Source organism: Desulfosudis oleivorans Hxd3 (assembly GCF_000018405.1).
Classification (GTDB): domain Bacteria; phylum Desulfobacterota; class Desulfobacteria; order Desulfobacterales; family Desulfosudaceae; genus Desulfosudis; species Desulfosudis oleivorans.
In genome coordinates this window covers 1,086,696-1,548,068 of sequence record NC_009943.1, presented here as the reverse complement: position 1 = coordinate 1,548,068, position 461,373 = coordinate 1,086,696, and the positions used below count along the sequence as shown (strand labels likewise).

Here is a 461,373-nt window from a genome sequence, read left to right as displayed (position 1 = left end):
TTCTCCCTTTTTTCCCATGCCAATGATTTTTGCCAGTACCGACACCCTTTTCCTGTTTTTTATTCTATCATAATGGGGTTTCTTATTACTCTGGCTTAAAATCATATCCTCATATGCCTTCCGCATGTCCGGGGGCATTGTCTTCACACCATAAAAAACCTCTTCCAAGGGTAAATTGTCGATGATATCAATCGCCAACCGCCTTGTACTAGAGAGAAAGGCATCAATGTATTTGCCGAATGCGGCCGAAACATCCCTGCCCTTTAAAAATTCGATCAGCTCCATCTCACAGATGAAATACCCGTAGGAATTTGCAAAGCGTTTTTCTCCTGTCATGATGGAACCAGGCCTGATGCGTCTTATGTGTAAACATTCATTTATGTGGCTGACCCGTTGGGCCAGGGCGGCAACCTGCATGGAAAACAAATTGTCTTCATGAAGGATCCCCTTGTAAAATTTTATATTATTGTCGCGAATGAAACTTCTTTTGAAAAACTGCAAAAATACCGGAACCAGGACATCGTTATTCTCAGCCATCTCCACCAGCTTCTCCTGTCCGGTGACAACATCGTCGTATGCCTTTTTTCTTGAATAATAGGCTTCACACCCCCTGAATCTTTCTTTCAGTTCACGGGTCTCAAAAACCGGCTTGGTGTCGAAATAAACAATATCCAGGTTTTCTTGTACGGCCTTTGCATACAGCATCTCCAGCGCCCTGATGTCCAGATAGTCATCACTGTCTATAAAATAGATGTACTCTCCGTTGGCATTATCGATTCCCACATTGCGCGTATCAGACAACCCACCGTTTTCCTTGTTAATAATTTTAATCCTGTCGTCTCTGCCGGCAAATACGCGGACGATTGCCATTGAATCATCAGGGGTCCCGTCATTAATGCAGATGATTTCCATGTCCGTCAAGGTCTGGGACACGATTGAACTTAAGCAATCCGCTATATAGGCTTCCACATCATATACCGGGACAACCACCGATACATTTATCTTTTTCTCCATGCTGCCAATTTCCCGAATAGACGCGACCGGATATTTGTTTCCGGACTTCGTGGCCGTCCCAGGCCCAGGCGTCCGGCCTCTGGCTGAGTGCTTTTTTCATATGCCCTCAGCGCCTTGCGATACAGGTTATACGCTTTTTTGTCTTCCCGCTCCCATTTCTTGCATTTTTTCCTGCTTTCTTTCGGCAATTTGCGCAAGGAGAGCCTGTTAATCACATGTTTATTGTTCAAGACGGCCTGAACCAGCACCTCTTTATAATGATGCCAATCAAAATACTGTTTCGCCGCCGCCAGCGCATTTTCTGATTTAACCGCCAGTTCCTGATGGCCCTGCGCCAGGATGCTTTCCAGCACATCAACAAGGTTGTCAACGCTATTGTCTTTGAGAATATAACCGCAATCATACCGGTTAACGATATTCGCCTGCTCAATCAAAGGGGAGGTGATCACCGGCAGGCCTGCCGATAAATATTCAATAAACTTGTTTGTCAGTGCCCTTAATGTATTTACGCAGTTCTCTGTTTCCCAAATATGAATCCCCAGATCACCATCCCTGTTTGCATAGAACGCCACCTCTTCCGGTGTCACCAAATCCAGAAAATGGACTTTGTGAGACACACCCAGATCATTTACGAGTTTTTTGACTGCCAATAAATTCTCCGACGCCACGCACCTTAAAACAAGCTCGATCCCGGGGACCCGGCTGATCGCCTTCACCATGACATCAATTTTTTTGGGGGCATCGCTTAATCCGTGGAAATAAAGTTTGATGGGCCCGCCAGCGTATGTTTTGGGCTTTATTGCATCAAGATCCGCGGACACACAATTATGAATCGTCAAGATAGGGCAACGGCACCCAAAATGTTTTTTCATCCATGATGCATGGCCGTCTGACGTTGTTATTACCAGATCGGCATATTTGATAAACTGCTGCTCGAACAGGGCCAGCACATTACTGTAGTATTGAGGGAAAACATAGGCTGCGAGGTCACAAAAGATATCTCTGGCATCATATATCAGGCGGCTGCCATATTTCTGCTTGTGAACCACGCCGCATAACAGTGTATCCAGACCGGAGCAGTAAACGATATCCGCCTCTATGGCTTCCGCTTCAAGTGCCCATTGCATGGATGTATCATAAAAGGCAAGCGGATAAGATACGGCGATATGGTCTTCCATGGGCTCGCTTTTCCTGCTCCTTATCTCATGCCATCTTTCAGAACGCATCAATATATCCAAATACCGTTTGCTTTGGGCTATCGCCGCCGCATCATAATAGTCAGTGGTACGGATTAAGGGAAACGCCCGCGCCAACTGCGCAAAAAGCTTTCGCTCCTCGGCAAACCGCTTAATCTTGTTGCAAAGATCGGATTCCGTGGCCCTGTATTTAAAAAAACTGTGTGTCACATTGGGATGGTTCAGATGAAAAGTATCATCCGGCACGGGCCTGGCCAGCACATGAATCGAATCCATATGTTCAGCCAGTGCGGAGACATTGTTCCGTATGCGTTTGTCGATTTTTAAATTGTTGCGTATCAGGACCAGCATTTTCATTTAATGTGTCCGATGTTTAAGTTTTATAAATTTAAAAAATTATAGTTAAGCTGCGGTAAGCCGGCTGCAGCATCACATACAGCACTTTGCACCTGCCTTTGGCATACATGTTCGGCCGAATTGACTGTGAGATATCCGAGACAAACGCCGGAATACAGTTGCGCAAACACCTTGCCATCAGGGCCACTTTATATGCAGCAAAGTAGCCGTCTTCACTCAGGCTGTCCGGGATCGATTTGTCCAGTATGCGGGTATATGTTTCAGCATACTTATCAAACGTTGGTTTGTTCATGACACTTCATCGCTATTCCTGTCCCAGGTTGTGCTGCCAACAACAAACTGCGCTTTCTGGTTAAGCTTGAGATAGGTGCGTCCCAGATATTCACCAATCAAACCCAGAAAAAAAGTCTGCATGCCGCCCAGAAATAAAATGGTTGCGATCAATGACGCCCAGCCTCTGGGAATCTCGGGATACAGCAGTTTCTGAATAACAAAAAACGCCATCATGATAAAACTCAGAGCGGAAAGAAGAAAGCCGGCATAGGTGGCCAGGCGCAGTGGGAAGACTGAAAAACCGGTGGCCATTTTCAGCCACAGCGAGAGCAGGCGGCGCAGGGTATAGTTGCTTTCCCCGGCATAACGGGGCTGGTGCGCAATCTCTACCACCGTGATTGAACGTGTGACATCAAGAATGAGTCCATCCAGATAGGCATAAGGGCCATCATATTTCACTATCTCACGCGTGATCTCCTTGCGCATCGCTTTAAAAGAAGAGAGATAGAGATTCTTGGGCTTATCCAGCAGACGGGTGGCCACCCAGTCGTTGAAGCGGCTTCCCACCTGTTTCCACAAGGCATGCCGCCGGTGCCGGTAACGGGTGTAGCACACGTCGTAGCCCTGCTCCAGGGCGTCCAGCAAATCACCAATAGCATCGGGGGGATGTTGCAGATCATCATCCATCATCACCACAAAATCGCCGTTAACGTGATTGAGGCCGGCCATCAGGGCATTGTGCTGACCAAAATTTCGACGCAGGGAGATACCTCTGATAAAAGCGTGAGACCGGGCAAGCGACTGAATAACCGGCCAGCTCTGATCCGGGCTTGCATCATTGACCAGCAACAGTTCAAACCGGTCCGCCAGTCCCAGGGGCTCCACTGCTGCAAGCACTTCCTCTACCAGTTTCGGCAAAATATCAGCGCTCTGGTACACTGGAACGACAATAGACAATTTGACGGCTGAGTCACTGCGTTTTCCCATAATATTTACCTGTCACACGGTTAAGATAGTTTTTGCCAAATTTCACGCCGGCTTCAGATACCAGCGGCAATATGACACTGACATCAATCGGGTATTCCGCCCCACGATCCACGGAACGGTATATCGCCTGTTTCCCGACAGCACGCTCCATGGCGGCCACGATATCGATTATGGGGGAGCTGACGGGATTTGCTATGTTGATGATGGTGTTGCGATGTTTCTGGTTGTTGACCAGATGAGCCGCAATGGCAACCACATCAGCCACATCAATGATATTTCGCTTCGCCTGGCGCCAAACGGTAAAAGCCTCGCTTCGCGTGATTCGCGCATACAGAAAATTCAACAGGGTGTGAGGGTTGGGGGTTCTGCCGGCGACCTGGGGCAGGCGCAGAACCAGGGGGCACGGATGCGACAGAACGAGCTGTTCCATGGCCAGCTTGTGTTGTACATAAGGCGTATTGTTTGAAGCCGGGTCCATTGCGCTGCACGTGCCGAAATAGACAAAAGCATCAACGGTTTTTGCCTGCTCCAGGGCCTTTGAAAGGCGCTGTCGCTCCCGGGCAAACTCTTGTGAGTCGCAACAGGTGGAGTTGGAGACACCCGCGGCATAGACGCACACATCATCCCGTTGAGCCCATGTTGGTGAAAAGGCCCGCGCCAGCAGACCGGAACCGATAACCATCACGATCTTCCCTGTCTTATGAACGGCGATACCGATACTGCCCTATTGGTATAAAGTTCTCTTTTGGGAAAAATGAAGGCTTAACAGCATCAGAAAAAATAAAAGCCCGACAATTTTGGGAAAATAAAAATAACGGACTTCAAGGGGGGCTAGTGAGAATATTACCCCATAGGCCGAGAACAAAGAGATAGTGAACCATGAGAGAAAAATCCAGGGGCCGTGACATCTCACCCTGCGCGTAAATAGCAGAACCCCTCCTGCAACCACTGTCATGAGAAGCAGCCCATTGGCTGCCAAGTCCATGCGTGCCGGCTCTATTTTTACGCCTCCAAAATTTCTCGGTGATGAGAACCAGTATTCTCCAATGGCGCTGAATTTTAATGAATACCACTGAATCGGGTGCCTGAAAAAAATTCTAAAAAACAGCTTTTTTGCATTTTTCGTATCACCGCAGGCAGATGGATCAATCCGGCACACCAGATTACCCCCACCGGCGACAAGCCAGCCGCCGCCGATTTCTCTTAAATCTTCAGACCTCATCACTGAATTCCCATAGTACAAATCGGTAGTCATCACCCATCGTGGGTTTCCTTCATAAAAATGGGTCCACCGATAAATTCTCCATGGAACCATTGTGATGTGGGCCACCAGGAGCATAACCCCTATAGTTTTTGCGGTTGCTTTTAGAAACCCTGGCTCAATGGTGCTGAAACGGGCAATCCGGATCACAATCACCAACAAAACGCCCCAAGCGGTCAGGACAAGCAGAATAAACTCAAATTGCGACCGGAAATACGCGGACAAAGCCAGACAGATTCCGGCGCAAACCGCATCCCGCAACGAGCGCTGCCGGGCCGAGCGGATGGCCAGTAGCATACAAACCAGAAAGAACCCAATGGAAAAGCTCTCCCCCAATGTTATCCCGGCGGGTTGAAGTAGAAACATGCGGACCATCGGAAATGTAAACATCAACAGCGGCAGAACTGCCGCAAGCACCGGGCGCCGCATGTGTATCTTCAGATTGTCATAAAGCAGCGCCAGCACGATTGAAAACAGCACGGCCGCCAATATCTGCAAAATCAGGATCACCGGTGTTCCCGGGCCAAAAATCTTCATAATCAAGGCTTCCAGAAAAATAAACCCGGGGGGCCACAGGTTGAACACCCACTCTTTTTCGGGGCGGATCCGGCCGTGTTCCGCTACGTCAATGGCGGCAGCGGCAAAACTCGCACGGTCGCCACTGGACGTATTGCCCGGCGTCTCCCCGTTTGCAATCTGCTGAAGTGTGATATGCCAAGCATCCGGCTGATTCGGAATGTCACGCACCCAGAGCGCAATACTCATCAGAATCAGAAAATAAACCATCCCCAATAAAAAAAATGGGTGCTTAAACAGTCTCATCGCATCTCCTGCACGATCTCTTGTGAAAAGTTCATAATCGCATGGGCCACAGCGTTTATCTCGTCTGGTGCCAGCAGTGGAAACATGGGCAGGCTCAGAACCTCGCCTGCCAGCTGATCGGCAATCGGCAGGTTGTGGCCGGCAAAAATCTGGTAACAGGCCTGCCGGTGCGGCGGCACCGGGTAATGGATCACCGTGGATATGCCCTGCTGCGTCAGGTGGGCTTGCAACGCATCCCGGTGCCTGCAGCGGATCACATAAAGGTGCCAGACCGGCTCCGCAAATGAAGGTACGTCAGGCAATATCATGTCGGCTTGGGCCAGCAGCGCCCCATATTGATCCGCCACTGTCCCGCGAAGGGTATTCCACTCATCCAGCACGGTCAACTTCACCCGCAGAAAAGCGGCCTGCAGTTCGTCCAGCCGGCTGTTGCATCCCATGAGGTCATGCCGGTATTTTAATTTCGAACCATAATTGCGAAGCTGCCTCACCCTGTCGGCAATTGCATCATCACTGGTCAGTACGGCGCCGCCATCACCCAGCGCTCCAAGGTTCTTGCCGGGATAAAAGCTGGTGCCGGCGGCATGGCCCAGGGAACCGGCGCGCCGGCCCTTGTATCGGGCCCCCTGGGCCTGGGCCGCATCCTCAATTACGACCAGACCGTGCCGGGCCGCAATGGCATTGATCGGATCCATGTCGGCCGTCTGCCCGTACAGGTGAACGGGAATAATCGCGCGGGTGCGGCTGTTGATAACCTGTCCGATCTCTACCGGATTCATATTATGGGTTCTGATGTCCGGCTCCACCGGCACGGGTGTGGCCCCGCATTCGGTCACCGCCAGCCAGGTGGCAATAAATGTGTTGGACGGGACAACCACCTCATCCCCCGGGCCGATACCGTAAGCCTGCAGCAGCAGGCGCAGGGCTTCAAGCCCGTTGCCCACGCCGATGCAATGCCGGACCTCGCAATACCGGGCGAATTCCGTTTCAAAGGCTTCCAGCTCCGGCCCCATGATAAACCACCCGGAATCCATGACCCGGTGGTAGGCCGCGTCAAGGGGTTCCCGAATAGACCGGTGCAGCCGGCCGAGATCCAGAAAAGGAACGGTTCTCATCCGGCATTCCCTTTCACCACATCGATAAATTGATGGTAGTCCCGGTAATAATCGGCCTCGTCATAATAATTGGAGGCCAGCACCATGCACACTGCCCCGGATGAAAAATTGTCAATTTCTCTCCAGATCATGGGGCACACATAAAGACCGTAGTAACTCCGGTTCATGTGCACGGACTTTTTTGACCGTCCGTCGTCAAGATGGATATCAAAAGAACCGGACATGGCAATGATGAGCTGGTGCAGTTCCTTGTGGGCATGCCCGCCGCGCTCGGCGCCACCGGGGACGTCATACAGGTAGTAAACCCGCTGTATGGAAAACGGAATGTGCCGCCCGGCTTCCACGAAAGTGAGGTTCCCGCGGGGGTCATTGATGCGGGGCAGATGAATAATTTGGCATTTATCCAGGCTCATTATCTCTTCCTGTTCTAGCGGTTTTCACTCATCGTTGACATCAAAAGGCAGGAATTTCTGATATTGTGTACATGTTTATTCATTTTTTTTCCAATCCTTTACAACAGTGTCGGGGTACCCCCTTGAAAAATGCGATATCCATGGATAGGCTGGCCGCTCTGTCCCGTCCTGAAGTTTTATCTGGGAAGCATTGCAGATTTTTTTTGCCGGCACCCCCATATATAACATGCCTGGCTCGGCATCCGTTTTCAGCAACGCATGTGCTGCAATCAGCGCCCCCTTCCCGATGTTTACACCCGGCAACACCACGGTCATTGTTGCAATGACCGCGAAATCCTCCACCGTGACACCCTTCAATACGCTACTCGGCGGATGAGGATCATTTGTAAGCACAACATATGGAAAAATCCACACAAAATTTCCGATACAGGCCCCCTTTCCGATATGTACATTGGAGTGGAAGCGGACGTAATCTCCGATCACGCAATCACCTTGTATATCACTCAGTGTGCCTATCTGAAGGTTTTTCCCGGCAATGGTTTTTTCTCGTACCGTTACACGGTGTCCTGTGGTCAGGCCTTCGGCAAAACAGGAAGATTCATAAAAAACAGAGTGGGATCGGATTAAGGCGTTTTTACCCACCAGCAGTGGTGAGCCGTCACCCAAAGCGGTTTTCACTCCCAGTTCGCAATAAGCACCAATATCACAGCCCTCCTCCAGGACAACATTGGCGTGAACAATACTGAATGGGCCGATTTTCACCTTATCGGCGATTTTGGCACATGGATCAACAAGTGCCGTAGGATGAATGTTCTCCCTGCCCATCATGATTCTCCCTCTATCGACGCAATCAGATGATCCATGCGGATTTCAAAATCAGCATGGATGCCGTTGTTACCGATGTCACGCGACTTTCCCAGCACGTAGTGAATCCTGTTACCGCAGGTGCAGGCCATGTTCTGCCAATACCAGTAACTGGTATCCGGATGTTTATTCAAAAGGATTATTATTTTCGCATCTTTTGGAGCAAACATCATGTTTGCCAGGGCCGAACCGGATGATCCCACGATATGCTTTACATGGCTGAACAGGTGGACCTGCTGTAAAAAGGTCAGCTTTTCAGGCTGAACAACAGCATAACCCCGGCCGACCAGTTCACTTTCGATTTCATCTATATTGACGACCTTTCTGTAACCCGAATTCCGGTGCAAAACAATTTTTTCCGGCCAGTCCCGGTTCCCGGTCTTTGGGTCAAGCACTGCCATGCGCTCGCGTAGCAGTTCAAACGCCCGTGGGCTGAACCTGCCGTGAGAGTGTCCCGAAAGCTTGGTGGTGCGACGTTCAAAAGGCACATAACCGGCCACTGATGTTAGGTACAGGGTGTCGATGGCCAAGGCCCTGCCGATCGGCAGGGTGATGATTTCACGCTCCGGACCGGCCACGAAGAACAGCGATTCCATTATGTTTTCATGAAGCCCGTCGTTCACCACAATGGGAATACGATTAAACCGGGGCTCATTACAAAAAAGGGCGATACGGGGCAGTACCTCGGTCATCCAGTGGGCATAGTTAGGCGCGCAGGCATCGACAAAGGCGGCGGCCATGGGAATCTGTTCAGGCGTCTCATCATGGAGTATCCATCGAATACGGCGGCCTGCGGGGTCAATCACTGTCCGGCCGTGCATCTCCTCGGATGTGTAGTCCCGTTTGAAATCGTACAGGTCGTGGCAAATCACCTGGTCTTCAAGCAATATAAGATTGGTGCCGCCATAGACCATACCGTTTTTAATGCTGGCGACAAACACTTCCGGAAATATGTACTCCTCGTGAGGTGATTGCAGGCAGTCCCGGTCACCGGCAGGATAGACTGCCGGTGCCGGTGTTTTTACCAGGCCGGCATCGGCCAGTTTTACTTTCTGCAGATGCTGCGCCGCCGCGTATTCCGTCAGGGTTATCAGGCGCCGCCGTCTCATCGCCTTCCTGTTACGGAAATAAATGGAAAGGCCCGCAATAAAATTGAGATAAACCGGATACAGGTTGCGCCACAGCCAGGACGCCAGCCATCGAATAAAGGCGTACCGCTTGAAATGCTTTGTGTAAAACCTTCCCATCCAGGTCACCCGCAGCCTGGCAAGGGGGTCGCCTTTTTTTTTAGATGACGTGTTTATATGACGGATAGCGGGGCGCAAGCCATCGAGCGGGAAAACGCCATCATCATCGGATGGTGACCAGATGGCAATATTCGAAGGCAGCGGGTGACGTAAGGCATCGTGCCGCATCGATCTGTTGTCTCGAAACAAAGGCATTAAGCCCTCCAACGGTTCCCGACTGTTTGCGCCGCTTCAATTCGCCGGGGATTCAGATAAAACACAAAGCCTGTCAACAACCTCACTGGCGCGGGATATGCTTTTTTATAGCCGGTTACAGATACCACTTCCCCTACGCGATTTCCAGACCCATTGCCGATGCCCGCTTGAGAATGGCGTCATAATTTTCAACGGTATGGCGCAGGTCTTTAATCATAACTGAGTAGTCGCTTGCCCTGGGCACCTCAAAGGCGATATCCAGGAACTCCAGCACCCGCGCAAAAAAGGCTTCGCGGTCAGTGGTAAAATCCTCATAGGAGACTTCAATAAAATCAAACCTGCGCCGCCGAAGAAAGGTCAGATCTTTCTGAACTCCCCGGATCCCATACACAACCGACCTCTCAAATTCGTCAAGGTCAATTCTATAGCGGCCGTCGTCCTTGTAATCTTTCTGGTTATAGACGCCCCGCTGTTTGGCGATCATACCGGAAATCACCTGGCGGGGGATGTTACGGGTCAGATAGATCGCCCGATAGCCCTGATCGATCAGCACTTTTTTAAGGAATGGCTTCTGGCTGAAGTGGTGACTCAACGCCTTAAAGCCAAAGGCCGACGCGTCTTTTCTTCGTGCCATGATCTCCTCCAGTTCCCGAAGGTAATCACCGGCCATCTGGCGATTATCAAACATGCATTTCCAGGTCTGCCGCCACCAGGACCCTTGCGTCTTCCAGAGTTTCCACAAATCAAATGGAATCGCAAACTGAAATTGAAAATCCTGCATGAAGGGTTCTTTCAGAGCGTCCCTGAAATCCCCTTTCCTGAAGATCTCCTGCTCCGCAAAAACACCCTTCAGATTGTTCAGCTCATCAACAATCGCCGTAGAACCGGTACGGCCCCGCGTCATAAGAAAAAACCGTTTCATCCTCAACCCTTTAAACGTAAAACCGATTCACATGCGTTACTTTGACGGGGGTCTCCCCTGCCCTGCACCGCTCAGATACGCATCCAGCACATCGGCCACATCGCCATGGGCCATGGTCTTTCCACCCTCAATCCATACCAGCCGGTCGCAAAGCTCCCGAATCAAGGGCACGGTGTGGGAGACCAGCACCACTGTTTTTTCAGACTTGATGCGTTCCTTCATGGCGTCAGTAGATTTGATACGAAACGCTTCGTCCCCCACACCCAGAACTTCATCCAGCAGAATAACATCCGGATCAAGATAATACGCCGCGGAAAAACCCAGACGGGCGCGCATGCCGGTAGAATAGGTATTGACCGGTTCATCGAAGAAGCTGCCCAGATCGGCAAAAGCCATGATCTGATCCATTCGGGAAAGGATCTCCTCCTTCTTGGCGCCCAGCATCATGCCGCTCAGGATCGCATTCTCACGGCCGCTTAAATGCCCGACAAATCCTGCACCAATGGAAATCAGGGAAATGCGAAGTCCCGGGCGATGCACCACCACCCTTCCGGTATCAGGGGCCACAATACCGGCCAGAACCCGCAGCAGAGTGCTTTTGCCTACTCCGTTCCTGCCGATCACACCCAGGGTTTCACCGGTATACAGATCAAAAGAGACGTCCTTCAATGCCCAGAAGCGGGAACGTTTCAAAATCCCCTGGCGCCGGCTGTAATACAGGCCGATGTTTTCCAGACTCAGAATTTTGTCTTCAGTGGCGGGGGTCTGTCTTTTCAATGTGTTTGATACCATCGGCACGAATATTTAAAGAATAATTTTGGGGTATACCCGATCAAAACGGCGCAGCAGCATTAGTGACAATGCCAGCACCATCAGCGAAAACAATACAATCCAAAAAAGTTGCTTAAAGTCCGGCGCCACACCATCCAGCAGCAGCTTGCGATACATGGCGATAAGAGTCGCCATTGGATTTAACCAGAAATAGGATTGGACAGACGTCGGCAACCGACCGATATCAAAAAAAACGCCGGAAAGAAAAAGCATCATCATCATGATGTTTTGCAAGATGGCCTGCAGATCAGGGAAAAAGGGCATAATGGCTGCGAGCAGGCTGCAAAGTCCGATCATCAACAATAACTGGGTCAGCACCAGCAACGGCAGCAGAAGCCATGTCCATGACACTTGTATCGACGTAAATTGCAGAAAAACAAGGAACAGCGAAAGAATCAGCAAAAATTTAAACGTATTGGTGACAACGGCAGTCAATGGAAAGATTATTTTGGGCAAATAAACCTGATTCATGAGGCTTGAGTTGGCCATGAGACTGTTGGCGCCGTTCATGACGGTTGTGGCAAACCATTTCCATACGATCAGCCCGGTCAGCAGGAACATGATAAAGTTCTCATCTCCCCGGTGAAACAGGTGGACAAAGATGACATAGAAAATAGACATGTACAGCAGAGGCTCAAGGACCCACCACAAAACCCCGAGATATCCGCGGGAGGCCTCGGCCCGCAACCCGGCTTTGGACTTCTGTATGACCAGATCAACGATATGACCCCAGTCTCTGTGGTTTGCGCTGGCAACTGTATTGAGCTTCATGGCAAAATTTCAAAAATTAATATGCACTGTCGACGAAAAATCAAACGGATACCGTTCTATCCCTCTGTAGTAAAAAACAGGATACCGCTTATCCTCTCTATTAAGAAAATGCAACTTTTTAATCAAAACGGAACTCAACCGCACTGTGCCGATTCCGGGAAAACCGGTAATTGCTTTGTCCGGCTTCCGTCAAAACCGTCCTCATGGCACCCGAATTCGTGACCTTGCGATTCCCATCTGCTCCAGGAGGGTCTGCAGCCGTTCGTGATGCTCAATGTCGGTAATCAGAACCCGATCATAAGAAAAACCGGCAATCTCATGCACCGGCCGCACCACATGACCGAAAAAAAGATGTCGTCCGTCTGCGTCATCCACAACCCCTGCAAGGGTCACCGGAACCTCCTGAAGGGAAAGATAGGCGATCTCCGCAAAATCGCTGATGCCGGCGAACACCACCGATCCAACTCCCGCTCCGGTCAGTTCGATAAACAATTCGCGGAGCTGATGCCGGGCATTTCTGTAAAACCGGTAGGAATAGGTAATGTACTTATAAGAGAGCCTCGCCTTTTCCGCGAACCCCTTGGGGGTGAGCACGTATACAAACCGGTTGGGCGGTGTATTGATGATTTTAAAATACCCCTTATTGGCCAGCCGCTTGACAAAAGAGTTAACCAGCCCCAGGGAAATCCCTAGTCGATCGGCCAGCCGTCGCTGGCTCAACTGCCCGTCCTGACCAATCTCTTCTAAAATCTGCAATGTACGAAGATCGATTTTGTCCATCAGCTCTTGTCCATTGTCAAACGAAACAGCGCCTGCGGCTTTGCAGGTCCGGAACACCGCGTCATGACAATGCCATCAGTAGCGTATGTTCATTTTTTGAACATGCGTATTTAACCACCTGATCATATGTAAATCAAGGAAAAATAAAGATAAATCAGAAGACATGATGATCCAGACACCACTGGTAGGTGCTTTGGATTCCGGTTCGCAGGTCGGTTTTTGCCTGCCATCCCAGGGCTGTCATACGGGACACGTCCAGCAGTTTCTGAAAGGTGCCGTCCGGTTTTGTCGCGTCAAAACGGATATCGCCTTCAAACCCGGTTATTTCTTTAATCAGCCCGGCCAGCTCGGCGATGGAAATGTCTTTGCCCGTGCCGATGTTGATCAACGGGGCACCGCTGCCGCCGGCCAGCCGGTCGAAATCGGCGTCCGGCAGGTTCATTATAAACAGGCCGGCATGCGCCAGGTCATCGACATGCAGAAACTCCCGCCGGGGTTTGCCCGTGCCCCAGACAACCACATCTTTTGCGCCGCTTTTTTTGGCCTCGTGAAACTTGCGGATCAGGGCCGGCAGCACGTGGCTGGTCTCCAGATCAAAATTATCATTGGGGCCGTAAAGATTGGTGGGCATCACCGCCACAAACCGGGTGTTGTACTGCCGGTTGTAGGACTGGCACATCTTGATGCCCGCGATCTTGGCCACGGCATAGGGCTCGTTGGTCGGCTCCAGGGGACCGGTGAGCAGGTGTCCCTCTTTCATGGGCTGAGGACACTCCCTGGGATAAATACACGACGAGCCCAGAAACAGCAACCGCCGGACCCCGGCACGATAAGCCGCGTGAATGATATTGGTCTGAATGGCCAGGTTCTGATAGATGAACTCAGCCGGAAAAGTATTGTTGGCCAGAATGCCGCCCACTTTTGCCGCCGCCATAAACACATACGCCGGCCGGTGGGCCTGAAAAAAGGACTCTGTGTCAGCCTGGCAGGTCAGGTCCAGTTCGGCATGGGTCCGGGTCAGCAGGTCGGTATACCCCTGTGCTTCCAGTTGTCTTACCAGAGCCGATCCGGCCAGACCCCGATGGCCGGCTATATAGATAACAGCATCCTTTTCCATCACATGTGAGCCTCGCAGCTGGCCGGCAGGGGAAAGCCGTTGGCCTTACACACCGCTTCCCGCCGGGCATCCTGAAAATCAGAGTCCACCATCTCAAAAACCATCTCGTCAAGGGTGATTAGCGGTTCCCACCCCAGCTTCTCCCTGGCTTTTGTGGCGTCGCCCACCAGGGAGACCACGTCCGCGGGCCGAAAATAGGCCGCGTCCACGCAGATCACCGTCGTGCCGGGGGCCAGCCGGGACAAAGCCTGCTTCATGCCGTATTTCCCGACCAGGGGGGCCTCTTTATTGACTGAATCGACAATTCCATGCTCCTCCACACCGGTGCCCTTCCAGGCCAGATGAATACCGGCGTTGGCAAAGGCCTTTTCGCAGAACTCCCGCACGGAATGCTGTTTGCCCGTGGCAATGACAAAATCCTCGGGTTCGGACTGCTGAAGCATGAGCCACTGCGCCCGCACATAATCTCTGGCATGGCCCCAGTCCCGCAAAGCGCCCAGGTTGCCAAGGTAAAGCCGATCTTGGACTCCGCCGGCGATGCGCGCCGCGGCCCGGGTGATCTTGCGGGTGACAAAGGTCTCGCCGCGAATGGGCGACTCGTGATTGAACAGAATGCCGTTGCAGGCAAACATGCCATAAGCCTCCCGGTAATTCACCGTGCACCAGTAGGCATAAAGTTTGGCACACCCGTAGGGTGAACGGGGATAAAAAGGGGTTTTCTCGGTCTGCGGCACCTCCTGCACCTTACCGTAAAGTTCCGAGGTAGAAGCCTGGTAGAACCGAACATCCTTTTCCACGCCCAGAATCCGCATGGCCTCCAGCAATCGCAAAGTGCCCAGGCCGTCCACGTCCCCCGTGTACTCCGGGGATTCAAAAGAGACCTGGACATGGCTCTGTGCCCCCAGGTTGTAAATCTCATCGGGTTGCACATGCTGAATGATGCGCACCAGGTTGGAAGAATCGGTCAGGTCCCCGTAGTGCATGAAAAAACGAACATCTTCCTCATGGGGATCATGATACAGGTGATCGATCCTGGCCGTATTGAAAAGTGACGCCCGTCGCTTGATGCCATGGACCTCGTAGCCTTTTTCCAGCAGAAACTCAGCCAGGTAGGCGCCGTCCTGGCCCGTGATACCGGTTATCAGGGCTTTTTTTAATGTCACGATACAATCCTCATTCTCGGTGGTTGATATATTAAAGTTTGCCCGCGATCAGAGCTTCGAAATAGCGCACCGTTTTTTCAAGGCCTTCGGCCAGGCCCACCCCGGGCTGCCAGCCGAGCCGTTCCCGTGCCAGGGTGATGTCGGGCCGCCGCTGACGGGGATCGTCTGCCGGAAGGGGCTTAAAAACGATTTTCGACCGGGATCCGGTCAGGTCGATTACCGCCTTTGCCAGCTCCAACACGGTCATCTCCTGGGGATTGCCCAGGTTCACCGGCCCGGTAAAGTCATCGTCCGCGTTCATCATGCGAATAAACCCGTCGATCATGTCATCCACGTAGCAGAAGGAGCGGGTCTGGGTGCCGTCACCGTAAACCGTGATGTCCCTGTTCTGAAGGGCCGCCATGATGAAGTTGCTCACCACCCGGCCGTCGTCGGGGTGCATACGGGGGCCGTAGGTGTTGAAAATCCGCACCACCCGGATGTTGACCCGGTTCTGGCGGTGGTAGTCAAAAAACAGGGTCTCGGCGCACCGTTTGCCTTCATCGTAGCAGGCCCGGGGGCCGATGGGGTTCACGTTGCCCCGGTAATACTCGGTCTGGGGGTGCACGTCCGGGTCTCCGTAGACCTCGCTGGTGGATGCCTGAAGAATTTTCGCCTTGACCCGCTTGGCCAGCCCCAGCATGTGAATGGCCCCCAGTACGCTGGTTTTAACGGTCTTGACCGGATTGTACTGGTAGTGGACCGGCGATGCCGGGCAGGCCAGGTTATAAATTTCATCGGTCTCAATAAAGAGCTGGTGGGCCAGGTCGTGGCGCAGCAGTTCAAAATCCGGGTTGGCCAGCAGATGGGCGATATTGCGCTTTCGGCCGGTAAAAAAATTGTCCAGGCAAACCACCTCGCAGCCGTCGGCCAGAAGCCGCTCACACAGGTGAGACCCCAGAAAACCGGCGCCGCCGGTCACCAGGACCCGTTTTTTATCCATGTGTCCCATTCGTATTCAGTCTCCGTGGTCTGGTTTTAAAAATGGGTCATTGCCGGCATCCCCACCGGATAGACATTAAACCCCATGTCAAAAAGCGCGGCATGGTCGGCCACGTTCCGGCCGTCAAAGAAAAAGGCCGGCTTCTCCATGGCGGCATATATCGCGGTATAATCGAGATCCCGGTATGCCTGCCACTCGGTGAGAACGGCAATGGCATGGCTCTTTTTTGCGGCCTCGTAGGGATCTTCCACGTACTCCACCCGGCCATCGGCATCGCCGAACACGGACCGGGCCCCGTCCAGGGCCCTGGGATCGCTGATGGCCAGCACGGCCCCTTCATCAAGGAGCCGCCCGGCGATGGTGATGGCCGGCGCGTCCCGAATATCGCCGGTATCGGGCTTGAAGGCAAACCCGAACAGGGCGATCCGCTTATCCGCCATGCTGTGGAACATGGCGTCCAGCATGCGCCGGACAAACCGCTCCTTCTGGTGCTCGTTGATGCGCACCACGCTTTCCCAGTAGTCGGCCTCGGCGTCGGCCCCGGCCTCCCGGCACAGATAGGCCAGGCTCAGAATGTCTTTTTTAAAGCACGACCCGCCGAACCCCACCCCGGCATTGAGGAACTTCGGCCCGATGCGCCGGTCCATGCCCACGGCCCTGGAGACTTCCTGCACGTTGGCGCCGGAACTTTCGCAGATGTTGGCAATGGTGTTGATGGAGGAGACCCGCTGGGCCAGAAAGGCATTGGCCGCCAGCTTGGCCATTTCACTGCTCCAGATGTTGGAGGTGAGAATCTTTTCACGGGGCACCCAGTTGGCGTAGACCTCCACCAGCACATCCCGGGCCGCCACACCTTCGGGTGTCTGCCGGGAACCGATCACGACCCGGTCCGGGTTTTCCAGGTCGGCAACGGCCGTGCCTTCGGCCAGAAATTCCGGGTTGGAAAGCACCTCGAACAGATTGCCGCCGTTTTCCATGGACAGGATCTGGGCCATGGCTTCAGCGGTTTTTACCGGCACCGTGCTCTTTTCCACCACGATCTTGGGGGTGTCCGCGCACTGGCGAATCTGCCGGGCCGTGTTCTCCCAGTAACGAAGGTCGGCGGCCATGCCCGCGCCCACGCCGGTGGCCTTGGTAGGGGTGTTCACGCTGACAAAAATGATGTCCGCCTCGGCAATGGCGGCAGGCACGTCCGTGGAAAAGAAAAGATTTTTCCCCCTTGCCCGTTGAACGACATCCAGGAGGCCCGGCTCGTACACCGGCAGGGTATCAGAGTTCCAGGCCGCGATCTTACCGGCGTCGATATCCACCACCGTGACCTTGTACCGGGGGCATTTATCGGCAATCACCGCCATGGTGGGACCGCCCACATAGCCGGCGCCGATACACAGAATTTTCTTTTCAAATGATTGTGCCATCAACCTCCCTTTCAAAAGCAGGGCAGGGCCTTTTTTCAAGTCCGAACACTTCCAGCTCCATCGAAAAATTTCATAAAATTGGATTGTTGCTCTTTTATACAGGGGATACCCGGCCCTATCAAGCGTTTTTTCATGGCAGGCGCGGGCCTTCCGTGATATGAAAACAGAAAAGCACGGCGGTAGCGAACCGGCCGGCGAAACCGATAAACCGATGAAACATACCCATGCCTGACCCCCGCATTCTCATTCTCACAGCCACCCCCGTGGAGGCCGCCCCCCTTGTTGACCGGATTTCCGGGGCCAATGCCGCCGGCAACAGGGTAACCGGCATGCTGGGCGGCACGCCGGTACGGGTGCTCGTCCCCGGCCCCGGGCCGGTGAACACGGCCATGGCCCTTACCGCTGTAATGGAAAAAACGCTTCCCGCGCTGGTCCTTCAGACCGGCTGCGGCGGCGGGTTCGCCCAGGCCGGCATCAACAAAGGGGATGTGGTGGTGGCAACGGAAATGATCGACGTGCAGTCAGGCGTCGAACCGGCAACCCCCCCGGATATCGTGGATGCGCTGCCGTTTCCGGTTCTAAAAACCCCTGCCGGGGAGATCACCAACCGCTATCCGGCGGATATTCGCCTTGCCGACACGGCCTGCCGGGCCGCCCGCAACGCTCCCATGGCAACGGGCTGCGGCGCGGCCATGGGTCCCATCGGATCGGTGGTCACCATCACCGCCACAGACCTCCGGGCCCAGGCCCTGTTTGACCGGTTCGGCCTCTGCATGGAGGCCATGGAAGGAGCGGCCGCCGCCCATGTCTGCCTGCACTACGGCGTCCCCTTTCTTGAAATCCGTGGGGCCAGCAACATCGCGGGCCGCCGGGACAGGGCCGATTGGGATATTCCCCTGGCCGCCACCAACGCGGCCATTAGCGTTTGCGCCTTTATTGCGGAATGGACCAAAAGACCGGAGGCGTGCGATGGCAAATGTTAAAACCGGCACGGTCACACTGGCCTACTCTCCCTGCCCCAACGACACCTTTCTTTTTTATGCCCTGGCCCACGGCCGGGTTGACCTGCACGGCCTGACCTTTGACATCATGTTAAATGATGTGGAAGCCTTGAACCGAAGCGCGGCCAAAGCCCGTTTTGACGTGTCCAAGCTCTCGGTGGCCGCCATGGCCCACCTGGGGGAGTCCTACGGCATGTTAAGAAGCGGAGCGGCCCTGGGCCGGGGGTGCGGGCCGTTGATCGTGACCAAAAAAGAAGGGCAGCGCAAGCCGCTTGCCGGCGCGACACTCGCGGTGCCGGGCATGTGGACCACGGCCTGCCTGCTGGCCTCCCTCTATTTGAAAAACGATTTTACACCGGTACCCATGGGGTTTGACCGGATCATGCCGGCCGTTCAGGACGGGAAGTGCGACTATGGCGTGATCATCCACGAAGGGCGGTTCACCTATTCGAATTACGGCCTGGACTGCCTGGTGGACCTGGGCCGATGGTGGGAAGAAAAAACGCGGTTGCCCATTCCCCTTGGCCTGATCGGTGTGCGCCGGGATGTTCCGGCAGAACAGTGCCGCGTGATTGAGCAAATCATAGGACAAAGCGTTGCCTATGCCCGGCAACACCCCGCCGCCCCCGGACCTTACGTGCGGCAGCACGCCCAGGAACTTTCAGAGAACGTGATTCAACAGCATATTGAACTTTATGTGAACGACTTTACCGGGAATATCGGCGAAACAGGGGAGCAGGCCATTCGCCGGCTCTTTGAGGAAGCGGCGGCAGCCGGCATTATTCCCCGGTCAGTCATGCCGGCCTTTGCCACATGACCACGATTGTAAAAAACCGGTTCACGGCGACGGATTGAAAAAAGAAAGGCGGACCGCCTCAGCCAGCATGCCCTGGGCAAAAAGCATGTCAAAAAAGGTCTCGGCCCCGGCGATCTGTTCCGGCCCCAGATCGTATTGCAGCAGGCGGTAGTAGCGGCGACAGGTTTCCACATCCAGGCCCGTCACCCCGGCGGCACGGACAATGACCTGGTCAATCTGGGCCAGACCCTTCTGCTTTGACGCGTGAAACCGCTTGAGTATCTCCGCCACCACCTCGGGACGTGCCTCCGCGAACGCCCGTCGGACCACCCACAGGCCGAAAACAAAGGGCCGGCCCGCCAGCTCCTGCCACAACCGGCCGATGTCCCACACATGATCAAACCGCCGCTCCCACTCCCCGGTCAGGGCCAGGTCGCCGATGGTCAGCACGCCGGCGGCATCGGCACACACCCGGTCTTCCGGGGAGTTGATCTGGGTGGCCACAAAAACCGGTGCGATCTTTTTCTGTGCAAAATAGAGCCGCAGAAAACCGACGGCTGTCTCGGACTCGCTGCTGAAGACAATGGTTTTCCCATCCAGTTGGTCAATGGGGAAACGGGAGGCCAGTACCACGCTCATCACATCCCCAAAACACGAAATCGAAAGGTCGGGCAGGACCATCAAATGGTTGTGATGCCGGGCATAGGCAATCGAAGAAACCGGACTGATGTCCAGCGCGCTGTTTAAAATCATTGAGTTTAATGTCGCCGGCGCCCGTGAAATAAAGGAAAAGGGCGCGGCCACCTGGCCGGAGTCAAACCCGTGGTACACGGGTGCCACATTGATATACCGAATGCGTCCGACCCTTGTGGATTCCATGTTTACTCCCGTTTTCTTTCTTCCGGCCACCAGGTTGAGACCGGCCCGCCCTCGCCGGAGACGATCCGCTCAAGCAGGGCCTTTGGGTTTTCCGCCTTTACCGGCAGATACACCAGGGCGCCTTTTTTTCCCGGTTCCAGCGAGCCGAACCGGTCGGCCACGCCAAGCGCCGCTGCACCGTTGATTGTCGCCATGTTCAGCAGGTCTTCCGGCCGGAGGGCAGGACACTTATATGCCACAAAGGCCATCTCGTCAACCATGCTCAGGGAATCCACGCAGGCCAGGCTGTCGGTGCCCAGGCACAGGTAAAACCCGGCATCCACCATTCGGGCTACATCCGGCATCCGGCCGTGCAGGGCCATGTTACTCCGCAGACACAGGCACCCATGGACCCGGTTCCGGGCCAGCATCTCTATATCTGCTGCATCGGCGTAAACCAGGTGAACCGCCAGCAGGTTCGGTCCCAGCAGGCCCAGATCGGCCAGATAGCCCACCGGACTTTTTGACGGGACCGGCCACTTGAAAAAACCGATGCCCCGCTCGCTTAAAAAATCGGCCCACCTGCCCTTTCCGGTTTGAATAAACTCAGCCTCCTCGGGCGATTCAGCCAGATGAATGGAAAACGGCAGGCCCCGTTCATCACACATCTGTTTCAGGCGGCACAACACTTCCGGCGCCGTGGTGTGCGGCGCGTGGGCCGCAAAAGAAGAGGCGCGCCATTGGTCGGCAGGCGGCAGGTCCATGGATTCAGGCAGGTGCTGGCCCAGCACCTCGGAAAACCAGACGCCGGCCAGGCCGGCATCCCGAAACAGATCCGCCGTGATGCCGAGGGTGGATACCTCACCGGCCACCAGTGTACCGGCTTTTATCATGCGATCAGCGGCGACGCGTGCCTCCCGGCGCAGATGGTCTCTGGTCTGTTCCTGGCGCAGGGCCAGGAGCTCCCGCACCCACGATTCAAACCCCTGGCCGGTGGAAAGCCGTCCGGCCAGGGCGGAAAGCTCCAGGTGGGTATGGGCATTGACAAAGGCCGGCACAAGGGCGCCCTCCCCGTGGTCGACAACGGTTCCGTTTCCCGCCGCGCCGGTCCCCACTTCGGTGATCACGCCGCCGGCCACGCGCACAAACCCGTCACGGATCACCCGGTGTCCATGGACCACTACCCATCCGGCCTTATGTATAATGGAAGCCATAAGCGGCATGTTATCCGGATTTTCAGGCGCGGTACACCTTTTTTATTTCGCTGATCCGCGGAAGATTCCGACCGGGACACAAGGGCCTTGAGAACCGGCGTCATCCCGGCTATTATAGCCAGGATATTTCACGAGTTGATTTGGGCGCATGTGCAAGGCGCGGGACAAAACATTGTAAGGGCACTCCCTGTGGTTGCCCATCAACGGCCGAACACAAGGTTCGCCCCTGCTGTATCCGCGAATGTCCCAAAACACAGTGAATGCGGCCAAGGCGACTCGCCCGAAGGATGAGGTATCCGGTTTAACGAGGAGAACAATGCTGGACCGTCTGAAAATTTCCAGGCCCATCCAGGCGTCCATCCTGCTTGTACTGGTGCTGGTTGCCTATCAGCCGTCCCTTCACAATGGGTTTATCTGGGATGACGACCTGTATGTCACCCACAACACCACGTTGCGAAGTCCTGAAGGATTAAAACGGATCTGGACCGTTCGGGGCGTCACGGTCCAGTACTATCCCATGGTGTTTACCAGCTTCTGGGCCGAGTACCAGCTCTTCGGACCTGAACCGATGGTGTTTCACGCCACCAACATGATGCTTCACGGCACCAATACCGTTCTTGTCTGGCTGGTACTGGCGGCCCTGGGCCTGCCATGGGCCTGGCCGGCCGCGGCCATCTTTGCCCTCCATCCGGTGAACGTGGAATCCGTGGCATGGATCACGGAACGGAAAAACGTGCTTTCCGGTCTTTTCGCGCTCTCCTCCCTGCTGATCCTGATCCGTCTCTATCTGCCCGGTGCAAGAGAAACGGAAGAAAAAGACAGGCTCCAAACCCGAAAGCGGTACACTCTGTATGCGATCTCTCTGCTGCTTTTCGTCCTTGCCCTGCTGAGCAAGAGCGTGACCGCCATGCTGCCGGTGGTTTTCCTGATTCTGGCATGGTGGAAACAAAAAAAGGTTCCCGTAAACATCATCTATGCAATGCTCCCGTTTTTTGCCGCCGGGCTCGCGGCCGGCATCAACACCTCATGGATAGAAAAAACCCTTGTGGGCGCATCCGGTCCGGAATGGGACATCACCGCTGTTGAACGGGTGCTGATCGCAGGCCGTGCCCTCTGGTTTTACGCATACAAGCTGGTCTGGCCGGCGGAACTGATTTTTATTTATCCCCGGTGGGAGATCAATGCTTCAGCATGGTGGCAGTACCTGTTTCCCCTGGCCGTGCTGCTTCTGCTGACCTTTCTTTTTTCAGCAAGAAATCGTATCAGCAAAGGGCCTGTTGCCGGCGTGGCCCTGTTTACCGTTATCCTGTTTCCGGCACTGGGGTCTATCGACTACTACCCCATGCAATTCTCCTTTGTGGCCGACCATTTTCAATATTTTGCCACTCCTGTCCTGATCGCCATGATCGTGGCCGGCGCACACCGTCTTGCAGACAGGAGGTATCAGTTCCGGGGAAAAGCCCTCGCAACCGGCGGCTTTCTGGTGCTGATCGTTGTGCTCGGCCTGCGAACCTGGAACGCGCAGGAAAAATACCGAGGGCTGCAGCCGTTATGGGAACATACGATTACCCACAACCCAGGCTGCTGGATGGCCCACAACAACCTGGGGACCACACTCGCCGGCAAGGGAAAAACGCAAAGCGCGGTCGCCTGTTTTCAGAGGGCCCTTGCGATCAAGCCGGACTACTTTGATGCGACCAACAACCTGATCGCCTATTACCGGGAAACAGAAGATTACGACCATGCCATTGGAATGCTGCAAACCCTGCTTCAACTGCGGCCGGACAGCAGCGCCACTGTTTACTACAACCTTGCCTGCCTCTACTCTCTCAAGGGCGAGACGGAAACCGCTGTGACATACCTGCAAAAGGCCATTGACAGGGGGTTCGGCCTGCTCCCTCTGCTGGAACGGGACAGGGACCTTGAGAATATCAGGCATACCGATTATTATAACCGGGCACTGGAGCAACTCCGGGAAAAACGGACCGCCCGATGAGGGGCAGGCACAATCGCTGATGGGAGTATAAATGGCGAACAGCACGTTCAAACGCAGGCTTCTTCAGGCGACGGCCCTGGTGGTCCTGGTGCTGGCCGTCTACCAGCCATCCCTGCACAATGGCTTTATCTGGGATGATGATGCCTACGTCCATCAAAACCTTACGCTGACAAGTCTTGACGGGCTGAAACGGATATGGCTGTCGCGGAGCGCCACGCCCCAGTACTACCCCATGGTCTTTTCCAGCTTCTGGGTCGAATACCAAATATTTGGACCGGAGCCGATGGTGTTTCACCTTACCAACATGATGCTGCACGGCATCAACGCCATCCTGGTCTGGCTGATCCTGATGCGGCTGGGCCTGCCCTGGGCATGGCTGGCGGCCGCTGTTTTTGCTTTGCACCCGGTCAACGTGGAGTCCGTGGCATGGATATCTGAACGCAAAAATGTGCTTTCCGGCCTTTTTGCGCTTTCCTCTCTTCTGCTTCTGGTCCGTCTTTATCTGACCGATACCGATAAAACCGTACAAACGCCCCCTTCTCCGAAGAAGAATGCGTATGCCCTCTATGGGGCTTCCTTTTTTCTTTTCATCCTTGCCCTGCTGAGCAAAAGCGTCACCTGCATGATGCCGGTGGTGTTCCTGGTCCTGGTCTGGTGGAAACGAGGCAAAACCCCGCTTGGCACAATCGGCGCGACAGTTCCTTTTTTTATCGCCGGCATCGTGGCGGGCATCAACACCAGCCTGGTGGAAAAGCTCCATGTGGGGGCACAGGGTGCGGATTGGGAGTTCAACCTTCTTGAACGGATGCTGATTGCCGGCAGGGCCCTGTGGTTTTACGCATACAAGTTAATCTGGCCGTCGGAGATAATGTTCACCTACCCTCGATGGGAGATTGATTCCACCGCCGGGTGGCAATACCTTTTTCCTGCTGCCGTTATTCTGCTTTTCGCGATTCTCTTTGCCGCAAAAAACCGCGTCGGCAGAGGGCCGGTTGCCGGCGTGGCCATATTTGCAGTGACACTGTTTCCGGCCCTTGGGTTTATCAGTTATTTCCCCATGCTTTTTTCCTTTGTGGCGGACCACTTTCAGTACCTGGCCACCATTGCTCTGATTACGCTCGTCATTCAAGGACTGCACCGCATGACCAGCACCGGGAGACGCCGGGCTCGAACTCTCGCGATGGGATTCTGTACTCTGACCCTTTTGGCGTTGGGGGTTCGCACCTGGCAGGAGCAGGACAAATACAAGAACCTGCAAGCCCTGTGGGAGGACACCATAAGAAAAAATCCCGACTGCTATCTGGCATTAAACAACCTGGGGTGCGTGCTGATGTCCCAGCCTGATAAGCTGGGCCAGGCCTATGACATTTTTGCAGCCACTCTGAAGATGGGGCTAGATTATCCCGAAACCCGTTTCAACCTGGCCCGCACGCTTTTTTATAAGGGCGACCATGAAGCGGCAATACGCTATTACACGGACCTGCTGGAGAATAGCCCGGAAATCTCACCCAAGCTGCTGGTGGATGTCCATTACGACATGGCAATGATACTGGTCCATCGTGACCAGATCGAAGCGGCTGAAACTCATCTCCGGGCCGCTCTGGAGCTGAAACCCTTTTTCCCGGAAGGATACAACGACCTGGGAGTGCTGCTGCGCCGGGCGGAACAGTTTGACAAGGCTATTGACGCCTTTTCAGAAGCCCTTGCCATGAAGCCCGACTATGCTGAAGCCCGGTACAACCTGGCCCAGGTACTGTACGACAGCGGCCAGGCCGAAAAAGCCATGGTCCATTATAATTTCCTGGTCCACGACGAGACAACCGGCCCCGACCTGCTGGCCAGCATTCATAATGACCTGGGGGTTATTTATACCCGCCGGCACGAGCTGGAGGTTGCGAAAGATCACCTTTCCCGTGCCCTGTGCCTGGCTCCCGACTCCCCCATGTTTCACAACAACCTCGGCCTGCTGATGATTAAGGCGGGCCGAAAGAGCACAGCACTGGAGTCCTTCTCAAGGGCCGTTGTCCTTGATCCGGATTACGCCGAGGCCCGTTACCAGCTAGCCCTGCTGTCGGCTGAGACAGGTGATACGGCAGCTGCCGTATCCCATTACAATTATATTCTGTCCAACGCGCCGGCGGCAGATAACGTTAATCTTCTGGCCGATGTATACAACGGCATGGGGAACATTTATGCTGAACAAAACCAGACAAAAAAGGCTATTTACTATTTTAAACATGCCCTGGCTCTGAAACCCGATTTTGCTGAAGTCCATAACAACATGGCCCTGACCCTGCTTTCTCTGAACAGACGGCAGAAAGCCATTGATCATTTTACCCGGGCACTTGCCATTCAGCCCGGTTTTACGGAGGCGGCCAACAGCCTGGTGCTGACCTACAGTGCTGCCGGAGCGTATGACAAAGCCCTGACCGTGCTGAAGAACCTGCTGGCCGCGGCGCCGGACAGCGCCGCCAGCATCAGCTACAACATTGCCTGCATCCACTCCATCCGCGGAGACCTGGAAAATGCGGCCACATGGCTGAACAGGGCCATTGACAGGGGGCTCCGTCTGCAACGCCTGCTGGAGACCGACCCCGACCTGGAAAACATCAGAAAAAGCCAATACTACCCCGGCCTGCTGGAACGCATGCAAAAATCAACCGAAAAATAATGAAACGTATCTGTGAAAACAGAAACCGATCCGTCACACTGACCGGATGTCAGTGGTACTGCAGAATCCGATAAAAGAAGTCCCGCTGGGCGGCTCGAAGCCCGGCCCCTTCAATGAGGCGGATGATGGCCTCCCTGGGCAGGCGGAAACGGACTCCGGCGGCAGCCACCACGTTCTCTTCGATCATAGTGCTGCCCATGTCGTTGGCGCCGAACCCCAGGGCCACCTGGGAGATCTTGTCTCCCTGGGTCACCCAGGACGCCTGAATGTTGGGCACATTGTCCAGCACCAGCCGGGAGAGGGCCACCACCTTCAGGTAATCCACGGCCGACGCCGGGGTTCCTTTCAGCCGGGTGTTTTGCGGCTGAAAGCTCCAGGGAATAAAGGCGGTAAAACCACTGGTGCGGTCCTGAAGATCCCGGATCGCCAGCAGGTGGTCAATCAGGTGGCGCGGTGTTTCAACATGGCCGAACATCATGGTAGCCGAGGACCGAAGGCCAATAGCGTGGGCCGTCTCCATCACACCCAGCCAGGTGGCAGTATCGCACTTGCCCGGCGATATTTTGTTGCGAATCTCATCGGCCAGAATTTCGGCCCCGCCGCCGGGAATCGAATCCAGGCCGGCGGCTACAAGCTCCCCCAGCACCGCCTCCACGGAGAGCCCCCACTGCTTTGAGAAAAAGGCGATCTCCGGCGGGGAAAACCCGTGAATATGGAGGCCGGATACGGACTTGATGAACTTCAGCAGATCTTTGTAATAGGCCAGGTCCAGGTCCGGGTTCATGCCGCCCTGAAGCAGCACCTGGGTGCCGCCCAGTATAACGGTCTCATCCAGCTTTTTTTTCAGTTCCGCCTCGGACAGCACATACCCGGCCGCGCTGCCCGGAGCCGCGTGAAAGGCGCAGAACAGGCAGCCGGACACGCAGATATTGGTGTAGTTGATGTTTCTGTCCACCACAAAGGTGGCCACCGGCTCGGGCCGCAGCCGCCACCGCTGCCGAACCGCCAGCTGGCCCAGGACAAGCAGGTCGGCTTTCGTATAAAGGGCCAGGGCCTCTTCGATGTCCAGCCGGGCTCCTTCCATGGCTTTTTCGATTGCGGGTTTCAGCCGGTCCATGTCAGGCGCCCCCTTCTTCCGGCACCGGCCGGTAAAACGAGTCCCGCTCAACAGCCTCGAACCCGGCCGATTCAACCATGTGCCGCAGCTGGGAAACCGTCAGTCCCTTTGCCGATGTGGCCCCTGCCGTGTGGGTGATCCGCTCCTCGATGATGGTGCCGTCCAGGTCATCGGCGCCGAAGGAGAGCGCCACCTGGGCCAGCTTTTCTCCGATCATCACCCAGTAGGCCTTGATATGATCGATGTTGTCCAGAAGCAGCCGGGCAACGGCAATGGTCTTTAAATCATCGTAGGCGGTGGTAGGCGGAAGTGCTGAAAGCTTTGTGTTGGCCGAGTGAAAGGCCAGGGGAATAAAGGCGGAAAACCCGCCGGTGGTGTCCTGAAGCCGGCGCAGGGTCAGCAGATGGTCCACCCGCTCTTCGAGGGTCTCAATATGGCCGTACAGCAGCGTTGCGTTGGTGACCAGCCCGGCCCGGTGCACCGTCTCCATCACCTCCAGCCAACGGGCCGCTGAAATTTTTTTGGCAAAAAGCTTCTGCCTCACCCGGTCGCACAGCACCTCGGCCCCGCCACCGGGCAGCATGGCAAGGCCGGCCGCCTTCAGCCCGGCGATGGTGTCCTCCAGGGAGAGGCCGGCCATGCGGGCGATAAAGTCGATCTCAACGGCGGTAAAGGCCTTGACCGTGGCATCGGGCCGGGCCTTTTTGAGAGCCCGGATCAGGTCCAGGTAATAATCAAAGGGCAGGTCCGGGTTGATTCCGCCCACAATGTGAAACTCCCGGACCCCGGCATTTTCCGGTTTTTTTGCGTCACTGCCCACCTGGTCCGGAGAAAGCACATAGGTGCCGGTATCGCCCTTGTCCTTTGAATAGGCGCAGAACAGGCAGCGGTTGACGCAGATGTTGGTGTAGTTGATGTGGCGGTTATGAACGTAGAAGGCCTTGTTGCCGTGGCGTTTTTTGCGCACATAATCGGCGATGCCGCCGATGCCGGCAAGGTCGTTGCTCTCGTAAAGCCGCATGCCGTCTTCGGCATCCAGCCGTACGCTGTTTTTCACCTTTTCCCACACCGGCAAAAGCCGGCGGTCTGAGAGCACTGTTTCCATCTTTTACAACCGATGTTTCCCTATTGTCGGAATCGCTATCGGGATCGGGATCGAAACAAAAACAACTATCGATCCCGATAGCATATTCAATAAAACAGAACGGCGTGTTTACTTTCCGGTGTCATTGAGCGACCACAAATAATGTCATTGCGAGCGCAGCGAAGCAATCTTGTCCATATGCGAAGGAGATTGCTTTGTCGCGTTGCTCCTCGCAATGACGGAATACGCTCCGCTCCTCGCAATGACGGGGATATACCGCGTCACGACCGGTTGATGTCGGCGATCAGGTCCGCGATCTCAGAGGCCATCCGGGAGGTATCCATATTGGAGGTTATGAAAGGGGACGCTTCGGCCGGAGCCGGGGCCGGTGGGCTGTCCGGGGCCGGGTCGATTGCCGCTGCATCTTCCGTATGTTCCGGACCGGCGGCGGGCGGTTCCGCGGCCGCCGGGGAAGAGGCCTCCGTGGTGGGAGATTTTTCCTCGGCCGCTGTTGTCACCACGTCAAAACATTCACCCTTTCGGTCCACCATCACCGACAGGGTCACCTGTACATCAAAATCAAGTTTATAGGCCACCTGGTTCTGGTGCACCACAAGATCCCCCTGCCGGAACGCCATGCGGTCGGCCCCCAGGTTCAGGCTGTACTTGGTCTTGAGCGTCTCCTCGATCATGGCCCAGTCCAGGTCCCGAAGAATGGCGTCCATCAGATCTTTTTCGCCGGTCTGAATCGCTTTGGCGTCGGTAATTTTCATTTACATCACCTCCTAAAAGCAACTGCCGCGCGGCAACAGGCTTATTCCTGAATCAAACGGGCCGCCAGGTCAAAATAGTCCTCAAACGCCTTTGCCATGATGTCTGCGGCTGCAACCGGTCCCTGCAACCCGTCGAACTTTGCAACCGTGGTTACAAACACGCTGCTGCTCATGTTTTTTAAAGCGTCGGCGTCCACCCGGGCATATGCGTCTTCCATGGTGTCGCACCGGGTAAACACCACAGCCCCGATCCTGAGGCCCATATTGAGGCCGCTTCGGACTTTGGCCACCACCTTAAGCAGGTATCCCAGGTGCAGCAGGGCCTCCCGATGACACTGCACCGGCACCACCACGACATGGGCCGCGGCCAGGGCGCTGACAGTGAGAAATCCCATGGACGACGGGGTATCGACAACCACATAATCCGCATTGTCCGCGCCGGCCAGAAGGTCCCGCAAAAAGGTCTCTTTTCCCGCCATGGCCGAGGCCTCGGCTTCGGCGGCAAACAGGTCGATGCCGGCGGGCACCAGCTTTAAAAATTCAAAATCTGTGTCCCTTTCCAGGTCGGCAAGGGTGCGCCGGCCGGCCAGGGCCTGGTAGATGCCGTTGCCGGAGGTCTGCTCAGGGGTTACGCCCAGACAGGCGCTGGCATCCCCCTGGGGATCAAAATCCACCAGCAGGGTGGATTTTTCCATCAGGCCCAGGCAGACCGCAAGGTTTACCGCCGTGGCGGTTTTGCCCGCGCCCTGCCGCTGATTGACGACACTGATAATCTTTTTCATAAGGTATCCATGCTACCACACCGGTTTCCGGTTTCAAAGGAAATGACATCCCGGGTGGGTGGCGGTCTGAAGACCGCCCCTACATTTGTCGATGGCGGTGACCGTCAACCTTTTCCAATCATGTCGCAGGCCTTCTGAATGGCGGCCTCCAGGTGCTCCGGCTGGGGGCCCCCGGCCTGGGCCATATCGGGCCGGCCACCGCCCTTGCCGCCCACAACAGCCGCTGCCTCGCGCACAATATCGCCGGCCTTGAACCGGCCGGTCAAATCCCTGGACACCGACACGATCAGAAACGCCTTGCCGTCGGCAGCTGCCCCCAGCACCACCACGCCGGAGCCCAGCTTGTCCTTGAGCCGGTCGGCCAGATCCCGCAGGGCCGCCGGGTTGTCCGCCGTCACCGTGCGGGCGATCACCTTTACCCCGTTAAGGGTTTTGGCGTCGTCGCTTTTCGGCCCCTCCATGGAGGCGGTGGCAAGGGAAGTCTTTAATCCGGCAATCTCTTTTGCCATGGTCCTGGACTCGGCCAGCAGCTTCTGAATGCGGGCCGCAAGAGCTGCCGGCGACTCTTTAAGCATGCCGGCCGCTTCGGCAAGGATGCCCATCTGTTCCTGAACAAAGGCCACAGCCCCGGCCCCGGTCACGGCTTCGATACGGCGCACCCCGGAAGCCACGCTGGCTTCGGAAAGAATTTTGAACAGGCCGATGTCTCCGGTCCGTTGGGCATGGGTGCCGCCGCACAATTCCTTGCTCACCCCATCAACCGCGACTACACGCACCGTGTCTCCGTATTTTTCCTCAAACAGGGCCGTAGCCCCCTGTTCCATGGCCTGGTCCATGCTCATCTCGGAGATGGTCACGGCCCGGTTTTCCCGAATCCGGTCGTTGACAAACACCTCGATACGGTCCAGGGTGGCCCGGTCCAGCATGGAAAAATGGGTAAAGTCAAACCGCATCCGGTCCGGCGACACCATGGAGCCGGCCTGTTTCACATGGTCGCCCACAATCCCGCCCAGGGCCGCGTGCAGCAGGTGGGTGGCCGTGTGGTTGGCGGCCGTGGCCCGGCGCCGGTCCTCATCCACGGCCAGGCTAATGGTCTGGCCCTTTTTCACCGTTCCGGAAGCCACTTGCCCCTTGTGAATGACAAGGCCGGTAGGGTCCTTGATGGTATCGGTCACTGTTATTTCCAGGCCGTCGGCGGTGATGACACCCACGTCGCCCATCTGGCCACCGGACGCCCCGTAAAAAGGCGTGGTATCGGTCACGATTTCAATCTCCTGGCCGGCGGTTGCGGTCTCCAACTCACTGCCGCCATTGACCAGGGCCAGCACCGTGGCTTGGGCGGCCAGGCCGGCATAGCCCACGAAACCGGTTTTCATCCCTTTTGCGGAAAGGTTGCGGTAGGCCTCTGGCTGCTTTGAAAAGTCGACTACTGACCGGGATTTGGCCTTCTGCTCAGCCATGGCCGCGTCAAACCCCTCCATGTCCAGGCCGATCATTTTCTCCCGCACCACGTCCCGCACAATATCCACCGGAAACCCGTAGGTATCGTACAGCTTGAAGATCACGCCGCCGGGAATGACGGACTCTCCCTTTGCCGCCATGCCGTCCAGGGTCTCGGAGAGCAGGCGCAGGCCGTTGTCCAGGGTCTCAGAAAACCGGACCTCCTCGTTTTCAAGCACGTTGGTGATAAAAGAAGCGTTCTCTTTGAGTTCCGGGTAAGGCTCGGCCATGACTTCAAACACCGTGCCGGCGGTCCGGGAAAGAAATGGCCGGGTCAGGCCGAGCTGGCGGCCGTAGCGAATGGCCCGCCGCAGAATGCGGCGCAGCACATAGCCCTTGCCCTCGTTGGAGGGCAGGACCCCGTCGCCGATCAGAAAGGCCGCGGCCCGGCTGTGGTCCGCGATCACCTTCATGCACACATCCATGTCCGGAGCCTGGCCGTAGGTTTTGCCGGAAGCCGCCTCAATGCCACGAATGATGGGAATAAACAGGTCAGTCTCGTAGTTGGTGTCCCGGTCCTGGATCACCGCGCAGATCCGCTCCAGGCCCATGCCCGTGTCAATGCTCGGATGGGGCAGCGGCGTCAGCTCGCCCGAGGCCTGGCGGTTGTACTGCATGAACACCATGTTCCAGATCTCCATGAACCGGTCGCAGTCGCATCCGGGCGCGCAGTCGGGCCGGCCGCAGCCGTATTTCTCTCCCCGGTCCATATAGATTTCACTGCACGGTCCGCAGGGACCGGTGTCGCCCATGGACCAGAAGTTGTCCTTCTCCCCCAGCCGGGCGATCCGGCTCTCGGCCAGACCGATTCTGTCTTTCCAGATGGAAAAGGCCTCATCATCCTCGTGAAACACGGAAACCGACAATTTGTCTTCAGGCAGTTTGTAGCCGTTGAGCAGCAGGTCCCAGGCCAGCTCAATGGCCCGCTCCTTGAAGTAGTCGCCGAACGAAAAATTACCCAGCATCTCGAAAAAGGTGTGGTGCCGGGCCGTGTATCCCACATTTTCCAGGTCGTTGTGCTTGCCCCCGGCCCGGACGCATTTCTGGGAGGTGGTGGCGGTGGTGTAGTCCCGCTTCTCCTCGCCCATGAACACCCGTTTGAACTGCACCATGCCGGCATTGACAAACAGCAGGGTGGGATCGGCCTGGGGCACCAGGGAGGAGCTGCGCACCACCCGGTGGCCCTGGTTTTCAAAATAGTCCAGAAACGTTTTTCGTGCCTCGTTTCCCGTCATTCGTTCTCTTTTCCTTCCAACACGGTTCAACCGCCAAACGCCATGGCCCGAATAGGCTATGCTTTATCCGCTTCAGTGGCCTTTGCCGCCTTATCGGCCTTGTCGGCCTTGTCCGGTTTCTCCACCGCGGCGGGCTGCCCGCCGGCAAGGCCAACGCTCTCGCGCACTTTGGCATAGAGTTCGTTAAACACCTCGGGCTTGTCGGCAAAAAACTGCTTCACATTCTCCCGGCCCTGGCCGATGCGCTCGCCGTTATATGAGTACCACGAGCCGCTCTTTTCAATAATGTTGTTTTCCACGCCGATGTCCAGCAGTTCACCGGTTTTCGATATGCCTTCGCCATACATCATGTCAAACTCCACGGTCTTGAAGGGGGGCGCGATCTTGTTCTTGACCACCTTGACCCGCACCCGGTTGCCCACCACCTCCTGGCCGTCCTTGATGGCCGCGCTGCGGCGAATGTCCAGCCGCACAGACGCGTAAAACTTCAGGGCGTTGCCGCCGGGCGTGGTCTCGGGGTTGCCGAAAAACACGCCGATCTTTTCACGGATCTGGTTGATAAAAATAATGGATGTATTGGTTTTGCCGATCACGCCGGTGAGCTTTCGCAGGGCCTGGGACATAAGCCGGGCCTGCAGTCCCATGTGGGAGTCGCCCATCTCGCCCTCGATCTCGGCCTTGGGCACCAGGGCCGCCACCGAGTCGATTACCAGGATGTCGATGGCGCCGCTTCTCACCAGCATGTCCGCGATCTCCAGGGCCTGCTCGCCGGTGTCGGGCTGGGAGACCAGCAGTTCATCGGTGTTGACCCCCAGCTTTTTGGCATAGGCCGTGTCCAGAGCGTGCTCGGCGTCGATAAAGGCGGCAATGCCACCCTTTTTCTGGGCCTCGGCAACGGTATGAAGGGCAATGGTGGTCTTGCCCGACGACTCCTGCCCGTATATCTCGGTCACCCGGCCCCTGGGAAGCCCGCCCACGCCCAGGGCCACATCCAGGGCAATGGAGCCGGTGGATATGGACGGAACATTGATCACGGTTCCGGTGCCCAGCTTCATGATGGCGCCCTTGCCGAACTGCCGCTCGATCTGGGTAATCGCGCTTTCAACCGCCTTGGTCTTTTCTGCGTTACTCATCTCACCCTCCTGTCTGTTCCTTTAATATGGTTGGTACGGCAATGATTTCTACTTCAACTTAACCTCTTACCATCGGAGTCGGTATCGCTATCGGGATCGGGATCGAAACACCCGGCCGCGTCGATCCCGATCCCGATACCGATACCGATTTCAATTACCCGCCCAACGCAAACGCCGCCAGCCGGCTGTAAACAGGCCCGGCTGCGGTCAAATCGCTTTTATACACCATCAGCCTGTCGATGCAAAAGGGCTTTGATTGAAAATCAAGACAGGGCGCCATGGCAGCGGCCAGTTGCCGCACATCCACGGCACGCTTGATACGACCCAGCGTCACATGGGCCGTAAACCGGCGCTTTTCCTTACCAAAACCGGCAGAAAACAGATTTTCATCCAGGATGCCGTGAAAGTCAACAAGAGATCGCAGGTCCCCGGAAAGCCCTGCCCACAACACCCTGGGCCGGTTCATATCCGGAAACACCCCGATGCCCTGAGCTCGAATCTGCATGGGGGAAATGCCCTTAACTGCCTGTTCGGCAGCTGCCAGGGCTTTTTGAACCGCCTCCGGCGATATCTCGCCAAGAAATTTGACTGTAAGATGAATATTTTGAGGCGCCACCCAGCCGATCTTCACGCCGCCGGCCGCAACTGTTTTCTGAATGCCGGCCAGATCATCAATCACCTCCGCCGGCAGGTCAAAGGCCATGAAACATCGTATTTTCGAAGGCTTGCTCTCCATATCATGCCGCGAAAAACAAAAACAGAACCCGCACCGCAAGATTGGCCGCCACCCCGGCAAGCAGGTCATCGGCCACAATGCCGGCCCCGCCGGGAAACAGTGTCTCCACCTTTCGAATGGGAAACGGCTTGATAATATCAAACACCCGGAACGCCGCAAACCCGGCCACCGCATGCCAGAACGTAAACGGCAGGCCCAGCATGGCCACCATCATGCCCGCGATCTCGTCAATGACAATGCACCCCGGATCGGTCTTTCCCAGAATCTTTTCGGCCCGGTCAGAGACCCACACCGACACGCCGATAACCACCACCAGCACTCCGATGGCCCACGCCAGGCCAAGGCCGGACACCAGAAAGGTGCACCCCACCCCCACCACACTGCCGAACGTGCCCGGCGCAAAGGGAATAGATCCGGCCCCGAACCCGGTGGCCAGAAACATGATCAGTTTTTCAGAACGTGTCATTATGGATTAAGCCAATCCCTGTCTGGCCTGCACAGTAATCGGGCGTTGACATAAGCCATATCCATAGAAAGTGCAGTCCTGATTCTGTATATTTTCCTGTCATCGTCACGATCAGCGACTAAGGCCAAATCCGCTTCATAGTCGCTTGTGAGATTTAGCGGCAAAAGAAGTTGTATTCTCCCAGAATACCAATGAGGTATGGCGACTTTATAATTCCGTCGTATTTTTTCTTTTAGAAAACGGGTTGAACCTTCAATCGCGGCGATAGAGAGTGTCCTTTCCTCTCTCAGATTAGCAGGCAGTCTGTCTTTATTGTGGTCGACGATATGATCTGTGTTTACTTCTATTTCGTAACCTGTTTCAAATACGAGATCTCTAGCGTATGATATATAAGTTGCAACTTCAGGAAGAGGGTTGAACGGTTTTAATTTCTCTGAGTATGAATCGGCGAAACTATAAAACGTCCACTGAGGTTTCCCCAACTCTTCGGCATTTTGGTTAAAAAAGAAAGTAGCATAAATATCTTTTTCATTTTTTGTTTGAAGGCCGGTATTGAAACAAGACTTTGATCCATCATCAGAGTAGGCAATCAACCCTAATTCTTGTATCCGTAGAAATGTGTAGTTAAGGTAGTTCATTAGAATAGGGTATTTCTGCCCGTCTTTTCTGAATTGAGGGCTCCTAAAATTCCAATCCTCTTTTTTTGCCATGTGTGCGAGTTTTTCAAAAGGAGTTTCCCAGTTTTCCCCATCTGCGGCATTCCATCCAAAATGAGAAAACACTTCTGAGCCTTTCTGCTCCTTGTATCTTTTAAAAAGTGCTTGATATGTAGCCATTTCGTCGCCTCTCCTTTTATGTCGTTAATAGAAAATTGTTTTTATAGCAAGCAACTGTCTGTCACAGAAGATCACAAAAATCGCGCCTTGCTTTACCCCTCGCCGCTATAGTAATGGATTGCGGTTTTTCCTACGGCTTTTGTGGCAAACCAATCGAACGCATAGCCAACCGGGGCGCCAACGAGTGGAACCATCTTCGTAAAACTTGTGGTCGATTTTTCGCCGGCTTTTGTAATGATTTTGCGAGAAACCACTTTCCATATTTTTTTCATGACATCCTTTGTAATATATTTTTCCACCGCCTTTTTTGTTACATCTTTTGCGGCTTCCACTCCGATTTTTTTAAAAACTTCTTTAACGGCATCGCCAGCCAGTATAAGGTAGATGTCGGTTTTCACATCAACCGTCTTTGTATTGTGGCCATAAACACGGGCCACAGCAAGGGCCATGCAAATTTGAATTTTCCATGAAGCCGCCAAATCAAACGGGATAGCCACAGGAAGAGACAGAATCCCTCCCAGCCCTGTGCCGGCACCGACCAGCCCGCTTTTTACCGATTTCCGGCGAACGATTTTTTTGGCTAAAGCCTCACGGGAGATGCCGGGATTTTGGGATCTTAATTTCTCAACGTACTGGTCAATATCCTGTTGCCCGGCTTCTATCGCCCAACCGATAAGTTTATCTAAAGCGTTGCTTTTTTTCTCATTCTCGTTTGCCATGTATTCCTCCAGTAACAAAACGCACCATTGTCGTGACGCATTTATGCATTGACAGGGTTAATCCCTCCCAGCTCACTTTCCAGGCACGCTGCCAGTTCAAGGCACGTATTTACAGCAGCGATTGCCACTCCGACAGGAATATCACCTGGGGGGAGATGTTGACCAAAATCACCGAATCCATGCGCTGAATTGGCGAGAGCCCAAGTGTTGCTGGAAATATGTTTTGCCTTGGAGTCGCTCTTGTCTGTTCCGGTTATAAGTTTTAAAAGGTGAATTTGATGGCCACGTTTGGCGAAAGGAAACTTTTTGTCCCAATAATCTTGTGGACCTTTCTCGCCGTTATATTTCCACTCTGTAAACCATGCTTCGGGCACAGCCCTGCCTGTCCCAAACTCAGCGTCCCAAATCAGATCCAAAGCACGATCGACAACCCCTCGAATATTGGTAAGACAGACCCTCGGATGTTCTGGAATATCTTCGATGCTTTTCTGGATAAGCCTTCGGAGGTCGGCGTTGAGCGAGACCAAGTGGTCAAGGCGGAATTCAAGTACACTGCGGATGTTTTCTTGATAGTCTTTCCAAAAACGAAACAAGCGCGCCATGTTCCCGATGTTATCCCCGTTCTGTTTTACATATTGTTCAGCAAAGCGACACCCACTTTCTATCTTGTTTCCAGTGACCTTGATAAAGCCCTTTTCCTCGAGACACTTACGGTCAACGCTGTTAATATCGGCAGCGTCGACCTTTTTGTGCTCTATCAGATATCGATAAGCCTCTTTTGCTGAGGCCGGACAGTCCTTCCACAGAAAGCTGATATAGCTATTAACAGAGCCTGAGATGGCCTCTGCCACCTGGTTCACTATCTGGTTGTCAATGTCTCCAGTAGCCCTTGTTTTTACAATTTGATTAATTAAAAATAAATACAGTATGGGATAACCGGCCGTCCAGTTTTGCAGTTCGCTCATAGCTCCGCTTGTAAACGTAAGGTCCGGGACCTTACTCATAAGCGCTACTATGTCCTGAGCATCAAAGATACCCACCTGCAATGGTGTCGGATCAAAAATATTCCAGAAATCACTTGATGCGGTCGTTGTACTCCGGAGTAACTCACTCATAGGCTGACGGGTGGCCGTAACCAAACGCAGGCTCGTCGTCTTAGAAAAAAGTTCCCGTAAATTATCCCAATGATTTCTTGTGAGGTTGTCTTTATTGAGCGGTTGATCAAAACCATCCCAAACCATCAACGTTTTGATTTTATCGCTATGCATAGCATCGATAATTTCTTTCAATTCCTCATATATCCCCTCCTCTTCTTGAAGTGCTAAAATGTGTTCTGCATATTCATTCCCAATCACCGCCAGCTCTTGTCCCAACTTATGACAAAAGGATTTTAAAAAGGCATGGTCTGAGTCCGGGGTTTGATGCCCCAGATCCCAAAAAACAACCGCATTATATGGCGAATCCGGCTGACGCATTCTTTCGGCAAGATTATTCATTAAAACTGTTTTGCCGACATAACGCGGCCCCACAATCGATAGATTGCTTGGCGACTTCTTGGTAAGGTTATTCCATAACCACTGCATGAGATCTGCCCGGCCAACCATAGGGGGGATACCTATACCTAAAATCGGGAATTTAACATCAGTCATCATTGTCCTCCGTTTCACCTTGCGCATGGTCCTCTGTTTCTCTTTGCGCTTTGTTTCTTAACATTGCAAAATCATGCTGCCGGTCAATCCATCTACCCATAAGAGGAATTGATAAAGTATATTCGCCACTGTCAGCGCCACCAGTAAGGTCAATCAGTTCCAATTCTCTCAGGAATTCGATGTCTTCAATGAGCTCATCATCAGTCACGTTAATTCCATCATTAGCCAACAGCTCAATAAGTAGCGCCAAAGTAATAAGGCCAGACTCTTTCATCTGCTTATTGATCAACCCAAGAATAAATCGACGACGGTCTGATTGGGCGTAATCCCAGAGACTGGCGAAATGCTCGTTATTTTCGGCCAGTCGGTCGGCTGCCTGCTCTACGATATCTAATCTAATGGCCCGGATTTTAAGTTGTGCTACCATATCAAATACCCGATTACAAAGGCATTGCAATAGAAATGGCTGACCATTGGTGAGAAAAATCGCCTTTTCAACCGACTCCCTGGTATAGGTCAACCGGCCCTTAACCGGTTCTGTCACCAGCCTGGACGCGGCTCCATGGGAAAGAGAGGATACGTTAAAAAGCGTGCCCAGCCCATAGAGCGCCGACCAGTATTCTTCTCGCAATTTTTTCAGTCGCCGTGAGCCGGTCAGAATGGCCGAGAATCCAGAATAAGTCTGAACCATATAACGGATATTTTCCGGGACCTGCGGAGACGTAATACCGTTATCAATGCCTTCCTGAAGTTTGTCAAACTCATCCAGCATCAGCAGAATACCCAGTTTGTTTTGTGCGGCAAGATCAAGTGCTACCTCGGCATATTCACAAAAATCCTCAAAAGGAGATTCTTCACCGATCCCTTTGCGGCAGGCCTTTGCAATACCTCTTTTCTCCCCCATTGGCAGAAGGCTGCCATCAGGCAAAGGCACTTCGACATCAAGTGTAGCCAGTCCTTTGGCAATGTTTATGGCAATCGTACGGAAAACAGAGGCAGTGGGGACCCCGACACCCTCTTTGCTGCCTTCGGCGCCTTGCAGACTGCAATAGACGCCCAGCCAGCCCGGCACAGGCCCATTACCTTCCAGGTGACAAAGCACAGATGACTTTCCGGCCCTGCGGTTCCCTTCCAGTAGAACAACATTGCCGCTTTTAACAACTTGACGACGGATTTGCTCAAGCAGTTTCTCTCGACCAAAAAAGACTTCGTTGCTCTCGGGACCAATGGGGTCCCCACACACATAAGGGCTGCCACCAAGTTCTGTTGGGGAAGCTTCATCCGGATCACCGTCGGCTGAAAACTCAAATGCTATCTCTTGTTCACCATTTAATTGCAGGCCATCAAGGGTTACGGCAGACCACTGCACCATTCTCATATATGTTCCTGGTGCTGGGGGTGTTGTTAACTTGAAAGTTAAGGTTTCTGTTGTGTTTTCGGCCAAGTATTCAACCCGTTTGCCTTCATTCGCTGTGTCAACATATATAGCCACTTCACGCAAAGGCAATGGGCTTTGGTTTTGTACGGTCAGGTCGATTTCCTGGAGCTCACCTGGCTGGGTAAAAGAAACTTCGCCAGTAAAGACCAGCTTAATATCATCCAAAAGGGTGGACATACCCAGATCAATCAACTTTGATACAATATCAGGTAGTTCACTAATATTTTTTTTAGTTTTTGCTGTTAGCCCCTTGAGCAAAAACGGGGTGGCTAAGATCCCTCCTAAAGGTCCTGCAGCAAAAGTGGTCCCAGCAGCTGCACCTATCCCAACAGCAGCACCTATAACTTTCCGTAAGGTTTTTGCTGGTTTGTCCCCCTTAATATTAGTGATGCCTACAATCCGCTGCTTTGACTCTTTAAGTGCAATGAGCATCCCAGGACCTTGAGGCAGACTATTAATCCCCTGAAGCGGCCTAAGAGAATGGCTAAAAGCAAGAAGCCAGGGTAACAGGTCGTTGTTATTATCATCGCTGTTCCTCTCATCAGCAAAGGCCTGCGCCTCTTTTGCAAGTTGGTCAAGTAGTGAAAGGTCTAACGGAAATCTTTTATTTTCCATATCAGAGGGTAGTTTTTTAATCGTCTTTTCGATCCATTCGGCAATTGAGTCGTGCCCTTTCCCAGAGAGAATTACCATAAGATAATTAAGAGCGTCTACCTTATGTTCCCGAAACTCATCAGCCACGCGATGCTGAATCTGCAGCGGAGGAATCGGTACGGGAAGGTTTTCTATGGCCCGTTTATTCAGATGGTTAATAACGCCACCGGAGGCGCGGTCTTTCAACCAAGCCCGGCATTCGTTGCTGTCAAGATAGGCAACCAAAAAATGAGGATCAATCCGGCCATCCTTCGGCCGCAGTACATACAGACCGCTTGCAGCAACAGCTCCCACGGCGCCGTTGCAAACTATGCCAACCTTTCCTATGGTGCCCGACTTGGAGATTAACACATCACCGGCTCGTAGTTTCCAGGATGCCTTAACCAACTCTATCGCTTTTTCTGAAATCCAGGAGGTCCCTTTGGTTACCTGGCCTTTCTCAATGTCTTTGATGCGAATATATGGAACAGGTTCAATGGTTAACGATAGGCTGCCTGGCTGCTTTTCCCCCATACTCTCTTCTTTAATGGCACCCAGTGATAATGCCGCCAGTTCTTGGCTTACTGGAGACGTGTCTTTCAAGTCATGAGATCGGATAGAGCAGCCATGTAATATCTCACAACATTCCTTGAGAGGTTCTATGGGTATGGAACGCAGCTTGTTCAGTTCATCAAGCACACCGAGAAGACTGCTTCGATCACGGCGACGGGGTGTGAGGTCAAATCCTAATTCAGCGAGAGACTCCACCTCAACGTCCCAGCAGTACTGGGACTGTTCCGGGTTGCGTATCATGGCAACCAGCGAGTGTATCTGACTGTCTGAAATAGTCGTGGGCTGTTTACCTCGACCTTGCTCGAAAAACGGTTCAGCATTGACCATGCGGATCTGTTTTGTGCTGCCCCCACGCCGCAATACCAGGATACCTGATGGTATGCTGATCAAGGCCCCAAAGACATTCGGCGGGAGGGAGATGACAGCTTCGACAGTATGATTTTCGATAAGCCACGCGCGAAGATTTATTTCCGTGTCTCCGAAAAGCAGGCTCTGGGGGACGGCAATAATTGCCCGGCCGTCGGGCCGCAGGTTGGCAAGTGCATGCTGGATGAAGAGCCCTGCACGCCCTCTTGTCCTTACAGGATAATACTTTCCATTCAGCTCAATTTCTTCTTTAAGTATCTTGTGAATCGCCCCCCAGGGCGGGGTGGCCAAAACCACATCAAATCCATCCTGCTGTGGGTTGGCAGGGGCTGTGCGTTCCAAGCTGTTGCCCAGCTCAATCTTTGGGTCACTGGCGCCGGCCAGCACCAAACGCGTCATCCCCACGATATATGCGGAAATATTCTTTTCGACCCCTGATATATTTACACTTTCCATGTTATACCCGGTATTTTCCTGCTGCCCGGAAACATGATCAATGGTCGTGATCAGTAAATCAGCTGTCCCGAAGCAGGGGTCATAGATGCTCTCCCCTTTTGAAGGCGCGGCTAATTCGACCATAAACTTGGTAAGATAAAGTGGTGTCGTATGATAGCCATCTTTGGCTTCACCAAAACGGCCATCAATGTCTTTTAACGCCCGGCGGTGATCTGCCGGGGTCTCAAAGGGCTTTTCAGCCAAACGGCTTACAGTATTAGCCAATATTTTGGGGGGGAGATCTCCCAATTTTCTGGTTGGCGCCGCGAGACGGTGCAAATGCGTGGCCATTGGATTGTGCCGAAAATTTTTGAGCTGGTCCAGGGCGACAGGCAACTGCCTGGTTAAAACATTGGAGAGATCTTCCGGAGACAGTTGATGCCAGGTGCGCCAGTGGAGGGATGCCGGTAAAACAGGCTCATACTCCGTGCCTTCAAAGGCGGCCATGGCTTCCAGTTCTGCCTCCTGAAAGTCAGCCCAGCGCAGATAAAGCAAGGTGGCGATAGCCAGCTTCATATCCGCTTTTAAAAAATTTTTTAGCCGGTCATTTATTTCTTTTTGATCAGGCGTTGTCATGGCTTTTACAGTTCTCCGGCAAAGGCTTTATGGAGAATGGATTGGCGTAAAGCATTTACCTCCGAGGTGCTTGCTGCCATGTCTGTTTGCAACTCTTCAACTGCAGCAACAGCATCGTCTAGAGATTCGGTGATCTGCTGCTGTTTCTGGGTCGAAGGTAAAGTGAATTTATAGGCAAAAAGGTGTTTGCGGTTAACTTTTGGCATACCAGCACGATTAGAGCCAGCAATTACGTAATCCGTAAAATGTCGAGAAAGAAGTAAATAGAATAGATAATCTCTGGTCAATTTTTGAGGAGCAGGGAATAACGGATACATATCGGCACTGCAAAGACCTGAGAAACCAGGACGAGCGACCTTCATCAGGTAAGGACGAATTTTATTGTACAGCACCATTGAATCATTAAAGGTAAACTTGCTTGATTTGAGTTTCTCCGCTCGGGCTGTTTTCAAATTAACAAGCTTACTTGTTTTCGCTTCGATGTTTCCGCCTCCGATATGTAATAAGTCGATATATTGAGGCGCTCTTGGATCAACTAGGCTGGACGTGATTGCGCAAACATCAGCGAGCGTAACCTTTTCTCCATCAGCCTCCTGATATTCTGCCTCAATCAGGGACTCCAGGAGATAGCCACGCTCCCGCATGGCCTCCGCCCGTAGTCCCTCAATCTCCTCCACCCGCTCCATGCACTCCTTGATGCGGGCGACGATGCGGCGCTGTTCGTCGACGGCTAACGCTGGGACTGGCAAATTCGCAATGTCAGTTTTTGAAATTTGTTTAAATGTCGCACCTCGGCCTAAGCTCAATAAATGATCCTTGCACGCCATCAACCAAAACCATAAAAATTCTGGATCATGTCCTTCAATTATACGAAGGCCGCATACGCCACGACCATAACAATACTTCGAGTCTGCCCAGTTCAAATCTCCAATTGTAGCGCGCACGCACAGAATGATATCCCCAGCCTTGCCTGTTTTTGTTGGAGAAGTCGTCCATTTTTTGGGGGATGGATGAATGAGTCCCAAATCAGCAGCCCCTGCAATCAAAGGAGTCCCAAGGGTATTTTCATTATAAGTGTCCCCTTTAGGTGCTTGGCCCATAACAACCAAACATAATTGGTTAAGTGGCTGTGTTTTCCAGGAAGAATTTAAAGTCGGCAGCATTCCTATTTCTCCAAAATCCCTTCCAGCTCATTCAGTAGATCCATGATCCGCTCTTCCTTGGCCTTGATGGACTGAACCAGCTCCAGGGCCGGGCGGTGCTCGTATTCATCCTTGCGGTTCGGGTTTTTGGCCGACAGATCGTAGCCTTGCTCGATAATTTTTTCGATCGGCACGGTCCAGGAGTTGTCGCCCGCCTTTCTTTTTTCCCACTTGGCCAGAAAGTCCGGAAGCTGGTCCCCTTCTATGGGCTTTCTGGTGGACTTCAGCTCAAAGCCGTCGTTGGTCAGCTCACAGAACCAGACGCTTTTTGTCCCGCTGTCATCTTTGGGCCGGTCAAAAAAGATGACATTGGTTTTGACGCCGGTATATGGCAGAAAGCAGCCAGCCGGCAGGGAGAGGATAGTATGGACGTTGAACTGCTCCAAAAGTTCTTTGCGTACCTTCTGATCCGGGCCACCCCGGAAAAGGACGCCTTCGGGGATAACCACACCGGCCCGGCCGCCTTTGGCCAGGTTGGCCATAATGTGTTGAAGGAACAGGCACTCGGTGGCGCTGGAACGCACCCTGAAATTGGTCTGCATTCCCGAAGCCATTTTGCCGCCATAGGGCGGATTGGAGAGGATTACGTCATATCTGGCCTTTTCCCCCACGTTCTGGCTGTGTATTTCCAGAGTGTTGGTCAGCTCCAGGTTGGCTCCTTCGATACCGTGCAGGATCATGTTCATAGTGCCAAGCAGATAGGTAAGCGGCTTGATTTCCAGGCCGTAAAAAGTCTTCTTTTGTAAGGCGTCAAGCTGCGGACCGCTCAAGGTATTGTTGCGCCGGATATAATCTGCGGCTTCTCCCAAAAAGCCGGCAGTACCGAAGCAGGGATCATACACCTTGTCTTTGGGTTTTGGCTGAACCACCTCTACCATGGCCCGGATGATATGGCGCTGGGTATAAAACTCGCCAGCATAGCCGGCCGAGTCGGCGGCCACCCGTTTCAGCAGGTCTTCATAGATTTCCGAGAGCACAATCACATCGGTCTCACTGGAAAAATGCAGTTTGTCGACCTGTTGAACCACTCTGGCAAAAGAGATGCCCCGACGGCAGTAGTTGCGTACATTGTCAAAAATGCGACGAAACCGCTGAGCCAGCAGATCATCGCCCAGCCCTTTTTGGGGGTCCGGGCTGGTGAGTTTGATCCACAGCTTACCATCTACAAACTCCAGCATCTGATCAGGATGGTCGGTGTTTCTGGCCCAGCTGGACCAGGCATATTGCCCGGACAGGCGACGTCCGTAGGCGGTGTCGTCAAAATCTGCCTCCTGCTCTCGACGGGTCTCGGCCTCGTCAAAGGCCTTGAGGAAAAAGAGCCAGGCCAACTGCTCCACATAGTTGCGGGCGTCGACACCTTCCTGGTTCAGTTGGTCGCAGGCATTTTTCACGATCTGCTGGACTTCCTGGCGGCGATGGTCGATTTTACTGGTCATTGATGAACTTCCTTGCTTATACAGTCATGGGTACATAGAGGTGGTGCTTTACCGCCTCCAGGTCGGTTTTTAATAGTTGCGGCCCGCCGTAACGGCTGGTCAGGGTTTGAAAACTGCCGAACTGTGCGACAAACTGGGGGGCGCCATAGGTCCGGGCCTGCTCCAGATCATCGATTCCGAACAACTGGTAATGGTCAAGGGCGCATTGCCAGAATAATACTTTGAAGGGATCTGACGAACGGTAGCCGGGCTCGGGGTCCGCAACCTTATCCATGGGTTGAGACTTAGGAAATGAGAACACTTGTGCTTTATTAACTCTATTTGCCCCCAATTCATATTCCAGCCATTGGGCCTCATCCTTCCAGAAACGCTCTACACGCTGTGGGCGTGTTGGCACTCGCACCAGGTTGAAGCCGATTTTGGCCAGGATGTCCACATCGTCGGTCTTCGGCAATTCAAGGTAATGGCGGAAGGCGGACGGATAAATATCATGGTCCCGCAGCTCCTCACGCAACTCCTTGCGGCTGTTCTTGTCGATCCAGATGGTGAGCAGCTCGTCAAGGGACTTGGCTGAAACATCGAGGATAAAGTTCCTCGACTGCTCGGTATACTCCTCAAAGGGGATCTTGCGGCCATCCGCCAGGCAGACATAGCGGTTGGTGTCGGAAATAACCACCGAGATGCCTTCACCCGCCGGTTTTGCGGCGGGCTCGTCGGTTTTCTTCCGCGGCTTGGTTTTGGGTTGAGCCCCTTTCTGCCGGTTGGCCGGATGGCCGTCAAATTCCGCATCTTCAAGTTGACTGGCACCGGAATAATCGAAAATGGTAAAATACCGTTTATTGATATCCTCGCAGAGGCGGGTGCCGCGCCCTTTCATCTGCTTGTAAAGGATGGCGCTTCGAAGTGGTCTTACAAAAACGATATTTTTTACATCTGGAGCGTCGAAACCAGTGGTTAAAAGATCCACGGTTACGGCGACGCGGGGTTTGGTGGAACCGACAGTGGCAAAGTTGCGTTCCAGCTGATGACTGTTGCGTTCTGAACGAACTATGCGGCCGGCATAATCATCGTCTCCTGACAGGCGCCGCAGTTCAGCAGCCATGAACGCCGCATGGGTATCGTCCACGCAGAAGACAATGCTTTTTTCATCTCGCAAGTCGTATTGCCCTAAGATTTCCCAAAGGTCTTCAGCAATGGCTGTGGTACGGTCCGGCATGCGGATATCGCGTTCAAAGTTGGCTGTCGTATAGTGTTTGCCGTCCAGCCCGGTGTAGCCTTCTTCATCGACGTTGGTAATGCGTTCTTCAAGCAGGTAGGGAACAAGATAGCCGTCCTCAATAGCCTGCTTAAGGCTGTATGTGTAGATCGGGGCACCGAAGTATTCATAGGTATCGCGACGTTTTTCTTCTTCAGTCAAAACGCGGCGGCCTTCTTCAAGTTCGCGGGGCGTGGCGGTAAGACCCATCTGCAGGGCGGAGTTAAAATGTTCCAGCACGCCAAACCAGTCGCCGAATCCGGACCGATGGCATTCGTCGATAATGACCAGATCAAAAAAGTCCTGGTCGTAGTGCTCAAAGATTTTTTTGCCGTCCAGTTCTTCATCCAGGTTTTGATAATTGGCGAAGAACACTTTACCAACCTGGTGCTGGCCATTGGCGACGGTATCCTTGTTGATGGTGACGCGTTCATCGGTGGAAAAAGCGGCAAAAGCCCGGTAGGCCTGATCTTTAAGCGAATTACGGTCGGTCAGGAAAAGGATGTGCTGGCGCTTCAGGATACTGGTGTTTAACAATTTCCAGACCAACTGAAAAACGACAAATGTTTTTCCTGTCCCGGTTGCCATCAGCAGAAGGGCTCGGTTATTCCCACCGGCAAAATGCCAGAGGGTTTTATGGATGGCCACATCTTGATATGGCCTGACTACTTTGCGAGAGACTTGATCAATATGGTACCCAGCTGAAAAGACCTCGCCCCATTGATCCCAGTCAATGGAAATGCCGTGATGTGTGAGGATGGCTTCCGGCGATGGCGGCGCAGAAAGCGTTTCGTATTTGCCAGAATCATTGTCGGTAAGAACCCAGTCGGTGCCATTGGTGGCGATGGAAAAACGGATGTCCAGCCGTCCCGCATAACGCGATCCCTGTTGCATGCCATCGGCAGCAGAGATCGACTCTGCTTTGGCTTCAAGGACGACCAGTGGCGCACCATAATAGCGCAGAACATAGTCGGCAATAATTGTCTGCGTTTCATCATACATGGTATCGCCAGTAATATTGACCCGCCCGAGGCCGATGGTGACCTGACTATCCCATTGCCAGCCGGCTTTTGTAAGGGCTGGTTCAATTAAGTCTGTGCATGTCTGTTTTTCGTTTCGGCTCATCAGTGCCACCCAAAGTTAAAGTTGTCTGTTGTCACAGCAATGACCGTGCCAACTCATTCCAAACCGTATTTCTTGAGCCAGTTGGTCAGTGTCTGATAGCTGGGCATACCCAGCATTCTGGCAGCTTTTGTTTTATTGCCATGGGCTTCGGCCAGCCCTCTTTCAAGATAATGCACAGCAACCATTTCTATTATTTCCGGAAGGTTAATGCCCTGCGCAAGCGGCCGGTTAAGAACTTGTTCGTTTGTTTTATCATCAACAGAAACCGGAAGAAAAGCCTCTTGGACATCTTTTTCCGTGAGGATCTTGCCTGTCGACCATACCGCTGCTCTGGTCAGGGTGTTTTGCAGCTCCCTGATATTACCCGGCCAGGGGTGCTGAAGTAGAAGATTTTTTGCGGGTGCAGAAATTTTCTTGTGTTTCGATGCAGCGTCATGACCACTTTCTTTGTTGATCTGTTCCCAGAAGGAATCAATCAGCAGGCTGATATCACCTTTGCGGCCCCGGAGGGCCGGCAACCGGATCACTGCAACGGCCAGACGGTAAAACAGGTCTTCGCGGAAGGTGCCATTGGCCACAGCATCAATCGAGTTTTTGTTTGTGGCTGCGACAACCCTTACATCCACCTTTCGGGGGCGGGTTCCGCCAATCGACTGGATTTCGCCTTCCTGAAGGACACGCAGCAGCTTGACCTGCATTTCCCTGGGCAGGTCCCCTATTTCGTCCAGGAAGATAGTCCCTTGATGCGCTGCCTCAAAATAGCCAATCCGCTTGGAGGCCGCACCGGTAAAAGCGCCCTTTTCATGACCAAACAGCTCAGACTCGACCAGTTCGGCAGGGATAGCGCCACAGTTGATGGCGACAAACGGTTTTTCTTTCCGGGGGCTGGCGTTATGGATCGCATGGGCCAGCAGCTCTTTGCCTGTTCCGGATTCACCTTCTATCAATACAGGAATAGCGTGGGGGGCCACCCGCCTTGCCATGAGTATGATCCGCTGCATTTCCTCGCTACGGTGGATAATGTCGTCGAATTCGGGGGCGGCGGCAGGGAGGCCGGCAGCCAGATGCTCCAGGGTTTTGTCGGCCTTGCTTAGCAGGTCTGGAATGAAGTCAGCTGAAATGTCAAAGGGAACCGAGGCTGTGAGCACGCCATGCTCTTTGGAAGACTCGATTAATTCGGCTGGGAAGCGTGTCTTGGCCAGAATAATCCACACGGCTGCCATGGCCGGCGTGCCAGGGCTCAGGTGAAAGACCAGATCGGCATCCGGGCCATGCTCTTGGCGTTTCTCGGAAATAATCGCGGCAGCGGCCTCGTAAATCTCGCCAAAATTGGTGGGGGAAGAAAGTTTGACCTGCCTGAGTGTGATCGGACTGGTAGCTTTGTCTTTCACCCAGGCAATATATTTCTGTGCCTTGGCCTTTTCCCAGTTGTTGAGCAGCACAACTTCCCTGTAGGAGCGGGCCGCCAGAGACTGCGCCACCGGCCCCAAGCCGGCGGCCGGCTCTCCGGCAGCCGCCCTCAGATCTGTCATACCCAGCCAGCAGAATAGGATTGATTCCCCCATGATTCGGAACGATACAAGATTTTTTGTTATGGTGCAAATAATTTATTATTCCGGTCTTGGGCTTAATAATATAAATGACTACAGGTATCAATAAGCAAAAGCTATCAAAGAATGGATAATATATAGCTCAAGATATGATGCACCCAAAAGCGCCTTAATACAGGTGGGCCGAGTATGCCGTTTCATTATAAATGCCGGCCCTTTCTTTTTGTCCCGTGCCCTTGGTTCTCACCAATGTCGGGGTAGAACCATCCTCGCGGAGGCACTTTTCCTTCAGGTCGAAACAGTGCCCGCCAGAAAGATTCTTTTCTGGCCCGTACAGTAACATATGGCCCCAGTGCTTTATAGACGCCCTCTGGAATGTGAATGGCCCTTTTTTTGCCGGCCAGGGCAAGAAGCTTGTCGGCAAGGGTTGTTTGCGGCAGTCTCCAGGTCATCACTACCTCCATTATCGTTTATGCCTGTTCCCGTACTGATACCAAAGCCCGGCCAGTATGACCGTCAGCATGAGGGAAAGGGCATTGCCGAAAATAAACACCCTGTCTCCTGTGTGCAGGGCATACGCCATGATAAGCGACAGGCCGGTTGCCAGGGCCGTCAGATAAGATCCGCTGAGACCGTCGGCGCATTTCATCCGGTAGGTCTTGACGATCTGCGGAACCGCGCTGACGCACATGACAAACGAGCCTGCCGCTCCCATCAATTCAAATACACTTCCTGTTTCCATCATGATCCCCGGCCGTCAGCCTGCAACACGTTGCCTCTCACAGCAACTGTGGGTTATTCGGCATCTGCCCCAGTGCCCGGCTCCGCACTGTTTTCTTTTGTGCTTACCGGCTGGTATTTGAGTATGCCGATGGATAATGCAACCGATGCCAGTAAAAACAACCATGCCCCGGTGGCTGCAGCATTGACTGTTTCGTCAAACAGTTCGACCGACTTTGATGAGATGTAAATAATCGTAATGACGATGGAAGCGGTTGCGCATGCCAGCCCCCACAGCCTGTTGATCGGCCTGTTTTTGAAAAGCCTCAGCAGTGGATAGACCCAGAGGCCGAGGAGCCAGAAAGCGCCCTGGGACAGGCCTGATTGGGACGCAATACCCACATCCACCCAGTCCATAAGCATGGAAATGACTGCTACGCATCCCGCAACAAAAACAACCCTGCCGCCGAAGTTCCAGTTTTCCCAGTCGAATTTCATTTTGGCCTCACTGTGGTCCTTGTCAAAAGAAGCCGGTGAAACTTCGTGCGGTGTGATTGCGCTGTTGGGTGAGTTGTTATTCAGCCCCTGTTTGAACGCGGACAGGATCGTTTTATTGGGGCTCTTGAACAGCGCATAGGCATTGTCCACATGGGCTGTTGAAACAACTGTCATTTTTGTATCAGGCCCCGAAGGAACCAAAGTGATCAGGATGGTTCCCCATGTCATGAATTTTCTGAAGGCCGCCTCGACCTGGCAGAGGTCCTCGTTTGTTGTCACTTTTTTAAAGCCTGACGACTCCAGTGCCCTGACACATTTTGACAACCACTCTTCTCTTGCGCCTGACACTACCATTTCCTCTTGTAAACTTTTTCTGATAGCCATTTTTTCCCCTTTCTTATGGTGCCGAACATTGATTGTATGCCGGAACAAAAAACCCACGCCTCTGTTTCTCCCGGATAAACGCGCCTGTCGCCCCAGCAGTTGAAAAGCACTTCCTGTTTCCATTATGATCCCCACCTGTCAGCCTGTGACCATCGTTACAAAGCCCCACACCGCCATGCCCAGGACGGAAAAGGCAATGATGCCGATAAACACAAGCGCCCATTTGATCAGGCCCAGCAGGACAAACAGAAAGGCGCTGGTGTCTTCCAGCCAGCTCTGCAGCAGGTTGAGCGTGGCAATGGCCGCGACCAGAACATCGTCGATCTGGCCGACCACCGGCACATCCGGTATGGGGTCTATCGGCGACAGCACATAAAGCATCGCCAGAATGAACAGCAGCACCGGAATGAGCGTGGACCGTTCCGAAGATGAGGGAACATCGATAACTTCTGTTGCGTTTTGGGTCTGTGACATTGTGATTCCTCCTTTCAAAACAAAAAAACCTCCATGAATGATGGGTATCACTCATGGAGGTTTTAAAATAAAAAATGGTCTCCATGAGTGAATGCTAATTACTCAGGAGACCAACTTTTTCAGATCTCGCAGGGCCTGATTATGTCCATTTAAAAAATGGATTCACAAGCAAGATTGTCAAACAGCTGGATAAAAATATAATGCCGTTGTCCGATGGTGTCAACTGAAATGTTTGACCGTCGCCGCTTACTGTTTGCAATTTCTGAAAACCGTACTAAAATAGCACAGTTCGATTCAGCAGTAATGGTTTTGCAGGCACCTTTCTCGTGGCCATGGACAAGACGAATAAAACCTTTTGCCACGGACTATATGCGCCGGATAGAGGAAATAAAACAATGGCTCCAACAAAAGATGCCGTCATCCGCGATATAAGAAGATATGGCGCCACGCTCAGGGAAAACAGCATTCCTGTTCAGCGGGTTCTGCTTTTCGGCTCATGGGCCAGGGGGGCGGCCGGTGAAGACAGCGATGTTGATATTGCCCTTATTTCTGATAAATTTACCGGAGACCGGTTTGAAGACAGGCGCAGAATTGTTCCGCTGAGACGGGCCATCAACAACCGGATCGAGCCGATTCCGTTTAATTCAAAAACCTTTGCAAATGGCGGCAACCTTATTGACGAGATCATTCGTCACGGGGAAGAGATTGACGCCGTTGTCTGACCGGGAATTTCGAGGCCGAAATCGAACCGGCACAGAGCCTTGCTTCAGGGATTTTAAGTCCCTTGCGGCTACAGAATTCCAAATACACCCCATATAATCTGCCTTATATTCTCCAGCGATCGGTTTATTCTGATTTTGCAAAAAGGACAGGGACCCGCTATATTACGCAAAAGGATGCGCAGGCTAACGCGACACTATAAACCGAGCAGAATTCCAGTTTTTAAATTTTCAATTTCACAGGAGTTAAAAAGCCATGGGAATTTTGTATGAAGTCACAAGTTTTACCGGGTGGGGTATCTGGCTTTTTGTATTGTTTGCTTTGATGGCATTCAATGAACTTGGCCGTACCACAAAATGGGGAGGGATTGTGCTCTTCCTGATTGTTCCTGCGGCACTAACCATTTTTGTCTGGCCGACGACCGCGGCCCCGGGCAATGAATATGGCACGGGCAACTGGTTCAACTGGGTAAAAACCTACTCGGCTCTTGCGGGGTGCCTTGGATTTATGGCTATCCGCTTTATTCCCGGACTTGCCCGGAAAAGATGGGCGTTATGCTTTCCACCCCTTATTCTGGCACTCAATATTTTTGAAGCATGTCTTCGTGATTTTCAATGCTATGCATATGGCGCATGGGAAGGAGCGTATATTGACAATCTCTGGCTGATATCCGGTCCATGGAATATCATGAATGGTATAGCTGGCCTGCTTAACATCATCGCCATCTCGGGGTGGTTTGGTATTTTTATCTCCAAAGACAGAACCAAAGACATGATCTGGCCCGACATGATCTGGCCCTGGATAATCGCTTATGATTTGTGGAACTTTGCCTATACCTACAATTGTATTGCCGATCATTCATTTTACTGCGGACTGGCATTGTTGCTTGCCTGCACCATCCCTGCTTTTTTTATCAAGAAAGGGGCGTGGTTGCAGCACCGCGCGCAAACACTTGCCTTGTGGATCATGTTTGTCATGACGATTCCTTCGTTTGCGGATCGTATCGCTCCGGTTCACACCACACATGACCCCAAAGCCTTTTTTGCCGTCAGCCTGCTGGCCCTGATCGCCAATGTTGCACTGTGCATCTACCAGTTCAATAAAATCCGCATACACAGGCTCAATCCGCTGAAAGATGAAATATATACGGAATCAAACGCTTACAAACGAATCATAGAAGAAAACAGGTAAGTGAACCGGGGGGTGGAGCAAACGTTTATCTGTATGTCAACGGATCATCCCGGGTAATGATCGTATGAGGTAGTTCCCGATGAGTATGAGAAGAATCGTATCCCTCACGGCTTTTTTGTCGTTCCTTGTTACGTTCCTGACCAGCATCATTTTGTATATCGTTCCTGAAGGCCGTGTCGCATACTGGGCGGACTGGCGGCTCTGGGGGCTCTCCAAAGAAGAGTGGGGCGCCATTCATATCAATGTCGGTTTTCTGTTTCTGCTGTCGCTGCTGCTGCACATTTATTACAACTGGAAGCCGATTGTCACTTACCTCAAAAACAAGGCCAAGCAGGTAAGCATATTTACAAAAGAGTTTAATGCCGCCCTAGTGTTAACCGCGTTGTTTGTTTTCGGTACATACTTTGGCGTCCCTCCCTTTTCCACCATCATTCATTTCGGTAAAAGTTTCAAAGACGCTGCCGCGGAAAAATACGGCGAACCGCCATATGGCCATGCCGAGCTCTCATCGGTTAAAACGTTTGCCAAACAGATGAATATTGACCTGGAAAAAGGAATGCTTCTGCTAAGGCAGGCGGGTTACAGGGTTGACAGCGACGCCTGGACACTCAAGGAAATAGCCGAACAGAATGGTGTATCGCCTCAGCAGGTATTCCTGGCAATGTCCGACGCCATACAAACCGCTGAACAATCCGTTGGGCTTCCTGAAAAGCCCGCGCCGGGCGCCGGGAACCTGACACTGGCGGATTTCTGCACGCAATACCACCTCAACGTAAAAATGATCATGAGATCGCTGAAAGATGCGGGCATTACATCAGAAGCGGATATGACAATAAAGGAAATCGGCGAAGCCAATCAAACCGGTGCGATTGAGGTTTATGAACAGATAAGATCATTCGCCGACAGGAGCAACGAGCAATGAACCTGTTCACCGATAAAGTCTTTATTGTAACCGGCGGGGCGTCCGGCATGGGCCGGGCCGTTTGTGAACTTCTGGGGACGCGCGGCGCCATATTGATTATTGCCGATATTGACGGAGAAAGCGCTGAAAAGGTGGCGGCCGGCATTACGGCTGCGGGCGGCCGAGCCACGGGCGTGTTCCTGGACACCACGGCGGATGAAACGGTCAGGCGGCTGGTGGATGAAACAGCCGCCGAGTACGGCCGGCTGGACTACATGTTCAACAACGCCGGTATCCTGATCGCCGGGGAAGTGAGAGACATGAGCGACGACCATTGGGCCCGCATCCTGGATGTCAATTTCCGGGGCGTTCTCACCGGTACGCTGGCAGCCTACCGGATAATGGTTGAACAGGGTTTTGGCCACATCATCAACACGGCCTCCACGGCCGGGCTGGTTCCCATTCCGGTGATCACGGCATATGCCACTACCAAACACGCCGTGGTGGGTCTTTCAATATCCCTGCGGCCGGAGGCGGCCAAAGCGGGGGTCCGGGTCAGCGTGGTCTGCCCGGGATATGTGAGTACATCCATTTTTGACAAGGGGACCGTGGTCAAAGGGGATATGGCCGGACTGCTGTCGACCATGCCCATAAAACCCATAAGCCCGGAAAAGGCGGCCGGATATATTGTCCGGGGTGTCGCGGCCAACCGGGGCGTCATTGTTTTTCCCTTCCATGCACGATTCCTCTGGGCACTGTATCGCATGTGCCCGGCCTTTTTCGGCTGGGGGTCCCGGAAGGTGGTGGACGACTTTCGGAAAATCAGGGACCGGCAATAAGGCAAATAGGCACTTTTACGGGGGCCATTACAGGGGGCAGCTTTGCAAAAGAAAGGCGGGGACCCGTCCCGCAGTGATTTTTCTTTTGAAATCAGGCACAAGGGTGTCCGGCTGATGTGGTGGTGCCTGGGGCCGGAATCGAACCGGCACAGCCATAATGACCGAGGGATTTTAAGTCCCTTGCGTCTACCTATTCCGCCACCCAGGCATTGGGGCAGGAAAATGAAATGCCGATATATAAACGTATCGTTCCGGCAATGTCAAGATTATAAAGGGGCCGCATCGGCCAGCCATACCGTCTGCCAGGGTTCCAGGTGAAGATCGCCGGTGTTCATGGGCCGGCCGGTCACCAGGTCGGTCATTTGGGCCGGGGTGTCCGGCGGCAATGCAATGGTCTGGGAAGCACCCGACACACTGGTGACGGCGACCAGGGTCTGTTCGGCGCAGGTCCGGCGAATGGCAAAAACACGGGAAGAGAGGTCCAGCACGGCAAAAGGCGCGTTGGGGTGGAACGCGGGCTGGCGCCGGCGCAGGTTCAGTAGGTAAAGGGCCGCGTGAAAAACCGCGTGGCCAAGAGTGCCGGCTGTATCAATGGCCCGGTTTACATCGTCTGTGTCCAGAGGCCGGCGATTGATGGTGCGGGCCCGGCCGGTCTGTTTGACCCCATCGGCCCAGTTGCGCGTACCCAGCAGGGTGTGAATGTAGACCGCCGGTATGCCGGGCAGTGCCAGTTGCACGGCCAGGGAGGCCAGCAGGCGGGCGGCACGGGTGGTATCGCTGTCGCCGGCCCGGCTCAGGGCGTCCAGGTAGGTGATGTTGAGCTCATAAGGGGCCTGGGAGCCGTCCGGCCGGGTGCGAAAAGAGACCTGGCCCCCGTTTTCCAGGGTATGGGCCGTCAGCCGGTCGATTTCGGCCTCGGGAAGAATGCCCTCCAGGGGCCGGACCCCGATACCGTCGTGGGAGGCGGTAAAGTTTAAAAAAGTGGTGCGGTCCGACGGCAGTTCCAGGGTGGCGGCCCACCGGGTCAGGGCTGCGGTGTTCTCCGTAATAAAGGCATGAAGCAGCAGGGGCGGCAGTGTAAAATTGTACACCACCTGGGCCTCGTCCCCGCCATGGCCGAAATAGCTGATGTTTTCGGCGTGGGGCACGTTGGTCTCGGTGACCAGCACCGTGTCCGGGGCCACCCGGTCCAGCACGGCCCGAAACAGCCGGACCATGTCGTGGGTCTGTTCCAGGTGAATGCAGTAAGTGCCGGGCTTTTTCCAGAGATAGGCCACCGCGTCCAGCCGGATGAAGGCGGCCCCCTGCCCCACGTAGAACAGCAGCACATCCACCATCTTTTCCAGCACGCCCACGCTGCAGTAGTTCAAGTCCACCTGGTCGACGGAAAAGGTGGTCCACACATGAACGGTTGTACCGTCCGCCTTTTTAAAGGGGGTCAGCAGAGGGGTGGTGCGGGGCCGCACCACGCACATCAGGTCTTCTCCGGGCCGGGCCTCAATGGCCAGGTCTTCAAACCCCTGCTCTTTGGCAAGGTAACGGGAAAACCAGGGGCTCTGGGCTGAGATGTGGTTGAGCACCAGGTCCACCATCAGGTCAAAATCCCTGCACAGGGCGGCGATGTCGTCCCAGGTACCCAGATCGGGGTCCACCCGGTAAAAATCGATCACGGAAAACCCGTCATCCGATGAATAGGGGAAAAAGGGCAGCACGTGAACCGCGGAAAAGGCATCCTTCAGCCGGGTGCGGGCAAATTCGCCCAAAGTTCCCAGCGGGGCCTGGCCCGGCCGGTTCAAGGTGTTGCCGTAGGTGATGAGGACCGTGTCGGCCTCGGAAAAAAAGGACTGTTTTTGTGCGGGCCGTGCGGGAAAGCCGGCCATCAGGCGGTTCAGATGGCCAGCGGCCTGGCCGGCCGTGTCCGGGTCGTAGATTCTTTCCAGCAGCGACTGGATCTGGTTGTCAACGGTGTTCAATCAAATCCTCCAGGCCCATGAAAAAATCCAGGGACTCCGGATTTTTCAAAGCGTCCCGGTTGCCGGGGTCTTTGCCGTCCAGAATCTTTTTCACGGCCAGCTCCACCTTTTTCATGTTTAACGTATAGGGAATGTCCGGGGCCGCCACAATCTTTGCCGGCACATGGCGGGGCGAGGCATTAGCCCGGATCACGGCCCGAATCTTTTCTTTTAATGCATCGGTCAGCTCGTGGCCCGGCGCGGGCTTTACAAACAGGATCACCCGCACGTCGTTTTTCCAGTTCTGGCCCACCACCAGGGCGTCTTCCACCTCGTCCAGGGTCTCCACCTGGCGGTAGATTTCAGCGGTGCCGATGCGGACCCCGCCGGGATTCAGGGTGGCGTCGGACCGGCCGAAGATCACCACGCCGCCGTTGTCGTTGATCTGGATAAAATCGCCGTGGGTCCAGACGCCGGGAAACCGCCCGAAATAGGCCTGCCGGTATTTTTCGCCATCCGGATCGTTCCAGAAGTAAAGCGGCATGGAAGGGATAGCCGCCTCGCACACCAGTTCGCCGGACCGGTTGACCACGGCCCTGCCCTGCTCATCATAGGCGGCCACCCTGACGCCCAGGCCCCGGCACTGGATTTCGCCCGCGTAGACCGGCCCCATGGGATTGCCCAGCACAAAACAGCTGTTGATGTCCGTGCCCCCGGAAATAGAGGCCAGTTGAAGGTCGGCCTTGATTTTGCCGTAGACAAAGTCAAACCCGTCCGGGCTCAAAGGAGAACCGGTGGAGAGCAGGGTTTTCAGGGGCGACAGGTTGTGACTGTCACCGGGGCAAAACCCGGAATCCCGCAGGGCCGCCAGATACCCGGCACTGGTGCCGAACACGGTAAAGCCCTCTTTTTCGGCATACCGCCACAGCACACCCGGGCCCGGATGAAAGGGGCTGCCGTCATACAGGGCCACGGTGGCGCCGGTGGCAAGGGCAGAGGTCAGCCAGTTCCACATCATCCAGCCGCAGGTGGTAAAATAAAAAATCGTGTCATCCCGGGTCAGGCCGGTATGCAGCACCTGCTCCTTCAACTGCTGGATCAGCACACCGCCGGCTCCCTGCACAAAAGACTTGGGCGGGCCGGTGGTGCCGGAGGAATACATGATGTAAAGGGGATGATCAAAGGGGAGTTGAACAAAGTCTATGGTGCGGGCATCGGGGTCCTGAAAATCGGAAAACAGCACCGCCTTTTCAAGGGTGCCGATCTCCGGGTCCGGCCGGGTGTAAGGCACAATAACCACCTTTTCAAGGCCGGAAAGCGCGCCGCACACCTCGCGAATCCGGGGCAGGCTGTCGATGGCTTTGCCCTTGAAAAAATAGCCGTCCGCGGCAAACAGCACTTTGGGAGAACTCTGGCCGAACCGGTCCAGCACGCTTTTGGCCCCGAAATCCGGGGAACAGGAGGACCACACCGCGCCCAGGCTGGCAGCGGCCAGCATGGCAATGACCGCCTCGGGCATGTTGGGCATAAACCCGGCTACCCGGTCGCCGGGGGCAATGCCAAGGGCTTTGAGGGCTGCCGCGGTTTTTGCCACACCGGCATAAAGCTGCGCGTATGTCAGCAGGCGGTGCCGCTCCCCCTCGCTGCAAAAAACCAGGGCCGTGTGATCATCCCGGTGGCGCAGCAGGTTTTCGGCAAAATTGAGACGGGCCCCGGAAAACCACTTTGCCCCCGGCATTTTTAGCGGATCATCCACCACTTCGGTATACGGCGCTGAAGAGCGGATGCCTGTAAAATCCCACACACGGGCCCAGAAGTCGGGAATATGGTCCACCGACCAGCGATACAGGTCATCGTAACCCTGGAACCGGGTGCCGTGGGCCTGGTTCACCTTCTCCATGAACCGGTACATGTTGGAGCCCCGCACCCTTTCCGGGGAGGGCTGCCATAACAGTCTGGACATGAGGGTCTCCCAAGGCTGAATACCCGTATTACCGCCGGACCAGAAACCGCCGGTAGTCGTACATCTTGGCCAGGGCCTTGACCGCCCGTTCCGGGGTCGGGAAAAAGAGGGCGTTGTATTTGTGGCCCGCCACCTTGTTCACGGTCTTGTCCTCTTTTTCATCGGTCATGATGCTCACGCCGATCACCGGCTTTTTGTATTTGTCCATCATGGTGACCACGTGCTCGACATACTCTTCTTCAAACTTGTAGAGCACCTTCACCACGTCATTCAAAAAGTCCGGCGTGTAGGTAGGGTCCACGGCAGTTGACTTGACAATGCGTTTGGTGATCAGCCGCTTTCCCATGATGCCCAGGTTGATCACCGCGTCGCAGCCGTCCCACTTGAGCAGGGCCTCCATCACCTGCATGGGCAGGATGTTGCTGGATTCGCCCACCAGGTCAATGGGGTTGGCGCGGCTCCAGTAGGGGGGCAGCAGGGCGTCCATCTCCTTTAAAATATCCGGGGTCAGTTCCGGCACCCCCAGGTTGTAGGCCGAGCACAGGTCGGCGGCCACCACGCCCCAGCCGCCGCCCAGGGTCATAATGCCGATACGGTTGCCCTCGGGCAGGGGAATGGATGAAAAGGCGGCGGACAGGTCCAGCATGTCCATGGGCTGGTCCACCTTGACGATGCCGGACTGGCGGCAGACGGCGTCAAAGACCCTGGCGTCGGAGGCCATGGCCCCGGTGTGGCTGGCCGCGGCCTTCTCCCCCACTTTTGTCTGCCCGCCCTTGAGCAGCACAATGGGCTTTTTCATTGAAAGCCGGCGGGCATATTCCAGGAACCTTCGGCCGTCTTTCACACTTTCGATATAGAGCATGACAATTTCGGAAAGCTCATCCACCTCAAAGGCGTGCAGGTAGTCTTCAATGGTCACCATGGCCTCGTTGCCCGACCCGCTGAAGGCCCGAATCTCAATACCCTGCTGTTCGGCAAACTGCAAGAGCTGGCCCCCCATGTTGCCGGACTGGGAAACCATGGCAATGCCGCCCGGATCGGGCCACACATGGGTGCCGGTGCAGTAGAGTTTGATGTGGGGATTGGCGATGCCCATGGTGTTGGGCCCCACCATCAGGATATCGGCGGCCCGGGCCCGCTCCACCACTCGGGCTTCCAGTTTTTTGCCTTCCTCGCCGGTTTCACCGAAGCCTGAAGAGATCAGCAGCATGTGCTTCACGCCCTTGGTCTCCAGGTCGGGAATCAGGTCCAGCACCTTGGCCGCCGGAATGGTGACCACCGCCAGGTCCACGTCGCCGGGAATGGCCGAGACCGTGGGATAGGTCTTGCGTCCCGCGATGGTTTCCCGCACGGGGTTGACCAGGTAAACCTCGCCCTCGTAGCCGTTGCTCAGCACGTTGGTAAACAGCAGGTGGCCCCACTTGCCCAGCCGGCCCGAAGCCCCCACAAAAGCGATGGACTGCGGATAGAAAAGCCTGCCCAGCCGGCGGGGGTCCACCGGCGGCGGCACAGGGCGTTCCTCCCGAACGCTTCCCCTGATCACCAGGGCGTCCACCGCGCATACCCGGCCCTCAGCGTCCACGATCAGGGGGTTGATATCTACCTCTGCCACGTCCGGCGCTTTTTGGCTGAGGTCAGAAAGCCCCATCAGCACCGATACCAGCTGGTCCCGGTCCGCGGCCTTTTCGCCACGGAAATCGTCCAGCAGCGATCGGGAACGGATCTCGTCAAGCATTTCACGTGCGTCTGCCGCCTCCAGGGGCGCCACCCGAAAAGTCACGTCGGACAGGGCCTCGGTAAAAATACCGCCCAGGCCGAACATCACCACCGGCCCGAACACGGGATCATAAAAAAGGCCGGCCACAAACTCTCTTTTGCCCTCCACGTGGGGCTGGACCAGAAACCCTTCCAGCAGGTCACCGGCCCCTTTTTGAATTTTATCGCATGCATTCCTGACAGCGTCGGCACTGCCCAGCTTCAGGTGAACCAGGCCGGCCTCGGTTTTATGCAGCAGCTTTGCGCCCAGTCCCTTGACCACCACCGGAAAGCCCATGGCTTCGGCCGCGGCCACTGCCGCGTCCGTGTTCAGGGCCGCCGTCTCTTCCACCACCGGAATGCCGTACTGTTTGAGGACCGCCTTGGAATCCTTTTCAGACAGGGCCTGCCGGGCCGCATCGTCTTTTTTTGTTTTTCCTGCTTCTTGCATCACATGTTCCTTAAAAATACGCATTGTATTGACAGAAGAGGCGCTCCGGCAGTCCGCTGCCCGGCCCCCAAAAGCAAACAGCATAATGGGCGCCCTCTCTGTTGTCAAGCATTCACAGGGACCGGCCCATGCCCTGCCGCCTGTGGTCCCCCGGCCCTGAACGGCTGCTTTGCCCACCCGGCCGGCCTTGTCAACCTGTATCCCGTGCTGCGGGAAAACCGCTTTGCATTTTTTTTGTGCTTCTGGTAAAAATATACCATCGTAACACACAGATTTGCGCGCATGTTCCGGCACGGTTTACCGAACCTCATTATGACCGCATGCGCGTTCCGACCCTCAGACAACCCCTTGAAGATACGGGCTTGACATGGGTCCGGCCCCAATATACAGTTAATAGGCTAACTAAGGACAAACACTGTTTCACCATGACAACTGAAAACAGGCAACCGCTTTGGGGATTGGTGTGGGGGATCATGCTCCTGCTGATGGGGTGCGGCGTATTTTACCGGACTCACCAGCTGATTCCCCGCATCGAGGAGATCGCCGGCGCCCCTGCCACGGCCCTTTTCATCCGCATATGTCTATACATCATGGGAATACTGCTGGCAGGGGGGGGGATAAAGAAAATTCGGCATTATTACAGCCGACCACGGGCCGACCAGACAGACCCGGCCCCCTGACCGATGCACGGGATTACCTTTTCCTGCTTAACCGTCAACTGTTAACAGACAACACAAGGAAACAGCCATGGCAGTGACGCTCTCCACCGCCCAGACAGGTACAGGAGCCCATAGCTCCTCTTCCGATGCCGAATACAGAAGAAAGGTGCAGGAGGTCAACAAGCGCATCTTTTCCGCCGCCAACCTGGATGAAATCCTTATCGACATCAAGGAAGACATCATTGACCTTTTTGCCGCCCAGCGCATCACCATCTATTACGTGGACGGCATCAAGCGGGAACTGGTATCGCGGTACAAGTCCGGCGAGGAGGTGGAGGAGATCCGGGTGCCCCTGTCTCCGGACAGCATTGCCGGTTTTGCCGCCTACAAGCAGCGAATGGTCAACATCAAGGACGTATATAACCAGCGCGAACTGGTCAAGATCGACCCGGCCCTCTCCTTTGACGAAAAATGGGACCGCCGCAGCGGTTTTACCTCCAAACAGATACTGGTGGCCCCTATCCTGTTTAAAAAGATGCTCATCGGTGCCATTCAGCTGGTCAACCGCAAGGACGGCAAGCCGTTTACCGAAGAGGACGAACGGAACCTTACCGAGCTGGCCGAAACCATGGGCATCGGCCTGTACAACCAGAAAAAAATGGCGGCCGCCAAAAAAGGCCGGCGCAACAAGTACGATCACCTGATGGAAAACCATATCCTTACGCAGAAAGAGCTGACCCGGGCCGTTACCCTGGCCAGGGAAAACAGCCAGACCGTTGAGGAGGTGCTGATCAAGGAGTTCAATGTTCCCAAGGATGAACTGGGAACCTCCCTTGCCAAATACTATGACGCGCCTTACCGGCCCTACGACAAAGGGACCCCCATTCCCGGTGAACTGCTGGGCGGCCTGAAAGTGCCGTTCATGAAAAACAACACATGGGTCCCCCTGTGCACCACGCCTGAAGGCGACATCCAGATCGCTATTGACAACCCCCACGATATTCAGCGGGTCAACGAGATTAAGGCTCTGTTCACGGGCAAGCGTATCAAGTTCTGCGTCTCCTTCAAGGAAGACATTTACGATTTTATCGAGCTGTTCACCACCGACGAAGTGGAAACCTCCTCCATTGACGATATTCTTTCCAAGATGCAGGAGGAGGAGGAAGAGATTGAAGACACCTCCATGGGGGTCAGTGAAGAGAGCAGCGCCATTGTCCAGCTGGTCAACAAGGTCATTATTGACGCCTACAACCGGGGGGCCTCGGATATTCACATCGAACCCTACCCTGGAAAGGGCAACACCGAGGTGAGAATCCGGGTGGACGGCCGGTGCACCCTGTACCAGACCATTCCCTACCACTACAAAAACGCGGTGGCATCCCGTATCAAGATCATGTCCGACCTGGATATCGCGGAAAAAAGAAAACCCCAGGACGGCAAGATCAAGTTCAAAAAGTACGGGGGCCTGGACATCGAGCTTCGTGTGGCCACCGTCCCCACCCAGGGCGGGCTGGAAGATATCGTCATGCGTATCCTGGCGGCGGGCGAGCCCATTCCGCTGTCCAAGATGGGCTTTTCAAAACACAACTACGACAACTTCATCACCTGCGTTACCCGGCCCTACGGGATCATCTTTGTCTGCGGCCCCACCGGTTCCGGTAAAACCACCACCCTGCACTCGGCCCTGAAATATATCAACAAGGTGGAAACAAAAATATGGACCGCCGAGGATCCCGTTGAAATCACCCAGCGGGGCCTGCGCCAGGTCCAGGTAAAGCCCAAAATCGGCTTTGACTTTGCCGCGGCCATGCGGGCCTTTCTCCGTGCCGACCCGGACGTGATCATGGTCGGTGAAATGCGGGACAAGGAGACCACTCACATCGGCATTGAGGCATCCCTCACCGGCCATCTGGTCTTCTCCACACTGCATACCAACAGCGCGCCGGAAAGTATCACCCGTCTGCTGGACATGGGCATGGACCCCTTCAACTTTGCCGACGCCGTACTCTGCATCCTGGCCCAGCGTCTGGTGCTGACCCTGTGCAAGGACTGCAAGAAAAGCTACCACCCCAGCAAGGAAGAATATGACGAACTGGTGCGTCTCTACGGCGGCCAGGAACTCTTTGACAAGTCAATCAACCTTCCCTTCACCGACGACCTTGAGTTTAACCGTCCTGCCGGCTGTAACGCCTGCAACAACACCGGGTACCGGGGCCGCATGGGCCTTCATGAACTCCTTATGGGCTCCCTGGATATCAAACGGCTGATTCAGACCCGTGCCCGGGTGGAAGAAATTCGGGAGAAAGCCATTCAGGAGGGCATGCGAACCCTGATGCAGGACGGTATTGAAAAAATCTTTCAGGGGTACTGCGACCTGATCATGGTGCGCAAGGTGTGTATTTCCTGAGGCGAATCAGCGCGGGGCACCTTCGGTTGTTCCGCTCTCCTGCTCCAGAATGGCCAGCCCGACCAGGCAGTAGTCCCTGAACCGGCCGGAACTTCCTTTGGTGATGTGACAGATACGGGTTTTCACAATCCGGGTGGCGCCCAGCAGATCCCGCGGGAAATATTTCATTCGGAATTCTCTGCCTTCGGACAGCACGTCCAGAATGTGGGAATCCTTTTCAATCAGAATGCACATGCCGTGGGAGGACATGTCCCAGAGCACGAAATGACACAGCGACGCCATCTCTTTTAAAAAAAACTGTACGCTGTAGTACTCGTCCACGATGGTCCTGAGTTCGGACCGCTTCTCAGCAGGTAGTGTCATAAAAACTTGCCGGTCTCTTCCTTTGGTTTTCCTGTGGTGTGAATAGCAGCTTTCATAGCCTGTGTCAGGTTTTTTGTCAAAATAAATTGTCGACAATTTAACCGGGGTTTCCGGTCTTAAGGCGAGAAAAATACAGTCGCATTCAATAAGTTATCATAAATACAGTTTCTTCTTGACTTAAAGGCCGGAAAATATTACCCTAATAAAACTTAAACGCAGTTTAGGTGACCAAACAACCCCAAAAGAAGAGATTTTACTTATGTTTAAAGAACTTAAAGAAAGAGAAAAACTGGCCCGGCAACAACTGATTGTTGAGGTTGCTGAAAAACTTTTTCATGAAGAAGGATATGATTCAGTGACCATCCGCCGTGTGGCAGAGACCATTGATGTGTCCCCCGGTACCATTTACACCTACTTTAAAAGCAAGGAAGAGCTGGTTGTCTGTGTGTTGATTCACAACATGAAGCTCCTGGAAGAAAAAATCGCAAAAAGCCTGAAAATCGATGATCCGATAAAAGCCCTGGTGGCTATTGCAAATGATTATAAGGCCTACTATTCCCGGTTCGGCCGGTACGCCAACGTGATGGATCTGCTGATCACCGACGAAAACGGATACGCACTGGTTTCAAAAGAGCTCCTCAATGAACTGGGCGCTGTCGTGGAGCGCATTCTCGACGGCATTGCCGAACGGATGAACCGGGATGAGACATCCAAAAAAATTCTGAAGGGCATTCCCCCTAAAAGGGTTGCCGCCGCCATGTGGGCCGTGGCCCAGGGAATTTCTTATATTTCCCTGCCCCTTTCCCCCCGGCCCGACCGCGGCTGGTTCGACTTTGACCAGGTGTTGTCTGACGTGATGCACCTGCTGCTGACGGACACAACAGCAAAGCCAAAATAAATCAAATAGTTATTTTTAATTTGGCCGGCATACTGCCTGCTTCCGACATTCGCCTTTTGAAACCACCGGCAAATGGTTTCAGCGTTACAACAGGTGCCAAAGGAAACCTGCATCATGACAACTGAAATGCAGTGCCTTTACTGTAAAGGTCCGGTGGAGATTCGCAGGACCTGAAAAGCCGTCTACCTGCGATGCAGGTTCTGCAACGCAAGCTTTACACCGGAACAGTACACACAACAGATGGACGAAGAATTTGAAAACCGGCTGGCTGATGTGCGGTGTGACCGTATCTAAATACCGCGGCACACGCCTCATGGGGCTTTTCAAAAAACATCCGACCACAAGTCAAAGACCGCACGGGCTGACCATTGTCACGCCCGGCGGCCTTTTTCTTTTCCAGCCTCGCCGTGCTTCCACGCCGGGCAGGCTTTTATAAGGATTCGAACATGTCGCCTGTCATCTTAAAGGATGCATTTAAAACCGTTACCACCGACCAGGACAAAATCCTTGCTCCGGAAGAGACAGTCCGGCGATTCCGGGAAAAGACCCGGGAGCTGGGTCTTCGTATCCTGAAGGAGACCAAACGCATCGATACCGGAAGGCTGGATATTCCGGTCTATTTCAGTGTGTGCGGTCCGGACGCGACCGCCATCACCCGGACCACCAAACAGATGGGCAAAGGCGCCACGGTCCACCAGGCCGAGGCCAGCGCCGTGATGGAGCTGGCCGAACGGTTCAGCTTTTTTTCATTTGCCGACACCACTGAAAACTTTCACACCGGCACTTCCACCGACTTCGCCCCCCGTGCGATTCCCTTTGAACTGATCGCCCGGTCGGTACACGATCAGTCCGACGAGCTGGCTGAGGCCCGTGTCCTGTTTGAATCACTTTCCCTGCAATGGGTGGAGGGGTACAACCTGACCCGGAACACGGACACCATGATCCCCTTTGACTGGTTTTTTATGATCAACGAATTCAACGGTCCATCGGCCGGCAACTGCGCGGAGGAGGCAATTCTCCAGGGCCTTTGCGAAGTGGTGGAACGCCATGTCTCCTCCCTGATCAGCCGGGAAAAACGCCGGGTACCGCATATCGATCCGGCATCGGTCACCGATCCGATGGTGATTGACATGCTGGGAAAATACAAAACCGCGGGCATTCATGTTTTTCTTTCCGATTTCACCCTGGACATGGGCATCCCCACCGTGGGGGTCCTGGCCTATGATCCGGCCACCTTCCCCCGTAAAAGTGAAATTGTGTGGACGGCGGGAACAGCGGCCGATCCACAGAAGGCCTTGAGCCGGGCACTGACGGAGACCGCCCAGCTGGCCGGAGACTTTGAAACCGGTGCCAGCTACGTGGCCAGTGGTCTGCCCAAGTTCAAAAACATTGAAGATGCCGATTTTATCACCGGCCCCGGCCCCACCCTTCCCATCACCCAACTGCCCGACCTGTCGGATCGTAACATAAAGGTGGAAATCCAGCGGTGCGTGTCTGCCCTGAAGGAGAAGGGGATGGAGGTGCTGCTGGTGGAAACCACCCATCCGCGACTGGGTGTCCCTGCCTTTTACACCATCGTGCCGGGGGCGCACTTCCGGGAACGGGCCGCGGGCACCAGCGTGGCCATGTTCTGCGCTAAAATGGTGGCCGAAAGAATGCCGCCGGACCAGGCTATTGGCCGCCTGAACGAAATGGACCGTATCCTGCCTGGAAAATATTTCATTCAGTTTTATCTGGGCTATTGCCGGCTGGCCTCGGGCGACCCGGAATCCGCCATCACCCATTTTACGCTGGCACTGGACTTAAACCCGACCGACCAGGACCGGTCCAGCATCTACTCTTACATGGGTGTGGCCTTAAAAGAGATGGAACGGTTTGACCAGGCCCTGGCGGTGCTTGAAAAGGGCGCGGACCTGGATGAAGACCGCACCGACATTTACAACCTCATGGGATTCTGCCATTTCAAACGGCAGGAACACGAAAAGGCCATTGACTGCTTCAAAAAGGTGATTTCCCTAAATCCCGGGTCGGCCATCGATTATGCCAACATCGGCGTCAACTACCGGGCCCTGGGCAACATGGAAAAGGCGGTCCAGTATTACATGATGGCCCTTGAAATCGACCCGTCCATCGGGTTTGCCAGGGAACACCTGGAGGAACTGGGAAAAGGGTAGACGGCCCCTTTTCCACGCGCGAAGCATGTTCCCGGAGCCCCCTTATTCCTGGGCCGCCGGCGCGCACCCCGGGAAAAGGTGGACTTCCCGCTGTTGCTGGGCTGCCTGAAATTCCATGGCCGACTTGGTGGCCTGAGACTGCTGCACCAGGTCCAGCACGTCCCGGTAAAGCACAAAGGTGTGATCAAAAATGCGCACCGGTGTCACACCGGGTTCCCGGCTGGCCGATTCCCTGCATTTGCCGCCCCGGTAACAGGGAATCAGTTCCAGGGTCCCCAGGTGACGGTTCTTTTCAAACAGGGCATAGGTGCCATAGGGCACCATCTGACCCGGCTTATAAGAGAGATACCGCTGCCCCGGCTGCAGCAGGGTAATGTCCTCTGCCACGATACTGTCCTGCTCTTTTTGCAGCCGCTGTTCTTCCTTCAATGCCCGAAAATCGGTCCGCGCCAGCCCCTTGAACAGGCAGAGCCGTTCAACTGTTATGACGTTATCGCTGGTGGCCGTGGCCGCAATGGTGGGGTCCCGCACCACCAGTTCATAGGTGCCCTTGACCATGGGAAAGGTATAAGTGGTGTCATACCCGCCCTGGCTTTCCCTTGCATCAGCGCCGGAAAGCAGGTTGTGCCTGTATTTCTGAATGTTGAAAAATTTTATAATCTGGCCCACGTGAATCAGGTTGTCCTTGTCCCCTCCTGGATTCAGACCGGGGAAGAGCCGGCCGTAGTATTCCATGAACAGGGTGTTGACCGGTTCCTTTCGATCATAGCCGGAGACCTTGATATAAGCGTTGATATCCTCCGGAATGTCGGTGGCGAAAAAATTTTTAAAATGAATCGTCAGGGTGGTCAGGATGGAGTTGGTCTCCTTGAACCGCTCCTTCAACTGCCGTGTGAGTGGAAACTCGACCAGCTGGCCCTCAATATTCCGAATCTTGATAGTAAAATCGGAAGAGAGCATGTCGTGGTTCATGATCAGCATGCGGGTCATGGCAAAATCGCCGGTGCGCAGGTAGGCATAGGCCAGCATCTGGAACAGGCGCTGTTCCACCTCGGAGAGCCCGGTTGTTGATGGCTGAACTTCACCGGCGACGGTCAGCGATGCCTTTTTAAATGAGATATACTCTTCGTAAAGGGAATCCAAAAGCTTTTCAAAATTTTTCAGCTCGCTGATATAGGCCGCGGCATCAGCCCTGGCCACCACGGACCCTTTCTGCATGTTCTGAAGGAACACGGGGTAGTCCCGCTGGGTAAAAAGCTCAATGCCTTCCAGAAACACCCGGCAGTCGTCATGAATGCTGGCCAGATAAGATGATTTCAGCCAGGCGCCGGTCCCATCCTGCCCCATCGCGGCGGTTCCCCAACCCGTCAGCACTACCAGTACCGCCACCATCAGAGTTCTTCGCATGATTTTATAACTCCTTGTCCTTGTATCAACCATCCTCATCGTACCACCCTGCCACTTTCCTGTGCGACAATCCGGTGGGCGTTAAACACCTTTGGAATGGCCGCATCCGGATTTGTGGGGTATTTGTCGTGAAAATGCAAAAAAAGATTCAGGCAGGAGAGGGCCAGGTCCCTGTCCGGCAGCGTGAAAAACCGCTCCCACCCCGCCTTTCCATAAGTCAGTTCGACCTTTTCGCACGGCACCAGAAAAGCCTGCCGGGCATGATACATGGCCATAGCCTCGTTGAAATAATCACCCTGCCTGGAGTAAAAATCAGCCAGGGCCTTGTGCGTCACCGCGGCATAGACCCAGTTGTCATGATCCCTTGAAACCAGCAGCGGTGCCAGCGAATCGGCCAGATCACTGTAACGGACGGTTCCCTGGTGAAGCCCGGACCGGTTTTTTCCGTCTAAAATCATGGCCAGCAGGTAGGCCGCTGTCAGGCGGGACGAGCGGGCGAACTCCGTGCCGTCATAAGGGTCCTGCCCTGAAATCCGCATGGCCGAAAGCGCGTAGGGGAAAAGGGTCTCTTCCATCAGCTGCAGGTCGTTCAGGTATATGCCAAACAGAACCAACTCATTGTAAATCCTTGCCCGGTAGCTGATATTGTGCTGAACCGCGTCTGACGCGGTGGTAAAAAAATCGCCGTACAGCTCAAACAGCCGCCGGGGTTCCACCTCTTCCTTCAGGTGACGGGCCATGAAACAGCCACGCCGGGCGAAAAACAGGGCGGGCAAAAACCGGCTGCTGCCACCGTCCCGGGACGACTCTTCCCTGTAATGGGCATAGGTAACCCGGTAGGCGTAATCCGTATTTTTGCCCAGGCTGTTCAACCGTTCAAACAGCACCCGTGTCAAGGTGTCCAGAAAAAGCGACTGTTCCTGGTCTGCTGTAATGTAGCGCCACAGAAAATGATAGGAAAGATAGGTCCGGTAAAGGGTCTCCAGCATGGCGGTGGAAGGAAAAGCACCGGTGCCGGTTGACGTGCCTGGCGCAGCACCACTGGAAAGGCTGTGACGTTTCCACAGTTCATTCAACCAGTCCCACGTGCGCTGATCATAATAGCGGATCGTCTCCATGTCGGCCACTTCGGCACCAAAATAACTGCCCGCGCCACCGGACAGACCCAGCATAAACTGGCCTGCCAGCTTTTCGCACTCAACCATCAGTCCCAAAAACTCCACGCTGAGATAGAGATCCGCATCCGGCCGGCGAATCCGGTAACTGGTACCGCCAGCCTGCTGAGGCCCATATGGATCTGAATATTCACTCCTGGCGCCGCTTCCCAGGGAATTAAGATAGAGCCGGGACTGGAGCAGGTGCTGCACCAGTTCGTCGCTGGTGATCAACTGCCGGACGGCAACCTCGCGCATGGTATGGGTGTCGGTATGGAACTGCAGGACATTGCGCTCGTGCAGCAGGGAAAGATAGAGCAGCAGGTATTCGTAGGCGATGTTGAACCGGAGCTCCTGGGAAACCTCGCCCGCTTCTGTCTTGTCCAGCCGCCTTGAAAGGTCATCGATCTGCCGCGCCGTTGTCTCACTGTCCTTGAAGGGCAACACCCGGGTTTCATCAAACAGGGAAATACTGGAAAGGGTTTGCAGCAGCCGGTTGTTGCCCCTGTCCCCTGTTACCGCGGTGGTGTCCGCCTGCCGGCTCTGGTAAAGCGACTCCATCATTCGCATGGAAACAATATTGGCGCACCGGGCCTGCCGGCCTTCTTCGTCCGCAAAACCGGGCAAGGCAGCCAGCAGCATGGCCCCCACTCCCGTGAAAATCAACAGCCGTAGCATTCTCATGGTGTATAACGCTCCATGCTTCGCATTGCCTGCATTCGATTATAAAGCTGAATATCCGTTTCCGGAACCAGCAGCTGAATCCGCTTGCCCAGCCGCCGTGCCACGTCTCTGTAAAGTTCGAACTGACGCTGGTAATCGTCCATCTCGGTGTTGTCCCGAGTGATGGCGCCGGTCTGTCCGGCCACCACAAACCCCGCATGCTGAGCGGCCTTTGCGTAATAGTCCCGTGCCAGCTCAAACCCCAGCCGGGCCGTTTCCAAGGCACGGGATTCAAGGGTGGTGCTGGACAGATAGGCGTATGTCAGTACGCGGTAGATATCATACAGGTTGTTGTCCCTGTGGGAAAGCATGGACCCAAGGCGATATCGGCCGCGGATAAACGTTTCCATCTCCGCCTCCCGCTTCTGTATGTCACTGACGCGTCCGGCCGCGAACAATTTCCGGAAAAGCAGGTGATAGGCGTTTAACAGGTTGATGTGGTTCTGCGGATTTTCAGGCTCCTTGACCAGGGCGATGCGAAAATCGGTGAGGAAATTGTCTTCCGGACCGGCGGCGGGGATCATCGGCCCTTTGCCCTTGAACGTTTCAAACTCGATATATTTAAAATAGTAATAGATCTCCCCCCTGTACTTGTGAAAGATGTAGTTGGCCCGCTCCTCGGCATGGGCCTTTCCGAAAATCTTTTCAAGGTCCCCGAAAACCCGGTCGATCTTTTCTTTGGCGGCAAAAAAACTGTCCATCACGCCGGCCTGGAGGGTCGCCCCGGGCCTGGCCTGGCTGTCCCATCCGTCGGCATATGTCTTGAGCGCGGCAAGGTCGACGCGGCAGTCATAAAGATTGGCAAATATCCACCCGGTGGGACACACCTTGAGCTCCGCGAGAATGGTGTTATAAAGCAGCCGGTCGTCGATTCGAATGCCATGTTTCACCTGCTTGGACAGCCATGTTTCCAGGGCCGTCATCACCATCATGTCCACGGCCCGGTTGTCGATGCGCAGTTTTTCCACGGTGGCGCCGAAAAGCGATTCGATACTGACGCTGGCCTCCCCCTGGTCCACGAAGAACATCAAGGGCAGCCGGGTGCGAAAGGCCGCGGCCTGGTCGCTCCATGTCCGGCCGATGGTGTGGGAAATGGCATCGGCACTGATGGCATAGGGCATGCGCGTGCGAAACCATTCAAAACTCATCAGGGCGCTGTGGGTATTGATACTGGTATAATTGGCAATGGTTTCTCTCAGCCAGGTCAGTTCGTTTTTCGAAAAAATCTGGCCGGAGAGCGGCATCTCCGCACCCAGGTCGGAGGCAACGAACCCGTCCAGTTCCGTGGCCACATGGGTGGCAATGGCAAATCGCCGGATCTGCTCCTCTGAGATGAACTCCGGATTGGCGCCGGGGTCCCGGCGCAACAGGGTGGTGGCCCGGCTGAAATCCTTAAACAGGTCGTCGGTGACCATCAGCAGGTAATAGTAGAGGGATTTGTAATAGTGGGACGTAGCGGAAAAAAGGGCCATGTTGGGATAAAAGCCGGTTTCAAAATAGCGGACAAGCCGGTCCCCGTGGGTGGCCCGGTGACGCATGCAGGTTTCGAAATAAAGATAGTTGAAACCGGTAAGTGAAAAGGTCTCTTTAAGGTAAATAATCCAGGGAGCATCCTCCCCTGAATAGTTACCGGCGGCAATATCGGCCAGGGCCAGGTCCTGGGCCGCCTCCCAGGACTGAACCAGTTCCAGGTGACCGGTGGCCTTGATGCCCATGTGGGCCTCAAGTATCTCCAGCAGAGGATCGGGCGGCTGCTTGCCGTCCTGTTCCATATAAAGACGGCCCACGTCAGCGATCCACTGGGGAATCTCACCGGGAGCGGTCTGTGCCCGGCCGCCATCCACCATGGCTCTGGGCTCTTCAAGCTGAATCTTGACCAGTTCGGCCCGGGCGTCACCGGAAACAAGGAGTCCGCCGGCGGCCAGGGCTATGGCCGCGATCATGACAAGTTTTAATCGGCGCATGGCTTCACCCCTTCCGGCAGGAGCCGCTCAAGTCTGGACACCACCTTAAAAGGTATGCTTTCCGTGGAAAACGACAATCTCACCCGCTTCTCCTTTGTAATAACAATCCGGCACTTCACACCGTCAACAGTGCAGCAGTAGCTACCGGCCTTAAATTCCGTGGATTGAACTTTTCTGAAGATATCCTGCTTGAGCGTGGCAATACGGGTCGATTCTCCCTCAATGGTTCCCGCGATGGTCACCATATCCTCCGGTGCAGTTTCCTCTTTTGCCGGAAACGTCGGTCCGATTCCGGTATCGGGCACCGCCACAGTAACTCCCGAAGGCCGTGCAACCGGTGACGCAAGACGGCTGTTTCCCCCGGAACCGGGGGCCCGCTCAAGTTCATGCCCAACACCGCCGCCCACAATCTCTCCGCCGGGAATCGCCGGGCCCGACATGAGGGTCACGGTTTTTGAACGGTTCCCGGCAGTAGACCGGGCAAGTGAAGGCATACTATCTTCCGCCGGCAGCGGGGTGAATGCCGAAGGCGGCGCCATCTGCCGCAAGTCCCGGTCTGGATCGGGCGGGCGGGAATCCGGCTGCCGGTCCAGGCGGTAGGCGGCATCCGGCACCGATATGTCCGGCATGGTCTGTGCGGCATAGGTATCCGGCCGCTCCACAGTATGGGAGCGCCGGGCAATATCGGGCCGGGATGTCCGGTTTTCCAGCATCACCGCCGTGTCGGGCTTTTCATAAACGGTGCGCTCCCTCCTGGTCTTCTGCCTTTCCAGGCTCATCTCCGGCGGGGGCAACGCTTCTTCAATAGGCCGGGGCGTTTCCAGTACCACCCGCTCCGGTTTTTTCTCCGGCACCGCCGGCGCCTTGGCGGCCCTGGGCATGGCAACAGCCGGGGCCTCGGTCCTCGGCACGACCGCCTCCGGCGGCGGCTGCAGCCACAGAATGGTCCGCCCGGGCTTGATGACCGGGGTCACGCAGGAGCGCAACAGGGAAAGAATCACCAGTGCCCCCACCAGGCCGACAAACGACGGATGCAGATACCAGCGCGAATGCAGGGGCACCCGGTAGCGCACCGGGGCGGGCAGGAGAATACGGGCCGCGCCGTAACCGTACTGGGTGGAGAGCCTGCGGTCCATCATGGCCGGCCCTCCTCCAGGGTGGTAATCCGTTCAACCGTAACGGTCCGGGTGTCCTTCCATACCTTTTCAATAAGAGACATGGCCATCAACATGTCCTTGCTCAGAGAGGCCTCATCCGGCACCAGCACGGGCCTGCCCGCGCCTTCCGCTTCAAGTGCTGTCAGCACGACCTTTAGGCCCTGTTCTGACAAGCGGTCGCCGGGATGTTCAACACCGTCGGTCATTACCATCACCAGTTGAAACGGGCCCACTCCCTCTTCGGAAGGTTTATGCACCCGCACCTGGTACAGCCGCACCTCCCTTGACATAAGTTCCACGCTGGGGCTGTCCACCACCCTGGGCAGGGTCATCTCGCCGATGGAGATGGGTTTCTTTCCTATGGTGGATGCCTGGGTAAAGGCGATCAGCAGCAGAAAGGCAAGATCCGCGAATGAAAACAGCCAGATCAGGTTCTGGTTGCGCCGTTGCCTCATTTTTCTTCTCCATCAGGCACAAACGCAAGGCCCTGATCCACCCGGTTGCGAAGCAGGCGCAGCAGCCACGTTTTTATGATCTCAAGAACCACGAACAGGATCAGGGCGGCCAGGGTGGTAAACAGGGCGGCCCCCAGGCCGATGGTGTTGAGCTCGCTGCCGGGATCGACCTTGACGAGAAATATCAATATCATGCCAAAAACAGTACCGATAAAACCAAGGGGCGGCAGCAGGCTGGCAAACATGGTCAGAGGTTCCATATACCTGCTTTCAAACATGTTTTCCGCCATCTGCCGGGTGGCGTCGGCCAGAAACAGCCTTTCCGCGGTATTGCGCCGCGGGTCGCGCCTGTCCCCGGAAACGGTCTTGGCAACGAGCATCACCACGGGGTCATCAGCGTAAGGGGCCTCTGAGAGGCTCTCTTCAATGGTCTGGTCATCCACACGGCGCAGCCATCGAAAAGCTTTCAGGCTGATCCACAGCCCGTTAAAAAAAAGCAGCGCGCTGGTGGTGTAAACGGCAAACTGAATCAGGGTGCTGGCCAGTGTGGCATGGGACCGGAACAATCCAAGAAAGGTTTCCATTCCGCATTTCCGATCTTCAATAGTAAATGGTATGTATCAACCGGCATGGCTGATTTGGCCTATTGTCGACAAATGTTTTTTATTCCGGCCATCATACCATTGTCTGCCGGACAAGTAAAGCCGCTGTTTTACAAGACTCTTTCACCAACTATCCCCACCCTTGTGCAGCACTTCTTTCAAAAAATCGCTCACTGCCGCATTGATCTCATCGGGCTTTTCCAGCGGCGCCATGTGGCCGGCCGATTCCACCATCTTCAGGCGGGCGCCGGGAATGCGGTCAGCAAGAAAGGCGGCATATTTGGCCGGGGTGGACAGATCATCCGCGGCGCCGATCACCAGCACCGGCACCGCAATCTCCCCGATCCGGTTCATCAGGTCAAAGGTGTTGCAGGCATTAAAGTCACCGATGGCCACCGCCGGGTCGGTGACTGCGGCGTTCTGAATGATCTGTTCTGTTTCATCGGTTTTGTTTTGCGGACAGATGGCTGTGGCCAGGGTCAGGTCCGCAAACGCCTGCATTCCCTTTTGCAGGGTCTCAAACACCAGCGGCAGCACTTTGAGCCGGGCCCCGGTATTGGCCAGTATGCCGCCGGTAAACCTGCCGGGATGATGAGCCAGCAGATGCTGGGTCACGGCCCCGCCCATGCTGTGGCCGCACAGCACCGGCCTGTCAAACCCCAAAGCCTCCACAAAGGCCAGTACATGACCGGCATAGGCTTCAACAGTATCAGCGCCGGCTGCCCGGTTCCCGCCGTGGCCGGGCAGATCAATGGCCACCATGTTGGCAACCGGAGAAAGCCCCTGTACCTGTCTAACCCAGAAATACCCGGACATGCCGGCACCGTGAACACACACCACCACCGGCCGGCCGGGCACCATGGGCCACGGCTCGGCAATAAACGAAAATCCTTTTTCAGAAAGATGTTCCATCTTACCCCCTGTTTATTTGGTCATCACAAAACCGTCCGCGCCAGGGCCGCCAGCACAACCGCCAGGGTCGACGCCAGGAGCATCAGGCGGCAGGACTCCGAAATATGCGACACATCGGTATCGGCCAGCCCGGCCCCGATCACCGGTTTGTCCACCCGCTGGCCCTGGTAGAAGCTGGCCCCGCCCATCCAGAGGCCCAGGGCCCCGGCAAAGGCGGCCTCGGCATATCCGGCATTGGGACTGCTGTGGCAACGGCCGTCCCGCAGTGCCGTTTTAAAGGCAGCCCCGCCCTTTCGAAACAGCAGGAAAGCGGCCGCCGCGATGATGGCCACCGACAGCCGGGCCGGAATAAAATTGGCCCCGTCGTCAATGCGGGCCGATGCCTTGCCAAAGGCCTCGTACCGGTCATCTTTGTATCCCACCATGGAGTCCAAGGTGTTGACCATCTTGTAGGCCAGTGCCAGGGGCACACCGCCAATCACGGCGAAAAACAGGGGAGAGATCACCCCGTCCACCAGGTTTTCGGCAACGGTCTCCACCGTGGCCCGGGCCACGCCCTTTTCATCCAGACGGTGCACGTCCCGGCCCACGATCAGGCACAACCCTTCCCTGGCCCGATAAATATCCCCTTTTGCAAGGGGCACCAGAACGGCCCTGGCCCCCTTTTCAAGGGACCGGGCCGAAATACAGAAAAAGAGCAGCACCACCTCCCCGGCCACGCGCACCGCCGGGGATATCTCTTCCAGAAACGCCAGCATGAACAGAGCGACAAGCCATGTGCCGGCAATGAGGGCAATGGCGAACAGCCCACCGGCAAGAACCGGGTTTCTGGAAAGTTTTCTGAACACCGGTTCCAGGGTGTTAATGGCCCTGCCCATGAGCCGGGCCGGATGGGCGAAAAAATCGGGGTCCCCGACAAAAAAGTCCAGAATAAAAGCCGCCAGGATCACGGCCCAGTGAAGATCAAAAAACATGGACACCTCAATCAAAACCCCAGGTCCTGGTTGATCAGCACCAGGATGATTCTTTCTTTGGGAAACGATTTTTCCGTGATCACCCAGGTGTTGCAGATCCGGTCCGGGCTGGAGCAGTCATGGCAGGTGGTGGTTTTGACGCAAGGGGTCTTCTTGTCCAGCCGCCGGGTGTTGACCGGCGCGGCATAATCCTTGATCCGGGCCACGGCCCCGTCCACGTCGGCAACGATCTTGTTTCTGCCGGCCAGCACGATGACCCGCCGGGGGCCGAAGGCAAGGGCACCTACCCGGTTGCCGATCATGTCCAGGTTGACCAGCTTGCCGGTTTCGGTGAGGGCGTTGGTGCCGGTAATAAAAAGATCGGTGAGCAGGGCCTGGCGCCGCCGCTCCAGCGCATCCTCCTTTGACAGGCTCTTGTCAAAGGTGTCGAACACCTGAATGTCGGTACGCTCCTTTAACAGGGCGTAAAGGCCGGTGGCCGTGAAGGTCATGGACCCGCCCCAGGAAACGCTTTTCGGCGCAATCGCCGGTATCAGGGTGTTGGCCACAAGGTCTCTGGCCGCGTCGGCGTTCTGCGCCACATGCACCTCGAAGTTGTTGGCCTCAAAGACGGCCTTGACCTGGGCCAGCCGGGTGTTCCAGTAATCATTGACCGGGTGTTCCATGGTTGTCTCCTGTTGGTTTCAGATTAGTTTCCATCCATAAATGGCCTTTTTCCGCAATCTCTGCGTCAAACTGCGGGCTTCCTTGTGCGGCGTACAACAGTACGCCTCCGCGTCACCCCTTGTTTTCCTTGATCTTGCGAAAAAATTCTCATTTCTGGATTGGAAACCTTTTTCGTGTCCTCATAACGAGGATGGACACAGGTTAAATAAACGGTCGACCAGCAGGCTGTTGTGCTCCCGTGTTTTAAGGGAAATACGAATGTGCCGGTCGGAAAGCCCTTCAAAATTGGCGCAGTCCCGGATCAGAATGCGCCCCTGCGCAAGGGCGTCACAGACAGATGCTGAGGTAAAGCCCGAATGCAGGACGCCCAGCATAAAAGATGCCACCGAGGGGAAAAGGCTCACCACTCCGGATGCGGCAAGTCGCTGAAGCAGAAACGACCGTTCCTCTTCCACCAGGGTCACGGCATCGTCTATAAACCGGTTCACTTCGCGTTTGTGCTCCAGAATCCAGTCAACCGCGGCCTGGGCAAGGGTATTGACGCTCCAGCAGGGCAGATGCCGGGCCAGCAGATCTACAACCGGCTCAGGGCCCGCGGCAAACCCGATACGCAGGCCGGGTACGCGGAATATTTTCGACATGGAGCTTAAAACCAGCAAATTGTCCATGCCGGGCCCGTTGATCAGGCTGAGGGACTCCCCTTCTCGGACAAACGGCAGGTAGGACTCATCAATCACAAACAGCACATCAGGGCTCTCATTGCACAGATCCAGAATCACCTGCCGGTCCATCAACACGCCCGTGGGGTTGCTAGGGTTGCAGACAAACACCGCGTCCGGCTTTGCCTCCCGTATCTTTCGGGCAATTACGCCGGCATCATGCCGAAAGCCGCCTGCCTCATCGGCAAGCAGAAAATCACAGGGCACGTTGTGCATGGCGCAGGCCTGGGCGTAATCGGCATAGGCCGGCCCCAGCACCAGGACCCGCCCCAACCCCAGGGCCGGCGGCAGGGCGTAAATCAACTGGGTGGTGCCGTTGCCCGCCACCACGTGTCCCGGGGCCAGGCCATGGCGCTTTGCAAAGGACCGGCGGATGTGCAAGGCATCAGGATCCGGCAGACAGACAATGTCGGTCATCCGATCGCAAAGATACGCGATCAGCCCGGCCGGGGGCCCCAGGGGATTGACGTTGCTGCTCATGTCGAGAATATCGGAGGGATCGCAGCCCAGGCGCCGGGCCAGCTGGAAGATATTGCCGCCGTGGGCGTGGGGGGCGAGGGATTAGTTTTTTTTCAAAAGCATGCTCATCTTAATTCGATCCGGCTACCACCCCGATCAGCAGCACCACCTCCACGGTCTCGATCATGGCGCCCATCATGTCGCCGGTGATGCACCCCATCCGTTTTTTATAAAACCAGAGCACCACTGCCGTGGCAACAACAAACCCCAGGTTGAGCATCACCAGAGCGCGGCCCGCAAACAGGGAAAGCAGCACCAAAACCGCCACCCACCGGAAATCCCCTGCCGACAAGGGCTCGTCAAAAAAGGCCCTGGCCGTCCCCTCCCCGCTTCTGCCGTATGGCAGAAACCGCATGCCGAACAAAATCGTGGCCCGGCTGTAGGCGGGAATCAGCAGTAAAAGCCAAAACCGGTGGCTGTCGATTTCATGAATGCCGGCCCACTTGACCAGCAGGCAGCAGGCCACGGCCACCACGCCCATGGCGCCGGTGCGGCTGTCTTTCATAATAGCCAGGGCCTTTTCCCGGGTGCGGCCGGCATACAGTCCGTCCGCGGTGTCGGCCAGGCCGTCCAGGTGAAGGGCGCCGGAGATAACCGCCAGAAACACCACGTCAAGGGCCGATGCCAGGGTCACCGACCAGAACCGCAGGGCCAGCGCATCCACGCAGGCCAGCATCAGGCCGATAAGAAGCCCTGCCGCCGGCGCCCAGGCGGCCAGCCGGCGGGGATGAAACTCCCCGGACGGCACCCGAAGGATCGTAAAAAACCGTATGGTCGAAAAAATGCCGGTCATGGACTTTTTCCCTTGAGGACAACAGGGATCCCGGAGACCATCCAGACCACGGTATCGGCCCGGGCCGCCACGCGACGGTTCACCATGCCCACCAGGTCCCGGAACTCACGGGCCAGACGATTTTCCGGCACAATACCGCACCCCACCTCGTTGGTCACCAGAAGAACACTGCACGGCACCCGGGTCATGGCCGCTTCAAGAGACCGTACATGGTCCTCAGCCGACGCGGGGGAAAACCCGTCTTCCATCATCAGGTTGCTGGTCCACAGGGTCAGGCAGTCCACCAGGATCACCGAAGCGGTTCTGCCGGCCCGGACGATTTCGCGGTCAAGATGGACCGGGCACTCCACCGTGGTAAACCCCCTGCCCCGCTCCTTCTGGTGACGGGACACCCGGTCGCGCATCTCGTCATCTTCGGCCACGCAGGTGGCCAAAAAAAGCCGCTCCCCGCCGGTATAACGCCGGGCCAGCTCAAGGGCATGGCTGCTTTTGCCGCTTCTGCATCCGCCGGTGACCAGAATGATCTGTTTTTTCATTTCTCAATTCCGGTGCGAGCCATGACGCCTTGGAAATAATAGTGTTTGACAGGCTTCATTTCGGTGACCAGATCCGCTTTTGCAATCACTTCCGAAGGTGCGCCGCGGCCGGTGATCACCAGTTCCACATTGTCCGGCCGCTGGTCGATCAGGTCGCACACCTGCGCTGCCGACAACAGCCCGCAGGAAACCGCCACGCTGATCTCCTCGGCAATGACCACATCGTATTTCCCTGAAGAAAAGGCCTCCTGAATGCTGGCAAAACCGGCGGCAGCAGCCACCCGGTCCTCGTCGGAAGGCGCTCCCTTGACAAATTTGCCGGTGCCGAACTGCCGCACCGTTATCTGGTCCCCAAAGGAGGCCAGGGCCTTTATTTCGCTGTAGTCCCCGGACTTTAAAAACTGGCAGATATAGACCCGAAGCCCGGCACCGGTGGCCCGCAGGGCCAGTCCCAGGGCGGCCGTGGTCTTGCCCTTGCCGTCACCGGTATAAACCTGAACATAACCTTTCATGAAAAGCCTCTTGTCTGCTCGTGGTCTTGCATTCAACCCTGATTGAAACAAACCGACACCTACCATATATTAAGGGCTATGCCAAGACAATCAGGGAGACAGGAATCGGAGAAAAGGGGAAGTCATACTGAAAACGGGGATAAGAATAAAATCTTACTCTTACTCTTACTCTTAATCTTAATCAAAACCGGACTTAACGCTCGATACCGATAGCGATACCGATTTCGATACCGATAAAACGGCAGGGGATCACGAGTAGGGTCAAGAGCACGAGTAAGGGTAAGAGGCCGGGTTACACCACCAGTGCTTCGCACCGGGCATAATGGTTGCGGATCAGTTTGGCGCGGTACATGGCCTGGTCGGCCTGGCGGACAAGCGTGTCGGGGTCGGTGCCGTCTTCCGGGAAAAGGCTGATGCCGATGCTGGCCGACAGAAAATCAATGGTATGGCCGTTGATGTGATAGGGTGCGGAGATTCGGTCCAAAAGCTTTTCCGCCACGGTTTCAGGGTCAAGATACTCCCCCCCGTTGAGGATCACGACAAACTCGTCGCCACCGTAACGGCTCACCACATCGGTCTCGCGCAAAGAGCCGGTGAGCCGTCGGGCAACCTCCCTGATCAGGTCATCGCCGGTATCGTGGCCGAACCGGTCATTGGCCTCCTTGAAACGGTCGAGATCCAGAAAAAGAAGGCCCATCCGGTGACCCGTCCGCCGGGACCGGCCGATCATGTCGGCCAGGCACACCCCAAAGGCGTCCCGGTTGTAAAGGCCGGTCAGCGAATCATGGGAGGCCTGGTAAAGCAGGACCTTTTCTTTTTCCCGCCGAGCCCCGATGTCGCGCAGCACCACGCGAAAGCCGGTAATTTTCTTGTCAGCGGCCCGTATAAATGTAGTGGCGGCCTCAACCGTTCTGGTTTCGCCATCCTTGCCGATGATTTCCCAGTCCACCATGGGAATCGGGGTGCTTCGCTGTTCAGCTTTTCTATAGAGCTGAAACACCCGGCTTCGGGTCTCCCGGGTCATCAGCCGCCGGATATTGCGGCCGGTCAGCTCCTGCCGGGAAAAACCGGTCAGAACGGTCATGGCCCGGTTAAAAAAAACCATGTGGCCCAGGGTGTCGGTCTCCACGTAGCCCTCGCCGATGCCCTCCACAATGGAGCGGTACCGTTCCTCCCGAATGTCCAGCTCTTTTTCCAACATGTTGGCAGTGCGCCGCTGCCGGCTCTGCATACCCAGGTACTGATCCAGGTATTCGGTTTTGCTGTGGGGCAACGCCTGAAAACAGATACCGCAGCGGCCCATGGCACGGGAGGCCATAAAGGCCCTGGCCCCGATGGCATGATCCGACACCACCTGCCCGGCCACCTGGGTCAGCAGAAACAGGTCTGAGTTAACAAACACATGGGTCTCTCCGGTCCGGCCGGTAGAAGTGCCGTTGTTGGTGCCGGCATACTTGAATCCCACGCCGCCCAGGCCGATGTCCAGAAGCCGGCCGGTGCGCATATTTTCACCCTCAAGAAAGCTGACCGCACCGTCTCTTACCCGAAGACGGGGAAAACGTCGTCTCTCAATCCCCAGGGCGATGGTTTCAGGCATGGACCCCTCCGCTGCGTAACGCTTTTCTGAAGTGGTTCTGCGGTTTTTCCGTTGACCCCTTAAAAACGGAATGTTCTTGTAAACAGTCTGTTTGGGATGGCAAAGTAAAAAGTTCAAGATCAAGGCGTCGCAAATCCCGAGGAGTGAGGCGTACTTGTCGTACGCCGCAGTGACGAGGGGTGCAGCGCAACGCAGATATTGGGCTTTTTACGAAGCCATCAAACGTAAAAGGTTGAAATATTAAATCTCCCGGCTATTGTCAACCTTTTTAATTTTTTTATTATTTTCAGGCCTATACACCATTTGGCTTGATTTTCAAAGGTGCGTGATTATATTTTGGACCATGAAAACACAAAACGAACAACTGCCCGATCCCAAGAAGATCGAAAAAGAGATCAGCGAGTTTCTGCACGAAAAGTACGGAAACACCATCAAGCTTGTGACGCCGATTATCACGCCGGACACCGACGCCATCGATGATGATGACGGCCCGGTCAAAAAAGCGGCCTTCCATTTCGACCTCAAACCCGAGGAGATGATCGCTTACCTGGATCAGTACATCATTCGGCAGGACCAGGCCAAAAAGGTGCTGGCCACCAAGATCTGCACCCATTTCAACCGGGTGCGACACCAGGCCCTGTGGAACCGGACCCGGAACATGGTGGGCGGCATCAAGAACAACGTGCTGATGATCGGCCCCACCGGCGTGGGCAAAACCTACATGATCCGGCTGATCGCAAAGAAGCTGGGGGTGCCCTTTGTCAAGGGAGACGCCACCAAGTTCAGCGAAACCGGCTATGTGGGTGGCGACGTGGAGGACCTGGTGCGGGACCTGGTCCGCGAGGCGGACAACGACATCGAGCGGGCCCAGTTCGGCATCATATATATTGATGAGATCGACAAAATCGCCTCCAGCCGGGGGCTGATGGGGCCGGATGTCTCCCGGTCCGGCGTTCAGCGGGCCCTGCTCACCCTGATGGAAGAGACCGAGGTGGAGATGAAGGTGCCCCACGACCCGGTCTCCGTGATGCAGGAGGTGGAGCAGTTCCGCAAAACCGGCAAGCGGGAAAAGCGCACCGTCAACACCCGCAACATCCTGTTTATCATGAGCGGCGCCTTTAACGGTCTGCAGGAGATCATCGGCAAGCGGCTTTCCCGCCAGGCCATCGGTTTTGGCGCGAAAATTCAGGACCCTTCCGACGATCCGTGGGAAATCATGCAGCACGTGCGTTCCGAAGACCTGACAGAGTTCGGTTTTGAGGCCGAGTTCGTGGGCCGTCTCCCGGTGCGGGCCGTGTTCGAGTCCCTGACCGAGGCCGACCTGTTTGCCATTCTGAAAAACCCCAGCAACCCCATCGTGCTGAGCAAGAAGATGGACTTTGCCGCCTACGACATTGACGTCAAGTTTGCCGACGCGGCCCTGGCCGGGCTGGCGAAAAACGCCTTTCAGGAAAAAACCGGGGCCCGGGGCCTGGTCAACGCGGTGGAACGGGCCCTGCTGGCCTTTGAAAGCCGGCTGCCGTCAACATCCGCCACCGTTTTCCCGGTCACCGATGAAACCCTTGCCGGACCGGAAGCCGGGCTGGCCGATTTTCTTACCGCCGAGGGCCTGGAGAAAATCGACCGGAACTTTGAAAAAGTAAGCAGAAGCGAAGCCGCGTCGATCCGTTCCCACATTGCCGAAAACTGCAAAAAGCTGGCGGAAAAACATGACTTTCCACTAACCGAAGAGCACGTCGACATTCTGACCCGGTTCTGCGCCACCCGCATCGCCGACGTTGACAGCGCCTTTGAAACAGTGACCGCCTACTACGAAGAGGTCAAGAACATCGAGCGCTATTTTGCCGGCAAATACCACCTGCACGTGGAGCTTGCGCCGGACGCGGTTTGCTATATCGTGATGCAGTATGTTACAGATGAGTTTGCAAATTTTGAAAAAATATGCGAAGAGCTGACCAGCAACTTTGTGGACGGTTTCCGGCTGCTTTCCGAGAAGGCGGGTATGAACCGTTTTCACATTACACAACAGGCGCTGATGTTTCCCGAGTCGTGGCTTGACAGCCTGATCAAAAAGGCCTTTTCCGGGAAGTCGGATGTGCCGGCAATAGACAGCCGAATTGGAACCGACACAGAATGATTGGTATATCAAAGCTTTACTGCGGCACCACCGAACCGTCTGACGCCCTCCGGTACGGCCGGCGGTCGGAAGACCTGCCCTCCCACCTGCTTCAGTTCTCCATTGACAAGCGGCCGGTGGTGGTCTGGAACATCACCAAGCGGTGCAACCTCAAGTGTGTTCACTGTTACGCCCATGCCACGCCCCAGGCCCAGGACAACGAGCTTTCAACAGACGAGGGCAAGGCCCTGATCGACGACCTGGCCGATTTCAAGGCCCCGGTGCTGCTTTTTTCCGGCGGCGAGCCCCTGATGCGAAAGGACCTGCCCGAACTGGCCGGATATGCCGTGAAAAAGGGCATGCGGGCCGTGATCTCCACCAACGGCACCCTGATTCATGAAGACACCGCCAGGGAACTCAAGGACATCGGCCTCTCCTACGTGGGCATCAGCCTGGACGGGGGCCGGGCCATCAACGACCGGTTTCGCGGCGTGCACGGCGCCTATGACGCGGCCTTAAAGGGCATCGACAACTGCCAGAAGGCGGGCATCAAGGTGGGCCTGCGCTTTACCATCAACAAGTTCAACGTGGGCGAAGTGCCGCTGCTGTTTGACATTCTTGAAGAGCGCAGTATTCCCCGCATCTGTTTCTACCACCTGGTTTACGCGGGCCGGGGGTCGTTGCTGGTAAAGGATGACCTTTCCCATGCCGAGACCCGCAAGGTGGTGGACCTGATCATTGACCGGACCAAAGACCTTCACGACCGCAACCTGCCCAAGGAGGTCCTCACCGTGGACAACCACGCCGACGGCCCCTACCTCTACCTGCGCCTGCTCAAGGAGGACCCGGACCGGGCCGCCCAGGTGCTGGAACTGCTCCAGATGAACGATGGCAACAACTCGGGCCGGGGCATCGGCTGCGTGAGCTGGGACGGCGAGGTCCATGCCGACCAGTTCTGGCGCCACCACAGCTTCGGCAACGTGCGCAAGCGGCCTTTTTCTGAAATCTGGACCGACACTTCCGAACCCCTTATGGCCAGACTTAAAGAAAAGAAAAAACACGTCACCGGCCGGTGCGCGGCCTGCAAATGGCTCGACATCTGCGGCGGCAACTTCCGGGTGCGGGCCGAAGCGACCACCGACGACCTCTGGGCCCCGGACCCGGCCTGCTATCTCACTGACGAAGAAATCGGCATTACACCCTAAGGAGCCAGCATGCTTTTTCCCGACTACCGCCCCCGGCGGATGCGGCAGAATGAAAATCTCCGGCGCATGATCCGGGAGACCCGGCTTTCCACCGACAACCTGATCCTTCCCCTGTTTGCCGTACCCGGCAAGGGGGTCAGGGAGCCCATTGACGCCATGCCCGGTCAGTACCGGCTTTCCACGGACAACCTGGTGGCCGTGGCAAAAGAGGCCGCCGGCCTGGGCATTCCCGCCATCATGCTCTTTGGCGTGCCCGGCAAAAAAGACCCCCTGGGCACCGGGGCCTACGCAAAGGACGGTATTGTTCAGCAGGCGGTCAAAGCGGTGAAAAACGCGGTGCCCGGCCTGGTGGTGATCACCGATGTCTGCCTGTGCCAGTACACAGACCACGGCCACTGCGGCGTTCTGGAAAACGGCGTGGTGGACAACGACGGCACCCTGGACCTGCTGGCCCGTACCGCCGTCTCCCATGCCAAGGCCGGGGCCGACATGGTGGCCCCGTCGGACATGATGGACGGCCGGGTGGCGGAGATCCGGGAGGCCCTGGACGAAAACGACCTTGCCCATGTGCCCATCATGTCTTACGCGGTCAAGTACTGCTCGGCCTACTACGGCCCCTTCCGCCAGGCCGCGAACTCGGCCCCCAAGGCCGGGGACCGGAAAACCTACCAGATGGACCCGGCCAACGCCATTGAAGCCATTCGGGAAGCCAGCATGGACATCGAGGAGGGCGCGGACATCATCATGGTCAAGCCGGCCCTGCCCTACCTGGACATTATTCGCAGCCTGCGCGATGAGATCGACCTGCCCATCGCCGCCTACAACGTCAGCGGCGAATACGCCATGATCAAGGCCGGGGCCCAGATGGGATGGGTGGACGGCGAAAAAGTGATGATGGAAACCCTGCTCTCCATCAAGCGGGCCGGGGCCGATATGATCCTGACCTACTTTGCCATGGACGCGGCCCGCCTGATCTCATAAACGCCGATATTTGAAATATTCGGGTAAAGGATTCCAATCATCATGTCCCATCCTTCACACCCCGCCCATACCGGCCAGGACAAAGGCGCACAACTGCGCCTGGTAGCCTGGGAAACCACCCGCAACTGCAACCTCTCCTGCCGTCACTGCCGGGCATCGGCCACCTGCGGCCCCTATGCCGGGGAGCTGGACACCGAGCACTCCCTGCAACTGCTCGACCAGATCGCCCAGGTGGGAAAACCCATTATTATCCTCACCGGCGGCGAGCCCCTGCTGCGGCCCGATATTTTTGAAATCGCAACCCACGGCACAAAGCTGGGGCTGAGAATGGTCATGGCGCCCAACGGCACCCTGATCACCGAAGAGACGGCCCGGCGCATGGCCGAATCCGGCATCCAGCGTATCAGCATCAGCATTGACGGGGCCGACAAACAGAGCCACGACGCCTTCCGGGGCGTGGAAGGGGCCTTTGAAGGTGCCCTGCGCGGTGCCCGGCTGGCCAAAAAAGCGGGCATTGATTTTCAGATCAACACCACCGTGACGCAGGTCAACATGGACCAGGTGCCGCAGATTCTTGAACTGGCCGAGTCCATCGGGGCCGTGGCCCACCATATCTTTTTGCTGGTGCCCACCGGCCGGGGCAAAGACATGGCAGACCAGGCCATTTCCGCGGACGATTACGAAACCACCCTCAACTGGTTTTACGACCGCCAGAAGGTCACGTCCCTGCAACTCAAGGCCACCTGCGCGCCCCAGTACTACCGGGTGCTGCGCCAGCGGGCAAAAAAGGACAATATCTCCATCTCCTTTCAGACCCATGGCCTGGACGCGGTGACCCGGGGATGCCTGGGCGGGATCTCCTTCTGCTTTATCTCCCATGTGGGCGTGGTACAACCCTGCGGCTTTCTGGAGTTAAACTGCGGCGACGTGACAAAAGAGACCTTTCCCCATATCTGGAAAAACTCGGCGATCTTTAACGACCTGCGGGACTTTGGCAAGCTGAAAGGCAAGTGCGGCCGCTGCGAGTTTAAACGGGTCTGCGGCGGGTGCCGTGCCCGGGCCTTTGAGGCCACCGGCGATTATCTGGAGGAGGAGCCCCTCTGCGCCTACGAACCTTGACGGCTTCGCAAAAAGCCCAATTTCTGTGTTGCGCTGCGTCCCTCGTCACTGCGGCGTACACGCAGTACGCCTCATTCCTCGAGACTTGCGCGCCTTGAACTTGAACTTTTTGCAAAGCCGTCTGGATTCTGGACTTGTTACGACTCCATTAATCTTATGAAAAAAATCACCGACCTGGCCCAACTGGCAAAACAGCTTGAAACCCTGACCGCCGTATGCAAAAACTGCGGCACCTGCCAGGCGGCCTGCCCGCTCTTTCCCCATACCGGCATGGAAAAAGACATTGCCCGAGGCAAGATCGCCCTGCTCAAGGGCGTGATGAGCGAGGTGGTGACCAACGCCGACACGGTTTTAAAGCGTCTGGACAACTGCCTGCTGTGCGGGGCGTGCAAGTCCGTATGCCCCAACCGGGTGGACACTCTTCAGATTTTTCTTTCAGCCCGATCCCTGATGGCCGGATACCAGGGGCTTTCTCCGGCAAAAAAATTTTTCTTCAGACAGGTGCTGGCCCGGCCCTGGCTCTTTGACGCCCTGGCCCGAATGGGGACCATGGCCCAGCCCCTGTTTTTCAAAAAAAGTGATGCCGATCTTGATACCCGCTCTCCACGGTTTGTCATGTCTCCCTTTTTATCCGACCGTCATGTGCCGCCCCTTGCGCCGGCCTCTTTTCGCCGGGAATGGGTACAGCAGGAAAAAGGCGCTGCAGAGGCGACACCGGGCAAACGGGTGCTGTTTTTTACCGGCTGCCTGATCGACAAGGTTTACCCCCAGGTGGCTGCCGCCGCGATCAAGGCCCTGCGCCACCACGGCTTTGCGCCGGTACTGATGGAAAATGAGGCCTGCTGCGGCATTCCGGCCCTGTCCTCCGGAGACGACAACGCCTTCTTCCGGCTGATGGCACAGAATATGAAACAGATAGGAAAAATGGAGTTTGACCTGCTGGTCACGGCCTGCGCCACCTGCGCCTTTACCATCAAAAAAGTGTGGCCCATGATGGCGGAAAAAAACAGCGCCCAGGCCGATCTGGCGGAAAAAATCGCGGACAGGACAAAAGACATCACCCAGGTGATCGCCCCCCTGATTGCCCCGCCTGCCGGTAAAACCAGCGCCGATTCCGTTCCCGTGGCCTACCACGACCCCTGCCATCTGAAAAAATCACTGGGTGTCTTCAGGGAGCCGCGCCTGCTGATTGAAGCCGGCCCGGGCTTCCGGCTGACCGAAATGGCCGCGCCCGACGCCTGCTGCGGCATGGGCGGGGGATTCGGTATCACCCACTACGACATGTCCAAAAAAATCGGGGAATCAAAAAAACAGAACATGCTGAACACCGGCTGCCGGGTGGTGGCCACCACCTGCCCGGCCTGCATGATCCAGCTTGCCGGCCTTCTGGCCGACGCCAGCCAGGCCGACATTCCCGTGCGCCACGTGATCGAACTCTACGCGGAATCTCTCTGATAGCGGCCGGATACCGAATCATACCCGCAACACACTATAAATCTTAATCTTGCTCTTACTCTTGCTCTTGATCGTCACTTCCTGCCACATCCATCCCCGACCGACCGGTGTCATGCCCCCGCCAGCGCACGGCACCGGCACCCCCCGCGCATAAATATCGCTTGACTTCTCAGTGTGTTCCCGATTATAAAATGAGTCTCAACTGGCCTTTTTCCATAAACAATTAAATTACATCTTCTTACCATCAACCATTTTCTTGCATCAGGAGAACCCAATGAAACAGACCACACCACAAAAGCCATTTAGTGAAGGAACCAGCCGGAGTGCCGGGCCGTTCTTCTCCCTGACAAAAACCGCTGCCGCGGCATCCGTGGCCGGTCTGGTTTTTGCCGCCTCTCCGGCCCATCTGGCCTTTGGTGCGGACTCTCCCTTTGTCCAGAAATTCGGGCCGGAAAACCCATTGAAGGCCCCCATCGGCCTTGGGGATTATCAATGGGCCAGACCGGCCTGTGTGGACATCGACGGTGACGGGGACCTGGATATTTTTATCGGAGCCACCTACTCCTGGATGAACGACAACGGCTATATCGTCTATTTTGAAAATACCGGCGACGCGTCCACCCCTGAATTCACCAAGCGCACGGGAACAGCCAATCCTTTTTACGGCCTTGACATCGCCGAATACAGCGCTCCCACCTTTGTCGACCTGGACGACGACGGTGACCTGGACGCCCTGGTGGGTGGAGAAGGATATGGGTATGGATATGGATATCCAGAGGCCACAGGTTCCGGCTTTCTTTCCTATTTTATCAACACCGGCGACGCCACCAATCCCGTCTTCACCCCAACCACCAATTCAACGGACAACCCTTTTGATGGTTATGCCATGGATTACCTTCCCACTCCGGCTTTCGCGGACATCGACGGCGACGGCGACATGGATGTGGTGGTGGGTGGCCAAGGTCAGGGGTACTACGGGGCCGGCTATGGATATGGATATGGCAGCCTTCACTACTTTGAAAACGTGGGCACGCCCACAGCCCCGTCGTTCAACTATTATCCGCCTGAAAATCCGGATAACCCGTTCTATGATCTTATGGTAGGGGAGTACTGGAATGGAAACAAGTACAGCACACCAACAGCCTTTGCCGACATCGACGGTGACGGAGACCTGGACCTGTTTGCCGGTGACGGTTATCTGACGGGCATCACCCTGCTTGAGAACGTTTCCGGCGAAGAAGCGGTACCTGCCCTCGCCGAGGCCCCTGTTGGTATAGACCCTGTTTTTATAGAGTATGATAGATATGAGTCTGATAACCCCTTTGCCTATGCCGATGTCGATTCCATGCCGGCCCCCACGTTTGCCGATCTTGACGGAGACGGGGACCTGGACGCCATTGTGGGGGACGACGAGGGAGACCTGACCTTTTTTGAAAACACGGGCACCAACTCTGCGCCCTATTTTGAAAGATTTTATGAGGACGACGACAGCCCCTTTGCCGGGTTTGATATCGGCCGTTTCAGCCGGCCCGTGTTTGTGGACATCGACGGTGACGGCGACATGGACATGGTCTCCGGCGGCGAGTACCGGTTCGATGAAAGGGATCCCATGCCCGATGGCGGCGACAGCCGCTATCGACTGAACTTTTTTGAAAACACAGGTTCAGCAACGGCCCCGCTCTTTGTGGAACGTTTCGGCGAAGAAAGCCCGCTTGACAGCGTAGAACTGGATGGCCACATCTACGATTTTGCCGACTTTGTGGACATTGACGAAGATGGCGACATGGACCTGTTCGTGGGCGGTGAAGAGCAGAACAGAATCGACTTTTACCAGAATGTCGGCACTGCCACGGACCCGGTTTTTGAATACAGGACGGTGGTCAGAAATACCGGCCTGCCCGAGGTGACCGGGGATATCGAGAACCCTCTCTGGTTTGTCAGCAGCACCAAGAACTCTGCCATCAAGTTCGTGGACATTGACGGTGACGGCGACATGGACGCCTTTCTGGCCGGCTACGACGACGAATACAATACGGGCAGAATCGACTTTTTTGAAAACACCAGCACGGACACGGCAATTCAGTTTACCCAGACGAACAGCCCCCTGGTTCCGGACCTTGGTGATTACTCCAATGTCTACAGCCTGGCTTTTGTGGATGTGGACGGCGATGGCGACATGGACGCCATTGTGGGAGAAGAATGGGAAGACGGCGATTACGGCCACCTGCGGCTTTACGAAAACACCGGAACCCCCACTGAGCCTGCCTTTACCCCGTCGGTGGATTCCGACGCCTTCCCCGGCCTGGCCGAGCAGCAGGAAGATTTTTACATGCTGAGCCCGGCCTTTGTGGACATCGACGGTGACGGGGATCTGGACGTGTTCATGGGAGAATACTACGGCCGGTTCCTCTTCTTTGAAAGCCAGATAATCCAGCCGCCGGTAGCCGACGATGACGATGACGATGCCCCGGTTGTCCCAGGGGTAAGGCGTCCCGACACGGACCTGGATGGACTGCGCGATTGTTTCATCGACACAGCCGGTGGTTCCCATGACAGCATCTTCAGCCGCGCGGCGGCATGGATTCATAACGCCATAACGGCCATGCTGAAATAATTCAAACCCGATACCATATAAAAAAAGGAGGGCTCTTACAGGCCCTCCTTTTTTTTGCCCACCACAAATAAAAAGATGACGACCCGGAAATTCGTATCAAAAGTCTGACCGATGCCGTTTCCGGGAGGGCCCCACCCGAGAACCCCCTGCCGGCCAAGCCCGCGATACGGCCTTACAGCGAGAACTTCCAGTCTTTGCAAACCGGGTAAAGCATTTTTTTTCTTTTTGTCATACAGGCAAGGCACTGACAATCGGGATCAAGCGGATGCGGGCCTTTTTGAGCGGCCAGTTCGCAGGAGCGGTCAATGATGTTGTAAATCCTTATTCTGTCCTTTGCCGCCGAGGCACAACCGGTCGTGGTGGATTTGGATGTCGTGGCCATGTTATTTTTCCGTCGCCATATATTTTTGAATCAGGCCGGTCTGCCCGAACTTTTCGGCAAAACGGTATATGCGCTTTGCGTCAATCTTTTCAAATTTCTCCGAGATTCCAAACGTTCTGTATCCTTTAAAGAACTCTGAAATATCAAATTCGTCTTTGGGCAACCGTTCCTTATCGTTTGCAATGGCCAGCAGTTTTAAAATGATATAATCCGTCGGCTGCACCACCGGCACTCTGCCGATCAGTTCAGCATCAAGCAGGACACTGCGACGTATCATTTCCCTGCCGGCATCAGTACTTGCAAACATCATATCAACTTTCCCGAAAACATCGTACTCGGAATCAAACTGAGCAAACAATTCAGTTTTCTGAAAACAGGTATACCCCGACCCTGTCAATATTTCCAACGCAGGGTCCCCGTAATTTGCATCGACCATGAAATCTATATCAACGGTATGGCGCGATAAGCCGTAAAACCCTAATGCAAAGGCACCGATAAGACAAAAGGGTATCTGCTTCTCAATAAAACGGTCCGAAAGGATGGACAGCATGGTGGTGAGCTTTTTCTGTGCCAAAACACCCTCTAACTCTGTTCTTTCTATTATCCTCCGGTTACTGTAATCCTGCCGCAATAAATCCTATACATTTACAAAAACAATACCATAGAGCATGTCTGGAGCTCAATCATTATTCACTTAACCCGGATATTTCACAAATTGATTTGGCTGCCGATGCAAGGCGCGGCCGCGAAACAATCCCATTCATCCATGCCTCGTATGGATAAGCCAGGTCCGCCGTCGCCGTGGCAGACAGGTTGCTCCCGGCAATAACGAAAGACAAGGGCTGGGGCTGACTGAAGGTGTACTGTTGTACGCCGCACAAGGAAGCCCGCAGTTTGACGCAGAGCTTGCGGGAAAAGGCCATTTATGGATGGAAACTATTTAACTGCTGTGGGAGTGGAGTAATTCTCCTCTACTCGAAGTACAAAATAATTCAGTACGGTGTTTCCGGAATTGGTGTCCCCGGAATTCCCTAAATAGTGTCCATCCATAAATTGTCGATTTTGGGTCTTTAATCTGGCACATTTATGAGCAAAATTTTATCACCCCTTATTTTTTGGGGATAAAAAATTATTGAGCAAACAAAATACCACAAAATATCAGTTTTGGGGAACAGCTATCCCCATGACTTATCAAAATCGTTATGTCGGGGTCCGGTTATGCCAGTTGTTTTCTGGCAACGGTCAGCAAATTTGCCGACACGATCGTTGCCCAGACATAGCTTTTAAAGGACGGCAGGCCTTTCCACATGCAGCGGTTGAAGCCGAAGGTCCGTTTGAGCCAGGATATCCCGGCCTCGATGCCCGCACGGAAGCGGCGTAACTGTTTATAAACATAATGGCTGCGACACATATCCAATTCAGACAACCCGCGTTTTTTGGCAAAGCATACGTCTTTGATCTTTTTCTCTTTGGCTTTGGCCAGGTTGTCTTTGGAGGCAAATCCGCCATCAAGGGCGGCTTTCAGCGGGTAACGATTATAAATCTGATGCTGGCGATCCAGCATGGTCTCTGTCAGTGTGGTATCGGCCGGGTTGCCTTCAACAATAAGGCAATCAAGGATCAGATTTGATTTGCCGCCGGTCAGACAGACTTTATGTCCGTAATAGGTGTCCCGGCGGTCTTTGACAATGATGTCCGTATGCGGTTCAAACAAAGAGACGATTTTTTCTGACGACGGAACCTGCTGGTCCTGGAAGACGCGCAGCTCGGTCTGACGGATCACCTGATCGGTCAGGCGCACAAAGCTCTGCAGTTCAATGGCCAATGCCGTTCTGGAAGGATGGGCCACGGATTGCTCCAGCGCTTTTACGGCTGACCTGGCATAGGAGACGCACTGGCGGGTTTTTTTGACAAGGTCTTTGTAAAGGGGCTTTCGGGCTTTTGCGTCACGGGTGTATTGAATCGCCAGCATTCGTTTTTTTGCGATCCGCCGGTGGTCATGGAACAAAAGCCTTTGCTTCCCGGTCTCTTGTTGGGCGCGTTCCAATAACCGGGTAATAGCCCGGACGGCGTCCCACAGAAGGACAGAATCACTCGGCTTATGGATATTGCTTTCAACAACCGTGCAATCAATACGCACCTGACGGCCTTTTTCAATCCCGGCTTCTTCGGCATGCGCCAGCACCTCCTTGTTGATCAACTGCCAGGTCTCGGCGGACAGGGCTTTGATGTTTTTATGAAGCGTGGATTTTTTAAACCCTTCGTCGGTAATGCCGATTCGACAGAAGCGCCGGATGCTCATGGAATCGACCAAATGAAAGGCCAGTTCTTCGTATGTAAAGCCGAACAGGACCTTTACAATGGCGGCTCGTATCACCTGCTCGGCAGTCATGCCCTGGGCGCCACCTGGCGAGCCGGATGTCGCTTGACTGGGAAGGTCTTGCAAGACGATTTCGTAAATGGTAGATTTGCTGTCAAGCAACTGACTGATGGCTTCGAGTTCTCTGGCTTGCGGATGATCAATTTCTTGAGGCATGAAGGTCATTTGTTTTTGCCATTTTTTGCGCATTTTGTATTGGGCTCCTTTTTGTTTTCTGTAGTTATATTGAAAGCTTGGATAACTTTTATATACTACAGCAAGACAAAAAATACCAGTACAAAATGCGCTTTTTTTATTCTTTACAAGTAGTTATATCTGTGGATGGACACTAAATAGCAAAAAGTTTTTGACACATCGGCTTTCCGTCTGTATAGTACAGAAACTGACCGGCCGGTCGGTCGGAAGTTTGCTTTTTTTGTGTCCCGCGCAGGCGGCACACTGTCAACTTAAGAACAGGCATTAAATGACGAAACGCCCCAGTCGAAAAGAGCGAAAAAAGCTGATTGTCCAGGCGGCGGCCGAGGTGTTTGCCGAAAAGGGGTACAACAAGACCCTGGTGGCCGAGGTGGCCGTGGCCGCGGGCATCGGCAAGGGCACGGTGTATGAATATTTTAAGAGCAAAGACGACCTGTTTTTCGCGGTGTTTCAGTATGTGGTCCAGGAAAGCGGCGACACCGCTGAAGCGGCCCTGGAAAAAGCGGCCGGCAAAACCGCGGCCCTTCGGCTGACGGCCCTTAACAGCGCCATTGTCTCATGGATCGTGCAGCACCGGCACCTTTACACCCTGAGCATGGAGTTCTGGGCCGCCACGGTATCGGCCTCGCCGGAGATGCGGGTCCGGATGGAAAAAGAGTTCAAAAATATTTACGAAAGGTTCCGCCGGATCGTGGGCGGCATTATTCAGGAAGGCGTGGCCGGCGGCGTATTCAAAAAAAGCATCAACTCCAAGGCCATTGCCGCGGCCGTTGTGGGATCGTGGGACGGCCTGGGGGTGCAGGCCTGGTTTGACCCGGAGTTTAAAATTGAAAAGACATCCAGAACCTACATGGAGCTGCTGATCAACGGCATGCTGGCAGAAAACTGATCCTGATAGTGAACCACAGAGACACAGAGGAACAGAGAAAAAAGCTATTCTCTTTCTTTTTGGGCACCTCCTGAAAAAGAAAGATTCTCCGTGCCTCCGTGTCTCGAGTGAGCGCAGCGAACGGGTGGTTTAAAAGCAGAACACGAGCAAAATTTATGAAAACGCGTTTTATTACAACCGCCTTTGTCTGCATGGCCTGCATGGTCATGAGCGTCAATGCGGAAGAGATGCAGGCACCGCCGGCGGCATACGACCTGCCCGGTCTTTACCGGCTGGCCCTGGAGCGGGCCGAGGCCATCAAAATTTCCGAGGCCGATCTGGGTATTGCGCAAAATTACAAAAAGGCCGCCTTTTCCGCCCTGGTGCCCAAGGTCTCGGCCTTTAACAGCTACACGCACTATACGGAAACCAATACCGTTCAGCCCGACTGGTCCAACACCTGGGGCGGGCTGCTGACCTATACATTTACCCTGAACGGCCGGGAGCTGCTGGCCTTCGGCATTGCCGCGGACAATATCGAAGGCAGGGAGCACCAGCTGCGCGCGGCAAAGGAGAGCTACCTTCTGATGGTGGCCGCCACCTATTACGACGCGCTCAAGGCCACCGAGATGGAAAAGGCGGCCGAAGAGAACATGGATCGGCTGGAACAGCACAAGGCCGCGGTAGAGGCCCGGCTGCGGCTGGGCGTGGTGACCCGGCCCGATGTGTACCGGGTGGAAGCCGAGCTTTCCAGCGCCCAGGCTGACCTGACCGATGCGCGAAACGCCCGCTTCCTGGCCGAGTCGTCCCTTGGCCGGGCCGTTGGCCTTGAGGGGAACTTTGCCCTTGTTCCCCCCGACACCATGGGCATCACGCCCCTGGCCGCCGAACGCCTGGAGCAGCTTCAACACCAGGCCCTGCAACAGCGGGCCGACCTGAAGGCCGGCAGGGTGGCGGAAAAGATGGCCCAGTCCCAGATAAAGCTGGAAAAAAGCGCCTACTGGCCCACGGTGTCGCTGGAAGGCGGGTACACCAGCACCGAGGCCGACCCGGAGGTGTTCTCTCCGGAAGATGAGAGCATTTACGGCAGCGTGACCGTCAACGTGCCGATCTTTGACGGCGGGCTGCGAAAGGCCAACACCGGCACGGCCAAAGCCGAACTGGAAAAGGCCCGGCTGGGACGGGAGGCCCTTGAAAAAGACATTCGGGTGGAAGTGGAACAGGCATGGCGCGAACTCTTTTCAAAACTGGAACGGCGCAATGCCCTGGCCGACAAGCTGCGCTTTGCCCGGGAAAACTTTAACGCGGTCTCCAAACAGTTTGACAACGGCCTGGCCACCAGCATCGACAGGATTGACGCCAACACCCTTTATACCCAGGCGGCCAAGGAGCTGGCCGCCGCCGAATACGCGTGCGCCGTTGCCGCCCTGCGCCTGGAAAAGGTGACCGGCGTCTTTTTGGAAACCGTCATGGGAGTTCTGGACAACACATGAATACGCCATACACAGAAGGGCCGATCAAAAGGCCCCTTGCCAAACGGACCCTGCGGGCCATTCTCGGCTACGGAGTGCCCGCGCTGGTCATTGTTCTGCTGATTGTTATTTTCATGGCACGGAAAGCGGGGGTGGATACCCGGCGCCAGGCCGAACTGGGGCAGGACCAGGCCGCAGTGAACGTGGTGACTTACACGGTGGCCCCCCGCGACATTTCCGACCGCATCAACCTGCCCGGCACCCTGTCGGCCTGGGTCAACCTCAACGTGGTGTCCCAGGTGGCGGGCGAGGTGCTTGAAAAAAACGCCCGTGACGGGGCCGTGGTGAAAAAGAACGAAAAGCTGGCGGTCATTGATTCGCGCAAATATAAGAACGCCTATGACGCGGCCAACGCATCCCTGGAGTCGGCCCTTGCCACGCAGCAGCGCCTGACCGAGCTTTACAGGGAACAGCTGGCCAGCAAGTCGGACCTGGACGCGGCCAATGCCGCGGTGGAGAACTACCGGGCCGCCATGGAAACCGCCGCCCTGGACCTGGACCGGTGTGTTATCCGGGCGCCCATTGCCGGCATTATCAACCGGGTGTTTATTGAAAAGGGCCAGGTGCTGGCCCCCGGCCAGGAAGTGGCCGAAATTCTGCAGATCGACCCGGTAAAGGTCACCGTGGGCATTCCCGAGTCCGACGTGCCGTCAGTGCGCGGGCTTGAAGAATTTACCGTGACCATTGCGGCCCTGGGCGGCCAGACCTTTTCCGGGAAAAAACACTTTCTGTCCAAAACCGCCGACCCCATGGCCCGGCTCTATGACCTGGAAATCCTGGTGAAAAACCCGGATGCCCGCATTCTGCCGGACATGTTCGCCCGGGTGAACGTGGTCAAGAAAACCGTTGAAAACGCAGTGGTGATACCCCTTTACGCGGTGACATCCAACGCCGTTCATACCGTTATGGTGGAAAAAGAGGGGATGGTCCACCGCCGTGAAGTGACCCTGGGCATCACGGAGGGATTTAACGTGGAGATCTCCTCCGGCCTTGCCTTCGGCGAGCAGGTAGTGGTGATGGGCCAGAAGCAGGTGGCCGACGGCCAGCCCGTCAATGTCACGCGAACCGTTACCGATCCTGAGGCGGCAATGCAATGATTGTTTCCGATACCGCCATAAAAAACCGCGTCAGCGTGATGGTGCTGGCGATCATTATTTTTGTCACCGGCACCTGGTGCTACATGGCCCTGCCCCGGGAAAGCGCGCCGGACATAGAAATTCCCCACGTGTTTGTCTCCACCACCTACCGGGGGGTGGCTTCCCAGGACATTGAGACCTCCATCACCATTCCCATTGAAAACAAGCTCAAAAATCTCGATGACGTCAAACAGGTCATGTCGGTCAGCTCCGAGGGCATCTCCTACATCGACATCGAGTTTATTCCCGGCACCGACATCGACGATGTCCTGCAGAAGGTAAAAAACAAGGTGGATGAGGCCATGCCGGACCTTCCCACCGACATGGAGAATGACCCGGCGGTATACGAGGTCAACTTCTCGGACATGCCCATCGTGATCTACTCGCTTTCCGGTCCTTACGGCATGCGCACGTTGAAAAAAATCGCCGACGACCTGGAAGATGAGATAGAGGGCATCACCGGCGTGCTGGAGGCCGATGTCACCGGCACGCGAGAGCGGGAGATCCGCATTGAGGTGGATCCGGACAAACTGGCCTATTACCACATTCCCATCACCGCCTTTCAGACCGTGGTGCCCGGTGAAAACCAGAACACCACCGGCGGTACCGTGACCCTGGGCGACGGCCGGTTCCAGATCCGGGTGCCCGGAGAGTTTGAAACGCCTGAAGAGGTGTACGGCCTGGTGGTGGCGAGCCATCAGGGCCGGCCCGTCTATTTAAAGGACGTGGCCGTGGTGGTGGATGATTTCAAGGACGAAACCAGCCGGTCCCGGCTGGACGGTCACACTGCGGTCAACATTTCGGTCAAAAAACGGGCCGGTGAAAACATCATCATCATCGCCGAGGCCGTGGACGCGGTGATCGCCAGGCACCGCGCCCAGTGGCCCTCGAACATCACCGTGACCAAGCTCATGGACCAGGCAGAAGAGATTCACAGCATGGTCAAGGACCTGGAAAACAACATTCTGTCCGGCCTGCTGCTGGTGGTGGGGGTGCTGCTCTTTTCCCTGGGGCTGAGAAACGCCCTGCTGGTGGGCCTGGCCATTCCCTTTTCCATGCTGCTCTCCTTTATCGTGCTTTATGTCCTGGGCGTGACATTGAACATGGTGGTGCTTTTTTCCCTGACCCTGGCCCTGGGCATGCTGGTGGACAACGCCATCGTGATCGTGGAAAACTGCTACCGCTACATGGAACAGGGGGTGCCCCGGCTTCAGGCGGCCATAGCCGGCACATCGGAGGTGGCCTACCCGGTCATCGGCTCCACCCTCACCACGGTGGCCGCCTTTTTCCCCATGATGTTCTGGCCCGGCATCATGGGAGAGTTCATGAAATACCTGCCCATCACCCTGGTGGTGACCCTCTCCTCCAGCCTGTTTGTGGCCCTGGTGATCAACCCGGCCCTGACCACCTACTTCATGAAGCTGAAGACCGGCGCCCTGCCTTCCGGGCAGAAAAAAACCGCCGAAGAGATCGCAAAAGAGGGAGAACGCCCGGTGGCCATCGAGGGCCGCATTCTGACCCTGTATGACCGGATGATGCACGAGGTGCTGGAGAACCCCGGCAAGGTGCTGTTCGGCTCCTTTGCCATGATGGTTTTCTGCATTCTGCTGTGGCTGATTATGGTGGGGGTGGAGCGGCCAGTGGAACTCTTTCCGTCCATTCAACCCAACAGCATTTATGTCAATGTGGACCCTCCCGAAGGGGCTGACATCGACTATATCGACAAGATCGTGCGCCGGGTGGAGATTGCCGTGTCCGGCGTGCCGGCCGACCACCCCGAGGCAAACGACCATATTCCCCTGGACCTGTACGAGGCCGCTTACGAGCCCACCTCCCACAAAACCAGGACCGGCAGCGTGTTTAACGGCCCCAGCGACCTTTCAAACATCGAACACGTGTATGCCACCAGCGCGCTCAAGGCCAGCACCAGCATCTTTTCCCAGACCAGCGCCAGCCACCTGGGGGTCCAGTTCATAGACCTGGAGGAGCGGCAACACCCCACCTTTGTGGAGATCGAAGAGATCCGGAAACGCGTTCGCGAGATTCCCGGCGCCCGCATTTCCATCAAGGAAGAAGACCAGGGCCCGCCCACGGGGGCGCCGATCAACATTGAAATATCCGGCACCGACTACCAGCTCCTGGGGCAGATGGCCCAGAAGATTGGGGAGGTTATTTCCCAGCTTCCCCACATTCAGGACGTGCGGGACGACTATGTGGCCTCCATTCCCGCCATTGAGATCACCGTGGACCGGCAAAAGGCCTCGGAATTCGGCCTTACCACCGGCGCCATCGGCTATGCCCTGAAAACCGCCTACAACGGGGTCAATGTCTCCACCTACCGGGAGGCGGGTGAAGATTATGACATCAGCGTGCGGCTGTCAGAGGCCGACCGCCGGACCACCGACGTGCTGCAGAAACTGCTGATCCCGGCGCCCAACGGGGAGCTGGTGCCCCTGACCACCCTGGCCCAGATCCGCCACACCGGCACCATCGGCGACATCACCCGCATCGACTACAAACGGGTGATCACGGTCAAGGCCAACGTGGATGAAACCAAGGTGCCGGGCAGCGTGCTGCGCATGCAGGCGGAAAAGCTGCTGGCGGAATTTACCCTGCCCCCGGGATACCAGATCACCTTTACCGGTGAAAGCGAAGAGCAGGACGAGGCGGGCGCCTTTCTGTCAAAGGCCTTTGTCATTGCCGTGTTTCTGATTTTTCTGATCCTGGTGACCCTGTTCAACTCGGTGATGCAACCCTTTATTATCATGACCTCGGTGCTGCTCTCCCTGGGCGGCGCCTTTCTGGGGCTGACCCTGATCAACGCGCCCTTTTCCATCATCATGACCGGGGTGGGCATCATCTCCCTGGCCGGCGTGGTGGTCAACAACGCCATTGTGCTGATCGACTACACCAACAAGCTGCGGGCCGGGGGCATGGCCCTGCGGGACGCTGTGATCGCCGGCGGTGCCACCCGGCTCCGGCCGGTCATCCTCACCGCGGTCACCACCATCCTGGGGCTGCTGCCCATGGTTACCGGGGTCTCTATCAACTTCACGGATCTCTCCATCTCCCTGGTCAGCGAGTCCTCCCAGTACTGGCGCTCCATGGCCATTGTGGTGATCTTCGGCCTGATGCTGGCCACCTTCCTCACCCTGGTGGTGGTGCCCACCCTCTACACCCTGGCCGACCGGCTGTCGAGAAAGATGGGCCGCCTTACCCAGGCGGAGGAACAGTAAGAGGATTTCCTTTCCTCATCGAGGAATAAAGTTCTTCCCGTCATTGCAAGGAGCGCCAGCCCTTTTTGTCATTGCGAGGAGCGAAGCGACGAAGCAATCTCCTCCGCCAGCACTTTCCGTCATTGCGAGGAGCGAAAGCGACGAAGCAATCTCCTTCGCATCTGCTTTATTGCAGATTCAAAGCAATCAATCACAATAGGTTTTTTCCGTATGGATCGAATAATGGTGCAGCCGCATGACCTCCCCCGCCTGGTCCATGATACGGGGTTGGTTTTCTCTTGACATACTATGTTCCTTAACCTATAAACCTTTCAATTCAAGACATTAATTCTCCAGGGGAAAACTGTCAGGGCAAGTTGCCTGTATAATAAATTATAGGGGAAAATTGCCCGTATAATAGCCCTAGAAGGGTGTTGTCAGGGCAAAACGACCTGAGAATCAATGGTTAGAAGTTTAATATGAAAATGGAATTTAAACTAAGCCAAAAACAGATTGAGATAAAAAGAAGAGAAAGCTTTCTTGCTGCCGTATTCGTTTTATTGATTTTAATAATTGGGACGGTTGGGATAATAGGCCCAAAACCATCTATCACAAGAGTTTTTACAGCGGCGGCTTTCGTATTATTATTTGGCGTCTTTATTAAATATATTCACAAAGATTTTGCCAGGACGAAACAAAGAATGCTCTCGCACCGATTACTTATCCACAATAACTTTCTGATTCTTCAACAAGGCGAAATTGAAAATGAGTTTGATTTACAGGACATTGATTCTATAAGGTTTCAACGTAAAAAGGGGGCTATAAATTCCATCCTTATAAATATCAGAAAAAATTTTGGGTTTAAAATAAAGGGGTATGAAGGAATGGATGAAATTACTCGTCTACTTAAAGAATCCGTACCTTTATCCAAACTTGAACCATAATGGCGGCAGCTTCTAACAACCACATCAACTCGGACTGGCAATTTTGCTGTGCTCCATTGCCAGCCGGTGATGTGGAACGTTGGGTGCCGGAGTTACCCACGGAAAGTGGACACCTTATTAAATTAGGTTTATATACCTAAAAGGAGGTGTCAAATGGCTGGGAAGAAAAGAATATATTCGGAGTCTTATCGGAGAGAGGCGGTCCGGTTGGCTGATTTACCAGACCGGACCTCGGCTGACGTGGCCAGGGAACTGGGGATTCATGTCGGCCAGGTCTACAACTGGCGATCTCAGTTTAATAAGCTGGCTAAGCATCAATTTACGGTCGCAGACGGGACAAATTATTCCGTATCAGAAAAAGAAGAGATCCGGAGGCTTAAAAAGGAAGTTGAACGTCTCAGGAAGGAGCGTGACTTCTTAAAAAAAGCGACGGCGTACTTTGCAAATCACGACGAGTAAAGTACGCCTTTATCGCGTCGTGCCGTGGTGAGTTCACAGTAACAATGATGTGCCGGCTCCTGAACGTCTCCCGATCCGGTTTTTATACCTGGGAGAAACGGCCAGAGAGCCCGCGCCAACAAAAACGCGGGCGGGTGAGCGAAGCCATAGAGGCGGTGTTTTACGGCTTTAAAAAACGCTATGGCGCTCCACGGATAGCGATGGAGCTTAATGCCCAGGGCGTTAATTGCTGCGTGAACCATGTCGCTAAAATAATGCGGGAGAAAGGCCTTCGGGCCCGTAACGGCAAAACTTTTAGATACCGGGCACCGATTGAGTCCAAAACCAATGTAAGCGACAACCTGTTAGCCCGCCGATTTGAAGCGAATCAACCCAATCGCAAGTGGGTATCTGACATTACCTATATTAAAGTCAGCAGAAATTGGCTTTATCTTGCCGTTGTGCTGGACTTGTTCTCCCGCAAGGTGATTGGCTGGGCCCTGGATAGCCACATGCGTGAAGGACTGCCCCTGGAAGCTTTGAATATGGCTGTCTCCTGCCGGGAGATTGAAAAGGGCGTACTGCTGCACTCAGACCGTGGGGTCCAGTATCGCGGACATGAATACCAGGAGGCATTGAAAGCCAATGGTATTCATTGTAGTATGAGCCGGACGGGGAACTGCTGGGACAATGCGGTAATGGAATCCTTCTTCAGTCGATTGAAAGTCGAGTTAATTTACGCCGAAAATTACAGGACGGTTGAAGAAGTTCATGCCGGCGTGTTTGAGTACATCGAGGTGTTCTACAATAAACAAAGACGGCATTCTGCTATTGGATACACGAGTCCGCATGAATATGAAAAACGATACGACCAATTAACCGTGTCCACTTTTTGTGGGTAAGACCAAGTTGAACATAATAATGAACCCAGTCGAAATCTGCCAGAATTGTAAACAAAAATTCAATAGCAGGACTTACAAAAAGACCAGCCTTGAAGATGGATCTGTGGTTAACCTATGTGCTAATTGTGGCCAAAAAAATTTAATCATCGAAAAGGCGAAGTGCGACTGGCCCTTTTTTATTGAAGGGCCATGGGATATGGGACCTACTTGCAATAATTCTCCAAATTTTGTGTTTCCGCACAAAACATTGTCCGGTGTTAAATATAGGTGCCTTTGCCGTACACATCTTCTTTATGTAAAACACAGTATTCCCATGACCGCAATAATTTCGGAAGAAACAAAAAAAATAATCGATCAGGAGCTTCTTGAGGGCAGACCTGCCTATTACAGCTTTGTATATGCCTGGATGTTTTTTGTAGCGATATGCGGGCCTTTAATGCTGCTTTATGCTCTGTTGGGCTATAAATTTTCATTTGCAAAGCAAACCTTTTTTTCCTTTGCCTGGATGTCTTTAGGAATGAGCTGGTTGATTTTGATAAAAACGAAAATAATTAATACCCGATTATCTTTTAAAACGAAAAAACGAATATTATGGATTTGGATTATTTTACTTGTAATTATACGCGGTTTAGAATTTATTTACCTAAAGATTTATAGTTTCTTGGCTACTCATTCTCAAAATATGTATTTATAACCCTTTTCTCCACTTGACCGGTGTTCCGCTGCCGCTACACACCGGCAGGTGAGAAATAAGTTATGCTTCAGGAGCAAAAATGGAAAACCTATTTAAACACTTTTGGATATTATGTGGTGTGTGGTGCGGTTTTGGGAATGCCATATATTTTAGGATTAGACTTCAAAAAAGCATTTCGGAAGGGAAAATAACAAAACCCGAAGTTAACAAATTTACACTTGGGCTATTGTTGGCACTATTCGTCCCATGTATTATTCTTTGGGCTCTACAGATGATATCGGGTCCTCAAGCGACACATGATTTTGAAACATGGCGGCCGGTTCAACGCAATATTGGATTTGTAGTTATGGTGATTTGCTGGATATCTCTATTTTTATGGGTGTGGTTTTTTAAAGGGGCTGCATCACTTTCAAAATATTATGATTTGGCTGGATATAATCCAAAATTCATAAATCATCCCTTCGTTTTTAAAGGGTTAACTTTACTGTTGCTGGTCGGCGCATTATTTTTCACAAAGGATGTGATGCTTTTGAAATGAAATCAGCGGCATAACCAAGGCTTGCACGTGATCGCGGCAGAAAGCGCCGCTCCCCGTGAAGCCTGTCGTTCTCCTGCCCACCTGACTTGCTCCACTTCCCGCATGCAGGGAATAAAAACGGCGCAATGACACAATCAAGTTCAAGATTGCTTCGCTGCGCTCGCAATGACTTATGTAGTGTTGCGCTGGCAATGACGTATGTAGTGTTGTACGCACAATACCCCATGCAGGTTGAAAAGGAAAAACCATGCAAAAGACAAAAAGCCCTTATATTAACATGCTGCCCCTGGCCTTGCTGGCCGCCTCACTGGCCACCTTCTGCGACGCCATCCATGTTCACACGCACACCCTGGCCTACCCGGATCCATGGCTGTTCGGGCAGGCGTTCTGGGTGCTGCCCGGATTTTTTGTCACCTTCATGACCATGTCCGTGGGATATTTCTGGATGGCGCCGGCCCTGCCCAAAGCGCTGCCCACAGGCAAATCTACATCAGCCGGCGCCATCGGGCCATGCGTGGAGGCCCTGATCTCCTTTGGCATGGTCTACCTGCTCAGCGGGTTCGGCAACCGGGAACCGGTGCTGCTGTCGGCCATCTTTTACGGGGTCTTTGCCCTTCGGCTGACCTTTACCTACGAAAAAGGATTCCTGCTGGTTCTGGCCCTGATCCTGGCCGTGGCCGGCATGTTTGCAGAAGGCCTTATCTCAGCCATGGGACAGGTGAACTACCGCGAACCTGAAATCTTTCATGTTCCCTTCTGGCTGGGCGCCCTTTACATGCACGGCGCCTTTGCCCTGCGCGAAGGCATGCGCTGCTTTGTTTACGGCAGGTAATTCAGAAAAGCAAAACAGGCACGGGCAACCTTCGGTTGGCCCGTGGCACCCGCCAGAGAAAGACGGCCGCCAGCCCGCGGTTTCCTGCTAAATCAACTTGATAAGCAAAGCGCTCCGCGATATAGATAATTGCCGTAAAAAACAGGGAACGCGCATGCAAAAGCAAAACGGCTCAGACCCCGCAAAAATCAGGATCGGCATTATCGGCATCGGCTCCATGGGCAAGGGGCTGGTATACCAGGCCCACATCACCCCGGGGGTGCGGTGCGTGGCCGTGTGCGATACCGATGTCAAACGGTGCACGGCCGTGCTCACATGGCTGCATATACCCCATTCGATTGCCACCAGCCGGGCCGTCATGGAGGATGTGACCCGCCGGGGAGAAGTGGCGGTTTGCGAAGATGGTTTATGGGTTGCCGAATGCGCGGACGTCGACGTTGTCATTGAGGCGTCCAGCGCCATTCTTCCAGCGGCAGAATTCGCCCTGGCCACCCTGAACAGCGGCAAGCACCTGGTTCTGATGAACTCTGAGATCGATCTGTTGTTCGGCCCGCTGCTGGCGGACATCGCCCGTAAAAACGGCGTGGTCTGCACCAGCTGCGACGGCGACCAGTACGGCGTGCTCAAGCACCAGATCGACGACCTGGCGTTATGGGGGCTGGACCTGGTCATGGCCGGCAACATCAAGGGATTCCTGGACCGCTCGGCCAACCCCACCTCCATCGTTCCCGAAGCGGACATCCGCAACCTTGACTACCGCATGTGCACCTCCTACACGGACGGCACAAAACTCAATATCGAGATGGCCATCATTGCCAACGCCTGCGGCCTGATCACCACAACGCCGGGCATGCACGGGCCCCGGGCCGCCCATGTCCAGGACGTGTTCAATTGCTTTGATTTTGACGCCCTGTGGAAGGACCGCCGCCCCTTTGTGGATTACATCCTGGGGGCCGAGCCCGGCGGCGGGGTGTTTGTGATCGGCCATTGCGACAATCCCTATCAGCGGGAGATGCTGGCCTACTACAAGATGGGGCCCGGCCCGTTCTACCTGTTTTACCGGCCCTACCACCTGTGCCATATCGAGGCCATGGGAACCGTCCTTCAGGCAGCACGGCGGCAAACGCCCTTCCTTGTTCCGGATTACGGGTTCCAGACCCAGGTGTATGCCTATGCCAAACGCGACCTGAAAGCCGGTGAAGTGCTGGACGGCATCGGTGGCTACTGCTGCTACGGCCTGATTGAAAATTTTAAGGAAAACCACGCCTCACCCGGCCTGCCCATCGGCCTGGCCGATAACGTGGCCCTGAGACGCGATGTGCCGGAACAGGGGCGAATTTCCCTGGATGACGTGAGTTACGATCCCGCACGCCTGGATTTTGCGCTTTTTGACCGGGCCTTCGGGCTTCCTGCCAATGCGGCGGTATGACCATGGCCCACCCGGAACCAAAAGGTTTTTCCATTATCTGCGTTTTCAACAGCCAGGCCAAGCTGGACAAATACCTTGTTGAAAGCCTGAAACATCAGAAGACCGCCTGCGAACTGATTGCCATTGACAACCGGCCCCAGCGCTTCAAGTGTGCCGCAACAGTACTGAATGCCGCGGCCGCGCGCGCGAAATACGACCTGTTGATGTTCGTGCACCAGGATGTGGCCCTGGGCTCAGACACATGGCTGGCCGATGCCCGCAACGACATTGATCTTCTGGAAAACTTCGGCGCGGCCGGAGTGGCGGGCAACGGACCACTGGGCGTGGTGGCAAGCATCCTGCACGGCACGCCACCGAGACGTCTTGGCCGTGTTCGGCTTACAAAGCCGGTACCCGTGCAGACAGTGGACGGCTGCCTGCTGATCGTGCCGAAAAAACTTTTTCTGGAAACCGGTTTTGACGCGCGCACCTGCCCCGGCTGGTACCTGTACGTGGCGAACTTCTGCCTTGATATGGCACGACTGGGGCGTAAGGTATACGTGCTGCCCCGGGAGATTTACCATGAATCCACCGGTCCCGGAAACCCTCGTGTTCTTGATGAAGCCCGGCGGAATATCATCAACAAACACCGGGATCAAGTTGATATAATCTATACAACGGTTGGTGAATGGAAGACCGGCTAACCCGGATCATTATTGTCCAAAAATGGTTTTAATCATGGCGGGACAGTCTTCCGGTTGTTTATCGAAATCGCTATCGGTATCGGTATCGAAATCGAATTGTCTTTACGGCGGTGCTCTCAAAGATTATTTTTCTTATCCTGCTTATCCGTGTACTTTTCTTGGCGGCAAGATAAGTACCAAAAGAATCACGCCGCAGGCGTGACAGCTTGGCCTCTGGCTCGCCACGCCACAGGCGTGGCTTCCCTCGCGCAAACGCTTTTTTCGGCGCGGGCAGGAACTCGCCCGCTTCGCGGTGCTCAAACAGCCTGCCCGCTTTTCCCCGAAAAAAGCATTTGCGCTCGGCTGCGCTGCAATGGGCGGGGCCTGCCATTAATGCCCCGACGGGGTGTATAAAAAAATTTGTTTCTCCAGAGGCAGCCTGGTTTTCAGTTTTATTTCCGTAATTTCTAAATTCAGATGTTTATAAAGCTTAAAAGTCATTTTGGGAGCTATTTTGGACGCCACTGAACCCGGATATTTCATGAAATATCCGGGTTGGGGCAAGTCAAGACAAGCCATTGTCGCGACGAATGGACTGAATGACGTCATCGAGCTTCTGGAGAAACCGCGACCTGTCACGCTTGTTCAACGGCGGCGGGCCTCCGGTGACCTCTCCGGCCCCCCGGAGTTCCGAGAGAAGATCCCGGGTAGCGACAGCCTGGCCGATATTGCTTTCCGTAAATGGTTTCCCCGTAGGCCCGATAACACGTGCGCCTTTTTTGATGCAGCGGCTCGCAAGAAGAATATCGGCGGTTACAACAATATCGAAAGGTTCTACGTTCTCGACAATCCAATTATCCGCCGCATCAAAGGCATTCCCAACAACTTTGAGCGTTATTCCGGCCTCAGCCGGGACCCGCATAAAAGCGTTCGCTACCAACGTGACGTAAAGATCACACCGGCGCGCCACGCGATACACCTCCTGTTTCACAGGGCAGGCATCTGCATCAACAAAAATATGTAACACCGGCAGCCTTTCGATTCGCCCGGACATTTCATGAAATATCCGGGTTATCAGAAAACATGGGGGATGGGGTGTCGTTCCCCCGCCTATAGCAACATGGATAACTCGGGAAACCGTGCACTAATCTGTTGTGCCGCTTTTGGGTCTTGTTTTAACATTTGAAAATCGGAAAACTCAAACCCCGGGGCCACCGTGCATCCCACAAGGGTGTAGTCTCCGGTGGTCCGGGCCGCCTGCCAGGATCCGGCCGGCACCACCGCCACCGGCCGGGTGGTCTCCCCGACCTCGCCCACCCGGCAGCGGTTACACGTTTCGCCACCCGGCTCAACCCAGAAAAGCTCCAGGGCCGCGCCTTCATAGTAGTGCCATATCTCATCCGACGCCACCCGGTGCCAGCGGCTGCAACCATCAGCGGTCAAAAGAAAATAGATCCCGGTCAGGGCGCTGCGATCATCAGTTTTACCCGGTACCCGAACAATTCCGGGGGAACGGAAAATCTCGGCAAAATACCCGCCCTCGGGATGGGGTCTTAAGTCCAGCAGCCGAATCAGCTCCAATGCGCGTGAATGGGTCATTTACCGTCCTTCTTGCGCAACACCTTTTTGTCCACCTTGCCCACCGGGGTCAGGGGCAGTTCATCCAGAACATGGACCCGCTTGGGTATTTCGTAGGGAGAAAGCTTTTCTTTTGCAAAAGCGAGAATCTCTTTTTCCAGGGCCGCCCTGTCCCCGGCCAGGGGATGGCCCGCCACCGGCTTGACGTAGGCCTCCACCAGCTCTGAACCGGGCCGCTCCGGATTGGCCCGGCCGATGGTGGCGATCATGTCAATGGCCGGATGCTCGGAGAGAATGTCCTCCACCCGCCGGGAAAAGACCTTGAACCCGCCCACGATGATCATGTCCTTGGTGCGGTCCACGATCCGCAAAAACCCCTCTTCGTCCTGAATGGCCACGTCACCGGTATGAAAATATCCCTCAACGTCAAACGCTTTGGCGGTCTCTTCGGGCTGATTGAAGTAGCCCACCATGACCTGGGGGCCTTTGACGCAGATCTCTCCGGGCTGCCCCACCGCCACCTTTTCACCGGTCTCCGTGTTTTTCAGGCAGAGGTCCGTGTTGGGCAGGGGCAGGCCGATGTGGCCCAGTTTCTTTTTGCCCTGCATGGGATTCATGGTGGTCAGAGGCGCGGTCTCGGTCATGCCGTACACCTCCAGCAGCTTGCCCTCTCCCACAATGCTCTCCAGCTGCCGCTGAGACTCTTCCGGAAACGGAGACGCGGCGGAGATGCACCCCTCCAGGCCCGAATGGTCAAGGGTTTTAAAGGCCGGATTGGCGATGAGCATCTGAAACAGGGAGGGCACGTTGACCAGGACCGTGGGACGGTATTTTTTGATTTCTTTGCAAATGTGGTCCGTGTCCCTGGGGTTGGGAATCAGCACCTGGGTCCAGCCCAGATAGATGCAGTTCTTGTTGAAAAACAGGCCGGCGATATGGAAAAAGGGAAAGCCGGACAGGGCCAGGCCCCGGCCCTTTTCCCAGTGAAGCCAGTGCTGAACGATAAGCAGGTCGGCCACCACGTTCCGGTGGCTCAACTGGGCCCCCTTGGGCAGGCCGGTGGTGCCGCCGGTGTACTGAATATAGGCGATGTCATCCGGTGTCACGGCAACGCCGGGATCGTCTCCGCTGTAGGCAGAACCTTTGATCACCTTCTCTATTTGCACCACACTCTTATCGGCAAGCGGGGTCACCCTGCCCTGGGGAATCTTTCCCAGGCGCTTGCCCAGAAACCGCTTGACCGGGGAAAGGAATCCGCCCACGCTGGCAACAACCACGAGCTTGAGATCCGGAAGCTGATCAGCGATCTTGACAAGCGTAGCGGCGAAAACCGCGTCCAGGGTCACCAGTGCCCGGGCTTTAGCATCGGTGAGCTGGTGTTTCATCTCCGGGGCCGACAGCAGGGGCGACACCCCGGAAACCACGCATCCGGCCCGCAGCGTGCCCAGCCAGGCAATGCCGTATTCCGGAATGTTGGGCAGGTTGATGCCCACCACGTCGCCCTTTTTGAACCCATTGTCCAGCAGCATGCGGGCAAACCGGTTGGCATAGCAATCCAGGTCGGCAAAACTCACATGGGTGCCCATGAAGGCATAGGCGGTCTTGTCGCCGAACTTTGAAAACGTGGGGCGGACCGCGTCCACATAGCTGGTTTCCCACTGGTCGGGCGAAAGGTCGCCCACGCCCGGATCATAGGATTTTGTCCAGAAACGCTCGTTTTCCATGGTTCTCCCCTTTCTGTTCTTAACCCAACGTTATAATGCCCCAAACAACCGGCCGGGTAAAAAAGTCATTGCGAGGAGCAACCCGCCGTGCCCCAGGCAACGGCGGAAGCGACGCGGCAATCTCTTGCTTTACTGCGGTTTTCAGGAGACCCCTGTTATCTCTCCGGCGCGGTATCGTTCGACCAGCTCCTTGTAGATATCAATGGCCGTCTGGTTGAAGGTCAGTTCTTCTTCGGTCAATTGCCGGACCAGCCGGGCCGGAGATCCGACAATCATGGAACCGGGCGGAAAGGATTTGTGATAGGGGATAAAAGCGCCGGCCCCCACCACGCTGTGCGCCCCGATTTCCACGTGGGACATGATGGTGGCATTCATGCCGATCATCACGTCTTCCCCGATGCGGCAGCCGCGGATCACCGCGCCGTGGCCCACGGTCACCCGGTCGCCGATGATCACCGGCGCGCCCAGGTCGCTGTGAATAGTCACATTGTCCTGAATGTTGGTGTCGGCCCCGATCTCGATGCGGCCCTCATCGGCCCGCACCACCGCGTTAAACCATACGCTGGCCCCGGGCCCGACCACCACGTCGCCATAGATCCGGGCACCGGGCGCGATAAACACCGACTCATGAATCCGGGGGCGGAGGATGCCGGTGTCCTGTTTATGCATACGCAACTCCGGTGAAAAGGGACCGCCCGCCGCAAACGGCCGGCAACACAACACAGGGTGTTATCTTACGGGTGCCTGACAAATATGAGCCCTTCCGTCTCAAACCCCAGGGCCGCGGCCCTTGCCACCAGACGGTCTTTCAGGGCCGGTGCAATCTCCGGCGTTCTGGCCAGAATCCACAGATAGGATTTGTCCGGCCCGCACACAAGGGCATACTGATAGTTCTCGTGGTCAAGCTCGAATACCACGTAAGACCCGTAAAAGGGGCCGAAAAAAGAGACCTTCAGATAGCCATGATCCGGGCCCTCCACAAAATAAGCCCTGCCTTCGGCTTCTTTCCATTTTTTGTTTTTTTCCAAATACCCCCGGTTGAGGACCCTGACGCCGCCGTCCTCCCGCAGGCTGTAATCGGCCGTCACCCGGCTGAGGCCCCGCTCAAATCCATGGTCCAGCCGGGCGATTTCGTACCACCGGCCCAGATATCGTTCCAGGTTGAAATCGGTGACAGGTCTCACCCCTTCCGGAATGCCCACGCACCCGGTCAGAAACAGCATCACGCCTGTGAAGATGATTTTCACCATTGGCCGGAGATCCTATCCTTTCCCTCCCACCAGGGTCTTGAGCACGTCCTCCTTGCCCAGAACCCCAACGACTTTACTGTTTTCCACCACCGGAATGGTGTGAAAATGTTTTTCCGCCATCAGTGAGGCCACATCCTCTACCGTGGCATCCGGTGTCACAGACACCGGGTCCGTGCTCATGGCGTCAGCCACGGTGGTGGCCGCGATTTTTTGCATCTCCTTTTCAAGGGACTTGGTGGAGGAAAATGAAAAAACGCCGTCCAAAAAAGTAAAAATGGACGGCAGGGGGATTTTTTTCTGCTGAACAATAAGATCACTCTGGCAGAGCATGCCCACCAGTTCCCCATCCGCGTTTACCACCGGCGCCCCGTTGATATGGTTTTCCAGCAGCAGGCGGGTGGCCTGAGCGATGTCGGTTTCCGGCGATACGGTAATCACTTCTTTTGTCATGATATCTCTGGCGCGGATCATCTTTCCTCCCAGTTTTACAGGTTATGGTTGGTGACCGGAGCGGCGGCTGCCGGACGACATGTGGCAGGTAAACAGTGCCCCGGGATGGCGGGCATTCGATTCTGATCAGTTTACATTGCTGCCGCGGTTTGTCAAGCGGCGGGCGACCCCTCTCCCTGTTTAATTGCTTGACGGGGTTTGCCGTGCAACGGTATATATTCGAAGTCTTAACAGGTGTCCATCCATTTATCATGGATGACACCACGTGGTGTTTCCAATCCAGAAATGAGATTTTTTTCGCAAGATCAAGGAAAACAAGGGCTGACGCGGAGGCGTACTGTTGTACGCCGCACAAGGAAGCCCGCGGTTTGACGCAGAGATTGCGGGAAAAGGCCATTTATGGATGGAAACTGACAGAATCAGGGGAAAGCATGAGAGCAGTACCCATATCCGTAGTTCCTGGAATCGAATGGCCGGCCCTGCTGTCGCCTCAGGGCGCGGCCCGGCTTTCCCTCATGTACCAACTGGATCAGAGTCAGTGGTGGCCGCCGGAGATCATTAAGCAGCAACAGTTTATCCAGATACACCAGCTGCTGACACATGCTTTTCATACCACCCGGTTTTACCGTCACCGCCTTCAGGACGCCGGCTTTAATCCCAAAACTCGGGTTACGCCGGAAGTTTTCTCCGTCATTCCCCTGCTGCAGCGGGAGGATATTCAACTTCACCTGGCCGACATGAACAGCACCGCCGTACCCAAAGACCACGGCCGGGTCGGCTATACCGAATCCTCGGGCTCCACCGGCAAGCCGGTGCGTATTCATTCCACCAGCCTTTCCCAGTTTTTCTGGCACGCCATGACCCTGCGGGACCATCTGTGGCACGACCGGGATTTTACCCGGAACCATGCTGAAATCCGTGTGGGTGTGGGTGACCGGACAGGAAAAAACTGGGGATATGCGGTAAAAGTAGCGTTTGAAAGCGGTCCCAGCCTCATGCTGGACATCAAGGAACCCATGGACCGTCAAATCCAGTGGATACAGGAACACCGGCCCGCCTACCTGCTGACCTATCCCTCCAACCTGCGGGAGATGGCCGGCCGGTGCCTGGAACAGGGTATTGATTTTCCAGGGCTGATCGAAATGCGCGCCTTTGGCGAAACCGTGACCGAAGAGACCCGCGAAATCTGTCGCCAGGCCTGGGGCGTGGGGGTCAAGGACATGTACAGCGCCATGGAGATCGGCTACATGGCGCTTCAATGCCCGGGCCATGAGCACTATCATGTCATGTCCGAGGGCGTTTTTCTGGAGGTCCTGGATGACCAGGGCCTCCCCTGCCGGCCCGGAGAGATCGGCCGGGTGGTGGTTACCGACCTTCACAATTTTGCCACCCCGCTGATCCGTTACGAAATTCTGGATTATGCCGAGGTGGGTGAACCCTGCCCCTGCGGCCGGGGCCTGCCGGTGTTGAAACGGATTCTGGGCCGGCAGCGCAACATGCTGCGCCTGCCGGACGGCACGTGCCAGTGGCCCGCGTTTTCCCCGCGAAAATGGCCCCATGCCGACAGAATCCAACAGGTGCAGATCGTTCAGAAGGCACTTGACCATCTGGTAGTTCGCCTGGTGGTCCACTTCCCTCTGGCTCCGGAGGACGAACAGGCAATCACCCGGATCATCCATGACCGCTCCGGCCATCCGCTTCGGGTGGGGTTTGAATATGTGGATACCATTGAAAAACCGAAGAACTTCAAGTTTGATATATTTGTGTCGGAACTGTAACGTAAGGATTCAAGGGGTCGAGTGAAGAGGGGCGGAAAAGAAACCAAAGAGGGAATTCCCATGAAAGCAAAAAAACGCGACCATACTCGGCCTCCGGCCCTGCTGGTAATGGGCGACCTTGCCCTGGCCCGCGCGCACAGGGAACGGCTCCGGCCCCTTGTGCAAAGCGTCTCCTGCCACCGGGGCAAAGATATTCAGCGGATTGAAAAACGGCTGAAAAATTTTGATTTTCTTTTTGCCTGCAATGTGCCGCTGACACCCTGTATCGAATCGCTTGCCGCCATGAAACTGGTAGTCCTGGCCGAGACCGGCATCGTCCACATCGACGAACAGCGGGCCGCGACCGCGGGGGTCAACTACACCAACATTCCCGGCTACTCCACCGAGGCGGTGGTACAGTACGTGCTGCGCTGCGTATTCGAATCACGGCGACCCTGGGACAAGATATTTTCGCCGACCACGTTTACGGTCAAGGAAGAAAAAATCGGCAGGGGGCTTGAAGGGGCAAAAATCGGCCTGGTGGGCTACGGCCTGATCGGCAAACGGCTGGCCGAAGTCCTGGCCACCCTGGGATGTGAGGTGTATATTAATACCCGCCGTCCCTTTCGCAGCATTCACGTGAAATGGCTGCCGTTAAAGCATCTCTTTTCCCGGTCCGATATCGTGGTGATCTGCTGCGCCAGGGACGAGGCATCCAGAGGGCTGATCGACGCGGGGGTGCTGGACCGTCTTTGCCGCAATGCGACCCTGATATCGATCTCCCACCGGGAGGTGTTTGACAACGAAGGGCTTTACCGTACACTTGCAAAACGGACAGACCTAAGCGCCTGGCTTGACTTTGACTGGCAGGAGAGTGACAGCCGGTTTACGGCCCTGCCCCATGTCCGGGTTTCGCCCCACCTGGCCTTTTACACGGAACAAACCCTTGAAAAACGGATCAACAGCTGCATCGACCAGCTGGAAGCCTTTCTGAGGAAATAATCACCCTTTGCTTTGAGACAGACACATGACCGACGCCAGCATCAGACCACGATTTTCCGCCCTGGAAATAAAGGCCAACTACACCTGCAACTCCAACTGTGTCTACTGCTGTGCCGGCAACCGGGGCAAACAGCGGGCCATGACGTTTGATGAAATTGCTGAAAACATTCAATTTTTTATCGACACATACGGCGTTCAGGAAGTGTGCCTGTCCGGCGGAGAACCCACGGTTCACCGGGATTTTCTCTCAACCCTGGACTTTGTCCGATCCAAAGGATTAAGGACCTACCTTCACACCAACGGCATCCGTTTTCATGACAGGACCTTTGCAAAACAGTGCGCGGCCCTTGTCAACCGGACCCTGGTGGGGTTCAGCTTTCACACCCCCGGGCTTTGCGCCGAACTGACCGGGTCGGCCAAAACCTTTGGGCAACGTATCGACGGCATTGCCAACCTTCTGGCCGAATCGGTACCCCTGCGGACCAACACCGTCATTATAAAACAGAACTACCGGCACCTGCCCGCCATCGTGGACCTGATCTCTTCTCTCGGCGTTCGCCGCACCCTGCTGACCTTTCCTTTCTTTTTCGAATGCAGCGATACCCAGGTGGCATGCTTTGTGCCGGAAAGCATGGAGGTGGTCAGGCCCTTTCTGAACACGGCGGTGGAAACCCTTCAGAAAAACGGCATAGAGGTCAGTCTTCAGGGCCTGCCCCCCTGCCAGCTGGGGGACCTGAAAAATTTCCGGGAAAAAGACCCGGACCGGGCCTTTGTGGACAGCGGGCACCAACTTGAAAACCACTCCATGCTCTTTTCCACCACCCTGGGCTATGCCAAGGACGACCGGTGTACAGAATGTGAATACAACACCAGCGAATGCTGGGGATTTCCCAAACCCGGCGTACTGGGTGACCTGGGCCGGCAACTCGACCCGGCCGGTAAATAAACAAGCGCCCCCTTTTCCCGTGCATTTGATCTGTTGCCGGACAGGTGTGCCCTTCCCCGGCAGACGCCTGTTGGGCCAACATTTAATTGACACCTTCGGCCCATCTCTGGTATGAAAATTGAATAATTCAACGGGCGGTGTCAGGTAAACGCAATGGCTCTTTTGAGGGACGAAGCTTCAAACACAGAGACAAAAACAGACCCGCTGATGCGCGGTAAACAGACTTTGGGACAGCCGATGGAGGAAGACGGTGGCGTTTATCAAACATCCCGGGCTGCCCGGCAGGGTTTACATACCGGACGCGGACCTGATAACCGCCCCGAAGCACAAATGCCCGGACTGTTTTCGCTGCCAGATGTGCCCGGAAAGCAGGTGCCGGGTCTGCAAAAACCGGAAATCCGCTGATTCGACCATCACGGACATCATAAAGGACAATCAACCAGGAGGTGGAAGGTGAAACGCACGGTTCAGACAATATCTATCGGTGTGCTGCTGCTGGCCTTGACATTGCTGGCGTCGGCCGGCGCTTGGGCCCAGGAAGAGATTCATACCGTTACCGCCGAAGGGGTGGCCGTGATCACCGACGGCAACATGGCCTCGGCCAGGGACGGCGCCGTCAACGACGCGCTGCGCCGGGCCGTGGAGCAGGCCGTTGGCACCATGGTCTCCGCGGAAACCGTGGCGGAAAACTACACGGTGTTAAGCGACCGGGTCTATTCCAAAACCGCCGGGTATGTGAAAAATTACGAGGTGCTGTCGGAGATGCCGGAGACCCAGCTTTACCGGGTAACGGTCAAGGCCGAAGTCTCAAAGGCGGATATTCAGAATGATCTGTCGGCCCTGGGCCTGCTGATGGCCAGAAAGAACATGCCCCGCGTCATGATCATGGTGGCCGAGCAGAACATCGGCCAGACCACTTATGCCTACTGGTGGGACCGCAGCATGACCACCCAGACCGACATGACCATCACGGAAAACACCCTGATGGAAAAACTCTCGGGAAAGGGGTTCAACGTGGTGGACCATACCGTAGCGGACAGAACCGTTGAACTTTCCAGTGCCTATAAAATCGCGGACCTGACCAATGACGCCATGCAAAAGGTTGGGCAGCTCTATGGCGCCGAGGTGGTGATCTACGGAAAGGCCTATGCCAAGCTGCGGGGCTCGGTACTGGGCACGGCCATGCAGTCGGCCATGGCCAATATCTCCCTGCGGGTCGTCAACACCGATAACGGCGCGGTGCTGGCCACCACCACGGCCAATGCCGCGGCGGCCCATCCCGATGAGATGACCGCCGGCGCCAATGCCCTGAAAAACGTTACCGAACAGGCGGCAGATCAAATCATCACCCAGATTGTGGAACGCTGGAGCAACGAGGTGAGCGGCGCCGGCCTGATCCAGGTCACGGTGACCGGGAATGTGACCTACAGCCGTCTGGTGGGCCTGAAAGACACCATTCAGGCCCAGGTCCGGGGCGTACGGGCCATTCACCAGCGCAGCTTCGAAGGACAAAAAGCCCTGCTTGATGTGGAATTTTCAGGTTCGGCCCAGGAGTTTGCCGACGGTGTCTCCCGGGCCGACTTTAATGGATTCGCTGTGACCGTAAGCGGCGCCACCCAGAACAGCGTCACCCTGAAAGTGACCGACAGCGCCACTACATTCTAGCGGGTTAACAGGTTTTCAGGAGGAGCTGCCATGAGACGTTTGTTTTTACTTGCCGGGCTGTTGGGACTCGCCCTGTTTGCCGGGTGCCTGCCGGCCCTGATCCCGCCCAACCCCGCCAACCCGATACAGACCGTGGCCGTTCTGCCCCTGGTCAACAACACCACTGATGTGGGGGCACCCCAGATGGTCCGTGAAAAACTGGCGGCAGCCATTGCCTCCCGCCACTACGCCGTCATGCCGATTGCCGATACAGACCGGATCCTGCGGGACCGCCTGGGCGTCACCCTGGGCGGCCAGCTGGACACGGCCCCCCTGGATGCGCTGCGCCGGGAACTCCAGGTAGACGGCCTGGTCTACGGCACACTGATGGATTTTTCCGAAAAAACCACCGGGCTTTACAATGAAAAAAAGGTGCGGGCCAGGTTTCACATGGTGGAGACAGCCACCGGCCGAACGGTTTGGGAAAACGGCCTGGGCGTGAAAACCGAGGAGAAGATGTCCGGCACCGCCGGCCTGATCGCCGATATCGCCTCTGACGTATCCGACAGCAAGGACCAGGAGGTGCCCTGGATTACCCTGGCCAGCAACACCACCGAAGAGGAGGACGCGCGCAAGGTATTTGCTCTCAACATGGCCATCAAGCTGCTTTCCAAGGCCACCGGCACCCACCTGGCCTATGAAACCGGGGAGATGCTGAAGCGTGTCCTGGAAACCCTTCCCGCGGGTCCGGGGGGCACAGCTGCCTTTTCCGCCCTTGTTTCCGATCTGACACTTCCGCCCATCGTTCTGCCGCCCTGCCCGGCTGTCGGCCACATGGACCTGGGAAAGAAAAATTTTACCGCCGTGATGATGACCACATGGGAAGGCAGGACGGACAATGAATCCTTTTCATGGGAAATACCCATTGCCAAGGCCGGCCGGAAAATCCGCATGGACGTGGACTATGCCAAGGCGTTTCCGGATATGCCGCCAGGGGCTGTACAACCCATGATCATGATTCACCGGGAAGACAAAAAGGCCACTTATGCCCTCTACCCGGACAAAAAAGAGTATATTGAATGTTCCGAAACCGGGGACAGGACCTTTCAGAAACCGAAAATGACAATTGAAAAGGTCGGCACCGAAAAAATTGACGACCACCCCACGGAAAAGTTTAAAATGCGTGTCACCCTGACAGACGGCAGCATCCATGAAGGTTTTATATGGAACGCCACCGACCTGGGCAACATGACCATCAAGACCCGCATGGAACAGAAAGAAGGTATCCACACCACCCTGCTGAAAAACATCCGGCTCAAGACGCCGCCTTCCTCCCTGTTTGATGTGCCGCCGGACTACACTCGTACGGAACACGCCATTGTACCGGCGGCGGGACGGTAAACTGGAAAATAAATCGCATAAAAACCCCAAAAAGGTGAAGGAGAAAAAATGAGACGCACATCTTCAATCGTTGCGATGGCCCTGCTGGCCCTCTGTCTGGCAGTCAGCGGATGCGCCCCGAAAATTTCCGGCGCGGTCAAGGACGACTCCTCCCGCACGGGCATCAAGGACGAGCTGGCGCCCACAGGCGGCTACACCGGGCCCAAGCTGCGGGTGGGTGTGGTTAATTTCCAGAACAAGACCCCTTCCCGGGTCCTGGGCATCGGCGAGGCGGCGGCTGACATTCTGGGCACCATTCTGCAGAAAACCGATCGGTTTATTATCATTCCTCAGCAGGACATGTCTTCGATCCTGAATCAGCAGTCCATGGGCGCTTCAGGGGTGATTGACCCCACCACCGCGGCCAAAATGGGCAAGGTGCTGGGCCTCAACGCCATTGTCACCGGCGCCATCACCGCTTATTCCGAGGCGGAAGAGGGACAGGACCTGCTGATCTATCAGAAGAAAAAACAGATCGCCCGGGTCACGGTGGACTATCGTATCGTGGACACCACCACCGGCATTCAGATCATGGCTGATTCTGGCCAGGGCGAATATGCCAAGTCAACCGGCGGCGCGCTGGGACTGGGCTCCAGGTCCACTTATGACGCGGACCTGCGGGACGGGGCACTGCGGGACGCCCTGACCAAGGCCATGGTCAACATGCTCAAACAGTTGGAAGAGACCGACTGGAACGGCCGCATCGCCGAGGTCAAGGGACAGACCGTCTACGTCAATGCCGGGAAGAAGACCGGACTCAAGGTGGGCGACATCCTGGTGGTCCAGGAACTGGGCGACATGATCTATGATCCCCAGACACGGGTCGCCATCGGTTACGCGCCGGGCCGGATCAAGGGTGAACTGATGGTCACCGCCTTTTTCGGCAACGACGGCTCCGTGGCCATGGTCCGCTCCGGCACGGGCTTCAGAGTCAATGACCTGGTGAAAATGAAATAGTTTCCATTGGCGACGAAGATTGCTTCGTCGCATTCGCTCCTCGCAATGACGAAGGTGAGCGGCGCGACGGTGTGCCGTCTTGAAATTACGCCAACGGTAAAAAGGCACAAAGCACAAACGCACCGGCTTTTCACGGCCGGTGCGTTTCTGTTTACAGGAAATATCGAAAGGGTTATGAGACAACCCGGGAATACGCCACGGGCAAGCTGACGCTTCGGCCGTGGCACCCGTCAAAGACCGGTCGTTTGATACCGTCCTGCCGAATGCCCTTACGGGCACACTACAGACCCGATATTTTGTTACGGGCGGCACATCAACGAGCCCCTTCGCCCATTGCGGCGCAGCCGAGCAAGAAGGATTTTTCGGAAAAAGCGAAAATGCTGTCTGAGCCACGCCGGAAGCGGGGCGAATTCATTTTCGCGCCGAAAAATTCTTCGCGCGAGGGAAGCCACACCTGTGGTGTGGCCAAGCCGCGGGGCATGTTTCTTTTGGTCCTTTTCTTTGCGCCAAAGAAAAGGACACAAGCCGTCCTACTCCTCCAGCAGGTCGGCCATGGCCTTCCAGGGGCAGTAGCCCACCAGTTCCACATAGGCCCGGCCATTGGCCGGCTCGCCATATACGCCGCAGCTTCCCTCCCAGTAGACGATGTCATGATACCGGAACTCCTGGTCGGCCACCGTTGGAATCACGATCACATCAAGGCCCCAGGGATCGGCCACGATGCGCCATGCCGACGGATAGACGGCCCCGTTGTGGGGGCTTTTCCACCTGGAAAGAACCGTGATATCAAGGTCGGACAGGGGCAGGTTTTCCGACTTTCCCTCAGGGTCGATGCGAAAGGCATGGCTTACCGGATCGATGGTGCCGTCCTTAAGACGAAGCGCGTAGAGCATGTACTCGGTGGCGTCCTCCATCTGAAGGGAAAACCAGTCCCATCCGGAAACCGCGGTGGTGCCCATGTAACCGAACTCGTGATCAAACCAGGCAGTGCCGGTAACAGGAATCTCTTTGCCTTTAAAGACCAGGGTACCCGCCAGAGCCAGCCGGGTAAAAGACATGTAGTAATTGGCCCGGTTCTCTCCCTTGGGCACAATGCCGTCCGTGCCGTGCAGCACCGGCGGCTTGACGGGAGTGGCCGAAAGGTCGATGGCGGTATCTTTTGTCCGGGCCGTCAGCGTGTGCCGTTCCATGTCGCCTCCGGCCTTCCAGTCCTTATAGGCCACCTCGTACCGATCGGTCCGGGCATAAATATTTTTGTTGGAAAACCAGGTCCGGCCGTCCTGAACAAACTCGGCGGTCTCTTCACAGGTCACGGAAAAATGGGCCATCAGGGCCGTGTCGTCGATCCATCCCACGGGAATGCCCCAGGGCTTGTCATTGTCGATGCGGCGCTTGAAAAAGGTCAGCTCAAACCCGTAACGGCCGCCTTCGGCATCTTCCAGGTGGCCGGTATAATACCACCATTCGGTTTCAGCCCCGTCATGGGCCGCCAGGTCGGCCGGCAGCGACATGGGCCTGGTGGGATAGGCGGTGTCAATGGGCACCCGGTTGCCGGCACATCCGGCCAGCGTCACCACGCACCATAAAAAAAGCAGGGCCATCCAGCGCCCTGCGCCTGTCGTCAAAACCCTTTTCTGGTAGATCATGAACCCTCCTGAATGTTTATTGAAAAATATTTTGTTACCGAAACAGGGCATGAAAGTCAAGAAGGATCAAAGGACACGAAAAACGTTTCCCATCCAGAAATGCGAATTTTTCCGAACGATCAAGGGAAACAAGGGACTGTAAGGGGGCGTACTGAACGTACGTGCTCAAGCAGCCCTGCCGCTTGACAGAGAGATTGCGGAAAAAGGCTATGTATGGATGAAAACTTGTTTGATTTCATGCTGATCTGGGGTAGGATACCCGAATATTTTCAAGATGCCGGAGAATGGGCTTTTTTTGCCAAAAGGCGCCGGCCACCCAACCGATGGAGAACAAGAAGATGGACTATGTAAACTGGCTTGATACCCACTGCGCCGCAAAAGTCGTTGATGCCGAGGCTGCCATATCCCATATCCGCAGCGGGGACCGGGTCTTTATCGGCACCGGCTGCGGCGAGCCCCAGCACCTGATCAAGACCATGGTCAAGGATGAAACCATCCAGGACATCATGGTCTACCAGATGCTGTCGTCCACCTTTGCTCAATTTGTCAACGATCCCTCTTTTCTGCGGCGCTTTTTTCTCAAGCTCTTTTTTATCAGCCGGGACATGCGGAAAGCGGCTTTTGACGGAAAAATTGATTACATTCCCGCCTACCTGTCCCAGATTCCCTCCCTGTTTGCCAACAAAAACATCGGCCTGGACGTGGCCCTGATCCAGGTGAGCCCACCGGACAACTTCGGTTTCTGCAGCCTGGGCGTATCGGTTGACATCACCCGGTCTGGAACGGAAAACGCGGACCTGGTCATCGCCCAGGTCAACCCGCACATGCCCATGACCTACGGCGACGGGTTTATTCACGTGGATGACATCGACTACCTGGTGCTTCACGAAGAGCCCCTGGTGGTGGGATTCCGGGAGTCAAAAGAGAACGAAGTGGCCCAGCGGATCGGCCACTATGTTTCCCAGCTGATTCCCGACGGCGCCACGTTACAGATCGGGTTCGGCCAGCTGCCCAACTCCATTCTCGATCACCTGGGCAACAAGAACGACCTGGGCCTGCACACCCAGCTCATCACCGACGGCATGATTCCGCTGTTTGAAAACAAGGTGATCACCAACCGGAAAAAAACCCTGCTCAAGGGCCGGGCCGTGGCCTCCCTGTGCATGGGGTCGGCCGAGCTTTACCGCTACGTGGACAAAAACCCGGCCTTCATGTTCCTGTCGTCGGATTATGTAAACGCTCCCACGGTGATCGCCCGCAACGACCGGCTGGTCTCCATCAGCTCGGCCCTGGAAGTGGACCTCACCGGCCAGGTCTGTTCCGACTCCATGGGATACCTTTTCTACAGTGGCATCGGCGACCAGGTCGATTTCCTGCGGGGCAGCGCCATGTCCAGGGGTGGATTTTCCATCATTGCCCTGCCCTCTACGGCCCAGAACGGCGCGGTCTCCCGTATCGTCTCTCACTTAAGCGAAGGCGCGGGCGTGGCCACCACCCGCGGTGATATCCATTTTGTTGTCACGGAATACGGCATTGCCGAACTTCACGGCAAAAGCATCTACCAGCGTACCATTGAGCTGGCCCAGATCGCCCACCCCAAGTTCAGGGAGGAGCTGGTCGAGGTCGCCAAGAAACATCACTATATTTTCCCGGACCAGCTCTCTCCGGCCCAGGAGGACCTGCTGTTTCTGGAAACTTACAAAAGCACCCTCACCCTGAAAGACGGACGGGTGGTGGAGTTCCGGCCCCTGCTGCCGTCGGATGAGTTCTCCTATCGCAACTTCTATTACTCGCTGAAAAAAGAGACCATCTACTACCGGTTTTTTCACAAGAAGCGCATCTTTTCCCACGAGATGCTCCAGAAGCAGTGGGCCGTGGTGGATTACCGGAAGAACATGTCTCTCATCGGGCTGGTCCGACAAAAGGGCCGCAAGGAGTTCATGGCCATCGGCTCCTATGCCCAGTCCGACGAAAAAGACACCGCCGAGGTGGCCTTCGTGGTGCGGGAGGATTTCCAGAACATGGGCATCACCTCCTACCTGCTGGAGGCCCTTGAACAGATCGCAAAGGAAAACGACTATAAGCGGTTCAGCGCCACGGTGCTAGCCGAAAACACCGCCATGCTTCACATCTTCAAGAAACACTACAAAAACGCCGTACTCTCCCGCAACGGCAACGAAGTCACGGTAATCATGGACTTCGAGGAGTAAAATGTCCGGGCCAATGACCTTTCTGCCGTCCGATGGTTCTCCTGATTCGGAACAGTGGCGCAGCCGGGTGCGGGAAGGGGCACAGGCCCTGGGGATTGCGGTAACCGACCGTCACCTGGAGTCTTTCTCTCTTCACGCCGAAGAGCTGGCCCGGTGGAACCGGACCGTCAACCTCACGGCCATCACAGATCCGGCCGAATCGGCGGAAAAACATTTTCTGGATTCCATTGTTCCGGCCACCTTTATCCCCCCGGACGGCACTTTACTGGACATCGGGACCGGGGCCGGGTTTCCCGGTATTCCCCTTAAGGTGGTGTTTCCCTCTCTGGATCTGACCCTGCTGGATTCGGCCCTCAAGCGGGTGACCTTTCTTTTGCAGGTGTTGCGGCTGCTGGGTCTTGAGCGGACAATCGTTCTGCACCGGCGAATGGAGCAGATGGAACGGCCGCCGGCGGCCCGGCCCTTTGACACCATCATCTGCCGGGCCTTTACCGCCCTGCCCGCCTTTGTGGCAGCGGCCCTGCCCCTGCTCAGCGAAAAGGGACAACTGATCGCCATGAAGGGAGGCGGCTACAAAAAAGAGCTGGATACCCTGAAACACCAGTCATTCAGCGGTCCTGCCGGTGAACCGGCGTTCGCCTCCGACCGCTTTGACATCCGTATTCACGAATACCACCTTCCCTTTTCAAAGGCCCGGCGCGCCCTGATCATTCTGAAAAAACAGCGGCCCCCCGGTGTTTAACCCCTGTTTTTCACGCGGCTGCCGGGTTTTTTCCTTTACAAACAGTGACATGAAGGGATAGTATCGCCCATATTTCATGTGCGGACATGCACATGCTACGGAGGATCACATACCATGGATTATAAAAAGACGTTAAACCTGCCGACCACTGACTTTCCCATGAAGGCGTCCCTGGTCCAGCGGGAACCCTTGCAGATAAAGGCCTGGGAAGAGGCCGATCTCTATCGCGCCATTCAGGACGAGGCCCGGGACAAAAAACCCTTTGTCCTGCATGACGGCCCGCCCTATGCCAACGGCCATATTCACATCGGCACGGCCTTAAACAAGATTCTCAAGGACTTTGTCACCCGAAGCAAGCGAATGGCCGGTTTTCGCGTGGCTTATGTGCCGGGCTGGGACTGCCACGGCCTGCCCATCGAGCACAACGTGGACAAGGAGCTGGGGCCTCGGAAAAAGGAGGTGTCCCTGCTGGAAAAACGGGGCATCTGCCGGCAGTATGCCCAAAAGTTTATCTCCATTCAGCGGGAGGAGTTCAAGCGGCTGGGCGTGATGGGCGAATGGGAGAACCCCTACCTGACCATGAACTTTGCATACGAGGCCATCATCGCCCGTGAGTGCTGCAACTGCGCCATCAACAAGAGCCTGTTCCGCCACAAGAAGCCCATCTACTGGTGCTGCAGCTGCAACACGGCCCTGGCCGAGGCGGAGATCGAATACGCCGATGAACGCTCGCCCTCCATTTTCGTCAAGTTTCCGGCCACCGAAGACCTGGCCCGCCTGATCCCGGAAACAGCGGGCAAGCCCACGGCCGTGGTCATCTGGACCACCACGCCCTGGACCCTGCCGGCCAACTTGGCCGTTGCCCTTCACCCGGAGCTGGAATACGTGGCCATCGAGACAAAGGAGCACGGCGTGCTGATCCTGGCCGCCGAGCTGGTCAAACAGTGCATGGAGATTTTCGGCATTTCCGAATACACGGCCCTGAAAACCTTTCCAGGCACCCTGCTGGACAGGACAAAGGTGCGCCACCCCTTTTACGACCGGGACTCCCTGGTGATCAACGCCAACCATGTCACCCTGGAGGCAGGCACCGGGTGCGTGCACACGGCTCCGGGCCACGGCGCCGAAGACTACGAGGCGGCCCTGGCCTACGGCCTGGAGATTTACTCCCCGGTGGATGACAACGGCCGGTTTATCGACAAGGTGGAGCAGTTCGCCGGAAAGTTCGTGTTTGATGCCGACGCGGACATCATCGCCGCCATGAAGCAAAACGGCGCCCTGATCGCGCAGAAAAAATTCACCCACTCCTATCCTCACTGCTGGCGGTGCAAAAAACCGGTGATCTTCCGGGCCACGCCCCAATGGTTTGTCTCCATGGACAACACCGGGCTGCGGGAAAAATCGTTAAAAGAGATCGACGCGGTGACCTGGATACCGGCCTGGGGCCGGGAACGGATTTACAACATGATCGCCCATCGGCCGGACTGGTGCGTCTCCCGGCAGCGCTCCTGGGGCGTTCCCATTACCGTGTTTTTCTGCAAAGACTGCGGCGCCGTGATCATGAACGAGGCCATTCGGGACAGAATATTTGCGCTGTTTACGGAACACGGGGCCGACATCTGGTTCGACACCGATATGAAGGATCTGCTGGGCGACGACGCCCGCTGCCCGGCGTGCAGCAGCAAAGAACTGGTCAAGGAGACCGACATCCTGGACGTCTGGTTCGACTCGGGCGTCAGCCACGCCGCTGTTCTGGAACAGCGTCAAGACCTGGGATGGCCCGCCGATCTCTACCTGGAGGGAAGCGACCAGCACCGGGGATGGTTTCACAGCTCCCTGCTAACGGCCGTGGGCACCCGGGGCCGGGCCCCCTATAAATCGGTGCTGACCCACGGGTTCGTGGTGGACGGCAACGGCAAGAAGATGTCCAAGTCCATGGGCAATGTAATCGCGCCGGATGCCATTATCAAAAAATACGGCGCGGAGATCCTGCGGCTGTGGGTGGCGGCATCAGACTACCGGGAAGACATTCGAATTTCCGACCCCATTGTGAACCAGCTCAGTGACGCCTACAAAAAGGTCCGCAACACCAGCCGGTTCATGCTGGCCAACCTGTACGACTTTTCGCCGGAAAAGGACGCGGTCGATTACAGCGATCTGCCCGAGCTCGACCGGTTTGCCCTTCTTTGCTTCGGCCGGCTGGCGGAAAAGCTGCGCACCGCCTACGACACCTACGAATTTCACGTGGTCTACCACCGGCTCTACAACTACTGCACCCTGGACCTGTCGGCCTTTTATCTGGACATTGTCAAGGACCGGCTCTACACCTCCCTGCCCGGCTCAAAGGAGCGGCGCAGCGCCCAGACCGTCATGTACACCCTGGTGGAGGGCATCGCCCGGCTCATGGCCCCGATCTTGCCTTTTACCGCGGAAGAGGTGTGGAAATTTCTGCCCGCGGCGGCTCGCCCGGTCAGCATTCACATGGCCTCCCTTCCCGAAGCGGACCCGCTGTGGGACGACAAGCAGCTGGCCCAGAAATGGGAACGCATTCTGCACGTGCGGGGCGAAGTGACCAAGGCCCTGGAAGAGGCCCGGGCAAAAAAACAGATCGGCCATCCCCTGGATGCAAGGGTCATCATTATCGCGGAAAAAAGCCTGGCCAAACTCCTGCGCTCCCTTGACGACGACCTGCGGGCCATCCTCATCGTTTCAGACGTGGTAGTGGATGAGGAAAGCGGCGCCGGCCCGTCGGAAAGCCCGGCGCCCAAGGGCGTGCGGGTGATGGTGGAGCAGGCCCCGGGCACCAAGTGCGAACGGTGCTGGGTCTACGACACATCGGTGGGAGACTACACGGATCACCCCACAGCCTGCAAGCGGTGCGTGTCGGTGCTGAAAAAACTGTGACAAATACGGCCGGGGAGACTGGACCTTTGACGGCAAAATACCAAATGCTGGCCATCATCACCCTTGTCACGGTGATCGCCGACCAGGCGACCAAGCAGGTGATCCTGGCGACCATGGCCCTGCATGAAACCATTGAGGTGATTCCCGGATTTTTCAGCCTGACCCATATTCACAATCCGGGCGGGGCCTTCGGGTTCATGGCCGGTCAGCCCCAGGGTGTCCGGGCCGTGCTCTTTCTGGTGGTCTCGACCCTGGCGGCGGCATTTGTGCTCTACCTTTACAAGACCACGCCCCGGACCCTTCCCTGGCTGCTGGGAGCCCTGGCCCTGATCTTTGGCGGGGCCGTGGGCAACCTGATCGACCGCATCCGGTTCGGCGTGGTGGTGGACTTTCTCGACTTTTACGTAAAGGGCCTTCACTGGCCCGCCTTTAACGTGGCGGACAGCGCCATCACCGTGGGCATGACCGTGCTGGTGTTTCACATTCTCTTTAAAAAGGTGCCGTTCTGATTCCATGCATCCCGTACTGGTTAAAATCGGTCCCCTGACCTTTCACACCTATGGCCTTTTCGTGGCCGGCGCCATCCTGGCAGCTGTGTGGATGGGGTCCCGCCTGGCAAAGGCCCGTGGGATTTCGCCGGAAAAGGTGATGGACCTCACCTTTTACGCGGTACTGGCCGGCCTGGCCGGGGCACGCCTGTTCTATGTTCTTTTAAACCCCTCCCTGTTTCGCGGCGACTGGCTGGGCATCCTGCGCGTATGGGAAGGGGGGCTGGTGTTTTACGGCGGGTTTATCGGTGCCCTGACCGCCGTCCTTGTATATATCCGCCGGCACCGGCTGGCAGGCGGAACGATTTTTGACATCCTTGCCGTGGCCGCGCCCCTGGGCCATGCCATCGGCCGCATCGGCTGCTTTTTCGCCGGGTGCTGCCACGGCAAGGTCTGTGACCTGCCATGGGCCGTCACCTTTACCGATCCCATGACCCTGGCCCATCCGGTGGGGGTTCCCCTGCATCCCACCCAGCTTTACGAGGCATTCGCCAACCTGCTGATTTTTGCGCTGCTGTCTGCCCTGTACCACAGGAAAAAATTTGCCAATCGCCTTTTTCTGGTTTACGTGATGGTCTACGGCATCGCCCGGGCCATCATTGAAATATTCCGCGGCGACCCCAGGGGCTTTCTGTTTGACGGCATGCTCTCCACCTCCCAGGCCCTGGGCCTGACCGCCGCAACCGTGGCCGCCCTTCTTCTGGTGGTCCTGCATATCCGCAACAAGCGGGCTGACCGGTAATGGCCGAAATCACCACAAACAATCTGGAAGCCCATCTCAAGCAGACTGCCCCCCCTGCCCCGGTCTTTCTGATTTTCGGAGAGGAGTATCTCTACAAATCCGCCTTTGACCTAGTGGTGTCGAAAATCGTGCCCCAGAACCAGAAGGCCTTCAACGTAGAAGAACTGGAGGGCACGGACGACAACGTGACAGACGCCATTGAGCAGGTCAACACCTTCTCCCTGGACGGCAGTGCCAAGGTGGTGGGCCTGGTCGACGCAAAGATTTTCTACGCAAAAGAGAACCGGGCCGACCTGGTGGAAAAAATCCGGGAAGCCGTGGCCGCCGACCGGAAGACCAAGGCCGTGGCCGGTTTTGTCAAACTGATCGGCCTGCTGGACATTGCGCTTACCGGTGACAAAGACCTGGACAAAAAGGCCCTGGCCCGGGCCCTGGATGACGACACCGTGGTCAAGGCCGAATGGCCTGACACCCTGATTGATGCCTGCGCCGGACGGGACCTTTCGGCCAGTACCGGCATTGACGCGGCAGAGGCCTTGGTGGCTGCCATTGAAAAGGGGTTTGCCCCGAACAACCATCTGGTGATCACCACCGACATGGTGGACAAGCGGCGCAAGCTCTACAAGGCCATCAAAGAGCACGGCGTGGTGGTGGACTGCTCCGTGGCCAAAGGCGCGTCAGCGGCGGACAAAAAGGCCCAGGCCGCCACCCTTCAGGAGGTGATGCGCGACACGCTCAAAAACCAGAACAAAACCATGGACGGGGCCGCTTTCACCCTGCTGTGCGAAACCACGGGGTTTGACCTGCGCACCTTTGCCGGGGGCCTTGAAAAACTGTGCACCTACGTGGGAGACCGGAAGGCCATTACCGCAAAGGATGTAAAGGCCGTGATGGTCCGGACCCGGGTAGATCCGGTCTTTGAACTGACCAACGCTGTTGGAGAGAAAAACACAGACCAGGCACTTTTCTATTTAAACAGCCTGCTGAACGGCCCGGAACCCCTCTATCCCCTCCAGATCCTGGCCGCCATTGCCAACCAGACGCGAAAACTGGCCGTGATCCGGGACTTTATGGAAAGCCGCCACGGAAAGGCATGGAAAAACGGCATGACCTTTCAGTCCTTCAAGGAAAGGGTGCTGCCCGCCATCGAGGCCTACGACGCGGATCTTCAGGCGCAGAGCAGCCGGCGGGACGCCGTGCTGGCCGAGACAGCCGACAAGAAAACCGTGAAAAGCGCTAAAACAGCCACCGACCTGACCATCGGGGCCGATGCCAGAAACCTTTATCCCGTCTACAAAACCTTTGAAAAGGCGGCCCGCTTTCCCATGGCCGAACTGATTGCCGCCTTTGCCCTTCTGGCCGACACCGACCGGCGCTTAAAAAGCGCCACCGATCCCCAGCTGGCCCTGGAGCACCTGGTCATAACCCTCTGCCGGAACCGATAACACGGGGGATCCTCCTGCCAGGCTGCAAAGATACAAAACATTAATCTAAGGTAAAAAGATGAAAAACAGTTATAAGCATTTAAAAGAAACCGTGGAGCCGGGGGTGTTTACGCAATGGCAAGAGGTTGATGTGGAGATATACGCCTTTACTGATTTGGGAATGAAAGTAGCAATAAATAATGAGTATACAGGATTGGTTTATGGGAATCAGGTTTATGGCGATTACCATGAGGGCCAAAAACTCAAGGCATATATAAAATTTGTCAGAGAAGATGGAAAGATAGATGTTTCCCTGCAGCCGAAACAGATCCGGCATGTTGCTTCCATTACCGACAAAATTATGGAACACCTTAAAGCCGCTGGTGGGAAATCCGGGTTTAACGATAAAAGTTCCGCTGAAGCGATAAAAAAGGAGTTTCAGGTAAGCAAGAAGGTGTTTAAGCAGGCAATCGGCAGGCTGTATAAACAGCATAAAATAAAAATTACCGATAACGGGATCGAACTTGTTAAATAAATTGGTTCGTCTCCCAGTTTATCCAAATCGAAATCGGGATCGGGATCGGGATCGGGATCGGGATCCGGCCGTGGCAAAAAGCGGGAGCGCCCCACCGTGCGTCATTAAAGGAGCGCCAGCGACGAAGCAATCTTGAACATACTTGCGTCATTGCGAGCGCAGCGAAGCAATCTTTTCCACTAAAATCTTTTTTTCTCCCCCTGCTTTTCCGTGTACTTTTTTTGGCGCCAAGAAAAGTACCAAAAGAAGCGCGCCCCGCAGCTTGGCCTTCGGCTTCCCTCGCGCAAACGCTTTTTCTCTATTTGGTATCGTCCCCGAAATTCAGGATACTCGCATTCGACAAATCATCAAAAATTAACCGCTAATTGGAGTTCCATTTCGGCGTCAAAAATTTTTTCCAATTCACTTTCATTCGGCTGATGTCCGTGGCTGCTGACGTTTAGACCAAAACCTTGCCGCACCAGTTCGAACACCTTGCATTCATTGAAATTCATGCGCGATCTGCGTGCCTCCAACGAATGCAATAACTCGCTTGCCTTGGCGGTTTCTCCTTGCGCCACTTCTGTGTGAAGTCGGAACAAATCAAGGGGAATGACATTTCCGGGTAATCTGGCTAATATCTCTCTGGCGGAGTCATACTGACGCGCTCGAATTTCCAGCAGCGCCAAACCGCGCTGAAAATATTCTTTCTGAACTGGGGTGATAGCCAAATGCTGCCCTTCAATGAGAGATATGCGCGCATCTTCTATCCTACCCAAATCCAGCAAAATCATCGCACGCAAATGTAAATCGTGGCAATCTGGAGACTGGCATGACGACAACAGACTCAAAGCCTCGGGGTGACGTTTCAACTTTCTCAATACATTAGCCAGTCCGTTTACAACAAAATGACTATTAGGCCAGCGGGCGGTGTTCTGGCGATATTGTTGCTCCGCAGCCTCCAGTTCCCCGCGTGCTTTCAGCACATCCGCCAGGCCATTGGCCGATACTTCGTCGTTAGGCCAGCGGGCGGTGTTCTGGCGATATTGTTGCTCCGCAGCCTCCAGTTCCCCGCGTGCTTTCAGCACATCCGCCAGGCCATTGGCTGATACTTCGTCGTTAGGCCAGCGGGCGGTGTTCTGGCGATATTGTTGCTCCGCAGCCTCCAGTTCCCCGCGTGCTTTCAGCACATCCGCCAGGCCACAGGCCGATACTTCGTTGTTAGGCCAGCGGGCGGTGTTCTGGCGATATTGTTGCTCCGCAGCCTCCAGTTCCCCGCGTGCTTTCAGCACATCCGCCAGGCCATTGGCCGATACTTCGTCGTTAGGCCAGCGGGCGGTGTTCTGGCGATATTGTTGCTCCGCAGCCTCCAGTTCCCCGCGTGCTTTCAGCACATCCGCCAGGCCATTGGCCGATACTTCGTCGTTAGGCCAGCGGGCGGTGTTCTGGCGATATTGTTGCTCCGCAGCCTCCAGTTCCCCGCGTGCTTTCAGCACATCCGCCAGGCCATTGGCCGATACTTCGTCGTTAGGCCAGCGGGCGGTGTTCTGGCGATATTGTTGCTCCGCAGCCTCCAGTTCCCCGCGTGCTTTCAGCACATCCGCCAGGCCATTGGCCGATACTTCGTCGTTAGGCCAGCGGGCGGTGTTCTGGCGATATTGTTGCTCCGCAGCCTCCAGTTCCCCGCGTGCTTTCAGCACATCCGCCAGGCCACAGGCCGATACTTCGTTGTTCGGCCAGCGGGCGGTGTTCTGGCGATATTGTTGCTCCGCAGCCTCCAGTTCCCCGCGTGCTTTCAGCACATCCGCCAGGCCACAGGCCGATACTTCGTCGTTCGGCCAGCGGGCGGTGTTCTGGCGATATTGTTGCTCCGCAGCCTCCAGTTCCCCGCGTGCTTTCAGCACATCCGCCAGGCCACAGGCCGATACTTCGTCGTTAGGCCAGCGGGCGGTGTTCTGGCGATATTGTTGCTCCGCAGCCTCCAGTTCCCCGCGTGCTTTCAGCACATCCGCCAGGCCACAGGCCGATACTTCGTTGTTCGGCCAGCGGGCGGTGTTCTGGCGATATTGTTGCTCCGCAGCCTCCAGTTCCCCGCGTGCTTTCAGCACATCCGCCAGGCCACAGGCCGATACTTCGTCGTTCGGCCAGCGGGCGGTGTTCTGGCGATATTGTTGCTCCGCAGCCTCCAGTTCCCCGCGTGCTTTCAGCACATCCGCCAGGCCACAGGCCGATACTTCGTCGTTAGGCCAGCGGGCGGTGTTCTGGCGATATTGTTGCTCCGCAGCCTCCAGTTCCCCGCGTGCTTTCAGCACATCCGCCAGGCCACAGGCCGATACTTCGTCGTTAGGCCAGCGGGCGGTGTTCTGGCGATATTGTTGCTCCGCAGCCTCCAGTTCCCCGCGTACTTTCAGCACATCCGCCAGGCCACAGGCCGATACTTCGTCGTTAGGCCAGCGGGCGGTGTTCTGGCGATATTGTTGCTCCGCAGCCTCCAGTTCCCCGCGTGCTTTCAGCACATCCGCCAGGCCATTGGCCGATACTTCGTCGTTAGGATTTTCCTCACACGCCTCCCGAAGCAAGTTTTCCGCCCATTCCAGCAAGCCGTAACGCTGGGCTATAGTCGCTGCTTTAGAGAGCGTCTTGGCGGTATGTTGATAGCTATCCGCCACAACAGCTTTACGCTGCTGTTCTATCAACTCCTCAACAAAACGACGGGCAATTGATTCATGCCCTTCCGCCAGATGGCGCTCAATCTCAGTCAAAGTCCGGTTGACCGCTTCCATTCTGGAAAGCCGGTCCATCGATACTCTTCGCTTTGACTGCTGGCTATTGATATCCAGCCTTTGCTCGGGTTCATCAGGCGTGTTGATTTTAGGGCTTTCCTTCTTCGGCCAAAAATGGTCCGCCAGCCGCATCAGCAAATTACGCACCTCTTGGAGCGGCAGATCACTAACGACAAAAGGCTTAAAAAGGAGCTGATTGATAAAACTTTGCCCCTCCTCCGCAGCATTGCGCCTGATAATGTCACGAAAATTTGCCTGTTCTTCATCGCCAAACGCATCCCAGACCTTCACCATGTCTTCCGGTAACGAAGGAAGTTCATCAAGCGGCTGGGGGTCCAACCCCGGCCAGGTTTCAGCGGCGATGTCGCGCAACAATTCCGGCCAGTCGGCCCAGTAGCTTTCCAGATAACTGACCCAGGTCGGTGAATCCAGCGGGAAGCTGTTATCCAGATGCCACAGTGCCAGTGTAAGAAGGTCAATACTTTCAGGATGAGGCTCCACAGTATCATGAATTGCGCGCAAACCCCTGTCGATGGTTCGCAAGGTATCATCACGATCTTTGTCAAAATTAAGTGAGCCGAGTAGCCCACGCCATGCCTCCAGCAACTCGGTTCGCCTGCCTGGATTCCACGGGCGTTTTTTATCTTCGAGCAAATCCTGAAAATAGTCTCGCAGGCTGAGGTCTGTCTGCTGCTCCGCCAGTGCACGCCGAAGTTGAAAACCTGCCCTGTTGCCCGTGGTGGTAATGATCACGCCACGTGTAAAACCAATATCGAAAAAACGCCTCAAACCACCAAATAGTGCTTCGTCACGCGGTAGCCTGGAAGATAGAAGGAATAAATTATAAACATAAGTTTCGTCTTCCAGATACGGGCTTGAAACCATCTGCGCATTGCGCCCGCCTATGGCTGCACCCCCCATTGCGGCAAGGCTGCGTTCCAATGACTCCGCTCGCTGATGGAGCAATTTTGCAAGCAGACGGGTAATCCGGCGCGCAAGATTACCATAGTCTCCAGATTCCAAAGCATTGAAAATTTGTTCCGCAGGTTCGTCATCCCGTGCCAAGGCAGGTAACCCTGTACCCGCCAGAAGTGATTGCAAGGCTTCCGCATTACCGCTTTTGGCAATTGTTACCAGACGATTATAGAGAAAAGCATTTGCAGTTTCGGTAATGTTCATACAATTTCCCGATGTCGTTGCAGCCAGGCCTTGGCAAGCCGGTGATGCAGCGCCAAATATTCGCCATGCGCGCGTCGCCTCTTCTTAAACCAGAGTAAGGCATCATCGACGTCATGGAGTTCGACCGGATCGCGTTCTATTTTCCCAAAACAGCCGATACAGGCTTCTTCGCTGACCTCGCCTTTGAGTGGCGGGTGGATCAGCTCCCGCACAGCAGGTTGTCCTTCCTCAAGCGGCATGGTAATACCGTAAGCTGCTTTGGGAGGGGAAGGAAAATGAAAACCATTAAGGCCAGCCTCGGCCACTGTCGGCCGGTATAACCTTCCTGCGATTTCAGGTGAATAGCGCCATGCTATCAACCATGTATCACGCTCAAGGTGGCCAAGTCCTGTTTTCTGTACGGCATCCGTCCAGTCGGTTAAATCCGCCAACTCGCCAATTTCGTGAGCAAATGCCGCCCACCAAAGCGGTTCGGAATTCCCCAGTGTATCGGAAATCAACCGCGCAAATTTTTTTACTGCTTCTTCACCATTCGATTGTACAGCAACAGCCAGCTTATCAATCTCAGCATCGTTCATGCCAAAGGACGAGCGCAGCCCTGTCAATCGCCGAAGCGCAATCTGAAAATCTGCAAGATTCTCGTTTCCACCACGATAAATAAATTTCAGCAAACGGTTCACCGATGCCAAATGCAGTAAATAATGGTTTCGGGAAGGTCTTTTATCTGCGGGGACCACATTGCAGGAATTCACCGCTTCGGCATATGCCGCACAGAGAGGATCCACAGGGGGGCGGCATTGAAAATGAGCAAAATAATCCCAAATAGCCGCCTCAAAAGATGGGGTTCCATCCCCATTTGGAAAACAGCCTGACTTTTCGATATGTTTCTCCCGGGCTGTATCCACTCGCGAGTCCATACGCCAGTTTTTCGCCAAAGGGGCATGGCCTGGAGCCGGACTTTTTTCCAGTTCGCCTAACGAGGATAGCCAAGGATGGGCCGTCCGACCACGGTCGAACAGAAAGGGCAAATTAACCAATGTATTTGAAGATGAAGTCATCATTTCTTCATGTGCTACTTTTTCGATGGTAGGAAATAACTATTTAAAATTTTTGATTAACATTCACTTATGTATTCTGTCAAGTATATTTAAAAGTCGCGCTTCTGGCAAGTGGGGGCAAAAATCATCGGGGTTTGTTCTTTGAGAATTACGGGAACATCATGCTTTTCTTAACAGCAAACCTTTTCTCACACCGATTCGCACCCAAAGGAACTTGCCAGGCCGGGCATCAATGGTAAGGTCCGCCCATTGCAGCGCAGCCGAGCGCGAGTGCTTTTTTCGGAAAAAGCGGGCAGGCTGTCTGAGCGAAGCGAGTTCCTGCCCGCGCCAAAAAAGCGTTTGCGCGAGGGAAACCGAAGGCCAAGCTGCACGGGCATGTTCTTTTGGTACTTTTCTTGGCGCCAAGAAAAGTACACGGAAAAGCATGGTAGAAGAATAAATTTTTAAGAGCGTAAAATTTTACGCCCCCCCCCTCACCTTCTCAACCCGGCAATCAACCTCTTGGGATTGGTGAGCAGGTTCAAGGCGTCGATGATGGTGCGGCACACCATGTGGGCGGCGGTCAGGGTTTCAGCGCAGGCGCCTTCTTCCTGAAGCAGAGCAATACCCAGGGCCGCGTGCTCCAGCATGAGCTTGTCGTTACGGCCGTTGCCAATGGCCACCACGGTGTCGGCCCCGAGCTGCTGGATGTGGTTCAGCTTTCCCTTGTCCTGCTTTTCCTCGGGCAGTATGCACAGGGAAAGCGGCAACCCTTCCAACTGGGCCTTGGCTAGGCCAAAGGTGTCGGCGGTCAGTACATGAATCGACAGCTCCTTTGAAAGCCGGTGCAAGAGGTCGGCCACACCATCAATCAGCTTTCCGTCGCAGGCCAGAGTGCCGTTGTAGTCCATGACAAGATGAGACAGGTGAAGGGTTTTGTATCCGGGAATGGTGATTTGGATCATTGGTATGTCTCCCTGGCGGCCGCGTCGGCCCGAAGGTATTATAAACGCCGGCCCTTTTCTCTTGCTTTAAGCCTGTCCCGGCCAAATCGAAATCGCTATCGCTATCGGGATCGGGATCGATGCGCCTTTGTTTTTCGATACCGATTTCGATAGCGATCCCGATAGCGATCACAGAGCAGAGTTTGGCAGAACGTTCTTCCCCACAATGGTATTTACAAATATGGATCAGTATGAAATAGACTGACAGGAAGTGTCAAGAAAATAGCCGGATAAGGAGTTTGTAATGACCGATGAAAAAGCAGCCGCCACCATCGATCAGGCCGTTGAGGTGCTGACCGGGGTGGCCATGAACCGGGAAGAGATCAAGCGTGAGCTGGCAAAACTGCCCGATGACGACCCGCGCATCAACAAAACCGCTGTGGAGTACGAAATTCAGCTCCTGCGAATCGTTTTTACCGGGTGGGCCGTCTCTTATTTCATGGCCGACCATCCCGCGAAAAACGAACTGGCCCAGGCCTTCTGGTTTTCCATGCACGAGTTTTCCGGAAAAATATCGGCCCTGGCCTCGGCCGGTGCCGCTGGTACGGCCATTGACTATTTTGAGGCAATCCGGGAACGGACCCGGTGTTATATTGACGCCATGAACGCCAACATGACCGAGGCCGACCCCACCGACGTGGTGGGCGCCACCTTTTCACAGTTGTGCGGCGATACCGACCCGCAGACCCTGGCGCAGGCGGGAAAACATATGTTTGTCAACACCCTGACCACGGTGAAAATATACCTGGATACCGTGGAAATAGAGGAGGCAGGATGATTCAGACCGCTGTTACAAAAATGCTGGGCATTGCCCACCCGATTCTCGGGGGCACCATGATGTCAATCACCGACGCCCGGTTTACCGCCGCCATTTCCAATGCCGGGGGACTGGGCATTCTGGCCTCGGCCATCTACAAGACGCGGGAAGATTTTGCCGCGGCCGTGGACGAGGTGCAGCAGCTCACGGACAAGCCCTTTGCCGTGAACATCAACCTGTTTCCGGCCATGACCGCCATTGACAACAACATCTACCTCGACGTGATGATTGAAAAGGGCGTCAGGGTCGTGGAGACCTCGGGTCACTCGGCCCCCGAGGATCTGTGCGGCCGGTTCAAGAGCGCGGGCATGACCTGGATACACAAGTGCGTGGGCATCCGGTACGCGCAGAAGGCGGAAACGCTGGGGGCCGACATTATCACCGTGGTGGGGTATGAAAACGGCGGCGCCACCGGCAAGCTGGACATCGGCACACTGGTGCTGGTGCCGTCGGTGGTGGACGCGGTCAAGGTGCCGGTGATCGGCGGGGGCGGCGTGTCCGACGGCCGGGGCCTGCTGGCTGTTCTGGCCCTGGGGGCCGGGGCCGTGATCATGGGCAGCCGCCTGCTGGTGACCCGGGAATGCCCCATTCACGAAAACCTGAAAAAGGCGTTAATGAACGCCACCGAGCTGGAGACCCGGCTGATCATGCGCTCCATCGGCGCCACCCACCGGGTGTGGGACAATGCCGCAGCCCAAAAATGCGCCAAAATAGAGGCTGAAGGCGGTGATTTCAACGAGGTGATCAGTGTGGTGGCCGGCGACAAGGCCCGGCACATGTATGCCACCGGAGACCTGGATGCCGGGGTGATCTCCTGCGGCCAGGGCATCGGCCTGGTGCATGATATTCCCACGGTGGCAGACCTTTTTAACCGGATTGTGGCCCAGGCAGAGGCGGCCGGAAAACGCATCGGACTTACGGGATAAGGTTTTATCATGGCATCCGTTACTTTGATCATTCTCGGTATTCTGCTGGCACTGGCCGGTATTGCCGGCTGCCTGCTGCCGGTGGTGCCCGGCCCGGTGTTAAGCTATCTGGCCCTGATCCTTCTCAGCATGGCAAAAGAGTGGCAGCCCTTTGGCCTTACCTTTCTGGTGGTCATGGGGGTGCTGGCGGTCCTGCTCTCCGTGGTGCTGGATTACGTGGCCTCCATTGCCGGGGCCCGGCGGTACGGGGCCACAAAGGCGGGGATATGGGGGTCTGCCGGCGGCATGCTGATCGGCCTTTTTATTTTTCCGCCCTTTGGTATTTTCCTGGGAGCCGTGGCAGGCGCGGTGATCGGCGAGATGGTGGCCGGCAAAACGACAAGCCTTGCCCTGCGTGCCGGGTGGGGCGTGGTGGTGGGCAACATCGTGGGCATGGCCCTCAAGCTGGCCTACTGCATCACGGTGCTTTTTTTCTATCTTAAAGAGATGTTCTGAGCCCTTCTTTCTTACGACTTGTCGTAGTACCGCTCCTTTTCGCTGTAGATGCAGCCGCAGTACTGCTGGCGGTACATGCCCAGCTCCTTTGACACGGCAATGCCCTCTTTCCACCCGTCACGAAAATCCTGGTAATAAAACGGCACGCCCGCGGCTTTGCCCTCGGATTCGCCGATCTCCCGAATGGCCTCGTGGTTCTGAAACTTGCTGTAAAGAAGCGTTGAGGTGAACGCGTCGAATTTTCCCTTTTTGGCCATGCGGGCCGTGGTCCTGAGCCGTTCGTGGTAGCAGCCCAGGCACCGCCGGGACTCCCGGTAAACCGCGCTGCGAAAAAACTGCTCGATGTCGTAGCCCTGCTGATAGATCACGGGCAGGTCAATGGACGGGGTATAGTCTTTCAGGGCATTCTCCCGTTTCAGACACTCGGTAAAGGGGTGAATGTTATACCGGTAGAAAAACCCCATTACCTCCATGCCCGCTTCCCGCAGCACCCGTACCGGATAGATGGAACAGGGCGCGCAGCAGATGTGAATCAGGACCTTCATTGCCGGGCTCCGAATATGGCCGTGCCGATGCGGACCATGGTGGCCCCTTCCGCGATAGCCGCATCAAAATCGCCGCTCATGCCCATGGAGAGTTCTTCCATGACAACATTGGGAATTTGCTGTTTTTCAATCGCGTCCCGCAGCATGCGCAGCTTTTTAAAATGGGGCCGCACCGCCTCGGGATCGGCGTAAAACGGGGGGATGGCCATCAGACCCTGAACGGTAACGTGCGCGAACCGGCTGATCTCGGTCACCAGGCCGGCCATGTCTTCGGGGGCCACCCCCGATTTGGACCTTTCCTGCCCGGTGTTGACCTGGATGAGAATTTTCTGGACTTTCCCCAGTTTGGCCGCGTGCTTGTCGATCTCCGCGGCCAGCTTGACCGAATCCACGGTATGAATCCAGTCAAACAGGGACACCGCGATTTTTGCCTTGTTGGATTGAAGGTGGCCGATAAAATGCCAGCAGACCGAATGGCCGGCCAGGGATTCGATTTTCTCTTTGGCTTCCTGAATGTAGTTTTCACCCAGGTCGGTGGCGCCGGCGGCAATGGCCTCCGCGATACGGGAAACCGGCTGGGTCTTGCTTACCGCCACCAGCCGGACGGTTGCCGGATCCCGGCCGCACGCCTCGGTTGCGGCTTGAATCCGTTCTCTTATCTGTTCCAGCTTGTCCTTCACGTCACATCCCTATTCCATACATCGCCGCCTCAACCCGGAAATCGCATTCAGGAATGTTGAAAAATTTTATGGATATCCGGGTTCGGCATCTGCATGGCTTTTTTCCGATAACCCAGGTTCAGGGCCACCCGGGACTTGATATTGCGCGGGCTTCGCAGGCACCGTTTTAAGGTGTTGGCGATGGAATAGCTTTTGCGAAAGGCCCACCAGTAACCGTTCTGAAGCTCCTCCGCGCTCATGGCGGACGGGGAAAACACCACATCGCTGGTGTGGTACCGGCCCCAGTCCCGGCTGGTGATACGGCCGTCCGCGGCCATCTTATCAAAAAGCCGCGTGCCGGGAAAAGGGGTCAGAATATGAAACTGGGCCGCGTCAATCTTGCTTTTGCGAACAAACTCCACGGTGCGCTGAAACACGCCCGGATCATCATCATCCAGGCCGAAGATAAAGCTGCCCAGAATGTTGATGCCCTTTTTATGAATCTTGGCGATCGCCTTCACATAGGTCTCCGGTGAATTCCAGGACTTGTTCATGCGGGCAAGATTTTTTTCAGACAGCGATTCAAACCCGATAAACGCATACTGCCCCCCGCTTTTCGCGTACAGGGAGAGCAGCTCCTCGTCCTTGGCGATGGTGATGGCGGTCTGCCCCCCCCAGGTACGCTTTAAGGGTGTCAGCGCGCGAAAAAGTTTTTTGGCATAATCGACCTTGCCGGTGATGTTGTCGTCCACGAAAAAGAAATTTTTCGTGTCAAACCCTTTGATCTCTTCGATCACCTGGTCAACGGGCCGGGTCCGGTAGGTCCGCCCGAAAAAGGCGGAGACCGCGCAGTACTCACAGTTGTAGGGGCACCCCCGGGTCGCCTGAATGGTGTAAAACCCGGTGGAATACATGTCTCGGCTCAGCAGGTGGCGGCAGGGAACGGCCATGTGGTTCATGTCAACTACCCGTTCGGCCTTGTAAACCGGTTGCAGGTGCCCTGCTTCGACATCGGCCAGCACTCGCTTCCACACCGGCTCGGCCTCGCCCACCACCACGCTGTCGGCATGTTCAAGGGCCTCGTCCGGCAGGGCCGACACGTGAAACCCGCCCATGACCACGGGGGTGCCCTTTTGCCGAAAGCCGTCGGCGATTTTATAGGCGCTGGGAATCTCGGCGGTAAAGGCGGTGATCCCCACCAGGTCCACCGGTGCGTCATAATTCACCGGCGTCACCCGTGAGTCGAGAATCTCCACCTGCCAGTGGTCCGGGGTCAGGGCCGCCACAGTGGACAGGCTCAACCGGACCATTCCCGCCTTGCCGGATTTGGAAACATGGCCCCAGAACCCCTGCTCATGGCGGGGCAGAACCAGCAACAGCTTTTTCATTTTAGAACACCTTTGTCATGTAGATTGGAGCTTCCCGGTACGGGGAAGACCGACGACCTTATGGGCCAGCAGATGGGTCATCACTTCACAGACAGGCAACCCCACAACATTTGTGTAGGAGCCGTTGACGGATTGGATGAAAAAGGTTCCAAGTCCCTGAATGGCGTACGCACCGGCCTTATCATAAGGTTCACGGGTGGAAACATACCACTCTATCTCGTCATTGAAAAGTGGTTTAAAGGTCACCTGGCTTTCCACCACCTCGGTATAAACATGGTCCCTGTTCCGGCACACCACGGCAAACCCGGTATAGACCCGGTGCGTGGCGCCGGAAAGCCGGCCCAGCATGCGCCGGGCATCGGCCACGGAGTCCGGCTTTCCCAGAAGGTCGCCGTCCATCACCACGATGGTGTCGGCCCCCACCACCCAGCTGTCCGGCCGCGCGACAGCCACGTCATTGGCCTTGGCCAGGGCCAGGGTGGTGGTGTATTTTTCCGGGTTCCCGGTCCAGGGTTCAGCCGCTTCGTCCACGCTGCTTTCCTGAACGGTAAAAGAGAGTCCTGCCTGTTCCAGAAGGTATTTACGCCGCGGCGAGGCGGATGCCAGCACCAGCAAGCCGTTTTGAATCAGTGTTGTCATGTACTTTTTCTGCCCCTATAAGCCGCCATGATTATGAAAAGACGGCCATACACTCAATCTCCACACGGGCCCCCAGGGGCAGGCCCGCCACCTGGACCGTGGAACGGGCCGGCTTGTGGCCCCCGAAAAAACCGGCATAAATGTCATTGACCAGGGCAAAATCAGCCATGTCCACAAGAAAGATCGTTGTTTTAACCACCTGATCCGGTCCCAGGCCGGCGGCCTTCAGCACGGCGCCCATGTTTTCCAGGGCCTGCCGGGCCTGGCTTGCCGTATCGGTTCCCGCCAGCATTTTCGCGCCGGGCACCAGCCCGATCGAACCGGAACAGAAAAGCAGGTTTCCGCTTTTGACCGCCTGCGAATAAGGGCCCACTGCCGCCGGCGCCGCGTCTGTTGATATATAATCCATAAGGGCTGTAGCCATCCTGTGATAATCAAAGTCGAGATCGATGCGATTCCGATACCGATACCGATCCCGATTTGGATAAAAGCAAAGAGTCGCCTATTTAAAGAGATCCACCGCGTCTTCCACCAGTTTTTGAATCTCGGCCAACCGGTCTTCGGACATGGCTTCAAATCGCATCACCAGGGCCGGCTGGGTGTTGGAGGCCCGCACCAGCCCCCAACCGTCGTCAAAGAGCACCCGCACACCGTCGATGTCCACCACCTTGTGGGTCTTTCGAAAATGCTCGGTGACCCTTTTTACCAGGTCAAACTTCTTGTCGTCCGGGCACTCCACGCGGATTTCCGGGGTGGTAAATGTTTTGGGAATGTCGGACAGCAGGGAGGAGATCGGGTTGCCCGCGTCGGCGATCAGCTCCAGCAGACGACAGGAGGAATAGATGGCGTCGTCATAGCCCAGGTACCGGTCGGCAAAAAAGATATGGCCGCTCATCTCCCCGGCCAGGGCCGCTTTTTCTTCCTTCATCTTGGCCTTGATCAGGGAGTGGCCGGTTTTCCACATGATGGCCCGGCCCCCGTGCTTCTCAATGTCGTCGTACATCACCTTGGAACACTTGACCTCGGACACAAAGACCGCGCCGGGTTTGCGGGAGAGGATCTCCCGGGCAAACAGAATGATCAGCTTGTCGCCGTATACAATGTTACCGTTTTCATCCACCACGCCGATTCTGTCCCCGTCGCCGTCATACCCGATGCCCACGTCCAGTTTTTTCTCGCGCACCATGGTGATGAGATCAGCCATGTTCTTGAGCACCGTGGGGTCGGCCTCGTGGTTGGGAAAGGTGCCGTCCATATCGCAGTAAATGTCATGGACCTCGCAGCCCAGGGCCTTGAGAACCGGCACCGCCACCACGCCGGCCGTGCCGTTGCCGGCGTCCACCCCCACCTTGAGCTTCCGCGAAATAGAGATGTTGGACTCCACGTATTGACGGTAGGGCGCCACCGGATCGGCGGACTCCAGGGAACCGGACCCGGAGACAAAATCCCCTGAGTCAATGATCTTCTTGAGTTTTAAAATGTCCTTGCCGTGAATGGAATCCAGATCGATGCAGAGCTTGAACCCGTTGTACTCGGGCGGGTTGTGGCTGGCCGTTATCATGACCCCGCCCCCGGTTTTAAAATGGTGAATGGCAAAATAGAACACCGGTGTGGGACAAATGCCCAGATCCAGCACATCGCACCCGGTGGACCGAAGTCCCTCAATGATTTTCTCCGCGTAGGAGGGTGAGGTCAGGCGGCAGTCCCGGCCCACGGCGGCAAAAGACTTGCCGTGGTTCCGCAGGTAGGTGCCGGCGGCCTTGCCGATCAGCAGCACGTCGGCTTCAGTAAGATCAGTGCCGGCTACGCCGCGAATGTCATATTCCCTGAAAATTTTTGCGTCCATCAGGTCCCTCCTTGTGTCCTTTTAAAAAATATTCCCTCTTCCGAAATCGTTATCGGGATCGGGATCAAAATCGCCTCAAAAAAAACCGCCTTGCTCCCATCGGCCCCTTTTACCTCATACCGATCCAGAGCGTCACGCCACCCAGAATGAAACAGTACGGGGCAAAAAGATAGAACCGGCCCTGCTGCACAATCCGGATCAGCACTTTCAATGCGCCATAGCCCACGACAAACGCGGTCAGGGAGCCCAGCACCGTGGCCAGATCCAGCCGTGCATGCCCGGAAAACAGGTCTACGGCGGAAAGCAGTTCAGCGCCGACAATGGCCGGAATGCAGAGCAGAAAAGAAAACCGCGCCGCAGTGGCCCGATCCAGCCCCAGAAAAAGCCCTGCGGCAATGGTGGCCCCGGACCTGGAGATGCCGGGCAGCACGGCCAGCCCCTGGACCATGCCGATCCAGAAGGCACGGCCCTTTGAAAACCCGGACACGCCGACGCCTCCGGTGTCCCGATCCCGGGTCAGCCACAACAGGGTGCCGGTGACCAGAAGCATGGCCCCCACCAGGGGCAGGGAGAAAAACAGGTGGTCTACCTGTTTGAGCCCGAGCCCCAGAATGGCTGTCGGCACCGACCCCACAACGATCAGCAGCGCCAGTTTCAGCCCTTCGGCGTCCCGGTCGGACCGGGGGGCAATGCCGCCGAACATGGCGACAATACCCCGCCCCACCGATACCGCCATCATTCCGAGGTCCTTGCGAAAGACGATCAGCACCGCCAGAAGGGTGCCCATGTGCAGGCTCACGTCAAAGAAGAGGGCCGGTTCGGTGATGCCGAACAGGTGCTGGACCAGCACCAGATGACCGGAGCTGGACACCGGCAGAAACTCGGTCAGCCCCTGAATGATGCCCAGCACAACGCCCTGAATCGGTTCCATCCCGTTTTGCCATCCTTCCGGTTCGCTACGGATAAAGCCCCGCCGTTTTTCGAAAAATCATTGCGCTGATTGTAGTCCAGAGACCGGCGGATTGCAAGGCGTTTGCCGGTGCTTTTCGGGCCTTTCGAGGCAAAAATCAGCCGGATGAAATAACCGGGGGAGAGATGGAAGGCGACCGTTTATTTGTAAACGATATAATACTTCATCACCTTCCGGACGTAGTCCATGGTCTCGGTATAGGGAGGAACGCGGCCATACCGGGCCACGGCATTGGGCCCGGCATTGTAGGCGGCCAGGGCCAGTTGCAGGTTGCCGTTATGCCGGTTGAGCATTTCTCGAAGATACCGGGCGCCGCCCATGATGTTCTGGTAGGGGTCAAAGGGGTCACGAATATCGAGTGCCCGGAAATTGTGGGGCATGATCTGCATCAGCCCCTTTGCGCCGGCCGGAGAGACGGCCCGGGCGTTGAAATTGGATTCCACCTTGATCAGGGCCTTGAGCAGACCGAAAGAGATCCGGTATTTTCCCGCCGCCTCCTGAATCCAGGTGTCATAGTCGGATCGGTCATAAGCGGTGGAACCCTTTTCGTCCACCGACAGGTAAAGATAAAATCCGTCACCCCCGGGCCGGTCGGTAAAATGGAGCACACCGTCCTTGTCGATGTGCTTGTAGACATCGGCATTCAGAAACGACGGCCCGGCAACAACAAAAAGAAGTGCCAGAAGCATCCGCCCTGCCGGCCCTCTTATGATCCTGTAATGTGTCATTCCGTCACCTGCCGCCTGATCGTCCCGTTGACGCCATTTTCCATCTCATAAATGATGTATTATTTTAGCACGGGAAATCTATCCTGCCAAACATTCTGAAAGCCGTTTTTTGATAAACCGCGCCGGGAAATCAGGATGGGCCACATATGAACCGGTACCGGATGAAAAGGTCTGGTAAAGGTTGTCGAACACCGCTGTTTTGTCATTATCATCGACAAAATTACGCTCCCGCCGCTGTTCAAACACCACGATTTCTCCCAGGGCTTTTTGCACATCGGCCGGGTCCATGGCATCAGCGCCCTGCCCCAGGAAACCCTCCCGCACCGGCACCACCACCCTGGCCAGCAGCACCACATACCACCGGTCTCCGGCTATTTTCCGGGAGGCGTCATAGATGCTCATCTCAAGGCCGTTGGCCAGTGTTTTTGTCTCAATCATCCGCTCTTCCATGTTGCTCCTCATTATTCCATTAGCCGTTTCACTCCTCAATGGCAGAAACGGTTGTCCCGCCCGTTGCAGCGCAGCCGAGCGCGAATGCTTTTTTCGGAAGAAAGCGGTCAGGCTGTCTGAGTTCGCCGCGGGCGAACGAGTTCCTGACCGCGCCAAAAAAAGCGTTTGCGCGAGGGCAGCCACGCCTGTGGCGTGGCGAGCCAGAGGCCAAGCTGCAAGGGCATGTTTCTTTTGGTCCTTTTCTTTGCGCCAAAGAAAAGGACATTAAAACAGTTCCATCTGTACATGCCCGTCTTTGGGCGGCCTGCCTGTTTCCACCTCGGCCTGCTCCTTCAGGTCGCCTTCGATATCCGCCACGAACCGGGAAAGGGTGCAGGCCTTTCTTTTGCCGTAAAGGGTGCGGTTTTTCGCCCAGGTCAAAAAAAGCCGCTCTTTTGCCCGGGTCATGGCCACGTAAAAAAGCCGCCGCTCCTCGTCAATATCCGTCGCCCTGTCGCCATATCCCGAAAACGGAACCAGGTCCTCTTCGCAGCCGGCCACAAACACCACGGCAAACTCAAGGCCCTTGGCCGCGTGCAGGGTCATTAGCCGCACCCGGTCCACACCCGGCATAACGGCATCGGCATCCGCGGCCAGGGCCACGGTATCAAAAAAAGCGGTTGCGTCCGTGCCCGCGGGCCGGGCCGCTTCAACCGCCGCGTCAAAAGCTTCCCGATTCTTTTTACTCCCGTTTACAAGGGTCGCAAGCGGTTCCATGTTTTCTATCAGAAAGCGCAGCCGCCCGGCAACCGGAAGATGGCCGGTTCGGGCCTTTAACTCCGCCACGGTGCGGGCCGCCCCGGCCAGCCGGCGCTGGGCCGCCTGGGAAAGGCCGGGCACCGGAAACCGCTCGGTGGCGGCAAGGACCTCGGCCGCCGGCAGGTTGCGCTCTTTTGCCCACGCGGAAATCACAGCCTGCTTTTTTGCCGCGGTGGCGCCGTAAAGCACTCCTCCGGCCTTTTCCAGGTCGATAAAGGTGGCCTGCCCTTCTGCCAGCCGCAGCAGGGAAATCGCTTCGCCCACGCCCCGGGCCGCGTAAATTCTCTGTTTGCTCACCACGTGGCAGGGAATGCCCGCTGACTCAAGGACATCGGCAAAAACTTCCGTCTGGCGACGGGTCCGGCACAGCACGGCAAAATCGGCAAACCCGAGCCCGGCAGGGGCCTCGTATCCGGCCTTGCCAAAATCAACGGAATGAAAACCGAGCCCCCCCACCATTCGCTCAATGGTCCGGCCCGCGAAAACCGCCTCGGCCCGCTCCGAGGCAAGCCTTGCCACGGTGACAACGGGAACACCGGCAATGTCCGAGTAAACCCGAACCCGGCCCGGGTCATCGTCCTGACCGGTGATCACATGATAAGCGGCGGACACAATGGTCTGGGTGGAGCGGTAATTTTTTTCCAGAAAAAAGCGGGCGGCCCCGGGGTAGTCGGTTTCAAAGGTCTGGAAATAGGCGGCGCTGGCACCGCGAAACCCATAGATGGCCTGGTCCGGATCCCCGATCACGCAGATGTTGCCGCCGGCCGGCGCCAGTGCCTGGATCAGGCGGTACTGGGCGTGGTTCACATCCTGGTACTCATCCACGAATATATAAACAAACCGCTGCTGCGCGGTCTGCCGCACATCCTTATGGCCTTCCAGCAGGTCCACGGCCCGGCAGATCAGGTCTTCGTAATCGCAGCCGCTGTTTTCGGCCAGCAACGCCTGGTAGTCGCCGTAAAGGGTTGCCAGAAGATCGGGGGCCGTCTCCCGTGCCACACCCGACAGGTCATCACCGGGCCCCAGCATGGCCTGCTTGGCCGACGCAATCATGTCCAGCAGCCGGTCCGGACCGGGCAGGCCATCCGCCTTGCCGGCCGCGGCCCGTTTGAGCACCGTTTTTGCCAGGATACGCCGGTCATACTCATCCAGTACCACGGCGTCAAAACCGCCCTGCTCCCGCAGCAGGCCCAGGCAAAACCCGTGAAAGGTGGAGACAAAGGGAAGATCGGTGTTGCCGCCCAGCATGGCGGCCAGGCGATCGGCCATCTCCCGGGCCGCCCGATTGGTAAAGGTAATGGCCAGAACCGCACCGGCCGGCACCTGCCGTGCCTGTATCAGGTGGGCCATACGGCAGGTGATGGTCCGGGTCTTGCCCGAGCCCGGCCCGGCCACGATCACCATGGGGCCGGCGCCGTGATTAACTGCGGCCAGTTGGGCCGTGCTAAGACCGGCGGTTATGTTTTCCGGTTCGGCCACGACCGGGGCTGGAACAACGTCCGGCGCCTCAAAAAGAGAGGCCTGGCGGGGAGCCGCAACCAGCGGGACCTGTTTTGCCGGCGCAGGAGCATTTGGCACGGCAAAAAGATGCTGTTCGCCTTTGAGCCGTTCGATCTCACCGTCTGAAAAAAGGGTCACCCGGCCGTAGGCGCCGTCATAACCGGCAGACCGTGTTACCTTGCCCTCCCGCATGCGCGATACAGCGACATCCAGCAGGGGCAATCCGCTTTGAACGATCTCTTCTGCGGGAAGCCGGTAAAGAATGTCAAACTCCGGCCCCAGGCGCTCCAGCACCGACCGGTAGGCCTGGACCACCTTTTTGGACTTGGGGCCCACCCCCACCAGTTCGGAAATTATCTCCGGCAGGGGAATGATGCTGTAAAAGGGGTGGCTCTTTGCGGGCAGGCTGCCCTCGTCCCGGTCGGCCAGCTCCTCCACCCGGTAGAGCACGCCCAGGGTCAGGGGTTTTCCGCACACCGGGCAGAGCCCCTGGTGCTGGCGGGTCTGGGCCGGATGCAGGCGAATACCGCAGTCCCGGTGCCCGTCCAGGTGATACTTGCCCTCTTCCGGGAAAAACTCGTAGGTGCCCAGGAACCGGTCCGGGTCGCCGGTTTTCATGGCATCTATCATGGCGCCGTAGGAGAGTTCGGTGTCAAACAGGTTGGCTTCCCGGCCCAGGTTGGCCGGAGAGTGGGCGTCGGAGTTGGAGATCAGGGTCCGGCCGTCAATGCCGGACACCCGCCAGTTCATGGGCGGGTCCGACGAGAGCCCGGTCTCCAGGGCAAACACCTGATCGGTCAGGTCCTCAAAACACGCTTCGATGGCGTCAAACCCCGACCTGGAGCCGAACAGGGAAAACCAGGGGGTCCAGACATGGGCCGGCACAAAAAAGGCGTCCGAAGAGACCTCAAGGGCCGTTTCCAAAAGATTTCTGGCATCCATGCCAAGAATGGGCCGGCCGTCGGACTGAATGTTGCCAATGGCACCAAGTTTCGCGTTAAACCGGGCCGCTGCCTTCAGACCGGGCATGAAAACCAGGTTGTGGTTTTTTCGAACGGCCCCGGCTTTTTTATAGATATTGCTGATCTCCGTGGACAGCACAAACCGCACCGGTCTTCGGCACGCAGCCGGCACCTCTGCATCACACACCTTTGCCAGATCATCTTTGAGCCTAAACAGGCCCGGTTCGGCAGGCACCAGCTTTTCAGAGATCTGGGCAAACCAGGCCGGGTGCGTGTAGTCCCCGGTGGCCAATACGGTGATGCCCTTGATCTGGGCCCAGATGTAAAGATGCTCAAAATCCAGGTCCGACGAAGTGGCCCGTGAGTAGGCTGAATGAATATGCAGGTCCGCTATGTAACGCATTGTGTTTGTCCAAAACCTGTTTTAGAAAAACAAAAAAACCGACGCTGGCGATGCTCTATCCAAATCGAAATCGGGGTCGGGATCGCTATCGGGATCGAAATCGAGACGCATTATATTTGACGGCACGCAAAACCGTCTTTTGCTCCAACTCAATCATTCTCTTTTTCAGGTCCGTGCCGCCGCCGAATCCGCCCAGAGCACCGTCGGCCCGTATCACCCGGTGGCAGGGAATCAATATGGGAAACCGGTTGTTTGCCATGGTGTTTCCCACAAACCGGGCCCCGCCGGTAAACCCGGCCCGCCGGGCGACCTCGCCGTAACTTTGCACCGTTCCATAGGCAATGTCAAACACGGCTCGCAGCACTTTTTGCTGATTGTGGGTTGCCTCGCTCATGTCAAACCAGCGCCAGGGGAGTTTTACTTTTTTGCCGTCAAAATAGTCAACCAGGGCCTGGGCCACGGCCTGGGCCTCTTCAGGATGACCTCCTGCCCTGCCCTGCCGGCCCCTTATGGATACGCCGGGCAGAAAAACCCGCACAATGGTAAAAGGGTTTTCCCGAAAGACCAGACCGCATTTTCCAAAGGCGGTGTCGACCATCACAGTGACGGTTTCGGCAGTTTCTGCTTTTTGTCTGGTCATGCGATCCTGTTTAGATTACGTTTAACGGGTGATATCCATTAAAGTTTATTCTGCCTTATCGAATGCCACCCGCCGCATACGTCATTGCCCGGCTTGCGTGTCCGCCATAGCCTTGGCGACGGCGGAATCGGGCAATCCAGCGTAAAATTGACTTTCCACCTTATTGATTGGGTATTGGGCCATTTTTATTCTGGATCGCCGGGTCAAGCCCGGCGATGACGGGGGAGCGCGGCCGGCCACTCCAAACAGACCCACGGGCAAGGCTTTTCGGCCTTGGCCCGTACCACCCATTTAAGGTCAAAACCCCTTACCCGTTCGATCCCGATACCGATTTTGATAAGCTGCGGTAATCACTCAAACCCGTCGGACAGGTTGCCCTCGGCATCAAAAGCCATGGGGGCCCAATCGATAAGGCGTTCCAGGCCGTCGATCCGGGCCATGTCCGATTCCAGGGCTTTGGAGACCCAGAACGTTTCAAGGTGGAAGGTATCGCAAATGCGAACGATGCGGGCCGTGTCAAACGACTCGCACCCGCAGGTCCGGCCACAGGCGGCCAGGGCCTCCCGGTCGGTGTCAAACCAGGGAGGGACAGCCGCCTTTTCCGGGGATATGGCGGCCAAAGCGTTGGCATAGGTCTTTTCCCGGTCCATGGCGGAAACCAGCCGGGAAGTGGTAAAATCGGCCAGGCCAATGCCGTTGGCGTTGCCCGCTGATTCGGGAGCCAGATCCCTTACAAAGATGCGCCGGGCATGGGGAGCGACAAAAAAATCGCCGGTGATGTCCCGGTGACGGCCCGTCACATTAGCGTCCATGCCGATGCCGCTGATGTTCTTGCCGATGCGGTCAACGATCAAAATATCCAGGAGATCAAATGGAATGCGGGCCATCGTGGCGTACGCTTCTTTTAAAAGAACCTTTTCTCTTTCCATCATCTCTTCTGGCGCCACCGCCTCAATGCGCGATACATTGCCGCAGCCGTCCTCCACCAGGGCAAGTCCGCACAGCACGTTGCAGTGTTGCAGGATCACTTCCGCCGCCTGCTCAATCACGCCAAAGGAGTGGGCCACTGCAAACCGGTGAATGGTGGCCGCGCCATCGGCCTTTCCCAGGCCAACGGCCAGCATTTTGGCAAGGCCGCTTTCAATGGGGCCGGAAAACTTGGTGTGGGGTTTGACGCGGTTGACCGGAAGAATGTAATCCGCTTCCAGCGCGGTTTTGGACACCCGTACCGGCATGCCGCAGGAAAGCCGGTCGATCTCCATGGTATCCATATCGGAAACAACCGGCACGCCCATGGCTTCCCCGGTGATGCCGTAACCGGCCAGCACCTTTTTCTGGCCGTCGGCCGTGGCCCCGCCATGGCTGCCCATGGCCGGCACGATAAACGGCTCAAGTCCCCTGTCCTTTAGTGCCTTTACGCAGACCCGCACAATGGTGTCGATGCCGAAAATGCCCCGGCTGCCAACGGCCAGGGCCACCCGTGCCCCCGGTTTTACCGGCCGGGCCGACAGGTACGGACCGATTGCCCGCTCAACCGCGTCTGCCAGATCGACGATCGGCGCCCGCAAAAGAGCCTGGCGGATGAGAGCCATGGAAGGAAAGGATGTGGTTGCCCGGCTGTCCATTTAAAGGGCCTCGCGTTTTTGTAAAAGGCGTTGCGTTTTTTGAAGGGTTCAAGGGGCCCAGGGGCCCTTTAAACAAAAAATCCCGGCTTTAAAACAACGGGGTTTCAAAGCCGGGATTGCATGCCGTAAAAATCGATTTGCTTTTAACTATATCTCTTCCACGGTGATGGCGTTTTCTTCACACACCTCAACGCAGGTCTCGCAACCCAGGCACTCGTCCATGTTGACAGGATTGGCCTTGCCATCCACCATCTCAAACACTTCCACCGGGCAGTTGTCCACGCACTCTTCGCACGCCTTGCACTTGTCCTCATCCACAGTCACTTGCCAAGCCATTGTAAAGCCTCCTTATTTATGATTATCCGTGTGTCGGCCTCAAAGCTGCACGCCCAAAGACCTTGCCATATTCGAAATTCAAAATTTTCTATACCACTTCAAAAACCAAAGTCAAGGATTTATAAGCCGGTTATGGAAAATTCGCCGGGCCGGTTACACTGTTTTTAACCTTCCGATAATAATATTTTTTATATCTTTCCCGTCCGGAACATCATCGTGCCCGGCAACCCGGGGCGCAAAAAACTCAAAAAAAGCGCGGGGCCCGGTATCGGGAAGAACAAAAAGGGACAGGACGGCTTCACTCCACTCCGGGCCGCCATGGAAAAAAGCGGCGGGCGCCGGAAGGCGTTCATCTCCCCTGCCGCGGGCCAGTTTTTCCAGAAAGTCTGAGAGCTCACCCTGCCAGTCTTTCAAGGCCAGCGGATCGGTGACTGCGTCCAGAAAAGGAATGCCGGGGATTTCCGCGACCGGTGCCATGGAGGGGAAACAGGCCTCAATGTGGGCTATCACTGCCTCGCTGTCTGTGATAAAAACCGCGGACGGCAGGGTGTCGCGGGCCGCCACCATGGCCCAGGCCCGCATTCGCTGGCCCGTCATGCGGGTGCCCGCATCTTCCGCCGGACCGGCAACACTCAGGCCCAGCACCTCCTGGGAAAGATCGTCGTCATCCCCGCTTTCGCCGCGAAGGGTGTCAAAAATGGCTTTTTCCCTGGCCTCCAGGGCACCGACCCCCCGGGCCACCTCCGCCTCCCCAAGGTCGTGGTCCAGGGCCAGGCGCATAAAGAGCTTGGCTTCCACCAGATCATCTGCTGCTGTTGCCGCAGCGCTCTTTTGCCTCAAAATCTCATTGCGGACATAGGAGATGGTGGTTTCATCAAAAAAGGGGGCGCGACCCTTTTCCCATGTTTTGACAAACGACATGTCAGCGCCGAGGGTCGCCTCCTTCCACTGAATGGCGGCCCGGTAAAGGTCTTCCACTGCTCCATCCAGGTCGGCCGCCGGCACACGGGTTTCCAGATATTCCGGCTGGCCGCAAAGTCCCAGGACCGGTTCCCTGGCGCTTTCTGCAGGCAGGTAAATTCCCATGACCGGAAAACAGACGACCAGGCGGGCCATGGTCCGGTCGGACAAAACGGAAAAAGGAAAATAGATAGGTATCATCACAGGTCCTTACAACTTTTCATCGGTCACGGAAACGCCCATGTCGCGCAACGTCTCCCGCAGGCGGTCCGCCAGTTCCCAGTCCTTTGCTTTCCGGGCCGCTTCCCGCTGTTCCATCAGCTGTTTTACTTCGGGCAAAAGATCGTCGGCCGGGGTCTGGTCAAAATCAAACACCTGCAGCACGCTATCGATGCCGGCAAAGGCGTCCTGTATCTTTTCCGCGGCCGGGCCGTCCAGGCGCGACTGGTCCAGCATCACGTTGACGGTTTTCACATTTTTAAAAATGTTGGCCAGGGCCGCCGACACATTCAGGTCATCGTCCATGGCGTCGACAAATCCCTGCCGGATATCATAGAGCAGCTGGTCCACATCCTGTTCCGCGCCTTCCATTTGCCGGGCACTTTCCGCGGACGGGTTCGCCGCCAGGTCGGCCAGCGACCGGACGCAGCCGTCCAGCCGGGCCAGGGCCGATGCCGCGGCCGCAATACGATCGGCGGAAAAAGAAAGGGCCTTCCGGTAATGGCCGGAAATCAGCCAGTACCGCAGCTGGCGACCGGTAAACCCCATGTCCAGGGCCTGCTCTAGGGTGGTGCGGGCCGTCTTCCAGTGCACACTGTCGTCCGACTCCAGCACGCTGTCGCAGTGAACCCAATAACGGGCCGGCTCCCGGCCGGTGGCGGCCCGGGCAATGGCAATCTCGTTTTCATGGTGGGGAAACACCAGATCCCGGCTGCCGGTATGAATATCAAACCGGTCCCCCAGGTATTTTCTGGAAATGGCGGCGCATTGAATGTGCAACGACGGCCGCACATTGCCCCAACGGGTCTTCAGATACCATCCTTGCTTGAGCTCGGACATCTTGGCCCGCTTGAGCAGGGTAAAGTCCCGGGGGTTCTCCTTTTCATATTCGTCCAGGTCCACTGTGGCGCCCAGCCGAATTTTGTTGGTGTCTATGTTGGAAAGCCCGCCATACCCTTCGGCGCTGGCAATATCAAAATAGACCGACCGCAGTTTTTCATAGGCCACGCCTCGGTCCACCAGCTTTTCGACCAGGGCCACCATCTCCGGCGCCTCCTGGCTGGCCAGGGGATAGGCGTCGGCCGGATGGACCCGCAGGGTCTTGAGATCCGCTTTAAAAAGATCGATGTAGGTGCCGGTAAACGCGGCCAGGTCCATGCCCGCCTTCTGGGCGCCCTCTATGGTCCTGTCGTCAAAATCGGTAATATTGACAATATGCCGGACCTCGAATCCCCTGTAGACCAGGTAACGGCAAAGCAGATCGGCAAACACCATGCGACGGCACTGGCCCAGGTCCATGCGGGCGTGGACCGTGGGGCCGCAGGAATAGATGGAGGCCTTTCCCTGCGCCAGGGGCGCAAACGCCTCCTTTTCCCGGGTCAGGGTGTTGAACAGCACCACACCGCTCTTCTCGGGCTCCACAAACAGCGTGGTGGAAAGATAACGCTCGCCGCTGTCCGGCAGGATCACCACGATGATGCCGGCTTCCATGGCCCGGGCCTCTTCTGCGGCAACGTGCATGGCGGCCCCGCTGCTCATGCCCACCAGCAGCCCTTCTTCCCTGGCCAGGCGGCGGGTCATTTCGTAGGCGGCCTCATCCTCGATGTTGGGTTTGGCGTCCAGCCGCTTCTGTTCAAAAATTTCCGGGCGGTAGGACTCCTTCATGTTTTTGAGCCCCTGAATCTTGTGCCCTAGAAACGGTTCCACCCCCACGATGCGAATATCCGGTTTGAGTTCTTTAAGGCGCCGGGAAAGGCCCATGGCTGTTCCGCTGGTGCCCAGGGTGGCCACCACCACGTCCACCTTTCCCTCGGTCTGATCCCATATCTCCTGGGCCGTGCCGGTGTAATGGGCCTTCCAGTTGGCCTCGTTGTTGAACTGGTCGGTACAGAAATAGGTTTCCGGGTTTTCCCGGGCCAGCCGGTAGACCTCTTCAATGGCGCCGTCCGTTCCCAGATGGCCGGGCGTGAGCAGAATCTCGGCTCCCCGGGCCCGCAGAATCTTCTTGCGCTCTTCACTGGCCCGCTCGGACATGGCCAACAGCAGCCGGTACCCCTTGATGGCGCACACCATGGCAAGTCCGATGCCGGTGTTGCCGCTGGTGGCCTCCAGCACGATCTTCTCTTTTGTCAGGCGGCCGGAGGCTTCACCGTCTTCGATCATGGCAACAGCGGCCCGGTCCTTGATCGATCCGCCGGGGTTCATGTACTCCAGCTTGGCAAAAATTTTAACCCTCGGATTCGGGGAGAGCCGCCGAATCTCCACCAAAGGAGTGTTGCCGATCTTGTTTAACAGAGTATGGTCCATATCAATCTATCCAAATCGGTATCGGTATCGGTATCGGTATCGGTATCGAAATCGGTATCGACCCAACAAACATGCCGCACCTCGCCACTTTTCTTACCCCACGCCGTTTTCCCCGTCAACCGCATTATTCCGTGGCGGGAAGACTCACGGGCGATTGATATCCGGCACCCGTTCCAGGGCCGCGATCATCCGGCCGGCCACTTCGGCCGCCGGCCCGAGCGCGTCGATCACCACAAACCGCTCCGGTTCCCGCCGGGCCAGGTCCAGGTAGCCATGCCGCACCCGCTCATGAAAGGCCATCTTTTCATTTTCAAACCGGCAGTCGGCCGCCTCCTTGCCGTTCCGCGCAATGCGCTGCCAGGCCCTTTTCAGGCCTGCCTCCGGCGGCAGGTCAAACAGAAGGGTGATGTCGGGTTTCCGGCCCCCGGTGGCGACCCGGTTCAACACCTGGACCAGCTCCATGTCAAGGCCCCGGGCCCACCCCTGGTAAACCTCGGTGGCGTCGGCAAACCGGTCACACACCACGGTTTTTCCCTCGGCCAGGGCCGGTTCGATCAGCCGGCGCACATGCTGGGCACGGTCCGCCGCGTAAAGAAACAACTCGGTCTCCGGCGACATATCACTGTTGTCCGGATCCAGCAGCAGGGACCGGATCTTTTGCCCCATGCCGGTGCCCCCCGGTTCCCGGGTGACTACACAGGTATGTCCGTGCTGTTCCAGAAAATCGACCAGGCGGGGAAGCTGGGTGGTTTTGCCGGCCCCTTCGATACCTTCAAGCGTGATAAACACTAAGATTCTTTCCCGTTACCCATGTAAAAATAGCGCTCCATGGGCCGATGGTAGGCGGTCCACTTCTGGCGGGGATCCTGGCTGTCCATGAAGGTGCCGATGCCCACCACCTTGGAGTCCACCTCGTCGATATGGTTCAGCACCAGGGCCTCCAGGGTCTTGGGCGGTTCCACCGCGCCGAACTCCCGGGTGCCGTGATGGCTGGCCACCAGGTGTTTGACAAGGTTGGCCCGCTCCGGGGAGAAGTTCTCCACCTGGGCGATTCTCTCCTCCACCATCATGATGCCCAGCACCATGTGGTTGAGCAGCCGTCCCTCGTCGGAGTAGTCGATGACCACGTCGTAGACAAACTCCCGGGTCTTGCCGATATCGTGAAGAATGGCGCCGGCCAGCAGCATGTCTCTGTCCAGCCGATCGCCGTACCGGTCGGCCACCGCCAGGGCCAGTTCCGCCACGGCCACGGTGTGTTCCAGCAACCCGCCCAGGTAGGCGTGGTGCATCAGCTTGGCCGCCGGGGCCCGCTTGAACCGGTTTTCCACAAAATCGTCATCATCCCAGAACCGTTCCAGAAGCTGCTTGAGGTCCGGGCTGGTCATGGCCCGGGTCATGGCCAGCAGGCGCCGGAACATGGCGTTGACGTCGCCGGTGGTGACCGGCAGAAAATCAGCGGCATCCACCTGCCCGGGATCGCAGGGGCCGAGGCCGGTCAGGGTCAGCTGCGGCGTTCCCTTGTAGGCGGAAACATTTCCCGCGGCCCGCACAAACATGCCCTCGGCCACGGCGGCATCGGCGGGTTCCACGTTGTCCCACATCACCGCGTCAATGGTGCCGGTCTTGTCGGACAGCACCAGCCGCAAAAACGGATTGCCGTCTTTCTTTCGGGCCAGGGTCTTGGACGAGAGCAGAAACACCTCTTCCACAGTGTCGCCGGGTCGAAGATTTTCAACAAACAGACGCTTCATCGTCTCTTCCTGTTCACAGATCCAGGCTAAACTGTTTCAGCCGCTCCAGAACCCCGTAATGGGTGCCGTCACAGGTGACCGGAGTGATGGAAACCGTGCCGTTGCGCAGCATGGCCCGGTCGGTATCCCCGGTTCCATCGCCGTGGGTGTTGTCATAGGCATACCAGTAGTAGGCCAGGCCCCGGGGGTCATTTCGCATGTCCACCCGGTCGCCCGGGGGCAGCACGTCCTGACTGCAGAAGCAGATACCGGTAATCCGTTCTCTCGGCAGGTCGGGCATGTTGACGTTTAAAAAGGTATTGGCCGGCATCTCCATTTCGGCAAGACGCTCCACCAGGGTCTGGGTGAGGGAGGCGCCTTCATCAAAATAGGCCGGTGGATAACCGTCCATGGAAACTGCTATGGACGGCACACCGTACACGCACGCCTCCCGGGCCGCGGCCACGGTGCCGGAATAGTGCATGTAGGCCCCGTGGTTCAGCCCCGCGTTGATGCCGGAAATGACCAGGTCGGGCCGGGGGTCAAGCAGGGCCAGAATACCCAGCTTGACGCAGTCCGCCGGCGTGCCGGACACCGCGTACCACTCGCCTCCGGCCGGGTGGTTTCGCTGATTGACCCGCAGGGGCTGGTGCAGGCTGATGCCGTGGCCCACGGCGCTGCGCTCCGCCTCCGGCGCCACCACCACCACCCGGTGGTCTCTGGAAAAGACCCGGTAAAGGGCCAGCAGCCCTTCGGCATCAATGCCGTCGTCGTTGGTTAATACGATATTCATGAGAAATTTTCTGCCTTTAAATTCTTGCTCTTACTCGTAATCTTACTCTTTATCCCCATACCGTTCCGGCCTCAGCCGGCTCTTTTTGAGTACGAGTAAGAGCAAGATAGACTGCAAGTCTGAAAAATATGACCGAAGCGTCCATCCTGATGCACTTCGGAAATGACATACCATTAAAAAACAACGGTTTTATGAGTACCATAAACCACACTCGCTGAAAAGAATAAAAGCGGGTGGGCTGACAATGGCACAGTTTAAGGAACTGTTCAGCATCGTTATCAAAAAAAACGGCCGACGTGAGGAAGTCGGCCGTAACAGGGTCAGGGCATAACCCGGATATTTCACGAGTTGATTTGGCCGCAGATGCAAGGCGCGGGACATGAAGCTGTAGTCAATCTACCGCGAATGTCTCGCAACACAGCAGCTGCGGTTAAGGTGACTCGCCCGAAGGGTGAAATTTTTCGGCATAAAATTGATATAAAATACCTCAAACCGTTCATAACAGTTTGTGTTTTCAAAAAACGCCTGAAATCAATTTCAACACACTGTATCAATATAAAATTAACCCATGTCGAAAAATTTCATGAAAGATCCGGGCTACCCCGCTCTTGCACCGGCGGATCAGTTGAGCGGATACTCACCGTGGAGCTGCTGAATCTGCTTTTCCTTTGCCTCCCACAGGTCGTTGACCCAGACCTGAAAACGGTTCCGAAAGGCCTCGTCTTCAAAATAGTCGCCGATCAGGTTTGCGGTGATGGGAATGGTTTCCACGTGCACCCGTATCCGTGAAATCCGTCCGCAAACAAAGTCCCAGAAACTTTTGGGGCCGGGTGGGTAGGCAATGGTCACGTTGACGATGCTTTTTAACGATCCTCCCATGGAGGCAAGAACAAAGGCGATACCGCCGGCCTTGGGCCGCAGCAGGTGGGCGTAGGGGGACTGCTGCCGGGCGTGCTTGCCCGTGGTAAACCGGGTACCCTCCAGAAAGTTCATCACCGACACCGGCATGGTGGAAAATTTTTCACACGCCTTTTTCGTGATCTCGATGTCCTTTCCCTTCAGGTGGGGATATTTTTTAAGAAAGGCGCCGGAGTACCGCTTCATAAAGGGAAAATCCAGGGCCCACCAGGCAAACCCCATGACAGGCACCCAGATCAGCTCTTTTTTCAAAAAAAACTTGAGAAACGGAATTCTGTGATAAAAGACCCGCTGCAGCACCAAAATATCCACCCAGCTCTGGTGATTGCTCACCACCAGGTACCACCCCTTCTGGTCGAGGCCTTCCAGGCCCGTCGCGATGATCGGGGTCCGGCTGAAAATTTTCTGGTTTATGTTGTTGCAGAAAATCCATGAAAAGGAGACGGCTATCAGCAGACGGTTGCAGATCCGGCGGAACCAGGCAACCGGCACAATCAATTTCACAAGGGCAATGGTGTAGAGGGGAATACACCAGAACACGGTATTAACCACATAACAGAGCATGGAGAGCGATCCGCGCACCACGCCGAAAACAGAGCCTGACATATCGATCCTTTCAACTCATAAACAGCCTGCGGGGCTGATATATCGACCCGCTGTGCTTTGCAAAAAAGCCCGCCGGTCGGTCTGCTCTTTATATATGATGACCAGAAAATGGGACAGCGGATTTGGCTGTTTTACAAAAATTTTACAAAATCGCGGAAGATCTGCCGGTTCTGATTTTTCCGGCTCTGATTTCGATGCCGATACCGATACCGATAGCGATACCGATTTTGATGAGGGGTAAAATCATTCTTGACACATCCCCCGCCCCGATATATCAATATCAATAAAGAACGGCGTCCCAAAGATGAAACGGTGTTCTCAGGATAAAACATCACAGGCCAAGGCCTGTTTTTCATAATATCCCGCCGAGACCCGGTTCAGCCGCCTTCACACACCACAAACCAAGGAGCTAATCATGACGGTATCCGCCATTGAGGTAGCACCGGAAGTGGCCTCCCCCCTGATCACTGAAGTCATGGAACGTTCCGGGCAGAACCTGCTTGCCTGCTACCAGTGCCGTCGCTGCGCCGGGGCCTGTTCGGTGGGCGACGAGACGGACTTTTTTACCCCGGACCGTCTGATCCGCGCCATTCTTCTCGGGGACCGCCAGACCGTGCTGAACAACGAACTGATCTGGAAATGCGTCTCCTGCTACACCTGCGGTATTCGTTGCCCCAACGGCATTCAGACCGGCCGCATCACCGAGACCCTGAAAAAGATGGCCAAGGAGGCCCACCTGGCATCCCCCCATCCCAGGGTGGTCCATTTCCACGACGCCTTTGTCGGGTCCGGCGTGCGGTGGGGCCGGGTCAACGAGACCGAGTTCATGGCCGTCTACGAGATGAAGAACACCGCCGCCGACATAAAGAAAATGGACTTTGCCGCCGTTATCGCCGAAGTGACCCGGCAGTTGAAGCTGGCCGTGGCCATGTTTCGACTGGGCCGCATGCACTTCGGTTTTCTGTCGGCAAAAGGACGCGGTGAAATAAAACAACTTCACAAGAAAGCGAAAACCACCACGCACTGAGGATATCGTAAAAAATTATGAATAAGGGCGGCATTGGACTTTTTACGAACCCGCCACACATTAATGAGTGTCCACCCATCTTTTATGAGGGCACGAAAAACGTTTCCAATCCAGAAATGAGAATTTTTTCGAAAGATCAAGGAAAACAAGGGCTGACGAGGAGGCGTACTGTTGTACACCGCACAAGGAAGCCCGCAGTTTGACGCAGAGATTGCGGAAAAAGGCCATTTATGGATGGAAACTGAGAGGTCTGTCATGGAACTAGCCTACTACCCGGGGTGTTCGCTGAAACAATCCTCCGCGCTTTATGATCATCAGACCCGGCTTGTTTTCGACAGGCTCGGGGTGCAGCTCAAAGAGATTGAAGACTGGAACTGCTGCGGCGCCACATCGGCCGGGAAAACCGACGACTTCCTGGCCATGGCCATGCCGGCCCGGAACCTGGGTATTGCGGCCCGGTCCGGCCTGGCCGAGATGGTCATTCCCTGTTCAGCCTGCTACTCACGAACCCTGGTGGCCCAGCACTATCTGGAGGCCCATCCCAATTTGAAGGATGAGATCAACGCCGGGGTTGCAAAGCCCGTCAACGGGCCGGTCAAAATCTCCTCCATCCTGGAGGTGCTCCTCTCCCTTCACGATTCCGGGACCCTTGCCGGCACACTGGCATACAAGCCCAAGGCCCTCAAGCCGGTGTGCTACTACGGCTGCATGCTGACCCGGTTCCCCTTTTCCGTGCCCGTGCCCGACGACATTGAAAACCCCCAGGGCATGGAACGGATCCTGGAGGCCCTGGGGATCCATCCCATTGACTGGAACTGCAAAACCAGCTGCTGCGGGGCCTCCGCCGCTGTTACCGATCCGGCGGTGGCCTACGCCCTGATGGCCAAAATCCTTTCAGACGCCCTGGCCCGCAACGCCAACTGCCTGGTCACCACCTGCCCCATGTGCCAGATGAACCTGGACGCCTACCAGGATGCGGTCTGCCAGGCCCACAACATTTCCGAACGGCTGCCGGTCTTTTTCATCACGGAAGTGGTGGGCATGGCCATGGGCCTGGACACAAAACAGCTGGAGATCGAAAAGCATTTTATAAACGGAACAGATCTTTTCAAGGAGCTGGAGCCATATGAGTCAGAACAGTAAGCCATCCGGTTCGGTGATGATCGTCGGCGGCGGTATCGGCGGCATGCAAGCGGCCTTGGACCTTGCCGACAGCGGGTTCAAGGTGCACATGGTGCAGAAGGATTCCTCCCTGGGCGGCACCATGGTCATGCTGGACAAAACCTTTCCCACCGGCGACTGCTCCATGTGCATGATCTCCCCCAAGATGGTGGAGATCGGCCGCCACCCCAACATCGAGATTCACACCCTGGCCGAGGTGACGGCCATTGACGGCGAACCGGGCCGCTTTACCGCCACCGTGAAGCTGCTGCCCCGGTACGTGGACCCCGACAAATGCACGGGATGCGGCATCTGCGAGAAGAAATGCCCCAAGCTGGTGACCAGCGAGTTTGAACAGGGCCTGACCAAGCGCAAGGCAATCTACTCCCTGCTGGCCCAGGCCGTGCCCAACACCCGGGTCATTGATTACGACAACTGCCTCTATTTTCAGCGGGGCCGGTGCAAGGCCTGCGAAAAATTCTGCACCGCCGGCGCCATCAATTTTGAAGACACGGGAAAAGAGATCTCCCTTACCGTGGGCGCGGTGATCCTGTCGCCGGGCCTGGCCCGCCACAGCGCGGCCCGCCACCCGGAGCTGGGCTTCGGCCGGTGGCCCAACGTGGTCTCATCGGTCCAGTTCGAACGAATCCTGTCGGCCTCGGGCCCCTTTTCCGGCCAGATCCTCCGGCCCGGCGACAAGAAGCACCCCCACAAGATCGCCTGGATCCAGTGCGTGGGGTCCCGGGACACCAACCACGGCAACCCCTGGTGCTCATCGGTCTGCTGCATGTACGCCACCAAGCAGGCCGTCATCGCCCGGGAGCACGACGCCTCTGTGCAGCCCACCATCTTTTACATGGAGATGCGGGCCTTTGGAAAAGACTTTGACAAGTACGTGGACCGGGCCAAAAACCAGTACGGGGTGCGGTACCACCGGGCCATGGTATCGGCGGTCCATGAAGATGCGGACACCGGCAACCTGGTGCTGCGGTACGCGGAGATGGACGGCACCATAACGGAAGAGACCTTTGACATGGTGGTGCTCTCCATAGGCCTGGAGCCCCACGCCGACGCCCTTGAGTTTGCGAAAACCTTCAATATCGAATCCAACAGACACGGGTTTGCGGCAACCACCCCCTTTGCGCCGGTGGACACCACCCGGCCGGGGGTGTTTGTCACCGGCACCTTTCAGGGGCCCAAGGACATTCCGGAAACCGTCATCCAGGGCAGCGCCGTGGCCGGAAAGGCCATGGCCCTGCTGGGTGAGGCCCGGGGCACGGAGATCACGGAAAAAGCCCTGCCCCCGGAAACCGACACCACCGGGGCCGAGGCCCGCATCGGCGTGCTGGTATGCCACTGCGGTATCAACATCTCCCAGACCGTGGATATTCCCGCCGTGGTGGAAACGGCCAAAACCCTGCCCAACGTGGTGTTTGCCGATGACCTGATGTACGCCTGCTCCCAGGACAGCCAGGAAGCCATTAAAGCCCTGGTCCAGGAGCACAACCTCAACCGCGTGGTGGTGGCCTCCTGTACGCCAAGAACCCACCAGCCCCTGTTCCAGGAGACCATTCGGGACGCGGGCTTAAACAAGTACCTGTTTGAGCTGGCCGACATTCGGGAGCAGTGCTCCTGGTGCCACATGGGCCAGAATGAGCCGGCCACGAAAAAGGCCATCGACATCGTCAAAATGACGGTGGCCAAGGTCAAACTGTTCGAGGCCATTCACACTGACTCGGTGCCGGTCACGCCGGCGGCCATGATCATCGGCGGCGGCATCGCCGGCATGACCGCGGCCCTGGCCCTGGGAGACCAGGGCTACGAGGTGCATATCGTTGAAAAAACCAGCGCCCTGGGCGGGCTGGTCAAAAACGTTTACCGGACCCTGGACGGCCGCGACGTTCAGTCCTTTCTGACCGACTGCATTCAAAAGGTCGAGCAGCACCCGAAAGTCACCGTCCATACCGGAACAGACATCAAAAAAACCGACGGGTTTGTGGGCAACTTTGTCACCACCCTTTCCGATGGCGCTGCCATTTCCCACGGCGCCATCATCGTGGCCACCGGCGGTGTGGAGTATGCGCCGGTCGAATATGAATACGGCAACAGCAGTTCCATTGTGACCCAGCGGGAACTGGAAAAACGACTGGAGACCGAAACCTTTTCGCCGACGGCCGCCTTTGCCATGATCCAGTGCGTGGGGTCCAGGGAGGAACCGTTCAACTACTGTTCCCGTATCTGCTGCCAGGACGCCATTAAAAACGCCATTGCCATCAAGAAAAAATACCCCAAAGCCGGGGTCACCATTTTCTACCGGGACATTCGCACCTACGGCCTGCGGGAGGATTATTACCAGGAAGCAAGAAGCCTGGGCGTGCTGTTTGTCCGGTTTGAGCCGGAAAACAAACCCGAGGTGCGCGTCGACGGCGACAGAGTGACGGTCACCGCCTTTGATTTTCTGGCCAACCGGCCGGTCACGGTGAAGGCCGATGTGCTGGCCCTGTCCACCGGCCTGCGACCCCATCCCTCCACCGAGGAGGTGGGCCGACGGTACAAATTGACCTGCAACCCGGACGGCTATTTTCTTGAGGCCCATGTCAAGCTCCGGCCCGTGGACTTCCCCAGCGAGGGACTTTTTGTGGCCGGCCTGGCCCACGCCCCCAAAAACCTGGACGAGACCGTCAGCCAGGCACTGGCCGCCTCGGGCCGGGCCGGGGTCCTGCTCTCCCACGACCGGCTCTCTGTTTCAGGCATCATCTCGAAACACAACCGGGACATCTGCATGTCCTGCCTGGCCTGTTTCCGCGTCTGTCCCTTTGACTCGCCTTTTATCGACGAAGAAGGGCACATCAGCCACAACGAGGTCAAGTGCATGGGCTGCGGCATCTGCGCCGGGGTCTGCCCGGCCAAGGCGTTCCAGGTCAACAACTTCAGGGATGACCAGATTATCGCCATGATCGACGCGATAAGCTGAAGCCGGAATAACCGCTTTGAAAAAGGACATTCGATGAGCAAACCAGCAGCAACAGCCGGCAAACAGGAGACCGCGCCGCCCATTGAGCGGCCCGTGGAAACACCTGCCGGCTGGGAACCCAACGTTCTGGCCATTGCCTGCCACTACTGCGCTTTTGCCGCGGCAGACCTGGCAGGGGTGATGCGGCTCTCCTACCCGCCCAACGTCAAGATCATCCGCCTGCCCTGCACCGGCAAGCTGGACCATTTTTACGTGCTGCGGGCTTTGGAAAGGGGGTTTGACGGTATTTTCGTGGCCGGGTGACTGGAGGGCCAATGCCATTTCCTGGAAGGAAATACCAACGCAAGAAAACGGATTGATTACCTGAAAAAACTGATCGTGCAGGTGGGCATCGACCCGGCCCGCATCGAAATGTACAACCTGTCCGCGGCCATGGGACCCAGATGGGCCGAGATCTGCACCGAATTTACCGAGCAGGTCCGGCAGCTGGGTCCCTCGCCTGTCCGGCCGAGCAGTAAAAACACCGGCAACTGAACCTGCGAATAACAGACAAAACCACAACCCGTGCCACACCTCACACAAGTCAGGCAGGGAGGGCTGGCGGCACCGGAAAGCTTCATAAAAGGTACGAATTAGCGGAAACAGGGGGGAAGTAAAAGCAGCTTCCAGGTGAAAGCTCCAGTGCCTTTCCGCGTCATACGATTGGGGAATGACATGTTAAAAAAAGCGGTTATCCTGCTGTGTGCTATCTGTATTCTGTTGCCTGCAATTTCAGCCCAGGCAGACGCTGTATCTTTCCTAGACAGAACCGTCTCCATCAACTGGCTGCATTTTGCAAAATCAGCCGATCTTTTCACCGCTGATGCCGAAGCCCAGGGAGTTCTCAGGATCACCAATACCACTCCGGACAAATCATACTGGGGTTATGTGGTCCTTAACGGCAGGACCTACTGGCTCAACAATAATGATACTTTTGTTCAGCCGGTCTCTCTTAAGCGGTTCAATGCCTTTTTCGTGTCCCTGCTCGGTGCGCCGGGCACTGCATTGCATATTGAAATCCTTCCCCCCAAACCAGAGATCACCTCTTTTACAAGTACGCCGGCGTCTTTTGCGCAAGGTTCAACAGCAACCCTGGACTGGACAACGGAAAACGCCGACACTGTCTCCATAGAACCGGGTATCGGGCCAGTGGATCCCGATGGTTCGGTCACTGTGGCGCCGGATGCCACCACAACCTATACCCTGACAGCGGCAAACGCTTACGGCTCTGTCAGCGAAACCGCCACGGTTACGGTTCTTGTCCCGCCGGCAATAACCATTGTTGAACCAAACGGACTCAATGATATTGCAGATGAATTCTTTACCATTCAGTGGGAAGACGAAGACCCGGACAGCGACGCCACCATATCCCTTTACTACGATACCGACAACACAGGCGCGGACGGCATTCTTATTGCCCTGGGCCTCAGCGAAGATCCCGACGGTGCGGATGACCAATTCACATGGGACACGTCAGCAATCTTGCAGAGAAACTACTACATCTATGCTGTTATCGATGACGGAGCCACACCTTCTTCGACTGTATACAGCACAGGGCCTGTGACTGTTTCTCATAATACCCCGCCGGAGATAAATATTATATCTGTAGGAGACTATATAAGCGATCAACTTTATGAATATACCGACAGTCTAAGTCCAAACGGCCCTATGTACGAATGGTTTGATATTACAACTATTGGCCATCAGGTATGCAATGCGCCTGATGATAACCGGATTGAGTTGCCGTTTGAATTTCCATTCTACGATGGAATCAAAACCGATGTGCTTATAAGTCAGAACGGTTATTTAACGTTCGGTTCGCAGGATGGATCTATCTATAGCGACCTCGGTATCCCTAGCCCGGTAGAGCCGAACGATACTATAGCACCCTACTGGAGTTATTATGATCTCGACACCGGTGGTGGCGGCATCTACTATTATTACGATACTGTAAAAAATTGTTTTATTGTTCAGTATACAGATGTAGCAGGGTTCCCATCTTCTTCCACTTTCCAGGTCCTTCTTTATCCCAATGGCGATATTCTTTTTCAATATAAAGAAGCGATGGAGAGATTTGCAATCATTGGAATAGAAAATAAAAATGGGACAGATGGCATTACCATACCGTCTTTTGCCGTTACCAGCAATATGGCTGTTTTATTTGAGACAGCAAAGATTGGGACCATCATCGAATGGGATGATGCCGATCCAGACGACAATGCATTGATCTCTCTTTTTTATGACACTGACACTACAGGTGCAGACGGTACTCTTATTATATCAGGACTCAATGAGGATTCTGATGGCGGGGACGATAAGTATGTTTGGGATGCCTCAACTCTCACTGACGGTATATATTACGTCTATGCTGTCATTGATGATGGGATGAATAATCCTGTTGTTTCTTATTATTCAGATTTCGTAACAATCGACAATAACTCCCCGCGTTTTCTTCCGATACCAGCAAAAACGACAACAGAGGAAAAGAATCTTTCGTTTCCCATTCAGGCCATTGACCCTAACGGGGATTCGTTAACCTACGCAGCGTCAAATATCCCTCAGGGGGCGACCTTTGACCCGGACACACAAATCTTTTCATGGACACCTTCATTGGGACAGACAGGAGTGTGCTACGCTGACTTTACCGTCACCGACGGTTTTTATACCAACCATATAACCATTACTATAACTGTCCAACCGCATGTCCCAGTTGTTACATTAACTGCCGACCCTCAAATCATTTCTTCCGGCCAGTCTTCAACCCTGACCTGGACTTCAAGCTATGCGGATACCTGTACCATTCAACCTGATATAGGAGAAGTGCCGTTAAATGGATCAATCACAGTAACACCTGCCACAAACACGACATACCAAATCATGGCCGACGGCCCCGGTGGAAAACGCTATGCTTACGCTTTTGTCCGCTATGCTTATCCATCGGTAGACATGACCGCCAACCCCCAGACAATAGGGCCTGGAGAAACCTCAATCCTGACCTGGACAGCGACGAACGCGGTCACCTGTACAATTGAGCCTGATATCGGCGATGTCCCAGTAAATGGTTCGATCTCAGTGAGTCCTGTGGAAAGAACGACATACGAAATCGCCGCTACCGGCCCCGGCGGGACAGCATATGATTACAGCACAGTTTCTATTTATGCACCCACAATAGAGATACATGCTGACCCAGACGTCATTGAGTATGGCCAATCTTCAACCCTGACCTGGACTTCAAGCCATGCGGATACCTGCACGATTGAGCCCGGTATAGGGGAAGTACCGCCAAACGGATCAATCTCTGTAATACCTGAAGAGACAACGACCTATACTGTCACGGCCGTAGGTCTTGGCGGCACAAGCACAGAGAGTGTTACGGTAACTATTCTGGCACCCACGGCAAGCATAACCGCTAATCCGGAAACCATTGATTATGGTGAATCAGTAACTTTGACATGGTCAACCAGTTACGCCTACACCATATCAATCGAGCCTGATATCGGTGGTGTATCCGCAAACGGATCAATCGTTATCACACCAGAAGAGAATAAAGAATATATTATCACTGCTGAAGGCCATGGCGGTATAACGACAGACAGCGTTGAGATAATTGTCAAGCGCCAGCCGACATTGTATTTGGGTGTCTCCTCACCCGTCATTCCCCACGGCGAATCTGTAACGTTGACCTGGGATGCATGGCCGGCCCAGAAGGTTTATTTCAACAACGGTATCGGAGAAATGCCGCCCAGCGGAGTCATGAACCTGACTCCGGACTATACGGCCACTTATGCCTGTACAGCCATTAACAATGATCAGACACTGCATCATAGCATTTCGGTCAAGGTGCTTGGTACCCCCCCTTCACCTCAACCCGAAGGAACATTTGGCGAACAATATAATGACCTTATTCCGGAAGACGCCAGCCTTGAATCATACGATCCGAAACGATTTCTCGTCATCACCGGATTTGTCGAAGATATAGACGGCAATCCTGTCCAGAATGTAATCATCGATATAATTGATCATCCTGAATATGGTTCTGTTCGGACAGATGACACAGGACGCTATTCTATCCCTTTAGACGGTGGTGCACTGATTAAGCTTTCTTATACTAAGCCAGCTTACATAACATCTCACAGAAGAACTGAAACACCGGTAAATGATGTTGTGGTTATTGATACTGTTACTCTTCTGACACGGGACCCGGCTGCAACGACTATAAGTTTTGATGGTAGCCCCGATTCCGTCACTACCCACACAAGCACAGAAACTGTTGATCCCGAGTTCGGAAACCGGTCATATACCATGGTCTTCACCGGGGACAATGTTGCTTATGAAATGGATAAGTACGGCAATGTGATAAGAGAATTGACAACGCTGACAACACGGGCTACCGAGTATACAACACCAGCATCCATGCCCGCAGAACTTCCTCCTAACTCTGCATTCACTTATTGTGCTGAACTGGAAGTAGATGGCGCTCAACGAGTCGTTTTTGACAAACCAGTAACATCCTATGTCAACAACTTTCTGGAATTTGATGTGGGTGAAGTTGTTCCCGTTGGATACTATGATCGCGATAGAGCTGAGTGGATACCCGCCGACAACGGAGTAGTTGTTAAACTTCTGGATATGGATACAGACGGTGTTGTTGATGCCCTTGACGCTGACGGAGATGATCTGCCGGATGACCTTAATGAAAACGGGTCAACAAGTGAGGAAGTCAATGGCTTAGACAATTCTTCCCATCAACCAGGAACTACTTACTGGCGTTTTTTAACAAGACATTTCACCCCCTGGGACTGCAACTGGCCATATGGTCCGCCAGCTGATGCTAGACAATCTAAAGCCGGAGACCCGGTAGTAAACACACAAGACGGTGGCGCAGACTCAGGTTGCGGAACAGATGTCGGCTCTCATGTGGGAGACCGAGACAAGATTTTGCATAATGATATTCCTGTTTTGGGTACAGGTATGAATCTTCATTATGTGTCAAACAGGGTCAAGGGCTATAAAATGGTTATTGATGTCCCTGTAACCAGTAGCTTTGTTCCAGACAGCTTAAAGAGTGTCCTGCTTGAATTCAGGATCGCTGGACATGTTTTGACACGCACTATCGATCCTGTGCCGGACCAAAAGTTTCAATTTATCTGGGATGGACGAGACTATCGTGGCAACAGGGTAACGACAACGGCTAAAGGTCTCACACGAATAGGGTTTGTGTACGATGCTGTATATTTTAAGTCCCGTAAAAAATGGGAAAGGGCTTTTGGGCAGGCCGGCCCCCAGGACTTTGAAGGTAATGTGGCAAGACAGGAAATTACCATATGGAGAGAACGTCCATTTAGAGTTGTTCCACCAGCAGTTAAATTTTCAGGAGGAATTGCCAAGGGGTGGACCTTGTCTTCCCATCATAAGCTCAGCCTAACAGACCCTGGTACCCTGCATAAAGGGGACGGCACCATACTAAAAGGCTTTGACAATCTGTTCTCAACGAATGTGGCCGGTCAGTATGGAGCGATCAATCCACCCACAAGCGGTGGAGACGCGACGACCGGACAGTTGTGGCAGCCCTCCTATGTCGCTGTGGATGATCAAGGCAATTTTTATACGGTTGCCGGCTGGCTTAATCTTTTATGGAAGGTGAGCAAAGAGGGTAAAATATATCGTATAGCCGGGAGAGACGATCCGTCTCCGTATTGTAATGAAGATGGCTGCCCGGCAATTGAAACACGTATCGATGGATGGGTAAGAACTGTTGCAGTCGATAAATCTAATAATGTTTATATAGTAGATGGTTACCGGATCAGGAAAGTGGACTCAAATGGTGTTATCACCACCGTAGCCGGTACAGGAGTCATGGGTAACAACGGGGATAATGGCCTTGCGATTAATGCTGAGATTACCCCTGGGGCTATGGCCTTCGACAATGCTGGCAACCTGTACTTCTCATCCGGTAATTATATCCGCAAGGTTGACCCTGACGGTATTATCTCTACAGTTGCCGGTAACGGATTAGAAGGGAACGGCCCTGATGGGATATCGGCCCTTGCAACACCCCTAAACGATCCTGAGAGTATTGTCGTAGATGTAAAAGGCAACCTTTATTTTTCTGAAAGAGACCATTATAAAGTCAGAAAAATAGATCCCAGCGGTATAATTACAACGGTGGCCGGTAATGGGGAGTATGGGTACTATGAAGACGGTGAAGAAGCAACCAGGGTCTCCATCGTACCGGGAGATATTGATATAGACGAGGCCGGCAATCTGTACATCGTCTCCCGCATCGGACGCGGTATTCACAAGGTTAACACGCATGGCATTATAACAACATTAATAGTGAGGCCTTATGATGAACATGTTACCAGCAACTGGCAAGGCATAGATTTCCATTGGTCGGGCATCTATCTTGTAGATCATGGCCGTAATTATGGCCGTGTCTATCGTATAAACGCCATACCCGCACTGAGGAATCTTGCCAACCTGTCTGAGGGAGAGATTCCGATTGTTGATAAAAACGGACTTGGGTATGTAATGTACAGCAACGGGTTGCATAAGCTGACGGCCGATTTGGACACCGGCACCGTTCTTCGGTCATTCGGTTATGATGATGAAAACAATCTAATCTCTATAACCGACCAGTTTGGTAATGTAACAACGATTAACCGATACCCGGACGGTAGCCCTTATTCCATTGTATCGCCGGATGGGTTGACCACCCAACTGGTCGTTGATGAAGAGGATAACCTGACAAACATTATCCTTCCTGATGGCGGGGAATATGATCTTGGCTATTCCCTTACGGACTTGTTGATAAACAAAACCGATCCCAACCGAAAGGTTTATCAATATATATATGATGACCAGGGAAGAATTACCGATACTTATGATGAGAATGGCGGACATTGGCAATTTGATCGCACCGTTGGTGTAGATGGCACAGTTTATAATAGGATCACTACCGGAGAAAATAATGTTGTCACATACGAAAATTATACCTCTTCCACTGGTAAATTTGCTTCTCTTATCACGAACCCTGCAGGTGCAGAAACCATCTACGTAAAATCAGGGCGATCTGTGCAAAAAGGACTGCCTTGCGGCATGGATTTGGATTTTACTTATGATACTGACCCGGAATACAAGTTTTCATATCTGGCAGAAGCAGTAGAAACCACACCATCCGGACTTGCAAGGGTCTCCAGACAATCTGTTTCATATCAGGATACAGATGCTGACGAGATTCCTGATCTGATCACCCGGAGCCTAAGGGCCAATGGCAGGACTATAACCTTAAAACAGGACGCGCTTCTTTCTGTTAACACCCTTACATCACCAGAAGGCCGGGCCATTATATCCTCCTATGATCCTGATACGCTGGTCACACTGAGTACGGACATGGCAGGCCTGTACCAGACAGCTTATGGCTACTATGCTGACGGCCGACTGGAATCCGTCATGACTGGTACCAGGGAGACTTCTTTTGCCTATGATTCGTATGGATACCTGACATCTGTCACTGACCCCAGAAGTCTGACCACATACTTTACAAATGATCTGGCAGGCCGGGTTACGCATATCGCCCGGCCCGACGGTACAAATCTTGGGTTTGAATATGACGCCAACGGCAACATGACCGTGCTGACCAATCCGTCGAACGTGGACCATCTGTTCGGGTATAATGGAGTTGACTTAAACGCTTTTTATACCACGCCGCTCAGCGGCAGCTACAGCTATCTGTATGACAAAGACCGCCGGCTGGTTCAAAAAGACTTCCCATCCGGCCAGTCCATTTACTGGGATTATACAAACCCGTCAGACGCGGCAGACAAATCCCGGTTGTGGCGCGTGATAACCCCGGAAGGTGATATTGATTACACCTATCTTTGCGGGAGCAAGGTCGAGTCTGTATCAACTGCCACGGAGGCCATTGCATACGGCTATGACGGCAAACTGGTCACCTCTGAAACCCTGTACGGAACCATCAACAAAACCCTGTCATATACCTATAACGAGGACTTCAACGTGGAATCCTTCACCTATGCCGGTGCCACGGAAGGTTATGTTTACGACAATGACGGCCTGCTCACCGGCGCAGGTGGTTTTACCATATCCCGGTACAATGACCCTGGCGTTAACGAGACCGGTCTGCCTTATAACGTCACCGACGGCGCTTTCAGCCTGGGCAGAACATTTAACGGCTATGGCGAGACCGGCAGAGAATCCAGTACCGTCGCCGGTTACGATCTGTATGAATGGAATGTAACAGACCGTTATGCCGACGGCAGAATAAAGACAAAAACAGAGACCATCGGCGGTGTCCCCACAACCATCGGCTACACCTATGACGAGATGGGACGGCTTGAGACCGTGACAAAAGACGGGACCCTCGTCGAATCCTACAGCTACGACAGCACCCCTTACGGCACCTGCACATACCAGATGAACACGCTTCGGGGCATTGCGGGCCGCGTCCTGGATTATGATGCGGAAGATCATCTGCTTTCTGCCGGAGGGACGGACTACCAGTATGATCTGGACGGGTTTTTGACATCAAAGACATCAGGTGCAGAAACCACATACTATGATTATTCTTCCAGAGGGGAACTGCTGAGCGTTGATCTGCCTGACGGCACGGACATCACCTACGTTCACGATCCCCTTGGTCGGCGCATTGCCAAAAAGGTTGATGGCGCGATCACCGAGAAATACCTCTGGAGCGGCCTGACGACCCTGCTGGCGGTGTACGACGGTGCCGATAACCTCCTCATGCGATTTGTGTATGCTGATGGCCGCATGCCTGTTGCCGTGGAAAAGGCAGGAGTGGTATATTACCTGGCATACGACCAGGTCGGTTCCCTGCGAGCCGTGACCGATGGCTCAGGCAACATAGTCAAGCAGATCGACTACGACAGCTTTGGATTTGTGATCAACGATACGAATCCTTCATTCTCGGTACCGTTTGGATTTGCAGGCGGGTTGTATGACAAGGACACGGGCCTGGTGCGCTTCGGCTATCGCGATTACAACCCGAATACCGGCAGGTGGACAGCAAAGGACCCGATCGGTTTTGCGGGGGGAAGTTCTGATCTATACGGATACTGCCTCGGCGACGGAGTGAATCTGATTGATCCGGATGGGCTTGATTTTATAGATTCTATGAGGGCACTTCACGCTGGTGCATCTCCAACATCTAATGCTCGTGATTTTCACTACAGCAGGAATCAGTTTAATCAAGAAGTTAGTTATGAGGAAGCTAGACAGCAGAAATGGAATGATAATGTAGATGCTCGCTTACACCAGCAAGGCCAAGAGAATCAAGATAATATTAAAATGGTTTCACCAGATGGGCATTCAGAAGCTATTTTCGATAAAAATCATAATCCTGTAACGGATCCAGTTAATATGCCCACATACAATTTTTCAGACCCAAACTCAAATTTTGGAATCGGCCATTTTTTCAATGATATGATTCCGTATTATTTGTGGGGAAATTCTCCCGAAGACGCACAAATCACAAATATGTGGGAAAGAATGACAGGTACATATAGCGGACCATGCCCATAATAAGGAAAATGTTATGAGATATTTATTTTGCATAACAATTATAATAATTAGTTTACTAATTTGTATAGGTTGTTATCAAAAATTTGAGGTATATGGTTTTAAGTCTGAAGAAAAAGAATTCTCCTGGGGTAAGGTTGGAGCCAGCTTAAGTGGCAAAAAGGTAATAGAAGGCAATACTATAATTAGGAGAACACCATATGACCTTGAAATTTGGTTTGTCCCTTTTTCCCTTAAAGAGGGCACCATCAAAATAACTGAATTAAAAATAATTAAAAGTAAGAAAATAATATATCAAAACGACACAAGTCATGAGGGCGTGATAAAGAAGTATGCAAAGGATTATATGGCTTTTTTTTTATTTGAAAACATAAATATTGATTACGCAAATATTGAGCTCCAAATGAAATTTATCCTTAAAGAAAACGGCAATTCGATGGGGTACAGCACAAAAATTGACTTCGAAAAAGACTATCAGAAATTTCGTGCAATAATTGGTGTGTAGAAATAAAGCGGCGGATGGCACTGGCAGCTTGCCTGACGGGTGTGCAAAGCATATGAGTGGAGAACCGGGGCGTCTATGATTTACGACAAAACCACAATGCTTATTGTAGACAATCCATCTAATCCGTGTGAATAACCATTGGAAATATTAAAATGAAATTCAATATAATAATATTTTTGTTGTTTTTGATTATTTTTACTGTTTTTTATATACCTGCTCATCTAATAGAAGCCTTTGCTGAAACTAATCCTGCAAAAGAAGAGCTAAAGAGAATTGGTGTTGATTTAACATATGAGAATTTTTTTCTTCAAATTGGTAAAGGTAATTTAAAAACAGTTAGTCTGTTTTTGGAAGCGGGTTTTGACGTTAACCATGAGAATGAAAAAATAGAATCCCCAATAAAAATAGCCACACGAGAAGGCCACATTGATGTCATGAAGTTATTGCTATTAAAAGGCGCATTTGTAAATACAGGGGACTATACTCCGTTGATGATTGCGGCTGATCAAGGTAACGCAGATGCTGCGGCAACAATACTGAAGTATGGCTTGGAGGTAGATGTAAATGATACTGGTAATCAATATGAAATAGCTTTACACCATGCTTGCCGAAACAGGCAATATAACATAGCAGAAATGCTGATTAATGCTGGTTCAGATTTAAACTGGTTTAGTGATCATGGAATATCGCCTTTAATAGCGGCTGTAACAAATAATGATAGACGGATGGTACAGCTATTATTGAAAAGTGGCGCTGACGTTGATGCAGGTGATTTAAGAGAAGGGTATTTGGGGCAAACGCCGCTCATGTATGCTGCTTCTTATGGATATAGAGATATAGCTACTCTTTTGCTTAGTAATGGAGCAAAGATTAACAAAAAGGATAAAAATGACGATACCGCGTTAAATTATGCTATCAGGAATAAAGACAAAGAAATTATAAGTTTTTTTGAAACAGCAGGCGCGAAAAAAGAAACCGCTCAGGATAAAATCGAGAGACTTAACCGGTATGGTGGAGCAGAACTTAAAATAACTGCTTCATCATGCCTACCTACTTACAAGGGAATAGAATATAATGCCGAACAAATTTCTGACTTTAATGCGAGCACAGCTTGGGTTGAAGGAGCAAAGGGCTATGGAATCGGCGAATATATCGAGTTCAGATATGATTTTAGTAAGGTGGCTGAATCGGATTATTCGGTCAATACAGTTATAATTAATAATGGGTATTCTAAAAATTGTACTACATGGGAATCAAATTCTAGAGTTAAACAGTTAAAGATCTATGTCAATACTGTTCCACACACTGTAATAATCCTAAAAGACACAAATGACACGCAAACCGTCAGTATGCCGAGCATTAAATTTGAAGCTAAGAAAATAAATATTGTAAGATTTGAAATCTTAGAAGTTTATAAAGGGACTAAATACAAAGATACGGCTATAAGTGAGATCCAACTTATGAATGTGGAATAAGTCAGCATAATTTTGGATGAGGCTCTATTCTTAACCGCGTTTGTTTTTTTGGTGATAGGTGACACTCTTGTCCAAAACCGGATTTAAATTGGGTTTTGGGTATTGAAAGTATTCTCCTTGTGGGTCATGATAAGATTTTATTGACCAGAATAAAATAAAGACCACCTCACAGGGAGAATAAGGAGATGGTACGACATGGGAACCTTTTCAGTCAACTGCTGGTGGTTTCTGACCGCAGAGCGGCCCCGGCAAACCGTTGCCGAGGTGCGGGCATGAGATTTTTCAAAAAGGAAGAAAGGCCAAAATGAGATGTTTATTTATCGGTCTGATTTTTCTTTCACTTTTTTTTGCCGGCCCGGTTGGCGCTGAAGATGAGGTTTTTCACCGCCTTCTGGCTGCAAAATGTCTCAAGTGCAATTTTCAGGAAGGCGTCTCGACAAGTTGGCCCGGCAAAGAGATAAATGTTGAATCCTGTCAATGGAAAAGTGAAACGGTCTTTGACGCAATGAATATCAGACAGGCCAGGGCACGTGTTATCGGGAATCAAGGGACATCAGATGTCATGCTGCTCGGGTCCCCTTCCGGTCTTACTTTCTTGGAAAGCACATGCGCCGGCAATATGATTTTTACGACCGTGTTCCCCTTTTACAAACCCGGAACAGATGAGTTTTGCGCCGTCATGTCCCGGCACATGAATTTGACGAACAAGGCCCTGCCATCTCAATATTATGGAACCTGTAAGGTATTAAAATAGGTAAAATCGCCGGTCCATGCAGTTGGATGACGTGTTCGGGGATGATTTGAATCAATGAAATATGGGACAGACGTCACGCCCGTCGAAAGGGTGATGCAGTTTTCAGGGTAAACCATCAGAACAAGGAGTCGCACCATGATCATGGGTGAACAGAAACCTTTGGAAGAGATATGGGAGATGATCAAGCCCTACAAGAAGGTGCTGGTCTTCGGCTGCAACACCTGTGTTGCCGTGTGCCATACCGGCGGCAACAAGGAGGCCGAGATTCTGGCCTCCCTGCTGCGCATGAAAGCCACCCAGGAAAATGTCGCCATGGAGATCAAAAACGGCGGCATCGAGCGGCAGTGCGAACACGAATTTTACGAATCGGCCAAAGAGGACCTGGCCTGGGCCGACCTTGTGCTCTCCACGGCCTGCGGTGTGGGGGTCCAGTTTACCGCCGAGAAAATGGCGACGACGCCGGTTTTTCCGGGCCTTAACACCACCTTCATGGGGGCCGTGGACGCGCCCGGCATCTTTACCGAACGGTGCCAGGGGTGCGGCCAGTGCATTCTGGCGGTCACCGGCGGCATCTGCCCGGTATCCCGGTGCGCCAAGCGCCTGTTCAACGGCCCCTGCGGCGGCTCCACCAGGGGCAAGTGCGAGATCAACAAGGACCTGGACTGCGCCTGGCAGTTGATTGTCGACCGGCTGACGGCATTGAACCGGCTGGACGACTATGAAACGCTTGCGCCCATCAAGGACTGGTCCAACGAACGTTCCGGCGGACCCAGAAAACTGGTCAGGGAGGATTTACAACGATGAGCGAAAAAACACCCAGCAGACTGGAAAAGATCCTTCGCCAGGGGCACCTTGCGGTCACCTCCGAGTGCGGCCCGCCCCGTGGCAGCGACCCGGCGGCCATCACCAAAAAGGCCGAAATGATCAAGGACTACGTGGATGCCATCAACATCACCGATAACCAGACCTCCATGACCCGAATGTCCAGCCTGGCCTCATGCATTCACTTAAAGCTCATGGGCCTGGAACCGGTGCTCCAGATGGTGACCCGGGACAGAAACCGTATCGCCCTGCAGAGCGACATTCTCGGCGCCGCCTCCTTTGACATTTTCAACATGCTCTGCCTTTCCGGTGACCACCAGAGCTTCGGCGACTGCGCCACCGGCCAGAACGTTCACGACATCGACTCCATGCAGCTGCTGCAGCTGGTCCGCCGCATGCGGGACGAAGGCAAATTTTTAGGCGGAGACGACATCGCCCGGCCGCCCCGCATGTTCGTGGGCGCGGCAGCCAACCCCTTTGCCGACCCCTTTGAAATCAGGGTACCGCGGCTGGCCAAAAAGATAGCGGCCGGCGCCGAGTTTATCCAGACCCAGTGCATCTACAACCTGGAAAAGTTCGAGGAGTGGATGAAACGGATTCGGGACCGGGGGCTTCATGAAAAGGTTTTTATCCTGGCCGGCCTCACCCCCATGAAGTCGGCGGGCATGGCCAAGTACATGAAAAACCGGGTACCGGGCATGGATGTGCCCGACGAAGTGGTCAAGCGGCTGTCCGACACGCCCAAGGACAAGCAGGCCGAAGAAGGGATCAAGATGTGTATCGAATCGATTCAGCGGCTCAAAGAGGTCGAGGGGGTGCGGGGCTTTCATATCATGGCCATCGAGTGGGAGGAGAAGGTTCCGGAAATCGTTCAGCAGGCCGGCCTTTATCCTCGTCCTTCCGTTTAGCATCAAGGAGCGCACATGAAGACTTTTGAAGATCTGATCAAGGAAGTCCAGGAACCGGGCCTCTGCCACCACTGCGGCGGCTGCGTGACCTTCTGCACCTCCATCAACTACGGCGCCCTGGAGCTTGGCCCGGAGGGCATGCCCCGCTTTGGTAACCGGGACAAGTGCATCGAGTGCGGTCTCTGCTACTCCATCTGCCCGGAGATCAACGAGCTGGACCAGGAGACCAAGAAGATGGTGGCCTGGGAGCCGCCCATGGGAAAAGTGATCGAACTGACCGCGGCCCGGGCGCTGGACCCGGTGGTGCGCAAAAAAGCCACCGACGGCGGGGCTGTCACCGCCGTGCTGCTCCACCTGTTTGACACCGGCCGTATCGACGGCGCCATTGTCACCCGGCGCACCGATCCCTTCAGCCGTGAGCCTCACCTGGCCACCACCCGGGACGAGATTATCGCATCGGCCGGGTTTTTCATGGACACATCCCACGGCATGAAACATTTCGGTCACGACTACTCCACCTATTCGCCGTCGGTGCAGGAGTTTCGGCCTGTTCTGGAAAAGGGCCTGAGCCGCATTGCCCTGGTGGGCACCCCCTGCCAGATCGAGGCGGTGCGCAAGATCGAAGTGCTGGGCATCGTGCCCTCCGATTCCATCAAGTTCTGTCTGGGGCTGTTCTGCTCAGGCAATTTTTCCTTCACGGACAAGGAAAAGGACCAGATGGAGGCGGTGGGCGGGTTCCAGTGGGATGCGGTAACCCGCATCAACATCAAGGACAATTTCATGGTCTACCTGAGCAACGGCAAGGTGCTCTCCATTCCCCTAGACAAGGTGGACTTCATGAAGCGATTTGCCTGCCACTTCTGCATGGATTATGCCGCGGAATACGCCGACATCTCCTTTGGTGGCATCGGCGCAAAGGACGGCTGGACCACGGTTATCACCCGGACCCCCCTGGGCCGGGCCGTGATGGCCGACGCCAGGGGCAAGACCCTTGAAACCGCTTCCGACGGCAAGGCACTGGACCGGTCGGCGGCCGACACCCTGAATGTGGTGCGGCAGGCCTCCCGTCGCAAGACGGAGCACGCCCAGGCCCGGCGCAAAGAGTTGTGACCCGGCCATGGCCCTTGAAAGCAAAAAGGTCGTGCTGGTGGTGGATGACGAGGCCGATTTTGCCTTCATTGTTCAGAAAAATCTGAAACAGCAGGGTTTTGTTGTCGAGGTCGCCTATGACGGCGCCGAGGCCCTTGAAAAAATTCGAAACGACCCGCCGGACGCAGTGATTCTTGACGTGATGATGCCGGAAAAGACCGGCTACGAGGTGTGCGCCGAACTCAAGAAAAACAAAGCGCTGGAGGCCATTCCCGTGATTCTTCTGACCGCGGTGGCCGACCATGTATCTTCCACCCGATATTCCCACCACCATGGTATCACCACGATGGCCGACGACTATCTGCCCAAGCCGTCCTCCATCGAAGACCTGCTGATCCGCCTGCGCCGGCTGGTGGAATAATCAGGCCTGTTCCGAGTATTTTAAAATGTCTGAATTGCTCACAATCCAGAGAAAAGGAGAACCTTGCCGATGATGTGGTTTTACATGGACGGAGACCGGGAGGTCGGCCCGATAAGCACGGCCGACATGCAGCAGCTGATCAACACAAAACAGATTACCGGCAAAACCCTGGCCAGGAAACAGGACATGGACCGGTGGCACCCCCTGGCGGAGTTGACCAAAGCCAAGAAGCCGGACAGTCAGGCACCGCCGCCGGCCGATAATCCGCCTTCAGCAAACGAAGCGCCACCGCCGGCGCCACCTGTCAGTGAACCACCCTCTCCTGCCCCCGCCGCTGTGAGCACCACCCCCCAACGCGCCGTGCCCGACAACATCCCGTTTCAATTCAAAGGAACAGGCGGAGAGTATTTTAAAATCTGGATTGTCAACGTGCTTTTGTCCATTCTCACCCTGGGTATCTATTCGGCCTGGGCCAAGGTTCGCCGGAAACAGTATTTTTACGGGAACACTCAGGTGGCGGGCGCGGGGTTCCGCTACCTTGCCGACCCGGTTAAAATTCTCAAAGGCCGCCTGATCGTTTTTGTCTTCTTTATTCTCTACTCCACCGCCGGCGAATTTATCCCTGTCCTGGGGGGCATCATGATGCTGGCATTTCTCATTTTTCTTCCCTGGCTGGTGGTGCGGTCCCTGGCATTTAACGCCCGCAACAGTTCACTGCGAAACATCCGTTTCAATTTCACCGGCACTTATGGCCAGGCCGCCAAGGCGTATCTGCTTTTTCCGATCCTGAGCGTCCTGACTCTGGGAATCCTGTTGCCATATGCCTTTTTCCGGCAGAAACAGTTTGTGGTTGAAAACTCTTCATACGGCACAACCCCGTTTCGTTTTCATGCCACGGCAAAAGATTACTACCGCATCGTGGGATTGTTTATTCTCCACGCGCTGATTTTCATCGTGGCGGCGGTGGTCGTCAGCCTGCTGTTTGCCCCCCTTTCAGCACTGATCATCATGGTGCTCTACCTTTACGCCATGGCCTATTTCAGCGTCAAGACCACCAACCTGCTTTACAGCTCCGGCACACTGGCAGACCACCGGTTTTCAGCGAACCTGGGAATAAAAGACTACGCCCTGATCATCCTCACCAATTCCCTGGCCACGGTTGCCACCCTGGGGCTTTTTTACCCTTTTGCCGTGGTGCGGGCGCTGCAATACAAAATCGACCACCTGTCCCTTCTGCCGGGCAGCGATCTTGACCGTTTTGTGGCCGCGGAGATCAAAGAGACCAGTGCGCTGGGAGAAGAGATGTCCGATTTTATGGATTTTGATTTCGGATTATAGTTGATGAGGCATGACCGATTCGGAAAGAAGAATGATTACCATCCACGGCACATGGTATGACGGGAGCACTTCCCTTCAAAGACCGGCGGTTTTAACGGTTTTGCCCACCGGCGCCGCCCGGGTGGGAACCGCCGACAGTGACAGCCCCCTGCTTGAACAGCACCGGCTGACCGCCAGGGTCTCGGACCGCCTGGCCCATACCCCACGCGTGCTCACCTTTCCCGGCGGCGCGTCTTTTGAAACGCAGGATAACGTTGCCGTTGACACCGTCGTTAAAACCTATCTGAAACCGCACTGGAGCCTGTGGGTCCATCTGTTGGAATCCAGACTGCGGTATGTACTGCCCGCCGTTATTCTTGTAATCCTGGTGATGGCCGCGACCATCAGATACGGCGTTCCTGCGGCAGCCGACCTGATCGCCTCTCATCTGCCGGCCTCGGCCTACAGCCTGGCCGACCGGCAGGCATTGAAAGCCCTGGACAGAATCGCCTTCAAACCGTCGGAGCTGCCGCCCGATACAGAAGCCCGGGTGCGCGGCAGCATGCAAGATTGCGTGGACGCACACGGCGCTTATGATATCACCCTTGTGTTCAAAAAAGGCGGCCCCCTTGGCCCCAACGCTCTGGCCCTGCCCGGGGGCACCATTATTTTTACCGATGAACTGGTTGAAGTCGCCGAACATGATGAAGAGCTGACAGCCATTCTGGCCCATGAGGTCGGGCATGTGGTCCACCGGCACGGTATGCGGCGAATGGTGCAGAGTTCACTGCTCTCTTTTGCCGCCATGGTCCTGACCGGGGATGCAAGCGGTGTCTCCGAAATTTTTCTGGGACTGCCGGTGGTGCTGACCGAACTGGCCTATTCCCGGGAATTTGAAAACACGGCCGACCAGTACGCCCTGGACTACCTGAAATCGGCCGGCATCCCCCCTGCCCGGTTTGCAGACATCCTTACCCGTATCGATAAAACCAGCCGGCACGAAGCTGAAAACGGAAAAACCTCCTGGACCGGTTATCTGTCCACGCACCCCCCCACCCCGGAGCGCGTCAAAATGTTTTTACAGGAAAACGGCCCCGTCGCGCAGGAAGACGCTCCCTTGTAAACCAACATCCGCAAACACGCTTTATCGGATGCCTGCAACCAACCGACTGGCCATATCCGACGGCGTCACATCAACAGATGCTTCCACCCTGCAGACCGTTGCCCCCTTGCCATGATAATAATCAATCAACGGCAGGGTGCGGCTGTTAAAAATAGCGATCTTTCGCGCGATCTGTTCCGGCGTGTCATCGACACGGCCGGTCCGGTCTCTGCCCGTGTTTTGGGAAATGCGGCGGCACACCCCCTCCGGCGTGCACACCAGGTGAACAAGCGTCTGAATGGTTACCAGCCGGTCCGTGTCTTTGGCCTGGTCCAGGTGCCGGGGCAGGCCGTTTAACACCACAAGGTCGTCTTTTCCGACCTGCCGGTCCTCGACAAAAGCGCCAAAAACGGCTTCCGCCAGGTAAAAGGTCTCGTTTTCCAAAAGCGCGCCGCGATGCAGCACGTCCTCCAAAAACAACCGGTCATCTTCGGAAACGCTCGGGTGTCCGTTTCGGGCAACGTTTCGAAGATTTTCACCGAAATCAAAATGGACACAGGCCCGGTTGTTTAAGCCGTGCTCCTCAAGATAGCGGCCCAGAGGTGTTTTGCCGGAACCGGTGGGACCCACAAGCAGCAGGGCGTTGTATTGATCTGTTTTCACAGGTTCTCCCGGATAGTTTACGCGTTGATTGGGCCGTAGGTGCAGAGTGTGGGGCATCAATATGCAGGTGCAGGACTGCGTGTCTGCTCATCAAAGAGCGAACACACAGCGCCTGCCCCGAACACAGCGGATTTGGTTTTGCGGTGCCTCTATTTGCAGGTCTTCAGCAAAACCGAGTAGAACCAGATGAACCAGCCTCTTTAAAAAGGAGACTCTCCGCACCTGAAGAAACAGGGCAAAACATCCAGGGGGGCACCCACGATAACCGTCTGCCCGCCCTGATAAACCTTGCCTGTATTTATATACTGCCAGCACCCTTCTGGCAACTTTACCGATTTGGTGCGTTTCCCCCGGTCCAATACCGGGGCAACCAAAACCTTGTCGCCTAACATGAATTGCCCCATTTCGTTTCGAAATCGATCGTCGTCAGGGAACTCCAGCCACATGGGCCGCCACAGCGGCAGTCCGGTGGCAGCCGCGGTTTCCCAGAGCGTGTTCATATACGGCATGGCTTTTTTTCTCTGCGCAAGAACGGACTTGAAAATCCGTACCGTTTCATCATCATAGGACCAGGGTGTTTTCAGCGGCGTGAAAGGTGAATTATGAAGCCTGAATACGGACCCAAAGGTTGCGAGCTGGGTCCAGCGGATAAAGAGTTCTTTACCGGCAACGCCGTAGAGATCCCAATACCCCCCGATATCTGTTGTCGTATTATAGGCACCGCCCAGGCTCCGGTTGAGAATATCCGGTAAGACCGACTTAAGGCCGGTGCCGGCATCCCAGGACTGGGTATTGTCCCCGAGAAACTGGGCGTTTTCGTAGGCCGCTGAACCGGGTCGCCCGGAGTAATTGGCGCGGGTAAAAAAGAAAATGTCCCGCCCCGGATGGGCCTGTTCGTAGTCATCGACAATCCGGGCCGTTTCTTTATTGCCCAGGACCGGCAGCCTGTTATGCATGCTGCGTCCGGTTTCACCATTATAGAACTGCATGTCAGGCCGGACCTGTTCGCCAAAGTCAAACATAAAGCCGCCACTGCCCAGATCCAGCATACCGGTAACCCGCTGTTCCCACCAGTCGAGCGCAAACGGGTTGGTATAATCCGTCACACTGGTGGGTGCCATAAGTACCGGGTAGGCATAGGGTGAACCGTCTGCCCGGGTGGGCATATAACCATTGTCGTAGGCCTGGTAATAGATTTCCGGATCTTCCGTGTTCAGAGAATCATCGGTCAGCATCATCCGCATATAGGTTAATGGCTTGATATCCAGACGATTAAGCTCTGCCAGCAACAGGTCCAGCTCTGCTTTGGTAAGATTGGCGGAAGATGCCCATGCCTCGATAAGGTATCCGCTTGTCTCAATATTCAGTTCCGTTAATTTCTGTAAATACGCCATGGCGTCTCTGAAATAGGCCCCGGGTTCGGCGTCACCAATTAAGGTTATGGGCGATCGCTGGGCAAATATCAATCCTTTGGCCCAATCGGGAATCGGGCGGTGACGGCCGTTAATGGCCGTTATACTTTCGATGTTCTGTTTGTGGTCCCCGGCACTCACAACAAAGGCGGCGCTGTTGGAAGAGACATTGACTTTCCAGGCATCTTCGCGATCATTTCCCATATAGAACCGCGCCAGTTCACTGTTTTCAAGCAGAAAACCGTAGTCTTCCGAAGAATAGAACAGCGCCTGCGGTCCATAGGCCCGGGAAAGAGAGTATTTGCCCACTATAGCGTTCTGTGCCATGGCGTCCATGGTCCATGAATAGAGCGCATGACCTTTTTGATCAAGTGTGCCGCGACGCCCCCCGAATCCATAAAAGGATTCATTGTGATGACTGGTAAAAGCGAAACTGATGTTTTGGGCGCGCGGGTCATTTACCGTGGCTGAGATCCGTATGGCTTTCACGCCCGACGGGTCCGGTTCGACAAGGACATCAACTGTTGTGTTGTCTTTTGTGGTTTTTAATTTGAATTTTTTCCCGTTACCGGAATCACTCACCTTGATCACGTCCGTGGCAAAACAGAGTTTGGCGTCGCGATAGACCTGCATCGGCTCGACGACAAGCAGATCGATAAAGTCAAAGGTTTCAGGCCCGCCGATTTCAAAGTGCAACGGGTGATAGCTGTCACAGATAATCGGTGGAAAAGACCAGAACTCTCCCATCAGGTCGGGTTCGCAGTAATTACAATCCGGATTGAAAATCGGGGTGTTGCTATTGATCGAAGCCAGTACGGTTCGCCCGCCGCCATCCTTGATGAGCAGGCGAAAAGGCCGGGTTTCTACTACAGCAGACACGTTATTGCCGGAAACCACATACTGCGATCTTAAAGACGGCGGCGGCGGGGCCGGCGCCATGGCGAACAGTGGCTGCGCAACCATGGAAAGGCTAAAAAAAACTGAAACGATTGTCATGAAAAATTGCATTGTATCCTGCCTTTATTGGTTTGTTTGGCCGGGTTAGTAACCGGCTTTTTTCAGACGATTCGCGTGCTGACGGTACAGTTCCACTTCATTAAAAAAAGGATTGGTAAGCCCCCAGAGAAGGTTGGTTTCATCCAGATGGTTCATGGGGTAGTTATCGCGAATCACTTTCCCCCAGTGGGATTCACAGGCGTTAACCAGGCCATCGGTCTCGGGGGGCTCACCGGAGAGCGTGCCTGCAATGGCAGCGACAAACAGTGCCGCGTCAGAAGGATCAAGCGGGTTGGTCAGCACCTGAGTCCCCGACCAGGAGTAATATCCGACTCCGTTTTCGCCCACTTCAGCCCCCTGGCCGCCCCAGCAATCCGGTCGGCCGATGGAGTAAACGCGATTGAAGTATTCCTTGCGCTCATCAAAACTATTGTCAGCAGAAACATCGATGGGAAAACCGTAAAGCGCATAGGCACTGTTTACGGCCTGCCGGGAGACCCTTGCTGCCTCCCTCAGGGAAGCCAGTTCAGAATCGACATCACTCGTTGCCTGCGGTACGGTCCAGCGAATGCCGCCGGCATCCATAAAAATGAGCTCCGTTAACTGGCAATCGATGCCGCACGGAGCATCAGGTGGATTCGGCGGGTTCGGATTGTCCCGGTCATCGGTATCGTTTGACCCGCCCACTGAACTGACAGACGCCACCAGGTCCGGCCGCACAGCGGCGACATAGCGTGAAGTCGGGGCGCCGAAGCTGTGGCCGATGAGGTTGAACTTTTTATGCCCCTTCAAGGCCTTGATGAATTCAAGCTCGTGAATAAGCTGTTCACCCCGGACTTCCGGGGAGTTGAGGGCCGACACCTGCGCCACGTATACGGTGCCGCCGCTGCGCATGACTTCATAAGGAATGGTGGGCCAGTAATCGGTGTCAATAAAGCCGAGAATATCGGTGTTATCAAACCCCATACTGCCGTGAACCAGGACCATCGGATAGGCTGTTTTGGTGTATTCATCGGGCGGCGGCGGGGCTGATCCCCTGGCAAACGCCGCATTTGAAAAAAGCACGGTGGTCAAGGCAAACAACAGGACAATCAGTGTTGTTTTGATCAGGTTTCCGATTCTCATGGGGCGTCCCTTTTTTAATTTTGGCTGTTATTGTTTTTCTGTCGATACCGTTCTATTACATTCACACGCAATCGCTCCGTTTCGGAAAACGAGCTGACTTTTATGCCTTCTATCAAATCTTTTTTGTCTGCTTCGGGCCAGTCGGTGGCACTAATCTGGTCAACCTCTTGAAAAAAATCGTTCAATCGGGACTGCCAGCGGCGATTGCTTTCATCCAGCGCTGCCATCCGTTGGGCCGCGTCATACCCGTAATTGGCCAACCGCCTGTCATATAGCTCTTCCCCGGACACCCCCTCGTCCTGCCAGGCCTGTTCTCTGCTCATGAATTCATTCATCCGTTCGTGATTGCGAATGATCTCCTGCTGTTTTTCCGGCAACTGGCTCCTCAATTCCTCTATTTGCCGTTTTCTTTCTTCATCCGGCAAATCCGTCAGGCCCAGCTCCATGCGGGCAATAGTGTACGCCTGGTATTTTTCCTCACTGCCAAAAAACAGATCACTGTATTCCCGGCCGAAGTGACGCATACGGGTGTCCGCCAGGTAGGCCTGATACGCTTTCAGGTAATCAACCAGGGCCCGGCCGTGAAGATTATATACATCCGTGTTGTTTGCGGTCGTGTATTCTGCCAGATCCCGGTTGTAGGCAATAAACATCTTCAGCAGCGCCCGGGCCTGTTCGGCAGCCCTGGGGGAAAGCGCGCCGTCAATATATTGCTCCATGTCGGCGGCAATCTGTTCAGCTGTTTTTTCACCCAGTGCTGAAAAAAAATAATCAAAGAGATCCCGAAAACCGACATCCACAATCAGGTTGCCGTTCCCGTCCTCATGCAACCGGCCGTCAATTTCCGTGTCATATTGGGAAGGAGATATAAGCATTGACACTGGCAGAGGCCGATCCGCGGAAGAGACAGGGTCAGCCGGCAGCGACGTGGCTTCTTTCTGGACTACGGGCATTGTGCTACGAGTGTCGCCGGCAGATTCAGCCGGGGAGACGTCTCTGGCGGCCGTTAATTCAGGAGAGGCGGCCGGCCTCCAGTATATTGTACCGGCCACCATAACAAGCACGGCGAATGCGCATACATAATATTTTATTCTCCTTCCGGCATTCATGATCAATCTCTCTGTCTTTTTCTGGATCAGAATATACGGCTGTAAACATCCCGCCAGTCCCAGGCAATGTCATCGGGGTCAACGGGAGCAAAACCGCCGCCTATTGCAAGACTGTCTTGAAGCAATTTCATGATCTGAAATGGGATATATTCAACGCCGGAGGCCAGAGCGCCATACCCGTCTTCGCTTGCTGTGTCGCCCACCATTGCCAGGCAGTGTTCCGCGCCATAGAGATTGCGTAAAATGGTGATTGTAGCGGCTTTGTAATCTGAACTCTCGGCGCAGTTCATATCCGCTTTAACAATAATCGGAACCGTTCTTGTTCCATCCGGGGAGAAATGCTGAACCATCTGGTCACGGGTCAGTGGCCTGACACTTTCAGGCTGGCCGGTAATAATGACCACATCCGCACGGTCAAGAATATCGGGGAGGATATCTTTTACATAGCGATCCACGTAGGGCCAGTCATAGCCAAACATATTCACAAAATCAATATAATCTAAAATCGTATTGGCTCCGCCGGTGGCGTGAATGGTGTTGTCATGATCGGTAAATAGAACATCCGGATTAGCGCTGGTGTCATTGCTGAGAATATTCAGAACCCCTTGCTTGTCTTCAGACCAGCCGTCATCGCACTCTACCTGGGCCATGAGCCGAAGCTCAACGGGCGCCAGATCAAGAATATCAGCCGGTATATAGTTTCGCAGGTGGTTGAGTTTGGCTATACCATCACTGTTTGTAGTCAGGTCCGGCCCGATCTGTATCCAGCTGTTATCACGAGGATCCTCTATTTTAAAACGTACGGTGACATCACTGATCCTTTGTGCTGTAAGATATCCTACCAACCCTCTGTATTCCTTAGCAGGCAGATAAAACGCAGTAACATTGGGCAGGATTTCACCGGGGTCGGCACCGCTGCCGTCCCAGTTGCTGGTAAAAGCATCTGAAACGACCACCTTTGTGTCAGCTACTTTACAGCCAAAAAAAATCATGGAACATGCGACGATGCAAACCAGACCATAAATCAACCTTCTAGTTGTTTTCATTCTACGTTTCCTCCTTATTCGTTGGATTATCTCTTTGCGTTTTTATGCAGGGCTGTCTTTTTTTCTAAAGGCCTCAAAAGATAAATCCCGACCCGGACAGATCCTCAGGCAACAGGGGAGGACTCATACCATCAAAGGGCTGGGCATCCCAGAATGCCCGTGTTGAACCGTCCGGATCATTCTTCAGCCGGCTGGTTGCGTCATTGCCTCTTGCATTAAAAAGCATGGTCGGGCGGTCACTGGTATTATAAGGGCGCCATGCCGGCATGTTTGCGTGGTTGGGATTTCCTGTTTTGGCAAACGACGCCCAGGCATCCATCATCTGGCTCTGAAGGCCGGTTGGAATACCATCGTCCCCGTAAACTTCGGGCCAGCCTTCGGGGTATCCCGTGACAAAAGCCAGCTCTGCGCCGTGCGGCGCGCCGAGGTTCAGAAATGGGTACTCGGGGCAGGGCGGATTCCAGTCAAACCGGTAGACAAAAACGTTTCCGGGCTGATACGCGACTTGTGCTTCAGCCTGCCTGAGTGTTGGAATACGCAGAAAAGCATCCGTCATCATGGCCAGAGACACAAGATTCGGTGAGGCAGCAAGTTCAGGATAGTTAAGATAGTACAGGAAAATCCCCTCTGCCGCTGTTTTATTGTCAGGGATAGACCTTTCAAAATAGGGGAATGCGGTCATTGTTGCCAGTGGCGTTGCAACCGGAAGGGCCAGCAGTGCATTTTCCACCATCCACCACCGTCCCTCGTCCCGGGTGGTTCCCACCATCAGGGGAATGTTTGATGATTGACCTCTGGCAATGGCATGCAGGGGCGGCTCCGGAAAGACCGTGCCGTCGACAACCCCGGCATATATGTTTTCCGGCAGAAGTGTTGTATCCATCACCTGCTCCTGTGCAGCCATCACCTCCTGCCAGCTGAGCTGGCGCAGTTCTGCCAGGGTGTTGACACCCGCATATTGATAGAGCAGCTCTGTTGAACGGCGGGCATAGTCTTTCTGGCGGAATGTTGAACTCCCACCGCTCTGGCCGATCGCTTTATGAAACAGGCCTTCGGCAGCCGGCATGCCAAGAAGCGCGCTAACGCTGTAACTCCCGGCTGACTCCCCAAAGATGGTTACATTGTCAGGGTTTCCGCCAAAGGCTACAATATTGTCCTGAACCCAGCGAAGCGCCAGAACCTGGTCCAGCAATCCGGCGTTGCCGCTGCCCGGAACGTCATCAAAATAACTGAAACCAAAGGCACCGAGCCGATACTCCACACTGACGACCACGACATTCTCGCGTGCCGCCAAACGGGCACCACAGTAAAGCTTATCGCCCGAACTCTCCCATAAATAACCACCGCCATGGATCCAGAACATGACGGCCCTCTCCTGATCATCTACAGAAGGCGTCCATACATTCAGGGTGAGGCAGTCTTCATCGATATTCGAGTTCATTATGTCGCTTGGTTCGATTTCCTGCTGCGGACAGGCTGGCCCGAAATCCATTGCCTCAAGCATATTTCCCCAGGATTCAGGGGCCACCGGAGGGGCAAATCTCAGCTCGCCAACAGGCGGTTTTGCATAGGGAATCCCGAGAAAAGCAACGACACCTTCATCGGCAATAAAACCTTTAACATCACCGTACATTGTATCCACCTGGGTTATTCCGTTTCCAACAGGCGGGGGAGTAACGGGACCGGGTTCAGGCGGGGGCGGGGCCAATGCATGGGAATACCCCGGCATCGACAGGGAAAAAGAGATAACTGTTAAAATAGCCAAAATAAAAACGGTTAAATTTTTCATTCTAGGCCCTCCTTTTAATGAAGCCTGACTTTTATTTTATCATTCTTTATATGGCATTAATCGTGCCAGAATATTTATATATATATTTCAGAGTGTTGATTTTTAGGCCAAAACAATACTGCCAAATAACAAAGAATCTTTTACCAAATAGCAGAACTTACCTTATATGGTAATTTTGAGGCTATAATATGAAAACCGAGCTAAAAGCTTCTTCTAATTAGAAAAAACAGAATCTTCTTTATGGAGGTGGCCGTCAGTAAAAACTAACCCGAATATTTCACGGGTTGATTTGGCTGGAAGATGGATATCCATCCCTGTTGAAAAATTCCATAAAATATTCTGGCTGGGTTGTGCCGATAATAGTATGATGATAATTCAATACCGAATGTCTGAAAAAATTGTTTCTTTAATGGAAAGGCGATTTCTATGAGCAAGGTCAAGGTGAGCCAGGTCAAGGGAAGTATGTTGGTGACCTTTGTCAAGGCAATCAAGGCGGACAAGACAGGGGCCTGTGAAAAACTGCTTACGGACGAAGACAAAAAAAATATCTCAACGCTGGTTCTGGCATCCAAATGGTACCCGTTTGAAACCTATAAAAACTGTTTTAAAGCCGTGTGCCAGGTGAATGCCGGAAAAAAGCCCGACGTTCTGCGGGAATGGGGAAGAATGGCCGGTGAGACAACGATGACCACCATTTACAAAACGGTTCTCAATAAAAAGGATGCTGAGTCGGCGCTGGGCGCTTTTCAGCAAATTGTTAAAAATGTATATGATTCCATCACTATTGAAAAGAAGATGGTATCGGACAATGAGATTATCATCACGATAACCGATTTTGATCCTGATTTTGAAGAATGGTACCTTGTGGGCATGGGGTGGATAGAAAGAACAATAGAACTGGTGATCAAAAAAGAGGTTAAGTCTGAAATCATCGAGCGGTCATGGCTCGGTGCCCCCGCCACTGTGTTTAAGATGCGCTGGTCATAGGGACGAAATACCGCCTATAAATGGCATAGCCCGTCTGTTGCACGGGTTGAATGGGAAATACTCTTTGAGGGCACTGCCGTAAAGACAATTCGATTTCGATACCGATACCGATAGCGATTTCGATAAACAACCGGAGATATGTCCTGCCAAGATTAAAACTGTTTTTGGACAATAATGAACCCGGATGTTTCATGAAATATCCGGGCTACGCCTTGAGCTGCCTGATAACCGCCATGCAGTCCGCCTTGCTCATGATCTTTGGAACCGGGTAGGTCGGGTTGCACTCCATTAACGCGCGTTCGGCAATGATCGGAATATCTTCATCCCTGATACAGTCAAGCCTGTCAGGAATGTTCATCCGCGTGTTCAAATCCTTAATGGCCTGAATAAAGGCATTGGCTTTCTGAGGCCGGTCCATGCCGGGTTTGGACACCCCGGCAACATCAGCCAGTTCGGAAAGTGGTTTGTGCGCCACCGCTCCATACCACTCCAGCACATGGGGCATGATCACCGGCATGGCCAGGCCATGGGGCACACCGTACATGCCGCCCAGGTTGTGGCCGATGCAATGAATGTTGCCCACCCCGCCCCGGGTAAAGGTATATCCGCCGTAATACGCGGCCCGCAGCATCTGGCCCCTTGCTTCAACGTCCTGTCCGTTCTGATACGCATTTTCAATGTTCTTGAAGATTATTTCCACCGCCAGTACCGCCTTCTGCCGCGTGTCCCGGCTGTTATAAAACTTGCCGATGTACGACTCCACCGCGTGGGTCAGGGCATCCATGCCGGTGGTGGCGGTGATGTGCGGCGGCAGGCCCACGGTCAGCATCGGGTCCAGCACCGCGTATCGCGGCCGGATCGAAGGGTCGGTAATCGGATACTTTTCGTGGGTGGCCGGGTCCGACACCACCGCCGCTATGGTGGTTTCAGATCCGGTCCCCGCGGTTGTGGGCACGGCGAAAAGCACGGGCGGTATCAGAGACCCCATTTTAAAGGCAGGCATGATGACCTTGAACAGGCCCCTCATTTTGGCTACCGATCGGTTCGGGCGGGCCACCCGGGCGCCGGTGGCCTTGGCGCAGTCCATGGGCGAGCCGCCACCGAACGCGATAATGGCCTGGCAGTTATTGTCCTTATAAACCTTGAGGGCCGCCTCAATATTCTCAATCGTGGGATTGGGCTGGACCTGGTCATAAAGCGCGTATTGAATGCCGGCCGCCTTCAATGCATCGAACAGCGCATCCAGCATGTTCAGGCCCATCAGTACGGCGTCCGTGACCACCAGCACCCGGGTAAAGCCCTTCTCTTTGATAGCGGCAGGCAGTTTTCCGATGCAGCCCGGCCCCTCGATCACCGTCGGCTCGATCCAGGGCATCACCTTCATCCCCAACCCCATGCAGAATTGAAATATGCGGTAGTACGCTTTCTTTAAGGTCCAGATCATATTGATGCCTTTCCATGTCTATAAAAAAGATGAATGGCCTGCCACTCACTTATCATAAATAACGGACAATCGGAATCGAAACCTGATTACGGGAAAACCTGAATAGCGTATAAGAAAAAAAGTTGACACACAAGAACAGCCTTGATATGGATATCGGCCTTAAAAACAACTTCTTATCTTTTAAAATGATTAGTTTTATACCAAAAAACGATTCGGGTCAGGCGCTGCGGATGCGAAGAGCATTTTTAGCGCTTTCCGGGTATTTTGTTATCTTCCTTGCCACCCTGATCTGTCATTCCGGGGGGGCGACCAATCATATTACACTGAATGGTATTTTTCTGCTGTTTCTGTCCCTGCTGGTAATCTATACCGGCATTTTTTTCATGATTTATTCAGGGGCAAACCGTAAATTCAAAGACCCCAGCCTGACCGTCTTTCAATTGTCCGTCGCCATCTGCTGGGCCGCGGTGATGGCTTACTTCACCGGTCCGAACATCCGGGGCAGTATCATCACGATCTATATTCTGATGTTTATGTACGGTATTTTCCAGTTGCGGTTTCGCGCCTTTCTCGCCCTCGTCGCCATGGCGGTCACGCTGTATGTTTTTTCCATGATGCTGCTTTATCGAAACCATCCCGAATCGATTGACGTGATGACGGAAATTATCCGTACCATGATCCTGTTTATCGCCTTGCTGTGGGTCTCATACATATCCACCTATGTTTTCAGGTTAAGGCAAAAGGTCAAGCTGCTGGCAACGCGCGACCCCCTGACCAATGTTTACAACCGGCGGGAAATTCTTGAAATCCTAAAACGGGAAAAATCGTTTTCAGACCGCGCCGGATCACCGTTTACCCTCTGCATCCTGGACCTTGATGATTTTAAAAACGTCAATGATATATACGGGCATCAGGCCGGGGATACGGTTTTAAAAGCGTTTGCCCGAACGATCCGAATGAACATTCGGACAGAGGATTATCTGGGCCGTTACGGAGGCGAGGAGTTCTTTGTTATTTTTGTGAGCAGTGACTGCAATGACTGCAACCCCGCCTGTGTGGAGCGCCTGCTGTCGGCCACGCGGCAACTCTCTTTTCCTGAAATCGACAGGAACCTGCGGATCACCGTATCCATCGGCGTCACGGCTTATGTCCAGACCGGTGTTTCGATTGACACGCTGATCTCCATGGTGGATGAAGCCCTTTACAGGGCCAAGGCCGCTGGAAAGGACAGGGTTGAATACAGCAAACCCTTGGCATACAAGGGCTAACCCGGATAGTTCATAAAATTTTTAGATCGGTGAGAGTCATATAAAAAAGGTCATATTATAACCCAAAGGTTATATATGACCTTTTTTTCTTGTTTCGACACATCTCAATCCACATTTCCCAAGTCCTATTCAATAAAAAAACCAATTAATTAAGTCAATAACCCCGATTTTCAACTTCTGGCATGATGCTTGTACTAATTTATTGCGGTGTGCTGTTACATTCGTTTTTCGCCGGGAATTATCCGTTTGGGATAAGATGAATCCTGTAAAAATTCAGTCATTCAAGGATCATCAACCGATACAAAACAGAAAAAAAGAAAATAATACTGTTTGAGGCGGAAGAAAATGATTAAAGAAAAGGCGAAAAAGAACGTGGAAACAAATACACCACCCGCGGATGAAGCCCGCGAATACGCCGAGAGCATCATCAACACCGTGCGTGAGCCCTTAATCGTTCTGGATCATGATTTAAGGGTGGTCTCCGCCACCCGCTCCTTCTATAAAGCCTTTAAGGTAAACCCTGAGGAGACGGTGGGGCAGCTGATTTATGACCTGGGCAATCAACAGTGGGATATCCCCAGGCTGCGGGATCTGCTGGAAACCATCCTTCCACAAAAAACAACCTTTGATGACTATGAGGTTGAACACGATTTTGCGGACATCGGCAGGCGCATCATGCTTTTAAATGCCCGGCAGATTGAACGTGCGTGGGGCAAAGAGCGGATCATCCTCCTGGCCATAGAGGATATTACCGAGCGAAGGCAATTGGAAACCTTACTGGCGGATTCTGAAAAGCGCTACAGGCGCCTTTTTGAGACCGCCAACGACGGAATATTACTTCTCGAAAAAAGCCAGGGACATATCGTCCAGGCCAATCCGGCTATGACGTTGATGTCGGGTTATTCCAATCAAGAGCTCCTCGGAAAGCGCTTAGAGGATATCGGTTTCCCAGATAATCTTGGAACTGTTCAGGAATTATTGCAGGCCCTGGAGCAGGACGGCATTATGCATTACAAAGATATGCCGATACAAAAGAAGACCGGGCAAGTTTTATACAGCGACATTTATATGGTTGACAAGGCGGATTTGGTCCAATGCAATATCCGGGACATCACCGAACGCAAGCAGGCGGAGGCGGCAGCGAGAGCCTTTCTCGACAACATCATCAACACGATCGCGGACCCTGCCTTCGTCAAGGATGACAAACGGCGCTTTGTGCTTGTCAATGAGGCATTGTGCGCGATTGTCGGCCGTCCGCGAGAGAGTCTCATCGGGGAGAATGGCGATGATATGTTTCCTGAAAAAGAGGTCGAGGTCTTCCGGAGGATGGATGACATTGTTCTGGATACCGGCAAGGAAAATGTGAATGAAGAATTTCTTACCAACTTGTCCAGCGGAGAGGCTCGCACGATCGTCACACGAAAAACCCGTTACGTCGACCCGGCCGGGAAAAAGTTTCTCGTCGGCGTGATCCGGGACATGACCGAGCGCAAGCAGTGGGAAGAGTCGCTGAGGAAAAGCGAGGAACGTTTCAGGCAGGTCGCTGAAAACACTAAAGAATGGATATGGGAAGTCGATGGTGACGGCCTATTTACCTATACGAGTCAGGTGGCCGAGGAAATGCTGGGCTACACGCCTGAAGAGATAGTCGGGAAAAAATATTTTTATGATTTCTTTCCTGCCGACAAAAAAGAACAAACAAAGGAAGAACTCTTAACGTCCTTTGCCTCAAAAAACTCGTTTGCCAACTATGTCAATTCATACGTGCACAAGGATGGCGGTATCGTTTTTCTGGAAACAAGCGGTTTGCCGATTTTGGACAGCAGGGGAGCTCTTCTTGGATTTAGGGGTATAAATATTGACATCACCGAACGTCAAAAGCTTGAGGCCCAACTTCGGCATTCCCAGAAGATGGAGGCAATCGGTACGCTGGCAGGTGGGATTGCCCATGATTTCAATAATATTCTTAACGTGATCATGGGGTATGGCGTTATGGTCCTGGACACGTTGGACACCGAAAATCCTGCAAGAGAAGATATGAATGAGGTGCTCACTGCTGCCGACAGGGCCGCGGATCTCACCAGAAGGCTGCTTGTCTTCAGCAGAAAAAAAACCTGTTGAAATAAAGTCCGTTAATATCAATGCGCTTATCTTTGATTTAAAGAAACTGCTTGTCCGGATTATCAGAGAAAGTATCGAATTTAGGTTAGACCTTACGGGCAGGCCATTGATAATTCTGGCCGACGTCGGTGAGATGGAACAGGTGCTGATAAACCTTGCCTCAAACGCCAGGGATGCAATGCCGGAGGGTGGGCGGCTGACGATCAGCACCGGGCTGGAAGAAATAGATGAGGAATTTGTTGCCGCCTATGGATATGGAAAGCCCGGCAAGTATGCTTTTATCACGGTTACCGATACAGGAAAGGGAATGGATGCTGAAATCCGGAAGAAGATATTTGAGCCCTTTTTTACCACAAAGGGCGTTGGTGAAGGGACCGGGCTTGGCCTTGCCATTTCTTACGGAATAATAGAACAGCACGATGGATTCATAAGAGTCTATAGCGAACCGGGACACGGCACGGTTTTTAAAATATTCCTGCCTCTCAGCAAAGAAACAGCAACCGAGGATAAAAAGGCGGATCCCGCCGCCTCTGTTATGGGTGGAAATGAGACCGTCCTGGTTGCCGAGGATGAGGCTTCCCTGAGAAAGTTGGCCAGGACCATACTGGAGTCCTTTGGTTACAGTGTTATCCTCGCAGTCGACGGGGAAGACGCGATCACAAAATTCATGGAGAACAGGGAACGTATCAACCTGGTTTTGCTGGATATGATCATGCCCAAGAAAAGCGGGAAAGAGGTCCGGGAGGTGATTATAAAGGTCGACCCCCGGATGAAGGTGCTCTTTGTAAGCGGATATGCCATGGAGAATATCACGTACAAAGAATTGGTGGAGACGGGTTTTGACTTGATCCACAAACCGTTCCGGCCGAAAGACCTTTTGTTAAAAATAAGGGAGGTTCTGGACAGATGAAAAAGAACACGTCAATGCGTGTTCTGAAAAAAGGTTACAGGGTGCCTCAAATGCCGAATGAAAAAATATTGCTTGTGGACGATGAGGAGAGCAATCTCAGACTGCTCACCCAGTGGCTCGTTCCGCTGGGCTATGATTTTGAACTTGCCGCAAACGGGAAAGAGGCGGTGCGTAAGGCAAAAGACGGCATGCCTGACCTGATCATAATGGATATCATGATGCCGGTCATGGATGGTTACGAGGCCTGCAAAATTTTAAAAACAGATAAGGGAACAGAGAATATACCGATTATTATGGTGACGGCGCTTCACGATAGAGAATCAAAATTAAAAGGTCTCTCTGTCTCTGCAAATGATTTTCTTTCCAAACCCATTGATCACTCCGAATTAATCATCCGGGTTCAGAACCTTCTCAAGATCAAAGCTTTTGAGAATTTTATGCTCAGGCATAATCAGACCCTTGAAGAGGAGGTTCGGGAAAGAACCAAAGACCTTAAAAATATGAGCAACGAGATGGTGCTGCGGCTGACAGCGGCCGCGGAATTCCGCGATATTGAGACCGGCGACCATATATCGAGGATCGGGTTCTACGCCGGCAAGCTTGCAGCGGCGATGGATATGCCGTCGGACTTTGTTGAGCGGATAACCTTTGCGAGCGCATTGCATGACATCGGAAAAATCGGGATTCCGGACAGCATACTCTTAAAGCCTGGGCCTCTTACGCAAAATGAATTTGAGATCATGAAGACACATTCCGCAATCGGAAACAGAATCCTCTCAGGCTCGACCTATCCCGATATTCAGATGGCTGCCGCCATCGCCTTTACGCATCATGAACGATGGGACGGCGGGGGTTATCCAAGAGGGCTCAAAGCAAAAGAGACGCCAATGGAAGGAAGAATCGTCATGCTCGTCGATCAATATGACGCGCTGCGGAGTCAAAGGCCCTACAAGCCGGCCTTTGATCATCAAAAGACGGTCAGGATTATCACCGAGGGTGACGGAAGGACCATGCCGGAACATTTTGATCCGGCACTCCTCAACACCTTCAGGGATATTGCCCCCGTATTTGAAGAAATATTCGATCAGCACCAATAGAGAAGCTTTAATACCTCCCCGGGCGTTTATTTCTTAAACGAAAATGCGGTATGTGTCTTTTTCTTTGTGTTCTTCTTATCCTTCGTGCCCTTCGTGTTAAAAAGCAAACGGTCGATTGAGCCGGCAGGCCGGTGGGCGGGGTAGGACAAAGGTTTGCGAAGGAGACTGCTTCGTCGCTTTCGCTCCTCGCAATGGGGAAAAATATCTTTTCGGTTTCGATCCCGATTTCGATTCGAATAACTTTGTCAGTTGCCATAAAATTTTTCTTGACACGGTCCGCGGGTGTGTTAATATTTTGGTCATGTGACCGAACAATCAAACAAGGGGACCTTCATGGGAAGAAAAAGTCTTGCAAATGCCCGGCGCAGTGAAATTATCGCTGCCTTTTACCGATGCGTTGTCAAAGAGGGGTTTGCCGGAGCCTCCATCCGTAAAGTCGCCAAAGAGGCCGGGGTGCAGCCCAGCGTGCTGCACCACTATTTTGCCGACCGTGACGAGATGATCGAAGAGATGGTCACGATTTACGCTGACCTCATTATTCAACATTTTAAAGACGACATGAAGGCGTGCAAAGACCCCGATGAGCAGTTCCGGTATGCCATTCACTATCTTTTCAGCGACAGCATGATCAACGACGACTTTACCGGGTTTTTTCTGGAATGCCTGGTGGAGTCGCGCAGAAACCCCAAAGTCCGGGCCACTATTGCCAACACTTTTCGCCGGTTCCGAAAAGAGATCACCGAATTTATCGACGGGCTGGAGGTCTTTAAGAAGCTTCCGGCCGCCACGAAAAAAACCTATGCCTCCATGATCGTCGCCATGCACGAAGGCACGGAGCTGCAATGGTTTGCCAACCCCAAAGACATATCACTTGAAGCGGCATACGATACCGGCCGGCTTCTGATCGAGCTGCTGACCGACCATGTGGCCACCACCGGCAAAAAGGAAAAATAAAGCCCGGCCGGCACCGGAAAAACACAAACCACCATTCGAAAGACCAAAGACACATGATCATCGGTATTTTAAAGGAGATAAAAACAGAAGAGCACCGGGTGGCCATGACACCGGCCGGCGTGGAGATGATGACGGCCCGGGGCCACGAAATCCTTGTAGAGACTCGGGCCGGGGCCGGCAGCGGGTTTGACGACGACCTTTACCGCAAGGCCGGGGCACGAATAATCGATACGGCCGCGGATGTTTTCGCCCGGTCCGACATGGTCATGCATGTAAAAGAGCCCCAACCCTCTGAATACGGCCTTCTGAGAAAAGGGCAGATCCTGTTTACCTTTCTGCACCTGGCCGCCGACCGCGCCCTGACCGACGCCCTAATCAAAACCGGGGCCGTGTGCATCGCCTATGAAACCATTCAGAAAAAGGACGGCTCCCTTCCCCTGCTCACCCCCATGAGCGAGGTGGCCGGCCGCATGGCCGTCCAGGAAGCCGCCAAACTTCTTGAGATGTCAAACGGCGGTCTGGGCGTGCTGCTGGGCGGGGTGCCCGGCGTGGAGCCCGGCAATGTACTGGTCATCGGCGGCGGCGTGGTGGGCATCAATGCCGCCAAGATGGCCTGCGGCCTTGGCGCAAGGGTGATTCTGCTGGACGCGGACCTGGGCCGGCTCCGTTATCTTTCCGACGTGATGCCGAAAAACTGTTTTCTCCTGATGTCCACCCCGGCCGTCATTCGGGAACGGATTCAGACCGCCGACGTGGTGATCGGGGCCGTGCTGCTGGCCGGTGCCCGGGCCCCCCGGCTGGTGACCAGAGAGATGCTAAAGACCATGAAAAAGGGGGCCGTGATGGTGGATGTGGCCATCGACCAGGGCGGCTGCTTTGAAACCTCCCGGCCCACCACCCACACTGATCCCGTCTTTGTCGAAGAGCAGGTGATCCATTACTGCGTGGCCAACATGCCCGGGGCCGTGCCCCGAACCTCCACTCTGGCCCTGACCAACGCCACCCTGCCCTACGCCCTGGAGCTTGCGGACAAAGGGTGGCAGCGGGCCATGCGGGAGAACCCGGAAATCGCCCTGGGCGCAAACGTTATCGACGGAAAGGTCACATTTCCCGGCGTGGCCCAGGCATTTGATTATGAATATACACCGGCGGCATCGCTGATCAATTAAACAAAAGGAAGCCTGTGCCCGCCCCTTTGAATCGAAAACGAACGTCATCAACAACCAAAGCAGGAGGGTGTTGTGAACCATGATACTGTTCTGGCGCAGCTGAATCTTTACGCCGTGCTGCCCAATCTTGAGGACCTGGTCCGGCTCGACGCCACTGCAGCGGCCATGACAAAAAACTGGAACATCTGCATCCAGTTTGCCGTGCCAAAAGGACCTGCCGCCTTTGTCCGGTTTGCAAACGGCACCTGTGAAACCGGCGCGGGCAAGCACCCGTCGCCGGATGTGCGGCTGATGTTTATCTCGTGCCGCCATCTCAACGCCATGTTTGAGAACAAAGGCATTCCCATTCCCCTGAAGGGGTTTACCAAACTCCCCTTTATGGCAAAGGAGTTTTCCGCCATCACCAGACGGATGGAGTATTTTCTCAAGCCCACCGAGGACCTGCTTCAGGACGCCGACTATGCCACGCTCAATACGCTGATGAGCCTTCACACGGCCGGCCGGGCTGTGGCGGTTCTGTCCGGCACCGATGCCCAGTCCAGAGCGGTGGCCGGGGCCATGCCCGACGGCCCCATGGTGATGAAGATTCTGCCCGACGGCCCGGCCGTCACACTGATCGTGGCAAAGGGAAAAATCACCATGGAAAAAGGTGAACACGACAGGCCGGCGGCCCTGCTGCTGATGAAAGACATGGACACCGCCAACCGGCTGCTCAACCAGAAGATCGATCCCTTTACCGCCATCGCGCTGGGGGACGTAAAAATTCAGGGCCAGATTCCCATGATCGACACCGTGGACCTGATCCTGGACCGGATTCCCCATTACCTGCAACCCTGAAAAGAGGAAGACCGATGACGACTCCCTATACCTATGAAAACTCCAGACGCCTTTTTGAAAAAGCGGCCGGCGTCATCCCCTGCGGCATTTACGGTCACTTCAGCCCGGCCCCCCTGGTGCCGCCGGAGAATTACCCCTTTTTCGCGCAAAAGGCCTCCGGCGCCCGCTTTACCGACATCGACGGCAATGAGTTTATCGACTACATGTGCGCCTACGGCCCCATGGTGCTGGGCTACAACTGCGAGCCCGTGGATCGGGCCGCCCTGGCCCAGTTGGAAAAGGGCAACTGCCTCTCCTGCCCCGGCCCGGTCATGGTGGAGCTGGCGGAAAAGCTGGTAAACACCGTGGCGCAGATGGACTGGGCCTTTTTTGCCAAAAACGGCAACGACGTCACCTCCTACGCCCTGATGGTGGCCCGCCACGCCACGGGCAGAAAAAAGATCGTGGCCATTCGCGGCGGATACCACGGCACCGCGCCCTGGGCACAGACCTTCGGCCATCATGGCGTGACCGAAGAGGACGCGGCCCACATGGTCCGCATTCCCTGGAATGACGCGGCCGCCTTTGAAGCGGTGCTGGAGCAATATCCCGGCCAGATCGCCGGGTTCATCGCCACCCCCTACCACCACCCGGTTTTCGCGGACAACGAGATGCCGGCCCAGGGCTACTGGCAAAAAATCGAGGCCCTGTGCCGCAAACACGGCGTGGTGCTGATTGTTGACGACATTCGCTGCGGGTTCCGGCTGGACCTGCGGGGCTCCCACGTCTATTTCGGATTTACGCCGGACCTGGTCTGCTTTTGCAAGGCCATCGGCAACGGGTATCCCATCTCCGCCCTGATGGGCACCGATGCCTTAAAATCAGCGGCGGCCAAGGTGTTTTACACGGGCAGCTACTGGTTCTCCGCGGTTCCCATGGCAGCGGCCATTGCCACGCTTGACGAGATGGCGCGCATCAATGCCGCGGCCGCCATGCTGGCCTACGGCGAAAAGCTGAGAGACGGCCTGATCGAGACGGCCCGGCGTCACGGCTATGACCTGAAGGTTTCCGGCCATCCGGCCATGCCCTACCTGCGCATCACCGACGACCCCTCCCTGATGCTGCACCAGCGATGGTGCGGCGAATGTACCCGGCGGGGCGCCTTTTTCACTTCTCACCACAACTGGTTTGTGTCGGCGGCCCATACCGAAGAAGACCTGGCCCGCACCCTTGAAATCGCGGACGAGGCCTTTGCCGTCATCGGCGACAACCCACAAAAGAAATAGGAGGAAGACACCGTGGCACTTACAAAGGAAGAACTGACCCTGCTGGCTGACAAGGCGTACCAGGCCCGGCGGGACGTGGTGGACATCACCGGCTGGTCCGGCGGCGCCCATATCGGCGGCGGACTCTCCGTGGTGGATATGCTGATCATTCTCTACTACAAGTATATGAAGGTGGACCCGAAAAACCCCGGCTGGGAAGACCGGGACCGGCTGATCCTGAGCAAGGGACATGCCGGTGTGGCCTATGCCCCGGTGCTGGCACGAAAAGGGTATTTTGATTTTGAGCTTTTAAAGGGGTTCAACAAATTCAAGTCCCCCTTCGGCATGCATCTGGACGGCAACAAGGTTCGTGGCGTGGACGCCTCCACCGGCTCCCTGGGCCACGGCCTGCCCATTGCCGTGGGCATGGCCCTGGGCGCGCGGCTCCAGAAAAAATCCTGGATGACCTACTGCATCCTGGGCGACGGCGAGTGCAACGAGGGTTCGGTGTGGGAGGCGGCCATGGCGGCGGCCCACTTCAAGCTGACCAACCTGGTCACCTTTGTAGACCGGAACAAGCTGATGATCGACGGGGCCACGGAAGAGATCATGAACCTGGAGCCGTTTGCCGACAAGTGGAAGGCCTTCGGGTTTATCGTCAGGGAGATCGACGGCCACGATTTTAACGCCCTGGCCGATGCCATTGAATATGCCCACGCGGAAAAGAGCGGGCCGGTGCTGATTCTGGCCAACACCGCCAAGGGCAAAGGGGTCGAGTTCATGGAAAACCAGGTCAAATGGCATTACGGGGGTCTGGATTCCGAGCTGCTGGAATCGGCCAGGAACTCCCTGAACAAGGCCTATGGCCGCGTGTAACAGTGAAACAACCCATTCGTATAAAAGGAGTTTACCATGGCTGAAGGTTTAAGCTGGACCGTATATGACGCAGACACCCTGACCCAGGCCGAGATATATGGCCAGGTGCTGTGTGATCTGGGCAAAATGCGCCCCGACATCGTGGGGCTCTCCGCCGACCTGGCCAAGTCCACCAAGATCGGCAAGTTCCAGGACCATTTTCCGGACCGTTTTTTCAACGTGGGCATTGCCGAGCAGAACCTGTTTGGCGTGGCCGCCGGGCTGGCCAAGTCCGGGCTGCTGCCCTTTGTCTCCACCATGGCGGCCTTCACCGCCATGCGGGCCGCGGAACAGGTGCGCACCGACATCTGCTACCAGAACCTGAACGTGAAAATCATCGCCACCCACGGCGGGGCCTCCTTCGGACAGGCCGGCACTACCCATCACTGCACCGAAGATATCGCCATCATGCGCTCCTTTGCCAACATGACGGTGATCGTGCCGGCCGACGGCATCGAGACAGCCAACGCGGTCAAGCAGTGCGTCAACTGGCCCGGGCCGGTTTATATCCGCATCGGCCGGGGATTCGAGCCCCGGTATTACGACAGCGAAGAGTACGGGTTCCAGATCGGCAAGGCCGTGGAACTGGCCTCCGGCACGGATATCACCCTGATCTGCTGCGGCATCACCGTATTTCACGCCATGGAGGCGGCAAAGATACTCAAGGAGAACGACGGGCTTTCCGTGCGGGTGCTGAACATGCACACCATCAAACCCCTGGACACCGAGGCGGTATTAAAGGCGGTCACCGAAACCCGGCGGGTCATCGTGTTTGAAGAGCACAATCTGATCGGCGGTCTGGGCAGTGCCGTGGCCGAGGTGATCGCGGACAACGGCAAGGGGTGCGCCTTCAAGCGGGTGGGCATTCCCGACTGCTACTGCGAAGTGGGGTACCCGGAAGACCTGTATACCCACTACAAGCTGGATGCCGACGGCGTCCTGGAGACGGTGCGGGAAGTGATGAACATGGATTTTGAGGAAGACGAAGACTGGGAAGACGAGGTGTAACCTATGGCAACCGAACGAGAGTTGATGGCGTCACGCATCTTTTTAAGGGCCGTGCTTCCCGTGATCCGGGTACTGCTGGAAGATGATCCCAAGATCAAAAAACGGTTTGAAAAGGTCCAGGCCGATGTTCAGTTCGTGGCCCGTGACCCGGCCGGTGACGTGGGGGCCTGCCTGGTGTTTGACAACGGTTCGTTTACCGTGGTCCAGGGCGTGGTGGACAAGCCGGACATCGCCTTTGTGTTCGGCAGTGTGGCATCCATGAACGCCATGTTTGCCGGCAAGCCCGCCCTGCCCCGGATTCGGGGAATATTCAAGGTGGGGCTCCTGATCAAGGTGATGACCATCCTTCTGGCCCTTAAAATCCTGATGCCCAACGCCCGGCCCAAAGACCCGGCCAAAAAACGGCTGAAGGTCAAGATGACCTTTTACATGATCACCACGGCCATGTCCCAGTACAACAAGGGCGGCGATCCGGAGATGGCCAAGTGGACCAGCCAGCAGCCGGAGCGCATCTACCAGATCACCGTGGATGACGAAATCGCCGCCTACCTGCGGGTCAAGGCCGGCAAAACCAAGGCCGGCCGGGGCACCTTCACCAAACGGCGCCCCTTTATTCACCTGAAGTTCAACGGCGTGGAAGGGGCCATGCCCGTGGTATTAAACGACGTGGACATGATTACCGCCATTCGGGAAGGCTATCTTTCCATTGAAGGCTCCCCGGAGTACGGCCGGGATTTCGGCGACTTCATGATGCGGATTCAGAACCTGATTACATAGGGTTTGTGTTGACGGAAGCATCGGGGTCGACGGTGTGCGGCTCCCGGTGCTTCCGCATGATTCATCTCTGCCTGCCGCCCTCCTCCTGCCCGCAGTCACTCCAGCCACAAGCTTTTGCGTTGATTTTCACAATAGAAACAAGTATAAAGGCCTATATGGGCTGTTTTCTATTAAGGGGGAACATGCGGAAATGAGTATCGACAAGGTGGTCAAAAAGTATAAATTGAGCGAACAGCCCACCGATTTTGCGTTCTGGCAGTCCCGGTCCCCTCAGGAACGGATTGACGCGCTGGAACGCATCCGCCAAGAATACCACGCCTGGAGAGGAAATGCTGAGCAGGGATTTTGTCGAGTTTATCGAATTATTAAACAGCAATAGCGTCCGTTACCTGGTGGTAGGAGGATACGCTGTCGCGTTCCATGGGCATCCGCGTTACACAAAAGACCTGGATGTCTGGGTGCAGCGCTCTCCCGACAACGCTCAAAATCTTCTCAAGGCACTGGAGACCTTCGGCTTTGGCTCGGTAGATATTACGGAAGAAGACTTTCTGAAAGAGAACTACGTAATTCAGCTTGGCTATCCCCCTAACCGGATTGATCTGCTGACAAGCATCAAGGGGGTAGATTTTGATACCTGTTACGCCTCAAAAATTCAGGCCGATGTCAGCGGCATTCCAATTGACTTTATCGACATCGACAGCCTGAAAAAAAACAAACTCGCCTCCGGCAGACCCCAGGACATCGCCGACGTTGAAAACCTGGAATAGCAGTCACCGGTATCACACCGCCGGATATTTTCTTACTGTTTAATATCATGTCCCCGGAATCTCCTTCAATACGAAAATCTTTACCTTTGTAAAGATCAGGGGTTCTGTAGCATCGGCCAACTTTTAATTCTGGCCATATCTTTTCCGTTCTTATTTTGCAACGCTCACACATATCTGCTCTCGTCTTATTCGGCCCAGCATTGATTATATGTCATGAGGCAAAACACCCACTTCCCCTCTTTTTTCGAATTCTAGAATCTATTTATTTGAAATGTCAAAGAAAAAGCCTGCTATCTATTGGATGTGCGTCATGGCACATATTCAACATAAAAGATCGCATGGATGTTCTGTTTGTAGTGTGCCCGTAAGGGCATTGGAAATGGCCTGTTGTCAAACGCCTGACGGCGTCACTACAAGCAGAAGGGGGATGGAATTTTTTTTCTTTGTGATCTTCTTTTCTTCGGGGTCTTCGTGGTGAAAAATCCCGGTATTCCAGGTCAGGCAGGCCGTGGCCGGGTATTTCAGGCTATCCATCCCCGCCAGGGGAGAAGGCCGCCATCTTGGTGTGGCGCATGTATTCTTTAATGCCCCTGACGATGCCTTCACACACTTTGTCCTGATAGCTGCCGTCGATCAGGCGACCGCACTCGGTCTTGTCACTGATAAACCCGGTCTCGATCAGCACGGCCGGCATCTGGGCACCCAGCAGAACATAGAACGGGGCCTGCTTGACGCCCTTGTCTTTTATCCGGCTGTAGCTCTTTTTCAGGTTGCCGACCAGGGAGCCCTGCACAAAACCGGCCAGGCGGCTGGATTCGTTGATCTTGGTGTTCTGCATCAGGTCCTGAAGGATCACCTGAAGATCGCTGATGTTCTTTGTGGAGGTGGCATTTTCCCGGGCCGCCACCTCCATGGCCTCTTCATCGGTGGCGATGTTGAGAATATAGGTTTCGATGCCGTAGGCGTTGTTGGAGCGGCAGGCATTGGTGTGAATGGAGATGAACAGGTCGGCGTTGCGGGTGTTGGCTATAGCGGTGCGCTCTTCCAGTGTTAAGAATGTGTCCGAGGTGCGGGTCAGGATCACCTCGCACCCGATCTCCCGTCGAATCTGGTCGGCCAGTTTCCGGGCCAGGGAAAGGGTGACGGCCTTTTCATGGACGCCCTTCCGGTATCCGGGCGCGCCCCCGTCCTTGCCGCCGTGACCGGCGTCGATCACGATGCGCCGCACCCCCAGGGAGAGTTGTTCGGCCAGGGACTTGGGACCGGTGGAGGGCGGCAGCACTTCATCCGGTGCCCGGGCCACCTGGGCCTTGTCCCCGTTTTCCCCTCTCACGTCGATGACGATACGAAAAGGGTTTTGCAGATAGAAAACATCGTAGTCCTCAAAGGACTTGATATCCACCACCACCCGCACGGTATCGGTGGTAAACTGGCCGGCCCGAATATCTTTCAGCAGATTGTCGTCCACCGGTATGCTGCGCGACATGTCCTTGCCCAGCCGGGACTGGGCCAGGTCCACGTACAGCCGCTGGGGCTTGCCCTGGCGGGGGTCGTGCTTGAGCAGGTTGTGGTTGTATTCCACCTGTTTGTTGGTGTCGATGACCACGCGGGTATAGGCCGGGTTGGACCAGAACCGCAGCCCCTCCACAATGGCGGGCCCCGGGGGAGCAGGGGTTGTTTCCGGCGGGGGCATGCAGTAGGGATCGTCGGCAGGGTCATCCGGGGAGACGGCATCGGACACCACCAGGGGCGAGGCACCGGAAATACCGCCCAGCACGGCCACTGCCTTTTCATTATAAGCACTCTGGGGGAACTCGCGCACCACCTGCTGCAACAGTTCAACCCCCCGGTCCTGGTCGGCCTGGCGGTAGGAGTGTTTGTACAACTCGGTCTGAAGCTTTCCGGCCATGTAAAGGCCGGCCGCGGCCCAGGGACCGGTGGGGTCGCTTTTGTACACATCGTAAAACCCGTCGATACAGGTCTGCCAGTAACTGCGGTATTTCTGGCGGCGGGGGGCGTTGGCCAGGTCGCTGTAACAGCCCTCGGCCTCAAAATAACGGGCCTTTATCTTATCTTCGGACGGCGACGGGGAAGGCGGGGCCGTGGCCGGGGTTTTGACCACCGTCGTCTTGCCGGAAAGCCCGGCCAGCTGCTCCTTTGCCCTGGCGCTGTAAGCACTGTCCGGGAACCGGTGAACAATGCGGTTGAACAGGTCGGCGGCCTCCTGAAGATCGGCGGACCGGTAGGAGTGCTTATACATCTCGGTGTACAGCAACCCGGCCCGGTAAAGGCCGGCCGCGGCCCAGGGACCGGCGGGATCCTGCTCATAGACATCCAGAAAGGCGTTAATACACCGCTGCCAGTAGGACCGGTACTGCTGCCGGGACGGATTTTGGGACAGGTCGGCATAACAGTTTTCCGCCTCAAAAAACCGGGTCTTGAGGTTTGCCGAAGAAGAGGCGCAGGAGAAGAACACCGCTGCCACGCAGCCGAGAATCATCACAAACGATGCGCGTTTTCGGCAGATCATCCGTCGGTCTCCGATATGGCGTGCGCCTTCTGTTGCAGTTCGTGAAGGCAGTTCAATGCCTCCAGGGGCGTCATGGTTGAAATGTCGACCTTTTGAAGCCGGTCCACCAGCATCTGTTCCGGCGGGGTAAACAGGGAGAGCTGAACCGGGCCGCTCTGTCCGGTGCCCGGAGCAGTGCCGGACTTTGCCTCAAAACTGTAGGTGCCCTGCTCGATGTCCAGCAGAATCTTCTTGGCCCTGGCGATCACCGGGCCGGGAATGCCGGCCAGCCTTGCCACCTGAATGCCGTAGCTGCGGTTGGTGCTGCCCTCCACCAGCTTTCTTAAAAAAATGATGGTATCGTTCCACTCCTTGACGGCAATATGAAAGTTCTTCACCCGGGGCCGGGTGTTTTCCAGTTCGGTCAGCTCGTGGTAATGGGTGGCAAACAGGGTCTTGACCCCTCTGCCGTGCAGATCATGCAGGGCCTCGGCCACGGCCCAGGCAATGCTCAGGCCGTCGTAGGTGCTGGTGCCCCGGCCGATCTCGTCGATCACCACCAGGCTTTTCGGCGTGGCGTTGTTGATGATGTTGGCCGTCTCTTCCATCTCCACCATGAAGGTACTCTGGCCTGAGGCCAGGTTGTCCAGGGCCCCCACCCGGGTAAAGAGCCGGTCCACCACACCCATGGCGGCCCGCCGGGCCGGTACAAAGGAGCCCATCTGGGCCATGACCGAAAACAGCGCCACCTTGCGCAGCACCGTGGATTTGCCCGCCATGTTGGGACCGGTGATGATCAGCAGCTGCCGGTCGGTATCGTTTAACGTAATGCTGTTGGGCACGTACCGTTCGCCGGAAAGCATGCGCTCCACCACGGGATGACGGCCCTCTTCAATGATGATCTCGCCGCCGGACAGCATCTCGGGCCGGACATAGTCATGGTCATCGGCCACCTGGGCCAGGGCGCACAACACGTCGATTCCGGCCGCGACCCGGGCCACGGCAAACAGCATCGGGCTGCACGCGGTCACCCGGCCCACGATATCGGCAAACAACTCCTGCTCCAGCCGAACGCGCTGTTCTTCGGCGCCCAGGGCTTTTTCCTCAAACACCTTAAGCTCGTCGGTGATGTAGCGCTCACCGTTGACAAGGGTCTGCTTGCGAACGTAGTGAGCCGGCACGGCCCCCACCTGGGACCGGGGTACCTCGATATAGTAACCAAACACCTTGTTGTACCGCACCTTGAGGGTGGAAATGCCGGTCTTCTCTTTTTCCGTTGCCTCCAGCCGGGCCAGGCTGCTCTTGCCGTCCCGGCTGATGGTTACCAGTTCGGCCAGCCGGGGATGATAGTCGGGGTTGATGACACCGCCGTCAGCGATGGAAACCGGCGCGTCCTCCCGCACCGCCGCCTTCAGCAGATCGGCCAGGCCGGCCAGCTTATCAAGGCCTTCGGGCCCCGGTTCCCCGGCAAAGGAGAAAAAAGGGCTGTCAAAAGACTTCAGTTCTGTTGCCAGACCCGGCAGGGCGAAAAGGGTCTGTTTCAAGGCCAGCAGGTCCCGAGGGGTGACCCGGCCCATAACGGCCCGGCTGGTAAGCCGCTCGATATCGTAGACCTGTTTGAGCAGTTCCCGCACCGCCTTTCGAGTGCCCAGGCCCTCTTTGGCCTCTGCCACCGCGTCCAGCCGCCGGTTGATGGCTTCTGCCGACAGCAGGGGATAGAGCATCCAGCGCCGCAGCAGGCGGCTGCCCATGGCGGTGACGCAGGCGTCCAGCACATCAATAAGGGTTCCCTGCCTGCCATTGTTGCGAAGGTTGGCCACCAGTTCCAGATTCCGGCAGGTCACCTCGTCCATCAGCAGGTACTGGTCGATGCTGTAGACCTCCAGCCCGGTCAGGTGGGACGCCTTCTGTCTCTGGGTATCGTTTACATAGGAAAGCAGGGCCCCGGCCGCGACAATGCCGGGTTTGAGGCCCCGGCACCCGAACCCCTCCAGGGACCGGGTCTGAAACTGGTCGGTCAGCCGCTGGCAGGCGGTTCTGTAATCAAACTCCCGGTTAGCGAGCGTTGTTCGAATGGCCGGCGGAAAAAGGGAAACAAAGGGCGAAAGCGCCGCGTCATCGGCGCCGGATTCCGGTATTACCACTTCCCGGGGCGCGATGCGCAGCAGCTCGTGGCGCACGGCCCGCAGGTCGGAGGACTCGCACACCCGAAAAGTGCCGGTGGAGATATCCACGCTGGCAAACCCCACAACACCGTCGGCATGGGCCAGGCAGACAACGTAGTTATTGGTTCCCTTTTCCAGCAGAGCATTGTCGATGATCATGCCCGGAGTGACGATGCGCACCACGTCCCGCCGGACCAGGCCTTTGGCCGCGGCAGGGTCCTCGGTCTGCTCGCATACCGCCACCTTGAACCCGTTTTCGATGAGCCGGCCGATATAGCCGTCCGCGGCCTTTACCGGCACACCGCACATGGGAATGGGATCGGTGTCGTTCTTGTTGCGGGAGGTCAGAGCGATCTCAAGGACCGGGGCCGCGGTTTGAGCGTCCTCAAAAAACATCTCGTAAAAGTCGCCCATTCGGTAAAAAAGAATGGCGTCCCGGTGCTGCTCCTTGATGGAGAGATACTGCTGCATCATGGGAGTGGCGCCTGTGGAAGCCATATTCAAACCACCTGTTTAAAAATACGTTTCAGGATTATTGCCCACATGTCGTTTCAGCGGGTCAGGCTGCCCCATCCGGGCCTGTCGGGCCGGCGTCCGGTGGTTGCGCTGCCGGGGGCGCAGCGGCCGCCACGGCTTTCTCCTTTTGAAGAACGCTTTTTTCCGCCTGGCAGGACTCCACCCGGGCGGTCAGCTCCTTAATTTCCTTTCTGGCCTTAAACCGTGTCAGCAGACCGGACACGTAGGCCAGCAGAGCGCCCAGCAGGAATGCCGCCAGAATCACCACACCGTTATAAATCTCCGGGGATTCGTAGGTCAGGACCTTGAACGGCCGCTGATCCGTGACAAAACCCGCGTTTTGCCATCCGATAAAACCGATCGCCAAAACGATGACCAGCACTACCACAATTTTTGCTTTTTTCATTTTTCAAGCTCCTTTGCGTGAGATCAGTAGATCCAAAAAGGCGGCATTAACATATTTTTCCTAAAATAGAGCCTTTTGGAGCGATCATCAACCTTTTTAAGCGCTCCCTTTCGCCAGTATGTTTCATGCGAGAACCCGAAGAATTCAACTTTAAAAGATTTCCATGAGATATAGAGGGTCACGTTCCGGCCACATCAAGCACCGGCTGCATGTCCGGCGGACACTGGCGCAGAAAATAGTTGTCCGTCATGCCGGATATGAAATCCCGAACAACCTCCGGCGGCGTGTGCCGCTCCAGGTAGTCCGGGGACATGTCTTTTAAAAAATGGGTGAAAATCACCGATGACCGGTTATCCGCCTCCAGGTCGCCATGGTATCGTTCAAAAAGCAGGGCAAACAGGGACTCAATACGGTTGGAAGCGGACTTGATCCTCTGGTTCATGTAGATATGCTCATAGTTGAACCGCTTCAGGGCCCGCAGAGCCGCGGACACCGCCTCGCTGAAGGCCACATGGTCCTTGTCCATGCTCTGGGTCACGACGTCGGTCACCAGGCTGTAGACGATCTTGCCGTTGGTGTCGCCCAGCACGGTCGTGCTTTGCGCCGGGAGATCCTCCCGCCGGACCAGGCCCAGCCGAATGGCGTCTTCGATGTCCCGGCCGATGTAGCTGATGGTGTCGGCAAACCGCACCACGCACCCCTCCATGGTCATGGGGGTCAGTTGCAGGGAGGGATCACGCCGCTTGGCCGCGATCTCCTCTTCAAAAGTCTGAAAATTTTTCTTCCGGTCGGCCTTCAGGCTGGTGGTGTGGATCTCCCCGTCATGGCACAGAATGCCGTCCAGTGTCTGAAGGCAGAGGTTGCACCCCCTGCCCTTTCGCTCCACCGATTCAAGAAAATGGACGCTCTGCACGTTGTGCAGAAACGGGCCGATGCCCGCCTGTTCGCACAGCTTCGACAGGTAGGTCTCGCCTTCATGGCCGAAAGGGGCGTGTCCGATATCGTGGCCCAGGGCAATGGCCTCGATCAGGTCTTCGTTTAAGCCCAGGGCCCGGCCGATGGTGCGGGCCACCTTGGACACCAGCTGCACATGCAGCACCCGGTGGGTGATGTGATCGTTTTCAATCAGGTAAAAGACCTGGGTCTTGTCGATGTACCGGGTATAGGCCAGGGAGTGAAGAATGCGGTCCACGTCCACGGCAAAGGCCAGCCGGTAGTCCCGGTCCAGTTGGTCTTCACTTCTTCGCCGAATGCCGGCCGCGCTGGACTCGGCCCGGGAGGAAAGGGTCTGCTGTTCACGCCGCTCAAGTACGGACTTAATGGTATTCCATGTAGGGGACACGACTCGCCTTTGCAACAAAAGACATAAGAATAACTGTATTTTCAGGCATCATAAAGGGAACCGGAGAAAAAGTCAAAAAGGCAAACCAGGTGGGGGAAAAGAGAAACCGGGCCGGCGGTTCAGGCGCCGCAGGGTTCGCTGCAGACAATCCGGTTTTTGCCGGCGGCCTTGGCCTCGTAAAGGGCCTGGTCGGCCCGGGCAATGACCGCGTCAATGGTTTCTGACGGCCGGTAGGCGGAAACACCAATGGAGGTGGTGATTTTCAGGCCATCGGCAATGCCCGGGAACGTAAGCCGTTCCGTCACCTTTAACAGCCTGTCCACGCAGGTCACGCTGTTGTCCCGGCACTCAAAATTGACAAACACCACCAGAAATTCTTCTCCGCCGTACCGGCCCACGTAATCTTCGGTGCGGACATTTTCCCGCAGAGCCCGGGCAAAGGCCTTGAGCACCTCGTCCCCGGCCTGGTGGCCATAGGTGTCATTGACCTCCTTAAAATCATCCAGGTCCAGGATGCACAGGGAAAAGGGAATGGCCGAACGGTCGGAAAAAGACTTTTCCCGGTCCAGAATTTCAAATATCTCCCGCCGGTTATAAACTTCTGTAAGGGCGTCGAAACTGGCCATCTCCTTGATGCGCCGCCGGAGGTTGGCGATATAGTTGGCCATGTAGGAGACCCACAGCAGCGACAGCACCAGGATGGCGCCTCGAATGATCTCCAGTTTCACCGTCACCGCCTCCGGGTGGCGGTAATGGAGCAGGGCCATGGCCCCGGCATACAGGGCCACGGTCAGCGCCACCAGGCCCATGAACTCCCTCAGCCTGAGCCGGAAGGTGCCGAACACGAACACCAGAATATACAGTACCGTGCTGACCCCGCGAATCTCACTGACCATGAAGTAACTGAAAACCGTGACAAAGAAAATAGCCTGGAGCAGCTGGGGCATGGTCAGGCTGGGGTCTTTGAAACGCCTGTTGAAGCCTGTGTATATCAGCGCCGGGAAAAAAACGGCCATCAGGACAAACAGGCCCATCACCAGGGCCAGCACGGTGAGCGTGTTGCCGCGAATCAGGCCGGCCGATGCTATCAGCGTGGAGCCCAGGGTAATCACCACATAGCCGGTCAGCGCGATCAGGGACCGCCGCATCCGCAGGGCCTGACGATGGTCATCTTTGGAAATCAACCAGGTCACAATCCATCACATCCATTTTCAATTTTACGGCTTTTTATCATACACGAAAATAGGCCACAAGAGATTTTATGTCATCGCCCATCTGCAACAGCCGGTCGGCAATCTCCCGCACCGCCTCCCCTGTTTTTCGGGTCTGGTCCACCGCCTCGTGAAGATGGGAAAGGTCGGTGTTCACCTGCCGCGATACAGACGTGGATTCGGCCAGCCGCCGGGTGCCTTCGGCCACCCCCTGATCCGCCTCGTTGACGTTTCTGGCAATCTCCCGGGTGGTGGCGCTCTGCTGTTCGATGGAGGCGGCAATGCCGGAGACGATCTCGTCCAGGCCGGTGATGATGCGCTGAATCCCCACAATATTGGCGATGGTTTCGGCCCGGGACTCGGCCATCACCTCCAGCTTTTCCTTCACGTCCACAATGGCGGCGGCGGTGCGGCCGGCCAGTTGCTTGACCGCGTCGGCCACCACGGCAAATCCCTTGCCCGCCGCCCCGGCCCGGGCCGCCTCAATGGTGGCGTTCAAGGCCAGCAGGTTGGTCTGCTCGGCGATTTCGTTGATGGTCTCAATAATGGTGTTGGCCTCAAGGGCGCTGTTTTCAAGCTTCCATATCTTTTCATAAGCCGAATTGGCCTGGACCGTGGCATCGCCAGAGACTCTGCGTGCCCGTTCCGTGCTTTTGGCGATTTCATTGATAGTCAAAGACATCTCTTCAGAGGCCGCGGCCACCAGGTTGATGTTCCGGGAGGACTGTTCCGCCGAAGAAGAGACCGACAGCAGGTTGGTGTTCATCTCTTCGGAAGCCGTGGCAACAGCCGACGCCTGCTCCTTCATTCTGCCGGCGTTTTGCTGGAGCTGCGTGGAACGGTCGATCAGGGTGCCCGCGGTTTCGGCAAGCACATTCACATCGGCGGCAATACCGGACACAATGGAATTCAACCGGGAGCTGGTGGCCGAAATGGAGGCCGCCAGTTCCGCCAGCTCTCGTTCTCCCTGGAAATCCAGAACCTTGTGCCGCAGGTCACCATCGGCGATTCCCTTGTTGATGACAATGATGGACTCTAAGGGCTTTTTCACGCGGGAATAGATATAGTACATCAGGCCGACATAGAAAACAGCCAGTACCAGAAAATAGCCGACCAGAGTGCCGGCCAGCAGATACCGGTTGGCCCAGTTCCCGGTGGTGTAAGCAAAGGTCAGCAGGGACCCGATGACAGTGCCGGCAATGATGGTATAGCCGACAACGGCCACGATGGAGTTCTTGTGCACAATACGCGTGGCCACCAGAAAAACGACAGCGGAAAAGAACAGAAAACCCACATAGACCTGAAGCAGAAAACTCATCACCGGCTCCTGTCGTCATGGTTTCACGGCCGGCAAAACAGCCCCGGGCCGCAAAAGCGTCATGGGGAAAAAATCTGTTGCAAAGTATAATATATTCTATTGAATCTGAACAGAAAAAAGCATCCGGCATCAACTGATCATAAGGTAAGTCACCACACCAAGGGCCGTCACCGCAACCAGCACCAGAAGGGTGGTAAACACCTTGGCAAACCGTTGGGCCGCCGGCACGGCAGCGTCCCCTTTCTTGCGAAACCAGGAAATTCGATGGGCAAGCAGCGGACCGCACCGGTCCGCGCCACGGCCGTACCAGACCCAATGCCACAGACCGGAAAAAAAGAAAAAGAAAAACAGGCTGGTAAAAAAAAGCGCGATCAGGATGTAGGCCATATTGTCTTCGCCTGCCATAAAACCCTCACAGCGATTGGTTTATTCCGCAGAGCCGATATCCACCGTGCCCGATGGGTCGCCATTCAACGCTTCCGGCCGGACCGATGCCAGTATTCCGCTCTTCAGGGCCTCATACTCCTGCCGGGTGATCATGCCGTCCCGGTAGAGCCGGCCCAGCTCGCCCAGGTCGCGAATACGGGTGCGGGCCGGGTCTTCCAGCAGCGGCGTGGCAGAACCACCTGCCGGGTTGACATCCATGGGGGCCGGCGACCCGCCGCCCATACGCAGGGAGGCGGCCCCGCCCAGCAGGCTGATCTCCACCGGCCGGCCCCGGAACTCCGGCATTCGCAGGATCTGCTGAATGGTATGGCGTTCCTGCTTCATCTTTTTTAATATGTAGTATCCACTGCCCGCCACAATGGCGGCGCCGCCGAACACGAGCCACAGAAAATAATACGCAACGCCCCTGAAAATAAGCACCACCAGGCCGGCAATTGCGATCAGCCCCAGGTGCAGCAGCAGAATCCAGTAGGCCAGCATCACCCCTTTTGTCAGGCTCTCTTCGGCTTTTTCGACGGGCCGGTCCGGGCCGGCCTGTTTTTTTCTTTTGAAAAACATGGTCTTTCCAGCTTTTCCCGATTCCGGGAGTTTAAAAATTTTGAATTATATAGAAGCCGGTTTCAACATGCAAGCCGCATATTTCATGAAATTTATTGACATCCGGCCGGGCAGACGCTACTAAACATTTACCAACAATACGATACCATTAATAAAACAAAGGATGGAACCGAAGGAATGATAACACCTGATTTTGAGAAGACCGGGGGGCTTGTACCGGTCGTCACCCAGGACGCGGCCACCGGCGAGGTGCTGATGCTGGCCTATATTAACCGGGAGGCCTGGGAGACGACCCTGGCGTCGGGAAAAGCCACCTATTACAGCCGGTCCCGTAAACAGCTGTGGGTCAAGGGGGAGTCTTCTGGCAATGTACAGATTATAAAGGAAATCCGCATCGACTGCGACAACGACACCCTGCTTTTCAGGGTAGAGCAGATTGGCGGCGCCGCCTGTCACAGGGGGTACAGAAGCTGCTTTTTTACAAAGGTGGAGGCCGACGGCACCGGCCGTATTACCCAGGAACGGGTTTTTGATCCCGCGGAGGTCTACAAGAAATGACACAGGTATTGAAATTCGGCATTCCCAAGGGAAGCCTTCAGGACGCCACCATCGCCCTGTTTAAACGGTGCGGCTGGAAAATCAACGTCAACGGCAGAAGCTATTTTCCGGACATCAACGACCCGGACATCTCCTGCGCCCTGCTGAGGGCCCAGGAGATGGCGCGCAACGTGGAGCACGGCACCCTGGACGCGGGCCTTACCGGCAAGGACTGGATCGCGGAAAACAACTCCGACGTGCACGTGGTGGCCGACCTGGTCTATTCAAAGGCCAGCGCCCGGCCGGCCCGGTGGGTCATTGCCGTGGCAAAGGATTCGCCGATCCAGAAGCTGGAAGACCTGGAGGGAAAAACCGTCTCCACCGAACTGGTCAACTACACCAAACGATTTTTCCAGGAAAAAAAGATATCGGTCAACGTCGAGTTTTCCTGGGGCGCCACAGAGGCCAAGGTGGTCTCGGGCCTGGCCGACGCCATCGTGGAGATCACGGAGACGGAAAGCACCATCCGGGCACACAGCCTGCGCATTATCCACGAGATGATGCAGACCCACACCCAGCTCATCGCCAACCATGACGCCTGGAAAGACCCGTTTAAGAAGGCCAAGCTGGAGCAGATCGCCCTGCTGCTCAAAGGCGCTCTGCTGGGGGAAAAACTGGTGGGCCTGAAAATGAACGTGCCCCATGCCGGCCTGGACGCCATTGTGAATCTGCTGCCCAGCCTCAACGCGCCCACGGTGGCACCGCTTTACCAGTCCGACTGGTTTGCCGTGGAAACCGTCGTGGATTCGGAAACGGTGCGGGACCTGATTCCTGAACTGATGGCCAAGGGGGCCCAGGGTATTATCGAGTATCCCCTGAACAAGGTAATATAACAGGGTATGGGCGACAGACCCGGAAGGTAGCCTTCATGATCATTCGATCCGCCGAGTTTGTCATCAGCGCGGTCCAGCCATCCCAGTATCCGGACACGGACCTGCCGGAGATCGCCTTTGCCGGCCGGTCCAACGTGGGCAAGTCCTCCATGATCAACCTTCTGGTCAACCGCAAAAACCTGGTCAAGACCAGTTCCACCCCCGGCAAGACCCGGCTGATCAACTTTTTTGACATCAACGGCCAATTGATGTTCGTGGACCTGCCGGGATACGGGTATGCCAAGGTCTCCCGCAAGGAACAGAAGACATGGGGCCCCATGGTGGAGCGTTACCTGTCCAGCCGGAAAACCCTACGGGGCCTGATGCTGCTGATGGACCTGCGGCGGGAGCCCAGGGAGGATGAATTCCTGATGATGCAGTGGTGCGCCCATTATGATATTCCCTGGAAGATGGTGCTGACCAAGGCGGACAAGTTTAAAAAGACGGCCGCCGACCGCCGGCGGCACGAAATTGCCCGGGCCGTGGGCATTGGCGCGGATGAGATGATCCTTTTTTCCACTTTGCAGAAAATGGGCCGGGACCCGGCCCTGGAGACTATTGCCCGCATGACGGGGATTCTTGAGGAATAATCGATGACCGACCCGCTGGAACCCAAAAAGGATTTTCGCTCCGGTTTTATCGCCATCTGCGGGCCGCCCAACGCGGGTAAGTCCACCCTGCTCAACCTGCTGGCCGGAGAAAAAATCTCCATCACCTCGGACAAACCCCAGACCACCCGCAACCGGATTCTGGGCGTTGTGAACCGCAAAAACGCCCAGGTGGTGTTTGTGGACACGCCGGGCATCTTCCGGCCCAAGGGAAAACTGAACACCGCCATCGTGGGCACTGCCGTGTCGGCCCTGGCCGATGTGGACGTGATCCTGCTGGTCATCGACGTGGTAAAACCCCGGAAGGATGCCGAGCACCTGACCATTGAACACCTGAAACACCACAACAAGCCCGTGGTCCTTGCCTTAAACAAGATCGACCGGATCAAAAAGCACAAGCTGCTGGAGATGATTGACTCCTGGCAGCGGCTCTACGCTTTTGAGCGAATCGTTCCCATATCGGCCCTGGAGTCGATTCAGACCGAAGACCTGATGGCCGAGCTGGAAACGCTGCTGCCCGAAGGGGGGCCCCTGTTTCCCGAAGAGATGCTCACCGACGCGCCGGAGCGGTTTCTGGCCGCCGAGATGATCCGGGAAAAGGTGTTCCGCCTCACCGGCCAGGAGATTCCCTATGCCACGGCCGTGACCATCGACACCTTCAAAGAGAAAAAAGAGGGGTCGGTCATTCACATTCAGGCCACCATTCACGTGGAACGGGACTCCCAGAAGGGAATCGTTATCGGCAAGCAGGGGGCCATGCTCAAACAGATCGGGCAGGAGAGCCGGCAGGATATCGAGCAAATGACCGGGGCCAGGGTCTTTCTGGAACTTTTTGTCCGGGTTCAAAAAAACTGGAGCTCAGACGACAGGCGGCTGTCAGAGTTCGGTTATCCATGACCGTGCTTTCCTTCCATCCCTGCTTTCCCGGAGACCGCTACATCCACTGTGCGGGCAGATCATTGACCGAAGATGAAAAAGCGGCCATGGAACACGCCTCGGCCGTGATCCTGCACCAGGCGTGCGGCCCCGCACTCTACACGGAGGCCCAAAAGCGATGCCGGAACGTGTTTCCCGATTTTTCCACGCGGTTTGCCTGGCCGGGCAAAATCGGCCAGGCCGAACTGTTTTCCAAAATCGGGGTTGCCCACCCGGAAACCATGACTTATAAAACGGTAAAGGTGTTTTCCGAAACACACAAGGACGGAAGACCGTCCCTGGATTTCCCTCTGGTCTTCAAGCTCGACCAGGCGGATGAGGGCCGCGGCGTGTTTCCTTTAACAGGGCCGGAAGACATGGCGCCCCTGCTTGACAAGGCCCGTGCCTGGGAGCGCACCGGCCAGACCGGCTTTCTGTTGCAGCGGTATGTTCCACCCTTTTTCGGCGTGCTGCGGGTGGTCGTGGTATATAAAACGTTTGTGGCCTACTGGCGGGTGGCCGGTGCCACCACCGGCTTTGCCGTGAACATCGCCAGGGGCGCCGACATTGATGATCAGGCCCACCCGGAGCTGAAGGAAAAGGGAATTGCCGCGATTCAGGCGGTCTGCGAAAAAACAGGTATCAACCTGGCCGGCTTTGACCTGATCTTTCCGGCGGACCGGCCCGAAAGCGACCCGCTGTTTCTTGAAATCAACTACTATTTCGGCCGGCGGGGCCTGGGCGGATCGGAACGCTACTACACCCTTCTGACACGGGAGATCAACCGGTGGCTAAAGGACCGGCACATCGCCGCGTGAAATCGACTTCCCCCTGGGAGGACATGGTCGATAATACGTCGATAAGGCGGGAAAAAAACAAGGCACGGGACCTGCGGCAAACCCAGTGGTGGAAACAGCGGCTGGCCAAAGGCACCTGTTACTACTGCGGAAAACCCTTCCGGCCGGCGGAGCTGACCATGGACCACGTGGTGCCCCTGTCCAGGGGCGGCAAAACCACAAAGGGCAACGTGGTGCCGGCCTGCAAATCGTGCAACACGCAAAAGCAGCAGCTGGTGCCCGTGGAGTGGGAAGCATACCTCAAAACTATTCAGAAGGACTGAAACGCATATGAACCGACCCACCTGTCAGCCGGCAGACACAGCCATCTCCAACCAGGTACTGATCGCCATTCGCCGCATCATTCAGTCCGTGGACCTGCATTCCAGGGCACTGGTCCGGCAGTTCGGGCTCACCGGGCCCCAGTTAATCGTGCTCCAAACCATTTCTGTTCACCAGGAAGTTGCCATCAACGAGATCGCCAAGGCCGTGAGCCTGGGCCAGCCTACTGTGACCGGCATCCTGGAGCGGCTGGAACAGAGGGGGCTGGTTGAACGGCGGCGGGGACGGCAGGACAAACGCAAGGTCTACATCACGGTGACCGCCTCGGCCCGGCAGCTGCTGGAAAAGGCCCCTCCCCTGCTGCAGCAGCATTTTATCGAGTCTTTTCACCGGCTGGCCGACTGGGAACAGGCCATGATCCTCAGCTCATTGCAGCGCGTGGTGGCCCTGATGAACGCCCGGGACATCGACGCGGCCCCGATTCTGGCCGAGGCCGGCCCCCTCAGCGGTGTTGATCCGCCCCCGCCGAAAAAAATGCCCGCAAAGCGGGGCCGCCCCGGAAAGGCAAAGACAGCGCGGGACTGATCAGAGTTTGTGCTGGGGCCTGGAGGTATCACCGGCCTGTTCAAACAGGATGCGGTGCAGTTCCCGCCGGGTAAAATAGGGGTCGTCGTTTCTCAGGTAGGGCAGCAGAATTTTTTTGCGCCGGACCAGGTCCTTTGAAAGCTCGCCCATGATCACGTCGGTCTCATAGAGTCTGGCCTTATAAATCCGCTGCCCAAAGGGGTTGATGATCTCGCTGCCGCCCCAGAACCGGTACCGCTTTTTGACCTCCGGCACCAGGAACACGTCCGATGTCTTTTTCAGCAGCTTGTCATCCTCTGGTATATCCCAGGTTTCGTCCGGGTCTTCGGTGCCCACCCGGTTGGCGCAGATGTTGTAAATGCCGAACACCCGGGAGTAGAACCGGTTGATGATATCCCAGCTCTCCACGTTGTTGAACTCCGCGCCCATGGACTCTTCCGACGAGTTGATGATGGAGACAAAAATATCGGCCTTCTGGGTTACGCCCAGGTAGGGCAGGGCCGGGTGCCACATGTCGTTGCAGATAAACACCGACACGTTAAAGTCGTTGAGCCGGAACACCCGGATATGCTTGCCGTTGGCGAAAAACTTGCGTTCCTCAAAGGCCCCGTAGTTGGGCAGGTTCAGCTTGCGGTAGGCAAACAGAATCTCCCCGTCCACCGCGATCAGGGCCGAATTGTAAAAGTTCATGGACCGGGACTCTTCAATAAATCCCACCACCGCGGCGGTCCCTTTTGTGGCGGCGGCCAGCTTTCGAATCTGGTCGGAATCCATGCGCAGGGCCGCCTTGTGATATTGGAGCCCCACAAAATAACCGGTCAGGGCCAGTTCAGGAAAAACCACCAGCTGGGCGCCCTGTTCCCGGCATTTATGAATATGGGCAATCACCGATTCAAGGTTGGTCTGAACATCCAGCAGCGCCGGCTTTGTCTGGCAGATGGCCACCCGCATGGCACGTCTCCTTTCTATCCTTCTATCACGGCATGCACAGCCTTTGCCACGTCCGGCGCCAGGGGCTCGGACTTATGGTCGGCCAGAATTTTGTCCACCTTTTCAGTAGCCCGCTCGCCAAGATTTTTCGCCCCCTTTTTCTGCCATGAGGCATGGTTCGAGCGATCGAAAATGCCGGGGTACCACCGCTCACGAAAATGTTCCATGGTGTGGGGGTGGTCCAGGTACTGGCCGTCCGGCCCCACCTGGTCGATCAGTTCCAGACAGAGGGTCTCATCGGATATATCCACCGGATGCATGAAGGCGTCCAGCCAGCTTAAAATCTCGTTGCAGATCACCAGTTGGGGCAGCGAGCCGCTCAGCCCCGATTCCAGGTAGCCCACGTCGTGGACCAGGTTGCCGCCGAACAGGGCGTCGGTAAACAGGGTCAGGGCCGCTTCGGCGGATGCCTGCTGGTCCATGACTTTGGACTCGCTGCATCCGGCCAGGCTGAAGGTGGGCAGCCCCAGAAAATGGGCAAAATCTATGGCCTGGCCCCGTTTTTCCGGATCGGCATAGGGCTGGGTGGTGGTTTTCATGTCCAGCATGTTGCCGCCCCACCCCGGCATGATAAAGGGGGCGCCTTCGTTATTGAGCTGAGAAAGCACCAGGCCGGCCAGCACGCCGGCATTGTTCACCGCCATGGTACCGGCAATGGTCATGGGCGCGGTCACGCCGCCCTGGGCCGACGGAATATAGGTAAAGGGAAGCCCCTTGCCCGACAGGTAGAGCAGCTTCTGTAGTGCCTCGCCGTTGTGACGCAACCCGGTGGTCACGTTGATGTAGCAGGCGGCAAAAGGCCGCTGCCGCAGCTGGTCCTCACCCCCGGCCACGATCTCGGCCATGGTCACGGCGTCTTTGCACCCGGAAAACTCGGTGGTCACATAGACAATGGGCTTGGTGGTATGGTTGAGCATGGCCTCCATCTCGTAGCGGTCCAGTTTTTCCTGGGGCACGTCCGACGGCAGAAACATGCACATCACAAAGTCGATGTGGTCCAGGGCGTCACAAAGGGTCATGCCCTCAACGATGTCCTGAAGCACCGCCTTTCGCCGCTGGCCGGTGCGGTGGTCGATGATGTGAAGACAGTCCGAACCGGTGCCGAAGTAGCTGCGGTGGCCCCCCACCTGCATGGCCCGGTTGCCGTTGCGGTCACAGAAGTTGATTTTGCGGGGCACCGTGCACAGCGCCTTTTCCACCATGCCGGCGGGAATGCGTACCCGGTTGCCATCGCTTACCATGGCGCCGGCCTTTTTAAACAGGTCGACGGCCGCCTGCTCGTGCAGGCATACGCCGGTGCGCTCCAGAATTTCCAGGCAGGCCCAGTAGAGCTTTCTGCACTGGTCTTCCGACATCTTCCGGGCCATGGGGCTTAACAAAGCGTTCTGGTTGCTGCGAATATTTGCCATTGTTTATTCTCCTTTTTCTCCTGATTCGGCAGTTGACGGGTGGGGGTTACACCAGGGACTTGGCGATGCGCACCGCTGATCCGGCGTCCGCGCCATAGGCGTCGGCCCCGATCTGCTCGGCATACGCATCGGTGACCGGAGCGCCGCCCACCAGCACCTTGACCTGGTCCCGCAGCCCGGCATTCTTGAGGGCGTCCACCACCTCCTTCATCACCGGCATGGTGGTGGTCAGCAGGGCCGACATGCCCACCAGGCTGGCCGAATGTTCCTTTACCGCGGCCAGAAAAGCGTCCGGCGCCACGTTGGTGCCCAGGTCCACCACGGAAAAACCCGACCCTTCCATGAGCATCTTGACCAGATTTTTGCCGATGTCATGCAGGTCGCCGTGCACGGAGCCGATCACCAGGGTGCCCTTGTTACCGTCCCCGCCTTCGGCCAGGTGGGGCTTGAGCAACTCGGTGCCCGCGCTCATGGCCTTTGCCGACATCAGCACCTCGGGAATGAACATATCTTCCGCTTCCATCTTCTCGCCCACGATATCCATGGCCCCGATCATGGCCGCCATCACGGCCCCGGCATCGTCGCCCCTGCTGATCCCTTCTTCGGCCAGCTGCTTTACCCTGTCCGGATCACCGGCCAGAATCGCTTCCGTCATATTTGCAAACTGTGTCATGGCTCTCTCCTTTGGCTTGGGTTCATATTAAAAAAGATTTTCCCGTGTTTTTCAGGGTGTGGTCGTCCCGCATGTAACCGGCCCGGCTGGTGTTTCGCATGATTGCGGCCAGCCCCTCCGGGTCGTAGGGCTCCAGCTCATATTCCGGGGCCTGGTCCGGGTCCGTGGACCGGCACAGGTCGATGTGACGCTCCAGCTTGGCGATGGAAAAAGAGACCAGCTCCTTTAAAAACCCGAAGGCGTGGCGCATCTGGTGAAACCCGTATTTTTTCATCAGGGCAAACCCGTTGATCGCCTCGGCTTCAGCTACCTTGTTGGGATGGGCCTGGCTGGTGGTGCAGGCGGTCTGAATGGAGGGCAGGTCCAGGCGCTTGTTCACCTTCTCCATAAGCAGGTTGGCGATATTGAAGGAGACCAGCCCCAGGTTCACGGCATAGTTGTCGTTAATGCTGGCAATGGAGGGCAGGCCGGCATGAACCACCGTAATGCCGGGGTTGACCAGCTGTGCCAGGGTGATGCCGAACAGGGCCTCGGCATGGGTCAGGGTCACCAGGCTGGACATGGAGTAAGGGCCGGAAAGCCCGGCCATGGGCATGGTGGAAACATAAATGGGAATCCCCTGCCGCACGCAGGAGAGAAACGGCGGAATCATGCTCTCGATGATGGCAAGGGGGCTGTTGATGATGGAGAACTGAACGGTCAAGCCGCCCCGGCTCCGGTGAATCTCCCCGGCCCGGGCAATGCCGGCCTCAGAGACCGCCGCGACATATACCGGCTTTTGGCAGGTCTCAATGATGGTGTCCATCACCTCCACCTCGTGCTTGGGAATCAGCACACCCCGGGCCATGAAGTCAATCACGTCCGCCTGGTCCACGATGGCGGCGATTTTTGCCAGGTGTTCAAACGTGGGGGTAATCAGTTCGCCGGTGGCATCGTCATGCACAAAGGGCGCGGTACCACCCACGCCAAAGGCATTTTCACCGATCCAGTAGGAATCCCGTTTCGGGGTCATGGCCAGGGCCTGGTCCACCAGGGGCCCCAGCACGTGCAGGTGGCCGGTGGTCTCGTCAAAAGCCGCCTGCCCGGTCTGTTCAAAGATATCCCTCACCTCCGTTGAAGGGCACCACACACCGGTCTCTTCCAGTACGCGTATCGCGTCCCGGTGAATTTGGTCCAGCAGGGTATCGTCCGCAAAGTTCATGGGTGTCGTTGTCTGCTCCTTGTTGATCGTCTTTTTTGTTTCCGGTTCAAACATTTCACGCAACCTCCGGGTTATACGTCCAGGCGCATGCCGTCATGGGCAAAGCGCATGTTATTCAGGCCCCCTTCCAGGGCCGTATAGTCGTCATGGCTCCGGTTCCAGTACTCTTCCAGGTGAATAAACACCACCTTCCCGGCGCCGATCCGGCGGCAGAGGTCCACGGTCTGGTCAAACGTATAGAGTGTTGACCGGGAGACATGGTCCGGCGGATAGACAAAACCGTGCTTCAGGCCGGTTTCAAAAAGGCCGGGCTGAATCACCAGCAGGTCGGGATCGCGCACCGCCGGGTCATTTTCCGGAAACGGCCGTATGTCGCAGGCGGCATACACGATCTTTACGCCCGCCTTTTCAAAAACGCAGACATAGGCAATCTGGCCTCCGCGGTCCACGGGAAGAGCGGTCACCGTGACATCGCCGATTCGCGTGGACCGGTCAAAGGCCCGGCACCGAATAAACCCCTGGTCCCGGTAAAAGGCCGCCTGGGAGCCGTAAGCCGTGCGAATCCGCTCCAGGCGATCCATCAGGGGCCGGGGCAGCACCAAGTCTATGCATTTGCCCGGACAGGACCGCCAGGTCCGAAAATCCAGGGTGATCTGCTCCACCACTCGGAACCCCTCCACATGGTCGGGGTCCAGGTGGGTGAAAAGCAGGTGATCCACCTGCCCGATGGACTCCCGGTTCAACTGGCCGGCGATTTCGGCCGGCGCGTCAATCAGCAGGCCGGCGTCGTGCAGAAAGGCAGACGGCCCGGAACGCGCATAGGGGATTCCCTTTTCCCGTGCCTGCCGGCACACCGGGCAGGTACACAGCGGCCTGGGAATCACCGTGCATCCGCCGGAACCCAGAATGGTCAGTTCCATGCCGCTTCTCAGGCCACCTGAGAGGTGTCGTCGGTCTCTTCTTCGTGCTCGTGCTTCAGGTCCCCGTCCACGGTCCCCTTGACCTTCTCCCGCTCCTCGGCAAAATCAAACCCGGTCCAGATGCCGATGGAGCCCAGAATCGAATCCTGGGGATGATACTCGCGGAAAATCTTGAAGTAGTAAGCCGCCTCCTTGCTGTTGATCACCGCGTCCGGATTTTCGGCCTTGATTTTCTCGTACTCGTCATCGCCCATCCGGTTGGCCAGGCGCTCGCCCAGGTCCTCGCAGCCCGCGCCCTGGGTGTACTGCACCTTGTAGCGCCACAGGATATCGTCCGGCAGGTAGTGCGTGTTTTCAAAGGCTTTGCGCAGAATCCATTTTTCGATCTTGGCGCCGTTGTGTTCCCGAATCTTGAGTTCGTGGGGAATCTTCATGGAAAGGTCCACCATGGCTTCGTCCAGAAAGGGCACCCGAAGTTCCAGGCTGAACAGCATGCCCATGCGGTCGGCCCGCTGCAGGTTGATATTGTGCAGGTTGCCGATGCAGCGCCGGGCTTCGAGGTTCAGCTTGTCTTCCGGGAAATGCTTCATGTAATGATAGCCGGTGAACAGCTCGTCGGCCCCTTCGCCGGTCAGCACCACGGTGACATATTCGGCCGCCATCTTGCAGGTGAAGTAACAGGGCACGGCGCACCGCACCAGGGAGGGATCATAGCTTTCCAGCTTGTTGATCACCGTGGGCAGGGCCTCGTAGTACTCGTCCTCGGTGAAAATCAGCTCGTGATGGGTGGAACCGATATGGGCCGCGGCTATACGGGCCGCCTTGACATCGTCACTCACATCCCCGAAGGCGTCCTTCATGCCCACCACAAAGGTGTGAAGCCGGGGAATCTCGTCCGCGGCAATGGCCGCCACCAGGCTGCTGTCCAGCCCGCCGCTGCAGAAAGAGCCCACCGGCACCTCGGGGTCGGCCAGCAGCCTTTTCTTCACGGCGTGAATAAAGGTTTCCCGGATAATTTCGCAGGTTTCCTCGATGTCGGTAAGCTGGTCATCCTCAATGGGCGGCACCTTGTAGTACTGCACAAACCCCTCCTTGGGTGTGTAGTAATGACCCGCCGGAAACTCGTGGACCTCGTCCAGGCCGGCAAAACTCATGGCCCCCAGCTCGGAGGAAAAATAGAGCGCGTCCTGCTTGAACCCGTAATAGAGCGGCTTGATGCCGACAGGGTCCCGGGCCAGCATAAAGGCGTCGCCGTCAAACAGGGCGAACGCAAACATGCCGTCTAAGTCCTTGACGCAGGCAGGCCCCTTTTCTTCGTAGAGATGAAGCACGACCTCGGTGTCCGACCTGGTGCGGAACTGGTACTTATCCGCAATCCCCATCCGCAGCTTGCGGAAGTTGTAAATTTCACCGTTGGCCACGATACCTTTTGTACCGTCCCCGGTGAGGATGGGCTGACGGCCGGTGGCCACGTCCACGATGGAAAGCCGGGTATGGCCCACCACGAAACTGGCGCCCGCATGCATCCCCCGGTCATTGGGGCCCCGATGGCCCAGGGTATCCAGCATGCGTTTAACGGTCGGTTCATCCTTTCTGCCGAAACATCCAGCAATGCCGCACATGATATCTCTCCTTTGTCCGTTTGACGATTCGGACGGTTGATAAATTAATCGACAAACACCTTGCCGAAGTTGGCTGTGGTCAGCGGATCCTCCATATACATGCCCACCCCGGTGTGCATGATTGATTCCATGCCCCGGGGATCGTAAACCGGCATCTCCACCGCGGGTGCATCGTCCGGGGTGGTATTTTCCAGAATCTCAATTGAGCGTTCCAGCTTTTCGATGGAAAAATCGATCAGGTACCGCAGAAATGAAAAGGTGTGACGCATCATGTGAAACCCGTACTTCAAACACATGGCCTGCCCGGCTTTGGCATCGTCATAGGCCCGCCGGGTCAGGTGCTCCTCGTGAGTGGTGCAGGCGCTTTGAAACGCCGGCAGATCGAGCATCAGGCACAGGTGGGTCATCAGAATGTTGAGCAGGTTATGGGAGACCAGCCCGTAGTTGGGGTTGTACTCGATGCGCGGGTCGGCAATGGTGGGAAACCCGGCATGAATGCACACGGCACCGGGCCGAAGCAGCTGGGACACACAGATACCGAAGAGCACTTCGGCATGGGTCATGGCCAGGACCCCGTTGTAACAGAAAGGCGCGCTGATGCCGGCCATGGGCATGGCGGAAATAAAGACCGGCAGACCGGCCTGAACCACCTTTACAAAATGCTCGGAAAAATTTTCATTTACTTCCAGGGGGGGGCGGGTCAGGCAGAAGACCACCATCACGTTTCCCCGCTTTTTGTGAAGGGCCACGGCCCGTTCCAGGGCGGCGTCCGATGTCACGGCAAAATAGAGCGGCTTGGCGCAGTGGGCATCCATCAGGTTCATCTGGACCACCTCGTCGGCAAGCTTCACGCCCCGGCCCATGCCGGCCACCACACGACTTTTCTCCGCGATTTGAGCAATGCGGGCCACGTGGTCTTCGGTGGGCATGATACCGCCCAGCCCTTTTTCATCATCATAAATATAGGGCGCCGTGCCGCCGACAAAAAAGCTGTTTCTCGGCACAAAAAAATCGGCCACACCCGGCGTACTGCCCAGGCACCGGTCCACCAGGTCGCGCATCAGGTAAATCCGGTTCTCATGAATCAGGACCAGGCCTTCAGCCTCAAGGGCTTTGAACGCCTCCACCATTTGGGGCTGCCGGCATCCCACACCCAGGTTTTCCAGAATCCAGCAGGCATCCTCGTGGACCTGTTTGAGCATCTCCACGGTTGGTTTTCCCAGCACACGTTCAGAATGGTTGACCTGCTCGCTGTTCAATCGGGCCTCCTTACTGTGCCGGTACCGGCCGGCAAACAAAACAACCCGCCGTCGGCCGGGTGAGCGGCAAATTAAAATTCAGACAAATCATTTCATCTCAAATTATTTTTACAGGGAACTGTATGAAACTCATTCATTTTTTAACGTATGTCTCCTCAACAATTATTGAACAATATCAGAATAATATTATTTGTCAAGGCTTATTAGAAAAATCTTTAACCTTGCCTTAAATTAATATTGCACAAGAAGTATTTTTGCTTTTTTTATTCATACTTAAGGAATTAAAACTTTGTGTAAAAACAGTTTTTAAGGGTATAAAAACCCTTGCGAGACCCTGTCTGTAAAAAAAAGGCATCAGAAAAAAGAGTGGGCCGGAAACGGGGAAACTTAAACGAAAAGGTGGATAAAACAGATAACGATCAGGGAGTATCTTTTTTGATCTTCAGTATCTCGTCATACAACTGGCGCCGGGGGATGTTGTACTGGCGGGCCAGGGTTTTGGCCAGTTCCGACGCGCCGCAGTCGGCTTCCCGAACGGCCTGGGCCAGATCCTCGGGATCCAGGGTCTCGCCCTCCTGGGGGGCACCCTCCACCACCACGGTGATCTCCCCCTTTACCGCGTCCCGGGATTCCAGAGCAGCCGAAAGTTCAGACAGGGGGCCGCGAAGAAACTCTTCATGGGTCTTGGTCATCTCCCTACACACCACGGCCTGCCGGTCACCCAGGGCCGTTTCCAGCTCGGCCAGAAAAGCCGCGGCCCGATGGGGGGCCTCGTAAAAAATAAGGGTGGCCCGTTCATTGGCCAGGTCGGCAAGCTTTCGGCTGCGCCGTCCCTGCTTTTTGGGCAGAAAGCCGGTAAACACAAAGGCGTCGGTGGGCATGCCGCTTACCGACAGGGCCGCCACCGCCGCCGATACACCGGGCACGGGCACCACTTCAATGCCCTGGGCAATGGCGCTTCTCACCAGGTAAAAGCCGGGATCGGAGATGGAGGGGGTGCCCGCATCGGAGATCAGGGCCACGGACATTCCCTGTTGCAGCCTGTGGATCAGGTCGGCGGTACGCTGCTGCTCGTTGTGCTCAAAACAGGAGATCACCCGGCCCCGGGCGGCAATATCGTGGGCCGAAAGCAGGCTCAGGGCCCTGCGGGTGTCTTCCGCGGCAATAACATCGACCTCGGCAAGGACCCGCAATGCCCGCAGGGTGATGTCCTCCATGTTGCCGATGGGGCATGAAACCACGTAAAGCCTGCCGCTCATGACAAGTCGTCCCGATCCTTATAAAATGCGTCAGATATGTTCAAACCGTCTGTCGGCAAGCCGCCATCCGGTCCTTCAGAAGCCGCTTCAATTTTCTGTTGATGTTTATCATACTCTTCTGGTATGTACAATGAACACTGGCGGCACAGCCGCCTTTCAGGCAGACCGGTTGACCTCACCTACCAAGGGATACCCCGCCACAGGTCATGGTTTTAAAAAACAAAAATGTTGTCCTGCCTGGTATGACACTATAACCCAAGAAAGAAGACCCTATGTCTGACACCCAGCCACAGAAAAGCGGGATCCTGGCATCCGCCTGGGACCTGTTTGCATCCATCCGGCTTACCGTGGGCATTCTGCTGGCCCTGGCCGCCACCGCGGTCATCGGCACCCTGATCCCCCAGACCCAGCCGGCCGCCTTTTACGCGGCCAAGTACGGAGAATCCGGGGCACGGCTCATCGCCATGCTCCAGATCGACGACATGTACCGGTCCCACTGGTTTCAGGCCCTGATCCTGATGCTGGCGGTCAATATCCTGGTCTGCTCGGTGGTTCGTCTGAAAACCGTATGGAAAATCGTGTTTTCAAAAACCCCCTCCTTTTCTGAAAAAAGCTTCAAGCAGCCGGCCGGTGAGCCTTTTACCGTAAAAACCCCGCCCGAAGACCTGCGAAAAAGATACCATGCCTTTCTGGAAAAACGGTTTTCAACCGTGGTACACCAGCCGGCCGACAACGGCTTTCTGCTGTTTGCCGAAAAGGGCCGGGCCACCCGCCTGGGCGTTTACGTGGTCCATCTCAGTGTGCTGGTGCTGCTGGCCGGCGCCCTGGTCGGCTCTTTTCTGGGATTTGACGGCTATGTTCAGATTCCCGAAGGCCAGTCCGCTTCCACCATCCATCTTCGGGAGTCGGGCGCGGCCATGCCCCTGGGCTTTGAAATCCGGTGCGATGACTTTGCGGTCAGCTTCTATGAATCGGGCCGGCCCAAAGAGTACCGCTCCACCCTCTCCATCCTGGAAGACGGCCAGGTAAAAACGACAAAGGACATCGTGGTCAACCGGCCCATGAAATACAGGGGGGTCCGCCTCTTTCAGTCCAGCTATGGCACGGCATCGGCCAAAGACGTGTCGCTTGCCTTTACCAGCAAGGCCACGGGCATGACATACCGGCAGACCATGGGCATAGGAGAATCAATCACCCTGCCCGAGGGCCTTGGCACCTTTACGCTGATGCGGTTTACCAACTCTTTTCTGTTCATGGGAAAACACGACGTGGGTCCCTCTTTTCTGGGCATGATCGAAGCCGGGGAGGATGCCCACACCGTGGTGCTGCCGCTGCGCCACGCCGCCTTTGACAAAATGCGCCAGGGTGACGTGGTCGTGACCGTGGAAAACTTTGAAAGCGTCATGTACACCGGGCTTCAGGTGGCCAAAGACCCCGGCGTGCCCCTGGTGTATGCCGGGTTTATCCTGATGATCCTGGGCATCTACATCACCTTTTTCACGGCCCACCGAAAATTTGCCGTGCGCGTGGCGGCGGAAAAAGGCAAAACAACGGTAACCGTTTTCGGCACGGCCAACAAGAACCGGCACGGCGCCAAACGAAAGGCCGCGGAAATCGGTGACAAACTGGCAAATCTGAACGCCTGATTGCCCGCTTATTCAAAGCAACAACATAAGGAACCGCATATATGATCAACGCTTATATTCTTTCTACAACCACATTCGTATATGGCCTGGCCGTGGTGGCCTATGTGGCGGCCTGGGCCTTTGAAAACCGGTTCGCCGGAAAGGCCGCCACCACCATAACCTGGATTGCGGTGGCCGCAAACCTTGCCGGCATTCTTGTCCGGTGGTTTGAATCCCACCAGATGGGGCATGGCTATGTGCCACTGTCCAACCTCTATGAGTCGCTTGTCTTTTTCGCCTTTGCCATCGGCGTGGTCTACCTGATGATTGAACGGCGCTTCAAGACGCAGGCCTTCGGCGCCGGCGCCATCCTGCTGGCGTTCATCGCCCTGGCCTACGCGTCTCTCTCCCCGGAAATAGAAAACAAAATTCAGCCCCTGATTCCGGCCCTTCAAAGCAACTGGCTCACGGCCCACGTGATCACCTGCTTTCTGGGATACGCGGCCTTTGCCATCGCCTTTGCCGTCAGCGTTATTTACCTGATAAAGCAGGGGAAAGAGGGCGAGGACGCAAAACCGGCATCCGCCTTTGTTCCTTCTTCAGAAACCTTGGACGAACTGATTCACCAGACCGTGGTCTTCGGGTTCTTTTTCCTGTCCGTTGGTATTATCACCGGCGCGGTGTGGGCCAACACGGCATGGGGCCGGTACTGGGGATGGGATCCCAAGGAAACATGGTCCCTGATCACCTGGTTCATCTACGCGGCCATGCTTCATGTGCGGCTGATGCGGGGGTGGCAGAACAAACGGATTGCGTGGTTTGCCATTGCCGGGTTTGCAGCGGTGCTGTTCACCTACTTCGGCGTGAACCTGCTGCCCGGCCTGCACAGCTACCAGTAGCCCGTTTATCTCTCCACATCGAAATCGCTATCGCTATCGGTATCGATATCGGTATCGAATTGTAGTTACAGCGGTGCTCTCAAAGACTGTTTCTCTTATCCTGCTTATCCGTGTACTTTTCTTGACGGCAAGAAAAGTACCAAAAGAACCGGCCCGTGCAGCTTGGCCTTCGGCTTCCCTCGCGCAAACGGTTTTTTCAGCGCGGGCAGGAACTCGCCCGCCTGCGGCGGTGCTCAAACAGCCTGCCCGCTTTCTCCGAAAAAAACATTTGCGCTCGGCTGCGCTGCAATGGGCAGGGCCAACTCTTTAGTCCTATGTTGCTGGATAATAATTTTTGAAACCTATTTGAATAGCCCGCACTTTTTTGCATAAATGGCGCAGATGCGGTCCCGTTTTGCCCGAGCCGCGGTTTTGTGCCGGAGCGCGGGAACAAGGGCAATGCTGTTTGAGTTCGCCGCAGGCGAACGAGTTCATTGCCCGCCGCGATCCGGCACAAAACAAGGGAAGTCGCGAAGCGACCCGGGCAAAGGGTGTCTTTTCTTTTGCGTCCTTTTCTTTGGACAAGCAAAGAAAAGGACAAAGCCGTCATATCCTGTCCTGGCCCTTTAAAAAGGCGTCAAACTCCAGGTCGTAGATATAGAGCATCACCATGGTGATGCCGAAGATCAGCGGGCCGTAGATCAGGCCGATCAGGCCGAACAGATGAATGCCGCCTAAAATGGCAAAAAAGATCACCACCGTGCTCATTCCGGCCCCGCCCCTCATGAACAGGGGTCGCAGCAGGTTGTCGATCATGCCCACCACCACCACGCACCAGATAATCAGAAAAACCCCCAGGCCGATTTTTCCGGAAATCAGCAGGTACGCTGCCGCGGGCACCCAAACCAGGGCCGTGCCCACCACCGGGATCAGCGACGCAAAGGCCATGACCGCGCCCCAGAAGAATCCGGGCATTCCGCAGATGGCAAAGGCGAGGCCTCCGGCCGCGCCCTGGGCCAGGGCCGTGAGAAAACTGCCCAGCACCGCGGACCGGGAGACATCCTTCATCTTCTGAATCAACACGGTCTCGTGCTCGGCAGACATGGGCACCAGGTGAAGAATGTAATCATAAAGCCGCTGCTGGTCCTTGAGCACGAAAAAGAAAACAAAAATCATGAGAAAAAATTTGCCCACCACCATGGAGATGTTGCCGAGAATCGCCCCGCTCTGGCTTACCAGCAACTTGCCGGCGGCAGATGAACTTTTGATGGCCAGGGCCTGGAGGTCCACCCCTGCCAGCACACTGGACGGCAGATAGCGCTGCATAAAGTCCACCGCTGTTCTGACCAGGGGCGCGTCCTTGAGCTTTTCCAGGTTGCCGGCCGCCACCCACCGATTGATGGCGCCCACCGAGTCGATGCCCTGGGCGATGATCACCGTCAGCATGATCATGCACGGGATCACGATCACCAGGGTCAGCAGCAGGCAGACCAGACCGGCGGAGAGGTTTTCCCGGCCCTTGGTTTTCTTGACAAACCACTGGTAGACCGGATTTGCCATGGCCGCGAAGATAAGCGCCAGCAGGATCGGGTCCAGGTAGGGCGCGATCATTTTATAGCTGGCAAACAGGGCGACAAACAGCAGGAAAAAAAGAAAGTAGTGGGCAATGGTCAGCCTGGTATGAAATGAATTTTTTTCCGTCATGTTTCTGTTCCTGTCTTTATTGGTTTCCATCGGGATCGGTATCGAATTGCAACCGGGACCGAAACCGATTCAGCATACCCCTGATCTATTCCAGAAACGCCCGGGCCACATCCTTTACGTCCTCTTCAAAAGGACCGTTCAGCACAGCCGTCACCTTTTCCATGGCGGCCGGCAACCCGGAATCACCCATCATCTGGACCATGTCGGCCTGCACATCCCCGGAAACGGTCTCAAACCGGGACCACAGTGTGTCCACGACCTCCGTGGCCAATTTTTCACCGGCATCGCACAGGTATTCAAACACCACCATGGCCCCCAGCCGCACCGACCAGTCCGGGTCGGTCAGCAGGTCGATAAAGGCCGGGTATATCCGGCTCCGGTCGATCATCATGCGGGCTGCGGTTCCGGCATTGCCGCCGGTCACAATAGCCTTGAGCGTGTCCACACCGAAGTCGGCACCGTCCCGGTGAGCCGCCACGTTGATCACCTCTTCAAGGGCCACCTTGCCGGTCCACCGGAACCCGTCCTCCAGGATCAGGGTGGGAACCGCCTTGATGCCCGCTTTTGCGGCCTTTTCCTCAAACAGGGTGCCGTCGATCACGTTGAGCACGAGCTTCGGACAAAAGAGGGCCAGGCCCAGCAGGGGACCGGCCACCTGGGGGCAGAACGGACAGTGGGAGGAGATGTAAAGATCCAGGTTGACCGGCTTTTCCAGACTCTCCAGCAGGCCGGCCGCGGGCGGTATCTTTTCCGCCGGAACGGGCGACTCGCCGCAAAGCACACTTAAAAAAAGGTCCAGCTCGGCCCCTGAGGGTGCGGCCTGGTAAAAAATATTGGGAGCCGGGTTCAGGCAGGGGGCCTGCTCCGGACGCGCATCGGCCATGTCGATATGAACGAATGGCGCGGTCTTTTTCAGATGACGGCAGAAATCCCGCAGAAAAAGGCCCTCCCTGCTTTCCGAAAGAAACGCCGGCAGGATGACGGTTTCCTGTGAATGGGCCGAGGCCCACCGGATGACGATGGCCTCGTCAGTTGACTCCATTTGCTCCCTCCTTCATCCAGGCGGTTTTGCTTCTGGTTTGACATACCATAAAATCCCCTCCAAATCTTCCCAAATTGTCAAAAACATAGTAGCATAAGCCCGTGATGCACCCCGGCATAACCGCCAGGCCGGGCGCCCCGGTTGACGGCATGCCGGAACAGAACATACCGATGCGTGGTTTCCAAAAGGCAGGAGAGTCAATGGATTTTATCAAAATCAGATTAAGCAGCGACCTGGACCAGATGGGACCGGACATTCGAAAGACCATGGATGATATTTTCGGGTCGGTCAATCCCATGTTTTCCCGTTACAACCAGAAATGGGTGCCCCCCATGGACCTGTTTGAGACCCGGGATGAAATCACCATTGTGGCCGCCATCGGCGGAGTGGAGAGGGAGTCCCTGGAGGTGGAGATCAACCAGCGGGCCGTTCGTATCTCCGGGGCACGAAAGGCCCCGGTAAGCGTTGAAAAGGCCCGGTTCTGCCTGGCCGAAATCCAGTACGGCCGATTTGACCGTGTTCTGTTTCTGCCCACGCTCATCGATACGGACAAGGTGTCGGCCTCGCTTTCCGGAGGCCTTCTGCGGATTACCATGGGCAAACAGCCGGTTTCCGGGTCTAAAAAGATACCGATCAGGCATCTTGACCGGTAGACCCCACTGGTCAAACACACCGCGGCGTTTTTTTCGAAACCAAAGACAGACCTGTAACGGAGGAATGCATGGCTCAGCCAAAGATACCTGAATATAAAGCAAACGGCACCACCGACAAACTGCCGGAAACCGTCCCCATCATGCCCCTGTCCGACGGCGTGCTCTTTCCGAAGATGATCATTCCCGTTGTGATCACCCAGAACGAGTACATGACCCTGATCGACGAAGTGATGTCCGGCAACCGGCTGGTGGCCCTGATCACGCCGAAGTCCGGGGAGCGCAAGTCGGACTACGGCCCCGGCGACCTGAGCCCCATCGGCACCCTGGCCCTGATTCTCAAGATGGCCAAGCCCGATGAAAGCCGGATTCACCTGATGCTTCAGGGAATCAGCCGAATTCGGACCAAAAACTTCATAAAAACCGACCCCTACCTGGAGGCCGCTTTCGCGCAGATCACCGAAAACGAAAAAAAGGACAAGGAGACCGAGGGGCTGATGTCCAACATCTCCAACGTCTACCAGGAACTGGTGCGCATCTCTCCGGCCATTCCCAATGAACTGGGCGCCATGGCCGTCACCATTGACGAGCCCGGCTCCCTGGCCGACATGGTGGCCTCCACGATTAACTCTTCTACAGAAGAAAAGCAGAACATCCTGGAAACCCTGGATGTGAAGCTGCGGCTGAAAAAGGTCACCCGCCAGCTCAACCACCAGCTGGAGATTCTGAAGCTGGGCGACAAGATTCAGTCCCAGATCAAGGAGGACATGGACAAGCAGCAGAAGGAGTTCTACCTGCGCAAACAGCTCAAGGCCATTCGCGAGGAGCTGGGAGAAAAAGAGGAGGGCAACGTCGAAGCCGAGGAGTACCGGACCAAGATCGAGGAGGGCAACCTGCCGGAAGAGGCATACAAAGCCGCCACCCGGGAGCTGGAGCGGTTCTCCCGCATGCACCCCTCGTCTTCGGAATACACGGTCTCCTCCACCTACCTGGACTGGCTCACCACCCTGCCCTGGGACAAACAGACCGAAGACCACCTTGACATTAAAAAGGCCCGGGCCATTCTGGACAAGGACCACTTCGGCCTGGAAAAGCCCAAAAAACGGATTCTGGAATACCTGGCCGTGCGCAAGCTCAACCCCGATTCCAAGGGGCCGATCCTCTGTTTTCTGGGCCCTCCGGGCACGGGCAAGACCTCCCTGGGCCGTTCCATTGCCCGGGCCCTGGGCCGGGAGTTTATTCGCATCTCCCTGGGCGGCGTGCGGGACGAGGCCGAAATCCGGGGCCACCGCCGCACCTACGTGGGCGCCCTGCCCGGCCGCATCATTCAGGAGATTCGCAAGGCCGGCACCAACAACCCGGTTTTCATGCTGGACGAAATCGACAAGGTAGGCGCCGACTTCAAGGGCGACCCCTCATCCGCCCTGCTGGAGGTGCTTGATCCGGAGCAGAACTTCTCCTTTGCCGACCACTACCTGGACGTCTCCTTTGACCTTTCCAGGGTGATGTTCGTGGCCACGGCCAACGTGATCGACACCATTCCCCCGGCCCTGCGGGACCGCATGGAGGTCATCGGGCTGCGGGGCTACACCCTGGAAGAAAAAGTAAAAATCGCCCGGCAGTACCTGATTCCCCGGCAGCGGAAAGAAAACGGCCTGGCCGCGAAACATATCTCCTTTTCCCAGAGCGCCATTCGCCACATTATTTCCGACTACACCCGCGAGGCGGGCCTACGCAATGCCGAACGGGAGATCGCGTCGGTGTGCCGGGGCGTGGCCGCCAAGATCGCCGAGGGCAAAAAAGTGTCCGGCGCCATCAAGCCCGAAGACCTTTATGAATACCTGGGCCCGGTGCGGTTCACCTCCGAGACCGGAGAAAACGCCCTGACCCCGGGCGTTGTCATGGGCCTGGCCTGGACCCCGGTGGGCGGCGAGATTCTGTTTATCGAGGCCACCTCCATGAAGGGCAAACGGGGCCTCACCCTGACCGGCCAACTGGGCGACGTGATGAAAGAGTCGGCCACCGCGGCCTTGAGCTTTATCCGGGCCCATGCCCGGGACTACGATATTGACGAGGATTTTTTTGACAAGTACGACTTCCATATCCATGTGCCGTCCGGCGCCATTCCCAAGGACGGGCCGTCTGCCGGCGTGACCATGCTCACGGCCCTGGTCTCCCTGCTCACCGGCCGCAAGGTAAAAAAGGGTCTGGCCATGACCGGCGAAATCACCCTGCGGGGCAAGGTCATGCCCGTGGGCGGCATCAAGGAGAAGGTGATTGCGGCCCACCGGGCCGGCATCAAGGAGGTGATCCTGCCCAGGCCCAACAAAAAGGACCTGGAAGAGATTCCCGCAAAGGTGAAAAGCGCCATGAAATTTCACTTTGCCGAAAAAATGGGCGATGTGCTGGAACTGGCGTTGAACGGCAACGGCGCAACGAAAAAGAAAAAGAAGACGCCGGCAAAAAGCAAAAAAAGCACGAAACCCGCCGCGAAAAAAACAGCGGCCCGAAAAAGCCGTAAATAGGGTTGCAATCACCGGCCGCCGGTGATACACAGGGGTAACAGCACAACAGCAAGAATATAAATAACGAGTTATGTAATAGGCCAACGCCACCCAGACTCTGTCCGGGTGGCGTTTTTTTATGGGCGACAGGCTTTCCGGCGAACGGATTTCGATACCGATAGCGATCCCGATTTGGATGAAGGGAAAGATGAAACACCTGCTGGTCATCGACAACTACGACTCTTTTACCTACAACCTGGTACAGCTTTTCTCCCTGTTTCACCTGAACATTCAGGTCCATCGCGGCGATAAAATCACGGTGGCGGAAGTGGCTGCCGCAAGCCCGGATTACATTCTTATCAGCCCGGGCCCCAGAACCCCGGCCCACGCCGGCATTTCCATTGATCTTGTCAGAACTTTCAGCGGCAGGGTGCCGATTCTGGGGGTGTGCCTGGGCATGCAGTGCATCAACGAGGCATTCGGCGGGGCCACGGTGCGGTGCCCGGTGCCGGTCCACGGCAAAACCAGCCTGGTGTTTCACAGGGGGGACCGCCTTTTTGCCGGCCTGCCCTCGCCCTTTACCGCGGCCCGTTACCACTCCCTGATGATTCAACAGAACAGTGACGCGCTTTGCGTAACCGCCACCACCGAAGACAATGTAATCATGGGCCTGCGCCACCCGGACCATTTAACCTTTGGTGTTCAGTTTCACCCGGAAAGTTTTCTCACCGAACACGGGAAACAGTTAGCGAAAAATTTTCTGTCGCAAGGATAATGTCATGGACCCGTTTCTAAACACCCTGGCAAAACCGGTCACCGTTCACACCGAGACACTTTGCCTGGACGAACCGTTTGAAACCACGGCGGCCCGGTTTGCCGATCGGCCCCACACGGTGGTTCTGCTGTCCGGCGGCGATGCCGACAGCGCCCGGTATCACCTGCTGGCAACAGACCCATGGCTGATCTTTACCGCCAGGAGCCGCCGCCTGGAACTTCAAACGGAAAACGGTTCCCACACCTTTACCGGCCACCCTGTTGAGTCCTTAAAAAAAATCCTTGCCCGGTTTCACATGGCGGCCGCTGATCTGCCGGCCCCTGTCGGCGCCGGCCTGTTCGGATATCTGGCCTATGACGTAAAGGATTGCCTTGAACATCTTCCCCGCACATCAGTGAATGATCTTTGCCTGCCCGATCTTTACATGTTTGCCCCCCGGCTCATTCTGGTCCATGACAAAAAAGAAAACACCACCCGGCTCTGTGTCCCCGAATTGTCGGCTGACGCCACCCGGCAGGCCCTGGACCGGTTTTACGCGGTCATGAACCAGCCGGCCCCGGTTCCCGGACCGGTTTCCATTGGCAACGGTTTTGCCTCCAACTTCACCCGGCCCGATTACGAGGCGGCCGTGGCCCGCATTCGGGACTACATTGCCGCCGGTGATGTCTACCAGGTCAACATGAGCCAGCGGTTTGAAACCGCCTTTGACGGCGACCCCTATGCCCTTTTTGCCCGGCTCTACAAAAAAAACCCGGCTCCGTTTTTTGCCTATGTCCATGCCGGCGACCATCACCTTCTTTCCACGTCGCCGGAGCGGTTTCTGCTGCAACAGGGCCGTTTCGTGGAGACCCGGCCCATCAAGGGAACCCGGCCCAGGGGCAAGACGCCGGACCAGGACGCGCAAAACAGAAAAGACCTGCTGCAAAGCAAAAAGGACGATGCCGAGCTTTCCATGATCGTGGACCTGCTGCGAAACGACCTGGGCCGGGTCTGCGCCTCCGGCACCGTAAAAGTGGCCGGCCATAAGAGGCTGGAGGCCTATGACAACGTCTTTCACATGGTGTCGGTGGTCACCGGCGAACTGGCCCAAAACCGGGACACGGCAGACCTTGTCGAGGCCGCCTTTCCCGGCGGGTCGATTACCGGGTGTCCCAAAATCCGGTCCATGGAGATCATCGACGAGCTGGAGCCCTGCCGCCGCCACATCTACACCGGCTCTATCGGGTACATCAGCTTTCACGACACCGCCGACCTCTCCATTGCCATTCGCACCGCCACCCTGCACGGGGGCCGACTCTTTTATTCAGCCGGCGGCGGCATTGTGTACGACTCGGTGCCATCGGAAGAGTATGAAGAGACCCTGGCAAAGGCCCGGACCATGTTGGACGCCTTTGCCGGGCCGGAGATTGTGCCGGCAAGCCGGCCTCTTGTCTGGCTCAACGGCCGCATAATTAAAGAAAACGAGGCCGCTGTTCCTCTTGCATCGCCGGGGTTTCAATACGGGGCCGGCCTGTTTGAAACCATTCGGGCCGACAATGGAACGCCCCGCCTGCTGGACGCCCACATTCAGCGGTTCAACCACTCCTGGCCCGAAATTTTTCCCGGACCGGCCCCGGACCTGACATGGAGTACCGTTATCGAACAGGTGCTTTCAGCCAACGGTCTGGGCAACGGCCCGGCAGCCGTCAAAATCATGGCCTCCCTGGGACAGAAAGAAACCGCGCCCTTTGATTACACCCTGGCGGTAACAGCCAGGCCTTACACCCACCGGCTTGCCCTGATAAACAAAAAGGGCATTGACCTTGCCCTTTACCCCGAACCCCGGCAGATTGCCACGGCCCGGCACAAAACCATAAACTACCTGTTCTATTTTCAGGCCGGAAAGTGGGCCAAAGCACAGGGCGCGGACGAAGCATTGATTCTCAACCCGGACAACACCCTTTCGGAAACCAACACCGCCAACCTGATGCTGGCCTGCGGAAACACCATCCTTGTGCCGCAATCCGCCACAGTGCTGCCCGGCATCATGCAACAGGCCGCGCTTGAGCTGCTTCAATCATGGGGATACGAAATCAAAGAAACGCCGGTCACCCTGAACCAGGCCCTTGAGGCGGACGGCCTGCTTGTGACCAACTCCCTGATGGGCGCCGTGCCGGTGCTGAGCATTGATAGCCGGAAAGCCTCCCCGGCATTTGAGTTGTGTGAAAGGATTAATCGGGGAATGGGATAAAATCCTCGGAAGGCAGACTTCTCAGAGGGAGTGCCTTACGGGATACAGGTCGTGTATGCTTCAATAAATATGTGGGGCTATCTCACGGCCTGGGTTGTGTTTCAATCTCATTGCAGCACAGTGCCAGAGCCGGTTCTGGTCCTGGTGGATCTGGCGTTTTTCTTTTTCAGCAGTTTTATAACATCTGCGGGCGCTTTTACTTCCTCTGCAACAGCCAGGACTGAATAGCCCCGGCTGTTCGTTGTATTAACATCCGCTCCCTTTGATATAAGGAATTTCACAAGTTCCCAGTTTCTTGACATGACAGCGCTCAACAGCGCTGTGTTGCCGCTTTTGTCGACAGCATCAATGTCAGCACCTTTTTCCAGCAGCATTTCAATAATTGCCTGATTGCCGTTCCGGCATGCAAGTAAAAAAGCGGACGCCCCGCTTCGGTTGACTGTGTCTGTTTTCGCATGGTTTCGCAAAAGAAAATTTGTCATTTCCGGGGACCCTTTCTCTGCCGCCTTCATCAGCGCCGTATCCCCCGACCTGTCTTGGGCGTTAATATCTGCGCCATGCTTCAGCAAAAGCTCCGCCATATTGATATCTTCATTGACGGCTGCGGAAACGATCTCGGGCGTGCCATAGTTGCTCGGGGCAGCGCCGTTTGCCAGAAGCATATCCATAAGCGGTATATTCCCCATTTGGGCCGTGTACTTTAATGCAGTTTCCTGGTTTTTGTCTTTGACGTTGACATCAGCGCCGTTTTTCAGGAGGCATTGCGCGATGCTGGTCAAGCCTCGTTGTGACGCCCACATGAGAGCGGTTCTGCCGTTCTTGTCCCGATAGTCCAGATCCGCGCCGTGTGACAGCAAAAGCTCCACCATCCCCATGTGGACATAATTGACTGCCATAATAAGTGGTGACATGTCCGAATTATAAAGAAAGTTCGGGTCCGCGTTTTTTTTCAACAGACGTTTGGCGATTTCAAGATAACCACCTTTTATCGTTGATCTTAAGGCTCTGTTGACGGCATCCGGGCTTGCTGTATCAAGAAGAACTTCTACGACCATGAGGCGGTTGGTCCGGGCCGCTAGTCCTATCGGATAGTCACCATCGTTATTCGCGAAATTTACATCAGCTCCCTTGTTGATTAAAAATCTAACCATATCGAGCTGCCCTCGGTCCGCTGCCTCTGACAACGCGGAATTGCCTTTATAGTTTCTGGCATTAATATCGGCCCCGGATTTTATTAAAATATCGGCGATATCGGTGTAACCGCTGCTGCTGGCGCGCATCAGCGGGGTGGTACCGTAATTGTCCGTTACATTTACCTCCAGTTTCCTGGTCAGCAGGTAAGCGACAACATTCGCATCGCCACTGCCACATGCAGACATAAGTACCGTATTTCCTGAAGCGTCCCTGGCATTCACATCCCTGGTGCATGTTAAAAGAAGCTTCAAGATATCCAGATCCCCCCTATCGGCGGCTGAGTGAAATGGGAGGCGACCGAATTCCCCCCTGACATTGCAGTCCGCGCCATATTTAACGAGGAGCTTTATTGCTTCTCTGTTGCCCTCATAAGCCGCCACTGATAGAGCGGTTGAATTGTTCCTAGCCTGCATGTCAATCCCGGCTTTTCGGTCCAGCAGGAATTTTACCATTTCGATGTTATTTGCCAAAGCGGCGGCAATCAACGGCGTGTAACCGTTTTCCACCGACCCGTTAATGTCAGCCCCGTGCGAATGCAGCAGTTTCGCCATTTCCACGTATCCGTTTTCCGTCGCCCTATAAAACGCCGTACACCCGCTCCTGTCCCGCCCATCAACATTTGCGCCCTTTTTCAGCAGAATTTCCGCAACTTCCAGATTGTTTTTGGCGGCTGCTTTGATTAACGCCGTACTTCCGTCTTTTTTCTCCCGAGACTCGATGTCTACTCCCATGTCCAAAAGCATCTTCACAATAGTGGCGTTTCCGTTTTCAGCGGATGTGACCAGCAGCGTGGCACTGTCATCCGCTTGTTGGGAATCAATCTTTGCCCCGTTTTCCAGGAGGCGCATGGCTATTCGGGGATAATTGCTTTGGGCTGCCAGTTGCAAGGCCGTGGTATTATTTCTGGCCCTGGCATTAATATCAGCCTTCTGGGCTATCAGCAGTTCAACAACATCATCATGGCCGTTGGCGCATGCCATCATCAGCGCGGTTTGCCCGCTTTCTGACGCGGTATTGATTCTGGCCCTGTTTTTTATCAGCAGGGCTGCAATATCACAAAATCCCCGCTGAGACACTTCCATTAACGGTGTCATACCGTTTTCCTTATATATAATAGTTTCACGGTTTTCAGCGTCAGTGTATGAGGTACCGGCAACGGAGATAAAAGCGACGTCGGGGCTGCTATACACGCGGGGCATATTTTGAAAACCCGATGTTCTAAGGACGTAGCCCGCGTTAACATCCGCCCTGTTTTTAATCAGGCATTCAGCCGTGTTGATGTGCCCATTTACACATGCTTCCATTAAAGGGGTTTTGCCCGTTTCTTTATTCCTGATGTTTACGTCACAACCGGCTTGCAAAAGAACTTGTATCGCTTCAGGATTGTCCTTCATTGAGCCTGTGGTGATAACAGTGTCTCCATGAATATCCACCGCGTGAATGTCCGCGCCCTGTTCGAGCAGCACTTTCAAAGATTTCGGTTTGCCGGCAGCATAAATCAACGGTGTCTTCTTCTGGTTATTTCTGGCTTCGATATCAGCGCCCCGGTCCAAAAGCAGGTGTATGATTCCAGGCGCGTCACGGGGGCTTCTGGCGGCAATATGCAACAGCGTATCACCATGATCATCCCTGTCGTTTAAATCCGCACCATTTAAAATCAAGAGTTTGACGGCTTCCGCGCATCCCGCATGAACGGCGCTCATGATCGTCGTGTTTTTTGACCGGGTTCTGGCGTTAATGTCCGCGCCCCGGTCAATGAAATATTTTATCATATCAAGCCGGCATTTTGACGACGCCGTCATTAAAGGCGTATAGCCATTTCTGTTAGCCTGGTTAATATCAGCGCCTTTTTCAAGGAGGAGATCGACAATATCCATCCTGCCGGACTGTACCGCCCCGATTAACGGTGAATTGTAGTCCCTATTCCCGAAATTAACATCCGCGCCCTTATCCAGCAGGCGCACCACGGTTTCATAATCTCCTTCCCTGCAGGCTGAAACAAACGCCGTGTTTATATCTTCAGCAACTGCAAAACCGCTTCCGAAAAACAAAGTTGATATTAGAAGCAAAAGAAAAAAAATGATTATTTGTCTGCCCATCATACACCCTCCGTACGAACATACCGTCCCAGATGATACGCGCAAAGGTTCACATCTTCCGCGCTGAGCTGCGGCTTGCTGTGGGCAATGAATGCCGGCAGGGCCTTGGGGTTGAGTACCCACACGTCGCTTGATTTTGCCTCAGCCGTTGGTTGTATGTACCAGCCCGGATAGACCACCACCGGGCGGGCGGAAATTTTTTTGCCGGTAGACTCTTTTAACAGATTGACAAGCCAGTTTCTGGCGGCCCGGACCTGGTCAATGGGGTTGCGGTCCGGGGCAAGGCCGTTTTTCAATACGTTTTCGCCGTTGTACACAAGCCTTGTTTCCCCCCGATCCGGCTTGGACAGGGCCTTTGTTTCAACAACGTATATTCCGGTTTCATGAATCACCACATGGTCGAGGTTAAAACCCTTCCCCGGAATATCATGAAAGACCTTGGCTCCGGTTTCTCGCAAAAGCTCAAGATACTGGCCCACCGCTTTTTCGCTGTCTCTGCCAAGTCTGAGGTTCTTTGCTTTTGCCCTGAGCCGAACATGCTGAAACATCGCAATAAGTATGACCGTTGTCGCCACCACCGTGTACGGTACTGGGGTAGGTGAAGAACTTTTAAACCATCGCCACCATTCCAGAATAGCTAAAAGCACCATAAAACAGGCAAACACATAATACAGAAGCAGATCTGCAACCAGTGTGTCTTTCAGCTCAATATCCAGCGATTCGCCGGGGTTGCGCAGGGGTTTGTCCTTCAGCGGAGACTTCACGTCATGCCCTCCTCAAACATTAACGCTGAAATCCGTCTGGATTGATTACGATAAGAATTTGCTTTGACAGGATAATCTATAGTGCGGCCGGCAAATGGTGTCAACACCTTTTCAGGCGGGTGGCCTGTGGTGTGCGGGGAGGCCGGTGGATTTCGATACCGATACCGATACCGATACCGATTTGGATTTGAATTTGGAGCCTGTTGCCTCTTGTGCCAGGGCTCTGGTATAGTTGCGGTCATATCTTGTTGCATAAGCGGAGGGAAGATGACCCTTGACCAAACCGTTGTGTTTGCCGTGCTGCTGGTGACCCTGATCTTTTTTGTGTGGGGCCGGTGGCGGTATGACATTGTTTCCCTGGGTGCCCTGCTGGCGATCTTTGCCGCCGGGCTGGTGCCCGGAGACGAGGTGTTTGCCGGGTTCGGCCATCCGGCGGTGATCACGGTGGCGGCCGTGCTGATAATCAGCCGGGGCCTGCTCAACGCCGGAGTGGTGGAGAGCATCTCCCGGCTGCTGGAAAAGGTGGGCAACCGGCCCACCCTTCAGGTGGCGGCCCTTACCGGCATCGTGGTGGTCTGCTCGGGCTTTATGAACAACGTGGGGGCACTGGCCCTGATGATGCCCGTGGCTGTCTGGATGTCACGCAAAAGCGGGCGCTCCCCTTCCCTGCTGCTCATGCCCCTGGCCTTCGGCTCCCTGATCGGGGGCCTGATCACACTGATCGGTACGCCGCCCAACATCATTCTGGCCACCTTTCGTACCGAGACAGGCAGCCCCCCTTTTGGTATGTTTGACTTTGCCCCCGTAGGCCTGGGTGTGGCAGCGGCGGGCCTGATCTTTATTTCGCTGGTGGGCTGGCGGCTTACGCCCCGGCGGCAGAGCGGCACCGAGGCGGATGAACTGTTTGAAATTGACGACTACATCAGCGAAGTGGTGGTGCCGGAGACCTCAAAAATGGTGGGCCAGACCCTCTACCATCTCTCCCTGGCCATGGAAAAGGACAGGCAGGTTACAATGGTGGCCCTGGTGCGCGGAGAGCGCCATATTCCGGCACCGTCCTGGTACGAGGTGCTGTCCGCCGGAGACATCCTGGTGGTGCGGGCCGATGCAGAGGAACTGCAGTTTCTCATCGATGAGCTGGGCATGGAGCTGGCCGCCAACCGGGAGGCGGACAAGGCGGCCCTGGAGTCCGAGGATATTCGCATCATGGAAGTCATTGTTTCCCCGGGATCGGCCATGATCGGCCATACCGCCATGAGCATGCGGCTGCGGCGCAATCATGGCGTGAACCTGCTGGCCGTGGCCCGCCAGGGCCAGCGGCTCAAGACCCGGCTGGGCCAGACCCGGTTTGCCGCCGGCGACATCCTGCTGCTGCAGGGAGGGCAGGAGGCGATCAGCACCTTTCTTTCGGCCATGAGCTGCCTGCCCCTGGCCCAGCGCGGTTTTCATCTTTCCCGGCCCCGGCAGGTGGTGATGGCCGTGACGATTTTCGGCGCGGCCATGGCAGCCGCGGCCCTGGACCTGGCGCCGGTGCAGGTGGCCTTTGCCGGGGCCGCGCTGATCATGGTGGTGACCGGCCTGATTCCATTAAAGGAGATTTATGAAAGCGTGGACTGGCCCATCATCATTCTGCTGGGGGCGCTGTTTCCCCTGGGAACGGCCCTGGAGACCACGGGCGGGGCCCAGCTGATCGCCGACAGGCTGGTGCTGCTCTCCGGCCGGTTTCCGCCCTGGGCCGTTCTGGCCGTATTGATGGCCGGCACCATGCTGCTTTCCAACGTGATCAACAACGCCGCGGCCGCCGTGCTGATGGCCCCCATCGCCCTGAGCCTGGCCCATGGCATGGGCGTGTCCGCCGATCCGCTGCTCATGGCCGTGGCCGTGGGCGCCTCCTGCGCTTTTCTGACGCCGGTGGGCCACCAGTCCAACGCCCTGGTGATGGCGCCCGGCGGCTACCGGTTCGGCGATTACTGGCGCATGGGCCTGCCCCTCTCCGTTATCGTGATGGCCGTGGCCGTGCCCCTGATCGTGATGGTGTGGTCTTTTTAAAACAGGAAACAGGCCGGACGGTATTCAGATTTTAAATTGTTCTCCTGCATAAGTGGCTGGAACTGCCTGACAGGTTGAACAGACCATCCCCCTGCCGATAAAAATCTTGTCACTATATTAATTTTATTATAAAATCTATTATCATCATTCAATTGACTCCGGCACTCGTGGCCTTGCCCGGAAAATTCAAAACCCAGAAGGCAGGATGGGCCACATTCTTCAAGCAGTAATATCCAGAGAAAAAACAACGCGGGCATAAATTATGTCCGGCGTGACAACACCACAGCCATTTTCTTTCGACTTCGACAACAGCCAATGAATTTAGAACCGACTTCAGACAACAGGCAAACCCTTTCAACCAGGCCGCCCGGAGAGGCCGGTCCTGGCACCGGCATGGTTATCGCAACGGTGATGCTGCTTGTTGCCGGTGTCGCGTTTACCGGGTGGACAATCCAGCGCGCCGATCAGGCCATGCGGCGCGATCTGCTGCAAAAGGCCCAACAGATCGCGAACTTCGTCAATGTAAAAAACATCATGGCGCTTTCCGGCACAAGTGACGACAAAGACCATCCGATATACAAAAGACTTCAGCAACAGCTCAACACGGTCCGCGCCGCGGCCGGATACCGATACCTGTACCTGATGGGAAGGAATTCGGGAGAGCAAAAAGAGCGACCGACGAAAATCTTTTTTCTTCTGGACACTCAGGATGACCGGCTGGAAACCGATACCGCCTGTGGCCCCGGTGAACCTTACGAAGAGGCGGCGGAGGACCTGATTCATGCCTTTCGAACGGGTGTGCCCGTGGTGGAAGGTCCTGTCAGCGACCGGTGGGGCACATGGGTGTCCGCCCTGGTTCCCCTGTTTGATCCCGGCCAGACGGTATACGACTCCGCGCTTCCGTCCGATGCCAGGGACCTGATACAAAAGGCCGTGGATTTTTACCACGCCCATGGCCGGGACCGGCTGCTGGAGGAAATGAGAAAAAAGAACGGGCTCTTTCACCATGGCGATCTGTACGCTTTTGCCTATGACCTGGACATGACGTTCGTGGCCCACCCGGTCAAACCCAGCCTGGTGGGGCAAAACTGGATCGATAAGAAAGATCGCCCCGGCGGCCGTTATTTCCGGCGGGAAATTCAAAAAACGGCTCTTTCCAAAGGTTCGGGCTGGGTCGATTATGAATATGAAAACCCCGTCAATCGACAGATCGAGCCGAAAACCACCTTTGTTCAGCGGCTGGACGATCTCATCCTCTGCGCCGGTGCCTATACGGGAACCGGAAGCGTTGTGGCGGTCCTCGGCATGGACGTGGACGCTCACGACTGGAAAATGATGCTGCTCCGGGCCGGCCTTCCGCCTGCCCTGCTGACGCTGGCACTGGCGGCCATCCTGCTGACCGGCCATATATTGCTGACGCGACGATCCCGGCAGGTCACCCTGCCGCCGTTATGGATGCAGTCTCTTGTCCCGGTGCTGGTAATAGCAACAGGCCTGGTTCTGACGATGTTCGCGGCATGGACGGCCCACCAGGCGGAAGAAAAGGCCCGCGGAGAGATATTCTCGCGACTTGCCGCAAGCCGGGCAAATGCCCTTGCGGTCTCACTTCACAAACTTCGGGATACCGAGCTGGAGGGGCTGGCCGGTTTCATGGAACGGCCCGGCGATATCACCGAAGCGGACTTCCGCCGCTACGCTTCATACCTGGAAAAGAACCCGACCGTCCTTACCTGGGTGTGGACACCGGCGGTGCCGGCGGAACAGAAAGCCGCTTTTGAAAACCGTGCGCGAAAGGCCGGGATGAAGGATTTTACCGTCTGGCAGCAGAACGCCGACGGCAAAAAGATGCCGGCCACAGGCCGGGATATTTACTACCCCGTTCTGTTTATGGCCCCGCTGGCGGGAAGTGAAAGTGTACCGGGTTTTGATATCGGTTCTGAACCGTTGCGCCGGAAGGCCCTTGAGACATCAATCCGCACCGGCCTGTCCACCGCCTCCGACCCCATCACTCTGGTGCAGGAGACCGGGGGGCAGAAAGGGCTGCTGGTTGTCCATCCCGTTTTTCGCGGCCCTCCTTCCGACACGCCGAACGGATTTGTCGTCGCCGGTCTGCGCATGGGCACGCTGCTGCAAAATGCCGTCCAGGAGCGGCCGGCCGTGGTCGACATGGCCCTTCTCGACCGATACGGCCAGCCACAACGCCTTGCCGCGATCCAGGCCAACGAGTTGCCCTCTTCCACCGGTCTTGCGGTGACCTACTTTATGCCCATGCTGGGCAAGGTGTTTTCCGTCACCGTTTATCCGGATGCCGAATTCGTCAAGCTTCATCCGGCCAGGGCGGGCCTGGCCGCCGCCTTCACCGGCCTGCTGCTGACCGCCGCTGTAACGCTGGTGATGGTCGGCTACATTCGACGCCGCAGGCAACTGGAAGGGCTGGTGGCCCAGCGGACCCGCAGTCTTCGTGAAAGTGAGAAACGCTATGCCCAGATCGTGGAAAACGCCAACGACACGATATTCACCACCGACGAAAACGGCCGTTTTTCCTTTGTCAACCCGGTGGCGCAAAAAATCAGCGGATACGACGAAACAGAACTTTTAGGCCGCCACTTCACCATGCTGATTCCTCCGGAACACCATGAGGCGGTGGCCCGTTTTTACGGCATTCAATTCACGGAAAAAACACCGAACACCTACTACGAAATGCCGATGCTGCGAAAGGACGGAAAGCGCGTCTGGCTCGGGCAGAATACGGGACTGATCTTGAAAAACGGCCGGGTCGCGGGTTTCCAGGTTGTTGCCCGCGACATCACCGACCGCAAACAGGCAGAAGCGGCCCTGCGGGCAGAGGTGATGCGCAATCGAACCATCACCGGCACGGCCCAGGATGCGATTGTCATGATCGACCCGAAGGGCGATATCTCTTTTTGGAACCCGGCAGCCGAGCGGATGTTCGGTTATACGGGCCAGGAGGCACTTGGACAAAATCTCCACCGGCTGCTGCCCCCACAACGATATCATGCGGCTCATTTAAAGGCGTTTCTCCAGTTCCAGCAGACCGGTATGGGCGATGCGACTGGGAAGACCCTCGAGCTTGCAGCCCTCGACAAGGACGGACGAGAATTCCCGATTGAATTGTCGTTGTCCGCACTGCGGCTTGACGACGGCTGGCATGCCGTGGGCATCATGCGTGATATCACCGATCGCAAGCGGGCCGAGGACAAGCTGCGTAGCGCCCATGAACGCATTCACGCGCTGATGGAATCGGTCCAGGCCGGAATCATCCTGGTGCGCAAAAGCGACCGGGTGATCGTCGAGGCCAATCCTGCCGCGGCCCGTATCGCCGACGTTTCAGTCGACGCCCTGGTCGGAACGCCCTGCCAGGAGCATTTCTGCCCGGCCGAAATAGGTCGCTGTCCGGTTTTCGATCTGGGGCAGGAAGTAGACAACTCTGAACGGTCCGTGTACCGCGCGGATGGAAAACACGTGCCTATTTTAAAAACCGTCACATCCTTGTCCCTGGACGGCGAGGACTATCTGCTGGAAAGTTTTGTGGATATTACGGACCTCAAGCGGGCCGAGGAGGAGCTGCGGTTTCAAACCCGTCTGCAGGAGCTGCTGACCGAGATTTCGACCACTTATATCAGCCTGCCCCTGGACCGCATGGACGTGGCGGTTGAGAACTCGCTGGGGGAAATGGGCATCTTTGTCGGCGCGGACCGGGTTTACCTGTTTGACTATGATTTTGAAAAACAGGTCTGCAACAACACCCATGAATGGTGCGCGGCCGGAATTGCGCCGCGGATCGACACGCTGCAGGCGATTCCGTTTAGCGCCATACCGCAATGGGTGAATGCCCACCGGCAAGGCAAAACGCTGTACATCGACGATATAAAGGCCTTGACGCCGGAGGACGGCGTCCGCCGTCTGCTGGAGCCGCAGGGCGTTCAAAGCATGATTGCCGTTCCCCTGATGGATAATGAACGCTGCCTGGGCTTCGCCGGTTTTGATTCCATCAGTGCCCTCCGCCACTATTCGGATGCCGAAAAAAAATTGCTGACGGTGTTCGCGCAAATGCTGGTGAACATCCGTAAACGGCACGAAATCGAACAGTCGCTGCACCAGGCCACCCAACGGGCCAGGGCCGCCACGCAGGCCAAAAGTGAATTTCTCGCCAACATGAGCCATGAAATACGGACGCCCATGAACGGTATTCTCGGCATGACCTCCCTGCTCCTTGAAACGGAACTGACCGGAGAGCAGCGCCGTTTCGCCGAAATCGTCCGCAACAACGGAGACGCGCTTCTGGAGATCATCAACGACATTCTTGATTTTTCCAAAATCGAGGCGGGCAAACTGGAACTCGAGATGGTCGATTTCAGCTTGAATAAACTGCTGGAAGGGCTGGCCGGCGCACTCAGCGTTCAGGCCCACAAAAAAGGGATCGAACTCATTTATGACATCGAACCCGGCACACCGTCTCATGTGCGCGGCGATCCCGGCCGCCTGCGACAGATACTTGCCAACCTCATGGGAAACGCGATCAAGTTTACGGAAAAGGGAGAAGTGTTCGTTCAGATAAAAACTGGAGAAGCAGTTGCGGCGGATACTGTTGCCGAAACCGAGGCCGGCGCACCGGACGTTAAATCAACCGAACCGGAGGTGGCGGTTTCCGTGTCCGACAATGACGCTCCTGCCGTGACGCTTCTCTTTTCCGTGAAAGATACCGGCATCGGCATTTCTCCGGAAAAAATCGAGACGATCTTTGAATCGTTCACTCAGGCCGATTCGTCCATAACCCGAAATTTCGGAGGGACCGGCCTGGGCCTGACCATTTCACGAAAACTGGCCGGCATGCTGGGCGGCAAGCTGTGGGTAACCAGCAATCCGGGCGCGGGCAGTACCTTTGCGTTCACGGCCCGGTTCGAGGCTCCAGAAGAAGCGGTTGTGGCGCTTGAAGAACATCCCCCGTTGGATTTGGACCGGGCCCGCATACTGGTGGTGGACGACAACGCCACCAACCGGCTGATCCTGAACCGCACGCTGACCGGATACGGCGCCTCGGTGACGGAGGCGGACAGCGCCATACGCGGGCTTTTTGAATTCAGGCGGGCGGCTGACGAGGGAAATCCGTTCCGGCTGGCGCTTATCGACTGCCGCATGCCCGGCATGGACGGATTCGGGCTGGCCGAAAGAATGCACAAAGCGCCGGTGCGCACCGGGACAACGGAAATCATGATGCTCACGTCAGACAACAGAAGCGGAGACCTGGAAAAATGCCGAAACCTCGGGATCTCCCGTTATCTCATCAAACCCATCAGCCGCAAGGACATCCTGGACGCATCGCCGCCGTCCTGGGCGGTAAAACCGTGGCCGCAGACGACAGGATCGCCGAGCCGGCCCTTCCGTCGACGCTTCCCGCCGCACGCATCCTGCTGGTGGAGGATTCAGCGGACAACCGGCTTCTCGTGCAGACATACCTGAAAAAAAGCCCCGTTGTCATTGATACGGCCGAAAATGGGGCCGTTGCCGTGGACAAATTCAAGGCCGGCGAATATAACATCGTGTTGATGGACATACAGATGCCCGTGATGGACGGCTATACCGCCACCCGGGAAATCAGAAAGTGGGAAGCGGAGAACCGACGGCCGGAAACACCAGTTATCGCGCTTACCGCTTATGCCCAGGTGGAAGACTTTGAAAAAAGTGTTGCGGAAGGCTGCACGGACCACATGACAAAACCCATCAAAAAAGCGACCCTCTTCGAGGCCATACGCAAATATGCAGGCCTTTGAACCGGGATGTTTGATGAATTGACGGTAAACCGCAACGGAAGGATTGAGCAGATGGAAGAGACAGACAGCAGGCGGATACGCATAAAAGCAGACAGGGAACTCGAAGATTTGATACCGGGGTTTCTCGAAAACAGGCGCAAGGATATCGAGGCTATTCGGCTCCATCTGGTCTCCGGCGACTACGACGCCGCCGAACGCCTGGGGCACTCCATGAAAGGCTCGGGGGGGCGGCTACGGGTTTGAAGAAATTACCAGTATCGGCCTGCTGATCGAACGGTTTGCCAAGGAGAAAAACAGCGACGCGATTACGAAACAACTGGAATCCCTGGCCGACTACCTGGACAGGGTCGAGGTCTTCTATGAATGAAATTAGCGCCCAGCCCCGGATCGTCTATATTGATGACGACAGAAACCAGTTGGCGCTGGTAGAACGTTTTTTGTCGGGCCCATTCGAAGTGATCACCGCGGAAAACGGGGAAGATGGCTTGCGGATCATCAGCGAGACGCCGCCCGACCTGGTCCTGCTGGACATCAACATGCCGAAAATGGACGGGTATGAAGTGTGCACCCGATTACAGGCGACCCCAAAAACCTCTTTCATTCCGGTGGTTTTTCTCACCGCCATGGAAGAAGAGAAAGACCGTGCCCGTGCGTTTGCGGCAGGCGCCTCTGATTTTCTGGTCAAACCCGTCAAAAAGGATGCGTTGCTCGAGAAAGTGCGCGCGCAACTGGCCACGGGTGCTGCATGGAAAGACCTTCAGGCAGACAACCGGCAATGGCATAAAAAAATAGAATCAGCGGATTTTGCCGGTTTCAAGGAACATGTTGCCGGCCAACTGAACCTGGCACCGGATAAAAAAGAGCGGCTTTTCGAAACAACCGCAGCGGATATCTATACCGTCTTTGCTGAGATGGGGCTTGTCGAAAGTACCCTGAGCCGGCTCATGTCACAGTATATGGGCCTGCCTTACACCACACGCATCTCCCCCGAGACGATCCGGCTGGGCGCCATACCAACGGCCTTCTGCAAAGCCAATCATGTGCTGCCGGTTATGACCGAATCCGGGGAAAAGGGGTTTATCCTCAGCAACCCCTTTAATCTGGACCTGGTCGATATGCTGAAAAAAAATTTCGCCCTTGAGAAGACCGCGGCTATCAGTATTGCCGAACCGAGCCGGATCGATCTTTTCTTTATTGAGGCCCCTTCTCAACAGAAATCATCGGCTGTTGGCGGCCCACAAACACCATCACCGGCCACAGCTCCGAAAATAACGGTTCGGAACGAGGCCGACACCGACCATCCGATCGTGCAGATCACCGATACCATACTGAACGCGGCCGTGGCGGAGAGAGCCAGCGACATTCATATCGAGCCCAAAGAGACGGAAACGACCGTACGGTTCCGCGTCGACGGGGACCTGCGGCATGCATTCACGCTGAAGAAGGCCACCGGCATGATGATCATTTCCAGGCTGAAAGCCCAGAGCGGAATCGATATCGCGGAAAAACGAAAACCCCAGGACGGCGGCTTTGTTGCCAACCTGGGCGACCGGGTATTTAACTTCCGGCTCTCCACCACCTCCACGCCCAACGGGGAAAGCCTTGTCATGCGGTTGCTCGAACCCTATGGCGCGGCCAACAGCCTTTCGGAACTCGGTATGATGGACGGGCAGGTTGCGGCCATGGTCGCGGCCGCCAATCGCTCCAGCGGAACAATTCTGATCGTGGGATCGACCGGCTCCGGGAAGACGACCACCATTTACAGCCTTCTTCATGCCATCGACCACAAGAAGCGCAGCATCATGTCCGTGGAAGATCCGGTCGAGTATCGCATTCCCTTTCTCAACCAGCAGCAGGTGAACGAAAAGGCCGGGGTCACCTTCGATTCCCTGCTCAAGGCGGCGGTCCGGCAGGATCCGGATGTCCTGTTCATGGGAGAGATTCGAGACGGGTTTTCCGCCAAAATGGCCGTCGACTTTGCCAGCACCGGCCACCTGACCATCACCACGCTGCACACATCCAACGCCACCACCGCCCTGTTCCGCCTTCACCGTCTGGGTATCGACCGGGGCACCATGGCCGATACCATTATCGTGATCGTGGCGCAAAAACTATTGAAAAAACTCTGTCCCCACTGCAAGCAGACGGTTCCGATTTCGCCCCAGGAGAGAGAGATGCTGGCGGCCTTCACGGACGACGTTCCCTCTGTTGTAGCTCGGTCTGTGGGCTGTCCCGAGTGCCGCAGCACCGGCTATCTCGGCAGGGAAGGCGTTTACGAGGTACTGGAATTCGATACCCAGATCGCCGAAATGGTCCGTTCCAACGCGCCCATCGCCGAAATCCGTTCCTTTGCGAAACGCCGGGGGGACCTTCTGATTGATACGCACGCCATCACCAAGGTCAAAGAGCTTCTTTTCACCCCCAAGGATATTTTTGAAAAAGTGCTGGCGGAAGAAACGCCCGTCCGTGAACGGCAGAAGCCGCGCAAACCCGAACCGGCAACCGCTGATGCCGGTCCCCCGGCTTCCGCCGCATCCGTTCTGCTGGTTGAAGACGACGCGGATACCCGCATGCTCATCACCCGCTTTCTGGAAACTGACGGTTACACGGTCACCGCCTGCGCCGACGGCATAGACGCATTGCTGTGTCTCGGAAAACAGTCCTTTGACCTGATTCTCTCTGATATCGACATGCCCAATCTCGACGGGTTCAAGCTGCTCGAAATGATCAACCAGAAGGGCGTCAGCGTGCCGGTCATCTTTCTGACCTCCAGAGCCGGCCATGAGGACGAAACCAGAGGGCTGGAGCTGGGGGCCGTCGACTATATAAAAAAACCGGTGCAAAAAGACCTGCTTCGGTTAAGAGTCAAAAAAACGATCCAGGGAAGGGTGTCGCCATGAACATGGAGATTGATTCGCAGGGCACTTGCCGGCAATGCGGCAATCCCGTGGAAACCGGCCGGACCTACTGTGCGCAATGCATGGTCGAACAGGTGGAAAAAAACATTCCGGAACCGAGCGCCCCCCTGCCCCGACCGCCTGAAGAACAGAAAGCACGAAAAGGACGCCTCCTGCGGCTGCTCATCCTTCTGGCCTGCCTGGCAATCATTGGTTTCCGTATACCCGCGCTGTTTGCCGCCTTTGCGCCGGGCCAGCCCCTGCGGCAGGGTACGCACCAAACCGACACAAAAACGGATCAGTGCATTGATAATCTGTGGCGCCTGGCCAGAACATTGCAGGACAGGCAGGAACCCGACGAAACGATTGTCTGCCCTGCCAGCGGCCGGGCCTATGTCATCACCAGAAGCGAAAACAATATCACGGCGCGTTGTCCCAACCCGGGGCTTCACGGTGTCGATCAAATTAGCGTCAACACAAATTCGCCCCTGCCGGAGGTAAAACCATGAAAATCCGACACGCGATAAGCGGTTTTACGCTCCTGGAAGTGATGGTCGTTATCGCCATCATCGGCACACTGGCGTCCATCGCCTTTCCGCTCTACATTTCTAATATTGAACGGGCACGCTCTGCGGCGTGCCTGGTGGAACGGAAGCACATCAACAAAAGAATCATCATTTACTGCAACAACAGCCCCGAAACCCCACCGGAAAGCATGGCTCAACTGGTGGCGGAAGGGTACTTTAAATCCGCTCCACACTGCCCATATGGGGGAACATACGTGCTTGTGCCGGCCGGTAATAACCGGCCTTACCCGGAGGTGGCCTGCTCGCTTCATTACTTTCCGCAACCAACAGGGGATGCCGGCGATGGGGGCAGTGACAATGACGATGATCCGGCGCCCCCTCCCGCGCCTTATCCGGTAAACATACCGCTGACCGGATTCGATGATTTTATCAAGGTCGGTTCCGGGTGGGACCTGACGAAAACCGGTATTCGCGTCCAGGGAGGAAGCGGTGGGATCGGCGGCAGCAACCGGCTTTTTGTTCCCAATCCGCTTGGAACCGGCAGTTACGCCATCACGGTGAATGCCCGCCTGGGTGAAGGAGACGACGGCGGTTACGGCATTTTTTTCGACGCTGTGGTAGACAAGTATGGCCGGATTTCGTCCGGCTACATACTACAATTTGACCGCGGCTTCGGCAACGGCCAACTGGTCATCAGACAATGGAGCAACGACCGCGAGTCTTCCAGCGCCCCTTCCAGAAACCGGTTCGATGATCCGTCTGTTATCCCCCACAAGGTCAAGGATCCGGACTGGTGGACAACGACAAAAGAGATCAAGCTCGATGTGATCGACCTGGGTAACGGCCATAAGCAGCTTTCCGTTTATCTTGACGGCGTACCGACCTTCAATAATTGGGAATTTGAGGGGAATTCCGGGCAGGATACGTACACGGGTTTCAGGGGATGGCACGGGCCCACCGCCGAATTTACAGATCTCTCAATCAACAACCCTTGATCCTGCTGCTGCCGGACCGACTGCCGGCACCGGCCGGCTTCAACCGGGCGAGGGCAGTGTCTGACCACCGATTTTCGAAAAATCACAACCCGCCCGCCGTGGCCCCCCCCGGATCCGATGGTGGCTGTCGTGGGGTGACCCGACAAATCCCTTGGCATACATACCGGTTCAATGCTAAACAAATAAAACGGCAACAGTCTGCCGGGCGGGCCGGGTGGAAAAAATAAAAATCAATTCCAACTGGATGCCGGGTAAAAGCCCGGCATCCCATTTCAGGCGACCATGAAAAAAGACAAGTCTCTTACCCTGTTCAATAAGGCCGTGGCCCTTCACCGGGCCGGCAGCCTGGAAGGCGCGGAAACCCTTTACCGCGACCTGCTGCGGGAGAACCCCAACCATGCCGACGCCCTGCACCTGCTGGGCACGATCATGGCGGCCAAAAAAGACCTGGTGGCGGCCGAAGGCACCCTGCGAAAGGCCGTTGAAAAGGCGCCGAAACAGGCCGCCTTTCACAACAGCCTGGGCCAGGTGCTGCTGAAAAAAGGACAAACCGATGAGGCGGCCGCCGCTTTCCAGAGGGCCGTGTCCCTGGACCCGGGCCTGGCCCAGGCCCACTTCAACCTGGGCAAAATCAGCAAGGCCGCCGGCCGCGCAGATGAGGCAAAAACCTTTTTTGAGAAAACATTGAACCTGGCCCCGCATCACCTGGCGGCCAGAAACAACCTGGGCAACCTGCTCCAGCAGGCCGGCGACAACGACGGGGCCCTTGCCTGTTTTGAAGCCGTGCTGAAAATCAACCCCCGGCAGGCCGAGGCCCACTACAACATCGGCAACATTCACAAACTTCGTGAGGAAGTCGAGCCGGCGGCCCGGTACTACGAACAGGCCATTGCCTGCAACCCCGGCTTTGTTCCGCCCTACATCGGCCTGGCCCGCATTCACCTGGCAAACCGGCGCAACGACCTGGCCGAGTCGCTGATTCGCAAAGCCCTTCGCATGGATCCCAAAAACGGCGAGGCCCTGTCCGAACTGGCCAACCTCTACCTGCGGGAGGGCCGCATCGAAGAGGCGGTGCCGGTCTTTCTGGCCGCCATTCGCGTCTCTCCGGAAAAGGCGGAACTTCATGGTGCCCTGGCCACGGCCTACAGCATTCGGGGCGCTACCTCCCAGGCCATGGCCAGTTTTGAAAAAGCTCTTGAACTGGATCCGGATTCGGCCCGGACCCGCTTTTCCTACGGCAACCTGCTGGAGTCTTCGGGCAACCGGGAGGGGGCTCTGGAGGCATACCGGCGCGTCATGGCCCTGGATCCCGACTTTGCCACCCAGGTCTTCTATTACCAGTTTCAGCTGGAGATCAAGCTGGGCATGTGGGAGCACTACGAGAAAAAGGTGGCGGAGCTGGTCCGGCGTACCGAAGACTACCTGGCCCTGGAAAAACCGCCTTATGACCTGTCGCCCCTTATTCTCAACTACTTTCCGGTGCCCGGCCACATGCACAAGGCCGTGGCCACGCGCAAGGCAAAACTGATCGACGACAACATGGCTTCGGCCCGTGCCGCATTCGCCTTTGTACACCCGAAAAACGCCTTCGGCCGGCTGCGCATCGGGTACCTTTCACCGGATTTCCGGGAGCACGCCGTGGGCATCGTGATCAACGACATCTTCAAGCATCACGACACGGAAAATTTTGAAATTTTTGCCTACAGCCTGGTGGACGTGGATGATGACACCAGCCGCAAGCTGAAAACCGAGTGCGAGCACTTTGTCGACGTGTCCAAGGTCTCTCCCCGAAAGGCGGCCGCCATCATCTATAACGATCATCCCCACATTCTCATCGACCTGGCCGGGTACACCACCTTTTCCCGGCCCGAGGTGCTGGCCCTGCGGCCGGCCCCGATCCAGGCCTCTGCCATCGGGTATCCCAACACCATGGGCGCCGGCTTTATCGACTATATCCTGGCCGACCGGTGGCTGATCCCCGAAGAGATGCAGGATGCCTATACCGAAAGAGTGGTCCGGCTGCCCCATGCCTTTCCGTCATCGGCCTTTGCCATCTCCGACAAGCCCATGACCCGGTCCGATGCCGGGCTTCCGGAAGCCGGGTTTGTGTTCTGCTGTTTCAACGCGGTTTACAAGATGGAGCCGGAGACCTTTGGCGCATGGATGGAGATTTTAAGAGAGGCAGACAACGCTGTGCTGTGGCTTTCCGCTGCCAGTGACGCCATTCGGCAGCGGCTGACCGACCGGGCCGTGGCCCATGGCGTGGATGCCGGCCGGCTGGTGTTTGCCGAAAAGCTGCCCCATCCGGAATACATGGCCCGGTATCAGCTGGCCGACCTGTTTCTGGATACCTTCTTATATACCGCCGGGTCCACGGCGGTGTGCGCCCTTCACGGCGGCGTGCCGGTGCTCACCCGCACCGGCCCCACCAACGCATCCCGCATGGGGGCCAGCATCTGCGCGGCCGCCGGCATGGAAGAGACCATCTGCCCCGACACCGAGGCCTATATTCAACGGGCCGTCCACCTGGCCCGCCACCCGGAGGAAGCGGCGGCCTTAAAGGAAAAACTGGCGGCCAATCAAAAGACCGCTCCCCTGTTTGACCCGGCCGCCTACACCCGCGGTGTTGAGGCGGCCTGCAGAAAAATGTGGGAACGGTATGAAAGCGGACAAAGCCCGGAGGCCATGACCATCACGAATAGCGGATAAACATCTTCTTCCGGACCGCTATTTTTTAATCAGCTTCTTAAAATCCGGTTTTCGCTTTTCCAGAAAGGCCATGACCGCTTCCATGTTTTCCGGGCTGCCGGCCTGCCGGCCCATGGCATCATGCTCGGCGGCCAGCGCCGCCTGGATACCGGCCTGATGCATGACGTTCAGGCAGCGCTTGGTCTCTTTCAAGGCGTTGACCGGCCATTGCGCGATTTCCGAAGCTGTTTTCAAGGCTGTGGCCAGCACTTCATCATCACTGCATTTGGCTTTGGCGATACCGGTTGCCACGGCCTCGTCCGCGTCCACCCATTTTGAGCTCAACAGGATTTCCGCCGCCCGCTGGGTTCCGATTCTGGCCTGCAGCATATAGGTACTGGCAAACTCGGGCGCCATACCAAGGCTGGTGAACGGCACCCGCAGGCGCAGGCTTTGCCCCACGTAAAGCACATCGCAGTAAAACAATATGGTCGCGCCGCCGCCCACGGTAACGCCGGTGGCCGCGCCGATGAGGGGTTTGTCAAATACAGTCACCGCATCCTCACAGGTTCTGTATGACGCCCCGCCGCCGCCGGGCAGGCTTTCAAAATCAGCCAGGTCCTGGCCGGAGCTGAAATTATTTCCCGCGCCGGTGACCACCACAACATTGACGTTATCGTCTTTTCCGGCTTCGTTCAAAGCGTCGGCAAGCCCCTGCCACTGGGCGGCATTAAAGGCGTTTTTTTTGTCTGGCCGGTTCAGGGTCACCACCAGCACACCGTCATTCAGTTCTTTTAAAACAGTCTCATTCATGTTTTTCTCTTTCCTTAAACGTGTCGGGTATTAGGTGCCTTACGCGGACCCTATAAATTGATGTTCCTGTTCGATATTCACCTTCCGAAAATGCGGACAAAACTTTCTGTTTCACAGATGCCGCTGTTGACAGATCAAAAACGTGAACAGATCAGTGTGGTTTATAAAAAAGGAGGTATAACAGGGAGGGTCTTGTGTGTCAATCCTGCTGCGGGCACCACTGGTTTATGGCGTTTGGTATAAGATCAGATCTCCTTCCTGCGCCCGCTGTAAACAACAAACCGGAACCGCTGGTACCGGCAGGCCACATCCTCGAACCCGGCATTCTCCAGCCATGCCAGTTGATCGTCCAGGGTGGCGTTTATGTCCAGGCGGACTCTTTCCATGGCCTGAGACCATGCCGGCTCAGGCAGGCCAACGGCCTCTATATCCGCCAGCCACTGCCGGTGCCAGGCATCCTCTACTTCGGCCGACGGTCCCAGGGCCTGGTCGGCGTTGATAAACATGCCGCCGGGCGAAAGTGCCCGATAAATCTTTTCAAACAGTGCCTGCTTGTCCGGGTGGTCCAGATGGTGGATCGACAGGGCGGAAATCACAAGGTCATATTTCGATCGGGCCGACAGCCGCGTATGCTCCTGAACGGCGTAAGTGACGCGGGGGGTATCGCCAAAGCGCTGCCGCGCCTGGTCCAACATGGCTTTTGACATGTCGGTCAGGTGAATGACCGCCGAAGGGAAAAGATCTGCCACCATGGCGGACAGCAGGCCGGTGCCGGCCCCCAGGTCCAGTACCTTTATCGGGACATTCGGGGCAAAGGGGATAGCGGAAAGGGCCGCGCCGTAAAAATCGTCAAAGCAGGGCACCAGCACGGGCCGGTCCCGGTCATAATCCATGGCGCACTGGTCGAACAGCCCGGATATTTCATGAAAATTTTCGAACTTTGTGAGCTTCATATAGGAGACAGTATGTTGCAATTAATTTCGGACGTTTTTTAAAAATACAAGCCGCCACGAATGACTTGAGGCCTTTTGTGCCAGTTTTATGTCGAAAAATTTCACCCTTCGGGCGAGTCGCCTTGGCCGCATCTGCTGTGTTGCGGGACATTCGCGGTAGATTAACTACAGCTTCATGTCCCGCGCCTTGCATCTGCGGCCAAATCAACTCGTGAAATATCCGGGATAAATCCCGAATCCGCATCATTTGCCGTAGGTCTTGTGTACCCACTCCCGGACCTGGTCGGCTACGTCATCGGGCAGGGCCGCGGCGTTTTCGCTGGTGGGAAAGGTGCCGCCGGTTACCTCCCGGGCATAGGCGGCAAAGGCGTCTTCGTACCGTTGGCCCAAGGTGTCGTAAGCCTTGGCATGGCGAAAAACCCGCGCAGAAAGGCCGAGGATGTCGCAGTAGACCTGGACCTGGCCGTCGCAGAACCGGCCCGCGCCGATGCCGATGGTGGGTATGGAAAGCAGGTTTGTGATCTCTTTTGCCAGCAGTTCGGGAATCAGCTCAAACACCACCATGTCGGCGCCGGCCTTTTCAAGCTGAAGGGCCGCGTCGATCAGGGCTTTGGCCCGGTCAATATCCTTGCCCTGGACCGCGGCCTTGCCCGAGGTCTGGGGCGTGTATCCGATATGGGCGCACACCGGCACGCCGGCGTCCACAACATACTTGATGCGGTCCACCATGTCCTGCTCACCCTCGATCTTGACACTGTGGGCACCAGCATCCATCATTCGCCGGGCGTTTTCCAGGGCAAGGGCCGGCGTGTCGCAGGAGCGATACGGCATGTCGCCCATCACATGGGCCTGTTTTGCCCCCCTGGCCACGGCCCGGACATGGTGAAGCATGTCCTCCATGGTCACCTCCAGTTCGCTGGCATAGCCGAGGATGTTCCTGCCCACGCTGTCGCCGACCAGTAGAATGTCGATGCCGGCCCGGTCTTCCAGTACCGCGGTGGGATAGTCATAAGCAGTGAGCATGGTGATCTTTCTGCCCTGTTTTTTGTAATCGCGAAACACGGAAAGTGCTTTCATGGCAGCATCCCCTGATAGCATTAAATGATTGACAAGAAAATTTACCGGTGTTGTAACCGGCCGATTTTTCAGAGTGTAACCGTGCCGACCGGCACGCGTCAACAAAAAAGACCGGCCAATATGCTTCTTGACTCTTTGGCGGCCTTCTGATAGCTGATAGCAGATAAAAACGGCACAGCCGTCCAACCATCCATGGATCAAAACGCAATATGAACAAAGCGGAAAAAAGCGACGCCTCCATGTACACGGAGAATTACATTCGCTCGCTTCAGGCCGAACTGCTGGAGCTGGTGGAAAACCGGATGACGCCCATCGCCCTGCGCTACGGGTACAGCGACTCGCCCCTGGAGTCCAAAATCAAGTGGCGGCCCCTGGTGCTGATCATCGGCAACTACTCCTCGGGCAAATCCACCCTGATCAACGATTTTCTGGGCGCCGACATTCAGGCCACAGGCCAGGCCCCCACCGACGACTCGTTCACCGTTCTGACCTGCGACGAAACCGCCCTGGACGAGGACGGCATCCGTGTCACCGAACACCGGGACGGCAAATACCTGCTGGCCAACCAGGAGTTTCCTTTTGAAGGCATGAAGCGGCACGGCCAGCAATTTGCCTCCCATTTCTGTCTGAAAAAGGTCAACTCCCCGTTTCTGAAAAACTTTGCCATCATCGATACGCCGGGCATGCTGGACAGCATCACCGAACGGGACCGGGGCTACAACTACCAGGAGGTGGTAGGGGACCTGGCCCATATCGCCGACCTGGTGCTGGTGATGTTTGACCCGCACAAGGCCGGCACCGTGCGCGAGGCCCACATCAGCCTGCGGGACACCCTGCCGGCCCATACCTTTGAGGACCGGGTGCTGTTTGTTTTAAACCGCATCGACGAGTGCGCATCGCTCACCGACCTACTGAGGGTTTACGGCACCCTCTGTTGGAACCTCTCCCAGATCACCGGGCGCAAGGACATTCCACCCATCCGTCTCACCTACTCCCAAAGGGCAGCGGCACAGGCCGGCGCCAACGGCAGGCGGCCGGAGACGGCTGCCTATCTTTCCCTGCTGGAAAACCAGCGGGACGAACTGAAGACAGCCCTGATGCAGGCCCCGCGTTACCACCTGGATCACCTGGCCACCTTTTTAGAGACCCACAGCGAACGTCTCTCTTTGATCCTTGAGACCCTGCTGGCCTATGGGAAAAAACGCAGGGGGGCACTGGCCCGGTTTTCGCTGGCAGGGCTGCTGGTATCGCTGGTGGCCGGCGCCGGCGCCGGGATGGGCCTGCTGCAAGGCGGGCTTCTGCCCCTGTCGCCCCTGCTGTACAGCGCAGGCGGCATCGGCGCGGCCCTGGTCTTTGTTCTCTGGATGACCGTGGCGCGACGCTATTTTATGGCCCGCTTCCACGCCCGCCAGACCGCGGCGGCCGGCACCCTGGTGCCCCTGGAGAACCAGTACCGCAAAGAGACCTGGCAGGCGGTCAAGACGGTGGTGACCGGCTTTCTGCAAAAAACCGGAGGCCGTTTTTCTCTGGGAACAGTGGGTTATGAACACGGCGTCATCAAGGAAATTGAGGAAGCGGAGACAAAAGAGATCCGGGAGGCCCTCAATGAAATCGCCGCCATGAAAAACAGCCCGCCCTTCAACCCCTCCCTGGCCTACCAGGCGTTTCTTGAAAAAAACAAAGGCTCCGCCTGACACCCTCGTGAAACATACGGACGATACCCTATCAACATGAACTTTGTTTTTACGATTCCCGCGCTGGTAAAAATAGCCGTGATTTTTGCGGCCATTGTCCTTCTGATCCGAAAAAAGATATCCCTGGCATCCGCCTTTCTGGCCGGGGCACTGCTGGTGGCCCTGTTTTTTATGCTGCCGCTCAGGGCCTCGGCTACGGCGGTGTTTAACGGCCTGTTCCACCCCAAAACCATCAGCCTCTGCATCATCGTGGCCCTGATCATCGTGTTCAGCAGCAGCATGGAACAGTACGGCCAGTTGCGCCGTCTGCTCACGTCTTTCCAGGGGCTGGTGCGAAGCCCGCGGCTCAACCTGTCGATCTTTCCCGCCTTAATCGGCCTGCTGCCCATGCCGGGCGGCGCCGTGTTTTCAGCGCCCATGGTCAAGGAGATCGGCAACCGGTCCGGTCTGTCCGGTGCCACCCTGAGCTACATCAACTACTGGTTCCGGCATATCTGGGAATACTGGTGGCCCATGTATCCCGGCATTCTGCTGGCCACGGTGCTGGCCGACATCAACCTGCCCCTGTTCATGGGGCTGATGTTCCCGCTGACCCTGGTGGTCATGCGAATCGGGTGGCTGCCGGTGGGTAAATTCAACCTGACCGCGCCGCCGCCCCATCCCGACGGCAGGCCGCCGGTGAAACCCTTTTTAAAAGAGATTGCTCCCATCCTGGTGGTGATCGGTGCCGGGCTGCTGATCGGCTGGCTGGTCTCCCTGGGGTTTCCCAAACTCTCCGTGGCCAAGGAGACCGGCCTGGTGGTTTCCCTGTGCGCGGGGATTTTTCTTGTGTGGCGGGCCAACCGCATTCCGTGGAAAGACCGTCGGGCCATCATGATCAGCCCCCAGGTCTTTAAAATCGTTTACATGGTGGTGGCCATCATGATCTTCAAGGAGGTGCTGTACGACAGCGGCGCCGTAGATGCCGTCTCAATGGAGCTGGTCGGCCTTGGGATCCCCCTGGCCCTGATTTGCGCGGTACTGCCGTTTATCGTGGGCCTGCTCACGGGCATCACCATCGCGTTCGTGGGCAGCGCCTTTCCCATCCTGATCTCCCTGATCACGTCACAGGACCAGGCCCACCTCATGATTCCCTACTTCATGCTGGCCCTCTCCTGCGGGTTTGCCGGCGTGCTGCTCTCCCCCCTGCACCTCTGCCTGCTGCTCTCCAACTCCTATTTCAAGACCTCGCTGCAACCGGTCTATCGGCTCCTGTGGCGGCCCTGCATCTATCTTGTGGTCTGTTCGGTGCTTTATTTTCTGCTGGTGCGGTGGGCCCTTCCCTGGGGCTAACCCGAATATTTCATGAAAATTTTCGACATGGATGGATATTCATACCAAACATAAACGGTTAGATATAGAATTCAGGCGATTTTTGAAAATACAAGCTGTCATAAGCGGCTTAAGGTATTTTATATCAATGTATGTCGAAAACTTTCACCCTTCGGGCGAGTCACCTTGGCCGCATCTGCTGTGTTGCAGGCCGCTCGCGGTAGATTGTCTACAGCTTCGCGTCCCGCGCCTTGCATCTGCGGCCAAATCAACTCGTGAAATATCCGGGCTAACCCGAATATTTAAAGAATTTTCCGTTTTTGTTGAGCCCCAAACATGAAAACATGAAGGGCGGCCCTAAGTTCCCCTTAATTATTATCACAATCCCTCTTCATACCTGCCTTCGAGCTGGAATCCAGATTTAGTTAAGGCGAAGTTGTATGACGAGAGGCATATATGCAGCGGAAGGTTTCAGCCTTATCTTCCCCCGCCTTTATGCTCTGCGCCGCTCCGTTATCTCTTTATAAATTAACGGCATCTGATATTATAAAAGTTATGAATTTAGGACGGGATGAATTGACTGGGAGACTTTCGCATGGCTGATCCTGATAAAAACAATTCTTTAACGCCGGCAACCGAAGGCTCGATTGAGCACAGCTGGCTGTCCAATCCCCTGGACTGGCCCCACATTGACCGTATGATACTGCTCGTCCTGCTGGTAATGTTCTCCCCGGTCTTCATTGGCGGGGTGCTTCTGGTCGCCTATCTTGTTTCGCCCGAATGGTTTGACAGGTCGATCGTCATTGCATTGCTGTCACTGTATGGGTTTGTCTTCGTACTGCTACTCTACTTCATCCTGGCGGCCTTTCACCGGCGCCGGCAAAAATCCAGCTGGCCACTGATGGAAAACATTATGTTCGGCTCTTATGTCGTCATCGTTTGTGCCGGGTCCTGGTTCACCGGAACGTATTACACCTTCGGCGCGCTGTTTCTTTTTTTTGGTGCCAGCATTTCTTCTTCGCTGGCGGATATCCGTAAAGTTCGGCTGGCATATTTGGCTTCCTTCGGGGCGCTGGTTGCCTTCATCGTTATGGACAGCAGCGGGATGTTTCGCCACGCGCCGCTCTTCACTCGCATTCCGCTTCATCCGGACGGATCGCCGCTACCGGTCTGGTTCGGCGTGCAGGTGTTTATAACGGTTTCCCTGACAATTATGCTTTATATCACCATCGTGACTTTCAAGCGCTGGGGCGTCCGGGAAGACGTCTACCGAAAAATGTCCACAGTTGACGGGCTGACCCGACTGACCAACCGCAGAACCTTTATTGAACGCAGCGAAAAAGAGTTGTCCAGCGGCCAGCGACGCCCATCGTCCCATATTTCCTGTATCATGATAGACATCGATCACTTCAAGGCCATAAACGATACTTACGGCCATGCTGCCGGTGACAAGGTGCTGGTAAAAATCGCGACGATCCTGACGGAAAAGGCCCGGCCAACCGACGAGGTCGGCCGCTACGGCGGGGAGGAGTTCGCGATGCTGCTGCCAGCCACAACACTGGCCGGCGCGGTCAAGGTGGCCGAGCGTCAGCGGGCCAGTATCGCGAATGCGGAAATTATTGTCGATGGCAATATCATCCAGGTAACCGCCAGTTTTGGTGTCGCCAGTTGCCCTTCAGACGATATTGATAATATCAACGAACTGCTTAAGACGGCCGATGTAGCCCTTTACGAGGCCAAGCGGGCCGGACGTAACCGGGTTGTGGCCGCGGCCGGTGAAAAATAGAGGTCACCCGGTGGTGCCGCGGAAAAACTGAGAAGCAACCCCGACACGCTTCGCAAAAGAATGGACAAGCTGGAAAACGGGCAAAAAACGGGGGCAGTATCCGGCTCCCGGGATTGCTTCATTTCAACTTCATCGAGACAGTTCCGTTTCAATGGCCTGGCGGATTTTATCAATGGTGTAAGGCTTCTGAATAAAACCACCCGCCCCCATCCCCATGGCAGCGGCCATATCTTCTGTTTCGGTATATCCGCTGATAATAATGGCTCTCTGCCTGGGAACCATTTCCAGGATCCGTTCGTATGTTTGGCGGCCGTTTATGCCATGGGAAAGAATCATGTCAAGCAGAATCAGGTCGAAAGACTGCGTTTGAACGCAGGCGACGGCCTCATCGCCGCTCTGAACCGCCACGGGAGAATATCCCAGGGTGTTCAAAATCTCGCACAGCAATTTCCGCTGAAGCGGTTCATCGTCCACCACCAGAATGCGCTGTCCGCAGCCTCTGCCTGCATTAACGGGCTGGCTCCTATTTTCTTCCTGAGGGCTTTGGGTTACGGGGAAAAAGCATTCAAAACGGGTCCCCTGTTCACCGCTGACGATGTTGACTTACCCCTGGTGATCCCGGATGATGTTCCATACAATCGTCAACCCCAGCCCCGTCCCGCTCTTCCCCATGATCTTCGTTGAGTAAAACGGCTCGAAGATGCGCTCCAGCTGGTCTGGAGAAATACCGGAACCGGTGTCGGAGACCGTCAGAACCACATATTCTCCCTTTTCAATCAGTTCATAACCGGATAGGGGGGTATACAGATGGAGATTTTTCGTGCAAATAATGATATCCCCTTCCCCGTCCACGGCTTCCACGGCGTTCATGACGAAATTTAACAGCAGCTTGAACATGCTTATTTTCGAGGCATTGATATGCCTGAGCCCGGGTTCCAGATCGGCCTGGATCCGGATACCGTGGGCGGCATCACGGATGCGGATAAATTCAGGGGTCAGTAAAAATTCGTCAATCATGTCGTTCAACACCAGAGGGCTCTTCTCCGAGTCGATTCCTCTGGCGAGACTCATCAGGTCATTGACAACGGCGGCTGCCCGTACCGCCGCCCCCCGGATGACTTCCAGGCCATTTCTTGTTTTTTCGGAGAGGGCGGTGTCCATAAGCAGCAGTTCAGGATAGGTCAGAATGCCGGACAGGATATTATTCAAATCGTGGGCCACGCCCCCGGCCAGAAGGCCCAGGGCTTCCATCTTTTTCAGCCGGTGCACTTTCTCCTGGAGGTCCTTGATTTCCTCGATGGATGCCTTGATGTCATCCGTCATCATTTTCACGGCGATGGTAAGCGCATCCAGTTCATCGTTCCGGTCCGACACGGTCAGGCGGTCTTCATAATCGCCCCGGGCGATCCGCATCATATGCCGGATCAGCTGATCAATTCTTGTTTCTTCACTCTTGTTCATATGGTCTCGGCGAGAAGGGGCAGATAAGGGTTCACGTATGCCTGAGCCATTTCATGGCGTCTTCCCGGGTTTTGAAAAATTTCATGTCATTGTTTCTCGAAACACCCATGACAAACGAAGCGATGACCATGGACACGGGATGCATTCCGAAAAGGGCGACCTTTCGGCATTTGCCCGTCTCGGTAAAGGCCTTGAAAAACTTTCTCGACCTGGAAGACGTTTTCCCCGCGCGGTTAAGATCGATCAGCAAATCAATCTCACCGTCAATATCCTCAACCATACGATTGATCATACGGTCAATTTCAATACCCATTTCATCGTCGGCATCGCCATTCAGGGTAACATAAAAAATGTTATCGTCGCCGATAAGGTAGTGATGTTTCCCCGCCCAAAACTCCCGATCGCTGATTTGATTGATCATGAAACCCTTTTTCATTTGTACAATTCCATTTATGCCTTTGAATGCTGCCTGGATATATGGATATGGCATTTTTGCCTGTCAATATCTATAGCAGGGGCTGTCCTGCATGGCAATATTTTTGAATTCCGGGGAGATTCCGGAGACATCAGTATACTTCTTTCCTGCAGGTAATAGATTTGAAATAGATATACTGTCACCGGAATTTCGGAATTTCCCGGAACTTCTGTCCCCGGAATTTCTGCCGTTTCTCCACCTGGGACATTTGTAAATCCCAAAAAGTATGATATGAATTTATGATACGGGGCGTGTCTTAAGAGATATGAGTCAAGGGAGGACTTGCCCCCTTTACTAAAAAAGGAAATAAAACACTATGACGCAGTTAAAGGGGTTTCAACGAAAATATTTAAGAGAGCTTGCTCACAGCCTTAAGCCGGTGGTGTCAATTGGTCAAAAAGGAATAACAGATGCAGTTATTCGAACAATCGATGAAGCCCTTGATACCCATGAACTTATAAAATTAAAGTTGCTTGCTTTTAAAGAAAAAGATCAAAAAAAAGAGATCATCGAACGTATTGAAGTCGAGAATAAATGTGAGGTAGCCGGAACCATCGGCCACACGGCGATTCTCTTCAGGCAGCACCAGGATCCTGAAAAACGAAAGATCACTCTCCCCTGACTATCCAATGAAACCTTAGCAGGACAATTCGAGGGATTTCGATATTTAGCCCTTAAAACCACCTTTTTGAGGGTAAAAATGCAGCGGAAGGCTTTTCGCCTTCCATAATAAAGAGCTTAGAATGTCCTTTTTCAGGGGTAAAAAGGGCACTCTAGGCCTTGTTTTTCGGTGGTTTTGAGGGGTATACGGAACTATCCGATAAGTGGCCAGGGCCTGGCTTCTTCGATTTCAAAAGCCAGTTCCAGCAGGGTTTTGTCCTGGCCAAGCCCGGCTGCGAATTGTATCGCAACCGGCAGCCCGTTTGACGTTTGATGGCCTGACGGCAATGAAATGGCCGGGGTTCCGGTAACGTTCTGCGGCGGCGTAAACGGCACAAATTTTTCAAGCCTTTCAAGCGCAATTTCAAACGGCAGGTCCGGGCCCATATAACCGATTTCAGGAGGCTCATGCCCCAGGGCGGGAGACAGAAGCACATCATATTCTTCCAAAATTTTTTTATAAAGCCGGGTAAACTGCATCATGCGAAGCGGCAAAAGCGGAAGCTTATATGATTTTTTTAAAAAATACCGGCTCAAACCGGATGTAAGGGGTTCCACTTTTGTTTTGTCAAACCCTTTCCCGAAAAACAGGCTGCCGAAATGTTTAATTGAAAACGCCAACATCCCCCAGTAAACGATAAAATCATCACCCATCTGTTTTGTCGCCGGACAAGAGATTTCCTCTACTTTATGCCCCAGGCGCTCACAGTCTTTTCCCACACTGTAAACCGCTTCGGCTATATCCTTGTCACAGGCTTCGCTATACGGCGAATCTGTAAAAATACCGATTTTCAGACGTTTTTTGCCGGGGTGCTCAACAAGTCCGATTTCAGGAAACTTTGGATTTTTGTAATATTGTTCGGCCGCATGAAAAAAATAGGCCGTGTCCCGGACCGTGCGTGTAAGAACGCCTTCGTGCAGGATATTGACGGGCAGATATTTTCCGGCCTCCATGTTTACCAGCCTGTCTCTGCTCGGCTTTAAACCGACAACCCCGCAGCAGGACGCGGGGATCCTGATGGAGCCGCCGCCGTCATTGCCATGAGCAATCGGAACAACGCCTGCCGCCACCAATGCGGCGCTTCCGCCGGAGGAACCGCCCGTGGAAAAATCAGAATTCCAGGGATTTCGTGTAGGGCCGGACGCCAACGGTTCCGTCGTAGCCGTTAAACCAAATTCCGGTAATGATGTTTTGCCAAGGCAAATTAACCCGGTCGAAAGGAACTGCCTGACGAATTCACTGGATTCAGGCGAAGGCACCTTGGCCACAGCCCGCGAGCCCTGCAGCGTGGGAAAACCTTTCACTTCATCATTATCTTTAATAAAGGACGGAACCCCGTAAAAAAAATTGTCAAGAGGGGCTTTCGCTTTTTCAAGGGCGTCTTCGAATGTTTCAGTCACAATGGCGTTAAGTTCGGGGTTGACTTTTTCTGCCCGCAAAATTGAAGCTTCAACTGCTTCTGATGCTTTTATTTCTCCAGCGGCAATATGGCGGGCAATTTCTACGGCATCCATATTGGAGATAATGTCATCGCAAAAAGCGCTGACCTGCTTATGACTTGTCATATTTTTTCACCTCGTATTATGAAAATTAGAAACTTCACCTGCCTTCTGTAATCACAAGCAAGGCCGGACGGCAAACTTACTGAGCGGATAAGAGATTTTGTGTGTGTACTGCATAACAATGTCGCCCTGCCTGTCAATATCTTCGGCTGGGGTCGCCCATTAAAGGGCAGGTCCAGTTAAAAACAACTCTCCCACCTCAAAAAACCAGTAAGTTTTGAGCTCGACGTTTAAGGGCTGCCCCCACTCTGTACTCTCAGTTGATCTGGATCAGGATTTAATTTCTGAAACCAGTTTTTCATGCAATGCATTGGACAAGTTGTATGCATGTATATAAAGTGCATTGTTTCTGTTTGGATGATCAGGCGCCGGCGGCCCTTTCTTTAACAATTCTTCCAATACTGCAAGGGCTTCCTGTTCTCGGTTCTCGTTATCCATGAGCACCGCGGTAATATAGGCATTGTAAGTGTTATCCGGAAACAGGATTTGGTTGGTTTGAAGCATGTTGATAATTATATTCATGTTGAATCCAGCCATGTCCATGGCTTTTTCGCATACCCATCCACCTTCCACAATCATGGTTGCAACGCAATCTACCGGGCCACCAAATTCATACAAGGCATTTTCCTGAATGCAAAAAATCAAATGATCCATTAGTGTGTTTAAATACAAGGCTTTAGTAAAAATGTTCGCGACCTGTATCTTTCTGGAAAGGGAAAGCTGGTACCAGTAATGCGCCTCTACACTATAGGGCATTAATTTAAGGGCCTTCTCTGCATATTCCATGGCGATCTGGTAGTTTGGAACGCCCATTTTTTTATGCTCGCCCTGCTGCATATAATAATCACCCAGCTTGTAGTATGCCTGGCATGCCCATAGTTGTGAAAGGCCGTCGTTGGGGTTCTTCTTTGCAATGGCTTCAATCTGTTTGATGGCTATTCGAAGATGAGCAATATCGTGCTTCTGTTCCCAATTTTTCCTGGCCTCATGCCACGCTTCTGATGGAGGCAGATCAGGCAGAGCGGCTAGTTCTTTGAGAGGACTCATCGCATGAATCCATTCACCATAATTGGACATGATATAATTGTAGTCCTCACGGCTGCTTAGTGCATTTAAAAGCAGGAAAAAGGCATGGAAATTATCATTGTCTATTTTATATGCTTTTACCGCATATGTTTCAGCGATTTTATTGAAATTGTGCCGTTCACTTAATTGGTGAAGGCCCTTTATGTAGTAACACCTGCCAAGAAAAAGGCAGGGTTCAATCCTGTCGCTGTATTTTGTTTCAAGTTTTTCAAGAAGGGAGATCATTTCGTCAGTGTTTTCGCCTTCCCAGCGGTTTTCCCACATGACGCTGAAGGTATCCCACAGAGGGTCGTAAGAGGGGATTGGCGTTTTTATATCCCAATCATATTCTCCCAAAACCGGAGACGCGGCACAAAGCATCACGATAACCACAATAACGCGCAATGTGAGATTAAAAGCTGAATTTTTCATAGGTTCCCTTTTAATTGTTCAACAGACGTCACGACCACCGGAATTCCATAGAGCACGGACGTACCCGACCCTTTGTCAATCAAATCATCATTGGTGATCAGGTTTACATTGACCCCGGGTCTGGTCTTGGCCAGTGATAATTTTACACCCGGAAGGTCATGTCCCCAGCCATGGGGGATACTGACAACCCCCGGCATCATCTCAAGGGTTGTTTCCATCTCGATTTCAATACTGCCGTTGGATGTGGCAACTTTCACGATTTGACCGTTTTCAAATTCGCGTTGCCGGGCGTCCTCGGGATTCATCAGAAGGGTGCATTCGATTTTTCCCCGTTGAAGGCTCGGGCAGTTGTGAAGCCAGGAATTCATTCCTTTACGCGAACGTCGCCCGATGAGTTGTAACGCTCCTTTTTCCAGGGGCAATTTTTCGTCCAAACTTTTATTTAGTCTTTCAACTTCTTTCAGGAAATTTTCGGGAATCAGTTTTATTTTTTTGTCAGGCGTATTAATTACCTGTTTGACCCTTGGCTCAAGCGGACCCAGGTCAATACCGTGGGGTGATTGTTTCAGCTTTTTAAGGGACAGCGAATGGGGGCCGAGGCGAAGCAGAAGGTCCAGCTGTCTTTTGGGATTAAATACGCGCATGAATGGGTGCATAATGCGTCCGGGAATCGAGGGCAAAAAACCACGCGCACTGTTTAAGGCGGCGATGAGGGCAAGGAGTATTTCCCAGTCATGCTTGGCATCCACTGGTTTCGGGAACACGGAGGTTGAGTAATTTACAATGTTGCGAACCGCCAGGGCGTAAAAAATCGCTTCAAAGTGATCCTCCTCAAGAGAACACGCCGGCGGCAATATTATATTGGCGTGCCGGCTGGTTTCATTGATGTAGATGTCGATGGAGACGATGTACTCAAGGTTTCCAAGCGCCCTGAGCAACCGGCCACTGTTGGGCCGGGACAGACAGATATTACCGGCAAGGGTCACCAGCGCTTTGACCTGCCCGGGACCGGAAGTTTCCATTTCCTCGGCAAGGGCGGCCACCGGCAGCTCACCATTGAATTCAGGCAGTCCGCCGACCCGGCTCCGGTGCTGGTTGAAGCTGCCGGTTTCCTTCAGAAGCTTGGCGATGCCGGCCAGGTTCGCCGCCGGCGTGGTAAACATCACTCCGCCCGGTCGATCCAGATTTCCCGTGACAATATTGACCACTTCCATCAACCAGGTGGTTGTACTTCCGTATTCCTGGGTGCTTATACCCATACGTCCGTAACAAACGGCTGATTCAGCAGTGGCGAATTCCCGGGTCAGCTTGCGGATGTCGTCGGCAGGAATGCTGACACGTCTGCTCACGCGTTCCGGCGTGAAAGGTTTCACCAGTTCACGTAATTCATCCACCCCTTTAACGATGGAAAGCACGTTCCCATTATTATACAGCCCCTCTCTGAAAATGGTGTGAAGCATAGCCAGAAGAAACAGGGCATCGGTTCCGGGACGGATAAAATAATGATCATCCGCAATAGCAGCGGTTTCGTTTTTCCTGGGGTCTATCACCACAATTCGACCGCCCCGCTCCTGAATATTTTTCAGCCGTTTTTTTATGTTGGAGGCGGTCATCAGGCTTCCATTGGACACCAGTGGATTGGCACCCAGTATCAGCATGTAATCCGTTCTATCGATATCAGGAATCGAGTTGGCAACCTGGTTGCCGTACATAAGATATGATACCAGCATCTTGGGAAGAGAATCCACGGAAATAGCGGAATACAGATTTTTGGATTTCAGGGATTTTTTAAACGGCTTCAGCATCAGAAAGGTGGCATTGTTATGAAGCGCCGGGTCTCCATAATAAAAGGCAAGAGCGTCATTACCGTGTTTTTTCTGAATGCTGACAAGACGGCCAGCGACTTCCCGGATGGCTTCATTCCAGGATATTTTTTCCCAGTGATCCCCATTTCGGCGAACCGGATGTCGCAGACGATCCGGGTCATTGTATATATCTTTGTGCGCCTGGGCTTTGGGGCAGATGTGACCGCGACTGAAGGGGTTCTGCCTGTCGCCCTTGATGGAAATTATATTTTTGCCGTCAGTAACGATTTCAAGGCCACAGGTGCTCTCGCAGATATTGCAGACCGCGTAATGGGTTTTTTGCATTGGAAGGTCTCCGGGTATTTTTATTGTTTTAGAAATTTCCGCTTTGAAAACCTGCCACACCGGGAAATATTCCGGGGACAAAGAATCATATTTTTTCTACTCGACATGGCACAAACCGATGATACGGAGTTGCCGCCCATCTGTCGCGGTGTGTATTCTTCGTCAAAAGATTTACATTGGCACCGTAAACCTTCCCCTCGTATTTCAATCCAAATCCATGGGGCATGACCACCTGGCCTTTGCGCGCATTTTTTGTGATTTCTATCTCTACTTGCTCTCTACCGGCCTCTGTGACGATATTAACGATTTCACCATCTTTCAGATCGAGAAGATCTGCGTCCCGGGGATTCATCAAAAGGGTACACCCTCGGGTTTTACCAATAAATGAAGGTTTTCTGACCTGCGTATTTGCATTGGCCGGCATGTGGCTGCCGGCATTCAGAATCAGCGGGTAAGCCGGGTCCAGGGCGAGTTCCTTTTCTTCCGAATCAGCGGTGATCGATTGGAGCCACTCAGCCAGTTCCGGCATATGAAGCTGAACTTTTTTGTCAGAAGTCCTGATACTGGTAAAATTATCCGCATTACTTTTGCCAATGATCAACCCCCTGGGGTTTTCAAGGATTTCATTAAATACGCGTTCTGACAGCGCCATGTAGGGAGATAACTGCATCAGCGGCAGTAAACTTCTGCTGGCAATAACTGTTTTTAATATTTTAAAAACGCTTTTAGGGGCAAAGGTGTCTTTAATGGCTTGAACCAGGGTAAATCCATGCCGGTTAAGATCCCATATAAGATCTGAAGGACGAATGCGTGAAAGGATGAGAATGGTCATGATTATTTTCGAGTACCGTGATCGCTTAAGCCATTTCGGCAGATCCGGAAGAAGCGTCAAACTATCCTGTTCATTTACCAGGTGTAAAAAAAGGTCATCCGATTCCATTAATTTGCCATTGGGCGCTTTGTAATTCACTACCATTTGCTGGATAATCGCCCACAACATAGCAAGATGGGCGGACCCCAATGCCGGTCCTAACGTTTTGGTAATGATAAAAGGGAGGCGTCTTAACGCTTCCGGGTTTTCATATGCGTAGATTGAAAGTGCCATGGCGTAGGCAAGCCTGTCCTCTTTAGCCGCTTTATAAAGGGTATCAGGGATGTCCGGGATAAGACCGATGTTGTCGGCAATCCGTGTATATATCTCTCCCGCCTCAAGCGTGTCGCCTTCCGGGACAATAAAAGGATGTCTCATCTGAAAATATATTTCCGGATGGGTCAGGGAAAAAAAGCAGCCATCCCATCCTTCAAAACCGGAACGGGCCGGGAGTACATAGTCCGATAGCTCCGCTGTTTCAGACATGACGATATCGATGCACACCAGTAAGTCCAACTTTTTGAAAGCAGTTTCATACGCGGGCGTATCCGCATAGGACCTGAGCGGATTGCTGTTACAGGTAATAACGGCCCGCAGTCGTTCGGGGTGATCACTCAATATCTCTTCCGGCATTACATTAGGCGGATAAAATCCATCAATAGCCGGGAAATCCGTGGTCTGGGTCCGCCAGTTGTTATCATCCCGTTCATCCGTATGAAAACCTAATGGGACCATTTTCCCCGGAATCACAACGCCTCCTGGGACCAGGAGCCGTCCACAAATGGCCGTCAAAATAACGAGCAGATAAGAGGTGACGGTACTGTGCCGGTTCATTAATACGCCCATCTCAGCATGCATGCACCATTTCCGTGTGGCAAGCAGGTGGCACAGATTTTCAGCCTGGTCATAGTCCACTTCACAAACGGATATCGCTGTTCGATAATCAAAATTTTCAAACCAGGGTTTGATTCTTTCCCAGCCAGACACATGTTTTTTCATATATTGATGATTGAGCAGATCCTTATCCACCAGCATGGCAATCAAGGCGCGAATCAGCAGGGCATCACTTCCCGGACGGACAGGAACATGGATATCAGCAATTCTGGCAGTTTTTGATTTTCGGGGATCGATCACCACCAGACACTTTTCCGGGTTTTTAGAAAATTCTTTCATAATAAGGGGGGCCCGTGGCGTCTGGTGACTTTCCATGGCATTCCAGCCGATTGCGATCAGCATATCCGAGTTTGCTTCATCGGGGGCTGGCCAACAATTCTGCTTTCCAAGTGCCCTTCCGTAGACCCAGAAGTGGCCGGTCAATTCCTGTCCAAGGGCACTGTAATGATATTTTGAACCCAGCGAATGCATAAGCTGCAATCCCAGAAATGCTTCAAAATGGCACGCCTGACCGCCACCGCCCAAGTATGCAAACGATTTAGGACCGTATTGTTCTGTCACAGCTTTAAGTTTTTCACTGATTTCCCGGATGGCTTGACCCCAGGATATTTTTTCAAATCCCTGTTCGGATTTTTTCAAGGGATGCGTTAACCGACTTGAATGATGCTGATAATCGACAACATTCATTCCCTTGCGGCAGATGTACCCTTTGCTTCTGGGGTTATCTTGCATCGGCTTGACTTTGATAATTTTATTATCTTCAGCAAGCAGTTCCAAACCACAGTTCATGCCGCATAACATGCAACATGATGGATGCCACTGCTCCATTTTGTCCTCCGATAAAAATACTACTTAAGGGTTAAAGATGGCAGAAGACTTTTTGGGAATTCCGCAGGTATTTCCCTGTTTCGCAATCCGTTATTTGGGTAAAACAAAATAAAAGGCCAACTGAAGGTTACCCGTGTGTAGGGGCGACCAGCCGGTCGCCCCTACAGTGAGGACGCAGGCAATGGATTTGAAACAGATATACTGTCCCCGTGTTTAGACTGGCATCCAGCGTTTTATCGTTTAACCAGCCTCGCCAGTTCCAGGCCGCGCTCGATCATGGCCCTGCCAGAGTGCAGTCCGGCCTCATCGAGCGTTACCCCGTGACGATGCGCTTTGTCAAAGACTCCGGTGCCTCCCTGGCTGGCCACAGCCGAGGCGCCCAGCGGGCTTATGCAATGGTGCACGCTGACCGGCAGCATCTCCAGCGCCAGAAAAGCTGTGATGTGCGTCAGGTGGGTGGTCTCGAACCCGCCATGCCGGGCCCAGGCAACAGCAGCACTTATGCCGATCTTGTTTTTCAGACTGCCCCCCGCTATATTGCCGAAGACAAATACCCGGAGGCGATCTACAAAAGACGCCATCTGGCCGCTTAAGCGCATGAAATAGACAGGGCTGGCCAGGACGATAATGTCCGCGGCTTCCAGCAGTTCATAGACCCCTTGGACATCATCCTCTTGGGCGCAGTATTTTCCAGCTTTCTGACGTTTGAGGCAGAAGTTGCAATGATTACAGTCTGCAATATGCAGCCGGGAGAGATTTATGGCCGTTGTTCTGGCCCCGTGCTCTTCGGCGTGCATAAGCATGGTGTGCAGGAACATCTCCACATTGCCGTCTTTGACAGGGCTGCCGGAAATGCCAATTATATTCAGCATGGTTCCCTCAAAAAATAGACGTCCCCAAATTGTTTCCCGGTTTACAGGGCAGATAAAGCCTTTTCTATCCCGGTTACGATTTTCTCCAGGTCCTGATCGGTTATGGTAAGGGGGGGACGGATGACGACACTCTGTTTGGCGACCTCTCCGCTTTTTACCAGCACCCCCTGCTGAATCGCGTTTCGACAAAATGCTTCAGCCGCTTCCGCGTTTTCAAATTCCAGGGATAACAGCAGCCCAACACCCTGAACGGATTTGAGTTTCGGGTTTGAGCCGGCCAGTTGTTTCAGCTTTTCCGACAGTATCTTTCCCTGTTTTTTGGCGTTTTGCCAGGGTTGTACCTGATCATATTCCGTTAAAGCAGCGGCCGCGACCCGGCAGCCCACATCATGTCCGCCGAATGTCAGCAAATGGATCAGGGGATGGGCATCAAAAAACGTCTTCACGGTACTTGTAAATGCCATGGCCGAGAAGGGAAACATACCGCCGCCCAGAGCTTCACCGAGAAGCATGATATCCGGCAGCACACCGAAATAATCCGAGGCGAACTTTTCCCCGGTTCTTCCGAACCCGGTCTGGGATTCATCAAAAATCAGCAGCGCCCCGGTTTGATCGCAAGATTTACGCAGGGCAACGAGGTAATCCTTGTCCGCGGTGCGGCAATTGTTTTCCGTTTGAACCGGCTCCAGGATGACAGCCGCCGTCTTTTTGGTGATTGATCTTCCGGCAGCATCGATGTCATTAAAGGGGACCGTCTGAACATCCGGTATCAGAGAACCGAAGTCTTTCTTGTCTGCCCGCTCGGACAGGGTCATGGCAAACCCGGTCTGGCCGTAACAGCCCCCGTCCACGGTGATCAGTTCAGATCTGCCGGTATACCCACGGGCCAGCTTGCAGGCGGCATCCACAGCTTCGCCTCTTACGACCGTAAACAGACAGCAGTCCAGGCCAGACGGGGTGAATCGGGCCAGTTTTTCCGACAACATCGCCTTTTCCCGTGAGATCATGACAAAGTTGCCCTGGTCGGTTTCATGGATGGCCTGTTTGAGTGCACGGGCGATGGCGGGGTTTTTCCGGCCCAGGTTATACGTGCCGGACGAACAATAACAGTCAATCAATTCATTGCCGTTTGAATCATGAACAACCCATCCCTCCCGGCCGGACTCTACCCAGTCCAATCCCTTTGCCACCAGATTTTCCACAACACCTTTTCCAAATACCTGTTGAGCGTCTGCCATAAGTTTATTCATATTTCATTCTCCTGAAATTTTTTGTTTGATTATTCCCAGAATGCGGCCTTGCGCAGCAAGTTGTTGATGGTGACCATAATATCCCCCTTATTCATCGCTTCCCGGACAAAGGGGATTTTGGAAAGCGGTCCCAAGGCCAGCATATACAATTTGCTCAGCTTGATGGCTTTGCGAATAACCGCCAGGGCCTCATCAATATCTTCGGCTGTCGCGGCTGTGGGGAACTGGAACCGCATCACCTGGGGCGCATTGCCGGAATAGGCGGCAAACATGCCGTGGGTTGCCAGGCAATCGGCCATGAGCATACCCATGAATTCCTGTTTATACTCGATCCCGACCATCATGCCCCGGCCGCGGACTTCCAGGATCTGTCCCGGATTTTCGTTCTGAATACTTCGGAGCCCTTCCAGCAGGCGGTTGCCCATCTTGGCGACATTTTCCCAGACTTTATTCTCAACGATATATTCAATAACGGCAGTGGACACAATACAGCCCAGATCAGAGCCGCCGCCCATGGACAGATGAAACTCGGGGTTACGGTCGACATAGTCGGTGAGCTCGCTGCGGTCGCGATAAAGAATCGCGGCGTTGGGATACACCCCCCCGCCGATTGATTTGGCCAGAAGCATTATATCCGGCACCACACCGGAATGTTCGGAGGCCCAGAGCTTGCCGGTTCTACCAAAACCGGTCTGGATTTCATCAAAAACAAGCATGATCCCCAACTGGTCGCAGAGTTCACGAAGCCCCTTGAGGTATTCGTCCGTTCCCACGTGGATGCCGCCTTCCCCTTGAATCGGCTCCAGTATGATGGCCGCGGTACGTTTGGACACCATTTGACGGATCGCCTCAAGATCACCAAAGGGGGCAAAACAAAAACCCGGCATTAACGGCAGAAACAATTCTTTGTAATAGTCTTTGCCATTGGCCGACAGGCTCATCCCGGAATGGCCGTGGTAGGCCTTCAGCATGGATATAATTTCATTGCGCCCGGTGGCGGCCCTGGCCAGTTTTAATGCGCCTTCAACCACGTCGGCGCCGGTTCCGCACAGCAAAACCCGGTTCAGGTCACCCGGGGCTATGTCTGCCAGCAGTTTGGCCAGCTTGATTTTCGGCGCGGACAGCATGCCGTAGGTGCCCATATCATAGTCATCCACAGCCGCTTCCAGTTTCCGGATGATCTGCGGATTAGAGCGCCCGACATTGAAACATCCGGCTGATGAAAACCCGTCGAGATAAGCTTTACCGGATTGGCCTTCATAAAACCGGAAGCCGTCTCGCTCTCCTTCCAGTACATCCAGGTGACCTGCGGTCAGATAACGGATCTGTCCCTTGGAAATGTGTTTTCCAAAGGCATCGAAAACCTGATTCCGTTCCTTCCGGGATATGGTTTTCCGGCTTGTTTGATTCATAATGGTTTTCCTTTCTCGTAAAATCGTTTTTATCGCCGGAACTTTCGTATCCGGCCTGTAAACATCTACAGTTCTATCTTCATTAAACGGCATGCATTTTCATAAAAAACTTTTCTTTCCAGCCGCTGGTTGCCTTTGCAGGCGGCTTTTACCGCCTTGATGGCCGGCTTCCGGGACCCGAAGGGCCAGTCCGACGCAAAAAGGACTTTATCCTCCCCGAACACATCAATTAACTTCCGTATTTTTCCGGGAGGCTGTATGGACGTATCCACCCATACATTCTGGTATCCGCCCAACATCTGCATGACGTCTTTTACGTCAAACATGCCGGCATGCCCCACGATAAATTTTGCTTCAGGAAAGGATGAAACCAGTTCCGCGGCTTCTTTAATGCCGCCATTTTCCGGAATATTTTTCCCTTTCTCGCTGCCCACATAGTAGTTGGAAACGCCGGCATGAAACAGTATGGGCAGATCAAACCGCATGAAGGCTTGGACCGCTTTCTTCATCCGTGGGTCTGTAAAAGATACCTTTTGAATGATGGGATGAAGCTTCAGGCCCTTTGCACCTGCCGCCACTTCCGCTTCAAATTGCTTGTCCAATTGTGATGTATCGGAAAAATCAACGCCTGTGAACGGAATCAGCCCCGGGTCTTTTTCTGCCGCCGCTTTAACGTCAGAAAAAACAACATAGGGTGGAATGGGCATGCATGCGGTAGCCGTCACCCCGTTTCTATCCATTGATTTTCGGGCATTCTCCCGTGTTGCCGTAAAATTCCGTTCCTGTTCAGCCCTGATAACCCAATGTAAGAATATTTTGTAGGGCAGGTTCCCCATTCCATAATCTCGATTCAAGCCCATCTGCGATATGGTTATGGGATCGAATATCAGTTTTTTCCGGACCCCTTTTTTCTCGATAATTTTGCCGCCGCCCGGATACAGAATATCACCGATATGAGAATGAGCATCTATGATAGGGGACATATTTCCTCCTTTGATGGGTTTAATTACATGAGATGGGTACGTGGCAGCAATCCATCCCAAGTGATTCCGCGACCTTTTCGTTCCTGAGCTGCCCGTGATAGACATTGAGTCCTTTTGCTAATGATTCATTCTCCTCAAGGGCAAGATCACACCCTTTGTCCGCCAATTCCAATGCATAAGGCAGGGTAACGTTTGTAAGGGCATATGTAGACGTCATCGGTACTGCCCCCGGCATATTGGTCACGCAGTAGTGCACAACGCCTTCTTCCACAAATGTCGGGTTGTCATGGGTTGTCGGCCTGCTGGTAGATGCGCAGCCGCCTTGATCGATAGCGATGTCCACAAAGGCCGACCCGTTTTTCATACTCGCAAGCACCTCACGGGTGATCAGCTTCGGTGCTTTTGCACCCGGGATGAGAACCGATCCAATAACCAGATCCGCGGTAGAAACACTTTCTTCAAGATTACGGGTATTCGACATTTTGGTGACAATCCGGGAATGGAAAATATCTTCGATATAACGCAGACGGTTCAGGTTAATATCCAGAATCGTAACCCTGGCCCCCATGCCGACGGCTAAATGCGCGGCATTCAACCCGGAGATCCCACCGCCGATAATGGTTACATTTGCTGGAGGAACCCCGGGAACGCCGGAAAGAAGAAGCCCCTGGCCCCCATTTTTGGACTCTAAACAGAAACATCCCATCTGCACTGCCAGGCGTCCGGCCACTTCACTCATGGGCGCAAACAGTGGCAGGCTGCCGTCATTTAACTGAACGGTTTCATACGCAATGCCGATCACTTTTTTTCCCAGCAACTTTCGGGTGAGTTCCGAATCGGCTGCAAGGTGAAGATACGTAAAAAGTATCTGGCCGGGTTTCATCCTGTCAAACTCAGGTTCAATCGGCTCCTTTACCTTGATAATCATCTCCGCCTCATGCCAGACATCATCGGCTGTCGATAACACCGCCGCTCCTGCCTGCTGAAAAACCTCATCTGAAATTCCCAGGCCTGCCCCCGCACCTGTTTCCACATAAATCTTATGGCCTTTGGCGACAAAAGCCTCAACACCTGCCGGTGTCACCGCCACCCGCTTCTCCAGTTTTTTGATCTCTCTTGGTATTCCGATTTTCATTATTCACCTCACATTATCGATTCTTGAAGCCTTGCCAAAATGGTTTTTGTGTTTATTAGTTGGTTGACTAACAAAAAAAATTAGTCTGTCAACTAATTTTTTTCTGGAATTATAATTTTTAATTGATATAGTCTCCGTATGGAATGACAGCCCGGATATTTCATGAAAATTTTTGACATTGATATTATTATTATATTTAAACGGTTATGGCTGATTTTATCCGTTTTGACAAAAGACAAGCCTTATTTGTCATTTAAAGGAATGCGGTCCATTTTATATCAAAAACTTTCACCCTCTGGGCGAGCCGATTGCACCGCACCTGCTTTGTTGCAGCATGCTGGCAGTAGTTCACTACAGCTTCGCGTGCTGCGCCTCGCATTTGCGGCAAACTCGACTCGTGAAATAACCGGGATAGGTGGATGAACATACGGCCGGGAACAGTGATTACGATATTCCCGATACCATATAAAACGCATGAGGATTCAAAATATGGCGCACACTCCGATACAGGAAAAAAGACGTCGGCAGATCATGGACGCACTGACCCGGTGCTTATTAAAAAAACCGTTTAATCAGACCTCGATTAAAGATATTGCTGCTGCCGCCAAAATCAATCACGGTATGCTGCATTACTATTATAAAAGTAAAGAAGACATACTCCTTAACTATATCGAATTTGTCATCGAAGACTACAAAACCATTTTTGAAGATTGGATGGCTTCAAAAACACCTGACTTTAAGGACCCCGAGGATATGCTGCGCGCCTGCCTTGATTTCGCCTACCATCGCATCACTTCAAACCGTGACCTTTCAAAAATATTTATCGAGTTTCAGGAACTGGCGATATACAACCCCAAAATAAAAAAGAAACTCCGGAAAGCCTATTCCGAGTGGATCGAAACGGTTCACATCCTTCTTACCAGAGCCTGCAAGGAGGAAGCATCCGTACCTCACATCAGCGCGGGACTGGTTGCTTTTTCAGAAGGCATTTCTCTCCTTTCCTTAATCCTTGATAAGGATGATGCCGAAATAAAAAAGCTGTTCAAGGCGTTCCAGGAACAGTTTATACAATATTTCATGAAGAGCATAACCCAATAGTATTTATAAACAATGTAAAGGTATTGTTGAGATCGTTCCCCATGCATTTAGAATGGTCGGGCAGGGGAAGGAATAGGGACCTAAAACAGAATGCGCTCGCCTTGTTGATGCCGCAAAATCACCTTGTAAAATATCCGGGCTAAACGCCTGTCAGCAAGGATTGCACCGCCTCGCGATCATAAGCGCGATCAACCAGGGGACCCTCCTTGAGGTGGTCAATACGGTCTGTAAACGCAGGAGCCTCTTTCCGGTAAAGAATGCCGATGGGTATTGGCGCATCCCCTTGTTCCGCCAGAATCATGGCCGCTTGTTTATCGCCCGGATCATGCTCACTGTTGTCATACAGGTCGACCAACCGCTCCTTGTACCAGGCGTGGGTGTTGACCCGGTTAAAGGAAACACAGGGGTGCAGAATATCCACCAGGCTGAAACCTTTGTGCTGGATTGCCGCCTGAATGGTGCGCACCAGGTTGTCCCTGCTGCCGGAATAGCCACGGGCCACAAAACCGGCGCCCAGGGCCAGGGCCACGGTCAGGGGGTTGAACGCGTCATAAAGCACGCCCCGGCGCTGCATGCTGGTAACAAAGCCCCGGTCGGAAGTGGGGGAGGACTGGCCTTTGGTCAGCCCGTATACCTTGTTGTCGTGGACCAGCAAGGTGATATCGAGGTTGCGGCGGATGGCGCTTAAAAAATGGTTGCCGCCTTCGCCGTAACAATCCCCGTCCCCTGAATTGACGATGATGGTCAGATCATGGTTGGCCAGCTTGGCCCCGGTGGCTACCGGCAATGCCCGTCCATGCAGGCCATGGAAAAAATTGCATTTCAGAAAATGGGGGGTCTTTCCGGCCTGGCCGATGCCGGACACGATCAGAATTTTTTCCGGGGCCAGATCCAGGCCGGCCAGGGCGATTTTCATGGCTTCGAGAATCATAAAATTGCCGCAGCCCGGACACCATTTGTTTTCATAATCGCATTGATATGTTTTTACATCAACCATTGGCGCCTCCGGTAAATTCGTAATAACCGTCAATAATGTCTTCCGCCGTCAAGGGCCGGCCGTCATATTTTAAAATCGCCCCGTTCGGCGAAAGACCGGTTTGCTGACGGATGATCTGACCCAGTTGAGCGGTGGCATTGGCTTCCACGGTGATGACGGTCTCCGCCTTTCCGGCCGCGTCCAGAAAGGCCTGGTGCGGAAAAGGCCAGAGATCGCACAAGCTGAGGCAACCGATGTCATGACCGCTGCTTCGCATTTGATCAACCGCCTCTTCAACGGCCCCGAATGCTGATCCCCAGGAGACCAGAATCGTCTGGCTTCCGGCGTGACATGCCTCAGGGGAGCGCATTTCACCGCGCATTGCCGTTAGTTTGGCCTGCCGTTTATTGACCATATTGACCCGGTTGGTTTTTTCCTCACTGATATGACCGTCTTCTGCATGTTCATTGCCTGAAACCATCACCAAAGCCCTGCCGGCACAGGGAAGCGCCCGGGGTGATATCCCGGTTTCGGTCAGGGCGTAGCGTCGGTATTTTTCCGGGTCATCCATGTCTGCGTCGAAAACAAGGTGACGAACAACGGTTTCCGGCGCCTGAAATTCATCCCCGGTAACGGTGGCCATATCATTAAAATAATGATCCGTAAGAATGATCACCGGCACCTGGTAAAGATCGGCCAGGTCAAAGGCCCGGATGACGGTTTCGTACGCCTCGCCCACGGTCCGGGGGGCAAAAACAAAGCGGGGAAATTCATCCTGGGCGGCGGTGATGACAAACAGCAGATCCCCCTGGGCCGTCCGGGTCGGCAGGCCGGTGGCCGGGCCCGGACGCTGGGAATTGATGATGACCAGCGGCGTTTCGGTAATACCGGCCAGACCCAGCCCCTCGGTCATAAGACAGAACCCGCCGCCGGAGGTGGCCGTCAGGGCGCGGACACCGGCGAAGGATGCGCCGATGACCATGTTAACCGCCGCGATTTCATCTTCGGCCTGCTCCACTACCAGGGGATAGGTGTCCGATATTTCCGACAACTGCTGCATGATGCCGGTCGCCGGCGACATGGGATAAAAAGCGCCGAGGCGGACATTGGCGGCCAAAGCGCCCAGGGCCAGGGCCCGGGCCCCATTCATCAGCAATCCCTTTGCGGGAGAGGGCTGCCATTCAAATGCAGAAGCAAACGGGATGTCCTTCATGGCCTGATACCCTTTTTGGACCGCAACCAGATTCTTGGCTTTGACGGCCTCGCCCGCTTTTTCAAACTGAGCCGCCAGTGCCGTCTCGAACAGCTCAAAGGGCGCGTGCAGCAGGGCCAGGCAGGCGCCGGCCGCTACGGTGTTGGCCATGATTTTGCCGCCGGCGTCTTCGGCCATTTTAGTGATGGGAACCCGGTGCGTGTTGCCGTCAGCAAGGGCTTCCGGGTCATCCGCCACCACAAGGCCGCCAGCCGGTCACGATGACGGTCGATGGTCTCGTCCGTCATGGCCAGCAGCAGGTGAACAGGCCGGCAGGGCGCCTTGACTGGCTGATCGCTGATGCGCACCTGGACGTTGCTGTGGCCGCCCCGGATGCGTGATTCATAGCCGTTGACGGCGAAAACATGCAGCCCGGATTTTCGACAGACCTGAACCAGCAGATCGCCCACTGTCTGGATGCCCTGTCCGGCGGCGCCGCCGATGAGGATGTTGATATCGATTGGCATAGAGCAACTCCCCTGCTTAAAAGGCATTTAACGAACCGGTTGAAAAAATGAATGGGGTGCAACCGGCGTAGCGGCTGCCGCCCGTTATTTTCTGTCGGAAACGGGAATAAAGGCACATTCTTCCGGGCCGCAGTACTCTCCGACATATTCAGCCGAGGGACGGTACAGGGCCGGTTTGGAGCCGGCACCGCCGAACTGCTCCTCAATCACGTGAGCCACCCAGCCGGCCACGCGGGAGATCGCGAAAACCGGTGTAAAAAGGTCAATCGGAATGCCCATGTAATAGTAAACCGAGGCACTGTAGAAATCGATGTTGGGATAGATATCCAGTCCTCTGTTTTTTTTGAAGGCGGCTCTGCCTTTCTGTTCTAAGGCCACTGTCAAGTCGTACCAGAGAGGGTTGCCGGACAAATCACCCAGGCGACGGGACATATCCGAAAGGACATTGGCCCGGGGGTCACCGGTTTTATAGACGGCATGACCCAACCCCATTATTTTACCCCCGGTGTCCAGAATCTTTTTTATGTGAGCCTCGATGGCGTCGACCGAGCCGATGTCCAGCAGCACCTGCATGACTCGGGAATTGGCACCGCCGTGAAGCTCGCCGGACAGGGAGCCTATGGCAGCGGAAACGGCGGCATACATATGCGCCCGGGTGGAAGCCACCTGCCGGGCGGTAAAAGTGGAGGCGTTGAAAGAGTGTTCGGCGTGAAGCACCAGGCAGACATCAAAAAAACGGGCGGTTTCCGTATCGGGCCGCCGGCCGGTCAGCATGTAAAGAAAATTGGCACCATGGCCCAGGGCCGGATCGGGATCTATCGGTGTGCGGCCGGACCGGATACGATGCCAGGCAGCGACAATCGTCGCCATAACGGCCACCAGCCGGGTGCCGGAAGACAGGGTTGTCTCTCTGGTCATCGCATCGCGATCGGAATCACCCGTGGCCAGCAGGGGAATCATCGCCTGCAGCACGTCCATGGGGTGGGCTTGAGCGGAAATCTTCTCCATGGACTGGCGGATGTCCGGCCCAATGGCTCGAAATCCGGCCAGTTTCCGGCTGAAAGCGGTCAACTCATCACTGTTCGGCAGCTTCTCATGGAGCAACAGGTGCGCCACTTCCTCATAAGTGGCGGATTCGGCCAGGTCGTTTATCAGAAAACCGCGGTAAACAAGTTTGCCCGCCTCTCCGTCCACGTGGCTGATACGCGTTTTGGCGATTTTTACACCTCTCAGGCCGGTATCCAACAACTGGCTCTCGTTCGGCATGCCTGTCCTTCAAATATTTTGTTAGAACGTCATTTTTTTCCGGTGGCTTGATACTGGCCACCATACCATGCATGGCTTGTCTTATAACAGTCTTTTTCCGGGATTTCCCCGGTCATACACCAGCCGCATCGCCATATAACCACCTATGTAAATTGTCAATCGTTTTTACAAGTTACATAACGGAAGCGGGTTCCTGTCCGGGGTAAAAGCAACTTTTTATCCTGCGCATCACGGCTCTGGACTATGGGAAGCAAAGCGCCTACACCATCTTTTTGACTTTTTCGTAAAAGGCGGGATTGGTGCAGACCTCGTAATAGCGCTTGGCCGTGACACGGCCCACATTGAGAGTGACAATATCAAGCTGGGGAATATGGGCTTCCCGAATGATCAGTCGCTGGTATTTGCCCGACTTGGTGGGAAAAATGCCGGTGTAGACCTTGATCTTGTCCCTGCCGGCTTCGGGAATGCTCAGGTTGACCACGTTCAGGTCGATCTCCTGGGAAAGTTTTTTAAACGCCGCCTCCTCCAGTTCAATGCCATTGACATTGTAGCGAAGCAGCTGGCCGTCCTCCCCTCCTGTCTCCCGGTTGGCAATGGCGGAAAAAACATACAGGTTGAAGGGCCCCCGTTTTTTTGAAAAACGGGTGCGCAGCATCTTGTCGCAGCTGGAGAGCCGGTCCGCCCGGTTAATGGCGGATGAAATCATGATGCGACTGTCGCCGTCAAACAGAAAGGCCGGGGGCCCGTCCACATAGCAGATACCGATGCCCTGTTCCAGGATGGGAAGCCGGTGCTGTTTGCTCTGCCGGTTGTACCGCTGCACGATCAGCAGAATCCGTATGGCCAGGCCACAGGCCCGGGCCACGGCATACCAGCCGGCCGGGGTATCCTCCTCCTCGAAAATGGAAAGAATCAGGGCATCCCCTTCGATAAAGACCTTTGCGGCACCGTACTCGGGCAGAATCTGATTGATGGGATCAAAAAAATTCAGGCTGAAATAGGAGGCCGGGTTGAGCCCCTTGCGGCTCAAGTGGCTGGTGATCTCCGTGGAACCCCGGACATCGGCTTTCAGGATCACATGATTTCGAATGGCCCGGCTGCCCAGCCCATTCTCCCGTGGCTCCACAAATTCATAAAGCATGCGGTTGACACGGGAGAGATTAATAGTTTTTTCATCTTCCAGCAGATTGATCCACTGAAGGCTCTCTTTAAAAATATTAAAATTGCTGTAGTCCCGATGGTAGGCGGAAAACCTTTTTAAAAAATCGATCAGGTGAATCTTGCGGCGTTCCATTGCCAGTCGGGAAGAACGCTTTTCAACTCTGTCCAGGGATTTTAAAGAAAAGGTCCCCCCGGCCAGGCTTTTCAGGCGTTTGAGCTTGCTGACCACCTTTTCCCGTTCGGCCGGGGCCACCAGGTAGTTTACCAACTCGTGGGGCAGCAAAGGCGGGCAATATTCACCCACGACGGGCCCCATTTCCTGGGCGGCGATGACCGCCTTGAGCAGGCCGGACTTTTTGCAGGCCTTATAAAAACAGTCAAACAGCTTCCGCTGGGCAGCCATCTTGTTTTTGAGCAGGCGGATCTCATCTTTGGGGCCCCGCTCCTTTTTGGTCTTTTTTAAAATCTCTTTTGTGTGGTAGCTGTCGAAAAGAAGTTCAATATTTCCCGCCCGGCACAGCAGGCTGTCGGCATGCCGAATCATACGATCGCCCTGCTCTGAATCATCCCCGGCATCCGGGTCGGTATCTCCGGCACCTTCGGTATCTCCGGTCTCCGGTAGGACATCGGTCGGGTCTTCAAGAATTTTCGGCGTGGACAGGGACTCCCTTAAAAGAGCCAGCACATCATCATACCGGATCGGATCATCGATGCGGTGGCCCATGAGCACATACTCTTCAATCATGAAAAAATCATCGACCGCACCGTCCACGAAAAAAACCGGGTTAAGAAAAAACTCCCGCGGCGGAACCGCGTCTTTTCCAAAATTGGCAATAAAACTCTTTTCCAGGTCCCCCTCCCAGATCTCGTACACAAACCGGAACAGTTCCCTGGCTGTGGAACGGATAATGAACATGCGCCTCTGTTGAAGAGCCGCCATATCTTCTTTGACACGAAACACGGAACCCAGATCGTGGGTCTGGCTGATTTCATGCTTGCGAATGGTCTGCCGGTAAAGCTGAATAATCTCTTCGAACTGCTCCCGCACCTTGTTCATCAGCATCTTGGCCAGGGCCGCATGGGCCAGCAGCACCACCTGGTATTCCCGGGCCAGTTTGGCCCGGTTGACCGCGCTTTGCAGAATGCTGACCAGCCCCTGTTTAAAGGCATCCAGGTCCTTCTCGTTGCGGGAGAAAACCTTTTCCGGAGAGGCCACACCCACGGCCTTGAGCTGGGCCGACATCAGGCCATAGATGAACTTTCCGGCATGGCTGTAAAATGCGGAATCGATATAGGCGTCGTACCGAACGTTGTCAACTCCCGGTACCAGGCGGTCCAGGCTGAACCGGACGGTGTAGCCCATGGGTGGACCGGTGAGCGACAACAGGGACTTCAATTGATTGTGGATCTTATTCTGTTTCACCTGCCATGCCTTGTTTGCTGATGGAAGTTGAGACAAACTCTTTTATACCAGACATGTAGGCTTCACTGCCATAATAAAAAATAGTGTTGTGATCCGCCTGGTCAATCCGGATCATGCGTTTGACCGGTGCCGGGCAGGCATCCAGCAGGGCCTTGCCTTCGGAAAGGGGAATGATGTGATCGCTTGCAGCATGAATCACCAGAAGGGGTTTTGACCAGCAAGCGATCTTGGCCAGATTGCCAAGGCCTTCGGATTCGGTGATTCCCGACGCTTCGACGTCCACGCCCAGCAGCCGCAGCAGGGGAAGGGTATGGGCAAATCCGCTTTCAATAACCAGTCCGTTGATGTCTGTTTCATGACGGGCCGCCAGTTCCAGGGCGCAGGCGCTGCCCAGAGAACGGCCCATGACGATCCACGGGCCGGTATATCCCTTTTCTCCGAGCCATTGCCTGGCAAAACGAAAAGCCGCGCGGCTGTCGGCCAGCATGGCCGACACCGTGGGACTGCCGCCGGACCACCCGTAACCCCGGTAGTCCACTGCCAGAAAATTGATATCCATGGCCGTGTAAAGCCCGCCTGTGTCCGCGTAATCGACAACGGTCTCACCGTTTCCGTGAAAAAAAAGGATCACCGGCGCACTGGGCGCGGCGGCAAAAAAAGCCCCGCCCACGGTCACGCCGTTGCCGTCCACTGGAATGTCAAAGGTTTCCACATCCAAAAACCAGGCCTCGGGCATGGTCGCCCGTCGTGGATGAAAGAGCCGGGACAGAACCCCGGGATGATCCAGTGCTGCATAATCACCACTGCCGCTCTTCATTTGTCGTCCTCTCTTTCCCTCGAAGCGCCCCGCCCACCACGAAACCTCGGAAACCGGTGGTTCAACCCAGATGGTTCAGTTTCTGGAACAGCATAGCCATCCGCCGTTTTTCTGTCAATCATTACATTCTGTTAGCACGCCGGTCCTGAATAAAAAACATTTCTTCTTATTATTAAGTTATTGACATTTAGTTTTTTTTCGGGTTATAAATACAAGACTAAATAGGGACTTACGGCAAAGGGCATATTATGAGAGACCACATGGCGCGAAAAAGGAAAACCATTACGTTTTCAATTTTTGATGAAACCGCCTACAGCAGCAGACAATACACTTTTTCGCATGCAGCCCTTATTTCCGTCGGTGTTGTGCTGCTGATCGGTGTGGCACTGTTTGCCTCCCTGTTTGTTCAGGGTGTTGTTCTTCGCCACACCGCCACCGACTCCGTATGGCTTGAAAATAAAATTACCGGTCAGCAACAGCAGATCGATATGAGAAATCAACAGATCGCCCTGCTGGAGAGCAAGCTGACCTCCCTGACCGGTGCCCTGTCCCATCTGGAGGCCATTGAAAGTGACATTCGCCGGATCGCACGAATCGAACGGACGGCCAATCATGAAAACCTGTTCGGCGTTGGCGGCTCCAAGTCCGAAACCACACCGGGCGCCTCTGAAAACGATATCGGCGGCAGCGAAGCGCCGGCTGACCAGGATAAGCAGGGAACAAAGGATCCGGCAGGCATCTTTTACGCGGCCAAGCAGAACCGGCTGACACTGGTACTGGACCACTCCGATTTCATCATGAACCCCATGACCTGCCTTCCCCTGGCCATGCCGGCTGAGGGAGATGTAACCCACTGTTTTTTTTCCCGCCCGTCACCTTCCGATGGTCATTCGGGCAGCAGGGGGGTTGAGATCGTCATGCCCGGCCCCGCCGAAGTGGTGGCGTCCGCCAACGGCATCGTGACGTATGCCGGAGAGCGAAAACCTTTCGGCCATATGGTGGTCATCGACCACGGCCATGGATTCACCACCCGGTACACGCAGCTGACAGCCGTGGCGCAAAAACCCGGCAGCACCGTTAAAAAAGACGAGCCCATCGGCTTTGTCGATAATCCCGGCAACGGAACTCCGGCCCGTGTCTTCTATGAAGTGCTCTTTAACGGCGTTCAGGTAAATCCCGATATATGCCTCTCCGCCCGTCTCTTCTCCATTTAACCCGCATATCCCTTATTTCTTCTTTCCTCTTTCCCACGGCCCCACCATTACCTGTTCACACGGACAGCCCTGAACGGATGCGCCGCTTTTTTCAGGTTTCATCTTGACTCTTTCCATAAAATAAAATAGGTTACCTAATATATTGACCCGTGGGTCAAGCCTTTTTCGTGCGGCATGTTTCCGCAGACAGGTTATTAATAATATACAAAGGTCTATGGACATGATTGAAAAGATATTGATTGTGGACGACTCCCCTGTGGCCCGCAAAATGCTCAAAAACTCCATTCCAAAAAACAAGGGGTATGAAATTTTTGAAGCGGTCGACGGCAAAGACGGCATCAAGAAGTACCAGATACTGAAGCCCGAAATCGTTTTCATGGACCTGACCATGCCCGGCATCGACGGCTACACGGCTCTTGAGGAGATTCGGAAATTCGATGGCAGGGCCATGGTCATCGTAATGACGGCCGACGTGCAGCCCAAGTCCATTTCAAACGTCATGGCGCTGGGCGCTTTTACACTGCTCAAAAAACCGGCCAAAGCCCAGGTCATCGAAGAGGCTCTGGAAAAAGCGGAACAGGCACTGAGGGAAAGCAATGAATAACGGGGGAGCGGGGGGGCCGCGGAGCGACTTTTTTTCAGAAGAAGAGCGGGACATTCTTCAGGAGGTCATGAACATCGCCTTTGGCAATGCCACGGCGGACCTGGCCGAACTGATCGATATTCAGGTCATCCTGAGCGTGCCGGATGTCCAGGTGCTGAACTTTAACGCGCTGCCGACCTACCTGAGCGAAACCATCAATCACGGTGCCCGGAACAGCGTCACCGGCCAGAAGTTCTGGGGTGATTTTAACGGATCCGGCCTGCTGTTTCTGCCCCGGGGCACGGAGCGGATTTTAAGCAAGTTCTTAAACGTTTCCTACCGGGATCCCGACCCTTCCATGAACGCGGTGGAGATCGAGACCCTCAAGCGCGGTCTGCTCCTGGAAATCAGCAATATTCTGATCGGGGCCTGCGTGGGCAAAATCTCAGACCTTCTCAACACGGTTGTTTCCTACACGCCGCCCGAGCTGCTCACCCTTGACAACCCCGATTTTGATTTCCTGCTCAAGCACTTCGGCACCGAGCAGACGGCCATTGTCATGAAGACCCTCTTCCAGTTCGACCAGCAGGACATCAACGGCCTGTTGCTGGTGATGACCAACCAGGATTCGGTCGGCTGGCTGAAAACCGCCCTTCATGCCTTCATCAGTCAGTACGAGGATTAACCATCTGAATTTACAATTCCGGGAATAAGACTGATCCGGGTCAGCTTTGCAGCAGATCCATCAGCCGGTAGCGCCGGGTGTGCCGGGCCTCGTCCGTATAGTCGGTATTCAGCCACGTATTGACGATCTGAATGTTTTCCTCCAGCTCCACCAGCCGACCGGCCAGGCACAGCACGTTGGACCGGTTGTGCTGCCGGCTCAGTTCGGCCATCTGGGGCGTCACGCACAGGGCGGCCCGCACCCCCTGGAACCGGTTGGCCATCATGGACATGCCGATGCCGCTGCCGCAGATGAGAATGCCGCGCCGGTAGTCCCCGGCTGCCACGGCGCTTGCCACCATGTGGGCGTATATCGGATAATCCACCGGCGCGTCGTCTTCCGGCCCCAGGTCGGTCACCTCCCAGGTGGCATGGTTGCGGCGAAGATAGTCAATAATGTCCCTTTTTGTCCGGAAACCGGCATGGTCGCTTGCAATGATGATGTTCATGATCTCTCCGTCTGCTTAGTCCTGGTCGTTATTGATTGCCTCCACAAGGCCGGACCGTCTTGAAACCGATCGGGACACGGCCGCCTCAATAATATCCTTTTTCCCGATAATTTCAATATGGGATCTGGCACGGGTCAGGGCCGTGTACACAAGCTCACGGGTCAACACCGGGCCGTCCCTGTCCGGCATCACAAACACCACCTTTTCAAACTCCGAGCCCTGGCCCTTGTGAACCGTCATGGCATAAACGGTTTCATGTTCGGGAATGCGGCCGGGATGAAATTTTCTCACCCCGCCCCGGTCGTCTTTGAAAAAGACGCTCAGCCGATCGCCGTCCCACAAAGTGATACCGACATCGCCGTTAAACAACTCCAGGGAATAGTCGTTTTTCAGCACCATTACCGGACGACCCGCATACCACAGCCGGCCTGAAGCCACAACCCCTGCCCGTTGAAGAGAGTGTTCGACAGACCGGTTAAGGGCCAGGGCGCCGGCAGGCCCTTCGCGCAAAGCGCACAGTACGCGAAACGACCCCAGCCGGTCAAGCACCATTTCCGGATTCGCCGACACCGACAGGCAGTCTTTTACCCAGGCCGTCACGGTCCGTGCCAGTCGTTCCCGCCACTCTTCCTGGTCCGGAGCTGTCCATGTGACATCCTGATGGCCGGGGGTCGCCAGGGCTTCCACAATTTCACCGGCCGCCCCTTCCCGCACCAGCCGGCTCACCATTTCCATGCCGCCCCGGTGTTCAAAGCGATAAACCGTTTCAAGGTGCACCACGTTGCCGGCCAGGCGGGCGGTGCCCGCAGGAAAGGCCTTCATCCCTCCGGTCAGCACCCCGGCTGCTTCAAGGGCCTGAAGAAAATCAGCGGAAAACCGGTTTCTCCCCGCCGCGCCGCAGATATCGGCAAACACCGACCCTGCCGCCACCGAGGCAAGCTGGTCTTTGTCCCCCACCAGTATCAGCCGGCAGTGATCGGGCAAGGCATCCACCATCTTTGCCATGAGGGCGACATCCGCCATGGAGGCTTCGTCCACCACCACCACGTCGGCGGCAATGGGGTTGTGACGATGATGCCGGAAAACCGTTGTTCCCGGAAGGGCTCCCAGCAGGCGATGAATGGTACAGGCCCGGACCTCCAGCCGGTTTTCAGATGCCGGACCCGGGACGGCTCCGCGCAGCGTAGACATCGCCTCACCCAGGCGGGCCGCGGCCTTTCCCGTGGGCGCGGTCAAAACGGCTGCCAGGGGCCGGTTCTCGGCCTGTTCTGCCAGCAGGGCCAGAATTCGTGCCGCGGTAAGGGTCTTTCCCGTACCCGGGCCGCCGGTGATCACAGAAAAATCATGGGTCAGTGCCGATACGGCCGCCACACGCTGCATGTCCGGGCCGTTGCCGGGCCCCTGGCCGGGAAACCACCGGGTAAGGCCCTCCTTCAACCGGTGTGCGTCCACCTTTCGAATAATACCGGCCCGGGAACGGATAAAATCGGCCAGTTGCTCCTGATAGGCCCAGTACCGGTGCAGGTACAGCCGTCCTTCTCCGTCCAGAACAAGAGGGGCCGGGTCGCCGCCGGGCCGGGCCACCACCGCGCTTCGGGACAGGATGTCAGCCCACTGGCGGCCGTCGGGAAGGGAAACGCCGTCAAGGCCGTCCGTCAGAAAGGCGTCTGCCCGATTAAGATCAAAACAGACATGCCCCCTGCGCGTGTGCCAGAGGGTAAGGGCAGCGGCCAGAAACAGCTCTTTCCCGCCGCCGGGATCAAGGGCCGTCAGGAGTTCGCCGAACCGGCGATCCAGTTCACCGAGCATCGGCATTGCCGCCTGAATATCCCGATATCCGTCCACTCTAACGCCCCTCCCCTTTCTTTGCGGATACCGTTTCGAGCAGGCACCGTGTCAGGGCACGCATCAACTCCACGGAAGGCGTTTCCCGGTAAATACCGTAGTCCGGCCCGGCAGCCGGATCCACACCGCGCAGAAACACGTAATAGACCCCGCCGAAATCGGACGCATAATCGTATGCCGGCAGCCGTGCGGAAAGATACTGGTTCAGGGCCACGGCATACAGGTGGGCCTGAAGCAGGTAGAACTCCTTTTCCATCACTTCCCGCAAACGGGTCTGACTGTAAGATTCAGGATTCGGTCCCAGAAGGTTGGACTTCCAGTCAACGATGAAATACCGGCCGGCGCTGAAAAAAACAAGGTCGACAAACCCCCGCATCACCCCCCTGGCCGGTGAAAATGCCAGGGCTTTCAGCGCATGGGAAAACCGGTCGTTCCCAGGCCCGGCCCCTGCCTGCCGGTAGGCGGCGGCCAGGCTCTCCGGAGAAACAGACCGCAACGGGAAAAAAAACTCCAGTTCGTTGATGCGGCAATCCATGGGCACCGAGTCCAGCCGGACACCCTCGCCGCCGGACACCGGGGGCAGGGGCGTGGAAAGCACCCGGTCCACCATGTCACACACCGGGCCACGCCACTGCCGGTCAAAATTGTAACGGGACAGTTCCCGGGAGACAAGTTCCTCACGATAAACCGGGTCCGCATTGGTAAAATCCAGGTATTCAAACACCTCGTGCATGAACAGACCGGCTCTGGCGCCGGCCGGGAACTGTGCGATGCCGGTATAAGGGGCGGAGAGCAACTCAGGGTCGGGCGTCACTCCCCCATCATCGGCGGCCACGTGGTCTGCTTCCGTTCCGGAAAAAGATCGCCGCATGGCGGAAAAACTGGCCACCCGCCAATCCGCGGCAATGGTTCCGGGAAATCGCCGGCAGGAAAGCTTCGCTTCGGCCCCGCCGTCCTCCGCCGACAGGGGGGCGGCATGCAGATCCGCCGGCCCTACCCGTGTGACGTGAATGGATCCGCCGGATTGTCCGGCCACTCTTTCCAGGGCGTCGGCCGAGATGCCCGCCTCCCCGGTTCCCAGCAGCGCGGCCAGAGGAGAGCCGTCGGCCTTCTCCGGCACCACCGAAACATAGCACTGGTTTTTCGCCCGGGTCAGGGCCACGTAAAGCAGCCGCATGTTTTCCGAAAGGGTCTCCCGGTACCATCTCTCCCGCCGGTCCGCCACACCCTCGGCGTCACCGGACCGCAGGTCAAGCACCATGGACAAGCTCCCATCTTCCCGGGGTTCGTGGCAGGCCACGCCATCTCCTCCGGCGGTCCTGGGCGTTCCGGTCCATAAGTACGGACAGAAGGTGACCGGATATTCAAGCCCTTTGCTCTTGTGAATGGTGATGATCTTGACCGCGCTGTCGTCACTCTCCAGCCGCAGCTGGTGCTCTTCGTTCCGGCCCTGAAGGCCGGTCCGCTGCCGCATGAGCCAGCGGACCAGCCGTTCCGGGCCGTAGTGGGCCTCCAGGGCTGTTCTGTGAAGCAGTTCGGCCAGGTGAAAAAGGTTTGTACAGCGCCGCTCTCCGTCCGGAAACGCCATGAGCCGGGGCAGCACTTCCTCCCTGCGCAACAGCCGGGAAAACATCTTCATGAAACCGTGGCGCCGCCACAGATCCCGGTATGACAGAAAGCGCTCCACCACCGGGTCCGTCGTGTCTGCTTCCAGCGACAGGCCGGCGATGCGCCGGGCATCGTGGCCCATCATTTGGGTGGCGCAGGCCCCCTTGACCAGAGAGAGATCATGGGCAAACGCCACGGCGGAGAGCAGCACCTGCATCTCGAAGGCCTCGTGGGATCCAAACAGGTCGCCGGCCTTCAGGATGGTGCTGTGTACATTAAGCCTTGAAAGGGCCTCCTGGACCAGGATGGCCTCGGTGTTCCTGCGCACCAGGATGGCCATGTCCTCGGCCGCCAGGGGCCGGTCCCCCAGCCACGCCTTCTGTTCCCGGCCCAGGGCCACCAGCCGGGCCGCCTGGGCCGCCGTATCCCTAGCCACCAGTTGTATCCAGGCCGCTTTTTGGGTTTTTGTGGAAAAGTCATCACTCTCCATCAGGCGCAGCTCCAGGGCGGCGGGCTCGTTCCCATCAATGGTCAGGCGGGGAATCTGAGCGCCGGATGCCGGCGCCGCCGGAGCAAAATTGATCTCGTCAAACACAAACGGCGCGGCTACCGCCTGGAACAGGGTGTTGACGCCCGTCACCAGGCCGGCACGGGAACGCCAGTTCTCCGCCAGCGTGCAGGCGACATCCACTCCCGGTACCGCCTCCAGGTAGGCAAACACATCAGCGCCCCGAAACCCGTAGATGGCCTGTTTTGGATCACCGATAAAAAAAAGGGCGGACGCCCCCTGAAACAGGGACGAAAAAATACGGTACTGCAGGGGGTCGGTGTCCTGGAACTCATCGATCAGCACGGCCCGGTACCGGTGTCGCGCCTTTTCAATGAGCCCGGTGCGGGCATCCGAGACCAGTACCCGGTCCAGATTGAGCAGCAGATCGTCAAAATAGCGAATGTTCAGCCGCTGCTTTTGCGCGTCCAGGGCCTTTCGCGCTTCGCCCAGAAAACGGCTCTTTTCCACGGCGATGCGCCGGTCAAAAGCCCCGGTCAGGGCTTGCCGGATCTCCATGTGCTGCTGGCAGGTATCAAAAAACGGGTGATGGGCCACGGTGCCGCCTGATTTGGTCCCCTCCGCAATACCGGTTGTGGTAAATTTTTTAAACTGCTCAAACTCGGAGGGAAGCCCTTCCCGCGGGCCCGCGTACGCGTCCATCCGGAGAAACCAGCCGGAGAGCCAGTCAGCGCGATACAGGTTCCGGCGCAGACCGCCGCTGTTGAGCAGAATCTCCTGCACCGCCGCTTTGTCTGCCGTCCACTGCGCGGCCACCTGTTCCAGGGAGGCGGCAAACGCCGCCTCCAGGGCCGCTGTGTCAACGGTCTCGTCAGCGCCGGGCACCACGCGAAGGTCGGGAAACACCATCCAGTTGTTCAGCAGGCGGGTGAAGGTATCGACGCAGAGCCCCTTTTCCCCCACAGCATAGTCGAGGAACAGGGGGGAGGCGCCATAAAAACGCTGGCGCCAGAAATCCCGGGCCACCTGTTGCACCAGTTCATCCTGGTTGGTCACCATTTCCGCGCCGAACAGAACCCCGCTTTCAAAAGCGAACTCACCCAGCATGCGGCTGCAGAACCCGTGAATGGTAAAGATGGCGGCCTGGTCAAAGGCCTCCAGTGCCCGTTTCAGGCGGCGGGCCGCCACCGCCCGCGTTGTTTCCCGCTTTTTCAGCAGCCCGTCGATCAACGGGTCCCCGCTCATCGTCCCTGTTTTGAAAGCCGTGGCCGCCTTTCGCAGGGCGGTCCGTATTTTTCCTTTCAGCTCCTGGGTGGCGGCCTCGGTGTAGGTGACCGCCAGTATGTTGTCCACCCCTGCGTCGGTCTCGGCAATCAGGCGCAGGAACAGCCCCACAATGGCATAGGTCTTGCCCGTGCCGGCACTGGCCTCCACCAGGGTGGTGATGCCGCCGGAGAGATCGGCACAAAGTATGTCAAACGGTTCGCGGCGGGCCATCCGGTCTCCTGCAGGCCAGCAGCGGGGTCACCACTGCCGTGGAAAGGGTTTCAAATTCATCGTCCAAGGGATCGTCCCCGGCAAACCAGAGCGCGTAAAAAGGGTCCTCTTTTTCTCCGGCCACCCGTTCGTTGCCCCGCCATGCCTGAAGTGCCCGGTCCAGGGCCATGGACGCATTGCCTTTTTTTTGCAGGGTTTCGGCATAGACAAAAGCGCTGCGGGGGAAAAAATGGAGAGGGCGCAGGCGTCCCTGCCGGTAAATTTCAATCAGGGCCGCCAGTATCGACAGGCCGTTATCCACCGGATCAAAGGCCCACCATCCATCCCTGGCCGCGAACCGACCTGAGCCGGCACGGCCCTGGTCCACGCTCCAGGCCAGATGGGCGATCCAGTTGGTGATAAAATCACCGGGCCGGGCCGTTGCGTACCGAAACCGGAACCACTCCTGTTCACCGATCCCATCCAGGGTACCGCAAAGGGTGGTGCCGTTGATATCCAGCCGTATCTCCCGGCGGTCCAGGCCACCATTGGCTGTCACCGCCCGAACACCGGCGACAAAGCCGGCGGCCCCGGTTTTCAACCGTTCAAACAGTCGCTTTCCCGGTTCACCATGCGGCAGGATGCCGCTGGCCCGCAGCGCGTTTTCCAGTGGTGCCGCCGGGTCTTCAGCCAGCAGCCGTTCTACCAGCCGCCGGGCCATGTCATACCGCTCCAGCCCGGCCACCTCAAACGGTTCGGCCTCTTCCGGAATACGGTCGGTCTCGGCGACGCGCAGGCCAAGACGCTGCGTCAGAAAATAGCGGGCCGGGTGGGCGAAAAAACGGCACAGGTCCTCCACCTCAATGGTCTGGGGGTCCGCGTTGTCAGGGACCGGGACCGCCGGTTCCAGTGCGGCCGGCCGACCCGGTCGGCCGCCGGCCAGCTGCCGGGCCGCGGCCAGATAATCAGCGGCATAGCTGAACCGCGCTTGCGTGTCGCTGGAGAAATAGTCCGGGTGAAAAGGCTGAAGCCGGTGGTGGGTGGTGATCTTTTCCACCACGTCGGTCAAGGGGCCGGCGTCGAACCGTTCCCGAAGGTAGTCGCACAGTTCGCCCACCAGCACCGAAGGCGGACGGTCACTGTTGTCCCGCATATCATGGCCCACGTAACTGATGTAGAGCCGCCGCCGGGCCGACAGCAGGGTCTCGAGAAACAGGTACCGGTCGTCGTTTCGCTTGGAGCGGTCCCCGGGCCGGGGGTGTTTGCGAATCATGTCAAAACCGGGAGAAAAGGTCTGCCGCGGATAATCGTCCACGTTCATGCCCAGCAGACAGATCACGGCAAAGGGAATGCTGCGCATGGGCAGCATGGAGCAGAAGGTGACGCCGCCGGAAATAAACGGCGCGCCGTAGGCCTGGCCCTCGAAACGGCGGTTTAAAAATTCCCTGATCACCGGGAGGTCCACCGGGCCGTCAAACCCGGCGTGGGCCGCGCTTTCCCCAAGGGCGTTCAGGGCATCGGTTATCACCTGAAGGTCCGCCTCAACGGCCGGGTCCGCGGCAAACATCGACTCCACCAGCGCGGTCAGTATCTGTCGCCACCGGCCCGGGGCGTGGGCGCCGCCGCACTGCCGGTAAAACCGGAGCAGCACATGCCAGAACGCCAGAAACTTTTCAAGGCTGTCGACGTCACTGCCCTCCATATGATCATAGGGCAGCAGGCCGTCAAAAAGGATTTCACCCTTCCCGGCCATGGCGCATCCCAGCACCAGGCTGTCGATGCCCTGCTTCCAGGTGTTTTCAGAAAATTCGGGAAGGTCCCGGTCTGTCTTGAAGGCACCGTCAAGTCCCCACCGTACGCCCGCATCGACCAGCCACTGGGAAATGCGAAAAAACTCGGCCTCTCCGATATCGAACCGCTCCCGGACAAAGGCGGATTCCAGAATTTCAAGCACGGCGGATATTCCAAAGCGGGATTCCCAGAGGTCCATCAGGCCCAGAAAAGTCCTGACCACCGGGCTGCCCGACTTTGAACGGCGGTCCGTGACCGTGTAAGGGACCCGCTGTCCTCCATCGTCGGCACCGGCATCAAACACCGCTTCCACATAGGGGGCGTACACCTCCATGTTCGGCGCCATGACCAGCACATCCTCGGGCGATAGGCCGGCATCCGCCTCAAACATGGCCAGCAGGTTGTCATGAAGCGCCTCTACCTCCCGCATGGGGCTGTGGCAGACGGATATCTGCATAGAGGCGTCATTTCCGTCCACCCGCACCCGCTCCTGGTCAGCCGCATCCTTCAGGTCCAGAATATCGTTCTGAAGGCAGGCCAGCATGGTGGTCTCCCCGGCAGGAGCAAACAGCGAGGTCTCCTGGTGGGGATGGTCCTCCACCATGGCAAAAAAATCACGGGCCACCATTCCCATGGAGGCCAGAAGGCTGTTACCCGTTTCCAGGTGGCGAGCCGCTTCCGGAATATCCCGGGCGTCGGCCCCTGTCTCTACCTGTTTCTTTTCATAGGTGGACAGGATGTCTCCCCAGTAGTGACGGCAGGGGTTCAATACGAAAAACCGTACCTCCAGGAAAGCGGAAAGCGCGGCAAACACCTGCACATGGAACCGGGGCAGCGTTGATATGCCGAACACGGACACCCTGGATGGAAGGGTGCTGCCGGCAAGCGCCCCGCTCTGGGCCAGGGAGAGAAACTGTTTCCAGCGTTCGGCCCGCTGTTCGGCCCAGCCCTGGGAAATCAGAAGCCGCCACAGGTGAGCCTGCCACTTTTCATGGGGGTCCGCGGGAAGCGCGCCGGCTTCCCACTGCAGCAGCATGTCCGGCCGAAACACCAGGTACTGATCAAAGGTGTCGGCAATCCGGGCCGCCAGCTGGTACCGCTTGATCACATCGCCGTCCTGCAGGTAGGCCTGAAGGGGCGAAAGGGCGGGATGGGCAAAAACATCGGCCAGGACCGGAAAAACGGCCCATGTCATGGCCTCCACCCCCACATCGGGAGAAACCGGGACCGCATCGGCAAAGGCGGTCTGCAGCATCTGGTTTAAAAACGCGTTGGGGAAAAGAAACCGGTTGTGAGCGCAAATACCGGTGTGGCGGGCCATCTCCATGGAGAGCCACCGCTTCATGCCCATGCTCTGGACAACAATGGTTTCCCGCGCAAAAGGATTGTCCAGGGGATATGCCGTCAGGGCCTCGCAAAAGGCGCGGGACAGCATCTCCATGCGGTTACTTGTAAAAAAATACATTGGCAGCCCATCCAGTCATGAAGTCGACATACCGGCCCTGTTCCGGGAGTCCGGACCACAGACTATCAGGGGGTTTCGGGGAAACCGGACAACCGTTCATCCAGTTGCACGCCAAAGGTATTCAAGGCCATGGAGACCATGTTGTACTGGCCCACGGTAAACACCAGGTCAATGAGCTGCCGGGCGTCGTAGTGGCGGCTGAGAATATGCCATGTGGCATCCTGAATGAATGCGTCCCCGTGGAGCTCGTCTGTGGCCCGGATCAGGGCGGCCTCCAGTTCGCTCCATCCCGGCGCGTCGGCGCCGGCGGTGATGCGGACGATCTCCTCGTCGGAAAGACCGATGCGCCGGCCGATCTCAACATGCTGGCCCCATTCGTATTCGGCCTTGCACAGCCAGCCGATGCGCAGGATCAGGATCTCCCGGTCCCTGGGCGGCAACGTGGAGGTCATCAGCACATGGCTGCCGAACACCAGAAAATTTTTCAAAAACACCGGGTGACGGGCCAGTGTGGCAAAAATATTGTCCACCCGGCCCGATTTCGCGGATAGCAGACCCAGCAGGGACATGGCTTCTTCGCCCATCTCCTCCGGTGTGGCCGGTGGAATCCGGGGGGTTGACAACCGCATGTCGTCTCCTTTTGTTTAAAAAGCTGAGCGGGTTTTGAGGCGTCTGTCCGAATTATTTATCCAGCCCGAAATCCACACCCCATGTTTTAAGACCGGCAATGCCGGCCCCTGCACTGACATTGTCGGTAATCCCTTTCGCGTTCAGGTTCAGCTGGGCCTCGTAGGAACGGACCCCGGTGTTGCAGAGCAGCACCAGTTTCTTGCCTTTTGGCACTTCATCCATGCGGTCGACAAGCTGATCGTGGGGAATGCTCTTCCATATCTCTGGATACTTGTCGGCAAAGGGCTGGGCATCGGCATTGGCCCGGCAGTCCAGAAAGAAGGTGTCGCCGCAGGAGCGATTTTCCCAGCAGGCGGCAAACGCCTCCATGGTCATGGGCCGGTACCGGCCGTCCAGATAGTTGGAGGCCGCGTTGCCCAAGGCGTTGATAATATCCATGGCCGAGGCAAACGGCGGGGAGTAGGCCAGTTCCAGGTTGCTGATCTCCTCCACCCCGGGCTTGTATTTCAGCAGGGGGGCCACCGCGTTGATACGGGCCACCATGCCGCTGTCTTTGCCGCCGAACCCCTGAATGCCCAGAACCCGCCGCGTTTTTTCGTCCACCACCAGCTCCAGAAAAATCACCTCTTTTTCAATATAAAAATGGGCCCGGTCAAACTGGGCCACCTGAATGCCAACGGCATCAAACCCGGCGGCACTTGCCCGGTCCGCGGTCAGGCCGGCGCCGGCCAACGCGTTGTCGAAAATCTTTACCACAAAGCTGCCAACGGCACCGTCAAACCGGGCTGACCCGCCGGTTACGTTGGTACCGATCACCCGGCCCTGCCGGTTGGCCATGGAGCCCAACGGGAAATAGCCCAATTCCCCGGTCACAAGGTTTTTTACGGCAGCGCAGTCGCCGCCGGAATAGATGTCCGGGTCCGAGGTCTGCATCTGGTCGTTGACCACGATCCATCCCTGGGGCGTCACCTCAAGCCCGGCCTCCTTTGCCAGGCCGGTGTTGGGTACCACGCCCACGGCCATGATGACCATGTCCGCGTCCAGTGTCCGTTTATCTGTTTTTACCGCGGAGACGGCGCCTTCACCGACAAGGGCTTCCACCTTTTCCGAAGTGTACACCCGGACGCCCTTGTCCTCGATCGTTTTTCTGGCCATGGTGGCAAGAGAGGGACTGACGAACCCCGGCATGATCTGGTCAAACACCTCCACTATGGATGTCTCGATCTCCCACATGTCGGCCAGGGCTTCGGCCATCTCCAGCCCTATGAAACCGCCGCCCACCACCACCGCTTTTCCAATGCTTCCCTCGGTCACCTTCTCTTTGATCGCCAGGGCGTCGTGAAGGTTGGCCACGGTAAAAACGTTTTCCAGGTCCCGTCCGGGCAACGGCAGCATACGCGGGGTGGTGCCCGTGGCAAGGACCAGCTTGTCATAGGCAAGCGTATCCGTTGTGCCATCTTTTCGCCGAATCGCCACGGTTTTGCCCTGCCGGTCAATGCGGGTCACCTCTGTGCCGGTCAGGGCCACGACGCCTTTGTCTTTCAGAAAAAAGCGTTCATCGCGCAGCATGTGAAAACTGGTGGAGCGCAGCTCGGACACATCACTGACATCACCAGAAATATAGAACGGAATACCGCACCCCCCATAGGAAATATACTCATCCCTGTCGATCAGATAGACGTCTGCTTCCGGGTCCACCCGTTTTGCCCTGCAAGCGGCCTTTGATCCCAGTGCCACACCGCCGACCACCACAATTCGCCGAGACATTGAACCCTCCTTATCTTATTGAAAAATATTAAAAAATTAATTTTTGGCGTATGCTATCACAGGCATCCGGCATGCGTCAACAAACCGGAAAGCCGGATAACAGGCGATTTTTGCCGGTCTGAAAGGATTACGGAAAGAATATCGGACCGGTCTGCCGGTTTTCACCGTTTTTCGCATACCGGACGCCGGTGCAACCATCGCCTGTGAACCCGTCTCGACCCGGCCGCGCCCCTGTTCCGGGAAACAGGCAAGAATCAAGACGCCCGGCGCTCAAAAACAATTGCAAGCGCCCCGCCTCTCTGCTATGATTTAACCTGCTTGATTCGAAAGTAAAAAGAGGCGCGGTCCACTTTGCCGGCGTCAGCCCGTCTCAAAACCCGCCACACAACACGGCCGGTATCAACGGTTCCACCCACCACCCCTCTTTTGAAAAGGTGCAGCCATGGCAACAAACGAAAAACGCAAGCACATCCGTTTTGACGCAATGGCACCCTCTGAGGTGTGCGTGTACAGCAACAACATTCTTGCCGGTACGGGCAAAGGCCGGGCCCTCAATATTTCAAAGGGCGGGGCACTGCTGGAAACCCCTTTCCCCATCGACAAGGACCAGAAACTGGCCATGACCATTGTCCTGGACGGTGAGTTTGTCTACATCAGCGGAAAGGTGGCCCACTCCCAATGCAGTGGGGGATCATGCTACCAGACCGGTGTAGAGTTTTTCGCTGTTGATGAGGCAGGACGGGAAATCCTGGACCGCTATATTGCCGTATTCATGAAAGCAAAAACCGGCAACCCATCATAGCCCGCAAATCATCGTTTCCGTCCCTCTTCCACCGCCTTTATAAAGGCATGGGCATGCAGGTCCGCCGCCAGGTGGACCGGGCTTTTCCCCCACAATGGGTCCCACCCGGCCGGGTCTGCCGAACAGAAGAACTGTGTCTCAAGACCGATTCGCACAACCGCATCGGAGGCGGGCAGCCCCCGCATCTTTTCCGCCGCCTTCCAGGAGGCGCCGCAGGGAGCGCCCCGCACCACCCGTACATCCTTGATACGGTTGTCCGCTGAAAGGGTCACGGCGAACTCGGGATATCCAAACCGCTGGCCATACGGCCCCGCATCAGCCTGCCGGGGCAGAGCGCAGCAGATGGGCGGCGTATAAACCCACCTGTTTTTATATTTTTTCCCGGACGCGATGACAGGAATGCCCCGGTCGCGGCACTTGTCGGCAAGATCGCAGGAGAGATCGGGATGCGCCAGGTAATCAAGCACCAGGTCCGCATCAATGGTTTCGGGCAGATAGGCTGATGTATCTTCAATAACAGCCGGCAGCCTTTCCTCCACTGAAACCAGGTCGATATGAAACCTGTCCTGGCCGTAAGCTTTGATTCCGGCGGTCTTGGTCTCTCCCCGACCCCGCTGCTGAAGCACCAGCAGCCGCTGTATATTCTTTTCTTCAGATCTGTTCATAGTGAGTCAAATCCCTGTGTCCTACCACTTGGCATAGTGTTCCTCGGTCCATCCAGGGCAGCCGGAGAGTTCAATCCGGCCCTGGCGGTCATCCGTTACATGGCCGGAAAACGTTCCGATGAACTGGGTGAACCGGGAGGCCACCGCCAGTACATTCAAATGTTCGGACCGGGCAGCCACTGATGAGAAGGTCAGATCCACCTTTCCGTCCGCTGAGACCACCTGCCACGGCCGGTCCACGTTCCGCTGGTCGTAACGGAACCGCACATGGTCCACCTTGGTTTGAAGACCGTCCACCCACAACACGTTTTCTGTTGCCTCGGTCTCGTTTACGCCGCAGGAGAGGTTCATGCCGAACCGCCGGCCGTCCGGCAGTAAAGCCGCGGCCGCAGCCCAGTTCCAGAACGTGTGGCGCCGCAGGTAGCCTGCGGTCCAGTCGGTGACGGCCAGAGCGCTTTCCGGCGCCAGCACATGGTTCCGGCCCTTTACGCAAAGTGTTCCCGACACCGGCACCGATGCGGCTTTCCGGGTAAAGGTCCACCCCCGGAATCCGGTGCGGGTGCAGATCCGAAGAGGGGCGACCTTTTCACCGCACAACCGGGCATCGATCCGGGCATCAGCTGTTTCGGCAAATATGCGCTCCGGGCTGATGCGGATGGCAAGCCGCCGGGACTCAAATACCGCCCTGCCGGTTTCCGGCTCCGTTGGAATATGAACGAAAAAAGGCAGGCTCGTCTGTTTTGTCTCAACCATTTCACGCCCTGCCTTGTCATAAACATAAAAAAAGGCGTTGGCGGCATATTTGAGGTCCACTACGGCCATGCCGACACAGACGTCCGGGGTGTCGATACCGGCAAAAGAAAACTGTTTGAACAGCATTTTTCTTGCCAGTATCGACCGGGACCGACCCATGGGGGTCCGCAAATCATAATCCAGATAATTGATCTGTTCCACAGGGTCTTCCATCACCCCAAAATCAATGGTGCCCCGGGAATTGACGAGTTTGTTCATTCTTGCTCCAAGCAGAAATTTTTTGACCGGTACCTGACAGATGTTTCTATCACCGCCCCCGGCAAATAGGCAAGGCCTTTATGCCGGGCCGCACCGCCCTTTTTCGCGGCAGCTGCCACACCAATTTCTCCTTGATTTTCCTAATAATTTACGTTAAAAAAAAGAGAATTGGGCTGTTTGCAGCCAACCTTGATCCACATACTGACACCGGCAAAAGAGGGGTTAATGAAAAAAATTCTTGCCATCAATATCGATACCATCACACTCAATATTGTTTCAAGCCTTCTGTCGGAACACACCACTGATTTTGAAATTCTCACGGCCGAGAAGGTCGGAGAACTGGACGATATCGCCGGCAAGATAAAGGTTGACATCGCATTGATCGACCTTGTCAAGCCTTCACCGGCGGATATCGAGGTGCTCAAATTCGTAGCCCAAAGCCACTCCCGTCTGCCCCTGATGGTGATGACCGCATTTGAAACAGGTGAGATCGAAACCGCTCTCAAAGCCATCGGCCCGGTGCGCTATTTTGAAAAACCGGTGGACTTCAAGGCCCTGGCGGACAGGCTGTTTGACGAAATGGAAAGCGGCGTGGGCGGCGCGATTCACGGTATCAGCCTGGCCTCCTTTCTTCAGATGTCCGAAATGGAGCGCACCTCCTGCACCCTGCGGATAAAAACCGAAGAAAAAAAGGGCCACCTTTTTCTTGTCAAAGGCGCCCTGATTGCGGCGGAAACAGACAGCCTCTCCGGTGAAGAGGCGGTGTTTGAGATCCTTTCCTGGAGCAGCCCCTCCATAGAAATAGAAAATGCGGTGCCGGACCGGAAAAAAGAGATTACTGCCCCGCTGATGACCCTGCTCATGGAAGGGTTGAAACGCAAAGATGAAAAAGCCGGCAAAAAACCCAAAAAAGGCAAAATCGCCATTCAAAAGGCCGCCAGCATTCCGGTGACACCCGCCGGGGAAAAACTGGAACTGGAAGCAACCGCCACTGAAGGGCTGCAAGATAAGGCCGCAAAAAAGAAGCCGACAAAAGAGCAAAAAGATGCCCCGCCCCCGGACGAAGAGACACAGCCGGCCGCGCTGGAGACACTTGAGCAACTCAAGGCGTCGGGTAAAATCACCGATGCCAGCAAGGTACTCAGGCGCAAGCGGCGGATTTCCCTCACCTTCAAAATAGTGGTGGTAATCCTGGTTCTCCTGATCCTTGCCTGCCTCTGGTTTTTTGAAGCCAGGCCATGGCTGGTCAAACGCCAGTACGAACAGGCGCTCACTGAGGTCCGGAAGGCGGGCGCACTGGAGAAAAAGCTGGCCGCGTTGGACGCCTATATCACGACTCATCCCGACAGCCCTTATAAGTCCGCCGCAGAAAAACAGAAACTGGATGTCGCTAGAGAGATGGAGATCCAGGCCTTTGACGCCACCCTCCAGAAAACCAGCGACCTGTCTATTGATGACGCCTTTGAAGAAAAAGCGCTGGCCCTCTACAACGATTTTCTTGATAAGTACCCGGAGAGTGTTTATGCGGAAGAGATCCAAAAACGCATGGCCGATATTCCGGCAATCATGAAAGACGCCGAATACGGTAAGCTGCAACAAATTCCGAAAAATGACTTCAGCGCCCGTATTGCTGCTTATAAGGCCTACATCGAAGCCTACCCAAGGGGAGAGAACACCCAGAATGTCCGGCGCATGCTTTCTGATCTGGGTGAAGACTTTTACGCTCACATCGTCAAATCTCAAGCTGAGTGCGACAATGAGAAAAACTGGGAATCATGCATCAAGCTGTGTAAATACTTTGCCCGACACTTCCCGAACCACCCGCGAACAGCGGCCGTTGAGCGATCCCAGGCTCTCATGGAAGGCCAGGCCGCCTTGGCAAACCTGATGGAAAAAGTCAAGGATGCGGGGAGCGATATCACAGTTGTCAAAGGGCTCTACCAGAATTTCCTGAAAACATATCCCGACAGTCCGGTGAAAGGTACCGTAACCGCCAGACTGGCCGCCATCGAAACCGGTAAGCGACAAAAAATGGAGTGGGAACAGACCCTGGCCTATATTCAGGACAGCCGCAACTCCATTTTCGACAGAACAGCCCGAATGCGCCGGTATGTTGAGACCAATCCACCCCAGGCCTATCGCAAGGACGCTCAGGAACTGCTGGCATGGCTGGAGGTAGAAGAGGCAAAAGTGCTTCAGACCCTTCAGCAGCAGCAAAGCCTGATGGAGCAGCAACAGGAAAAACGGGAGCAACTGGAACGCATGCGGGTTGAGATACGCAAAAAACTGTCGGCGACAAAAGGCCGGTACCTGGAACGGCCCGCCGACTGTATTTTTGACACGCAGACCAAGCTGACGTGGGCCATGCTGGACTCTTCGGCCATGGCGGAACAGTGCATGAATTACAAAACAGCGGCGATGTATGTAAAAAGTCTCAAAACCGGTGGATACACCGACTGGCGACTGCCCAAGCCCAATGAGCTGCTGGTCATATACAATGACAGGCCCGCGTTTCCAGCGGCCGGGGCTCCCTGGTACTGGACGTCGGAAGTTTTTTCCGCAGCCTGGCACCAGAAAGTAAACACAGTCAAACGAACGGCGGAAGGCACCTGGGAAAAGGCAGAGATGGATCTGGAGCAGTGCGGTGCGGTACGGGCCGTCCGGCCATAAACAGCGGCACCGCTGTTGCCGAACAAAAAATGTCGTAACCATTACAAAATATGACAACATCCGGCCCGGGATGTGACACTGCCGCACGGAAAGACCATTAAATTTTAAAAATCAGCATAAAAACCAAGGCCTTTTCTGTGCTTTCGTTTCCCTGCTGGCGGTATGCTTTTTGCATAACATTCTTTGACCCCGGCGAAAAACCGAAAGTTGACCGTGAACCCTATTTTCAACACCATCAAGCCGGCGAAGCTGGGCCACAAACAAAAAACAAGGCGTGACTGGCAGCCATGAAAAAAAAATGGGCTATAGTCTTTCTGGTGATAGTGGCGATTTGGATCGCCTTCCTGGTTTATCGACACTTCAAAAATAAAGAAGACGAGAACCAATATGTAGCACAGACCTTCAGCGGCATGACTTTGGCGGCCCAGAAAAGCCCAAAAGCCGGGCTCACCTACATGGGCATGGCCATTAATAACTACAGGGCACAGCACAATAAGTATCCGGAGACGCTGGACGCTCTTTACCCGAATCACATTCAGGATCGGGCGTTTATCGATGAGGTGAATTGGGAATACGCGTTTGACCAAAACAACTTTCGGCTGACCAAGACAGTAGTCATTGATCACAGGCCCTATACTGCTTTTGTGGACAGTCAGTTAAGACCCCTGGATGTGGGAGCCGACGGGCAAGTCCGGACGGCAGCGGCCGAAAGACGTCCCGCGTCTTCCGGGGCGGCGTCGTCACAGGCCGGCGCCCGGCGTTCATCAACCCGAAGGCAAGACACTGTCGCAAGGCCACCGGAACCGATACCGGAACGCACGGCAACCAAAGAGGAGCTGGAAGCCCTAAAAGAGCAACTGCTTGCTTCCCTGGCGGCAGCAGGAAAACAGGGGCCGGCGCCGGAAGAGAAGGAAAAGGCGCCCCCTGTGGTTTACACACCGGTGGAGGATGCAGAGGATGTGGATGAGGCAGTGGCCGGCAGACACCTGACGTGGAAGACCGAGACAGGCGCACTGGGGTTCGGCAACGTGATGTATCCCGGAGGTGAGGACAACCTGATCTATCGAAAAGGTAAATGGATCCGGGTTCAGCGCACCCAGGAGGAAACGGCTGTCGCACAACCCGTTCAAACCAGCGGCCTGCAGCCGGAGGATGCCGACCTGGCCCGCAAGTACGGCAGAACTTACCTGGCCTGGAAGGACCAAAGCGGCGCCATGGGCTTCGGCAACGTGAGTTACCCTGAAAAAGAAGAGGGCTTGGTTTACCAGAATGAACAGTGGGTCAAGGCGAGTGAACAGCAGATCAATAAACCAGCGGAAAGTTGGCTGTCGCCGCCATTCTCAGATACAAATGATATGGTACAAAAATATACCGGTACCCATCTAACATGGAAAGACAAATCCGGCGCACTGGGCTTCGGCAATGTCACCTATCCGGATCAGGGTCAGCTTGCCGTCTACCGCGCAGGCCGGTGGGTAGACACCGCACAGACGACACCGGCTGATATTCTGGAGAACCCCCTCGCTTACAGCGTTACCAGCCCGGACCATGTGGGCAAGAAATACGGAAAAGATTTTTTTGTATGGAAAGACCGCTCCGGCGCACTGGGGTTTGGCAATATCCTGCCAGAACAGGCGGGTATCACGGTGATGCGGCCGGACGGCTCGTGGGCGGACGCAGGCGACACCACCGTGACAGGAGGTGAAAAATGATAAGAAGAACCGATGGTTTTTCTCTGTTGGAGTTGATGATGGTGGTTGCCATCATCGGAATCCTTTCCCACATGGGGTTTGTGGCTTACACGGACATGATGTGCCGCTCTGGAGATGTGGCGGCTATATCAGACTCCCGCAACCTGATGACGGTAGCCACGGAGCAGTTTATCACCGGTTCTTATCCGGATTTCACCCACAGCCCCGGCATGGGTCACAGTGTGGGACTCAAATCCGACGGCACTTATACCTTTACCCTGTCTACCGGGGTAAGGGCCCAGATTTTCGGAAAGCCGGCGGCTGCGGGAGAGGGCTACATGGAAGCTTTTGTCTACCATCAAAGAGGTTCCTCAGATCCGACCAATATGTATGGCCGGCGCATTTTCTATTGTGTAGTGGATGAAAAGAACAGCACTATCATCGGGCCCCAATTTTGAGGCTGACTCACCCCGCGCCTGCTGATTACCGACACTATGCTCCCATCCGGAACTGACCATGCCTGTCTATGAATACAGCGCCCTGAATGCCGGCGGCAAGACCGTGTCCGGCATCATTGATGCCGACGGTGAGACCGCGGCCCGGGAAAAGCTGCGCGGCCAGCAGCTGTTCCCTGTTGCCATTGCGGAGGCTTATGACCGCAGGGAACAAAAGGCCGGGGGTAGATGGCCGGAAGGGCTGCGCCTTTTTTCCGGTATTGGAAAAGGCGAACTGGCCACGGCCACGCGACAGCTGGCCACCCTTGTGGGCTCGGGCTTCCCCCTTGTTTCGGCCATCTATACGCTTATTCCCCAGGCCGGCTCCGCGGCCCTGAAAAAGGCGCTCTCCCGCATCAAGGAATCGGTGGAGGAAGGCAACAGTTTTGCCGATGCCCTGGCAGGATTCCCCGACATCTTCTCACCCATCTATATCAACATGGTCCGGGCCGGTGAGGCCTCCGGCACACTGGAAGTCGTGCTGGAGCGGCTGGCCGATCTGCAGGAGACCCAGCAGGCACAGCGCAACCGCATCACCGCCATCCTGGCCTACCCCCTGGTCATGACCGTACTGGGAAGCGGGGTCCTGGTTTTTCTTCTGGTCAAAATCGTGCCTCAGCTGGTCTCGGTTTTTGAAGACATGAATCAGGTGCTCCCCGTTCCCACGCGGATTGTCATCGCCACCAGTGACTTTCTGCAATCCTACTGGTGGGTGTTGCTGGCAGCCGGGGTCGCTCTCTTTTTGGCCCTTCAGAAATTCAGAAAAACCCGGCGGGGCCGCCATCTATTAGACACGGCCCTTCTGCGTGTGCCGGGCTTAAAAAGCCTGGTGCAGAAAATCGCAGTGGCCCGTTTTTCCAGAACCCTGGGCTCCCTTCTGGAAAACGGCATTCCCATGCTGACGGCTCTGGACATCGTCAAGAACATCGTTGGCAACACAATTATTGCCGACGCGGTGACGGCCGCGGCCACTGATGTCGAAAAGGGGGAAGGACTGGGAAGCAGTCTGGAGATCACAGGGGTGTTTCCTCATCTCTCCGTACAGATGATCAAAGTGGGGGAACAGAGCGGAAATATTGAGCAGATGCTTCAACGCACGGCGGATGTATTTGAAAACGAGGTGGACGCCGCTCTGGTGGGCCTGACGTCGCTGCTGGAACCGCTGCTGGTGATTTCCATGGGTATCGTAATCGGATTTATCGTGCTCTCCATCATCCTGCCCATTTTTGAAATGTACCAGTTTGCCGGGTAGCAAAAGACCTTTAATAATTGTCGATTGATAATTGATAATTGATAATTGATAATTGTCGTTCAGTAGCGTCCTTTCATCAGAACGGCTGCTGAAAGGACACTCTCACCTCCACCCCCTCCCCTGCCGGCACAAAACCCGCGCTGATGGAACGAAGCCCCTCCATAAAGATGCTGGTCCGGCGGTGGTTGTGCTTGTGGACCGCCGACATGGAGCCATAGATGCTTCCGCCGTAAAACCCCAGCTCCACAACGGAAAGAACGGCCCCCAGGGCCTCATGGCCCTCGTCAAACGCCTCCCAGGCGGCCAGCATCATGGCGCCGTTGAAAAGAAAGGAGATCAGCGCGTCGTGGTATCGTCCACAATACAGATACCCGGCCCCGGGCATCACTGCCAGGGTTCCGGCAAGACCGGGGCTTTTCATTGAGGCCAGCAGACCGTCATCGTCATGCCGGGCCTGTTCCAGTGCGTCAAGCACGGCCTGCACATGCAAGCGCTTTCCGGCCGTCACCGGAATCTGTTCAAAATTTGCCGCCGCCGCCGCAATCTCTGTTTCGGTCAACACCGGAAACGCTTCCAGCCAGGTCCAGCCGGTCTCGTAGAAAATTCGTTCCCTGACCGCGGGGTCTTCGGTGGTTTCTCCCACCAGACTTAACATCGACAGGGCCCGGTCCTTCATACCCAGGGCCGTATAACAGCGGGCCGCCATAAAACCCGCCTCCACCTGGAACTGTGTGCCACTACCCTCGCTGTAAATCTTTTCAAACCGTTCAAGGGCCGCTTCGGTCTTTCCCGTTTTCAAGAAAGCCCGGGCAATCTGTAACCGGGAGTACTCGGTCTGCTCGTGGTCAGGGAAAAAATAGAGAAAGGTTTCGTAGGCAGTGACCGCCCGATCATACTCCCCGGATTTGAAAAAATGGTCTCCCAGGCCGATCTGCTGATCCGCGGATATGGTCAGAGGCCCTTCACCGGCAACCGCCGGAATCACAAGGAGGCCCGCAATATATATTCCCGTACAGAATGTCGCGGCAAGCATCCGGCAAACCGCCCTGTTATTTTGTCCACCAGAAATCATTGCGCTCCACGGAATCATAACACCGGACCCGGCCATTCACCACCACGCGCGGCGCAAGGGTCAGTTCATCCCGGCCGCACCGCAACAGGCGGTCGCAGGTCATGATCCAGCCCATCAGCAGACCGTGTTTCTCAAGGGCACTAAGGCTGTAGGCCGAGCATGAGGGATGCATGGGACACCGGTCCCCGTCGATGGGGGAAATATACCGCTGAAACAACCGCACCGCGCCGGAAGGCGTTGCCCCGGCGGCTGCCGGGTTTTCAATAGTCCCCGAATCATGCCTATCCTCTGACACCACCGGACCGGCAGTGGCGCAGCAAATAAAAAAAGAGAAAAAAAACAGCCAGGCTGCCTGTTTCGTCGTTGTTTTGCAAAAGCCGGTCCGCTCCATCATCGCTGGGTTACCCGCAACACTTCGGCGATGCTGGTCACCCCGTCCAGCACTTTGTGAATACCGTCCTGGCGAAGGGTGATCATCCCATGTTTGACCGCCGCCGCCTCGATCCGTCCCGAATCGTGGGTGGTCAGCACCATCTTCTTGATCTTCTCATCCATTACCAGTATCTCGAAAATCGCGATCCGGCCGCTGTAGCCGGTACCCAGGCAGTGATCACACCCCGTTTTGCGGTAAATCGTTTTTCCGGCAAACAATTCGACGGAGGCCCCGATACTCAGAATGGCCGAGTCATCCGGCACATAGGCCTCCTTGCATCGGGGGCACAGCACCCGCACCAGCCGCTGGGCGATCACGGCGATTACCGAGGAAGACAGCAGAAACGGTTCCACCCCGATATCCACCAGCCGGGTGACGGCGCTGGCCGAATCATTGGTGTGAAGCGTGGAAAAGACCAGGTGGCCGGTCAGGGCAGACTGCACCGCGATATCCGCCGTCTCCTGGTCCCGAATTTCGCCGATGAGGATTACATCCGGGTCTTGCCGCACAATGGAGCGCAGGCCCCGGGCAAAGGTCAGGCCGATCTTCTGATTCACCTGGATCTGGTTGATGCCGCTGACCTGGTACTCCACCGGATCTTCAATGGTGATGATGTTGATGTCCGGCGTGTTGATGGTGGAAAGGGCGGCGTAAAGGGTGGTGGTCTTGCCTGAACCGGTGGGGCCGGTCACCAGGATGATGCCGTTGGAATACCGGATCAGGCGGCTGAACAGATCAAAGGTCTGGCGGGAAAAACCGATCTCCTGCAACCCCAGCATGGAGCTGGCCTTGTTGAGCAGCCGAAGCACCAGCCGCTCACCGGCGGTAATGGGAATCGAAGAGACGCGGATATCCACCTCCTTGTCTCCCAGCCGGACCTGCATGCGGCCGTCCTGGGGAAGGCGCTTTTCCGCGATGTTCATTTTTGCCATGACCTTGATGCGGGAGACCAGGGCCGGCTGAATGCGCTTGGGCGGGCTCAGAAAATCATAGAGGATGCCGTCCACCCGGTACCGTATCTTAAAGGTGTCCTGGTATGCCTCAATATGGATGTCACTGGCCTCGGCCTTCACCGACTGGGCCACGATATGGTTGACCAGCTTGATAATAGGCGCGTCACTGGCATCGTCCAGAAGGTCAGCGGCCTCGTCGAGCTCGTCAAGAATGTCTTCGGCCCCCTCCATGTCGCGGACAATTTCTTCGGCCGCCCCGTCTCCGCTGCCGTAAAGCATTCCCACGGCGGAAAAAATATGGTCCCGGGTGGCCAGTACCAGGGAGCATGTTTCTACACCCATCAGCCTTGTCAGATCGTCCACTGCATGAAGCCGGGACGGATCGTTGACCGCCACCTGACAACCGGAGACCGCCCCGTGGCCGTGGGACGACATTTTCAGCGGCACCATGAGATACCGTTTGAGAAACGCGGCCGGCACCTTTTCGGGGATGGCCATCACACTCTCGTCCGGCTGGGCCGCCTCGCAGACCGGAATGCCGAAGAGCTCACTGTATGCGGACAGCAGTTGCGGTTCGGTCACCAGCTTCCGCTTGACAAGAAGCTCACCAATATTGGCCCGGCCCCCATTGATCAGCCGTTCTATCTTCTCGGCCTGCTGTTCGGAAAGAACGGCGCGGGTTTTCAGTGCCTGTAACAGATCTCTGCTCATGGGCATCTCTTATGACCCCGCTTCCGGCGATAAAGGAACCGGCAGGTCCCCGTCCGGCTGCGCCTCCACGGAAGGTGAGGTCTCCCCGTCCGCCTCTGTCCCGCCGGTCACCGGCGGGGCGGTTTCAGGCACAGGCTTGGCCTCGGCGGCATCGGCTTCAGATGCAGCCGGGGCGGCCACCGCTTTTTCCGGCATGGGTTCAGGTCGGTCCACACCGTCTCCTTCGGTCACGACCACCCCCGCCGCTGTCATATCTTCCCCCTCGTTTTCCTGATGGGCATCATCCGCCGGTGTCGTATCCGATGAAGATACCGGCGTGACATCAATCGCAGAAGCATCCTCCCTGGCATCCGGATACAGGGAAAAACTGCCGCCGCGAACCGCATCCAGATCGCCCTGCTTCTGTTGATAGATATTGTCCGCTTCCCGCGCCGTCTTGATCACATGGGGGGTCAGGAATACAAGCAGGTTGGTCTTTTCGCTGGATCGGGAAAGCCCCTTGAACAACCATCCCAGAAACGGAATATCTCCCAGGCAGGGCACCTTGTACTCCACCCGGGACATGCTGTCGTCAATCAGCCCGCCGATGACGATGGTGTGTTCGTCATGAACGATCACGTTGGTGGTGATACCGCGTTTCAACGTGGCCGGCCGGTCCAAGGAGACAGTGGTCAGCTGGTCCAGCTTGGTCAGCTCCTGTTCGATATCCAGCCGGATCAGCCGGTTTTCGTTGATCTGGGGTTTGATCTTCAGGGAGATGCCCACATCCTTGTACTCGTAATTGCTGTAGGTCTCTTCCGAGGAGGTGGTGCCGATCTTGGTCAGGTAGGGAATGTTTTTACCCACCGTGATGGTGGCCTCCTGGTTGTCCGTGGTCATGATCTGGGGAGTAGACAGGATCTGAACATCCTTGTCCTTCTTAAAGGCCCGCACCACCGCGGCCAGGTTGGGATACTCGATGCCGCCTACCACGATGGATTCGGCCATGGCCCCCACGGAAAACCCGCTGGGCAGCCCGCCCATGGCCATGCGTGCCACGTTTGCATAGCCCGTGTCGCTGCCACCACCGAACCCCACGGCGTATCCCCCGTCCTTGTCATCATAACTGCCTTTACCACCCACAAGCCATTCGGCGCCCAGTTCAAAATCCTTGTTGATGTTCACTTCGGCAATGAGGCACTCGATATAGACCATGGACCGGGGAATGTCGAGTTTTTCGATAATCTCCTTGAGCACCAGGTAGTCGTCCCGCTCGGCCATGATGATCAGGCTGTTGGTGGAAGCATCGGCCGTGATGTTGATGGCCTTTGAGAGCACCGGCGCCAGTTTTTTGCCCTCGGCAGTTGCATCCCCCTGTTTCTCGGGCAGCATCTGCAGAACCTTGGCCAGCTCCTCGGCATCGGCATTCTTCAGGTAGTAGACATGAATCCGTTCCTTGCCCTGCTGCACTTTCTTGTCCAGCAGGGTGATCAGCTTCCGTATTTTAACGGTTTCCGACTCACTGGCCAGCATGATCACCACGTTGGCCCGATCATCAGCCACCAGCCGGATTTTGTCCGTGGGTTCGGTGCCACCCCGCTGCGGGGGTCCGCCCCGGTCCACCGCCTCCCTAAACACCACCTCCAGAATGGAAACCATTTTTGACGCGTCGGCGTATTCCAGCGGAATCACGGACACCTGCCGGCCGATGCCCGTGACATCAATAGCGTCAAGAATTCTCATCAGCCGCTGAATGTTGGAATAGGCGTCGGTGAGAATCAGCATGTTGGTGGAGGGGTAGGCCAGCAGCACGCTGTCCTTGGAAACCAGGGGGGTGAAAAGCCCCTTGATCTCATTGGCATCGGCATACCGCAGGGGAATGATCTGGGTCACCAGTTTATCGTCCGGCGCTCTGCCCTCTTTTACCAGACCGGTTTCGATACTCTTGGACCGGGCGTCACCCGCCTTGACCACTTTAATAATGTCGCCCGCCTCCACCGTGGCAAATCCATACACCTCCAGCACCGACTCAAATACCCGGTAGGCCTCTTCCACGGGAATCTTGGAAGGGCTGATCACTGTGACCTTGGTGCGCACGTTCTGGTCAAGCACAAAATTCTTACCGGTAACCTCGCTGATGAACTTGATGAAAACCGCCAGGTCCACATCATTGAAATCCACGGAAACCAGGTTCTCTCCGTCATCGGCAGCCGTCGGCAACCCCTCCGGCAAGGAGGGCGCGTCCGAGACCTGGTCCACTAACGTTTTCCGAACCGGCTGGGGACGTTTCACCGGCAGATCTCTCCGTTCCCGAATCCTTTGAAGCAGGGCCGGGCCCGGGGCCGGCTCTTCGGCCGCCAGGGGGTAAACGCCCAGCAGTACGCCCGTGCAGACCGCCACAGATACCAGTTGCCTTATGCCATATTTCATCATTTTCTCCGCGAAAAAATATTCCCGGCTTCCGCCAGAATCGTCAAAGCCTATTGAACGTTATAATGGATCAACTCCCGCTGTCCGCCCCGGTTGACCTCAAGCACCACAGCCGACGCGTCACTCAGGCTCTTGTAAACCTCCATGCAGTCATCCACGGTGCTGATCTTTTTCCCGTTTACCCCCACGATCACATCCTTGCTCTGCAACCCCATCTCCTGAAAGATAGAATCCGGTGCCACGCTCTCCAGGCTGAGGCCATCGGGCTGACCGTTGGTAAAGTGAGGACGGATGCGGACACTTCGCATCAGATCATTGACATTGTTGAACGCGCTCTCCATTTCGCTGCGATCCAGTGTAACGTTGCGCACACTGGCGGCCCTGTCCAGTCCACTGGCCCGGCGGCCGGCAGCCGCCGGATTGAAACGACTCCGTCCCGCATCCTCGGCAAAAAGCGCGTCGGTCATTTCCAGGACCTCATCCACCCCGTTGACGGTCAGCACCACCCGTTTTCGGAGAATCAGCTTCACCGTTGCGTTATCAACGGTATCCCCGACCTTATAAAGGTCCTGCTGCCGCTCCCGGGTCCGCTCGATAATGGCGTATGAATCCTTGCCCATGCCCGAGATGGTGCCCACCAGCGTTAAGGCCAGGTCGGTTTTCTTCAGGCTGGTCACGTCGATTTCCGGTTGTACGGCCACTTCGCTTTTGGTGGCCTTGAACAGGTTGCGCCCGGCAATGGCCGAATAGGCGGAAACGGGTTGCCGGGTGACAGCGGGACGATCGGAGGCCGGATTCCGGGTTCCCGGCGTCGCTGAAACGGCATTCATGCTGAACCGGGCTGTCACCATGCCGTAAAACAGGTCCACGCCCATATAGGCCGCCAGCATGATCAGCAGCAGATTCGCGATGACAACACCCCTTTTAATCATTCGTGACCATCTCCATCCACGACCATTCCTGTTTCACCTATTTAAACGAGACTTTCGGATCGGCCAGTGTCCCGGTAAAGGAAATCGGCAACCCTTTTTCCCCGGCGTTTTGCCCCAGCACCATCTCCACCGGCAGGGACTCTCCCAGCTTGGCCACAAGGGACGCCTGGGGCCTGACAAACCCCTTCACCCGCAACAGGCTCTGGCCATACGGCTGTCGCACCTGAATCTCTCCCGACAGCTCGCCATCCAGTTGTTCGCCGCTGCCGGTGCAGTTTTCTATCCGCACCCGGTTCCCCTCCATGACCACGGCTGCCTCAATCCGGTCAAAAGCCACGGTATCGATGGAAAAAACCGGAGCGGAAAGGGCCACCACCACATCAGACAACACCACATCGTATTCTGCAAGTGGCCGGCCGCCGTTGTCAAGGACCGCTTTTATATGTCCGGCGGCCGTACCTTTGATCTCGTGGGGCAGCAGGCGCTGGACCCCCTCCATGGCCCCCAGCGCCATACCGGAAAAGGCGACGTCAAGGGTCCAGGCGTCTGTCTTTCTGTCCTGGCCGCAGACGCCCTTAAAACGCCCATCGAATGTCCGGCCCTTGAATGACAAGGGACGCCGATGGCGCCACATGGAAAAGACGGACGGGGTGACCTTCACATACTCAAAATCTCCATAGGGCCTGTCCTGCCAGAAGACCGACACATCCGCCATGCGTACACTGAAAGGCAGGGCGGGCCGCAACGCGCCGATACGAATCCGCATGTCCGGATAAATGCCACCGGCACGCTGTTCCAGAAAGTCACGCACCGCCTGATCCGGAAACAGCAGCACCATGAAAAGGGCTATCATCGCAAGGGAATACGCCGCATAGGCGATCAGGATTTTCCGTTTGCCGGTCATGGGTGGTTTTAGGCTCATGTGGTTACGGTCTCCACCCGCAGCACCGCCTCCACGCCACCACCGCCACCCTTTTCCTGTGCCGCGATGGAGAGACGGGTGACAAACACCATGGCGTCAGCGGTCTCAATCATATGAAGGTAGGAAACCAGCCCCTGCAGGTCAACGCCCTCCAGTTTCATCTCAACAACGGAGAGTTCACTGTTCTGGCCCGATACAGACGGCCGCATATAGGCGATATGATCCTTGATGCCGGCCCTGCCGGCCAGCCGGTCCAGAAACGAAAAAAGCGTAAAGTCAGCCCCCCGCCCGGACTGGCCGGCAGCGGCCCTGGCCGCGGCCTGCTGCATCCTTTCATGTTCCTGCTGCAGGGTTATCATCTGTTTCAGGTCGTTCTGCCGGGACGCCAGCTGGACCACCAGGGTCTCCCGCTTGTCGGAAAGGGGAGCGGCCACCCCTTTCCAGAAAAAAAGCAGCAGCACCGCCGCCACCCCGATACAGACGGCATACCGCTCCCGTGGGGTCAGGCCCCTGAAAAATGTCGCCGCTCTTGACATCAGTGGCTGTATCATGACTTCAGCTCCACCTGCAACTTGAAGTGAACCCGTTTATCGGCTTTATCCATGGTGGCGGAACTGATGACAACGGTCCCGAACAGATCACTCTCCTCAAGCCTGTTTTTCATGGTGTCCACGGACTGAAAAGCATCCGTGTTGCCGGTGACGGAAACATCATTGAGCCCCGCGTCCAGGCGGGTGATCACCACATCCGTCTCCTGGGGCACCAGGCGGCTGATGTCGTTCAATATATCCACCTGGTAAACAGTCCGGTCCAGTCCGGCAGGCAGGCCACTGGATTCACGAAGCCTGTCGATCTCGTAGCGCATCATCTCGGCAGACGGTGCTGCCGCCGATTCGGGAAAGCACTCCCGGAAAATCGCCTGCCGCCGGGCATCCACAGTCGCTATGGACCGATTGAGAGAATAAAGGTCGTAAAAAAAACCCATCAGGCCGAGTACCAGCACCAGTGCCGCCAGCGCGGCGGTGCCACCGAACAGGTACCGGTATTGCAACCACCTGGCCGCCAGGGAGAACTCCCCTTTCCGAAAATTAATACAGGGCTTCCGGCTTTTCTTCAGCAACGCCGGGCAGAGCGCCATGTCCAGAAGGCCCGGCTCCCAGGTATGGTCGGGCCGGCCACCCGTCACCAGGGAAGAGCCGTCCGCCATGTTAAACGGCCGGGCATCAATTCCCAGGCAGTCGGCAACCGTTTTTACCGCCTCCCCTGCCCGGGAATCGGCACCGGTCACAAAGACGTTTTTCAGCCCCGCGGCAACCCCTGTTTCATATTCATAGGCCAGCAGGGTCTGGCGCAGGCCGTCGCGCAGCGCAGACCGGCCCGCCTCCTGATCCGGCGGCGGGCCGGCTGAAAAAAACCGGATCCATTGGGCATCCCCGCCGCCAACCACGGCCGTTGTCACATACCCACCGGTAGTCTCCACCAGCAGGGCTTCCTCAATATCTGCCGACAGCACCGCGGCGGCGGCCCATCCTCTGGGCACGATCATTTCCGGCTGCAGACCGGCACCGGCAAACCCGTCAATCCACTCCTTCACCTTTTCCTTGTGTACCGCCGCGGCCAGCACCTCGACGCCCGCCTCGTTTTCCTGGGAAACCGCCGGGAAAAGCACCACAAAATCGATAAACAGGTCCGCCGGCGCAAAAGGCAGCAGCGGCTCCAGTTCATAGGCAATCACCTTTTCGATCTTCCGGGGGTCGGCAAACGGCATATGAATACGCCTGTAGGAGACCTGCCGGTCCGGGAAGGTGGCCACGCAGGCCGCACCCGACCAGTCGGCCCGGTGACCCAGGGCGTCCAGCACACCGGGCAGCACCTGCCAGGGGGAGACGTCCTTTCCCATTGCCGCATGGGCGTGGGCCTCTATGCGAAGGCCGCTTTCGCCGGGGCCCACCAGAACCGCGCAGACCGTGGTGTTGCCGATATCAATACCCAGAACCCTGCCGTCCATGCCGAACCGCCAATCCCATTTAAATCATTATAAATCGAACCATATATACCCCATCACGACTGCCACTTCAACACCCTGCACTCCCATTTACCGGTTTTTTCGTTCTGAACCCGGCGCACCACTGCTGTTTGTGTAACCTGCAGCTCCCCCAGAACGGCGGTGGCCTCTATCTGAAAAAAGTCGCTCCGGGTGGTGATCAGGGCCGGTGAAATATTGATCTCCTCGCACCCGGGGGCCTGTTTGTACCAAGTGTCACCGGAAAGGTCATGGACATAAAGACCGTTGGACATCTCTGACCGGAACGCGTCCATCTCAGCGGCCAGGTGAGCGTCTTCCACCTCCGGAATAAGAACCGCCAGCACGTAAACCGGCGCGGTGTTGATGTTGATCCGGCCCGGAAAAGTGAACCCATCGCCCTGGGCCACCTCCACCATGCCAAAGGTGGTCACCATGTCTGAAATCCCGTAGCTGGCGTCAATGGCGTTAAAAATACCGGCCGACATTCCCTTTACCAGGGCCAGTTCACTCACGTCGATCACCGGGCCGTTCCGGCAGGTATAGGACGGGGTCAGGCCCTGGTAGTAATCGGATTCGGCGCCGAAATCCTCGGTGGCATCATCGTCCCCGGAATCGAGCCAGTCCTTGATGGCATGCAGAATTGCCACCGGCCGGATATCGTAGTCCGGCCCGCTGAAAATCTTGACCAGTTCCATCAGGCGGTACCACAGGACCTCCTGGTCACCATTGACCTGCCGCCCTTCCGGATACTGCACAAGGGCATTGACCTGAATACGGCCCATCAAATCGGTGATACGAAGGGACAGGCTCCCTTTTTCAAAGGGGAACGCTTCCACGATCCCCTCCAGCGCCATCGGATCGGCCCATGTCTCCTGAATGGAATCTATTTCGGTATTGATGCGGTCATCTATCAACACGGCCCGGCCGATATGGATGCCCGACGCCGCCATGTGGGAAAGGGTCACCCGGTCCCGAAACACCATGACCGCGTCCATGCCGGTACGGGCCCGCCGGTTCACCGAAAACAACACCGCCGTCAGCAGGGCGATGATCATCAGCACCGCCAGAATGGCCACGCCCCGGTCACCGGCGATCTGTCTTCTTTTTCGCAAAATCGTCATTCCACCGGCTCCCGGTAGACCGGCAGGTCCACTATGGTTTCAAAAGGATAGCGCCGCCCGTCAGCATCCAGCACCAGCTGAATCCCCACGGCCCGCGGCGTGGCATAATCAAACTCACTGGAGTCTGAATCCCAGCGGTCATACTCCCGTCCGTTCCCGTCATAAAACAGCAGATCCAGGGAAGCGATGTTTTCACATACGATGGGGTCTTGTCCCTCTTCCGTGTCCGCGTCATATTGAAGCACCCGGTCGTTTCGCATCAGCACGCGGGTGTCACGCCCTTCGGGGGTGTACAGATAATAAACGATACGCCCCGCCTCAGCCGTCAGCCCCCTGTCCAGCGGCACATGGGAAAAGGCGACAAACCGCATCCGCACATCCTGACCGATACCGTTGGCGACAAACCGGTAGGGATCCGGGTCGGTATCAAACCCCGGTGTCTCATAGGCCGGCGGCACCGCCACATAGACCGACCGGAGATCCCGGGCCATCCGGTCCAGGCAGGAACGGGCCGAGTCATAGGCAACGGCGCTCCGGCTAAGGGACTCGGCATTGCCCAGCAGGCTGTTGAGCCCCCCGTACATGGCCGTGGTCAGCAGGGCAAACACGGCAATGGCCACCAGGAGTTCAAAAAGGGTAAACCCCCCGGCCCCCTGGGTTGCCACCAGGAAGAGTCTTCCGGACCGTCTATTCGGAGGAAAGCCAGTCATAGGCCCTCAATGTATAGGTGCGTTCCGCGTTGTTCAGGGTTACTGTCACGTTCACCTGTGCCAATCCTTCCACGGCATCCCCGCCCAGCACGCCCGGCACCACTTCGGTAATGGAAAGGTCCCACCGGTAGCCGGGATGATCGGGAAAATCCCCTCCGGTGCCGGCCCGTCCGGACACCACGTCAGCCATGGCGGCCTGGGCCAGCAATGGGGCCACGGTGTTAAATCGCGCGGCCTCCTCCACTGTCACGGTCTGGGAAAAAAGGGAGAAAAACCCCACCATGGCAATGGCCAGAACGGACATGGCGATGAGAACTTCCATCAGGGTAAACCCCCGCCGCCCCGCCGCCCGTGGCCAGGAATACCGCCAGGTCCTTTTTCGTTTGCGATCAAAGTTCCGCATACCCGTCCACCATTCTGACCCGGTTGATAAACGGCTCAATAATAAAAGAGATCCGCCGGCCCCGGTCCCGCATATGAATCACGGCCCAGTCCGAGTAACCGCCGGCATGAAACACAATATCCACCACCCCGGTTTGCGCGGTATCACTGCCGGCAAAGATCACATGCTCAACGGTCAGATCATCCGAAAGCGCCAGGCGCCGGGTGCCTGTGGTCTCCGGGCCGGGGACGTCGGCTTCCGGCGTTTGGCCGGCGAGCGCCGCCATTTGCGCCGGCAGATTGCCCGAAGTTGCCCCGGGCAAGGCCGTCAATGTCTGGCGGGAGGTGTCCACCTGAAGCACGTAGGGATGGCGGTCCATGACCGCTTTTGACTTGAGGACCCGGGTGGTGGTGATAATCCAGCGCGCGGTCTTGTTCCTGCTGTCTGAAAATCCGATATTTGAAACACGGGGAAAGGTCACGGACAGAACGATGACCAGAAGGGCCAACACGACAATCAGCTCGATCAGCGTGAAGCCATCGGGGTGTCGCGCCGGACTGTTATGTGTGGAGGGGGATAACAGAGCAGCCTCCAAAAAGGAACAAAAAAAAGACCGGTACGGCTATACGGGGGAAAGGGGAGCCGGACGGTGACCGGGGGTCACCGGGTCATTCGATCTCCCAGCTTTTGATATCCGCGTATTTTCCTTCGCCGCCGGGCGCGCCGTCGGCCCCGTAGGAAATGATATCAAAATCACCATGGACGCCGGGACACATGTAGACAAAAGGATTGCCCCACGGGTCGCGGGGAACCTTCCCCTTTTCCAGGTATCCGCCCTCCTGCCAGTTGTCCGTATTGCCGCTCTCCGGCTTGCGCACAAGGGCCTCCAAGCCCTGGGAGGTGGTGGGATAAGCGCCGTTGTCCAGCTTATAGAGCTTCAACGCCGTGGAAATGGCCTCAATGGTAGTGGCGGCCTTTATCTTCTTGGCCTCGTCGGGTTTTCCCAGGATGCGGGGTGCCACTGTGACGCCGATGATGCCGAGGATGACCAGCACCACCAGCAACTCGATCAGCGTGAAACCCGGGCTGAAGTTTTTTTTCTGCACAGAAGAACGTTGGTTAGAATACATAGATAGATAACATAAGGAAGATTTATGGGGTGATGGACAGACGGAAGCAGGGGCCGGCGACAGACCGGGACCCCCGCCGCGACAGCAATACGCCGGTTAACTGCCGTTTATTTTTTCCCTCAACCCCTGGGAACACTTGAAGGTGACCACTTTTCGTTCGTCAAGCATCAGGTCGTCGCCGGTGGCCGGGTTTCTGCCCTTGCGTGCCTTTTTCTCCTTGACGCAGAACTTGCCGAATCCGCTGACCATCAGGTTTTCGCCGTTTGCAAGGGTCTCTTTGATGATTTCCAGGAGCTCCTCGACCAGTTCGTCACACCGTTTTCTCGGAAGGCCTGTCTCTTCCTGCACAGAATCGATTATCCTGCTTTTTGTCAACGTCATACCCTTACTCCTTTAGAAATATTTGTGCTGCCCAAAAGATTTTCGCGCGACCTGATGGTCAAACATATATTCTTCACCGGCCCCTGCAACCCCTTCTGCCGGGCTTTCGTCACCGGCTCACGTCCAACTGTCTGATATAGATACGATCAAAGCCATCCTTTGTCAAGGAAATATCTTTCTAAAAAATTTGGCGGATCATACCTATTATATGGATTATACAGTCTGTTTTTATTGCCCCGTCAAACCCGGCATCACGGCAGGCCGACATCCCAGTTCCACATCCCCGGCCGCTGCCTGATTTTCACGCCCGGCGGCGGGCTGTGGTGGAGATGAATAAAGAGCGCATACCCGTACTGTTCCAGGATTTTCTGCCGGGGCCGCAGATCCACCATCCAGTCGGGATACAACCACACAAGGCCGCTGTGCTTCTCGGCCCAGGCATTTTCCTTCCTGGGGCTTGAAAACAGTTTTTTCTCCCGAACCGGTCCCGGCAGGGTACGGGCCACGCACAGGGGCAGGCTGCCCGAAACAACCACTCCCAAGGGGACCGGGCTCTGGCCCGGAATGACCGCGTAATCTTCTTTCCCCAGCTCGGGGCTCACGATAACACCGGAAAAACCCATCCCTGCCAGTACCTGAATCGAGACCCCGTTTGCCTGGTTGCAGAACGGCCCGGCCCACAGGTCCAGATTTCTTGTCCGTTCAAACAGGGATATCTGCCAGGGCGCGTTCAGCACGAACCGCCGGGCACCCTGTTTGACCATACGGTTCACCAGCGCCTGCCACCGGTCTGCGTCCTCCTGCCACACCACCGGCGGCAGCCAGAGCCACTGTTGGGCATTCAGCCTGGCGGCACCTCTGGCTCCCTCAAGAGAGAGCCAGAAGCCCACACTGTGGGCCTGCCTTCCCCTTGGCAGGGACCGGTAAACCGTCATCTCTTCCGGCGACCTGGATGCCGGCCGTCGCTGCCGGGCCGCCCGGTCCGGTGCGGCCGAGGTTGTTTCCCGGCAGGGGGCGTCAGTCAGTTCAGCCGCCAGATCCCCGATCATGGTTTCCAGGGCGTCTTCCATGCGGTCAATGAGAAAAACCGGTGTTCCGGCCGCGGGCACAGCGCCACGGACCTTTAACACCAGCCGGCCCCTGGCCGGTACGGCGGCCGGCACCCGAAGCAGGCTGTGGCCGGGCTTGTCCTCGTAACCAATACGCAGCAGGTCCCCCTTGATCAACCCCATGCGGGGGGAGAGGGCCGGCCTGCCGCCGTCGCTCTTCACCCGTCCGGCCAGAAGCCCGGACCCGGTCTGCTCCTCCTGGCCTGACGGCGGATAGGGCCGCTGGGGCAGAAAGTTGTAGTGGGTGGTTTTTCTGCCCAGGGCCTGTTCAAGATAGCCCATGGCATCCTTTTTAATCTTCGGGTCGTTGCCGTGGTCCCGCAGCATTTTATAGGCAGTGGTGGTGTAGTAAACATAGTGGGGCCCTTTTTTACGGCCCTCTATCTTCCAGGCGGTGATCTGCGGCAGGGGCAGCAGGGTCTTGGTGAGCACGTCCACGGAAAAATCAAGACAGGAAAACCAGCGGCCCTCGGACCGGCCCTGGGTGTAGGTCCGGCGGCAGGGCTGCACGCACCGACCCCGCAGCCCGCTTTTGCCGCCCATGTAACTGCTCCAGTAGCACCGGCCCGACACCCCGTAGCACAGGGCCCCGTGAACGAACACCTCCAGGCTCATGCCCGGGGGACAGGACTGGGCCATCTGCTTGATCTCATCGATGTGAAACTCCCTGGGCAGCACCACCCGGCTGACACCCAGGGCACTGGAAATCAGGCCCAGCGCCTTTGAAAAGGTGACCGCCCCCAGGGTGGAAAGGTGCAGTTCTCCTTTAAAACCGGCCTGTTTCGCCAGTTCCACAACACTCAAATCCTGAACGATCAGCGCGTCGGCGCCCACCTCTCTGCCAAGGATGTGGACCAGCTGCCGGACCTGGGGAATCTCCCCCGGACGGACCAGGGTATTAAGCGCCACAAAGACCTTCACCCCTTTTTTATGGGCCAGCTCCGTCAGCGCGCGAAGTTCACCGGGCGCAAAGTTTTCTGCCGCCATGCGGGCGGAAAAACTTTTCAGGCCGCAATAGATCACGTCGGCGCCGGCAGCCAGGGCCGCCAGAAACGATGCCTTTCCCCCGGCCGGGGCAAGAATCTGGGGTTTATGGTTTTTTGTGTCGATCATCGGGCTCTCTTTTCCGTCCTGTGAAGGCTCCAAAGGCGGGACCGGTTGCGTTACCGCAGGGCATTATACCCTTGCCCCTTCAGGGCCGCAAGTGTTATAACCCGGATATCTCATGAAATATTTGAGGTAACGGCCTCAAACAGAAATAAATTTCCAAAAATTCCAAGGAGCATGAAAAATGAAAATCGCCGTCAGCGGCAAAGGCGGAGTGGGAAAAACAACCCTTGCTGCCCTTCTGATAAGGGCCTTTAACGATCAGGGGAAAAAGGTGCTGGCCATTGACGCCGACCCGGACGCCAACCTGGCCGCCGCCGTGGGCATTCCAGGCGCGGACGCCATTGTGCCCATTGCCGAAATGAAAGAGCTCATTGCCCAGCGCACCGAATCGGTGCCCGGCTCCATGGGCGGATTTTTCAAGCTCAACCCCAAAGTGGATGACCTGCCCGAGGCTCTGTCGGCCAGAATGGGCAACATCAAGCTGATGCGGCTGGGCGGGGTCAAGGGTGGGGGGGGCGGGTGTATCTGCCCGGAAAGCACCCTGCTCAAGGCCCTGATGACCCACATCACCCTGCTGCGGGATGAGGTGGTGGTGATGGACATGGAGGCCGGCCTGGAACACCTGGGCCGGGCCACAGCCCAGGGCGTAAACAGGCTGATCGTGGTGGTGGAGCCGGGCCGGCGCAGTATTGAGACGGCCCGGCAGGTCAAGCTTCTGGCGGGCCAGATTCATTTAAACAACGTATCGGTACTGGGCAACAAGATCCGCACCGACACGGACAAGGCCTTTTTGCAGGAGCAGCTTCCCGATTTCGACTTTCTGGGATTTATCGAATATAACCAGGGTCTTGTAGATTCAGATGTCCAGGGGCTTTCTCCCTACGATGCGGTACCGGCCCTTCGTGAAAAGGCCCTTTCCCTGATTGAGGGGCTAACGTAAATGACGGACAGCACACCCCCACGGAAGAAACGCGCAAGGCCGCGGCGAAAAGAGCGCCCCCCTGTCACCCCGAGCCTTCGAAAAAAAACCGCGGCAAAAAGCAAAAAACCCCGGCGCCCCGCCCTCAAGCCGGGCAGCGATCCCCGGCTGAAAAAGGTATTTGCCGCCATCGGCGTGCCTGAACAGGCCCCCTTTTCCCCGGACCCGTTTCAACTGGAGGCCCTGAAAGCGGTGCGGACATCGGACTGCATCGTCACAGCGCCCACCGGCGCTGGAAAAACGTGGATTGCCGAGCAGGTGATTGCCGCCATGCGGAAAGAGGGCAAAAAGACATGGTACGCCTCACCGCTCAAGGCCCTGAGCAACTCCATCTACGAACTCTTTTCCGGCATGTTCGGACCGGAAAATACCGGCATCCTTACCGGGGACCGAAAAGAAAATCCCAATGCCCCCATCATCGTCGGCACCACCGAAATCCTGCGCAACCAGCTTTACGACTCCATGTACAGCGGCGACGACCTGGACACCGACTTTGTCATTCTGGACGAGGCCCATTTCCTGGGAGACGAGGATCGGGGCGTGGTGTGGGAAGAGACCATGATCTACCTGCCCCGGCGCATTCCCATCCTGATGCTGTCCGCCACCATCGGCAACCCGGACCAGATTGCCGCATGGCTTTCCACCATAAGACAAAGGCCCTGCCGGGTGGTAAAAGAGACCAACCGGCCGGTGCAGCTTTACCCTCTCTTTCTGCATCCTTCCGGCACGCTCTTTCCCCTGCTGCGCGAATCCTCCGGGACCGGCCCCCGGGGCCTGTACAAGCGAATGAATGATTTTATCAAGGCCCGGGTCCAGCTGGCGCCGGCCCACCGGCTGCCGCCCGTAAACGAAATTTTAAATGTGCTGCGCAAGTACAACCTGCTGCCCGCCATCTTCTTCATGAAGTCCAGGGCCGACTGCGACAAGGCCCTTGATCTGTGCGACGACCAGAACAGGGCCGTTGATCCGGAGCGGTGGCGCTGGCTGGAGGAGCGCATCGACCGAATGGTGGCCGCCACCCCTTACCTGGCAGGCCACAAACAGCTTTTGCTGATCCGGGACCGGGCCGTGGCGGCCCATCACAGCGGTCACCTGCCCGTATGGAAAAAAGCGGTGGAAACCTTCATGAACGAAGGGCTTCTGGACGCGGTGTTTGCCACCTCCACGGTGGCGGCCGGGGTCAACTTTCCGGCCCGCAGCGTGGTGATTCTCAATTCCGACCGGTTCAACGGCAAGGATTTTCTGCCCCTTTCTTCCATCGAGTTTCACCAGATGACCGGCCGGGCCGGCCGCCGGGGCAAGGACAACATCGGTTTTGCCGTAATGGTGCCGGGCAAGTTCATGGACTTAAAACACGTGGCCCAGGTGGCCGATGCCCCGGCGTCGGATATCTACAGCCAGATCAAGATTAATTTTTCCATGGTGCTCAACCTGCTCCTGAGCCACACCCCGGACCAGGTCAAGACATTGCTGAACCAGTCCTTTGCCCTGTTTCAACGCACCCAGAGGGGCATGGCCGCCGATAACGTTCTCTGGGACGATTTTATCCGTCACCTGGACTTTCTCAAGGATACCGGGTTTGCCGATGAAGCGGGCCGCCTCACCGACGACGGCATATGGGCCTCCAACCTGCGGGTGGACCACCCCCTGATGATTGCCGAAGGATTCCGGCTCTCGTTGTTCCCGGAAGACGACCCGGCCCTGCTGGCAGCGGTGGTGGCCGCCTTTGTCAACGAACGCCAGGTGGTGGACAGCCCGGCCGTGGAGCACGCCGCGCCCAAGTCCCTGCGCCGGGTGTTCAACAGCCTGAAACACGCCATGACGCCCTTTACCCGGCACATGAAAAAAAGAGGATTTGAACCCACTGATCTCTTCCTGGCGCCGGCGGTAACCATGCACCAGTGGGCCACGGACATGGACTGGGAGGATGTGGTGTTCCGGACCGGCAGTGAGGAGGGGGATCTGGCCAACCTTGTTTTCCGGGCCGCGGACAACCTTCGCCACATCGCCACCCTGACCGACATCTTTCCCCGGGCCGCGCAGAGCGCCAGGGAGGGCGTTGATCTGATTGTTCGGGAGCCGCTGGTATAAACACGACCCAATCCAAATCGGGATCGGGATCGGGATCGGTATCGAGCGGTGCCGAATGAAAGGGATCAAAGATTCAAGGGCTCAAGGGGGAACAGGAAGCATTTAAACCGGGGATACTCAGGAATCTTGCTCTTACTCTTGCTCTTGATCTTGATCTGGCAACGGAACCAGGAGCTAAGCCCCTTTACAGAAGTTTCGATCCCGATAGCGATAGCGATTTCGACGGAACAGGGAGAAACATGAACCGCCTGTTTCAACGAAGACTCATATCGATAATCTCCCTACTGGTGATAGTGGCCTGCTCCGGCCCGGCGCCGGCGGCCCGGACCTTCACCCTTGCCAGCTACAACGTGGAAAACCTGTTTGACGCGGTTTACGACGGCACCGAGTATGACGATTATGTGCCCGGCTCAACCCAGGGCTGGAACAAAAAGATGGCCGATATCAAGACCGCCAACACGGCAGAGGCCATTGGTGCCATTAACGCCGACATTGTCTGCCTTCAGGAGGTGGAGTCGAAAATAGCATTAAAAAATCTTCTGACCCGGCTCAACACCCCGAAACAACGCTACCCCTTTTACGCCATCGCTCAGACTCCCACGCCGGTCCGGTGCGCCCTTGTTTCGACCTTTCCCATTGTGCATACGCAAGACATCGTTCCCGGGGAAGGACAAAGGGCCATTTTAAAGGCCGTGCTCTCCATCGATAAAAAGCATCTGACCGTGTTTATCTGCCACTGGAAATCCAAAAGCGGGCCGGAAAGTCGGCGCATTCCCTATGCGGCAGCGCTTCGCAAGGCCATTGAAAAACTGCCGCCCAATACCGATTTCGTAATCACCGGCGACTTTAACGCCAACTACAACGAGCACCAGACCTTTGCGGATGTGGCCCGTTTCAACGACACCCAGGGCGTCACCGGCATCAACCATGTGATCAAGACCCTTCACAACGACGCACTGGTCGATGAAAAGATACTGGCAGACAGCCGTAATGAGCTGCTGCTCTACAACCTCTGGCTGGAACTGCCCGAGTATCGGCGCTGGTCCTACAACTTCTTCGGGAAAAAAGAGAGCCCGGACAACATGCTCGTTCCCCGGTCCCTTTACGATAAAAAAGGCATCGACTACGTGGACAACTCCTTTGACCGTGTACATGCCGACCTTTTTTTTGACAACAACCGCGTCTACCGCTGGCAGCGGGCCGACAGGGGCAAAGGCCGTCACCTGGGCAAAGGATACTCCGACCACCTGCCCATTCGGGCGACATTTACAACGTCCCCCTGACCGGCAGGTTTCTTCCTTTTTTATTGGTATGCTGTCGAAATCGAACTTGATGCACCGCATAAAATTAAACAATCATTTTCCTCACCTGTTTTTCAGTGTACTTTTCTTGGCGGCAAGAAAAGTACCAAAAGACCCGGCCCGCTGTTCCCGAAAAAAGCGTTTGCGCTCGGCTGCGCTGCAATGGGCACAACAGACCGATTACGACTGATTGCCGTAACATGCCGGACTGATGTCCGGCGCTCCCGGGTAACAACCGCAACAACCATACCGATCCGGATGCCATCAACGGCTGTAATAGAAATTTCAGTATTGATTATAAAAAACAAACTGATTAAAGTGATCTGAAACTGATAGAATACGGGCAGGCGCGGCCCACGACTGTTTTTCGATGCACGGCCTTCGCCTGGCCCCAGCCATAATTCCGGGAGAACAAGATGGCGGAAAGGGAACACTGGAAAAACCGTTCGATCTTTATCATGGCCGCCGTGGGATCGGCCATCGGCCTGGGCAACATGTGGCGGTTTCCCTATATCGCCGCCCAGAACGGAGGGGGCGCGTTTCTCATCCCCTACATGACGGCCCTGCTTACCGCCGGCATCCCCCTGATGATTATTGAATACGGCCTGGGCATTCGAACCCAGGGATCGGCCCACATCGCTCTGGGCAAAATTCGAAAACCCCTGCGGTTTATCGGGTGGATGGCCATTCTGTGTGCCCTGTTTATCAATATTTATTACTGCATCGTGCTGGGATGGACATGGAACTTTCTGCTGGCCAGCCCGGACATCGCCGTCTGGGGCGCGGACCTGGCCGCCAGCAAGGCCCATTTTTTTACCGACATACTTCATATATCGGAAGGCCCCTGGCAGTTTGGAACTATCTACCCCAATCTGCTCTGGGGACTGGTGACCACCTGGGTGGTGATCTGGGCCATCATTCGCAGCGGGCTTTCCGGCATCGGCAAGGTGCTGCTGTTTACGGTTCCCCTGCCCGTGATCCTGGTGCTGATCCTGCTGGTAAGAGGCCTGACCCTGGAGGGCAGCGCCACCGGCCTGAACCACTACCTGACCCCGGACTGGGGCAGGCTGACCGACTACCACGTATGGCTGGCCGCTTACGGCCAGATATTCTTTTCCCTTTCCGTAGGGTTCGGCACCATGATCGCCTATGCCTCGTTCATGCCCGAGGACACGGAACTACCCAACTCCGCGGCCATCACCTCATTTTCCAACTGCTGTTTCAGCTTTCTGGCGGGCCTGGCCGTGTTCAGCGTACTGGGCTATTTTGCCGTGGCCACCAACGTGCCCATGACGGAGGTCTCCCAGGCGGGGCCTGGCCTGGCCTTTATCGTCTATCCCGCGGCCCTGGCCAAACTGCCGGTCTACGTGACCTTTTTCGGCGCCCTGTTTTTAATCACCCTGCTCTTACTGGGCATTGACTCGGCCTTCAGCCTGCTGGAAACGGTCAGCGCGGCCTTGAGCGACAAGTTCGGCATCACCCGGTCCGTATCCACCACCATCACCGCGGTGTTCAGTTTTCTTGCGGGTCTGCCCCTGGCCACCGGCGCCGGTATCTACTGGCTTGACATCATGGACCACTTTATCATGTCCTATGCCATCACCACGGTGGCCATTGTGGAGTGCCTGGCCGTGGGATGGATCCTGGGGGCGAAAAATTTTGCAGCGGAAGTCAACCGGACCGCGGAAATAAAAATCGGGCCGATTTTTTCCTTTATCATCCGGTTTCTCACCCCGGCCATTCTGGGGTATTCGGTTATTCGTACCTTTGTGGATGAGATGCAGGCCCCCTACGAAGGGTATCCCCCTTCCGCTGTTTTCGCCATCGGCCTGGGCACACTTGCCCTTATCGTGATCATTGGCGCTGTCCTGACCCTGGTTCCCACGAAAAGCGACCGGGAAAACGGAATCGTCTGATTGGCAATATGAAATGTCTTGCAACAGGGAGTCGCCCATGAAAACCGAAGCCATTGTCATGCTGATTGTTGGATTCAGCCTGCTTTACGGCGGTCTTGCGTGGTGCATCGGCATCGCCTGGTTCCACAGCCGGCAAGCGGAACAAAAAGCATCTGAAAAATAAACACGGGCGCTTTGCGCGCCGCAACCCCCTGGTTCAAAGAGGTGTCTTCATGCGTCCAAAAACCTTTTTCCTGGCAACAACAATCGTGCTTCTGTGCCTGGTTGTTTTCACCGGCCCGGTTCTGGCCACGCCTTCGGCCGTCACCCTTTTTCCCAAAGGCGGCACCATCACCGAACAGGCGACGCTCACGGCAGGCGCCAACACCTTGACGATTCCGGCACGGGCAGTTCCTGCCACACTTTCGGTCCAGGTGAATGACAACCGGTTTGCCCTTTCCGGGGCCACATGGGAACGGATAGAGATTGCCCACCCGGAAAAGACGGCCCAGATCAAACAGCAGATTGAGTCGCTGAAGCAGAAAAAGGCGGCCACCGCTGACACGCGAAAAGCGGTAGCGGCAAAAATCACCTTCTGGGAACACCAGCTGTCCAGAAACTGGGAAAAATCGGACGACGCCCTGGCCGTGGGCGCGGCCCTGGAAACCCCGCTGCTTCAGGGATACCAGAAACAGACCGCGCTTTCCCGGCAGATTGAGGAGATGGACAAAGAGATTGCCGAACTTGAAAAAGAGCTGAGAAAACTGACCTCCGGTCAGGAAAACCAGTGGGCCGTGCGCATCGCGCTTTCCGGCCCGGCCGATGTCCGGTGCCCAATTGAATTTTCCTATTTTTTCCCGGAATGCGGGTTTGCGCCCGCCTACCGGCTCAATGCCGCCATGGCCAAAAATGCCGTGGACTTTTCATGGGACGCGGACATCTGGCAGAATTCCGGTGTGTCCTGGGAAAAGGTGGAGATGACCCTGACCACGGCCAGCCCTTCGTTTGATCTCGTGCCCCCGGACCTTTCGCCATGGATCATCCAGGAGCGGCCGCAGGCACCGGTTTACCGTTCATCCATGCTCATGGCTGAAAAAAGCGTTGCCGACGCCATGACCGACCAGGCAACTGCTTCGCAACCCCAGCCGGTTCTCAAGAGCACCACCACCCAGTGGCGCATGGGCAAACGCAGTGTGACCTCCGGAGAAAAGCAGCGGTTCCTGATTGCCAGCCGGTCCCTTCCGGCCCGGTTTCTGCACCTGGTGCGTCCCTCCCGGTCCACGAAAGCGTTTGTTCAGGCATCGGTCTCCCTGAAGGAGCCGCTTCAGGCACCGGAGGGAGAGGCCATTTTTCTGATAGACGGTACCATGGTGGGCCGGGGCCCCTTTTCCATGGAGGCCAGGGAGGCAACACTTTTCTTTGGCCAGGATCCCCTGGTGTCGGCCACTAAAACCCTGGTTTCAAAAAAGAGCGGCAAGGAGGGGCTGATTGCCACCGAACAGACCATCCAGTGGCAATGGGACATATCCCTGGAGAACCACCACCCCTATGGCGTGACCGCCCAGGTGGAGGAGCCCCGGCCCCAGACACGGAACAAAGCGATAAAAACCGCCTGGACCCTGGACCCGGCCATATCTGAAAAAAAGAGCGACCACCAGACCTTTGTATGGGAGATGGACCTGCCGGCGGGCAAGACACAGACCATTCAAATGAATGTTCAGGTCAATGCGCCGACCGACATGAACCTGATGCCGGACATGTGAGGAGCGTTTTTTGAGCCACCTGAGCAAATGCGTTTCGATACCGATTTCGATTTAGAATGAAAACTTATGCCATTCGCCAGCCACGGCCCGAGGTATACCGGATCGCCCTGGCGCCGCCCATGGAAGGGTTTGATAACTTTATCACCGCGTGGGTCTACCGGGGGAAAAAGACCCTGCTGGTGGATACCGGCCCGTCGGTAACAGCCGACGCCCTTTTGTCCGCCCTTGCCGAAATCAGGTGCCGGCCGGACGCTATTCTGCTCACCCATATTCACATCGACCATGCAGGCGGGATCGGCCGGGTGTCAAACGCCTTTCCCGGCACACCGGTCATCTGTCACGAAAAAGCCATTCCCCACCTGGTGAACCCTGAAAAACTGTGGCAGAGCACAAGACAGACCCTGGGGGCCATGGCCGAGGCCTACGGCCCTATTGATCCGGTACCTGAAACACGGCTGATGAATGCGACAGAGCTCTCCTGCGGTCTTTGCCGGCCCGTGATGACACCGGGCCATGCCCCCCACCACATCAGTTACCTCACACCGGACAACACCCTGTTTGCCGGAGAGGCGGGCGGGGTCAACCTCGACTTGGGAGACGGACACATCTGTCTCCGGCCGGCCACACCGCCCCGGTTCGATCTGAAAATCACCGTGGCAAGCATGGACCGCTTAATCGACACAGCGCCCGCAGTCATCTGCTACGGTCACAACAGCCTGCGGACAAATGCCGTTGAACTGCTTTGCCGCCACCGGCAACAGCTTTTTTCCTGGCAGGCGCTGATTGGAAATGAGATGGAAAAAGGCGAAACCGGCACCCTGCTTTCCCGCTGCGCAGACCGTCTGTTAAAAGAAGATACGCTTCTGGCCGGTCTGTCCCAAGTGGGCCCGGCCGTGTTTCAACGCGAACAGTTTTTTATAAAAAACAGTCTTGCCGGTTTTATCGGTTATCTTAACGACCTTCGGAGCCTTGCTCGATGAATGTGTGCAGCCCTTTGACAAGAACCCGACCTTGAATAGGTTGCCCCCTCTGATCCAGGTTTACACGTTCAGACCGCCTGTGCTATAAATGGCCATGCTCAAGCATACGAAAATCCGACACAGACAGTCATCATGAAACACTTTGCCTCTCTTATTCAAATTGCGGCCGTTGGTCTTACCTTTCTGTTGGCTGCTAACACGCCGGGAACGACCAACACACTCCCTTCCGTTACCATAAAAAAGACGTTCCTGAGTTTACAACCTCAAGACAGTATGGCCTACGCGGAGTCAGCCGTTATCAGCCCGGATTCGACGCACTTGGCCTATGTTGTTAAAAATGAGACGGGCATGCAGGTGATGACAAATGACAAGGCCGGAAAACTTTACGACCAGATTGCCAGAGGATTTCCTGTTTTTAGCCCGCAAAAAAACCGGGTTGGATATATTGCAACCCTTGCCGGCAAAAATATCGTGGTGGTGGATAAGACGGAATACCCCGGGTTTGACGGTGCCTGCTGCCTGACATTCAGCCCGGACGGAAAAAGCTTTGCCTATATTGCCCAGAAAGAAGGTAAGCAGGTGGTGCTGTTCAACGGCACACCCCATGATCCCTTTGACGCCATTGACCGCCAGATCGGGCTGGTGTTCGGCCCCGGTTCCAGCCGACTGGCCTATTCCGGTCTTGACCAGGGCCGGGTGATTCTGGTGATCGACGGGAAGCCCCAGGAACGGGCCTGGGATATCATTGACGAGATCGCCTTCAGTCCAGATGCGAAAAATATCGCCTGTATTGCCACTACTCAAAAAAAATATTTTGTCGTTCAAAACAGTACGACTTACGGCCCTTTTGACATGGCTGAGGCCCTGACCTGGGCCCCTGACAATAAATCACTGGTGTTTGTTGCCATAAAAAATGACAACTGGATAACCGTAAAAAACGGGAGGGAGATGCCGTCTGGCAAATATACGATCCAGACCGTCTTTAACCCGGTAAAAAAAGTATACGAGTACATGGTGCCCCAGATCACCCCGCCTGTATTCAGTCCGGATGCATCACGGCTTGCCTTTACCATGATCGAAGAATTCAGATACCGAATCCGCGTTGAAGATCAGAAGGGACCTCTGTTCGACAGGGTTGGCGAACCTGTCTTCTCCCCTGACTCCCGACATTATGCATATATAGGCATCGTATCCGGCAAAACAAACCAATACGCCTTCATTTATGACGGCAATCCAATAGCTACGTACGAGGGTATTGTACCACCAGTGGTCTTTTCTCCGGACGCACAGCGAACGGCCTTCCGGATCGCTAATGAGAAAGGAATGGGTTCGGTAGTAGTGGATGGCCAGAAGGCAGAATGGTATGACGATATCAGCACGCCTGTCTTCAGCCCCGATTCCAAGCATGTGGCTTACAAAGCCTTGAAAAACAAAAAGGTCTTCATGGTTGTTGACAAAAAAGAGCATGGGCCATTTGATGACACGACACCCCCTTTTTTCAGCCCTGACAGCAACTGCATGGCTTACCTGGCACGAGAAGCCCCATATTCCTGTTTTCTCATCGTAAACGATGACAAAGTGCTACCTTTTAACTCTTTTTTCAATTATCAACAAACACCGATCGTATTTGACGGGGACAACCAACTCCACTTCATTGGCCTCTTTCTTGAGAACAACCGCTTCAAAGTTTATCGCATCGACGCAGAGATAAGCTTCCAGACCGGAAACGAGGAATAGATAGAGACACAAAGACCTTTTTCGCCATCGTGCTCTTTCCCCGGCAGGCGTAAAAATACCCGATTAGGCGAAATTGACTGACAACAGGTCGGCCCATCTGTCATATATTTCTGACGATTATGAAGCGATGCCGCTCAGTTTCCGCCATATTCGCAGAGTTCCATCTGCGGCCAGCAGGCAAATACAGCACAGAAGGCAGCAGACTGTCGTCCAGTTTGCTGCCTTCTGTACCAGAGGCATGGCAAACGGAAACGGGCGATAGTGGGTAAAAGCAAGGACCGCCTCCTTCTGATCAGCAGTAAAATGGTCTCCCGGACGACAACCGTTTGCGCCGGGAAACACATAACAAACCGGATTCTTAATATTAAAAACCCCGTTAGCCACATCCATCACCGGCCCGAGGTGCAGGCTGCCAAAAGGGAGCATCTCAAGACCATAACCGAAACTTGCCTCGTAGCAGAACATCTGAGAATGGTTATAAATAAATGCGTCATTTCGGTAGATTGGAGCCCCCGGACGGCCACAATTATCCACCGGGGCACTGATGTGGGTCACTTTGGGATCAATGGCGCCCTGCTTAATGGCATAATAGGCCTGTTGAACACGAACACCTGAATAGCTCTGTTCCAGAGAATAATAGGTTCGATCCATGACCATGTTGAAAAAAATTGTTATTGCCACGCCTGCCAGTGCCAAAATTGAACGAAGCCGGCGGGACGGGATTGTTCTTTCCATGGCCACACCGGTCAGCAGCACCAGCGCCGGTATATAAACAGAAAACCACCGTACATTCTGACTGCTGCTGCCGATCACCGGCACCTTTTTTAAAAATGCGTTCCATTCAGGCGTATATAGATTCAGCGCCAAAGGTATGCCTGCCAGAACAACGGTCGCTATGAAAAGCAGGGGGTGCTCTGAGACAAAGGAGGTCCTTTTCCGCCATGTGAGCCGCCGGAAAAGAAGCACCGTCACCGCACCGATAAGTACGACAAAAGGCACTGGCCCCACCCCGAACTCAAACTCATGCCGGCCTAAAAAAAACTGAGTATTGACCATTGCCTCCCTGGCCAATGCATCCATCGGAGAACCCCACAAGGCGCCAGCCACCACCTTGACAAGATTCCCCATGCCATCAATCTGGGGCAGCAGATAGTGGTTCCGTGGAAAGTTGGCGACAAAATGGAGCACGGCAGAGAGCTTTGCCGCTGAAAGGCCCAGGGCAATCAGGCAGGCCCCGGCAAAACGGCTGATAAAGGAGATCGGAAAAAACCGCTGGGGATACAGAAAACACAGGAGACAGCCGGTGATCACAACAGACAGCAGGATGGCGGGGAGCAGGGTCTGCGTACCGGAGTAAACCATGTAACTGATCATCAGTCCTGCGGCCACCATGTTGCGTGTCCCCCTTCCGTACGTTGCTCTTTCCCGGGTTCCGGTTGACAACAGACAGATCACGACCCAGGGGATCAGCATAAAAGCGATGTAAATCAACGCCCCGATAAGCACCTTTGACCAGTAAAACCCGTTAAACAGAAAAAGAACGGCACACAGAAATGCAACCGACCGGGAACAGTCACAGGCCCGATGCATCAGCACGTAGAAACCCCAAAAGCCCAGTACTCCAAAGAGTAAAAAACTTAAACCAATTGCAGGCAAGGGACCCGTCCAGAAGGTCAGCAGTTGAACCACCGAATAGAAATAGCTGATGGGATGCGCAAAAACAGGAATGCCGCCGCAGAAAGAGGGAGAAAACCAGTAAACAGGGAACACCCCGTTCTTTTTGAACCACACATAACCGTCGAGGAGTTGCGGCAGGGTAAATCCATAGTCATGGCCCAGGAATCCGTACTTTCCTGGCAAAAAGGGACTGAAAATGAAGCCGTAACAGACGACCACGGCAAAACCGGCAACCAGAACCACTCCCTGCTTCACTGTTTTTCCAGTCAGGATCATATCCTCACCTGTCGTTGGGCCGCTCTTTCGCCGGGAAGGGAAACCCCATTGACCGCCCCTCTTCCGGTATGGCCGCAACATATCAAATAGGATACAGGATGCCAACAGCTTCTCAACGCTCGAGTCGTGCCGCCACTCTACTTTGGAAAGAGAAACCCCCTGTTGACGGTGGCTGTACTATCTATATAATGCTGGAAAGGCACATGCAATGAAACAGATCGAAACCGACATTCTTGTCATCGGCGGCGGCGCCACCGGCACCGCCGTGGCCAGGGACTGCGCTATGCGCGGCATTCCCTGCGTGCTGGTGGAGCGGACCGACCTGGCCGCCGGCACCACCGGGCGGAACCACGGCCTTTTGCACTCCGGTGCCCGCTACGCGGTCAAGGACTTTGAATCCGCCGTGGAGTGCATCACGGAAAACCGGATTTTAAAAAAAATCGCCCGCCACTGCATCGAAGAGACCGGCGGCCTGTTCGTTTCCCTTCCGGAGGACGACCCGGCCTACCATGACGCCCTGGTGCAGGCCTGCCGCAGGGCGGACATTCCCTGCCGGGAGATCGACGCTACCACCGCCCTGGCCATGGAACCCAACCTGAACCCCGCCGTCACCCGGGCTGTCACCGTGCCGGACGCCACCATTGATCCTTTTCGCCTGGCATCGGCCAATGCCTTAGACGCCTCGGAACGCGGGGCACAAATCCTGACTCACACCCGGGTCACCGGTTTTATTCAGGATCAGGATGCGGTTGTCGGCGCCCGGTGCCTGGACCGGTGCACCAGGGAAACATTTGAAATTCGGGCAAAGGTGGTGATCAACGCCTCCGGCGTGTGGGGTCAGGAACTCTGCAGAATGGCCGATATCGAGCTGGTCATGTTCCCCTCCAAGGGTGCCATGGTGATCCTGGACTACCGCATCAACAACGTGGTGCTGAACCGCTGCAGAAAACCGGCTGACGGCGACATCCTGGTGCCGGGGGACACCGTCTCCCTGATCGGCACCACCTCCCAACGCATTGCCTACGAGGCGATCTCCGATCTGCGGGTCACCGACGACGAAATCCGGACCCTGCTCAAAGAAGGAGAACGTCTTGTGCCCAACCTGTCCCGCACCCGCGTGCTGCGGGCCTTCTGCGGGGTCCGGCCCCTGGTGGCCGCGTCACCCGGCGAGACCCACGGCCGCAACATCACCCGGGGCATCGTGCTCATCGACCATCAGCAGCGGGACCAGGTAAAAAATTTTATCACCATTGCCGGGGGCAAGCTCATGACCTCCCGGCTGATGGCGGAAAAGGCCGTAAACCTGGCCTGCCGAAAGCTGGGGGAAAACCTTCCCTGCCGCACCGCTGCGACCCCCCTGCCCGGATCGGAAGAACCGATTCCCCGGGGCGTCCGCGCCCTGCCTTTTTCCGAATCCGTGGCCCAGTCGACCTACTACCGCCACGGCAAACGGGCCGACGACATTCTTGAAGAGAGCGACGGCGGCACGGGCCTGATCTGCGAATGCGAAATGGTCACCTCCCGGGAGGTGGCCTATGCCTTAAAACACCTGCACGTAAAGGACATCGTGGACCTGCGGCGCCGGACCCGCATCGGCATGGGGCCCTGCCAGGGGTTGTTCTGCGCCTACCGCAGCGCCGGCGCCTTTATCGAACACCGGCATACCGACGGCACCGATGCCACAAAAATGCTTATCGACTTTTTAGAAGAGCGGTGGAAAGGCATTCGGCCGGTGCTGTGGGGCGATACCCTGAGGGAAGCCGAATTTTCCTACTGGATCTGCCAGGGAATCTTCGGCCTGGGAAAAACCGTTGCTTCCAGCCCGGGCAGGGGAGAAGGGGTCTGTCTTGCGGATGAATTTGAATAACAGCACCGACTACGACTGCCTGATCATCGGTGGCGGCCTGTCAGGTCTTGCCTGCGGCATCACCTGCCTTGCCGAAGGGCTTTCCTGCGCCATTCTCTCCTCGGGCATGAGCGCCCTGCACTTTTCATCCGGCTCTGTGGACCTGCTGGGATATTTTCCGGAAGCCACCGTTGTGCCCGACCCCTTTGACGCCCTGCCCCGGTTTATCGACATGCATTCGGAACACCCCTACGCGCGGTGCGGCATCGACACCATAAAAGAGGCCCTGGCCTTTTTCAGGCAGGAAATGGCCAGAGCCGGGCTGCCCCTCCATGAGAACTGTTCCCGCAACCACTTTCACGTCACGGCCCTGGGCACGCTGAAGCCCACCTTCTTTTCCCAGCGAAGCGTTTTCAACCAGGAGATACGGTCGGTCATCGACCACACCCCGGCCATTACCATCATGAACATTCAGGGTTTTCGGGACTTTCATCCCGGCCTGGCCGCAGCCAACCTCAAACGGCACAAGCTGTTTTCCGCCTGCGACATTCAGTGCGCCGAGATGCATCTGCCGGAAAAGGAGAAAAACCCTTCACCGGTCCACGCCATGCGCTCCATCGACATCGCCCGGATATTTGACACCATGGACCCGGATGAAATGGCCCGTCTTATCAGAACGGCCTGCCCGGACGCCGATATCGTGGGGCTTCCGGCGGTGCTGGGAATTGAACGCCACAACGCGGTGCTGGACCGGCTGCGCCAAAAAACCGGGAAAATCATTTACGAAGTACCCACCCTTCCCCCCTCCATGCCGGGCATGCGGCTGGACAATGCGCTCAAGTCCCGGTTCGCGGCCATGGGCGGTGTCTTTATCCAGCGGGAAACCGTGGAAAAGGGGACCATCGCCAACGGCCGTGTAACCGCCATCCGCACAAAAAACCAAAACGACACCCTTACAGCGGGGTTTTATGTGCTGTCCACCGGCAGTTTCTTTTCAGGAGGCCTTGTCAGCCGGTTTGATCAAATCGCGGAGCCGGTCTTCAACCTGGCCCTGGCCCGGTCGCCTGAAGCCCGCTGCCTGGGATCGGAAAACTTTTTTGCCCCTGGGGGGCATGCGTTTCTTTCCGCCGGGGTCATCACGGATGACACGTTCCATCCGAAGACCCCGGCGGGAGAGACCGTGGAAAACCTTTTCTGCACGGGTGCGGTGCTGTCCGGCTACGACCCGGTCAACCAGGGGTGCGGCGGCGGCGTGGCCGTTGCCACCGGCTATGTGACGGGCCGGCGCATCGCCCGGGGCATCTATTCGGCCACCCGCCAGCGCCAGGACTATCCGGATTTGCCATGATCAACCTTGACAACACCAGTTTTGACCGCTGCATCAAGTGTACCGTGTGCACCGCCTACTGTCCGGTGGCCCGGGTGACCCCGCTTTATCCGGGGCCCAAGTATTCCGGCCCGGATGCCGAACGCATGCGCATCAAGACCCCTTTTCTGGCGGACAGCTCACTGGCCTACTGCAACAACTGCAAGCGGTGTGAAACGGTTTGCCCTTCGGGGGTGCGCATCACCGATTTCATCTCCCTGGCAAGAAGCACCCGGCTCAAAAAACGCCACCGGGTCCGTAATTTTCTGCTGACCCATACCGACCTGGCTGGATTTTTTGCCACCCGGCTCGCATGGCTGGCCAACTTCCTGCTGGGCCTTGGCATGGTAAAGACGGTGCTGGGCCTGTTTTTAAACATCTCCGCAAAAATCCGGTTTCCGGCTTACGCCTCCGGCCGGTTTGCCGGCGAGCTCAAGGCCCAGGCCCGTATTCAGAAAGCCTTTTCCGAGCAGGTCCTCTATTTTTACGGCTGCTATGTCAACTACAATTTTCACGATCTGGGCCGGGACGTGGTGGCAGTGCTCAACGCCATGAACATCGGGGTGATCGCCCCGGCCCAGAAGTGCTGCGGGGTGCCGCTGATCGCGGCCGGCAACCTTTCCAAGGCAAGGAAAAACGCGAATGCCAACATTCAAAGCCTGGCAGCCGCGGCAAGAGGGACAGGCCGGAAAATCGTTTTTTCCTCCTCCTCGTGCATTCTCACGGTGCAGCAGGACTACCCCGAGCTGCTGGACATGGACACATCGGCCATTGACGGCCATATCGAATTTATCACCCGGTTCCTCTATAAGAAGTTCAAGGCCGGCAACCTGCCGGCATTAAAACCGCTGAACCTGACCGCCGCCTACCACTCCCCCTGCCACCTGGAGCGGACCGGCGGGGTCATGTACACCATTGAAGTGCTTCGCCGCATTCCCGGCCTGCAACTGACACTGCTTCATTCGGAGTGCTGCGGCCTGGCCGGCACCTACGGGTTTAAAAAAGAGTTTGAAACCCTTGCCGAAGACATCGGCCAACCCCTGTTTCGCCAGATTCGGGCAACCGCCCCGGACGTGGTGATCACCGACTGCGAGGCCTGCAAGTGGCAGATCGAGGCCCATACCGGCCTTCAGGTTCTGCACCCGGTATCGGTGCTGGCCATGGCCCTGGCGAAATACTGATATGGAAACGGCCTCCGGAAACAAACAATTGGACAGACGCCCATGAAAAAACACCGCTTTTTCTTCGGCACAGCAGGATTTGCCGGCCTTGTTTTTGTCTTTATTTTCCCGCTCATCGGTCATGCCGCATACGTGTGGGACCGGCACCTGCCCGTTCCCGATGATGACCCCTCATGGAAAACGGTTGCCCGGCTGTGGGACAACCGGTGGGACGGGGGCCGGGTGATTGAGGATCTTATTGCCGTCCTGCATGGGCTGGAGGAAAAATACCCCGATCGTATTGAACCCTGTTTATGGCTGGGCCGGGCGTACTACATCAAGGGCCGGGACCACGCAAAAACCAGAAAGAAAAGTTTTGCAAAAGCCGAAGCCTATGCCGTAAAAGCCCACCAAATCGACGGCACGGACCTGAACGCCTTTTATATCCTGTTAAACGCCCTGAGCAACTGCACGGACCGCGAGTATGTCCACTCCACCTATGGCGACTGGATTTACGCCGTGGCCCCACTGCCAACCGGAGAGCTGCTGCCGGACATGCCGCCGTCGGAGAAATGGAGCAGGGCCATCGTTCTGTGGGGGCAGAGAGCCGATATCGACAGCCTTTCGGCATCCGCGCAACTGTTCGAGACCATGGCCGCCGACCACCCGGAAAACCTGCTGGCACAGATGTGGGCCTGCTATGCCTGCTATAACTGGGGCGAATACTACACCTTCAATGACGCCCATGATGAAATGGGCGTACCTTTATACAAAAAGGCCATCGCATATGCTGAAGCAGCCCTGCGGCTGAATCCCCACAGTGTTCAGGCCCACTACTGGCGCCAGGTCAGCATGGCCCGGAAAATTCAAACCGCCAATATTCTTACCCAGGCGGCCCATCTGAACCCGATCATGGAAGACCTGCTTTTCTGCGTTCGGGAAAACCCCACCTACGATTCCTGCGGGCCGGTATTCATACTGGCCACCATGGTGATCGAAGGCGGATGGGTGTGCAGAAAAGGAATGGAGATGGCCGGGTATACGGTCGAGATGCTCTTCGTGCTGCTTGAAACGGCGGAGATCCTCTATCCGGACCAGACCTATATCCCTTATATTCATGCCCGGCTGTTGGAAAACCGGGATAGGCCGGAAGCTGCCCTGCCGGTGCTGGAGCGGCTGATTCAGAAAGGGCCACCCGGGCCAAATGATCCAAGAAAAATCGAAAAGACTGAATATTATAAAGACGGCATCCGCTTGCACAGGGTTTTGTCCGAACGGCTGGCGACAATCGGCCGGGAAGAACGGTAATTGTCTGGGACCTTCCCGCGGGTTTTACATCCATTTCAAGCCGTGGTATAGAAAAAAGCGCAACATGCTCACTCAAAGCGGAATGTTTTAACATGTACGAAATCTTTGCCAACAGAAACAAGTTTGACTTTGAAATAGGCTATTTTATCAAAAGCCCATGCCGGGACTGCCACCAGCGAAAAGAGCTGCCCCGCTGCTGTGAAGCCTGTCCGGTCCTGGACAGGGTCCAGGCCGTCCTGGCCGAGGGGATATCCTGCTTCAATCATTATGCTGCCGTGTAACCGGGTATTGCGGGGAACCATGAGGGGGGACCATGCCGGACGCCACAGAGAGGCCCACCGCCCGTCTTCGGGTTGATGAAGACTCTGGCAGCGGTATCACGATTCATGTCTCAGGCGCCCTGACCATCGACTCCCACCAATCCCTTTCCGCTGATCTTCATAAAATTCTTGAGCGCCGTCAGGGGGCCTGTCCCATACGTCTGGACCTGGCCGACATCACCAGCGTGGACGATTTTGGTGTGCTGGCTGTCGAAAACTTCAAAAGCGTTGCCATACAAAAAGGATGCGGGGTGGTGGTCGTCCAGGTGACCGGGCAGGCGCAACGACTCTTTCAGCTTTTTTCCGGCATAGCAGATCTGAATGCGGTGCCTCCCCATGCCTCAGCCAGCCACGGCCTGCTGGATGTCATTCCAGAGGTGGGCAATACGGTAATCGGCGGCATCAAACGGGTCGACTCCTCCATCGCCTTTGTGGGGTCCATACTGTTTGCCTTCATGCGCGCGCTCTTTTCCCCCCGCTCTTTCCGAATGGCCGACACCATTGAACTGATCAGAAGGGACGGCGTAGACGCAATCCCCATCATCGGTCTTATCGGCATCATTATCGGCCTGATTTCGGCCTTTGTTTCATCGGTGCAGTTGACAAAACTGGGAGGCGATATCTATATCCCGGCCATGATCACCTTTGCCATGGTGGCGGAGATCGGCCCCATGATGACCGCCATCGTCGTTGCCGGCCGCACCGGTTCCGCCTATGCGGCGGAGATCGGCACCATGAAAATATCCGAGGAGGTGGACGCGCTGATTAGCATGGGGTTCGACCCCACCCTGTTTCTGGCAATACCGCGCATCACGGCCCTGGTGGTGGTGCTTCCCATTCTCACCGTCTGCTCGGTGATCTTTGCCCTGCTGGGCGGTCTGGTGGTGTGCGTGACCCTGCTGAACCTTCAGATGGGACCCTACCTGGAAGGCGTGTCGGACGCGCTTTTCATTGACGATGTGCTGTGGGCCCTTGCCAAAAGCGGCATATTCGCCCTTCTCATCGCCGTCATCGGCTGTCTTCGGGGATTCCAGGTCCGGGGCGGGGCCGCGTCGGTGGGCGGGGCCGCCACGTCGGCCGTTGTCACCGGCATCTTCTTTATCATACTGGCCGACTCGGTGGTGGCACTGATTCGGCTTTACTGGGGATAATATGGCTGCGGAAAAAATCATCGAGACCAGAAGCATTCGTGCCCGGTTCGGCGCCGCCGTGGTACTCGACGATGTAAACCTTTCCATCTACAGGCATGAAATCGTGGTGATCATCGGCGAAAGCGGTTGCGGAAAAACCACGCTGATGCGCATCCTGATCGGACTGGCAAAGCCCTCATCGGGGACCGTGTTCCTGGAAGGCGCGCCCCTGACCCGGCACGCCATCACAAAAAAGGTCGGGGTTCTGTTTCAGAACAACGCCCTGTTCGGCTCCATGACCGTGGGGGAAAACATCGCCCTGCCCATTGCCGCCTATACCGATCTTGACAAAAACGCTATTGAAAAAATTGTTCGCATGAAGCTGGGAATGGTGGGACTTGCCGGGTATGAAAACCACCTGCCCTCCGAACTCAGCGGCGGCATGAAAAAAAAGGCGGCCCTGGCCCGGGCACTGGCCCTGAGCCCTTCGATCCTGTTTCTGGATGAACCCTCCTCCGGCCTGGACCCGATCAGTGCGGCGGAGATCGACGAACTGATTTTGCATATAAACCGGAGTTCTGGTACAACCATGGTGGTGGTGACCCATGACCTTGCCAGCGTCTTTACCCTGACCAGGCGGGTCATCATGCTGGGCAAGGTAAAAAAGGGCATTGTCGCCGAAGGAACACCGGAATTCCTGAAAAATGAATGCAAAGACCCTTTTGTAAAACAGTTTTTTAACCGGCAGCCCCGGCCCGGAACAACCGGCTGGCAGACCGTCTGACGGCACACGCCGGGCGGGAAGCACAACAAGCATAAGGAATATGCTGCATGGCCTCAATGCGGACCAACTTTATCGTGGGCCTGTTTCTGATTATCGGCATCGCCGTTACCGCTGCCACCGTGATCTACGTGGGGGCCACCAGCTATTTTCAGAAGGGCAGCCTCTACGTAAGCTATTTTGACGAATCGGTTCAGGGTCTGAACAAGGACTCACCGGTCAAGTACCGGGGGGTCTCCATTGGCCAGGTCCACGACATCCGCATATCAAAGGACGACCGGCTCATTGAGGTGATGCTGCGGATTGACCCGGACTGGAAGCCGGGAACCGATACCATTGCACAGCTCAAGTCCATCGGTATCACGGGCATCATGTTTGTGGAGCTCGACCTGAAAAAACCGGGGGAATCGGTCCTGCTTCCCACTCCGGCCCATGCCTCCACCTATCCCGTTATTCCCACCCGCCCCTCCGACATCCGGGAATTGCTGGGGGGCGTTACCGAGGTGGTGGAACAGCTCAAGGGGCTCGACCTGGCAACAATATCCGATGGGCTGAAAGAGACCCTGGCGGCGATCAATAAAACCCTGGCAGACGCCCAGGTCAAGACCATCTCCGATCGCCTGGACACCGCTATTTTGAACGCCAACCGGGTAATCTCCTCCTTTGAGTCCGCAGCTCCCGGCCTGAACAGATTGACCTCCCGGGCAAGCCAGGCCGCCACCCGGGTGGACGACCTGATCACGGCCAACGAGAAGGAGCTCAGCGACGCCATCGCCAACATGAAAGCGGCCATGATCCAGATTCGGGAGATCACAACCACCGGGACCGCCATGATGGGACGGGCCGATACCCGCATCGACACCTTTGAGAGCCGCCTGCTTGTCACCATCGGCCATCTTGAAGAGATCAGCAGCAACCTGCGACAGATGACCGCCAAGGGTGCCAGCCAGCCTTCCCAGCTTTTTTTCGCGGCCCCCCTGCCGGAGAAAAACATTGAGCCTTATGATACGCCATAGACAACCTTTTTGCCGCCATGGAGTGCTATCCACATGAACGTCCGTCACATCCCGTTTGCGCGATGCCTTGTTTTCGGGGCACTGACCCTGGTAGCCGCCGGCTGCATCAACCTGTCGAGCCTGACCCAGCCTCCTATACAGACCGCCTACTACATTCTGGAATACGATCCCCCGGCACCCACCGGCAGCAAACCGTCGGCACCGGCGATCCGCGTGGACCGGTTCTCCGCCGATCCCCTCTACGCCACCACCGCCATGATCTACAAAAAACAACCTTTCCAGACCGACGCCTACGTGTATCACCGGTGGCACACGGCGCCGGCCGACATGGTAAGCCACCTGCTGGCAAGAGACCTGAGGCGGTCCGGAAATTTCGCCGCTGTTTTCGGCCCGGCTGCTCCCGCTTCAGCGGCTTATGACATCAAGGGTCACGTCGAAATCTTTCTGGAAAACGATACCGCCGATCCCTGGCAGGCCGAACTCCTGCTGACTGTCACGGTGACCGGGCCACCCGGCACCGGCAATAGCGCCGTTGTACTTCAAAAAAGTTACCAGGCGTCGGCACCCTGTGTGCGCAACCATCCCCGGGCCTTTGCCGAAGCCATGAGCCGGGCCATGCAACTGCTCTCCGAAGAAATTATTGCCGATGTGTGCCGGATTGTTGAAACCGGGGAGAAATGAAATATATCAGACGAAAGGCCACTGACGATTATATATATCCCTTTTCGCCGAGAAACAGCAGAATGGCCTGGGCCGCCTCGTCCGGGGTCATGTCCGTGGTGTCGATCTTCAGGTCCGGGCAGACCGGCGCCTGGTAAGGATCATCCACGCCGGTAAACCCCTTGATCTTTCCGGCCCTGGCCTTGGCGTACATCCCCTTGCGATCCCGTTTTTCACACTCCTCAATGGGCGTTGCCACGTGGACCTCGAAGAATCCGCCATACGCCTCAATGACCCGCCGCACATCGGCCCGGGTGGCGGCATAGGGCGCAATAGGCGCGCAGATGGCGACGCCCCGGTTCTTGGTGATCTCACTGGCCACAAACCCGATACGCTTCACGTTGATATCCCGGTGTTCCTTTGAAAAGGTCAGCTCACTGGATAGGTTGTGCCGCACGATGTCGCCGTCCAGAAGGGTCACCGGCCGGGTACCGATCTCTAAAAACCGGGAGTAAAGGATCCTGGCAATGGTGGACTTACCGGCGCCGGAAAGGCCGGTAAAAAACACGGTAAACCCCTGCCGGGCCGGTGGCGGGCAGGCCCGCTCCAGCTCCTCAAGCACCTCCGGAAAAGTGGCCCAGTCGGGAACGGTTTTGCCGGCCCGCATCCGCCGCCGGATCAAAGACCCCGGCATGGAAACATACTGTGTGCCATCGGCCACCTGGTCCACGGGAACAAACTCATCCTCAAAAGGAAGATAGACGATCTCGTTAAATACGATCACCTCCATGCCCAGTTCTCCGGCATGGGTTTCAAGCAGTCGGCAGGCACGGTCCTTTTCATAAAACGCCACGCCATTATCCGGATGGGGGGGGCTGGCATGGTCCGGACCGATAATAAATCCGGAGCAGCCGAAGTTCCTGGCCACAATCAGATGCAGAAGGGCTTCCCTGGGCCCGGCCATGCGCATGGCCATGGGCACCAGGTTGAGCAGAAAGGAATCGGGCGGATAGCGTTCGGCCACCCGCTTATAACACCGGACCCGTGTATAGTGATCCACGTCGTCAGGATCAATCGTGCCCACGCTGGGCAGGCAGAGCAGGTTGGCTCTTGCCGTCCGCATGGCCCGAATGGTCATCTCGAACTGAAGCCGGTGAACGGGCTGGCGCGTGTGAAATCCGATCACCCGGTGCCACGAGAGCTTTCGGTAAAGTTCCCGGACCTCTGCCGGGCTTTTGCGAAGCTGCCGGGAGTCCAGGTAGATGGGCAGTTGCACCACCTCCATGGTACCGCCCACGTAATATTCACCACAACATCGCAGCAGGTGGTGAACGCCTGGATGGGCGCAGTCGGTGGTACCATAAACCGTCCGGGCCTCGTGTTCCCGGTCCGGCTGCCAGACGTCGGTAATGTGCATCACCGCCAGCAGCAGCCCCTCCTGGTCCCGCAGGGCCACGGCCTGTCCCGGCGCCAGGGTTCTGGCACGTTCGTTTGAAACATCCAGGCACACCGGCAGGGGGAACAGCTCTCCCGATGCCAGCCGCATTTGCGCCACAACAGCCTCATAATCGGTGCGGGTCATAAACCTGGAGAGCGGAGAAAAAACACCGGTGGCCAGCATGTCGAAATCACATAGCTGGCGGCCGCTCAATACGATCTCTTCCAGGTTCAGGGCCTGCTCCTTCAGCCCGGCAACCCTTGATTCATCGGCCACCAGATTGATCAGCCGTCCGCCGTGAGGGGGGGCAATGCCGTTTTTCATTTTTTCTCCGGATAAATCGTTTATTGGTCCCAGTCAAGGTTAAAACCCCGCCTTTCAGGCGGGCAGTCCCAGTTGTTTTTTCCCGTGCTCGTACTCGTGACCGTGGCCGTGAACGTGACTGTTAACGAATTTGGCTCAATTGATGAGCATTGTTTCGTTTACGAACACGTTTACGTTCACGAGCACGGACATGTGTTTAAAGGATCTTTGCCCCGTATCTGCCCTTTCATTGCTTGATTTAAACCCACCGACTTTTGGCCCGTGGTTGTTTATTTAAACTCACCGTATACAGGCAAGTAGCCTGAAGGAATATCCTTCAGACTCGGCGCCGCCGCATCCTTTGGCGACAGCAGAGGCGTTTTTGTTCCCCAGTCGATGATAAGTGCCGGGTCATCCCAGCGCAGGGTCCGGTCCGCCTCGGGATGGTAATAATCGCCGCATTTATAGGTCACTAGAGCCGTGTCGCTTACTACCAAAAAACCATGGGCAAAGCCCTTTGGAATAAAAAACTGCCGCCGGTTGGCAGATGAAAGTGCCGTTCCCACCCACCGGCCAAAGGTGGGAGAGCCGCGCCGCACATCCACGGCCACATCATAAATTTCGCCGGATATGACATGGACCAGTTTTTCCTGGGCAAAAGGATACTGGTAGTGCAGCCCCCGCAATGTGCCTGCTGAAGAGAAGGAGAGGTTGTCCTGAACAAAATCCACATCCACTCCGTATCCCGCATATCGCTGCCGCTGGTAGGTCTCCATGAAAAACCCGCGCGCATCCTCAAAAACATCCGGCTCAATGATACGCACCCCGGTGATATCCGTGTCAACAACCCGCATGTTTATACCTCTCTTTTGAACCGGAGCACGTCCAGCAGGTAAGCGCCATAGGCGCTCTTGCCATAAACAGCGGCCAGCTTCTCCAGATGGGCCGCGTCGATAAAACCCTTTCGATAGGCCACTTCCTCCACGCAGGCGATCTTGAGGCCCTGGCGCTTTTCAATGGTCTCAATAAAATTGGATGCTTCCAGCAGGCTCTCCGGTGTGCCGGTGTCCAGCCAGGCCACGCCCCGGCCCAGCTTCTCAAGAAACAGGTCCCCGCTCTCAAGATAGGCCCGGTTCACGTCAGTGATCTCAAGTTCACCCCGGGCCGATGGCTTCAGTCCTGCGGCGATATCCACCACCCGGTTGTCGTAGAAATAAAGGCCGGTCACGGCCCAATTGGACTTTGGATGCAACGGTTTTTCCTCAATATCCACCACACGGCCCTCCGCGTCAAAAGCCGCCACCCCGTAGCGCTGGGGATCCTTCACCCAGTAACCAAAAATAGTGGCCCCTGCCGTAATTTGCACGGCCTGGGAGACTTTGCCTGTCACACCGTAACCATAAAAAATATTATCCCCCAGAATCAGGCACACAGAATCTTTACCGATAAAATTTCTGCCGATCACAAAGGCCTGGGCAAGTCCTTCGGGCCGTGGCTGTTCGGCATAGGAAAAAGAGACCCCCCACTGGGAGCCGTCCCCAAGCAGCCGCTGAAAACCAGGCAGGTCGACGGGAGTCGAAATAATCAGGATGTCCCGTATACCGGCCAGCAGCAGGACCGACAGCGGGTAGTAGATCATGGGTTTGTCATAGACCGGCAGCAACTGTTTGCTTACCACATGGGTGACCGGATGAAGCCGTGTTCCCGATCCTCCCGCCAGAATAATACCCTTCATTATCCAACTCCTGTTTGTCTATTTTATTGATCCTGCTTGCCGCCTGTCAGCCACTGCCGGTTGCTCAGGTACCATGTCACGGTCTGGTCCAGGGCCCGGGTAAAATCGTGCCGGGGGCTCCAGTCCAGGGCGTGTTTGATTTTTGATGCGTCAATGGCGTACCGCCGGTCATGGCCCGGCCGGTCGGTGACAAACCGGACCAGACGACGGCTTTGCGCCTCGGGACGTCCCAGCCGGGTGTCCACCAGGTCGCAAAGCATGTGTACCAGTTCGATGTTCTCATACTCCTGTCCTCCGCCGATGTTGTAACTCTCCCCCGGCCGGCCGGCCTCAAACACCCGCATCAGGGCCTCGCAGTGGTCCAGCACGTAGAGCCAGTCCCGGACATTTTTGCCATCCCCGTAAACCGGGAGCGGTTCTTCGTTTAGAATACTGGCAATCATCAGGGGAATCAGTTTTTCAGGATACTGGTAGGGGCCAAAATTGTTGGAGCAGTTGGTCACCATGGCCGGCAATCCATAGGTCCGCACATAGGATTTGACCAGATGGTCCGAACCCGCCTTTGACGCAGAGTAGGGGCTGGAGGGATCGTAAGGGCTGGTTTCGGAGAAGCGCCCTTCACTGCCCAGGCTGCCATACACCTCGTCCGTGGAGACATGAACCATGCGAAAGTCAGGATCCAGAGCACCCCGGCGCCAGTACTTGAGACATGTATCCAGCAGGCGAAAAGTCCCCACCACATTGGATTCAACAAAATCCCCGGGATCGGTGATGGAGCGGTCCACGTGGGTCTGGGCCGCGAAATGAAACACACCGGCAAACTGTTCTTCGGCAAAAAGCCGGTCCAGCAGGGCACCGTCCTGAACCTTACCGCGCACAAACCGGTATCGCGACCTGGCAGGGTCCGGCAGCCGGTCAAGATTGGAGGCATTGCCGCCACACAAAAGCGCATCCAGGTTAACAATCCGACACTGGAAACTTGCATCCAGGGCGTGATAGATAAAATTGGTACCGATAAAACCGGCGCCGCCGGTGACAAGAATCGTTTTCTTCTGCAAATCACTTTTTACCATCGTTGACCGTTTTCCTTATTCCATATACAGGGGGCCACCCGTCACCGGCCGCAAACATTTATATTCCGGCCTGTAATTACGTCAGGAGCCGATACCGGTACTGTTTTTAAGCGGGTTCATATTCGGGGACGATTTTTTTCAGCCAGACCCTTATCGCGCCCCCATCCTGGAGTTCAGCAGACCGCTCCAGTTCTTCAATGGCACCATTGAGAACGGCGGCGTGGGCCTCGGCTCCTCGCAGCACCATTATTTTCTCGTGCTCGGTGGGGACCACACCTTCACCTTCAACGATCAGTTCTTCATACAGCTTTTCCCCGGGCCGAAGCCCGACAAATTCGATGGAAATGTCTTTGTCCGGCTCCAGGCCGGACAGACGGATCAGGTCCCGGGCCATGTCCACTATTTTAACCGGCGTTCCCATCTTGAGGACAAACACTTCTGCCCTGCCCCGGCCCGTGTTGCCAATGGCGCCGGCCTGAAGAATCAGTTGGCACGCCTCGGAAACGGTCATAAAAAAACGGGTCACCTCCGGATGGGTCACGGTGACCGGGCCGCCTTTTCCAATCTGTTTTTGGAACAGGGGAATCACGCTGCCGGCGCTGCCCAGAACGTTTCCGAACCGGACGATCATGAACTGCGTGGTGCAGGGGGCACCTCCGTTACCGCACTGAAGCAGCAGTTCAGCCACCCGCTTGGAGGCCCCCATCACATTGGCGGGCCGCACGGCCTTGTCCGTTGAGACCAGCACGAATCGTTCCACGGCAAATCGTTTGGAAAGTTCCACCAGGTTCCGTGTACCGATAATATTGTTTTTTACCGCCTTCCAGGGGTGTGCTTCCAGCATGGGGACATGCTTATAAGCGGCCGCGTGAAACACGACATGGGGGGCTGTCAGTTGAAACAGGTGTTCAAGCTGGCGCTGGTCCTGAATATCACCCAGCACCGGGGAAATACGAAGCCCGGTGTCGCGGCGCTGCCCCTTGAGTTCCAGGTCGATCTCATAAAGTGCCGTTTCGGACCGATCAAACAGCACAATCCGTCCGGGAGAAAACTCAAGTATCTGGCGACACAACTCCGAACCGATAGAACCGCCGGCGCCGGTGACCAGAACGGTTTTTCCCGCCAGGTAGGCGCCGATACCCTCCTTATCCAGTCGCACCACCTCACGGCCCAACAAATCCCGATAGGCCACCTTGCGCAGGGCTGCGACAGATGGCGTACCGTTTAACAGTTCGCTAAAACCCGGAACGGTTTTATAAGGAATGCCGCTCTTCTCGCAAAGCGCCACGATGGTGCGCATTTGTTCCGGTGTGGCCGTAGGAATGGCAATGATCAGTTCATCAATGGACAGGCGGGCCACAAACTTGGACACCCCGGCAATTTCTCCCAGCACGGGCAGGCCATGGATTTTTTTACCCACCTTTACCGGGTTGTCATCAAGGAATCCCACCACCTGAAAACCCAGGGAAGGATTATGGGCGATCTCCCGATATATCTTTTCCCCGCAGTCCCCGGCGCCCAGAATGATCACGCGACGGGTGTGGCCGTCAGTTTTTGAAAAGACCTGGGAAAAGGCTTTCTTCACCACCTGGCTCATCTTGTCGCCTGCGGCGTGCTCGAAATAGATACGGATCAGGATGCGAAACCCGGAAACAGTCAGAATGGTAAGCAGCGCGTCGATGAGGAAAACCGAACGGGGAAATCCCTGGAACCGATTGAAAAACAGCAGCCCCCCCACAATCACCAGGTTGGTTATCAAAGCGGCTTTAACGATGTTAAAAAGGTCGGAAAGGCTGGTGTAACGCCACATGCCCCGGTAAAGGTCGAACCAGTAAAAAGAGGCCAGCTTCAGCAGGATTACCAGGGGAAGGACCTGCTGAAACGGGACCCGATAAAATCGGGGAATGTGAAAATCAAAACGCAGCAGGTAGGCAAGGTAGAAAGCGCAACAAAAAAGCAGCGCGTCCACCACCACCACGATCACCACGTTCTTGGAAAAATAAAGCTTTTTCATAGACCGCCTGTCTTTGTGCGACACTGAATAAAAACCGACCCATCATGCAAAAGGCTCGAGACGGTATTGTAAAACACCGCTTCGAGCCTTGCAATCGTTAAAAACTTAAGGGGAGAAGAACTGCGGCTACTTGGCAACCTCGCCCACGGTTATCCGGCTCCGGTTCTTCTCAAGTATCTTGGCGCCGATCCCCTTGACGTTCTGCAACTGCTCCACACTCTTAAAAGCGCCGTTGGCCTCACGATACTCAATAATACGCTGGGCAATCTCTTTGCCAACACCGGTCAGGGCTGTCAGTTCATCAACAGAGGCGGTATTAATATTGACCAGTTGCCCTGCCGCCTTGGCCACCACATCTTTTCCGCCCTGCATGCCCTTGTTCGCTTCTTCGGCCAGGGCGGTTCCGGACATGACCAGCATTGCAATTGCGATCACACTCATCACCAGAACTGTCAGTTTTTGCCGTCTCATCCTGAACCTCCTTTTTAAGTTTAATTGTTGAAGCCAAAAGTCTCCATTGATTTTCAATGGACTCAATAGACAGCCTTAAAAAGAACGGTCAGATATTAAAACACCGTATAGTAATTGTCAAGTCTTAAGATATTTATTTGAAAATGTTACAGGGCTTTGACTGGAATGCGGTAAATATGGATTATATATTGTAATAACTATTAAAACCTTTGACACAATTCAAAGGGGAAAACACAAAAAATTTGTGGGGATCTGCAGGGCTGTTATGGGGATCATTTAACTGAGGGAGCCAAAAGACCGGCCTACCGCACCATGTCCACCAACCGGGAAAGGCCGGGGATGCGGGCCATGAACCGGCCCGAGCAGCGGCGAAGCCAAGGGGGCGTGGGTTTTGCCGCTGCCGACGGCAGACGGGTGTAATCTTTTTGCCCGTGAATGTCCGCGAGCCGGGCCAGAGCCGCCATGTCCGCCACCTTTTCAATCTCCCGCCACACGCACGGCCGTGAGGTGTCAACCACGCACGGACCGGCCTGTTCCGGCGCCTTTTTACACGGCCCGTACTTCTTTTTTGCCGGGCAGCCGGACACCGGGCAGATGCCGGCCGTCCAGGTAAGCACGCAATGGTCGCAGGAGGAACAGATGCCCACATCATAAAAGGGCCGGCTGGTGGAGATAACGCCGCTGCCCAAAGAATCCGTGGCCGCGATCACGGGTACGCCCGGATCGCACAAAAACGCGCACTTGACACCACCGGCGCAGGAGAGCATCACCAGGGCGTCGCACACTTCCCGCCGGGGCCGGATATATATATTAATGTACTGTCGCAGGATCTCCTCGGAACAGCAGACGTTCACGGTTTTGGCCACCACCACGCGTTTTTTCCACTGCCTGAGAAGGGCCGTCATCCTGCGCAGGCCCCGGGCACCGCCGGTGCCGTTCAGGTTGGCGCACACATTGCACGAAAACACCGCGATGTTCTGTTTCCCTTCAAGGGAGTGTTCTATCTCTTCAGATGATTTCCAGGCCGATACCAGCACCGCCTATCTCCCTCTCTTGAAATTCAGTTGATTTGCAAATGAAGGGTTCGAGGTTCTCAAGTGCCAGGAGTCTCTGTCCACGCCCTTCGACAACATCACAAATACCTTCCCTTGAATCCTTGAACCCTCAAAACCCCAGACCACACCAACTCTTTAAAAACGGCCCAATCGACTCGTGACATATCCGGGCGATCCAACAACTGTACCCGCCCGGCTTACCGGGAAAACATCAGCCCGGGAAACCGCCGGGCCGCGGTGGTCATGATCATGGGCATCCGCTTTCCCAGGGGCGTGGTGATGGTGTCACCGAAAGCGGCCAGCAGTTCGTCGGGCATGTACCGCAGTTTCTTGCCGAACAGCCAGTTGGAAAAGCTTAAGGTCACGTAACAGCCCGGGCAGTTGACCGCGATCTGGGAGGCCCCTGCATCCGACACCTCACCGTATTTTCTGCGCTGCTCCTTAAAAATGCTGGATAACACATTGAGGCTGCGTACGGCACTCACCGCTCCGCAGGACAGGTTGCAGTCACCGTGATGGGCCAGCTCCACGGTCTCCACACCGGCCGTGTGATAAAGCCGTCTCAAGCAGTCGGCAAAATCGTCTTCCAGCTCGGTGACATAACACGATTCATGGATGGCGGCTGTAAAGGCACGGGGCGCGGTCACCCGCAGCTCCCCCTTTTCAAACCGCTCCCACAGCCACTGGTACATGGAGATAATTTTAAAAGGCAGGGTTACGCCATAAACTTTGGGAAGAATACTGGAAAAATAGTTGTAGCAGGAGCCGCAGTAGCAGACCATGCGGTCGATGTTGAGCTTTGAAAAGACTTCAAGGGTGCGCTGGGCGGTCTGCTCATACATCTCCCAGGAGCAGAGCCGGTAGGCCAGCTCACCGCAGCACAGGTCAGGCGGGCCGAACTTGGCCAGGGGCGCGAGCACCGTGGAGTGCTCGATGTCCCGGCAGCTGAGCTTGCCCATGCACCCGATCCACAGGATCTCTTTTTGTTCGGGAACCACAGACCATTTTTCAAGAATCTGTTTTTCTTCGGCAGTGAACTTTTCATACATATCGGAAAACAGGTTGGTCCGGCCCCGCCCGTTGGCCAGGTATTTCAGAATACCCGGCACCTTTCCCCGGTGCTCCAGTGCCCGCTGCAGAATCAGCTCGTGGGGTCGCAGTCCCTCCACCGGGCAGTACCGGTTGCAGTTGAAACAGAAGGTGCACTTTTCAAACACATCAGGCGCAGGCGCGCCGGAAATCAGGTTGCGGATCGCACTCACCGCGGCCGGCTTGTCCATTTCCAGCACCGGGCACTGCATCAGGCACTGTCCGCACTCGGTGCATCGGCTCCAGTCACATCGGTCAATGTATGCCATTTCTGTTCTCCTTTTATTAAAGCGTCCCTGATCTTCAGATTCACCTTTAGCAGGAGATGGCAAATAAGACAACAGGCATGGCCGGCGGCCACCTGCTCCCATAAAAAACCCGCCATACGAGTCGTACTGAAAATCCTTGCTTTTTAAAATAGATTCGTAAAAATACAGGGGTGTTTAATTGTACTGAACAGAGAGGGCCAAATCCAGTGAACCACGACACGCATGACTACACCCACCTGGAGTTGAACAGGGAAATCACCGCCATCGGCGGGCACTACACCATTCGAAAAGAGGTGCGGCTGGCCGTTGACGGCCGGGAGGTTCTTTACCTGGTGGCAGAGGCACTGTTTGACACCACCTGCTGCGGGTTTGGTGGGTTGACCTATGCCATGGTACAGGGTTTTCTCGACCAGTGGCACTACCGGGCGGATGCCGGTGGGAAACCTGTATCCGCTGTTCGTCCGGTGACAGCGGCGGCGGATCAGGCGAAAATTCAAAAAATCATTCAGCAGCGGGAAACCGTGGCCCAGGTCAATTTCATATAAACCGGTTACAACGCCCCATCATCGGCCAGGGCGCACAGCACCACCTTCTGCAGCAGCCGATCCCTGAAAGTTTCCGGCGCGTCAAGACCGATGCGCTTCAGATAAGGGAGCGCCTGCTCCGGAACCGGCCTGAAAAAGGACGAGACGACACCGGCCGCCGCGCCAACCCGGCTTGCGGCAGCCTTTGCCTTGAACCCCCGCAACGCCCGGCCCAGCACGATCTCTTCGTCGGTAAATTCGGTCCCGGCCGGGAAGATTTTGAAAAACCCCTTTGCCTTGTAAGTCGCCAGTTTCTCGGCCAGGGCTTCCGGGTAGTTGTTCCGGTAGCACGCGGGAATCTGGTAATCCGAGGCCACCTTTCCCGCCTTTTTTGCCTTTTCCAGCAGCTCGGGCTGAAACCGGGAATCAGCGATATTCAGCAGGCACTTAACCACCTGACTATCCACCTTGCCCCGCAGATCGGCGATACCGTACTCGGTGACCACGATATCCTTCAGGTGCCTCGGGATGGTGGTGTGGCCGTAGTTGAACACCACGTTGGAGTCCACGCCATGGGCCAGATCCTTGGTGCTCCGCACCATGAGAATGGAACGGGCATCTTCCAGCGCATGGGCCATGGATACAAAATTGTACTGTCCGCCCACGCCGCTGATCACGGTACCGTTCTCAAGAGCATCCGATGCCACGTGGCCCATCAGGGTGACCTTCATGCCGGCATTGATAAAACGGCCGTCCTTACGCTGAAGCCGTTTAATGGTCTCATCGCCGTAAAGCTGGTTCACATAGGCCACGCCGGTCATGATGAACTGCTTCCGTTCTTCCTCGCTCATGCGACGCAGATACGCGTAGAACCGGTTGGCCCCGATAAAAAATGACCCATGACAGATGATGCCGTTTGTCAGCCGGTCCCCGATGCAGTGGTCCAGTATGGCCTGCCGGTTGTCATCGTCCCGCAGGTCGGCGGCATACCAGGTTTCATTATCCCAGATGCCGAAATTTTCATACCGCAGGTGGCTTTTGAAAAACCCGCACTGCTGAAGACCGGCAAAGGTTTTTTCACCAATGACGGGATTGAGCTCTTCGGCCTCAAGAATACACGCGGCCGCCTTCGGCGTGATGGTTTCTGAAAGCAGGCCGTCATTGATGTGCCGCTGAATAATCGGGTCCGCGTAGACCTTTCGCTTCAGGATACCGCCGTCGTAAAGATCGAGAAACACCCCCACCAGCATCTCGGTGGAGCCGTAAAGCCCTTTTTCAAAAGGGTCCAGGCCGCCCACCCGGTCGACCAGGGCGCCGTAACGCTCCATCACCTCCAGGTCGGCAATGACGCTGCGGTAGTCTTCCGGGTGATGATGCCTCATGAGCAGGGCATTGGAAATGGCGTCCCCCAGGGAGCCGATCCCCACCTGAAGGGTGCCGCCGTCCTTGATCAGGGTACTCACATGCAGGCCGATCATGTGTTCCGCCACGATGACCGGCTCCTTTGGAACGCTGAACAGGGGTGCGTCATATGCCTCGTTGTCCACGATCACATCAAAAAAAGTCTCGTCGCTGACCGCGTCTCCGTACATGAAGGGCAGATTGCTGTTTACCTGGGCGATGTGCAGCCCCTGAATTCCCAGTTCCCTTCCCATAGGAAGCAGTCGCTTTAGATCCAGGTTCAGGTCGGCATTGCAGCTGTCGCTGTACCAGGTCTTGCCATCGATGACCTGCTTGGCCGCCAATTGACAGAAGACAAACCCCCAGTCCGATTTGTCCTCCAGCACCTCGTTCATCATGTCCCTGGCCACATGGGTATAGTTGGAACTGTAGTGGTTCTGCTGGGCCGAAGCCACGTGATTGAAAGAACCGGCCCGGAAATAAAACTCCTTGAGCGTGACATTGGCCGGCATGCGGCCGGCCCGCAGGTCCAGCATGTATTCAAAATCCGGAACCCCCTTCCAGATGCGGTCCACGATGGGCTCCAGCATGCGCCGTTCCAGCTCACTGGACGCAGTGGGCTTTTCCAGGGAAAGGGCAGTTGCCATCAGCAGCTGCATCTCCGGGTCCGCCTTGGCCCGGCGGTACATTTCATTGGCAAAGGCATGGGACTTGCCCAGGGCCAGGGGCATGGCCAGCACGATCTTTTTGCCCAGGGTGGCGATCGTATAATCCACGCACGCTTTCATATCCTCGATAAAAACGGTCTTTCGGCTGTTCACATTCATCTCCTGTCAGTACTTATAAAAAGAGGGTTCATACCGGCTGGGCTCCCCGATGTCAACCCAAAACAGTGTCCCGCACACAATACGGCTGCCGAAAACCCAAACATTTCCCGGTTGTGTTATCCGCAAAACCACGCGGATGACCGGCTCTGTCCGCTCTTCCAGAAAGGAAAATACCTGCATCACCATGAAATTGGTGGATCAGCAAAACGGGATGGAGAAGTAAAGGGTGTGGAGGAAACGCGGCGGGATAAAAGCCGCCGGCCCGCATGTATCATAAGACCCGGGCCGGCGGCACATCTGAATTACAACATACTCACCATGTCTTGATACTCGTCTGCCGTGGGAATGCGGCCCAGGATGGCGCACACCGCGGCCAGTTCGGCGGAGCCGAGAAAGACTTTTGTGTCATCCCCCATGCGGTTGGGAAAGTTGCGCGTGGAGGTGGACATCACCACCGCGCCGGGCGACACCCGGGCCTGGTTGCCCATGCAGAGGGAACAGCCCGGAATCTCAATGCGGGCGCCCAGGCGCTCGAACACGGCCAGGTGATTTTCCGCACCCAGTGTATCGCGGTCCATGCGGGTGGGGGGCGTAATCCACAACTTTGCCTTCAGCCTGTCCGCCTGCCCGAGAATGGCGGCCGCGTTCCGGAAATGGGAGACATTGGTCATGCAGGAGCCGATAAACACCTCGTCGATGGCGGTGCCGGCCACATCAGAGAGCAGGCGCACATCGTCCGGGTCGTTGGGACAGGCCAGGATGGGCTGGTCATAGGCGCTGCAATCGATTTCAAGAACCGCTGCATACTGTGCGTCCGCGTCCGCCTGGATCAGGACCGGGTCGGCCAGCCACTGTTGCATGGCCTCTATGCGGCGGGAGATGGTGCCGGCATCCCGGTACCCCCGCGCCAGAAGGTCTTCCAGCAGGGCCACGTTACCTTTCACAAACTCGACCACCCGCTCAATGTTCAGCCGGATGGTGCTGGCGGCGGCGGACCGTTCCGCCGAGGCATCGGTCAGTTCAAAGGCCTGGGCCACGGTCAGGTCCGCCTCGCTTTCCATCTCCAGAATACGGCCGGAAAACAGATTCTGCTTGTTCTTTTTCTCAACGGTCAGAAACCCCCGGGAAATGGCTGCATAGGGGATCATGTTCACCATGTCCCGGAGCGTGATGCCGGGACGGCACTGGCCGGAAAATTTTACCAGTACGGATTCGGGCATGTCCAGGGGCATTCTGCCGGTTGCCGCAGCAAAGGCCACCAGTCCTGATCCCGCGGGAAAGCTGATGCCCACGGGAAACCGGGTGTGAGAATCTCCGCCGGTGCCCACGGTGTTGGGCAGCAGCATGCGGTTGATCCAGGAGTGAATCACACCGTCGCCGGGCCGAAGGGCGATGCCGCCCCGCTGGGTGAAAAAGGCGGTCAAATCGGCGTGCATCATCTTGTCGTTGTCCGTGGGATAAGCGGCGGTATGGCAAAAGGACTGCATCACCAGGTCGGCACCAAAAGAGAGACAGGCCAGCTCCTTTAATTCATCCCGGGTCATGCTGCCGGTGGTATCCTGAGAGCCCACGGTGGCCAGGACCGGTTCACAGTACTCTCCCGGCACCACCCCGGCCTTTCCACAGGCCGCTCCCACGATTTTCTGGGCCCGGGTGAAGCCGCCGGCCGATTTTTTCGGGCGGGCCGGGTCGGCAAAAATATCGGCATCCGCCAGCCCCAGGTCGCGCCGCACGCTGTTGGTCAAGGTCCGGCCCACGATCAGGGCAATGCGGCCCCCTGCCCGCACCCCGTCCAACAGAACCGGGGACTTGAGCACAAACCGGGCCACCTCTTTTCCTGTGGTTTCGTTGACGATCCGGCCATCTTGAGGAAAGACCGAAACCGTGTCGCCATGACCGAGGGCCGATACATCACACTCTATCGCCAGGGCCCCGGCGTCTTCAAGGGTATTGAAAAAGATGGGGGCGATCTTGCCGCCCAGCACCACACCGCCCCGGCGCTTGTTCGGCACATGGGGAATATCGTGACCGATATGCCAGACCAGGGAGTTGACCGCCGACTTGCGCGACGATCCCGTGCCCACCACGTCCCCCACAAATACCAGCGGATACCCTTTCTGTTTTAATTCGGCCATGGTCTCCAGGGGTTTTTCATAACGGCTCTGAAGCATGGAAAGGGCGTGCAGCGGAATGTCGGACCGGGTGCCGGCCTGGCCGGCCGGTGAAAAGTCATCGGTGGTGATCTCGCCGTCCACGCGAAAAACCGTCAGGGTGATCTTTTCTGCCACCGGGGGCCGGTCGGAAAACCACCGGGCCGTTTTCCAGGCCTCCACCACTGCCGCTGCATGGGAATTTTCCGCCGCCATGGCCATCACGGTCCGGTAATCATCAAAAACAAAAATGGACCGGGACAGCTGTTCGGCTGCCAGGGGCGCAAGGTCGGCCATATCCAGAAAATCGATAAGGAGCCGAATGCTGTACCCCCCCAGCATGGTGCCCAGCAGGGCCACGGCCTTTTCCTCGTTGATCAGGGGGGAGTGTTTCTCCCGGCGGGCAATGGCGCCAAGAAACGCGGCCTTGACTTTTGCCGCCTCGTCCACGCCGGGGGGCACTCGATGGGTCAGCAGATCCAGCAGCAGGGCCTCCCTGCCCGCGGGAGGCGCCTCCAGCAGGTCACACAGGGCCAGGGTCCGGGTTTCGGTCAACGGCCGGGCCGGAAGGCCCAGGGCCAGGCGCTCTTTTTCTTCGAACAGATAGGTCTCCAGCATATCAATTCCTGTCAGCTTAACATCTTTAAATTATTATCTAGTTTATCATGGTCGGCATCGTCACCAGGTGGCGTTGAACAAACGGGGATCATTATACCGGGCCATCCGGATTTTACAAGATTTATATTGACATCAACACGGCCGTGGTCTATGGTAATTGCTTTATTCAACCGGAGAACTTAACAGGCGATATGTATAAGCCTTATTGTTGATCAACAACATTGAAAAGGAGATCGTTGACGATGAGTAACTTGATTGCACCGCATGGCGGTAAAGGTTTGACCGTCTGCCTTCTGGAAGGCAGCGAGCTTGAAGCGGAAAAGAAAAAGGCCGAAGGCCTGAAAAAGATTCCCCTGAACCCCCGGGCCAAAGGCGACCTGATCATGCTCGGCATCGGCGGTTTTTCCCCGCTGACCGGTTTCATGACCAAGGCTGACTGGAAGGGTGTCTGTGACAACTTCCTGTTGGCCGACGGCACCTTCTGGCCGGTTCCGGTCTGCCTGGATGCCGCCAAGGCCGACGCCGACGCCATCGCCGAAGGCGAAGAGATCGCCCTGGTGGACCCGACGAACAACGAAATCATGGCCACCATGAAGGTCACCGAAAAGTACGAGATGACCGAGGCGGACAAGAAGTACGAATGTGAAAAAGTTTTCATGGGTGAAGGCACCCCCACGGCCGACGACTTCTGGAAGATCGCCAAGGATGACCATCCCGGCGTCCAGATGGTCATGGGCCAGAAGGAAGTGAACCTGGCCGGCCCGGTCAAGGTTCTGTCCGAGGGCGAGTATCCCGTGAAGTACAAGGGCATCTATCACCGTCCCGCCGAGTCCCGAAAGATCTTCGAGGAAAGAGGCTGGAAAGAGATCGCGGCCCTGCAGCTGAGAAACCCCATGCACCGCTCCCATGAGCACCTGTGCAAAATCGCCGTGGACGTGTGCGACGGTGTTTACATTCACTCCCTGGTGGGCAACCTCAAGCCCGGCGACATTCCCGCGGAAGTTCGCGTCCGGTGCATCGATGCCCTGGTGAAAAACTACTTCGTGGAAAAGAACGTTGTTCAGGGTGGCTATCCCCTTGACATGCGCTATGCCGGTCCCCGGGAAGCCCTCCTGCACGCTACCTTCCGCCAGAACTATGGCTGCTCCCGCATGATCATCGGCCGCGACCATGCCGGCGTGGGTGATTTCTACGGCATGTTTGAAGCCCAGACCATCTTTGACAAAATTCCCGCCCCGGCCGAGCCCGGCAAAGCCCTGCTCTGCACCCCGCTGAAGATCGACTGGACCTTCTACTGCATGAAGTGCGACGGCATGGCCTCCCTGAGAACCTGCCCCCATTCCAAGGAAGACCGGGTTATGCTCTCCGGCACCATGCTGCGCAAGGGCCTTTCCGAAGGCACCCCGATTCCCGATCACTTTGGTCGTGAAGAGGTCCTTGACATTCTGCGCGAGTACTATGCCGGCCTGACCGAAAAGGTCGCCATCAAGACCCACAAGGCCGCCACCGGTAATTAATCGGCTGCCCGCGGGCTGACCCAGAAACAAAAGGCGTCGAAGGAAAAACCTTCGGCGCCTTTTTTATTTGTGCTCGAGTGCTGTTGCCAAACCATTTCCGTTCATGCTCTTGCTTTTAATCATAAAAAAATTAAATTACAAATAACCTCTCAATACCTGTCTTTTTGTCCTGACCACCTGATGGCCTGCCCCGCAAGACAAAAAAGGGAGGCTGAATTTTCAGCCTCCCTTTTTATCACTGCAACCGACTTGTAATACTATTGCCTATTTCTCACGGCCGGCATAGTTGGAGTAACCCATGGCCACGGTACGGTAGACCAGGTGGGCCAGCTTGGAAAACGGCAGAAACGCAAACAGGTTAAAAATAAAGATCAGGTGAATGTAATACATGAAATAGGTCAGGGCTTCGGCTCCGGCCAGGCGGGTCAGCTCGGCAAGCATGCCCGACAGACCCAGGCCCAGAACCAGGCCCAGCAGGTACCAGTCCTTGTAGGACGAGGCCTGATCCTTTGCCGCCAGGCGATTCTTGATCATCAGAAGGCTTCCGATAATCAGAGCGATACCGGCTGCGTTGGCCAGGATCTTGACCGGGTTCAACTGGGAGTAAGGTCCGGGCGCGTGCAGAAAGTAGAGGGCAAAAAAGAAAATATTGGTCACCACGAAAAGCCCGATAAAACTGTAGAGCACCATCATATGGGCCGTGGACCGGTCCTTGTTCTCGGTACACTCGGAAAACTTGTTGTGCTTGAGAATGGTGGGGACCACCGCGATGATGCCCTTGACCAGGCCGACATAGTCCAGTTTCCGCTGGGTGGTTTTCCCGTCGGCCACCGCCTGTTCATGAATATCTTTGATAAACCGGCGCAGGCCCATAAAAAAGACCAGTACCACAAAAGCGGCCAGGGGCACAAAAACAATGTCCACAAACCAGGTCGAATAAAAATCCGCGTGGGCGATAACACCCGGTTCATGATGATGGGCCCACGGGAAACCGATGGCCTCAAGGCCGATGCTCTTGAAAATACTGGCCATGGTGTCGCCGAACTGGACGGTGATAAAGGCCAGAACGGCAAACAGGATGGCGGGCACCGCGATCAGGATCGGCAGTTTTTTGGGATCATTGACCGCCTTGCCCACGGCCTTGGGCGTGGCATAGTCGGCAATGGCATAGGACCGCACCGCGGCCAGAACATCACCGGGGGCTGCGCCGCGCGGGCACTTGGTGGAGCAGTCGCCGCACTGGTGGCACAGCCAGATGTCCACATCCTTGACCAGTTTGTCTTTAAGACCCCAGGACGCGGCAATCATCTCCTTTCGGGGAAAGGGCTTGTTGTCCGGTGAAATCGGGCACACCACCGAGCAGGTGGCGCACTGAAAACACTTTTTCAGGGTATTTCCCCCGAGCCCGATGACCTCGTTGATAAACCCCAGATCAGGCTCGGCAAGATATCGTTCACTCATGTTGATGCCTCCTTATAATTAACCGTCAATCCGGTATTAGAAACCTTTAAAGGGGTTGGGACCCAGGGCCTCGATCTCTTCCACAAAGGAGTTGATGATCTCCGGAATCTTGAGATAGTCGTCGATGGCCACCTCTTTCTGGGTGACCCGCTCCTGCTCCAGGGAGAGGGACTTGAGCGCGTCGCCGATCTTTGTCATACGGATGCTGGCCAGCTCAGAGCCCTTGACAAAATGGCACTGGTAGTCGTCCCCGTGCTTGCATCCCAGCAGGATGGCGCCGTCCATGCCCTGGGAAAGGGCGTCCTTGATCCAGATCACGTTGACCGACCCCAGGCACCGCACCGGAATGATCCGCACGTCAGCGGAAAAAGAGAGCCGGTTCATGCCGGCGACATCAATGGCCGGGTAGGCATCGTTCTCGCACACCAGAGCAAGAATCCGCAGGGGCGGCTCTTCGTAATCGTCCTCGGAAGGCACCTGAATCGACTTGACCATGCTGCCGATGCTGTTGATGTTATAATCGGCAAAACCGATGATCCGCTCCGGACAGGCCCCCATACAGGTTCCACACCGGCGGCACCGGGTGGGGTTGGGCTTGGGCGTTCCCTTCTCGTCATCATCCAGGGCGCCGAAGGGGCACTCTTCCGTGCACCGTTTGCACTGGGTGCAGCGCTGGAAGAAGAAGTCCGGAAAGGTCATATCGCCGGACCGGGGATGCACGGACACGCCCCGGTTGGAAGACTCAACGCACTGAATCGCCTTGAGGGCCGCGCCGGTGGCGTCTTCCATGGACTCTTCAATGGTCATGGCGCGCCGAATGGAGCCGGCGGCATAGACGCCGGTCCGCTGGGTCTCGTAGGGAAAGCAGATGAAGTTGGAGTCCGCGTATTTGTCGAATATGTCGTTGTCCCTGAAGCCGGGGCCCTGGCGGTAGGCCAGGTTGACCACCGGGTCATCGGCGGTGGCAGGCACCATGCCGGCGGCCAGCACCACCATGTCGGCCCGAATCTTCAGTTTTTCGCCCAGCAGGGTGTTGTCGGCCTCCACCATCAGGCCGCTGCCGTTCCTGGAAACGCCGATCACCTCCCCCTTGGTCATAAAGATACCGGGGTCCTGCTGCATGCTCTTGTAAAAATTCTCGGCCAGGCCGGGGGTTCGCATGTGCTGATAGACAATATAGGCCTTGCCGTCGCTATAGTCGTCACGCACGTACTTGGCCTGTTTCAGGGTGGCGATGCTGGTCACCGATCCGCAGTAGGAAAAATCACCGTCATCCTCGCCCTTGCCCGGGCTCTGGATAAAGACCACGGACTTGGCCTCCTTGCCGTCGGAAGGCCGGACGATCTTGCCCTTGGCCGCGATCTGTTCAAACTCGGTGTTGGTCACCACATCGGGAATCTGGCCGATGCCCAGGTGGGCAAAAGACTCGCCCTCCAGCTTGGCGGGCCGCCAGCCGGCAGCCAGGATCACCGAGCCGAACTTCAACCCCTCGGGATCAAACTTGAGAACATCCTCCTTGCCTTCATTATATTTTTTGTAAACCTCAAACTGCTGCTCGGCGTTCAACTCCTTTCCGCTCTCATCCACCTTCATCTCATCGGGAAGGGGATAGGGAACGTCAAAGGGATGCTTTTCACCCGGATTTTTCAGGGTAACGGTAAAATCGCCGGGCTGACCCGCGATGCGGGCCACCACTGTACCGGTCTTTACGCTGATGTTGGCATTGGCCTCCACCGCCTTGACCAGGTCAGCCACCACCGGGGTACGCAGGTCCTCATAGGGGCTTGCAACCGGAGACTGCATGCGCATCTGCGCGGCAAAACCGCCCAGCGCGCCGCTTTTTTCAATAATGGTCGCCTTGTAACCGGCCTTTGCCACATCCAGGGCCGCGGCCATGCCGGTGACGCCGCCGCCGATAACCAGCACATCGGAAGTATAATTATCCAGCTTGTACGGCTCGGGCAGTTTGATCTGTTTGAGCTTTGCGATGCTCATGCGAATAGAGTCCTCGGCCATCATCTGGACCCGGTCGAACTTGGTTCCTTCGGCCTTCTCCTCTTCGGTCAGGGCCGGAAACTGATCCCTGGGATGGGACCACACCACCTGCTCCCGCAGGTTGACCCGGTCCACCAGGCAGCCGTCAAAGGAAAACACGTCAAAATTTACCCGCCTGGAACAGGCGGCGATGGCCAGCGAGTTAATGCCCTGGTCCACGTCTGCCTTGAGAAACTCAACGCCTTCCTTGCCGCACAGGAATGCATGGGTCTTGACAGGAAAGCCTTCTTCCCTGGCGACCTCGGACAACGCATCAATATCCAGCGAAGCCCCTATGCCGCACCCTGTGCAGATATACACACCATATTTCTTATCCATGGGGACCTCCCTACCTCTTCAGAGTTTGAATTGCCTTCAGTGCCATGCCCGTTGCATTCTGGTTGGACGACACCACGTCCAGCGGTTTGTTGGCACACCCGGCGGCAAACATGCCGCCCTTGTCAAAATCATTGAGAACAAACCCGTCTTCGTTGTACTGCAGATCGGCCGGCAGCTTCTGCCTGGCGGCAGTGGGCTGCATACCCGTGGCCAGTACGACCATGTCCACGGTCTGTTCCGTCTTTTCGCCGGTCACGGCGTTCTCCGCCACCACCGTGATGTTGGATCCGGCCGCCTCTTTTACCTCGGCCACCTTGCCTTTGATAAAAAAGATGTTGGGATCTTCCTTGATCGTGTTGTAGAACTTCTCGTACCGGTAGCCCGGTGTACGGAGATCAATATAAAAAATGTAGACTTTGGCTTCCGGATACCGCTCCCGAATATAGGTGGCGTGTTTCAGGGAAGCCATGCAGCAGATATAAGAACAGTAGGGCAGGTGGTTTTCGTCCCTGGAGCCGGCGCACTGAACAAAAGCGACGCTCTCAGGCGCCTTTTCATCCGACGGCCGGACAATTTTGCCCTGTGTGGGTCCGTTGGGGGAAGCCAGCCGCTCCAGCATCATGTTGGTGATGATGTTCTTGTATTTTCCAAACCCCAGGGTGTCGATTTTGGTGGCGTCATAGGGCTCCCAGCCGGTGGCCCATACAATAGACCCCACCTGAAGCTCGATGACCTTGGGCTTCATGTCCAACTCAATGGCGTTGTACTGGCATACCTCCACGCACTTGTTGCAGGCGGTTCCCTTGCAGGCGGCGCCGTCAATGGCATAGCGCATGGGGAAGACCATGTCCGTGGACTTGAAAATCGCCTTGTTCTTGTCCATGCCGAAATTGAAGTTGTTGCTGCGCTCCGCCGGACAGACCGCCACGCAATCGCCGCATGCCGTGCAGTTCTCGTTCACGAACCGGGGGTTGAGCTGGATAGAGACCTTGTAGTTGCCCGGGCCGCCCTCCACCTTTTCCACTTCGGCCATCGTGTACGTACGAATGTTCCGGTTGTCCTTGATCCGCCGATAGTTGATCTCAAGACCGCAGGACGGAGGACACAGCTTGGGAAAATACTGGTTCAGCTGCGCCACGCGTCCGCCCAGGTAAGGTTCCTTTTCAATGAGGAACACCTCGTAACCCACCTCGGCAGCCTCAAGGGCGGTAGTCAGACCACTGATGCCTCCTCCGACCACCATGATGCTTCCGTTGGCAGAGGTCGAATTATCTGTCGCCATACCATCCCTCCGTAAAAAATGAATTAATATACAACCTGTCGGTTCCTTGAGCCGGAAGTCCCTTCCGGCATCTACGATACGGTAGAAAAAGCGACCCGCCTGCTGCCCGGTCGCTTTACGAATCTGGCCACGGCTTAACCGCCATTCAACACCGCACGGTTAAACCGCCACCACAGTCGTAAAGCCGGGATCAGGGCGGCCGGCAGAAGGCCGGCCGCCCTGGCCGTTTTTAATAAAAACCTCCAGGCGGCAAAGCGCCTGGAGGTTTATTGCCGCTTTACAACACCCGAGGCTTAGGCGTCGGGAATGATCTTGTGGTAGTCCACCTTCTTAAGGTTCCACTGGTTGGCGGCCTTGTCGTAGGTGGAGTTGGTGAAGCAGAACCAGTTGGCGTCGTCCTGACCCGGATGGTCCGCGTTGTAGTAGAAGCCGGGGTAACGGGTCTCTTTCCTGAACTGGATGTGACGGCAGTGGGCTTCCACGGTGTAAATCCGGTGGTAGATTTCCCAGCATCTCATCAGCTCATGCAGATCGCCGGCAGCCAGCTTTTCGCAGTCTTCCCGCATCATCTCGAACAGATCCATGAGGACCTCGAGGTTCTTCTCGCTGGTCATGTAGTAGGTCGCGGTGCCCGCGCCATACTCATGGGTGGCCTTCATGAGGCGATACATCATGCCGTTGGGCTTGATGTAGTTCGGGTTGATGTCAATGGCCGTGGTGTAGTCACAGCTGTCCAGGAAAACGCGAACCGGCTTGTAGACCATGTCTACCAGCTCATCCTTGGTCTCCTTGATGGTCGGGGTGAAATCGGCGTTGTCACGCACGTACTTGACCATCTCCTTGGCCGCAATACGGCCTTCGGCATGGGAGCCGGAGGAGAACTTGTGACCGGAGCAGGCAACGCCGTCACCGGAGGTGAACAGACCGTCAACGGTGGTCATACGGTTGTAGACTTTGCCGTTCTTGGCCTTGATCTTGTAGGAATCCGGAACCCAGTCGTAATCCGGGCCGGAAGTCCAGATACCGCAGCAGCCGGAGTGAGAACCCAGCAGGTAGGGCTCGGTGGGCATGACTTCGGAGTTCTTCTTCTCGGGCTCGCAGTTCTGGGCACACCACAGGTTGGCCTGGCCACAGGTCATGTCGAGGAAATCTTCCCATGCCTCGGACTCCAGGTGCTTGAGCTCCTTCTTGTCCATGGTCTTGCCCAGCTCGGCCAGCGCGGTAACAGTGTCCATGATGATGGGACCGCGGCCGGCTTTCATTTCGAACAGCATCAGGTGGTTCCGCAGACAGGTCGGGGTGATGGCGGCTGTTCCGTAAGGGGCATAGTTCTGCAGCTCCGCCTTGGCAGCGTCGCTGGCGGCAAAATTTTCGCCCAGGCCGTTAAGGGCCTTTGCCTTGAACAGCAGGAACCATGCACCGACAGGACCGTAACCATCCTTGAAACGAGCCGGGGTGAAACGGTTTTCCATCATGGAAAGTTCGGCGCCGGCGCGCAACGCCATGGTGTAGGTGGAACCAGAGTTCCATACCGGGTACCATGCACGGCCCTTGCCTTCGCCTACCGACCGCGGCTGGTAGATATTGACCGCGCCGCCGCAGGCAACCATGATGGCCTTGGCCTTGATGATGTAGACTTTGTTCTCACGGACGGAGAAACCCACGGCACCGGCGATTCTTCCAGGATCGTTGGCATCGTTGAGCAGCTCGACGATGAAAACGCGCTCCAGAATATTGTCTTCGCCCAGGGCCAGCTTGGCGGCTTCGGCAACGACCCGCTTGTAGGACTCGCCGTTGATCATGATCTGCCACTTGCCGGTACGGACCGGTTTGGCGCCCTTCTTCAGGGAACCCATGGCCAGGCCCTTCTTGCCGTCCATGTTCTTTCCGTCTTCGCTCTTCTTCCAGATCGGCAGACCCCACTCCTCAAACAGATGAACGGAGTCATCCACGTGGCAGCCCAGGTCAAAGATCAGGTCTTCACGGACAATGCCCATCAGGTCGTTGCGGACCATGCGGACGTAGTCTTCCGGAGCGTTTTCGCCGATATAGGTATTGATGGCGGAAAGGCCCTGGGCAACGGCGCCGCTTCTGTCCATGGCGGCTTTGTCGACCAGCAGGACCTTCTTGTCGCCGGACCATTTCTTGATTTCAAAAGCAGTGCCGCAGGCAGCCATGCCGCCGCCGACGATGAGGATGTCGACTTCGCGCTCTTCAACTTCGGGATCTCTTACGGCCTTGAGTTCACCCAATGGTTTATTCGGTAATGCCATATTCTATCCTCCTTAAGAATTAAAATATTCGTCGTTCATTGATTGTACTTGTCTTACCGGAATACCGCATTCCCCTGGACTAGACAGTCTTGGGGGTAGGCAGCGTACGCCCATCGGCTTCTTCGGTGGAAAGCAGACCGGAATCCAGGTCTTTGCCCTGAAGGTCTTTGTAAGCGTTTGCCGTACCTTCATCGGTTGTACGGATGGGGAACTTGAACCGTTTTACGGTACCGTTGCGGAACTTGCAGGTCCACATCACGTCCTCGGTGCCCATCATCGGCATGATGCTGCTTCCAAGGGGAACAAAGTCGGCATAGCCTCTGACCTCGATCGCCTGGGTGGGGCAGATCTTGACGCAGGAAAAGCATTCCCAGCACTGATCCGGCTCCTGGTTGTAGGCTTTCATGGCGTTGGCATCCAGAACCATCAGGTCGTTGGGACAAATGTACATACAAGCGGTTTTGTCCCCGCCCTTACAGCCGTCACACTTTTCAGCAATTACGAAACTTGGCATTTAAATACCTCCTGTTTTGGTTTGAATATTAAATCACGCTAAACGCTTGGATCATGCAGTTTACACTGCCGCTCAAGTATGATTCCTTTCGCACCTCCCTTCTTTATTTGTATAATTTTTTGTGCTCCATCGGTATCATGAAACCGAAAAACATCCGAATTCAAAAATTTCTCAACCAGTTAGACCTGTTACAGCGCAAATATCCTGCAAATGCAAACTGGCAGTTTATAAACAAAAAAATTAAAAGTCAAGGTTTTCCAGCAACTATTATGAAAAATCAGGACCGTGGCGCAATGGCATAAATATCATTAAAAAACAAACTGTTAAACTTATCCTGCGCCGAAGAAACAGACAGGGAAAAGGGAAGGGAAACACTATGCGTGGATGGGGACCCCGTGGCCGTGATGGTCATCGGTCAGAATTTCAAAGGCGGCCCGGTGACCGGTTGTAAGAGTTTCCTGCGTACCGGTATCTTTTGACAAAACCGACAGCCGGCATGACGCGATCTTTGTGTTCAGGCAGTGTTTGATACCGCCGGGGGGGTTGTAGTACTGAAGCCCCACAAACCCCTCCTTTGGAGCGGCAATGGTTCCTTCAATCCTGACATCCCGGTCCTCCGACGCAAAGGTCCAGGAAAAATAATCAAACTTTCCTTTGGCCTTCAGGCTTTGTCCAATGGTGTTGAGCGCGTATTCTTTGTCCTTGTGGCGCAGCACCATAACGGTCATGCGCGGAGTATAGATCGGCCCCAGTTTGATCTGGGCCGTGGCGATTTCCAAAAAGCTCTCCGGGCTGTTGTCGAACCCGGCCACCTGGCCCCATGCATAGGAGTCGGTATGCTTGACGCCCCAGTTGTGGTTCTGGCTGCCGATCCAGTCGTGTATCTCGTGACGGGTTCCCCCTGCTGTAATGGTGCCGTCAAACCTGGCCATGGGCAGGCCCACCAGTGTCTTTGCCTTGGGCAGTTTGGCTTCGTACAGCTTGGGGGCAAACAGAAAAACAGGCGGGCTGTCGCTCGAAAAGGTCAGATCCCATTTCACATCCATTCCCCTGCCGGCCCGGCCCGATGCTTTCTGGCCGTCAAGGGTCGCGCCTCCGACCTTTACGGTAAACCGGCTGTTGTCAAACATGCAGTCAGCCAAAGGGAACTCGTCCTTCACCGACACATGCCGGCCGGTGGCACCGTCAAACCAGGTGGCCCAGAGCTCACCCATGGCGCCGGCCGGGTTGTTCCGGGGCGCGAATATCGTGTACCGAATCCAGAAGGCCAGGGGCTTTTCCGGATGGTTGGCCCGAATAAAATAGCTTTCGTAAAAACCGTTCTGTTCTCCCGTATAACGGGCATGGTTGGCCGTGGCGGACAATGTGTCAATCAGACTGGCTGTCATGGTTTTTCCTGCCTTTCAAGGATGATGGCTTCGTAAAAAGCCCAATACAGCGACCTGTATCAGTACCGTCCGGCATGGGCGGCGATATAGTCAGCGGCCCGGGCGGCAAACGCCATGATGGTCACCTGGGGGTTGACCCCCAGGGAGGAGGGAAAAACGCTGCCGTCGGTGATAAAGAGGCCCTTGACGTCATGACTTTCGAGATTGAGGTTTACCACGGCCGATCGCGGGTTGTTGCCCATCCTGCAGGTGCCCAGGGGATGAAAGGCCATGAGCTCGAAATGCCATGGCCGGATGGGCATGGTTTTGAACCGTTCCAGCTCCTGTTTGCCGGTAATCTCCGGCAGCTTGAAACAGCCGGTAAACACCCGCCGGGCCCCGGCGGCAAAAAAGATGTCGGCCAGGATGCCCACGCCTTTGCGCAGGGTTTCGGCATCGGCCTGGTTCAGGGAGTACCACGCGGTATAGGCGTAACCGGGCAGGCCCGGCAGAATGCGGCCCCGGGTGGTGTCGCTGACCATGACGCCAAAAGCGGCAATATTATTGTATGCCCTGGCCAGGGCCTTATGTTTCTGCCCCATGCCGGGCAGGGCCAGTCCCATCACCCCCGGCGGGATGAAAATGCCTTCCAGCATGATCCCCTCATCGGCAAAGGCGTCAATGAAACCGCCCTGGGAGACGCCGTGGTGGCCATTGACCACCTCGTCCATCTCGGCCACCACCCGCCCGCAGGGATGGATGGTCAGGTTTCTGCCCACCTGCCCGGACACGTTGGCCAGCCGGTTTTTCAGCAGAAATGCCGGGGTGATCATAGACCCCATGGCCGCGCACACGATGCGGGCCCGAATAAAAAACGAGCCGGTCTCCCTGCCGTTGGCGGGATTGACCACACGACCCTTTACCCCCACCACCCGGCCGGCTTCGGTAACGATCCGTTTTGCCCGGCAGTTGGCGTAAATCCGGGCGCCGGCTTTGTCTGCCCGGGGAATATAGGCCAGGTCAGTGGACTGTTTGGCCTGTTTCACACATCCCCACTGGCACACGCCCGCGCCTTCGCACCCCTTGACATTGTGTTTCAAGGGTTTGGTTTCGATGCCCAGCTTTTTTGCGCCCCGCCTGACGATCTGGTAGTTTTTGCCCAGCACATCCTCGGAGAGTTCCACCACGCTGATCGCTTTTTCAACCCCATCAAAATAAGGGGCCAGCGTGTCATAGGAGAGCCCGGCGCAGTCGTACCGGTCGGCCCACTTTTCCACCACCGGCTTCGGGGTACGAAAGCAGGTGGCGGAGTTGATGATGGTGGTGCCGCCCACGGCCTTTCCCAGGGGAAGGGAGACCGGGGGCAGTCCCAGGGTCACGGTAAACCCGTCGTCCCGGTACATCATGGCCATCATGTCGGCAGGATCCTGGTTGAAGTTTTTAATGGTAAAGCGGCTTCCCTCTTCCAGGACCGCCACCCGCAATCCCTTTTCCGCGAGATCTGCCGCCACCACGGCACCGCCGGCGCCGGTACCGATGACACACACATCCACGGTCTCTTCAATATCACCGGCAATATCTTTGTATTCTTTTATCATTACGGCCTGACCCCCTCGAATTCGTCCGGCACGGGAAACTTTTCCGCAAACCCGATGGCCGCCTTGGCCTCTGCCGTGCCGTAAAAGGCGGGAAACACCAGGGCCTTAAGAAGGGTCATCACCAGGGGACCCCAGAGGGCCGACGCCTCGGCCCGGTGCATCAGCAGTTCCAGCCGGTCTTCTGAAAGTCGCGTGACCGAAACAAAACGCCGCAGAAAGAAAACAGGCCAGGCGTAATCCACAAAGACCAGCAGCAGCCGAATGCCCAGTTGTGTCAGAAACGGCATGCGAGAGATGGCATAGTCGGCCCGGGCCAGCCACTGGTCCGCCACATGGACCGCGCCAAGGGCGAAGTGGGGCCCGCCGGCGGGAATCATGCCCCGTCCCAGGGCCAGAAGAATTTGCGCCTGACGGCGCGATAACGTTCTGTAAGCCATACGTGGTTCTCCGATACTCTTTTGTTCCGCCGGCGATATCCCGCCGGCATCCGTATTCTTACGTGTATTGAAAAAGATTTCCCATGGTAAACCGGAAGGAGAAAAGAAACGTCAGGCCCTGCCGCCAGGGAAAATAGACAATTGATTCGGAAATCACCTTTCCCGTCTCCAGTTCCGTCACCGTACCGTAACAGGTGACATGGGTCCGGTGGAGGTTCCACGGCCAGATGTTGCGCTTTTCCCCCACGTACCGGTAAGCCCGGCCCTGTTCATCGTTGAAAACCAGGTCGTAGCGAATCTTGCGGCCTGAAAAATAGAGCAGGTGAAGCGACCCCTTGCAGTCCGCCTTTTCCACCAGGCCGTCCACGGTGATCCACCCCCGGGCCTCGTTCCACAAGAACCGGTCGGAAAACGGGTTGGCCCACTGAAGCAGGCTGCTGTTACCCCATGTCAGGGCAAAGGTGAGGGGCCGTTCACCCCCTTCCGGGTCATCGCTGAGCCGATGGGTTCCGGTCATCAATTCGTTTAATTTAAAACCGATCATGGCACCGCTCCTGTTTGGGAATTACAGTATGTTGTAACCCGTTCCTTTTAAAAATACAAGTAAAAGCCCGGCTGGCGAAGGACCTGCCTTGACACATCGGCAGGGCTGTACTATTAGCCCGAATATCTCATGAAAAATTTCGCCCCAATCAACTCGTGAGATATTCGGTTACCCGGATATGTATAATGAACTGCGGAACACCATGAGCCACCCGTTAAAAAAAGTGGAGCTGCTGGCCCCTGCCGGTACCCCGGAAAAACTGGAGATCGCCATTCACTACGGCGCGGACGCCGTCTACCTGGCGGACAGCCGCTTTTCCCTGCGCAATTTCGCGGGCAACTTCACCTGCGACCAGTTAACGGCGGCGGCCGGCCTTGCCCGAAAACACGGGGTGAAACTGTATGTGGCCTGCAACATCTATGCAAGGACCGATGAAACCGAGGCCCTGTGCGAATACTTTCACCGGCTCTCCGCCATCGGCCCGGACGGCATCATCATAGCGGATCCCGGCGTGCTGAAACTGGCCAGGGCCACCATTCCCCATATTCCTGTTCACCTCAGCACCCAGGCCAACACCACCAGCCTGGAGGCGGTCCGCTTCTGGGAACAGCAGGGCGTGTCCCGTATCAACCTGGCCCGGGAGCTCACCCTGACCGAGCTTGCCCAAATCGCCTCTCAAACATCGGTCCAGATCGAAACCTTTGTCCATGGGTCCATGTGCATGGCCTATTCCGGCCGGTGCCTGCTCAGCGGTTTTCTCACCGGCCGGGAGAGCAACCGGGGCCTGTGCAGCCAGCCGTGCCGGTGGCAATATTCCCTGGCCGAGGAGACCCGGCCCGGGGTCTGGATGCCGGTGTTTGAAGATGACCGGGGGGCCTATGTGTTTAACGCAAAAGACCTGTGCATGATCGAACACATCGACAGCCTGATCAACGCCGGCATCGCCGCCTTAAAAATTGAAGGCCGCATGAAAAGCATTCATTATCTGGCCGCCACTGTAAAGGTCTATCGCGAGGCCATTGATGCTTATTACGAAAAACCGGAAAAATATCGTGTGCAGACCGCCTGGATCGAAGAACTTGAAGCCGTCAACAACCGGGGGTTTTCCACCGGCTTCTACTTCGGTCCCCCGGAAAGCGGGGGCATCAACCGAACCGGTGCCCGGCCCGGCACAGCATACCGCTTCCTGGCGAGGATCCTTCGGGCCCGGCCATCGGGCCGGGTCACGGCCGAGGTGAAAAACAAGCTGTGCGAAGGCGACGCCGTTGAAATTTTGACCGCCGGAGGACCGGTTCGGCCAGGCACGGTGCTGAACATTTTTGATGCCGACGGCAACCCAATGGAAGCGGCCATGCCCAACAGCACGGCCACCCTGGTCCTTTCCGCCACCTGCGGACCCAACGACCTGATCCGGTGCCGGGAAACCCCGCCTGCGACACAGGGGGGGGAACACCTGCGATAAACGCTTGATCTGTTGCTTTTTTTTTATTTTGCAGATAGAATGGAGCGTCCAATCGACCGGCTGTTTTTCCTAAAGACCGGTCTTCTGTTTGGCGCCCGGCGGTTTAAAGCCGCTTAAACGCCAGGGTAAAGATCGAAAGGTCGAACCGATATAAACCTGGAGGGATCGAATGCTTATCGAGGATGAAGAAAGCTTGCAGATGTATGTGGAAGAGTCCCTCGACCACATGGCAAACATCGAAAACAACCTCCTGGCCATTGAAAAAGGCGGTGACAGCGCGGATCCGGAGATCGTCAACGAGGTGTTTCGCGCGGCCCACTCCATCAAGGGCGGGGCCGGGCTCATGGGGCTTAACAACATCAAGGAACTCTCCCACCGGGTGGAAAGCGTACTGGGCATGATCCGGGAAAAAAAGATCACTCCGGACGCCAGCATCATCAGCATTGTCCTGTCCGCCTTTGACAAGCTCTACGAGATGGTCACCCACATTCGGGAGAGTGAAACCATCGATATTTCTGAGGAAGTGGTTTCCCTCACCGGTCTGACCACGGCATCCCTGCCCGCCGCCAGGAAACCGGACGTGACAAAGATGATCAACATCCTGCCCCCGGACGGCGGCCCCGCCCTGTTCCAGATAAGCCGTCTGGATCTGGACAAGGCCCGAAAAGGGGGACGGGATCTTTACCTTATTGAATGGGACCTGATCCAGGATATTCACGAGCAGGAGCGGTCCCTGATGGAAATGATGAAGTCGGTCTCCATGAGCGGCGACGTGCTGGACATAACCATGAAAATTGAGGCTGTGGGTACGCTGGAGGAAGGGACCCCTTCCCGAATCCCCATCCTGATGCTCTACTCCTCCCGCATCGGCGACGATATCCTGCCGTCGCTTTTTAATGTTGAGCGGCACCAAGTTCACCGGGTGACCGAGGCGATGATGGTGCCCGCGGAAGCCGATAAACCGACCCCGGTCCGGCCCGACGCCGGTATGCCGGAAACGGCACAATCATTTACGACGGAAACGACACCCGCCCCGGAGGCCACGATGCCGGACGTTGCTGATGAGGACCGGCCCGCGGCCCTCGACACCACAGACACCGTGTACGCGGATGAGGATGACGGCCTGACCATCGACAGCCTGAAAGGCCCCCATGTCAAGGCGGCCCTTTCCCAGACATCGCTGCGGGTGGATGTCAAGCTACTGGACAACCTGATGACCCTGGCCGGCGAGATGGTGCTCAGCAGGAACCAGTTAATCCAGAGCCTGACGGCCCAGAACGCCAAAACCATTGCATCGGCGGCCCAGCGGATCAACATGGTGACCTCGGAGCTGCAGGATGTGATCATGCGCACCCGCATGCAGTCCATCGGCACCATCTTCAACAAGTTTCCCCGGCTGGTGCGGGACATGTCCCAGACCCTGGGCAAGAAAGTGGAACTGACCATCGAAGGCACCGACGTGGAGCTGGACAAGACCATTATCGAGGCCATCAGCGAGCCCCTGGTGCATCTGGTCCGCAACTCCGTGGACCACGGTATCGAACCCCCGGGCAAACGGGCCCAGCTGGGCAAAAGTCCCATCGGCCGGATTCACCTGGCGGCCCTGCACGAAGCCGGACAGGTCTCCATTGAAATCACCGACGACGGCAATGGCATCGACGATCAGCTCATCGTGGCCACGGCCCTGCGAAAGGGATTGATCGCCGAACGCCGCGTGGCCGACATGTCCAGAAAAGAGAAAACCGAACTGATTCTGCTGCCGGGCTTTTCCACCTCGGATAAAGTCACCGATGTGTCGGGCCGGGGCGTTGGCATGGACGTGGTCAAGACCAACCTGGAAAAACTCAGCGGCACCATGGACATCGACTCGGTGCCCGGTAAATATACCACCATCAGCATCAAGCTGCCCCTCACCCTGGCCATCATTCCCAGCCAGATCATCTCGGTCTCTACTGAAAAGTATGCCATTCCCCAGGTCAACCTGGACGAACTACTGCGGATTCCCGCTGACCAGGTAAAAAACCGGATTGAAAAGGTGGGGGACGCCCCGGTGGTCCGGCTGCGGGGACGGCTGCTGCCCCTGGTGGATCTGGCCGAGGTACTGGGCATTGAAAAAACCTATGTACACCCTGAAAACGGCCTGGAGTACAGTGAGCGGCGCCAGAATGTGGCGGACCGCCGGTCCCGGCAGCATCTGGCGGAGACCGAAACAGAGGATGCAGCGCCGGCACCCGCCAAGGAGACACGAAGCCAGTCCGGGGAACGGATCCCGGCCAGCCGTCGGAAAGCCGAAGACCGGCGGTTTCATGCCACCAGCGCCGTCAACATCGCGGTGGTGTTTCAGGGCAACACCCGCTACGGCCTGATCGTGGACCGGCTGCTGGATTCCGAGGAGATCGTGGTCAAGCCCCTGGGCCGGCATTTCAAGCAGTGCCAGGAGTACAGCGGCGCCACCATCATGGGGGACGGCCGGGTATCGCTGATCCTGGATGTGGCGGGTGTCGCCCAGTCTGCCCGGTTAAAATCCCTGGAGCTGTCGGAAAAAGCCCAGCAGCGGGCCGCCGAGGAAAAAGCCGCGGCCACGGCATCGGACCAGACCAAAGCCTCCCTGCTCATGTTTGCCAACGGTCCGGACGAACAGTTTGCCGTCTCCCTGAGCCTGGTGGAGCGCATTGAGAGCATCAACCCGACGGCCATCGAGCATGTCGGAGGGAAAAGAATCATTCAATACCGGGGCGGGGCACTGCCCCTCTTTTCCTTGAGCGAAGTGGCCGCTGTCAGCCCTCTGCCCGAATCCGGAGAGATTGCGGTGATCGTCTTCAGCCTTGGCGGCAAGGAGATCGGCCTGATGGTGGCCCCGCCGGTGGATGCCATTGAAGTACCCATCACCATTGATTCCAAGGCCCTCAAGCAGCCCGGCATCATCGGGTCGGCCATTATTCACAACCATACCACCCTGCTGGTGGATGTGTTTGAGGCGGTCAAGACCGTTTATCCCGACTGGGTCGCGGGCGGCAAAGCCCCCGGCCGCCCCGTGGCCGAGGGAAACAAGGCAACGCTCCTGTTTGCCGAAGATTCCGATTTCTTCAGAAAGCAGGTCAGGGGATTCCTGGAAGAGGACGGCTATACGGTGCTGGAAGCCGCCAACGGCCAGGCGGCGTGGGAACTCCTTGACACCACCGACCAGACGGTAGACCTGGTGATCACGGACATCGAAATGCCGGTGATGGACGGATTTGAACTGACCCAGAAAATCAAAAGCGACAACCGGTTCCGTCACCTCTCCGTGCTGGCGCTGACCTCTCTTGCCGGTGAGGAGGATATTGTCCGGGGCAAGCAGATCGGCATCACCGACTACCACATTAAAATGGACCGGGAAAAACTGCTGGACACTGTCAAACGGCAGTTGGCGGCTGACGCCGGTTGATGCGGTTTCAATAACAAGCGATCCGGTTCATCAGTAAGGAGCGATCATGCGAAAAGGTCTCAAACGAAAAGACCGGGCGGAACTGATCACGTTCTACATCGGCAACACCCTGTGCGGCATTGATATCACCGATATCCAGGAGATCAACAAACAGACCACCAATCTCACCTGGGTGCCCCGGGCCCCGGAGTATGTGGTGGGCGTACTGAACCTGCGGGGCATGATCGTCACCGTGGTGGATATCGGCAAAAAACTGGGGCTCAACCCGCTGGAGACGGGCAAGCACAGCCGGAACGTCATTGTGCATTACAAGGACGAGCTGGTGGGGATCCTGGTGGACCAGGTCAGCGAAGTCATCTCCTCAGATGCCGACGATATTGAGCCGGCCCCGGCCAATCTGGGCGGGGTGCAGGGTGAATACTTCAGCGGCGTGCTGAAAACCGACCGGAAACTGATCGGCATTCTGGATGTCCATCGCGCCCTTTCGGACGACTGATCCCCGCCCGCGCACTTTCCTGAAAAGTTATTCACCGCCAAGCGAAAATGAAAGAACCGATGGACGATACCGAAAAACTGAAGGTGCTGGTTGTTGACGACACCATCCTGTACAGAAAAATTGTAAGTGATGCTCTGGCCGAGTTGCCCAACATTGAGATCGTGGGAACGGCCAACAACGGCAAAACCGCCCTCTCCCGCATTCTTACCCTGCATCCCGACTTGATCACGCTGGACGTGGAAATGCCCAGCATGGACGGCATTGAGGTGCTCGAAGAGATCGCCCGCCAGCAAATCGACGTGGGCGTGATCATGCTCAGTTCCCTCACCTACGAAGGGGGTGAACTGACCGTCAAGGCCCTGCAGCTGGGAGCCTTTGACTTTATTCCCAAGCCGGAGCTGAGTTCCATCAGTGACAACCGGCAATATATTCGGGACCGGCTGGCCGCCATTATCCGGTCTTTCACGGGCCGAAGAGAGATCAAACGCATTCTTTCCGGAAAAACCGTGTTCCGCCGGGCGACGCCGGGACTACCGTCCGCGGCAGCGGCTCGCCCCATCATCACCGCCGAAACCGTGGCCCATCGCCTTCAGAAAGCCGACAAACAGGTCCGGCGCGCCGGCGGCTCCAAGGTGGTGGCCATCGGCATTTCCACAGGCGGGCCCCGGGCCCTGGGCACCCTGATTCCCATGCTGCCGGCGGACATTAATGTGCCGATTCTTGTGGTTCAGCACATGCCGCCCCTTTTCACCCAGTCCCTGGCCAAAAGCCTCAACGCCAAATCTTCTCTTTTTGTAAAGGAGGCGGAAGAGGGCGACGAGCTGATCCCCAACACCGTGTTCATCGCCCCGGGGGGCCGACACATGAAACTGACCTCCGGCGCGGGCAGGAAGATCATCGCCGTCACCGACGACCCGCCGGAAAACAGCTGCCGGCCCTCGGCGGATTACCTCTTCCGGTCCGTAGCCGAGCACTTCGGCGAGGCCGCCACCGGCGTAATCATGACCGGTATGGGAACGGACGGCAACCGCGGCCTGGAAACAATGAAACAGCGCAACAGCTTTATCATCGCCCAGGACGAGGCTACCTGCACCGTCTTTGGCATGCCCAGATGGCCCATTGAAGCCGAAATCGTGGATGTGGTGGCGCCCCTAGACCGTGTGGCCCAGGCAATTATCAACTCCGTCAGACCCTCCAGATAGCCGGTTCATGGCCAAAATCACCCCCATTGAATTCAAGGTCTTTTCCAAGTATATCTTTGATGTTTGCGGCATCACCCTCAAAGAGGGGAAGGAATACCTGATAGAGACACGCCTGTCGCCACTCCTGGAAAAACACGGGTGCGTCTCCTTCAGCGAAATCTATTACAAGGCCAGACGGGACAAGGACCTGGAAAAGGAGATCATTGACGCCATCTCCACCAACGAAACCTTCTTTTTCCGGGATGTCACGCCTTTTGAGGTACTTCAGCACAAGATCCTGCCGGACCTGATCGACAAGCGGGGACGCAGCCTTCGTCCGGGCGCGCGGATTCCTATTCGCATTCTCTCTCTGGGGTGCTCCACCGGCCAGGAGGTTTACACCATCACCTTTGTATTGCGGGCACTGGGCCTTGGCACGGACATGTACGACATCCGGTTGATCGGTGTGGATGTTTCCAATGCCGCCATTGCCAAGGCCAGTTACGGGGTCTATTCGGAATTTGAACTCTCCCGGGGCCTCTCCCCGGCCCAGATCAGCCAGTATTTTCTCAAGCTGGACGAGAACCGGTGGAAGGTCAAGGATGAGTACCGATGGCTGGCGACGTTTGAGACCCACAATATTTTCGACACGTCAAAAGACCTGGGCCGGTTTGACATCATCTTCTGCCGCAACGTGGGCATCTATTTTTCGCCCATCGACCGGATCAAAATGTATGAAAAAATCGCGGCCATGCTGGAACCGGACGGCTACCTGCTGATCGGGGCCACGGAATCGCTCACCTACGACACGGACCGGTTTGTTCCCAAAAAGTACCTGCGGGCCGTCTTTTATCAACCCAATCCCGCCGTCACCGGGTAGAACAATCCTTCCGGCTTTTCATCTCCGACCCTCAACCGGTGCCCTCTGGCAGATGCCGGCAGAGATCATATTGGAAAGCGTCCGATCATCATCCGGAACCCCATGGCAAGTCATTGTAAAAAATTTGTAAATGCTTATTTTCTTAACGTTTCTCCTTGAACGCCGCCCTTTTTCAGGTGTATGGTAAAACCAGGTTTACAGATTGATGGTTTCAAACAACCGGATAAAGGGTAAACGTGAAAGGGAGTTCGTCATGAAGCGTCTGAAAAACATTCTGCTGGTGTATCCTGAAATTCCCACCAACACTTACTGGAGCTTCACCTATGCCCTTCGGTATGTAAACAAGAAAAGCAGCATGCCGCCCCTGGGCCTGATCACCGTGGCGGCCCTGCTGCCCGACACATGCAACCTGAAGCTGGTGGACATGAACATCGAGCCCCTGACCGAAGCCGATGTCCTCTGGGCCGACGCGGTCTTTGTATCGGCCATGATCATTCAACAGGAATCCCTGAGGCAGGCCATCGCCCTGTGCAACCGCCTGAACAAACCGGTGGTGGCCGGCGGCCCCTACCCCACCTCCAGCCATGAAGAAATTGCCGGCGTGGACCATTTTGTTCTGGGCGAAGCCGAGGCCGTGCTGGCGGAATTCATCGCCGACTATGAAGCCGGCACCGCCCGGCCCATGTACCACGGCGACACCCGGCCGGACATCACCTATTCGGTAACTCCCCGGTTTGACCTGCTCAAGCGGGAAGCTTACGCCTCCATGGCCGTCCAATACTCCCGGGGCTGCCCCTTCAAATGTGAATTCTGCGACATCTGGGTGGTCTACGGAAACAAGCCGCGGCTTAAATCCGCTGAAAACGTGCTGGCCGAGCTGGACACCCTCTACCGCCTGGGCTGGAAAGACGCGGTGTTCATGGTGGATGACAACTTCATCGGCAACAAGTCCCGCGTTAAAAAAGAGTTGCTGCCGGCTTTAATCAAGTGGCAGAAGGCCCACAACTACGTCTTTGAATTCTACACGGAAGCCAGTATCAACATGGCCGACGACGCGGAGCTGATGAGACTGATGAGTGATGCCGGCTTCAACCAGGTGTTCGTGGGCATTGAGACCCCGTCCAAGGAGGCCCTTGAGGAGACCGGAAAAAGCCAGAACCTGAAATATGACCTCAAGGATGCGGTCAGGGCCATTCAACAGCACGGCATGGAGGTGATGGCCGGTTTTATCATCGGGTTTGACAGCGACACCGAGGATATTTTTGAACGGCAGATCGCCTTTATTCAGGAGACCGGCATTCCCAAGGCCATGGTGGGCCTGCTTCACGCCCTGCCCGGCACCGTCCTTTACAACCGGCTGGAAAAAGAGGGGCGGCTGTCCGGCCACGCGCTGGGATCCAACACCCATACCATGGCCACCAACGTGGTGACAAAAATGGATTCGGAGACCTTGAAGCAGGGCTATAAGCGAGTGCTGGGCACCCTTTACGATGCCAACATGAAAAACTACTTTGCCCGGTGCGACATGCTGCTGGACAATCTCAAGGGCACCGGATTCAAGCAGCGGGAGGTCCGTTTTGACGAAATCAAGTCCCTGCTCAAGTCCCTGACCAGCCAGCCCTTCACCGGCTATGGATGGCAGTATCTCAAATATATCACCCGGAACCTGTTCCGGCATCCCGATCTTTTTGCCGAGGTAATCACCTATGCCATCATCGGCCACCATTTTCGCACCATCACCCAGGAGACCCTCAAGGCGGACCAGGTGATCTCAAGGCTGGATGAAATTTACGCGAAAACCAGGGCCCAGCTGACCCAGTATTCCCAGGCGATGAAAAGCTCCTCGGCCAACCGGCTGGCCGATGTCTCCCGCATCTGGGGGGAGTGCAAAAAAAGTCTCGGCCGGACAAAGGGCCGGATCAGTCATATTCACCGCGATTTTCGGGGGGATGTCACCTCCCGTTACGAAGAGACCCAGCAGAAAATCCGGCAGCTGTTTGCCGAGGAAAAACAGGATACCGGCTTTGACAGGCACAAAGGCGCAAAAGCCGCGTAATGCCTGTTGGCCCGACTGCCAAAAACGTGTATAAAAGAGGAGGGACGACACTGCGTGTCGCCCCTCTTGTTTTATAAAAACACACAAAAAAGTCTCTTCGTGTTCTTCCATATCTTCGCGGTCTTCGTGTTGAAACACCAGACCGATTGAGCCGGCCGGTCGTTTTTAGCGCGAAGACACAAAAGACACGAAGCGCACAAAGAAAAAGTCTCAACGAGAGGCAATCTCATAGTGAACCGCACCTCTTTACCGCTGGTCAGCGTGGTCATTCCCACCTACAACCGGGGGCCAATGGTGACCGAAGCCGTTGCATCGGTCCTGGCCCAGGACTACCCGGCCATTGAAATCATTATCGTGGATGACGGATCCAGTGATGATACACCCGGTCGCCTTTCCCCCCTGAAGAACCGGGTCACGATAATAACCCAGGAGAACCGGGGCGTGAGCGCAGCCCGCAACGCCGGCGTGGCCCATGCCGGTGGCGAATATATCGCCTTTCTCGATTCTGACGACCGGTGGCTGCCGGAAAAGATATCCACGCAAACAGCCTTTTTCGCTTCCCGCCCCGATGCCCTGATCTGCCAGACCGAGGAGACCTGGATCAAAAACGGCAAGCCGCTTTTTCCCAGGGCCCGTCACAAAAAACGATCCGGCATGATCTTTGAGCCCTCCCTGGAGCTGTGCCTTGTCAGTCCGTCGGCGGTGATGATGAGAAAAGATTTTTTCCTGGATGTGGGCGGTTTTGACGAATCGCTTCCCGCCTGTGAAGACTATGATCTGTGGCTGCGCATCAGCATGGTCCATCCTGTTTACCTCATTGAAACACCCCTGGTGATCAAACAGGGCGGTCATGACGGCCAGCTCTCCGCCATGCCGGGCCTGGACCGTTATCGGATTTACGCCATTTGCAAAGCCATCGACACCGGCCGGCTGTCCGAAGATCAACACCGCGCGGCCCTTGCCATGCTGAAGGAAAAGTGCCGCATCTACGCGGCCGGTTGTGAAAAAAGGGGACGGCGCGAAGAAGCGGCCCGGTACCGGACGATGGCCACGGCATATGGCAACAGCGACACCCCGCCAGCGCCCCTGCATTCCGCCTGACAACCGTCAGGGTTGGCAAGCCGGGGCCTGCGTAGTAACATGCCTGAAAGAACCTTCTTGAGGGCGGTAATGAAATTTTTGTTTTTAGAATCCTATTACAGCGGCTCCCATGCCCGTTTTGCCGACGGCCTGAAGGCCGCCTCTTCCCACACCATCGACCTGGTCACCCTGCCCGGTGAAAACTGGCAGTGGCGCATGATGGGCTCCGCCCTCTACCTGGCCCGAAAAAAGCTGCGGCTGTCAGATTATAACGGCCTGATCGTCACCGACCTGTTTAACCTGGCCGACTTTCTGGCCCTGACCGGCACCCGTCACCCGCCGGTGATGGTCTACTTTCATGAAAACCAGCTCACCTATCCGCCCCCGCCGGGAGACAAAAACGCGGCCCTGCTGGGCATGGTCAACATCTCCACGGCCCTTGCGGCAGACAGTGTTGCCTTTAACTCAACCTTTCACATGAACGGGTTTCTCGACGCGGTTTCCACATTTCTGGACCAGCGGCCCGACTGCCGGCCCGGCCGGGTTTCCGCGAAAATCGCTCAAAAATCCATGGTGCTTTATCCGGCCATTGACGCTCCACCTGCCGGTGCCGCGGCCCATGGCCGGAAAACACCGCCCCTGATTATCTGGAACCATCGCTGGTCCTATGACAAAAAACCGGCCCTGTTTTTTACGGCCCTCCAAAGCCTGATCGACCAGGGCCTGGATTTCCGGGTAGCCCTGCTGGGGGAAAACACCGGCAAGACACCGCCCGAGTTCGCATCGGCCCGTGACCGGCTGGGAAACCACCTGGTCCATGCGGGATATGCGCCTTCCCGGGCCGAATACCACAGATGGCTGAAGCGGGGGGCCATTACGGTGAGTACGGCCATTCAGGAGAATTTCGGGCTTTCCATGGCAGAGGCCGTGGCCCACGGCTGCCTGCCCCTGGCGCCCCACGCTCTCTCCTATCCTGAAATCCTTCCCGCCGACGCATGGGAGTACTGCCTTTACAAAGGGAAAAAGGCCCTGGTAGCCAAACTGGCCCGGCTGACCACCGGTCACGAAACACTGGTCCCTCTTCGCCGGGAACTGGCGGCCGCCATGGGCCGGTTTACCTGGGAAAACCGAATCGCCGAATTCGACCGGACACTTGAGGCCCTTGCCGGAAAAAAAATATCCTGATATAAAATGACTCATCGGCGTATTGAAAGAAGCACTTTCAAATAACACACTGCGGGGCCAAGAATGAAAACAATCGCGCTGTGTTTCTATGCCATCTACCGTCCGGCCTTCTACCTGCTGGTTATCATTGACACCACCCTCCTGGGGCTGCTCACCATCGCCGCCTCCTATTTTGACCCAAAGGGGAACCGGGTCCACTACATCGGCAAATTCTGGTCCCGGCTCAACATGCTGCTTTCCGGCGTGCGGGTAAAAATGATTCACCCGGAGCATATCGACCCGAAACGCTCCTACATTGTGATGAGCAAACACCAGAGCCATTATGACGTATGGGCACTGATCGGTTTTCTGCCCCTTCAGTTGCGGTGGGTCATGAAGATGGAACTGCGGGAGATCCCTGTTTTCGGCCTGGGATGTGAGCGCATGGGCCACATCTACATCGACAGGAGCCACCCGGACCGGGCCTATAAAAGTCTGGAGGTTGCCGGCGAAAAAATAAGAAGCGGGGCCTCGGTGGTCTTCTTTCCCGAAGGGACCCGCAGCACGGACGGCAACCTGCGACCCTTTAAAAAAGGGGGGTTTAACATTGCCCTGGCCGCCGGCGTACCCATTCTCCCCATCACGGTACGGGGCAGCCGACAGGTGCTTCCCAAGGGAAGCGGAAAAATCATGCCCGGCACCATCGAACTGGTGATCCACGAGCCGGTCCTGCTGGATGGGTATACAACGGAAAACCGGGAAGAACTGATACAGCGGGTTCACCAGATCATTGAGGCGGATCTCAAGCTGTAGGGCCGCTGCCCGGTACGGGCTTTCACCACTTTCTTCGTGCCCTTCGTGATCTTCGTGTTAAAAAGCGGCCGGCCAACTAAGCCGGCAGAGTGTTTGGACACGAAGTATAAGCGGACGGCCGGCTCAATCGCTCTGGTGTTTCAACACGCAACACAAGCAGATGTTCCTTATTTCAACAGCAGGCGGCGCAGCAACCGGAAGCCGGGCCGGTCATAGGGCGGCAGGATCAGCCGGTTGAGATTGAACCGGGACTTTTCAAACACGCTTCTGGCCTTGGAAAAGGTCAGAAACCCTTCCTGCCCGTGATACTCCCCCATGCCTGAAGCGCCGATACCGCCGAAAGGCAGATCATCCGCGGCCGCGTGCACCAGGGTCTCGTTGACCGACACGCCGCCGGAAATGGTGTTGCGGATCACAAAGTCCGCGTTTTTACGGTTATAGCCGAAATAATAGAGGGCCAGGGGCCGGGGCCGGTCATTAATGTAATCAACGGCCTGCTGCAGCGTGTCATAGGGCAAAACAGGCAGAACCGGACCAAAAATCTCCTCCTGCAAAAGACGCATTTTTTCCGTGCAGTCGCGCACCAGGTAAAGCGGCATTTTTCGCGAACCGGCAAAATCCTCGCCTGCCGGGTTTACCGGAATAACGGTTGCCCCGCGCATCTCGGCGTCGCGCAGCATCTCCTGCAGCCGGGCGTGCTGCCGGTCGTTGATGATCGCGGTGTAGTCCGGATTTTCCTTTACCGTGGGATAGCAGCGGGCAAACACCGTTTTGCAGGCATCCAGAAACGGCGCCATGCGATCGGCGGGGCACAGCACGTAATCCGGCGCGATACAGGTCTGACCGGCGTTGAATGCCTTGCCGAACATGATGCGCTCGGCTGCCCGCTCCACCGGGATATCGCGGCTGACAATGGCAGGCGACTTGCCGCCCAGCTCCAGGGTCACCGGTGTCAGGTGGTCGGCGGCTGCCCGCATGACATGGCGGCCCACATCGGTAGAACCGGTAAACAACACGTGATCAAAGGGCTGCCCTGTAAACGCCATGCCCACATCGGCGCCGCCCCACACCACGGCCACATGGTTTTCGTCAAACCGTTCCGCGATCATCTTCTGAAAAACAGCGGCCAGCCGTGGGGCATACTCGCTCATCTTGACCATCACCCGGTTGCCCGCGGCCAGGGCGGCGGTCAGGGGACTGACTGCCAGGAACAGCGGATAGTTCCACGGCACAATGATGCCCGTCACACCCTTGGGCTGATACTCCACCCGGGCCCGGGCCGGCCGGAACATCAGACCCGGCGTACGACGGGAAGGCTTCATCCATCCGGCCACATGCCGGGCCGCATAGGCCAGCCCTTCCATGGAAGGAAACAGCTCGGCCAGCAGGGTCTCATCCGCGGACCGCCCCTCAAAATCCGCGTCAATGGCCTCAATGATGGTTTTCTGGTACGTCTTCAACCCCTCTCTGAGCCGGTAAAGGTGGGCCACACGCTCTTTGGCGCCGGGCCATGGGGCCTGGCGAAAGGCGGCCTGCTGGGCCGCGAAGACACGGTCGATCTCTTTTAACGGGGTGGCCGCCTGGAATACGCCACTGCCTGCAGGCGTGATGGAACCGTTCTGCATGGTCCTGTTCTCCTTTGGAAATGCGGGGTTGCCTATCGGCATGTCGGCCCGTCAGACCGATATGTTTTATGATCATGCCACACCCGGCCTTCGGGTGCAACCAATGGGGCCGGCCCAGCTTATGATTGACCTTGATTCCCTGTCATAGTATGCTCAGCGTTATAAAATCGGCACAGTTAAAACACGGGACTCCCTTTAACCCTCTCGGAAGGGCCATGTACATGGGCATCAAAAAATTTTTTGACCGCCTCCTTTCCCCACCGCCCGACACGGCCAGAATACAGGAACTCCTGCGCACCGAAGAGCACTACCACCTGCTGGCAAACCATATCCATGAAGTGATCTTCACCATGGATATGGACTTCAAATATACCTACATCAGCCCTTCGGTTGAACATCAGCGGGGGTTTACCGTTGAAGAGGCGATACACCTTCCCTTTGATAAAAATGTCACACCGGCATCGGTGGAAAAAATTATCGATCTGGTGACCAGGGGCATTTCGGCAAACCGGGAAGGACGAGGCCCCACCCCGCCCCAGACCATCACCATTGAGGTTTATTGCAAGGACGGCTCCACCCGCTGGTCCGAACTGACCGGGGATTTTCTGTATGACAAAAACGGCAACCCCACGGGACTCATCGGGGTCAGCCGGTACGTGGATGACCGGGAGGAGGTCAGGGAGGAGCTGATCCGTTTCAAACAGGCCATTGACGGCACATCCGAGGCCATTGGTTTTTCAACACCCTCCCGCCACCACGTCTACCATAACAAGGCCTTTGCCCGGCTGTTCGGCTACGATACCCCGGAAGACCTGGAAACCGCGGGTGGCCCTGTCACCCGGTTCAAGGACCCCCGGACGGCCGAAGACCTTTTTTCCACCATCGTATCCGGCCGGCCCTGGTCCGGAGAAGTGGTGATGATCGACAGAAACGGCAGGGAGTTTATCGCTCTGCACAGGGCCGACGCCATTCGGGACCGAAACGGCGAAATCACACTCCTCATGGGATCGATCATCGACATATCGGCCTTAAAAAAAAGGGATACCGAATTCCGGCAGCAGGAGTCGCTCTATCGCCTTCTGGCGGAAAATACGTCGGAGATCGTATCCATCATTGACCTGAAGGATCTGTCCCATCGTTACCTGTCGCCATCGGTTGAAAAGATTCGAGGATTTACCCTGGAGGAGGCCATGGGCCACTCCCTGGACCAGGTGCTGGCCCCGGCATCCCATGAACTGGCCATAACCGCCATTACCGAAGAGCTGGCCAGGGACGGTCAGCCCGGCGTGGATCCGGACCGGCACCGGGTCCTGGAACTGGAGCAGCTCCGCAAGGACGGCTCCACCGTCTGGACCGAGCTGGTGGCATCCTTTTTGCGGGACACAGAAGGCAAGCCAACGTCCATTCTCACGGCGGCACGGGACATCACGGAACGTAAAAAAGCGGAAGCAGCCATTCGGGAGAGTGAGACCCGCTATCGCATGGTGGCGGAAAACATCGGTGAAGTGATCTATATCTTTGACCTGAACGCCCTGCGATACACCTATGCCAGCCCGTCGGTGCGCCACACTTACGGATACACAGTCGAAGAGTCTCTTTCCCTGCCCATTGACAAGGTCTTTACCCCCGATTCCATCAACCGGATCCTGGAAACCATCGAAAAAGAACTGGCCCTGGAGGGCAAGCCGGGTGTGGACCCGGACCGGCATGTCACACTGGAACTGGAGCAGTACCATAAAAACGGATCGGTTCTCTGGATCGAGACCACGGTGAAGGGACTGCGCGACGAGACCGGCCGTCTGGTGTCGGTGGTGGGTGTCTCCCGGGACATCACGGAACGCAAAAAAGCGGAGGCCGCCATTCGCCAAAGTGAGGCCCGGTATCGGCTCCTGGCGGAAAACATCAGCGAAATCATTTATATTTTTGACATCACCCGGCTGCAATACGCTTATGTCAGCCCCTCGGTTTCGACCGTTTGCGGATATACGCCGGAAGAACTGCTGACAATCCCGCTGGACACTCTGGTCACCCCCTCCTCCTTTGACCGCGTCGTTGAAAGACTCACTGAAGAGCTCCAGAAAAATGGTAAGTCCGGGGTGGACCCGGACCGGGCCGTCACCCTTGAATTGGAAGTTTACCATAAAGACGGCTCTCTTTTATGGATGGAGACCACGGTAAAAGCGGTACGGGATGAGACGGGTCATCCCGGACTGGTGGCCGGCGTGGCCAGAAACATCACCGAGCGCAAGACGGCCGAAGCCGCCATTCGGGAGCGGGAAAAGCTCTACCGGCTTCTGGCCGACAACATCACCGAGATGATCTCCATCATCGACATCGAAACACAGAAGCACCTCTATATCTCTCCCTCGGTGGAACATGTCCGGGGCTTTACCGTGGAAGAGGTGCTGGTCCAGCCCTTTGATCGGATTTTCACCTCTGAATCCTACCGGTTGGCCATGGCCACCCTGGCCGAAGAGATTGAGAAAGATGGCAAGCCCGGCGTGGATCCAGACCGGGCCGTCACCCTGGAGCTGGAGCAGTTTCGAAAGGATGGTTCCACCATCTGGACCGAGGTGGTGGTCACCTTTCTGCGGGACGCATCCGGCCGGCCGGCCAGCATGCTGGCAGCGGCCCGGGACATCTCGGAACGCAAACGGGCGGAAAATGCCATTCGCAAAAGCGAAGAACGCTACCGCATGCTGGCCGAAAACATCAGTGAAGTGATCTACATTCTTGACAGCGACACCTTCACCTTCCGCTATGTAACCCCTTCCGTGGAAAAACTGCACGGCCTGAGCCCGGAAGTGTTCATGAAACTGCCCCTTGCAAGGGTGTTGACACCCGAGACCCTGGCCAAAGTCACCCGGACCATTCAGACCGAGCTGGCCCAGGACGGCTCCCCCGGCCTGGATCCGGACCGGTTTGTCTCCCTTGACATGGAAGCCTACCGTGCCGATGGCTCCACCGTGTGGGTGGAAAACACCGCCCGTTTTCTGAGAGATGACAATGGCAGGCCCGTATCCATACTGGGTGTGGCAAGGGACATCTCGGAACGCAAAAGGGCTGAAACTGCCATTCGAAAAAGTGAAGAGCGCTACCGCATGCTGGCGGAAAACATCAGTGAAGCCATTTTCACCATTGATCTTGCCACACTGAAACACACCTATGCCAGCCCGTCGGTCAAGCAAATGTATGGTTTTACTCCGGAGGAGTTCATCGCCCGGCCCATTGAACAGGTGATCGTTCCCAAATCCCTGGACCGGCTGATCGTGGCCGTGGCCGCGGAACTGGACAAGGACGGCAAGCCCGGCGTGGACCCGGACCGTAACGTAACCCTTGAGCTGGAGCTCTACCGCAAGGACGGCTCCTCCGTATGGGTGGAAGCTTCAGCCAAGGCCCTGCGCAACGCGGATGGGGAGCTGGTGGCGGCCCTGGGCGTGGCCAGGGATATTTCCGAACGGAGAAAAGCGGAACAGGCCCTTCGGGAAAGCGAGGAAAAATTCCGCACCCTGGTGGAAAAAACCAACGAGCTGATTTTTTCAATGTCGCCGAAAGGTGTCTACACCTATATGTCACCGAACGTAAAAGAGCTGATGGGCGCCGATGCCGCCGACGTGGTCGGCCGCAATTACGCCGAAAATATTCACCGCGACGACAGGCCCTCCTGCGAGGCCGATGTCCGTACGCTGGTTGAGACCGGCGTGTTGCCGGAAGGCAGAGAATACAGGGTCCAGCACAAGAATGGCTCATGGCGATGGCACGAAACCAGCCTTTCCGCCCAGAAGGATAAAGCGGGTAACGTGGCCTCCATTATCGGCATTGCAAGAGATGTCACCGACAGAAAAGCCAGCGAGGCGGCCCACAACCGATTGCTTTCATGGCACGCCGGCATCAACCGCATCCACGACCGTCTTCTGAGCGCGGACAACCTGGAAGATCGTCTCAAGGTGATCACCGACGGCGTTGTGGATTCCTTTGACTCCCTTCTTTGCCGCATCTGGATCATGGGGGCGCCGGATCGTTGCGACGGGCGCTGCCCCCACGGCCGTGACAAAAAATCAGCCCGCCTGTGCCGCGGTGTCAGTCAGTGCCTGCACCTGACAGCCAGTTCCGGCGACACGGACCGCACCGACGGTTACTACAGCCGGGTGCCCCTTGGGTATGAGGGGATTCAATGGATCGAGGGCAGAGAAGTGCCCGGTTTTCTGACCAATGACGCGCAAAACACTCCCATTGTAAAAGACAGGGACTGGATCGACAAAAACAGTATCGTCTCTTTCACCGGCCGGCAACTGCGGGACAACGCCGGCAACGTGATCGGCGCGCTGGTCTCCTTTGCCACACACGCCGTAGACAGAGAAGAGTACGAGATGTACAGCAACCTGGCCAACACCGCCTCCCAGGTGGTGCTGTCCAGCCTGGCCGAGGCCTCAACGAAGCAGGCAAAAGAGGCGGCGGAAGCGGCCAGCCGGGCCAAGAGCGAATTCCTGGCCAACATGAGCCACGAAATCCGAACCCCCATGAACGGCGTCATCGGCATGACCGACCTGCTCCTGGACACCGACCTTACCGAAGAGCAGCTGGAATACGCGGAAAGCGTGAGAAGCAGCGCGGAGTCCCTGCTGGTAATCATCAACGATGTGCTTGATTTTTCAAAAATAGAGGCCGGTAAGCTCAAGCTGGAAGAGATCGACTTTGACCTTGAAAAGCTGCTCAAGGAGGTTAACGACACCATGGCTCCCAGGGCCCGGCGCAAACGCATCCGCCACGATGTCATCCTGAAGGAAGAGGTTCCTTCCCTGCTTAAGGGCGACCCGGTGCGGCTGCGGCAGATTCTTTTCAACCTGTGCGAAAACGCCGTAAAATTCACCGAGGCCGGATCGGTGAAGGTTGCGGTTTCCGCGCCGCACCAGACCGACACAACAGCGACCCTGCTTTTTGAGGTGACCGACACCGGCATCGGCATTGCACCGGAGCATCACCAGGCCATTTTTGAGTCTTTTTCCCAGGTGGACGCCTCCACCACGCGGCAGTACGGCGGCACAGGTCTGGGCCTGGCCATCACAAAAAGACTGGTCTCTCTGCTGGACGGAGAGATCGGCGTAACCAGCGAGCCGGGAAAAGGTTCCACCTTCTGGTTCACCCTGGCCCTTGAAAAACAGCCGCAGCAGAAGGCCGGCGATTCGGTGGGCGAAACGCCGGTCCCGGCCTTTTCCGGCAGCATTCGACCTTTGCGCATCCTTCTGGTGGAAGACAGCGCCATCAGCCGGCGGGTCCTTTTGCAGATGCTGGACAAAATGGGCCATACCGCCACCATTGCCGTCAACGGGGCCGAAGCGGTGAAGCTCTTTTCCCGCCAATCCTTTGACATGGTGCTCATGGATATTCAGATGCCGGTCATGGATGGTATCGCCGCCACAAAACAGATAAAGTCCATGCAGAAAGAGACCGGGAAAAAGGTACCGGTGATCGCCATCACGGCCAATGCCATGGCCGGAGACCGGGAGCGCATTCTTTCCCAGGGGCTGGACGACTACGTAGCCAAACCGGTGAAAATGGAAACCCTGGCAGACGCCATTCGGCGGAATACGGTCTGATGTTCATTTGCCCCCTCTGACGGGCTCCCCAGGGAAGGACTCACACCATTCCCTCAATTTCGCGAAGGTTCTCCTCCAGTCTCTTTTTGGAGACGGGGAAAGCGGTTTTCAACTCCTGGGCAAAGACCGACACCTTATATTCCTCCACCATCCAGAAAAAATCTTCCACGGCCCGGCGCTTCTCATCGGAAGTATCGGGCAGAAGCTCAGCCACCAAACGGTCGAGAACGGCACATGACCAGGCCACCTTTTCGGCTTTTTGCCGGTCTCCGGCGAGGTTTTCCACGGCCCGGCGGGCTCGAATGACAGCGGCCTGCATATACCGGGGCAACCGCTCCAGGTCGGCAATATGATAGATCGTCACAAAGGTTTCGGGCACCAGGGTCGCCAGGTCGGCCTCGATGGTCTTCAGCACAAGGGCGGTGTCTCCGCCGGCCCGCTGTGACGCGACAAGCGTTTGAATCTGCCGCCGTGCGTCATGGTACGCGCCGACCACCGTTTCCACGGCCGTCCGCAGCTGATGTGCCCTTTCGTAAAGCCGGCCGGGCACTTCAATCGCAAGGGCCTCGAATTCCGCTGCGGTTCGAATGCTGACGGCCAGCAGGTTGTCGGCCACCTTCTGTTGCATCCGCTGTTCAAGGGACTTTGCCCCGCCCAGCAGCACTGCCTTCAAGGCCGCCTGTTTTGACAGGGCCACATCCCTGCCCAGAAAACGGACCTCCCTGGAAAGCGCCAGCAGCAGGAGTCTTTTCACGCCCTGGACATGGGCGGCAAGGGCCTTGGACCGGCTTTCAAACAGGCGCAGGTCCACGTGGCCGGTCCGGTCCACAAGGCCGGGAAAAAGGCGGATATGCCTCTTTCCGGCATCGGCCACGATCTCTTCCGGCAGATCACCAAATTCCCAGGTTCGGCATCCGGTCTTTTCCCATTGCCTTTTCAGGGGCGCCAGGCTATCCGCCGGCAGCCCCTGGTCAAAGGACTGTCGCAGAATGTCACGGTTACGGGAGACCTCGATCTCCCGGTTACGTTCATCCGTAATAGCAATACGGGCATGAAGGTGTTCAGGCAGTTTTTCCGGCTGCCACGCCGAAGCGGGAACCTCAACGCCAAACCGCTTGCGGATGAACAGGGAGAGGGCCGAGACCAGGGGCCGCTTCCTTTGTGGCATTTCCGTTGTGATGATCTCCACGGTGCGGCTGATGGGCACCAGCTGTTTCCGATAGGCCTTGGGAAGCCCCTTGACCAGGGCCGCTATCTTTTCCGTCAGCAGTCCGGGGACCAGCCAGTCCAGATGGTCCGGATCCACGTCCGGCGCCCGGTGCGCCGGTATCCGAACCGTGACGCCGTCTTCATCTTTTGCCGGGTCAAAGGCGTACAGACAGGCAAACTGTTCCCGGCCCAGGTGAAGGGTGTCCGGAAAACCGGCCATCTCCTCTGGGTCCGGCTCTTCTTTAATCACATCGGCCCGCGACATCTTCAGAAAATCGACCCCCTGTTCCGCGATGCGTTTCTTTAAGGTGCGCATGCTGTACACATCGTTGTCCAGCCGCTGGCGATAAAAGGCGAACAGGTCGTCATCCCCGGCCAGAAAGGTTTTCCGCCGCAGGCGATTTTCAATCTCCACGCCCTCTTCGATGAGCCTCGTGTTGTGGGCCATGAAGGAAAGGGGCTGTTTCACGTCACCATTTACCAGGGCGCTGCGGATAAAAATATCGGCGGCACCGGCCGGGTCCACACGGCCGTAGGAAACCGACTCCCGAAAGTCCACTGTCAGGCCGAAAAGGGTGGTTCGGCAGTCAGCCACCACCTCCTCCCGGCTTCTGCGCCACCGGGGGGCAAGATAGGTTTCCCGGCACAGGTCTCCTGCCAGGGGACGAATCCATTGCCGGTCAATAGCGGCCACGGTCCGGGCATAGAGCCGGGATGTCTCCACCAGTTCAGCGGCCATGATCATGGACGGCTCGGTATTGAACAGGGCCGAACCGGGAAAGATCATCATCGTTTTTCCACCGGCGCCATTGTATATGTTTTTTTCCTTTTTCTCGGCGATGTTGGAAAGGTATCCGGAAAGCAGGGTCCTGTGAAAAGCCGCGTAAAAACCGTCCGGGTCCTGATGACGGTCGATGGCGGCGAGGCCGGTTCCCAGTCCATGTTCCTTTGCGATTTGCTGCATCTGGGCATACAGGTCCCGCCACTCCCGCATACGCCGGAACGACAGAAAATGGTCCCGGCAGAACCGCTTCAGTTGCCCGGTACCTTTATCCCGGCACGCCTCCCATATGTTAAGCAGGGTGATAAAATCAGAGGCCGGGTGGGCAAAGGCGGCATGGGCGGCCCGGGCCTCCTTGAGCCTTTCCGCCGGTGTCTCCCTGGGGTCCTGCATGCTCAGGGCCGACACCACGACAACGGCCGGTTCCAGGCAGCCGTTTTTCCCGGCCTCAATCAGAATGCGGGCCAGCCGGGGGTCTGCCGGGATCTTTGCCATGAGCCGGCCGGTTTCGGTCAATCGGTAGCCGCCCCGGCTGACGGCTTGAATGGCGCCCAGTTCCACCAGGGTGTCATACCCGTCCCGAATGCTCCTGTCCGCGGGCCGGTCCACAAAGGGGAAAGTGTCCGGCGTGCCCAGCTTCAGGGCCATCATGCGCAGTACCACCTCGGCCAGGTTGGCCCGCAGAACCTCGGGTGGGGTGAACAGGTGGCGGGATTCAAAATCCTTCTGGTCATAGAGACGTACGCATACACCGTTTTCCACGCGCCCGCAGCGCCCGGCCCGCTGCTGGCAACTGCTTTGTGATATGGACCGCACCGACAGCGATGTGGTGCGGGTACGGGGATTGTAATAGGATATGCGGGCAAGGCCGGTGTCCACCACGTACCGGATACCGGGAATGGTAATGGATGTTTCGGCGATGTTGGTGGCCACGATGATTTTCCGGCCCGGGGGCCTGGAAAAAACCCGGGCCTGGTCCGCACCGGAAAGCCGGGCAAAAAGGGGCATCACGGTTGCGCCGGGCATGCGGCGGCCCTCGATCATGTCGCAGGTCTCCCGTATGTCCTGGGCCGTGGGCATGAACACCAGAATATCACCGAAGGGGCTGCGCCTGCAGACGCGCTCCACTTCGGCCACGGCCAGTTCCACGTAGGTAGGGGGCTCGCCGTTGCCGAATTCCGGTTCCGGGGGCGTGTATTTTATCTCCACGGGATACATGCGGCCCGACACCTCTATCACCGGGGCCTGATCAAAAGCCGCTGAAAACTTTTCCGTGTCAATGGTGGCCGACGTGATTACCACCCGCAGGTCGTCCCGCTTTGCCAGCACCTGTTTGAGAATGCCCAGAATAAAGTCGATGTTCAGGCTCCGCTCATGGGCCTCGTCCACCACAATGGCGTCATACTCATTTAAATAGCGGTCCCGCTGGGCCTCGGCCAGAAGAATGCCGTCGGTCATGATCTTGATCAGGTGAGTACCGGCCGTTGTATCGGAAAACCGGATCTTGTGACCCACCAGGCCCGTTGATGCCGTTCCCAGTTCGTCGGCGATTCTGGCGGCTACGGACACCGCCGCGATGCGCCGGGGCTGGGTGCAGCCGATGCGACCGTCCCTGCCGCATCCGGCAGCCACGCAGTACCGGGGAATCTGGGTGGTCTTGCCCGACCCGGTGGCCCCGGAAACAATCACCACCGGATGTTTCTGAATCGCGGCGATGATTTCATCCTGGCGGGGGGCAATGGGCAGGGCAGGGTCCGAGGGGAGCCGGGGAAAGCGGTCATACCGGAAAGCACGAAGGGCCACTGATCCCTCCAGCCGGGCAATCAGCTGGGAAACCTCCCTTTCCAGGGCCGGGCCGGACAGGGGCCGCCTGCCGCCGGAAATGGCGGAAAGCCGGCGCAGCGCATACTGCCGGTCAACCCGCAGGGCCTGATTTGCCAGACGGTAAGCGGCTTTTATTGAATTTGTAAACATGGACGTCCAGACGCTAACCGCCGTTGTCGGCCAGGGAGCGAAAGCCGCCCTCCCAGTATTCATTGCCATAACTGATGAGCAGCTCTTCGTCCTTTTCGATGTTCCGGCCGGCCACGAAAAAGAGCACCCACTGGCCGTCGATCAGGGTGTGCTCCACCTTCAGGTTGGGTGGGGCCCCGTGGTTGACAAACCGCATCTCGTTTCCCTCCTGCCGGCCGTTGATCTCCAGCTCGGGAAGCCCCTTCGGTTTGTCCAGGTAGTACCACGAGTAGTCGGACTCATGCCCGTTTTCCGCGGCAAAGACCGGCTCGTCCTTTCCCGCGACCTGGACCACGCCGGCGTACTCACCGATAAAGGCGTCCTTCTGAATCGGGGCCGCGGCAAACACCCCCAGGCCGATGGCGGCGTCGACACGCTGAATATAGATGGGCGCGACATCAGCCGCCCGAATCGCATCACCATAGAGCCGGGCCAGGTGTGCGAACTCCTCGCGGTTGGCCCGGTAATAAGGGGTCCGGTCCAGGCGGACGGACAGCAGCGGTTCAAAGTCCACCCGTGATCGCGGCAGGTAAAGAACCCCCTGCTGCTTAAAGAGAAGATGAATCTGTTTTTCGGTTCTATAGCATCGGCTTTTCATTCGGTGTCTCTTTCACGAAACAGGGCTGGCCTGTCTTTTCAAATAAAAAATTTTCAATCACCAGGCAGTCCATACCGGTTTGCATAAAACAGGCATAAGCTTCTGCCGGAGTGCACACAATCGGTTCGCCCCGCACGTTGAAGCTGGTGTTAATCAGGACCGGACAGCCGGTTTCCTGTTTAAAGGCGCAAAGCAGGCGGTGGAACCGTTCATTGGTTTTTCCGTCCACCGTCTGGACCCGCGCAGAAAAGTCCACGTGGGTGACCGCCGGTATCTCGGAACGGGGCACGGCCAGGCGCTCCTGAAGGGTCAGCGCGACCTCGTTGTCCGGCACCGGCCTGCGCCGGGAAGGCTTTACCGGCGCGGTGAGCAGCATGTAAGGAGAGGGCGCCTCCAGCGCAAACCACTCCGTTGCGTCTTCGGCCAGAACCGCCGGGGCAAAGGGCCGAAAGGGCTCCCGAAACTTGATCTTCAGGTTCAGCCTCCGCTGCATGCCCGGATCCCGGGGGTCGGCCAGAATGGACCGGTTGCCCAGAGCCCGGGGGCCCCACTCCATTCTGCCCTGGAACCATCCCACCACCTGGCCGGCGGCCAGCCGCCGGGCCACGACCCCGCACAGATCATCCATGCTGTCGTACCGCTCGTAAACCGCGCCGAACTTTTTGGCCATGCGCCGGACATTCTCTGAATAAAACGCCGGCCCCAGCAGCGCGCCTTCCATCCGGTCGGTGCCGTCGGTTATCACGGGAAGCGCTTTGCCTCCCTTTATGCAGTAAGCGGCATAGGCGGCTCCCAGGGCGCCGCCGGCATCGCCTGCGGCGGGCTGAATCCATACCTGGTCAAACAGACCGCTTTGCAGAAGACGGCCGTTGGCCACGCAGTTTAAGGCCACACCGCCGGCCATCACCAGGTTTTTTGCGCCGGTAATGGTTTTCAGTGTTTTTGCCAGGCGCAGCACGATCTCCTCTGTTACCTGCTGAATCGCCAGGGCCATATTCATGTAATCCCTCGACAGCCCGGCTTCAGGCAGTCGCCGGGGAATACCGAACAGCTTTTCCCATTTTCTGTCGTTACACATGCGCGAACCGGCGGCAAAGTCAAAAAAGTTCATGTTCAGCAGAAACGATCCGTCCGGCCGCAGGTCCACCAGGTTCTCATAAATCAGCGCCTTGTAACGCCGGAAGGTATCGCCCTGGGGGTTGCCGTAGGGCGCCAGTCCCATCAGCTTGTACTCGCCGCTGTTCACGGCAAACCCGCAGTAGTAAGTAAACGCGGAATAAAGCAGGCCCAGGGAGTGAGGGAAGTGCAGCTCTTTTAACAGGGTGATACGGCCCTGCTCACCCATGCCCAGGGTGGTGGTGGCCCACTCCCCCACCCCGTCGACAGTCAGAATGGCGGCACTTTCAAAAGGAGAGGCAAAATAGGCGGAGGCACTATGGGAAAGATGGTGTTCGGGGAAAAACAGCGCCGGCCGGCGGCTCGGTTGTTCGCCGGTCGCATCGCAAAGTTCCCGGTACAGCAAAGACTTTGTAAACAGCTTTTCTTTCACCCAGACCGGCATGGCGGCCAGGAATGCGCCAAGGCCACCGGGCGCAACGGCGTGATGGGTTTCCAGCAGGCGCTCGAACTTGAGAAAGGGCTTGTCGTAAAAGGCCACGGCCGCCAGGTCGTCCAGGGCGCAGCCGCCTTCGGAGAGCACATACCGCACGGCATTCCGTGGAAACGCGGCATCGTGACGGACACGGGAAAACCGTTCCTCCTGTGCCGCGGCCACAATCCTGCCGCCGTCCAGCAGCACGGCGGCGCTGTCGTGATAGTATGCCGATATGCCCAGAATCGGTCGCTGTTTCATAGTCCCGTGTATTTTAAAAAAGCGTGTAGACAAAAGGCGCTACCGCGGTATTGCCGGTCAGCACGATCAGCAGACCGAAAAAGAGCAGCACCAGGATGACCGGTGCCAGCCAGTATTTCTTGCGCGTTCTTAAAAAACCCCACAGATCCCTGAGAAAGTCCATTTTCTTCTCCGCCGGCAGGTGTTCTAACCCGGATATTTCATGAAATTTTTCGGCATAAAATTGATATAAAATACCTCAAACCGTTCATAACAGTTTGTGTTTTCAAAAAACGCCTGAAATCAATTTCAACACACTGTATCTTATATAAAAATTAACCCATGTCGAAAAATTTCATGAAATATCCGGGCTAATATGGATGCTCAATATCTTCCGGCCCAAAGGTGTGGTGCCGGTCGGCAAACACTGAACCATCCGCCTGTTTCCACCGCTTCCGCAGCATGGGGTCCTTTCCGGCCGCCCGGCGCACCACGGCCACAGGCGTCACAACCAGAAAATAAATGGCGGCCAGAATCACCCGGGACATGACCGCGCCGAGGATGCGGGAAAGTGCGAACCACAAGAAGGCCCAGGGGGTAAAGAGCCGGGGCACTGTCATGCAGACCAGCACGGCAAGGGCGGCCACCGCCACCAGCAGATGGCTTTTCAGCGCCAGGGCGATAATCAGCAGGATCAGCACAAACGCCAGCCCCGCATCAAGGGTCTCTTTCCGGGTCATTGTCCTGTCTCCAGGGTAAGGCATCAGCCGTTTTGCGGCATGGCCCGGCTTTTATCTGTTGACAGCCGGCCCGGCTTTCATTACTACCATATAAACGTATTCAGGTCTTGCAAAAAATTTCATGAAATATGCAGGTTAGCGCCATGTTCCGAATCATGCTCACTTTCTCGGTCACCCTGTTGCACGGATACGTGCTCTGGCGTGCCGCATCCACCCCTTTTTTTAAAAACCGGTTTTCCGCCGGGCAACTGGCCGGCGGCGGCTTTGTCCTCTGGGCCGTGCTGGTGGCCGGGGGCATCTGGGCCCACGGCCATGAAGGGCCGGTTTTTTTTGTTCTGGAATGGATGGGCATGGCCTGGATGGGGGCGTTGTTGCTGCTGGCCACCTCCCTGGCAGCGGTTGAGCTGGCCACCGGTTTCGGCCTGTTGTTCCGGCACTCCCTTCCTCAGCTTCGCCAGTGGGCCCTGATCGCAGGCGGGCTGCTCTGCCTTGCGGCCCTGGTCCAGGGGCTTCGACCGCCGGTGATCCGCCATCACGATGTGCAGATTCAAGACCTGCCGGCCGAAATGGACAACACGCTTATCGCGGTCCTCACCGACCTGCACATCGGCCCCCTTCTGGGGGAGAAATGGCTATCCAGTCGCATTGCCCAGGTGGCGGCCCTCAAGCCTGCCCTGGTGGTGCTGGTCGGTGATATCGTTGAAGGCCACGGCATCTCAGGCCCCCACGACCGCCTGGCCCAGGCCCTTGGCCGGTTTTCAGCCCCCCTGGGCGTCTGGGCCGTGTACGGCAATCACGAATTTTACGACCGGTCCGAAATCGCCATGACCGTGATTCAAAAGGCCGGCATCAACGTGTTGCGCAACCGATGGGCCGAAATCGCACCGGGCCTGGTGCTGGCCGGTGTGGACGACCTGACGATTCATAAACGTTCCGGGAAAAAAGTAGACCCGGTGCGGCAAGCCCTTGAAAACCGGCCGCCGAAAGCCGCTACTGTCCTGCTTTCCCACACGCCATGGGACATGGAAAAAGCAGCCCGCCTGGGTGTTGACCTGATGCTCTCCGGCCACACCCACGGCGGCCAGATATGGCCCTTTGATTTCCTGGTAAAACTGAACTACCCGTTTATCGAAGGCCGTTACGCTGTCGAGACCATGGCACTGATCGTAAGCCGGGGCATCGGCACCTGGGGCCCCCGCATGCGACTCTGGGCCCCCGGCGAAATACTTGCCGTCAGGCTGCGTGCAACCGCCCGGCCCGATACGGAAAGCCTTTATTGATTCGCTGGTCAAAGCCGCATATAACCACTGTATGTGCACTTTCAGCGACAGATTGGATGTGGATGTGGAAAGAGAAAAAAATCAAAACGAACCTGCTGAACGGAAACGGTATGAATCAAGCGAGATCGCTCCGGTCCGGCGCATCACCTGGATCGGACTGTTTGTCAATATCGGGCTGGCCGGCCTGAAATTCGTGGTCGGGTTCCTGGGCGCCAGCCAGGCGGTAATCGCGGACGCGGTGCACAGCCTGTCAGACATGACCACGGACATTGCCGTGCTGGTGGGCGTAAAATTCTGGTCCGCACCGCCTGACACCTGCCACCCCTATGGGCACAAGCGGGTGGAGGCCTTGGTGACCATCTTCATCGGCATCACGCTGGCCGCTGTTGCCTGCGGCCTGGCCTACCGGGCCATGGTTACCCTGGGAGATCGGCATGTGCATCACACCACGCTGGTCGCCCTGTGGGGTCCTGTTGCCTCGATTTTTTTCAAGGAACTGCTGTATCACTGGACCGTGCGGGTGGGCCGGCAGGTAAAATCACCGGCCCTGGTGGCCAACGCCTGGCACCACCGGTCCGACGCATTGAGCTCGGTACCGGCCATTATCGCCGTGGTCGGGGCGTCGTTCCACCCTTCCCTGGATATCCTGGACCATATCGGCGCCCTGGTAATCGCGGGGTTTATTCTTCACGTCTCCTGGAAGATTCTGTCACCGGCCCTTGCCGAGGTCAGCGACCACGGTGCATCAGAAGCGGAACAGGACCGGATTTACCGGATCGCCATGACGGTGGAAGGGGTCGCCAACGTGCATGCCATACGCACACGGAAATCAGGGGCACGCTGCCTGGTGGACCTGCATATTCGCGTGGCGCCCGACCTTTCCGTGCGGGCCGGCCACGATATCGCGGAAACAGTAAAAAAAGAGCTTCTCAAATACGGGCCCGACATTCTGGATGTGCTGGTCCACGTGGAGCCCGACGAGCAGGCCCCTTGAGCGAGAAATTCATGTCCGTCTACGATCTTCCCACACGCCTGAACCAGTGGCTGGGTCCGCTGGGGCCAGCCATTCCGAAACTGTATGTTGTCGGCGGGGCACTGCGGGACCACCTGGCCGGCCGCCTGCCCAGGGACGTGGACATCATCTGTGACGAGGCCCCGAATGTGGCCCGTTGCATCGCCAAAGCCCGTCTTTCCGGGGCAGTGGTGGTAAAACTTGAAAAAAAACCCCATCCCCCCTGTTTTCGCGTGGTGGACAAAAACAACCCGGCTGAATCCATTGACGTGGTAACCCTTCACCCGGACGGCATCAGGGCCGATCTTGAGGCCAGGGATTTTACCGTTAATGCCATGGCCGCGGCCCTGCTGCCCGGTGGACGGATCGGCGAAATCATTGATCCGCTGGGCGGCATGGCGGACATGCAAAACCGACTGCTGCGGGCCTGTTCTGGAACCGCTTTTGCCGCCGACCCGGTGCGCATCCTGCGGGCCGCCCGGTTTGCCGCCACCCTGGATTTTACCATTTTCCCGGAAACCCTTGACCGAATGGCGGCAGCCGTGGGCCTGCTGACCCGCAGCGCCTTTGAGCGCATCACCGCCGAACTCTTTGAACTGCTGGCATGCCCTGACGCCCTGCCCCATATTCAAATGCTGGACGACATCGGCGCACTTGACGTGCTGTTTCCGGAAATCGCGGCCATGAAAGGCTGTGCCCAGAACGGGTTTCACCATTTGGACGTGTGGGGTCATACGCTGGAGACCCTTGAACACTGTGAACGGCTGCTGCGCCGGCCCGACGTGCTGTTTACAAAAAACGCGGCCGCCTTTTGCCGGAGCATGGCCGGCAAAAACAGGCTTCCGGTGATCAAGCTGGCGACCCTGCTTCACGATGCCGGCAAACCCGGTTGCAAAATCTTTGACGAAACAAAAAACCGGCAGGTGTTTTACGGCCACGACCGGGAAGGGGAGACCATCGCCGGCAACATCGCCCATCGCATGAAGCTGTCCAACAGCGACACGGCCTTCCTTCAACTACTGGTGCGGTGCCACATGCGGCCCATGGCACTTTCCCGGCCCGGGGTCAAACCCGCCACCATCACACGCTGGTTTGAAACTGTTGCCGACAACGGCCTGGCCCTGCTGCTGCTGGCCGCGGCCGACATCTGCGCCAAATCCGGCAGCCGGGCCGACCCCATGGAAAAAGAGCGCTTTTGCCAGTGGGCCGACCAGACAGCCGCCGACTACTGTCTCCGGATTCGACCGGTGCTGGGTCAGACGGACCTGCTCTCCGGCGCCGACCTTCAGGATATGGGCATGGCCCCTGGTCCGGACATGGGCCGGGTGCTGCGAAAGGTCCGGCAGCATCAGAACGACGGCCGCGTCACCGACAAAGCCGCTGCCCTGGCACTGGCCAGACAACTGGCCGGACTGTGACGCGGCGGCAAAAGAGTGGCGCACCGCCGCCGGGTATGATATGAATCAGCTAAATACTTGTGCACCGTCAATTTTTCGACCCGCAAGGAGGTGTCATGCAGTGCCATAAAGTGGACTATACCCTTATCGGCGACGTCATGCAGGCCGTGGAAATAGGGCTTGATCCCGGCGAAACCGTCATTGCCGATGCCGGCAACATGAACTACATGAATGACGCCATCCGGTTTGAGACCCGAATGGGAGACGGCGCACCGGCGCCGGAAGGGTTACTGGGTTCCCTGGTGGCGGCGGGCAGGCGACTGTTTGCCGGTGAAAATCTTTTCCTGACCCATTTTACCAACACGGCGGGCAGCAAACGACACGTGACCTTTTCCGGGCCCTGCCCCGGCAGGGTCATTGTCCTGGACATGGCCGCCCTGGGCCAGGAAGTGTTCTGCCAGAAAGAGGCCTTTCTCTGCGCCGCCCGCGGCACCCAGGTAAGCATCGCCTTTACCCGGCGCATGGGCCCCGGCTTTTTCGGCCGGGACGGCTTCGTCCTGATGCGCCTTGTCGGCGACGGCATGGCCTTTGTGCATGCCGGGGGCATGGTGGTGGAAAAAACCCTGAAAAACGAGACCATCTGCGTGGACACGGGCTGCATCGTGGCGTTCACCTCCGGTATCCATTACAGCGCACGACAGGCGGACAACCTAAAGTCCATGTTCTTCGGCGGCGAGAATCTTTTTCTGGCCACGCTGAGCGGCACCGGAACGGTCTTTCTCCAGACCCTTCCCCTTTCCCGGCCGGCGGACCGCATCCTGCGACAATTATCGTCTTTTGCCGGCAAACGGAAAGCCGATACCGCGGAATAATGGTCACGCCCCTGATGAAAGACCGTGCCGTCAGATCAGGGCCAGGGTGAATATCGCGGTATTGCCGAGGGCATGAATGACAAAAGGAGCCGCCAGGCTCTTTTCCTTTTCATAAGCCAGGCAGAAGACCACGCCCCCCACGATCTGGGTCACCGGCAGCACAGGCCCCCGCAGGTGAAGGGCCGCGAACACGGCCGTGGATATCACGATCCCCGCTGCCACGCCGTACCGCCGGAAAAACCCGTACAGCACGCCCCGAAAGACCAGCTCTTCCCACAAAGGACCTGCCAGGGAACCGGTCACGTAATAGAGCGGCACGGACCAGTCCCCTTCCGGCAGCCGGACCGCGAAAAACGTCCGCGGGTCCGTGCCCATGGCCAGCAGGGCAGTGCCGGCAATCGCCACGATACCGCCGAACAGGGCCGACCAGACCAGGCCCGCCTTTACCCCCCGTCCCAGGGCCGACCGGCTCAGCCCCACCTCGGCCAATCCTCTGCGCAGCCCCCACACGGCCCCCAGGATAAGGCTGATCTGAACACCCCGTAAAACCAGCAGCACGACCATGGGCCTGAAGCCGTACCGGTCAACCCAGATACCGGCAGTTGCCTCTGTCGCCACCACGATAATCCCCACCGCACACAGGGTGGTCAGCCTGACCGTTCCGGCACCCATCCCGCCCTCCTGGCCGCTCTGAAAGCATAGTGCTGGACATACCAGTCCGTGGATGTTTGCAGCTTGTCCACCAGGGCCCGTCTGAAAATCGCCTTTTCAGCGCTTCCGTGCAGACCGGCCGCCGCCTCAATGGCCTTGCACACCATGTAGTTGGAGTCCGCATCCATCCACCGGATGATCCGGTTCATGGCGTCGGGATGACGGCTGTTGCCAAGGTTTCTCACCAGCCAGTAACGCAGCGCATAATCATCGGCGGCTGACAGCTGTCGGAACCCGGGAAACCGGGATATCTCCATCCCGTTTTCGTGAATGTACCGAAGGGCCGCGATCTTGTCCCTGCGTGTCCCGGACTGGAGCATCTCTGCAACGGCCCGCCGGTCAGCAACCTCCACAACAGGCGTGTCCAGCCAATGAATCACCACAAAAACAAAAAACAGGCAGCAGAGCAGGGGCACGAACACGGAAGCGGTCCGCAAACCTGTCAGCAACCCCGGTATCAGAGAAAACACGGCAAACACAGTCAGGTATAGGACCAGGGGCGCCACCCACACCAGGGTCCACAGGGTCAGGCGGCGAAAGGCCCGTGCGTTATCGGTTTTGTCAGAAAAAGCGTGAAGCAGGCTCCCTGTGTCGGTCAGAAGATCGTCAGCCGATACCGTCATTACCGGTTTTGCATTACGCAACAAAACCAGCCCGCTTTTTTCTCCTCGGATTACAAGATCGGCCCTTGGCGCGTCGCTGACAGAAAAATAGTTATCACCGGCCATGCTTTTCTCAAGTGCCGCGGCCCGCATTTCATCAACTCCTTCAACAGCGTATGCTTTGACCTGTTTTCCGGACAGGGGCCGGAATACCTCGGCCGGATAGAGGGTATACTTGTAATAAAGGTGTACCAACGCCATGCCGGGCCGGGTGGTGAGCATCAGGTTATCCTTGATGTTCACAAACAGGTCCTTGTCGATGCGCGGCGCCCAGACTGCCACCAGCACCAGGATGAGAAAAAAATGCCAGGCCCTTCGCCAGGGCAGCCGCCGCCGGTCATGTCGACAGGGAGACCACCAAAGGGCCAGGGCCATGGTCACCGGCGGCAGAATCAGGAGGAACGCCGAAACGCTGTAACAGAGGCCGTTGCTGTTGGCCCACACCAGTACAGAGGCCCACAGAACGATCAGCACAAGGGTCAGGGCCTTCCGAATTTGGGGTGTCCAGACGGACTGGACCAGCATGACGCCCCCCAGAGAAAGCAGCACGATCCCGGCCCCCAGACTCAGGGTAAAAAAAACGCCCCCACCAAAAGCTGCCTCAAAACCGGTCAGGGCCGGATCGATGCGCATGCCGGGCAGCAGGTGATAGCCGGCGTCCTGCAGGGCCGCCAGCTTTGCTGAAAGGGCACGGTTGGAAAACCAGACCACTCCCGTGGCCACGGCCTGGGCCGCCACCAGCCCCGCCACCAGCACCCGCACCGGATAGAGCAGCCGGAAGGTATCCTTGAAATGGAATATCATCAGACGGTTACTTTCTGTTGATGCAGGCGGCCATGTACCCGGCGCCGAACCCGTTGTCGATGTTGACCACGGCCACGTTGGAGCTGCAGCTGTTGAGCATGCCCAGCAGGGCGGCAAATCCCCCCAGGCCGGCGCCGTAGCCGATGCTGGTGGGAACGGCGATCACGGGCCGGCCCGTCATGCCGGCCACCACCGACGGCAGGGCGCCCTCCATGCCGGCCGCCACAACGATCACCGTGGCCTCTTCAATCAGGTCCCGGTAACCGAACAGCCGGTGAATACCGGCCACCCCCACGTCAAACACCGGTTCCACGGTGTTACCCATGGCCCGGGCCGTAAGAACGGCCTCCATGGCCACCGGAATGTCCGAGGTGCCAGCGGAAAAGACGGCAATGGTGCCCCGGCCCGTATTTTCAGGGGCCTGTTTCTGCCAGACCACCATTCTCGCGTCGGCGTGATAGACGGCCCCGGGAAAGGCCCCTGTCACGCTGGCGGCGATCTCCGGGGTCACGCGGGTCACCAGCACCACGGTCTCCTGGTCGCACATGCGTTCCATGATACCGCACACCTGTTCCGGTGTTTTTCCGGCCCCGAAAATCACTTCGCCAAACCCCTTGCGCAGGCTCCGGTGGTGGTCCACATGGGCGTACCCGATGTCTTCGTAAGACATGCGGGAAAGCCCCTTCACCGCGCCGTCCACGGGAAGTTTGCCGCTTGCAACATCTGCCAATATCTGTTTTAATGCAGCCAAATCCATGACGGTACGCCTTTCGGTCTGTCGGCCGCCAAATAAACGGCACAACGGGTCGTTAAAAATAGGCGGATATTCCGCGTGGCACTGTTATATCACATCCGTTAAAAAACAAGAAAGCCCAGGCAGATGAAAATTGCGGCCATCATTCCATCGCGGTACGGTTCCACCCGGTTTGCGGGAAAGCCCCTGGCCCCCATTGCCGGCATTCCCATGATTCAGCGGGTCTATGACCAGGTCAAACAGGCCATATGCGTCACGGACATTGCCGTGGCCACCGATGACCGGCGCATCGTTGAAGCGGTGACCCGTTTCGGCGGTAATGCCCTGATGACGTCGGCGGCCTGCCGCAGCGGCACGGACAGGGCCGCGGAAGCGGCAAAACAGATGGGCCTGGCGCCGGAGGATATCGTGGTCAACATTCAGGGAGACCAGCCCCTGATCGCGCCCCAGACCATTGACGAGACCCTGGCCCCCCTGCTGTCCGACCCGGACCTGGGCATGACCACCGCCGCCTTTGCCATTATGGACAAACAGGAGATCACCAACCCCAAAGACGTGAAAATGGTATTTGATGCCGACGGGTTTGCCCTCTATTTTTCCCGGTCCCCCATTCCCTTTGCCAGGGACAAGGATACACGGTTTGATACCTTCAAGCACCTGGGCATCTATGCCTACACGCGACGCTTCTTAGACATATTCACTCAACTGCCCAACGGCGTTCTGGAAGAGATTGAAAAGCTGGAGCAGCTCCGGGCACTGGAACACAGCCACCGGATCAAGACGGTGGTCACCCGCTACGATTCTCCGGAAGTGGATATTCCGGAAGACATCCCCCGCATCGAAGCCATGATGGCTTCGATGGCCGCTGATTAAAAATAGAAGACACGCTTCGGCCATCGAATGCCGGGTCAGGCGCTCCTACCGCATTTGAATCAGTTCTGCAGAGGCTCTTCCTTAATCCCCGTGGAACCTGTGGTGCCCTGGGGGGGAGTGGTGTTTTGTGCCGGCGCGGGGGCGGCTGACGGGGCCGGCTGGGTGATTCGGGCAATGCGTTTTTCAAGGTCCTGAATGCGCTTTTCCAGCTTTGCCACAGCCGCATCCAGCTTCTGGGTATAGGTCTGCTCGTTGTGGGAAAGAACCCGCTCCAGCTCGGCCCGGCCGGCCTTTTCCGTATCAATGCGCTTGAGTTCCGCTTTGAGCCCGTCGATGCCTTCGGTCAGGGTCTTGGTCCGCCCGGACAGAGCGGCAAGCTCGGAGGCCAGGCGTTTGGTTTCGGTGGAAAGCGCGGAAAGTTCCTTTTTCATGTCATCGTCGGCCTGAGTCGTCTTTTTGGACGTGCTGATAAGCGAATTGATGTTTCTGGCCGCCTTGTCAATGGCCTGGGTGTTCTTTTCCACGGCGGGCAGGGCCTTGTCCACCTTCTGGGCAAGGGCGGTCTGGGCCGCTTTTATCTCGGCCACCCGGGCCTCCATGGTGCCGGAAATCTCTTTTACCGTGGCCGATCCGGAATCCTGAAAGGTTGTCACCTGCTGGCGGATGCTGAAATAGCCGATCACCACGATGATGCCGATCAGGCAGGGAATGATAATCGCCATCAGGGTCACCTTCCAGCCCAGGCTGTCGAGGCGCTGTTCCAGAATATCCTTGGCATAGTCGGCGTCCGCGTCCTTTTTGCCGAACGACATGTTGAAGTGATCGTCTTCCGGAATATCATGATGTGTCATGCGAGTTTACTCCCATTCAATGGTGCTGGGCGGTTTGGAACTGATGTCGTAGACCACCCGGTTGACGCCCTTCACCTCGTTGATGATCCGGTTGGAGATGCGGCCCATCAGGTCATGGGGCAGCCTTGCCCAGTCCGCGGTCATGGCGTCTACGCTGGTGACGGCCCGAATGGCCGCGATGTTTTCGTAGGTACGCTTGTCTCCCATGATGCCCACACTCTTTAACGGCAAAAGCACGGCAAAGGACTGCCACAGTTTGCGATAGTATCCGGCCTTTCTTATCTCCTCCAGCAGGATGGCGTCGACCTCCCGCAGCAGGGTCAGCTGCCGCCGGTCCACCTTGCCGATGATGCGAATGGCAAGGCCGGGACCGGGAAAGGGCTGGCGGTGGACCATGTCGTCATCCAGGCCCAGGGTTTTTCCTAAAAGGCGCACCTCGTCCTTGAAAAGAAACCGCAGGGGCTCGATAAGCGAAAGCTTCATTTTTGCCGGCAGCCCGCCCACGTTGTGGTGGGACTTTATAATGGACGTGGGCCCGCCGAATGCCGACTGGGACTCGATTACATCCGGATAAAGGGTGCCCTGGGCCAAAAAATCGGCCCCCTTGATTTTTTTGGCCTCGGCCTCAAACACATCCATAAAGATCTTGCCGATGATCTTGCGCTTTTTTTCCGGATCGGCGACCCCGGCCAGGGCCTTTAAAAACCGGCCCGCGGCATTGACAAACCGAATGTTGAGTTGAAGTTTTTCGGCAAACACGGCCTTTAACTTTTTTGCCTCGTCCTTGCGCAAAAGGCCGTTGTCCACAAAAATACAGGTCAGCTGCCTGCCAATGGCATGGTGAATCAGCAGTGCCGCCACCGACGAGTCCACGCCGCCGCTCAAGCCCAGAATCACCCGCTTTTCGCCCACTCTTTCCCGAATCTCGGCAATCGTCTCCTCGGCAAAGGCGGCCATGGACCAGGTGGGCCTGCACTTGCAGATGTCAAACAGAAAATTGGCGATCATGGTGGTGCCTTCGGCGGTGTGGGCCACCTCCGGATGAAACTGAAGGCCGTAAAACTTTCGCCGGGTATCGGCAATGGCCGCGATTTTCGTGTTTTCCGTGGAGCCGATGATCTTAAACCCCGGGGGAACGGTCTCGGCCGAATCGCCGTGGCTCATCCAGCAGGTGGTCTTTTTGCCGACCCCCTTGAATATCTTTGCCTGCGCCTTGACAGCCAGCTCGGCAAACCCGTACTCCCGCTTTGTCGCGGCGTGCACGGCGCCGCCCAGTGCCCCCACCATGAACTGCATGCCGTAGCAGATGCCCAGGACCGGCACGCCCAGGTCGAAAACCGCCTTTGTCACCTTTGGGCTGTGCTTTTCATAGATACCTGAGGGGCCGCCGGAAAGGATAATGCCTTCCGGCGCCAGAGCGCGAATTCGGCTGATGGTGATGGTGGGGGGCTCGATCTGGCAATAGACCTTGTTTTCCCGCACCCGCCGGGCAATAAGCTGGTTGAACTGTGAACCAAAATCAATAATCAGAATCATTCCGGAATATCACCTTCCTTGTCTTTGTATTTTCCTGTGGATATCGTGGCGATGGTTCTATCATGTTTCGATTTTTATTTCAAAATTTTTCAGGTGGTTGATCATTTTTGCGCTATCGCTTGACTCTGGAAAGCATCTTCCCTATAGTGAAGTCGTGTTGTTGCGAAACCGGTTTTCGCAATACCCATCCACTCACAACAATTCCTCTTCCGGTTTTCGATATGCAGACACGCTTTTTTATCCACCCCTGCCGAAACCCGAAAGAGGCTGTATTCTCAGATAACGCTTTTCCGCCGAAACTGTCCGGCGCGCCGGTTTTTACCCGGCATGCCGGGTAATAGTGCCCGGGTCAGGAGTCGGTATCGACACGGGCGCAAACCACAACCCCAAACAAGGAGGACGGCATGGCTAACAGCGTTTACAAAATCATCAACCTGGTGGGCACCAGCGACAAATCGTGGGAAGATGCGGCCAAGGCCGCGGTGGACCAGGCCGGAAAATCGCTCCAGGACCTGAGAATCGCCGAGGTTGAAAAGCTGGATCTGAAACTCGAAGACGGAAAGGTGGTGGCCTACAGGGCCAATGTACGGGTATCGTTCAAATACAAGGGGAACTGATCCGCACGGCTGTCACCGGGCGGGCACCCCCCGCCCGGTGACAGATCACCCCGGGCCTGGCAGGGTTTTGTAATGCTTTCCCTGCCACGAATCGCGGCGCTCCAGTGTATCGTTGATAGCCTCTAGCGTTCCCCGCTTGTCCAGGGTCCACAAAGGCGCCACCAGCTCATCCGGATGGGGGTCTCCGGTGAGCCGCTGAATCACCATAGTCGGCGGCAGCACCTCCAGCACGTCGCACACCGCGTCCACGTAATCCTGCTGCTCCATGCACCGGTAGTCCCCGTTGCCCGACATGGCCGCCAGGGGTGTTCCCCGGACCACGTACAGCACGTGAAACTTTACTCCGGCCATGCCCAAATCCGCGATATACCGGCCTGTTTCCACCATCTCTTCCCGGCTTTCACCGGGCAGCCCCAGAATGATATGGCCGCAGACCAGCAGCCCCCGGTCCACAGCTGCCTGAACAGCGGAAGTGGTGCAGGCGGTGTCGTGTCCCCGGTTGATAATGGCCAGGGTCCGGTCCAAAGCGCTCTGCACCCCGATCTCCAGCCACACCATGTGCTGTTTCGCATAGGATGCCAGCAGGTCCAGCACCGCGTCGTCCACGCAGTCCGGCCGGGTGCCCACGGCAATGCCGACCATGTCAGGCACGGCCAGGGCCTCGTCGTACAGGGCCTTCAGCCGGTCCACCGGCGCGTAAGTATTGGTATACGCCTGAAAATAGGCGATGAATTTTTTAGCCTTAAACCGGCGGGTCATAACCTGCCGGCCGGCCAGCAGCTGATCGGTCACCGACAGCCCTCTGGCGTGGGCCCCGGTTCCCGAGCCCCGCGCATTACAGTAAATGCACCCCCCGGAGGAAAGGGTACCGTCCCGGTTGGGGCAGGAAAACCCGGCATCAAGGGTGATCTTGTGCACCCGGCATCCAAAAACCGACCGGAAATAGCGGTTCAGATCGTAATATCGTCTCTCCGGCATCATACCATCCCTGTTCTGGAGGCCCCATGGTTTACCGGTTGATGCGGCCGCGCACAAATCTTCCTGCCAACGGGCCCGCCATGCAGGGGACAATCTATCACACCAGTGCCTCCCGGAAAAGCGGTACCTTGCGCCTGCCGTGTGCATCGGCCCGGACAGCACCGGTCGAAGACCTGCACTGTTTCATCAAACAACCGTTTTCATGTAAAATATTGGTTCTTCTCCCAATTAGTGGTAGTAAAGGCTTGCATAATTTTCAGTGCAGTTGATGGCTTTGCAAGGGGCCAAGGGTTCAAGTGGTCAAGTAAAAAGCTATAAATAAAGACTTGATGAAGCCCGAACGTTCGGTTTATGGTTTGAAATCAAGATATTATTAACTAACGATTCAATTCCCTTTGGAATAACAATAGAACACTAACAAAAACAGGTACAGAGCCTTTATAAATCTTTCAAAAACAAACCCTTGGACCCTCGACCCCTTGAATCCTTGAACCCTGCGCATCCACGAAATCGGAGAAGATCCAAATTTTTTAATTATCCCCGGGCTTAACCAGGACAAAAGCCGTCTCCAGGAGGATAAAAACGCCAATCTACGGATAAAATTAAAAAAACGTTGACACACAAGTTTGAGCTTGCTATAGATAGTTATTTTAAAGGTAATTGCTTATTTTTTTAATTTTCAAGCGGTTTTTTCCTTGTTTATGCTGAAAAATTTTTACTTTTTTCTATATAATTGATTAAAAAATTTTTTCTTACAAGGTACTAAAAAAGTACTAACTTAACTATAACGTACTGTTAAAAATGGAAATAAGAATAGGTTCGAGAAAAAGCAGTCTGGCGATGTGGCAAACCTGTTATGTTGAAGACAAGTTGAAACAGTCGGGTATAACCACTTCCATTCTGCCCATTGATACCCGGGGAGACCAGGTTCTGAATGTGGCCATCGCGAAAATCGGCTCCAAGGGCGTGTTCACCGAGGAGCTGGAGGCAAAGCTGGCCGACGGCGATATCGACATTGCCGTGCACAGCGCCAAGGACATGCCTTCCGTGCTGCCGGACGGTTTTGAACTGATCGCCTTTACCGACCGGGAAGAGCCCGCGGATGTTCTGGTGAGTCACAAAAAAGATCTGGACATCAGTGATTCATCACGACCGGTCACCATCGGCACCTCATCGGTGCGGCGCCAGGCCCTGCTGGGACGGTTTTATCCCCATGTCCGGACCGTGGATATTCGGGGCAACGTTCAGACCCGTGTTCTAAAAATGAAAGAAGGCCTCTGCGACGCCATTCTCATGGCCTATGCCGGTATCCATCGAATGGGCATGGACGACCTGATCGTCCACACGTTTTCGCCCGACACATTTATTCCACCGGTGGGACAGGGGTGCATTGCGGTGGAGGCATCCAGCCGCCTGGCTGCTGAAAAAAAAGAGGCCATTCGGGCCTGTATCAACCACCCGGCCAGTGAAACCTGCCTGCTGGCTGAAAGGGCCTTTCTGAAACGGCTGGAAGGGGGCTGTTCGATTCCCGCCTTTGCCCTGGCCCGTTTGAATGGCGACCGCCTCACGCTTTCCGGGGGACTGATGAGCCTGGACGGCAAAAAATTTATATTCAACACCCGCGCCGGCGCCGGCAGCCAGGCAACCGCCATCGGCACGGATCTGGGAAACCATGTTCTGGAAAACGGCGGCGCCGCCCTGCTGGCAGAAATCAGAAAACAACAGACCACATAAATGGATACCACAGACAACATTCAAATCGTCCGTCCGGTTCGGGGCGACGGTCCGGCCATGAAACGGATCGCCCAGGAGACCGGCGTGCTCTCCGTGAACTCCACCTACTACTATGCGCTGATGGCGCGCCATTTTAACAACGCCTGCATGGTGGCCCGTTGCGGGCAGACGGTGTGCGGTTATATCACCGGTTTCTTTCTGCCCGACCGGCCCGACACCCTGTTTGTCTGGCAGATCGGGGTCTCCCCGGAGGCCCAGGGAAAGGGCCTGGGCAAAAGCCTGTTGGTCGCTCTGGCCCAACAGGCCGAGCCTGAATTTATCGAGGCCACCATTGACCCGGACAACACGGCATCCATTCATGTTTTTCAATCAGCGGCAAGGCACCTGGACGCGGACTGGCTGTTTTCCGACACTCCCTTTTTTGACAAAACCGATCTGGGAGAGACCGAACCGCCGGAAAACCGCATGCGAATCGGGCCCATCCGCCTGGCACCGCGAGAAGAATAGTCCTGTACGTCACAGCAGTGCAAGGGATTCGATTTCGATCCCGATAGCGATTTTGCTTTGGCAGCGAGGATGCCACCCGTTTCAGCATCTTGAGGGAAGACCCTCGAAAAATTAAATTAAAAAAAATGGAATAGCAGATATTCAACCATGCCGGGAGATTGCTTCGTCGCTTTACTCCTCGCAATGACATTTAAGGAGGCGCACATGCGTATATTTGAAAACATGGAGTCCCGCGTTCGCGGTTATATCCGGTCTTTTCCCGTGATATTTGAATCAGCCAAAGGCTCCATCATGACCGACGAAATGGGCAAAGAGTACATCGACTTTTTTGCCGGGGCCGGCACCTTAAACTATGGCCACAACAACCCGCAGATTTCACAGGCCCTGATTGAATACCTTCAGGCGGACGGCGTGGTGCACGGCCTGGACATGGCCACCACGGCAAAAAAGCGGTTTCTGCAGAAATTCAGCGACACCATTCTGGGCCCCCGGGGCCTGGACTACAAAATCCAGTTCACTGGCCCCACCGGCACCAATGCCGTGGAGACGGCCCTCAAACTGGCCCGCATGGTCAAGGCCCGCTCCAATATTGTCTGTTTTACCAACGGATACCATGGCCTCACCATGGGGGCACTGGCCATCACCGGCAACACCCACTACCGGGACGAGGCCTACATCAGCCGTTCCAACGTGAGCTTTCTGCCCTATGACGGCTACATGGGGCCGGAGATCAACACACTGGACCTGTTCCGCAAGATGCTGGCGGACAACTCCAGCGGCCTGGACATACCAGCCGCCGTGATCCTGGAGACCATTCAGGCCGAGGGTGGGGTCAACATCGCCAGAAGCGAATGGCTCAAGGAACTGGCCGACATCTGTTACCAGTTTGATATTCTGCTGATCATCGACGACATTCAGGTGGGCAACGGCCGCAGCGGTGATTTTTTCAGCTTTGAGGCGGCCGGCATCAAGCCGGACATCGTCTGCCTGTCCAAGGCCATCGGCGGGGGACTGCCCCTGGCCTTCATTCTCATGCGGCCGGACCTGGACCAGTGGAAACCCGGGGAACACACCGGCACCTTCCGCGGCAACAACATGGCCTTTGTGGCCTCGACCCAGGCCCTGTCCTACTGGGACACCAATGATCTTTCAGAGGCGGTTCATTACAAGGGTGCGGTCATGGAGCGGGAGCTTACCGCCATTGCCGAAAAATACCCGGAACTGGACGCATCGGTGCGGGGCCGGGGCATGATCTACGGCCTGGAAATTCCGGAACGGGGCCTCTCCAGCCAGATATCCGAACGCTGCTTTGAAAACGGCCTGGTCATTGAGCTGGCCGGTGGAGACGACCAGGTAGTGAAATTTCTGCCCGCCCTGATCATTGACGAAGAGACCCTGCTGAAAGGTATCAGCATTGTCGACCGGTCGATTAACGAAATCCTGAAGGAAAAGCATGAAAACCTCAAGGGAGAACTGTAATGATTGTAAGGGACCTTCAGGAGATTCTCGGCACTGACCGTGAGGTGACCGGAGAGGGGTGGACCAGCCGCCGCCTGCTGCTGAAAAAAGACGGCATGGGGTTCTCCTTTCATGAGACTATCATTGCCGCCGGCACCGAGCACCTGTTCTGGTACAAAAACCACCTGGAGGCGGTCTATTGCGTGGCCGGCAACGGTACCATCGAAGACCTGGCCACCGGGCAGGTCCACCGGATCAAAAACGGGGTGCTCTACGCGCTGAACAACCATGACCGCCACGTGCTGCGGGGCGGCACCGAAGACATGCGCCTGATTTGCGCCTTCAACCCACCGGTCACAGGCCGGGAAACACACGACAGCGACGGCTCCTACGAGCTGGTCGAGGAGTAAAACGAAAAAATGGGTAATCATACGGTTGAAAAAATCGGCGGCACCGCCATGAGCCAGTTCGACAAAGTGCTGGACAACATCATTGTCGGGGACCGCAAGGAAAAAGACCTTTACAACCGCATCATCGTGGTGTCGGCCTACGGCGGCATCACCAACGAACTCCTGGAGCACAAGAAAACCAGCGACTCCGGCGTCTATTCCCTGTTTTCAAAGGATGACGATTCCTGGGCATGGGGCGAGGCCATCACCCGGGTGGGCCAGCGGATGTGTACCATCAACAAAGGCTTTGAACACCTGGGCCTGGACGTACAGCTGGCCGACCGGTTTGTCAAGGAACGCATCGAAGGGGTCCGCAGCTGCCTGATCGACCTGACCCGACTCTGCTCTTTCGGTCACTTCAAGCTGGACGAGCACCTGATGACCGTGCGTGAAATGCTCTCCGCCATCGGCGAGGCCCACAGCGCGCACAACTCCTACCTCATCTTAAAGTCCATGGGCATCAACGCCCGGCTGATGGACCTGAGCGGATGGATGGATACCGACCAGCTCTCCCTGGACGAGACCATCAAAAAGGCTTTTGAAAGCGTCGACGTTGCCGAAGAGCTGCCCATTGTCACCGGTTATACCCAGTGCAAGGAAGGCATCATGGGCAGCTACGACCGGGGATACACGGAGATTACCTTCAGCCGGATAGCGGTGCTCACCGGTGCCCGGGAAGGGATCATTCACAAGGAGTACCACCTGAGCAGCGGCGATCCCAAGATAATCGGGGAAGACAGGGTGGAGACCATCGGCAGCACCAACTACGACGTGGCCGACCAGCTCTCCGACCTGGGCATGGAGGCCATTCATCCGGGCGCGGCCCGGGGCCTGCGAAAAACCGACATTCCGCTGCGGGTAAAAAACGTCTTCGAGCCGGACCATCCCGGCACCCTGATCACCAACGACTACAGAAGCACCGATGCCCGGGTGGAGATCATCGCCGGACGGAAGGGGGTCACCGGCATCGAGGTGTGGGACCAGGACATGGTGGGCCGGTGGGACCACGACCTGGAGATGCTCAAACACCTGGCGGCGGCAAAAATCCGGTACCTGGCAAAGGACACCAACGCCAACACCCTCACCCACTACATCGCGGCGCCCCTGGCCAAAATCAAACGGCTCACCGACAACATCAAGCAGGATTTCCCATCGGCGGACATTCTGGTAAAAAAGGTGGCCTTGGTATCGGCCATCGGCACCAACATGGCCGACACCTGGGTGCTGCCCACGGCGGTCCACTCCCTGACCAACGCCGGTGTGGAGATTCTGGGCCTGCACAAATGCATGCGCCAGGTGGACATCCAGTTCGTGGTGGATGAAAAGGATTTTCAGAACGCCATCTGCGCCCTGCACCGGGACCTGGTGGAAACCGGCCGGTAGGAAACCTATCGCCGGTCAATTTTGGGTGCATTGAACCCGCCCCAGGTCTGCTGGGAGACCCCCACCACCATGAAGGCGTCCGGGTCGATCCGCGATATGATATACTTGACGTCGTAAATCTTTGACCGCAGCACGGTCAGATAAAGCATGGTCCGTTTCGTCTTGGAGTACCCCCCCGTCACCTCCCATTCGGTCACCCCCCGCTTCAGCTCATTGATAATGGCATAGCGGATCGGCTCCGGATTTTCCGTAACAATCATCAGGGTCCGCATCTGGCTGCTGCCCTCCAGCACAAAGTCGGAAAAGATGCCCACCATGATGATGGTGATCGTCGCCAGCAGGGCCGTCTCCATGGAAAAAATAAAACCGGAGATCAGCACAACCGCCAGGTCGGTAAAAAGATAGGACTGGCTCAAAGGATACCCGGTAACGTTATAAATGATGCGGGCGGTGATGGAGGTGCCGCCGATGGTGCCGCCGTAGCGGTAGATCAGGCCGGTGCCCAGGCCGTAAAGTACCCCGGCGTAGATGGCGGCCAGCAGCCCGTCAGAGGTCAGCGGATAGTGCTCCAGCCAGAGCGGCAGGTAGCGGATAAAAATATCCGACCCCACGGAAAATACGATCACCGCCACGATGCTGGACCAGACAAACTGCCACCGGCCCAGCCAGAAAAACCCCAGGGCAAACAGCGGAATGTTAAACAGCAGGAAGAACATGCCCACCGGAAAACCGGTCAGGTGGTTGACGATAATACCCAGACCGCTCACACCGCCGGCCGCAATATTGTGCGGCACCTGGAACACCGCGTATCCAAGGGCCGACAGCAATGCCCCGGCGATGATCATGACCTGCTGCACGGAAAGGCGCAGCAGTCTCTCTCCGGTATTGAGTTCCAGTTTCTGTTTTACCCGCTTTGACAGTTGCATAAAGCACTCCCGTGAACCATGGTAAGTTCTTTTCCTGTTTGTGATTATCTGTTGTATGCTGTCATTTGTCGGCCGGGCCGCACGGGACGGCTTGACCTGAGACCGAAAGAGCTATAGGTTTACAGGCGGTATTGTAACAGTTTATATACCTTCAAAACAGGCAAAACGTGTCAATTTACGAGAAAACATACGACATCATCGTGGTCGGCGCCGGCCACGCCGGGTGCGAGGCGGCTCTGGCCGCGGCCCGCATGGGATGCGCCGTTCTGCTGCTGGCCATCGACCTGGACAAAGTGGCGGCCATGCCCTGCAGCCCCTCCATCGGCGGCACGGCCAAGGGCCACCTAGTCAAGGAAATCGACGCCCTGGGCGGTGAAATGCCGAAGGCGGCGGACAAAACCGCCATTCACTGCAAGGTGTTGAACACCAAAAAAGGGCCGGCCATTCACTCCTCCCGCACCCAGAACGACAAGCACCGCTACCACACGGCCATGAAACAGTCCGTCGAAGCCCATGCCAACATCGACCTTAAAGCGGCCCTGGTCACCCGAATCATCGTGGAGGGCGGCAGCGTCAAAGGCGTGATCGACCAGACCGGGTTTTCCTGGCAGGCCACCTGCGTGATCATCACGGCCGGCACCTTTCTGGGCGGTCTTGTCCATATCGGCACCCACTCTCACCACGCGGGCCGGGCCGGTGAGTTTGCCGCCCTGGAACTCGCCGACTGCCTGCGGGAACTGGGGTTTGCCACCGGCCGCATGAAAACCGGCACCCCGCCGCGCCTGTCCCGGCCCTCCATCGACTTTTCAAAATTCGAAATGCAGGGCTCCGACGCCGACTTTCGCCCCTTTTCCGCGGCCACCCGCGCCCTTGAGCTGCCCCGCAGACCCAACTACCTGGGCCATATACGGGAAAACAGCATCGCCATTGTAAGAAACAACCTGGCCCATTCAGCCCTTTACAGCGGCCGGATCACCGGCACACCGGCCCGGTACTGCCCGTCCTTTGAAGACAAGGTGGTCCGGTTTCCCGAGCGGACCGCGCACCATCTGATCCTGGAATTTGAGGGGCTCGACTCCGACGAGATCTATGCTTCCGGCCTGGGCAACAGCCTGCCCATGGAGATCCAGCTTGCCTTTGTCCGGTCCGTGGAGGGGCTGGAGTGCGCCGAGATCATGCGGCCCGCCTATGCCATTGAATACGACTACATCAACCCCACCCAGCTTTTGCCCACCCTGGAGACCAAGCCCGTGGCCGGGCTCTACCTGGCCGGCCAGGTCAACGGTACCTCGGGATACGAAGAGGCCGCGGCCCAGGGCATGTGGGCCGGCATCAACGCGGCCTGCCGCGTTCAGAAGCGGCCACCCTTTGTCCTGGACCGGTCCGAAGCCTACATGGGGGTGATGATCGATGATCTGGTCACCCGGGGTACCAGCGAACCCTACCGCATGTTCACCTCCCGGGCCGAGTACCGGCTGCTGCTGCGGGAAGACAACGCCGACCTGCGGCTGGCGGAAAAGGGCCTTGAACTGGGCCTGGTGGACAAAGAGACCGTGGAGCGCATTCGGGGATACAAACACCGGATCAAGGCGGAGATTCAGCGGGTCAAAACCACGGTGATAAAACCGGATGATAAAACCAATGCCCTGCTGGCCCGACGCCAGTCGCCCCCCCTGACCTCCGGCTCCAGGGCGGACCAGCTGCTCAAGCGCTCAGAGATCACCTATGCCGACATCAAAACCCTGGCCCCGCCTGAGACACCCCTGCCCGAAAGGGTGGAGCAGCAGGTGGAGATCGAGGTGAAATACGAGGGGTATATCGACCGGCAGCGCCGGGAAATCGCCAAGTTCAAGGACCTGGAGATGATCCGTATTCCCGAAGGCTTTGACTACACGGCGGTCCACGGCCTTTCCAACGAACTCAAGACCCGGCTGGCCGATATGCGGCCCCTCTCCCTGGGCCAGGCGGCCCGCATCGAGGGCATCACCCCGGCGGCCATCTCCGTGCTGATGATCGGCATCAAGGCGGCCCGGGGATAACCTCCGGCATCCTGCTCCACTCTTACTCGTGCTCGTGCTCGGTGCCGATTGCTATCCTCTGATCATCCGTGCCGCCCCCGGCCCGGCTGTTTCTTGAAACCTTGGGGCCGGTCACTACTCGGCGAGCAGGGCGGCGGCTTCATCCGGCTCGGCAACCCGGTTTGATGTCGCACCATCAAAGGCGTACCAGTAGCAGGTCACCGCGTAGTCCATCTCCGTTGTCGCCCAATGCCAGAGTTCCATGTCGACCTGCAGCCTGCTGGTAAACGGTATCGCGTCCAGGCTGCGCGTGCGTGTGTTTGTCGTATATCCGATGTTGTCCGAATCACCCTCTCCCCGGGGCTGGGCATGAAACGGCGCCTCATAAGTACCACCGTCCCCGCAGAACGCATATCCGTAATAATCCTCGGTACCGGTCCCGAAAAATGACGGGAATGCCTCGTCATCCACCCATATTTTGGAGTCCCCTTCCCCCCACCAGGCATTGGCGCGGTTATACACCGTAAGGGTATCCCCCATGTACCGGCCCTTCCCGTTGATGGTCACATAGTTCCAGTCCCGTCCATTGGCTGTAAACCTAAACGTGCTTAGATCAATACTATTGCCTGCCACCGGGATATTGCGCTGACTGTGCCATGTGGCATGAAAATACATGGAAGCCCCCTCCTGCCAGGCATCGTCCATCACCTCTGTATCCTTTAAAGAAACCGTAACCTGCTGGTCGCCGAGGTTGATGAGCCGGATGACGGCCGTTGCCTGAAATGGCATGACCCATCGTGTGGTCATCGTATTGTCACCGGCCACTTCCTGCCACCATGTGACATAAGGATAACGTCCCGGACCTGATCCGAAAAAGTCGCCGACCGGGCTCCATACCCTGGTAACACCGTCAAAATCCATGGCCAGAATAGTTGACCGCAAAGCCTGATCAATATCTGCGGCACTGTCTAAAGAGATTTGCAGTCGGGTGATAGCCCCGGGGCCGGAAATCGTTTGCTCGAACGTTTCATCGGGGTCCAGCACAATCCCCGGGGTGCCGTCGATAATTCTGTCCGGCGCGGGAACCGACATCGACGGTGCGGACAGATGGTTCTGGACATTCTGAATTTCCGTGCCATAAGCCGTAAGATCGTCCATGGAGAACGATTGAACCGTGGTCCCCGCTGCATAGGCACGATAGTTGACCTGGTAATAAAGACGGTCATTCCAATTATCAAATATGCCAAAGCAATTGGGGCCATCATAGGTGATCTTGCAACGGCAGGCATAAGGAATCGGCAAATAGAGATTCATCCCGAGGGAGCGCTCCGCGGACAGGGGGCTGCCCACCAGTGCCTGTTTTCCGATATCGTCCGACGCCCCTTCAATGACCGGCGTGTCTGAAGAATTAAGATAGACCCGGATCGTCCCCTGGTATAGTGGCGCGGTCAGCCAGATACGCACAACAGCCCCGGGCCCCTCATGGTCAAAGAGAACCCACTCGTTCCTGCCGTCAATCACCTCCTGGCGAACGTACTGGCAAAAATCCCAATTATCAAACCAGCCCGGGTTATCCGGGGCTGTTGAGCCTCTGTCATAACTGCTGAACATGGCGGACGTGTATTCCGGCGCTGGATATACTACAAAAGCTTCACGACGGACCATCTCTTCAAGAAGGTCCGTGAATGTCACATCCGCCGTTCCCGCCACCGGCTCTTCACAGGAAGGCCCGGGGGGCTCTTCATCCGTGTCATCATCCGTGTCGGAAGGCTCTTCGTCCACTACTGCATCGTCATTGCTGTCGACCGGTGCCGGATGAACAGCCGGGGTTCCGTCAGACCCGGAGCCCCCGCCACATCCCCCCACCATAAAAAACAGCAACACGCAGGCAGCCAGACATAAAATTGTTTTGGCTCTCATGTGTACCCCCCTGCTCTTACTCGTGCTCGTGCCCGTGCTCGATTCCAATTGCCACCCTCTGATCATCCAGACGGCCCGCGGACTGAACTGATAAACCACAGAGACACAGAGGAACAAAGCAGAAAGCCTACTGCACCCCCAGCTCCACGCGGCTGGCGGCAAATTCGCCATCGGCGGTTTTAAAGATGTTGCCCGGGGCCTTCATAAAAACCCGCTCCGGAGAAAGGGTTTCATCCGACAGCAGGTAATCCTTGACCTTTTCGGCCCGCTGTTTTGCCAGCAGGCCCAGTTCGGCGTCGGTAACGGCACCGGCCCGGCGCTCCACAATGGCCGTCTCCATCTCTTCTATCGACAGCGTGGGATCATCGGCCTTTTTTACCACCACCCCTTCTATCGGCTTTTCCTCCACCTCTTTTTCATAGATCCTGCGCAGGGTCCGGTCATACTGACCGGCCGGCAGGATCGCTGTGGCCAGGGTCTCTGAATCCGGGGATTCTCCCTTCTGGCCCAACTTTTCCAGGGCCGGCGCCTTGATCGTGCGTTCCAGAGCAATGGCGGCCAGTGCCCTCCGGTCGGCATCAGGATCGGCGTACCCCAGGATCTCCAGCTTCAGGGCCGGCCGCTCAACCAGCAGTTTTTTCACGCCGTCCAGTTTCTGACGGCCCAGTTCGTCCAGTTCGGCCCAGCCGGGTTCAAACTCGATAAACCGCATCTCTTCACCGCCGCCCACCAGGGAACCCACCAGGGCAAACGGCGAGGTGGCCGCCTTTGTGATCAGGTTGGCCAGGGCCTTGAATACGATCCTGCCGACCCTGAACTCGGGATCATCGATGCGGCCCGACACCGGCAGGTTCACATCAATCACGCCCTTGCGGTCTTTAAGCAGGGCCACGGCCAGGCCCACCGGCAGGTTCATGGCCTCCGGGCTCTCCACGGTGTTGCCCAGGGTAAACTGGTCTAATAAGATATGGTTGTCGGCGGAAAGCACCTTCTGCTGAATGTCGTACTGCAGGTCCAGGTCCATCTTGCCCTTTTCAATGGCCCGGCCTATATACTTTCCCGTGTAGGCCGACAGCGGTACCATCTCCATGTTGCTCAGCTTTACATCCAGGTCCATAAACAGGTCGGTGCCCAGGGGATTGATGGCACCGGTGATACGCACCGGCGCATATCCGTCAATGGTGCCTTTTGCCATTACATCCGCAGCTTTGAAATCCTCTGAGGTCAGACCGGTGACTTTCAGGTCCGTCAGCGTCAGCCGGGTGGCATAATGCGGGTCAACGCTCCGGTCGGCAAATTTAAGTTCCGTGTTGTTCATCAGAAACCGGCCGATTTGTATGGGCGTCACCGATGCGCCCGTGTCCTTTGGTTCTGCCGCTTCCGGGGCATGGTCCGCTGGTTCCGCCGGGGTTTCCGGGCTGATAAAAATCCTGGCAATATTGGTGGCCCCGTCTTCAAACACCACCACCTGCTGCGCAAGATCCGTAAAGGCAATGCTGTCCACGTTCACCCGCAGGGGGGGCGTGGAGACCTTGATCCCGTCCAAGGTAAAATCGCTCCACCGTAAAAAAGATTCCCCTTTTTCCGGGTCTGACGTGGCAAAATCTTTGACTCCCGCCTCTCCGGTGACGGTTGCCGAGATCTGCCCCTCTTTGGCGGCGGCCAGAGAAAGATGTCCGGAAACGGCGGCCCGGCCATCGTTGATCACCAGGCGCACGTTGTCCGGCAGATAGGGCTGGCCCCAGGCAAGGGCCACGTCGGAAAGGCGGACATCACTCTCCACGGACAGCGGGGTCAGCACCATCTGACCGCTGACATTGAGCGGGGCCGCACCGTTGATCAGGGCACTGACGTCAAACCGCGACTCTTTTTCAGGCGCCGTGGTAAAAGGAGCCACCGTGACATTAAGGTCGCTGATGGCGTTTTCCACGGGCCCGTCTTCCGGACCGGCAACGGCAAAATCGACAAATCGGGCCGTGCCGCCGGTCAGCACAAACCTGTCCACGTCAACGACAAAGGGCTCACTCGTGTCTTCTTCAGGGGCGTCGGCAACCGCAGGCGGATCCGGTTCAGCAGCCTCGGCCGGCTGGCCCGGCGGAACCGTTTCAGATGCCTGTTCCGATTCAGCCACATCGGCCTGAGGAGATGCCTGCCCGTCCTCTTCAGTCTCGGCAACCGTTTCGGTCTCTGCCAAAAGCGTGTTTTCATCGGCCGTGGCCGCCGCCTCACCACTGATTACCAGGCCGGCCAGGTTGATGACGCCGTCGGCCTGCCGGATCACCGACAGAATGGGGGACTGGACTTGCACCTCGCCGACATGCAACCGGCTCTCCGTCACCACCGAGGGCAGCACCGTGACCGCCAGCCGGGGCAGGGTAAAAAGGCCGTCCCCTTCCCTGTCCTTCACATCCAGATCCACAATCGCAGCCTGGCCCTGGACCGTCACAACAGAACGATCGTTTTCTTTGTAAAAAGAGATCTGGGTCGTAATATCCACATCCCCCTGTTCCACTTGAAAGCCGATCCGGTCCTTTGGCATGTATGCGGTGTAGCGGGGAATCGACACGCCGGAAAGGGCCATGTCCACCACGGTTTCCATGGAGTTTTTAAAAGGCTTGGTCTGAACATCCACAGATAAAGTTGCCCCGTCCACAGAAAGGGTCAGGGCCGGTTCCAACTTCCGGTTCCGGTGCCGGATAAAATTGGAGATAAAGGGCACCTGCCAGTTGATGGGCGAAATGGTGTGGGTTTTGCCAAACGGCAGGTCCCGGTACACCACAGTTCCGTCCACAACCGAGATATTTGCCACAGCAAACCCAAAGGGCTCGGCAGGCGACTTTTCCTCCGCCGGGTTTTCTTCTTCCTTTTCTCCGGCCAGCAGGTCGGAAAAATTAAAGGTGGCGCCGGACAGCCGCGCAACATGAATTTCCGGCTTTTCCAGCAGCACGCGCTTTAACACCAACCCTCTTCTGATTAAAGACCAGGCCTCCGCGTTTACGTACAGCTTTTCAAAACGCACAAACGGGTCAGTCTTGTTTTTGTCCTTGATCTCCAGGCCGTACACCGTCACCGACAGGGTCAGCGGGTTGGCGCGGATTTTCTCCACAGCCACGGGCCGGCCCAAAAATTCGGCCAGCTTTTCCGGCGCCATGCGCGTGAGCACCGCTGAAGCCACAAAAAATATGGCAATAAAATAAACGGCAAAACAGATGCCGGCAATGACCAGTATTCTTTTCTTTTTTTGTGTCATGATCATGCCCCACTGATGCGTTGGGTTATATAAAATGATTTGCCCCCAAATCCTTCACGCGACCAGTTTACGCCCTGTTTCTCATGGATGCAAGAGGAGCAAAGAACGCAAAGAACATTACTGCCTGTCCTCCAATTCTTGACGATACCCATTCAAATGGGCGTTTCATAGCCTTCTATCAAATTTTTATATTGACATTTCAATAAAATAGCTTTTAGTTTCAATGAGAAAAAAGGGAGAGAGGGCACTTTAGACCATGACGTATATTCTGCCGTACACAAAAAAAGCGGTTTTAAAAGTCCGGGATGAAAAGTAGCAGGATATTAATGTGCTGGAGGAGATCGAGAAGCGTGGAGGGAAAAAGGAAACGGTATGAAGATAAACCATAAACTCCTTGTTGTCTTTTTTATCGCTATACTGTCTTTGCTTCAGGCATGTTCATCTTCTTTTGATGTGGAAGAACGAAATTTAGAAATAAAGAATATACTTGATAACTATAGAGGCAACACTGCTGACTTGAGGGCGGCTTACAAACTGCTGAGGCCTTTATTAGAGAAGTATCCGAAGAATGCTATGGGATTTGTGAATTTATGTCGCCTTATCACCAAAGCGGGGTATATTCAGGGCGATGAGTATGACCCCGGCGCATTGGAAAAAGCCGAAAAAGCGCTTGACCAGGCAGTCGCCCTGGATCCGGAATTGTTTGACGCCTATTACCACGGCGTTTTTCATTATATTCGCAGGAATAATCTCGAGAAAGCCAGGCAGTTCACCTTAAAGGCACAGGAACTCAGGCCGGGCTCAGCCAAAACAGACCTTCTGTTCTGCGAACTTGCCCTGGAGGAAGATAACCCTGAAGAGGTGATTCGACGGGCAAATTCCGCGATTGCCAACTCGAATGATACAAGTGTTCTCCATGACGCCTACTTCGCCTTATCCAAAACATATAAAAAAAGAAAGGAATACGAAAAAGTAGTTAACATTTACAGGAAAACCATCGAAATCTTTCCTGATGACCCATGGAACATGGATGCCTACGCGGCCTTTCTCCTTTATCACATGGAAGATTACGACAAGGCCATTGAATACGCCCGGAGGGCACTTGAGATCATGGACTTTGGTATGGCGCGGAAACATTTAGGCCAAGCTTATTACAAAAAGGCCGCCACACAGTTATGGGAAGACAAACAATACGAGGCTGCAGCAGAAAATTTTCTGTCAGCCGCCCAATATCACCCAACCGCCAACGCCTATTACGGTCTTGGTATATCATATTGGTATTGGGGTCACCATACGCGACAGGTGGAACTGCTTCGGGAAGCGGCAAAAGCGTTAAATCAAGCCCTTGAAATGGACCCCTCGCATGAACAGGCCAGAAAACAGCTTGACGATCTGCAGGGACAGCTTACAAAATTTGATACGTAAAAGAGGGCAGACAGCGACGCCCTCTGTTAGTCGAAAAGCCCTTGACATGAGGGATGAGCGTATTATACGGTTGTACAAATTGCCCAACCGATCTCCCATACGATCCGCCGGAACACCGGCGCAAACAAGCGTCTTACAACACCGAGGTGACCCATGCGACCAGCCGGACAACTCATTTGTGCTTTTTTTCTTCTTGTTTTTTTCGTTTTTACCACAGCCGCACAGGCTGCTGACACCGGGCCGGAAGTGCCCGCTGTCGAAACACCGGCCGGTGCCGTGGGGCAGCCGGCCGACACGAAGGGGAACTATTTTGACCCTGATCTTGAAAGCATTCTGGCGGCTGACCCGTCGCAATATGAATTTCTGGCCCGGCTGACCCCGGCCGAGCAGAAGGAGCTGGCCCGGCTGATCAAAAAGCGGGTGGATGAAGAGTCCGGGGTAGTGGTTTCCATCATGACGGTGGGCTCCCGCATTGTTCCTGCCGTTATCAGCGCGCAGTTTGCAAAAAGCATGGAACCGTCCACCGTGGCCCGGATTTCAGACAAGGTGTCCGTGGGAAAGGCCATTGCCATTGCAAAGCGCCTGGACGCGGATTTTCTGGCCGAGGTGGCGGTCTACCAGGATCCGCAAAAGGTGGCAGCCGTGGTGGAAGGGCTGCCGGACGATGATCTGGTGGAGATCACCGAGATCCTGTTTTTGAAAAAAGACTATCGCGTGGTGGCCGGGTTTTCAGACGGGCTGAGCCCGGAGAAGCTGACGCGGGTGGCAGAGAGAATCGACGACCCGGCCACGCTGATTGAGATCGCCCGGCACATGCAGAATCGGGAAAAGGTGGTGGCCGTGGCCATTGCGCTTTCCGACGACTATCTGCTGGGTTTCATGGACCTGCTTTCCAGCGGCGACGATTATGGCCTGGCCGCTGAAGTGGGACGGGCCATGGATACAGACCGCCAGGTCCGCCTGCTCGACCGGCTGGATCCGGAAAAGGCGGCCCGCCTGGCCTCGCTTTATCCACCGGAAACCATTGCCCGCATCATGGAAAAAATTAACAACGATAAACTGGTGGACATTGCGCGGCTGTTGTCGCCGGAGACCATTGCCCGGGTCATGGAAATAACGGACAACAACAGGGTGGTGACCATTGCCGGCCTGCTGCCGCCGGAAACCATGGGCCGTGTTTCCCAGGCGCTGAACGCGCAGAGTATCAACCGGCTGATCCCCCTGCTCAGCCGGGAGCAGGTGCTGACCGCCCTGCCCTATATCGACCTGACAAAATTCCAGAAAGACTGGCCGGACCTGACGCCCGAAACCAAAGATATGCTGCGAGATATGGGCAGGGATTATCCACCGCTGGAGGAGGCTGTTCGCGCAATCGAATAAAACATTTTTTCAGCAAATTATTCGATGCGCAGGGAGAAAGGATTCAAGAGCGCCGGGTCTTGAAACAATATGCCTCAGCCAGTATAATCCCAGTCGCTCGTAACAAAGGATAACCGCAACAAAAGGAGGGCCTCATGGAAATCGTAAAAATTATCTGCGCCATCGTACTGCCGCCCCTGGGCGTGTTTCTTCAGGTGGGCATTGGAAAGCACTTCTGGATCAACATCATTTTAACCCTTCTCGGCTATCTTCCCGGGATTGTTCATGCGGTATGGGTGATTGCAAAAAAGAAGTAGAGGGTAAGATTTTCATGAAAGACGCGGGTTAATTCCCCGGCACCGCGCTTTTACCTTCATCAGGAACGGTTTCCTGCCGGTACTGGGCCGGGGTGGTGTTCATGAGCTTTGAAAACACCCGGTTGAAGGTGCGCAGGCTTTCAAACCCGGTATCAAAGGCGATATGGATCACCTTGTCGTCGGTCTCGCGCAGGCGCCGGGCCGCCTCGTGAATGCGCAGCTCGTTGATGTAGTCCCCCAGCTTTTTGCCGGTGTACTGTTTGAACTGTTTGCCCAGGCTGTCCGGGCTGACATCCAGCGTCTTCGCAAGGTCGGTTCTTGACAGTTCGGACAGGTAGTTCTCCCCGATGATATCGATGGCGGCCTGAATCTTTTCCTCGGCCTGGGGCGTGATACGAGACGGGCCGGATTTCGGGGCTCGGCTCTGTTTTACGGCCATGGTCAGAAAGGCGTTTTCAAGAACAAAATTCTCAAGGTTCCGGTTCAGGTCGTCCACCTCCTCCACCATCTCCCTGTATTTTGTCTCCAGCACAAGAAAGGTGCCCATGTAAAGAAAGATGGCGCCGGTCTGAATCACCATGACCGTGGGGGCCCAGCCGAATACCGTGACGTTGAAATCCACGAACTTGTTGAAATAGCACCACCCGTCGTTCATGGCGGCCAGAATGGTGACAATGCCGAAAACACTGAATATTTTTGCGTGGTCCCGCTTTCTGACCAGGGCCTCGATATGGCAGGACATGTTGTAAAACCCGATGCACCAGGTGACACCGATGAGCAGGGTGGCCATGGGACGGATATTGCCTGCATGCGTGCAGAACACCGCACCCAGAAGGCAGGCGGCCAGATAGGTCCAGAGGATGCGTTCCGGCCATTTTCTTTTCAGCCGGTAAAACCGGTGAAGAAACGCGGGATGAAACACGTTGATGGCCACCCAGGAAAGGCCCAGCACCTTGAGCCGGGTGGTGTGGTCCGGATAAACCTCCCAGGTGAGACAGAGGTCAAGCACAATGGGCAGGCCGGCAAAAAACTGCAAAAAATAAAGATAGTTTTCATCAAAGGTCAGGTACCGGAACCGGGAAAAGAGAAAGGCCAGCACCAGCACAAGCCCGATGCTGATGGCCGCGTATCCGATGGTGACATGAATAAACCGGGCAAAGGGTGTGTACCGTCTTAAATAGCCGGCATCGACAATCATCAGGTTCCCCATCACTTCGCCGATGACATCGTAGGAGACCCGCACGGCAATCACGTTTTGGCCGCCCCGCCGCAGATGCCGGTCCGGCAGCAGGTAGTTTCTGGGATAGTTCCACATGGAAAACGTGTTGGGGAAAAACCGGCCGGTTTCACCGATTTTTTCGCCGTTGAGATAGGTCTGGTCCGCGTTGGCGATTCTCCCCAGTATAAGGCCGTAGTCGCCGGGCGCATCCTCTAAAAAAAATGTTTTTCGCAGCCAGCATGTGCCGCGTATGCCCCTGTTTTGCTCTATAGAATAAGGAACGACTTTTCCGGGCAGGTCAATGGTACCCCAGTCGGTGTCGTCATATTCAGCAAAGGAAAACGCAGTCGAATCGTTAAGAGATATTTTCCACTGGCCGGCCAAAGGGATAGAACGGCCGGGTGTTCCGATTCGAAAAAGCGGAAAAAACATAAAGATTCCGAGAGCGAAAAGCAGGAGAAAAACAGAAGCAGAAAGAAAATAACTGTTTTTAATGTTTGAAAATAATTTTATCCGACCCGTCATGAAAAGCACCTGTCCGTTCTGCGTGCGATCTGTTTTTCTCTTCTCATGTCCCACAGGTTTTGTAAACAAAAAAGATGACTAACCCGGGGATTTTATGGCCTGATTTAAGTTTCAGCCCCAGCGCAACCCGGTTGTGGTTTTTCTGCCTGCAAACAGAGACGGGAAAAAGGAGCCGCAGAAAAAACATGAAAAAAGATAAAAATTCGAGAAAAAACCGTAGAAAAAGATGGTCAAAACCAGACCCTGCCGCAAATGTCTTCTCTTTTGCAGTACCCCCTGCCGGTGTCCCGCAAGCCTGCTGCAAAACAAAAGTCCGGGTTTATTTTGTTTTTTTCTCACACCCGGGTGCTGTCCGCACCTTTTTCCCATGGGGCACAAAACCGCAAAAAAAAGATGGTCATCTTCAGACAGGCGGCCTGATTGGCCAGACCCCGCCTTTTTGCCAGGGCTATAGTGGGGCCACGGAACAGATTTTTTCCGTCTGCCAACAACTTTTTTATCGAAAAAAAGGAGGAGATCAAGATGGTAAAACGATTTTTTGCTTTTGTTCTGGTAAGTTGTCTGATTGCGGCTCTGCCGGGGGCCGTGTTTGCCCGGGCCGATAAAACCACCTATCCGGTGGTATTTGCCCACGGCATGCTGGGGTTTGATGAACTGGTGGGCATCGATTATTTCGGCAATGATTACGGTGTATTTGTCGGCGATCCCTGCGACGGTTTTCTGGAGACCTCCTGCAACAGCGAAATTGATAAAAACCAGCAGGCCTTTGCCGCGTCGGTCAATCCGTTTCAGTCCTCTGAACTAAGGGGTCTGGAGTTGGCCGATGCCATAGAGAGCTACATGGCCACCGTAAACGCGGACTGCGTGAATATCGTGGGCCACTCCCAGGGCGGCATGGACGCCAGAAAGGCGGCCAAGCTGCTTTACGACCGAAAGGGCCGGCAGGTGGTCAAGGTGATGGTGTCAATCTCCTCCCCCCATCGCGGATCACCGGTGGGCAAGGGCGTGCTGGACCAGGGCCCCGACGGCATGAACGCCTTTCTCGGCGTGCTGGTTGATTACCTGGTGGGGCCTGTGCTGGTGGGGGATCTCAGCGACTTTGAAGCCAGCATGAAGGCATTTGTGTATGACGATTACGATCCCAACGACGGGGTTGTCACCGGCGCCAAGGCCTTTAACAACGCTTACGGCATCAACGACACCCATGTACGGCACTATGCCTCCATCATCACCGCCACCCAGGGAAACCTCAACCCGATTCTTGGCGCCCTGGGCCTTGTGGCGCCTCTTGACATCGACGGCGACGGCTGGTGCGCCGACTACACGGACTGCAACAACGACGGCGCCGCCGGCTGCGGAGACGGGGATTTTGAGGACGGCGACGACGACGGACTGGTGGGCATCAACTCCCAGCAAATGGGCTACCGCCTGAAGCACAAAAAGAGCTGGCTGTGGGGCACCTATTTTGACGAAGATTCGACCACCGGCTATGTGGGCGACATCGACCGGCCCAGCCAGGTGCAGGCCACATCCTACAGCAGTGTCATCGATCAGGACCATCTGGATGTACTGGGCCTGGGCGTGATTCCCTACCTGATTCCCGATGACTTTGATGAGGAAGGCTTCTACGCCGACCTGATCGACTACATCGCCGACAACGAAGGAACCAGCAGCTCCGGCTGGTGGTGGTTCTGGTAGACCGGCCGTGCATGCTTCATAAAACCGCGGGGGCGTCCGGTGTTACGACGCCCCTGCACGCTTCTCTTTTATGAACAAAGGACAGGTGAAAATGAAACGGTATCAGATGGCAGGCGCAGCGGCCTGCGGCGTGCTGATTTTTATGACTGTGCTGACGTTGGTTTTCAACGGAACAGAAGCCGGTGTACCGCCGGCAGCGCCCCTTTTGGCAAAAGCGGCCCCCGCCCTGGTCGAACCGGCGCCGGAGCCGGCAGCAGAAGCCGAAGCGTCGCTTTTCCAGGAGACCGCGAATCCGGCCCCTGAGTTTGACGCCGAGGGCCACCGGCAGGTGGCGGTGGCCCGCTTAAACGAGCTGTTCGGCCAACACATCTATCATGTCCGGGTCCAGATTCAGGCCATTGAAAAGCTGACCCATTATTTAAAAGAGGTCTATCCGGATACCTGGCAGGACCATGTGTACGCCTATCTTTCCTCGGCATTTCCCGATCACGTGGCTCAAATATATGACAACTACCTGAGGCTGATGGATTTTAAACAATGGGGAAAAGATAATGCCGAGCTGCTGCTGGGCATGACGGCTGAGGAGCGGAAAAAACTTATCCGGGCCAGGCGGCAGCAGTTTTTCGGAAACGACGCGCAGGTCATATGGGAAAAGGAACTCAAGGCCGAGGCCGTGGCCCGCTCTCTTGAGGACCTCAACCGGCAAAAGGAGATGGCCTTTCATGAAAAGGTAAATTTTTACATGGCCAGCCTGGACGACGTCTATGGCGACCGGGCCGAGGCCTTTCGGCAGGCCTATACCCAGAAGGCCATGGACCAGTTTCTGGAAACGGAAGTCGTTCAGGCCGATCTGGCGGCCATGGCCCCTGAAGACCGGCAGGCCCACCTGAATTTTTTCCGGGCCAACATGGGGCTGGATGACGCGGCTCTGGAACGATGGGCCCAACTGGACACCGAAAGGGACGCACGGTGGGAAAAGGGGCGCGCCTACATGGCGGCCAGGCGGCAGGTAGCGGCCGCATCCGGGGTCCCGGGCCGGGAGCACCTGCTGGATGAGCTGCGGCAGGACTATTTCGGTGCGGAGGCCGAGGTCATCAAACAGGAGGAACAGACCGGCCTTTTCCGTTTTGGCCGGGAACGGATCTACGGAAAAAATTGACCGAACCCGGTTGGTTCGCCCCTGCCATATCCGCGAATATGCCGCAAAAAGAGCAGGCGCGGCCTGTGCGGTTCATGGAAGGTTCGGGCTGGAGACCAACCTGTACGGTATGTGAGGAGAAATGATGATGACAGGAGAAACAGGAAAAAAAATGATGATCCAGAAGGGATATGTCCCGCCGACATGCACGCTTCACCCGGGGATTGCCGGGCCGTTGATCTATTCAGAAATCAGCAGGGGACGGTCTCCATGCTGGGGGTGTAACGAAAACAGGGCAATATGTAAGGGCAAAATGAAAAAATGCCTAAAAAATGCCGGTGTCAACAGCGATATGGGGCTCCCGCATCCGCAGCCGCTTTCCCCAGAGGGTGAAGAATTCAGAAATTGGGCTTTTTACGAAGCCGCCACTTAAATTTTCCTTGACACACCGCAGTAAATACGTAAAATAGCGAGATTGAGTTTTCAATACAGGAGTTAAAAGACGTGAAAAAATACACTTACAGTGCAAGAGAGACCGACAAAAGCGACAAGTGGTACCTGGTGGACGCCGATGGCGTGATCCTGGGCCGCATGGCATCGGAAATTGCGGCCCGGCTGCGGGGAAAACGCAACCCGCTCTACACCCCCCATGCCGACACCGGTGACTCCGTAGTGGTGGTCAATGCCGAAAAAATCGCCCTGACCGGCAGAAAATGGGACCAGAAGGTCTATTATCATCACACCGGTTATGTGGGCGGCATCAAGGCCATCACCGCCAAAAAGCTGCTTGAAAAAAAGCCGGAAGACCTGGTTGTTCACGCGGTTCGCGGCATGCTTCCCAAGAACAAGCTGGGAAGGGCCCTGTTGAAGAAACTGAAGGTTTACGCGGGCCCGGAACATCCCCATTCGGCCCAGCAGCCCGAACCCCTTTCGATAAAATAATTGACGCAAGAGGAACCAATGGAAGCACAGACCTTGTACGCCACGGGAAAACGCAAAACCGCCATCGCCCGCACCTGGATGAAGCCGGGCAGCGGTAAGATAACGGTCAACGGCAAAGACGCCGACGCCCACTTTACCACCAACGCGGCCCGCATTATCATGCGCGAGTCCCTGAAAATTACGGAGACCCTGGAGTCTTACGACGTGGATATCCGCGTCATCGGCGGCGGTATCACAGGCCAGGCCGGCGCTGCCCGTCACGGTATCAGCAAGATACTGGCCGGGCTGGATCCGGAAATGCGCCAGAAGCTCAAGGCCAACGGATTTCTCACCCGTGACGCGCGGGTGAAGGAGCGCAAAAAATACGGCCAGCGCGGCGCCCGGGCCCGGTACCAGTTCTCCAAGCGTTAAACATCGGCCGCATACGACGTTCGTTCAAGGGGTGGAAGAGATTTCTTTCACCCCTTTTTTATTGCCCGCCTCTTGTGCGGCGGCCCGAATTACGGTAAACATAACAGACCGGTGCGGCCGGTCCCGTTCCAACGGCGCCGCAGAGTCGACAATTTCGCAACCCTTCGGGCAGGCCTATGCGCGCATATTTTATTCGACGATTCCTGCTGATCATTCCCACCTTTCTGGGCATCACCGTACTGGTGTTCGCGGTCACGCGGTTTGTGCCCGGCGGCCCGGTGGAACGCATGATTGCCGAGTCCTACCGCATGCAGGCCATGGAGGGCCGCACCCAGCGGGAGGCCACCCAGCCCCTCTCCGAAGAGCAGATCAATTACCTGAAACGCTATTACGGGTTCGACAAACCGGTGCCGGCAGCCTATGTGCTCTGGATGGGAAAAGTTCTGTCCGGCGACCTGGGCACCTCCACCCGGTATTATGACCCGGTATGGGAGATGATCCGGTCCCGCATACCCATATCGCTCTATTTCGGCCTGCTCTCTATGGTCATTATATACGGGGTCTGCATTCCCCTTGGCATGGCCAAGGCCGTGCGCCACAAAAGCGGGTTCGACAACTTCACCTCCGTAGCGGTGTTTGCCGGCTACGCCGTGCCCGGCTGGGTCCTGGGCATTCTGCTGCTGCTGCTCTTTTCTTCCCGGTGGGGGGTGCTGCCCCTGGGCGGGCTCACAAGCGCCGGCTTTGACGCCCTGTCCGGACCTGAAAAAATTCTCGATATCGCCCGGCACACGGTCCTGCCCCTGGCCGCCTACGTTGTGGGCTCCTTTGCCGTAATGACCTTTTTAATGAAAAACACCCTGATGGACGAACTGGCCGCCGACTATGTGCGCACGGCCATGGCAAAAGGGCTGTCATTTAAAAAAGCGGTGTTCGGCCATGCCTTAAGAAACAGCCTGATTCCCGTTGCCACCAGCTTCGGCAACAACATATCGGTCCTGGTCTCGGGCTCGTTTCTCATTGAAACGGTCTTCAACATCAACGGCATGGGCCTTTTGGGCTACGAGTCGGTGGTGGAGCGGGACTATCCCGTGGTCATGGGCATTCTGGTGATCTCGTCGCTGCTGTTTTTAATCGGCAACATTCTTTCCGATATCTGCGTGGCCTTTGTGGACCCGCGGGTGAGATTCCAGTAATGGCAAAGCAGAACGCCCAATTGCTGTGTTGCGCTTCGCCCCTCGTCACTGCGGCGTACATTCCAGTACGCCTCATTCCTCGGGGCTTGCGACGCCTTGCACTTGAACGTTCTGCTTTGCCATTGCATTTGGACCTTAACATGATTACCAACCGTTTGCAGCCGGTTCAAGTACCGATGGGTGACACGGGCAATATCCGGATCAAGTGTTTAAATATGAACCATCAGGGGTGCGCATGTTAACCATCAGCCCGCTTACAGCCAGAAAGCTCAAACGGTTTGCCTCTATCCGGCGGGGTTATGTCTCCCTTGTGATCTTCTGCCTGCTGATTTTTGTCTCCCTGTTTGCCGAGGTGTTTATCAACAGCCGTGCACTGGTGGTCAGCTACCGGGGCCATCTCTTCTTTCCCACTTACGGCGACATGATTCCCGGCACCGCCTTTGGCCTGGACTATGCCTATGAGACCAACTACCGGGAGCTTGCGAAAAAATTCAAAACCGAAAAAGAGGGCAACTGGGTGCTGCTGCCGCCCGTGCCCTACAACCCCTATGAAAACGATTTTCTGGTCAGCGCCTACCCGCCCACGCCGCCCTCCCTGGAGCACCGGCATTTTCTGGGCACCGACAAGTCGGGGCGGGATGTGCTGGCCCGGCTGGCCTACGGCTTCCGCATCGCGGTCTTTTTTTCCGTGGCACTGCTGGGCATCACCTACCTGACCGGGGTGACCCTGGGATGTGCCATGGGCTACTGGGGGGGCGCCTTTGACCTGATCTTCCAGCGGCTCATCGAAATATGGTCCAACATGCCCCTGCTGTACGTGATCATCATCATCTCGTCGGTGGTGGCGCCCAGCTTTGCCGTGCTGCTGCTGATCATGGCCTGTTTCGGCTGGGTCTCCCGCACCTGGATCATGCGCACCGTGACCTATAAAGAAAAGGAGCGGGAATACGTGCTGGCGGCCCGGTCCCTGGGCGCATCGGACGGCCGCATTCTGCTTGTCCACATTCTGCCCAACACGGTGTCGATCATCATCACCTTTGTGCCCTTTTCCATGGCCGAAGGCATCATCGCCCTGACCTCGTTAGACTACCTGGGCTTCGGCCTGCCCCCGCCCACGCCCAGCTGGGGCGAGCTGCTGCACCAGGGATGGGCCAACATGTCGGCCTGGTGGATCGTCTGCTCGGTGGTGGGGGCCATGGTGCTCACCCTGACCCTGGTGACCTTTATTGGAGAGGCCATAAGGGAGGCGTTTGATCCCAAGATGCATACGGTCTATGAATGAAATGGCGCGGCTTCGTAAAACAGCCAATTTCTGTGTTGCGCTGCGCCCTCGTCACTGCGGCGTACATACAGTACGCCTCGCTCCTCGGGCTTGCGACGCCTTGAACTTGACTGTTTTACGAAGCCGCCAGATAGATGCGTGCGATAAACGAAAATAAACATTGATTGGGAAGGAACAAACAACATGCCGAAAATTAAGTATCTGATATCGGCGCTGATGGTCCTGTGCATGCTCCTCGCCTGGGGCTGTTCTTCAGACAAAGATGAGCAGCAGGCCGCACCGGAGCCGGCCCATTCACCCTTCCGGGCCCCTCTGGCCGACACCGATCTTCCGGAAAATATAGACTGGCTGACCAACGACACCGACCCGGTGTTTGCCTCTCCGGACGCGGTCACCGGCGGCACCCTGCGACTGTCCCTGCTGAGTTTTCCCTTAACCTTCCGGGTGGTGGGGCCGGACTCCAACAGCAGCTTTCGCAGCGCCATCCTGGGCAACCAGCTCTCCCTGATCAGCATTCATCCCAACACCGAGCGCATTGTACCGGAAATCGCCACCCACTGGGCATTTGGCAAAGACAAAAAAACCATGTACTTCAGGCTCAACCCTGATGCCCGGTGGTCCGACGGCATGCCGGTGACGGCCCACGACTTTGCCTACACCCTGGCGTTCATGCGGTCCCCGCACATCGTGGCGCCCTGGTACAACGACTACTATACAAAAGAAATAGAAAAGGTCGTGGTGTATGACGACCACACCCTGGCCGTGGTGGCGTCCAAACCCGACCCCGACCTTTACCTGAAGGTGGGCATCTCCCCCACACCCAGCCACTTTTACGGCGACCTGGACGAAAATTTCGTGCGGGACTACAACTGGAAAATCGCCCCCAACACCGGGCCTTACCAGGTATCCGGGTTTGAAAAGGGAAAGTTTGTGGAATTTTCCCGAAAGCCCGACTGGTGGGCCTCTGATCTGCGTTTCTTTAAAAACCGGTTCAACGTGGACAAGGTAGTCTACACCGTTGTCAAGGACTTCAACATGTCCTGGGAGTACTTCAAGCAGGCCGAGATCGACGCGTTTCCCCTGACCATGCCCGACTTCTGGCACGACAAAACGCAAACCCCGGTCTTTGACAAGGGGTATGTGCATCGCATCTGGTTTTTCAACGACACCCAGCAGTCGGCCATGGGCATGTGGCTCAACCAGGATATCGATATCTTCAAGGATGTCCGGGTACGTTACGCCTTTGCCCATGCCATGAACATTCAAAAGGTCATCGACACCGTGCTGCGGGGCGACTACTTTCGCCTGGAGCAGGGATTCGTGGGATACGGCGACTACACCAACCCCGATGTCAAGGCCCGGCGGTTCGACCTTGAAAAGGTCAATGACTACATGACCGGTGCGGGGTGGCAGCGGGGGACGGACGGCATCTGGGAAAAAGAGGGCATGCGGTTTTCCGTGGATGTGACCTACAGCCATGATGGCCACACCCCGCGGCTGGTGGTGTTAAAAGAGGAGGCCCGGAAGGCGGGCATCGAACTCAACCTGCGCCGGCTGGACCCTTCGGCGTCCTACAAGCAGGTGCTGGAGAAAAAGCACGAGGTGGGGTGGGTGGCATGGAGCACGTCCCTGAGGCCCCAGTACTGGGAGCATTTTCATTCGGAAAACGCCCACAAGCCCCAGACCAACAACATCACCAACACCGACGACCCGGAGATGGACCGGCTGATCGAGGCCTACCGCGCCAGCCTGGACGCGGAGGAACGAAAGGTTTTATCCCGGCAGATTCAGGCGAAAATTCACGAGATCGGCGCCTTTGTGCCCACCTTCATGGTGCCCTATGTGCGCCAGGCCTGCTGGCGATGGTGGCGACTGCCCGACCCGCCGGGCACCCGGCACACCGATGACCTGTTCGAACCCTTTTCCAGCGGCACCGGCGGCCTGTTCTGGTTTGACCGGAAACTGTACGACGAGACTCAGGCGGCCATGAAAGCCGGCACCGCCTTTGACCCGGTGACCATCGAGGACAGAACATTTTATCGGCAATAACCAGATTAGGGAAGGTCACCTTTTGAACGCCGAAACCCTGCTTACCGTGGAAAACCTGTCGGTCTCCTTTGAAACCGAGGCGGGACGGGTGCGGGCCGTGGACCGCCTCTCTTTTGAGGTGCGGCACGGCGAGGTGCTGGGCCTGGTGGGCGAATCCGGGTGCGGCAAAAGCGTGACCGCCCTGTCAATCATGCGGCTGCTGCCAAAACCCTCGGGCCGCATCGACAGCGGCCGGGTCCTGTTCGGCGGGACGGACCTTGCGGCCCTGCCGCCGGAAGCCATGCGTTCCATCCGGGGCCGGCGCATTGCCATGATTTTCCAGGAACCCATGACCGCGTTAAACCCGGTGCACACCATCGGCCGCCAGCTGGATGAGGCCTATGGCCTTCACCATCCTGAAATGGACCGGCCGGCGGTCACGGCCGCCTCCCTGGCCATGCTCAAAGAGGTGGGGATTCCCGATCCGGCCCAGCGCATGGGCCAGTATCCGCACCAGATATCCGGCGGCATGCGCCAGCGGGTCATGATCGCCATGGCCCTGGCCTGCGGTCCGGACCTGCTCATCGCCGACGAACCCACCACGGCCCTGGACGTGACCATTCAGGCCCAGATCCTGGAACTGATCACCACCATGCAGCAGCAGAACGATATGTCCGTCATGCTCATCACCCACGACCTGGGCGTGATTGCCGAAACCTGCCAGCGGGTCTGCGTGATGTATGCCGGCACCCTGGTGGAGAGCGCAAATGTGGCCACCCTGTTTGACCGGCCGGCCCACCCCTACACTCAGGGGCTACTGGATTCCATCGTGCGGCTGGGAAACAGGCGGAAAACAAAGCTTCCCACCATTGCCGGCATGGTGCCCTCCCTGGCCGAACTGCCGCCGGGATGCCGGTTTCAGAACCGGTGCCCCAAAGTGATGGATATCTGCAGAAATGTCGCGCCGACCCTGGTATCCGTGGGACCGGAGCACATGGCAAGCTGCCACGCGGTTCAGGAAGCGTTGCCATGAGGTCTCCGGCATGTAAAATCGATTACAATTTCGATCCCGATAGCGATCCCGATCCCGATTTGGATAGAAGGTGATATGGCAACTTCCGGTCCCAACCTGCTTGAAGTCGAACGCCTGAAAAAATATTTTCCCGTGCGGGGCGGCGTGTTTCTGCGGCCCGTGGCCCAGGTGCATGCCGTGGACGACATCTCCTTTGCCATTCGACCCGGAGAGACCCTGGGCCTGGTGGGAGAGTCGGGCTGCGGCAAGACCACGGTGGGCCGCTGCGTGGCCCGGCTTTACGAGCCCACGGCCGGCGCCATCCGGTTTGACAACACCGACCTGGCCGGAGTCCGGGGCGCGGCCCTGCGGCGGCTGCGGCGTCATATTCAGATGGTGTTCCAGGACCCGTTCGAGTCCTTGAATCCCCGCCACACCGTGGGCACCATGCTTGAAGAACCTTTTAAGATTCACCGCATCGGCACCGCCGTCGAACGCCGGCAGTCAGTACAATCACTTTTAGACCGGGTGGGACTTTCCGCAAACGCGGCCGACCGGTTTCCCCACGAGTTCAGCGGGGGCCAGCGCCAGCGCATCGGCATTGCCCGGGCCATTGCCTTAAACCCGCGTATGATCATCTGCGACGAGCCGGTGTCGGCGTTGGATGTCTCCATTCAGTCCCAGATTTTAAACCTCCTGCTCGACCTTCAGCAGGAATCCGGGTTTACCTGCCTGTTTATCGCCCACGACCTGGCCGTGGTGCGCCACGTTTCTGACCGCATCGCCGTGATGTACCTGGGAAAAATCGTGGAAATCACCGACGCCGACACCATCTATGCCACGCCCCTGCATCCCTACACCAGTGCCCTTCTCTCCGCCATTCCCATTGCCGATCCCACCGCAAAGCGGCAAAAACAGGTGCTTTACGGAGACGTGCCCTCCCCGTCAGCGCCGCCGCCGGGCTGCCGGTTTCACACCCGGTGTCCCCATGCCGCCGACATCTGCAAAACCTCCGAGCCCTCGCTGGTACCGGCCGCCTTTTCCCCGGCACCGGATCACCAGGTGGCCTGCCACCGGGCCGAGGAGCTCAAAAATCTATTGATATAAAATGGTGGTCTTGTTATAACCTATGGCAATAAAAGCATCTTCTTATGGATATCAAATGGCTCTACAAACCCTTAAAAATCAAACAGTATGGACGCCGGAGCATGTTGTGGACTCCAGCATTGAAAAGAAAATTGTATATTCAAGCCAATTGGGGGCTCTCTATAATGACGATATAATCAAGGTAATTCCCTATGTACACAGTGAATCGGTTGATACAATCTTTGCAGATCCCCCCTTTAACCTGTCTAAAATTTACGGCAATAACGTCAATGACAATCTTACAGAAAAAGAATATCTCTCATGGTGCAAGACGTGGCTGGACCAATGTATCCGTGTGCTGAAACCGGGCGGAGCTATTTTTATCTATAACCTCCCAAAATGGAACATCATTCTAGGTAATCACCTAAGTGAAGCTGGCATGACCTTCCGACATTGGATAGCCGTCGACATCAAGCTATCTCTCCCTATCCCTGGACGCCTATACCCTTCTCATTACAGTATGTTATATTATACAAAAGGGAAGCCAAAAACATTTAGAAGGGTACGGACACCCATAGAGGTTTGCCGACATTGCGGGAAGGAAATTAAAGATTACGGTGGACACCGAAGAGCAATGAACCCCAACGGGGTAAACCTTACTGATGTTTGGCATGACATCACACCTGTAAGGCATTGGAAATTTAAAAGCCGGAGGAGGTCTGCCAATCAACTGTCCACCAAACTACTTGAACGAGTCATCCAGTTGTCCACTCAAGAATATGATATAGTCCTTGATCCCTTTGGGGGCAGCGGCACCACCTATGACGTCTGCGAAAGGCTGCAACGACACTGGATCGGGATAGAAATTGAGAGCTGTGACGTTATTATTGAGCGTTTACAGACCGAAGATCTCAGTCCCCACAAATCCGGTGACTATGTGGAGATTTGAGCTCAGGAGAAAACTTGGATCCGCATAAAATCCCCGACGTACTTGCACAAGACTTCTTTGGAAAACTATTCTCTACCAAATATCAACTCATACCTAACTTAAATGACCTCTACGAATTAGAACTTGCCTTCTACGAACAACAGGTGTTGTCTGACGAAGAGCTTCTTAGAAACAGCGCCTATTTTGCGCGTGTGTGTAACAATTTCACACGACACTTTCTCATATGCACCGGCGATTCACTGAAGTTAGCTGATCATTCTTCATCTAGGCTCAAATCCTTTTTCGAGAGGAATCTCTTCAGAACCGGCTACAGCACCCATGGTCTTTTTCCTTATCGCGGAAAATTTCATCCCCAGATGATAAAGGGGTTAATAAATATTATGGGACTGAAACCTGGAGATACGGTCTTGGACCCTATGATGGGTTCAGGCACGGTCTTGGTTGAGGCCTCTTTGATGGGGATAAATTCAATCGGCATTGATGCAAGCCCTTTTTGCAGGTTTATGGCTCAAACAAAAATAGATGCTCTAACAGTCCCTTTGAGTCGAGCCCAGAAAACTCTGAATAATTACAAAGAAGTGTTTAATTATTTTTCGGAACGTGTAGGAAAACCTGTGGCAGGAATCAGAGCCTGTAAAAGAAAATCACAAAAAAATGTGATGTCTGTCATGGAGCCTGTCGCAGAATATGTGATCAAGGAAGATCGTAGTCGTCTCACAAAACAGCAAAAAGAGACTTCAGACACATACAATTTCCTCTTATTGGCCTACTTAGACAGTGTGGGGTATTCTGAAAGAAGTAGCCGAAGGTCTCCCATTGAACAGTTCAAAGCGATATTGGAAAGATACCTATTTGTTGTCGAAAAAATTCAGAAGGGCTTAATCGACACGGGGTTGGAGCTGTCGGCAACAACGGCAATGGAGGGAGATGCAAGAGACCTACCACTTGATAACAAAACTGTCGATGGTATCATTTTTTCACCCCCTTATAGCTTTGCCATTGATTATCTGGGAAATGACGCCTTTCATCTCAACTACCTAGGCGTAGAAATGGACAACCTCAGGAATTCGATGATTGGTTTGAGGGGGAAAAAACTTTCAGAAAAATTTGAACTCTACCGAGAAGATATGGAACAAGTCCTTTCAGAATGTTCCCGAGTTTTACGTCCGGCAAGACTATGCACCATTATTGTTGGGACCAACAACAATCAACTCGGAAAAGCATTGGGGGTGGACCCGAACAAAGTCCAAGGAATACATGAAATACTGGTACAGATAGGCAAAAAATATGGTTTCCGACTTATCAAAATGATGAGCCGCCCTATTATAGGAATTTCAAATACTATGCGGCTCGAATATATTGCGATACTACAACGGAGTTAAATAATGGCTCGGCCATCAGTACCTTTTGGAATTCTTTCAACATCCTTGCTGACCCCATCATGCTCAATGGCTATAATGGCAAGCAGCCCCTCATCAACTTGCAATGATTTCCATAGAGGGAAATAGGGTGACAATTCAAGGAAGTTCCCTATACGATCGGTCAAGTAATTGTACATCTTCCGGGTCGGTAATATTAAAACACCACCAATCAGTATGTCCTTAAGAATACCCAAAGCCATTTTATTAACAGCGCGATGACTGGAAGAAATATTCCCCGTTTCCCATTCCACACAAAAAAGACGTCCGTTAACTTCAATGGTGGCATCCATGGGACCTGGTCTTCGAACTGTTGCAACATCAACCGGTGTTTCCAGTCTCCATCCTGAAGACTGAAGCTTTTTCATGCAAGCTTCCTTTATAGGCTTTACGCCATTACCCTGCCCTCTTTTTTTCCCGGACTCATCATAGAGAGTAAATGAGCCTGACCCTGGAGGCCATTCGATTGAGTGGATTGCATTCAGAATGTCCCTGTGAATATTTTGCCACTCCTTAGATTGAGGGAATCCCCCCGCGTTTATAATCAGTTCTGTCTCAATAATTTTCATATCTAATTATTCTAACGATCTTTTTCTATAAGTTTTATAAGCTCGGAGGGTTTCACCTGAAGTGTTTCAGCTAACCGAAAGATCGTTTTCAGAGATGGGCTTTTTTTACCACGTTCGAGCAAACTTATGTATGTCCGATGATATCCGCTTTCCAGGCCAAGCTCTTCCTGAGAAAAACCTTTCCGCTTTCGAATTTGCTTTAAAGCATTACCGAACAGTTCTTCGATGGAATATTCTGATGATTTTTTTAGAGGCTCTTTTTTCATTAGGTGTATTGTGAAGACATGAAGACCATAAGTCTACAGACTATAGTATTCATTGGTGTTGTTCATAAAATTCGCTGCAACAACTTTTCACCGCTGGATTACCTCTTTACCCGACACGATAAAAAACCCAAAAAAACCATAAAAGCATGCACCATGAGGCATAATGGTAATCACACCCATGCTGTCGACCGTAAATGCTTTTTTCAAAAAAGGCGGTTGAAAATATGATTTTGATACTTTGTGTTATTCTCTGAAAGGCCACCTGAAAATATTTTAAAAAAGAATCAATCCGTATATTTCCCGCTTGACACAAGGCCTGCTCCATTGGTGTAATACAATATCTTTTATATTCCTCTTTTCTACAGGAGCCTTGCCATGAAAAAACTGATTCTCTGCCTGCTGGTGCTGGTCATGACCACGGCCTGTGTTGCCTACAAGCAACAGGAAGTCCCGTTTCAGCCCCCTGCGGCGTTTTCCAACATGCAGACCGTCAACAACATGGAGCTGGCCGCCATGGCCTACGCCGATGAAAAAAAGGCGGGCCAGGCCTTTGGGTTCAACATTCTCAAGGCCGGGCTTTTGCCGGTGCAGATCGTGGTGGACAATAAAAGCACGGCCGCCTTCCAGTTTAATCCGGGCCAGACCTTTCTGGTGGATGCCAACGGCAACTACTGGAACCTCCTGGACCAGGCAACGGCCTATGACCGGCTGGAGAAGAGCTCGGAATATGCCCGCATCGCCAAGCAGGCGGGCAAGCGGTCGGTGCTGGGCGCGGCCGGCGGCGCTGTGGTGGGAGCCGCCATCGGCATTCTGACGGGGAATAACGTGGGCGAAGCCATCGGAAAAGGCGCGGCCATCGGCGCGGCCGGCGGCACCATCTTCGGCGCGGCCGAAGAGATGGACAGCAGCGACGCCGAGCAGGCCATCAGAAGAGACCTTATGAACCGGCAGATGGAAAACAAGATCATCACCCCCGGCACCCTGGCCAGGGGATTTCTCTTCTTCCCGGCCGAGGCCGCATCCGCCGGCCAGCTGCGGCTTCAGGTCATCGACGTGGAAACCAAGGCATCCCAGAACCTGTTTTTTGATTTGTGATCAGCGGGGCAAATAAGGTGGCATGACGAACAGGCAGGGAGTGCCGTACCCGGGAGAATGCACCTGAGAGCGCTGCCCCCGGGAGTGCCGCACCCCAGTGCGGCTGATACAAGGACCAGACCGCCCATCAAAAAAACTTCCATGTGAAGAACCCTGTCCTGATGCTACTTCAGCTCGCGGCTGGACAGGCCCAGAATATGGCGGGCGATAATCAGGTGCTGAATCTGGCCCGTGCCTTCAAAAATATCCATGATCTTGACGTCGCGCATCCATTTTTCCGCCAGCTCCTGCGTGGAAATTCCCAGGGGACCCAATAGCTCGCAACTCTCCTGGGCGATGAGCGTGGCCCAACGGCCGGCCTTGGCTTTGGCCATGGAAGCCTCCAGGTTGTTGGGCTGGCCGTTATCCGCCATCCAGGCAGACCTGTAAGTGAGCTGACGCATGGCTTCCAGGTGGGCCTCCATTCGGTAGAACGCTTTCTGCATCCCGCTGACGGCATTGGGCCCCCCGTGGTAATCCAGGACGATGCCGTTTTGTTCCATCTTTTCCCGGACCAGGTCCAGTGCCGCGCCGGCCAGCCCGGTGGCCATGGCCGCCACCATGGGCCGCGTCATGTCAAAGGTTTTCATGACGCCTTTAAAGCCCTCTGTGGTCTGCTCGATTTTCGCGCTGCCAAGAAGGTTTTCTTTGGGGATACGGCAGTTGTTCAGCACAAAGGTCCCGGTGTCCGAGGCCCGAAGCCCGCACTTGTTTTCCAGGCGGGTCATGGTCAGGCCGGGCGTCTGCTTTTCCACCATAAAAGGCTTGATGCCGGATTTGCCCGCGCTTTTGTCCAGCGTGGCCCACACAATCACCGCGTCGCAACGGTCGGCGCAGGTCACAAAAATCTTTTCACCGTTTAATACCCAAGAGTCGCCGTCAAGCTGGGCAGTGGTACTGATGGCACCGGCGTCGGACCCGGCTTCCGGCTCGGTGTTGGCAAAGGCGATCCACAGGCGGCCGAACTTTTCCACCTGGTCATCCGTGCCCACGGCAACCAGGGCGGCATTGCCCACCCCGGCGTTGGGAAAAGACATCAACATGCCGCAATCACCCCAGCTCATGGCCTCCACGGAAAGGATCTGGGCCAGGTTGGTACCGATGGGGTCTTTTGTATCACCGGGCGGGCGCTCTTTGCCCTGTTTCTTCTTTGACCGGGAAAAAAGCGGGGCTCCCCGAAAGGCGTCAAGCTCTTTGGGATAAACATGCTCAAGCAGGTCATACTTTCTGGATATGGGCCGCAGGACCTGCCGGGCCACCGTCTTTACGCCCTGCTGAAGCCTGGTCATGGATTCTGAAAACTCGAGGTTGAGCATTACCGTCATCCCCTGCCCTTAATATTTCATTGGATATCCGGGGTTACTGAACAACGACATCCTCTTTGAGTTTTCTGGAAAGAATATCCGCCGCCTCTTCCACCATCTCCAGGAGGATATCCCGGGCCGGCTTGATCTCTTTGATCAGCCCCGAGATCTGGCCGGCAAAGCCCGCCACATACTCATCTTTTCCCGCCTGGACAAAGCCCCGGATCAGGGCCGAGGCCAGGACCACCTGGACCGGAAACGGCAGGGCAGGCAGGCCGGACCCGTCCCAGATTTCATGAAACTTGCAGGTGTTCACCCGGGAGGTCTTTCCCGTGTACAGGGTGCTGACACGGGTGCCCTCGTCGGTGGACTCCAGAATGCGCTGTTTGCAAAGTTCCATGGCCCCGCCCTCTCTGGACGCAAGAAACCGGGTTCCCACCCAGACGCCGATACAGCCCATGGCCAGGGAGGCAGCCAGGCCCCGGCCGTCGCCGATGCCGCCGGCGGCGATCACCGGCACCGGCGCCGCCGCGTCGATGGCCTGGGGCAGCAGGGCCATGGTGCCCACCCGGCCGGTGTGGCCCCCGCCTTCATGGCCCTGGGCCACAACAAAATCCACCCCGGAAGCAGCCACCCGCCCGGCGTTTTTCGCGTTGCCCACCACGCCCAGCACCTTCATGCCAACGGCGTGGGCGTCCTTGACCATGAAGCCGGGATCGCCCAGGCCCGCACAGAAAAGCGGCACCCGCTCCTCAATGCATATCTTGATGGCCTCGTCGGCATGCATGGTCACCGTGTCTGAGCGGACCGTCAGGTCCGACTCCGGCAGGCCCAGGGACTCCCTGACCTTCTCATACCACTCCACATAGGGGCCGGGAAGGGACTGGAGAATACGGGCCAGCGGAACCTCGCCGGTCATGCCCGCACCGTCCGGCAGGTTCTTGGGCAGCAGCAGGTCCACGCCAAAGGGCTTGTCCGTAAGGGACTTGATCTCCCGAATGGCACTTTGCAGCTCTTCCAAATTGAACCCGGCTCCGCCCAGCACGCCCAGGCCCCCGGCCTCGGAAACCGCCACCACCAGTTCCACCGGGGCGCCGTTGGGCTCGCCGATCAAAGTGGGCCCCATACCCGCACTGAGAATGGGATATTCAATACCAAGAAGGTCGCACAGCCTGGTTCGCAGCACCCGTTTGCTCATTGTTTTCTCCCGTCCGATCTGTTTTGATTTTGTTTAAAGTCATTGCGAGAAGCAACGCGACGAAGCAATCCCCTTCACACTTGAAAGTTTAAGATTGCTTCGCCTTCGGCTCGCAATGACGGGGGAGGAAAATTCGCCTCTGGCTCGCAATGACGGGGGAGGAAAATTCGCCTCTGGCTCGCAATGACATTTTAAAATAAACGTGCTTTTGAAATAAAATTAAAACCCTTTTTATCCAAATCTATCGGGATCGGGATCGGCGTCGACTTCGATAGCGATTTCGAACCCGATGACAAAAAATGGAGATTCCCTGTTGTATAATTATAGTCCGGTTTAGTCCCGCCGGTACATACCCACCACGCAGCAGCCTCCCAGGCCGATGTTGTGCTGCAACGCCACCTTGGCGCCCTCCACCTGGCGGACCCCGCTCTGGCCCCGAAGCTGCCAGGTGAGTTCAGCACACTGGGCAAGACCCGTTGCGCCCAGGGGATGGCCCTTGGACAGCAGCCCGCCCGACGGGTTGGTCACATATTTACCACCGTAAGTGTTGTCCCCGTCTTCGATGAATTTTTCCGCCGTGCCCTCCGGTGTCAGGCCCAGGGCTTCATAAGTGATCAGCTCATTGGCCGTGAAGCAGTCGTGCAGTTCCACCACGTCCAGGTCCTCAGGCCCCAGCCCGGCCTGCTCGTAAACATCGTTGGCCGCCGCCTTGCTCATCTCGTAACCGCAGATGTTCATGGCGCTTCTGGCTTCAAATGTACTGGTAAAATCGGTATTCATGGACTGGCCGGCAATATAGACCGGGTTGCTGATATTGTGTTTTTTGGCAAACTCGTCGGAGCACAGGATGGCGGCGGCGGCCCCGCAGGTGGGCGGGCAGCACTGATACCGGGTCAGGGGACCGAAGATATGGGGCGAGGACATGACCTCGTCCAGCGACAACAGATCACGGAACACGGCCCGTTCATTGTGCTGGGCGTGTTTTCTGGCCTTGACCGATATCTTGCCAAAGACCTCATCCGATATACCGTATTTCTGCTGATATTCGACACCGGCCCCGCCAAAAAGCATGGCCGCCGGCGGTGCACCGGGCTTGGGCTCCTGGAACTCAAACAGCTTGATAAAAAAAGTCTGCATGGGAATGGGCCGGTCATTGAACACCACGCCCAGAGCGCCGGGCGTCATCTGTTCAAACCCCAGGGCCATGGCGCACTCCACCACGCCGGTGGCAACGGCCTGGCGGGCCAGGAAAAGGGCGTTGGAGCCGGTGGAGCAGTTGTTGTTGACATTAAACACCGGAATGCCGGTCATGCCGATATCATACAGCGCCATCTGGCCGGCGCAGCTGTCGGCATAAACCCACCCGGTATAGGCGTGCTGAATGTCGTTATACCCCACACCCGCGTCCTTTAAAGCATCGCCGGCCGCCTGCTTGGCCATGTCCGTATAAGGAATTTTAGCCTTGGGCGTGCTAAAGGGGGTCATGCCTACGCCGATCACGTTTACTTTTCTCATACAGTGCGCTCCATTTTTTTTGGTTGTTATAAATGATGGCTTCGTAAAAAGCCCAATCTCTGCGTTGCGCTGCATCCCTCGTCACTGCGGCGTACGACCAGTACGCCTCATTCCTCGGGATTTGCGACGCCTTGACCTTGAACTTTTTACGAAGCCATCCACGACTTTTACGAGACCATCATAAACGGCCCCCACTTAAGTTTAGCCGTATTCGCCGGGAATCTCAGCACCTCTTACTCTTAACCAGACACCGCCGAGGCCCGTTTGGCCTCGATACTCTCCAGCAGGGCCTCCAGCCGCACATAAACATTTTCCTGGCTGAACTTGCGCACATCCGCGTGGTCCACGTCGATCATCACACACGGAATATCGTATTGTTCCCTGACGCGGCGCTGCTCATCCATCTGCATGACGGAAAACACCTTGCAGCTGCGGTTGCTGGCAAACACCACGCCGTCGATGCCCAGCTTCTCGATCACCGGGCCCATGGACGAAAGCCGCAGGTCCATACCCATGGGGCAGACCGAATGGTTCTGAACCCGTGCCAGATACCACAACGGATCATCATTTTCGTCAAAAGAAAGCAGGTCGTAGCTTCCCTCAACGGCCCCGATGCAGGAAGTGTAGGGGGCGGCCACGATGTTGGCCCCCATGCCGGCCAGCCGCGTGGACATTTTTCGAAGCTGGTGCCAGGGCGCGATGTTGTCCCACAGAAGCCGGTATTTTTCGTCCGGCACCGGGAAAATGCCGGCTTTCACGTTGGCCTCGGTCTCGTCGGCCAGGATCTTATAATGGGCCGCCAGTTCCGGGGTTCCCCGGGCAATGAGAAAGGGCGCCATCTGCACAAAGGAATCAAACACCGTAATACCCGAGGGCCGGTGTTCGGCGCAGGCCATAAACCGTTTCCAGTCCATGGAGGCCGAGGCCGTGTGCGCCGCCGCCTCGTAAAACCGGTCCCGGTCAAAGGTCTGGCCGGAGAGCCGCTCCACTGTCTGGATCAGGTCGCCGAACTGGGTCAGAATATAGTCCCGGTCCTTTTCCTGCTGGGGCCCGTAGCAGAACGGCACGTCCAGGATGAAATGGGGAATGTCCATGTCGCGCCGGTGCACGTCAAACCACTTGACCAGCAGCGAACAGTTGTTGGTGTTTGAAATCAGCAGGTGGGGCCGGGGCAGGCCCATGGTGGGGGATTCCTTGCAGCCGTCGGAAAAACAGCCGATGTCAATGCGGGCGTAAGAACAGAGGTCCATGGAATATCCCAGGGATTCGGCCTTCAGGCACTGGGCCGCGCCCACGCCCTTGGCCGCGCACACGGCCGCGTGGCTTTCCGGCGCGCAGAACACCACGTTGTCAAATCCCGCAAAAATCTCGGCCGGAACAATGATGGCCCCCCACACCACAAAAGCGCCGGCAGCAGCCCGTGTGTGGATGTCTGTATAGGTTTTTACCAGCAGTTCGGTCAGATGCTTCCCGGCCCTGGTTTTTTCATTTATCTCCATTGCGCCCTCCCCCGTCGATCACCTCTTTAAACGCCTCCAGCCGGGTCCTGAAGGTCTCCATGCCGACGT

The 461,373-nt window shown here is 56.0% G+C and carries 371 protein-coding genes and 1 tRNA gene (2 of these 372 running past the window's edge); 169 read left to right on the top strand and 203 right to left on the bottom strand.

Translation table 11 applies throughout. From position 1 onward, the window contains the following. From DOLE_RS06640 to DOLE_RS06555, 18 genes are all read right to left on the bottom strand, one after another. On the bottom strand, positions 1 to 1,014 hold the 5' portion of the coding sequence (locus DOLE_RS06640; RefSeq protein WP_012174719.1) for a glycosyltransferase. The gene continues 18 nt to the left of window position 1, outside the view; only the first 1,014 of its 1,032 coding nucleotides appear in the window; its start codon is at positions 1,012 to 1,014; its stop codon lies beyond the left edge, outside the window. After that, the gene (locus DOLE_RS06635) at positions 999 to 2,567 is read right to left on the bottom strand and encodes a glycosyltransferase (RefSeq protein WP_012174718.1); all 1,569 of its coding nucleotides are present in this window, start codon (positions 2,565 to 2,567) and stop codon (positions 999 to 1,001) included. The genes DOLE_RS06640 and DOLE_RS06635 overlap by 16 nt, the downstream gene beginning before the upstream one ends. 31 nt (positions 2,568 to 2,598) lie before the next feature. Then, a complete protein-coding gene (locus tag DOLE_RS06630) occupies positions 2,599 to 2,859 on the bottom strand; it encodes a hypothetical protein (RefSeq protein WP_012174717.1) in 261 nt (86 codons plus the stop codon). Beyond that, positions 2,856 to 3,827 (bottom strand): glycosyltransferase family 2 protein, encoded by a 972-nt coding sequence (locus tag DOLE_RS06625; RefSeq protein WP_012174716.1) that lies wholly within the window; start codon positions 3,825 to 3,827, stop codon positions 2,856 to 2,858. Before DOLE_RS06625 ends, DOLE_RS06630 begins: the two co-directional genes overlap by 4 nt. Beyond that, a complete protein-coding gene (locus DOLE_RS06620) occupies positions 3,811 to 4,509 on the bottom strand; it encodes an NAD-dependent epimerase/dehydratase family protein (RefSeq protein WP_012174715.1) in 699 nt (232 codons plus the stop codon). Before DOLE_RS06620 ends, DOLE_RS06625 begins: the two co-directional genes overlap by 17 nt. 42 nt (positions 4,510 to 4,551) lie before the next feature. Continuing rightward, complete coding sequence (locus tag DOLE_RS06615) at positions 4,552 to 5,910, bottom strand: glycosyltransferase family protein (RefSeq protein ID WP_012174714.1); 1,359 nt, start codon at positions 5,908 to 5,910, stop codon at positions 4,552 to 4,554. Next, positions 5,907 to 7,025: a DegT/DnrJ/EryC1/StrS family aminotransferase gene (locus tag DOLE_RS06610; protein WP_012174713.1), complete on the bottom strand. Its 1,119-nt coding sequence runs from the start codon at positions 7,023 to 7,025 to the stop codon at positions 5,907 to 5,909. The genes DOLE_RS06615 and DOLE_RS06610 overlap by 4 nt, the downstream gene beginning before the upstream one ends. Next, positions 7,022 to 7,438, bottom strand: coding sequence for a sugar 3,4-ketoisomerase (locus DOLE_RS06605; RefSeq protein ID WP_012174712.1), 417 nt, complete (start codon positions 7,436 to 7,438; stop codon positions 7,022 to 7,024). The genes DOLE_RS06610 and DOLE_RS06605 overlap by 4 nt, the downstream gene beginning before the upstream one ends. Positions 7,439 to 7,513: 75 nt before the next feature. Continuing rightward, positions 7,514 to 8,266: an acyltransferase gene (locus tag DOLE_RS06600; protein ID WP_012174711.1), complete on the bottom strand. Its 753-nt coding sequence runs from the start codon at positions 8,264 to 8,266 to the stop codon at positions 7,514 to 7,516. Next, a complete protein-coding gene (locus DOLE_RS06595; protein WP_041280409.1) occupies positions 8,263 to 9,549 on the bottom strand; it encodes a glycosyltransferase family 61 protein in 1,287 nt (428 codons plus the stop codon). Before DOLE_RS06595 ends, DOLE_RS06600 begins: the two co-directional genes overlap by 4 nt. Before the next feature lie 328 nt (positions 9,550 to 9,877). After that, positions 9,878 to 10,666 carry a sulfotransferase gene (locus tag DOLE_RS06590; protein WP_012174709.1) on the bottom strand — a complete coding sequence of 263 codons (789 nt, stop codon included), beginning with the start codon at positions 10,664 to 10,666 and terminating at the stop codon, positions 9,878 to 9,880. A 36-nt stretch (positions 10,667 to 10,702) separates the two neighbouring features. Continuing rightward, a complete protein-coding gene (locus tag DOLE_RS06585; protein WP_232362733.1) occupies positions 10,703 to 11,443 on the bottom strand; it encodes an ABC transporter ATP-binding protein in 741 nt (246 codons plus the stop codon). Between the two features lie 27 nt (positions 11,444 to 11,470). Next, complete coding sequence (locus tag DOLE_RS06580; RefSeq protein WP_012174707.1) at positions 11,471 to 12,268, bottom strand: ABC transporter permease; 798 nt, start codon at positions 12,266 to 12,268, stop codon at positions 11,471 to 11,473. A gap of 201 nt (positions 12,269 to 12,469) precedes the next feature. Beyond that, on the bottom strand, positions 12,470 to 13,048 hold the full coding sequence (locus tag DOLE_RS06575; protein ID WP_012174706.1) for a winged helix-turn-helix transcriptional regulator: 579 nt from the start codon (positions 13,046 to 13,048) through the stop codon (positions 12,470 to 12,472). A gap of 154 nt (positions 13,049 to 13,202) precedes the next feature. Next, positions 13,203 to 14,165 (bottom strand): GDP-L-fucose synthase family protein, encoded by a 963-nt coding sequence (locus DOLE_RS06570; RefSeq protein ID WP_012174705.1) that lies wholly within the window; start codon positions 14,163 to 14,165, stop codon positions 13,203 to 13,205. Then, the gene (gmd, locus tag DOLE_RS06565) at positions 14,165 to 15,328 is read right to left on the bottom strand and encodes a GDP-mannose 4,6-dehydratase (RefSeq protein ID WP_012174704.1); all 1,164 of its coding nucleotides are present in this window, start codon (positions 15,326 to 15,328) and stop codon (positions 14,165 to 14,167) included. The genes DOLE_RS06570 and gmd overlap by 1 nt, the downstream gene beginning before the upstream one ends. Before the next feature lie 31 nt (positions 15,329 to 15,359). Continuing rightward, the gene (locus tag DOLE_RS06560; RefSeq protein WP_012174703.1) at positions 15,360 to 16,319 is read right to left on the bottom strand and encodes a UDP-glucuronic acid decarboxylase family protein; all 960 of its coding nucleotides are present in this window, start codon (positions 16,317 to 16,319) and stop codon (positions 15,360 to 15,362) included. A gap of 26 nt (positions 16,320 to 16,345) precedes the next feature. Next, on the bottom strand, positions 16,346 to 17,728 hold the full coding sequence (locus tag DOLE_RS06555; protein WP_012174702.1) for a nucleotide sugar dehydrogenase: 1,383 nt from the start codon (positions 17,726 to 17,728) through the stop codon (positions 16,346 to 16,348). A 224-nt stretch (positions 17,729 to 17,952) separates the two neighbouring features. Here DOLE_RS06555 and mqnB point away from each other — a divergent pair, with 224 nt between their 5' ends. Beyond that, positions 17,953 to 18,711, top strand: a complete 759-nt coding sequence (gene mqnB, locus DOLE_RS17175) for a futalosine hydrolase (RefSeq protein WP_012174701.1) — start codon at positions 17,953 to 17,955, stop codon at positions 18,709 to 18,711. Continuing rightward, a complete protein-coding gene (locus tag DOLE_RS06545; protein WP_012174700.1) occupies positions 18,698 to 19,546 on the top strand; it encodes a 1,4-dihydroxy-6-naphthoate synthase in 849 nt (282 codons plus the stop codon). Before mqnB ends, DOLE_RS06545 begins: the two co-directional genes overlap by 14 nt. Positions 19,547 to 19,567: 21 nt before the next feature. Here the strand turns inward: DOLE_RS06545 and DOLE_RS06540 are convergent, their stop codons facing one another. Then, positions 19,568 to 20,404: a menaquinone biosynthetic enzyme MqnA/MqnD family protein gene (locus DOLE_RS06540; protein ID WP_012174699.1), complete on the bottom strand. Its 837-nt coding sequence runs from the start codon at positions 20,402 to 20,404 to the stop codon at positions 19,568 to 19,570. Positions 20,405 to 20,406: 2 nt separating this feature from the next. Further along, positions 20,407 to 21,597, bottom strand: coding sequence for an amidohydrolase family protein (locus DOLE_RS06535; protein ID WP_167320854.1), 1,191 nt, complete (start codon positions 21,595 to 21,597; stop codon positions 20,407 to 20,409). Positions 21,598 to 21,913: 316 nt separating this feature from the next. Between DOLE_RS06535 and DOLE_RS06530 the strand changes: the two genes are divergently transcribed. Together DOLE_RS06530 and DOLE_RS06525 are read left to right on the top strand one after the other, a co-directional pair. Beyond that, positions 21,914 to 23,593, top strand: a complete 1,680-nt coding sequence (locus DOLE_RS06530) for a tetratricopeptide repeat protein (protein WP_012174697.1) — start codon at positions 21,914 to 21,916, stop codon at positions 23,591 to 23,593. Positions 23,594 to 23,624: 31 nt separating this feature from the next. Beyond that, complete coding sequence (locus DOLE_RS06525) at positions 23,625 to 26,264, top strand: tetratricopeptide repeat protein (RefSeq protein ID WP_012174696.1); 2,640 nt, start codon at positions 23,625 to 23,627, stop codon at positions 26,262 to 26,264. 49 nt (positions 26,265 to 26,313) lie between these two features. On the opposite strand, the gene mqnC is transcribed toward DOLE_RS06525, so the two are convergent. The 19 genes from mqnC to DOLE_RS06425 form a co-directional block, all read right to left on the bottom strand. Further along, a complete protein-coding gene (gene mqnC, locus DOLE_RS06520) occupies positions 26,314 to 27,381 on the bottom strand; it encodes a cyclic dehypoxanthinyl futalosine synthase (RefSeq protein ID WP_012174695.1) in 1,068 nt (355 codons plus the stop codon). Between the two features lies 1 nt (position 27,382). After that, positions 27,383 to 28,486: an aminofutalosine synthase MqnE gene (gene mqnE, locus DOLE_RS06515; protein ID WP_012174694.1), complete on the bottom strand. Its 1,104-nt coding sequence runs from the start codon at positions 28,484 to 28,486 to the stop codon at positions 27,383 to 27,385. 260 nt (positions 28,487 to 28,746) lie between these two features. Further along, positions 28,747 to 29,238, bottom strand: a complete 492-nt coding sequence (locus tag DOLE_RS17170; protein WP_012174693.1) for a hypothetical protein — start codon at positions 29,236 to 29,238, stop codon at positions 28,747 to 28,749. A gap of 41 nt (positions 29,239 to 29,279) precedes the next feature. After that, positions 29,280 to 30,020: a ParA family protein gene (locus DOLE_RS06505; RefSeq protein ID WP_012174692.1), complete on the bottom strand. Its 741-nt coding sequence runs from the start codon at positions 30,018 to 30,020 to the stop codon at positions 29,280 to 29,282. 104 nt (positions 30,021 to 30,124) lie between these two features. Further along, on the bottom strand, positions 30,125 to 32,755 hold the full coding sequence (gene alaS, locus DOLE_RS06500) for an alanine--tRNA ligase (RefSeq protein WP_012174691.1): 2,631 nt from the start codon (positions 32,753 to 32,755) through the stop codon (positions 30,125 to 30,127). Positions 32,756 to 32,811: 56 nt separating this feature from the next. Then, positions 32,812 to 33,888: a recombinase RecA gene (gene recA / locus DOLE_RS06495; RefSeq protein WP_012174690.1), complete on the bottom strand. Its 1,077-nt coding sequence runs from the start codon at positions 33,886 to 33,888 to the stop codon at positions 32,812 to 32,814. 154 nt (positions 33,889 to 34,042) lie between these two features. Then, the gene (gene thpR / locus DOLE_RS06490; protein WP_041280408.1) at positions 34,043 to 34,591 is read right to left on the bottom strand and encodes an RNA 2',3'-cyclic phosphodiesterase; all 549 of its coding nucleotides are present in this window, start codon (positions 34,589 to 34,591) and stop codon (positions 34,043 to 34,045) included. A gap of 34 nt (positions 34,592 to 34,625) precedes the next feature. Then, on the bottom strand, positions 34,626 to 35,090 hold the full coding sequence (locus DOLE_RS06485) for a phosphatidylglycerophosphatase A family protein (RefSeq protein ID WP_012174688.1): 465 nt from the start codon (positions 35,088 to 35,090) through the stop codon (positions 34,626 to 34,628). Beyond that, positions 35,090 to 35,926: a DUF3825 domain-containing protein gene (locus tag DOLE_RS06480; RefSeq protein WP_012174687.1), complete on the bottom strand. Its 837-nt coding sequence runs from the start codon at positions 35,924 to 35,926 to the stop codon at positions 35,090 to 35,092. The genes DOLE_RS06485 and DOLE_RS06480 overlap by 1 nt, the downstream gene beginning before the upstream one ends. 92 nt (positions 35,927 to 36,018) lie before the next feature. Further along, the gene (locus tag DOLE_RS06475; RefSeq protein WP_153304374.1) at positions 36,019 to 36,645 is read right to left on the bottom strand and encodes an EcsC family protein; all 627 of its coding nucleotides are present in this window, start codon (positions 36,643 to 36,645) and stop codon (positions 36,019 to 36,021) included. Positions 36,646 to 36,686: 41 nt separating this feature from the next. Continuing rightward, positions 36,687 to 38,294 carry a P-loop domain-containing protein gene (locus DOLE_RS06470; protein ID WP_012174685.1) on the bottom strand — a complete coding sequence of 536 codons (1,608 nt, stop codon included), beginning with the start codon at positions 38,292 to 38,294 and terminating at the stop codon, positions 36,687 to 36,689. Continuing rightward, positions 38,287 to 42,375, bottom strand: a complete 4,089-nt coding sequence (locus DOLE_RS17165) for an N-6 DNA methylase (protein ID WP_012174684.1) — start codon at positions 42,373 to 42,375, stop codon at positions 38,287 to 38,289. Before DOLE_RS17165 ends, DOLE_RS06470 begins: the two co-directional genes overlap by 8 nt. Before the next feature lie 5 nt (positions 42,376 to 42,380). Continuing rightward, the gene (locus DOLE_RS06460) at positions 42,381 to 43,538 is read right to left on the bottom strand and encodes a restriction endonuclease subunit S (RefSeq protein WP_012174683.1); all 1,158 of its coding nucleotides are present in this window, start codon (positions 43,536 to 43,538) and stop codon (positions 42,381 to 42,383) included. 2 nt (positions 43,539 to 43,540) lie between these two features. After that, positions 43,541 to 45,013 carry a type I restriction-modification system subunit M gene (locus DOLE_RS06455; protein ID WP_012174682.1) on the bottom strand — a complete coding sequence of 491 codons (1,473 nt, stop codon included), beginning with the start codon at positions 45,011 to 45,013 and terminating at the stop codon, positions 43,541 to 43,543. 16 nt (positions 45,014 to 45,029) lie between these two features. Then, positions 45,030 to 47,393, bottom strand: coding sequence for a type I restriction endonuclease subunit R (locus DOLE_RS06450; RefSeq protein ID WP_012174681.1), 2,364 nt, complete (start codon positions 47,391 to 47,393; stop codon positions 45,030 to 45,032). Between the two features lie 53 nt (positions 47,394 to 47,446). Further along, positions 47,447 to 48,925 carry a sigma-54 interaction domain-containing protein gene (locus DOLE_RS06445; protein ID WP_232362732.1) on the bottom strand — a complete coding sequence of 493 codons (1,479 nt, stop codon included), beginning with the start codon at positions 48,923 to 48,925 and terminating at the stop codon, positions 47,447 to 47,449. A gap of 481 nt (positions 48,926 to 49,406) precedes the next feature. After that, on the bottom strand, positions 49,407 to 49,688 hold the full coding sequence (locus DOLE_RS06435; RefSeq protein WP_232362731.1) for a SemiSWEET family sugar transporter: 282 nt from the start codon (positions 49,686 to 49,688) through the stop codon (positions 49,407 to 49,409). Between the two features lie 50 nt (positions 49,689 to 49,738). Then, complete coding sequence (locus DOLE_RS17160; RefSeq protein WP_012174677.1) at positions 49,739 to 50,668, bottom strand: hypothetical protein; 930 nt, start codon at positions 50,666 to 50,668, stop codon at positions 49,739 to 49,741. Between the two features lie 15 nt (positions 50,669 to 50,683). Continuing rightward, complete coding sequence (locus tag DOLE_RS06425) at positions 50,684 to 51,019, bottom strand: DUF1232 domain-containing protein (protein ID WP_012174676.1); 336 nt, start codon at positions 51,017 to 51,019, stop codon at positions 50,684 to 50,686. 395 nt (positions 51,020 to 51,414) lie between these two features. Between DOLE_RS06425 and DOLE_RS06420 the strand changes: the two genes are divergently transcribed. From DOLE_RS06420 to DOLE_RS06405, 4 genes are all read left to right on the top strand, one after another. After that, complete coding sequence (locus DOLE_RS06420) at positions 51,415 to 51,741, top strand: nucleotidyltransferase domain-containing protein (protein WP_012174675.1); 327 nt, start codon at positions 51,415 to 51,417, stop codon at positions 51,739 to 51,741. A gap of 253 nt (positions 51,742 to 51,994) precedes the next feature. Beyond that, positions 51,995 to 52,930, top strand: a complete 936-nt coding sequence (locus DOLE_RS06415) for a DUF5692 family protein (RefSeq protein WP_012174674.1) — start codon at positions 51,995 to 51,997, stop codon at positions 52,928 to 52,930. Between the two features lie 79 nt (positions 52,931 to 53,009). After that, positions 53,010 to 53,852, top strand: coding sequence for a DUF4405 domain-containing protein (locus tag DOLE_RS06410; protein ID WP_012174673.1), 843 nt, complete (start codon positions 53,010 to 53,012; stop codon positions 53,850 to 53,852). Next, positions 53,849 to 54,670, top strand: a complete 822-nt coding sequence (locus DOLE_RS06405) for an SDR family NAD(P)-dependent oxidoreductase (protein WP_012174672.1) — start codon at positions 53,849 to 53,851, stop codon at positions 54,668 to 54,670. The genes DOLE_RS06410 and DOLE_RS06405 overlap by 4 nt, the downstream gene beginning before the upstream one ends. A 120-nt stretch (positions 54,671 to 54,790) precedes the next feature. Here DOLE_RS06405 and DOLE_RS06400 read toward each other — a convergent pair. The 4 genes from DOLE_RS06400 to DOLE_RS06385 all read right to left on the bottom strand — a co-directional run bounded on the left by DOLE_RS06400 (position 54,791) and on the right by DOLE_RS06385 (position 60,791). Beyond that, positions 54,791 to 54,878: transfer RNA gene (locus DOLE_RS06400), tRNA-Leu, on the bottom strand. A 58-nt stretch (positions 54,879 to 54,936) separates the two neighbouring features. Then, positions 54,937 to 56,643 (bottom strand): sugar phosphorylase, encoded by a 1,707-nt coding sequence (locus DOLE_RS06395; protein ID WP_012174671.1) that lies wholly within the window; start codon positions 56,641 to 56,643, stop codon positions 54,937 to 54,939. Next, positions 56,630 to 58,585 carry an acetoacetate--CoA ligase gene (locus tag DOLE_RS06390; RefSeq protein ID WP_012174670.1) on the bottom strand — a complete coding sequence of 652 codons (1,956 nt, stop codon included), beginning with the start codon at positions 58,583 to 58,585 and terminating at the stop codon, positions 56,630 to 56,632. The genes DOLE_RS06395 and DOLE_RS06390 overlap by 14 nt, the downstream gene beginning before the upstream one ends. A gap of 28 nt (positions 58,586 to 58,613) precedes the next feature. Next, positions 58,614 to 60,791, bottom strand: a complete 2,178-nt coding sequence (locus tag DOLE_RS06385; RefSeq protein ID WP_041280892.1) for an acetate--CoA ligase family protein — start codon at positions 60,789 to 60,791, stop codon at positions 58,614 to 58,616. Positions 60,792 to 61,216: 425 nt separating this feature from the next. Here DOLE_RS06385 and DOLE_RS06380 point away from each other — a divergent pair, with 425 nt between their 5' ends. Together DOLE_RS06380 and DOLE_RS06375 are read left to right on the top strand one after the other, a co-directional pair. After that, positions 61,217 to 61,471, top strand: coding sequence for a hypothetical protein (locus DOLE_RS06380; protein WP_012174668.1), 255 nt, complete (start codon positions 61,217 to 61,219; stop codon positions 61,469 to 61,471). Positions 61,472 to 61,538: 67 nt separating this feature from the next. Then, a complete protein-coding gene (locus tag DOLE_RS06375) occupies positions 61,539 to 63,857 on the top strand; it encodes a GspE/PulE family protein (RefSeq protein ID WP_012174667.1) in 2,319 nt (772 codons plus the stop codon). A 6-nt stretch (positions 63,858 to 63,863) separates the two neighbouring features. On the opposite strand, the gene DOLE_RS06370 is transcribed toward DOLE_RS06375, so the two are convergent. Next, the gene (locus DOLE_RS06370) at positions 63,864 to 64,220 is read right to left on the bottom strand and encodes a hypothetical protein (protein ID WP_012174666.1); all 357 of its coding nucleotides are present in this window, start codon (positions 64,218 to 64,220) and stop codon (positions 63,864 to 63,866) included. Positions 64,221 to 64,479: 259 nt separating this feature from the next. On the opposite strand from DOLE_RS06370, the gene DOLE_RS17155 reads away from it, so the two are divergent. The 3 genes from DOLE_RS17155 to DOLE_RS06360 all read left to right on the top strand — a co-directional run bounded on the left by DOLE_RS17155 (position 64,480) and on the right by DOLE_RS06360 (position 67,292). Continuing rightward, positions 64,480 to 65,118: a TetR/AcrR family transcriptional regulator gene (locus DOLE_RS17155; RefSeq protein WP_012174665.1), complete on the top strand. Its 639-nt coding sequence runs from the start codon at positions 64,480 to 64,482 to the stop codon at positions 65,116 to 65,118. Between the two features lie 186 nt (positions 65,119 to 65,304). Further along, positions 65,305 to 65,412, top strand: coding sequence for a dual CXXC motif small (seleno)protein (locus DOLE_RS18775; protein WP_408623522.1), 108 nt, complete (start codon positions 65,305 to 65,307; stop codon positions 65,410 to 65,412). 152 nt (positions 65,413 to 65,564) lie between these two features. Next, positions 65,565 to 67,292: a YcaO-like family protein gene (locus DOLE_RS06360; protein WP_012174664.1), complete on the top strand. Its 1,728-nt coding sequence runs from the start codon at positions 65,565 to 65,567 to the stop codon at positions 67,290 to 67,292. 42 nt (positions 67,293 to 67,334) lie between these two features. On the opposite strand, the gene DOLE_RS06355 is transcribed toward DOLE_RS06360, so the two are convergent. The 14 genes from DOLE_RS06355 to DOLE_RS06290 form a co-directional block, all read right to left on the bottom strand. Then, positions 67,335 to 68,699, bottom strand: coding sequence for a hypothetical protein (locus DOLE_RS06355; RefSeq protein ID WP_153304372.1), 1,365 nt, complete (start codon positions 68,697 to 68,699; stop codon positions 67,335 to 67,337). A gap of 35 nt (positions 68,700 to 68,734) precedes the next feature. Then, a complete protein-coding gene (locus DOLE_RS06350) occupies positions 68,735 to 70,537 on the bottom strand; it encodes a hypothetical protein (protein WP_012174662.1) in 1,803 nt (600 codons plus the stop codon). Further along, a complete protein-coding gene (locus tag DOLE_RS06345; RefSeq protein WP_012174661.1) occupies positions 70,534 to 72,540 on the bottom strand; it encodes a hypothetical protein in 2,007 nt (668 codons plus the stop codon). Before DOLE_RS06345 ends, DOLE_RS06350 begins: the two co-directional genes overlap by 4 nt. Continuing rightward, on the bottom strand, positions 72,528 to 73,679 hold the full coding sequence (locus DOLE_RS06340; protein WP_012174660.1) for a hypothetical protein: 1,152 nt from the start codon (positions 73,677 to 73,679) through the stop codon (positions 72,528 to 72,530). The genes DOLE_RS06345 and DOLE_RS06340 overlap by 13 nt, the downstream gene beginning before the upstream one ends. Continuing rightward, positions 73,676 to 74,152, bottom strand: a complete 477-nt coding sequence (locus tag DOLE_RS06335) for a hypothetical protein (RefSeq protein WP_012174659.1) — start codon at positions 74,150 to 74,152, stop codon at positions 73,676 to 73,678. Before DOLE_RS06335 ends, DOLE_RS06340 begins: the two co-directional genes overlap by 4 nt. Continuing rightward, positions 74,149 to 74,736, bottom strand: a complete 588-nt coding sequence (locus DOLE_RS06330; protein WP_012174658.1) for a MotA/TolQ/ExbB proton channel family protein — start codon at positions 74,734 to 74,736, stop codon at positions 74,149 to 74,151. Before DOLE_RS06330 ends, DOLE_RS06335 begins: the two co-directional genes overlap by 4 nt. Positions 74,737 to 74,877: 141 nt before the next feature. After that, positions 74,878 to 75,666, bottom strand: a complete 789-nt coding sequence (locus DOLE_RS06325; protein WP_012174657.1) for an alpha/beta fold hydrolase — start codon at positions 75,664 to 75,666, stop codon at positions 74,878 to 74,880. 23 nt (positions 75,667 to 75,689) lie between these two features. Continuing rightward, positions 75,690 to 76,640: an adenosylcobinamide-phosphate synthase CbiB gene (cbiB, locus tag DOLE_RS06320; RefSeq protein WP_052294337.1), complete on the bottom strand. Its 951-nt coding sequence runs from the start codon at positions 76,638 to 76,640 to the stop codon at positions 75,690 to 75,692. Between the two features lie 11 nt (positions 76,641 to 76,651). Continuing rightward, positions 76,652 to 77,305 carry a lactate utilization protein gene (locus DOLE_RS06315; protein ID WP_012174655.1) on the bottom strand — a complete coding sequence of 218 codons (654 nt, stop codon included), beginning with the start codon at positions 77,303 to 77,305 and terminating at the stop codon, positions 76,652 to 76,654. 180 nt (positions 77,306 to 77,485) lie between these two features. Further along, a complete protein-coding gene (locus tag DOLE_RS06310; RefSeq protein WP_012174654.1) occupies positions 77,486 to 78,505 on the bottom strand; it encodes a pyridoxal phosphate-dependent aminotransferase in 1,020 nt (339 codons plus the stop codon). A 109-nt stretch (positions 78,506 to 78,614) separates the two neighbouring features. Continuing rightward, positions 78,615 to 79,337 (bottom strand): adenosylcobinamide-GDP ribazoletransferase, encoded by a 723-nt coding sequence (locus DOLE_RS06305; RefSeq protein WP_012174653.1) that lies wholly within the window; start codon positions 79,335 to 79,337, stop codon positions 78,615 to 78,617. After that, positions 79,334 to 79,873, bottom strand: a complete 540-nt coding sequence (gene cobU / locus DOLE_RS06300) for a bifunctional adenosylcobinamide kinase/adenosylcobinamide-phosphate guanylyltransferase (RefSeq protein ID WP_012174652.1) — start codon at positions 79,871 to 79,873, stop codon at positions 79,334 to 79,336. The genes DOLE_RS06305 and cobU overlap by 4 nt, the downstream gene beginning before the upstream one ends. Beyond that, positions 79,870 to 80,385 (bottom strand): cob(I)yrinic acid a,c-diamide adenosyltransferase, encoded by a 516-nt coding sequence (locus DOLE_RS06295; RefSeq protein WP_012174651.1) that lies wholly within the window; start codon positions 80,383 to 80,385, stop codon positions 79,870 to 79,872. Before DOLE_RS06295 ends, cobU begins: the two co-directional genes overlap by 4 nt. Before the next feature lie 292 nt (positions 80,386 to 80,677). Then, positions 80,678 to 81,982 (bottom strand): sensor domain-containing diguanylate cyclase, encoded by a 1,305-nt coding sequence (locus DOLE_RS06290; protein ID WP_012174650.1) that lies wholly within the window; start codon positions 81,980 to 81,982, stop codon positions 80,678 to 80,680. A gap of 343 nt (positions 81,983 to 82,325) precedes the next feature. On the opposite strand from DOLE_RS06290, the gene DOLE_RS06285 reads away from it, so the two are divergent. From DOLE_RS06285 to DOLE_RS06260, 6 genes are all read left to right on the top strand, one after another. Then, positions 82,326 to 84,119, top strand: a complete 1,794-nt coding sequence (locus tag DOLE_RS06285; RefSeq protein ID WP_012174649.1) for an AAA family ATPase — start codon at positions 82,326 to 82,328, stop codon at positions 84,117 to 84,119. Further along, complete coding sequence (gene ahbC / locus DOLE_RS06280; RefSeq protein WP_012174648.1) at positions 84,116 to 85,303, top strand: 12,18-didecarboxysiroheme deacetylase; 1,188 nt, start codon at positions 84,116 to 84,118, stop codon at positions 85,301 to 85,303. The genes DOLE_RS06285 and ahbC overlap by 4 nt, the downstream gene beginning before the upstream one ends. Positions 85,304 to 85,312: 9 nt before the next feature. Beyond that, a complete protein-coding gene (gene hemB, locus DOLE_RS06275) occupies positions 85,313 to 86,284 on the top strand; it encodes a porphobilinogen synthase (RefSeq protein ID WP_012174647.1) in 972 nt (323 codons plus the stop codon). A 42-nt stretch (positions 86,285 to 86,326) separates the two neighbouring features. Beyond that, positions 86,327 to 87,403 carry a heme b synthase gene (gene ahbD, locus DOLE_RS06270; RefSeq protein ID WP_012174646.1) on the top strand — a complete coding sequence of 359 codons (1,077 nt, stop codon included), beginning with the start codon at positions 86,327 to 86,329 and terminating at the stop codon, positions 87,401 to 87,403. A gap of 156 nt (positions 87,404 to 87,559) precedes the next feature. Continuing rightward, entirely contained in the window at positions 87,560 to 88,858 is a 1,299-nt protein-coding gene (locus tag DOLE_RS06265; protein WP_012174645.1) for a (Fe-S)-binding protein, read from the top strand. Positions 88,859 to 89,132: 274 nt separating this feature from the next. Next, positions 89,133 to 91,472, top strand: a complete 2,340-nt coding sequence (locus tag DOLE_RS06260; protein ID WP_012174644.1) for an FG-GAP repeat domain-containing protein — start codon at positions 89,133 to 89,135, stop codon at positions 91,470 to 91,472. Between the two features lie 383 nt (positions 91,473 to 91,855). On the opposite strand, the gene DOLE_RS06250 is transcribed toward DOLE_RS06260, so the two are convergent. Both DOLE_RS06250 and DOLE_RS06245 read right to left on the bottom strand, forming a co-directional pair. Next, positions 91,856 to 92,428, bottom strand: a complete 573-nt coding sequence (locus DOLE_RS06250; protein WP_012174643.1) for a nucleotidyl transferase AbiEii/AbiGii toxin family protein — start codon at positions 92,426 to 92,428, stop codon at positions 91,856 to 91,858. A 642-nt stretch (positions 92,429 to 93,070) separates the two neighbouring features. Next, entirely contained in the window at positions 93,071 to 94,423 is a 1,353-nt protein-coding gene (locus DOLE_RS06245) for an ISNCY-like element ISDol1 family transposase (RefSeq protein WP_012174089.1), read from the bottom strand. A gap of 274 nt (positions 94,424 to 94,697) precedes the next feature. On the opposite strand from DOLE_RS06245, the gene DOLE_RS17145 reads away from it, so the two are divergent. The 12 genes from DOLE_RS17145 to DOLE_RS06185 all read left to right on the top strand — a co-directional run bounded on the left by DOLE_RS17145 (position 94,698) and on the right by DOLE_RS06185 (position 107,640). Then, positions 94,698 to 95,318, top strand: coding sequence for a TetR/AcrR family transcriptional regulator (locus DOLE_RS17145; RefSeq protein WP_012174642.1), 621 nt, complete (start codon positions 94,698 to 94,700; stop codon positions 95,316 to 95,318). Positions 95,319 to 95,473: 155 nt separating this feature from the next. Continuing rightward, on the top strand, positions 95,474 to 96,790 hold the full coding sequence (locus DOLE_RS06235) for a TolC family protein (RefSeq protein ID WP_012174641.1): 1,317 nt from the start codon (positions 95,474 to 95,476) through the stop codon (positions 96,788 to 96,790). After that, positions 96,787 to 97,926 (top strand): efflux RND transporter periplasmic adaptor subunit, encoded by a 1,140-nt coding sequence (locus DOLE_RS06230; protein WP_012174640.1) that lies wholly within the window; start codon positions 96,787 to 96,789, stop codon positions 97,924 to 97,926. The genes DOLE_RS06235 and DOLE_RS06230 overlap by 4 nt, the downstream gene beginning before the upstream one ends. Next, positions 97,923 to 101,201 (top strand): efflux RND transporter permease subunit, encoded by a 3,279-nt coding sequence (locus DOLE_RS17140; RefSeq protein WP_012174639.1) that lies wholly within the window; start codon positions 97,923 to 97,925, stop codon positions 101,199 to 101,201. The genes DOLE_RS06230 and DOLE_RS17140 overlap by 4 nt, the downstream gene beginning before the upstream one ends. 458 nt (positions 101,202 to 101,659) lie before the next feature. Continuing rightward, on the top strand, positions 101,660 to 102,124 hold the full coding sequence (locus tag DOLE_RS06220) for a hypothetical protein (RefSeq protein ID WP_012174638.1): 465 nt from the start codon (positions 101,660 to 101,662) through the stop codon (positions 102,122 to 102,124). A 153-nt stretch (positions 102,125 to 102,277) separates the two neighbouring features. After that, positions 102,278 to 102,583: a transposase gene (locus tag DOLE_RS06215; protein ID WP_041280398.1), complete on the top strand. Its 306-nt coding sequence runs from the start codon at positions 102,278 to 102,280 to the stop codon at positions 102,581 to 102,583. Between the two features lie 11 nt (positions 102,584 to 102,594). Next, a complete protein-coding gene (locus DOLE_RS06210; protein ID WP_041280397.1) occupies positions 102,595 to 103,464 on the top strand; it encodes an IS3 family transposase in 870 nt (289 codons plus the stop codon). 19 nt (positions 103,465 to 103,483) lie between these two features. Then, a complete protein-coding gene (locus DOLE_RS18170) occupies positions 103,484 to 104,158 on the top strand; it encodes a hypothetical protein (RefSeq protein ID WP_153304370.1) in 675 nt (224 codons plus the stop codon). 79 nt (positions 104,159 to 104,237) lie between these two features. After that, entirely contained in the window at positions 104,238 to 104,696 is a 459-nt protein-coding gene (locus DOLE_RS06200; protein WP_012174634.1) for a hypothetical protein, read from the top strand. Positions 104,697 to 104,943: 247 nt separating this feature from the next. Continuing rightward, positions 104,944 to 105,528 carry a DUF2878 family protein gene (locus tag DOLE_RS06195; RefSeq protein WP_012174633.1) on the top strand — a complete coding sequence of 195 codons (585 nt, stop codon included), beginning with the start codon at positions 104,944 to 104,946 and terminating at the stop codon, positions 105,526 to 105,528. Positions 105,529 to 105,682: 154 nt separating this feature from the next. After that, positions 105,683 to 106,957: a homoserine dehydrogenase gene (locus tag DOLE_RS06190; protein WP_012174632.1), complete on the top strand. Its 1,275-nt coding sequence runs from the start codon at positions 105,683 to 105,685 to the stop codon at positions 106,955 to 106,957. A 2-nt stretch (positions 106,958 to 106,959) separates the two neighbouring features. After that, the gene (locus DOLE_RS06185) at positions 106,960 to 107,640 is read left to right on the top strand and encodes a glycosyltransferase (protein WP_041280886.1); all 681 of its coding nucleotides are present in this window, start codon (positions 106,960 to 106,962) and stop codon (positions 107,638 to 107,640) included. Positions 107,641 to 108,184: 544 nt separating this feature from the next. Here the strand turns inward: DOLE_RS06185 and DOLE_RS18770 are convergent. The 6 genes from DOLE_RS18770 to DOLE_RS06155 form a co-directional block, all read right to left on the bottom strand. Beyond that, entirely contained in the window at positions 108,185 to 108,673 is a 489-nt protein-coding gene (locus DOLE_RS18770) for a YaiI/YqxD family protein (RefSeq protein WP_012174630.1), read from the bottom strand. A 56-nt stretch (positions 108,674 to 108,729) separates the two neighbouring features. Continuing rightward, positions 108,730 to 109,218, bottom strand: a complete 489-nt coding sequence (locus tag DOLE_RS06175) for a cupin domain-containing protein (protein WP_012174629.1) — start codon at positions 109,216 to 109,218, stop codon at positions 108,730 to 108,732. After that, on the bottom strand, positions 109,215 to 110,921 hold the full coding sequence (locus tag DOLE_RS06170) for an AMP-binding protein (protein WP_012174628.1): 1,707 nt from the start codon (positions 110,919 to 110,921) through the stop codon (positions 109,215 to 109,217). Before DOLE_RS06170 ends, DOLE_RS06175 begins: the two co-directional genes overlap by 4 nt. Before the next feature lie 141 nt (positions 110,922 to 111,062). Further along, on the bottom strand, positions 111,063 to 111,590 hold the full coding sequence (locus DOLE_RS06165; RefSeq protein ID WP_012174627.1) for a gamma carbonic anhydrase family protein: 528 nt from the start codon (positions 111,588 to 111,590) through the stop codon (positions 111,063 to 111,065). Between the two features lie 65 nt (positions 111,591 to 111,655). Next, a complete protein-coding gene (locus DOLE_RS06160) occupies positions 111,656 to 112,171 on the bottom strand; it encodes a lipocalin family protein (protein WP_012174626.1) in 516 nt (171 codons plus the stop codon). Between the two features lie 12 nt (positions 112,172 to 112,183). Continuing rightward, positions 112,184 to 112,642: a CBS domain-containing protein gene (locus DOLE_RS06155; protein WP_012174625.1), complete on the bottom strand. Its 459-nt coding sequence runs from the start codon at positions 112,640 to 112,642 to the stop codon at positions 112,184 to 112,186. Between the two features lie 410 nt (positions 112,643 to 113,052). On the opposite strand from DOLE_RS06155, the gene DOLE_RS06150 reads away from it, so the two are divergent. The 7 genes from DOLE_RS06150 to DOLE_RS17135 all read left to right on the top strand — a co-directional run bounded on the left by DOLE_RS06150 (position 113,053) and on the right by DOLE_RS17135 (position 120,367). Continuing rightward, a complete protein-coding gene (locus tag DOLE_RS06150; RefSeq protein WP_012174624.1) occupies positions 113,053 to 114,399 on the top strand; it encodes a phenylacetate--CoA ligase family protein in 1,347 nt (448 codons plus the stop codon). 60 nt (positions 114,400 to 114,459) lie between these two features. Beyond that, a complete protein-coding gene (locus DOLE_RS06145) occupies positions 114,460 to 115,380 on the top strand; it encodes an NAD(P)-dependent oxidoreductase (protein ID WP_012174623.1) in 921 nt (306 codons plus the stop codon). Positions 115,381 to 115,405: 25 nt separating this feature from the next. Next, positions 115,406 to 116,326, top strand: a complete 921-nt coding sequence (locus DOLE_RS06140) for a radical SAM protein (RefSeq protein ID WP_012174622.1) — start codon at positions 115,406 to 115,408, stop codon at positions 116,324 to 116,326. A 153-nt stretch (positions 116,327 to 116,479) separates the two neighbouring features. After that, a complete protein-coding gene (locus DOLE_RS18165) occupies positions 116,480 to 116,731 on the top strand; it encodes a hypothetical protein (RefSeq protein ID WP_153304369.1) in 252 nt (83 codons plus the stop codon). 48 nt (positions 116,732 to 116,779) lie between these two features. Continuing rightward, positions 116,780 to 117,991 (top strand): flagellar assembly protein T N-terminal domain-containing protein, encoded by a 1,212-nt coding sequence (locus DOLE_RS06130; RefSeq protein WP_012174621.1) that lies wholly within the window; start codon positions 116,780 to 116,782, stop codon positions 117,989 to 117,991. A 30-nt stretch (positions 117,992 to 118,021) separates the two neighbouring features. Continuing rightward, positions 118,022 to 119,371: a GNA1162 family protein gene (locus DOLE_RS06125; protein WP_012174620.1), complete on the top strand. Its 1,350-nt coding sequence runs from the start codon at positions 118,022 to 118,024 to the stop codon at positions 119,369 to 119,371. Positions 119,372 to 119,419: 48 nt separating this feature from the next. Beyond that, positions 119,420 to 120,367, top strand: coding sequence for a CsgG/HfaB family protein (locus DOLE_RS17135; RefSeq protein ID WP_012174619.1), 948 nt, complete (start codon positions 119,420 to 119,422; stop codon positions 120,365 to 120,367). Between the two features lie 530 nt (positions 120,368 to 120,897). Here DOLE_RS17135 and DOLE_RS06115 read toward each other — a convergent pair. Next, positions 120,898 to 122,013, bottom strand: coding sequence for a lipocalin-like domain-containing protein (locus DOLE_RS06115; RefSeq protein ID WP_012174618.1), 1,116 nt, complete (start codon positions 122,011 to 122,013; stop codon positions 120,898 to 120,900). 338 nt (positions 122,014 to 122,351) lie between these two features. Here DOLE_RS06115 and DOLE_RS06110 point away from each other — a divergent pair, with 338 nt between their 5' ends. The 7 genes from DOLE_RS06110 (at position 122,352) to cas8a1 (ending at position 131,118) form a co-directional block, all read left to right on the top strand. Then, entirely contained in the window at positions 122,352 to 124,223 is a 1,872-nt protein-coding gene (locus tag DOLE_RS06110) for a GNAT family N-acetyltransferase (protein ID WP_012174617.1), read from the top strand. A 1-nt stretch (position 124,224) separates the two neighbouring features. Then, positions 124,225 to 124,965 carry a 16S rRNA (guanine(527)-N(7))-methyltransferase RsmG gene (gene rsmG / locus DOLE_RS06105; protein WP_012174616.1) on the top strand — a complete coding sequence of 247 codons (741 nt, stop codon included), beginning with the start codon at positions 124,225 to 124,227 and terminating at the stop codon, positions 124,963 to 124,965. A gap of 114 nt (positions 124,966 to 125,079) precedes the next feature. Then, the gene (gene ileS, locus DOLE_RS06100) at positions 125,080 to 127,869 is read left to right on the top strand and encodes an isoleucine--tRNA ligase (protein WP_012174615.1); all 2,790 of its coding nucleotides are present in this window, start codon (positions 125,080 to 125,082) and stop codon (positions 127,867 to 127,869) included. A gap of 26 nt (positions 127,870 to 127,895) precedes the next feature. Further along, positions 127,896 to 128,378 (top strand): signal peptidase II, encoded by a 483-nt coding sequence (gene lspA, locus DOLE_RS06095; RefSeq protein ID WP_012174614.1) that lies wholly within the window; start codon positions 127,896 to 127,898, stop codon positions 128,376 to 128,378. 4 nt (positions 128,379 to 128,382) lie between these two features. Then, complete coding sequence (lgt, locus tag DOLE_RS06090; protein ID WP_012174613.1) at positions 128,383 to 129,159, top strand: prolipoprotein diacylglyceryl transferase; 777 nt, start codon at positions 128,383 to 128,385, stop codon at positions 129,157 to 129,159. Continuing rightward, on the top strand, positions 129,159 to 130,604 hold the full coding sequence (gene holA, locus DOLE_RS06085) for a DNA polymerase III subunit delta (protein ID WP_012174612.1): 1,446 nt from the start codon (positions 129,159 to 129,161) through the stop codon (positions 130,602 to 130,604). The genes lgt and holA overlap by 1 nt, the downstream gene beginning before the upstream one ends. Positions 130,605 to 130,662: 58 nt before the next feature. Then, positions 130,663 to 131,118, top strand: a complete 456-nt coding sequence (cas8a1, locus tag DOLE_RS06080) for a type I-B CRISPR-associated protein Cas8b1/Cst1 (RefSeq protein WP_012174611.1) — start codon at positions 130,663 to 130,665, stop codon at positions 131,116 to 131,118. Positions 131,119 to 131,465: 347 nt separating this feature from the next. Here cas8a1 and DOLE_RS06075 read toward each other — a convergent pair whose 3' ends face one another. The 3 genes from DOLE_RS06075 to DOLE_RS06065 all read right to left on the bottom strand — a co-directional run bounded on the left by DOLE_RS06075 (position 131,466) and on the right by DOLE_RS06065 (position 137,061). After that, on the bottom strand, positions 131,466 to 135,059 hold the full coding sequence (locus DOLE_RS06075) for a tetratricopeptide repeat protein (protein ID WP_012174610.1): 3,594 nt from the start codon (positions 135,057 to 135,059) through the stop codon (positions 131,466 to 131,468). Next, the gene (locus tag DOLE_RS18160) at positions 135,056 to 136,120 is read right to left on the bottom strand and encodes a hypothetical protein (protein WP_153304367.1); all 1,065 of its coding nucleotides are present in this window, start codon (positions 136,118 to 136,120) and stop codon (positions 135,056 to 135,058) included. Before DOLE_RS18160 ends, DOLE_RS06075 begins: the two co-directional genes overlap by 4 nt. A gap of 470 nt (positions 136,121 to 136,590) precedes the next feature. After that, on the bottom strand, positions 136,591 to 137,061 hold the full coding sequence (locus DOLE_RS06065) for an HAD family hydrolase (protein WP_012174608.1): 471 nt from the start codon (positions 137,059 to 137,061) through the stop codon (positions 136,591 to 136,593). Positions 137,062 to 137,344: 283 nt separating this feature from the next. On the opposite strand from DOLE_RS06065, the gene DOLE_RS06060 reads away from it, so the two are divergent. The 3 genes from DOLE_RS06060 to DOLE_RS06050 are packed head-to-tail and all read left to right on the top strand — an operon-like array spanning position 137,345 to position 139,338. After that, entirely contained in the window at positions 137,345 to 137,878 is a 534-nt protein-coding gene (locus DOLE_RS06060) for a hypothetical protein (RefSeq protein WP_012174607.1), read from the top strand. Beyond that, a complete protein-coding gene (locus DOLE_RS06055; RefSeq protein ID WP_012174606.1) occupies positions 137,875 to 138,843 on the top strand; it encodes an NAD(P)H-dependent flavin oxidoreductase in 969 nt (322 codons plus the stop codon). The genes DOLE_RS06060 and DOLE_RS06055 overlap by 4 nt, the downstream gene beginning before the upstream one ends. 9 nt (positions 138,844 to 138,852) lie before the next feature. Continuing rightward, entirely contained in the window at positions 138,853 to 139,338 is a 486-nt protein-coding gene (locus tag DOLE_RS06050; RefSeq protein ID WP_012174605.1) for a DUF456 domain-containing protein, read from the top strand. An 11-nt stretch (positions 139,339 to 139,349) separates the two neighbouring features. On the opposite strand, the gene DOLE_RS06045 is transcribed toward DOLE_RS06050, so the two are convergent. The 19 genes from DOLE_RS06045 to DOLE_RS05950 all read right to left on the bottom strand — a co-directional run bounded on the left by DOLE_RS06045 (position 139,350) and on the right by DOLE_RS05950 (position 160,360). Beyond that, entirely contained in the window at positions 139,350 to 139,883 is a 534-nt protein-coding gene (locus tag DOLE_RS06045) for an epoxyqueuosine reductase QueH (RefSeq protein ID WP_012174604.1), read from the bottom strand. After that, positions 139,880 to 140,563: a YggS family pyridoxal phosphate-dependent enzyme gene (locus DOLE_RS06040; protein WP_012174603.1), complete on the bottom strand. Its 684-nt coding sequence runs from the start codon at positions 140,561 to 140,563 to the stop codon at positions 139,880 to 139,882. The genes DOLE_RS06045 and DOLE_RS06040 overlap by 4 nt, the downstream gene beginning before the upstream one ends. Before the next feature lie 47 nt (positions 140,564 to 140,610). Beyond that, a complete protein-coding gene (locus DOLE_RS06035) occupies positions 140,611 to 141,930 on the bottom strand; it encodes a B12-binding domain-containing radical SAM protein (RefSeq protein WP_012174602.1) in 1,320 nt (439 codons plus the stop codon). Positions 141,931 to 141,945: 15 nt separating this feature from the next. Beyond that, positions 141,946 to 142,569 carry a Maf family protein gene (locus DOLE_RS06030; RefSeq protein WP_012174601.1) on the bottom strand — a complete coding sequence of 208 codons (624 nt, stop codon included), beginning with the start codon at positions 142,567 to 142,569 and terminating at the stop codon, positions 141,946 to 141,948. 31 nt (positions 142,570 to 142,600) lie between these two features. Next, positions 142,601 to 142,978: a RidA family protein gene (locus DOLE_RS06025; protein WP_041280390.1), complete on the bottom strand. Its 378-nt coding sequence runs from the start codon at positions 142,976 to 142,978 to the stop codon at positions 142,601 to 142,603. 93 nt (positions 142,979 to 143,071) lie between these two features. After that, positions 143,072 to 144,415, bottom strand: a complete 1,344-nt coding sequence (locus DOLE_RS06020; protein WP_012174599.1) for a phosphomannomutase/phosphoglucomutase — start codon at positions 144,413 to 144,415, stop codon at positions 143,072 to 143,074. Between the two features lie 109 nt (positions 144,416 to 144,524). Beyond that, a complete protein-coding gene (locus DOLE_RS06015) occupies positions 144,525 to 145,346 on the bottom strand; it encodes an undecaprenyl-diphosphate phosphatase (protein WP_012174598.1) in 822 nt (273 codons plus the stop codon). Between the two features lie 179 nt (positions 145,347 to 145,525). Further along, on the bottom strand, positions 145,526 to 146,113 hold the full coding sequence (locus DOLE_RS06010; protein ID WP_012174597.1) for a lytic transglycosylase domain-containing protein: 588 nt from the start codon (positions 146,111 to 146,113) through the stop codon (positions 145,526 to 145,528). A 78-nt stretch (positions 146,114 to 146,191) separates the two neighbouring features. After that, positions 146,192 to 146,551: a hypothetical protein gene (locus DOLE_RS06005; RefSeq protein WP_167320852.1), complete on the bottom strand. Its 360-nt coding sequence runs from the start codon at positions 146,549 to 146,551 to the stop codon at positions 146,192 to 146,194. A 276-nt stretch (positions 146,552 to 146,827) separates the two neighbouring features. Further along, positions 146,828 to 150,226: a UvrD-helicase domain-containing protein gene (locus tag DOLE_RS06000; protein WP_012174595.1), complete on the bottom strand. Its 3,399-nt coding sequence runs from the start codon at positions 150,224 to 150,226 to the stop codon at positions 146,828 to 146,830. An 85-nt stretch (positions 150,227 to 150,311) separates the two neighbouring features. Continuing rightward, positions 150,312 to 150,866: a methylated-DNA--[protein]-cysteine S-methyltransferase gene (locus DOLE_RS17130; RefSeq protein WP_012174594.1), complete on the bottom strand. Its 555-nt coding sequence runs from the start codon at positions 150,864 to 150,866 to the stop codon at positions 150,312 to 150,314. 350 nt (positions 150,867 to 151,216) lie between these two features. Further along, positions 151,217 to 152,491, bottom strand: a complete 1,275-nt coding sequence (locus tag DOLE_RS05985) for a nickel pincer cofactor-dependent isomerase, group 22 (RefSeq protein WP_012174593.1) — start codon at positions 152,489 to 152,491, stop codon at positions 151,217 to 151,219. 147 nt (positions 152,492 to 152,638) lie between these two features. Then, positions 152,639 to 152,827 carry a ferredoxin gene (locus DOLE_RS05980; RefSeq protein WP_012174592.1) on the bottom strand — a complete coding sequence of 63 codons (189 nt, stop codon included), beginning with the start codon at positions 152,825 to 152,827 and terminating at the stop codon, positions 152,639 to 152,641. A 153-nt stretch (positions 152,828 to 152,980) separates the two neighbouring features. Next, a complete protein-coding gene (locus tag DOLE_RS05975) occupies positions 152,981 to 153,988 on the bottom strand; it encodes a hypothetical protein (protein ID WP_012174591.1) in 1,008 nt (335 codons plus the stop codon). A gap of 9 nt (positions 153,989 to 153,997) precedes the next feature. Continuing rightward, the gene (gene cysS / locus DOLE_RS05970) at positions 153,998 to 156,313 is read right to left on the bottom strand and encodes a cysteine--tRNA ligase (RefSeq protein ID WP_012174590.1); all 2,316 of its coding nucleotides are present in this window, start codon (positions 156,311 to 156,313) and stop codon (positions 153,998 to 154,000) included. A 144-nt stretch (positions 156,314 to 156,457) separates the two neighbouring features. Next, positions 156,458 to 157,102 carry a dTMP kinase gene (gene tmk, locus DOLE_RS05965; protein WP_012174589.1) on the bottom strand — a complete coding sequence of 215 codons (645 nt, stop codon included), beginning with the start codon at positions 157,100 to 157,102 and terminating at the stop codon, positions 156,458 to 156,460. Continuing rightward, complete coding sequence (locus DOLE_RS05960) at positions 157,102 to 158,064, bottom strand: 3'-5' exoribonuclease YhaM family protein (protein WP_012174588.1); 963 nt, start codon at positions 158,062 to 158,064, stop codon at positions 157,102 to 157,104. The genes tmk and DOLE_RS05960 overlap by 1 nt, the downstream gene beginning before the upstream one ends. 13 nt (positions 158,065 to 158,077) lie before the next feature. Next, complete coding sequence (surE, locus tag DOLE_RS05955; RefSeq protein WP_012174587.1) at positions 158,078 to 158,836, bottom strand: 5'/3'-nucleotidase SurE; 759 nt, start codon at positions 158,834 to 158,836, stop codon at positions 158,078 to 158,080. A 621-nt stretch (positions 158,837 to 159,457) separates the two neighbouring features. Continuing rightward, positions 159,458 to 160,360: an acyltransferase gene (locus DOLE_RS05950; protein WP_012174586.1), complete on the bottom strand. Its 903-nt coding sequence runs from the start codon at positions 160,358 to 160,360 to the stop codon at positions 159,458 to 159,460. Positions 160,361 to 160,454: 94 nt separating this feature from the next. Here DOLE_RS05950 and DOLE_RS18155 point away from each other — a divergent pair, with 94 nt between their 5' ends. The 15 genes from DOLE_RS18155 to DOLE_RS05880 all read left to right on the top strand — a co-directional run bounded on the left by DOLE_RS18155 (position 160,455) and on the right by DOLE_RS05880 (position 183,533). Further along, the gene (locus tag DOLE_RS18155; RefSeq protein ID WP_153304366.1) at positions 160,455 to 160,601 is read left to right on the top strand and encodes a hypothetical protein; all 147 of its coding nucleotides are present in this window, start codon (positions 160,455 to 160,457) and stop codon (positions 160,599 to 160,601) included. A 174-nt stretch (positions 160,602 to 160,775) separates the two neighbouring features. After that, on the top strand, positions 160,776 to 161,387 hold the full coding sequence (locus DOLE_RS05945) for a 4Fe-4S dicluster domain-containing protein (RefSeq protein ID WP_012174585.1): 612 nt from the start codon (positions 160,776 to 160,778) through the stop codon (positions 161,385 to 161,387). Between the two features lie 255 nt (positions 161,388 to 161,642). Further along, on the top strand, positions 161,643 to 162,530 hold the full coding sequence (locus tag DOLE_RS05940; RefSeq protein ID WP_012174584.1) for a CoB--CoM heterodisulfide reductase iron-sulfur subunit B family protein: 888 nt from the start codon (positions 161,643 to 161,645) through the stop codon (positions 162,528 to 162,530). Continuing rightward, positions 162,514 to 165,522 carry an FAD-dependent oxidoreductase gene (locus DOLE_RS05935; RefSeq protein WP_012174583.1) on the top strand — a complete coding sequence of 1,003 codons (3,009 nt, stop codon included), beginning with the start codon at positions 162,514 to 162,516 and terminating at the stop codon, positions 165,520 to 165,522. The genes DOLE_RS05940 and DOLE_RS05935 overlap by 17 nt, the downstream gene beginning before the upstream one ends. A 33-nt stretch (positions 165,523 to 165,555) precedes the next feature. Beyond that, positions 165,556 to 166,056: a hydrogenase iron-sulfur subunit gene (locus tag DOLE_RS18420; RefSeq protein WP_167320851.1), complete on the top strand. Its 501-nt coding sequence runs from the start codon at positions 165,556 to 165,558 to the stop codon at positions 166,054 to 166,056. A 180-nt stretch (positions 166,057 to 166,236) separates the two neighbouring features. Further along, positions 166,237 to 175,122, top strand: a complete 8,886-nt coding sequence (locus tag DOLE_RS05925; RefSeq protein WP_012174580.1) for an RHS repeat-associated core domain-containing protein — start codon at positions 166,237 to 166,239, stop codon at positions 175,120 to 175,122. Positions 175,123 to 175,135: 13 nt separating this feature from the next. Further along, on the top strand, positions 175,136 to 175,624 hold the full coding sequence (locus DOLE_RS05920) for a hypothetical protein (RefSeq protein ID WP_012174579.1): 489 nt from the start codon (positions 175,136 to 175,138) through the stop codon (positions 175,622 to 175,624). Positions 175,625 to 175,776: 152 nt separating this feature from the next. Then, on the top strand, positions 175,777 to 177,099 hold the full coding sequence (locus tag DOLE_RS05915) for an ankyrin repeat domain-containing protein (RefSeq protein WP_012174578.1): 1,323 nt from the start codon (positions 175,777 to 175,779) through the stop codon (positions 177,097 to 177,099). A gap of 304 nt (positions 177,100 to 177,403) precedes the next feature. Further along, the gene (locus DOLE_RS05910; protein ID WP_041280387.1) at positions 177,404 to 177,853 is read left to right on the top strand and encodes a hypothetical protein; all 450 of its coding nucleotides are present in this window, start codon (positions 177,404 to 177,406) and stop codon (positions 177,851 to 177,853) included. 135 nt (positions 177,854 to 177,988) lie between these two features. Next, a complete protein-coding gene (locus tag DOLE_RS05905; RefSeq protein ID WP_012174576.1) occupies positions 177,989 to 178,657 on the top strand; it encodes a methylenetetrahydrofolate reductase C-terminal domain-containing protein in 669 nt (222 codons plus the stop codon). After that, positions 178,654 to 179,583 (top strand): methylenetetrahydrofolate reductase, encoded by a 930-nt coding sequence (locus tag DOLE_RS05900; RefSeq protein WP_012174575.1) that lies wholly within the window; start codon positions 178,654 to 178,656, stop codon positions 179,581 to 179,583. The genes DOLE_RS05905 and DOLE_RS05900 overlap by 4 nt, the downstream gene beginning before the upstream one ends. 15 nt (positions 179,584 to 179,598) lie before the next feature. Further along, a complete protein-coding gene (locus DOLE_RS05895) occupies positions 179,599 to 180,693 on the top strand; it encodes a Coenzyme F420 hydrogenase/dehydrogenase, beta subunit C-terminal domain (protein ID WP_012174574.1) in 1,095 nt (364 codons plus the stop codon). A gap of 7 nt (positions 180,694 to 180,700) precedes the next feature. Continuing rightward, positions 180,701 to 181,093, top strand: a complete 393-nt coding sequence (locus DOLE_RS05890) for a response regulator transcription factor (protein ID WP_012174573.1) — start codon at positions 180,701 to 180,703, stop codon at positions 181,091 to 181,093. Positions 181,094 to 181,162: 69 nt separating this feature from the next. Next, positions 181,163 to 182,431, top strand: a complete 1,269-nt coding sequence (locus tag DOLE_RS05885; protein ID WP_012174572.1) for a DUF898 family protein — start codon at positions 181,163 to 181,165, stop codon at positions 182,429 to 182,431. A 31-nt stretch (positions 182,432 to 182,462) separates the two neighbouring features. After that, positions 182,463 to 183,533 carry a M48 family metallopeptidase gene (locus DOLE_RS05880; protein WP_167320850.1) on the top strand — a complete coding sequence of 357 codons (1,071 nt, stop codon included), beginning with the start codon at positions 182,463 to 182,465 and terminating at the stop codon, positions 183,531 to 183,533. A gap of 21 nt (positions 183,534 to 183,554) precedes the next feature. On the opposite strand, the gene DOLE_RS05875 is transcribed toward DOLE_RS05880, so the two are convergent. The 6 genes from DOLE_RS05875 to DOLE_RS05850 all read right to left on the bottom strand — a co-directional run bounded on the left by DOLE_RS05875 (position 183,555) and on the right by DOLE_RS05850 (position 191,652). Further along, positions 183,555 to 184,175, bottom strand: a complete 621-nt coding sequence (locus DOLE_RS05875) for a nucleoside monophosphate kinase (RefSeq protein ID WP_012174570.1) — start codon at positions 184,173 to 184,175, stop codon at positions 183,555 to 183,557. 200 nt (positions 184,176 to 184,375) lie between these two features. After that, positions 184,376 to 186,583, bottom strand: a complete 2,208-nt coding sequence (locus DOLE_RS05870) for a glycoside hydrolase family 31 protein (protein ID WP_167320849.1) — start codon at positions 186,581 to 186,583, stop codon at positions 184,376 to 184,378. A gap of 45 nt (positions 186,584 to 186,628) precedes the next feature. Next, the gene (locus DOLE_RS05865; RefSeq protein WP_012174568.1) at positions 186,629 to 187,708 is read right to left on the bottom strand and encodes an esterase/lipase family protein; all 1,080 of its coding nucleotides are present in this window, start codon (positions 187,706 to 187,708) and stop codon (positions 186,629 to 186,631) included. Positions 187,709 to 187,722: 14 nt separating this feature from the next. Then, positions 187,723 to 188,583, bottom strand: coding sequence for a lipase secretion chaperone (locus tag DOLE_RS05860; RefSeq protein ID WP_041280386.1), 861 nt, complete (start codon positions 188,581 to 188,583; stop codon positions 187,723 to 187,725). Positions 188,584 to 188,843: 260 nt separating this feature from the next. Then, positions 188,844 to 189,863: a hypothetical protein gene (locus tag DOLE_RS05855; RefSeq protein ID WP_012174566.1), complete on the bottom strand. Its 1,020-nt coding sequence runs from the start codon at positions 189,861 to 189,863 to the stop codon at positions 188,844 to 188,846. 73 nt (positions 189,864 to 189,936) lie between these two features. Continuing rightward, positions 189,937 to 191,652 carry a carboxylesterase/lipase family protein gene (locus DOLE_RS05850; RefSeq protein ID WP_041280385.1) on the bottom strand — a complete coding sequence of 572 codons (1,716 nt, stop codon included), beginning with the start codon at positions 191,650 to 191,652 and terminating at the stop codon, positions 189,937 to 189,939. 426 nt (positions 191,653 to 192,078) lie between these two features. Between DOLE_RS05850 and DOLE_RS05845 the strand changes: the two genes are divergently transcribed. Continuing rightward, on the top strand, positions 192,079 to 192,639 hold the full coding sequence (locus DOLE_RS05845; RefSeq protein WP_041280384.1) for a hypothetical protein: 561 nt from the start codon (positions 192,079 to 192,081) through the stop codon (positions 192,637 to 192,639). A 205-nt stretch (positions 192,640 to 192,844) separates the two neighbouring features. Here DOLE_RS05845 and DOLE_RS05840 read toward each other — a convergent pair whose 3' ends face one another. Then, positions 192,845 to 194,083, bottom strand: a complete 1,239-nt coding sequence (locus tag DOLE_RS05840) for an iron-containing alcohol dehydrogenase (RefSeq protein WP_041280383.1) — start codon at positions 194,081 to 194,083, stop codon at positions 192,845 to 192,847. A 230-nt stretch (positions 194,084 to 194,313) separates the two neighbouring features. Between DOLE_RS05840 and DOLE_RS17125 the strand changes: the two genes are divergently transcribed. The 12 genes from DOLE_RS17125 to DOLE_RS05780 all read left to right on the top strand — a co-directional run bounded on the left by DOLE_RS17125 (position 194,314) and on the right by DOLE_RS05780 (position 207,150). Next, positions 194,314 to 195,351 carry a GGDEF domain-containing protein gene (locus DOLE_RS17125; RefSeq protein WP_012174562.1) on the top strand — a complete coding sequence of 346 codons (1,038 nt, stop codon included), beginning with the start codon at positions 194,314 to 194,316 and terminating at the stop codon, positions 195,349 to 195,351. 345 nt (positions 195,352 to 195,696) lie between these two features. Continuing rightward, on the top strand, positions 195,697 to 197,472 hold the full coding sequence (locus DOLE_RS17120; protein WP_052294257.1) for a PAS domain S-box protein: 1,776 nt from the start codon (positions 195,697 to 195,699) through the stop codon (positions 197,470 to 197,472). Further along, positions 197,444 to 198,382 carry an ATP-binding protein gene (locus tag DOLE_RS05825; protein WP_167320847.1) on the top strand — a complete coding sequence of 313 codons (939 nt, stop codon included), beginning with the start codon at positions 197,444 to 197,446 and terminating at the stop codon, positions 198,380 to 198,382. Before DOLE_RS17120 ends, DOLE_RS05825 begins: the two co-directional genes overlap by 29 nt. Further along, a complete protein-coding gene (locus DOLE_RS05820; RefSeq protein WP_232362729.1) occupies positions 198,379 to 199,479 on the top strand; it encodes a response regulator in 1,101 nt (366 codons plus the stop codon). Before DOLE_RS05825 ends, DOLE_RS05820 begins: the two co-directional genes overlap by 4 nt. A 333-nt stretch (positions 199,480 to 199,812) precedes the next feature. Then, on the top strand, positions 199,813 to 200,433 hold the full coding sequence (locus tag DOLE_RS05815) for a TetR/AcrR family transcriptional regulator (RefSeq protein ID WP_012174560.1): 621 nt from the start codon (positions 199,813 to 199,815) through the stop codon (positions 200,431 to 200,433). 53 nt (positions 200,434 to 200,486) lie between these two features. Then, positions 200,487 to 201,602 (top strand): alanine dehydrogenase, encoded by a 1,116-nt coding sequence (ald, locus tag DOLE_RS05810; protein WP_012174559.1) that lies wholly within the window; start codon positions 200,487 to 200,489, stop codon positions 201,600 to 201,602. Between the two features lie 72 nt (positions 201,603 to 201,674). Then, on the top strand, positions 201,675 to 202,439 hold the full coding sequence (locus DOLE_RS05805) for a hypothetical protein (protein ID WP_012174558.1): 765 nt from the start codon (positions 201,675 to 201,677) through the stop codon (positions 202,437 to 202,439). Between the two features lie 14 nt (positions 202,440 to 202,453). Then, positions 202,454 to 203,704, top strand: coding sequence for an aminotransferase class III-fold pyridoxal phosphate-dependent enzyme (locus tag DOLE_RS05800; RefSeq protein WP_012174557.1), 1,251 nt, complete (start codon positions 202,454 to 202,456; stop codon positions 203,702 to 203,704). Positions 203,705 to 203,716: 12 nt separating this feature from the next. Beyond that, entirely contained in the window at positions 203,717 to 204,559 is an 843-nt protein-coding gene (locus DOLE_RS05795) for a transketolase (protein WP_012174556.1), read from the top strand. Between the two features lie 36 nt (positions 204,560 to 204,595). After that, positions 204,596 to 205,606 carry a transketolase family protein gene (locus DOLE_RS05790; protein ID WP_012174555.1) on the top strand — a complete coding sequence of 337 codons (1,011 nt, stop codon included), beginning with the start codon at positions 204,596 to 204,598 and terminating at the stop codon, positions 205,604 to 205,606. A gap of 3 nt (positions 205,607 to 205,609) precedes the next feature. Then, positions 205,610 to 206,383: a hypothetical protein gene (locus tag DOLE_RS05785; RefSeq protein WP_012174554.1), complete on the top strand. Its 774-nt coding sequence runs from the start codon at positions 205,610 to 205,612 to the stop codon at positions 206,381 to 206,383. A 329-nt stretch (positions 206,384 to 206,712) separates the two neighbouring features. After that, the gene (locus tag DOLE_RS05780) at positions 206,713 to 207,150 is read left to right on the top strand and encodes a DUF6036 family nucleotidyltransferase (protein WP_012174553.1); all 438 of its coding nucleotides are present in this window, start codon (positions 206,713 to 206,715) and stop codon (positions 207,148 to 207,150) included. Positions 207,151 to 207,676: 526 nt separating this feature from the next. On the opposite strand, the gene DOLE_RS05775 is transcribed toward DOLE_RS05780, so the two are convergent. The 8 genes from DOLE_RS05775 to DOLE_RS05740 all read right to left on the bottom strand — a co-directional run bounded on the left by DOLE_RS05775 (position 207,677) and on the right by DOLE_RS05740 (position 217,622). Then, positions 207,677 to 209,680: an N-acetylmuramoyl-L-alanine amidase gene (locus DOLE_RS05775; RefSeq protein ID WP_012174552.1), complete on the bottom strand. Its 2,004-nt coding sequence runs from the start codon at positions 209,678 to 209,680 to the stop codon at positions 207,677 to 207,679. After that, positions 209,677 to 212,322, bottom strand: coding sequence for a DNA mismatch repair protein MutS (gene mutS / locus DOLE_RS05770; protein WP_012174551.1), 2,646 nt, complete (start codon positions 212,320 to 212,322; stop codon positions 209,677 to 209,679). Before mutS ends, DOLE_RS05775 begins: the two co-directional genes overlap by 4 nt. A gap of 61 nt (positions 212,323 to 212,383) precedes the next feature. Further along, the gene (locus DOLE_RS05765) at positions 212,384 to 212,746 is read right to left on the bottom strand and encodes a lipopolysaccharide assembly protein LapA domain-containing protein (RefSeq protein WP_012174550.1); all 363 of its coding nucleotides are present in this window, start codon (positions 212,744 to 212,746) and stop codon (positions 212,384 to 212,386) included. A 178-nt stretch (positions 212,747 to 212,924) separates the two neighbouring features. Next, positions 212,925 to 214,088 carry a deoxyguanosinetriphosphate triphosphohydrolase family protein gene (locus tag DOLE_RS05760; protein WP_012174549.1) on the bottom strand — a complete coding sequence of 388 codons (1,164 nt, stop codon included), beginning with the start codon at positions 214,086 to 214,088 and terminating at the stop codon, positions 212,925 to 212,927. Positions 214,089 to 214,207: 119 nt separating this feature from the next. Next, on the bottom strand, positions 214,208 to 215,281 hold the full coding sequence (locus DOLE_RS17115; RefSeq protein ID WP_012174548.1) for a GGDEF domain-containing protein: 1,074 nt from the start codon (positions 215,279 to 215,281) through the stop codon (positions 214,208 to 214,210). A gap of 37 nt (positions 215,282 to 215,318) precedes the next feature. Further along, positions 215,319 to 216,617: a methyl-accepting chemotaxis protein gene (locus DOLE_RS05750; RefSeq protein WP_012174547.1), complete on the bottom strand. Its 1,299-nt coding sequence runs from the start codon at positions 216,615 to 216,617 to the stop codon at positions 215,319 to 215,321. A gap of 129 nt (positions 216,618 to 216,746) precedes the next feature. Next, on the bottom strand, positions 216,747 to 217,022 hold the full coding sequence (locus DOLE_RS05745) for a hypothetical protein (RefSeq protein ID WP_012174546.1): 276 nt from the start codon (positions 217,020 to 217,022) through the stop codon (positions 216,747 to 216,749). A gap of 21 nt (positions 217,023 to 217,043) precedes the next feature. Further along, positions 217,044 to 217,622 (bottom strand): hypothetical protein, encoded by a 579-nt coding sequence (locus tag DOLE_RS05740; protein ID WP_012174545.1) that lies wholly within the window; start codon positions 217,620 to 217,622, stop codon positions 217,044 to 217,046. Positions 217,623 to 217,799: 177 nt separating this feature from the next. Here DOLE_RS05740 and hisI point away from each other — a divergent pair, with 177 nt between their 5' ends. The 7 genes from hisI to DOLE_RS05705 are packed head-to-tail and all read left to right on the top strand — an operon-like array spanning position 217,800 to position 222,317. Continuing rightward, positions 217,800 to 218,180 carry a phosphoribosyl-AMP cyclohydrolase gene (gene hisI, locus DOLE_RS05735; RefSeq protein WP_012174544.1) on the top strand — a complete coding sequence of 127 codons (381 nt, stop codon included), beginning with the start codon at positions 217,800 to 217,802 and terminating at the stop codon, positions 218,178 to 218,180. Beyond that, positions 218,177 to 219,052 carry an ATP phosphoribosyltransferase gene (gene hisG, locus DOLE_RS05730; RefSeq protein WP_012174543.1) on the top strand — a complete coding sequence of 292 codons (876 nt, stop codon included), beginning with the start codon at positions 218,177 to 218,179 and terminating at the stop codon, positions 219,050 to 219,052. Before hisI ends, hisG begins: the two co-directional genes overlap by 4 nt. Positions 219,053 to 219,087: 35 nt before the next feature. Then, positions 219,088 to 219,681: a ribosome biogenesis GTP-binding protein YihA/YsxC gene (yihA, locus tag DOLE_RS05725; RefSeq protein ID WP_012174542.1), complete on the top strand. Its 594-nt coding sequence runs from the start codon at positions 219,088 to 219,090 to the stop codon at positions 219,679 to 219,681. Positions 219,682 to 219,684: 3 nt separating this feature from the next. Beyond that, the gene (gene era, locus DOLE_RS05720; protein WP_012174541.1) at positions 219,685 to 220,596 is read left to right on the top strand and encodes a GTPase Era; all 912 of its coding nucleotides are present in this window, start codon (positions 219,685 to 219,687) and stop codon (positions 220,594 to 220,596) included. Continuing rightward, on the top strand, positions 220,593 to 221,432 hold the full coding sequence (locus DOLE_RS05715; RefSeq protein ID WP_012174540.1) for an ATP-grasp domain-containing protein: 840 nt from the start codon (positions 220,593 to 220,595) through the stop codon (positions 221,430 to 221,432). The genes era and DOLE_RS05715 overlap by 4 nt, the downstream gene beginning before the upstream one ends. Further along, a complete protein-coding gene (locus DOLE_RS05710; RefSeq protein WP_232362728.1) occupies positions 221,429 to 221,734 on the top strand; it encodes an HNH endonuclease in 306 nt (101 codons plus the stop codon). The genes DOLE_RS05715 and DOLE_RS05710 overlap by 4 nt, the downstream gene beginning before the upstream one ends. Before the next feature lie 7 nt (positions 221,735 to 221,741). Next, positions 221,742 to 222,317, top strand: coding sequence for a MarR family winged helix-turn-helix transcriptional regulator (locus DOLE_RS05705; RefSeq protein ID WP_012174538.1), 576 nt, complete (start codon positions 221,742 to 221,744; stop codon positions 222,315 to 222,317). On the opposite strand, the gene DOLE_RS05700 is transcribed toward DOLE_RS05705, so the two are convergent. The 8 genes from DOLE_RS05700 to rsmI form a co-directional block, all read right to left on the bottom strand. Beyond that, positions 222,318 to 223,268, bottom strand: a complete 951-nt coding sequence (locus tag DOLE_RS05700; RefSeq protein ID WP_012174537.1) for a nitrilase-related carbon-nitrogen hydrolase — start codon at positions 223,266 to 223,268, stop codon at positions 222,318 to 222,320. A 14-nt stretch (positions 223,269 to 223,282) separates the two neighbouring features. Then, positions 223,283 to 224,716 (bottom strand): trimethylamine methyltransferase family protein, encoded by a 1,434-nt coding sequence (locus DOLE_RS05695; RefSeq protein WP_012174536.1) that lies wholly within the window; start codon positions 224,714 to 224,716, stop codon positions 223,283 to 223,285. Between the two features lie 46 nt (positions 224,717 to 224,762). Continuing rightward, positions 224,763 to 225,389 carry a corrinoid protein gene (locus tag DOLE_RS05690; protein ID WP_012174535.1) on the bottom strand — a complete coding sequence of 209 codons (627 nt, stop codon included), beginning with the start codon at positions 225,387 to 225,389 and terminating at the stop codon, positions 224,763 to 224,765. A 22-nt stretch (positions 225,390 to 225,411) separates the two neighbouring features. Continuing rightward, the gene (locus DOLE_RS05685; RefSeq protein ID WP_012174534.1) at positions 225,412 to 226,644 is read right to left on the bottom strand and encodes a trimethylamine methyltransferase family protein; all 1,233 of its coding nucleotides are present in this window, start codon (positions 226,642 to 226,644) and stop codon (positions 225,412 to 225,414) included. A gap of 17 nt (positions 226,645 to 226,661) precedes the next feature. After that, positions 226,662 to 227,510 (bottom strand): MBL fold metallo-hydrolase, encoded by an 849-nt coding sequence (locus DOLE_RS05680; RefSeq protein ID WP_012174533.1) that lies wholly within the window; start codon positions 227,508 to 227,510, stop codon positions 226,662 to 226,664. An 8-nt stretch (positions 227,511 to 227,518) separates the two neighbouring features. Next, positions 227,519 to 229,132, bottom strand: a complete 1,614-nt coding sequence (asnB, locus tag DOLE_RS05675; protein ID WP_012174532.1) for an asparagine synthase B — start codon at positions 229,130 to 229,132, stop codon at positions 227,519 to 227,521. Between the two features lie 44 nt (positions 229,133 to 229,176). After that, positions 229,177 to 230,391 (bottom strand): trimethylamine methyltransferase family protein, encoded by a 1,215-nt coding sequence (locus DOLE_RS05670; protein WP_052294255.1) that lies wholly within the window; start codon positions 230,389 to 230,391, stop codon positions 229,177 to 229,179. 419 nt (positions 230,392 to 230,810) lie between these two features. Further along, positions 230,811 to 231,650, bottom strand: a complete 840-nt coding sequence (gene rsmI / locus DOLE_RS05665) for a 16S rRNA (cytidine(1402)-2'-O)-methyltransferase (RefSeq protein ID WP_012174530.1) — start codon at positions 231,648 to 231,650, stop codon at positions 230,811 to 230,813. A gap of 272 nt (positions 231,651 to 231,922) precedes the next feature. Between rsmI and resB the strand changes: the two genes are divergently transcribed. Together resB and ccsB are read left to right on the top strand one after the other, a co-directional pair. Then, complete coding sequence (gene resB, locus DOLE_RS05660; RefSeq protein ID WP_012174529.1) at positions 231,923 to 233,296, top strand: cytochrome c biogenesis protein ResB; 1,374 nt, start codon at positions 231,923 to 231,925, stop codon at positions 233,294 to 233,296. A 41-nt stretch (positions 233,297 to 233,337) separates the two neighbouring features. Then, positions 233,338 to 234,174 carry a c-type cytochrome biogenesis protein CcsB gene (ccsB, locus tag DOLE_RS05655; RefSeq protein WP_012174528.1) on the top strand — a complete coding sequence of 279 codons (837 nt, stop codon included), beginning with the start codon at positions 233,338 to 233,340 and terminating at the stop codon, positions 234,172 to 234,174. Between the two features lie 585 nt (positions 234,175 to 234,759). Here ccsB and DOLE_RS05650 read toward each other — a convergent pair. Together DOLE_RS05650 and DOLE_RS05645 are read right to left on the bottom strand one after the other, a co-directional pair. Further along, positions 234,760 to 235,857: an AI-2E family transporter gene (locus DOLE_RS05650; RefSeq protein WP_012174527.1), complete on the bottom strand. Its 1,098-nt coding sequence runs from the start codon at positions 235,855 to 235,857 to the stop codon at positions 234,760 to 234,762. A gap of 85 nt (positions 235,858 to 235,942) precedes the next feature. Continuing rightward, on the bottom strand, positions 235,943 to 236,899 hold the full coding sequence (locus tag DOLE_RS05645; protein WP_012174526.1) for a thioredoxin domain-containing protein: 957 nt from the start codon (positions 236,897 to 236,899) through the stop codon (positions 235,943 to 235,945). 200 nt (positions 236,900 to 237,099) lie between these two features. On the opposite strand from DOLE_RS05645, the gene DOLE_RS05640 reads away from it, so the two are divergent. The 4 genes from DOLE_RS05640 to pabB all read left to right on the top strand — a co-directional run bounded on the left by DOLE_RS05640 (position 237,100) and on the right by pabB (position 243,058). After that, complete coding sequence (locus tag DOLE_RS05640; protein ID WP_012174525.1) at positions 237,100 to 237,552, top strand: Hsp20/alpha crystallin family protein; 453 nt, start codon at positions 237,100 to 237,102, stop codon at positions 237,550 to 237,552. Positions 237,553 to 237,620: 68 nt separating this feature from the next. After that, positions 237,621 to 240,074: an endopeptidase La gene (gene lon, locus DOLE_RS05635; RefSeq protein WP_012174524.1), complete on the top strand. Its 2,454-nt coding sequence runs from the start codon at positions 237,621 to 237,623 to the stop codon at positions 240,072 to 240,074. Between the two features lie 187 nt (positions 240,075 to 240,261). Further along, a complete protein-coding gene (locus DOLE_RS05630) occupies positions 240,262 to 240,828 on the top strand; it encodes an anthranilate synthase component II (RefSeq protein ID WP_041280865.1) in 567 nt (188 codons plus the stop codon). Between the two features lie 4 nt (positions 240,829 to 240,832). Further along, positions 240,833 to 243,058: an aminodeoxychorismate synthase component I gene (gene pabB / locus DOLE_RS05625; RefSeq protein WP_012174522.1), complete on the top strand. Its 2,226-nt coding sequence runs from the start codon at positions 240,833 to 240,835 to the stop codon at positions 243,056 to 243,058. 107 nt (positions 243,059 to 243,165) lie between these two features. On the opposite strand, the gene DOLE_RS05620 is transcribed toward pabB, so the two are convergent. Together DOLE_RS05620 and DOLE_RS05615 are read right to left on the bottom strand one after the other, a co-directional pair. Then, positions 243,166 to 246,354: an ankyrin repeat domain-containing protein gene (locus DOLE_RS05620; RefSeq protein ID WP_041280381.1), complete on the bottom strand. Its 3,189-nt coding sequence runs from the start codon at positions 246,352 to 246,354 to the stop codon at positions 243,166 to 243,168. Continuing rightward, positions 246,351 to 247,115, bottom strand: coding sequence for a nuclease-related domain-containing protein (locus DOLE_RS05615; RefSeq protein WP_012174520.1), 765 nt, complete (start codon positions 247,113 to 247,115; stop codon positions 246,351 to 246,353). The genes DOLE_RS05620 and DOLE_RS05615 overlap by 4 nt, the downstream gene beginning before the upstream one ends. 267 nt (positions 247,116 to 247,382) lie before the next feature. On the opposite strand from DOLE_RS05615, the gene DOLE_RS05610 reads away from it, so the two are divergent. The 8 genes from DOLE_RS05610 to DOLE_RS05575 all read left to right on the top strand — a co-directional run bounded on the left by DOLE_RS05610 (position 247,383) and on the right by DOLE_RS05575 (position 262,084). Next, positions 247,383 to 249,164 carry an SLC13 family permease gene (locus DOLE_RS05610; RefSeq protein WP_012174519.1) on the top strand — a complete coding sequence of 594 codons (1,782 nt, stop codon included), beginning with the start codon at positions 247,383 to 247,385 and terminating at the stop codon, positions 249,162 to 249,164. 393 nt (positions 249,165 to 249,557) lie between these two features. Continuing rightward, positions 249,558 to 254,645 (top strand): PAS domain S-box protein, encoded by a 5,088-nt coding sequence (locus DOLE_RS17110; protein WP_052294253.1) that lies wholly within the window; start codon positions 249,558 to 249,560, stop codon positions 254,643 to 254,645. After that, positions 254,630 to 254,956 carry a response regulator gene (locus DOLE_RS18415; protein ID WP_012174517.1) on the top strand — a complete coding sequence of 109 codons (327 nt, stop codon included), beginning with the start codon at positions 254,630 to 254,632 and terminating at the stop codon, positions 254,954 to 254,956. Before DOLE_RS17110 ends, DOLE_RS18415 begins: the two co-directional genes overlap by 16 nt. A 6-nt stretch (positions 254,957 to 254,962) precedes the next feature. Continuing rightward, complete coding sequence (locus DOLE_RS17105) at positions 254,963 to 255,199, top strand: hypothetical protein (RefSeq protein ID WP_012174516.1); 237 nt, start codon at positions 254,963 to 254,965, stop codon at positions 255,197 to 255,199. A gap of 116 nt (positions 255,200 to 255,315) precedes the next feature. Continuing rightward, a complete protein-coding gene (locus DOLE_RS17100) occupies positions 255,316 to 257,856 on the top strand; it encodes an ATPase, T2SS/T4P/T4SS family (protein WP_012174515.1) in 2,541 nt (846 codons plus the stop codon). Beyond that, the gene (locus DOLE_RS05585) at positions 257,853 to 258,362 is read left to right on the top strand and encodes a hypothetical protein (RefSeq protein WP_012174514.1); all 510 of its coding nucleotides are present in this window, start codon (positions 257,853 to 257,855) and stop codon (positions 258,360 to 258,362) included. The genes DOLE_RS17100 and DOLE_RS05585 overlap by 4 nt, the downstream gene beginning before the upstream one ends. Beyond that, a complete protein-coding gene (locus DOLE_RS05580) occupies positions 258,359 to 259,375 on the top strand; it encodes a competence type IV pilus major pilin ComGC (RefSeq protein ID WP_012174513.1) in 1,017 nt (338 codons plus the stop codon). Before DOLE_RS05585 ends, DOLE_RS05580 begins: the two co-directional genes overlap by 4 nt. A 282-nt stretch (positions 259,376 to 259,657) precedes the next feature. Further along, positions 259,658 to 262,084, top strand: a complete 2,427-nt coding sequence (locus DOLE_RS05575) for a tetratricopeptide repeat protein (RefSeq protein ID WP_012174512.1) — start codon at positions 259,658 to 259,660, stop codon at positions 262,082 to 262,084. A gap of 18 nt (positions 262,085 to 262,102) precedes the next feature. Here DOLE_RS05575 and DOLE_RS05570 read toward each other — a convergent pair whose 3' ends face one another. From DOLE_RS05570 to panB, 3 genes are all read right to left on the bottom strand, one after another. Further along, a complete protein-coding gene (locus tag DOLE_RS05570) occupies positions 262,103 to 262,876 on the bottom strand; it encodes an enoyl-CoA hydratase-related protein (protein ID WP_012174511.1) in 774 nt (257 codons plus the stop codon). Positions 262,877 to 263,121: 245 nt separating this feature from the next. After that, positions 263,122 to 263,829 carry a class I SAM-dependent methyltransferase gene (locus DOLE_RS05565; RefSeq protein WP_012174510.1) on the bottom strand — a complete coding sequence of 236 codons (708 nt, stop codon included), beginning with the start codon at positions 263,827 to 263,829 and terminating at the stop codon, positions 263,122 to 263,124. Between the two features lie 243 nt (positions 263,830 to 264,072). Then, positions 264,073 to 264,906: a 3-methyl-2-oxobutanoate hydroxymethyltransferase gene (gene panB / locus DOLE_RS05560; RefSeq protein ID WP_012174509.1), complete on the bottom strand. Its 834-nt coding sequence runs from the start codon at positions 264,904 to 264,906 to the stop codon at positions 264,073 to 264,075. A 209-nt stretch (positions 264,907 to 265,115) separates the two neighbouring features. On the opposite strand from panB, the gene DOLE_RS05555 reads away from it, so the two are divergent. The 3 genes from DOLE_RS05555 (at position 265,116) to DOLE_RS05545 (ending at position 269,697) form a co-directional block, all read left to right on the top strand. Then, positions 265,116 to 266,600: a dynamin family protein gene (locus DOLE_RS05555; protein ID WP_012174508.1), complete on the top strand. Its 1,485-nt coding sequence runs from the start codon at positions 265,116 to 265,118 to the stop codon at positions 266,598 to 266,600. A 36-nt stretch (positions 266,601 to 266,636) separates the two neighbouring features. Next, on the top strand, positions 266,637 to 267,932 hold the full coding sequence (locus DOLE_RS05550; protein ID WP_012174507.1) for a DUF401 family protein: 1,296 nt from the start codon (positions 266,637 to 266,639) through the stop codon (positions 267,930 to 267,932). A 574-nt stretch (positions 267,933 to 268,506) separates the two neighbouring features. After that, positions 268,507 to 269,697: a GGDEF domain-containing protein gene (locus DOLE_RS05545; protein WP_012174506.1), complete on the top strand. Its 1,191-nt coding sequence runs from the start codon at positions 268,507 to 268,509 to the stop codon at positions 269,695 to 269,697. A 129-nt stretch (positions 269,698 to 269,826) separates the two neighbouring features. Here DOLE_RS05545 and DOLE_RS05540 read toward each other — a convergent pair whose 3' ends face one another. The 3 genes from DOLE_RS05540 to DOLE_RS05530 all read right to left on the bottom strand — a co-directional run bounded on the left by DOLE_RS05540 (position 269,827) and on the right by DOLE_RS05530 (position 271,579). Next, positions 269,827 to 270,174, bottom strand: a complete 348-nt coding sequence (locus tag DOLE_RS05540) for a response regulator (protein ID WP_041280380.1) — start codon at positions 270,172 to 270,174, stop codon at positions 269,827 to 269,829. 126 nt (positions 270,175 to 270,300) lie between these two features. Continuing rightward, positions 270,301 to 271,158, bottom strand: coding sequence for a sensor histidine kinase (locus DOLE_RS05535; RefSeq protein WP_041280379.1), 858 nt, complete (start codon positions 271,156 to 271,158; stop codon positions 270,301 to 270,303). Positions 271,159 to 271,189: 31 nt separating this feature from the next. After that, positions 271,190 to 271,579: a SpoIIAA family protein gene (locus DOLE_RS05530; protein ID WP_012174505.1), complete on the bottom strand. Its 390-nt coding sequence runs from the start codon at positions 271,577 to 271,579 to the stop codon at positions 271,190 to 271,192. A 370-nt stretch (positions 271,580 to 271,949) separates the two neighbouring features. Between DOLE_RS05530 and yhbY the strand changes: the two genes are divergently transcribed. Then, entirely contained in the window at positions 271,950 to 272,255 is a 306-nt protein-coding gene (gene yhbY, locus DOLE_RS05525; RefSeq protein ID WP_012174504.1) for a ribosome assembly RNA-binding protein YhbY, read from the top strand. A 191-nt stretch (positions 272,256 to 272,446) separates the two neighbouring features. Here the strand turns inward: yhbY and DOLE_RS05520 are convergent, their stop codons facing one another. The 9 genes from DOLE_RS05520 to ald (DOLE_RS05480) all read right to left on the bottom strand — a co-directional run bounded on the left by DOLE_RS05520 (position 272,447) and on the right by ald (DOLE_RS05480) (position 285,748). After that, positions 272,447 to 273,859, bottom strand: coding sequence for an amidase (locus tag DOLE_RS05520; protein ID WP_012174503.1), 1,413 nt, complete (start codon positions 273,857 to 273,859; stop codon positions 272,447 to 272,449). Between the two features lie 267 nt (positions 273,860 to 274,126). Continuing rightward, on the bottom strand, positions 274,127 to 275,353 hold the full coding sequence (locus DOLE_RS05515) for a tetratricopeptide repeat protein (RefSeq protein WP_012174502.1): 1,227 nt from the start codon (positions 275,351 to 275,353) through the stop codon (positions 274,127 to 274,129). Then, positions 275,350 to 277,503, bottom strand: coding sequence for a molybdopterin-dependent oxidoreductase (locus DOLE_RS05510; RefSeq protein WP_012174501.1), 2,154 nt, complete (start codon positions 277,501 to 277,503; stop codon positions 275,350 to 275,352). The genes DOLE_RS05515 and DOLE_RS05510 overlap by 4 nt, the downstream gene beginning before the upstream one ends. Positions 277,504 to 277,588: 85 nt before the next feature. Beyond that, the gene (locus DOLE_RS17095) at positions 277,589 to 280,096 is read right to left on the bottom strand and encodes a molybdopterin-dependent oxidoreductase (RefSeq protein WP_012174500.1); all 2,508 of its coding nucleotides are present in this window, start codon (positions 280,094 to 280,096) and stop codon (positions 277,589 to 277,591) included. 233 nt (positions 280,097 to 280,329) lie between these two features. Continuing rightward, positions 280,330 to 280,968 carry a flavodoxin family protein gene (locus DOLE_RS17090; RefSeq protein ID WP_012174499.1) on the bottom strand — a complete coding sequence of 213 codons (639 nt, stop codon included), beginning with the start codon at positions 280,966 to 280,968 and terminating at the stop codon, positions 280,330 to 280,332. 41 nt (positions 280,969 to 281,009) lie between these two features. Beyond that, positions 281,010 to 282,218, bottom strand: a complete 1,209-nt coding sequence (locus DOLE_RS05495; RefSeq protein WP_012174498.1) for a class-III pyridoxal-phosphate-dependent aminotransferase — start codon at positions 282,216 to 282,218, stop codon at positions 281,010 to 281,012. A gap of 29 nt (positions 282,219 to 282,247) precedes the next feature. Next, complete coding sequence (locus DOLE_RS05490; protein WP_012174497.1) at positions 282,248 to 283,630, bottom strand: aspartate aminotransferase family protein; 1,383 nt, start codon at positions 283,628 to 283,630, stop codon at positions 282,248 to 282,250. A 65-nt stretch (positions 283,631 to 283,695) separates the two neighbouring features. Further along, on the bottom strand, positions 283,696 to 284,673 hold the full coding sequence (locus DOLE_RS05485; protein WP_167320846.1) for an amidohydrolase family protein: 978 nt from the start codon (positions 284,671 to 284,673) through the stop codon (positions 283,696 to 283,698). After that, on the bottom strand, positions 284,633 to 285,748 hold the full coding sequence (gene ald, locus DOLE_RS05480) for an alanine dehydrogenase (protein ID WP_012174495.1): 1,116 nt from the start codon (positions 285,746 to 285,748) through the stop codon (positions 284,633 to 284,635). The genes DOLE_RS05485 and ald (DOLE_RS05480) overlap by 41 nt, the downstream gene beginning before the upstream one ends. Before the next feature lie 162 nt (positions 285,749 to 285,910). Here ald (DOLE_RS05480) and DOLE_RS18150 point away from each other — a divergent pair, with 162 nt between their 5' ends. Beyond that, the gene (locus tag DOLE_RS18150) at positions 285,911 to 286,171 is read left to right on the top strand and encodes a hypothetical protein (RefSeq protein ID WP_153304365.1); all 261 of its coding nucleotides are present in this window, start codon (positions 285,911 to 285,913) and stop codon (positions 286,169 to 286,171) included. Between the two features lie 108 nt (positions 286,172 to 286,279). Beyond that, positions 286,280 to 286,846, top strand: coding sequence for a TetR/AcrR family transcriptional regulator (locus tag DOLE_RS17085; protein WP_052294251.1), 567 nt, complete (start codon positions 286,280 to 286,282; stop codon positions 286,844 to 286,846). A 139-nt stretch (positions 286,847 to 286,985) separates the two neighbouring features. Here DOLE_RS17085 and DOLE_RS05470 read toward each other — a convergent pair whose 3' ends face one another. The 6 genes from DOLE_RS05470 to DOLE_RS05450 all read right to left on the bottom strand — a co-directional run bounded on the left by DOLE_RS05470 (position 286,986) and on the right by DOLE_RS05450 (position 294,208). Continuing rightward, positions 286,986 to 287,843 carry a 2-oxoacid:ferredoxin oxidoreductase subunit beta gene (locus tag DOLE_RS05470; protein WP_012174493.1) on the bottom strand — a complete coding sequence of 286 codons (858 nt, stop codon included), beginning with the start codon at positions 287,841 to 287,843 and terminating at the stop codon, positions 286,986 to 286,988. Next, on the bottom strand, positions 287,836 to 289,272 hold the full coding sequence (locus DOLE_RS05465; RefSeq protein ID WP_269719152.1) for a 2-oxoacid:acceptor oxidoreductase subunit alpha: 1,437 nt from the start codon (positions 289,270 to 289,272) through the stop codon (positions 287,836 to 287,838). Before DOLE_RS05465 ends, DOLE_RS05470 begins: the two co-directional genes overlap by 8 nt. Then, positions 289,170 to 289,541, bottom strand: coding sequence for a 2-oxoacid:acceptor oxidoreductase family protein (locus tag DOLE_RS18665; RefSeq protein ID WP_269719151.1), 372 nt, complete (start codon positions 289,539 to 289,541; stop codon positions 289,170 to 289,172). The genes DOLE_RS05465 and DOLE_RS18665 overlap by 103 nt, the downstream gene beginning before the upstream one ends. A gap of 84 nt (positions 289,542 to 289,625) precedes the next feature. After that, the gene (locus DOLE_RS05460; RefSeq protein WP_012174491.1) at positions 289,626 to 290,807 is read right to left on the bottom strand and encodes a citrate synthase; all 1,182 of its coding nucleotides are present in this window, start codon (positions 290,805 to 290,807) and stop codon (positions 289,626 to 289,628) included. 259 nt (positions 290,808 to 291,066) lie between these two features. Continuing rightward, a complete protein-coding gene (locus DOLE_RS05455) occupies positions 291,067 to 293,391 on the bottom strand; it encodes a nucleotidyl cyclase domain-containing protein (RefSeq protein ID WP_153304364.1) in 2,325 nt (774 codons plus the stop codon). Beyond that, positions 293,378 to 294,208, bottom strand: a complete 831-nt coding sequence (locus tag DOLE_RS05450) for an alpha/beta hydrolase (protein ID WP_012174489.1) — start codon at positions 294,206 to 294,208, stop codon at positions 293,378 to 293,380. Before DOLE_RS05450 ends, DOLE_RS05455 begins: the two co-directional genes overlap by 14 nt. Positions 294,209 to 294,468: 260 nt before the next feature. On the opposite strand from DOLE_RS05450, the gene DOLE_RS05445 reads away from it, so the two are divergent. From DOLE_RS05445 to DOLE_RS05435, 3 genes are all read left to right on the top strand, one after another. Further along, complete coding sequence (locus tag DOLE_RS05445; protein WP_167320845.1) at positions 294,469 to 295,422, top strand: M23 family metallopeptidase; 954 nt, start codon at positions 294,469 to 294,471, stop codon at positions 295,420 to 295,422. A 220-nt stretch (positions 295,423 to 295,642) separates the two neighbouring features. After that, complete coding sequence (locus DOLE_RS05440) at positions 295,643 to 296,026, top strand: response regulator (protein ID WP_012174487.1); 384 nt, start codon at positions 295,643 to 295,645, stop codon at positions 296,024 to 296,026. Beyond that, entirely contained in the window at positions 296,019 to 296,690 is a 672-nt protein-coding gene (locus DOLE_RS05435) for a chemotaxis protein CheC (protein ID WP_012174486.1), read from the top strand. Before DOLE_RS05440 ends, DOLE_RS05435 begins: the two co-directional genes overlap by 8 nt. Positions 296,691 to 296,730: 40 nt before the next feature. Here DOLE_RS05435 and rpiB read toward each other — a convergent pair whose 3' ends face one another. The 6 genes from rpiB to DOLE_RS05405 form a co-directional block, all read right to left on the bottom strand. Next, positions 296,731 to 297,177 (bottom strand): ribose 5-phosphate isomerase B, encoded by a 447-nt coding sequence (rpiB, locus tag DOLE_RS05430; protein ID WP_012174485.1) that lies wholly within the window; start codon positions 297,175 to 297,177, stop codon positions 296,731 to 296,733. A 15-nt stretch (positions 297,178 to 297,192) separates the two neighbouring features. Beyond that, the gene (gene recD / locus DOLE_RS05425) at positions 297,193 to 299,022 is read right to left on the bottom strand and encodes an exodeoxyribonuclease V subunit alpha (protein WP_012174484.1); all 1,830 of its coding nucleotides are present in this window, start codon (positions 299,020 to 299,022) and stop codon (positions 297,193 to 297,195) included. Between the two features lies 1 nt (position 299,023). Beyond that, the gene (recB, locus tag DOLE_RS17080; protein ID WP_012174483.1) at positions 299,024 to 302,635 is read right to left on the bottom strand and encodes an exodeoxyribonuclease V subunit beta; all 3,612 of its coding nucleotides are present in this window, start codon (positions 302,633 to 302,635) and stop codon (positions 299,024 to 299,026) included. After that, positions 302,613 to 305,870, bottom strand: a complete 3,258-nt coding sequence (gene recC / locus DOLE_RS05415; protein WP_012174482.1) for an exodeoxyribonuclease V subunit gamma — start codon at positions 305,868 to 305,870, stop codon at positions 302,613 to 302,615. The genes recB and recC overlap by 23 nt, the downstream gene beginning before the upstream one ends. Positions 305,871 to 305,935: 65 nt before the next feature. Beyond that, complete coding sequence (locus tag DOLE_RS05410) at positions 305,936 to 306,499, bottom strand: carboxymuconolactone decarboxylase family protein (protein WP_012174481.1); 564 nt, start codon at positions 306,497 to 306,499, stop codon at positions 305,936 to 305,938. Between the two features lie 52 nt (positions 306,500 to 306,551). Next, positions 306,552 to 308,267, bottom strand: a complete 1,716-nt coding sequence (locus DOLE_RS05405; protein ID WP_012174480.1) for an FAD-dependent oxidoreductase — start codon at positions 308,265 to 308,267, stop codon at positions 306,552 to 306,554. A gap of 442 nt (positions 308,268 to 308,709) precedes the next feature. On the opposite strand from DOLE_RS05405, the gene DOLE_RS05400 reads away from it, so the two are divergent. Further along, a complete protein-coding gene (locus DOLE_RS05400) occupies positions 308,710 to 309,069 on the top strand; it encodes a PilZ domain-containing protein (RefSeq protein ID WP_012174479.1) in 360 nt (119 codons plus the stop codon). 8 nt (positions 309,070 to 309,077) lie between these two features. On the opposite strand, the gene dfsP is transcribed toward DOLE_RS05400, so the two are convergent. Beyond that, the gene (gene dfsP / locus DOLE_RS05395; RefSeq protein ID WP_012174478.1) at positions 309,078 to 309,734 is read right to left on the bottom strand and encodes a DUF166 family (seleno)protein DfsP; all 657 of its coding nucleotides are present in this window, start codon (positions 309,732 to 309,734) and stop codon (positions 309,078 to 309,080) included. Positions 309,735 to 309,755: 21 nt separating this feature from the next. Next, complete coding sequence (locus DOLE_RS05390) at positions 309,756 to 310,745, bottom strand: DUF2804 domain-containing protein (RefSeq protein ID WP_012174477.1); 990 nt, start codon at positions 310,743 to 310,745, stop codon at positions 309,756 to 309,758. 225 nt (positions 310,746 to 310,970) lie between these two features. On the opposite strand from DOLE_RS05390, the gene DOLE_RS05385 reads away from it, so the two are divergent. From DOLE_RS05385 to gspF, 4 genes are all read left to right on the top strand, one after another. Continuing rightward, the gene (locus DOLE_RS05385) at positions 310,971 to 313,415 is read left to right on the top strand and encodes a DUF4388 domain-containing protein (RefSeq protein WP_012174476.1); all 2,445 of its coding nucleotides are present in this window, start codon (positions 310,971 to 310,973) and stop codon (positions 313,413 to 313,415) included. A 287-nt stretch (positions 313,416 to 313,702) separates the two neighbouring features. Then, complete coding sequence (locus tag DOLE_RS05380) at positions 313,703 to 315,127, top strand: hypothetical protein (RefSeq protein WP_012174475.1); 1,425 nt, start codon at positions 313,703 to 313,705, stop codon at positions 315,125 to 315,127. Further along, a complete protein-coding gene (locus DOLE_RS05375; RefSeq protein WP_041280376.1) occupies positions 315,124 to 315,564 on the top strand; it encodes a type IV pilin protein in 441 nt (146 codons plus the stop codon). Before DOLE_RS05380 ends, DOLE_RS05375 begins: the two co-directional genes overlap by 4 nt. Before the next feature lie 58 nt (positions 315,565 to 315,622). After that, positions 315,623 to 316,852 (top strand): type II secretion system inner membrane protein GspF, encoded by a 1,230-nt coding sequence (gene gspF, locus DOLE_RS05370; protein ID WP_012174473.1) that lies wholly within the window; start codon positions 315,623 to 315,625, stop codon positions 316,850 to 316,852. Between the two features lie 76 nt (positions 316,853 to 316,928). Here the strand turns inward: gspF and DOLE_RS05365 are convergent, their stop codons facing one another. The 15 genes from DOLE_RS05365 to DOLE_RS05295 all read right to left on the bottom strand — a co-directional run bounded on the left by DOLE_RS05365 (position 316,929) and on the right by DOLE_RS05295 (position 332,256). Then, entirely contained in the window at positions 316,929 to 317,837 is a 909-nt protein-coding gene (locus DOLE_RS05365) for a tetratricopeptide repeat protein (RefSeq protein WP_167320844.1), read from the bottom strand. Positions 317,838 to 317,901: 64 nt separating this feature from the next. After that, on the bottom strand, positions 317,902 to 318,318 hold the full coding sequence (gene yidD / locus DOLE_RS17075; protein WP_012174471.1) for a membrane protein insertion efficiency factor YidD: 417 nt from the start codon (positions 318,316 to 318,318) through the stop codon (positions 317,902 to 317,904). Further along, positions 318,315 to 320,021, bottom strand: coding sequence for a type II secretion system ATPase GspE (gene gspE / locus DOLE_RS05355; protein ID WP_232362727.1), 1,707 nt, complete (start codon positions 320,019 to 320,021; stop codon positions 318,315 to 318,317). The genes yidD and gspE overlap by 4 nt, the downstream gene beginning before the upstream one ends. A gap of 9 nt (positions 320,022 to 320,030) precedes the next feature. Further along, positions 320,031 to 322,430, bottom strand: coding sequence for a type II secretion system secretin GspD (gene gspD / locus DOLE_RS05350; RefSeq protein WP_012174469.1), 2,400 nt, complete (start codon positions 322,428 to 322,430; stop codon positions 320,031 to 320,033). Positions 322,431 to 322,480: 50 nt separating this feature from the next. After that, positions 322,481 to 323,362 carry a type II secretion system protein GspC gene (gspC, locus tag DOLE_RS05345; protein WP_012174468.1) on the bottom strand — a complete coding sequence of 294 codons (882 nt, stop codon included), beginning with the start codon at positions 323,360 to 323,362 and terminating at the stop codon, positions 322,481 to 322,483. A 37-nt stretch (positions 323,363 to 323,399) separates the two neighbouring features. Next, positions 323,400 to 324,284: a type II secretion system protein GspN gene (gspN, locus tag DOLE_RS05340; RefSeq protein ID WP_012174467.1), complete on the bottom strand. Its 885-nt coding sequence runs from the start codon at positions 324,282 to 324,284 to the stop codon at positions 323,400 to 323,402. Beyond that, the gene (gene gspM, locus DOLE_RS05335) at positions 324,281 to 324,835 is read right to left on the bottom strand and encodes a type II secretion system protein GspM (protein ID WP_012174466.1); all 555 of its coding nucleotides are present in this window, start codon (positions 324,833 to 324,835) and stop codon (positions 324,281 to 324,283) included. Before gspM ends, gspN begins: the two co-directional genes overlap by 4 nt. Next, entirely contained in the window at positions 324,832 to 326,292 is a 1,461-nt protein-coding gene (gene gspL / locus DOLE_RS05330) for a type II secretion system protein GspL (protein ID WP_012174465.1), read from the bottom strand. The genes gspM and gspL overlap by 4 nt, the downstream gene beginning before the upstream one ends. Before the next feature lie 53 nt (positions 326,293 to 326,345). Next, positions 326,346 to 327,431 (bottom strand): type II secretion system minor pseudopilin, encoded by a 1,086-nt coding sequence (locus DOLE_RS05325; RefSeq protein WP_012174464.1) that lies wholly within the window; start codon positions 327,429 to 327,431, stop codon positions 326,346 to 326,348. After that, on the bottom strand, positions 327,428 to 328,096 hold the full coding sequence (locus tag DOLE_RS05320; RefSeq protein WP_041280374.1) for a prepilin-type N-terminal cleavage/methylation domain-containing protein: 669 nt from the start codon (positions 328,094 to 328,096) through the stop codon (positions 327,428 to 327,430). The genes DOLE_RS05325 and DOLE_RS05320 overlap by 4 nt, the downstream gene beginning before the upstream one ends. Before the next feature lie 22 nt (positions 328,097 to 328,118). Beyond that, positions 328,119 to 328,544 (bottom strand): prepilin-type N-terminal cleavage/methylation domain-containing protein, encoded by a 426-nt coding sequence (locus DOLE_RS05315; RefSeq protein ID WP_012174462.1) that lies wholly within the window; start codon positions 328,542 to 328,544, stop codon positions 328,119 to 328,121. Then, positions 328,531 to 329,118: a prepilin-type N-terminal cleavage/methylation domain-containing protein gene (locus tag DOLE_RS05310; RefSeq protein ID WP_012174461.1), complete on the bottom strand. Its 588-nt coding sequence runs from the start codon at positions 329,116 to 329,118 to the stop codon at positions 328,531 to 328,533. The genes DOLE_RS05315 and DOLE_RS05310 overlap by 14 nt, the downstream gene beginning before the upstream one ends. A 73-nt stretch (positions 329,119 to 329,191) precedes the next feature. After that, a complete protein-coding gene (gene gspG, locus DOLE_RS05305; RefSeq protein ID WP_332306754.1) occupies positions 329,192 to 329,629 on the bottom strand; it encodes a type II secretion system major pseudopilin GspG in 438 nt (145 codons plus the stop codon). A 120-nt stretch (positions 329,630 to 329,749) separates the two neighbouring features. Continuing rightward, on the bottom strand, positions 329,750 to 330,034 hold the full coding sequence (locus DOLE_RS05300; protein WP_012174459.1) for an integration host factor subunit alpha: 285 nt from the start codon (positions 330,032 to 330,034) through the stop codon (positions 329,750 to 329,752). Positions 330,035 to 330,285: 251 nt separating this feature from the next. Further along, complete coding sequence (locus DOLE_RS05295) at positions 330,286 to 332,256, bottom strand: peptidase U32 family protein (protein ID WP_012174458.1); 1,971 nt, start codon at positions 332,254 to 332,256, stop codon at positions 330,286 to 330,288. 178 nt (positions 332,257 to 332,434) lie between these two features. On the opposite strand from DOLE_RS05295, the gene DOLE_RS05290 reads away from it, so the two are divergent. From DOLE_RS05290 to DOLE_RS05260, 8 genes are all read left to right on the top strand, one after another. Further along, positions 332,435 to 333,193 (top strand): ATP-binding protein, encoded by a 759-nt coding sequence (locus tag DOLE_RS05290; protein WP_012174457.1) that lies wholly within the window; start codon positions 332,435 to 332,437, stop codon positions 333,191 to 333,193. Next, positions 333,194 to 335,323: a DEAD/DEAH box helicase gene (locus DOLE_RS05285; RefSeq protein WP_012174456.1), complete on the top strand. Its 2,130-nt coding sequence runs from the start codon at positions 333,194 to 333,196 to the stop codon at positions 335,321 to 335,323. A 239-nt stretch (positions 335,324 to 335,562) separates the two neighbouring features. Further along, entirely contained in the window at positions 335,563 to 336,606 is a 1,044-nt protein-coding gene (locus tag DOLE_RS05280) for an endonuclease/exonuclease/phosphatase family protein (RefSeq protein ID WP_012174455.1), read from the top strand. 434 nt (positions 336,607 to 337,040) lie between these two features. After that, positions 337,041 to 338,540: a sodium-dependent transporter gene (locus DOLE_RS05275; protein ID WP_012174454.1), complete on the top strand. Its 1,500-nt coding sequence runs from the start codon at positions 337,041 to 337,043 to the stop codon at positions 338,538 to 338,540. A gap of 37 nt (positions 338,541 to 338,577) precedes the next feature. Further along, positions 338,578 to 338,703, top strand: a complete 126-nt coding sequence (locus DOLE_RS18145) for a MetS family NSS transporter small subunit (protein WP_153304361.1) — start codon at positions 338,578 to 338,580, stop codon at positions 338,701 to 338,703. 49 nt (positions 338,704 to 338,752) lie between these two features. After that, entirely contained in the window at positions 338,753 to 340,282 is a 1,530-nt protein-coding gene (locus tag DOLE_RS05270; RefSeq protein WP_012174453.1) for a DUF4139 domain-containing protein, read from the top strand. Positions 340,283 to 340,338: 56 nt separating this feature from the next. Further along, positions 340,339 to 341,262, top strand: a complete 924-nt coding sequence (locus DOLE_RS05265) for an MBL fold metallo-hydrolase (RefSeq protein ID WP_012174452.1) — start codon at positions 340,339 to 340,341, stop codon at positions 341,260 to 341,262. A 132-nt stretch (positions 341,263 to 341,394) separates the two neighbouring features. Further along, entirely contained in the window at positions 341,395 to 342,999 is a 1,605-nt protein-coding gene (locus DOLE_RS05260; RefSeq protein WP_012174451.1) for a TolB family protein, read from the top strand. A gap of 117 nt (positions 343,000 to 343,116) precedes the next feature. On the opposite strand, the gene DOLE_RS05255 is transcribed toward DOLE_RS05260, so the two are convergent. Beyond that, positions 343,117 to 344,952, bottom strand: a complete 1,836-nt coding sequence (locus DOLE_RS05255; RefSeq protein WP_012174450.1) for a hypothetical protein — start codon at positions 344,950 to 344,952, stop codon at positions 343,117 to 343,119. Between the two features lie 208 nt (positions 344,953 to 345,160). Here DOLE_RS05255 and glpA point away from each other — a divergent pair, with 208 nt between their 5' ends. The 9 genes from glpA to DOLE_RS05210 all read left to right on the top strand — a co-directional run bounded on the left by glpA (position 345,161) and on the right by DOLE_RS05210 (position 354,560). Continuing rightward, complete coding sequence (gene glpA / locus DOLE_RS05250; RefSeq protein ID WP_012174449.1) at positions 345,161 to 346,819, top strand: anaerobic glycerol-3-phosphate dehydrogenase subunit A; 1,659 nt, start codon at positions 345,161 to 345,163, stop codon at positions 346,817 to 346,819. Continuing rightward, positions 346,806 to 348,146 carry a glycerol-3-phosphate dehydrogenase subunit GlpB gene (gene glpB, locus DOLE_RS05245; RefSeq protein ID WP_012174448.1) on the top strand — a complete coding sequence of 447 codons (1,341 nt, stop codon included), beginning with the start codon at positions 346,806 to 346,808 and terminating at the stop codon, positions 348,144 to 348,146. Before glpA ends, glpB begins: the two co-directional genes overlap by 14 nt. Then, positions 348,143 to 349,345, top strand: a complete 1,203-nt coding sequence (gene glpC / locus DOLE_RS05240) for an anaerobic glycerol-3-phosphate dehydrogenase subunit GlpC (RefSeq protein ID WP_012174447.1) — start codon at positions 348,143 to 348,145, stop codon at positions 349,343 to 349,345. Before glpB ends, glpC begins: the two co-directional genes overlap by 4 nt. Before the next feature lie 42 nt (positions 349,346 to 349,387). Next, on the top strand, positions 349,388 to 350,632 hold the full coding sequence (locus tag DOLE_RS05235; protein WP_012174446.1) for a tetratricopeptide repeat protein: 1,245 nt from the start codon (positions 349,388 to 349,390) through the stop codon (positions 350,630 to 350,632). Between the two features lie 92 nt (positions 350,633 to 350,724). Continuing rightward, entirely contained in the window at positions 350,725 to 350,913 is a 189-nt protein-coding gene (locus DOLE_RS05230) for a hypothetical protein (protein WP_041280371.1), read from the top strand. A gap of 32 nt (positions 350,914 to 350,945) precedes the next feature. Further along, positions 350,946 to 352,103 (top strand): MlaE family ABC transporter permease, encoded by a 1,158-nt coding sequence (locus DOLE_RS05225; RefSeq protein ID WP_012174445.1) that lies wholly within the window; start codon positions 350,946 to 350,948, stop codon positions 352,101 to 352,103. Between the two features lies 1 nt (position 352,104). Next, positions 352,105 to 352,866, top strand: a complete 762-nt coding sequence (locus DOLE_RS05220) for an ABC transporter ATP-binding protein (protein ID WP_012174444.1) — start codon at positions 352,105 to 352,107, stop codon at positions 352,864 to 352,866. A gap of 47 nt (positions 352,867 to 352,913) precedes the next feature. Next, on the top strand, positions 352,914 to 353,879 hold the full coding sequence (locus DOLE_RS05215) for an MlaD family protein (protein ID WP_012174443.1): 966 nt from the start codon (positions 352,914 to 352,916) through the stop codon (positions 353,877 to 353,879). Positions 353,880 to 353,912: 33 nt separating this feature from the next. Then, positions 353,913 to 354,560, top strand: coding sequence for an ABC-type transport auxiliary lipoprotein family protein (locus tag DOLE_RS05210; RefSeq protein ID WP_012174442.1), 648 nt, complete (start codon positions 353,913 to 353,915; stop codon positions 354,558 to 354,560). 28 nt (positions 354,561 to 354,588) lie between these two features. Here DOLE_RS05210 and DOLE_RS05205 read toward each other — a convergent pair whose 3' ends face one another. The 8 genes from DOLE_RS05205 to DOLE_RS05170 all read right to left on the bottom strand — a co-directional run bounded on the left by DOLE_RS05205 (position 354,589) and on the right by DOLE_RS05170 (position 363,986). After that, positions 354,589 to 356,301: a bifunctional sulfate adenylyltransferase/adenylylsulfate kinase gene (locus DOLE_RS05205; protein ID WP_012174441.1), complete on the bottom strand. Its 1,713-nt coding sequence runs from the start codon at positions 356,299 to 356,301 to the stop codon at positions 354,589 to 354,591. A gap of 269 nt (positions 356,302 to 356,570) precedes the next feature. Further along, entirely contained in the window at positions 356,571 to 357,134 is a 564-nt protein-coding gene (gene rfbC, locus DOLE_RS05200; RefSeq protein WP_012174440.1) for a dTDP-4-dehydrorhamnose 3,5-epimerase, read from the bottom strand. 2 nt (positions 357,135 to 357,136) lie between these two features. Further along, a complete protein-coding gene (rfbA, locus tag DOLE_RS05195) occupies positions 357,137 to 358,015 on the bottom strand; it encodes a glucose-1-phosphate thymidylyltransferase RfbA (protein WP_012174439.1) in 879 nt (292 codons plus the stop codon). A 23-nt stretch (positions 358,016 to 358,038) separates the two neighbouring features. Continuing rightward, positions 358,039 to 359,088, bottom strand: coding sequence for a dTDP-glucose 4,6-dehydratase (rfbB, locus tag DOLE_RS05190; protein ID WP_012174438.1), 1,050 nt, complete (start codon positions 359,086 to 359,088; stop codon positions 358,039 to 358,041). Between the two features lie 106 nt (positions 359,089 to 359,194). Next, positions 359,195 to 361,102, bottom strand: coding sequence for a polysaccharide biosynthesis protein (locus tag DOLE_RS05185; RefSeq protein ID WP_012174437.1), 1,908 nt, complete (start codon positions 361,100 to 361,102; stop codon positions 359,195 to 359,197). Between the two features lie 126 nt (positions 361,103 to 361,228). Beyond that, entirely contained in the window at positions 361,229 to 361,573 is a 345-nt protein-coding gene (locus DOLE_RS05180) for a ComEA family DNA-binding protein (protein WP_012174436.1), read from the bottom strand. A 302-nt stretch (positions 361,574 to 361,875) separates the two neighbouring features. Continuing rightward, entirely contained in the window at positions 361,876 to 362,610 is a 735-nt protein-coding gene (locus DOLE_RS05175; protein WP_012174435.1) for a methylenetetrahydrofolate reductase C-terminal domain-containing protein, read from the bottom strand. A 215-nt stretch (positions 362,611 to 362,825) separates the two neighbouring features. Continuing rightward, positions 362,826 to 363,986, bottom strand: coding sequence for a (Fe-S)-binding protein (locus DOLE_RS05170; protein ID WP_041280370.1), 1,161 nt, complete (start codon positions 363,984 to 363,986; stop codon positions 362,826 to 362,828). Positions 363,987 to 364,192: 206 nt separating this feature from the next. Between DOLE_RS05170 and DOLE_RS05165 the strand changes: the two genes are divergently transcribed. After that, entirely contained in the window at positions 364,193 to 364,531 is a 339-nt protein-coding gene (locus tag DOLE_RS05165) for a hypothetical protein (RefSeq protein WP_012174433.1), read from the top strand. A gap of 5 nt (positions 364,532 to 364,536) precedes the next feature. Here DOLE_RS05165 and DOLE_RS05160 read toward each other — a convergent pair whose 3' ends face one another. Then, positions 364,537 to 366,738, bottom strand: coding sequence for an acetyl-CoA hydrolase/transferase C-terminal domain-containing protein (locus tag DOLE_RS05160; protein WP_041280369.1), 2,202 nt, complete (start codon positions 366,736 to 366,738; stop codon positions 364,537 to 364,539). 302 nt (positions 366,739 to 367,040) lie between these two features. After that, entirely contained in the window at positions 367,041 to 369,506 is a 2,466-nt protein-coding gene (locus DOLE_RS05155) for a bifunctional aconitate hydratase 2/2-methylisocitrate dehydratase (RefSeq protein WP_012174431.1), read from the bottom strand. A 242-nt stretch (positions 369,507 to 369,748) separates the two neighbouring features. Here DOLE_RS05155 and sat point away from each other — a divergent pair, with 242 nt between their 5' ends. Next, positions 369,749 to 371,023: a sulfate adenylyltransferase gene (sat, locus tag DOLE_RS05150; protein ID WP_012174430.1), complete on the top strand. Its 1,275-nt coding sequence runs from the start codon at positions 369,749 to 369,751 to the stop codon at positions 371,021 to 371,023. A 264-nt stretch (positions 371,024 to 371,287) separates the two neighbouring features. Here sat and qmoC read toward each other — a convergent pair whose 3' ends face one another. The 9 genes from qmoC to DOLE_RS05100 form a co-directional block, all read right to left on the bottom strand. Next, a complete protein-coding gene (gene qmoC / locus DOLE_RS05145) occupies positions 371,288 to 372,484 on the bottom strand; it encodes a quinone-interacting membrane-bound oxidoreductase complex subunit QmoC (RefSeq protein WP_012174429.1) in 1,197 nt (398 codons plus the stop codon). A gap of 36 nt (positions 372,485 to 372,520) precedes the next feature. Further along, positions 372,521 to 374,857 (bottom strand): FAD-dependent oxidoreductase, encoded by a 2,337-nt coding sequence (locus DOLE_RS05140; RefSeq protein ID WP_012174428.1) that lies wholly within the window; start codon positions 374,855 to 374,857, stop codon positions 372,521 to 372,523. Between the two features lie 10 nt (positions 374,858 to 374,867). Beyond that, positions 374,868 to 376,139, bottom strand: a complete 1,272-nt coding sequence (locus tag DOLE_RS05135) for a CoB--CoM heterodisulfide reductase iron-sulfur subunit A family protein (protein ID WP_012174427.1) — start codon at positions 376,137 to 376,139, stop codon at positions 374,868 to 374,870. A gap of 293 nt (positions 376,140 to 376,432) precedes the next feature. Next, positions 376,433 to 378,412 carry an adenylyl-sulfate reductase subunit alpha gene (gene aprA, locus DOLE_RS05130; RefSeq protein WP_012174426.1) on the bottom strand — a complete coding sequence of 660 codons (1,980 nt, stop codon included), beginning with the start codon at positions 378,410 to 378,412 and terminating at the stop codon, positions 376,433 to 376,435. 79 nt (positions 378,413 to 378,491) lie between these two features. Beyond that, complete coding sequence (aprB, locus tag DOLE_RS05125) at positions 378,492 to 378,926, bottom strand: adenylyl-sulfate reductase subunit beta (protein WP_012174425.1); 435 nt, start codon at positions 378,924 to 378,926, stop codon at positions 378,492 to 378,494. Between the two features lie 374 nt (positions 378,927 to 379,300). Beyond that, complete coding sequence (locus DOLE_RS05115; RefSeq protein ID WP_012174423.1) at positions 379,301 to 380,314, bottom strand: hypothetical protein; 1,014 nt, start codon at positions 380,312 to 380,314, stop codon at positions 379,301 to 379,303. A gap of 59 nt (positions 380,315 to 380,373) precedes the next feature. Then, positions 380,374 to 381,891, bottom strand: coding sequence for a GMC family oxidoreductase N-terminal domain-containing protein (locus tag DOLE_RS05110; protein ID WP_012174422.1), 1,518 nt, complete (start codon positions 381,889 to 381,891; stop codon positions 380,374 to 380,376). Continuing rightward, positions 381,891 to 382,328, bottom strand: a complete 438-nt coding sequence (locus DOLE_RS05105) for a hypothetical protein (protein ID WP_012174421.1) — start codon at positions 382,326 to 382,328, stop codon at positions 381,891 to 381,893. Before DOLE_RS05105 ends, DOLE_RS05110 begins: the two co-directional genes overlap by 1 nt. A 58-nt stretch (positions 382,329 to 382,386) precedes the next feature. Continuing rightward, positions 382,387 to 382,872, bottom strand: a complete 486-nt coding sequence (locus DOLE_RS05100; RefSeq protein WP_012174420.1) for a hypothetical protein — start codon at positions 382,870 to 382,872, stop codon at positions 382,387 to 382,389. A 178-nt stretch (positions 382,873 to 383,050) separates the two neighbouring features. On the opposite strand from DOLE_RS05100, the gene DOLE_RS05095 reads away from it, so the two are divergent. The 9 genes from DOLE_RS05095 to DOLE_RS05055 all read left to right on the top strand — a co-directional run bounded on the left by DOLE_RS05095 (position 383,051) and on the right by DOLE_RS05055 (position 395,431). Beyond that, the gene (locus DOLE_RS05095) at positions 383,051 to 384,334 is read left to right on the top strand and encodes a peptidase U32 family protein (RefSeq protein ID WP_012174419.1); all 1,284 of its coding nucleotides are present in this window, start codon (positions 383,051 to 383,053) and stop codon (positions 384,332 to 384,334) included. 169 nt (positions 384,335 to 384,503) lie between these two features. After that, on the top strand, positions 384,504 to 387,761 hold the full coding sequence (locus DOLE_RS05090) for a hybrid sensor histidine kinase/response regulator (RefSeq protein WP_012174418.1): 3,258 nt from the start codon (positions 384,504 to 384,506) through the stop codon (positions 387,759 to 387,761). 46 nt (positions 387,762 to 387,807) lie between these two features. Next, positions 387,808 to 388,257: a chemotaxis protein CheW gene (locus tag DOLE_RS05085; RefSeq protein WP_012174417.1), complete on the top strand. Its 450-nt coding sequence runs from the start codon at positions 387,808 to 387,810 to the stop codon at positions 388,255 to 388,257. 59 nt (positions 388,258 to 388,316) lie between these two features. Further along, complete coding sequence (locus DOLE_RS05080; RefSeq protein ID WP_041280367.1) at positions 388,317 to 389,459, top strand: protein-glutamate methylesterase/protein-glutamine glutaminase; 1,143 nt, start codon at positions 388,317 to 388,319, stop codon at positions 389,457 to 389,459. Positions 389,460 to 389,466: 7 nt separating this feature from the next. Beyond that, a complete protein-coding gene (locus tag DOLE_RS05075; RefSeq protein ID WP_012174415.1) occupies positions 389,467 to 390,318 on the top strand; it encodes a CheR family methyltransferase in 852 nt (283 codons plus the stop codon). Between the two features lie 253 nt (positions 390,319 to 390,571). Continuing rightward, positions 390,572 to 392,374, top strand: a complete 1,803-nt coding sequence (locus DOLE_RS05070) for a B12-binding domain-containing radical SAM protein (protein ID WP_012174414.1) — start codon at positions 390,572 to 390,574, stop codon at positions 392,372 to 392,374. A gap of 231 nt (positions 392,375 to 392,605) precedes the next feature. Then, the gene (locus DOLE_RS05065) at positions 392,606 to 393,475 is read left to right on the top strand and encodes a glycosyltransferase family 2 protein (RefSeq protein WP_012174413.1); all 870 of its coding nucleotides are present in this window, start codon (positions 392,606 to 392,608) and stop codon (positions 393,473 to 393,475) included. A 69-nt stretch (positions 393,476 to 393,544) separates the two neighbouring features. After that, positions 393,545 to 394,639: a tRNA-queuosine alpha-mannosyltransferase domain-containing protein gene (locus DOLE_RS05060; RefSeq protein WP_012174412.1), complete on the top strand. Its 1,095-nt coding sequence runs from the start codon at positions 393,545 to 393,547 to the stop codon at positions 394,637 to 394,639. Between the two features lie 63 nt (positions 394,640 to 394,702). After that, the gene (locus tag DOLE_RS05055; RefSeq protein ID WP_012174411.1) at positions 394,703 to 395,431 is read left to right on the top strand and encodes a lysophospholipid acyltransferase family protein; all 729 of its coding nucleotides are present in this window, start codon (positions 394,703 to 394,705) and stop codon (positions 395,429 to 395,431) included. Positions 395,432 to 395,598: 167 nt separating this feature from the next. Here DOLE_RS05055 and DOLE_RS05050 read toward each other — a convergent pair whose 3' ends face one another. Beyond that, entirely contained in the window at positions 395,599 to 397,056 is a 1,458-nt protein-coding gene (locus tag DOLE_RS05050; protein ID WP_012174410.1) for a coniferyl aldehyde dehydrogenase, read from the bottom strand. A 215-nt stretch (positions 397,057 to 397,271) separates the two neighbouring features. On the opposite strand from DOLE_RS05050, the gene DOLE_RS17070 reads away from it, so the two are divergent. After that, complete coding sequence (locus tag DOLE_RS17070; RefSeq protein ID WP_167320841.1) at positions 397,272 to 402,653, top strand: PAS domain-containing hybrid sensor histidine kinase/response regulator; 5,382 nt, start codon at positions 397,272 to 397,274, stop codon at positions 402,651 to 402,653. 40 nt (positions 402,654 to 402,693) lie between these two features. Here the strand turns inward: DOLE_RS17070 and hrpA are convergent, their stop codons facing one another. The 5 genes from hrpA to DOLE_RS05025 all read right to left on the bottom strand — a co-directional run bounded on the left by hrpA (position 402,694) and on the right by DOLE_RS05025 (position 409,825). After that, a complete protein-coding gene (gene hrpA / locus DOLE_RS05040; RefSeq protein ID WP_012174408.1) occupies positions 402,694 to 406,617 on the bottom strand; it encodes an ATP-dependent RNA helicase HrpA in 3,924 nt (1,307 codons plus the stop codon). 13 nt (positions 406,618 to 406,630) lie between these two features. Continuing rightward, the gene (locus DOLE_RS05035) at positions 406,631 to 407,254 is read right to left on the bottom strand and encodes an SET domain-containing protein-lysine N-methyltransferase (protein WP_012174407.1); all 624 of its coding nucleotides are present in this window, start codon (positions 407,252 to 407,254) and stop codon (positions 406,631 to 406,633) included. After that, entirely contained in the window at positions 407,235 to 409,106 is a 1,872-nt protein-coding gene (locus DOLE_RS05030; protein ID WP_012174406.1) for a carbamoyltransferase family protein, read from the bottom strand. Before DOLE_RS05030 ends, DOLE_RS05035 begins: the two co-directional genes overlap by 20 nt. A gap of 13 nt (positions 409,107 to 409,119) precedes the next feature. Further along, positions 409,120 to 409,269, bottom strand: coding sequence for a DUF5989 family protein (locus tag DOLE_RS18410; protein WP_012174405.1), 150 nt, complete (start codon positions 409,267 to 409,269; stop codon positions 409,120 to 409,122). A 187-nt stretch (positions 409,270 to 409,456) separates the two neighbouring features. Further along, positions 409,457 to 409,825 (bottom strand): SxtJ family membrane protein, encoded by a 369-nt coding sequence (locus tag DOLE_RS05025; protein WP_012174404.1) that lies wholly within the window; start codon positions 409,823 to 409,825, stop codon positions 409,457 to 409,459. Positions 409,826 to 409,968: 143 nt separating this feature from the next. On the opposite strand from DOLE_RS05025, the gene DOLE_RS05020 reads away from it, so the two are divergent. From DOLE_RS05020 to DOLE_RS05000, 4 genes are all read left to right on the top strand, one after another. Next, positions 409,969 to 411,105 (top strand): metallophosphoesterase, encoded by a 1,137-nt coding sequence (locus tag DOLE_RS05020; RefSeq protein WP_012174403.1) that lies wholly within the window; start codon positions 409,969 to 409,971, stop codon positions 411,103 to 411,105. A gap of 64 nt (positions 411,106 to 411,169) precedes the next feature. Continuing rightward, a complete protein-coding gene (locus tag DOLE_RS05015) occupies positions 411,170 to 412,099 on the top strand; it encodes a cation diffusion facilitator family transporter (RefSeq protein ID WP_052294331.1) in 930 nt (309 codons plus the stop codon). Next, the gene (locus DOLE_RS17065) at positions 412,096 to 413,535 is read left to right on the top strand and encodes a CCA tRNA nucleotidyltransferase (RefSeq protein ID WP_153304360.1); all 1,440 of its coding nucleotides are present in this window, start codon (positions 412,096 to 412,098) and stop codon (positions 413,533 to 413,535) included. Before DOLE_RS05015 ends, DOLE_RS17065 begins: the two co-directional genes overlap by 4 nt. 95 nt (positions 413,536 to 413,630) lie before the next feature. Next, positions 413,631 to 414,386, top strand: coding sequence for a TIGR00266 family protein (locus DOLE_RS05000; RefSeq protein ID WP_012174400.1), 756 nt, complete (start codon positions 413,631 to 413,633; stop codon positions 414,384 to 414,386). 30 nt (positions 414,387 to 414,416) lie between these two features. On the opposite strand, the gene DOLE_RS17060 is transcribed toward DOLE_RS05000, so the two are convergent. Genes DOLE_RS17060 through larB form a run of 3 tightly spaced genes read right to left on the bottom strand, consistent with a single transcriptional unit; the run spans position 414,417 to position 417,320 of the window. After that, positions 414,417 to 415,058, bottom strand: a complete 642-nt coding sequence (locus DOLE_RS17060) for a CPBP family intramembrane glutamic endopeptidase (RefSeq protein ID WP_012174399.1) — start codon at positions 415,056 to 415,058, stop codon at positions 414,417 to 414,419. Then, positions 415,034 to 416,563, bottom strand: coding sequence for a HEAT repeat domain-containing protein (locus DOLE_RS04990; protein ID WP_012174398.1), 1,530 nt, complete (start codon positions 416,561 to 416,563; stop codon positions 415,034 to 415,036). The genes DOLE_RS17060 and DOLE_RS04990 overlap by 25 nt, the downstream gene beginning before the upstream one ends. Positions 416,564 to 416,570: 7 nt before the next feature. Beyond that, positions 416,571 to 417,320, bottom strand: a complete 750-nt coding sequence (gene larB / locus DOLE_RS04985) for a nickel pincer cofactor biosynthesis protein LarB (protein WP_012174397.1) — start codon at positions 417,318 to 417,320, stop codon at positions 416,571 to 416,573. A 123-nt stretch (positions 417,321 to 417,443) separates the two neighbouring features. On the opposite strand from larB, the gene kdsB reads away from it, so the two are divergent. Beyond that, a complete protein-coding gene (gene kdsB, locus DOLE_RS04980) occupies positions 417,444 to 418,190 on the top strand; it encodes a 3-deoxy-manno-octulosonate cytidylyltransferase (protein ID WP_012174396.1) in 747 nt (248 codons plus the stop codon). Positions 418,191 to 418,249: 59 nt separating this feature from the next. Here kdsB and DOLE_RS04975 read toward each other — a convergent pair whose 3' ends face one another. Then, positions 418,250 to 419,041 carry a hypothetical protein gene (locus tag DOLE_RS04975; RefSeq protein ID WP_012174395.1) on the bottom strand — a complete coding sequence of 264 codons (792 nt, stop codon included), beginning with the start codon at positions 419,039 to 419,041 and terminating at the stop codon, positions 418,250 to 418,252. Positions 419,042 to 419,047: 6 nt separating this feature from the next. Then, entirely contained in the window at positions 419,048 to 420,577 is a 1,530-nt protein-coding gene (gene guaA / locus DOLE_RS04970; protein ID WP_012174394.1) for a glutamine-hydrolyzing GMP synthase, read from the bottom strand. 404 nt (positions 420,578 to 420,981) lie between these two features. Here guaA and DOLE_RS04965 point away from each other — a divergent pair, with 404 nt between their 5' ends. Continuing rightward, complete coding sequence (locus DOLE_RS04965; protein WP_012174393.1) at positions 420,982 to 421,194, top strand: dodecin family protein; 213 nt, start codon at positions 420,982 to 420,984, stop codon at positions 421,192 to 421,194. Between the two features lie 45 nt (positions 421,195 to 421,239). On the opposite strand, the gene DOLE_RS04960 is transcribed toward DOLE_RS04965, so the two are convergent. Then, a complete protein-coding gene (locus tag DOLE_RS04960; protein WP_332306753.1) occupies positions 421,240 to 422,172 on the bottom strand; it encodes a TIGR01212 family radical SAM protein in 933 nt (310 codons plus the stop codon). 801 nt (positions 422,173 to 422,973) lie between these two features. Here DOLE_RS04960 and hemC point away from each other — a divergent pair. The 5 genes from hemC to DOLE_RS04935 all read left to right on the top strand — a co-directional run bounded on the left by hemC (position 422,974) and on the right by DOLE_RS04935 (position 427,703). Beyond that, positions 422,974 to 423,906: a hydroxymethylbilane synthase gene (hemC, locus tag DOLE_RS04955; RefSeq protein ID WP_012174391.1), complete on the top strand. Its 933-nt coding sequence runs from the start codon at positions 422,974 to 422,976 to the stop codon at positions 423,904 to 423,906. After that, positions 423,907 to 424,413, top strand: coding sequence for a diaminobutyrate acetyltransferase (gene ectA, locus DOLE_RS04950; RefSeq protein WP_012174390.1), 507 nt, complete (start codon positions 423,907 to 423,909; stop codon positions 424,411 to 424,413). Positions 424,414 to 424,617: 204 nt separating this feature from the next. Then, positions 424,618 to 425,892, top strand: coding sequence for a diaminobutyrate--2-oxoglutarate transaminase (gene ectB, locus DOLE_RS04945; RefSeq protein WP_012174389.1), 1,275 nt, complete (start codon positions 424,618 to 424,620; stop codon positions 425,890 to 425,892). After that, positions 425,892 to 426,281 (top strand): ectoine synthase, encoded by a 390-nt coding sequence (locus DOLE_RS18140; protein ID WP_012174388.1) that lies wholly within the window; start codon positions 425,892 to 425,894, stop codon positions 426,279 to 426,281. Before ectB ends, DOLE_RS18140 begins: the two co-directional genes overlap by 1 nt. 9 nt (positions 426,282 to 426,290) lie before the next feature. Then, complete coding sequence (locus DOLE_RS04935; protein ID WP_012174387.1) at positions 426,291 to 427,703, top strand: aspartate kinase; 1,413 nt, start codon at positions 426,291 to 426,293, stop codon at positions 427,701 to 427,703. A 5-nt stretch (positions 427,704 to 427,708) separates the two neighbouring features. Here the strand turns inward: DOLE_RS04935 and DOLE_RS04930 are convergent, their stop codons facing one another. After that, positions 427,709 to 428,629, bottom strand: a complete 921-nt coding sequence (locus DOLE_RS04930) for a YitT family protein (protein WP_012174386.1) — start codon at positions 428,627 to 428,629, stop codon at positions 427,709 to 427,711. Positions 428,630 to 428,796: 167 nt separating this feature from the next. On the opposite strand from DOLE_RS04930, the gene mnmG reads away from it, so the two are divergent. Then, positions 428,797 to 430,668 carry a tRNA uridine-5-carboxymethylaminomethyl(34) synthesis enzyme MnmG gene (gene mnmG, locus DOLE_RS04925; protein ID WP_012174385.1) on the top strand — a complete coding sequence of 624 codons (1,872 nt, stop codon included), beginning with the start codon at positions 428,797 to 428,799 and terminating at the stop codon, positions 430,666 to 430,668. 114 nt (positions 430,669 to 430,782) lie between these two features. On the opposite strand, the gene DOLE_RS04920 is transcribed toward mnmG, so the two are convergent. Beyond that, positions 430,783 to 432,567, bottom strand: a complete 1,785-nt coding sequence (locus tag DOLE_RS04920) for a glycoside hydrolase family 172 protein (RefSeq protein WP_012174384.1) — start codon at positions 432,565 to 432,567, stop codon at positions 430,783 to 430,785. A gap of 127 nt (positions 432,568 to 432,694) precedes the next feature. Further along, entirely contained in the window at positions 432,695 to 435,817 is a 3,123-nt protein-coding gene (locus DOLE_RS04915; protein WP_012174383.1) for a DUF748 domain-containing protein, read from the bottom strand. Positions 435,818 to 436,189: 372 nt separating this feature from the next. Between DOLE_RS04915 and DOLE_RS04910 the strand changes: the two genes are divergently transcribed. The 3 genes from DOLE_RS04910 to DOLE_RS17890 all read left to right on the top strand — a co-directional run bounded on the left by DOLE_RS04910 (position 436,190) and on the right by DOLE_RS17890 (position 438,918). Further along, positions 436,190 to 437,242, top strand: a complete 1,053-nt coding sequence (locus DOLE_RS04910; RefSeq protein ID WP_012174382.1) for a tetratricopeptide repeat protein — start codon at positions 436,190 to 436,192, stop codon at positions 437,240 to 437,242. A 153-nt stretch (positions 437,243 to 437,395) separates the two neighbouring features. After that, on the top strand, positions 437,396 to 438,622 hold the full coding sequence (locus DOLE_RS04905) for a magnesium transporter (RefSeq protein ID WP_012174381.1): 1,227 nt from the start codon (positions 437,396 to 437,398) through the stop codon (positions 438,620 to 438,622). A gap of 134 nt (positions 438,623 to 438,756) precedes the next feature. After that, positions 438,757 to 438,918 (top strand): YqaE/Pmp3 family membrane protein, encoded by a 162-nt coding sequence (locus DOLE_RS17890; RefSeq protein ID WP_012174380.1) that lies wholly within the window; start codon positions 438,757 to 438,759, stop codon positions 438,916 to 438,918. 28 nt (positions 438,919 to 438,946) lie between these two features. Here DOLE_RS17890 and DOLE_RS04895 read toward each other — a convergent pair whose 3' ends face one another. Further along, positions 438,947 to 440,569 carry a helix-turn-helix transcriptional regulator gene (locus DOLE_RS04895; RefSeq protein ID WP_167320840.1) on the bottom strand — a complete coding sequence of 541 codons (1,623 nt, stop codon included), beginning with the start codon at positions 440,567 to 440,569 and terminating at the stop codon, positions 438,947 to 438,949. Positions 440,570 to 440,847: 278 nt separating this feature from the next. On the opposite strand from DOLE_RS04895, the gene DOLE_RS18405 reads away from it, so the two are divergent. From DOLE_RS18405 to DOLE_RS04835, 13 genes are all read left to right on the top strand, one after another. After that, complete coding sequence (locus DOLE_RS18405; RefSeq protein ID WP_167320839.1) at positions 440,848 to 441,267, top strand: hypothetical protein; 420 nt, start codon at positions 440,848 to 440,850, stop codon at positions 441,265 to 441,267. Then, positions 441,185 to 442,360, top strand: a complete 1,176-nt coding sequence (locus DOLE_RS04890; RefSeq protein ID WP_167320838.1) for a lipase family alpha/beta hydrolase — start codon at positions 441,185 to 441,187, stop codon at positions 442,358 to 442,360. The genes DOLE_RS18405 and DOLE_RS04890 overlap by 83 nt, the downstream gene beginning before the upstream one ends. 91 nt (positions 442,361 to 442,451) lie before the next feature. Beyond that, entirely contained in the window at positions 442,452 to 443,519 is a 1,068-nt protein-coding gene (locus DOLE_RS04885; RefSeq protein WP_012174376.1) for a hypothetical protein, read from the top strand. A 124-nt stretch (positions 443,520 to 443,643) separates the two neighbouring features. Beyond that, a complete protein-coding gene (locus DOLE_RS04880; protein ID WP_041280361.1) occupies positions 443,644 to 443,931 on the top strand; it encodes a hypothetical protein in 288 nt (95 codons plus the stop codon). A gap of 71 nt (positions 443,932 to 444,002) precedes the next feature. Then, positions 444,003 to 444,440, top strand: a complete 438-nt coding sequence (gene rplM / locus DOLE_RS04875) for a 50S ribosomal protein L13 (RefSeq protein WP_012174374.1) — start codon at positions 444,003 to 444,005, stop codon at positions 444,438 to 444,440. An 18-nt stretch (positions 444,441 to 444,458) separates the two neighbouring features. After that, a complete protein-coding gene (gene rpsI, locus DOLE_RS04870) occupies positions 444,459 to 444,851 on the top strand; it encodes a 30S ribosomal protein S9 (RefSeq protein WP_012174373.1) in 393 nt (130 codons plus the stop codon). Between the two features lie 176 nt (positions 444,852 to 445,027). Continuing rightward, positions 445,028 to 446,044: an ABC transporter permease subunit gene (locus DOLE_RS04865; RefSeq protein ID WP_012174372.1), complete on the top strand. Its 1,017-nt coding sequence runs from the start codon at positions 445,028 to 445,030 to the stop codon at positions 446,042 to 446,044. 235 nt (positions 446,045 to 446,279) lie between these two features. After that, entirely contained in the window at positions 446,280 to 447,326 is a 1,047-nt protein-coding gene (locus DOLE_RS04860) for an ABC transporter permease (protein WP_012174371.1), read from the top strand. 183 nt (positions 447,327 to 447,509) lie between these two features. After that, complete coding sequence (locus DOLE_RS04855) at positions 447,510 to 449,375, top strand: extracellular solute-binding protein (protein WP_012174370.1); 1,866 nt, start codon at positions 447,510 to 447,512, stop codon at positions 449,373 to 449,375. A 22-nt stretch (positions 449,376 to 449,397) separates the two neighbouring features. Next, positions 449,398 to 450,387, top strand: coding sequence for an ABC transporter ATP-binding protein (locus tag DOLE_RS04850; protein WP_012174369.1), 990 nt, complete (start codon positions 449,398 to 449,400; stop codon positions 450,385 to 450,387). Positions 450,388 to 450,462: 75 nt separating this feature from the next. Next, on the top strand, positions 450,463 to 451,473 hold the full coding sequence (locus DOLE_RS04845) for an ABC transporter ATP-binding protein (RefSeq protein WP_012174368.1): 1,011 nt from the start codon (positions 450,463 to 450,465) through the stop codon (positions 451,471 to 451,473). A 22-nt stretch (positions 451,474 to 451,495) separates the two neighbouring features. Beyond that, on the top strand, positions 451,496 to 452,401 hold the full coding sequence (locus tag DOLE_RS04840) for a DNA-methyltransferase (protein ID WP_012174367.1): 906 nt from the start codon (positions 451,496 to 451,498) through the stop codon (positions 452,399 to 452,401). A 14-nt stretch (positions 452,402 to 452,415) separates the two neighbouring features. Next, a complete protein-coding gene (locus DOLE_RS04835) occupies positions 452,416 to 453,783 on the top strand; it encodes a DNA methyltransferase (protein ID WP_041280360.1) in 1,368 nt (455 codons plus the stop codon). Here the strand turns inward: DOLE_RS04835 and DOLE_RS04830 are convergent. Together DOLE_RS04830 and DOLE_RS17885 are read right to left on the bottom strand one after the other, a co-directional pair. Further along, on the bottom strand, positions 453,780 to 454,388 hold the full coding sequence (locus tag DOLE_RS04830; protein ID WP_041280359.1) for a PDDEXK family nuclease: 609 nt from the start codon (positions 454,386 to 454,388) through the stop codon (positions 453,780 to 453,782). The genes DOLE_RS04835 and DOLE_RS04830 overlap by 4 nt on opposite strands. Positions 454,389 to 454,399: 11 nt before the next feature. Next, a complete protein-coding gene (locus DOLE_RS17885; RefSeq protein WP_012174364.1) occupies positions 454,400 to 454,654 on the bottom strand; it encodes a helix-turn-helix domain-containing protein in 255 nt (84 codons plus the stop codon). 375 nt (positions 454,655 to 455,029) lie between these two features. Here DOLE_RS17885 and DOLE_RS04815 point away from each other — a divergent pair, with 375 nt between their 5' ends. Continuing rightward, positions 455,030 to 455,749, top strand: a complete 720-nt coding sequence (locus DOLE_RS04815; protein ID WP_012174363.1) for a YMGG-like glycine zipper-containing protein — start codon at positions 455,030 to 455,032, stop codon at positions 455,747 to 455,749. A 164-nt stretch (positions 455,750 to 455,913) separates the two neighbouring features. Here the strand turns inward: DOLE_RS04815 and DOLE_RS04810 are convergent, their stop codons facing one another. The 5 genes from DOLE_RS04810 to DOLE_RS04790 all read right to left on the bottom strand — a co-directional run. Next, positions 455,914 to 457,104 (bottom strand): acyl-CoA dehydrogenase family protein, encoded by a 1,191-nt coding sequence (locus DOLE_RS04810; protein WP_041280357.1) that lies wholly within the window; start codon positions 457,102 to 457,104, stop codon positions 455,914 to 455,916. Between the two features lie 43 nt (positions 457,105 to 457,147). Next, entirely contained in the window at positions 457,148 to 458,290 is a 1,143-nt protein-coding gene (locus DOLE_RS04805) for an NAD(P)H-dependent flavin oxidoreductase (RefSeq protein WP_012174361.1), read from the bottom strand. A gap of 333 nt (positions 458,291 to 458,623) precedes the next feature. Beyond that, the gene (locus tag DOLE_RS04800) at positions 458,624 to 459,805 is read right to left on the bottom strand and encodes a lipid-transfer protein (RefSeq protein ID WP_012174360.1); all 1,182 of its coding nucleotides are present in this window, start codon (positions 459,803 to 459,805) and stop codon (positions 458,624 to 458,626) included. Between the two features lie 239 nt (positions 459,806 to 460,044). Next, entirely contained in the window at positions 460,045 to 461,304 is a 1,260-nt protein-coding gene (locus tag DOLE_RS04795) for a 2-hydroxyacyl-CoA dehydratase subunit D (RefSeq protein ID WP_012174359.1), read from the bottom strand. Then, positions 461,291 to 461,373: the 3' portion of a 2-hydroxyacyl-CoA dehydratase subunit D gene (locus DOLE_RS04790; protein ID WP_012174358.1), read on the bottom strand. Its footprint extends 1,051 nt past the window's final position; 83 of the gene's 1,134 nt are visible here — the last part of the coding sequence; its start codon lies off the right edge, out of view; it ends in the stop codon at positions 461,291 to 461,293. The genes DOLE_RS04795 and DOLE_RS04790 overlap by 14 nt, the downstream gene beginning before the upstream one ends.

Coding starts and splice junctions, on each gene's coding strand:
- DOLE_RS06635 (WP_012174718.1), bottom strand. CDS start 2,567: ATGAAAATGCTGGTCCTGATACGCAACAATTTAAAAATCGACAAACGC.
- DOLE_RS06630 (WP_012174717.1), bottom strand. CDS start 2,859: ATGAACAAACCAACGTTTGATAAGTATGCTGAAACATATACCCGCATA.
- DOLE_RS06625 (WP_012174716.1), bottom strand. CDS start 3,827: ATGGGAAAACGCAGTGACTCAGCCGTCAAATTGTCTATTGTCGTTCCA.
- DOLE_RS06620 (WP_012174715.1), bottom strand. CDS start 4,509: ATGGTTATCGGTTCCGGTCTGCTGGCGCGGGCCTTTTCACCAACATGG.
- DOLE_RS06615 (WP_012174714.1), bottom strand. CDS start 5,910: ATGAGACTGTTTAAGCACCCATTTTTTTTATTGGGGATGGTTTATTTT.
- DOLE_RS06610 (WP_012174713.1), bottom strand. CDS start 7,025: ATGAGAACCGTTCCTTTTCTGGATCTCGGCCGGCTGCACCGGTCTATT.
- DOLE_RS06605 (WP_012174712.1), bottom strand. CDS start 7,438: ATGAGCCTGGATAAATGCCAAATTATTCATCTGCCCCGCATCAATGAC.
- DOLE_RS06600 (WP_012174711.1), bottom strand. CDS start 8,266: ATGATGGGCAGGGAGAACATTCATCCTACGGCACTTGTTGATCCATGT.
- DOLE_RS06595 (WP_041280409.1), bottom strand. CDS start 9,549: ATGGGAAGGTTTTACACAAAGCATTTCAAGCGGTACGCCTTTATTCGA.
- DOLE_RS06590 (WP_012174709.1), bottom strand. CDS start 10,666: ATGAAACGGTTTTTTCTTATGACGCGGGGCCGTACCGGTTCTACGGCG.
- DOLE_RS06580 (WP_012174707.1), bottom strand. CDS start 12,268: ATGAAGCTCAATACAGTTGCCAGCGCAAACCACAGAGACTGGGGTCAT.
- DOLE_RS06575 (WP_012174706.1), bottom strand. CDS start 13,048: ATGGACAAAATCGATCTTCGTACATTGCAGATTTTAGAAGAGATTGGT.
- DOLE_RS06570 (WP_012174705.1), bottom strand. CDS start 14,165: ATGGAAAAGGATGCTGTTATCTATATAGCCGGCCATCGGGGTCTGGCC.
- DOLE_RS06560 (WP_012174703.1), bottom strand. CDS start 16,319: ATGGGACACATGGATAAAAAACGGGTCCTGGTGACCGGCGGCGCCGGT.
- DOLE_RS06555 (WP_012174702.1), bottom strand. CDS start 17,728: ATGGCACAATCATTTGAAAAGAAAATTCTGTGTATCGGCGCCGGCTAT.
- mqnB (WP_012174701.1), top strand. CDS start 17,953: ATGCCTGACCCCCGCATTCTCATTCTCACAGCCACCCCCGTGGAGGCC.
- DOLE_RS06545 (WP_012174700.1), top strand. CDS start 18,698: ATGGCAAATGTTAAAACCGGCACGGTCACACTGGCCTACTCTCCCTGC.
- DOLE_RS06540 (WP_012174699.1), bottom strand. CDS start 20,404: ATGGAATCCACAAGGGTCGGACGCATTCGGTATATCAATGTGGCACCC.
- DOLE_RS06535 (WP_167320854.1), bottom strand. CDS start 21,597: ATGGCTTCCATTATACATAAGGCCGGATGGGTAGTGGTCCATGGACAC.
- DOLE_RS06530 (WP_012174697.1), top strand. CDS start 21,914: ATGCTGGACCGTCTGAAAATTTCCAGGCCCATCCAGGCGTCCATCCTG.
- DOLE_RS06525 (WP_012174696.1), top strand. CDS start 23,625: ATGGCGAACAGCACGTTCAAACGCAGGCTTCTTCAGGCGACGGCCCTG.
- mqnC (WP_012174695.1), bottom strand. CDS start 27,381: ATGGACCGGCTGAAACCCGCAATCGAAAAAGCCATGGAAGGAGCCCGG.
- mqnE (WP_012174694.1), bottom strand. CDS start 28,486: ATGGAAACAGTGCTCTCAGACCGCCGGCTTTTGCCGGTGTGGGAAAAG.
- DOLE_RS17170 (WP_012174693.1), bottom strand. CDS start 29,238: ATGAAAATTACCGACGCCAAAGCGATTCAGACCGGCGAAAAAGATCTG.
- DOLE_RS06505 (WP_012174692.1), bottom strand. CDS start 30,020: ATGAAAAAGATTATCAGTGTCGTCAATCAGCGGCAGGGCGCGGGCAAA.
- alaS (WP_012174691.1), bottom strand. CDS start 32,755: ATGACGGGAAACGAGGCACGAAAAACGTTTCTGGACTATTTTGAAAAC.
- recA (WP_012174690.1), bottom strand. CDS start 33,888: ATGAGTAACGCAGAAAAGACCAAGGCGGTTGAAAGCGCGATTACCCAG.
- thpR (WP_041280408.1), bottom strand. CDS start 34,591: ATGGCCTTTGACCTGCCGGCGGAGGTGATTGATGATCTGGCCGGCATT.
- DOLE_RS06485 (WP_012174688.1), bottom strand. CDS start 35,090: ATGACACGTTCTGAAAAACTGATCATGTTTCTGGCCACCGGGTTCGGG.
- DOLE_RS06480 (WP_012174687.1), bottom strand. CDS start 35,926: ATGGCTACATATCAAGCACTTTTTAAAAGATACAAGGAGCAGAAAGGC.
- DOLE_RS06475 (WP_153304374.1), bottom strand. CDS start 36,645: ATGGCAAACGAGAATGAGAAAAAAAGCAACGCTTTAGATAAACTTATC.
- DOLE_RS06470 (WP_012174685.1), bottom strand. CDS start 38,294: ATGACTGATGTTAAATTCCCGATTTTAGGTATAGGTATCCCCCCTATG.
- DOLE_RS17165 (WP_012174684.1), bottom strand. CDS start 42,375: ATGACAACGCCTGATCAAAAAGAAATAAATGACCGGCTAAAAAATTTT.
- DOLE_RS06460 (WP_012174683.1), bottom strand. CDS start 43,538: ATGCTGCCGACTTTAAATTCTTCCTGGAAAACACAGCCACTTAACCAA.
- DOLE_RS06455 (WP_012174682.1), bottom strand. CDS start 45,013: ATGACCAGTAAAATCGACCATCGCCGCCAGGAAGTCCAGCAGATCGTG.
- DOLE_RS06450 (WP_012174681.1), bottom strand. CDS start 47,393: ATGAGCCGAAACGAAAAACAGACATGCACAGACTTAATTGAACCAGCC.
- DOLE_RS06445 (WP_232362732.1), bottom strand. CDS start 48,925: ATGACAGATCTGAGGGCGGCTGCCGGAGAGCCGGCCGCCGGCTTGGGG.
- DOLE_RS06435 (WP_232362731.1), bottom strand. CDS start 49,688: ATGATGGAAACAGGAAGTGTATTTGAATTGATGGGAGCGGCAGGCTCG.
- DOLE_RS17160 (WP_012174677.1), bottom strand. CDS start 50,668: ATGGAAACAGGAAGTGCTTTTCAACTGCTGGGGCGACAGGCGCGTTTA.
- DOLE_RS06425 (WP_012174676.1), bottom strand. CDS start 51,019: ATGTCACAGACCCAAAACGCAACAGAAGTTATCGATGTTCCCTCATCT.
- DOLE_RS06420 (WP_012174675.1), top strand. CDS start 51,415: ATGGCTCCAACAAAAGATGCCGTCATCCGCGATATAAGAAGATATGGC.
- DOLE_RS06415 (WP_012174674.1), top strand. CDS start 51,995: ATGGGAATTTTGTATGAAGTCACAAGTTTTACCGGGTGGGGTATCTGG.
- DOLE_RS06410 (WP_012174673.1), top strand. CDS start 53,010: ATGAGTATGAGAAGAATCGTATCCCTCACGGCTTTTTTGTCGTTCCTT.
- DOLE_RS06405 (WP_012174672.1), top strand. CDS start 53,849: ATGAACCTGTTCACCGATAAAGTCTTTATTGTAACCGGCGGGGCGTCC.
- DOLE_RS06390 (WP_012174670.1), bottom strand. CDS start 58,585: ATGTCCAGACTGTTATGGCAGCCCTCCCCGGAAAGGGTGCGGGGCTCC.
- DOLE_RS06385 (WP_041280892.1), bottom strand. CDS start 60,791: ATGCAAGAAGCAGGAAAAACAAAAAAAGACGATGCGGCCCGGCAGGCC.
- DOLE_RS06380 (WP_012174668.1), top strand. CDS start 61,217: ATGACAACTGAAAACAGGCAACCGCTTTGGGGATTGGTGTGGGGGATC.
- DOLE_RS06375 (WP_012174667.1), top strand. CDS start 61,539: ATGGCAGTGACGCTCTCCACCGCCCAGACAGGTACAGGAGCCCATAGC.
- DOLE_RS06370 (WP_012174666.1), bottom strand. CDS start 64,220: ATGACACTACCTGCTGAGAAGCGGTCCGAACTCAGGACCATCGTGGAC.
- DOLE_RS17155 (WP_012174665.1), top strand. CDS start 64,480: ATGTTTAAAGAACTTAAAGAAAGAGAAAAACTGGCCCGGCAACAACTG.
- DOLE_RS06360 (WP_012174664.1), top strand. CDS start 65,565: ATGTCGCCTGTCATCTTAAAGGATGCATTTAAAACCGTTACCACCGAC.
- DOLE_RS06355 (WP_153304372.1), bottom strand. CDS start 68,699: ATGCGAAGAACTCTGATGGTGGCGGTACTGGTAGTGCTGACGGGTTGG.
- DOLE_RS06350 (WP_012174662.1), bottom strand. CDS start 70,537: ATGAGAATGCTACGGCTGTTGATTTTCACGGGAGTGGGGGCCATGCTG.
- DOLE_RS06345 (WP_012174661.1), bottom strand. CDS start 72,540: ATGCGCCGATTAAAACTTGTCATGATCGCGGCCATAGCCCTGGCCGCC.
- DOLE_RS06340 (WP_012174660.1), bottom strand. CDS start 73,679: ATGATGGACCGCAGGCTCTCCACCCAGTACGGTTACGGCGCGGCCCGT.
- DOLE_RS06335 (WP_012174659.1), bottom strand. CDS start 74,152: ATGAGGCAACGGCGCAACCAGAACCTGATCTGGCTGTTTTCATTCGCG.
- DOLE_RS06330 (WP_012174658.1), bottom strand. CDS start 74,736: ATGGAAACCTTTCTTGGATTGTTCCGGTCCCATGCCACACTGGCCAGC.
- DOLE_RS06325 (WP_012174657.1), bottom strand. CDS start 75,666: ATGGAACATCTTTCTGAAAAAGGATTTTCGTTTATTGCCGAGCCGTGG.
- cbiB (WP_052294337.1), bottom strand. CDS start 76,640: ATGTTTTTTGATCTTCACTGGGCCGTGATCCTGGCGGCTTTTATTCTG.
- DOLE_RS06315 (WP_012174655.1), bottom strand. CDS start 77,305: ATGGAACACCCGGTCAATGATTACTGGAACACCCGGCTGGCCCAGGTC.
- DOLE_RS06310 (WP_012174654.1), bottom strand. CDS start 78,505: ATGAGCAGCAACGTCAATCCCCTGGGGCCCCCGGCCGGGCTGATCGCG.
- DOLE_RS06305 (WP_012174653.1), bottom strand. CDS start 79,337: ATGACCGGCATTTTTTCGACCATACGGTTTTTTACGATCCTTCGGGTG.
- cobU (WP_012174652.1), bottom strand. CDS start 79,873: ATGAAAAAACAGATCATTCTGGTCACCGGCGGATGCAGAAGCGGCAAA.
- DOLE_RS06295 (WP_012174651.1), bottom strand. CDS start 80,385: ATGAAAGGTTATGTTCAGGTTTATACCGGTGACGGCAAGGGCAAGACC.
- DOLE_RS06290 (WP_012174650.1), bottom strand. CDS start 81,982: ATGCCTGAAACCATCGCCCTGGGGATTGAGAGACGACGTTTTCCCCGT.
- DOLE_RS06285 (WP_012174649.1), top strand. CDS start 82,326: ATGAAAACACAAAACGAACAACTGCCCGATCCCAAGAAGATCGAAAAA.
- ahbC (WP_012174648.1), top strand. CDS start 84,116: ATGATTGGTATATCAAAGCTTTACTGCGGCACCACCGAACCGTCTGAC.
- hemB (WP_012174647.1), top strand. CDS start 85,313: ATGCTTTTTCCCGACTACCGCCCCCGGCGGATGCGGCAGAATGAAAAT.
- ahbD (WP_012174646.1), top strand. CDS start 86,327: ATGTCCCATCCTTCACACCCCGCCCATACCGGCCAGGACAAAGGCGCA.
- DOLE_RS06265 (WP_012174645.1), top strand. CDS start 87,560: ATGAAAAAAATCACCGACCTGGCCCAACTGGCAAAACAGCTTGAAACC.
- DOLE_RS06260 (WP_012174644.1), top strand. CDS start 89,133: ATGAAACAGACCACACCACAAAAGCCATTTAGTGAAGGAACCAGCCGG.
- DOLE_RS06245 (WP_012174089.1), bottom strand. CDS start 94,423: ATGCGCAAAAAATGGCAAAAACAAATGACCTTCATGCCTCAAGAAATT.
- DOLE_RS17145 (WP_012174642.1), top strand. CDS start 94,698: ATGACGAAACGCCCCAGTCGAAAAGAGCGAAAAAAGCTGATTGTCCAG.
- DOLE_RS06235 (WP_012174641.1), top strand. CDS start 95,474: ATGAAAACGCGTTTTATTACAACCGCCTTTGTCTGCATGGCCTGCATG.
- DOLE_RS06230 (WP_012174640.1), top strand. CDS start 96,787: ATGAATACGCCATACACAGAAGGGCCGATCAAAAGGCCCCTTGCCAAA.
- DOLE_RS17140 (WP_012174639.1), top strand. CDS start 97,923: ATGATTGTTTCCGATACCGCCATAAAAAACCGCGTCAGCGTGATGGTG.
- DOLE_RS06220 (WP_012174638.1), top strand. CDS start 101,660: ATGAAAATGGAATTTAAACTAAGCCAAAAACAGATTGAGATAAAAAGA.
- DOLE_RS06215 (WP_041280398.1), top strand. CDS start 102,278: ATGGCTGGGAAGAAAAGAATATATTCGGAGTCTTATCGGAGAGAGGCG.
- DOLE_RS18170 (WP_153304370.1), top strand. CDS start 103,484: ATGAACCCAGTCGAAATCTGCCAGAATTGTAAACAAAAATTCAATAGC.
- DOLE_RS06200 (WP_012174634.1), top strand. CDS start 104,238: ATGGAAAACCTATTTAAACACTTTTGGATATTATGTGGTGTGTGGTGC.
- DOLE_RS06195 (WP_012174633.1), top strand. CDS start 104,944: ATGCAAAAGACAAAAAGCCCTTATATTAACATGCTGCCCCTGGCCTTG.
- DOLE_RS06190 (WP_012174632.1), top strand. CDS start 105,683: ATGCAAAAGCAAAACGGCTCAGACCCCGCAAAAATCAGGATCGGCATT.
- DOLE_RS06185 (WP_041280886.1), top strand. CDS start 106,960: ATGGCCCACCCGGAACCAAAAGGTTTTTCCATTATCTGCGTTTTCAAC.
- DOLE_RS18770 (WP_012174630.1), bottom strand. CDS start 108,673: ATGTCCGGGCGAATCGAAAGGCTGCCGGTGTTACATATTTTTGTTGAT.
- DOLE_RS06175 (WP_012174629.1), bottom strand. CDS start 109,218: ATGACCCATTCACGCGCATTGGAGCTGATTCGGCTGCTGGACTTAAGA.
- DOLE_RS06170 (WP_012174628.1), bottom strand. CDS start 110,921: ATGGAAAACGAGCGTTTCTGGACAAAATCCTATGATCCGGGCGTGGGC.
- DOLE_RS06165 (WP_012174627.1), bottom strand. CDS start 111,590: ATGCATAAACAGGACACCGGCATCCTCCGCCCCCGGATTCATGAGTCG.
- DOLE_RS06160 (WP_012174626.1), bottom strand. CDS start 112,171: ATGGTGAAAATCATCTTCACAGGCGTGATGCTGTTTCTGACCGGGTGC.
- DOLE_RS06155 (WP_012174625.1), bottom strand. CDS start 112,642: ATGATCCGCGCCAGAGATATCATGACAAAAGAAGTGATTACCGTATCG.
- DOLE_RS06150 (WP_012174624.1), top strand. CDS start 113,053: ATGAGAGCAGTACCCATATCCGTAGTTCCTGGAATCGAATGGCCGGCC.
- DOLE_RS06145 (WP_012174623.1), top strand. CDS start 114,460: ATGAAAGCAAAAAAACGCGACCATACTCGGCCTCCGGCCCTGCTGGTA.
- DOLE_RS06140 (WP_012174622.1), top strand. CDS start 115,406: ATGACCGACGCCAGCATCAGACCACGATTTTCCGCCCTGGAAATAAAG.
- DOLE_RS18165 (WP_153304369.1), top strand. CDS start 116,480: ATGGCTCTTTTGAGGGACGAAGCTTCAAACACAGAGACAAAAACAGAC.
- DOLE_RS06125 (WP_012174620.1), top strand. CDS start 118,022: ATGAGACGTTTGTTTTTACTTGCCGGGCTGTTGGGACTCGCCCTGTTT.
- DOLE_RS17135 (WP_012174619.1), top strand. CDS start 119,420: ATGAGACGCACATCTTCAATCGTTGCGATGGCCCTGCTGGCCCTCTGT.
- DOLE_RS06115 (WP_012174618.1), bottom strand. CDS start 122,013: ATGATCTACCAGAAAAGGGTTTTGACGACAGGCGCAGGGCGCTGGATG.
- DOLE_RS06110 (WP_012174617.1), top strand. CDS start 122,352: ATGGACTATGTAAACTGGCTTGATACCCACTGCGCCGCAAAAGTCGTT.
- rsmG (WP_012174616.1), top strand. CDS start 124,225: ATGTCCGGGCCAATGACCTTTCTGCCGTCCGATGGTTCTCCTGATTCG.
- ileS (WP_012174615.1), top strand. CDS start 125,080: ATGGATTATAAAAAGACGTTAAACCTGCCGACCACTGACTTTCCCATG.
- lgt (WP_012174613.1), top strand. CDS start 128,383: ATGCATCCCGTACTGGTTAAAATCGGTCCCCTGACCTTTCACACCTAT.
- holA (WP_012174612.1), top strand. CDS start 129,159: ATGGCCGAAATCACCACAAACAATCTGGAAGCCCATCTCAAGCAGACT.
- cas8a1 (WP_012174611.1), top strand. CDS start 130,663: ATGAAAAACAGTTATAAGCATTTAAAAGAAACCGTGGAGCCGGGGGTG.
- DOLE_RS06075 (WP_012174610.1), bottom strand. CDS start 135,059: ATGAACATTACCGAAACTGCAAATGCTTTTCTCTATAATCGTCTGGTA.
- DOLE_RS18160 (WP_153304367.1), bottom strand. CDS start 136,120: ATGATGACTTCATCTTCAAATACATTGGTTAATTTGCCCTTTCTGTTC.
- DOLE_RS06065 (WP_012174608.1), bottom strand. CDS start 137,061: ATGATCCAAATCACCATTCCCGGATACAAAACCCTTCACCTGTCTCAT.
- DOLE_RS06060 (WP_012174607.1), top strand. CDS start 137,345: ATGACCGATGAAAAAGCAGCCGCCACCATCGATCAGGCCGTTGAGGTG.
- DOLE_RS06055 (WP_012174606.1), top strand. CDS start 137,875: ATGATTCAGACCGCTGTTACAAAAATGCTGGGCATTGCCCACCCGATT.
- DOLE_RS06050 (WP_012174605.1), top strand. CDS start 138,853: ATGGCATCCGTTACTTTGATCATTCTCGGTATTCTGCTGGCACTGGCC.
- DOLE_RS06045 (WP_012174604.1), bottom strand. CDS start 139,883: ATGAAGGTCCTGATTCACATCTGCTGCGCGCCCTGTTCCATCTATCCG.
- DOLE_RS06035 (WP_012174602.1), bottom strand. CDS start 141,930: ATGAAAAAGCTGTTGCTGGTTCTGCCCCGCCATGAGCAGGGGTTCTGG.
- DOLE_RS06030 (WP_012174601.1), bottom strand. CDS start 142,569: ATGACAACACTGATTCAAAACGGCTTGCTGGTGCTGGCATCCGCCTCG.
- DOLE_RS06025 (WP_041280390.1), bottom strand. CDS start 142,978: ATGGATTATATATCAACAGACGCGGCGCCGGCGGCAGTGGGCCCTTAT.
- DOLE_RS06020 (WP_012174599.1), bottom strand. CDS start 144,415: ATGGACGCAAAAATTTTCAGGGAATATGACATTCGCGGCGTAGCCGGC.
- DOLE_RS06015 (WP_012174598.1), bottom strand. CDS start 145,346: ATGGAACCGATTCAGGGCGTTGTGCTGGGCATCATTCAGGGGCTGACC.
- DOLE_RS06010 (WP_012174597.1), bottom strand. CDS start 146,113: ATGACACATTACAGGATCATAAGAGGGCCGGCAGGGCGGATGCTTCTG.
- DOLE_RS06005 (WP_167320852.1), bottom strand. CDS start 146,551: ATGATTGAGACAAAAACACTGGCCAACGGCCTTGAGATGAGCATCTAT.
- DOLE_RS06000 (WP_012174595.1), bottom strand. CDS start 150,226: ATGCGTTACATAGCGGACCTGCATATTCATTCAGCCTACTCACGGGCC.
- DOLE_RS17130 (WP_012174594.1), bottom strand. CDS start 150,866: ATGACCAGACAAAAAGCAGAAACTGCCGAAACCGTCACTGTGATGGTC.
- DOLE_RS05985 (WP_012174593.1), bottom strand. CDS start 152,491: ATGGACAGCCGGGCAACCACATCCTTTCCTTCCATGGCTCTCATCCGC.
- DOLE_RS05980 (WP_012174592.1), bottom strand. CDS start 152,827: ATGGCTTGGCAAGTGACTGTGGATGAGGACAAGTGCAAGGCGTGCGAA.
- DOLE_RS05975 (WP_012174591.1), bottom strand. CDS start 153,988: ATGATACCTATCTATTTTCCTTTTTCCGTTTTGTCCGACCGGACCATG.
- cysS (WP_012174590.1), bottom strand. CDS start 156,313: ATGGACCATACTCTGTTAAACAAGATCGGCAACACTCCTTTGGTGGAG.
- DOLE_RS05960 (WP_012174588.1), bottom strand. CDS start 158,064: ATGAAGCGTCTGTTTGTTGAAAATCTTCGACCCGGCGACACTGTGGAA.
- surE (WP_012174587.1), bottom strand. CDS start 158,836: ATGAATATCGTATTAACCAACGACGACGGCATTGATGCCGAAGGGCTG.
- DOLE_RS05950 (WP_012174586.1), bottom strand. CDS start 160,360: ATGTCAGGCTCTGTTTTCGGCGTGGTGCGCGGATCGCTCTCCATGCTC.
- DOLE_RS18155 (WP_153304366.1), top strand. CDS start 160,455: ATGATGACCAGAAAATGGGACAGCGGATTTGGCTGTTTTACAAAAATT.
- DOLE_RS05945 (WP_012174585.1), top strand. CDS start 160,776: ATGACGGTATCCGCCATTGAGGTAGCACCGGAAGTGGCCTCCCCCCTG.
- DOLE_RS05940 (WP_012174584.1), top strand. CDS start 161,643: ATGGAACTAGCCTACTACCCGGGGTGTTCGCTGAAACAATCCTCCGCG.
- DOLE_RS05935 (WP_012174583.1), top strand. CDS start 162,514: ATGAGTCAGAACAGTAAGCCATCCGGTTCGGTGATGATCGTCGGCGGC.
- DOLE_RS05925 (WP_012174580.1), top strand. CDS start 166,237: ATGTTAAAAAAAGCGGTTATCCTGCTGTGTGCTATCTGTATTCTGTTG.
- DOLE_RS05920 (WP_012174579.1), top strand. CDS start 175,136: ATGAGATATTTATTTTGCATAACAATTATAATAATTAGTTTACTAATT.
- DOLE_RS05915 (WP_012174578.1), top strand. CDS start 175,777: ATGAAATTCAATATAATAATATTTTTGTTGTTTTTGATTATTTTTACT.
- DOLE_RS05910 (WP_041280387.1), top strand. CDS start 177,404: ATGAGATGTTTATTTATCGGTCTGATTTTTCTTTCACTTTTTTTTGCC.
- DOLE_RS05905 (WP_012174576.1), top strand. CDS start 177,989: ATGATCATGGGTGAACAGAAACCTTTGGAAGAGATATGGGAGATGATC.
- DOLE_RS05900 (WP_012174575.1), top strand. CDS start 178,654: ATGAGCGAAAAAACACCCAGCAGACTGGAAAAGATCCTTCGCCAGGGG.
- DOLE_RS05895 (WP_012174574.1), top strand. CDS start 179,599: ATGAAGACTTTTGAAGATCTGATCAAGGAAGTCCAGGAACCGGGCCTC.
- DOLE_RS05890 (WP_012174573.1), top strand. CDS start 180,701: ATGGCCCTTGAAAGCAAAAAGGTCGTGCTGGTGGTGGATGACGAGGCC.
- DOLE_RS05885 (WP_012174572.1), top strand. CDS start 181,163: ATGATGTGGTTTTACATGGACGGAGACCGGGAGGTCGGCCCGATAAGC.
- DOLE_RS05880 (WP_167320850.1), top strand. CDS start 182,463: ATGATTACCATCCACGGCACATGGTATGACGGGAGCACTTCCCTTCAA.
- DOLE_RS05870 (WP_167320849.1), bottom strand. CDS start 186,583: ATGACAATCGTTTCAGTTTTTTTTAGCCTTTCCATGGTTGCGCAGCCA.
- DOLE_RS05865 (WP_012174568.1), bottom strand. CDS start 187,708: ATGAGAATCGGAAACCTGATCAAAACAACACTGATTGTCCTGTTGTTT.
- DOLE_RS05860 (WP_041280386.1), bottom strand. CDS start 188,583: ATGCTTATATCTCCTTCCCAATATGACACGGAAATTGACGGCCGGTTG.
- DOLE_RS05855 (WP_012174566.1), bottom strand. CDS start 189,863: ATGAAAACAACTAGAAGGTTGATTTATGGTCTGGTTTGCATCGTCGCA.
- DOLE_RS05850 (WP_041280385.1), bottom strand. CDS start 191,652: ATGAAAAATTTAACCGTTTTTATTTTGGCTATTTTAACAGTTATCTCT.
- DOLE_RS05845 (WP_041280384.1), top strand. CDS start 192,079: ATGAGCAAGGTCAAGGTGAGCCAGGTCAAGGGAAGTATGTTGGTGACC.
- DOLE_RS05840 (WP_041280383.1), bottom strand. CDS start 194,083: ATGATCTGGACCTTAAAGAAAGCGTACTACCGCATATTTCAATTCTGC.
- DOLE_RS17125 (WP_012174562.1), top strand. CDS start 194,314: ATGCGAAGAGCATTTTTAGCGCTTTCCGGGTATTTTGTTATCTTCCTT.
- DOLE_RS17120 (WP_052294257.1), top strand. CDS start 195,697: ATGATTAAAGAAAAGGCGAAAAAGAACGTGGAAACAAATACACCACCC.
- DOLE_RS05820 (WP_232362729.1), top strand. CDS start 198,379: ATGAAAAAGAACACGTCAATGCGTGTTCTGAAAAAAGGTTACAGGGTG.
- DOLE_RS05815 (WP_012174560.1), top strand. CDS start 199,813: ATGGGAAGAAAAAGTCTTGCAAATGCCCGGCGCAGTGAAATTATCGCT.
- ald (WP_012174559.1), top strand. CDS start 200,487: ATGATCATCGGTATTTTAAAGGAGATAAAAACAGAAGAGCACCGGGTG.
- DOLE_RS05800 (WP_012174557.1), top strand. CDS start 202,454: ATGACGACTCCCTATACCTATGAAAACTCCAGACGCCTTTTTGAAAAA.
- DOLE_RS05790 (WP_012174555.1), top strand. CDS start 204,596: ATGGCTGAAGGTTTAAGCTGGACCGTATATGACGCAGACACCCTGACC.
- DOLE_RS05785 (WP_012174554.1), top strand. CDS start 205,610: ATGGCAACCGAACGAGAGTTGATGGCGTCACGCATCTTTTTAAGGGCC.
- DOLE_RS05780 (WP_012174553.1), top strand. CDS start 206,713: ATGCTGAGCAGGGATTTTGTCGAGTTTATCGAATTATTAAACAGCAAT.
- DOLE_RS05775 (WP_012174552.1), bottom strand. CDS start 209,680: ATGATCTGCCGAAAACGCGCATCGTTTGTGATGATTCTCGGCTGCGTG.
- mutS (WP_012174551.1), bottom strand. CDS start 212,322: ATGGCTTCCACAGGCGCCACTCCCATGATGCAGCAGTATCTCTCCATC.
- DOLE_RS05765 (WP_012174550.1), bottom strand. CDS start 212,746: ATGAAAAAAGCAAAAATTGTGGTAGTGCTGGTCATCGTTTTGGCGATC.
- DOLE_RS05750 (WP_012174547.1), bottom strand. CDS start 216,617: ATGAGTTTTCTGCTTCAGGTCTATGTGGGTTTTCTGTTCTTTTCCGCT.
- DOLE_RS05745 (WP_012174546.1), bottom strand. CDS start 217,022: ATGGCAGGCGAAGACAATATGGCCTACATCCTGATCGCGCTTTTTTTT.
- DOLE_RS05740 (WP_012174545.1), bottom strand. CDS start 217,622: ATGTTTTTCAAAAGAAAAAAACAGGCCGGCCCGGACCGGCCCGTCGAA.
- hisI (WP_012174544.1), top strand. CDS start 217,800: ATGATAACACCTGATTTTGAGAAGACCGGGGGGCTTGTACCGGTCGTC.
- hisG (WP_012174543.1), top strand. CDS start 218,177: ATGACACAGGTATTGAAATTCGGCATTCCCAAGGGAAGCCTTCAGGAC.
- yihA (WP_012174542.1), top strand. CDS start 219,088: ATGATCATTCGATCCGCCGAGTTTGTCATCAGCGCGGTCCAGCCATCC.
- era (WP_012174541.1), top strand. CDS start 219,685: ATGACCGACCCGCTGGAACCCAAAAAGGATTTTCGCTCCGGTTTTATC.
- DOLE_RS05715 (WP_012174540.1), top strand. CDS start 220,593: ATGACCGTGCTTTCCTTCCATCCCTGCTTTCCCGGAGACCGCTACATC.
- DOLE_RS05705 (WP_012174538.1), top strand. CDS start 221,742: ATGAACCGACCCACCTGTCAGCCGGCAGACACAGCCATCTCCAACCAG.
- DOLE_RS05700 (WP_012174537.1), bottom strand. CDS start 223,268: ATGCGGGTGGCCATCTGCCAGACAAAGCCGGCGCTGCTGGATGTTCAG.
- DOLE_RS05695 (WP_012174536.1), bottom strand. CDS start 224,716: ATGGCAAATATTCGCAGCAACCAGAACGCTTTGTTAAGCCCCATGGCC.
- DOLE_RS05690 (WP_012174535.1), bottom strand. CDS start 225,389: ATGACACAGTTTGCAAATATGACGGAAGCGATTCTGGCCGGTGATCCG.
- DOLE_RS05685 (WP_012174534.1), bottom strand. CDS start 226,644: ATGTTTGAACCGGAAACAAAAAAGACGATCAACAAGGAGCAGACAACG.
- DOLE_RS05680 (WP_012174533.1), bottom strand. CDS start 227,510: ATGGAACTGACCATTCTGGGTTCCGGCGGATGCACGGTGATTCCCAGG.
- asnB (WP_012174532.1), bottom strand. CDS start 229,132: ATGTGCGGCATTGCTGGATGTTTCGGCAGAAAGGATGAACCGACCGTT.
- rsmI (WP_012174530.1), bottom strand. CDS start 231,650: ATGAGCGGCAGGCTTTACGTGGTTTCATGCCCCATCGGCAACATGGAG.
- resB (WP_012174529.1), top strand. CDS start 231,923: ATGTCTGACACCCAGCCACAGAAAAGCGGGATCCTGGCATCCGCCTGG.
- ccsB (WP_012174528.1), top strand. CDS start 233,338: ATGATCAACGCTTATATTCTTTCTACAACCACATTCGTATATGGCCTG.
- DOLE_RS05650 (WP_012174527.1), bottom strand. CDS start 235,857: ATGACGGAAAAAAATTCATTTCATACCAGGCTGACCATTGCCCACTAC.
- DOLE_RS05645 (WP_012174526.1), bottom strand. CDS start 236,899: ATGGAGTCAACTGACGAGGCCATCGTCATCCGGTGGGCCTCGGCCCAT.
- DOLE_RS05640 (WP_012174525.1), top strand. CDS start 237,100: ATGGATTTTATCAAAATCAGATTAAGCAGCGACCTGGACCAGATGGGA.
- lon (WP_012174524.1), top strand. CDS start 237,621: ATGGCTCAGCCAAAGATACCTGAATATAAAGCAAACGGCACCACCGAC.
- DOLE_RS05630 (WP_041280865.1), top strand. CDS start 240,262: ATGAAACACCTGCTGGTCATCGACAACTACGACTCTTTTACCTACAAC.
- pabB (WP_012174522.1), top strand. CDS start 240,833: ATGGACCCGTTTCTAAACACCCTGGCAAAACCGGTCACCGTTCACACC.
- DOLE_RS05620 (WP_041280381.1), bottom strand. CDS start 246,354: ATGATGGGCAGACAAATAATCATTTTTTTTCTTTTGCTTCTAATATCA.
- DOLE_RS05610 (WP_012174519.1), top strand. CDS start 247,383: ATGACCCTTGACCAAACCGTTGTGTTTGCCGTGCTGCTGGTGACCCTG.
- DOLE_RS17110 (WP_052294253.1), top strand. CDS start 249,558: ATGGTTATCGCAACGGTGATGCTGCTTGTTGCCGGTGTCGCGTTTACC.
- DOLE_RS17105 (WP_012174516.1), top strand. CDS start 254,963: ATGTTTGATGAATTGACGGTAAACCGCAACGGAAGGATTGAGCAGATG.
- DOLE_RS17100 (WP_012174515.1), top strand. CDS start 255,316: ATGAATGAAATTAGCGCCCAGCCCCGGATCGTCTATATTGATGACGAC.
- DOLE_RS05585 (WP_012174514.1), top strand. CDS start 257,853: ATGAACATGGAGATTGATTCGCAGGGCACTTGCCGGCAATGCGGCAAT.
- DOLE_RS05580 (WP_012174513.1), top strand. CDS start 258,359: ATGAAAATCCGACACGCGATAAGCGGTTTTACGCTCCTGGAAGTGATG.
- DOLE_RS05575 (WP_012174512.1), top strand. CDS start 259,658: ATGAAAAAAGACAAGTCTCTTACCCTGTTCAATAAGGCCGTGGCCCTT.
- DOLE_RS05570 (WP_012174511.1), bottom strand. CDS start 262,876: ATGAATGAGACTGTTTTAAAAGAACTGAATGACGGTGTGCTGGTGGTG.
- DOLE_RS05565 (WP_012174510.1), bottom strand. CDS start 263,829: ATGAAGCTCACAAAGTTCGAAAATTTTCATGAAATATCCGGGCTGTTC.
- panB (WP_012174509.1), bottom strand. CDS start 264,906: ATGAAAGCACTTTCCGTGTTTCGCGATTACAAAAAACAGGGCAGAAAG.
- DOLE_RS05555 (WP_012174508.1), top strand. CDS start 265,116: ATGAACAAAGCGGAAAAAAGCGACGCCTCCATGTACACGGAGAATTAC.
- DOLE_RS05550 (WP_012174507.1), top strand. CDS start 266,637: ATGAACTTTGTTTTTACGATTCCCGCGCTGGTAAAAATAGCCGTGATT.
- DOLE_RS05545 (WP_012174506.1), top strand. CDS start 268,507: ATGGCTGATCCTGATAAAAACAATTCTTTAACGCCGGCAACCGAAGGC.
- DOLE_RS05535 (WP_041280379.1), bottom strand. CDS start 271,158: ATGAACAAGAGTGAAGAAACAAGAATTGATCAGCTGATCCGGCATATG.
- DOLE_RS05530 (WP_012174505.1), bottom strand. CDS start 271,579: ATGATCAATCAAATCAGCGATCGGGAGTTTTGGGCGGGGAAACATCAC.
- yhbY (WP_012174504.1), top strand. CDS start 271,950: ATGACGCAGTTAAAGGGGTTTCAACGAAAATATTTAAGAGAGCTTGCT.
- DOLE_RS05520 (WP_012174503.1), bottom strand. CDS start 273,859: ATGACAAGTCATAAGCAGGTCAGCGCTTTTTGCGATGACATTATCTCC.
- DOLE_RS05515 (WP_012174502.1), bottom strand. CDS start 275,353: ATGAAAAATTCAGCTTTTAATCTCACATTGCGCGTTATTGTGGTTATC.
- DOLE_RS05510 (WP_012174501.1), bottom strand. CDS start 277,503: ATGCAAAAAACCCATTACGCGGTCTGCAATATCTGCGAGAGCACCTGT.
- DOLE_RS17095 (WP_012174500.1), bottom strand. CDS start 280,096: ATGGAGCAGTGGCATCCATCATGTTGCATGTTATGCGGCATGAACTGT.
- DOLE_RS17090 (WP_012174499.1), bottom strand. CDS start 280,968: ATGCTGAATATAATTGGCATTTCCGGCAGCCCTGTCAAAGACGGCAAT.
- DOLE_RS05495 (WP_012174498.1), bottom strand. CDS start 282,218: ATGAATAAACTTATGGCAGACGCTCAACAGGTATTTGGAAAAGGTGTT.
- DOLE_RS05490 (WP_012174497.1), bottom strand. CDS start 283,630: ATGAATCAAACAAGCCGGAAAACCATATCCCGGAAGGAACGGAATCAG.
- ald (WP_012174495.1), bottom strand. CDS start 285,748: ATGAAAATCGGAATACCAAGAGAGATCAAAAAACTGGAGAAGCGGGTG.
- DOLE_RS18150 (WP_153304365.1), top strand. CDS start 285,911: ATGAAAATTTTTGACATTGATATTATTATTATATTTAAACGGTTATGG.
- DOLE_RS17085 (WP_052294251.1), top strand. CDS start 286,280: ATGGACGCACTGACCCGGTGCTTATTAAAAAAACCGTTTAATCAGACC.
- DOLE_RS05470 (WP_012174493.1), bottom strand. CDS start 287,843: ATGGTTGATGTAAAAACATATCAATGCGATTATGAAAACAAATGGTGT.
- DOLE_RS18665 (WP_269719151.1), bottom strand. CDS start 289,541: ATGCCAATCGATATCAACATCCTCATCGGCGGCGCCGCCGGACAGGGC.
- DOLE_RS05460 (WP_012174491.1), bottom strand. CDS start 290,807: ATGCCGAACGAGAGCCAGTTGTTGGATACCGGCCTGAGAGGTGTAAAA.
- DOLE_RS05450 (WP_012174489.1), bottom strand. CDS start 294,208: ATGAAGAGCGGCAGTGGTGATTATGCAGCACTGGATCATCCCGGGGTT.
- DOLE_RS05445 (WP_167320845.1), top strand. CDS start 294,469: ATGGCGCGAAAAAGGAAAACCATTACGTTTTCAATTTTTGATGAAACC.
- DOLE_RS05440 (WP_012174487.1), top strand. CDS start 295,643: ATGATTGAAAAGATATTGATTGTGGACGACTCCCCTGTGGCCCGCAAA.
- DOLE_RS05435 (WP_012174486.1), top strand. CDS start 296,019: ATGAATAACGGGGGAGCGGGGGGGCCGCGGAGCGACTTTTTTTCAGAA.
- rpiB (WP_012174485.1), bottom strand. CDS start 297,177: ATGAACATCATCATTGCAAGCGACCATGCCGGTTTCCGGACAAAAAGG.
- recB (WP_012174483.1), bottom strand. CDS start 302,635: ATGGCCCGCCGCGAACCGTTTGACATACTTTGTGCCGATCTCTCCGGC.
- recC (WP_012174482.1), bottom strand. CDS start 305,870: ATGTATTTTTTTACAAGTAACCGCATGGAGATGCTGTCCCGCGCCTTT.
- DOLE_RS05410 (WP_012174481.1), bottom strand. CDS start 306,499: ATGCGGTTGTCAACCCCCCGGATTCCACCGGCCACACCGGAGGAGATG.
- DOLE_RS05405 (WP_012174480.1), bottom strand. CDS start 308,267: ATGTCTCGGCGAATTGTGGTGGTCGGCGGTGTGGCACTGGGATCAAAG.
- DOLE_RS05400 (WP_012174479.1), top strand. CDS start 308,710: ATGGCAACAAACGAAAAACGCAAGCACATCCGTTTTGACGCAATGGCA.
- dfsP (WP_012174478.1), bottom strand. CDS start 309,734: ATGAACAGATCTGAAGAAAAGAATATACAGCGGCTGCTGGTGCTTCAG.
- DOLE_RS05390 (WP_012174477.1), bottom strand. CDS start 310,745: ATGAACAAACTCGTCAATTCCCGGGGCACCATTGATTTTGGGGTGATG.
- DOLE_RS05385 (WP_012174476.1), top strand. CDS start 310,971: ATGAAAAAAATTCTTGCCATCAATATCGATACCATCACACTCAATATT.
- DOLE_RS05380 (WP_012174475.1), top strand. CDS start 313,703: ATGAAAAAAAAATGGGCTATAGTCTTTCTGGTGATAGTGGCGATTTGG.
- DOLE_RS05375 (WP_041280376.1), top strand. CDS start 315,124: ATGATAAGAAGAACCGATGGTTTTTCTCTGTTGGAGTTGATGATGGTG.
- gspF (WP_012174473.1), top strand. CDS start 315,623: ATGCCTGTCTATGAATACAGCGCCCTGAATGCCGGCGGCAAGACCGTG.
- yidD (WP_012174471.1), bottom strand. CDS start 318,318: ATGATGGAGCGGACCGGCTTTTGCAAAACAACGACGAAACAGGCAGCC.
- gspE (WP_232362727.1), bottom strand. CDS start 320,021: ATGAGCAGAGATCTGTTACAGGCACTGAAAACCCGCGCCGTTCTTTCC.
- gspD (WP_012174469.1), bottom strand. CDS start 322,430: ATGAAATATGGCATAAGGCAACTGGTATCTGTGGCGGTCTGCACGGGC.
- gspC (WP_012174468.1), bottom strand. CDS start 323,362: ATGATTAAAAGGGGTGTTGTCATCGCGAATCTGCTGCTGATCATGCTG.
- gspN (WP_012174467.1), bottom strand. CDS start 324,284: ATGAGCCTAAAACCACCCATGACCGGCAAACGGAAAATCCTGATCGCC.
- gspM (WP_012174466.1), bottom strand. CDS start 324,835: ATGATACAGCCACTGATGTCAAGAGCGGCGACATTTTTCAGGGGCCTG.
- gspL (WP_012174465.1), bottom strand. CDS start 326,292: ATGGACGGCAGGGTTCTGGGTATTGATATCGGCAACACCACGGTCTGC.
- DOLE_RS05325 (WP_012174464.1), bottom strand. CDS start 327,431: ATGACGATTTTGCGAAAAAGAAGACAGATCGCCGGTGACCGGGGCGTG.
- DOLE_RS05315 (WP_012174462.1), bottom strand. CDS start 328,544: ATGCGGAACTTTGATCGCAAACGAAAAAGGACCTGGCGGTATTCCTGG.
- DOLE_RS05300 (WP_012174459.1), bottom strand. CDS start 330,034: ATGACGTTGACAAAAAGCAGGATAATCGATTCTGTGCAGGAAGAGACA.
- DOLE_RS05295 (WP_012174458.1), bottom strand. CDS start 332,256: ATGATCGACACAAAAAACCATAAACCCCAGATTCTTGCCCCGGCCGGG.
- DOLE_RS05290 (WP_012174457.1), top strand. CDS start 332,435: ATGAAAATCGCCGTCAGCGGCAAAGGCGGAGTGGGAAAAACAACCCTT.
- DOLE_RS05285 (WP_012174456.1), top strand. CDS start 333,194: ATGACGGACAGCACACCCCCACGGAAGAAACGCGCAAGGCCGCGGCGA.
- DOLE_RS05280 (WP_012174455.1), top strand. CDS start 335,563: ATGAACCGCCTGTTTCAACGAAGACTCATATCGATAATCTCCCTACTG.
- DOLE_RS05275 (WP_012174454.1), top strand. CDS start 337,041: ATGGCGGAAAGGGAACACTGGAAAAACCGTTCGATCTTTATCATGGCC.
- DOLE_RS18145 (WP_153304361.1), top strand. CDS start 338,578: ATGAAAACCGAAGCCATTGTCATGCTGATTGTTGGATTCAGCCTGCTT.
- DOLE_RS05270 (WP_012174453.1), top strand. CDS start 338,753: ATGCGTCCAAAAACCTTTTTCCTGGCAACAACAATCGTGCTTCTGTGC.
- DOLE_RS05265 (WP_012174452.1), top strand. CDS start 340,339: ATGAAAACTTATGCCATTCGCCAGCCACGGCCCGAGGTATACCGGATC.
- DOLE_RS05260 (WP_012174451.1), top strand. CDS start 341,395: ATGAAACACTTTGCCTCTCTTATTCAAATTGCGGCCGTTGGTCTTACC.
- DOLE_RS05255 (WP_012174450.1), bottom strand. CDS start 344,952: ATGATCCTGACTGGAAAAACAGTGAAGCAGGGAGTGGTTCTGGTTGCC.
- glpA (WP_012174449.1), top strand. CDS start 345,161: ATGAAACAGATCGAAACCGACATTCTTGTCATCGGCGGCGGCGCCACC.
- glpB (WP_012174448.1), top strand. CDS start 346,806: ATGAATTTGAATAACAGCACCGACTACGACTGCCTGATCATCGGTGGC.
- glpC (WP_012174447.1), top strand. CDS start 348,143: ATGATCAACCTTGACAACACCAGTTTTGACCGCTGCATCAAGTGTACC.
- DOLE_RS05235 (WP_012174446.1), top strand. CDS start 349,388: ATGAAAAAACACCGCTTTTTCTTCGGCACAGCAGGATTTGCCGGCCTT.
- DOLE_RS05230 (WP_041280371.1), top strand. CDS start 350,725: ATGTACGAAATCTTTGCCAACAGAAACAAGTTTGACTTTGAAATAGGC.
- DOLE_RS05225 (WP_012174445.1), top strand. CDS start 350,946: ATGCCGGACGCCACAGAGAGGCCCACCGCCCGTCTTCGGGTTGATGAA.
- DOLE_RS05220 (WP_012174444.1), top strand. CDS start 352,105: ATGGCTGCGGAAAAAATCATCGAGACCAGAAGCATTCGTGCCCGGTTC.
- DOLE_RS05215 (WP_012174443.1), top strand. CDS start 352,914: ATGGCCTCAATGCGGACCAACTTTATCGTGGGCCTGTTTCTGATTATC.
- DOLE_RS05210 (WP_012174442.1), top strand. CDS start 353,913: ATGAACGTCCGTCACATCCCGTTTGCGCGATGCCTTGTTTTCGGGGCA.
- DOLE_RS05205 (WP_012174441.1), bottom strand. CDS start 356,301: ATGAAAAACGGCATTGCCCCCCCTCACGGCGGACGGCTGATCAATCTG.
- rfbC (WP_012174440.1), bottom strand. CDS start 357,134: ATGCGGGTTGTTGACACGGATATCACCGGGGTGCGTATCATTGAGCCG.
- rfbA (WP_012174439.1), bottom strand. CDS start 358,015: ATGAAGGGTATTATTCTGGCGGGAGGATCGGGAACACGGCTTCATCCG.
- rfbB (WP_012174438.1), bottom strand. CDS start 359,088: ATGGTAAAAAGTGATTTGCAGAAGAAAACGATTCTTGTCACCGGCGGC.
- DOLE_RS05185 (WP_012174437.1), bottom strand. CDS start 361,102: ATGAAAAAGCTTTATTTTTCCAAGAACGTGGTGATCGTGGTGGTGGTG.
- DOLE_RS05180 (WP_012174436.1), bottom strand. CDS start 361,573: ATGAGACGGCAAAAACTGACAGTTCTGGTGATGAGTGTGATCGCAATT.
- DOLE_RS05170 (WP_041280370.1), bottom strand. CDS start 363,986: ATGGCATACATTGACCGATGTGACTGGAGCCGATGCACCGAGTGCGGA.
- DOLE_RS05160 (WP_041280369.1), bottom strand. CDS start 366,738: ATGAATGTGAACAGCCGAAAGACCGTTTTTATCGAGGATATGAAAGCG.
- DOLE_RS05155 (WP_012174431.1), bottom strand. CDS start 369,506: ATGCTGGAGACCTATCTGTTCGAAGAAAAAGAGCGCCTGGCCCTGGGC.
- sat (WP_012174430.1), top strand. CDS start 369,749: ATGAGTAACTTGATTGCACCGCATGGCGGTAAAGGTTTGACCGTCTGC.
- qmoC (WP_012174429.1), bottom strand. CDS start 372,484: ATGAGTGAACGATATCTTGCCGAGCCTGATCTGGGGTTTATCAACGAG.
- DOLE_RS05140 (WP_012174428.1), bottom strand. CDS start 374,857: ATGGATAAGAAATATGGTGTGTATATCTGCACAGGGTGCGGCATAGGG.
- DOLE_RS05135 (WP_012174427.1), bottom strand. CDS start 376,139: ATGGCGACAGATAATTCGACCTCTGCCAACGGAAGCATCATGGTGGTC.
- aprA (WP_012174426.1), bottom strand. CDS start 378,412: ATGGCATTACCGAATAAACCATTGGGTGAACTCAAGGCCGTAAGAGAT.
- aprB (WP_012174425.1), bottom strand. CDS start 378,926: ATGCCAAGTTTCGTAATTGCTGAAAAGTGTGACGGCTGTAAGGGCGGG.
- DOLE_RS05115 (WP_012174423.1), bottom strand. CDS start 380,314: ATGACAGCCAGTCTGATTGACACATTGTCCGCCACGGCCAACCATGCC.
- DOLE_RS05110 (WP_012174422.1), bottom strand. CDS start 381,891: ATGATAAAAGAATACAAAGATATTGCCGGTGATATTGAAGAGACCGTG.
- DOLE_RS05105 (WP_012174421.1), bottom strand. CDS start 382,328: ATGGCTTACAGAACGTTATCGCGCCGTCAGGCGCAAATTCTTCTGGCC.
- DOLE_RS05100 (WP_012174420.1), bottom strand. CDS start 382,872: ATGATCGGTTTTAAATTAAACGAATTGATGACCGGAACCCATCGGCTC.
- DOLE_RS05095 (WP_012174419.1), top strand. CDS start 383,051: ATGTATAATGAACTGCGGAACACCATGAGCCACCCGTTAAAAAAAGTG.
- DOLE_RS05090 (WP_012174418.1), top strand. CDS start 384,504: ATGCTTATCGAGGATGAAGAAAGCTTGCAGATGTATGTGGAAGAGTCC.
- DOLE_RS05085 (WP_012174417.1), top strand. CDS start 387,808: ATGCGAAAAGGTCTCAAACGAAAAGACCGGGCGGAACTGATCACGTTC.
- DOLE_RS05080 (WP_041280367.1), top strand. CDS start 388,317: ATGGACGATACCGAAAAACTGAAGGTGCTGGTTGTTGACGACACCATC.
- DOLE_RS05075 (WP_012174415.1), top strand. CDS start 389,467: ATGGCCAAAATCACCCCCATTGAATTCAAGGTCTTTTCCAAGTATATC.
- DOLE_RS05070 (WP_012174414.1), top strand. CDS start 390,572: ATGAAGCGTCTGAAAAACATTCTGCTGGTGTATCCTGAAATTCCCACC.
- DOLE_RS05060 (WP_012174412.1), top strand. CDS start 393,545: ATGAAATTTTTGTTTTTAGAATCCTATTACAGCGGCTCCCATGCCCGT.
- DOLE_RS05055 (WP_012174411.1), top strand. CDS start 394,703: ATGAAAACAATCGCGCTGTGTTTCTATGCCATCTACCGTCCGGCCTTC.
- DOLE_RS05050 (WP_012174410.1), bottom strand. CDS start 397,056: ATGCAGAACGGTTCCATCACGCCTGCAGGCAGTGGCGTATTCCAGGCG.
- DOLE_RS17070 (WP_167320841.1), top strand. CDS start 397,272: ATGTACATGGGCATCAAAAAATTTTTTGACCGCCTCCTTTCCCCACCG.
- hrpA (WP_012174408.1), bottom strand. CDS start 406,617: ATGTTTACAAATTCAATAAAAGCCGCTTACCGTCTGGCAAATCAGGCC.
- DOLE_RS05035 (WP_012174407.1), bottom strand. CDS start 407,254: ATGAAAAGCCGATGCTATAGAACCGAAAAACAGATTCATCTTCTCTTT.
- DOLE_RS05030 (WP_012174406.1), bottom strand. CDS start 409,106: ATGAAACAGCGACCGATTCTGGGCATATCGGCATACTATCACGACAGC.
- DOLE_RS18410 (WP_012174405.1), bottom strand. CDS start 409,269: ATGGACTTTCTCAGGGATCTGTGGGGTTTTTTAAGAACGCGCAAGAAA.
- DOLE_RS05025 (WP_012174404.1), bottom strand. CDS start 409,825: ATGACCCGGAAAGAGACCCTTGATGCGGGGCTGGCGTTTGTGCTGATC.
- DOLE_RS05020 (WP_012174403.1), top strand. CDS start 409,969: ATGTTCCGAATCATGCTCACTTTCTCGGTCACCCTGTTGCACGGATAC.
- DOLE_RS05000 (WP_012174400.1), top strand. CDS start 413,631: ATGCAGTGCCATAAAGTGGACTATACCCTTATCGGCGACGTCATGCAG.
- DOLE_RS17060 (WP_012174399.1), bottom strand. CDS start 415,058: ATGGGTGCCGGAACGGTCAGGCTGACCACCCTGTGTGCGGTGGGGATT.
- DOLE_RS04990 (WP_012174398.1), bottom strand. CDS start 416,563: ATGATATTCCATTTCAAGGATACCTTCCGGCTGCTCTATCCGGTGCGG.
- larB (WP_012174397.1), bottom strand. CDS start 417,320: ATGGATTTGGCTGCATTAAAACAGATATTGGCAGATGTTGCAAGCGGC.
- kdsB (WP_012174396.1), top strand. CDS start 417,444: ATGAAAATTGCGGCCATCATTCCATCGCGGTACGGTTCCACCCGGTTT.
- DOLE_RS04975 (WP_012174395.1), bottom strand. CDS start 419,041: ATGACACATCATGATATTCCGGAAGACGATCACTTCAACATGTCGTTC.
- guaA (WP_012174394.1), bottom strand. CDS start 420,577: ATGATTCTGATTATTGATTTTGGTTCACAGTTCAACCAGCTTATTGCC.
- DOLE_RS04965 (WP_012174393.1), top strand. CDS start 420,982: ATGGCTAACAGCGTTTACAAAATCATCAACCTGGTGGGCACCAGCGAC.
- DOLE_RS04960 (WP_332306753.1), bottom strand. CDS start 422,172: ATGCCGGAGAGACGATATTACGATCTGAACCGCTATTTCCGGTCGGTT.
- hemC (WP_012174391.1), top strand. CDS start 422,974: ATGGAAATAAGAATAGGTTCGAGAAAAAGCAGTCTGGCGATGTGGCAA.
- ectA (WP_012174390.1), top strand. CDS start 423,907: ATGGATACCACAGACAACATTCAAATCGTCCGTCCGGTTCGGGGCGAC.
- ectB (WP_012174389.1), top strand. CDS start 424,618: ATGCGTATATTTGAAAACATGGAGTCCCGCGTTCGCGGTTATATCCGG.
- DOLE_RS18140 (WP_012174388.1), top strand. CDS start 425,892: ATGATTGTAAGGGACCTTCAGGAGATTCTCGGCACTGACCGTGAGGTG.
- DOLE_RS04935 (WP_012174387.1), top strand. CDS start 426,291: ATGGGTAATCATACGGTTGAAAAAATCGGCGGCACCGCCATGAGCCAG.
- DOLE_RS04930 (WP_012174386.1), bottom strand. CDS start 428,629: ATGCAACTGTCAAAGCGGGTAAAACAGAAACTGGAACTCAATACCGGA.
- DOLE_RS04920 (WP_012174384.1), bottom strand. CDS start 432,567: ATGAGAGCCAAAACAATTTTATGTCTGGCTGCCTGCGTGTTGCTGTTT.
- DOLE_RS04915 (WP_012174383.1), bottom strand. CDS start 435,817: ATGACACAAAAAAAGAAAAGAATACTGGTCATTGCCGGCATCTGTTTT.
- DOLE_RS04910 (WP_012174382.1), top strand. CDS start 436,190: ATGAAGATAAACCATAAACTCCTTGTTGTCTTTTTTATCGCTATACTG.
- DOLE_RS04905 (WP_012174381.1), top strand. CDS start 437,396: ATGCGACCAGCCGGACAACTCATTTGTGCTTTTTTTCTTCTTGTTTTT.
- DOLE_RS17890 (WP_012174380.1), top strand. CDS start 438,757: ATGGAAATCGTAAAAATTATCTGCGCCATCGTACTGCCGCCCCTGGGC.
- DOLE_RS04895 (WP_167320840.1), bottom strand. CDS start 440,569: ATGTTTTTTCCGCTTTTTCGAATCGGAACACCCGGCCGTTCTATCCCT.
- DOLE_RS18405 (WP_167320839.1), top strand. CDS start 440,848: ATGAAAAAAGATAAAAATTCGAGAAAAAACCGTAGAAAAAGATGGTCA.
- DOLE_RS04890 (WP_167320838.1), top strand. CDS start 441,185: ATGGTAAAACGATTTTTTGCTTTTGTTCTGGTAAGTTGTCTGATTGCG.
- DOLE_RS04885 (WP_012174376.1), top strand. CDS start 442,452: ATGAAACGGTATCAGATGGCAGGCGCAGCGGCCTGCGGCGTGCTGATT.
- DOLE_RS04880 (WP_041280361.1), top strand. CDS start 443,644: ATGATGACAGGAGAAACAGGAAAAAAAATGATGATCCAGAAGGGATAT.
- rpsI (WP_012174373.1), top strand. CDS start 444,459: ATGGAAGCACAGACCTTGTACGCCACGGGAAAACGCAAAACCGCCATC.
- DOLE_RS04865 (WP_012174372.1), top strand. CDS start 445,028: ATGCGCGCATATTTTATTCGACGATTCCTGCTGATCATTCCCACCTTT.
- DOLE_RS04860 (WP_012174371.1), top strand. CDS start 446,280: ATGTTAACCATCAGCCCGCTTACAGCCAGAAAGCTCAAACGGTTTGCC.
- DOLE_RS04855 (WP_012174370.1), top strand. CDS start 447,510: ATGCCGAAAATTAAGTATCTGATATCGGCGCTGATGGTCCTGTGCATG.
- DOLE_RS04845 (WP_012174368.1), top strand. CDS start 450,463: ATGGCAACTTCCGGTCCCAACCTGCTTGAAGTCGAACGCCTGAAAAAA.
- DOLE_RS04840 (WP_012174367.1), top strand. CDS start 451,496: ATGGCAATAAAAGCATCTTCTTATGGATATCAAATGGCTCTACAAACC.
- DOLE_RS04830 (WP_041280359.1), bottom strand. CDS start 454,388: ATGAAAATTATTGAGACAGAACTGATTATAAACGCGGGGGGATTCCCT.
- DOLE_RS17885 (WP_012174364.1), bottom strand. CDS start 454,654: ATGAAAAAAGAGCCTCTAAAAAAATCATCAGAATATTCCATCGAAGAA.
- DOLE_RS04815 (WP_012174363.1), top strand. CDS start 455,030: ATGAAAAAACTGATTCTCTGCCTGCTGGTGCTGGTCATGACCACGGCC.
- DOLE_RS04810 (WP_041280357.1), bottom strand. CDS start 457,104: ATGCTCAACCTCGAGTTTTCAGAATCCATGACCAGGCTTCAGCAGGGC.
- DOLE_RS04805 (WP_012174361.1), bottom strand. CDS start 458,290: ATGAGCAAACGGGTGCTGCGAACCAGGCTGTGCGACCTTCTTGGTATT.
- DOLE_RS04800 (WP_012174360.1), bottom strand. CDS start 459,805: ATGAGAAAAGTAAACGTGATCGGCGTAGGCATGACCCCCTTTAGCACG.
- DOLE_RS04795 (WP_012174359.1), bottom strand. CDS start 461,304: ATGGAGATAAATGAAAAAACCAGGGCCGGGAAGCATCTGACCGAACTG.